This window comes from Maribacter spongiicola, from assembly GCF_052119685.1.
GTDB lineage: Bacteria > Bacteroidota > Bacteroidia > Flavobacteriales > Flavobacteriaceae > Maribacter > Maribacter spongiicola_A.
The window spans coordinates 57,672-493,562 of record NZ_JBGQOO010000002.1 but is presented as its reverse complement, the minus strand read 5'-3'; the positions used below and the strand labels follow the sequence as shown (position 1 = coordinate 493,562).

The following is a 435,891-nucleotide window of genomic DNA, read 5'->3' as shown; positions in this document are numbered from 1 at the left end:
CGCCCTTATATGGCTGTTCCCTTTTTTACTGATCCTGGTCTTTCCCTTGAAGTTTCCCGATTCCCTCAATACCACATCATAACCGGCGTAGCTCGCAAATTGCTTGGCATTGAATACATTGACTATAGATTCGAAGCCCAACGTTTCTCCGATCACCGAAGCCGCCGATATAAACGATATACCAGGTATACTTATTAAATAATCCAGCTTTCTTTTCAATACTTTATTTTTAGAGATCACAAGTCGCATATCTTCTTCGACCGCCGCTATCTGCGTGTTTAGAAGCTTTAATCTAATCTTGTGCCTTTTCAATGTCTTTGCATTGCTATGAACGCTCGATGCGATAGCTCCTTGTCGATTGGTCTCCATCGTTCTATCGTTCAACAATGAACTACGTTCCCTGCTCAGTCCTTTTAGCTCCTGCAGCTCCTCACTTGGCGGATGCCAAAGACTAAACCTAAGCGACGATATCTCTACTTAGTATCTAGCCCAACCACGAAATCACCCTTCCTTTAAACTAATTTATCATTCAAAATATAGTATCTTCAAACTAAGAACCGAACATACGAGCGTTGTAAAACATTTAAAATCATAACATGAAAAACATAATTTTACTAGTTTTCTTAGTACTTATATTGGGATGCAATTCTAAAAAGAAGAAAGAAGAAACTATTTCAACTTCTCAAGAAAAAATTGATCTTAGTGATTCACCACTATTTAATACAGAAATTGTCGAACCTACAAAATTGTTTGATAATATTTACTTTGTTGGTTATGAAGGTGTGGGAGCATTTATTGTAAATACTACACAAGGAATAATATTAATAGACGCTATGTGGACTAATGATGATGCAAAGAATGTTATTATTCCTGGTATAGAAAAACTTGGATTAAACCCTAAAGATATTAAGTATCTATTGATTACTCACGAGCATGCCGATCATTATGGTGGCGCTAATTTTATTGAGAATACCTATAAATCCAAAATTCTAATGAGCGAAGTTGCTTGGAATGGTATTCACGATCCCAATGCCCTCGTTTTAGTAGATCCTTTTGGAAATAAATCAAGTGATTTACCACTACCTCAATCCTATCAAAAAGTAGATGACAAAGAAATTATATCTCTTGGGGAAACTAACATAAAAGTATTGTTAACACCAGGCCACACTAAAGGTGCTATTTCACTAGTAATCAATACAACTGATAATAATAGTGATCACGCTGTTTCAATTTGGGGAGGAACAGGATTGCCCAATACTTTAGAAGAAAATAAACAATATTTGAAATCGCTTAATTATTTTGAATCATTTGCGATTAAGAATGGTGTCGATGCTCAAATTTCAAACCATCCGTTTGTAAATAATTTATTAGATGATATGAAATTACTTAGATTAAGAAAATCAACAGAAAAAAATCCACTAATTTTAACAACAGAAGAGTTCAAAAGAAATATCGATACAGCTTTAAGAAAAAGTGTAATTGAGAAAATAAACAGTTATCAATAACCAAATAACTGAAGTAATTATTGAAAAAACGTTTTACCACAATGTCTACAAATAATTACTTGTTCTCGCCTACTTTTGGAATTATTGTGGAATTTCCAACTTGGTGCGTACTTGCAAAGTTAAGTGGTAACCAACGCAACTACTCATAGTCTAAACCGTTGTAAAACAGTTGAAAAACATGAATAAAATTTACAAAATAGTGTTTATTGGAATTCTTCTAATTGGATGTAAGGAAATTACAAAAGAACAAGAAACAGATAAAAGCAAGGTTGAATTTAATCAAGTGCTCGCTGATGAACTCCTAAGAATGGCTGTAGTAGACCAAATTGCAGCTGGTGTTCCTTCTGGAAAATACAGAGAGTTACCGCTAGAGGAATGGAAAAAATTTAAGGATAGTGTTTTCAGGACTCGTGAAAAACGTCTGCAAAAAGTCTTTAAGAATAACGGATTTCTTGGTTACGATTTAGTTGGTAAAGATGGTTCTAGAAATTTCTTTTTAATGGTTCAACATTCAGACCACAAACCTGAATTTCAAAGCAGAGTTTTGGAAAAAATGAAAATAGAAGTAGATAAAAGTAATGCTAACTCAGGTAGTTATGGACTTCTAGTTGACCGAGTAAATTTAAATACGGGAAAGGCCCAAATTTATGGCACTCAAGTGACATATAACATGAATACTGGACAAGCATATCCTAAAAAATTGAAGGACAGCATAAATGTCAATAAAAGAAGAAAATCAATAGGCTTAGAGCCGATTGAAGTGTATCTAAATGATATGTCGGAGAAACATTTTGAAATGCAAAAAGAGAATTGTTTAAACAAAGGAATTACAAAACCATTCTCATATAAAACTGAATAAAAGACAGTTACCAATTATACCTATAAGTAATGCGGAGTTTGGTATTTACCCCAAAGTAAGTGTATATTTTATGTGTCCGCAAAATCTTTAAGATTTTGCTCTGATGAAAACAATTTAAGCATAAAAGAACAAGCAACAAGATTAGAAATTAATTTAGTGTAAACCCTAATCTTTAACTTTTGTAAACTATGTGCCTTAACGAACATTAAAAAACCGTTCATCCATAATAAACTACATTTCAGATTTAAAAAATATTTGATTCTCAAATAAAATTAGACTTTTGAATATCAAATAGTTAAAGTAATCAATAGATGGGAAATTTAGTTGGCGATACTACAGGATTAATTCATTTAATTTCATCTTGCAGTGCTCTTTTATTCGGAACTTTTGTTTTAATACTAAAAAAGGGAACAAAATTACACGTGAAAATGGGGTACCTTTATTTAATTAGTATGGGGGTTCTGATTTTAACCGCTCTCATGATTTATAGATTATTCAATGCATGGGGGATTTTTCATTATGCAACTCTTTTTAGTTTATGGACAATACTACTTGGTATGATTCCAATTTGGACCAAAAAGCCAACAAATACATGGAAATTTCGGCATTTTTCATTTATGTATTGGTCTGTAATTGGGCTTTATTCAGCATTTGGGGCTGAAATTTTAACAAGAATTCCTAAAGCGCCTTTTTTTGGAATGGTCGGTCTAGCTACTGTAATAATTTTACTTATTGGGGGAATACTTTTCAGAAAAAATAAAACGAAATGGATAAAAGTATTTGGTCCCTAAAAAATAGCGAAATTCCAACACCTTGCTTGTATAATTAATTGCTTTGGCAGGTGCTTATCTGAAAAATTTTTTCGGATTTTCTGTAGCAGGCATTTGTTTAATAAATTAGTTGCTGAACCACGCAACTAACCATACAACAAACGTTGTACGCAAACATGAAAATAGGTGAAAGCAAAAAATATTTAAACATTAAGAAAATGAAAAAATCAATTTTATCCTATTAATTTTAACCTCTGTATCTGTATTTTCCCAAAACTCAGATTACAAGGTATCCTCATATCTAACAGATGGAACAAAAGCGCCAAATACTCATTATATCGGAGAAGCTTGGTTGACTGCCATTATTCAAGATGATGAGGAATTGGGTTATAATATTACAAAAGCAACTTTTAAAGCTAAGTCAACCTTGGACTGGCATAAACATGGTACGGCCAAGTCTTAATAATTGTAGATGGAGAAGCTTATTATCAGGAGAGAGGAAATGAGCCTGTAATTTTGAGAGAAGGAGATGTAATTAAGTGTGAGAAAGATATCGAACATTGGCATTCCTGAGAGAGAATTTTCAAAGAACCAATTCAATGAAAGTTTAGACGAGTTATCCGATCAACAACTTTTTGAAATAAGAAAAATGTATTCTTAAAATTTAATGGAAAAATAAATATATTACTTAATAACATCAATTGACAAACAACTCATAAAGTACTAAATTTAAAGGCTAGGTCATGTTTACACAGTCCGCCAAATCTTTTGAATTTTGCAATTAAATAAAAAAAAATGGAAAAGAAAAATACATTAGAAATCATCGGTTTCACGCTTATAATAATTGGAGGGTTATTTTTCATTTCAAAGAAATATTTTGTTATTGAAGCACTAAGTTCCGTTTACGAATCCATCGATATCATATTACCTTTGGGTCTATTTATTTGGGCTATTGGTTACATGAAAAAAGAAAAGGAAAATAAAGTTGAATAGTAGTTATATAAGGGCGATGAACTTACCTACACATTTTTTGTTATAACCTAACGTCTTATAAAAAATGTAAATTATAAAGATTTAATTTCTAAAAGTAAATTTCTTAACTTTAGTTAGCTGTCATTAAGCTTATTACAGATCAAAGGAAAGACGTTTCACCTATTGTTTTTAAAATAAATTAAACATTGTTGCCTTATGAAAGATTTGAAATACCTAGCTGCATTTTCTTTGCCCTTAGTTGCTTTTATAGGTTTATACTTCAAAGGTATTTTCACCTTTCTAACGCCTTTTTATGCATTTGTAATTATTCCCATTTTAGAACTTTTGCTACCCGTTGAAACTTCCAATTTAGATGAAACCGAGGTAGAAGATAAACTAAAACGAAAAGTTTTTGATTGGCTTCTCTATCTCAATTTACCGGTTATTATTGGGTTGTTATTATGGGGTTTTTACACTGTGAATACGCAAAACTTGGCTACGTATGAGTTTTTAGGTCTAATTTTCTCGGTAGGTATTGTTTTAGGTACTAACGGAATAAACGTTGCCCACGAACTTGGTCATCGACAGAGTACCAACGAGCGTTATATAGGCAAGGCTTTGTTACTACCAAGTTTTTACATGCATTTTTATATTGAACATAATTTTGGGCATCATTTGCATGCTGCAACACCAGAAGATCCGGCTACTGCCAAGTACAATCAAAGTGTGTATTCTTTCTGGTTTACTTCAAGTATTCGGCAATACTTTAATGCATGGAAAATTCAGAAAAGACTGTTGAAGAGTAATAACCAAGGTTTTTTGTCCGTTAATAATGACATGCTTTGGTATACTTTTTTCCAGATAATGTACTTGGGTGCTATTTTATTTTTCTTCAGTTCTAAAGTGCTATTGTTTGGACTTTTAGCGGGTATCGTTGGTTTCATTATGCTTGAAACTGTAAACTATATTGAACATTATGGTTTATTACGACATAAAACCAAATCTGGTAGATATGAACGTGTTCGCGAAATGCACTCATGGAACTCTAACCACGTAGTTGGGCGAATTGTTTTGTATGAGTTAACCAGACACAGCGATCACCATTATAAATCTTCAAAAAAATATCAAATATTAGATTGTCACGATGAGAGTCCGCAAATGGCTTATGGGTATCCCACATCTATGGTACTCTCTTTATGTCCGCCATTATGGTTTGCCATAATGAATAAGAGAATACCAAGAGATATGATAGTCTGATAATATTGGTTTGCCGAACTTCTGAAATATGGGATAATTATTTTCGATAATAATACGAACAACTAATCTTATGGAGGTTAGTTCTAAAAAAGATAAAAAATGAACATCAAACACATTTCTTTAACGGTATGTCTTCTTGGGCTTTTAATACTAATAGTAGCAGTAATTATAGAGCTGACCAATGCTAGTTTGAACAATGGTTCTTTATCACCGTTAGGTATGGGATTATGCTCTGTTGGTCTCATTTTATATGCAGTCTACGAAATGAAAAATAACGGTAAGATTAAGTCTTAAAAAGCAATTCGTTATTTCTAGTCTAGCGATAATCAAGCTATATTTATGGTATGAATAAAACCTTGGTTCAACTTAGAAAAGAACTACACAAAAACCCTGAGCTTTCAGGTAAAGAGCATAACACAGCAAAACGTATTGTTGAATTTGTAAAGCAATATAACCCTACGGAAATTATTAGTGGTATTGGTGGGGCAGGGGTAGCGATAGTTTATGAATTTGATAAAAATGGACCAACCATTGCTATTCGTTGTGAGTTGGATGCCTTGCCAATAATTGAAGAGAATACATTTGCGCATACATCTGATAATTACGGAGTATCGCATAAATGTGGTCATGATGGTCACATGACAATTGTTGCTGGTTTAGCTGAGTGGTTATCAGTGGCTAAGTTCAATAAAGGCAAAGTAGTATTACTTTTTCAACCAGCCGAAGAAACAGGAAAAGGGGCAGCAATGGTTTTAGAAGATGAGCAATTTCTAAATCTCAATCCAGATTATGTCTTTGCACTTCATAACCTTCCAGGTGAGAAGATGCATTCTATCATTGTAAAATCAGGTTTCTTTACGGCTACAGTCCAAAGCTTTAAAATTCAATTAAAAGGAAAGAAATCGCATGCTTCTGAGCCAGAAAACGGAGTGAATCCTGCAATGGCAGTGGCAGAATTAATTCAAATAATTGCTACGTTTGAAAAACCTAATGCTCATAGTACTGATTTTGCTATTTTGACCCCAATTTGTATTGATTTAGGGGAGAAGAATTACGGTATTTCTCCCGAAAATGCAGAATTACATTATACTATACGAACTTGGAGCGGTGAAGTAATGAATGTTATAGAAGGTAAAATAAAACAAGCAGTAAGTGAAGTTTCAAGCACTCATAAATTAAAAGCAGAAATAGATTGGTTCGAGTTTTTTCCGGCTTCCGATAATAATTCCGAGTGTGTTGCTTTGATTGAAAAAGTAGCGAATCTAAATCAGGTTGAGTTAGTTAAGCATCCGAAGTCATTAAAATTCGGAGAAGATTTTGGGTGGTTTTCATCAAAATATAAAAGTGCCATTTTCGGACTAGGGGCAGGGCATAATCAGCCAGCCTTACATCATTCTGATTACGACTTTCCCGATGAGCTCATAGATACAGGGCTTTTGATGTTTAAAGGTTTGGTTACCGAGATTTTAGGAAAATAGGTATCTTTAAGACAACCAACCTATCTGACCAAAATGAAAAATATCTTTCTTTTACTTTTTGTAGCTATTCAGTTTTTTTCTTGTCAAGATGAAAAGAAAATTGAGGAGCCAAAACCACAAAAACCAAATATCATTTACATTCTGGCCGATGATTTAGGCTATGCTGAAATAGGCGCTTTTGGTCAAGAGAAAATAGAAACTCCCAATATCGACGCCTTATCAAAACAAGGCATGATTTTTACACAACATTACTCTAGTGCTCCCGTTTGCGCACCTGCCAGATATATGTTTTTGACCGGTAAGCACGCAGGCAATTCTTTTATACGGGGTAATGATGAGTGGAATGACCGAGGCGATGTTTGGGATTATAAAGCCATGGCAAAAGATTCCACCTTAGAGGGGCAAAGACCAGTTCCGAAAGGGACCAAGACCATTGCTAATTACTTAAAAGAGGAAGGTTACAAAACAGGTTTGGTTGGTAAATGGGGATTAGGCGCACCACATACACACTCCATACCAAATGAAATGGGATTCGATTTTTTCTATGGATTCAATTGCCAGCGACAGGCACATACCTATTATCCGTTGCATTTGTATAAGAACAGAAATCGCGTTCATTTGGCGAATGATACGGTTGCCCCAAGTTCACCCTTCCCCAAAGGTTTAGATCCAAAGAATCCTGATAGCTATAAAGACTATACGTTAACAGATTATGCGCCTGATTTAATGTTCAAAGAGCTTACGGGTTTTGTGGCTGAAAATAAAGACGACCCGTTTTTCTTGTATTGGGCAACTCCCATTCCGCATGTGGCATTACAAGCACCGAAGCGTTGGGTAGATTATTATATAGAAAAGTTTGGGGCAGAAAAACCGTATTTGTCCGGTGAGGGTAACGGTTATTTTTCGCATCAGACTCCCCATGCAGCTTATGCGGCCATGGTTTCTTATTTTGATGAGAATGTAGGTAAGTTGGTGATGCAGTTAAAGGACGAAGGAATTTATGAGAACACACTGATTGTATTTACCTCAGATAACGGACCAAGTTATGCAGGCGGAGCGGATCCTACATTTTTTGAAAGCGCAAAACCTTTTGATGGTGTATATGGCAAGGGAAAAGGATTTGTGTATGAAGGCGGAATTAGAGTGCCTACATTTTTTACCTGGCCAGGCAAAATAAAGCCGGATACTAAAAGCGACCATGCCTCTGCACATTATGATATGCTGGCAACTGTTGCTGATATCCTTGAAATAGAAAAACCAGTAGACACTGACGGAATTAGCTTTTTGCCCACATTATTAGCGGAAGACAAGCAAATACAACATGAGTTTATGTATTGGGAATTCCCCGAATATGGCGGACAAATAGCTATTAGAATGGGCGATTGGAAAGTAGTTCGTCAGCATTTAAAAGATGACGAGCAGCCAACATTAGAGCTTTATAATTTAAAGAACGACCCAACAGAAAAGAATAATATAGCTTTAGATCATCCTGAGATTTTAGAAAAGGCGGCAGAAATATTCAAAAAAGAACACACCAAACCAGAAACAGAACGTTTTCAAATTCCACTGCTAGAAAACGGATTATTAAGCCATTAAGATTATGGCATGCGCTACCTCATTGTTTTATAATGTCTACAACATAGTATCCTTTTCAAATTCGCAAGTTTAGTTGTATTTTGCAAGGATGGAATATTTGATAGTATCTGAAATATTCGGGTAGCAAAATGTGAATTTCCATAAATTAAAATATCTAGAATGCGAAATCATTTTATTAATAGTGAATTCGTATAGATTGTAATTAACACACTTGAACAACTAGAACATGAAAAACTGTATTAAAATTTGCGTACTCGGCATATTTTTATTCACCGCATTTGCATCTGCACAAGCACCAAAATGGAAAAATCCGGAGTGGGAGAATCCTGAAATTTTTCAAATAAATCGTGAATATCCTACGGCATCTTTATATCGTTATGAAAATGCAACGTCGGCTTTAGCGAATGAAAGTTGGGAGAATTCATCATTCTATCAGTCTTTAAATGGGGAGTGGGGTTTTAATTATGCCGCAAGCGTACCAGAACGCCCAACTACTTTTTTTAATGCAGGTTTCGATACCTCAGGTTGGGATAAAATTACGGTACCATCTAACTGGGAACTAAAAGGTCATGGCACACCAATTTATACAAACGTGGTGTATCCTTTCCCTAAGAATCCACCATTTATTCCCCACGATATCAACTCCGTAGGTAGCTATAAGCGCAGTTTTGAAACTCCTGAAAGCTGGAATGGGAAAGAAGTGTATTTGCATTTTGGCGGTGTAAGCGGTGCTATGTATGTGTATATGAACGGACAAATGGTTGGCTATAGCGAAGGCAGTAAAACACCTGCAGAATTCAATATTTCTAAATATCTAAAAGCAGGCAAAAATGATTTGTCGGTACAGGTATTACGTTGGTCAGATGCCAGCTATTTAGAAGATCAAGATTTTTGGCGTTTAAGCGGTATAGACAGAGATGTGTATTTGTATGCGACGAATAAAGCGACTATAAAAGATTACACTGTGGTGGCAGATTTAGATGACACCTATACTAACGGTAAATTCAGTTTAAATTTAAAACTGGCGAATACGGGCAAGAAACAAAAAGATGCTCAAGTAGAAGTTACTTTATTAGATGGTGCTAAGGAAATATTTAAAGTAGACCAAAAATTAGATGTAGTTGAAGGCACAACTACGGTAAAATTTGCTCAGGAGATTCCTAATGTAAAGACATGGAATGCTGAAAAGCCGAATTTATATACGCTACTTTTTACGCTCAAGGATAAAAAGGGAAATACTAACGAAGCGATCAGTTCTAAAATAGGATTCAGAAAAATCGAAATTAAGAACAATCAGTTTTTGGTAAACGGTATGTCCGTTTTAATAAAAGGCGTAAACCTGCATGATCATGACGAAGTAACCGGTCACGTTATTAGCGAAGAAATTACCTTAAAAGATATGGAGGTAATGAAGCAGAATAATATCAATTCCATTCGTTGTAGTCACTACCCTAAAAATGAGTTTTTCTATAGAATGGCAGATAAGTATGGGTTTTATGTAGTTGATGAAGCCAACATTGAAATTCATGGTATGGGAGCCACTAACCAAGGTTTAGATGGCGATGAAGAAGCAATTGCAATTCACCCAGCATATCGCCCAGAGTGGAGAGAAATGCATTTAGACAGAACGATTCGTATGTTTGAGCGCGATAAAAATTACACCTCTATTGTTACCTGGTCATTAGGAAATGAAGCCGGTAATGGTCAAAACCTATTTGATACCTATGACTGGTTGAAAGCTCATGATACTACTAGACCAGTGCAGTATGAAGGTGCAACTAACTTCTCGAATACAGATATTCAGGCGCCTATGTATGCAAGGGTTGACCAAACTATTGCCTATGCAGAGAATAATCCGAAGAGACCTTTGATTCAGTGCGAATATGCACATGCGATGGGGAATAGTGTAGGTAATTTACAAGAGTATTGGGATGCCATTGAAAAGTATGATGTATTACAAGGTGGTTTTATTTGGGATTGGGTAGATCAAGGTTTAAAAGCCACCAATGAAGAAGGTGTTGAGTTTTATGCTTTTGGTGGTGATTTAGGCGGAGCAGAATTACAGAATGATAATAACTTCTGCTTGAACGGATTAGTAGATCCCGATCGTTCTGCGCATCCGGCTTTATATGAAGTAAAGAAGGTGTATCAATATGTGAAGTTTAGGGCTGAGAATCCGAAATCTGGAAAAATCAGTTTAAAAAATATGTATGATTTCACCAACTTATCTAAATATGCTTTTTCCTGGAGATTGTTAGAAAATGGAGTAGAAGTAGGGAAAGGTAATTTGGCAGATGTCGATATTGCTCCCTATGAAACTAAAGAAGTTCAAATAGACTTGCCAGCACTGGCAAATGCAGCTTCTGAATATCATTTGAATGTATATATGACTACAAAAAATGAAAGTGCCTTAATACCAGCAAATTATTTATTGGCTTATGAGCAGTTTCAGTTAACAGAATTTAATCCATCTGTTTTTGATGAAAATATAGAAGGTTTGAAGGTGACTAAAATTGATGAAACCATTATTGTAAAAGGTAACGGATTTGAGATTGGGTTCAACAGTAAAGACGGTACCTTATCATCTATAGATTACGGACAAGGGAATCTGTTACAAAAAGGACCCAAGGTAAATTTCTGGAGAGCACCAAATGATAATGATTATGGCTACAACATGCCTAAACTTTTAAAGAAATGGAAAGAAGCTACCGACACCCAAAATATCATGAGTTTAGAAGTGAACTCAAATGAAGGGAAGAAAATTATAGATGCAGTAAAGCTAACCGCTAATCCGTTTAAAATTAGAAAAGATTTAAAGCTGAGTGCAGATTACGAATTACCTTCTGTAAATGGTCAAGTAAATGTAACCTATACTATAAATACTAAGGGCGAAATATTAGTAAGCACCGAGTTAAAAGGAATTAGCAGCGATTTGCCGATTATGCCAAGATTCGGTAATAATCTAATCATTGATAACAGCTACGATCAAGTAGAATGGTACGGTAGAGGAGAACACGAAAATTATTTAGATCGTAATACGTCTGCTTTGGTTGGTGTGTATGATGCTAATGTTTCCGATTTGTATTTCAAATATATTCGTCCGCAAGAGAATGGAAACAGAACAGATATCAGAACCTTGTCATTTGAAAATAAGGAAGGAAAAGGAATAAAAATTACAGCTCCAGAATTATTCTCTTTCAGTGCGCATCATCAGTTGAATTCAGATTTTGATGAAGGCATGCAGAAAAGACAGCAGCACACTTACGATATACCTACAAGAGATTTAATAAATATCAATATAGACCATAGTCAAATGGGTGTTGGTGGAGATAATAGCTGGGGGTTACTACCGATGGAGAAATATCAGATACAACCAAGCAATCTTTCATTTCAGTATGTAATTAGTCCTATTCGTTAAAATCGAATTATTTAGAGACGAATTAAAACGTAGAAAGTATATTTAAGCCATGAATAAAAGTGTACACGTTTTAGGGTTAGGTTTATTGTTGTTAGGAATGGTAAATTGTAAGTCAGAACCCAAAGAAAACAAAGCCCAAGAAAAAGTTGCAGCGAAGGTTGAAGAAACCGCACAGGTAGTCGAAAATACTTTACTAAGCGAAAAACCTAAAGGAGTAGCTGTGCCCGATGGTATGGTTTGGGTTTCTGGTGCAAATTTTAAACAAGGAGCCGTAAATTCTGATAAAATGGCAATGAAACATGAAAAACCAGCAATCGATGTTACTGTCGATGGTTTTTTTATGGATGCTACAGAAGTAACCAATGCCCAATTTGCAGCATTTGTAAAAGCTACAGGCTATGTAACGGTTGCCGAAAAGGGAATAGATTGGGAAGAACTGAAAAAGCAAGTGCCACCAGGTACCGAAAAACCACACGATTCTATATTACAACCAGGATCGTTGACGTTTAAAAAAGCAAAATCAACAGTCCCTAATCTATATGACTTTTCCCAGTGGTGGAACTGGACGATAGGTGCGGATTGGAAACACCCAAACGGACCAAAAAGTAATATTAGAGGCAAAGACAATTACCCGGTAGTGCAAGTATCATATGAAGATGCGTTGGCATATTGCGACTGGGCAAATAGACGTTTGCCAACAGAGGCAGAGTGGGAGCTGGCATCAAGAGCAGGTTCTTACGGTACTATTTATAATTGGGGAGATGACAAATCTATTTTAAAGGAAAAAGCAAATACCTGGGAAGGTGAATTTCCGGTAGAGAATACAATAGCTGACGGGTTCGAGTTACGTGCTCCTGTAAAATCATACCCTCCAAATGCATATGGGCTATACGATATGGCGGGCAATGTTTGGGAATGGACAAGCGATTGGTATAACACCAATTACTATAAAGAGATAAAGGATAGAAATACGGCTTTAATAAATCCTACGGGAGCAGAAGCTCCGTTTACATCAAATAATCCACTAGCAAAAGAACGTGTAATTAAAGGCGGTTCTTTTTTATGTAGTGCATCGTATTGTGCTAGTTACCGTGTGTCTGCAAGAATGGGCTCTAGTATGGATTCTTCTTTGGAACATACTGGGTTTAGAACGGTAGCAACTGTAGATATGTTAACTAAGGAATAAAGAATATCTACTATTCGATACAATTTAGAAGTCGATCCAATTCAACTATTTTAGCTCGGCTGATAGGAATTTTCTTGTTCTTTATTTCAATGAATTCATGATTGTAGCGTTCCACCATTTTTAAATTAATGATGTACGATTTATGAATTCGAATAAAATTCTCTGATCCAAGTCTTTTATTAAAAGCATTCATGGTAGAGAGAATTATATAGTTACGTTCTTCGGTCACCACTTTTACATAATCGCCCAAAGCTTCGACAAATAAAATTCCATGCACATTAAGCTCCACCTGTTTTAGGTTGTGTTTTACCACTAATTTGCTCTCCGGTTGCTTAATTTTTACAGATTTTATCTTGTCAATAGCCTTACTAATGGCAGAATCGAAACGAGCAGTGCTAAAGGGTTTTAATAGAAAATCGGTGACATTGAATTCAAAAGCCTCAAGGGCATATTTCTGCTCTTTACTAGTGATAATAACTTGCGGATGAATTGTCAGTCCGGCTAAAAATTCGAATCCGTTCATGACGGGCATTTCAATATCAAGAAATAAAAAATCTAATTTCAAAGCATTGACCTCTGACAAGCTTTCGGTACTTGCGCTTGAAGAATGCAATAGTGTTAAGTTTTTATTTTTGTCAATTATTTGCTCAAGAAGTTTTCTTTGAGTGTTAGAATCTTCTATTATAGCACATTTAAAGGTTTTCATTCAATAATGATATAAGTTCTAATATACATACGTAAAGAATGGGGGAAAGTTCATTTTTCTTCATTTAATTACAAACTAATAGTTAGAAAAACTGACGAAAATTACTAAATAGTTATCTTCATTGCTAATTATCGTATAAAAACTTTTGATAACTATATTGTAAGTTTTTAGCTCAAAAACCTACTTTTGTTGTAGAGAATTTAATAGAACCACTTGATATGTCTGATAAAATAGAACGTGTAAAAACATTGATTATAGGATCTGGTCCTGCAGGGTATACAGCGGCAATTTATGCTGCCCGTGCTGATTTAAAACCTGTGATGTATACAGGTATGGAGCCAGGGGGTCAATTGACCACCACGACTGAAGTAGATAACTTTCCAGGATACCCAGAAGGTATCGATGGCCCTACGATGATGGTACAATTACAACAACAAGCTGAACGTTTTGGTACCGAAGTTAGAATTGGTATGATTACATCGGTTGAGTTTTCAAAAGAAAAAGGAGGTATTCATAAAGTAGTTGCCGATGGTGAAAAGCAAATAGAAGCCGAAACTATTATTATTTCTACAGGTGCTACCGCTAAATATTTGAATATACCTAGTGAGCAACGTTTACGTGGCGGCGGAGTATCTGCTTGTGCGGTTTGTGATGGTTTTTTCTATAAAGGACAAGATGTAGCAATCGTTGGTGCAGGTGATACGGCAGCAGAAGAAGCATCGTATTTGGCTAATATTTGTAATAAAGTGACCATGTTGGTTCGTAAAGACGAAATGAGAGCGTCGAAAGCAATGCAACATAGAGTTCACAGCCTTAAAAATATTGAAGTACGTTACAATACCGAAGTAGATGAAGTTTTGGGTGACCAAGTTGTAGAAGGTTTACGTATGGTAAATAACCAAACAGGTGAGAAGGAAGAAATTGCTATCACCGGTATATTTATTGCGATTGGTCACAAACCAAATACCGATATATTCAAGGGTCAATTAGATATGGACAAAACGGGTTACCTAATTACAAAAGGAAAATCTACCAAAACTAATTTACCAGGTGTCTTCGCTAGTGGAGATGCTCAAGATAAAGAGTACAGACAGGCAGTTACCGCGGCGGGATCAGGTTGTATGGCTGCATTGGACGCTGAACGTTACCTGGCATCAATTGGTTCTGTTGAAGAAGCAATTGCAGATAAGTACTAATACTATAGTATAAAATACAAAAGAGCCCATTCATTAGAATGGGCTCTTTTTTTGTTGAATATGTTGGGTTAATCTATTCTAATGTAGTTTTCAGAGAAGGTTCTATTACCTTCTTCGTCTAAGCTTATCTGACTGAATTTGTCATCGCCAAGTTGCAGTTCAAAAGTAAAAATACGCATGGTATCCATAGCTTGGATCATTTCATTATCACCATATTCTAACGTTTCCATTAGCCTGTCGTCGGTAATAGAATAAGTGCCGTAACCGAATCTACCAATTTTGTCAACCGGTACATATCTGCTCCACATAATTTTACCATTGTAGTACATTTTAACCTGTCGATATCCATCGGCAGTTGGTATGGTATCAATGACTTCCTGACCGTCATAATTATAAAAGCTTTCGAGTTCCCAAGTACCTTGAATGGTATGCATGTAATTTTCGTTGATGGAATTTGTTGAGGCAGCTGATACTAATATGAGCATCAACAATACCAATCCTATAAATTTTTTCATAGTGGTAAGATGTTAGTTAATAAAAGAGTTGAATTTGTAGTAAAAAGATACGAATTAAATATTAGAATTTAACAAAAAATAAACTCTATAATTGCGAATAACATAATGAAAATTAGATATTTACAATGTGACTATGATTTTCTTGAGAAGGAGTTAAGAATATTGCAAAGCTTTAAAATGTCTTCATTAGTGTGAGAAGAGCTTAAAACTATACGACTCATAAGGGAATCATTTTCTGTAGGATATCTGAAATTGGTAACTATAATACCATTTTCTTCCAGATAAGTGGCAAGAATTTCATTTTTAAAATTAAAGGTCGGATGCCCTTCAGCAAAGACAAAAAGAGACCTATTTGATATGTTTCTCAAGAACAGATCTATATTTACTGCCAATTGCATTCTTTTATTTGCTATAAGCGAACTAGACTTTTTTAAGGTTGCTAAAGCAGCAGGTGTAGCAGGACTAGCACCGCCAAAAAACTGCGTATTTTTTAGCGTATTAATCATATTATTACTGCTGAAAATTGCTCCAGCTTGAATGCCAAACCCTTTTCCTAAAGAGCAAGAAACCAAAAGTTCTTTCGGTGATAATGATTTTAGAAATCTATAGCTGCCACCACCATTTTCTCCAGTAATTCCTATTCCGTGTGAATCATCTACAACTAGAATTATATCTTTCAATGGTAGATTTTTAAGAAAGTTATAATCAGGAAAATTTTCGCCGTGAAAATCGATACTATCTAAAAAGAGTACAGGTGTTTTGTTAGAATTCTGGCTGATAGCATTTTCAAGCTCCTTCCAGCTTAGAAATATTTCTTGTTGATCTCTAAATAAGGCAGAATGCGTATGTGGTGCATAATACAATTGATAATCGGGTCGGCTAAAATAGTTGCACACCAACTGACCAGCGAGATAACCAGAAGACATGGTCACACAAGCTTTACTACCAATCATTTCAGCTAGATGGGCGTCTACTTCATCAAAAATTGATATTCTAATATTTGATTTTCGAGAAGCGCTATACCCGGTACCGTACTTTTTAATGTTATTGATGAACAGCGACTGAAACTCGGCATCAGTTTGTAACCCTAAATATGAGGTGCCACCAAAATATAGGTATTCCTTACCGTTAATTGCAATAGTTCTATCGGGAAATTCATCAATACTAAACATCAATCTAATAGTTGAACACCGCTACCGGCTAGTTTAGGGAAGATAACCTTCCCGTCAGGTTCAATATGAACTCCCGTTGCAATATCACTTTTTAATAGCAAAGCGCCATCCATATCCACATAATCTAATTGCGGAATTAATTGCGCAATAGCAGAAATACCTACTGTAGATTCTGTCATACAACCAACCATTACACTAATACCTAATTCTTTAGCCTTTTTTATCATTCGTAGTGCAGGGGTGAGTCCGCCGCACTTGGTCAACTTGATATTTATGCCACTAAAATGAAGTGCACATTTTTCAACATCACTTTCAACAATACAACTTTCATCGGCAATTACGGGTAGCACGCTATGGTGCATGACTTCTTCCATACCAGACCAATCATCAGCTTTCAATGGTTGTTCTAAAAATTCAACTCCCAATTCTTTTAAAAGCGGTGCATTATGTATCGTTTCTGTTGCAGTCCAAGCACAATTCGCATCAATTCTAAAAATGGCATCTGTATGTTTTCTTAATTCACGAACAATAGCAACATCATCGCTAGTGCCTAATTTAATTTTATAGATAGGCCACGGCATTTCTTGCATTTTGGCTAACATAACATCTACAGATGCAATACCTATTGTATAATTGGTTGTTGGGTAATTTTCGATGCTTGTACCCCAAATTTCGTATAAAGGTTTGCCTAATAATTTTCCGTAAAGATCATGCGCAGCCAAATCTAAAGCACAAATAGCAAAATTAGATAAGCCTTTACCTACTAAAAAAGCATGGAAAATTTCAGGCGTTGTGAATTCAAAAGGTTCAATTTCAGAGGTTATGGCGTTGATTTCATCCATCATGCTCTGTGTAGTTATTTTATAATACGGATTAGAGGTAGCCTCGCCATAACCCGTTTTACCATTTAAAGTCAAAGAAGCAATCATAGTATCTTGAAAATCATGAGATTCTCTTGAGATGCTAAAGGTGTGCTTTAATGGTAATGTATATTTTTTTAAGTGTACTTGCATACCACTAATATACAGATTAGGTATAGACTAAAAAATGAAAACCCACTGATATTTCAGTGGGTTTTAAAGTTGAATTGATTGATGTGATTTTTAATATTTGTGCACGCTACCAGAAACCGATTTGTTCTTCTGTACCGATGGATCACCTTTGTAAGATATATTACCACCACTAGAAGCCTCTGCGGTTAAATCATTGGTAACATCGATACTTATATTTGCACCACTACTGGCATCTGCAGTAGCTACTAAAGTAGTTAAGTCATTCGCTTTAATATTTGCACCGCTACTGGCATCAACATAAACTTCTTTGGCAACGCCTTCTAAAGTAATGTTTGCACCGCTACTTGCATCGATATCTATATTGGTAGCGTGAACGTTAGCATTGATAATTGCACCGCTACTTGCATCTACCTCTAATTTATCTGACTGAATTTTATTTTCAGTAGTTAGATGAGAACCGCTAGAAGCATATATACCGGTAACTGTAGGCATTGTTACATATATCTTTTTAGTAGAGCGACCAATGTTTTCTATGCAGTGAATTTTTAATTTCCCGTTTTTAATATCTGTTCCAATTAGGTCAATGATATTTTCATCTGCTTCAACGGCAATATCAAAGTCTGAACCTTGTGTAACAAAAACTTCTAAACCTTCAGAAGCTGATACTTCTGTAAATTCACCGGTAATCTCTCTAGTTTCTTCAACGACTACGCCGTTACCTTTTTCGCCAGATCCAAAATCTCCGAAGTTGATATCAAAGCCACAAGATGAAAGTATTAGGGCTAAAACAAGTGCTACTGTTATTCTTACTAATGTTGTCATGATTGTTCGTTTTTTGATTGATTATTGTTTTATGATGATGTAAAAATGATTGTTTTTTAACTCCTTTTCTATTTATAAATACTGAACTGTTGTTTAAGATGTCTGAACTGTAATTAGTTGATACTATCGTTGGTATTGACTTTTACACCATTCTCATCTAACTTCATTTTAAACGATTCTCCGTTATCATTAACATCAATGTCAATTCCGTTTTCGTTGATAATGATTTTTCCTTTATCGCCATTATCATTGATATTGATATCGATGCCATTTTCGTTGATATTGATGCGATTAGAACCCGTATCATCTTCATCTTCCATTTCAATAAATTCAGGACAGTCTTGACATTCCAGCTCACCGCTTTCGGTCATCTTCCAAATGTATCCTTCTAAACCTTCAACATCTCTATCGGTATTAACAGTCGTAATCCAATCTCTAGAATTAGTCTGGTCATAAGTTAAAATGGTACCTACTGGCAAGAATATATTAACACGTACCTCTTGATCTTTAAACTTAGGTCCCTGTGTGGTCAAAAAGTCATCAAAAGAGATAGTAGTCCCATTTACCTCATATTCATAGATAATTTGGCTAGCAATATCTTTTGCCTCTTTATTCGATGGTCCGTCAGCCTCTTTTCTGATTTGAACACGAACTATAGTGTCTTGCGACTTACGAATACGGAATCTAACATCATCAGAAACTAAAACCTTATTACCGGCTTCATCATAAGAAATAAAGGTATCGCCCATGTGCATATCCTTTTCATAATCGTACTCATCTGTAGATACTAACCTAATATTTAAAGTGTCTGAAGGCATAATAGAAGTTATTTCATTTTCTACAGAAGTACTACCTGTGTATGCATGTGCTGCAGCTTCTCTAATACCAAAAACCACCAAACATATAATGGAGATCAGCCATAAACCTAATAAAGAGAATTTAGCAATGCTACCAATAGACTTCAGGTTGTTTACCAATATTTTTAATCCTAAGTACATTAAGAAGAAAAACGGAATACCGATGGCTAAAAATCCAAGTAACGATATTACCCATATTGGCAAATCTGTGGAATTTACTACACTGTAAAAATCAAACCCTGGAATCTTAATAAAGTCTAATATACCTACGGTTATCATACCTATAAAGAGACCTATCAATGTAGCGGCACCAATAATAACTAAAAGAATACCAATGAATTTACCAAAGATTTTAAAAAGGAACATTACAATATCACCAAAGGTGTCAAAAATTGTTTTGCCTCCTTTTTTGACGGTATTGCCTACTTTTTCATAGTCAACACTTTTTACACGATCCGCTACGTCATCAAAACCCTCTTTAACTTTACGCTCAATATTGCTGATGTTTACTGTCTCGCCGCTCATATCTAGTTTTTGAGCAGTAGTTTTCGCTTCAGGAATAAGGATCCAAAGTAAACCGTAGATAAAGATGAATCCGCCCCAAGTGAAAATGGTCAAGAAAATCCAGAGTAAGCGAATCCACAGCGGATCAATACCGAAGTAATGCGCTAAACCAGAAGAAACACCGGCAACATATTTCTTCTCGGTATCTCTATATAATTTTTTTACTCTTTCTTTAGTCGAAGAAGAAGTTTTGGCTCTAGGCTCATCTTCAAAGATGTCTTCATCGACCATATAATCTTCGGGTTGCCCCATAATGGCAATAACTTGATCGACCTCTTTTTGCGTAATTACCTGTCTATCATTCTCTAATTTATCATGAAAAAGTTCGGCTATACGAGCTTCTATATCGGCAATAATCTCATCGCTGCCAGGTGTATTGGCAAAAGAACGTTTTACAGATTCTAAATACCTGCGCATTATGTTGTATGCCTCTTCGTCTATATGGAAAAGCATGTTTGCTAAATTTATATTTACTGTTTTGTTCATGATTAGCTGTTTTTAGAGTTGGTTACCAGGTTGGTGGCTTTTCTTAATTCGTCCCAAGTGGTATCTAATTCTTTAAGAAAAAGTTTACCGGTCTCGGTTAGGGTATAGTATTTACGTGGCGGTCCAGAAGTAGATTCTTCCCAACGGTAGTTTAGAAGTCCTGCATTCTTTAATCTGGTCAGTAGCGGATATATAGTACCTTCCACTACAAGCATTTTAGCATCTTTAAGCGTTTCTAGGATTTCAGAAGCATATTTATCATGCCCATTTAAAATGGATAGGATGCAATACTCCAAAACCCCTTTACGCATTTGCGCTTTTGTATTTTCTACATTCATAATCTCTTTTTGCTTTTTATGCAGTCCCGCTTTCGGAGGGGATTGCTCCTTTGTTTCTGTTGTCTGCATAGATTAACTGTTCGTTTTTTGTTCGATGAATAAACATCCTGATTGATTTTTGATTGATAAATAAACTCCTACGGGTGTGATGAATACCCTGATTTAAAGTAAACTGATGATTCTATTTTATAAATTTTATAGTGAAAGGATATTCAAAAACTTCACCTTCATTTGTTTTTATGGTAGCTAAAATGGTATACACGATATTGATAATAAATAAGGCTGATTGTGCTAGACCAAGTAATGCAACGGGAATCATCCACGGACCAAAAAAGTCGTCAGAATCAAAATTAAAATTGATGTTATTGAAACTGTGAATATTTGAAAAGCTAAAATGGTCAAAGTCAAAAATATTAGGAAGAAACCCGCCTAAGAAAAAAGGAATACTAACCATACCTACAAGAATAGAGTAGAGGAGTATACTAATTTGAAAATTCAGTGCTTGTTTACCATTATGATCCACAAATTCATATTCCTTTTTATTGGCAGTCCATAATACTAGAGGAATGATGAAGTTCCCGAACGGAAAAAAGAATTTAGAGAACGTACTTGCATGTATTAATGCAGAGAGGTTTCTTTCGTGTTTTGTTACTGATTCTGTCATGATTGATTCGTTGGTGATGATGATTGAATTTAATACTATGCAAAAGCCAATTACTTTGATTACCTATTAACTTTCTATGCAAATATATGGCTAAAAAAAGGTACTATGTAACGCATAGTACTAATATTTAACAATATATTAACATTTGAGTATGCTGTTTATAATGGCTATTTTTATAAAAATTATAAGGTAATATGGCGGTAACAGCTAGTAAAATCAACATGTTCTCATTTTTCAAACTACCGTCGGCATGGTGGTGCGGGGTACGTTTAAGAGAGTTAGATAAAAACCGTTCAATAGTAACGGTAAAGCATAGATGGTTCAATCAGAATCCGTTTAATTCTATGTTTTGGGCAGTACAAGGTATGGCAGCAGAATTGACGACAGGGGCTTTAATGATAGATCAAATCGAAGCATCAGGTAAGAAAATTTCGATGTTGGTAGCGAATAACACCGCTAATTTTTCAAAGAAAGCCACAGGTAGAATTACATTTACATGTGAAGATGGACACTTAATAAAAGAAGCTTTGGATAAAACTATTGCCACTGGAGAAGGACAAACCGTTTGGATGAAATCTGTCGGAGTAAATACTGATGGAGTAGTGGTAAGTACCTTTAAGTTTGAGTGGACGTTGAGGTTGAAGAGGTAAGTTCTAAATAGTATGAAAGAAAAAATACGGTTTAAGGAAACTCAGAAATTTACCCAATGGTGGTTGTGGTTGATTATACTTGCGCCAGTAATTATAGCAGCTTTTAATATTGTAGGTAGTATTCTATATGTATTTGGCGGTTATACTCCCGATGATTCAGGTAATGCAAGCATATCATGGATATCGGGTAGAATTTCTATGGTTCAATTTATATTCGTAGTAATTTACATACTTACCATTTTATTTTTGGCATTCTCTAAACTTAAGATTGTCATATCAAACAATGAATTAAGAATTAATCATCTGTTATTTTTTAAAAAAGTGATTCGTTTGAGTGATGTTGTGGACTATCGAATTACAGATTATGATTTTGTAGGCTATGGAATCAGAAAAACTAAAAAGTATGGTACTGTTTATAATGTAAAAGGAAAAGATGGACTTGCAATTACACTCAATAATGGCAATAAATACCTTATTGGTTCACAAAAGGCCACACAGTTTTTGAAATCTCTTTCAAAATAATTAGACTTTGTTGTAACAAAAGTACTTCAGGTACCAACTAATAAGCATCAATCAAAAACAAAATACAAATGAACGCACACGAAATAGACTACGAGATTTTTGGAGAAGAAATGCAATATGTTGAAATTGAGCTAGACCCCCAAGAAGCAGTGGTAGCAGAAGCAGGTAGCTTTATGATGATGGAAACGGATATTAAAATGAACACCATTTTTGGCGATGGTAGTAATCAAGATAATAGTGTTTTAGGTAAAATTTTCTCTGCGGGGAAAAGAATGTTGACAGGCGAAAGCTTATTCATGACTGCTTTTTTAAATATTGGTCAGGGTAAAAAGAAAGTGAGTTTTGCTTCTCCATATCCTGGTAAAATTCTACCAATTGACCTTTCTGAAATGGGTGGTCGTTTTATCTGCCAGAAAGATGCCTTTTTATGTGCAGCTCAAGGGGTTTCAGTAGGTATTGAGTTTTCAAAGAAATTAGGTCGCGGACTCTTTGGTGGTGAAGGATTTATCATGCAAAAATTAGAAGGTGATGGTATGACTTTTATTCATGCCGGCGGAACGTTGGCTAAAAAAACATTAGGTCCAGGTGAAGTGCTAAAAGTAGATACTGGTTGTATCGTTGGTTTTACTAAAGATGTAGATTACGATATTGAATTCGTTGGCGGAATTAGAAATACTGTTTTCGGCGGAGAAGGATTATTTTTCGCAACCCTTCGCGGACCAGGTACTGTATACATTCAGTCTTTACCATTTAGCAGATTAGCAGGTAGAGTTCTAGCATCGATACCAAGAGGAGGAAAAGATAAAGGAGAAGGTAGTATTCTAGGTACACTTGGTGATATTGTTGGAGGAGATAATCGATTTTAAAAATAAAATATAACTCAAGTTCAAGGGGCAAGTTCAAATTCAAAAAAGCATAAAACATTTTGTATTTGAACTTGAAACTTGAGTTTGAACTTGAAAAAAATGAGTTTCAAAAACCAAATAGAATTCCTTAAAGAATTACAGAAAAACAATTCTAAAGAATGGATGGATGCCAATCGTAAATGGTACAAACAAGTACGCGACGAATATATAGATTGGTTAAATAGTATGAATAGTAGATTATCTGCTATTGATAATGAATACTATGATACTCCCGGTAAAAAGGGAATTAATCGTATTAATAATAACCTAATGTTTCACCCGAATAAACCGGTGTACAAAGACCATTTCGGAGCGGGATTTGACAAGAAGCCAAAGACTGCAGATTTCTATTTTGAGTTGGGAATTGAACGTTGCATTTTTGCTGGCGGATTATGGCGACCAGAACCAAAAGTATTACGAAGCGTTCGTGATGCTATTGATTACGACGGTGAGGACTTGGTCAAAATATTGAACAAAAAATCTTTCAAAACTCGTTTCGGTAATCTATACGAAGATGCCAAATTAACCAACGCACCTAAAGGTTTTGATAAAGATCATAAACATATAGAATTACTCAAAAATAAGACTTTTGCCGTATTCCAAGAGTTTTCCACAAAGGAAACCAACAAGGCTTCTTTTGATGATGAGTTAATTAACGCCTATAAAGAAATGCTACCCTTTAGGCGTTATTTAAATAAAGCGATTACAGTTTAATTATTCAGCGTCCGCTGCAGGAATCCACCTTGGTGTTAAATCTGGCTGTGTCATTAAACTATCCAAAGGAAACATTGGTCTTTTAATTCTTTCATACCCCAAACGATTAAGGTCTTGATCCACTCCGCCGGGAGTAAGCGCCATGGTCCAATCGCCACGCATTTCGTACAATTCGGGTACTAAGTAGCCTATTTTTACGACAACAATATCAGCGTTTTTAGGGTCTAATCCTAAGTTGGTAAAATCACTTAAATGATGGTATGGCTTCCGTTTTTTGGTGACTATAACATCAATATTTCCAACCTTAACGACTACTTCAACTTCCGCATTGGTATCACCTTTTTTTATGGAAGAAATAGTTCTGTTTAAAAATAGTGGTTCATATTAGCAAGGGAAGCTTCGAAAGTGCTATTTTCAATAGCGTTTTTGATAAAAGCCATTCGTAGTAATTTATAATTTTCTTCAGTAGTATTATAGTCTTATAGGGGTGTATAATATATTAAAAACATACTGATATTAATGTTTGCTTTCAAAAGAAAGTGGCTAATCATTTTAATTGGAAATACTTTTTTTGAATATCTATTTTGAAGCTATCAATGATTATGGAATGTGATTTACTAATTTTTAACGAAAAGGCTTTCGGCATTAAAAAAATTTGAGAGATTTTAAAAATCTACTGGCTAAAGGGCTACCATTCCAACAAAAAACAAGAGTGAATTATTTTTAGTTATTATCAAATAGATTGCTAATATCTCAATATTCATATAGTTTTATTGAATTGTTAATGTCTTTTCATACTTTAGAGTACAAACTAACGTAATATTTTTAATGGCAAATTTTAATATAGATGCTAAGAAAGAGGTCACTTACGATGCCATAGTAATTGGCTCTGGAATTAGTGGTGGATGGGCAGCAAAAGAACTTTGTGAAAAAGGCTTAAAGACTTTGGTATTGGAGCGCGGTCCAATTGTAGAACATGTAGTCGATTATCCAACCATGAATTTAGACCCTTGGGATATGGAGCTTAGGGGCGGACTCACACCTGAAGAAAAAGAGAAACATTACAAGAACATTCGCTCAGGTTGGGTTGGTAAAGATACCGAACACTTTTGGGCAGATGATAAAGCAAACCCGTATACAGAAAAGAAACCTTTCTTATGGTTACGAGGTCACCAAATGGGAGGTAAGTCCCTTTTGTGGGGAAAGCAAACCTACAGATGGAGCGATTTAGATTTTGAAGCAAATGCCAAAGATGGTTTTGGAGTAGATTGGCCCATTCGATACAAAGACATAGAGCCTTGGTATACCTATGTTGAAAAATTTGCAGGAATTAGTGGAGAAGCACTGGGTCTACCTCAATTACCAGACAGCCATTTTCTTCCTCCTATGGAATTGAATTGTGTAGAGAAACACGTTAAGAGCAGAATTGAAGAACAGTTTAAAGGCAGAAATATGACCATTGGTAGGGTCGCACATCTTACCCAACCTCATAATGGTAGGGGACAATGCCAAAATAGAAATAGATGTAGTAGAGGCTGCCCTTATGGGGCATATTTTAGTAGTAACGCTGTTACTTTACCACCAGCAAATGCAACTGGTAATTTAACAATTAGACCCTATTCTATTGTACAGTCATTAATTTATGATGATACCAAAGGAAAGGCAACCGGAGTGCGCATTATAGATGCAGAAACCAATGAGGCTATTGACTATTCAGCTAAAATTATATTTGTCAATGCATCGACATTAAGTACCACTCAAATTCTTATGAACTCTAAATCTAACCGTTTTGAAAATGGATTAGGGAATGATAGTGGTGAGTTGGGTCACAATCTTATGGACCATACCTACAGAGTAGGTGCCATAGGCAAAGTAGAAGGTTTTGATGATAAGTACTATAAAGGAAGGAGACCAAACGGAATTTACATTCCTAGATATGTGAATATAGACGAACAAAGTAAATCAGATAAATTTGTTCGCGGTTTCGGTTATCAAGGTGGCGCATATAGAGGAGGAAATGCAGCTAATATAGAAGCCTTTGGTGCAGATTATAAAGATAGTATTCTTAAACCGGGCGGTTGGGAAATGTTCATTACTGGCTTTGCAGAATGTTTGCCGTATCATGATAATCAGATTACTTTAAATACAGAGGTTTTAGATAAATGGGGGCAACCAACATTAACCATCGATGCCGAATTTAAAGAGAATGAAAAAGCTTTAAACAAACAAATTCAAGAAGATGCAATAGAAATGCTTACAAAAGCAGGCGTAAAAGATGTTTTGGGGTTTGATAATGAGCATCCACCTGGCTATGGCGTTCATGAAATGGGTACGGCCAGAATGGGACGTAATCCAAAAACATCGGTATTAAATGAATTCAATCAGGTACATGCAGCTAAAAATGTTTTTGTTACCGATGGGGCTTGTATGACGTCGTCATCTTGTGTAAACCCGTCTTTAACTTATATGGCAATTACGGCAAGAGCAGCAGATTTTGCAGTTTCTGAACTTAAAAAATTAAATATCTAAGCTATGGATAGAAGAAAAGCATTAAAGAAAACTGGGCTATTTGCCAGCGCAACCATATTGATGCCTACGATGTTATCATTGTTTGAATCATGTAAATCTGAACCTAGACTAACCTGGAAACCAAAATTTTTTTCCGAAGATGAAGCTAAAACAATATCAAGCTTGGTAGATATAATCCTGCCTAGAACTGATACCCCTGGTGCATTAGATGTCAAAGCAGATATTTTTATAGACAAGGTTATTGCCGAAGGCTATGATAAAGAAGGACAAGAATATATGAGGGCTGAAATTGTTTCATTCAATGAAAAATGTGTCACTAAATTCGGAAATGCATTCTATGGTTTAAGTGAATCAGATAAAACCGAAATCTTAAAAGAAGAAGAAAAAACCTCAGGAAAGTTCGCTTTGGGAATTTGGGGTACCGCAGTAGGACCTCAAGAAGAGATAGGTTTTTATAGATCCATGAAATCGACAGCTATTTGGGCGTATTTCACCTCTCAAGAAATGGGAGAAAATATATTGAGCTACGACCCAATACCTGGTGTATATGAACCTTGTAAGCCTTTGTCTGAGGTAGGTTATCGCTGGAGTTTATAGCTTTACTTAGTATTATATAAACGATTAATTTGTTATAAAGGAATATTCTTTACTACCGAATTTGTTTTTGTATACAATTCACTAAACTATTTATATAAGCTTATATTAAAAACAGGGCATTGAAAAACGGAAGCATAAAAGACGTAGAAAAGAAACTATTATCAGATAATTGGTATACACTCAATAAATACACCTATAAGTATCAAAAACCTGATGGCACATGGGAAACTCAAAATCGTGAAGCTTACAATAGAGGTAATGGTGGAGCTATTTTATTGTATAACTCTAAAAAGAAGACTGTAGTGCTTACCAGACAATTTCGTATGCCTACATATGTAAATGGTAATGAAGACGGAATGATGATTGAAGTTTGTGCGGGACTTTTAGATGGTGATAACCCAGCAGATTGTGTTCGTAAAGAAACCGAAGAAGAAACAGGTTATAAGATTACAAATGTACAAAAGGTATTTCAGACCTATATGTCGCCGGGTTCGGTAACCGAGATATTATATCTTTTTGTGGGCGAGTATGATGAAAGTATGAAAGTCAGTGATGGCGGTGGTGCAGATGATGAAACCGAAAATATTGAGGTTTTGGAGTTAGATTTTAATGACGCCATGAAGATGGTAACTAGCGGCGAAATCAAAGATGCCAAAACCATTATATTACTGCAACATGCAAAGTTGAATTCGTTAGTTTAAAGTTTGATAACCGACTCTTCTAATATGGATAATATTTTTAAAGTCGGATTCGGAGGTGGTTGTCATTGGTGTACAGAAGCTGTGTTTATGGCACTTAATGGTATTGAAAAGGTAGAGCAAGGCTTTATTGCCCCAAAAGAAAATAAGTCAAATTTTTCTGAGGCTGTAATTGTGCACTATAATGCTGCAGTTATAGAGTTGAGAGATTTGGTAGCTATTCATTTAGACACACATAGAAGTACCGTGAATCATTCTATGCGAAATAAGTACCGTTCAGGAATTTATTTCTTTAAACAGGATGAATTACTTGTGTTAAAAGGAATTTTGAATGATTTACAGCAAGATTTTGAGACGCCGCTAATAACAGCTATTATTCGATTTGGGGCGTTTAAATCCTCCGAAGAACGTTTTCATAATTACTATTTTAACGATACCGAGAAGCCTTTTTGTAGAACACATATTTCCCCTAAAATTAAAATGTTGAAAGAGAAATATGCTACACATGTGTCAACGAAAGTTCAATAGTTAATACGTATCTCTAACTGTTTGAAGCATTTGTTCAAGTCTATTTCGTTCTTCTGATGTAGATTGTTTAAAGTGATTATTCATGAAACTGAAAATCAATACTTTACCTGATTTTGCTACCAAATATCCGCTAAGGCAGTAGTTATTACTCAAGCTACCAGATTTTGCATAGATATAAGGATTCTCATCTCCTGCAAACCTATTTTTTAAAGTACCCGATAAACCCCCGGCAGGGAAAATAGAAAATAAACGTTCTTTAGGTACCAACGTATATAGTCGGTCTAAAACCGAGACCATGTTCTGCGGAGTAAACAAATTGTATCGCGAGAGTCCTGATCCATCGACCCATCGAGGTTCTTGTTTTAAATCTTTCAATTCGTTTTCTAAAATAAAATCTCTCGATAATTTCCCGTTCAAAGTGTCTGTTAGAACTCCCGATGCTACCAGTAAAAGCTGTTCAGCAATGAAATTATCGCTTTCGTGCATCATACGCACATAAAGCGAATCGGAAATACTACCGTATATTGTTCGTTTTTCACTCGGCGGCATAGATTTAACAGCCCCAATTTTTTTGGAAAGTAAATTTTCTAAAATAGACCTTGTAGTCTGGTCACTTGTGATAAACGGAGTTTCTAACGTATCCTTTTTTGTTGGCGGATAATAAAACCTATTCGAACTTTCATTTCTATTATTCGTATTGCTCAATTCTAAAACGCTGTCCTTGAAATAAATAGGAGATACGATTAGCTCCGGATTCTTATAAGACATTACCACATTACCATTTATGGGTAGCGCACTTTTCTCGGCAGAATAATACCATTGGTAATCGTCCCAAGCCCAACCTGGTCCGTACTTTTCATCTTGAAAGTTGTTCGATACAAAAACTAGGTTACTATGATCTTTAAGAAAAATTAAAGCCGTCGAGTCTTTTATATAAGGATGCAAAAGCGATGGGTCTGCAGTACCTTCAAAGTATAGAGTATCATTTGCTTCTACATATTTTAAGGCGGGTATCTGATCAGGCAAGATTTTAAGCGCTGCGAAAAGTGTGAAAATTTTTGTGTTACTAGCAGGTATGAAATACTTATGGCTGTTATTGGAATATACGGTGTCTTTCGTTTCGACATCGATAACCAAAACACCCGTAAACTGATTCTGATAAAACGCAGCTGACAACTGTTTGTCAAAGGTTTTTGAAATCAAAGACTTCTTTGAACTACAGGCAGATAGTAGCAAAAAGGTAACTGCTAAAAAAAGAAAATTCTTCATGAATTCGAAATTACAAAATTGCATACTTATCAATGCGATAAAAATTTAACATGTAACTAATTACTTTAACTTTTTGTATACAATATTAGACCCGCATTTCTGTTTACCTTTATACAACAACAAACCTATTAATCTAACACTAAATGTCTAAGTCAATGCTAGAGTATAGTAAAACAGTACTTAAGAAGGTTAGTTTTGATACCTTGCTATTCTGCAAAGAATTAAAGAAAGCCTTAATGACGTTACTGCCTGAAGAGGTAGAAGAATTAAAAATCTGGATAGAAAGTTTTATAACAGATAAGCCAGAATTACAACAAAGTTTAATTTATTTGAAAGCATAATAGAGAGCCACGTAAAGTGGCTCTTTTTTTTTGAAGCAACCAAAAGTTGATTTCATCATCTTTAGTAAAAAGATTATGGCTATTAGATTTTCTATTTCAATTTTGTTCATACTATTAATGCAATGTCAAAACGACGATATGCCATTTGACGACACACCTGTTGACGATACTAGCCTGGTAGGTGAGTGGTTGTTAGTAGAATCATATATTAGTCCGGGTGGTGCCACAGAGTGGAAAGACGTTGAAGAAGGCTATCGCTATTTATTCGATGAATTCGGTAGTTATGAAAGAACCAATTTCAATAGAAGTCTACTCGATACAGGATCTTATGAAATTAAAGAAAAGGAGCTATATCTATATTTTACTACCGAGGGAGAAAAAGATACTTTAGGGTATTGGGCAGATTTCAATGAAAGTAAATCAAGATTAACCTTATCACCATCGTACCCTTTTATATGTATAGAAGGGTGTTCGTACCGATTTGATAAAGAATAGCGATTATTTATTCAGCGGACTTATAATTTTTACATCTTGAAAAGTGATTGCTCCTCGAACAATACCTGTAATGACATCTCTTAAAGCCTCTGTAATCTGTACTTTTAATTCTTTTTTGTGGTAAATAAGACTTACTTCGCGTGCAGGCGAAGGTTCTTTAAAGTACTTCAAGTTTTTCTTCTTTACATCGTCAAGTTCAAGCGTATTTAAATAGGGTAGAAGCGTCATACCTAAGCCTTCGTTAGAAAGATTGATGAGTGTTTCAAAACTTCCACTTTGTAAGCTAAAATGTTCACCTCCGATTTTCGGTGTTTTACAAAGATTTAGAACACCTTCTCTAAAACAGTGTCCGTCTTGTAACAGTAAAATATCTTCAATATCTAAATCTTCGGGCGTAATCTGGGTACTATTTCCTAAACGGTGCTCTTTAGGTATGTAACCAACAAACGGTTCGTAATACAAAGGTCTTTCCGTTATAAATTCTACATCTAATGGTGTTGCGGCAATAGCGGCATCGATGTGACCATCTTCAATATTCTTGATTAAACTCTCTGTATTCTGTTCTTTAATAATCAGATTTACTTTCGGATATTTCTGAATAAAATTTTTCAAAAACATCGGTAATAAAGTGGGCATAATGGTAGGGATGATACCCAAAACATAATCCCCACCTATATATCCTTTTTCTTGCTCTACGATATCTTTAATACGTGCCGCCTCGTTTACAATATTCTTTGCTTGCGCTACAATTTTTTTACCGACTTCGGTAATGGTAATTGGTTTTTTGCTTCGATCAAAAAGAAGTATATCTAATTCATCTTCAAGCTTTTGAACTTGCATGCTCAATGTTGGTTGCGTTACAAAACTCTTCTCGGCAGCGAGTGTAAAATTTTTGTATTCAGCAACGGCAAGCACGTATTGTAATTGGGTAATGGTCATGTATATAGTATAAGGCTATAAAATTACTAAAAACCATTATTATAACCTATTGACAATGCTTGTTCAGAAGTTAATTAACCATTAAAATCTAAGGGTCAATTGCATATCTTCATTTTGGACTGTGAACTTTGCATCGCTAAATGTTGGTGGACCCATCGGTAAATAATTTCCGCTCATGGCATAATCTTCTTTTGGCATACCGTTAGGTTCAAAATCCATCGAATAATTATCATTCGCATCATGTAGAACTGAAAATGCATATTCCCCAGGTTGTACGTTTTCAAAGCTCAATATTAATTCGCCTGTCTGAGCTTTATCATGACTAGTTTCTAGTCCTTCAGCTTTCATAAATGTATCTTCATTGTGTAATGCACTTAATACGTGCCCTTCATCATTCAGTACATTTTCAATAACAACAGTCAATGTAATGCCTTCTTTCTCTTGAGCATTCATAGTAATGGTCATTGCGAATACGGTAATAGTAAATAGTAACTTTTTCATGTTATAAGGTTTTAAAGATTAATTGATACTTCAAAGATGCCTTATGAATACGCTTCTTGAAAAAGGAACTAACTCAATTGTAGAAATGCGCTACTGAATTGTATAGGTAGAATGATAACAAATGAAAGCATACTTTTTAATAGGGATAATGATACTTCCTTCTTTTGGTAATAAAATAATCTAAACCAAACTTACCTGAACCAAATCCCATAAAAAATAACCCTAGACAGAATAATGTAAATGTGGGCATAATACTCCAAGAATTATCCCAGGGTCTAAATACTATGGTAGTAAACATAGTTATGGTAACAAAGAATGCTGTTATTCTCGTATTTAATCCTAAAAGCAGTAAAATTCCGCCTAGAGCTTCTGTAAACCCTGCAGACCATGCAAAGAATTCGGGCATATACGTAAATGGTATACCAAATTGTTTGACCAATTCAACAAACCAATCAGCTACTTCTAAAAATCCTAGTCCTGAGGATGTTGGAGTCCAGGGAGTTCCGAATTTATTGATGGCAAAAACAAAAGCAAGTAAGTATCCTGTAATTACTCTAGGTATAAGAATTAAAATATTCGGCATCAAAGCATCTATCCTAAAAGGGATAATCAACTTTTTAAAATGGAGTAGTTGTTGGTCCATAATAGTGGAGGTTTATTCTTTAAACTTAAAAAAAGTAAATGAATTCGGATATGACAATTATCAGTTTTCTATCTCAAGAATATCAAAAATATCATCAATTAGGTAGTGCTTTTATATTTAATTTTGACGTATCAAACTTAACTTTTAGATGTTTTATTAAGATGGATTAATGCTCTTTTGAGTTAATAATTTAGGTAGCTTAAGTGTACCTTTGATTTCGAAAAAGATATAATTATGACTAAGATAAAAGCATACGCGGCAGATAATAAAGATGCAAATTTGAAGCCGTTTGAAATAGAGAGAAGAGAAACATTAAATGATGATGTCAAAATTGATATTATGTATTGCGGAGTGTGTCATAGCGATTTACACCAAGTACATAATGATTGGAAAAATTCGGTGTACCCAGTAGTTCCAGGTCATGAAATTATCGGTAAGGTTTTAGAGGTCGGTGCTGGTGTAACTAAGTATAAGATAGGTGATTTAGTTGGTGTTGGTTGCTTGGTAGACTCATGTAAATCATGTAGCGCATGCGAAGATAACTTAGAGCAATTTTGTGAAAACGGAGCTACGTGGACTTATAATGGTAAAGACAAACATTTAGGTGGTCATACTTTCGGTGGATATTCTGAAAGTGTTACGGTGAATGAAGAGTTTGTACTGAAGGTACCAGAAAATTTAGATCCTAAAGCGGCAGCACCACTACTTTGTGCGGGTATAACTACCTATTCGCCATTAGCACATTGGGGTGTTAAAAAAGGTGATAAAGTGGGGGTAATCGGTTTAGGTGGTCTAGGTCATATGGGTATTAAATTTGCACATGCCATGGGCGCACATACCGTAATGATTACTACCTCTCCATCTAAAAGTGAAGATGCTAAAAAGCTTGGGGCAGATGCTGTTTTAATCTCTAAAGATGATGCACAGATGAAAGAGCACGCAAATTCTTTCGATTTTTTATTGAATACCATTCCTGTTGGACATGATATGAATCCGTATGCGGCATTATTAAAAAGAGATGCAACTATGGTAATTGTAGGGGCGGTAGAGCCTTTAGACCCATTACATGGTGGTAGTTTAATTATGGGGAGAAAAAGTATTGCAGGTTCTCTTATTGGCGGATTAAAAGAGACACAAGAAATGTTAGATTTCTGTGGTGAGCACAATGTGGTTTCTGATATCGAAATGATCGATATTCAGAATATCAACGAAGCTTATGATAGATTGCAAAAATCTGATGTAAAATATAGATTTGTAATTGACATGAAGTCCTTGAAAAATAGCTAAGATGTAAACATCATTAACAAAAGAGCCATATTCGTATGGCTCTTTTTCATTTTATATGAATGCTCTCAATTTCAAGTGTAAAGTCTTCTTCAATACCGTTTTTAATGATAATGGCAATTTGTGCCAGGTAATCGCCATGATAGTTCGGTAGTTTTAATTCCTCACCTCTAAATACAGGTTCCATTTCACTGAACGGAATTTCAATATTTTGCCATTCTTTACCTGCCTTAAATTCATAGCTATAGGTATGACGTTGATGCTCGCCAGATTTACAGCGGAAAGCATATTTTTTTCCATCTCCTTTAATTCGTAATACAAAAGACGAATACTTATCTACGGGTATGCGTTCTACATCATGTCTAACAAGGCAAAATCCACCATTATTAGCTAAAGAAACATGGCCGCTGAAAACACCGTTACCTTGCATATTTATTTGCATAAGCCCCATCGACAGACCGCCCATAACATCATCGTTGATAATATGCCATTGTTTAATATTGGACTTTTTATTGAATTCAAAAATGGATTTTAATTCGCTCATAATATCAAGTGTTTATTTGGTATGCTAATTCGATTAAAATTAGGGGTAAAGAAGGTAATGCAACCACTCTAACCAAATTTATTTTAACTGATATGAGAAACAATTAAGTCATCCGTTTTTTCATCTCATCTGCAACCGCTTTTTCAGGAGCGCCTTGTTTTTCAAGTTCAGAAATTATTTTAGGGTGGTCATGACTTCTGCCTTGCGAAAGTTTGTTTACGGCTTGTATATCGTCAACTAAAATTTCAAACCCTATAATACCATTAACTTGACTCATGGTTTTTTTAGACATATTATCTAATGAGATAGGCTGTTCAGATTTTTGCTCGTATTTATTTACAAGTGCATGTAAAGAGGTAAGCAACTCTTCTGAAGTTTGAATTTTTACAGTACCATATACATGAACAGCAATGTAGTTCCACGTAGGCACCTCTTCTTGCTGATACCATGATGATGAAATATAGCTATGCGGACCGTTAAAAATACAGAGTACTTCATCACCATCAACCAGATTTTTACTTTGCAAGTTCGCTTTGGCAATATGACCGACCAAGATATCTTTATCGTCTGAATTTTTTGATAGTTCTAAAGGAATGTGGGTACCCCAAGGTTTCCCTTCAATAGTATTGATCAGTATACCGAAACTATTGTTCTTCAAAAAGTCGTGAATCTCTTCAATGTCATTATTTTTATAGTGCTCAGGAATAAACATGTAGATAGATTTTAATTGTAAATATACTGGTTTTGCGTAATTGCTTTTAGAAACAATTATTTAATGTTTCGTGTTACATAATTATTGAGATACTGATTAACTTGTGTAGGAATTTAAAAATGAGAATATGCCTTTTATAACAAATACAAAAGCAAAAGAACAAGTAGATATTTTTTACGAAGATTACGGAAGCGGACAACCGGTGATTTTAATTCATGGATGGCCATTAAGCCGTAAATCTTGGGAACAACAAGTTTGGAAAATTGTCGAAGAAGGCTATCGCTGTATATCTTACGACCGTAGAGGTTTTGGAACATCATCTGCACCTTGGGGAGAATATGATTATTCTGCTCTAGCAAGTGATTTAAATGCGATCATAGAAGAGTTGGATTTGAAGGACGCAGTTATTGTTGGTTTTTCAATGGGAGGAGGAGAAGTAGTTCGTTATTTAACGGATTATGGTTCTAGTAGAATAGCAAAAGCAGCGTTAATAAGCTCTATTGTTCCATTGGTAAAACATAAATCTGATAATCCAGTTGGAGTGCCAGAAGAAGCTTTAGACGGTATTATAGATGCCTTACAGAAAGATAGAGTTGGGTTCTTAAAAGAGTTCAGCAAAGGGTTCTATAATTATGAGGATAATAAGGGAAAAAGAATTAGTCAGGCGCAATTGGATTACGATTTTACTATTGCTTCATTTGCTTCGCCTAGAGCAACAATACAAGCGGCTCTTGCATGGATGAATACCGATTTTAGACCAGAGCTAAAAAACGTAACAGTGCCAACATTGATAGTTCATGGAGATGCAGATGCCACTGTACCTTTTGAAACATCTGCAAAACAAGCTGCAGAAGGAATTAAATATAGTACGTTAGAGGTTATCAAAGGAGCTCCGCACGGACTTAATGTAACCCACCCAGAAGAATTGAATGAGATATTGATTTCATTTTTAAAGAAATAAAAATATTCTCTTTCAAATAAAAAATCCCGATTGTTTCGACAATCGGGATTTTTTATGCTGTCTAATAAAATCTTAGTTCTTCATTTCTAAGTTTGCGAATACGGGCAAATGATCGGAAATATGCTTGTTGTTTTCCATTCTGTCATCAATATGAATATACTCTAGAACTTTAAAATTCTCAACAAATACATAGTCAATACGGTTATTTAAAACTCTATTGTGGTCAAAACCGCTAAAGGAACCAGTAGGACCATAGAACGGTTTTTTGGTGATCGATTGGCCATCTATCAAAGCGCCTTGCAAGTATTTAATAGGAGTTTCATTAGGGCTCAAATTCAAATCACCCATAAGAACTACCGGAAGCTTATTTGAATTTATTTCTTTGATTTTAGTAACTATAAGTTCAGCAGATTTTTCACGGGCAACAGTGCCTATATGATCAAAATGGGTGTTAAATACCATAAACTGCTTACCGCTTTCTATATCTACAAATACCCCATACGTACAAATACGTTCCATAGAAGCATCCCAACCTACTGAAATTTCATGTGGAGTTTCAGAAAGCCAAAACGTTTCACTTTTTAAAAGCGTATACTTTTTGGTATTGTAAAGAATAGGGGAGTATTCCCCTTTTTTCTTTCCATCATCTCTACCAACGCCAATATAGGTGTAGTCTGATAAGTTTTCATCCAAATAGGTCAACTGATGATCAAGTACCTCTTGCATACCAATAATGCCTGGCTCATAATAGTTTAAAAGTTCAACCATGGCTTCTTTTCGGTCGTTCCAATTGTTTACCGTATCGTTTACATTATCATACTTGATATTGTATGATAACACCTTGACTTCTTGTCCGTATGTAGTTAAAAACGAGATGAATAATCCTAGTATAAAAATATTTTTTTGAATTTTCATACGACTATTCTGCTTCTTTGTATTTCTCGAACCAAGCTAAAACACTGGCAATTTTTGCAATTAAATTACTTGGTCTGTTGGCAATACCGTGGCCTGCACCAGGTATACGTACCATAGCAGTTTCTACACCCTCTAATTTTAGTGCGGTATAGAATTGTTCAGATTCTGCAATAGGTGTTCTATAATCCTCCTCACCAGTAAGTAGCATTGTTGGGGTAGTTACATTGGCTACATACATTAAAGGAGAACGTCTAAAATAATTTTCTGGATCTTCCCATGGTTTTTTGCCGAACCAGTATTTAGAGAAAAAAGCAGCACCATCGGCATACAATACAAAGCTTGTCCAGTTAATTACTGGCTTGGCAACTACAGCAGCTTTAAAGCGGTCTGTTTTTCCTACTATCCAAGCAGTAAGCACACCGCCGCCACTTCCACCGGTAACAAAAAGATTGTCGGTATCAACATATCCTTTTTTAATAACGGCATCTACACCACTCATTAAATCTTCATAATCATGATTAGGGTAGTCGTGGTGTATTAAATTTCCAAATTCCGCTCCGTAACTTGTACTACCTCTAGGGTTACTATATAATACCACATAACCTGCGGCGGCATAAGCTTGTATTTCGGCACTATAAACAGAACCGTAGCTAGTAAACGGTCCGCCATGAATTTCAAGAATAAAAGGATATTTTTTATTTGGATCAAAATTTGGCGGAGTAACCACCCAACCTTGAATCTTTTGTTGGTCATAAGAAGACTCCCACCAAATTTCTTCAGTTTTACCTAAGTCCCTGAACGAGAAAAGATCATCGTTTACAAAAGTTACTCGTTTAGAACCTTTTTTGTCGGCAACACCTAAATCAGAAGGATGTTCCGTATTACCCAGAGTATATGCAAATCGTGAGTTTTTAGAAACTGTAAAATCACCTGCATTATAAGGTCTTCCTAATGACAAACCACCAAGACCTTCAACTAAAGTTGTAATTTTTCCATCAAGTGTAATGTGTCCAATTTTGGTAGCACCTTCCGTATCATATTGAAAATAAAGACCTTTACCATCGTTAGCCCATTGCGCATTAGCTATATCTCTATCGAAATCTCCAGATAGCAATTTTGAGTTTGTACCATCGGTATTCATCACATATAAATTCGTGATTTGGTACCCCATTAATTTATCATCGTTACCTGTGTACGCAATCATCTTGCCATCAGGAGAAACTGTTGGAGAGCTGTCAGGACCATATCTTGTAGTCAACGGAGAAACTTCGCCGTTTGAAATGTTCAGGGCATATACCTCACTATTGGCAGGTTCAAAGGCCTCATCAGGATTAAAATTCGCTGAGAAGTAAAGTGTTTTGTCATTTTTGGACCATACAGGTGCACCGTGATCAAAAGTTGTTGCCGTCAATTGTTTAGGTGTACCACCATCAATAGAAAGGGTGAAAATTTGGTCGTGCCCACCTTTAATATAACCTTGTCCGTCACCTCTGTAATTTAATTTGTCAATGTAAGTTGGAGGTGTGTTCCATTTTGCACCTTCCGGCTTTGCAGGTAATTTTACTATAGATTCTTCAGCTTCTGGTACAAACATGGTAAATGCCAAATAACGGTCATCGTTAGACCAACTAACTGCTCCTGGTGCTTTAGGCGTATTAGTTAATGGTGCAATTTCTTTGGTATCCATCCACATGATATACAATTTCATCTTATCATCGGATTTGTTCGATTTAAAGATGATTTTTTTACCATCATGAGACCAACGTGGGTAGTAATCATTTTGGTTACCAGTTGTAATTGGTCTGTTTTGCGAACCATCATAATTTACCATCCATAAGTTAGATAAGTTCTTATCTGTCATGATGTCCTTAAAATTTCGGACATAGATAATTTTGGTTCCATCAGGTGATATCCGAGGGTCAGATACATACTCCATGTTAAAAATATCGGTAAGCTCAAGATTTGAAGAAACTTGGGCGGTTACAGATACTGTAAACAGCAAGAGAAATAGTGATTTGATAATAATTTTCATAGTGTTGAATTTGGTTTGAAATGATAGTATGAAGATAATGATAAAGCTTAAAAAGAGATGCCTCATGCTATAGTAAACTTCTTAAAATATAGATGTTCTTAACATTCTCTTTTTGTATTTTCACATTAAAGAAGATAAAGGTTATTGACAACAAATTCATCTGGTATATACAGCATGCTATAAAGTTGAGGTATTTGCATTTTATTCTTTCTTTAAGGCAGGTGAATATTTAATACGGATGTATAAAGTGATAAGTTGTAATTATTTGATTATTAGTATTTTAAAATATAAAAATGAAAGTATTATTTATAGGAGGAACAGGAAATATTAGCACACCAAGTAGTAGATTGGCTGTTGCTAAGGGAATGGATTTATATGTATTAAATAGGGGGAAAGCCAAAGTTGAGATTGAAGGTGCGCATTCAATTATCGGAGACATCAATAAACCCGAAGAACTTACAGAGCTTAAAAAACATGACTGGGATGTTGTCGTAAACTGGATCGCTTTTACACCAGAAGACATTGAGCGTGATATTGAATTGTTTAGAGGGAAAACCAAACAATATATTTTTATTAGTTCGGCATCTTGTTATCAGACACCTTTGAGCTATCCTGTAATTACGGAATCTACACCGTTATGTAATAACCTGTGGGACTATTCTCAAGGTAAAATACAGTGCGAAGATCGATTGCAAAAAGCATATAGAGAAGAAGGATTTCCTATCACTATTGTTCGTCCGTCACTAACATATGATACCGTAATACCAATTGCCATTGGCGGATTCAACAAATACAATACTGCACAACGAATTTTAGATGAGAAAGAAATCATCGTTCATGGAGATGGTACATCACTTTGGACGGTAACCCACTCCGACGATTTTGCAAAAGGCTTTGTTGGGTTATTAGGAAATACACCCGCTATTGGTCATGCATTCCATATCACATCAGATGAGGTTTTGAGCTGGAATATGATTTACAAGATTTTAGCAGATGCCTTAGGAAAAGAAGCGAAGGTAGTACATATTGCTTCTGACTTTATCTGTAAAGTAGAACCTTCTTTTACAGGAACTTTATTGGCAGATAAGGCAGAAAGTGTATTGTTTGATAATACCAAGATTAAAACCTTTGTACCCGGATTTAAAGCAACCATTCCTTTTTCTGAAGGGATAAAAAGGACCATTAAGTGGTTACAAGAAGATCCAGAGCGCCAGAATATAGATCAAGAGACTGAAGCTAAAATCGAGAATGTGTTGAAGGTTTATAAAGGGTTGTAGATTTAGAAATTTAATTTAAGAGTAATTCATCATTCTTATTACCCACCGCTTTATCCCCTCCAAGGAGGGGAGGATTACATTTTTGATTTTGAACTAGAAGTGCCTTTAAATCTAGGGTTACTATGTCAATTCTGTAAATATTTTAAAATGTCAGCAGGAGCTATTCCCCTCTCGGGAGAGCTAAGGGGTGGGTTTTTGTTTGTAGACTATATGCTAGTTTTTGATAGGTGACGCTTCAGGAACTATTTCATATAGAACATTTGCCGCAGCTTCATACTTATCACCTTTAACCCAAAAAGGTGTTTCAGGATTGTTGGCTATTAACCTACCTGAGAGCACGTATCCACGATAAAATTTTAGTAGGTAATCAAAATCTAAGCTATCTGCCTCATCACCAGCTTGATGGTAATATTTATTGATTTCATCATCAAAGGCATCAAAACCTGTGGAATAGGTAGGAGCAGGAACACCTTTGCTAGCGAAACTTACATTATCACTACGATCAAAAAGACCTTGTTCGGGTGCAGGGTCGTCTATGGCTTCTAGTCCAAATGTAGCAGCTCCAGCTACAATATGTTTTTGTGCTGTTGTTCTATTTAATCCAATTACGGTTGCCAATTTTGTATTATTATACCCGCCACCATCAGTGTTGAAACCATATACAATTTGCTTGAGTGGAAATATAGGATTCTCAACATAATATTGACTACCTAATAAACCTTTTTCCTCGCCCGTAAAAAAAATGAATATAGCTGACCGTTTTGTAGGAAACTTTCCAATATTCTCTGCCATATTTAAAACTGCGGTGGTACCTATAGCGTTATCTCTGGCTCCATTATAAATACTATCTCCTGTGGCATCCGGCTTGCCAATACCCACATGGTCATAGTGCGCAGAATACATAATATACTCGTCCTTTAGTTTCGAATCAGTGCCTTCCAAGACTCCAATCACATTTTGAGTAATTAGAGTTTTCTCTTTCTTTCCATCAGTTTCAATTGAATACGATAATTTTGAATTAGTTAATACATCTAGTTTTTCTGGAGTCGTGTTTACCCAAAGATGAATAAAATCAGTTTTTGGATTTTGGTCATCCATAGCATCAGGAATCTTAACATTTTCTCCCATAAAGTGCGATATTCTCGACCACCATTCTTCATCTAGCAAGGTCATTTCAATTAAACCAATAGCCCCATTTTTAAGGGCTAACTGTTGCTTTTCTTTATGTGAGCCATAAATAGCTCTAGCATCAGAGGCTTCTGAAGTGCCGCCTTTAACTATGATTAGTTTTCCTCTTACATCTATTCCTCTGTAATCTTCTTCACTTCCAAAACCAAGATATACAGCTTTTCCAGAAGGCGATGCTGCTTTTGCTTTAACGGCAATGGTATGTGGATAGTTCTCGCCATCTATAGAGACTTTTAGCAGACTTGGTTGGGCTGTTTGTGAAAGTTTAAATGACTGATAGTATGAATTAGTGGCAGGGTTCGGTTGTATTCCATACCCTCGCAAGGTATTTGCAAGATAAGATGCCGCAATCTTTAATTCTGGCGATCCTGTGGCACGACCATTCAAAGCATCATCTGCCAAAAAATAAATATGACCTTCAATTTTCCTTTTGTCTACCGTTTTTGTTGCTTTTTCTGTGTCGGTTTGCGCAGATACTATTGTGTTTAAAGTTAAAGCTGATAGTAGTAAAAAAAGTTTCGCTGTTTTCATAATCTCATTTTTAATAGGTTTATTCAGGTAATATTTATATCAATTTTACAATTGCTAAGCAATTCTAAGCACCCCGTAATAAATAGCGGTTATTAGTAACAGAATTAGACTAATGGCTAAAAAACGAATGGAACGTTGTACGTTTCTAAATTTCCAAGCGGCAATTTTTGAGTTGATATAGATTTGTTCTCCTAATTGCTCAAAAACCTCTTCTTCGTTCATACTTACCTTATAGAATTTTTTTGAGAATTCTTTGATGCTCCCAAATTTGGTTATGACATCTCCAAAATAAAATACATTGTCACTATAGTTTCCTTCTAATTTTGGAATAAAGCAGCGTACGCTATAAAAAACGGAAACAGTAGTGGCAACAAACCAAAGTCCGATAAAGACATAAAATAAAATAGCATTAGAAACCGAGTGCATTACAGGAGGTGCACTTTGATAAATGAAATTCAATATAATACCGTAAAAGGATAGAATTAGACCTGCTTTTAATTCAGAAGCCTTTATTAAGCTTGATACGTAATTGATGGTACCCCAATAGTGATCCACCAATTCTTCTGCATGCCCCTTAGATTTAAGTTCATCTAAGAGTCCTTTTTCAAAAGCAGATAACGGATTTTCCTTTGCCTTAATTTTAGTAGTTTTTTTATTTTCAGGTGGTAATGGTTTGGTCATAATTAGAAATTTAAATACTGCAAATAATTATTCAAGTACATTATAGACAGTAAGTGGTTGTGCTTTATACTTCATGTTAATACTACCTAGGTTCTCACATTTAAAAGCCTCTTTAACCTCTAATATCATAATATTAAATTTTCATTTTATAATTTTGTTGTTTGCTTTGTAATCCAATTATTCACATTGGCTTCCAAAACATCTAAGGGAATGGTCCCACTTCCTAATACTACGTCATGAAATGCCCTGATATCAAATCGATCATTAAGAGCAGTCTCAGCTTTTTTTCTTAGTTCTTTTATTTTTAATTCTCCGATTTTGTAAGCTAATGCCTGCCCAGGCATAGCAATATATCTATCTATTTCAACGGTAATATCATTTAAGCTTTTACCCGAATTCATTTTAAAATAATCTATGGCTTTTTGTCTAGACCAACCGTAAGCGTGGATGCCCGTATCTACTACTAAGCGTATGGCACGCCACATCTCATACGTTAGTTGCCCGTATTTGGAATAAGGATCTTTATAGAACCCTAATTCTGGACCTAAGCTTTCCGAATAAAGCCCCCAACCTTCAATAAATGCGGTGAAATTCAACATAGATTTAAATTCAGGAACACCTTCAAGCTCTGACGCTAACGCTATTTGTAGGTGATGACCGGGAACGGCTTCATGAATACTCAAGGCTTCCATTTCCCATTTGGGTCTAGTTTTTAAGTTATAGGTGTTGGCATAAAAATAACCAGGTATCCCAGATTGTAAAGAACCTGGGTAATAATAAGCAGTTGTAGAAGCCTTTTCTGAGTAGGCCGGTACTTGCTTTACACCATAAGGTAATCTAGGTAGCTTGCCAAAGAGTTTAGGTAAAACAGGATCTATGCGCTTACAAATGTCTCGGTATGCTGTAAGCAGCTCTTCTGGAGTTTCAAAGAAAAATTGAGGGTCTTCTCTTAAGAAATCATTAAAAGCGGTAAGGTCTCCTTCGAAGCCAATATCTGACTTCAAATTTTCCATTTCCTTTTTAATTCTTGCTACCTCAGATAGTCCCAATGTGTGCACTTCTTTGGCAGTCATATTGGTAGAGGTGTGGTATGTAATAAGTTCATTGTACCAAGCTTCGCCATTTGGTAACTGGTTAAGACCATAACTTTCACGGGCTTTGGGTAGATATACTTTCTCCATAAAATCGGTAAACTTTATTAGCGCAGGATTTATTTTAGTAGCAATAATCTTCTGCGCATCATCTGTTATGGATGCTCTTCCTTCTATAATTATTCCTTCTTTAAGATTGGCGAAGGGGGTATAAAAAACGCTTTCTTCGGGAGTATTCGAAATAATTTGTTTTAATTGTTCGGGTACTTGAATGACCGTATTTCGAGGCATCACAATACCTTTTTCAATTCCCTCGGTCAAGGTACTTTGAGCTTGTTGCAATAATTTAGGTAGTCCTTCTAATCTGGACAAAATATTTTTGACTCCAGTTGAAGAATTGGTGGGCATCATTTGTATAATTGCAGGGAGGTATATGTGAAACCCATCTATTTGATCAATGATTAAATACTTTTCAGGAAACTGACTTTCAAGAGTATACTGAGTACTTACAGCTGCGTTGAAAATATCTAAATTCACGACCTCTTCTTCTGTCAATTCTTTGACATCAAACCACTTCTGAGCTTCATTAAATAATTTTAAGTTGGCTAATTTCTTATCTGCACCTTCAAGAGAAAAGTCATCCCATACATCATCATATCCAGGTTTACCAAAAAAAGTAGCCAGTGCTGGCGATTCCGCTATTTGGTTTTGCGCATAGGCTTCAAAAAAAGCTTTTAAACGTTCACTTTCATCTTCAAAATTAGACTTGTTTTTAATAAAGCTCAGTTGCTCTTCAATTGATTGCTTTGTCCTTTGCTTGACATTCTCTTGCTGATACCCGAAAAAAGGAATCAATAAGGCAATCATAAGTACTATGTTAAAAAATTTGAATTTGTTTATTTGATTGTTTTTTTGATCATGACTATTAATTTATTTTGACTAGCTATTCTATCACATTGTACACGGTAAGCGGTTGCGATTTATTTTTCATATTGATACTGCCTAAGTTTTCACATTTAAAGGCTTCTTTTACTTGCTCATAACAACTTTCACAGATAATAATTTGATTTTCTTTAGCAGCATCTTGCAACCTGGCGGCTGTATTTACGGTATCACCAATAACGGTGTAATCGAGACGCTTAAGAGTAGCGGAACCAATATTTCCCGAAATCATTTCCCCGCTTTTAATACCAATAGATACTTTTGGCTGGTATGTTTCTTTGCCTTCCTCTTTAGGTAAGCTGTTTACTTGATTTCTAATGGCCAATGCGGCATCAATGGCACGGTCTAAATGATATTCTCCTCTAAAAACGGCCATTACGGCATCACCTATAAATTTATCTATGATACCATCTTGCTCCATTATTTCTTTTACCATGGTATCGAAATAGGTATTTAGCATTGAAACGACGATATCTGGACTAGTGGTTTCACTAATTTTTGTGAATCCGCATACGTCAACAAACATAATGGTACCTTCAATATTCTCGTTTGCCATTATTTTAGACTCATACTCTTGACCACCCATAAAATTGAGTACGTTTTCATCAACATACATTTTTAAAATGTTATTTTCTTTAATGGCCTGTAGTGTTTTTCTAATTTCCATGGCATGCTTTAAAGTCTTTTCCATGGTAATGGTCAAGTCTTCAAAATTTATGGGTTTGGTGATAAAATCAAAAGCACCACGGTTCATTGCCACACGAATATTTTCCATATCCCCATAGGCAGAAACAATGACCGATTTTATAAGCGGACTAGATTCATGTAACTCAGAGAGTAGTGTAAGACCGTCCATCTCTGGCATATTAATATCGCTCAAAACAATATCTATACCGGGATTTTTATCCAGCTTTTCTAGTGCGTCCCTACCATTTATGGCAAATACAAACTCGTATTCGTTTTGCCGTATTTGCTTTCTAAATTTCTGTTTGATGAGTATCTCTAAGTCCGTCTCATCATCTACTACCATTATCTTTGCCATAGTCTTAGGTTAAGGTTATCAGCTTATCTTTTAATAATGAAAAATCTAAAGGCTTAGTCAGAAAATCATCGGCACCTAGAGTTTTAGCCATTGTTCTATTCTCGTCATCGCCATAGGCGGTAATCATCATGACCATTGGTGGTGGTTTCACATAATTTTTTTTAATGTTATCCAATAACTCTAAGCCGCTCATGCCGGGCATATTTATATCAGATAATATCAACACCGCTTCATGTTCCATTGCTTTCATTAGTATTAAAGCTTCTTCGCCTGAGAATGCAAAAACAAATTCGAACTCCTCTTTTTTTATTTCTTTTCTAAAACGCTGTTGAAAAAGCATTTTTACATCTTGTTCATCATCTACAACTAATATCTTCATAAGTTGGTCTTTTTGTAATTTTCAAATAATTTCAATGGGGAACATTAAATCATTTATTTCATTGGTAATGTGATAGTGAAGGTGGTACCTTCTCCTTGTTTAGTATCAACAGTTAATTCACCGCCGTGAGCTTTTACAATATCATAGCTTAATGATAGGCCTAGTCCAGTACCTTCGCCAGAAGGTTTGGTGGTGAAGAAAGGTTGAAAAATTTTGTCCAATACCTCTTTAGGTACTCCGTTACCATTGTCAGATACCTTAATGAGTACCATATTATCCTGTTTTTCTGTACTTACAGAAACGGTAGGGTTGTAGCCTTTTGGGTTTTCTTCTTTTTTCTTTTTGACAACATAAAAAGCATTGGTAATTAGATTTAAAATTACCCTACCCATATCTTGGGACACGATATTTAATTTACCGATGGAGTCATCAAAGTCGGTATTCAACGTAGCATTAAAAGTTTTATCTTTTGCTCGCAAACCATGGTAGGCTAGGCGAAGGTATTCGTCTGATAAGATATTGATATTGGTCATTTCTTTTTGACCAGTACTGCTTCGGCTATGCTGTAGCATTCCTTTTACGATACCATCGGCACGTTTGCCATGAAAGATAATTTTATCTTCGTTAGCAGATACATCTTTAGCCAAAGCCTTTACTTCATCATAATTACCATTATCAATTTCTTCTTCCAGTTCTTCCAGAAGTTCTTTATTTACTTCAGAGAAATTGTTGACGAAATTTAATGGATTTTGAATTTCATGGGCAATACCAGCAGTTAACTCTCCAAGTGAAGCCATTTTCTCGGATTGGATGAGTTGGGATTGGGTGGCTTTTAATTCTTCTAAAGATTGATTTAATTCTGATGTTCTTTCTTTTACTTTTAATTCTAACTTTTCATTTTGTGAAGTAATAAGCGCACTCTTTTCAGCTTCTACCTTTACAAGTTCCATTGCATTTTGCCGCATATCCTCATTTTTCTCTCTCATACGATAAGCAACAAATGCCAACATGCCTAAAAAGAGAATAGCTTTACCGATCGTATCACTATAAACCATTATTAACCTTAGACTAAAATCATCTGTTAAAGAGGATTGTCTTACCAAAAATCCAACAAGAGTAAAGACATAAGATAATGTTAAACAATAAAGAAGTATTCTAGCAGATAAAACTTTATTCTTAGACTTTATGGATAGGTAGATTAAGAAAATGCCAATACTGATTTGAAATATAAAATATAGGAAACCCCCTATATTGTTAGTTAAAAAGAAGAAAAATAATGGTACAATTAAACTTGCCAAAATAAGCCATTTAGGTACTTTTCCAAAATATATTTTATAGGCGAACAAAACGCAGAATAAGTAAAAACATAATTCTAAATAAAATCTGCAATAGGCAAGTATTATCATGTAATGAGAATGTATAGTAAAGTACAAACTATCACCACCATAGAAAGCTGTGCTAATATTCGCTAATAACATTATAGTAGAAAAAAGAGCGATAAAGAGTAGTTCACTTTCCTCTTTAATAAGGAAATAAAGAAGCCAGAAAAGAATGAAGAAAATCAAAGAACTCAATAAGTCAAATAAATGTCTGTAACCTATAAAACTCATGTAGTCAAAATAGTCATTGGTAACAAATCTGGTAGAGCCCAAAGGAAGCCATTTAGCAATGCCCCAATAGGTACTATAGTCAACATAATGTATGGCTAATGTATATGTAGTGTCAGGCTCTAAAAAAATAGGAGATCGTATGTCGAAATCTTGAATATGCTCTTTAAACGAGGCTCTGTCATTCCCTTTTTCTCCAAATTGACGGAACAACTTTCCATTTATATAAATATCCTCTGCTGCATGGTCTTCTTTGTCCAAGTAGAGTGGAAGCTTTGCAAAAGCACTATCAATGGTAAATTGCAATCTGAACCATCCTTCAAATTTTCCAGAACTATCTGCCATATCATTAGTTATCTCAGAAGGATTTAATCGTTCCCAACCCCCTAAATCAATGTCTATAGATGATGCATCTTGCTTATTTCCTGATTTAAATATCCAACCTGCTTTATTTGTCAACCTTAAACCAAAAATTGAATCTAAATCTGCTTTCGTAAAATGCACGATTGTATCTAGTGCCAATCCATTTTTATCTACAGGGTTTTCTTGCCCACTTGCCGTAAATAGCATACAGAAAAATAGCGTGATGAATAATAGGGATTGTCTAATCATTGATTTTTAAGTTAATGGTTGAACCTGGTCCAAAAAAGTTTGTAAAGAAATTGGAGGTAGAAGAACAAATTAAAAACGCCTCATTCACGGAAGTACCGTTAAAACAAGAGTCATGATTAAAAAAAAAGAGTATTGGTTATTACGTAGACATTTAAATAACCATGTGACCAATTGGTATAAATTTCAACGATTTTTTTGTCCCTTTTTACAGCTAGTTTCATGTACTAATTGGTGGTTAGTTTGAAAAAAAATGTTCTGATTACAATTTCATATTTGTATTTAATTTTTGAATTAAACACAAAACAAATAAGGCTGCAAATCGTGGGGAGATCAGCAACAGATGGTGAATCAGAAAAATAAAGGGGAATTTTACACCCTTAAAGTACATAAATAACTTATACTTTTAAAGTGTTTTACTTATAATTTGGATAAGGATGATGAACTAGATTTCTCAATTAAGAAACTAGTATATAAAAATTAAAATAGGAATATTTTAGATAGAACCTAAGAAATAATAGTACTCGGTATCAATTCTTCAACAATTTCACCATCTTTTAAATACACGTAATAAGAGTGGTTTTCTTCATTCAAAGAAACAGAAGTATGTACCTCACCATCAATAAAATGAATAGCAGAACGGTCATCACAAGCGTAACCATTAGAAAGTTTACCTGTTTTAATATTTTCAAAATAAAGAGGTCTACGTGAAGTTTCAGAATTGTAATGTGGACAGTGGCTTTTGTCTATAAACGCCATCCCCCCAACAATGCTTAATTCTTTAGGTCTAGAATCTGTAGTTCCGCCATTAAACCAACATAAAGAACCTGCACTACCACCGCCCATGACCACTCCGTTATCATAAGCGTTTTTAAGAGCAATATCAATACCCTGTGCTTTCCAAATGGCAAGCATATTTAAGGTGTTCCCGCCGCCAACTATAATCGCATCCATACGAGAGATAATTTCCTCGAAGGATTCTTTTTGGTCGTATGAATTGATCCAGACAGATAATATATGCGGAGTAACATCTATTTGAGAACACACATCATAGAAAGAAGCAATATATTGTTCATCTTCACCGCTAGCGGTTGGTATAAAACACATATTCGGTTTTTCTTTACCTGTAGCTTTTGCGATATAATTTAAGAATGGTACGGTATGGCGACCGCTGCCATAAATAACCATTTGCTTTTTCATAAGGTGATATGTTGGTATAAATGAAATTCTAACAGAAGCTATTCGCTTCTGCTAGAGTCATTTCTTTTTTTAGGTTTGCTTGTATTTCTATTGTTCTTTCCTCGAAAGTTGTTACCACCAGGTCTATTTTTATTTCCTGATTTTCCAGGACCTCTAGGAGTTCTTGGAGGTCTGTCATCTTTTTCTTCTTCACCATCCTCATCGGTAAACTGATGCTCTGGCATACGTGGTACAGATTGGTTAATTAGCTTTTCTATATCACGTAAGTAAGGTCTTTCTTCTTTATCACAGAATGATATTGCGGTACCACTAGCATTTGCACGACCAGTTCTACCAATTCGGTGAACGTAAGTTTCAGATACATTGGGTAGGTCATAATTTACCACTAATGATAAATCGTCAACATCAATACCTCTTGCAGCAATATCAGTTGCAACTAGAACTTTTAGTTTACCATCTTTAAAATCACCTAAAGCCTTTTGCCTTGCAGTTTGCGATTTATTACCATGTATTGCAGCAGATCTTATACCTGCCTGGTCTAATTTCTTTACAATCTTATTAGCGCCATGCTTAGTTCTAGAAAAAACAAGAACAGATTCTTTTGGCTGTTGCTCCAGTAAATGAATAAGTAATTTTGGTTTATTCGCTTTACTCACAAAATAAACACCTTGTTCTACTTTCTCTGCAGTAGCTTGTTCAGGTTTAATGGTAACACGCTCAAAATCACCTAGCATTTTTCGAGATAACACAACAATATCTTTTGGCATAGTTGCCGAAAAGAATAACGATTGTCTTTTAGGAGGTAATTTTGAAATGATTTTTTTAATGTCGTGTATGAAACCCATATCTAACATTTGGTCGGCTTCATCTAAAACCACATGCTCTAAATCTCTAAAAGAAATAAAACCTTGATTCATTAAATCTAATAAACGACCGGGAGTAGCAATTAAAATATCAACTCCGCCTCTAAGCGCACTTACTTGTTTCCCTTGTTTTACACCGCCAAAAATAACAGTATTACGTAGGCCCGTATATTTACCGTAGGCCGTAAAACTTTCGCCAATTTGAATGGCCAGCTCACGTGTAGGTGTAACTACTAAAGCTTTAACCTTACGTTTTGTTTGACTTAAGCTAATACCCTCATACAGTTGATGTAAAATAGGAATACCGAAAGCAGCAGTTTTACCAGTACCAGTTTGTGCAACACCTAACAGGTCTTTGCCTTTAAGTAGTATAGGAATTGATTGTTCTTGAATTGGAGTAGGGTGAGTATATCCTTCGGCTTCTAAGGCTTTTAGGATTGGTTCGGCTAGGCCGAGTTCTTTAAATGTCATAAAAATTTTAATAAGTTGCAAAGGTACGCTTTAATGTGGAAGAAATAATATAGTGGTTGGTAGTTGGTATTTAGTTATAAGTACAAAGTATAAGGCAGGAAGTTAGAATAGATATATTTGGGTTAATGCTAGTTGAGAGGTTGTGGTTAGTAGTATTAAGGATCAAGTACAAAGTATTAAGTAGGAATAGAGAAAATAGAGAATAGACTTATTTTGATTAATGCCTCATGTAGAAGATTTAGTAAAGCTATATTTTATAGTTTCTAACAACTAACAACTAACAACTAACAACTTACAATCATCAATCATCAATCATCAATCATCAATCCAAAACCAACAACCAATAACTCATCTTGAACTTAAACTTGATTTTTGAGTTTGAACTTGTATTTAATTCTTGTATTTAAAACTTGGTTTGTCGGTTAACGGCACCAATTATCGGTAAGGTGATTTTAGGGTATGTGTCGTTTATCGATACGATTTTACACTTTACCCGAACTTGTGTCAAGTAACGAGTATTAAGGGTTTTTCAGCGATTCACCACCTAGTAAAAGAAGGTCTGCGGCGTTCTATTATTGTAACAAACGCAAGTCATGAAAACAATAATCGCAACAATCTTCATCATCTTTTTAAGCTTCACTGCTCAAGCACAAAACACTACTGAAGAAGTAAAGGTTGAAACAGTTGAAATGACCATCGTTACCGAAACCACTTACGAAATCAACTTAGAAGCGAAAACAGAGGTAGCGAGATTATACAAATTCAAAAATTCTAGAATTAAAAGAGATTTGAATTTTGTAACTAAAGCGAACAAGGCTAAGATGGCTTAAGTTTTAGTGTTCAGTTTTCAGTAGCTAGTTTACAGTATTAAGTATAAAGTACAAAGTGAAAAAAATAGAGTAGAGAGGAAAGACTACTGGCAATAACAATTTTGCTTTGCAAAATTTTATTTTCTATCAACCATCAACCATCAACCATCAACCAATTTAAACTTTAAAGTCCTACCATAGCAGCTTCGGCACAACGTTCTCCGTCCATTGCGGCAGAAACGATACCACCAGCATAACCGCCACCTTCACCGCAAGGAAAAAGACCTTTAATAACGGGGTGTTCTAATTTTTCATTTCTTGGGATACTTACAGGCGATGAAGTTCTAGATTCTACACCTACAATATTTGCCTCGGCAGTATAGTAACCGTGCATTTTATCACCGAAGGCTTTAAAACCTTGCCGCAGTCTACCACCAATAAGTTTTGGTAATAGGGAGTGTAGGGGAGCGGAGTTCAATCCCGGTTGATATGAAGTCGGATTTAAGTCTACAGAAAGGTTCCCATCTACGAAATCAGTTAATCGTTGTGCGGGAGCGGTTTGTGAGCGTCCACCAGATGTAAAAGCTAATCGTTCTAAATCTTTCTGATATTCTAATCCTTTTAATGCTCCGAATTTCTCGTATTTGGCAATGTCTTTATCCACATTTATTTCCACTACGATTCCGGAATTTGCATATAGGTTATTTCGTTTAGACGGAGACATTCCGTTCACAACAACCTCACCAGGTGAAGTTGCGGCAGGTACAATGAATCCACCGGGACACATACAAAAAGAATATACGCCACGGTCTTTCACTTGTTCTACTAAACTATAGGAAGCAGCGGGTAACAATTCGCTACGATCACCAGAGCAATGATATTGAATACTATCTATAATATGTTGCGGATGCTCTACACGTACACCCATTGCAAATGACTTTGCTTCAAGTGCAATGTCTTTTTTGTGAAGTAAATCGAAAATATCGCGAGCTGAATGTCCCGTTGCCAGTATCACACGTTCAACAGCCATTTCATCTTTCTCATTTAAAACAATTGCTTTTAGCGTGTTATCTTTAATAACGAAATCTGTCACTTTGGTATTGAAATGAATTTCACCACCATGCTGCTGAATTACTTCACGAATATTCTGAACAATTTTCGGAAGTTTATTTGTCCCAATATGCGGATGTGCATCTACCAAAATTTGTTCTGTAGCACCATGAAAAACCAAGCTTTCAAATATGCGACGCACATCGCCACGTTTAAGACTTCGTGTATATAGTTTTCCGTCAGAATATGTGCCGGCACCACCTTCCCCAAAGCAATAATTACTTTCAGGGTTTACTTGATGGTCTTGATTAATGGCTTTTAAATCTCGTCTACGATCCTTTACATTATTACCACGTTCAAGAACAATAGGTTTGTAACCCATTTCTAAACAACGTAATGCAGCCCACATACCGGCAGGACCGAAACCTATAATATGTATTGCTTTTGCGTTAGAGACATCTTTGTATTTAAAGTTAAGGGCATCGCTAGGGGCAGGTTCATTAATATAAATTGCCAGTTTGTAATTAAAGAAAATTTTAGGCTTACGAGCATCTATAGACTTTCGAAGCACCTTGATTTTAAAGGTACCATCTTCGAGTCCCAGATACTTTGCCGTACGAATTTCTAATCCGTTAGGGGTGCCTTCTTCCTTTAATGTTAACCGCAACTGTACATTTCTGACCATGCTGCAAAATTAAAGTAAAAATTATGATGAGCCCGCTAGCCAATCAAAAATGCTAAGGAGAATTATAATGCTATTTTTCAATAATAGTTCTAAAAGTCAAATTAACCCTTGGATTCTTGCTTTTAGTTGTTGGTGGAAGACGATGTAGCCAATTCGTTTGGGTTTCATCTTTCATAATCAATAAGCTACCATGTTCTAATACCAGTTCAACTTTTTCTTTAGATTCTTTATGTTTAAAAGCGAATTTGCGTTCATCGCCAAAACTAAGAGAGGCAATAGCTCCATTCTTTTTAAGGTCCTTTTCTCCGTCACTATGCCAAGCCATACCCTCACTACCATTATGATATAAGTTTAACAGGCACGAATTAAAGGTTTCTCCCGTTTCTTGTTCTATTTTATTCTTTAAGTCTAATAATTCCGTTGTCCACGGTAACGCCTGTTTTGTAGTGTTAGAGTAGGTGTATTCAAATGGTTTTTCGCCATACCAAGCCACTTTACGTTTGGTAATTATCTTTTTGCCAAAGATGATGGCTTCATCATTCTTCCAAACAATGTTATTGAGTAGTTTCTCTAGGTAATACACAGATTCCTGCTGGGTAAGTATTTTTCCGTAGTAATTAACTGTTCCACCCTGCGGAAGCAAATTTTTACTTTGGTCAACTTTTATATCAAATAATTTCATTTTCTAATTCATAATGAAGTGCTTTTACAAGCTAATAAAATTTTCACGTTTTAAAAAACAAAAGCGAACAGCAAATCTTCTCTTATTAGATCAGATTAACTATTCGCTTGGTTATTGGATTAAATTTTTGTAAAAAGCTTACTATGAATTTTTAAGCAAATTCTTAATCACCTTGTTCCATTTTTCTATTGACTGAAATTCACCACTTAATTGGTAGTTAACATCGACATTATAGAATTCAAAAACGGTGTCCGGTTCATTTCCATGTTTCGAAAAAAGAGTCAAAATTAAGCGATCGGTTATTTTCTCTTTTCTAGCATACGATTTGTCGATATTACCAATTTCAGCGGTCTTAATTTTTGATAAATCGGCGTATTGCTGATTTAAAACCTCTCCATTTTTAGAGATAAAGAAAATAAATTTCTTTTGGGCATCGATACCAATCGCGTAGTGTCCAAAAAATTCAAATTCAGAGATCGTACAATTATGTTTGCTGGCAACATCTCTTAACGATGTCATCATTTGTTTTTCTTTCGTTTTTCTATTTCTGTTGGTAATAACAAAAGGCATTGCACAAATTACAACAGATGCTAAACCAATAGCGGCTATTCCTAATTCCATTTTGTAATTTTTTAAATATGATATATTGATTTCTGTATGATGTTTTAAGTTGCATCATATCAAATAGTTATATATGATCGTCAAAACGACAACCTTTAAAAAAATGGATTACCAGAAACTATGAAAAGGGAAGATGAGGTCAGACTTTCTATGTCTGATCAATAAAGTATTAGCATACAGTTGGTACTGTCTAAATCTTGCTACGAAGCCTAACTCACTACTAATTATTTGAGAATTAAAACTTGTAAACGGTAGCTTATTATTAGGTGCTGATATTTCTGCAGCATCAGAAATAGAAATTTCAGATTGCTGTGCATGCGGAGATAAAACCTTAGTAGATTCAGAAAAATACGTTTTCTGATTTCCGTTTTCGCTTATTTCAATCTCGCTAGAAAAGGGTAACGTATTAGCAGAACTATATATACCGAAACAATAAATTGTTACCAGTAACAGAACTCTGAATATGTTATTCGTACTTTTCATATTATGCGATAACCGCTTGGTCGAGAATTACATTAACTTCTTTCAAACTTTCTTCATTATCTAGTAGTAAAACTAGAACATCATCAGCTTCAATAATTGTAGATCCTCCCGGACGTACAAATTTATTATTTCTCTTTATCATTACAATAAAAGCAGACCTCGGAATATGTAAATCTATAATTCGTTTACCTACAGCAAAACTATCAAGAGGTATAGATACTTCTTCCATTTCTGATTTTGGTAAATTCAGAATATACCTGTCATTCTCAGCAATAGGCTTTACCTCTTCTGGTAATGCTACATTTAACCATTTTGCAAAAATGGACAATGTGGTGCCTTGAATTAATACAGAAGATACAGAGATAAAAAATACGATACTAAAAATGATATTAGCCTTGTCAATACCTGCCAATAAGGGGTAGGTGGCAAAAACAATAGGCACTGCACCACGTAAACCCACCCATGAAATATAAAACCGACGTCCCATTTTCATTTTAAAAAACATAAGACTTAATAATACACTAACGGGTCTTGCTATTAGAATGAGGAATACCGAAATCAGTAATCCGATGCCTAAATAAGGAATAATTTGTGACGGAAATACTAATAGTCCTAAGGTAAGGAACAGTACAATTTGCATTAACCACGCCATACCATCGAACATCTTTAAAATAGTCGATTTATGAATTAGATCTTGATTGCCTAAATACACGGCACAAATGTAAATTGCTAAGAATCCGTTACCACCAACGACATCGGTCGCAGAGAATGTAATGAACATAAGGGCAATAACCAATACCGGATACAGTCCTTCAAAACCAAGTTTGATTTTGTTGATGATGATTTCGCTTAATTTACCGAAAGCGAATCCGCCGATACCACCTAAAATCATTTGTTTTAAAAACAGCGGGATAATAGATAATACACTTAAATTTTGATTAATAACCAGGGTTAAAAAAGCCAGTGTTAGCACATACGCCATCGGGTCATTACTACCACTTTCTAGCTCTAAAGTTGGTCTAAGATTACTCTTAAGTGCCAAATTTTTAGATCGTAATATAGAGAATACCGCTGCTGCATCTGTAGATGAAACTATAGAGCCTAACAGCATACTTTCATATATCGTGAAATCGGTAATATAATATACAAAAGCGCCTAGAGTAAGCGCCGTAAGCAATACGCCTAGGGTAGAAAGCATAATACCTTCTTTCAAAATCGGTTTTACTGATTTCCAGTTGGTATCCAGTCCACCAGAAAAGAGTATAAAGTTTAGGGAAACAATACCGATAAATTGAGCAAGCTTAGGATCATCAAATTTGATGCCTCCAATACCATCAGAGCCAGCCAGCATGCCTATTGCTAAAAAGAGTATTAAAGTTGGTACGCCAAATTTATACGATGTTTTACCCACTATAATACTGATAAACAGCAAAATAGAACCTACAAGAAGTATGTTCTCAATGGTAAGATTCATAGGTGGTTATTAACTTAAATTTTGTGGCTGTAAAGTTAATTTTTTTATCAAAAATTCAATGTAAATGTTAAGGTTTGGCACAATGTTAACATGTTGCATTAATACCCATGATTTATTGAAAATTTAATTTTTTATTCTAACTAGGGCAGTTATAATATTTATAGGGTATAATAACTGTATACAAACTGCCACAAGTGCGGATAATGTAATCGTTACTTGCTCATCAAAATATAAAGGGGAAATATCCTGACTGGCGGTCGGTAAGAAATACGGAATTAAGATAATCAAGCAGAAACCGATGACCGTTATGATTAAATGAATCACGGTCAGCCAATTTACCAACCTTCTATTTAACCTAATTACTACCCAGTAACCGAAACCTAGAATTCCAAAAATAATTGAAATTAAAACAGCTAAATGCATTATTGCAATAAGAAAATAGGAGTCATGAATATTGATGTCTAGTGTTTTATCAGGTTTTAGAAATCCGATTAGTAGTATAACAGGAATCAGAGTCCAGAAAATAATATGTGGTGCTTGAGTAATTTTCTTCATCTATAGATTGTAGTATTATTCTTAAGGTCAAGTTAATCATTATTAAGGTCTTCCCAATTTGTAATTTAAATCAATATTTATAAATACATTTGCATGTATCAATATATTAAAACATCATGGAGCTAAAACAAGTTGAGAAAATATCTAAAGCATTAAGTGATGTAAATCGTTTAAAATTGTTGCAGTACATGCAAAAGAATCAAGGAAAGGTAGAATGTACACGAGCCTGCGATTTGCTAGATTTAGCACAACCATCTATTAGTCATCATATTAAGAAATTAGTAGAAGCCGGATTGATAAATCAACATAAAATTGGTCGTAATTATAACTATTCACTGAATCATGAAGTGTGGGATAATTATATGATGCGTTTGCAAAATTTGTAATTTTTTAAATTAATATATAGATACTTTTAAATATATAAATGAATTTAATAGTATGAAAAAAATAAAATATTCCATATTAGATTTAGCCATAGTATCGCAAGGGACTACATTGAAAGATACTTTTGATCATTCGGTAGCTCTAGCACAAGCTGCGGAAGAAGCTGGCTATACTCGTTTTTGGCTGGCAGAGCATCATAATTCAGTAGCGATAGGCAGTAGTGCAACATCTATTTTAATAGGTAAAATTGCAGAGGAGACAAAAACAATACGAGTTGGATCTGGCGGAATTATGTTGCCTAACCATTCCCCGTTAATTATAGCGGAGCAGTTTGGTACATTAGGCATATTATATCCTAATCGAATAGACTTAGGTTTGGGGCGTGCACCGGGTACAGATCAGTTGACGGCACAAGCAATTCGTTCAGATTTTTACCAAGCAGCTCAGTCATTTCCTTTAGAGGTAGAAAAAATACAGCGTTATTTTTCTCCTGAAAATGCTAATGCAAAAGTACGTGCTACTTTAGCAGAGGGTGTAGATGTACCTTTATATATCTTAGGTTCAAGTACAGATAGTGCACATTTGGCGGCTAAAAAAGGATTACCTTATGCATTTGCCAGTCACTTCGCAACAACACATTTAATGAATGCGTTGAAGATTTATTATAATGAATTTCAGCCATCCAAAGAGTTGGAAAAACCTTATACGGCTGCCGGGGTAAACATCATTATTGCAGATACGGACGAAGAAGCAGAACGCATTTCTACATCGTTATATAAAATGATTATTGCGCTGTTGACGGGTAATAGAACCTTTATGCAACCACCGGTTGACATGACAGATGATTTGCATGAGTTAAGTCAGAACTCTGCGGTGCAGCAAATGTTGAAATACTCATTTATTGGAAGTAAAGAAACCGTTAAAAAACAAGTACAGCAGTTTATAGCAGATACTCAAGTAGATGAACTGATCGCTGTTACCAATATTTATGACGGACAAGACCGTATAAAATCTTATCAACTGTTTGCTGAGATTATGAAAGAATTGAATGGAGAGAACAGTTAAGTTCTTTCCATTTTAATCATTTATGTCAACAATTGATTGCCGTTCTCTATTAACGGTTAATTTCGTTACGTCTGGTCTAGAATAGTGCCCTACAGAATCAAAGTTTTGTCGTTCTTCAAGCACCCTGTTAAAATCAATAGTAGCAGTAATTAATCCTTCTTTATCAACAACAGGGGGCAAAATCCATTCTCCATCCGGGCCGGCAATACAAGAGCCTCCATTTGCTAACTTATCTGGGCAGTTTTCAAGAATAGTATCTAAGTGTGGTGTGTCTTTAGGGAAGTCGACTTTGCTCATTAAACTAGAAACCGAAACTACAAACGATCTAGATTCCCTCGCAATAAACCTTGTTATATCAGCTGTGTTGTAATCGGAACCAGGCCAAACGGCTATGTGCAAATCTTCTCCTAAACCATATAAAGCTGTACGTGGAAGAGGCATCCAGTTTTCCCAACAATTGAGTCCGCCAACAGTAAAGTTTTTCAATTCGTGAACCCTTAACCCATTACCATCACCAGGTGCCCAGGTTAACCGTTCTTCATAAGTAGGCTGCAATTTTCTATGAACAGATTTAATTTCGCCTTCACTATTTATGTAAATGAGCGAACAGTAAATACTGTGTCCGCCTCTATTTTTTGCACGTTCCATTAAGCCCAAGTAGATAGCAATTTTATGTTGCTTTGCAAGAGCACAAATGTCATCTAATTCTCCCGCTTCTATTTGAATGGAGTTTTTAATGTAATGTGCATGAATTTCTTTTTGCACTTTAGAATCAAATTTTGCACCATCGGTCATAGAAACCCAAAAAGGATAGCCAGGTAATAGAGCTTCACCAAAAACAACAAGCTCGCAATCATCTTCACCAGCTTTAATGATATAATCCTTGATCTTATCAATAGTCTTCTCTTTATTTAGCCAAATTGGTGAGATTTGAGCCATACCTATTTTAAGGTTATTTTGTTCTGGGGTATCTATTATTTTAGCCATTGCTGAATACTATTTTTATATTATAATTTAGAGGTTATTTTTTGTCAAGAGAATGCTGTTTATTAAAAATATGATAAAGATCAACTTTAATATGAAATATATAAATATCTGTTTTATAGTCTATTGTGGCTAATAATTTATTCTTTTAAAATTCCATTTTGGCTAACAGTATAAAAAGAAGTTCCGTCAAAACGGAACAGACCCATGTATCCACCTAGCCATATTCTCCCTTTATTATCTTCAAATATACATTGTATGGCACCACTTTTAAGTCCGTTGCTTTCACTGAAATTTGTGGCTGTTGTACCATTGTATCGGTAGACGCCAAAACTTTCGATTGGAAACCAAATTTGACCAGCTGTATCTTCAAATAAGCTCCATACTTCGGTACTATTTTCTCTTTCTTTTGTAGCAACTTTAGTGAAAGATTTTCCGTTCCAAATACAGACTCCTTCATAGTGAGTGGCAAACCAAATATTGCCATTTTTATCTTCTAAAATATCATTGATGGCGTTATTGCATAATCCGTCTTCTTCTGAAAGGTTGGATAGTGATTTTCCATCATAAAAATAAGCACCTGCATTAGTACCAAACCACATAGTACCTTTGCTGTCTTCCATTATACTGTGCACAATTTTAGCACTAGTAACACCTCTGTTATAATCTGGTGTTCCGTCTGGTAGTGAAAACAAAGAAAAGCTTTGACCATCAAATAAATTGATTCCTTCTAAAGTACCTATCCAAATAATGCCTTTTCTATCCATAAAAAGACTCCAAATATTATCATTATTCAGTCCGTCTTTTTCTGTGAAATTCACAAAAGAATTTCCATCGTATTTCGTTAATCCGCGTTCGGTACCGAACCAAATATTACCGTCATTATCTTCTATAATACCCCTAACGGCGACGCCACCAAAACCTTCATCGATAGAAAAATAGTCAAGGGATTTTCCATTATACCTTGCTACACCATCTCCGTTGGTGCCAAACCATAGATTGCCACTTTTATCTTGAAATATTCTACGAACAAATTCACTTATAGGGATATCAATTTTGGGTTGTAAAAAAGGACTTTTATGTTCATTTTTAAGCGGTTGTGTTTTTTGTAGCGGAATGTCTTTTAATGAAGTTGGTTGTTTATTTTCATCGGCATGTGGTATATATTCCTTTTTTTGTCCGTTACAAGAAATTATAAAGACTGAAAACAGGAGTAGGAGTAAAGACGATAAACAAGTAATGCCCTTATTGATATTTGTCGTCTTTTTCATTTATACTGTTTTTAAAATGTTTACCTGTTGGTATAATTGATTTTAGTCGTTGCCGTCAATGACCTTTAGTTTAGTATTTATTTGATTTTTAAAACGTTGAGCAAAAATATAATTAGGGTCTAATTGCAAGGCATTGTCAATATGAGATGTTGCTAACGACAAACTATCCATTTTTAAATAAATACTGCCGTACAGTACGTAGGGCTGTGGAATATTAGGATCATTAATTTGAGTGTTAAAATCATCTGCAATTGAAAGTGCTTTTTCAAAATTGCCTACATCTGATTCTAACGTAGCCGAATAACTAATAAAAAATGGAATTTTCTTCTGTTTAGTAGTCGTTAGATTATGTAGTGAATCTAATGCTATCTTTGGGCCATATATAGCATTTAAAACCTCTATATATTCTGCTTTTATATATGATTCATTAGGGTGCTTATGAATAAATGTTCGGTAGTTTTTTTCTGCTGTTGATAAGAAATTTGATAAAAAATCCTCATTTAATTTTATGTTTTGTCCGCGAGCATTAAATAGTTCTAGCGTAATCATGGTAACTTCTAAAATTAGTTGGTCGTCTTCACGAACCTTAATTTGAGAGTTATTTAAGTCGTTTAAAATTTCAATTCTTTCATTGAGATCTGTGGTATTTTTACCAACCAACGCCTTACCGACTATAAAAGTAGAATCGAAGGATACTGCATTTCTAAAAGCCTTATCAGATAATGTCCATTGACCATAGTCTAAAATCAATTCCCAACCTTTATTAAAATAGAAAATGGCAGAATCGTTTTTAGCGCCGTAAGTGTAAAAGGCTGGTTCTGCAGATGATTTATTTTGTTTTTGCTGACATGAAGTAAATAGTATAAAGACTATTAAATAAATTGGATACTTCATTGACATGGAAAATATGTTTATTCGAAAATATTGTTTTTAATTTCATTCGAGCCATTTCAAAACCTAAAATAAATTATAGAATCTGTTCGTGCTACAATATTAGAGAAAGTGTTAGGTCAACAAAAATTAAAATGGCGTATGCAAAAATGATTGTTGAAGAATTTGATATATAATCTGTTAATTATAAGCCTAATATCCATTAATGTTTCTTAATCAAATCTTCAAAACCCTCAATCAAATCGATTAACTTTTGCTTTTCCTCAAAACCAGGAGATTTTATATAGATATGCATTTTCGTTGCAAAACTGTTATAAATTGTATAATTTTTATTTTGAAATAAGTTAAAATGATACGCTCTCGCTCCGGAAATTGCTTGCTGCAAACCTTGATCTTCAAAAATTAGTTGCGCTTCATCGATTTTAAATTTTTCTTCGTTAATACACCTATTTAAAAATTCCCAATACTGTTGATACTTTTTTTTTAATTCTTACTCTTTTAATTTTAGGTTTTAATTCAGATTCATAAAGTTCAAAGATTTTATATAACTTAATTTGTCCGTTATTTAGATAAAGGATAAGGTTTGAATCTAGACCTTTTAACAGATTAGTAGAATAACCAAATTGAACGATTAAGGCATTTTCATCTTGTAACTTAAGCAATTCATTATATATGTGTTGTTCAGTGGATATATCTTCAAATTCAATATCCTTTATATGAGAGTTTTGAGAACAGATAATTATGGGGATTAATATAAAGAGGTATGTTAAGTTTTTTTTCAAGTTGTTTGCTAAAAATATCAAGGTAAGTTTATATTTATTTTAGCGGTAATTGAATGAATTCAGAAAAAGCATCTGAATTTTTTCCTAGAAGCGAAGATTGATTGAATATTTATTAATACACCTCATACTCCTTCTTATAACCTAAAGGCGTACGTTTTGTAATAAATTTAAACTGTTTGTTGAAGTTCGATAATGTTTGAAATCCACTTTCGTAACAAGCTTGCGATACATTCATTTTTTGTTCAATAAGCAGTTTACACGCATGACCTATACGTATTTCACTAACAAAATCTGAAAATGATTTATTCGCATGTTGCTTAAAATATCTGCTAAAAGAAGTGGGTGTCATGTTAGTCAAATTTGCCAAATCTGTTAGCGCCATCTTTCGTTTAAAATTTTTCATTACGTAAGCGTACACTTTAAACATACGTTCGGTATCGGCTTCTCTTAGTGTGTTCGTGTAACCAGGGCTTGCTAAAATTTGGTATTCTTTAGTGTTACTTATAAAATTTAGAATATTTAATAGGTGCAGTATGCCATCGAATCCGTCCATCGGTAGTAGTTCTAGCATTAATTTTTTTAAGGTTGTGGCAGACTGTTCAGTAAATTCCATACCTCTTAAACTTTTATGGAATACCTGTCGTAGACGAATGGCCTCATCGCTTTGTAAGAGGTTTTCTCCTAAAAAGTCTTCATGAAAATAAATAACAACTCCTTCAGACCAAGCAATATTCTTTTCTTGTTCTAGTTCATTTTCACTACGCCACATGTGAGGTAGATTTGGACCTGTAAATGTGATATCTCCTGTTTTATAAGGTTTTACACTATCACCTATAAAACGAGTGCCACTTCCTCTTAAAACCAAGAACAACTGATATTCAGAGTGAAAATGCCAATGTGGATCAAAAACAGGTTCACTCAACATTCGTGCTAAATAGGCACGTGTTTCAGGTATTGGTGATTTTTGAAGTGCAGATTTCATACGTTTTACAAGTCTTAATTATATTAGAAAAAGTATAGATTAGCTACTAATGTATCAAAAATTAGGACTAATAAATTTTTTAATGATAAAATACAGTCAGTATGTGATATGTAAGAGTATTTTCTAAGTTGCTATTATAAGTAATATTGAGAATATAAAACTTCGTGTACTATGAAAATCAATTTCGCAATACTCAAAATCATCTTATTATTACTTTTTATTGCAGCCTGTACTCCAACAAAAAAGGAACGATTAGATAATGAACCTCGCAGAATAGAATTATTGTTTCTTGGGCACGAACTTGAACATCATAATTCAAGGGCATATTTTCCTATTTTGGCATCTGCCTTAACAAAAGACGGTATCAATATTACCTATACAGAAAAACCATCTGATTTAAATGAGCAGAATCTAGAGTTGTATGACGGACTTATTATTTACGCAAATCACGAAGAAATAAACAAAAATGAAGAAAGGGCACTTTTAAATTTTGTAAAAGAGGGTAAAGCTTTTATTCCAATACACTCAGCAAGCTTCTGTTTCAAAAATTCACCAGAATATATCAATTTGGTAGGTGCACAATTTATGAGTCATGAAACAGGAACCTTCACTGCCGACATTGTAGATAAAGACCATGCTATTACTAAAAGTTTATCGCCATTCGAAGTATGGGATGAAACTTATGTACATGATAAAATTGCTGAAGATATACATGTTTTAATGGAACGTGTAGACGGTGAAAAAAGAGAACCTTGGACTTGGACAAAAGAACTAGGTGAAGGTAAAGTTTTCTATACTGCTTATGGTCATGATGAGCGTACGTGGGAAAATAAGGGCTTTCAAGAGTTAGTAAAATCAGGTATACTTTGGGCAGTAGATAATAAGGTAAAGAAAAACTGGGAAGCATTTATGAAAGATATGCCAGCCCTTAAATATGAGGAAAGAGCGAACATACCTAATTATGAAAAACGAGATCCCGCACCAAAATATCAATTACCGTTATCTCCAGAAGAATCAAAAAAATTAATACAAGTTCCCGCTGGTTTCGATGTGCAATTGTTTGCTTCTGAGCCAGATATCATTAACCCTATTGCCATGAACTGGGATGAAAAAGGTAGGCTTTGGGTTATAGAAACAGTTGACTACCCGAATACGGTACGTAATGATAATAGTATTGGCGATGATAAAGTAAAAATATTGGAGGATACAGATGGTGATGGAAAGGCAGATAAGGTAACCGTTTTTGCCGAAGAATTAAATATACCTACAAGTTTTGTTTTTTACGATGGTGGTATTGTGGTTTCACAAGCACCGCATTTTATATTTTTAAAAGACACCGATGGTGATGATAAGGCAGATGTAAAAGAAATATTAATTGATGGTTGGGGTACTTTTGATACACACGCTGGTCCTTCAAATTTGCAATATGGTATTGATAATAATTTATACGGTGTTGTTGGTTATTCGGGATTTGAGGGAAATGCATTTGGATATGATTTAAAATTCAATCAGAATGTATACCGTTTTAATCCGAAGAAAAAAACCTTTGAAGTATTGACCAATACAAGTAATAATACTTGGGGATTAGGTATTACAGAAGATAACTCCATATTCGCATCTACTGCAAACAATACACACAGTGTGTTTGTAGGCATACCGAATAAAAATCTTGAAGATGTAAAGGGAATAGGGGCAGATGGTAGTGCAAAAATAGATGGTCACTATTATATGCAACCAATAACCCCAAATGTAAGACAGGTAGATGTTTTCGGAGGATTCACAGCCGCTGCGGGTCATCATTTCTATACAGCTAGGGCTTTTCCAAGTACATACTGGAATAAAATTGCCTTTGTGTGTGAGCCTACTGGTGGTTTGGTACATCAAGCGAGAATAGTAAAAGAAGGGTCTGGATTTGCCGAGGAAGATGCAGGAAACTTATTTGCTTCGGCAGATGAATGGAGCTCTCCGGTAGAAGCAAAAACAGGTCCTGATGGTGCAGTTTGGGTAGCAGATTGGTACAATTTTATTATACAGCACAATCCTACACCTAATATTGACAGAGGCGGTTATGATGCTGAAAATGGAGAAGGCAATGCTTATGTGAATCCGCTTAGAGATAAAAGTCGCGGTAGAATTTGGCGAGTGGTTCCGAAGTATGATTATGAATATTCGCTCTTACAATTACCCAAAGAAGATCCTGTTGCATTAGTAGAAGCTTTAAGCAGTGATAATCAATTCTGGAGATTAACAGCACAACGCCTTTTAGTAGAAAGAGGAAATGTCGATGTTTTAGATGATCTGTACAAGTTGGTAAACTCAAAACAGGTCGATGAGAGCGGTTTGAACAATGCTGCTTTGCATGCCATTTGGACAATTTATGGTTTACATGCATTAGATTTTGATAGTAATACTCATAATTTAATTAAAGGAGCGCTATATCATAAAGCAGCAGGGGTTCGTAAGGCAGCCGTACAAATGTTACCAAGAAACGATGATACAGATGCAGCTTTGTTTAAGGCGAATATGATTAATGATAGGGATCCGGGTGTTCAGTTAGAAGCTTTATTATATTTCACAGAAAGACCATCATCTAAAAAAATTGGCGCTTTGTTATTTGAGTTAACAAGCAATGATAAAATCATGAACGATCCATGGTTGTATAAAGCTTTATACGCTAATTCAACCATACATATGAGTGGATTCTTAGAGGCATTCCATAAAGCGAATCCTGATTATGTAATACCATCCGAGGAAACTATGGACATGAGTACCAGTAATTATGATGATAGTAGTTGGGAAACTATGGAAATTCCGCAATATATTGAAGATGCTGGTTTAGATATGGACGGTATTATTTGGTTTAGGCGAGAAGTTACCATACCTGCAAATATGGTTAAGGGAACTACTTTGTCATTAGGTCCAATTGATGATTCTGATATAACGTATGTAAACGGAATAGAGGTGGGTAGTATGGCATCAAGCTTTAGCTCAAACAGAAATTATGAAATTCCGGATGGAGTATTGAAACCAGGAAAGAACACGATAGCGGTTAGGGTAGAGGATAATGGTAATGAAGGCGGTATATACGGTAATTTTTGGCAATTGTATTTACAATCTGGAGAATCAATGGTCAGAATTCATGGAACGTGGAAATATAAGGTAGAAAAAAGCTTTACAAATCAAGCAGAAAAATCTGCGACTATTTTTGATATGGTCAGGCTGTTAAACAAGTATTATGGAGGACAAGCTGATACTGGTAATGAGAATAATGTTGAGGAGATAAGCAATGCAAAAGTAGTCACTATTAAAACGATTACGAATGAAATGAAGTTCAATGTAACGCAATTTCAGGTAAAAGCAGGGGAGCAAGTAGAGCTTGTATTAGAGAATCCAGATTTTATGCAACACAATTTGGTAATCACTAAACCAGGTAAAAAAGAAGTTGTAGGTAAAGCAGCCGATAAAATGGCGGCGGATCCTAATGCAGCAACCCTTAATTACATACCACAAACGAGCGATGTGCTTTTTGCGACGCCAATATTAAATCCTGATCAAACATACTCCTTAAAATTTAAGGCACCTTCAACGCCAGGTGAATATCCCTTTATATGCACCTTTCCAGGGCATTGGAGAGTTATGCAAGGAGTAATGATAGTTAAATAATTAAGAGCACTTACATGAAAAATATAATTGATTTTGGAGTGAGTACTTGGTTATGGCAATCACCGTTTACCACAAAAAGTATAGATCTATTCCCAAAAATAAAAGCATTGGGTTATGACTTAGTTGAAATTCCTGTTGAAGATCCAATGTTGATTAATGCTAAAGAGGTTAAAAAAGCACTTAATGACAACGGATTAAAAGTATCGGTTTGTGGAGCTTTTGGTCCCACAAAAGATCTTACCCATGAAAATAAAGATATGCATAGACAGTGTTTTGAGTATTTAGCCCTTTGTTTTGATTTATGTAATGAGTTAGAAGTAAAATTTCTTGCAGGTCCAATGTATTCGGCAGTTGGTAAAGCCCGAATGGTATCATCAGAACAGCGAAAGATCGAGTGGAATTTAGCGGTATCTAATTTACAGAAAGTGTGTAATATGGCAAACGAACATCATCTGTCAATAGCACTAGAACCTTTAAATAGGTTTGAATCTGATATGGTCAATACCGCAGAAGATGTAATGCGTTTGGTAACAGATATCAATAATGAAGCAGCCAAAGTTTTATTAGATGGATTTCATATGACGATAGAAGAACAAAGCATTCGCAAAGCCATAAATACAGTAGGTGATAAATTAATACATGTTCAAGTGTCTGAAAACCATAGAGGTGTGCCCGGTACGGGACTCACCCCATGGAACGATTTTAAACTTGGCCTAGATGACATTAATTATCATGGTGGTTTGGTCATAGAAAGTTTTACACCAGAAATAAAAGAGTTGGCTGCTGCTGTGTGTATTTGGAAAACTATGGCGAAAAGCCAAGATGAATTTGCACAACAAGGATTACAATTTTTAAAACAAACATTTAACGGTTAAAAGCACTATAATGAGCGAAAAGAAAATTAAAATAGCCATTGTTGGCCTTGGCTTTGGAGCAGAATTTATACCTATTTACAAGAAGCATCCTAACGCTGAATTGGTTGCAGTATGTCAACGAAACGAGTCTAAATTAAATGAAATTGCCAATGCTTTTAATATACCTAAGAGATTTACTTCGTATGAAGAATTATTAAAGGATAATGATATAGATGCTGTACATATAAATACGCCAATACCAAATCACGGAGCGCAATCTATCATGGCATTAAAAGCAGGTAAACATGTAGCGTGTACCGTACCTATGGCGACTACGGTAGAAGAATGCAGACAAATTGTTGAACTTACTCAAAATACAGGTCTTACCTATATGATGATGGAAACCGTTGTGTATGCCAGAGAGTTTCTATACATGAAAGAGCTTTATGAAAAAGGCGAATTAGGAAAAGTACAGTTTTTAAAAGCAAGTCATCAACAAGATATGGATGGCTGGCCTAATTATTGGCCAGGACTGCCACCAATGCACTACGCTACCCACTGTGTTGCACCGGTTTTAGGACTGACCCGAAATGAGGCAGAATATGTTTCATGTTTTGGTTCAGGTACTATTCGAGAAGAACTGATTAAAGAATATAACTCCCCCTATGCAGTAGAGACTACACATATAAAATTTAGAAACTCAGACTTAAGCGCACAAGTGTATCGTTCGCTGTTTGATGTGGCACGGCAATACCGGGAAAGCTTTGAAGTATATGGTTCCAAAAAATCTATAGAATGGCCGCTAATCGAGGGGAAACCTTTGGTTGTACATACAGCTAAGAAACCAGAACCAGAAATTCCTGAAGAAGTTGTATGTCCCGATTTTGCCAAGTTACTGCCTAAAGAAATTCAGTCATTTACCACGCAGGGAGTTTATGACGAAGGTGATAATCAACATTTATCATTTACCCAAGGTGCAGGGCATGGCGGGTCGCACCCACATTTGGTGCATGCATTTATCGAAGGATTAATAAAAGGCATATCGCCATACCCTAATGCAAAACAATCGGCAAATATTACTTGTGTAGGTATTTTGTCTCATGAATCAGCAGAAAAGGGAGGAGAGATTATAAAACTGCCTGAGTTTACATTTGCAAATTAGAACTAAATCAACCTTTATATACCCACTTACAGTTCGGAAGTCTTAATCGACAATTCGGACTGTAATTTTTTTTGTTCATTAGAAAAGACGTCATGTTTGCTGTTAAATAGGGTAACTATAGAAAGAATTATAGTTCTAAAAGGAAATCCCTAATTTTAAAGAATTGAAAGCAGAACAGTAAAGCTTAAGGCGCATGGGTAGTTTTTTAAAGGTTTTAAGAGCAAGTATCATCATAACATTAGTTATGGTGATTCTTAATATACTGTTTTCTGATTTCGAGACTATAACCCTCTATAGAGTCTTAGAATTTGCGGGGATAAGCTTTATATATTCTTTCGTGCTTACATGTGTAAATGCCTACTACAACGACTTTATATCAAATATCTATAGCTGGGAAAAGCAGACGCAAAAACGGTTATGGTATGGGGCTATTGGCTCTGTTGTGTTAACTGTTATGGCTTTTGGTGTAGTAAGGTGGTTTATCGAGGTTGTAATGTTCGGCAATAGTTTTGAGCATTTTATAGCAAACGAAAAATTAGAATATTACATATCTGCTTTAGCCATTACGCTGGTGGTTTCGCTATTTTTACATGCATTTTACTTCTACAAAGCATTACAAGACACCAAGGTAAAAGAACAGAAAATTATAGCAGGTTCGGCATCTGCAAAGTTCGATGCTTTAAAAAACCAGTTAGATCCTCACTTTTTATTTAATAGTTTAAATGTACTGACCAGCCTTATTGAAGAAGACCCCATGCTGGCACAAAAGTTTACGACTTCGCTATCAAAAGTATATAGATATGTGTTAGAGCAGAAGAGCAAAAATCTTATTTCGGTAGATGAAGAACTAAAGTTTGCTAGAACTTATGTTCGGCTTTTAAAAATGCGTTTTGAAGATAGCATTGTATTTGAAATTCCGGATGCGGCTACCAATCCAGAAGCTAAAATAGTACCCTTATCGCTTCAATTATTATTAGAGAATGCGGTGAAGCATAATGTGGTAACGTCCTCAAAACCATTACATATAAGAATTTATGAAGAAGATGACTATTTATATGTCGTTAATAATCTTCAAGAAAAACAGGTGGTTAAAAAGAGTAGTGGAGTTGGTCTGCAGAATATACGTCAGCGTTATGCCATTCTCACGAAAAAGGAAATGCAAATCTTTAAAACAAATAAGGAATTTAAAGTGCGCCTACCAATGTTAATGAACGAAATTTCGTTTAGAGAAACACAAGATTCTCACATAAGTGCCAAGCGCTACGAGAAGGCTAGAGAGCGTGTAGAGCAAATTAAAGGCTTTTATGGCAACCTAACCTCATATTGTATTGTAATACCCGTACTTGCGTTTATAAATTATAGAACCACCAGTTTTGTTTGGGTCATTTTCCCTGCCATTGGCTGGGGTATTGGTTTACTTGGTCATGGTTTAAAGGCATATGGATTAAACCCTTTATTCGGTAAGGGATGGGAAGAGAAAAAGATTAAAGAATTTATGGAGCGAGATAATTTCTAGAAGTATTTTAAATATATGATGCAGCTAAAGGAAGAAATAAAAGTAGCAATAGGCGATTGTGTTTTATGTTGGTTTGCAACATCATCTGCAGATAACATACCCAATGTATCACCAAAAGAGATATTTTGTTTTTTTGAAGGTTATATAATTATCGCCAATATAGCATCTCCACAAACGGTTAAAAATATACGGGCTAATAAAAACGTCTGTTTAAGTTTTATAGATATTCTAAAACAAAAGGGTTTCCAGTTAAAAGGTATTGCCGAGATTATTGAGAAACCATCTAAAGATTTCTCAAGAATGGAAAAAGTACTTCTACACCTTACTGAAGGCAATTTTCCGTTTACTACCATTACAAAGATTACGATTACTAGTTCAAAACCTATTATAGCGCCTAAATACCTGCTGTATCCTCATACGACAGAGCAAGAACAAATTGATAGTGCTAAGAAGTCATATGGTTTTTAAAGAGATTTTACACCTATACATATCACATTCTACAATTCAGTCATTAAAAATTACAACTGGGTATTTCATTTTTTTTAAACCTGGGTTATCTGCCGAAATTTGAAGTATAGTAATCAAATAGCAATAACCTAAAACATAAAATTATGGAAACTGATTTCACAAACGACACTAATTATAAGTATCAAAAGGCAAAGGACAAAGTAGAAGCTATAAAGGGTTTTTATGGCAATTTATTGGCATACTGTATCGTAATTCCGATTTTGGCATATATCAATTATTCAACGACTAGTTTTCCTTGGGCCATATTTCCGGCATTGGGTTGGGGATTCGGATTGGTAATGAACGGACTTTATGCCTACGGATACAATCCTTTATTCGGTAAAAATTGGGAAGAGAGAAAGATAAAAGAATTCATGCAAGAATCATAACCTAATAAATTGAAGATCATGGAAAACACAAAATATCAAAAAGCAAAGTTAAGAGTAGAAGAAATCAAAACATTTTATGGCAAAGTAGCCTCGGCTGTCGTGACCATAATACTCGTAGCCGCTTTAAATTATTATTTAAACGAATGGAGATATGCCTGGTTTCTTTGGGTAATATTCGGATTAAGCATTAGCCTGTTTTTTAAAGCAAATAAAATCTTTAACTTGAATCCGTTTATGAATCGCGATTGGGAAGAAAGAAAGTTACAAGAGTTTTTACAACAAGAAGAAAATAAGCAAAGATGGAACTAAACGAATTTGAACAAACAGATAAATTAGCGAGAGCCCAAAAGAAGGTGAAAGAATTGAAAGGCTTTTATATCCACTTACTTGTATATGTACTTGTAAATCTATTTCTTATGACCGTTACAATAATGGGTATAATGTCTAGCGGAGCTTCATTTTCAGAGGCACTATTTAACTTCGGCACATTGTCTACCCCGTTTTTCTGGGGAATTGGTTTGGCATTTCATGCAGCTAAAGTATTTGGGTATAGTCCTTTTTTTAGTAAAGATTGGGAACAGCGCCAGATCAGTAAGTATGTAGAGCAAGATAAAAAGGATGCCGAAAAATTTAGATAATATGAATACTGAACGCACAAACGATAATTTCGACAATGAAGAATACAATAGGTTGTCTAAATATGAGAGAGCAAAAACAAAAGTGGCCAGTATAAAGCGTTTTTATAATCACGTACTAGTCTTTCTACTGATAAATATCATCTTGTACTTCTTAAGACATAAGTTCGTTTTCATTTTGGTAAATAAAGACGCATTCGGTAATCCTGATTTTTTAGATTGGATAAATTGGAATATTTACGGTACCACAATTGTTTGGGGATTCATTCTTGCGATTCATGCACTTATTGTTTTTGGAAATATTTCATGGTACATGAAGAGATGGGAAGAGCGTCAAATTCAGAAACACATAAACTCATATAACGACTAAAGTATACAATTCTATTAAACCATAAAACCAGACCATGAAGACCATTATAATCGAAGATGAAAAACCGGCAGCACGAAGGCTGGGTAGAATGTTAGAAAGTTTAGATTTAACCGTTACGACAATGCTACATTCGGTAGAAGAGGCAATCAATTGGTTTCAAAAAAATGAGCATCCCGATTTAATATTCTTGGATATTCAATTATCTGACGGACTCTCATTCGAGATTTTTGATGTAATCGAAGTACACAGTGCCATTATATTCACAACTGCTTTTGATGAGTACGCGCTTAAAGCTTTTAAACTGAACAGTATCGATTATATTCTAAAACCGATAGACGATGAAGATTTGGAGCAAGCCGTTACTAAATATAGAAAGCTATTTAAATCTGCGAGCGAGCCAAGTAAGATTGCTTTAGATTTTGACGATATTAAAAAGCTATTGGTGAATCCGCTTGAGCGAGAATATAAAAAACGTTTTACAGCAAAGGTCGGTCAGCATTTAAAAATTATCAACGCAGAAGATGTAGAATGCTTTTATAGCGAAAACAAAGGTACCTATGCAGCTACTAAAGACGGTCGTAATTATTTACTCGATACAACACTAGAGCAGCTAGAAGAGGAATTAAAACCACAGGTGTTTTTTAGGGTCAGCAGAAAGTTCTTTGTGAATATTGATCACATAAAAGATATTATTTCGTACACGAATTCGAGATTACAGATCAAGCTCAAGAACAATGCGGATAACGAAATAATTGTAAGTCGAGAAAAGGTAAAAGACTTTAAGCTTTGGTTAGAGTAGTAAAATTAATGTATTGAAAATAAGTTATTTACGATATAAATCTTCTTCCTCGTCAATTCTATTTTCATCAAATGCCGATGGCAATAACTTCGGGATCAACTTAATAAATATAGGAAGCAAAATTGCACCACCTGGCAGAATAAATATTGCTAAAGAAGGGATGCTTTTAAAAATATCTAAAAGTTGATTTTGAACCTTCTTCTTTTCTTCATTATTTAAATCTCTCATAGTAGATTTAGATAATAATGCAACCAATTCGGCACTTTGAGAGAGCTCTTTATGTAATCTTTTACTATTACGTAGAATCAGTTTCTTAACAATCTTACCCATACTATCGTAAAACTGTTTTGCCAAATTCTTTTCCTTCAAATAAGGTATAACATCCATATTCAATTTAAAAAACTGCGTAACATCTGTTATAGATGTTGATATGATGGTTTTTTCAAAACCTAGATCTTTACCTATTCCGAATATGAAATCAGACTCGGTATAATCTAAAGAATGGTCTTCCCATACTGTAAGGCATGCCATATCTAGTAAATATCGGTTCTCCCAGTTTTCTTTGTTGTTCAATAGTCTCTCGCGATAAGAACCATCAAAACTGTTTTCAGCACAACTAATATAGGTTAACGAAGATGCTAGCAATTGAGAAAGTTTGTTGTCTTTTCTATCTATCTCTTTTGAGCTTAGCGCATGGTAGGCAATGTTAATAGCTAAATATTCAATTTCCTCAGCCTTTTCTTTTAAAGCGGTATGGTTATTTAAAAAGTGCTTAAAAAGCAATACGTCTATAAATAGTAGCGAATTGGTAATAAGGCTATTAAAAGTCTTACTTATAATATTGTCTTCGATATAAATTCTCGAAGTCATTAATTTTTCAAGCTTCGCAGATGTTTTGTTTCCGGTAAACCATTTATCAAAAAAGCCAGATCGGCTTATATTCAATATTCCGTAGAACTCAAAAACCCGTTCTATAAAGGTGTTATAATCATTACCACCTTTTATACGGTAGGTGAAGTACAGTGCGTGTAGTAAATTAATTTTTGCTTTCTCGTCTTCAGATAGGCTATGCTCTAATTCAATAAATTCTGGAATACTAGAATTTAACCCATATACGAATCCGCTTATTTTAAGCGTACCATATAAAGCTTCAAAATTGGGGAAAGCATCTTGGTGTTTTTGAACAACCGAACCATATTTCTCGATCCAACCAGAGGAAGACGGGTTCATATCTTAATTATTTAAAGGTGCGAAGTTAGCTAATTATTAGTTTACACATATTTATAAATAGTTACTTCTACACTATATAAAGGTTTTTTTAGTAGTTCTGATTTTGGGTTTCAAATTTATTTTTAATTTTTTTTAAGAAAAAAATGAACCTTTCATTTTTAGTCTCGTAAGTAGTGGTGATTCTAATCTAAAAAAAAAGATAATGAAAAAATCAAAATTGTTTATGGGACTTGGGGCACTAGCCTTAGTAGGAGTTCTTTTAGTAGCGGCAGATCATATCGATGCGCCTGACACGATGGGAACCACGGCAGATATTGCCGATTTTTATGCATTTGAACCAACATTGGGTTCAGACAACACCGTTTTTGCGGTAGACCTCCAATCTAATGTATTGCCAGATTTGGCTTATGGTACATTTGATGAAAATGTATTACTAGAAATTAATATCGATACCGATAATGATTTGGTAGAAGATTTAGTAATACAAGCAATACCAAGAGATGGTAAAATGTATTTCTTTGGTCCGGTTGTACCAAGCGAAACAGGTTTGAATGGTTCAATAATGGTTGATGCACCACTAGGTTCGGTAACTATTTCTGATGCCACTGCAATTGTAGAGACTACGGCTAACGGAGTTTCTTTATTCGCAGGTCCGAGACAAGATGCTTTCTTCTTTGACTTTTTTCAATTCAACGCGGTCATCGGTGGTGAAGCTCCTTTAGGTTTTAAACCAGCAGGTGATCCAAATACGACAGACGATGATGACACTACTGCGGTAGATACTTTTGATGGTGCTAATACCATGTCTATTGTTATTGAACTTCCAAACAGTCTTTTGGGTACTACAACAGGTCAAAATGCACTTGGTTTAGAAGTGTACAAAACATGGGTAACTACAAACGCAAAACAATAATAACCTCTTAAAAATATAATGATGAAATATAAAAATATAAAATATACGTTTTTGTCTCTTTTGGCAGTAGCAGCATTAGCTTCTTGTAGCGATGATGATGACAATACACCAGTAGTAATAACCCCAACATGTGATGATGGTGTTATGAACGGCGATGAAACAGGAGTTGATTGTGGCGGTACTTGTACACCATGTGAAGAGGCAATGGCGCCAGATTTTACAGGAACGTACGCACAAGTTGATTTTATGGGAAGACCAGGTATAAATACCGTATTAAGTGCAGATGGTCCTATCAAAAATGCTCATAACACGTCCATACCTTCAGAAATGGCAGCAACTTTTCAAGCTGGTTTTGAAGCAAGATTAGAAGCATATCATGATGTGTATGCAAATATTTTAGGTGCTGACCCAGCTGCGGTAAACTATGAAAACAATATTCTTGGTTTAGATGCACCTACCTTAACAGGTTATTTAGCTGCCGATGTTTTAGAGGTTGCACCGAACTTGCCAACAACATATTTTAACCCAGGCACAGATTTCGATAACGATGGTAGAATTTTGGTTCCAGATGGTGATGAAGTTGCTTTGACAGGCAGAACTCCACAAGATGATGTTATTGATGTTTCATTGATATTATTGTTCGGTGGTATGGAAGGTGATCGTTTTAGCGGTCAAGATACTGATGGCGATGGTATGGCAGATTTACCAAGATTAACTTCAGATGGCGTTGGGCAAACCGCTACTGTTGGTACTACGTTCCCATACTTGGGAGCACCTGAATAAAAAGTTGCCTTCACCTTATCTATTTATAGTGGTAGATAAGACTGGCACAACCCTAAATTGTTTATGAAAGAGAAGGGAAAGGGGAGTTGAAAAACTCCCCTTATTTTAAACGATCCACAAAAAAAACAACCTTATGAAACTAATACAGCTTTTAATAGTAATGATACTGGTATCATCATGTGGTACCAAAAATCAGGACGCAATTGCACATAAAAAAGATTACGACAAATTTTTAGTTTCCAACGAGATTAAAACCACATCAAAGTATTTTGACCTTTGGAATTCTAAAATCAGACCAGATAGCATGCAACTTACCAGTTTTGGTGTTGTAGGCGGTGAGTACAATAGGTACTTTCAGCAAACCGGCGATATTGAATTTTTAAAGAAAGCAGAAAAGAGTTTAAAAAAGGCAGTTGATATTGCAAATATCGGGAAGCCTGGTTTTTATAGATCTCTAGCTAGAAATTATATTTCTCAACATCGCTTTAAAGAAGCATTGCAATTAGCAGATTCAGCAGCGACTATTGGCGGAGATAAAAATGAAATACATAGCTTGTATTTCGATTTGCATATGGAGCTAGGTAATTACACTTTAGCAGAGCAGTATTTAGATAGCTTAAAAAATATGTCTGATTTCGGCTATATGATTCGCATTGCAAAATGGAACGATTATAAAGGAGATTTAGATACGACCATAAATTTTATGGAAAAGGCAAGAACAAAAGCCGAATTATCTAAAAACAAAGATTTAATGCTGTGGAGTTATACCAATTTAGGAGATTATTATGGTCATGCCGGTAGAATTCAAGATTCTTACAGCCACTATATAAAGGCATTAGAAATCGATCCTAATAATGCATATGCTAAAAAAGGAATCGCATGGATTGTTTTTTCTAACGATAAGAACGGGGTCGAAGCAATTCGAATTTTAGACTCGGTGACCAAAACCTACAACGCTCCAGATTATTTCTTGTTAAAGGCTGAAATTGCTGACTACATGGGCGATGACATGGTAAGAACTAAAAATTTAGACGAGTATTTTACCCGTGTAAAGAATGGAGCTTATGGTGATATGTACAATGCATATAATCTTGGGTTGTATATAGGGGAGACCAAACAATATGATAGTGCTTTATTATTGGCACAGCGCGAAGTAGCTAATAGACCAACGCCAGAATCGTACAGCTGGTTAGGGTATAGTCTACTAAAAAATGGAGATAAAGAAAAAGCAATGAATATTATGGACACCTATGTGTATGGTAAAACTTTCGAGCCTGCTTTACTTTTTCAAGCTGCAGAGGTATATAAGGCAAATGGTAAAAATGACAGAGTTAAAGAATTAAAAGAAGAATTAATAGGGGCTATTTATGAATTAGGCCCTAGTATGGAAAAGCAAGTCCATGATCTGTAATTGATTGCCCAATTATTTTCATTTCTGGTTTGTTTTAGGTTGGATTGTTTTTTTCAACGCCCGATGTAAAGTCGTGGCGTTGTTTTTATTACGCATTTCATCGAAAATTTAGTTTTTTTTAACAGGCGGATAGATGAAATGTATATATTTATCGACCAAATACATTTAAAATGCCCCAGCATCTTAAATAATGAACTAAAAGTAACCACGTAAACCAAACAGTATTATGGAATATCTACTCTTTACATTATGGATAAGTTTAATGATTTTAATGGTTGGCAAAATGATATTTGCTTATAAGTCTTTACAGAAAACATTAGACCGTACCAAAAGCTCTATCTAAATCAGTTTTCTAAGTAACACAGGCAGTAATAACAAGTCTAATATTAAGGCTGTTACCAATGTTACACTTATAATCAATCCTATAGTCACGCTAGGTTGATGAATAGAAAATAACATCACCATAAATCCGAAGAAAAGAATAATGGTCGTAATGACCAATGCTCTACCTGTTTGCGCAAAAGTCTTTTCGAGAGCAGCCTCTTTATCCAATCCTTGGCTAATCCCTAATTTATATTTCCCCAAAAAGTGAATGGTGTCATCAACGGCAATACCGAACACGATGGCAAAAACTACAGAGAGTGAAGCTTCAAGTGGTATCCCTAAAAAGCCTAACATGCCACCGGCAAATAATATAGGTAATACATTCGGTACCAACGAAATCAGAAATATTTTAATATCCCGAAACACAAAAGCCATAATAACTCCGATCAGAAGTAATCCGTAAAGCAATCCCTCTAATAAACTGCTTCTAATATATTCAGAGTTTTTATCGAGCAAAATGCTCTTGCCCGTCACTTTAATAGAAACAAGAGAAGTGTCTAATTGCGTTTTTGCAAACTTATCTATATCGCTATAAACCACTTTAAGCTTATCGGTACCAATATCTTGCAGTCTGCCATTAATACGGGCAATACTTTCATCTGCATTTATAAACTTAGACAGTTGTTTACGACCTAGTTTTCGGGCATCTTTTTGATACTTTAAAAACGTTTCTTCATCGCCAGGTAAGGTGAAATATGCGGCGCTATTCAAATTGTTCGCTTTATTGAAAATCTTATAGGGCAGGTTGGCAGATTGTACATTGCCAATACTTTTAAAGGTTTTTAGATAGGTAAGTAATTTTTCAATTTCTTGGGCAACTTTAAAATCGGTCACCTTATTACCCTCAGTACTCATCACGGCAATTTCTAAAGGCCTAAATCCCGAAAAATTACCCTGAAAATAATCGAAATCTTGTGCTATTTTACTTTCAGCAGGTAGCGTATTCTTTAATTCTTGATTGGTCTGTACCATGTAGATACCCAAAACACAAAGTGCTGTAAAAATAACTGTTCCCATGATTATGGACTTAGGATAGTTTTTAGTGAACGTGTTTATTTTTAAGAGGTATTTTACCCAATTCTCAGAAATACTTCTGCGACCGATCAATGATTTTTCTGGCAGACTTATCAATAGAGAACCTGTCAAGAAAATAACCGTTATGTAAGCAACAAGCACGCCTATAGCAGCATTTATACCGAATTCTTGAATACTAACCAACCGAGACGAAAGTAAGGTAACAAAACCAACAGCTGTGGTAATCGAGGTAAGTAGAGTCGTCATACCAACTTCTCTAAGCGATGAATTAATCGCTTTATACCTTGGTATACCTGTTTGCAGTTTTCTTATATAACTATCGGTTAGGTGTATAACATCAGAAGTACCGACTATGAGCATAAGCACGGGGTAAAAAGCCGCCATGGCGTTGAGTTCTTTGCCTAACCAACCCAATAGCCCCATAAATAGTAAAAGTGACATGGCTATAGAGAAAACCGATATGAAAACAACCGGCAAACTTCGGTAAACCAATAACAGAATTATAAACACAAGAATAGAAGCTGCAATAGTGGTTTTAAGTACTTCGCTCCTTTGCATTTCAACAATCGCTTCGTAGAAAAAAGCCCTGCCTAAAATATGAAAATCGGGTAAATTATGTTCTTTTAAAGAAGCTCTAATACTATTCAAAAGAATCTTAGACTGCTTGTAATCTAAATTGTCTTCGGTCTGTAAAGCCAACACCAAAGAGTTTCTCTCTACATCAATTAGTACATTGGTAAAAAGGGAGTCTTCTTGAATTTTCACCCAATCTTTTTGGTACTGCGAAGGGTCATCAATATGAATAATAGGTAAAGTGGTATAACCAAAAGTGGTTTTAAGCGGGTATGATAAAGAGGTTAGCGAACTACTTTCTAATACATATTCGAAAGCTTTACTCTCTTCTGAAAAAGCTGAAAATCTTTTTAAAAAATCTTGTTGAAAAACATTTGGGTCATTCTTTACGGCAATCAGTAAAAAATTATCGTCGGTCCCAAACTCTTCAACATATTTGTCATAAAAGGCTAGATCAGGATCTTCTTCAGGGAAAAACTGACTGAAATCGAAAGAAAACCGTAGCTCATCCAACTTAGAAGCAGCTAATACGCCTAAAAGGACAAACAGAACAATGAAAAGCTTTTTAAGAAAGCCAAAGTTAACCTTCATAGAATATATAAAATCTATTTCGGTTACAAATTTACCACTCTACATTGTAATCGTGGTAAAAAGAAACAATTAAGAGCGAAGTAAATTTCATTAAAAAATAGCTTTCGCTCTTAAATGTACTATTCGAACTATAGTTCTATAAAATTATCAAGATAAAGTGTCCAGTCATAATTGGTGTATTCAATATCTACGCCTTTTGTAGCAGGTATAATTTCGTTTTCTTTTAGAATCTTTTTGATTCCGCCTTTTCCGCCAAAATCGCCTCTAAACCAACTGAAAAGCGAAGTAACTTTAACCACATTTGTTTCGCTATTGTATTCACTGGTATTCTCTAATAGTCTCTTGGTACCTTTTTGCAATTGCTCTTGTAATCGTTCCCATTCGTAAATAGCCACTGGCGGACAGTCTTTAGCGCCACAATTAAGGGCAAAATGTACATTAAAAACAGGCTTGTTTACTCTCAATTTACGTTCAATTTTACCGGGAAACCACTTGCGTATATAGCCTAAGCCATATTCCCATTGCGATTTTCTAATAATACCATGTTCTATTTTAGCAAATGAGACCATTTCACCAGCAATTTTTATCTGCTCTAACTTGAAAAAACTACCACGGTCATCATATAGTTCGGGGTTCTTTTCAAGAATTTCCTGAATATAGGCATTGTAAATATTTAGCCAAAAAGCCAATCGTTTATCATTGGTGTCCAATGCATTATCTAGTTCAGAAATCGTAGTATTCGCTAAAATATCTTGTAGATCTTGAGTGTCTTTCTTATCCATCAGGCGTTTTAAGAAAGTTTCAGATAATTCATTGAAATCTGTGTCTGACTTGGTTTCGACTTGTGCTTGCACGTCAGTTTTTGTCATAAATAGTATGGCAACAATGGTTATAAGAAAAGAGATTTTTAATTTCATAATACTGGTTTAGATTACCCTATTTACGTAAGTATAGTCAAAAGGTTCTTGAAAACTTTGTCGAAAGTTTCTTTAATTGATTACGTTAAATTTTTCTTTAATTTTATGAGAGTTATAAAACTATTTAATACAATTTGCGTAAGTAATGCGTAAACCTTAATTTTTAGGGTGCGATTTTACTTTTATGAACCTGCGCCCCGGCTATTTCTATGATCAGTATTATAATACCAGCACATAACGAATTTAATAATTTACAACGGCTATTTAAGATTGCTTGTTTTTTAGAGCATGAAGAACTTACCGAAATAATTGTAGCCGTTTCTCCGAGTAATACAGATACTATTGACAAGTTAGAATGTAGTAGTAAAGTAAAAATTGTGCGCTGTAATAATAAGGGTAGGGCGGCCCAAATGAACGAAGCTTCAGTTATTTCTCAGGGTACTGTTGTAGTATTTTTACATGCGGATGTGGTACCGCCAAAGGGATTCATAGATGATATTTTAAGCAGTTTAGCGAATGGGTATGATGCCGGATTCTTTTCATACAAATTTGATAAAGATGTCTGGTATTTACGTGTAAATGCTTCGTTTACTGCTAAAGACGGGTTGTTTACCGGTGGCGGTGATCAATGCCTATTTATTAAAAAAGATGCTTTTAATCATCTCGGAAGATTTAATGAGAAGCAAGTATTGATGGAAGATTTTGAGTTTTTCCGTCGGATGAAAAAAGAAAATGTACCCTATACCATCGTTAAAAATGATTTGGTAGTATCTGCACGTAAGTATGAATCAAATTCTTATCTACGCGTAAACCTTTCGAATTTTCTTTTAGTAGTACTTTTTAAATTCGGATACCCAGGTAACAAACTAAAATCACTTCATAATAAGCTGATACGCACTCCATATAATGGTTGAAACAATAAACGGAATTCAGCAAATCGGCATAGGCGTTCTCGATGTTAAAAAAGTATTTAATTGGTATAGAATACATTTAGGCTTCGATATACTGTTATTCGAAGATGAGGCGGTAGCAGCCTTAATGACCAGATATACCAATGGCAAAGCAGAAAGAAGAGAAGCCTACTTATCATTAAATATGACAGGTGGCGGCGGATTGGAAATTTGGCAGTTCAAAGACCGAAGGCCCATTGCAGCTGTAAATAAAATTCAATTCGGAGATTTAGGTATTTATGCCATGAAGATTAGATGTAAAAATCTGATCGAAATGCATTCGTATTTGAAAGATTTAAATGTGTCTCATCTTTCAGGAATCAATCATTCTTATAGCTCTAATTTTTACTTTACTGATCCTTTTGGTAACAGGGTGCAAATGGTTGCAGATCATTATGTTTTTTGTAAACAAACTACTAAAAATGGCGGAGTTTTAGGTGCTGTAATTGGCGTAAGTGATATGGAGACCTCAATGCAATTTTATAGTACCATGTTAGGGTATTCTGTAGTAGAATATGATACCCTTGAAACTTTACAAGAAAACTCAAAAGGTACATTTCGTAGGGTAGTAATTTCGCAAGAACGAAAGTCTGTTGGCGGCTTCGGAGATCTTCTCGGTGCTACACATCTAGAGCTCATTCAGGTTTTAGATAGAACACCCGTTAAAATATTTGAAAATCGATTGTGGGGCGACTTGGGTTATATACACCTGTGTTTTGATGTTTCGGGAATGAGCTCTATTAGAGAAAAAGCAAAACTAAATGGTCATGCTTTTACCGTAGATAGCGGCAATAGTTTTGATATGGGCGATGCCGCGGGTCATTTTAGTTATATAGAAGATCCCGATGGTACATTGATTGAATTGGTAGAAACACATAAAGTTCCCATTCTTAAATCATTAGGATTGTTCCTAAATCTTAAAAAGAGGAATCCGCATAAAACCTTACCAAAATGGTTGGTAAAAAGTCTAAGCTTTCAACGCGTAAAAAAAGACAGGTAAATTAAACCAGTTGTAGTTTTTAGCTTTTACTGGTATTTCTAATCAACCCAATTCCTGAGAAGAAAAATATAGCACCTAATACACCGAATACAATAAGTTGTTTGGTAGTTCCTGTACTATTTCCAAATAAAATTGCAGTGTAAACAAGTCCGCCAATACCCAACAAGGTTAAAACGGTTCCGAAAATTTTCTTTAAATCCATAGTGGCAAAATAATAAAAAAAATGGGCAGTTAACAAAAACTGCCCATGATACTTTAAATTTTAATTTGTTATGAAGTCGCTACTACACCAAGCGTGTATAATTGCTCTAGGTTTGGTGATTCACTACCACCTGCAGGTTCTAATGTAATACCAAAGGCTTCAGATTCGTTAGGGTTGTTCAGCGCGAATACTTTATTCTCATCTGAAGCGAAATCTTCAAGCAAACCCATACTGGTAGGGGTAAGCGGCGAAAGTTTTAAAGACCATACTTGGTACACAAAACCATCTGGTGGTTCAGGTAATCCTTTAGCATCTATAAAAACTTTCTGATTTTCTTTATTCCAATACGCTTTAGCATAAGATGTAGGCGATACTGTTTGCCCACCTAAAGAAGTTACACTAATATTCTTATCACGTAATGTATTCAATAAATCTTGTGTCTGTTCTAAAGAAGAGTCGGTATCAGCAATTTGCTGCTCCAAATCAACATTTTGTTTTTCAACGACCTGAATATTAGATTTTAAATCTTCATTCTGTTGATACATCCAAAATAGACCAACAGCCAATAAAAGTGATGCGGCCCATCCAACGTAAGATAATAGTGGCGTGCTACGTTTTTCGTTAATTGATACCACTTTAACCTCACCGTTTATTTTATCCATTAATGATTTAAATGAATAGTTGTAACCTGGTGATGCTTTTTTAGATAACGCTAATATTGAAGCCTCAATGGCTACTATTTCTTTCTGTATTTCTGGGTACTCTTTAGCATAGTTGGCAATTTCCAGATTTTCTTTATCTGAAAGTATACCAGCTATATAAAGCTCCAAAATGCCTGATGCTATGTACTTTTCTACATCCATACTACTTACCCTCCATATTCTCCCTTAATTGGGAAATGCAACTTCTATTTCTTGTCTTTACAGTACCTATCGGAATATCCAATTCTTCGGCAGCGTCTTTTTGAGTATACCCTCTAAAGTATAACAGTTCAATGATCTGAACACATTTTTCCTTTAAATTATCGACAAGTTTTCTCAAACCCTGCGTATCAACTGTAGAACCTTGTTCATCTTCCTTGTTCTGCAAAATACCTACGAAGTAATCTGCCGAAAGGTTCTTTTTATCATTTTTATACGACCTACTGCGTATTTCGTCGATAGCCGCATTTCTGGCAATATTCAATATCCAAGTAAAAAATCTTCCTTTTGAAGAATTATAACTCTCGCAGTTGTTCCATATTTTAATGAAAACATCTTGACAGATTTCTTGCGATAGTGCGTCGTTTTTAACGATAGTGTTTATAACACCACAAATGTTTTCGCTATACATGCCATATAGCTTCTCGAAAGCAGAAGGGTCTTTCTTTCTAAATTGATCAACCAACAGGTCTAATTGCATATGAAATTTTTTAAATCGGATAAAAATAAAAAAAGCTGTTCCAAGAACAGCTTTTATCCAAATTATAATTAACTCTATTCAATAATACCAGCACAACTTACACGTGCACCAGCAGCACCACTTGGTTGAGAAGTATAGTCGTCAACACCTTGGTGTACGATAACCCCTTTACCTAAAATGTTTTTGTTTTCATCATCACATCCAATACACCACTCTTCTGTAGAGAATTCAACCTTTGCATTACCATCGGCATCTGCGGTAAAGTTTCCAATATCTCCTTTATGATACCCCTCAGATGCACCCCATTTACCATGTGGCTCGTTTGTCGGGTTCCAGTGACCTCCTGCAGAAGAACCATCAGCTGCAGTACAATCTGCAGTTTGGTGAATGTGAATCGCATGCTCACCTTCTGTAAGTCCAGATAATACCGCTATCATACTAACTTCACCGTCATCTTCAGTAAAGGTTACTTCACCTTTAACATTGCTGTCGCTTTTGGGCTCTAACATAAATTTCACGACAGTTTCCTCTTCGTTCATTTCAGTTTTAGCCTCATCCATAAGTTCTTCAACTTCTTCCTTTGCGTCAGAAGCTTCTTTTTTTACTTCTTTGCAACTAAAAGCAACAAGTAGTGCTAATAGTGCTAATTCCATTTTAAATATTTTCATTTTGATCTTTTTAGGTTATGAGTGTTAAGTTAGAATTAAAATTACTCACTTTCAAATATTGACTTGAAATGAGCAATATTTATAATGTTTAGGGATAAAAAAATGAGGAACTTAAGAGTTCCTCATTTAAAATTACAATGAATTTTTTTTATTTTTTAGCCAATAGCACTTCTGCCTTAACGGCTACTTCGCTCCAAGTTTTGCTAACACCATCTTTACCGGTATGTAAAACCTCACAAGCTTTGTTTATAGAAGCAACGGCATCCATAGCATTCCAGTTTTCTAAATCCATTACACCATTGAAAGTAATTTTGTTGTTACCATTCATTTCATATGATAGTGGAATATTCTGTGTCTCTCCATTTAAAGTGATATCAATTGAACTTTTTTCATTTTCAACCTTAAAAACACCAGAGATTAATTCTGTATCCTTCAAAACCCCAAAGAAAAATTCTAAAAGTTTTGGATCTCTAGTTCCAGTAGGGTCATTAGTAAATAAGCTACTTACAGGAATACTAAACTGAGTATCGTTCAAAGCTTCCATTGAAGTTGTGCCACTATTAGTTTTGGTAAAGTTTATTTTCTGGAATTTTCCACCAACAGGAACTTTGTCTGTTGTCTTGTAGGCAGTAAAACTCACTTTCGTTGAATCTTGAACTAAGCTGAACATTTCAGTTATTTCACTTGTAGTGTCAACGTTTTTAGATTCCTCACCTTTTTTGGCGTCTTTACAACTTGCAAAAACGATGAACAGTGAACTGACGAATGTAATTGCTAATTTTTTCATGATAATGAAATTTATTTATATAATAAATTTACTCCTTCTTTTTAAAAAGGCCTCTTAAATCGGTGTTATAAAATACCCCAACTTGAAAGCGATCATAATTAGTCTCGCTAAAATGATTTTTTAGATACCCAACTTGCATGCTCAAACTTTCGGTGACATTAACGCCAAGTGCTGCATACGCTCGGTTTTGACCAAAGGCATTATTCTGTAAGTTGATAAAAATTTCATCATAGAAATTCAAGAAAAAGATATCGGTTAGGGGCAGGGTCATTTGAATTCTATATCTCGCTCTATGTAATGTATTACTGATACCGGTAGCATTATTCTGAACAAAGCGTTGCTCTAAACGATAACGATGCTCAAAATTAAACTCCCACACTTTATTTTTAAGAATAAATTGCTCAAATATGCGATGTTCAGAAATGGAGTTATTGTCAAAAAGAACATCGCCGCCAAGAATATCAAATTCTCTAAAAGTAGGATCTGTATCTATAAAGCCGTAGCCTAACGTTGCAATCGCATCAGGGTTTATGTGATAGTTGACACCTGTACGCAGCAACAACTGGTTAAAGTTAGAAGCCATTTCATAATATCTAAATTGTGCTTCGGTATGTATACTCCATTTGTCGGAAATTTTATTGGTACCAAAATACATGAACCAACTACCAAAGTCGTCTTCGCCTGTTATTTCAGTTTGGGCATTGGTATGTGTAATAGTTGCTATAAAAACTAGTAACGTAATAACTTTCTTCATTCTTTATTTTAATGTGAAACTAAAATTTATAATCGCGGTTTTATTTGTGACCATCTTCAATTGGGGTTCCTGTATCCTTCTTTAAGTACAAATCCAAAAAATCTAAAACCCTACTATAGGCTTCGATCTGATTTTCCTTTTTAACAAATCCGTGACCTTCATCTTCAAAGAGTACATATTCTACTGGTACTCCGTTCTTTTTTACACCCGCTACAATCTCATCAGACTCGACTTGAAGTACACGTGGATCTTGAGAACCCTGTAAAACAATTAAAGGCTTGGTCACCTTATCGGTATGAAATAATGGGGAAATCTCTTTTAGACGTACCGAATCTGCACTATAGGGATCACCTAACTCTAAGTAAAGAGCATCTTTAAAAGACTCCCACCATGGCGGTATACTTTTTAGAGTTCGCAACCAATTGGTAACACCAAATAGATTCACCCCAACGGCAAACTCTTCGGGGGTGTAGGTCAATGCCGCCATGGTCATATAACCACCATAAGAGCCTCCCATAATTCCGATTTTATCGGGATCGATTTCCGGTTGAGCCGCAAGCCAGTTTTTACCTTCTACACAATCTTTCAAATCTTTATCGCCATGGTTTAAGTCATCCATTTGATAAAACGTTTTTCCGTAACCACTACTACCACGGTTATTTACCGCTAATACCGCATACCCGTGATTTGTAAGGTATTGCGTAAGCGAGCTAAAATTTTGACGACTTTGCCCACCTGGTCCGCCATGAACCAATACCAAAGCAGGTACTTTTGCATCGGCACTTGCTTGATGGGGCTTGTAATAAATAGCAGGAATTTCTACTCCGTCAAAAGATTTGTAACGAACTACTTCAGCAGCAACAAGATCTTCTGCTTTAATTTCAGGATTCAAAACATCTGTTAATTGCAGCTGTTCTTTTGTTTCTAAGTTATAGACATATAAATTACTCGGAGTATGTGAACCACCTGCGTAAAAACGCATCCATTTTTCATCTTTTGAGAAGTCTACATTAGTGATTTCCATAGCATCGAATGCCGGTAAATCAATATTTGTCATAGTAGCGACATTCATCACTTCAATCGTGTTTTTTGCATCTTCATTGATATAGGTAACTAAATAAGTGCCTTTATCTGTAAAGTAGCTGCCCAAAATATCCCAATCGCGTGAAATCACTTTTTCGCTGTTTCCCGTAGCGATGTTATATTTCATGAGGTATGAAAACTCGTTGCCTTCATCGGTAGTATAATAGAGTTCATCACCTGTAGGAGAAAAATCTTGACTGCTATTCGCACTTTGCGTTTTATTAATCTTGATTTTCTTCTTTGTGGATATGTCATAAAGGTATAAGTCTGAATCGTTGGTATTTAAAGATTTGCCCAACGTCAAATATTTTTGATCTTTGCTAAGGTTTCCGATATCGTACCCTTCCTCATTCTTATAAACTAGTTTTGGCGAATAATTCAGGAAATCCATTTGATAAAGATCCATGTATTTTGCATCTCGCTTGTTCGATGTAAAAAAGAAACTTTGGTCATCTTCTGCCCAACTGTGAAAACTAGCCCTAGCACCTTTGGCAGGCGTAAGGTCTGTATGACTGCCATTTAAATTACGAATGTAGATATGGTAGATTTCATCCCCATTACCATCCATACTAAAAAGCATTCGCTCATCTCTCGGAAAATAAGAAATTGCAAAAATAGAAGCGCTATCAGATTCTGTTATTGGGGTCAAATCACCGCCCTTGGCAGGCACCGTATACATATTGTATATACCGGATCTATTGCTTGAAACCAATAATTTAGAATTATCACGATAAAAACTACCTCCAGAAATGGCTTCATTATCCATCATTTGTTTAATGGTATATTGATCAGGTATTTTGGTAATTTCTACTTCCTTTGGATCCTCTTTAGGGTCTTCTTTTTTTTCAGTACAACTCCAAATAAGAGCTATGGCAAAACAAGCGAATAGTTTTTTCATAATTAGTGTTTTAAGTGAGTAAGCCTAATATCATGAGAATTATTTCAAACTAAAGGTGTCTACTTCTTTAAAAGGAGAAAGTGTTAAACTTTCCATAGTCGCTTTATATGATTTCCAATCGGTAGAAAAGAACGTATTGGTTTTCTCTAAAGCAGCTTCTAAATCCTCTTTAGCAAATTGCATCAATTGAGTTTCTGTAACGGTCATGCCGGCTTTACGTGATCCCACATAGCCACGCGCAAGTTGTAAACGTTGCATTACCGTCATCTCTTTGCTACGGGTAATACCTTGACGTTTGTCGACCTTACCTAAATATATAGCAGTTACAGAATCTATTTGTTTAATGATATCTTTCGAAGCATCAATTTGCTCTTTGTACTTTTTATCATCTTCCTTTTTTAAATCTTTTTGAAACTGTTCGGCAGTCGCTTTACTTTGCGCCAATTGCTGAACGGCATCTGCAGCTTTTTGCATGTACGATTCTAAAACTTTTCCGTTTGTATATGCCTCATTTATACCTGCTGTAGAAACCTCTAAACGAGGATCAGATTTTACGGTAATTTTAGTTTCTTCCTCTAAATCACCAAACAACATTTTAATAGTATAGGTGCCAGGTTTTACATCTAATCCGCCAGATTCTTTCTTTTTGGTAACTACTTTTCTAGAGGGTCTATCAGCACCTTTTTCATCCATTCCCCAGTAAATTCTATGGAATCCTGGTTTTTCTGGAGTCTTATATTTTAAGGTACGAATTAAACGGTCTCCATCATAAAAATCGAACTGAACAGAATCTTTCTTTTGCACGCCCGTAAGCTCAACTACGTCTGTTTTTTCTTCAGATGTCTCTTCGGATTTCTCATCAGTATCATCCTCTTTACTATCGGCTGAAGTTTCTGGTTTTTTAGCATTTTTCTTACCCTCTTTTAAATAATAGGTAATCATAGCGCCAGACTTTTTATTCTCACCTTGGTAAAGTCCGTCACCACCAAATCTGCTACCTGTAGGTTGTTGATAAGCAGCTTGATATGCCGTTGGAGGCGTAAATAATTCGATGTCTTTATTTAGGATGGATGCATCTGCTGCCAATGCACGTAGCGGACGAATATCATCTAATACCCATGCAGCTCTACCAAATGTACCGATTACCAAATCGTGCTCTCTTGGGTGAATCGCTAAATCTTTCGTAGAAACAGTCGGGAAACCTTCTGTCCATTTTTGCCATTTGTCACCGGCATTGAAAGAAACATATAATCCGTCATCGGTACCTAAAAATACCAGATTAGGGTTCTCAGGATCTTCGATAATCGATAGTGCATAACTTTCTACATCAGTGGCATCAACAATTCTCGTCCATGTTTTACCATAATCTTTTGTGCGATATGCATAGGGAGTATAATTGAATCTTCTATAATCATTCGCAATTAACAAAGCTTCTCCTTTATTTCGGGTAGAAGCCTTTATTTGCGGAATCCAGCTTCCTTTGGGTAAACCTTTAATATTGGCTGTTACTTCCGTCCACGTACCACCGCCATTTTGGGTGTAATGCACGCGCCCATCATCAGAACCTGACCAAAGCATATCTTTCTCTACTGTAGAAGGTTCTATTACCAATATGGTAGTATGATTTTCAGCACCTGTAGCATCCATAGACAATCCGCCACTTTCGCTTTGCTTTTGTTTTTCAGGATCATTAGTGGTTAAATCCGGAGAAATAATTTTCCAAGTCAATCCCTTATCGGTGCTTTTATGTACAAACTGACTACCGAAATAAATAGTACTGTTATCAAAAGGATCTTGGCTAATTGCCGAGTTCCAGTTAAAACGTAATTCTGTAGTTGCATCTGGCGGAGTAGGGCGAACGATATAGTTATCGCCAGTCTCATGGTCAAAACGTTGCACGTAACCTTGCTGACTCATAGTATACCCATAACGAGAATCTACAGGATCAGGTACCACATCGAAGCCATCACCAAAACTAATCTCTTGCCAGTAGCTATTACGAATTCCCTGAGCTTTCCAAACATACGCGGGACCTCTCCAGCTACCATTATCTTGCATACCTCCGTATACATTATAAGGATAGTCGTTATCCGTTGCAATGTGATAAAATTGTGCAACAGGCAGATTACCTACAAAACGCCAAGTTTTACCGCCATCTTTGGAAATATTTAATCCACCATCATTACCGTCCATCATAAACTGTCCGTTATCTGGGTGAATCCAAAATGCATGGTGATCAGGGTGTACGCCGTTATCTACACCATAAGCAGGCATAAGCTCAACGAAATTCTTACCGCCATCTTGCGAAACATTTACATAGGTAAATACAGAGAATACTCTATTTTCATTTTGTGGGTCTACGTAGATTTCAGAATAGTAAAAAGGTCTATTACCGATATCGCCCTTATCATTAATTTTTTTCCATTTGAATCCGCCATCCTCAGATTTGTACAGCGCGTTCTTTTTTGCTTCTACCAAGGCATAAATAACGTCAGGTTTGCCAGGAGCAATGGCAACACCAATTCTACCTAAATCGCCAGCAGGCAAACCATCTTCTTCACTAAGTTTTTTCCAATTCTTACCACCATCGTGGGTAATGTATAAACCACTACCAGAACCGCCAGAGTTAAAGAACCAAGGATCACGCTTGTGTTCCCACATGGCAGCAATTAATTTATTAGGGTTTGTAGGATCCATAATCAAATCAGCAACCCCTGTTTTATTATTTACAAAAAGAACTTTCTCCCAAGTTTCGCCACCATCGGTAGTTTTAAAGACTCCTCGTTCAGGGTGCTCGCCCCAAGGAGAACCGATTGCACCGACATAAACGGTATTGGGGTTCATTGGGTCAATTTTAATTCTATGAATATGTCTCGTTTTTTCAAGACCCATAGATTTCCACGTCTTACCGCCGTCCAGAGATTTGTATACTCCGTAGCCACCATTTAAACTATTTCTTGGATTACCTTCACCTGTACCTGCCCAAATAACAGACGGATTACTTTGTTGAATAGCTACGGCACCAATAGAAGCAGTAACTTCTTTATCGAAAATAGGATCCCATTTTATGCCTCCAGAAGTAGATTTCCATAATCCGCCAGAAGCGGTACCGACATACATAATATCAGGATTTTCTGTAACCACGTCAATCGCAGTTACACGCCCGCTCATACCACCAGGACCGATGTTACGGGGTTTCATGTCCTGTACGAGGTCCATTTTAAATACTTGAGCTGTAGCGAAAAAAGATGCAAAAAGCACCAACAAAGAGAGTAATCTTCTAGTCATTTGAGTGGTTTGTTAGTTATGAGCTTAAAAATAGCGGAAAAGAAAGGGAAGTATTCTTAAAAGGATGTTAACAGTTTTTTTATTTGGTTGATGGCTATTCGTTGTTGGTTGCTCGTTGTCCGTTGTCCGTTGTTCGTTGTCCGTTGTTGGATTTTATTCAGGTCACTGAGCGTAGCCGAAGTGATAATGTGGATTGTTGCGAGTGTTCAGTTTACATTAGGCAATAGCAGTTTTCAGTTGGCATTATCCGTCTTTGCGAGGAGCTTTTCACGACAAGCAATCTGTTGAACTGGAACAGCAATAGTTCTCGACTGCGCTAGAACTGACAATTAATTCTAGGTCACTGAGCGGAGCCGAAGTGATAATGTGGATTGTTGTGAGTTTTCAGTTTACAGCAGGCAATAGCAGTTTTCAGTTTTTTTATATGTCATTGCGAGGAGCTTTTCACGACGTGGCAATCTGTAGAATTAAAGTAACGAAGTTTGTTCGTTGTACCTATGTCAGTCTGAGCGCAGTAGAAGACCCGTACAAATTAACTAACCTTTTTGTACAAGTAAGGGTTCTCGATACAAATTTTTCGTTCCTCGAAATTCACTCGAACTGACAACACGTAATTAGGTCACTGAGCGAAGCCGAAGTGAACGTGTTCCAAACAAACAGATAGCCGCGCTTTGCTCGCTATGACGTCAGTAACGTCTTTGCGAGGAGCTTTTCACGACGTGGCAATCTGTTGAATTAAAGTAACGAAGTTTGTTCTTAGTACCTATGTCAGTCTGAGCGCAGTCGAAGACCCATGTGAGTTAATTAAGCTTTCCGTTTTCCAGTCCCTTCGACTGCGCTCAGGATGACAACACGTAATTAGGTCACTGAGCGAAGCCGAAGTGACCGGACAACCAACAACGGACAACCAACAACGGACAACCAACAACGGACAACCAACAACGGACAACCAACAACCAAAAACCATCAACGAACCTCAAAAATCCCAAACAATTCATTGCCTTTTCGTGGAGCAATTGAGTTGTAGCATTGATCGAAAGTGATCGTTTTAAAATAGGGTGATAAATATTTGGTATATAGTTCTTTATTGCCTCCAAAAGGACGTTTTATCATATCTCCGGTTAATGGAATATCAAACCAAAGACCTACTAATTTTCCATTTGGTTGTAATAGGCTTGCCATATGCTTGCCATATTGGTTTCTATTGGTATCTGTAGGTACAAAAGAGCAGAAAAAAGTTTGTTCTAATATGAGGTCGTACTGCCCCGTGAACTCAAAAAAATCTGCTAGATGCATATTCTCATCTGGGAAATCGGGATTTCTTTTTTTGAATGCCTTCAATGGAACTTCAGAAATATCTAAAACATGTACATTTTTAAATCCCGCTTTCCAAAGATATTCCGCTTCATAGGCATTTCCGGCTCCCGGTATTAGAATTTGAATGTTCTTGTCGGTCAATTGATCAACATACTCTTTAATGGGCGTAGAGGGGTAGCCGATATCCCAACCTGTCTGTTGTTCTTGGTAGCGCTGGGTCCAGTAATCTTGTTCTTCTTTCAATATAATTGTGTGTTGTATGCTTTATTAAATAACCTCGGGGCAGACTCGTTAGGCATTGAATTGAACATATAATTTCTGTTTCGACGCTTGCATGCCTGACCGGCAGGCAGGCTTCATTACATTTAAATCTCGATTATCGAGTAAAATTAATCAGATTTGGTGAGTATTTGCAATGTATATAGAATTCAATACCATTGATCCTAGATTGATTGTGGTAAACAAATCAAATCCCTATCTTTCTAAACGACTAATTACCAACTAAAAAAACGTATGAAATACTCATTTTTGATTGCAATAGCGGTATGCTTAACTTGTGTCTGCACGGCACAAACTAATCCGCAATGGGCTCGTTACCCTTCTATTTCTCCAGATGGTACAACAATAGCATTTACCTACAAAGGCAACCTATTTTCGGTACCTGCAGATGGTGGTGTGGCAAAACAGTTAACCTATCATTCTGCACATGATTATGCACCAATTTGGAGCAAAAACGGAAAAAAGATAGCTTTTGCATCGAACAGATTTGGCAATTTTGATGTCTATGTGATGGATGCCCAAGGTGGTGAGGCAAAGCGATTAACCTATCATAGTAATGACGAAAAACCATTTAGTTTTTCTGCCGATGATTCAGATTTACTATTTGGTGCAGATCGGTTAGATATTGCCCAGCATCGCCAATATCCAACAGATGACCAACCAGAACTATATAGTGTACCTGTAATTGGTGGGCGTGTAGGTCAAGTGCTGACAGTGCCTGCAGAAGACGTACAAGTAAATACAGACGGTACAAAAATGGTGTATCATGATAAAAAGGGATACGAAGATGAGTTTAGAAAGCATCACACATCTTCCGTAACAAGAGATATTTGGTCGTATGAGCCATCCACAGGTAAGCATACAAAATTAACTAGTTTTAAGGGAGAAGATCGCAATCCGGTAATTTCAAAAGATGGTACTGTTATTTATTATTTAAGTGAGCAAGAGGGTACTTTTAATGTCTTTTCAATGGCTGAAAAAAGTGGGGCTCAACCTAAGAAATTGACCGATTTTAAAACGCATCCGGTACGTTCATTAAGTATAGGTAATAACAAATTGGCATTTGGTTACGATGGTGAAATTTATACCCTATCAGAAGGGGAAACAGCGAAAAAAGTTGATATTATCGTTAGAACACAAGAAGATAGTAACCCTATAGAATATGTGTCCGTTAACGGTGGCGTTCAAGAAATGGATGTTGCGCCCAACGGTAAAGAAATCGCTTTCATAAGTAGGGGCGAAGTCTTTGTAACATCGGTAGATGGTTCGTTGACAAAACGTATTACCAATACTCCAGAACAAGAACGCTTTGTAAAGTTTATGCCCGATGGTAAATCGGTCGCATACTCAAGTGAACGCGATGGTAAATGGAGCATTTTTAAATCGTCTAAGGTGCGTAAAGAAGAACCTTATTTCTTTGCGGCAACAGTATTCAAAGAAGATACTTTAGTGACCTCGAAAGAAGATATTTATCTACCAGAATTCTCGCCAGATAGTACGTATGTCGCCTATGTAGAAGGTAGAAGAACTTTAAAGGTGAAGAACTTAAAAACGAAAGAGATTAACACTTTAATGACGCCCGATAACGTTATTCACATGCGAGACGGTGATCAATATTATCAGTGGAGTCCCGATAGTAAGTGGTTATTGGTAGACTGGAGTGTTTCGTTGAATAATACCGAGTTGCTTTTGGTTTCTAAAGACGGTAAGCAGCGTAAAAACTTGACCCAAAGCGGTTATTATGATTTTTCACCGAAATGGGTGAATGATGGTAGCCAGATCATCTATTTCTCGAATCGCGACGGACTAAAAAGTTACGCGACCAGTGGTTCTTTTGAAACAGATGTGTATACTATGTTTTTGAACCAAGAGTCGTGGGATAAATTCAATAATACAAAAGAGGAATACGATTTGTTGAAAATGATCGAAGAGGCAGCCAAAGAAAAAAAGGACGAAGCTAAATCTGAAGATAAAAAGAAGAAAGACGATAAAAAGGAAGAGGAAAAAGTTAAGGACTTGAAATTCGATTTAGAAGATGTAGAACGAAGAAAAGCGCGTTTAACCATACACTCTTCTAAACTGTCGGATGCCGTACTATCTAAAGACGGAGAAAAACTATATTACCTAACCAGATTTGAAAAAGGATTGAACCTTTGGGAAACCGAAATACGTACCAAGAGTACCAAAATGCTAATAGCCTTAGATGCGAAATCGGGAAGTTTACAATGGGATGCCAAGAAAGAGCATCTGTTCTTATTATCAGATGGTAGCATATCTAAAGTTGATGTAGCGACTAGTAAGACAGAGCCAGTAAAATTAAAGGCAGAAATGGTTTTAGATGCCGATGCAGAGCGCAAGTATATGTTCGACCATATTTGGTTGCGTACCAACGGTATTTTCTATACCTCTAATTTTCATGGTATCGATTGGAAAGCTATGCGTACCGAATACGAGAAGTATTTACCGCACATCGGTAATGGTTTTGAATTTTCTGAAATGGTTTCAGAAATGTTAGGAGAATTGAATGTGAGTCACGCTGGTGGGCGCTATTCAGATAATATCGAAAATGGTGACCAAACAGCTTCTCTAGGTATTTTTATAGACTACAGCCATAATGGTGACGGATTAAAAATTACGGAAGTCATTAAAGGCGGACCGTTAGACAAAGCAGGATTCGATATTCAACCAGGTACAATAATCGAGAAAATTAACGGAGAAACTATAGCCGAATCTGCCGATGCCGCTTTCTACTTAAACCGTATTGCGGGCAATTTTACTTTGCTAGATATTATCGATGAAAAAGGCAAGAGAAAACAGCTAACCGTTAAACCTATTTCTTTACGTGTAGAAGACGGATTACTATATGACCGTTGGGTAAAAAATAATGAAAAAGAAGTATTGGCAAAGAGTAACGGTACCTTGGGTTATGTGCACATACCAGGCATGAGCGACGGCCCATACCGAACCATTTACGAAGAAATGTTAGGTAAATTCAATGATAAAAAAGGAGTTATTGTAGATACCCGTTTTAATGGTGGTGGAGACCTGGTAGCCGATTTGGCAATGTTCTTTACCGGTATACCATTTTTATCGTATGAAACAGAAGCTAGGGTAGTAGGTGGCGAACCAACCTCTCGATGGACGAAGCCAACCTTGGCAATGTTCAACGAATCTATGTACAGCGATGGTTCTTGTTTTGCAAGCGGCTATGTAGATCTAAAGATTGGAAAAACCGTAGGTATGCCTGTACCAGGTACTTGTAGTTGGGCAGGTTGGGAGCGTTTGCCAAATGGTGGTGTTTGGGGTGTTGTACCTGTAAGTGCTAAAAACAAAGCAGGCGAGTGGATGGAAAACAATGAGACCAACCCAGAAATTATCATTAAAAATCAGCCGGAAGTAATTGCAAAAGGCATAGATGAGCAATTGGAGAAATCTATTGAGGTGTTGATGAAAGAGGTGGAGTAGTTCTTGAACTACTTCATTATTTTAAAGTATTTATAAAATGGAAATAAACGTACTGTGGTACGTTTATTTAATTGTTAGCAAATATTAATGACCAACGAAGAATTAGACAAAATCATTAAAAAAATAGAGCAGGAATACTCTGAATCCGATGCCTATTTTGACTCTGAATTTAATGAAGATTTTGGATTTGCTAAAGGGAATAAATCTGGTTTGTTGCTTTACGCTAATGAATTTCTAAAAGCGGTTAAGGAAATTGATAAGAGAACATTTGACGAAGGAGAAATGGAAGTGTATAATCCTAATTTTGATTGGATAGTTGGAATTGATAGCAATCCCTTTCAATATATAAAAATTACAAAAAAACTTAGTGGAGAAATTAAACCTGAAAAGCAAACGGAAAAGGAAAGCTGGAAAAGTAAACTGTTTGGAATCGGATGTGTAGTTTCTCTAATTTTTGTCGTGATTTTTAGTGTAATTGGAATGACAACCTTTTTTAAATGGATATCTTAAAATAACATTTGCTAACACGACCTATAAACAATACGGGCTTCGGGCTTAATCGAAAGGTTTGTGTATTTTTATGAAGTCCGCAAAATCTTTGAAATTTTGCTTTAAACAAGGAAAAGAAAAAACAAAACTAAATGATTTTGCTATGTGCTTGGCGGAAAGCAAACGCTAGTTTGCCCCCGTACTGTATATAGCTCAGTCGTTGGCAATAATTAACCAGAATGAGAATAACAAATCAGCAAAAGAAAGAACTTTCAAGTATATTTAATGAAAATGAACTTAATTTACTTGATTTTGAGGTTTCAGGTAGCTATCAGGAGTTTAAGATTAAATTTAAGTTTGATTACTTTTCTTTTAATATTATAAAAAAGGATAAAGACGAATATCAAATCACAACACAATCGATTGATAATACAAATGCTGGAACATCCGTTACGAAATGGGACAGAGTAATATATCGTTTTAAGTTATGGTCAAAACAAATAAGTTCTGAATTAAACACACCAAATGGTTGGGAAACATTCGAGAACGAGAATTATTTAAATGCAGATTATGATGATTTAAATAAGTCCTTTTCAAAGAATGAAAAAGAATCAATAAGGCAAAGTCTTAAGTATATTAAGAAAAAGGTTAAAACCTTAGATATTTCTGCCGACACACTAAAAATTATTGAGCATAAACTGGATGAGTTGGACACCAAAGTCGATGATTTGAAAAAGTTCGATTGGAAATCTTTGTTCATTGGAACTATAGCAAGTTTAATTATGACATTAGGCATTCCACCCGAATCAGCTGGAATGTTATGGGAAATGATTAAAAGTTCGTTTAATGGACTAAAACTTAAAGGTTGAATATAAAATAACTATTACCAACACCGTTTAAAAACAATTTCGGTTTAATGCTTAATCAACAGTAGTTGCGTGTTTGTTACCTCTGAAAAACCTTCAGAAATTCCTCCTATACAAACTTGCAACTATTCTTACACAAGTCCGTTGGCAGTACTATTTAAATCAGGGTAACTAATTGAAAACTTATGAAATTATTAAAAAAAATAGGAAAATGGGTTCTCATCTTTTTGGGAGCAATTATTGGGATTCTTTTAATACTACTTTTAATAATTAGAATCAATAGTTCTGGGAAAGAAGAGCCTTTTGTAGACGAAAATGGAAATGTGCTTACCAATAGTATTGCAATGCACAAGAATATGATGATTAATGGTGTACCGCAAAGAATTACCATTAGAGGAAAAGACAAGAATAATCCTGTACTTTTAATTGTACACGGCGGACCAGGGGCGCCAATTTTACCAGTAATTTATAAGCTGACAGGAGTTGATTTAGAAGATTTATTTACGGTATGTTATTGGGACCAAAGAGGGGCTGGATTAGCTTATAATGACAGTATACCTAATTCATCAATTACCTTAAGCAATATTATAGATGATGGCTTACAACTATCAAAGTATTTAAAAGAGACTTTCAATAAAGATAAAATTTATATTGAAGGTTTATCATGGGGCACAGCTGTAGCTGCTTATATGGTTCAAAAAAAACCTGAGTTATATCATGCCTATATAGGTAGTGGTCTTATGGCAAATCAATCGCTTTCTGAAGAACTATCTTATGATTTCGCAATGTCAGAAGCCGAGAAATATAATGATACTCTTTCTATTACTCAATTAAAACAAATAGGTAGACCACCTTATTCAAATAATGTAAACAATACCGCAACGGAAGCTTTTGAAATAGAACGAAGTATCGTTATGAAATATGCACCTTTACAATTAGATACCAATTATTCATTTCTTAAAGATATGTTCATGGATAATGGCTTGACGTTTAAAGAAAAATTTACCGATATGCTGAATAGTCCCGAATCTTATTATCCAGCCTCCAAAATTCTAGAATCAACGGCAATTGATATGAATTTAATGAGGGATATTCCGGAATTTAAAGTGCCAGTTTATATATTTCAAGGCGATAATGACCATTTTACCGAAACATCTGTGGCAAAGGCTTATTTTGATTCCATTGTTGCACCATCTAAAAAGTGGTTTTTATTTGAAAATGGTACACACGGAGTACAACTAGAATACCCAGAAAAATATCGTTCACTATATATTAATGAAATATTGAAAAAGTAAATGTTTTATTATCTCTATAATCTTTTTGGTATTGGATTAATTGATAAATCGTTTAGATTAAATAGTAATTCATAAGTTCATGTGCATACTATTGAAGACGGAGTTAACTATTTAGTTTTAGTAAGTTTTAAGTAGTAAATAAGGCTTTATGAATTGATAACATTCTAATACTAACCAAACTTATAAAATGAATAAAAATATCATGGAATTTTTCAAAGAGATACTCACAATTATAGTTGGTATTTTAATAGCACTGTACATCAACAATTGGAATGAGGATCGAAAAGATGCAAAATACATTAATAAAATATTTGTATCAATGGATAAGGAATTGAAAGAAAGCAATGACGATATCAAGAAAAAAATGCCACAACAGCAAACACTTATCGACACTTTAGGTTTTTACAAAAAGAATGATTCAATTTCTATTTTCGATGTAATGATTAAAGTCAATGGAGTTCAAATACCTCAAATTAGAATTAGTTCTTGGAAAGCTATTTCTAGTTCAAAAATCGAATTATTGGAATACGATAGGGTTTCCGCTTTGGCAAATATTGAAGAGCAAAAAGAGTTATTGTTATCAAAAACTCAATATTTAATGAATTTCCTTTATCCAAATATAAAAGACACCAGTTTTGACAAAAAAGAACTTATAATGTTTATGATGAAGGATATTATGGTTACGGAAAGAGATTTACAAAAGGAAATTGAGGGGGTTATTCAAGATTAATTGACTACTTTTTTAAAAAATTTATCATTGAATTTTAAAAATCAGGTAGAAGCAGAACGGAAAAGCCAGTTGCTTAAAATTATCATTGAACAAAAAGATATTCAAAAAATAATTAGGGAGTAAGTCTTATGATTTAAGCGTTTATTCTAATTTTTAGTAAAATAATAAAAAATGAAAATTACTCAAGACTGGAAAAAGATAAGAACCCATTTCAATAAGAGTTTTAGTTCTAATTTTCATATTTCAATAGCATCTGTAGATGCGGAGAACAACCCGACTGTCACGCCAATTGGTTCGTTGTTTTTGAATGATAATCAATCCGGATTTTATTTCGAAAAATTCCCAAAGAAATTACCATTACACGCAAAAACGAATAAAAATGTATGTCTTCTTGGGGTGAATAGTAGTCGGTTATTTTGGCTTGGAGCATTGTTCAAAGAAAAGTTTTCAGACTATCCCGCCATAAAATTATATGGTGAGCTTGGCGAAAGAAGATTAGCGACCGAACAAGAAACAAAACGATTGAACCGTAGAATGAGAATGACTAAAGGTCTAAAAGGAAATACGTATTTATGGGGTAAAATGGAATATGTACGTGATATAAAATTTACTAAAGCCGAGAAGATTAATTTAGGAAAAATGACAGCCAGTTTATGATAACCTTTTTAAGGGTAGTAAATTAGGTCGATCATCAATTAAACAAGAAACCATGGGAAAGAAATTAGATGCTATCACTCCCGCATTACAAGAATTCATAGAAAACCAGAAGATATTTTTTGTGGGCACAGCAGCCGCTGAAGGCAATGTAAATGTCTCGCCCAAAGGCACAGATTCTTTTAGGGTGATCAATCAGAGCAAAATTGTTTGGTTAAACCTTACGGGTAGTGGTAATGAAACTGCAGCTCATTTGTTGAAGAATAATAGAATGACCATCATGTTCTGTGCTTTTGAAGGTAAGCCCATGATTTTAAGATTATATGGCGAAGCCAAAATATATCATAAACGTGACAGTGTTTTTAATCACTTTTCTCAACTGTTTCCTGAAAATATAGGGGCAAGGCAAATAATTGAAATGACTGTAGATTTAGTGCAGACTTCTTGCGGTTTTGCGGTTCCGTTTATGGATTTTAAAGAAGAGCGAACAACCTTAAATGATTGGTCTGAAAAACAAGGAGAGGATAAAATTGAAGCGTATTGGAGTAAAAAAAACACCAAAAGTATTGATGGATTTGAAACCAATATTCTTGAAAATTAATGATTCTATTCGTAATCAAACTATAGTCATATAATCCCTAGTTTATAGAACTCTTCTAATTGAGAATTACAGCTAAAATTAACCTCTAAATCTTTTACGATTCCTGTACCTACACCATATACCCAGCCATGTAAATAAAGGTCTTGACCTCTTTCCCAAGCGTTTTGTACAATCGAAGTTTTAGCTAGGTTATACACCTGCTCCATAGCATTAAATTCGACAAAACGGTCAAAGACTTTCTCTTCATCGGTTATGTCTCCCAGCTCTTTTTGATGTTGTCTATATACATCTCTAATGTGGCGGATCCAGTTATCTGCCAAGCCGTAAGACTTGCTTCCCATAGCAGCTTTTACGCCACCACAACCATAATGACCACACACGATAATATGTTTAATTTTCAGCACATTTACCGCGTAGTCTAATACACTCAACATGTTCATGTCTGAGTGCACTACCATATTTGCAATGTTTCTATGTACAAAAACCTCACCTGGTATTGCTCCGATTATTTCGTTGGCAGGTACGCGACTATCAGAACAACCGATCCATAATAATGGCGGTGACTGACCTTTTTCCAATTTCTTGAAATAATCGGCATCGCTATCTAATTTAGCAGCTACCCATTTTTTATTATTATCGATCAAGTTTTTATAAAAATCTGATGTCATATTCTTTTCTTTAAACTATGCCGGCGCTCTTAATAAACTATTCTGTATTTAATATCCACAAACTTTTCTATTCAGAAATGGAATTCAAAATTAGCATTCCATATTTATGTGACGATATCCTTCTCATAGTAAGTAATTATTAAAGGTAAGCTCTTCCATAGAATTATTATGAAAAATAAACACTGAGTAAAATATTCTTGTATCAATAATTCACGAGATGGTTAATAAGAGGTCTAAATAGCAGATTTTATTCCCGCCACAATCCATTAAAACCATATTTCAGCGATAACTAATTTATAAGCGGTATTTTTAATATCCATAAAAGTAGAATACTTTGAAACAGACCATAGCACGTGTAGCATTAGTAGTCGGTGATTACGATAAAGCCATTGCATTTTACACCAAGAAATTAGATTTTAATCTGATCGAAGATACCGACTTGGGCGATGGTAAGCGTTGGGTAATTGTAGCTCCGCCAGGGTCTAAAGAATGTTCGTTAGTATTGGCAGAAGCAGATGACGAAAAACAATTGGCAAGTGTAGGCAACCAGACTGGTGGTCGTGTTTTTCTATTTTTATACACGGATGATTTTTGGAGGGATTATTACAAAATGATGGAATGTAAAATCAAATTTATTCGGTCTCCAGAAAAAATGCCTTATGGTATGGTTGCTGTTTTTGAGGATTTATACGGTAATAAGTGGGATTTATTAGAACCTGTTCTACAAGAATAGAGGTTTTAATGTGATAGGAATTGAAATGATAAAATATCTTAAAAGTATATTCAATTTTAAGGGGCAAATGCCTTTAACAGGCTTTAGTACTTCTAAGAATATTTTTAGATCTAAAAACCTTTTATGCGGTATCGGTAAATCTGAAATAGGAGAAAAGGAGATAGAAATAAGCGAGTATCCTTTTGAGCCATCGATTGCATACCCAACAGCGGTTATTTCTGCAATGGATATTGAATGCATGTCGGTTGATTTTACAGTGTGCAAAATTCATGTCAAAGATGATATCATTTTTGTATCGGCAGAGTATAAAGAAAAACTGAAGCAGTTTGCCGAAAGTAACAATATTAGACTTATGCCTCAAAGTTGGAATTGGGATTGGATTCTAGAGCATTATCTAGATACCGAATTTACCAAAGAAAACGAAGAACGTTGTCTCGCGAGACTCATAGAAAACGGATTCACATCTCTAGAAGTAGATACGATTAGGGCAGAAGTAAAAGACCAGATGTACGCCTATAATTTTGATACCATGTTGTGGGATTGGTGTAGCTTAGGTTTGTCTGATGTTCTTTCTGCTATGCGCGCTAAATATTCAAAAGAAGAGTTTAGAAAGTTTTATAAGAGAGCACTTGAGATTGAAAAACGAAAAAATATGTAAGTCAACCTTTTGTAATTAATCTTTATCTTTAAAGAGACTAATTACAAGCCATGCAAATTCCTGAAATCCCCAATTTAATACACTACGCCATTCCGTTTTTTACGGTAACTGTAATTCTAGAAGTTATTCTATCAGTAAAGTTGAAACTCCATGACTACGAGTTTAAAGACGCCGGTACTTCTATTATTATGGGTTTGGGCAATGTGGCAATTGGTTTGGTAACCAAGGGCATTGCATTGGGCTTCTTTTACCTGTTGTATAATTTTTATCATCTGTTTGAAATTCCCTTTGCATGGTGGTCTTGGATCATTTTACTTTTCGCAGAAGATTTATGCTATTACTGGTTTCATAGAACTAGTCATGTTAGTCGTTTTTTTTGGGCGAGTCATGTAGTGCATCATTCCTCAAAAAATTACAATTTAAGCACCGCATTACGACAGTCGTGGTCTGGCGGATTTTACACCTTCATTTTTTGGACTCCGTTAGTTCTTATTGGTTTTCACCCGGTAATGATATTGGTACAGATGTCGGTAAGTCTTATCTATCAATATTGGATCCATACCGAAATGATCAAGAAAATGCCCAGCTGGTTTGAAGCCGTTTTTAATACGCCGAGTCACCATAGGGTTCACCATGCAACCAATCCGCAGTACTTAGACAGAAATCATGCCGGAGTATTTATTATTTGGGATAGGATATTTGGAACCTTCGAGCCAGAAGATGAAAAGCCTGTTTATGGTTTGGTAGCGAACATTGATACATATAACCCTATTAAAATTGCCTTTGCAGAATGGTACCAGATGCTAGGCGATTTCTTCACATCAAAAACCTCATTGGTAAATAAGTTTAAATACCTAACTAAACCACCTGGGTGGAAACATGACGGTACCAGTATTCTTTCTACAGATTTAAGAAGAGAGTGGGAAGAGAATAACAAATCTGATGCTTTGTAAATAACTGATTTAATGAAGGTTGTATTTTTTAGAGATTCAATGAATATAATGTTATTGCCTAAGTCAAAAATGCTGGTGTGTAGCATTAAGTACCTTTCTTAAACGAAATATAAAATCTTTTAAAAATCAATTATGATACATGAAAAACAAACCATTGCAATTTGTGGAGCTGGTATCGCAGGGGTAGCAACAGCATACTATATTTTAAAAGAAAGAAAAGATTGTAAGGTAATATTGATTGATAAAAATCAACCACTATCATTTACCACAAGTAAGTCTGGCGAAAACTTTAGGGACTATTGGCCAGAGAAGAATATGCGTCAGTTTGTTAGTGATAGCATTGAGTTAATGAAAGAACTCAAAACTGAATATGGAGACGACTCTTTTGAAATGAAAAATTCGGGCTATAACTTTATTAGTCACGATATTGATAATCCTATTTTTGGTTCTGGCGACAAAGAAAGTTCTACTAACTATTTAGAAGAGTATACAAACACGACTGAAATTCAAAAAGACTTTCCTTATCTCGATAAAAAAATAGAAAAGATAATTCGTATAAAGAACGCGGGTAAAATTGATGTGTATGATTTGGGTACCTTATTGCTAAAAGAAGCAAAGAATATGGGGCTTAAATTGGTAGAAGGTAATATTGTAAGTATCGAAAAAAGCGCAGCTAAATTTAAGGTTGTACTAGACTCAAACCAATCGATCGATGCTGATAAAGTAGTCATTGCTACAGGTCCTTTCTTAAATACCATTGCGAATATGTTCGGATTTCAGTTTCCTATTTCGAACACCTTGCAACGAAAATTTATCATACCAGACCCCAATAAAATTATACCTAAAAACATGCCTTTTACTATTTATGCCGATAAGCAATATTTAGATTGGTCTGAAGATGAATTGGAGTTTTTTAAATCGGATGAGAAATACAAATGGTTGTTGAACGAATTCCCGGGCGGTCTCCATATTAAACCAGAAACAGAGGGTATTAAATTGGGTTGGGCATTTCAAACAGAAAAAAGTGAACCTTCATTTGATATACCGGGTTTCGAATTTTTTCCGCAAGTTGTATTGAAAGGTGCCAGTCGTTTTATACCTGAATTATCAGCTTACGAAAATGATATTCCAACACCATTAATCGAATATGCAGGGTATTATACAAGAACCAAAGAGAACTGGCCGCTTATTGGGCAAACTGAAGTAGACAACGTTTATGTAGTGGGTGCACTTGCCGGGTATGGTACAATGAGCGCCTGTGCAGCAGGTAAGTTATGTGCTAGTTATATTTTTGATAAGCAAGATTTACCAGAATATGCCGCAAATTTTAACCCTTTACGATATGAAAACGATGAAATTGTTAAAGTAATGAATGCGTTAGATAGCGACGGTCAGCTCTAGAATATTTTTAAATAATGTAACATTCTATACACGCTGTCGTCGAACAAGCAACCAATCAAAGACAGAATGAATAATAAACTAGTAGCGTATATAGGTATTTTAGGAGTTAGCTTGTTTGCAATTGCCGCTATTGTAGGTCCGTTATTAATTGATGATTACAGTGTAGTAAGTCAATATATTAGTGAATCTTTTGCGTCTGATACTGCATATGGTTGGTATTTACAGTACTTTGGATATGTACCTAGCGGAATTCTTATAACCATTTTTTGTTTCAGAGCTCCAAACTATTTTCCAAGTTCCAAATTAATAGTATCCGGATTTTTCGGATTGGCATTATTCTATGGATTAGGTTCTGTACTGGTCGGATTTTTTCCGTGTGATGCAGGTTGCCCAACAGACGTTATAGACTCTAGCCTATCGCAATTAATACATAATGCCATGGGGTCGCTAACTTATATTTTTCTACCGATATGTATTTTCGGCGTCGGAGTGGGATTAAAGAAAATGGAAGGCTATTATAGATTATCTCAAATAGCAATGGCTACGGCTATAATCAGCGGAATTTTTATATTCATCTTATTCTCCAATCCAGAATCAGATTACCGCGGAGTTTTACAACGAGTTATTGAAACTTCATTTATAATATGGATTATTTCTAGTGCATTGACCATTAAAAACTATGTTTCAGTTACGTCTAAATAGTTTGCAAAAAATTGATGGTTTTATTCTACATTTATCTACTTTAAAAAATCTAAAAGTTCCTTTCTTACAGCTTACTTTTAAAACTATTGTTTAAAACATTTATCATTGAGTATGAAAAATTTTGTGTTTTATTTCTGTGTTATTTCTAGTTTTTATGTAACCGCACAACACGGAAATTTAGACGGAATGTGTTTTAAGTTAGTGAAAGATCAAAAGGAACTAAATCATTGTCTGCAAAATAATTCTGCGACAGTAGAACAATTATTTGATGCACTCCCAAAAATTCCATTTTATAAATATGGGTTCTCTGCTGAAACTAATTATGAAGAAAGAGTAAAAGATAAATCATTAACAGTTTTTTATCCCTCCCATATCAATAGCGGTGAAAAGTATGAATTGAAGATGAACATACCAACTTATAAAAATAGAGTTGAAATGGTGGTTACCTTTACTGATTTAGATGTAATGGATGTTTTAGGTTATGAAGAATCGCTTAAAGTAAAAGAAGAAACTAAAAAGATGTTTGAAAGAATTGGGCAGCCTATTCCAGCAGATATGGACAATATAAAATATGAATCGCAAAGAGTTAGAATGATTAATTTTCATAAAGTTATGTATGAAAATGCTAAAAAGACAAACATTGATTATTTACCTAGTGAAGGAGCAGGATATATAGTACCCGATTTAAAATTGGCGCATGTTGAATACCCTTTTATTAGTTATAATGATGTAGATAAACAGGTTTCTTTTGCTTCTACCTATGCTGATAGATACAGTTTTACAATTACAATGAAATACGTTGAAGAGATACACTCTTGCAGTTCAGCAGCAAGTTATTTAATTGATTATTTGTCTCAGATAGATTTTGCCAGTTTAGATAGAAATATTTATTTCAATAAATAAATTCGATTAAGAACATTATTTGCTACAACTAGAGCATTGAGCAAAATCGAAGTGCAAGCATTGCATCTTAAATTAGAAATGAATGAGTTTTAAAATTTTAATTTTTCCTAACTCCTAACTCCTAACTCCTATTTTTTATAAACCACCCCATCTTTCATTACAAAAGACACATTTTTAACAACTGAGATATCTTGAATAGGATTTCCTTTTACGGCAATAATATCAGCTAGAAATCCTTTTTTTAAGCTTCCTAATTGATTTAAGTGAAACATACTGGCATTACCAGATGTTGCAGATTTTAAGACGGCTAATGGCTTCATGCCGTAATCGACCATTAATTCCATTTCACGATAATTTTCTCCGTGGGTAAAAACACCCACATCACCACCAAAAACAATTTGTACACCAGAATCAAGAGCCATTTTAAACGACTTACGTTTTTGCTGTATACGATCAGGTTCAGGGTCGGTCGCCTTGTTCCAACCTTTGTATTGTGTGATTGCATCACCAGCGGCAAGGGTAGGGCATAGACCGATTCCTTTATCTTTCATCATCTTAAAAATTTCAGGTGTACCACCATCACCATGCTCAATAGTTTCAACGCCACCGAGAATTGCTCTTTTCATTCCTTCGGGAGTACCGGCATGGGCAACAACGTATTTTCCTGCTGTAGTAGCGGTCGCAACCATAGCATTAATTTCTTCTTGTAAAAATGTCGCTTTAGAATCGGCTCCGGGTGTCCAACGATAATCAGCATATATTTTTATTAAATCGGCACCGTTACCCATTTGTCTACGAACCGTTTCAATGCATTGATCAACTCCGCTTGCTGCTTCAGCACCTAATGGTACAGTTACACCGTCATGAAATCCTTTTGGGCCGTATGCTCCTGTAGCAACAATGGCAGGACCGGCAACCAATAATCTTGGACCGACTATGATTCCGTCATCAATAGTTTTCTTCAAATATACATCAGTATAACCGGCACCTTCAGCACCCAAATCTCGCATGGTGGTTACGCCAGCCATTAAAGAATTCTTTACATGAACAGTACCTCTAACGGCTCGTTCAACAGGCGATTCTTTTAGCACCTGATCATTCCAGTCCGTTTCGTTGTACGGGTGTAATAAAACATGCGAGTGACCTTCGATAATGCCGGGCATTAAAGTGCTGCCAGCTAAATCTATTTCTGTGGTGTTTCTCGGTAGTGTTATTCCGTTGGCATTTCCTGCGTAAGTAATTTGATTTCCTTCCACTAAAACCACCCAATTGGTATGTAATTCGGCGCCGTCAAAGACTTGGTCTGGTTTTAAGAGTGTTTGAGCAGAACATAGGCTTACGGTGAGTAAAAAGAAAGATAATAATGCTTTCATAAAAGTAGTTTGTTTAGTTGGCAATGGCAGAATTTAATAAGTTGTCTAAATCAGCTTTGGTATGTTGATTTCCATTTGAAAGCACCATAAAGATGTCTTGGGTGCTTTTAATATCTCCTAACGGATTGCTATTGAGTAAAACAATATCAGCAATTTTACCTTCAGTAATTGTTCCGTAATCAGCATCTTGTTTTAAAAATTTAGCACCGTTATAAGCGGAAGATTTAAGAGCATCTAACGGAGAAATTCCAATGGCGACCATAGCTTCCATTTCTTTATGTAATGAAATACCAGGATACGTATAACTGTTATATGCTCCGCTATCTGATCCTGCCAAAAGCGAGACTCCGTTTTCATTCAATTTAAGTGCAAGTCCGCCGAAAAAATTATCAAGTGCTTTACGGTCTGTCACCTGTTTTTCGGTCGAATTTTTTACACGGTCAATTCGACCTTTATACGTTTGTTGAATTCCGACACTCATGTATTTTAAGTAGTCATCTTTAGTATGGTCAACTTCATCTAAATAGCTGAGCACCTTACCAATATGCAGGGTAGGTACTACAAATACATTTTTCGATTTTAAATGCTCGAATGTTTTTAAAGCGGTCGAGTCAGAAAATGAAGATTGGAGTAGGGGCATGGCATCCCAAAATCCGATCTCATTATTAATAAATTGTTGTGTGATTTCTTTCTCTTGAGAAGAAGAGCCTTTCATAATATAATACAAATGTTCTACTGCATCAATGCCAGCATCAATAGTAGCTTCAAGTTCCACGGTAAAAGGCATATGACCAGATGTTATTAAATTTCGTTTCTCGGCTTCCTGTATCACCTTTAAGTAATTCTCACCCGAAATACGGCTATCATAAATTTTCACAAAGTCTGACGGTATAGCTTGTAAAGAATCTAAAGCTTTAGAAATATCTTCATCATTATCCACTTCTAAAGAACCGGCCCAGGTACCATTAGGTCCGTCAATCTTAGGTCCCGATGTAAAAATGGTAGGTCCTACGAGTTCATTGTTTGCTATAGCTTTTCGCCATTCTAGAACAGACGAGGTAAGATCGCCACCAGCATCGCGTACTGTTGTAATTCCGTTAGCCATAAAGAGATTCAAAAAGTTCTTGTTTGCGTTGATTAAAGAATCTCCACCTCTAAAATGTGTGTGGTTATCCCAAAAGCCGGGTACTATAAATTTCCCTTTTGCATCAATAACGGTCTTAGCTTCTATGTTAGTTAAATCAGCATCAGAAGTTATTTTAACAATTCTATTATCGGTAATTAAAATGTTGGAAATAGAAACAGAACCATCTTCGAAATTAATAAGATGACCATTTTTTATAATGACATCATAGGTGATTTTTGGTTCAAATTTACATGATAAAAGAAATGTTAAGCAACATAAGGTAAGGCACGTCTGTTTTAATTTAATTGAAATATTCATGTTGTTTTTGGTTGATTCAGAAAGGTAAAAATAATTACTTGTTTAATAATTGTCTGGTCAAGATAAAAACAAAAATTAGTAGACTATAACCTATAAAAAAGGGGATGATATAGGCTTTTAAACCCAATACTAAAAACAGCCCAATGAGTAATAATTGAAAACCAAGCCCAAATGTAGAGACTGCTGTCATTAACCAATTAGGTTGATACTTCCCTTTTATGGCATTCTTATCAAGACCATAAATTATACGATCATAAGGACCATAACAAAATGAGTAAATGCGATATAGTAAGTCTACCGTTTGTTGATTTTCACCGCGAAGGGCAGTAGGTGTTTTATTTTCAAATACCCTACTTGTGGTATCGCCATCATGCTTATTTCTTAAAATAACATAATAGTAATTGTAGAGTGTACCTTGTAATTCGAGTCCCACAAATGCTAAAAGTACCAAATAAATACTAACATTGGTAACATACCAAATAGAAAGCATGAAAAGCAGATTTAATATAAAATCTGAAATTGAATCAAAGTACCGGCCAATATGTGACGGGGTATTCTTTAATCGTGCTAGTTCACCATCTGCGGCATCAAGAATAGATTTTAGAACAAGAAAAAGTAATGCTGACCAATAAAATCCGTTCAAAATAGAAACTATAGCCAAAAGTCCGCAGAACGTAAAGGCCATGGTAACGTGTATTGGTGTAAATATGGTTGTTTTTAAACGGTTAGCAATTAAAAAAGCAAGAGGTCTACCGTAATCAGATAGATCTAAGAACTGATGTTCTTTAGGTAATTTAGACATGAAATACATCTTCGGGAAAACCAATAACGGAAACACGTTGGCTTGGTACACCACAAAAGGATTGCAAAAATAAGGTTTAATTAACAATTAGAAAAGTATGACTGTATAGGGAAATACAATGCTTTTAACTATTTCTTAGTTTGCCAACCACCACCATTTCTATATTTTATATTTTCAGCGCAATGGTCTATAATCTCATTGATTCTTTTAGTTTTAGTTTCTTGGCGCTTCGCTTGGTTTAAAAAGTACAAGTAGCTTTTACGTTGGCTTTGGGTAAAGTTTTTAAAGTTGCTAAATGCATCGGGGTTTTTGTCAAATGCAATTTGTAATTCTTCAGGTATTACTCCATTTTCTACATCGTCTAAAGAAGTCCAAGAGCCATTTTCCTTTGCAATTTTAATTGAAGCCAATCCTACAGCATGCATTCTTCCATTAGCTGTAAGCTTTTTTATGTGGTTTTTGTTGACTTTACTCCAAACACTTTTTGGTTTCCGTGGGCAAAAGTACTGTCTCCGTTTACCCTCGCCTAAGCTTTTTACCGTGCTATCAATCCATCCATAACAAAGTGCAACTTGTACAGCTTCTTCCCAACGCATACTTTTGTTTTCATGAGCTACAGCATAGAAAATGAGATGAACTCCCGAGTATTCAGAATGGTTATTGTGTAACCAATCTTTAAATTCAATGTCATTTTTAAAATAAAACTCGGGTATATTTAGCATAATAGTACTAAATGGTTAATTATCTATCATAAATGTACAATGATTAATATAAAGTATTGGTAAATAAAGTAACTCGCCCTATTTTTATAAATTATAAAATCAACTAAACAACAACAACAACAACAAATTACGTATGAAAAAAATCTTCATTGCGCTGCTTTTGGGCTTTGCGCTTAGTATTGTCTCCTGTGGTGGCAATAAACGAGAAGGAGAACCTAAGGTTTTGGTATTCTCAAAAACCATGGGTTTTAAACATGCATCGATTCCTGCCGGAATTGCTGCTATTCAAAAGTTAGGTACAGAAAACGGATTCGCGGTCGATACGACCAAGAATGCCGAACTATTTACAGATGAAAATCTAAAACAGTATTCTGCGATTATTTTTATGAGTACTACTGGTAATGTACTTGATCAATTTCAAGAAGCTGCTTTTGAACGTTACATTCAAGCAGGCGGAGGTTACGTAGGTGTTCATGCTGCGGCAGATACCGAATATGACTGGGGTTGGTACAATGACTTGGCAGGAGCTCAATTTTTGAGTCACCCAAGGGGAATGCCAACGGCAGATTTTATTGTAAAGGACAAGAATTTTGTTGCTACACAGTTTTTTACCGATACGGTGTGGAATAGAACTGATGAATTGTATAATTACAAAAACATCAATCCCGACATAAACGTTCTTATGACTTTAGATGAGTCAACATATGAAGGCGGTGCAAACGGAGATTTTCATCCTATAGCTTGGTATCATGATTTTGATGGTGGGCGTGCTTTTTATACAGGTGGCGGTCATGCAGATGCCAGTTTTACCGAAGATTTATTTTTAAAGCATTTGTTAGGCGGAATTCAATATGCCATCGGTGAAAACTTAAATTTAGATTATTCTAAAGTAACCTCACAAATTCCACCAGAAGCTGATCGCTTTGCTAAAGTTACATTGAGCGAAGGTCAGTTTTTTGAGCCTACAGAAATGGCTGTTCTACCTAACGGAGACGTTTTGGTAGCGCAACGTAGGGGAGAAGTAATGTTATACAATGATGAGACAAAAGCACTTAGCGAAGTGCTTAAACTTGATGTTTATAGCAAAACATTGAACACACCCGGTGTAAATGCGGAAGAAGGATTAATGGGTTTACAAAAAGATCCAGATTACGCCAATAACCATTGGATATACCTGTACTATTCACCCACGGGCGACAAGTCTGTAAATCGTTTGGCTAGAATGAAATTCATTGATGGTAAATTCGATGTAGCGTCAGTACAAGTAATTATAGATGTAGACAGCCAAAGAGAGATTTGCTGTCATACCGGTGGTTCCATAGCTTTTGGTCCAGATAACTTACTATATCTTTCAACAGGTGATAACTCAACTCCTTTTAATGAAAAAGACGAGAAGTATGTAAATAATGGGTTTGCACCTTTAAACGACACACCTGGTCATGAGCAGTACGATGCGCGTCGTTCTTCTGGTAATACTAACGATTTACGTGGTAAAATACTTAGGATTAAAGTAAAAGAAGATGGTACGTATGACATTCCCGAAGGAAACTTATTTCCGGTTGGTACAGAGAAAACGAGACCAGAGATTTATACTATGGGCCATAGAAATCCGTATAGAATATCTATAGATATGAAAAGGGGATATGTGTATTGGGGCGATGTTGGGCCAGATGCAAGTGCCGATAGTTTAGGTACGAGAGGACCAAGAGGTTATGATGAAATGAACCAAGCTAAAAAAGCTGGTAATTTCGGTTGGCCGCTATTTATTGGAGACAATTACGCCTATAACGAGTATAATTATGAAACAGGTGAAAGCGGACCGGAATATGATCCTGCAAAGCCTATTAATACTTCTCGTAACAATACAGGGTTAACAGAATTGCCACCTGCAATGCCTGCTTATGTGTACTATCCATATGCAAATACACAAGATTTTCCGCAAACGGGAACAGGAGGTAGAAATGCTATGGCAGGACCTACATACTATTCAGATATGTTTCAAGGTGATGAGAAACTGCCGAGCTACTATGACGGTAAAGTGATTATTTATGATTGGATGCGTGGTTGGATGTTCGCGGTACATTTAGATAAAAATGGAAATTTCAGTAAAATGGAACCATTTGCTCCTGAGGTTAAGGTAAATAGCCTAATTGATATGGAGGTTGGACCTAATGGTAAAATCTACCTGTTAGAATACGGTAGCGGTTGGTTCTCACAAAATGCGAATTCATCTTTAGGATATATCGAATTCAATGGCGGAAATAGACCACCATTAATCAATGAGGTCACCGTTAGCGAAACAGCAGGTAAAACTCCGTTGACCGTAAACGCTACAGTAGAAGCTAGTGATCGTGAAAATGATGCCATAAAGTATCTATGGGATTTTGGAAACGGTGACACCAAAGAAACTAATGATGGAAATGTAAGTTATACCTATGCAGATGCCGGTGTTTATAAGTTGAAAGTAACCGTTGCAGATGATAAAGGAGAAGAGGCAATCAGCGAAAGTACAAGTATTGTTGCTGGTAACTCTAGACCAGAAGTTGCCATATCATTAGGTGACAGTGCACCAGCTTTTTACTTGCCAGGCCAGAAAATTGCCTATAATGTTTCGGTAACAGATGCTGATGGCACTGAAATCGACCCAAGCAATATTTTTGTAAGTGTTGATTATTTAGAAGGGATGGATAAGGTCGCCATGAATATGGGTCACCAACAAGTTTCTGCAGCAGTAACAGGGAAAGCGTTAACGCAGGCAATGGATTGTAAAACATGTCATAAAGAAGCAGAAGCTTCTATAGGTCCGAATTACAAAGATGTTGCAGCGAAGTACAAAGAACGTCGTGATGCATTGGCATACATACAAGGTAAAATTGTTACCGGTGGTACAGGAGTTTGGGGCGAGGTAACTATGCCAGCACATCCAAATGTTACATCAGATGAATCTAGACAGATTGCATTGTATATTCTTTCGTTAAACGGAGATGATAAAAAAGTAAAATCATTACCGGCTAAGGGAACAATTACAGCAGAGTCTTCTGCACCGGGTAATATGTTGGTATTGACTGCCAGTTATACAGATGCTGGTGCCGAAGGTACTATACCGTTAACAGGTTCTAAATCTGTCGTAATACCAAGTAGTACCGTAAAGTTCAATGACAAAATGAAATTGGACGGAATGCAAGCAATGCAGTTTGGGGGAATGGATCTTTTACTTATCGGTAAGTCTACAGGATGGTTTATGTTAGAAAACATGTCTTTAAAAGGAGTGAAATCTGTTTCGTTAACCGCAGGGTGGCAAGCACCACCTAACATGTACTTTGATTTCGAAATACATGAAAACACGGTAGACGGACCAGTAATTGGCACAGGTAAATTACCAGCTCAACCAGAAGGTTCTCAGGGCACTATGATAGCTATTCCGATTACAGGAACAGTTTCAGGTGACGGACCGTATTATATAACTTTTATAGGAGAAGAGGGTAAAGAACTTTCTCAAGTAGCATTAACAGGTGCTATTTTTAAATAGAACTCCGATACATTGAATTGAAAAGCCCGCTATATAGCGGGCTTTTTTTATTTTTAAAGGTGGATTACTTAGCTCAATTTTTTGCTTATCAATTCACCAATTTCCATAAGTAAATTTATCTCAGCTTTCGTAAAATCGTATGGTACAGGTTTAGCGATACCAATAGTTCCAAAAAGCTTTTCGTTGTGCATCAATGGTGCAGCTAATGAACCTTCTACTTTAGTATCTTTTGCCGATGGTATAGCTACTCCCGAATCATCAGTCTGTAGATTACACATTTCAACAGGTTTTTTACGCTCTGCAGCAATACCGGCCATACCTTTCCCAATAGGAATAGTGGACAACTTCGGAATCAAAAACTCAGGAATACCTACTTGCGATTGAAGCTGTAATAAAAAGTCTTTATCTAAAAAATGTAAAGTACCTGTAGAACATTCAAAATGTTCTAAAATTATTTTCAATAGAGTATCCCAGTTTGGTGTGTCCTTTGACAATTCAGTATGTATGGCTGCTATAATTTTTTTAGAGTTGGTCATTTTATTTTTTCTTAAGATTTTTCAATTCAAAATTAATGATTTCGCTGATTTCATCTGCTCTATCTACAATCATAAAGTGTTCTCCGCCTTCAATAAGCTTCATGGCAGTAGTACCTCGGGGCGGAATTAATTTATCATTTGTGCCGTTTATCTTAACTACGTTTACAGATTCTTTTAGATTCTGCCATGTAGTAAATTCTTGTAACGCCCATTTCACAAAGTTTAAATCGGTATCATCTAATATCTCATAAAACAGTTTAGCGTTTTTAGCTCCGATGATATACCTCGCAAGAAACCTGGGCGGATTGAATAGAGAAGCAGGTATAAGCTTCAAAATCCTAGATTTACCAATCCATTTATAGATGGGTCTTAATTCTCGTTTTGTTTGTGCGGAAGAAATAAGAATTACTTTATTCGGATGAAGTCTTTGATTGATTTCAGTGGCTATTAACCCACCAAAGCTTACACCAATCAGGGCAAATTCCTTCGAGGTGTCTATAACTGAGCTAAGCCTTTCAGAATAACTTTTAATAGATTCATTTCTATTAGGTATTATCCAAACAATGGGTATTATCTCAACATCTAAGGTTAAATGCTCAAAGACCCTTTTATCAGCGCCTAAACCACTTACTCCGTATACTTTCAAAATAGGTTATTTATAATGATACATTGCCACGATTCAAAGCAATAAAATAGTCGTTATTAATGTATGTATAAAAGTACGTTTTTATCTTTTTTTGAAGATAGATGTATTAAGCGACTTTAGTATATTTTGGTGGTTTACGGTATGCGTAATACCCTAATACGGCAAGAATAGCTTTCTCAATAGCAATTCTTATAGGGAACAATTCTATCCCTAAAGAGTCATCTATAGAGCGTAACTGAGTATAATAGTTACTAATTAAAGGATAGTTACTTTTTGAAACAATATGTGCATTAGCTTTAGCAACGGCCTCTGGTTTTTGTTCCTTTATAGGCTTACAAGTAACCAATGTAGGTATGTTATTTTTGTGCAACATGGCTGAAAATCCAAACAGTCTACAAATGAGTCCGCGGTGTGCATAATCAGAGCAAAAGCCTTTCGAACCCGGAGCAATAATTCTATTCAAAATAGGGCAAAGTTTATTGTCGCTATCATTTCGCAATTGTTCTAACCATTCTTCGGCTTCGCCATTTTTTAAAAGGTGGTAGGCTAGTGGTAAAAACTCTAACGCAGTAGCGTTAATGTCCGGTTTTAGACAACATAGTCCGCAATTAGCTACACATGCAAGTCCTGTAGATTGTTGAAAGGAGCCTAACTCCTTATCTAATTGGTAGAAAAGACGGTCTACCGCTTTGACTTTTAGGTATATTGACACATATTTATTTAAAGTTGCGCGAAGGTAATCTATGTTTTAATACGGTAAACAATTCATGAAAATTAAATAATTACAGGCATTTCATAAAAGATAAGTATGCTTTAATTTGCTGAATTTTAAACTGTTATAGGTAGATAATGATATTAAATTAGAATTTAGATGTTTTTAGTTTAAGGGCTTCGCCGTCTTGTCTAAGATTAATATGAAACCCGATAACCCCAAGAACCTGCTCTTCTTCTGTAAGAACCTGTACTTCCCATTCACCTGGCGTAACGTTGGCCTTATAGGTGTAACCTCTAAAGCCGCCATCTCTACCACCTGTAATATCATAACCAATATCTTCTATGGTTACCCATTCTTTGGTGTCATCATTGTATCTTCTCCATCGATGAAAAATTGATTTCTTTAAATCTGTAGGTGCGAATATTGAAGAAAATATATAGACCCGTTGATCTGGAATGTAGCTATAGTCTAATTTGTGCTTACGCCAAAATATATGCGATTCTTCAGATTCATAGGTTACCTCATATTTGCCATTTTTTAAAACGATATCATGAGCTACAATACCTTTGTCTAAAGCCAGGGGTACAGGTGGTATTAATCTTAAGAAGTAGAATAAATTAATAATACCGTAGATAGCCAATATAATGGCAATCATTTTGCCTAGCTTAATTTCTTTGCGAGTACTCGGACTTTTGCTATAGATAAATGTAAGAAGCACTAGGGTACTAACTAAACTAGCTGCGCCAGAGATTAAGAATATGGTGGTATTTAATTCCTTCAAGAAAACAGGAATCATAAAAGTGAAAAATGTGAAACTAATAAAGTAATAAACACCAAACTGCAGATATTTATTAGAGATTCGTTTTTTAAGAAATTCGTTGGCAATCAACAGTAAGACAAGAATTATAAAGAAGGATGCTGTTTTCGATAAGGAAACACTTCTAGAGAAGTAAATTACATATGCACTAGATAATCCTCCAAAAAAGAACTGAATTGCGAGTGGTAAGTACTCTTCATAGCGTTCTAAAAAGGTATTTTTCCATTTACCGTCGTCAACTAAATTATATAGATATAATGTAACAGATAACGAGGTCATATGCAGACATAAAACCGTTAGATCATACGTACGGTCAATACGACCTAATGTTAAGGTGTCAAAAATGAAACCACCAATAAAGAAAAGTATCGGTGCATATTTAGAATGCCTTTGAATAAAACCTCTAAAGGCACTATTTCTATATATAGCAAGCGTTTTTTTCATGGGTACCTAACAAATAGCTACGGCAAAAATACCCTTCTTAAAAAAGGAAATTGACCTGATATAATTTATGATGAACGCTAAAAATGAAATTATTAAGAAATGCTGTTTTAAGAATTGGTTTCTATATAGAAATTCGGATCTACACGTAAGGTTTTTAAATTCCCTTTTACTTTTTTCGACTGCCATTCTGTATTTGGCTCTAACCAAACGGGGGCGTCATCGATATATACTTTTATCGGAAGGCTAAAGTTACCTACAGTGTTCGTAAAACGATAAGATACTTTTTTACCTTTCACTTTATACTCGAAAACCGGAATCTTGGTCGTCCGTAAATATTGGTCGAAAAAAGGTTTTAAATCTCGCTTCATTTCTACCCCAATAAATTTTTCAATTTCATCTGTAGTTACTGTTTTGTGATAGAATTCTGAATTAAGTCCGCGTAAAATAGTTCTCCATTTTCTATCTTCATTTACCACTTGCCGCAGTGTGTGAAGTATATTAGAACCTTTATAATACATATCGCCGCTACCTTCATGATTTACATTGTAGATACCGATAATGGGTTTGTCATTTCTAATATTGTTTCGAATGCCTTGTACATAAGCATTTGCAGCCTCTGTACCATAGTGATAGTCTAAGAATAGACTTTCTGAATAGCAGGTAAAACCTTCGTGTACCCACATATCTGCCGCATCTTTATAGGTAATGTTATTTGCAAACCATTCGTGCCCCGCTTCATGAATAATGATAAAATCGAATTTTAATCCCCAACCGGTACTCGATAAATCTCTTCCTAAATACCCTTTTTGATATTGATTGCCATAGGTAACAGAACTTTGGTGTTCCATACCTAAATAGGGGACTTCTACCAATTTAAATGAGTCCTCATAAAAAGGGTAGGGTCCGAACCAATGCTCAAAAGCTTGCATCATTTTAGGGGCATCTTTAAAATGATCTTTTGCTTTCTCTAGATTATCTTTTAAAACATAATAATCCATATCAAGTCCACCTTTTTCTCCTTGATAAATTTCATCGAAATGTACGTAATCACCGATATTGACATTGACACCATAATTATTGATGGGGTTAGAAACAAACCAATTGTAGGTGTTTGTTTCTTTGTCAACACTTCTAAGACGCCCATTAGAAACGTTCATTAATCCCTTTGGTACTTTTACGCTAATGAGCATACTATCAACCTCGTCGTACATGTGGTCTTTATTAGGCCACCATACACTAGCACCTAAACCTTGGCAAGAAGTAGCGACGAAATCGTTGCCATTAGCATCTTTTTTCCAAGAGAATCCGCCATCCCATGGGGCATTAACTGCTTCTTTTGGGAGACCTGAATAGGTAACAACGACCTCATTAAACTCGCCTACTTTCTGAGGTTTGGTCAATTGTATAAAATGAGCATTTATATTATTCGTCACTTCAAGTTCGACACCATCTTGCGTCACTTTCTCAATGCGCAATGGTGGTTGTAGATCCACTTGTAGTACCTGATGAGGCTTTAAAACCTTATAGCGAATGGTATTACAGCCAGAAATAAATTTATCATCGGCATTTACATCAATATCTAGGTGATAATAATTTAAATCCCACCATTCACGTTCAGGGGTAATGCTACCTCTAAGCGTATCTTGTTCAGTAAAGGTTTGGGCTTGTGAAAAAGTGAATATCCCCAGAGTAAAAGCAACAAGTAGTTTGTTCATGTCTAATATGTATAAAGTCTATCTGAAAATTCCATTAGGAAAAACCACCGGACTCTCAAATCCGTTTTCGCCAACAGCAGAAACTCCGAAGAAAAAATTATCGATAACAATTCCCTCTAATAAGAATTCAGAAACATCACCAACATATCTACTATGATCCCAGGTAGGGGATGTGGTGTCCCTCCAATATATCTTATATCCTTTTGCGCCATCAACCTTACTCCATTGAAATTTAGCCGCTGGCTCAACAATACCACCTATTTTAACTGTTTTAGGTGCAGGAGGAGCCCAAGCAATAGATGCTAGGTTTATAGCGTTTACAGCCGTTAATTTAGCCGCGTACTTAAAGTTTACATGTTCTAGAACATCGCCATAAGCAATGCCATCTTCAACACGAATATCTTGATGTTGTTGTGTGTAGTTCTCATGAGCTTCCATAATACGAATACCAGGGAAACCCGCGTCGTTAAATGGTCTATGGTGCCCACCACGACCAAAACGATCTAAACGATAAATCATCATTGGGTTCATTTCTGGCATGTACTGTTTCACGTTTTTATGAACGTAACGCGCCAGTTGTCTAGAAATTCCATCAACTTCACCACCGTAAAAACGTCTTGCCTTACGCTGTTCTTCAGTTTCGGTCGGTGGTACAGGTTCAGAGAAAATTCTAAAATCTACATTACTAACCGTTCCATCGACACCGGTAATATTACCGATCATATCATTATTGAAAATACCGATCACTTCCCAGTCCTTATCTTTTGCGTATTGCGCAATACCGCCACCGCCGAAAAGACCTTGTTCTTCACCTGAAAGTCCCATATAGATAATGCTATTCTCGAATTTATATTTAGATAATACACGGGCAGCTTCAATAGTTCCAGCCATACCGCTGGCGTTATCATTTGCTCCAGGGGAGTCATCGGTGAAATTGGTAGGGTCGCTAACACGAGAATCGATATCGCCACTCATAATTATATAGCGATTAGGGTATTTTGTCCCTTTTTGAATAGCAAGTACGTTAACTACTTCTACATCTTTTATAATACGGTCGTTAGTACCTTTTTTAATTAAGTCTTTTTGAAAGAAAACTTTTAAACACCCATTACATTCGGCAGCTGTTTTTTCGAATTCGCTTTTGATCCAACGTCTTGCTGCACCAATGCCTCTTGTCGTTGAAACGGTATCGCTTAAGGTATGCCTAGTACCAAAATTGACAAGTTTAGTAACATCGTTTTCTATTCGTTCAGCAGAAACCGCATTGATAATGTCGTAAATACGTTGGTCGGTTTGCGCCGTTAATGTAATAGCTGAGGTTAGTAAGGTGAACAGTAATAATTTTTTCATTTGAATTTTTTTTATGAGTAAAGCTAGTATGGGCAATAGGTTTCTAAAATTAAGTAAAATATAGGGTTGAGCATAATTTCATGTATAAAAGTATAGGGGCATGTGGTATTATTTAAATTGGATTAAAATAGGTATTGAAATTAATAGGATGTGGTGAATAAGGATCTCAACTTTGAGTATTTCTGCTGTTTTTCTTTTTAGATAATAAAGAGGATACACCCAACAACGGACCGATGGCTAAAGGAATAAATAAAAGATGAATAGGGATGATCGATTGAAGTGATCCTAGAAGTTGAATACTAATAATAGTAATGGCAAAACCAATACAATTTATGAGTGTAAGTGCAGTGCCTTTTAATTCGGGTGCCACGGCTGATGCCACCAAATTTGAGAATTGAGGCGAATCTGCTGTTACAGCAATGCCCCATAAACACCAACCTGCCAAGAATACATATATTGGAAGTGAAAATAGAAGCGGAGAAATTAAACATAAAAATCCTGATGCTATTAAAGCTATTAATGCTACTTTCTTACTGCCTATACGTTGCGAAAGTATGCCGCCATAGGCGCAAGATAATCCGCCGAGGGCAATTACGATTCCTGACCAAAGTGATACAGAAATAGCACTACTTGATTGAATGGCAAAATATTGAATAGCAATAGGTGTAAAAGCCCAAAATGCATAGAGTTCCCACATGTGACCGAAATAGCCAAATGCAGCTTTTTTGAATTCGAAATTTTTAAAAAGCTTCGGTCCTGCATCAAATTTTAACGTGGCACTTGCCACTCGATACGGACCGTTGGGTACGAGTAAGAAGAGTAAGAGTCCGCCTAACGCGGTAATACCAGAGGTCAACATTATAACCGTATCAGGATGATTAGCTATGGGACTCCCTTTAATTAAAAAAGGAAAAGCCGTACCTAAAACTAATGCTCCAACTAAGAATCCCAATGCTTTACCGAGTCCTTTTTCATAATAATCTGCAGCTATTTTCATTCCTACGGGATAAATACCTGCTAAAAAGAAACCCGTACTAAATCTAGCGAAAAGTAACTCGCCCACATTTAAATCAGGATAGATCAATGTCAGATTAGAAACGGATGCAAGAAAGGCACAAATCATAAATACTCTAGAAGGAGAATACCGATCGGCAATCATTAAAACTCCAAATATTAGGGTACCGATGATGAATCCGAATTGTACCGAAGAAATGACATGGCTAACAATGTCCGGACCAAAATCTAACTTTTTTGTCAATGATTCTAATATCGCGTTCCCTGCAAACCAAGTTGAGGTACAGGCAAACTGCGATAGAATAATCATGGGAAGAATATGAGGTTTAGATTTCAATAGACTATCTGATAATTGTGGCTTTAATTATCTTATCATTTTCAACTTCATAGACTAACACGGCAGAGATAATTTTACCATTTGCAGTTATTGACTCTTCATCGATTACGGTATTGCCAATAACAATTCTATTGAGAATTTCGCAATGTAAATCAGGGGTAGAATTGAATAAATCAGCATAGCCAGATCGCATTGCATCTGTACCTTCTGATCTTAATTCTCCCGAGTAACTATATATTTTAGCTGTTTTGGAGTAGGTATTTAAAAAACCGTCAAGATCTCTTTTGTTGTAAGCGTCAAGTTGTTTTTGAACAATTACTTCGGGGTCGATTGTTGTTTTTTTATCCCTAATAAAAGTCATGCTTTTAATCAGTCCGTCAGTCTCATAAATCGCAACTTGTTGTTTTTGTTTGTCGCCAATAGTGACAAATTCTTGGTCAATAACAGTAGAGCCAATTATTATTCTCGAAGATACTTTAACTTCTATGGAAGGTGTTGTACTGTAAAAAGTTTTATAGTTATCTTTTAATTGTTGTCTTCCTATATATAGCGTATCTGAAGGAAAATTTTTCACCACAACATCTTCTGAATAACAATTGGCGAATGATTCTAAATCTCGCGCATTAAAAGCTTCTACTTGTTTTTGAACAATTTTATCTGGAGCATCTTTAGATACAAAAGAAATATTCTTTCCATTAGGGCTTACGGCTAGTCTAGAAATACCATGAATATCAGTTTGTTGAAATTCAAACATTGTTTTCCACTCAGTATCGATTGATGGCTTAAAGGAGAACAGATATTTGTTATCCGCAGTAATTAAGCTTCCATCTGTAGTCCAAGTGAAATCTTCAGAATCTCCTAAAAGGGTAATGATATCCTTTTTTTCTTTAGAATAAGGATATAGTGATGTAATAGTTGCATTCTCGCCATCTTTTGCTATAAAACTTATTAGCTCTGTATTGGGAATTTTATGCAACGATCGACCCACATTCTTCTGTGCAGTATAATGGGTGTTCTCTTTTAAGTTATACACCACCAAATCCATACGATTTTCAATCAAAACCGTGCAAACAATAATATCACTAGAAAACCAAACATGGTAACCCACTTTTAAATCTGGTAATAAAATTTTAGAGTCACCTGTATTAAAATCATACTCCTATAAACGTTGTAACCCATCTTTATCTAAACGAACAGCAGAAACGGCATCTCTACCCGGAATTTTTAATGGAGAATATTCACTGCCATTTGGTGTGTTAGAGAGCCAAGTAGTTGTTTTATCCTTTACATCATAAAGAGCGATATCAGTTTGATTATTTCTAGTCGACGCGAACAGAATTTTCTCATAAGAAAAAAATGAAGGCTGATTATCATAACCTTCATTATTAGAAATGTTGATAACCTCATTAATCTTCAAACTATCAGTACTCAAATCTAAATTTGCTACATAAACTTCGGTGCCTTGTTGGGCAAAAGTAGTAAGGCAGCAAAAAATACCTACAAACACGAGGTTGTAAATTTGTTTCATAGTAATAAGGTTAGTTGGTAAGCATGTTTATTCTTTGTCGGCAAATCTCTTCAAAATTGTACGCACATTTTTAGTGTTGTCAACAAAGTATCTTGCCTGTGTTTTTTGACGACCTACTTTTACAGTAATAGAATCTTCAGGTAGTTCTTGAAACATGAATTCATCGGTCCAGTCATCACCAATAGCAAACACAAAATCGTACTCATGTTCTGTATACACACGCATAGAAGCTCGACCTTTATTTACATTACTACTTTTAATTTCCATCACCTTGTTGCCATTTAATACACTTAGGTCGTCATTGGCAATAAGACTTGTCAATACCGTATTTAATTCAACAGAACGCTTTTGACCAAAATCTGGATCTGTTTTTCTGTAATGCCATGCTAAAGAGTAATTTTTCTCTTCAATAAAACTACCAGGTGTACGGTCAACAAAAGATTCTAACACCGGTAAAATTTTCTCCATCCAGTCTTTTTTCACCGTTTCTAGCATCCTGAATTCTTCACCACCTTGAGAAATCCATACGCCGTGTTCAACAATCATATTGTATTTTTTAGGCAAAAACCACTTGGTAAATGTTTCTTTATCTCGTCCGCTAATTAAATACATATCTGTATTTGGTTGAGAAGAAATGGCATCTAAAAGTTTGTATAATTCTTCGTCTGGCGATGCTTTTTGTGGATCAGCATGAAAACCTGCTAATGTACCGTCATAGTCTAAAAATACTAATCTTCTTTTGGCTTTGTTATAATCATCCATCACCGTATCCATAATATCTACAGACAGTTTTCGAGACTTTGAAGTTTGGTCTTTTTCTTTTTGACCAACTAATGAATTCATGAAGTCGTTCGCCCATTTCTCAACATTGTAGCGTTCCAATCTTTTTTGCAACAACGTATTTCTAGCTATTTGTTCTTCTTTGGGCATATTAATAGCCTCGTTCAAAGCATCTGCAATTTGTTCAAAATTGTTTGGGTTGATCAATAGCGATTCATTCATTTCATTGGCAGAACCTGCCATTTCGCTCAATATTAAAACTCCCGTTTTATTGGTTCTGGTAGCAATGTATTCTTTGGCGACCAAATTCATACCATCTCTGATAGGCGTTAACCAAGCAATATCAGAAGACGTATATAAATCAATTAAGTTTTCAAAAGGCATCGATCTATAGAAATACCAAATAGGTGTCCAGCTTACTGTTGAAAGCTCTCCGTTTATTCTACCGACCAATTCATCTATTTCACGTTTTAATAATTGATACTGCGGTACGTTTGACCTAGAAGGTACAGCAAGAATAATTAGACGGACTTTCTCTTTATACTGCGGATATTTATTTAAGAAATACTCAAACGCCTTTAATCGTTTCGCAATACCTTTTGTATAATCTAAGCGGTCGATAGATAAAAAGAATTTAGCATCAGGTGCCGATTTTTTATGGGTATCTAATCGTTTTTGTAGTTCAGATTTTTCGTCTTCGCTACGTTGCGAATGTTCTTTGGCAGCATCGCTGAATTTCTTATAGTCGATTCCCATAGGGAAGGAATCTACTTTAATTACCCTATCATCTAAGTAGATATCATTGAAGCTCACCTCTAAACCTAATAACCTGCGTACAGAGCTCAAAAAGTGACGTTCGTAGTCATACGTATGAAATCCGATTAAATCTGAACCTAGTAAACCTTGTAATACTTCTTTACGCCAAGGTAGCGTTCTAAATATCTCGTAAGAAGGAAAAGGTATGTGTAAAAAGAACCCTATTGAAATATCTGGTCTTTGGGCACGAACCATTTGTGGTACCAACATCAGTTGATAGTCATGAATCCAGATCGTATCATCATTATCGGCTTTTTCAAGAATAGCATCGGCGAATTTTTGGTTAACTGCTTTATAAACTTCCCAACTTTCTAGCTCGAATTCAGAATACTCTAAGAAGTAATGGAATAGAGGCCATATGGTTCTATTGCTGAATCCGTAGTAAAAACCATCTACTTCTTTTTCTGTAAGGTTAACTTTAGAAGAGCCATGTTTCGCTAATGCGCTATCGATTTCAGGAATTAATTCTTCGGGTATTTCTTCATCTGTGAGTCCGCTCCAACCGATCCAAAGGCTATCTCCGCCCGAGTGTACAGATTTCATTCCGGTAGCCAAACCGCCAACACTTGGCACTGCAGTAATGCCTCCATTGCTAATTTGCAATTGTACAGGTAGTCTATTTGAGATAATGATAGTTTTAGCCATAAAAGAGATTTTTTTGCTACGTCTTGATAATTATTTCTCTAAATTTCGGGAAAAAGGAGGGCAATACCAATTGAAACCTCATATGAATCAACATTTTTATTGAATGGATAATTTAGACTACGGAATAATAGGAAATTGCAGAAGTGCAGCATTAATTTCAAAGACAGGAGGTATCGACTGGTGTTGTTTGCCAGAATTCGATAGTCCGTCAGTTTTCGCTAAACTATTGGACGAAGAAATTGGCGGTAGTTTTGAAATAAATGTAGCTGACAGTTACACAATCACCCAAAAATATCAACAGTATACGAATATATTAATCACTTCTTTTAAATCTGGTAATGACCATTTTGAGATACATGATTTTATGCCAAGGTACCGTAAAGAGGGGAATGCATATCATTCTCCGCCAGAGTTGGTACGCTATTTTAAATATATTTCAGGAAAACCAAGTTTTTCGGTACTCTATGATCCAAAGCTGGAGTATGCGATGGGCACGACAGAAACTTTTATTAAGAAAGATTTCATTGCCAGTCTTACACATGATGTTAAATTTGATACCGTATTCTTATATACCTCACTTGATAAGGAATCTGTTGTAAATAGTGTAGAGGTAGTACTTACCCAAGATGAGTTTATGTTAATGGGTTACAACGAAAAGTTGTTATTACCTACTACAGAAAGAGTTTATTTAGAATTACAGAACACAAAGGTGTATTGGTTGAATTGGTCAAATTTGACACCTACCTATAAGAAATTCAACGAAGAAATTTCTAGAAGTGCACTGACATTGAAGCTATTAAGTTATGATAAAACAGGTGCAGTTTTAGCCGCAGCGACCACATCATTACCAGAGACAATAGGCGAGGTACGTAATTGGGATTACCGTTTTTGTTGGATCCGTGATGCGTCAATGGTGATTAAAGTGGTATCTGAATTGGGACATAAAAATGTTGCAAGGCGCTATTTACAGTTCATTATAGATTTGATACCAGATAAGGCAGAGAAGCTTCAGATCATGTATGGTATCAACAAAGAGAAAAAACTGACCGAAGAAACGCTCGAACATTTATCTGGTTATAAGGGGTCTAAACCGGTACGTATCGGCAATGCGGCATATCACCAAAAGCAGAACGATATTTATGGTATTCTGATGGATGTGATATACGAGCAAATGGTAAAATTCAGTGTCGACATCGATAATGGTGAAGATTTATGGGCGATTACTAAAGGAATCGTTTGGATAGTGAGTAACAATTGGAAGGATGCCGATAAAGGTATTTGGGAGTTCAGAACAGAAGATAGACATTTTACATTCTCAAAAGTATTATGCTGGACAGCCTTAGATCGTGCTATAAAAGTGGCGGAAATGCTTGGTAAAAAGCATAAGATTGACAAGTGGGAGCCTATTAGAGAAGAAATCTGGAAAGATATATATGATAATGCTTGGAATGATGAAGTTGGTGCATACACACAGTCTTACGGATCTAAAGAATTAGATGCATCAGTTTTGTTAATGGAATCTTACGGATGTGTGAACGCAAAAGACGAACGATATATAAGTACCGTAAATGCCATAGGGAGGGAATTGAACAATGACGGATTATTGTATCGTTATAAAAACGAAGATGACTTTGGTTTGCCTTCATCATCATTTACCGTATGTACATTTTGGTACATAAATAGCTTGTTTAAAATAGGGGAACGAGAGAAGGCGTTAGAGTATTTTGAGCGATTATTGAGTTATAGTAATCATTTAGGTCTCTTTAGTGAAGATATTGATTTTAAGACGAAAAGATTATTAGGAAACTTCCCGCAAGCCTATTCGCATTTAGCGTTAATTGAATGTGCTATTAACTTCTCTAAAAAAGAAAGTGAAGATCAAATGCTCGAGTCTTTAAGGGAATAATTAACGAATAGCAAAGGAATTAATCTTTTTGATTAAGGCTTTAAAATGAAGTTCTGTGGTAAACGGATTCATAACCGTAATACGCATGTATTGTGAGCCTTTCAACTTCGTTTGTACAATATAAAATTCGCCATCTTCTAAAAGAGATTGGCGAATTTTTACATTAAGAGCATTTATATGCTCTTCATCCATACCAGAAGGATAATACCTAAAACAAACAATATTGGACATTGGTTGTAGCGCTAATTCGAAATTTGGCTCTTTTTCAATAAGGTGAGCAAAGAGAGCGCCTAAATCGTAAAGGTGGGTAACATTGGCGTCAAAAACTTCTTCTCCGTATAATTTTAGCAGGGTAAACCAGTGAATGCTCATCATGTTTTTGGTGCATTCAAACGTTCGTTTACCAGAGTTGTACCAATCTTCATGCTCAGAATCTGTAAGTAAATAATCTGCTTTTTGGCTAAAAGTCGCGTTAGCATTTAAAGCATTTTTATAGAGTAGGGCAGTTGTTAGCGCTGGCATCATCATCATTTTATGACCATCAATTACCACCGAATCCGCCAATTCAATACCTTTAAGAGTGTGTTTGTATTTTTCTGAAAATATACCCGCTCCGCCATGTGCGCCATCAACATGAAACCAAATTTTTTGTTTTATAGCAAATTCTCCAATCACTTCTAAGTCATCAAAAATACCGGTTGCAGTAGAAGGTGCACTACCAATAATAGCGAATATTTCAATTCCTATTTCTTGTGCTTCTTTGAATTTAGATTCCAGTAAATCGGTATCCATTCTAAAATCTTTGGTTACAGGAACTTTAATAATTCCCTGTTCACCTAAACCCATAATTCTTGCGGCGCGATCAACACAATAATGTGCTTCTTCGCTTACCATAATACCTAATTGATTTTGGTTACCCTCATTCCAAATATCTCTTTTAGTTATAGCCTTTCTCGCACTTAATAAAGCAGTAAGATTTGCTAGAGTTCCGCCAGAGGTTAAGAATCCCCCAGAAGTGTTATCGAAACCAATTTTCTTGCAAAGCAATTCTATAATAATACGCTCAATAGCATTCGAAGACATACCCATCTCGTATACCGCAGTGCCATTATTTAATAAGGAACTAATTAGACCAGTGAGTGCAGTAACGGGAGCTGGCGGACTCACTTGGTGTCCCATATAATGCGGGTGGTGTACGTAGGTGGTACGTTTTGTTATTTCTGAAAAAAGGTCTTTTTTATCCCCGTCAGTTAAAAAATTCTTCCAGAATTCTAGTTCTTTTTCAGGTTCGTTCCAGTTGATTGCATTACGAGAAGAGGCATTCGTTTTATCCTCTAAGTGAGAAGTCAACTGTTCGATTAGAATATGACCATTTAAATTAAAATCGGAAGCTTTATAAACCTGTTCTAGTAATTTTTTATGCATGGTTTAAATGTAATCTCTTTAAAAACAATATCAAATACTGGAATCATTACGAGAATAATAATGTTTATTTTTCAGAAAATATAAAAAATGCTAGCCAATACTATTTGGCTAGCATTTTTTCAATAAAATAGTATGCTTTTTACTCCGTAACTGCTCTATAGGCATTTACTCTTCCGTAACCATGGTAGACACTCTTACCATTGGTGTCAATTTTATCGGAAGTATTGATCAATTGTTTGGTAACTTCATGAGGGTCCATTTGTCCGCCATTTTTACCGATGATCAAAGCAACTACTCCTGTTACGTGCGGTGCAGCCATACTTGTACCGGCACTCCAGCTCCATCCCCCAGAGATTGTACTTAAAACCATATCGTAGTACCAAAAATCAGAAAGGCTATCAAAATCACCTCCAGGAGCCGAAACGGTAACATGGCTCTTTCCATAATCCGTATAACTAGCAGGTAGATCTAAATCTGTGGTAGGGTTTTCAAACCAGCTCTCCGGTGCCGTTGCCGATACTGAAATTACATTGTTTAGACTAGCAGGTAATTTAATAGTGGACCCTGCACCATCTAGATTAGTACCACCATTTCCAGCAGAAGTTACGATAGTAACCCCTTTTCTATAGGCATAATCTATAGCACGTTGCTGAGCAACTCTAATTTCACTTATAAATTTACCAGGAACTTTAACTACAGATCCATCAGCTAAAGTAATGAATCCATTTTTATTAAACGTTGCTCCTAAACTCATATTGATGACATCAGCTTCTATGTCTGCAGCGTATACGATTCCCGCATTAATAGCACTAAAAGGACCAGAGCCAGTAAACTCGGAAAGTACCTTAACGGCTACAAGTTCTACATTTGGAGCTACTCCAATTACACCTAATTCATTATCTGCTGCAGCAATTGTTCCTGCAACATGGGTGCCATGGTTGAAATAAAATCCAGGTTGTACATTCCAGTCTTCACCAGCAACGAATGAGGCACTAAGTTCAGTATTTAAATTAGGAGCAAGATCAGGGTGTTCGGCATCAATTCCTGAATCAAGAACAGCAACACGCACATTTGATCCGGTATTATTCGTATTCCATGCTGCAGGAGCGCCAATGGCATCCATACCCCATAAAAAATCAAAAAATGGTTCGTCACTACCTATACTTAAAGCTTCAGCTTGAGGATTAAGTTCCGGATCGATCATTTGTACATTATAATCTGGTACAATAGACTGCACAATAGATGATTTTGAAAGAGTAGAATTTAGGTCTTCTGTTGAGGAAATCGTTACAATACCAATTTCAGGAATTGAAGATTTTACGGTGACTCCTAAAGCTTCAATTTCGGCAAGAAATGAATCGGTAACACTTTCATCGCGTAAGATGACCATATAATCTTCGCTAGAATTATCAGTTTTTTTAATACTACTTTTTGCGGTAACCGCATTTAAATCACTGGTTTCTATGATTTCGTTTTCAGAAGTACAGGAATGAAGCACAGAGACTCCAAGAGCAATTGAAAATAAAAATTTAATCGTAGTTAATTTTTGTTTTTTCATGTATTCATATATTAAATGTTCAAGGTTAAGGTATAAAAAAAACTAGCAATTTCGTAAAAAAATGTTAAAAAAAAACCGCCCCAATTGGGACGGTTTAACATTCAAGTTACCAAACAACAAAAGTAATCTGAATTAGTCAAACGTATAACCGTTATCTGCAGAAACTTTATCAGCAATTTGTGTGCGTAAAGCCACTACATTAGGGTAATTTGTATATTTAGTGAAACGTTTAAGTCCCATTAACATCATTCTTTGTTCATCACCTTCAGCAAAAGAAACGATAGCTTCTTTACCTTTATTGATGATGGTTTCAGTAGCACTGAACAAGTATAATCTAGACATGGCTATTTGAGTAGCTTGTGCTTCTTCACCAAATCGTTTTGCATTTTTCTCGGTACGTAATAAAGCAGATTCTGCCATATATACTTCAATAAGAATATCAGAAGCAGCCAACATTAATTGTTGGTGATTTTCTAATTCTGCACCGTATTTCTGTACTGCAGATCCAGCAACCATTAAGAAAACCTTTTTAAGTCTCTTCAAGATATCTTTTTCTTCAGCGAATAGTTCAGAAAAATCTGGAGTATCGAAAGAAGGAATTCCCATTAGCTCTTCACCAACAGCAGTCGCAGGACCTAAAAGATCAACATGACCTTTCATTGCTTTTTTCACAAGCATGCCTACAGCCAACATTCTGTTGATTTCGTTAGTACCTTCGTAGATACGAGCAATTCTCGAATCTCTCCAAGCAGATTCCATCGGAGTATCAGCACTAAAGCCCATACCACCAAAAATCTGAATACCTTCATCTGTAGTATTTTGACAATCTTCAGAAACAGCTACTTTAAGTATAGAACATTCGATAGCATATTCTTCAACACCTTTAAGTTCAGCCTCTTGGTGTGTATTCCCTTCAGCTTCACGCATAGCAATACGATCTTCTATATTTTTAGCAGCACGGTAACTAGCAGACTCATCAACATATACACTAGTTGCCATTTCGGCAATTTTAGATTTAATCGCTCCGAAGTTTATGATCGGAGTTTTGAACTGAATACGCTCATTGGCATATTTAGTAGCCTCACCGATAACTCTTCTCTGTGCATCTAAACAAGCAGCCGCTAATTTAATACGACCTACGTTCAATGCATTCATTGCAATTTTGAATCCGTTACCTCTGGTAGATAACATATTCTCAGCCGAAACTTTAGTTTCGTTAAAGAACACCTGACGAGTAGAAGAGGAGTGAATACCTAATTTCTTTTCTTCATCACCTAAAGTAATACCGTTACTTGGGTCATTTTCTACAATGAAACCAGTAATATTCTTATCATCTTCAATACGAGCAAATACGATAAACATATTACAGAAACCTGCGTTAGAAATCCACATTTTCTGACCTGTAATATTGTATGATTTACCATCTGCAGAAAGAACAGCTTTAGTTTTTCCTGAGTTAGCATCAGAACCAGCACCTGGCTCAGTAAGGCAATAAGCGCCGAACCATTCTCCAGAAGCTAATCTTGGTACATATTTTTGTTTTTGCTCCTCAGAACCATAAAGAGTAATTGGCATAGTACCAATACCAGTATGTGCTCCAAAAGCAGTACTGAAAGAACCAGTTGCACCTGAAATGTAATCACAAACTAACATGGTAGAAACGAACCCCATACCCATACCACCGTATGATTCTGGTACAGCTACACTTAATAGTCCTAATTCACCAGCTTTACGCATGGTTTCTTCAGTAAAAGCGTAGTCTTTATTCTCAAAACGCTCCCAATGTGCCCAAAGTTCTCTGTCTACGAATTCTCTGGTACTCTCACGCATCATGCGTTGCTCTTCATTCAAATCTTCTAATGTGAAAACATCTTCACAATTGGTTTCTTTAACAAGGAACTGTCCTCCTCTAAGAATGTCTTTTTTTACTGTATCTGTACTCATGTTGTTAATAGTATTTAGTATAAAGTAATTAGTATCAAGTAAACACTGTAATATTAATTAGTGAAAGTTGTTAATTTAAAAATTCAAATATTCCGGCAGCTCCTTGACCTGTACCTACGCACATGGTTACCATACCGTATTTACCTTGCATATTTCTTTTACGCATTTCATCAAACAATTGTACTGATAATTTTGCTCCTGTACATCCTAGTGGGTGACCAAGTGCAATTGCACCACCATTTACGTTTACGATGTCTTGATTGATATTCAATTCGCGCATTACTGCCAAAGATTGTGAAGCGAAAGCTTCATTCAATTCTATTAAACCAATATCATTTAGTTTTAAATCTGCTTGTTTTAATGCCTTTGGAATAGCAGCAATAGGACCAATACCCATTATTCTAGGTGGTACACCAGCAGCGGCATAATTTACCAATCGTGCAATAGGTTCAAGATTTAATTCTTTTACCATCTCTTCACTCATTATTAAAACGAAGGCAGCACCATCACTCATTTGCGATGAGTTACCAGCAGTTACACTTCCGCCAGCAGCAAATACTGGGCGAAGTTTATTTAATACTTCTACAGAAGTACCTTTTCTAGGTCCTTCATCTTTAGTGACTGTATACTTACGGTGTGCTTTTTTTCCGTTAGCATCCAAATATGTTTCTTCCACTTCAATAGGTGCTATCTGACTTTGAAAACGGTCTTCTGCCTGTGCTTTTAAAGCTTTCATATGAGAATTATAAGCAAACATATCTTGATCTTCACGAGATACTTTGTATTCATTTGCTACAGCTTCAGCAGTATTACCCATTCCCCAGTAATAATCTTCATGACCAGAATTTGCTAAATCATAGTTTAGTTCTGGTTTATTACCTGTCATTGGAACAGAGCTCATACTTTCGGCACCACCAGCAATAATACAATCTGCCATACCAGCTTGAATTTTAGCTGCGGCAATACCAATGGTCTCCAATCCTGATGCGCAGAATCGATTTACGGTTACGCCTGGTACATCAACAATATCCAATCCCATTAATGAGATTAATCTCGCCATGTTCAAACCTTGAGAACCCTCAGGCATCGCATTACCTACGATGACATCATCAATACGTTTTTTGTCGAATTGTGGCAATTCCTTCATCATATACTCGATGGTTTCGGCAGCCAATTCATCTGTTCGCTTGAAACGGAAAACTCCCTTCGGAGCTTTTCCAACAGCAGTTCTATATCCTTTTACTATATATGCAGTTTTCATTTTTTATGCTTTTGGCTATTAGCTTTTAGCTATTAGCATTTAATTGTTGTTTTATAATAGACCGATAGCTAATAGCTACAGGATGACAGCTACGCAATTTTAGTTACGTAATGGCTTACCCGTTTTCAACATATGCTGAATACGTTCTAGAGTTTTTCTTTCAGTACATAATGATAAGAAAGCTTCACGCTCTATATCTAATAGATATTGCTCAGATACTAATGTAGGTTCTGATAAATCACCACCCGCCATTACATAAGCAAGCTTATTTGCAATTTTCTTATCATGTTCGCTAATATAGTGGCTAGCTTCCATAGCATCGGTACCTACCACAAACATACCTAATGCTTGTTTACCTAATACCTTAATATCATTTCGAGCTGCTGGTTGTGTATATCCAGATTCTGCCATTAAAATAGCATGCGCTTTTGCAGTTGCTATTTGACGGTCTTTATTAACGACTACAACATCTTTTCCTTTTTGAAGCAATCCTAAATCAAAAGCTTCGTAGGCTGAAGTAGAAACTTTTGCCATACCAATAGTTAAGAAGTATTCTTGCAAAACGTTTAATTCAACATCACCTTTCTTAAAAGTATCTTGTGCACGTAATGCCATTTCTTTAGAGCCACCTCCACCAGGAAGAACACCAACTCCAAATTCTACAAGTCCCATATAGGTTTCAGCTGCAGCAACAACTTTATCTGCGTGTAATGAAATTTCACAACCACCACCTAATGCCATACCATGTGGTGCAGAAATTGTCGGTATAGAAGAATAACGCATACGCATCATCGTATCTTGGAACATTTTAATAGCCATGTTCAGCTCGTCATATTCTTGCTCGACCGCCATCATGAAAATCATGCCAATATTAGCACCAACCGAGAAATTCGGAGCTTGGTTACCAACGACCAAACCTTGAAAATCTTTTTCGGCCATGTCTATTGCTTTATTCAAGCCAGCTAAAACATCACCACCAATGGTATTCATTTTCGATTGGAATTCTACATTCAAAATTCCGTCACCTAAATCTTCTACAACAACACCGGCATTTTTAAATACTTCTTTCGATTTTCTAATATTATCTAATATGATAAATGAATCTTGTCCAGGGATTTTTTCTAAAGATTTTTTCGGAATATCATAAAAATAGGTACTGCCTTCTTTAATAGCGTAAAAAGAATTTTTACCGGCAGATTTCATTTCTTGAACCCAAGCAGCAGCTTCTAAGCCTTCAGCTTTAATAAATTCTAGACCTTTATCTAAACCAACGGCATCCCAAATTTGGAATGGACCATGTTCCCAGCCAAAACCAGCTTTCATGGCATCATCTATCTTATAAAGTTCATCGGTAATTTCAGGTATTCTATGAGAAACGTAAGCGAACAACTGTCCGAAACTCTTACGGTAGAACTCACCAGCTTTATCTTTTCCGCCACAAAGAACAGCAAAGCGATCTACAACTTTATCAACCGTTTTCGTTAATTCTAATGTTGCAAATTTTGCACTTTTTTTAGAACGATATTCCATCGAATCTAAATCAAGCGTTAATATTTCAGTATTACCTTTAGCGTCACTATTTTTTTTGTAAAATCCTTGACCTGTTTTACTTCCCAGCCATTTGTTCTCCATCATGGTATTGATGAAACCAGGTAGTTTAAACAAATCGTGACGTTCATCATCTTTACAGTTATCATAGATACCATTAGCAACATGTACCAAAGTATCTAAACCAACAACGTCAACAGTTCTAAATGTAGCAGATTTTGGTCTACCGATTACAGGACCGGTAAGCTTATCAACCTCTTCAACAGTCATATCCATTTCCTTAACCATATGGAAAAGGCTTTGAATACTAAAAATTCCAATTCTATTACCTATAAAAGCAGGAGTGTCTTTGGCAACTACAGAAGTCTTACCTAAGAATTTTTCTCCGTATCCATTTAAAAAGCTCAATACATCAGCATCTGTTTTTGGACCAGGGATGATTTCAAAAAGTTTTAAATATCGTGCAGGGTTAAAAAAGTGGGTACCACAAAAATGCTTTTGAAAGTCATCACTTCTACCTTCGGACATAAATTTGATAGGAATACCAGAAGTGTTAGAGGTAATTAAAGTACCCGGAGTACGGTACTTTTCAATATTTTCAAAAACTTGTTTTTTAATATCTAATCGTTCAACTACAACTTCAATAATCCAATCAACTTTAGATATTTTTGAAATATCATCTTCCATATTACCCGTAGTAATACGGTTTGCGAAATTTTGATGATAGATAGGTGATGGCTTAGATTTCAACGCTGCCGTTAAAGAATCATTTACCATTCTATTGCGAACAACCTTGTCTTGCAAGGTTAAACCTTTCGCTTTCTCTTTGTCATTCAGTTCTCTAGGAACAATATCTAACAATAAAACCTCTACGCCAATATTTGCAAAATGACAGGCTATACCGCTACCCATTATTCCTGAGCCAATTACCGCTATTTTTTTAATGTGCTTGTTCATGTAATTTATGCTGTATTAATTTGATAAGTTGTATTAAAATAATTTTTTGTCTGCAATCAGTTTATTGATGGCATCTGTAACTTCAAAAAAACTTTCTAATTTTTCATCGGTAACTTCATTTTTTACTGCCTCGTTAAATCTAAGAACAGTGTTTTTAGAATCGTTCCTTTTTTCTAGTCCGAAGTCTGTTAAATAAATAAGAACACCCCTACCATCGTTCGGGTTAGGTTTTCTTAAAATAAGACCTTTTTGTTCCATACTTTTTAAGATCCTAGAAAGACTAGTAGCTTCCATTCCCATCTTTGGACCTAATGAAGTTGAAGGTGTGCCTGTTTTAGGATCGATACTTAATAATGTAAAACCAACAGCCATAGTAGAATCAAAATTCTTTGCTTCTTCATTATACATTCTAGCTACTGCTTGCCATGTAGCTCTCAACGCATAATCTATCGTTGCTTCTTTCATACTCTGTTAGTTGGTTCCCAAATATAAGAAAATTTATTATGCATGCATAATAAATTGGTAAAATAATAATGTTCAAATCTTACAGTAATAGTATGTTATGTGGTAAGTCGTTTACTAATACGATTTGATTCACTAAGCCATGGATAAACTAAAAATAGCTACAAGTATAGTATTTGATCCTATTGTAGTAACAATATAGTTGAATGATATGGCAACTAATAATGAGATTTTAGAAAACTGTACTTAATGGTAAACACCTAATAGCTAAAACAACAAAACCACATTTCAACTTGCAAAACCTAAAAATGGTTTGTTGAAATGTGGTATATATTATGAATTTCAATTTGAAAAATTGAAATTTTAGAAACTTAAAAGCATTACTTAATGCTCATAAATATCATTGTATAGGTCAATGTATTTTTCTTTAATTATTTTTCGTTTCATTTTCATGGTAGGGGTAAGGTGTCCGGCTTCCATACTCCAAACTTCAGGTGTCAATCTAAATTGTTTAATTTTCTCCCATTTGGCAAAACTTTCATTGGCTAGAGCAACTTCTTCATCAATTCTAGCAATAACTTTTTCGTTTGTTGCGATATCGATATTATCACCTACAGTAATATTCTTTCTTTTAGCCCATTCTTTAATATGTTCAAAATTTGGCTGTATTAATGCGGCCGGCATTTTTTCACTTTCACCGATTACCATAATTTGTTCAATGAATGGCGATTGTTTAAAACGATTTTCTAAAAGTTGAGGAGCAACATATTTACCACCAGAAGTTTTAAACATTTCTTTTTTACGATCTGTGATTTTTAAGAATCCGTCGCTATCCAATTCCCCAATATCTCCGGTTAAGAAATATCCGTCAACAATTACCTCTTTTGTTTTCTCTTCATCCTTATAATAACCCAACATAACTTGTGGGCCCTTAATGCATATTTCACCATCTGCGGCAATTTTAACTTCAGTACGGTCAATAGGTTTACCAACGCTTCCAATTCTGAATCCGCCTTCGCGCATATCATTAACCGAAATTACAGGTGAAGTTTCAGATAGTCCGTACCCTTCCATCAGTCCGAATTCCGCAGCATTAAAAATTCTAGATAATCGTGGTTGTAAAGCAGCGCTACCAGAGGCAATTAAACCTAGGTTTCCGCCTAAACCTTCTTTCCACTTACTGAAAATTAATTTTCTGGCTATAGAAAGTTGCGTTTCGTACCACCATCCGTTTTGACCGTATGGTTCGTATCTAAGACCCAAGTCTACGGCCCAAAAGAAAAGTTTCTTTTTAATACCGGTAAGCTCGGTACCTTTTGCATATATTTTGTCATATACCTTTTCTAAAAGTCTAGGTACGGCTGTCATTACATGCGGACTAGTTTCTTTTAAGTTATCGCTTATTTTATCTAATGATTCAGCGTAGTAAATAGAAACACCTCTATATTGATATAAGTAAATTAACATTCGCTCATAAACGTGGCATAGCGGTAAGAAGCTTAACGCCTTTGTATTTCCGTCTTCAATAGGAAATCGCTTGGAACTTTCAATGGCATTCGATACAAGATTATTATGAGAAAGCATTACACCTTTAGGTCTTCCTGTTGTACCTGATGTATAAATTAAGGTAGCCAAATCATTTGGTGTTACGGCATTCATTAATTTTTGAACTTCGTCTTGATTTGAAGTATCTGCACCTAATTCTAATACTTTGCTCCAATTATCGCAATTAGAAAGCTGTTCAAAAGAATAAACATTTTCTAGACTTTTGACCTGATCTTTAATTGAAAGTACTTTTTCATATACTTCATCGCAAGAAACAAAACAGAATTTTGCTTCAGAATGATTAAGTACATAAGCATAATCTTCTTCAGATATAGTTGGGTAAATGGGTACATTCTGTGCGCCCAATTGAAGAATACCGATGTCCATAATATTCCACTCAGTTCTATTGGTAAGTGATATTACGGCAATCTTATCATTAGGTTTAACCCCTAGGCGTAAAAGCCCACGGCTAATGGTATTTGCGTTGTCTATATATTCTTGTGTCGAGGTTTTAATCCACTCTCCATTTGTTTTTGACACCAACGCTTCTTTTAAAGCATGCTTTTCAAGTTGGTAATAAGGGAAGTCAAAAAGACGGGTAACTTTCTGCATATGTAATTTCTAATAAGAATTGCAAAATAGTGAAAGAACTCGATATTTTAAAATTGTATTGTTAAATAAACTAGCATCTCGTTACAATATTCTTAATTCTAGACTATTACAATGTAATGTATCGAATTTAGCCATTCAACTACAATAAATTGTATTTGAGCGTGTTATGTATACATCTCGAATTTTTGTAAGAAAATTCTTTAATTAATTCTATTAGATTTGAGCAGTGAGATAAATCCCAAATCGTTGAAGGCATGAAAAAAAAATACCTTAAAAACATATTATTGAACTCAATTGCTGTAATTGTGATAGCTCTTTTTGGCTGGAATATGAACGCACAGGCAGAACCTTTCAACTGTGATTTTAACGCCTACTTATTTCAGTACAACGATATATACAAATTGGATCTGGCATCAGGTAGTTCTTATTTAGTAGCCGAAGATATTACTCCAGGTAATGTGAACGGTGTAGGTTATAACCCCACAGATGGTTATTTATGGGGATATTTATCGACCCCCTCGAGTACCATTGTAAGAATTGGAAAAAACTATACTGTAAATCAATACACAATACCAGAATTACCATCGGGAAATAAATATGTGGGAGATATTTCACCAGATGGTGTTTATTATTTTAAGGCAGGTGGTTCTTCTTATTTTAAGGTTGATATTAATCCCGATTCACCAACCTATCTTGAATATTTAGGTGCTTTTGAATTAAGTCAAAGTTTAGGTATAGCTGATTGGGCTTTCAATGCTGCAGATGGTATGTTGTATACAGTAGAAGGCGGTACTCGAAAACTATATAAAATTGATCCCGAAACAGGTAAAGTTTACAACTTAGGTGAAGTACCTATTATAGAAGGGTTAAGCTATACATTTGGCGCAGTCTATTTTGATGTTGATGGTAACTTCTATATTTCTGCCAACCAAACCGGTTCGGTTTATAAAATTGAGCAAGTCCAAAATATTACGGACGGAAATATGAATTCAAATATTTTTGCTTTTGGTCCTGCAGCCTCAAGTAATGATGGTGCCCGTTGCCCCACAGCACCTGTACCACAAGAAGATTGTTTGAATGGTGTAGATGATGATGGTGACGGATTAGTAGATTGCGATGACCCTTCATGTTCTGGTGTTGCTGCTTGCCCAGTAATAGTTACTACTTCTAGTGCTAATAAAGGCGGATTAGAAAGTAATGATAGGCTAGCGAATTTAATTAGTAAGAGAAATTTCAATAGAGCGAAGACAAATTATGTATTTGATAAACTGAGTGCCAAGAAACTAGTTAAAAATGCGTTTTATGGACTTACTTCTAAAACAGCAATCGATGAGATACCTTTAAATAGCCTAGTGCCGTTAGGTGTGATAGGCGAGACAAGTACAATTGAGTCATCACCTAGCGATTTATTAGATTTAACGAATGCATCAGATATCTATTCGGTAGATTATTTAAACGGTTCTGAAAACTTAGGATCATTGATGGTCATTAAAACGGATAATAAGGTATACGAGCATAGTAAGTTTATCTGCGACCGTTTTCTAGGAGCACAATTATTATCGGTTTCAAATATTCAGTTACGAGAAAAAGATTTTATCAAGTCCATTATTAAGCAACCGGACGGTAGTCTTGAATTTGCTCTTACTTTCTCAGCTAGGGTAAATGCAGATGAAAATTTCACCATAGAATCGCATTGGAATATTGATGCCTATGCAGGCAATACAGCTTATTATAATTTTCAGATATGGTCTAATTCAGTAGATGACTTATTATTGCTAGCCGATGAAATTTTAAATCTTTTAGAGGTTAATGCAGCTATCACCCAGTATAATGGGTCAACGCCTCCACCAGTATTCGTAAAGTCTGCTAGCTATAAAAATGGTGAAGTTTTATTGAACTTAGTGAACAATAATAATTCTCAAAGTATTAATCTAGAAGGCGGGTTAAAATTGACCGAAACTAGTGAAACTGAAGTATTAGGAGTAACTGCAGATATTGATGGGTATTTAGATTCCGTAGCCCTAAAAACAGGAACCTTGTTCGATTTAGGATTTAGAATAAGTGCTGGTTTAGGTATGACACCAGATGATCTTTTTGTTGCCGACGCGCCATGGGGCTTAGATGATTCTGCCGAAGAAACAACTGTAGCTACCTATGAAGTGTTACCTGCTGATGGTCCATATATTGGTGAGGGATATCCTATTGAAAGAAATATAAAATTAGAAGGTAGCACTAGTAACTATTTAGGAGTGTACCGTGCTTTGAGTCCGAGGTTTGCAGCTGTCGATTTAAGTGAATATAGCAAAGTAAGTTTTGAGGCTAAGGGAACCGGTAATTTAGATGTACAATTGATAAAAGGTGATGGTTCAATTTATAAAACTACTATCAGTTTAGAAAGTGAAATGGATGAATACACATTATCTGCAACCGATTTTAAAAATGACTCAGATGCAGGTACCGAGTTTTCTGATATAAAAGTGCTTTCTTTTAATCTAGTTGCTGAAAATAGGTATGCGGAAGAAAAGTCTATGGAGTTACAAAATATAGATTTTCATAATCGTGAACTGGGTCAAGAGTTTGTAGATTCAGATTTGAATAAGTCGATTGTATATCCGAACCCAATGATAGAAAGTTCTGGCTTATACTTTTATGAAGAAAAGGCAGATACCTATCAATTAGATATTTATTCTTTGAGTGGTAAATTACTTATTAACCACCATATGGAAGGTGAAAGTGTAGCAGGGCAAAATGAAATAACGATAAAAAGAAAAGACCTATCCCCAGGGTTATACCTATACAAACTACAAAACTCTAGTGAGAAAACATGGAGCGGTAGATTGTTGGTTAGATAATACGTTTTGGTTGTAAAAAAAGCTGTGTACCCCAGACATGGGAGTGCACAGCTTTTGCTTTTTTATGAATATGCAATGTCTATTTCTGATTATCAACCCACGTTTTAGCATTTTTAAACGCTTCTAACCATGGTGAAACTTCATCAGTTCTATCCGTTGGATAATGTGCCCAGTTCCATGGAAAAATAGAACGTTCAATATGTGGCATAGTTACTAAGTGACGACCCGTTTTATCGCAAAGCATTGCGGTGTTGAAATCACTGCCATTCGGATTTGCAGGATAGCCTTCGTAACCATACTTGGCAACGATATCATAATTCTCTTCAGATAGTGGTAAAGCAAATTTACCCTCACCATGAGAAATCCACACGCCAAGTTTACTTCCCTCTAAAGAAGAAAGCATTACAGAGTTATTTTTCTGAATTTCTACAGATGTAAAATTACTCTCATGTTTATGAGAATCGTTGTAGGTCATTTTGCCATGAGATTCATGTTCAGGATTTATTAAATCCAACTCCATAAACAACTGACAACCATTACAAATACCTACAGATAATGTATCTGGTCTTGCAAAGAAGTTTTTAATAACTGTATTTGCCTTTTCATTGTATTTAATGGCACCTGCCCAACCTTTTGCACTACCTAACACATCTGAATTAGAAAAGCCGCCTACGGCACCTAGAAATTGAATGTCTTCTAAATTTTCACGACCAGAGATTAAATCGGTCATGTGAACATCTTTTACATCAAATCCTGCTAAATACATAGCATTTGCCATTTCACGTTCAGAGTTACTTCCTTTCTCTCTAAGAATCGCGGCTTTTGGTCTCGTTCCGTTTGTTGTTTCAGAACGATTAGGTAAAATAATAGCTGCAGAATTCAAGAAATTGTACTGTAAAGGTTGAACCTTATAATTTTCAAATCTATCCTTCGCTAAACCTTTTGAGGTCTGTTGATTATCTAGTAAATATGATGTTTTAAACCAAGTATCTCGTAAAGTTTCTATGTTAAGTCCCATTTCCATACCATTATTTCTAACAGTAAGTGTAGCTTCATCTGTAACATTACCTATTTTCTTAGCTTCAATATTTTTAGATGCAAAAATTGACTCAATGCTATCATCTTTCGCTTGCAATACAATACCTGCATTTTCAGAGAACAAAACTTTAATTGTATCAGCTTCACCTAAACTTGTTAGGTCAAGGTTTGCGCCTAAATTAGTGTCAGCAAAACAAAGTTCTAACAAAGTAGTAATCAATCCACCAGAAGCAACATCGTGTCCAGCGACAATTTTATCTTCTTTTATTAAAGATTGAATCGTATTAAAAACAGTTTTAAAATAAGCAGAATCAGTAATTGTAGGGGTTTCGTTACCAATACTATTTCTAGTCTGTGCAAACGACGAGCCACCTAATTTATAATTGTCTTTAGATAAGTTGATGTAATAAATAGAACCGGCACCTTTCTGTAAAACCGGTTCAACAACCTTTGTAATATCGCTACAGTTACCAGCAGCAGAAATGACTACGGTACCAGGAGAAATTACATCACCATCTTTATATTTTTGTTTCATGGAAAGAGAATCCTTTCCTGTAGGTACGTTAATGCCTAAATCGATAGCAAAATCAGAAACTGCCTGTACAGCTTTGTAAAGACGAGCATCTTCACCTTCGTTTTTACAAGGCCACATCCAGTTAGCGGAAAGAGAAACAGAAGCCAATCCATCTTTTAACGGCGCCCAAACTAAATTGGTCAATGATTCTGCTATACTATTTTTACTACCTGCTGCAGGATCGATCAAAGCAGAAATAGGGGAGTGCCCAATACTAGTAGCAATTCCTTCTTTTCCTTTAAAATCTAATGCCATTACTCCGCAATTATTCAAAGGCAATTGTAACGGACCAACACATTGTTGTTTTGCCACACGACCACCAACACAACGGTCTACTTTATTCGTAAGCCAGTCTTTACTAGCAACAGCTTCAAGTTGAAGAACCGCATCTAGGTAATCATGAAAGAATTCTAAAGAATATTCTGCATTCTTATAATCACGAATAACCGTTTTATCTGTCATTACCGTTTTAGGAGAACTACCGAACATATCAGACAAAGCTAAATCCATTGGCTTAGCACCGTTGGTTTTAGATTCAAAAGTAAAACGGTCGTCACCAGTAACATCACCAACCTCGTACATTGGCGAACGCTCACGGTCAGCAATTCGCTTCAATAAACCGATATCTTCTTTGCCGATTACAAGACCCATACGTTCTTGAGATTCGTTACCAATAATTTCTTTAGCAGATAGGGTAGGGTCACCAACAGGTAATTTGTCTAAATCTATTTTACCACCAGTTTCCTCTACTAATTCTGATAAACAGTTAAGGTGTCCGCCAGCTCCATGATCATGAATAGATACGATAGTATTTACATCGCTTTCTACCATACCACGAATAGCATTAGCGGCTCTTTTTTGCATTTCAGGATTAGAACGTTGTACGGCGTTTAGTTCGATAGCCGAGCTAAATTCGCCAGTATCTGCACTAGAAACTGCTGCGCCACCCATACCAATTCGGTAATTGTCACCACCTAATATTACTATTTTATTACCTGTTTCAGGTTTGTCTTTTATAGCTTGCTCAATTTTTCCGTACCCAATACCACCAGCTTGCATGATCACTTTGTCATAACCCAGCCTACGATGACTGGACTCAGCTGAAGTTTTATTTTCTTCGGAAGATTCAAACGGAGTAGAAGCTTCATCATATTCAAACGTAAGAACAGAACCTGTAATTAATGGCTGTCCGAATTTGTTTCCAAAATCAGAAGCACCATTAGAAGCTTTAATAAGAATATCCATAGGAGTTTGGTATAACCAATCTCTCTCTTGCATTCCCTTTTCCCAAGACCTCTCTTTTTCTAGACGAGAGTAGGCGGTCATGTAAACTGCAGTACCGGCAAGAGGTAAAGAACCTTTGCCACCAGCTAAACGATCTCTTATTTCTCCGCCAGCACCAGTTGCAGCACCATTAAAAGGCTCTACAGTTGTAGGGAAGTTATGTGTTTCTGCTTTTATTGAAATTACGGAGTCAAATTCTTTCTCTTGATAAAAGTCTGGCTTGTCTGCTGTTTTCGGGGCAAATTGCATTACTCTAGGTCCTTTTACAAAGGCAACATTGTCTTTATAAGCAGATACTATTTCATTAGGAAACTCTTGAGAAGTTTTCTTTATCAACTTAAATAACGAAGAAGGCATTTCTTCACCGTCAATGACAAAAGTGCCATTGAATATTTTGTGTCTACAATGCTCAGAGTTTACTTGACTAAAACCGAATACTTCAGAATCGGTTAGTTTTCGACCAAGTTTTTTGCTGAGGTTATCAAGATATCCAACTTCTTCATCATTAAGAGCTAAACCTTCTTGTTTGTTGAAAGCAGCAATATCTTCAATATTCAAAATAGGTTTTGGTTCTGTGTGAACATCAAAAACCTGTTGGTTTAGAGTGCTGTATTTCTGAGAAATCATTGGGTCGAACCCTATAAATTTTTCTTCAATAGCATTGAATTCCTCGATCCGAATAATTCCAGAAACACCCATATTCTGAGTAATTTCTGTAGCATTCGTACTCCACGGAGTAATCATAGCGGCTCTTGGGCCAACAAAAAAGGCGTCAAGAGACGCCGCATTTATTTTAGGTTGGTTGCCGAACAACCATATAAGTTTACTTGTATCTTCAGATGAAAGTTCCTTAGCGGTCTGTACCGCAAAAACCTTTTTGCTAGGTTCCCCAAAAAAGTGAATCATTATAGTGTGTCTGGTATTGATTTTTAAAGTACAAAATTAAGGTTTTACTAGATAAGATTTACGGGAAATTGAAACACTTTTAAACAGTAATTGTTAATGAAATTAGTGTGAATTTGTTTTACCTTTATCATCTAAGATAATTGGGCTAGGTAAAGTGTTGCTTTATAGTCTTAAAATTAGATTTTTATAATAAATATTATTATAGTATGTTTATTGGACTGAATTAGATTCAGTTTTTAATCAGGAGAATTGTTGATATTAGAAAAGTAAAAAGGAATGGCGAAGCAAAATAATGATACACAGGCACTTGAATATTGTATGGATATGATAGGCGGTAAATGGAAACCTGTTATTATGTATCATATTAGTAAAGGCACCAATCGATTTAATAAACTTTTTGTAGAAATAGAAGGCATAAATCGCCAAATGTTAAGTAAGCAATTAAAGTCTCTAGAACGGTCAGGTATTCTTGATCGTACGTTATTTGGTGAAATTCCGCCACGAGTAGAATATACGTTGACGCCGTTAGGTAAATCATTGCTTCCGGTTGTGAAGGCCATGACCACTTGGGGTCAAAAACAAATGGAAGAAAAAGTGGTAGTGCCAGTTATACCAGAAGCTCCAAAAAATCAACAATTACCATTATTTTAAAATTCCTTTACATAAATTTAATTAGTTTATAAATATGGATTTTAATGCCCATTAAATTCCTATTTACTTTAAAATAGATTGCTCTGGTTTTGAATTAGATAAAAATTGGTTGTTTTCGCGATCGTAACAATCAATTTATGTAACTTCTAGCTGCTAATTCAAATAACCGCCATGAAACAAAAAACTACATTATGTGCATTCGCATGCTGCATTTTCGCCTTTAGTGGCGTGTACGCACAAAAGAAAAGATCAAACAAACAAATTGAAAAATTAAAAACCGAGGTTGCCGCTATTGTTGAGGAGAATAAAAAACAATCTCAGGTAATGGTCGATAAAATTTTTAGTTTTTCAGAATTGGGTTTTCAAGAAGTAGAATCTTCAAAATATCTGACAGGAATTTTGGCTGAAAACGGATTCGAGATTGAAAACTCCATCTCAGGAATTCCCACTGCTTGGTTTGCAACTTGGAGCAATGGTGAAGGACCTACAATTGCTTTGGGTAGTGATGTAGATTGCATTCCAAAAGCATCCCAATATCCGGGTGTGGCATATCATAAACCAATAGTTGAGGGAGCTCCTGGACATGGCGAAGGACATAATTCTGGTATTCCAATGAATATTTCCTCCGCCTTAGCGGTTAAAAAAATTATGGAACGTGAGAATATTGGGGGTACACTTCTAGTTTGGCCAGGTATTGCCGAAGAATTGGTTGCTGCTAAAGCATGGTACGTTCGAGATGGTCGTTTTGATGATATTGATATGTGTATTTTCACCCATGTGGGTAATAATCTTGGAGTCTCGTACGGACCAACAAGAGGTACGGGGTTAATATCAGTAGAATATGCCTTTGATGGCGAAGCGGCACATTCCGCTGGTTCACCATGGAGAGGTAAAAGTGCTTTAGATGCTGCAGAGTTGATGAATATTGCTTGGAATTATAAGAGGGAGCATTTACATCCACTAAAACGTTCACATTCCATATTTACTGATGCTGGTGATCAACCCAATGTAGTGCCTTCTAAAGCAGCTATCTGGTTCTATTTTAGAGATATAAAGTATGAGGGAATCATGGAGATGTACGCCATGGCAAACGATATGGCTAAAGGTGCAGCATTAATGACAGGTACAACCATGACCTCTAAAGTTTTAGGTACTGCCTGGCCAAGACATTATAATAAGGTGATAGCTGAAACTATGTATTCTAACATTAAGCAAGTTGGATTACCAGAATGGTCAGAGGCTGATCAAAAATTAGCTAAAGCCGTGCAAACAGAAGTAAATTCAGAAAAAATAGAAGGTTTGCCTTTAGAATTGGATGAATTAGGACTCCCAGTTCTTGAGCCAATTAGTGGTGGCTCAGATGATATTGGTGATGTATCTTGGAAGGTGCCAACAGTTACGTTAAGGTACCCAAGTAACATACCTGGTCTACAAGGTCATCATTGGAGTAATGCAATAGCTATGGCTACACCAATAGCGCATAAAGGCGTGGTTGCAGGGGCAAAGGTAGAAGCGATGACGATTATAGACTTTTTATTAAAGCCAGAATTAATGAAAGGCGCGTGGGACTATTTTAATAATGAGCAGCAAAAAGACACCAAATATCAACCAATGATTACCGAAAGTGATATGCCGCCAATTTATTTAAATAAAGACAAGCAAGATCAGTTTAGACCAGAATTAGAAAAGTTCTATTACGATGAAACCAAATACGATACATATTTAGAGCAATTGGGTATCGAATACCCCACATTGAAAGATTAGGCTGTTGAATACTATTCATTAAAAAAGCCTTTCGGTTCAATTGAACTGAAAGGCTTTTTAATATGTAATAACTTAGTAATTAGATTTTCTTCTCTAGCAAAGCCATATAGAATCCGTCATAACCACTTTTAGAAGCGTATATTTTTTTGTCTTTCACCAAGCTAAAATCTTTACCTTCTTCAGACTTCAAGAAAGACTGAACCTGATGACTGTTTTCTTGAGGAAGAATAGAACACGTAGCATATACCATCTTACCGCCAGGTTTAACAATTTTGCTATAATTTCTAATAATTTCGTGCTGTGTTTTTACAATTTTATCCAGAAACTCCGGTTGCATTTTCCATTTAGAATCTGGGTTTCTTCTCAAAACTCCCAATCCTGTACACGGTGCATCGATAAGTACTCTATCTGCGCTGCCGTAAAGTTTTTTGTAAACTTTAGAAGAATCAATTTCACGAACTTCAATATTATGCGCTCCATTGCGTCTGGCACGTCTTTTAAGTTCTTTCAATTTACTTCCGTAAATATCCATAGAGATCAATTGACCTTTATTTTCCATTAAAGCGGCTAAGTGCAAAGATTTACCACCGGCACCGGCACATGTATCAACCACACGTTGCCCTGGTTCAATATCTAAAAACTCTGCAACTAATTGAGACGAGGCATCTTGAACTTCGAACATTCCGTTTTTAAAAGCTTGAGTAACAAAAACATTTGCTCTCTCAACCAATTTCAATGCAGAAGCATATCCTTTTATAGGCTCTGCAACGATATTTTCATCTAAAAGTGCTTTACGTAATTTTTCTTTTGTAGTTCGTAACGTATTTGTACGTAAAATAACTTCAGCAGGCTCGTTAAGTTTTGCAAGCTCTTCGGTCCATAATTTTTCACCTAAGGCTTTTTCACATAACTCATCGATCCAATCTGGCACCGCTTCTCTATATTTTCTAATTTGAGAAAGCTCATCGAATTTACCTTTAATTCTTCTCTCTGGTGTTGGTTCGATTTGTTTCCAATCCGGTAATTTAATTCCTTTCAAAACAGCCCAAACTGCCCACATACGAAATAAATCTGGTCTACTATATGGTGCTTTTATTTCGGCAATTTCAGTATATAAACGTTTGTAACGTACCATTTCATAAGTGGTCTCTGCGATAAAGCCACGGTCACGCGCTCCCCAACGTTTGTCATACTTAAGTACTTTTTGAACCACCTTATCGGCATATTCATTTTCGTTAAATACAAGGTTTAAGGCGTCTATTACGGCAAACACCAAATTTCTGTGTAATTTCATTAGAATAGATATTATTACTTTGTCAGAAGATTTGAAGCCGTCATTGTAGCGATTACAGTTTAGATTGGCTAATGTCCTCTAAAAAATTATGGCTGCAAAGGTATTGTTTTAGAAGCGATTCCATTTATTTTTGATGAACTTTATACCATATTCCTATGCGTTACACTTTTCTTTTGATTGTTTTAATGGTTTCATGTTCAGAAAGTGTGCAGCCAACTGCATTTAATTCGGTAATTATCGAAACAGTATATTCAGATTCTGTTAGCATTCGAGCTATTGAGCTTATGGGTAATAGTTTAGCCTTCGCTGCTAATAAAGGCACTTTTGGTACTGTAGATTTAGCTACCGGCAAAGTTCGTGCAAATATTGAAAAATACCATACAAGTGTACCAGCGTTTAGAGCGGTGGCACATACATCTTCCGATTTCTTTATGCTCTCGATAGAATCGCCTGCACTGTTATATAAAACAGGGGATAACGGTCGAATGGAATTGGTGTATAAAGAGGAGGGAGAAGGCGTATTTTATGATGCCATGACTTTTTTGAATGATAAGGATGGAATTGCAATAGGAGATTCTGTCGAAGGATGTTTAAGTGTTATTATAACTTCGGATGGTGGAAACACGTGGTCTAAGCTACCATGTTCACAATTACCAGCCGGTATAGAAGGTGAAGGGGCATTTGCTGCAAGTAATACAAATATCAAGACAATAGGTGATAACATTTGGATGGCGACCACATCCGGAAGAATTCTGTTTTCTTCGGACAAAGGGAAGTCATGGGAAATTTATCAGACTCCCATCAAAAATGCTGAGCCAACAGAAGGTATTTATTCCATTGATTTCTATGATGAAAATTTAGGTTTTGCCATTGGCGGAGACTACACCAATCCGGATACTTCGTTAGCTAACAAAGCAATTACAAAAGATGGCGGAAAAACTTGGAGCTTAGTAGCTGACGGAAATGCTCCAGGTTATAAAAGTTGTGTGCAATTCGTTCCTGGCTCAAACGGAACTGGGCTTGTAGCTATTGGTTTTACAGGAATATCGTATTCATCAGATATGGGTAAAAATTGGAAAGAACTATCAAAAGAGCCTTTCTTTACCATACGCTTTCAGAACGATTCTATTGCATATGCAGCTGGTACAAATCGTATATCAAAACTAATTTTCAAGTAATTATCTACCACCCTTATTCTGGCGATACTGCTTCATTAATTGACGTTTGAATTCTTCTTCTGACCTTAAAAGTAAAAGTGTTTTTTTGGCAGAAATAACTTTAGATACATTCTTAAGAAAATTAGTATCCAACACTTCTTCCTCTTCCTCAATTTGTATGTGTAATGCTAATAATTTTTCAGCCTCTTTTTCGGTCAGCGCATTGGCATCTTTCATTTTACCTCGAATCTGGTCATGATTTTTTTTGCGTAAAACATTTCTTTTTTCTTGATACTCATTGTATACAGGCCAAAACTCTTGGGCTTCTTTAGTGCTTAAAGAAAGTTTCTCGGTAAAGAAAGCTACTTTTAGCGTGTTTATCTTTTCCCAATCTTGGTTTCGTTGTCCGAAAGAAAGGGTAGTTACAAATAGAAATATGGCTATAATAAGTTTATTCATTGTTGTCGATATTTAATTCATCAATATCACTTACATTTTCATTTAAGTAATCTAGTAGGTCTTCGCTCTCAATAGGTGAGCTTAAAAAATCTGAATATTCTGTATTTGTTACTGGTAGTACCTCTGCAATTTCATACGGTGAAAGTTCAAAATCATTATTTTCAAAATAGGCTTCAATATCAGCATTCGCTAAATCACTGAAACTTAATTCACTTGATGGGCTCCAATTGTAATTTAAAGCGATAAGTACAATAGCGGCAATTGACGCAGCTACGGCTATTACTTTCTTAATTGGAAAAAGCGGAATTACCTTTGGTTCATTATCAAGCTTTCCTTTAAGAGATTCATTGAACGATTCAAAATAATTATCGGGTACCTTAAATGCGCTATCCTTTGGGATAGTGCTTTCGGTTTTAGATAATTTATCCATTAGTTTACCCTCAAAGCTATCGAAATAGCCTTCTGGAGTTTTAAACGGATTTTTTTTGTTTTTGTTCATGATACTATTTTGACAATCAATTGTATAAAAGGTTTAATCTTCTTTTAAATACTGTTCTATTTTTTTTACTGCGAGATGGTACGAAGCTTTTAATCCGCCTACAGAAGTACTCAAAATTTCTGAAATCTCTTCGTATTTCAACTCTTGAAAATATTTCATGTTGAATACCAATTTTTGCTTTTCAGGAAGTGTTGCAATAGCTTTTTGAAGTTGAAGTTGAATTTCATCTCCCTCAAAATATACATCTGCTTCTAAATTTGAAACTAATTTATCTTGATAGTCAGTATCTGAAACACCTTGCAGTTTTGCTCTTTGTTTTATGAAATTCAAAGCCTCATTAGTTGCAATTCGGTACATCCAAGAAAAGAGTTTGCTGTCTCCTTTAAATCCGTCTATATTTTTATAAACTTTTATAAACGTGTTCTGTAAAACATCATCAGCATCGTCATGACTTAATACAATACTACGTATATGCCAATACAAACGCTCTTTGTAAGTATTTACCAATACCTCAAAAGCATGTGCTTGCGTGCTTTTAGTTTTTAAATCTAATACTAATGTTTCCTCTTCAATCACTTAGAAATGAGGTTTGTTTATTCTTAGACTATGAAATTAGGGAAAGGTTTAATCATTCCGAATGATATTTAATGCTTTTTAATAGGTATCCTAATAATTATAGAATCTATACGTTGTAAAATAAACCAAAACTTATTTTTATGATTTTAAAGAAGAATTTTTTATTGATTTGCCTTTTTATAACTGCATTTTCTATAATCTCTTGTAGTGACGATAATGAAGGTGTTATTATCGAAGACTTAACTGAACAAACTGATGAAGAAGAGGTTGTAGTAGACGAAGAGGAGGCTGAGAGCGAAGAAGAGGCTGAAGAAGAGGCTGAAGAAGAAACCGAAGAGGAAGTAGTTGAGGAAGAGGTAGTTGAGGAAGAAACTGAAGAGGAAGCTGAAGAATTGTCAAGTTATGTTTTATATGAAAATGTGGAGTTCACAGTTGATACTGATGGGTTGGATACTAAGCGTTTCTTTTCTACAAGCACTGGAAATTTATATACTTACAACGAGATTGATGCGGAAATTGCACCGACTATTGATTTAGCTTGGTATGATATGAGTCCATCAAATTCTGGATTTCTATTTTGGATGAGTCCTGATGATTTATTCATAGATGAGCAAATAGAAGGAGGTACTACGACAAAAATGGAAAATACTGCAGACCAAATGACTGTTGCAGAATTTGATGCGATAACCGACGAAAGTTCACTTGTTGACTTAGTTATTGAGAATGAAGATGAGGCAATGGGACCGCAAGATTATCCGGTTGTAGTTTTATTTGAGAATGCAGCGGGACATAAAGGAGCTATTAAAATGAAGAGTAACGACGGTCAAATTATGATTGTAGATATTAAAGTGGCTCGATAGTTTAAGCCTTTTTCGCAAAATAAATGAAAGCCATCTGAAAAGATGGCTTTTTTAATTTAAAAACTTTAAGAATAACCTGGTATAAAAATTTATGCCAACGATTGCATCTGTACTAGTTTCTTGTATGTACCATTAAGCTCTAAAAGTTCAGCATGAGTACCTTGTTCAACAATCTCTCCTTTTAAAAGCACTACAATGGTATCTGCATTTTGAATGGTAGAAAGTCTGTGAGCAATGACAATAGATGTCCTGTTCTTCATCATTTTTTCAAGTGCATCTTGAACCAGACGTTCGCTTTCAGTGTCTAAAGCAGATGTAGCTTCGTCTAATATCATAATCGGCGGATTCTTTAAAACCGCTCTAGATATAGATAATCGTTGCTTTTGTCCACCACTTAATTTATTACCGCTATCACCAATGTTGGTATCGTAGCCTTTAGGTAGATCCATTATAAAATCATGTGCATTTGCAATTTTAGCGGCTGTAATAATTTCTTCGTCGGTAGCATTCTCTTTTCCTAATCCGATATTGTTTTTAACAGTATCATTAAATAAAATAGAATCTTGAGTAACCAAGCCTAATAAACCACGAAGCGATTTTTTAGTGAGGTTTTTAATGTTATTTCCGTCAATACTGATGTCACCTTCATTAACGTCGTAAAAACGAGTAACAAGATTGGCAATAGTACTTTTTCCACTACCAGATTGCCCGACTAGAGCAACTGTTTTACCTTTTTCAACCGTTAGGTTAAAGTTTTTTAAGACGTACTCATCTTCATACTTGAAAGAGATGTTATTGATGTTAACAGCTGTACTAAAAGTTTCTTGATGAATAGGATTTTCAATTTCAGAAATCGGATTTTCTGTCTCTAATATCTCTAAAACACGTTCTGCTGCTGCATTTCCTTTTTTAACACCGTATGAAGCTTTGCTAATTGATTTGGCAGGTGTAAGAATATTATATGCTAATCCCATATATGCTATAAAAGATGAAGGATCTAATGTTTTGTCTACCAAAACCATTTTGCCACCAAACCATAACAATACTCCAATAACTACAATACCTAAAAATTCACCGGTGGGTGAAGCTAGATTTTGTCTATTTAATAGAATATTACTAAAATGAAAAAATCTTTTTGTCGAACTACTAAAAGTCTTATAAAAACGTGATTCTGAATTAAAGGCTTTAATAACTTTAAGTCCTCCTAGAGTTTCCTCTACGATAGACAGGAATTCTCCTTGTTCGCGTTGGACATCATCAGATTTCTTTTTCAATGACTTTCCTATTCGACTAATAATCATGCCTGCAAGAGGAATAAAGATAAATACGAAAAGGGTCAATTTACCACTAATACCAAACATTATAAGTATAGTGAATAGAATGGTAAGAGGTTCTCTTACAATCAGTTCTAGAACGGAAAGAAATGAATGTTGAATTTCTAATACATCGGATGTAATTCTGGCAATTACATCGCCCTTTCTTTTTTCCGAATAGAAGGAAATGGGTAGCTGAACAATTTTTTCATAAAGTTTATTTCGAATGTCTTTCAATACGCCATTTCGTAAAAATGTTATGAAATACATGGCCAAATAATTAAAAAGATTCTTTAAAAGAAATAAAACTAGTATTAGTCCAATAACTAATACTAGTCCCTTCATTTCATCATCTCCGGAATAAGCTGTGACCCTAAAATTTATATATTCCTGTAAATAGTCTTTAAGGTGTCCAATACCGGTGTATTCAGGTTCTACAAAAACCTTTTTGTTTTGGTTGAATAAAACATCAAGCATCGGTATCAATGCGGCGAATGACAAAGCACTGAATAAGGCGTAAAGAATATTAAAAAAAATATTTAAATAACCGTATGTACGATAAGGCTTCGCAAAGCGAAGAATCTTTTTGAAATAGTTCATTAAGCTAAATTAAGCTCAGCAAGAATGCTCTTAACTTTGTTGTCAAGTTCTGCTGCCACTTTTTTATAATCTTCAGTTTTTTCTAGTTTCGCGTTTGTACTGATGTAGAATTTCACTTTAGGTTCTGTTCCACTAGGTCTAGCTGCTATTCTAGTTCCATCTTCAGTTTCGTAAATTAAAACATTAGATTTTGGAATATTAATAGTTTTCTCTTCGCCAGTCAATACATTTTTAGCAATTGAAGTATTGTAGTCTTCAATCCATTTTACTTTGGAGCCAGCAACAGATTCCACTGGATTTTCTTTAAAGTCCTTCAGCATCTGCTTAATTTCTTCTGCACCACTAATACCTTTTTTGGTAATAGAAACCAAATGCTCTTTGTAGAAGCCATAATCAACATAACATTGTATTAAGTCTTTGTAAAAAGAACTACCATTAGCTTTGGCCTGACTGGCAATTTCACAAGCCAATAGGGTAGAGGTAACCGCATCTTTATCACGAACAAAATCGCCTACCATGTAACCAAAGCTTTCTTCGCCACCACCAATAAAATCTGACTGTGGGAAATCTTTGATCATTTTACCAATCCATTTAAAGCCTGTAAGTGCAGTTTTGAATTCAACGCCATATGCTTTTGCCATAGCTTCCATCATAGGGGTAGAAACAATTGTGGTAGCAATAAACTCATTTCCTTTAAAACCTTTTTCTTTTCTCTTTTCAAGAAGAAACTTAGTCATCAAAACCATAGCTTGATTTCCGTTGACAATTTCCATTTCTCCATCAAGATTGCGAACGGCGATACCTAAACGGTCACTATCTGGATCTGTACCTACAACCATATCAGCACCAATTTCTTCAGCTTTTTTAACTGCCATGGAAAGCGCCTCAGGTTCCTCTGGATTCGGAGACTTTACTGTAGGGAAGTTTCCGTCAGGTTTAGCTTGTTCTTCAATAATAGTTACATTTTCATACCCTCCACGTTTCAATACTTCTGGTATAGCCGTAATTGAAGTTCCGTGTAGTGATGTGAAAACGATTTTAAAATCATCTTTACCGGCAGCATTGAAGTTTCCTGCAGCTACTGACTGTGAAATAAAAGCTTCATCGACTTCCTTATCGATTACTTGAATTAGGCTATCATTTGCTTCAAATTTTATGTCTTCAAAAGCTAGAGAATTAATTTCAGAAACTATAGCTCCGTCTTGTGGTGGTACAATTTGTCCGCCATCTGTCCAATATACTTTATACCCATTATATTCAGGTGGGTTATGAGATGCTGTTAGAACAATACCTGCATGGCAGTTTAAATGTCTAACTGCAAAGGAAAGTTCTGGAGTAGTACGCAAATCTGAGAAAAGGTATACTTTAATATTGTTTGCAGAAAATACTTCAGCTACAATTCTAGCTAGTGTATCACTATTATGACGGCAATCAAAAGCAATAACTACTTTAATTTCTTCGCCTTTGTAAACTTTGTTTAGGTAATTGCTAAGTCCCTGTGTGCTTTTACCCAATGTATATTTGTTGATACGATTAGTGCCCACGCCCATAACGCCTCTCATACCACCAGTACCGAATTCCATATTTTTATAAAAACGGTCGTTCAGTTCTTCTTTATCGTTGGCGATAAGGTGTTCAATTTCTTTTTTTACAGCTGGGTCGAAAAAATCGGTAAGCCAGCTTTTTGCTGTATCAAGGATGTTATCCATTTTAGTTTATAGTTTTAGGTGCAATTAAGTTAGTAAGAATTTTACTATTCTAAAAGTGCTGTGTTTATTTCTTCAGAGACAATATATCTTTTTTCTTCTTTCTTTGAACGGATTAATATTTCGCCAAGAAAGCCTGCTAAAAACAACTGCGTTCCTATCACCATGGCTATCAGTGAAATATAAAATTGAGGTCGGTCTGTAATTAATCTTCCAAACTTGTTTAAGAATAATTTATCTATACCTAAATAGATAGCAAATCCGAATCCGATCAAAAACATTAAAACGCCCAATGCGCCGAATAAGTGCATAGGTCGCTTACCGAATCTAGATACGAACCAAATGGTCAATAGATCTAGAAAACCATTTATAAAACGTTCCATTCCGAATTTTGTTTTACCGTATTTACGAGCTTGATGCTGAACCACTTTTTCTCCAATTTTAGAAAAACCAGCATTTTTCGCAAGTACAGGAATATATCTATGCATTTCGCCAGATACCTCAATGTTTTTTACAACATCATTCGCGTACGCTTTTAGTCCGCAGTTGAAATCATGCAATCGAACGCCAGATGTTCTTCTAGCTGCCCAATTAAATAATTTTGAAGGTGTGTTTTTAAAGATGATAGAATCGTAGCGTTTCTTTTTCCAGCCAGATACCAATTCGTAGCCTTCATTGGTAATCATATTATATAACCCCGGGATTTCTTCAGGGTTATCTTGCAAATCGGCATCCATAGTAATGATAACATCGCCACTTACGGCTTTAAATCCGGCATGTAGTGCTTGCGATTTACCGAAGTTGCGTAAAAAATGAATTCCCTTAACAGCAGGGTTTTGGTTTGATAACGCTGTAATTATTTTCCATGAGGTATCAGTGCTGCCATCATCAACAAATAGTATTTCATAAGAAAAATGATTGGCTTGCATCACAGATACAATCCAATCATGAAGTTCTTTAAGTGACTCTTCTTCGTTAAGTAAAGGAATTACTATTGATAATTGCATGCGTTATATAGGTATTCCTGTCAAAAGTACGAATTAGTTAAGATTTTCTTGTTTTTTAATAATTAATGCAGGTATTATAGACCCAATGAAACCAAGAATAATTGAAAAAATAAGACCCATTCCAAGCTGTTTAATAGGATTTTGATTTTTTTGATCTTCCATTGCTTTATCAACATCATTTTTGGACATCCCTGCATCTAGCATCATTTCAGAGGCATAATTAATTGCTTTTTCAGTTGTTTCAGGGTCAATAATTTCAGTAAGTATAAAATTAAAAAGAATACCAATAATTCCAGAAACAAGAGCTACCCCAACACCAATTTTTAAACCTTGCCGAAATGAGATAAAGTCGTTATTAACTTTTCTAAATTCTATCATGGCTAAACTTCCTCCAACAACGATAAAGGTTAAGGAAAGTAAAAGATTAATAAATAATCTTTTGAGGTCAATTTGATAATGCAAATCTTGAGAAAAGAGCATCAAGCTAAGAACAATACCGATAACCCCTAGTATTATACCGTATTTTAATGCGTATTTTCCGGTTTTTGGTTCATTTTCTTCCATAATATATTTGTTTTAGGGTGGGTTTATTTAATTAGTATGATGGATATCTCTTTTGTTACAAAAGTGCTAAAAATTAATTTTAATATTTTTTTTGATTTCTAATTGTGCATTTATATAATTTCACTATTTTTGCAGCCTTAAAATGAGTGCCCGTCGGAATGGGTGCGTTAAAGTTTTTAAAATGAAAAAAGATATACACCCAGAAAATTATAGGATAGTGGCCTTTAAGGACATGTCTAATGAAGAAGTATTTTTGACAAAATCAACAGCTGATACTAAAGAGACTTTAGATGTTGATGGTGTTGAGTATCCATTGGTAAAATTGGAAATTTCAAGAACTTCTCACCCGTTTTACACTGGTAAAGCTAAATTCTTGGATACAGCAGGTCGTATAGACAAGTTCAAGAACAAGTACAAGAAATTTGTTAAAGAAGAGACAAAAGAAGAAGAGGAAGAATAGTATTATTATTTCTTTATTAAATATAACGCCTTCGAAATTTTCGAAGGCGTTTCTTTTTCATTTAACTTTTAAATAATAGAAGTTATCTATTAAATATAGTTGCTCTAGAGATATTTGTTAATTTTGAAAAAAATCATCTCGTATGAATGTTATTCTTTTTGATGGTCCACGTAGGAATCATCTTTTACCCTTCACTTTTACTCGTCCCGTTTCAGAAATTCGAGTAGGTATTATGACCTTGAAAGAGCGTTGGGAAGCATTTTTAAAAGTTTCGGTTACATCTTTGACCGAAGAGTATTTAAGTGTAAAATACCCTGTTAATTTAGAAGATGCTAATGTGTTTATAGATGCATCGGTATTACCTTCGAACGAGTTGTTAAAAGCGGTTAAGGCTTTGCAATCTGGTGAAGTGTTGATGTCGGGCGAATTGATTATCGCATATGTAGCTGCTGTTTCTAAAACTATCGATGAATTAAGTGCATTCGATACCATTACATTTAAGGGTGATATCGTGCAAATCAATAATACCTGGGATATTTTCGATAAAAACGCTGCTATTTTGCAGTTTGATTTTGACTTTATTACCAAAGGACGTAAAAGTCAACCCATATCAAAAACGAATCAATTAATTCACCCAGAGCGTATATTTCTTGAAGAAGGAGCAAAGGTTGAATTCAGTATACTTAACGCTACAGACGGACCTATTTACCTAGGTAAGAACTCTGAAATATGGGAAGGAAGTCTAATACGTGGTGGTTTGGCACTTTGTAATAATGCCATTGTAAAAATGGGAGGTAAGCTCTATGGGGCGACTACCATTGGTCCGTACAGCAAGGTGTGCGGCGAAATAAGTAATTCTGTGATATTTGGCTATTCAAGTAAAGGTCATGAAGGGTATTTGGGCAATGCCGTATTAGGAGAATGGTGTAATATAGGTGCAGATTCTAATAACTCGAACCTAAAAAATAATTATGCGAAAGTCCGTCTTTGGAATTATGCCACAGAGAGTTTCGAGCAAACTGGGTTACAGTTTTGTGGCTTAATGATGGGGGATCATAGTAAGACCGCTATAAATACCATGTTTAATACAGGTACTGTAATTGGGGTAAATTCGAATATCTATGTTCCTGGGTTTCCTAGAAATTTTGTTCCAAGTTTTAGTTGGGGTGGTGCATCTGGGTTTACCGCATATCAACCTGCAAAAGCATTTGATGCAGCAAGGGTAATGATGGCAAGAAGAGGGGTAGAGTTTGATGAAGTTGAAGCCAATATTCTTAACCATGTATTTGAAATTACTAAAAAATGGAGAAAGTATTAAGTATTTAGAATTGAAATTCAATTACTTAGCTTGCTACAGCCAATTGAAGTTTAAGTATTTTTACATGCTCAAAGAGATTATTAGATGAAGAAAAAAGTGGCTTTTTACACTTTAGGATGTAAGTTGAATTTTTCAGAAACATCTACCATAGCCCGTAGTTTTGCTGACGAGGGATTTGACAGGGTAGATTTTTCAGAAAAAGCAGATATGTATGTGATAAATACATGTTCTGTAACCGATAATGCCGATAAAAAATTTAAGACCATAGTTAAAAAGGCACAGAAGATAAATCCCGATGCTTTTGTTGCGGCAGTTGGTTGCTACGCACAGTTAAAACCAGAAGAACTTGCTGATGTAGATGGGGTGGATTTGGTTTTAGGAGCTACGGAAAAATTCAAGATTACCGATTATATAAACGATTTAACCAAAAATGATCATGGTAAGGTTCATTCTTGTGAAATTGCGGATGCCGATTTTTATGTGGGTAGCTATGCCATTGGAGATAGAACAAGAGCTTTCTTGAAAGTTCAAGATGGTTGTGATTATAAATGTACCTACTGTACAATACCTTTAGCGCGTGGTATTTCTAGAAGCGATACTTTAGAAAATGTTTTGAAAAATGCGGCTGATATATCTGAGCAAGGTATTAAGGAGATTGTTCTAACTGGGGTAAATATTGGAGATTACGGTAAAGGTGAGTTCGGTAATAAAAAGCATGAGCATACTTTTTTAGATCTTGTTACCGCTTTAGATGATGTAGATGGTATTCATCGTTTACGAATTTCATCAATTGAGCCCAATCTCTTAAAGAACGAAACAATTGAGTTTGTTTCTCAAAGTAAAACTTTTGTACCTCATTTTCATATTCCCTTACAGAGTGGTAGTGACGATCTTCTTAAGTTGATGAAGCGTCGTTATATGACAAATCTTTATAAAGAACGGGTAGCGAAGATTAGAGAGGTGATGCCGAACTGCTGTGTTGGAGTTGATGTAATCGTTGGTTTTCCCGGTGAGACCGAAGAGCATTTTTTAGAGACGTATCACTTTTTGAATGACTTAGATATTTCTTATCTACACGTTTTCACCTATTCAGAAAGAGATAATACACCTGCTGCTACAATGGATGGTGTAGTGCCTAATAAAGTTAGAAATAAAAGGAGTAAAATGTTACGCGGGTTATCGGTTAAGAAGAGACGGGCATTTTATGAGAGTCAGTTAGGTAATGATTTAACAGTATTGTTCGAGGGAGAGAATAAAGAAGGGTATATACATGGTTTCACCGAGAATTATGTAAAAGTAAAATCACCTTGGAATCCCGAATTGGTAAATACTTTGCATAAAGTGCAGTTGACCGAAATTGAAAAGGATGGTCTTGTCCGGTTTAATTTTGTAAACGAAAAAGTAGAAGCATAAAAAAAGCCTTTCATTTGAAAGGCTTTAAATTTTTTAGATACGAATACCGATTGGTAACATTTCTTTATACTGTCTTCTGTTTTTTCGCAGAAATCCAGCGATATGCGGACTTGTTGGAACAACTCTAAGGTTTCTTTCTTGAATAATACTAAGAACGGCTTTTATAAAGTTTTCTCTAAAATCTTCATCTGTAATTTCTTCAGGAACCACTAACTTGGTAAGGAAAACTTTTCGTTCTTGAGATGAGTATTCTATTCTGGCAAGATGACCATCTACAGTAGTTTCAAATTGGCGCAGAAAAGAATTGTCATTAATGATAACATCGTTCATATAGATAATTTTAGTGTTGCTATTAGACAAAAAAATTACGATGTTCTCATATCGTAATTTGTCGTTAATGAAATGCTGTACAGATTATATGACATGTTAAAACATGTGTTTTTCGCATTCTCTTACAAAACTAGTTAAAAAATACTTAATTTCCTAGTTTTTACTACGTTTCGTGACTATGATAGATAATATAATTCATGTGTATTGTATGCCAGGTATGGCTGCAAGTCCTACAATTTTCGAGTATATAAAATTACCTAAAGAGAGATTTGAACTGCATTTATTAGAATGGAGTATTCCTACAAAAGGGATTTCATTTAGTGAGTACGCTAAAAATATGTGTAAACTCATAAAACATAAGAATGCTGTGTTGATAGGGGTTTCGTTGGGCGGACTTCTAGTTCAAGAAATGACTAAATATATTGAGGTAATAAAAGTGATAATTATATCGAGTGTTAAAACCCGTCACGAATTGCCAAAACGTATGCTATTTGCAAGGTACACCAGTGTACATAAATTGCTTCCTACGGGGTTGGTGAACAATGTTGAGTTATTGGCAAAATATGCCTTCGGTGAAAGTGTAACAAAACGGTTATCACTGTATGAAAAATATTTATCCGTTAGAGATAAAGGCTATTTAGATTGGTGTATTAACGAATTGGTAAATTGGAAGCAAGAGGTGCCTTGCGAAAAATTAGTTCATATACAAGGTGAAAAAGACACAGTTTTTCCTATCGCAAATATTAGTAATTGTATACATGTGGTCAATGGTACACATACTATGATTATACATAGGGCAAAGTGGTTTAACGAGAACTTGCCAACAATTATTTTGGAATTAGATAGTTCTATATATACCTTTGGTTAACTACAGATTGGGTAGAAATAATTTTAAATATAAAATTCATGAAAACTATTAAGAATATATTGATGTTGTTAGGTGTTGTATTTGTTGCTGGCACCTTGATATTTGCGGTACAAAGTACTGATGCGATTGCGGTAAACGATAAGATTGTGGCGAATGATAGTGTTCAGAAAAACGTAGCTAAATCGTATAAAATTTCTTCAATAGATATTCCTCAAGACTTAAATTTTGCAGGAGAAGTGGTTCCGCAAGAAGATCCAGAAATTATGGAACGAGTAGACCGTGAGTTTTTGGTAAATACGTATTGGCAGTCTAACGCTTTGTTATTAATGAAAAGAGCGAATAAGTATTTTCCGATAATAGAGCCAATTTTGGCTAAAAATGGTATTCCAGATGATTTTAAATACTTAGCGGTTGCAGAAAGTGGTTTAACAAATGTAGTTTCCCCGGCAGGTGCTACCGGTTTTTGGCAAATTATGAGAGAAACCGGTAAAGAGTACGGTTTAGAAGTAAATTCGAATGTTGATGAACGTTACCACTTAGAAAAGTCTACAGAGGTTGCTTGTAAGTATTTAAATAGATGGAAAGATAAATATGGTAGTTGGGCATTGACTGCAGCTGCATATAATGCTGGTCCGGGTGCTATCAACAAATACATGGGTATTCAGCAAGTAGATAATTATTGGGATTTGCTATTGGGTGATGAAACGGGTAGGTATGTTTTTAGAATTATGGCGATAAAAGAAATTCTTGCCAATCCAGAAAAGTATGGTTTTCATATCGATCAAGAAGATATGTATAAAGCTATACCTACTTTTAATGTTGAGATTAATAAGCCAGTTAGTGATTTTGCAGATTTCGCACAAGAGTACGAAATCAACTATAAAATTCTAAAAAGACATAATCCTTGGTTAAGAGAGCCACATTTAAATAATGGCTCTGGTAAAAAATACACTTTAGAAATCCCTAATAAAGGATACTACAGAGAAACAAAATAAGACTTAGATTTTCTTCAGTTGTTGTTGCATCATTTTAATTTGATCTGTCAACATATTGTTTTTATCTAATTTCTTTGCTTCGTTAAGCAGCATGGTCGCTTCTCTTTTACGACGCTTTTGCATTGAAATACCAGCTAAGCTTAACTTTGCCATGGCTACATCATAATCCATTGTAAGACCAAGCTTAAGTGCTTTTTTAAAGTATTTCTCAGCTTGGGTTAAATTTGTTTGAGAGAAGATAATGCCATGTAGGTAATTATAATAGCCTTGTTGTTTAACAGTTAGTGCACCTTCAGGGTTCTTTATTTTATCTAACCAGGTTTTTGTACCGGCTAAATCTTGTTTACGCATTTTTAAAAATGCTAACAATATAATCTCGTTTCTAAAATAAAGAAAGATAAAAATTAAGGATAGTAAGATTAAAAATATGCCATTTCCGATATTACCTTCGATCATTTGGTAAACAGAAAAGGCAATTATAAGTCCTGCAATAATTAATTTTAAATTTTTATTGAACATATTTTTAATTTTAATTTCTAGTTAGTTAGCTAAGTATGTTATTCAAATTAATCGTAACCCTATAAAAATAAAGCGATTTCGGCGCTAAATTTCAATTCTGGCAAAATTAATCAAAAGCTTCGTTTAGTCACGTACGGATTAATAAAAATATTTTTTTTCATATCACTTGTTAAAGAAAAAACTCTTTGTATATTTGCGCCCAGTTTCACAGAGAATTCTGAATAATTTCATATTAAATAGAAAAGGTTTAAGAGATGCCCGGACAAAAAAGAACATATCAGCCGTCAAAAAGAAAGAGAAAGAACAAACATGGTTTTCGTGAGCGTATGGCTTCCGTGAACGGTAGAAAGGTTCTTGCAAGAAGAAGAGCAAAAGGAAGAAAGAAATTGACCGTTTCCTCTGAAACAAGACATAAGAAATAATGATTGCATAGTTTATAAAATATATAGGTGTTACTTTTTTAAAAGTAACACCTTTTTTTTGTCCAATTCCCAAAATAAACAGTTTTAAGATGCCAAAAAGAAAAGATTTAAACTCAATTTTATTAATAGGATCAGGTCCTATTGTTATCGGTCAAGCATGTGAATTCGATTATGCAGGTAGCCAGTCTTTACGTTCGTTACGTGAAGATGGTATTGAAACTATTTTGATAAATAGTAACCCGGCAACCATTATGACAGATCCAACAATGGCGGATCATGTTTACTTAAAACCGTTAACAACAAAATCCATAATTGAGATTTTAAAAGCGCATCCACAAATAGATGCGGTATTGCCGACCATGGGAGGTCAAACAGCACTGAATCTGTGTATAGAGGCAGATAAAAAAGGAATTTGGAAAGATTTCGGAGTAGAGTTAATAGGTGTAGACATTGATGCTATAAATATTACTGAAGATAGAGAGCAATTTAGAGAGCTAATGTTGAAGATAGGTGTAGGCATGGCACCACAAGCTACAGCGACCTCCTTCTTAAAAGGTAAAGAGATAGCTCAAGAATTCGGTTTTCCTTTAGTAATACGAGCTTCTTATACACTTGGTGGGGCAGGAGCATCCATAGTATATAAACCAGAAGATTTTGATGAATTATTAAGTTACGGATTAGAGATTTCTCCTATTCATGAAGTAATGATCGATAAAGCCTTAATGGGTTGGAAAGAATATGAATTAGAGCTATTAAGAGATAAAAATGACAACGTAGTAATCATATGTGCTATTGAGAATATGGATCCCATGGGTATACATACCGGTGATTCAATTACGGTAGCGCCTGCAATGACATTATCTGACAGAACGTATCAGAAAATGCGTGATATGGCAATACATATGATGCGTAGTATAGGAGATTTTGAAGGTGGTTGTAACGTTCAATTTGCAGTTAGTCCTGATGAGAAAGAAGATATTATAGCGATTGAAATAAATCCGAGAGTTTCAAGATCATCAGCTTTAGCTTCAAAAGCAACTGGTTATCCTATTGCAAAAGTGGCTACAAAGTTGGCAATAGGTTACACGCTTGACGAATTAGATAATCAGATTACAAAATCAACATCGGCATTATTCGAACCAACGTTAGATTATGTTATCGTAAAAATACCAAGATGGAATTTTGATAAATTTGAAGGATCTGACCGTACTTTAGGTTTGCAGATGAAATCTGTAGGAGAAGTTATGGGTATTGGTCGCTCGTTTCAAGAAGCATTACATAAAGCAACCCAATCTTTAGAAATAAAGCGAAATGGGTTAGGTGCCGATGGTAAGGGTTATAAAGATTATGATCAAATAATTAGCAAATTAACCATTCCTAGTTGGGATCGAGTTTTTGTTATTTATGACGCAATACAAATAGGCATTCCTTTAAGTAGAATACATGAAATCACAAAAATAGATATGTGGTTCCTTAAGCAGTATGAAGAGCTTTATTTTTTAGAAAAGGAAATATCTAAATATACTATTGCAACAATTTCAAAAGAATTATTATTAGAAGCTAAACAAAAAGGATTTGCCGATAGACAAATAGCCCATATGGTTGATTCTTATGAAAGCGAGGTTTATAATAAGAGAACTGAGCTTAACATAAACAGGGTGTATAAGCTTGTAGATACTTGCGCAGCTGAGTTTAAGGCAATGACTCCATATTACTATTCAACATTTGAGGCTGAAATAGAAAAGCCAGATGGTACACGATATGTTCAAAATGATAGTATAGTTTCTGATAAAAAGAAGATTGTAGTTCTAGGATCTGGACCCAACCGAATCGGTCAAGGTATAGAATTTGACTACTGTTGTGTTCACGGAGTTTTAGCAGCTGCGGAATGCGGTTATGAAACTATTATGATTAATTGTAACCCAGAAACGGTTTCAACTGATTTTGATACGGCAGACAAGCTTTATTTTGAGCCTGTATTTTGGGAGCATATATATGACATAATTCGTCATGAAAAACCTGAAGGGGTAATTGTTCAATTAGGCGGACAAACAGCGCTTAAACTAGCAGAAAAGCTATCTAAATATGGGATAAAAATTATCGGAACAAGTTTTGAATCTTTAGATTTAGCCGAGGATAGAGGAAGCTTTTCTGAATTATTAAAAAAGAATGATATTCCATTCCCTCAATTTGGAGTAGCAGAGACGGCTGAAGAAGCAATAGCACTTTCAGATGAATTAGATTTTCCTTTACTGGTGAGGCCATCTTATGTTTTAGGAGGTCAGGGAATGAAGATTGTAATAAACAAAAAAGAGCTTGAAGAGCATGTAGTTGGTTTGCTTCGTAAAATACCAAATAACAAGTTATTATTGGATCACTACTTAGATGGTGCAATTGAGGCAGAAGCAGATGCTATTTGCGATGGCGAAGATGTATATATCATCGGTATTATGGAGCATATTGAACCGTGTGGAATTCACTCAGGAGATTCAAATGCAACATTGCCACCATTTAATCTTGGCGAATTGGTAATGCAGCAAATTAAAGATCATACCAAAAAAATTGCTCTCGCATTAAATACGGTTGGTCTAATTAACATTCAGTTTGCTATAAAAGATGAAGTTGTATATATTATCGAAGCAAATCCTAGAGCGTCTCGTACTGTACCTTTCATAGCAAAGGCTTACAAAGAACCATATGTCAATTATGCAACGAAAGTAATGTTAGGGGAGAAGAAGGTAAAAGATTTTAACTTCAACCCTCAATTAGAAGGATTTGCTATTAAACAACCAGTATTCTCTTTTAATAAATTTCCGAATGTGAATAAGAATTTAGGTCCTGAAATGAAAAGTACAGGTGAAAGCATTCTGTTCATTGATAGTCTTAAGGACGATGAATTTTACAACCTATACGCAAGGCGTAAAATGTATTTAAGTAAATAGTCTTTTTTTTAAGACTTATATTATAGTAGAAGGGGAACTTTAGTGTTGTTAAAGTTTCCCTTCTGCATATAATCTTCTAATTTCTTTCTTATCAAACTTACCAACACTAGTTTTTGGTACTTCATTAATAGTCACATAATTATCAGGTATTTGGTAACTAGCAAAATCTTTAGATAAATATTCTTTTAACTCTTCGGTCGATACAGGGGTATTTTCATCAGTTAATACTAAAGTAGCCAAAGGTCTTTCAGACCATTTTTTATCAGGAATGGCAATTACGGCAGCTTCCTTAATCTTCGGATGAGACATTAACGCAAGCTCTAAAGCTACGCTAGAAATCCATTCGCCACCACTTTTTATTAAATCTTTGGTACGATCAGTTATTTCCATGTAGCCATTTTCATCAATGGTACTTACATCGCCTGTTCTAAACCAACCATCTTTGGTAAAGTTTTCTCGGCTATTAGTCTTAAAATAAGACTTAATGACCCAGGCTCCCTTCACCTGTAACTCGCCCATTGTTTTTCCATCACGTGGAGCTACTTTTCCATCATCACCAATTATTCGCATTTCAATCCCTGGAAATTCAATTCCTTGTTTCGCGCGGACCTTAATTTGTTCTTTTTCACTAAGCTCTTCATGTTTTCTCTGAAGTCTGCTCGCTGTCCCAAGAGGTGAAGTTTCGGTCATACCCCATGCTTGAACTCCTTTGATTCCGAAGTCTTTTTCGAAATTTTCTATCAGGCTAGCAGATAACGCAGAACCACCAACTAAATATTCTTCTAAAGCTAATTTTGTTTTTGGCGGATTCTTTTTCATTTCATCATAGACTCCTCGCCAAATAGATGGCACTCCGTTAGCTTTATTGATATTTTCACTTTCTAATATTCTAATAATTGCATCTGGGCGCAAGTGAAGTGAAGGCATTACCATGTCTGAACCAGTTAATAGGCACATATACGGAAACCCCCAAGCCATTACGTGAAATTGAGGTACAATGAGTAGTACTATGTCATTATTACTGTAGTTGCCAGCATTTGGTGAAAGAATGGTCATGGCATGCAGGTAAGTAGATCGATGCGAATAAAGAACACCTTTTGGCATTCCTGTTGTCCCGCTCGTGTAACACATTCCGCTAGCATCGTTCTCATTAATTAGTGGCCAATCGATGGTTTCTAATTGCTCGCCAATCAGGTCTTCATAATGTACTATATTTTGTAAACTAGTTGTAAAACCTTTAGGGGCATTGATGATAATATATTTTTCTACAGTTTCTAATTTCGGAGCTATTTTTTCTAAAAGAGGCACAAGGGTTGCATCTACAAAAATAACCTTGTCTTCAGAATGGTTGATTATAAATTCTGTTTGCTGAGATGATAATCTAATATTTATCGTGTGGCAAACCGCGCCAATTCCCGGAATTCCGTAATAAAGCTCTACATGTTGGTAATGATTCCATGCAAAGGTGCCTACCATATCACCTTTAGAGATACCTAATTTATTTCGTAAGGCATTGGCAAGTTGACAACAACGTTTGTATAGCTGACCATAGGTATATTCATGCCTACTACCATCTGGCAGGTAAGAGATTAATTTTTTATCAGGAAATGTACTATTTGCATATTTTAAAATGGTATTAGTGGTAAGTGGGTAATCCATTATTAATCCGTTCATAAAAAACTTTTAGTTTACGTAATTGCTTGTCTTATAAATTTAATCATTCTAAGATAAGATATCATCATAATTTCAACAATGTATTGAGAAAATGATAACCAGCAGGTTTATCTTTTCCATATCTCTTTTCAGGTCAAAAATTTATTTTATTAGATAATTCCTTGATGTGTTTTATAATTAATCTTGTGTGGTATAATATTTAAACCGTTAAATTGAAAAAGATTCTTTTAGGTCTAGTTGTTTTGGTAGTTGTATTTGGGGTATTGACGTATTGGTCATTATCAAGTACAAGCAAAACTTTTGATACATGCGAGATTTTAGAATTTTCTAACGTCGATGAAATAGACTTTAAAAAATATGATTCTGTTTTAGTTGCCGCGAGTACGTTGTATAAAGCAAACGCAATTAAAAGTGTAATGCAAGGGGAACAGTATAGAAAAGCATGGGCTACACCAGTTAAAGTTCCGATTTTGTATTTGGATAATTTAGAAGGAAATGTAAAAATTCTTGAAGAGGGTGGCGGTCAACAGACACATTCACTTAAATTGAAAAGAGAAGATGGTACCCTAATGACATTAAGAAGTGTCTCTAAAGACCCATCGCCATTAGTGCCAAAAGTTGCTGAGACCATGGGCATAGAAAATATTATAGTTGATGGTATATCTGCGCAACATCCATATGCGGCAATAGTGGTTGCCAAACTTTCTGAACAGGCCAGAATATTAAATACTAAGCCTAAGTTGGTTTTTGTGCCTAAGCAAGAACGACTCTCTGATTATAATGAAAAATTCGGTAATCGCTTATTTCTTTTAGAATATGAGACTGAAGGTAATGCCAGTTGGTTGGGACAGAAAAAAATTGATTCTCTCATAGATACCGAAGATTTGCAAGAGTTAAAGATGAAGAGTCCTAAGAAAGTCAGTATCGATAATAATGCTTTAGTAAGTGCGCGTTTATTCGATTTGTTAATTGGTGATTGGGACCGTCATTCAAAACAGTGGGGTTGGGCTATTGAAAATTTAGGAGATTCGATTAATGCCATTCCTTTACCGTGCGATAGGGATAATGCTTTTTTTAATCTAGAAGGGGTTTTACCAACTCTAATTTCGAACCAGGCATTTCTGCCAGAGGTGCAGTCTTTTGAAAAAGAAATTGATTTTTTACCAGGATTAATATCTCCATTCGATGTTTATTTTATGCGAGACATTCCGCAATCTGTATTTGAAAAAGAAGCGAAAGAATTACAGCGCTTACTTACAGATGAAGCTATTGAATCATCTTTTGCCGTCTGGCCAATTGAGATTTATGAATTGGACGGTAAAGAGCTTATTGCAAAAATGAAAAATAGGCGAAATAAATTGGTAGATTATGCGCTACTATTTCAGCAAGAATTGGGTGAGAGCGAAGAACTGACAGAGGTGCTGAAAGGATCAGAAGATTTACATATGTCCAAGGCACAAATGGCATGTTTTAATTGCAACGACCAATAACCTTTAAACAAATTTAAAGGATATCAATTTAGGTTACTGAATACAAAGAACCATCAAATAAACTATTATGAATCAAACTACGGTAAATGCAGTAGAAAAGTATGTCAAGAATCTTTTGGCAGATCAAATGAATAAGAACTTTCTTTTTCATAGTCAGGGGTATACGAACAAGACTATTAGTAAAACACAAAAAATTCTTGAACAAAATACAAATGCTCAAATTAATTCATATCAAGTATTAATAGCTGCTTGGTTTTTGCACGCAGGTTATGCGGTAGATTACGATAACCATGTTGACCAAAGTGCATTATTGGCTTCGCAATTTTTAACCGAGCAAAAAGTAGCTCAACAAGATATTGATGCTATCGTCAATTTATTGAAAAGTGCTTGGCAAAATGATGCGCCAAAAAACGATGAAGAGGCGATTATAAAAGATAGTAGCACTTGGTTTTTTGCATCAAGTAGTTTTGAAGAAATGTTACAGTTATTGCGATTAGAATTAGAAAATTTTAATAGCGATGTTCCTGATTTAGATCATTGGCGATTAAACTATGTAGAAAAACTTCGTGTACAGCATAGGTATTATACAGACTATGCAAAAGAGAATTGGCAAGAGCAAAAAGAAGAAAATATTCTTGACTTGATTTCTAAATTGCAGAAGTCTGAAAAAACAGAAAAGAAAGAGGTTTTAAAAGCAAAGTTAAAAGATGAAAGTCCGCAACGGGCAATTCAATCGCTATATCGCATAGAGCTTAGAAACCATATAAAATTGAGTGATATTGCAGATACTAAAGCTAATATTTTACTTTCAGTAAATGCAATAATTATTTCGTTGCTTATGGCTAATTTGATTCCGAAATTAGATTCTCCAACGAATTCTTACCTTATTTATCCGACGGTCATATTTGTTCTTTTTAGTATAGCTTCTATGATAATGTCTGTTCTGGCTACACGCCCAAAAGTTACCAATAAAAATGTCGTAGATGATGAAATAAAAGCGAAGGATACAAATTTCTTGTTCTTCGGAAATTTTCACTCGATGGAGTTAAGCGACTTTAAATCTAAATTAAGAGCTATCATAAAGAACAAAGAATCTATATATGATTCACTGAGTATGGACTTGTATTACTTGGGTAAGGTATTGCAAGAAAAGTATAGACTGTTAAGGTGGACATATACCATATTTCTGATTGGCATAATTTTATCTGTCGTAGCATTCGGGTTTGCACTTAAATATTACGGAATGGAAGATGAACTTTTAGATGCAGTTACTCCGTTACCTAAATAAATGAAATTAATTAAACCACACCGCATATTTTTTACGTCTAAGTTCAAGAGCCAATTGCTCTTCCATTTTTAAAGCTTCGGCTTTGGTTTTAATGGGGTCGATATGATTAAATAGGCTACCACGTAAATACAAGCCATATTTCTGAACGATTTTAGATGATAGATTATGTCCTTTTTTGCTCAGAGACCCATTTTTATGTTGGTCAAATCGTTCTTTAGGGGTTTTACTTGTCATGCCAACATAAAGACATTCTAGTACACCGTTGAATTGCGGATTTGCTTCTCTAAACTTTCTATTTTCGGTGAATACTTTTTTAGATAATTCAATAACGTAAATAGAATACATAAGTGCAGTATGAATTTTAGACTATAAATTACTGGTAGTAACTCAAGTAATCTTTCAGGTTACTCAATTATCTCAAGACCTTCTGTAGTAAAAGAAAAAGCTTGTGCCCCTAGACCACCGACCATAACTGCTTGAAACAACGGATTCAGTTGTTTTTTCGAATACCAGTCAATCAAAAAATTAGCTCCGCTACCGCCAGAAGTATCTTGTTGTTCAATAACGTAATCAATAGATTCCATCGGTGTTAGATAAATAGGGGAATCGATATAGCTTCGTACCAAATCACCTTCGGTATTATAGTAATCGATTTTGCTAACGAACAAGCTGTCTTTTAAACTCGTATTTCTGATGCTTAAAGTTGCGGTAAGCAAAGTTCTTGTATCTCTCGTCTGATTGTAAATGTCAGAATATATAGGTACATAAACTTGCCTAACAAGAGAATCTATTAAAACCGCATTTGCCTTTCTATCTAGTGCATGGTTATCAAGAACTTCAACCGGAATTTCTTCTTTTGAAACTTCTTTACAAGAAACAACTGTAGCTACAATAACTAATGAAAGGCAAATACGACTTAAAACAGTTTTTATTTTTTTCAAATGTTGATTTTTAATCTTCCCACTCTGTATGAAAAATACCTTCACGATCGAGACGTTCATAAGTATGAGAGCCAAAATAATCGCGTTGCGCTTGAATTAAGTTCAAAGGTAGTTTACTTGACGTGTATGCATCAAAATAAGTTAGTGAATTTGATAAGCCAGGTAACGGAATTCCGTTTTGAGCACCAAAAGCAACCAATTCTCTAGCAGCACCAACGGTGTCTTTAACTTTACTTACAAAATTCGGAGAAAGTAATAAGTTCGGTAATGTCGGTTCGGCTTTAAAAGCTTCGGTAATATCAGCCAATAACCCTGCGCGAATGATACAACCGGCTCTCCATATTTTTGCGATGACCGATATATCTAAATCGTAACCATATACTTTCGATGCATCTGCCAATTGGTGTAACCCTTGAGAGTATGTAATAATGAATGAAAAGTATAAAGCTTTTTCAGTAAGTGCTTCCAACTTCTCTTTATTCATATGGACAACCTTTGGTCTATCATATAGGGCATCAGCTTTAACTCTTTCTTCCTTTAAAGCAGATAGTTCTCGCATGCTAACGGCTACATCGATCGATGGTACAGGTATACCAAGATCCATCGCGTTTTGGCTTGTCCATTTACCAGTACCTTTTTGTTTTGCTTTATCCAATATTTGATCTACCAAGCGACCTTTTACCAAGTCATCTTCTTGCTCGAATATTTCAGAAGTAATTTCTACTAAAAACGATTGTAATCTACCTTTGTTCCATTTTGCAAAAGTGCTATGTAGCTCATCATTGTTATAATCGCCACCTTTTTTAAGAACATCGTATATTTCAGAAGTCAACTGCATCAATCCGTACTCAATACCATTGTGTACCATTTTTACATAGTTCCCGGCAGATTTAGGACCTAAATAAGCCACACAAGGTTCACCATTGTATTTCGCAGAAACAGCTTCGAAAATCGGTTTAATATGTTGATAGGCAGATTTTGAGCCACCGGGCATAATACTTGGTCCTTTTCGAGCACCTTTTGCACCGCCAGAAACTCCTGCCCCAAAAAAGTTTATTGCTCTAGTTTGTAATTGAGCTTCTCTTCTGTCGGTATCGGTAAAAAAAGAATTTCCACCGTCAATAATAATATCACCTTTGTCAATATGCGGTAATAATGATTCTATAACAGCATCTACAATTTTACCAGCGGGTACCAGTAACATTATCTTACGCGGCTGTTTTAAATTTTTTACGAATGTTTTTATATTGCTGGAAGCACTTACTTTTTCCAAATCTCCGCCTAAAGTCTTTAACGCCTCTACCTTTTCTTCATCTAAATCATACCCGTAAGCAGAAAATCCGTTGTCTGCTACATTGAGTATAAAATTCTGTCCCATTACTCCAAGACCTACTAAACCAAAATCATACATAAATAGAATGTTTTATAATTACACCTCATTAATATGTAACCATACTTAATATATGGGCGTAACATATTGTCTATCAAAAATAATTTAAAATAATGACTTTAATTCCAAATTCCCTCTTAAAGAAGACTGTTAATGGCTTACTTTTTAAGATATTTGAATAATAAAGAATATCAACCGATAATGAAGAAGACAGAAAATCAAATGCTCGTAATTTTTGGGGCATCTGGAGATTTAACAGCAAGAAAATTGATACCAGCAATATTCAATTTATACAAGGGAAACGACCTTCCTGATAATTTTGTGGTTCTTGGTGTTAGTAGAAGTGATTTGGGCGATTTAAAATTTAGAAATAAGGTAGTATTAGAAAGTACTTATTTAGAAAAAGAACGAAAAGAATTTGATGCAGATTATATTCAAAAATTTGCTGACAAACTTTTTTACGAAGATTTAGGTTCTGATTACGACACTTCTTATGAACGTTTAGAAAAGCGTATATCAGATTTAGATCAAAAATATGGTACTGCTGGTAACCATATGTTCTACTTATCTACGCCACCAAGTTTGTATGAGCCAATTGCAAAGAATTTGTCTGATCAAGGCTTAAATGAAGAGACCACCGGTTGGAGAAGAATTATAGTTGAAAAACCATTTGGTTACAGTCTAGAATCTGCCAAAGAATTAAATGAAGGCTTACATACCTATTTTAAAGAAGGTCAAATATTTAGAATTGATCATTATTTAGGAAAGGAAACTGTACAGAACTTATTGGTAACCCGTTTTGCGAATAGTATATTCGAGCCATTATGGAATAGAAATTACATTCACCATATAGAAATTACCAATGCCGAAAGCGTAGGTGTTGAAAAAAGAGGTGGGTACTACGATAAATCTGGTGCATTGAGAGATATGTTTCAAAGTCACTTATTACAGATTGTTGCTTTAATTGTTATGGAGCCGCCGTTGAGCGCCGATGCCGAAGAAATTCGTAATGAGAAATTGAAGGCATTGAAGTCACTTAAAATAATGAATGATGAAAAGACGCTTTATGATAATACGATCAGAGCGCAATATGTTTCTTCAAAAATTGACGGACAAGAAGTAAAAGGCTACCGCGAAGAGGAAGGGGTTGATAAAAACTCAACTACAGAAACCTTTGCTGCCATTAAATTCTTTGTAGACAACTGGCGTTGGGCAGATGTGCCTTTTTATGTTAGAACGGCAAAACGTATGCCTACAAAAGTTACCGAGGTAGTTATACATTTTAAAACTCCGCATCATCAAATTTTTAAAGAGTCTGGTATAAATAATAAGGATAACAAATTAATTATTCGTATTCAGCCAGATGAAGGTATATTGTTGAAATTCGGAGTAAAAGTACCCGGGCAAGGTTTTGAGGTTGAGCGTGCAAATATGGATTTCTACTATTCTAGTTTAACCGAAACACATGTTATGGAAGCTTACGAGCGTCTTTTATTAGATGCAATGCAAGGTGATGCCACTTTATATGCAAGAGCAGATGAAGTTGAAGCTGCTTGGGCATTTGTAGATCCTATTTTAGATTATTGGAAAAATGGCAAGGATGTAAAGATGTACGGTTATGCAGCCGGAGATTGGGGTCCTGAAAATTCCAACGATCTTATTGAAGGAGTTGGAGAATGGCGTAACCCAAGTGAGAATTTAGCAGATGAATCTGGTTACTGTGTTATTTGTTAAAAAGGAAGATATTTAAAGTTTGTACTAAAGATGGAAGTAAAAGTTTATCAAAATAAAACAAAGGTAGCAGAGGAGTTTTCTAAGTATCTGATTGAAAAATCAGCTGATCAAGAATCTTTTCATATTGCGCTATCAGGTGGTAGTACCCCTAAAATTGTATTTGATGTATTGGCGGATGAATTTGCCAATGATGTAGAATGGAGTAAAATTCATTTGTATTGGGGCGATGAAAGATGCGTATCGCCAGACGATGCCGAAAGTAATTACAAAATGACAGTGGAGCACCTTATTTCTAAGGTAGATATACCTGAAGGAAATATTCATAGAATAAAAGGGGAAGATGACCCGAAGGCGGAAGCTAAACGTTATGGCGATTTGTTAGATAAAGAATTACCGAAAGAATTAGGATTGCCTCAATTCGATTTAGTGATTCTTGGTATGGGCGATGACGGACATACGGCTTCTATTTTCCCTCATGAAATTAACTTATGGGTATCTCCAGATAATTGTGAAGTGGCAATTCACCCAGAATCTGGTCAAAGAAGAGTTTCATTGACAGGTAGAATAATTAATATCGCTAAAACTGTTGCTTTTTTGGTAACAGGCGAAAGTAAAGCAGAGAAGGTTAAGATAATTATTGATAGAGAAGAAGGGTATTTAGAATACCCTGCAAGTCACGTTTCACCCAAAACGAAAGATTTAGTTTGGTTTTTAGATGCAGCTGCGGCAAAACTTCTTACTTCATTTCAATCTTAATATTTTCAGATTTTAACTCATTTATATAGTCTTCAGAATTAAAGGTTTTAGATTCGAATTTAGTGTCTCTTTCTTGAGCCTCTAATTTACGGTATTTGCTACGTGCAAATCGTCTAACGCCTTGATCATCAGATATTATTAAACCTGGTACGGGAACATTTTTACCATCTGTTCCCTTTGCTACCATAGTAAAGTATGATGAGTTGCAGTGCTTTCTAGTACCCAATCTAATATTTTCAGACTCCACACGAACCCCTACGACCATAGAGGTTCGACCGGTATAATTTATACTTGCTTTTAAGGTAACCAATTCACCCACTTCAATCGGGTTCAAGAAATTTACCCTATTGACCGAAGCGGTAACACAATACTGTTGCGAATGTTTAGAAGCACAAGCAAAGGCAATTTGATCCATAAGGTTCAAAATATATCCGCCATGAACCTTGCCTCCAAAATTAGAATGCGAAGGAAGCATTAGCTCTGTTATAGAAACTTTAGATTCTCTTGCGGTTTTAAACTTTTCCATAAGGTCTTTATTTTTTAACGTAAATGTCTATTTTCTAAAATGAGGTGATTGTTCTGGTTGTACTTTGGTAACGAAATACTTAGAATCACCTAACCAAAAAAATGTGGCATAACGTTCTACATAACTAACTTTTACGTATTGTCCTTGGTATTCCTGCAGTTTTTCTATAACCTCTTTATCCTTGTCTAATACAGAAAATGAGAATATTTGAGCACCAGAGATACCTTGGCTAATTTCACCTTCCCACGTTTTGGCTATAACACCTTTGTGGCTAATTTTTATAAGTTCTCCTGAGCGAACGCCCTCGCTAAAGGTTACGAAGTAGATAAAGGCGTAATAGAGCGCACAAATGACTACAGCGCTTACTAAAAGTAATGATACTATTTTTTTCATGTGTAATTTAAATATTGCATTAATGATTAGTTATTATAGTTCTAGTTTAGGTTCCTCTTCAAAATCATCATCTTCAATCGCTCTATTTAAAAGCGATTCGGGAATTGTTTTTTTTGCCTTGGCCCCCATCTTTTTAAGCTTCTCAATACTGGTGATAATATTACCACGACCATCAACTAATTTGCTCATTGCACCTCGGTATTCCACTTTTGCCTCGTCCATCTTTTTGCCAACCTTCGTTAGGTCGTTAACAAAACCTTCAAATTTATCATAAAGTGCACCAGCTTGTCGTGCAATCTCAATAGCATTTCGTTGCTGTTTCTCATTATTCCACATACTATCAATAGTGCGCAAGGTAGCAAGAAGAGTAGAAGGGGTAACAATTATTATGTTTTGTTCAAAAGCTTTGTTGTATAATGAATTGTCTTGATTGATAGCTATCGCAAATGCGGGTTCTATAGGTACAAACATAAGCACAAAATCGGGACTCTCCATTTCATACAAATCTTCATATTTCTTGGAAGACAGTTGGTCTACATGCCTTCTTAGAGAATTGATGTGGTCTTTTAAGTATTTATCTCTGAATTCATCTTCAGCATTTACATAACGCTCATAATCGGTTAAAGAAACCTTAGAGTCTACTATCATTTTCTTACCATCGGGCAAATTGATAATAACATCGGGTAATACACGGCTACCATCGGCACGGGTAAAGCTTTGTTGAACAGTATATTCTCGATCTTTCTCTAGTCCAGATTTTTCTAATACGCGTTCCAACACCAATTCTCCCCAATTACCTTGCATTTTACTATCGCCCTTTAAGGCTTTGGTCAAATTCTCCGCTTCTTGGGTAATTTTGATATTCTGGGTCTGTAGATTTAGTAATTGCTCTCTTAAGGCAGAATGTATGCTGATGTTTTCTTTCTGACTTTCTTCGACCTTCTTTTCAAAAAGTAAGATTTTCTCATTTAGCGGAGTTAGAATGTTTTTGATATTCTTCTCGTTTCGCTCAGTAAATTTTAAACTCTTTTCTTCAAGAATTTTATTAGCAAGATTTTCAAATTCTTTAGTAAATTTTTCTTGAAGCTTTTCAACCTCTTGTTTCTGTTCGATATTCTTTTCTTGTAAGTTTTCTAAATCTGCTTGATATCGAACGATTTGGTTGCCAAGTTGCTCTTTCTCTGATTGCAGGAGCGTATTATGTTTCTCAGTTTCTTTTAATCGATCTTGAAAAACAGAAAGGTTATTCAGCATTTGCTGCTCTCGCTCTTCTAAGGTACTTTGACGCGATTTTGTTTTTAGAAGCTGAATATAGTTGCCAAGAAAATATCCTATGGTAAGACATAGAATTCCGATTGCAAGGTATATGTATATTTCGTTCATCAGTTAACTAGAGTAATCTGGTAAAGGTAATTGATTGAATAGAAAATTTTAAGAGGAGCAGCTTGTTTTTAATTATGATATTCCATCAAATTTCAAATAATCTAGGCCAGCTTATTGTTTTATCTTAAAAGTGCCGGTATTCGCATCAAAAGATATAGTATCAGTAGGGAAAAGGCTATCGAAGCTATTGTTCTCAATAAGTTTACAGGGTTCGTTAAAAGCATTATGAATTCCGTCTAAAATCAGCATTTTATCGCATAATTGAATAGCGAGTTCAATTTCATGACTAGTAAATAAAATAGTCTTTTTGGTTTCATGTGCAATAGATTTCAGGAGCTTTAAAATCTGCACTTTATGATATAGGTCTAAATGTGTTGTTGGTTCATCAAGTAGAATGATGTCAGTATCTTGAATTAAAGCTCTGGCGATAAGTGCCCGCTGTAATTGTCCGTCACTTAATTGAAAGCATTTTTTATCTAAGAAAGGTTCTAGTTCTAATAAGGCAATACTGTTATTAATTACCGAAATATCATTTTCGGCCAATTTGCCTAACCAATTGGTATAGGGTTGTCTGCCTAATGCTAAAAGCTCGTAAACCGATAAGTTTTTAGAAGCAATAGATTCGGTAAGTACGACACTTACTTTTGAAGCCATCTCCAGATTGTCATAAGTAGATAGCTCTTTTCCTTCAATTATTATTGATCCAGAAATTTCAGGTTGAAATCTGCCTAATGTTCTTAGTAGCGTTGATTTTCCAATTCCATTAATACCAACAATAGCTGCAAGTTCTCCTTTTTGTAGGTGAAATGAAATTGCAGAAGCAATGACCATTTTATCATAGCCAATGCTAAGATTTTCAATTTGTAATACGCTATTTATAATATTGGGCTCGATGTCTTTTATTTTACGATTAAAATATCATTTTTCTTTTACGTACCAATAGCCATATTACTACTGGTGCGCCTAATATACTAGTAATGGCGTTAATGGGTAGAACACTTACAGAACCTGGTAGTTGTGCAATGGTATCGCATATCAACATCAAAATTGATCCACAGCAAAGCACAGCGGGTATTTGAATTTTATGCTCGGTGGTATGGAATATTTGTCTTGTTATATGAGGTACGGCCAAACCTACGAATGCAATAAGACCGGCAAAGGCTGTAATGCAACCTGCCAATAATCCTGTGGCGATTATAATGGTATATCTAGATTTTTTAAGCTGAATACCTAAGCTTTTTGCGTAATTCTCGCCCAGTAAAAAAGCGTTTAATGGTTTAATGGAAATGATACTCAGTAAAATTCCTACAATGGTACAAATAGCAATAATGAGAATTTGCGACCACGATAAATTACCTAAACTACCAAATGACCAAAATATATACTGTTGTAGTTTCTCGGCTTTAGTAAAATATGAAAGAACACTTACCACAGCAGCTGTAATACTACCGAACATGAGACCTATGATCAATAGCGCCATCGTATCCTTTATTTTAGCGGCAACGATTAAAACGAGGGATAAAACTAAAAAGCTACCTATGCTAGAAGCAACTGCTAGGGTAATATCGTTAAAAGTTGAGATGGCGAAAAAGCCAGAAAATATGGAAGATCCCATAATTATTATTGCAGCGCCTAAACTTGCCCCTGAGCTTATGCCTAAAACATAAGGTCCTGCTAACGGGTTTCTAAATAGGGTCTGCATCAACAAACCGCTAAGTGAGAGTCCGCCACCCACTAAAATAGCCGTTATAGCTTTTGGCAAGCGATATTGCCAAATAATATAGGAACTAGAAGAATCTTCGGCGGCACTGCCGAATAAGACTTTTAGGGTGTCAAAAAATGAAATACTTACCGAACCTAAACAGATATTAATAATAAAACATGCCAGCAATAATGCCAACAAAATAATAAAATGAAAAAAGTAAGTGGGCTGTTTAGACAATTAAAGTAATGGTTTAAAAAAGTAAGGTTCGTAATTGGGTAGTAACCCTGGGTGCAAAATATGAATTAAATCTTTTAGAACAAGGTCTGGTCTTTGCGGGCCCAGTTCATAATATAAAGTTCCACCAGTTTCACCTAAAGTATTTGCTGTACTGAAAATTTTACCTTTTTGAAAGGCATCAAATTGTGCGTAGTGAGGACTTGATGATTTTAATTCTTGATAAGATGCGAATTGCGCGGGACCAATCCAATATTCGGCATGTTGCCCCACATCGAGAACGCTCTCCCAACTTAAAGAAAGACTTCCGTTTTCATCCGTAGTACTCCAAAGGTAATCAGCATTGGCATCTTCGAGAAAATTAGCCGCCCAACTTTTTCCGCCGGGTAAATACCAAACATCTTTAAACATAGCTCCACTTAGTACGGTAGGTTTATTTTTAGCTGTAGCAGCTAGAATTTTGGCATCTAAGTAAGCTTTTTCGATGTCATTAAAAATAGCGTCTGCTTCTTTAGTTTTATTAAAAAAAGGAGCAAAAAATTTAATCCATTCTGCTTTTCCTAAAGGAGTTTCTTCAACCCAATCGCCGTTATAAACAACAGGAATGTTAGCACGTTGAATAGTTTCGTAAGTACTATTGCCGTTATTAATGGCAAAGCCGAAAATTAGGTCAGGTCGTAAGGCTAAAATTGCTTCTGTATTCAGACTTTCATTTACACCTAATTCTTTTATATCTCCCGATTCAATTCGCTTTCTGGCCGCTTTAGATGAAATGTATTTTGTATCGGGGAAACCAACAAGGTGATTCAATACTTCTAATTCTTCTAAAGCAGGTATATGCGTTGTTGAGGTTACCACAATATGTTCAACCGGAGTCGAAATTATGGCATCGTATTCATCTTTGTTTAAGGTTATGGTACCTTGAATTTCTTTCGGGATCAAAGCATAGGTAAATGTAGTTTCGGCATTTGCCCATGGTGTCATCAGCGTAATTATTGTAATGCCCGAAGCCTGTTTTTCTATAGTAAAACCCTTTGCATATGCTATTTCGGTAGTAATTACAGGTGTTTTTAAGGGTAAAGAGTCTTTTGAAGATTCTTTACAAGAACTTATAAAAAAAAGAAAGCAAATAAAAAGTAGGCGTTTGAACATGGTTGAATTTCATCTATTTTTCAAAAGTAGTATTATAAAAGTTTAGCGAGAAAGATTAAACTAAATGTTTACTTTCGCCGTGAATTTTGGTTTTCATTGCTTTTGGTGATGAGATTAAAAGGGAATCTAGTGAAAATCTAGAGCTGTTCCCGCAACTGTAAGTTTATTTTGAACATATCTATTGGCAAATAGATTTTGTTTGACACTTCTTTTAAGAAGGTACTATTTTCTTCAATGCCACTTTGAAATCTGAACCGGTTCAGAAAACATGGGAAGGCGAAATGGTATTAAACAAGTCAGGAGACCTGCCTTATTCAAACAAACAAAGTTAAACTTTCGGGATAAAGGTTTGCGTATGGGTACAGACATACTACGCTCCCGTTTATGAATTTAAACGAATGAAAAATTATTTATTGTGGCCTGCGGTCACTGTATTATTATGTGCTAAAGTAGGCGCTCAGCAAGAGCAAGATTCTACCAAAACATTACAATTAGACGAGGTTGTCGTCAGTGATTCGCGTTTTGAACTAAAGCGTGAAAATTCGGGTAAGACCGTAATTACGATTTCTCAAAAAGAATTAGAACAAAATCAGGGACGTTCGGTCGCTGAAATTATCAACACGAAAAGCGGAATTGAAATTAACGGTACCAGAAGTTATGCTGGTCAAAACTTGTCTACCTATGTAAGAGGGGGCAATAATCGCCAAGTATTGGTAATTATAGATGGTATTCAAGTATCAGATCCATCAGGTACAAGCGCCGAGTACGATTTAAGATTGTTGAATGCGGTACAAATTGAAAGTATCGAAATTTTAAAAGGCGCAGCGAGTACACTTTATGGAAATTCAGCAGCAACCGCAGTAATTAATATTACAACGAAAAAAGCGAAAAAAGAGGGACTTGCATTAGATGTCATTTCAAGTTTTGGGACCAACCAAACAAAAGATGATCAGAATTATAATATTTCTGATATTTCGAATACAGTGAATTTGACAGCTAAACACGGAAAATTATCTGTGTTAGCATCTGGAGGACATCAATTTACAGATGGATTATCGGCTGCAATAGGTACAGAATCAGACTTAGTTTCTAGAATAGACGGTAATCTTAAATTGGGATATCAATTTTCTGATCGCTTTAATGTAAATGCATCGGCATTCTATAACAAACTGAATAGCGATTTCGATAACGGATTCCCTATTGAAGATGCGGATTTCTATTTTACAAGTGAACAATCTCGATTTGGGGTAAGTTCTAAATACGGGTATGAAAACGGAAGTATTAATGTGAATACAGCATTTAATCAGATTACAAGATCGTTTAAATCTAGTTTTCCAGCGACTTACGATTCACAATCTTATGTATTAGATGTTTTTAATAAGTATACGTTTTCAGAAAATATTTACACGATAGTTGGGGTAAACTATATAGACAACAAAACCTTATTCTCTGAAGAATACAATTCAAATACAGTTGATCCTTATTTAAATGCCGTGTATGTTGGTGAGCAGGGAATTAATGTAAATGCAGGTATACGATTAAACAATCACAGCGAATACGGTTCTAACTTCATTTATAACATTAATCCGTCATACAGAATTAGTATCAATGAAGGATATTTAAAGTTTATGGGTAGTTATGCCACGTCATACATTGCACCCAACTTATCGCAATTATATGGTCCGTTTGGGGCAAATCCTGATTTAGACCCAGAAGAGGATACCACTTTAGAAGGAGGTTTAGAATTTAAAATTTCTGATGCTCTTACAATTAACGCCGTTTATTTTAATAGAACTGAAGATGACCGAATAGTTTATGAGACCATTGATCCAGTTACTTTTGAGAGTCAGTATAGAAATGCAACTGAAACTGCACATTTTGATGGGGTAGAAGTAGGCTTGAACTCAGAACTGGCAAAAGGTCTTTCGTTTGATGCTAACTACACGTATACTAATTCTAAAGAAGGTTTGGCATTGAGAGTACCTAAGAGTAAAATTAATGCAACTGTAGGTTATGCTATAAAAGAGAAAACTTTTGTTGGGTTATCTTACCAGTATGTATCCAATAGAACCGATACCGATTTTGCTACATTTTCTAATGTAATTTTAGATAGTTTTAGTTTAGCTAACTTTCAAATTAGACATCAGTTTTGTAGTAACCTAGCTGCATTCATTGCAGTCGATAATATTTTAAACGAAGAGTATACAGAGTTGGTTTCGTATACCACAAAAGGTAGAAACGTACGCTTAGGTTTCAAATTAAGTTTATAATCAAAAAAAAAGGACAGCCAATCGGCTGTCCTTTTCACTATACTTTTTAATTACGTTATTAGAACTCTAAATCGTAAACAGTGTCATCTACCATTTTATCGCTCATTAAGCTATTCTCTTTAGAGCTACTGATGATATTGATAGGGTACTTTACCGTAAAATCACGTTTACCGGTAGCAGCAGTAATCAATTCAATTGCCTTAGCTAGTAAAGGCTCGTTTTGCTCGCCTAAAATACCCAAGTTGCTATAATCTTCTTGTAAAGGATGATCAGGCACTAAACCGCTTGTAAAATCAAAGAAGCCATCAACATTTTCGTTTCTGCCAATTAGGGGTTGTATTGCCCATTGGTTATCCGGATTTATCTTATTAACTCTTGAAGGAGTATATAAGTATGAATTATCACGATCATCTACCAATGTAGTTGAGAACTCGTTTTTTCCTCTAGTTACTCCTCCAATTTGAATAACATCCATATAAGGTTCTAAACTGTTGATCAACAATTCGCTTGCCGAAGCAGAACTAGTAGAAGTAAGAACGTACAGCTTTTTTAACCCCAGTGAATTAATAGTCTGACCATTTACCTTATCGGCAAAATATACCTCTAATTGGCTATCATTAAATTGCTCTTGTAGTTTTTCATTATACCTTTTTCTTAGAAATATATCTTCGGTATTAGTACCATAGATCATACTTGCCAATAGGCGAGTTGTATTCACAGAACCACCAGGGTTGTAACGAAGATCAATTACCAAATTTGTAATTCCTGCAGATTTTAAATCTTCAACAGCTGCGTATAGGTCATCATCATATTCGTTGGTAAATTGATTGTACATGATGTATCCAATATTTTCACCGCCAATAGTGAATGACTTTGATAAAAACACAGGGTTTTCAGCCAAGCCCTCTTCTTTTGTTAATGATATTTCAATTTCATTTGGCGATATATTACCGTTATTGAAATTGGCCATATTCAAAACATAGGTATCATTAGCGCCAAAAAGTAATTCGCGGTAATTAGATAAGGTTAAAGTTTGACCATCAACACCTGTAAATAAGTCGCCTCGTTGAATTTCAACAGTAGCGGCATTCGAGTTTGGTACGATATAACGCACAAAGCCAAAAAGATCTTCGCTATCTTGAAATTGCACCAGTCCGAATTCTAGACCATTGCTTTTAGATATGCCTGCGAGAGAATTGGTAAGATCACGATAATCGTCATTGTAAAAGCTAAAACGGTCATCTATATACTGCAATTTACTCTCAAAGAAATCGCCTGGATCATCACCAGAATCTAAAAAGGCAGTGTAATCGGCTCGACCTGCTTCTGTATTTTCAAAACGGTTATCTGATAAATCGTCAACATTTGCCTGCCAGAAATACCAAAAGTTCATGGCTTTCCACATAAAATCTTGTACTTCAACATCAGCAGAACCATCTGGGTTTACTGAGTTTGGCAAGTTTAAATCATCGTCTTTTGAACACGAGAAAGAAACAAGCGCAACTAATAGTATTAATATCTTCTTCATATTTAGGGAAACTGAAATGTTTTAAATTTATTTCTTTTCAGTCACAGGAATTTTAGTGATAGGAATACTATTATTCAATAGTAGTACAGTATTTCTAGGATTATAGAGCTTAGAACTAGAAACCACATTAGCAGGTAATAATACTTCAAAATTACTTTTACCACTAACCCCTGTGATTTCTTGAATAGCTCTAGCTAACAAGGGTTCGTTTTCATTACCGAGAACACCTAAGTTGGTAATATCTTCAGGAAGTTCAATATCAGGCACTAAACCATCTACATAATCAGTAAACCCAGCACTATTTTCAACTTGACTTATAATAGGCTGTAATCCCCATTGTACATTAGGGTTTATATTTTCAACTCTCTCAGCGTCATAAACATTACCTCCTTCTGGGTCATCAACAAATAAAACCGATCCTTGATTTTTACCAACCGTAGTACCACCGATATGAACAACATTAATATAAGGTGCTAAACCAACCATTACTAACTCGCTTGCAGAAGCAGAACCTTCTGCTGCAATGATATAAACTCTATTTAAATTTAATGTATTTAAAGGAGCATTAGCATTACCATCAAAAGTACCTGTTGTACTTACAAAATAATTCTCTGTAGAGCTGCCGAACTCTGCTTGTAATTTTGCGTTATACACAGTTTTGTAAAGTAAGTCTGAAGTATTTGTGCCTTTAATTAAACTCGAAAGTACAGCAGCCGTAGAACCTCTACCGCCTGGGTTGTATCTTAAATCTAAGACCAGATCATTTACACCCTGCGCAATAAAATCGGAAAATACGGCATTTAACGCATTTTCAGAACCAGAAACAAATTGGTTGTACATTAAATATCCAATTTTTTTATCACCAGAGGTAATTACTTTACTTACGTGAATAGGGTCTTCAACCAAACCTTCAGATTTTGTCAATGTTACTTTTCTGTCACTTGGGGTTATACCACCATCTACAATTTCTGCCATATTTAAAGAATAGGTATCATTGTCACCAAAAAGTAAATCAAGGTTATTATCAGCCGGGTTTTCTCTGTTAGAAAATAAAGTCTGACCATCAACGCCAATAAATAAATCTCCTCTTTTAATATCTTGTCCTGATGCATTAGAATTTTTAACGATGTATTCAACAAAACCAAACACCTCGTCAGTACCAGAAATACGACCTAGACCAAATTGGAGTCCGTTACTTTTAGATACACCTGCAGAACTATTTACTAATTCAGTATAATCGTCACTATAAAAAGTAAATCTATCTTCAGAGAATAATAATTTATTTTCTAATAAATCTACGGGATCATCATTTTCATTTAAGTATTCATCATATGCAATTTGCGTGTCGAAACGGTCATCAGCCAAGTCTGGCACATCACCTTGCCAAAAATAGTAGAGGTTTAAAGTCTGCCAGAAAAAATTCTGTACTTCAATATCAACAATTACTTCTTCTTCTTCGGGAGTTTCAATTACTTCTTCTTCAATAACAGTATCATCATCATTATTACAAGAGGTAATAACAAATCCAAGACAAAGGAGGGACAAGAAAATTTTTTTCATAGCTTATTTTTAATTTTAAATAATTTTCAAGATAATACATGGAACATACGACTAAATAAGTACGTATATAATTAGTATAAGGATGTTAAAGTTACTTACAAGTATTTTAATTAAAAATTTATTGTAACAAAAATCGTTGTACTTCGTCTTCTTTTTGTAGACCGATATGAAAGTTTACAAACAGCCAAACCAAAATGAAACAAACGGAGTTTTTAAATATTGTGTTGCCTTTTAAGGATAAGCTGTTCCGTCTGGCCAAAAGATTATTGGTGTCAACAGAAGAGGCTGAAGATGCCACGCAAGAGATTCTTATTAAATTATGGTCCAAGAAAAATAAAATGGAATCGTATAATAATGTAGAAGCGTTTGCGATGACAATGACAAAGAACTTTTGTTTAGATAGATTAAAATCTAAACAAGCGGGTAATTTAAAATTGGTACACAGTAATTATACAGACTCAAGTACATCGTTGCAAGGTGAATTAGAGGCAAAGGATAGCATAAATTGGGTAGAACGCATAATGGCAGAATTGCCCGAGCAACAAAAAATGGTATTACAATTGCGTGATGTAGAACAATATGAATATGAAGAAATAGAAAAATTATTAGATATGAAACCTACAGCCATACGGGTAGCCTTATCTAGAGCTAGAAAAACCGTACGGGAAAAATTAATGGAAAAGCATAATTATGGAATTGCATAACATAGAAAAATTAATAGAAAAGTATTTTGAAGCGACCACTACGGTTGCTGAAGAAGAAACACTTAGGACCTACTTCGCCAATGAAGATGTTGCACCTCATTTAGAACAGCATGCGCCTTTGTTCAATTACTTTTCAAAAGCAAAAGAAGAACGCTTTACAAAGCCAGTGCCATTAAAACCTAGAAGAAATTATTTGAAATGGGTATCTGTTGCGGCAATAGCAGTCTTTATGGTCGGGCTTTATTTTTATCAGCCTACACCACCTCCTGTTACTTTAGCAGATGAGTATACACCAGAGGAAATAGAATCTGCAAAAGAGGCTTTGGCCTTATTAGCAATGAATTTTAATAAAGGTACAGAGCAACTGTATCATTTAGAAGAATTTGAAAAAACAACGAATAAATTTTTAACGAAAAATAATTAAGATGAAAAAGATACTAGTATTAACACTTATGGTTTTAGCCCCTGTAATTATCAATGCTCAAGATATATTTGAAAAGTATGAAGATAATGATAAGGTAACCTTTGTGGCTATGCAGCCAAAAATGTTTCAGATGTTGGGTAAAATGAGCGTAAGTTCAGATGACCCAGAAGCTAAAGAATTTTTTGAATTGGTGAACTCCATTACCAGTTTTAAGGTTATTACCACCGAAGATGCAGCTATTTCTAAAGATGTAGACAAGTGGGTTACCAATCGTTTAAGTAGCTCTTCTTTTGAAGAACTTATGAGAGTGCGTGATGGTAGCTCTAACGTGAAGTTTTACGTAAAGGAAGGTAAAGATAGCGACCATGTAAAAGAACTTTTAATGTTCGTAACCGGTTTAAAGGATAAAGACATAGATATTGATGGTAGAAAACTTGAAACCGTTTTATTGTCATTAACAGGAGATATTAATCTACGTTCCGTATCAAAATTGACCGAAAAAATGGATCTGCCAGGTGGCGATCAATTGGGTAAAGCATCTAAAAAAGGAAATTAATCAAAATAGCTTGCATTGAACTTAATAGGTTCAATGCAAGTTGAGTATTCATCAATTCATCAATCGCCTTTCCTAATTAAAGGCAAGGCACTAAAAACAACAATCATGAGAAAAGTAGCAGTAGTAATTTTAATGGCAATTTTACCCTTATTTGGTTTTTCACAATCTGTATTTGACAAATATGAGAATATGGATAATGTAGGATCGGTAATAGTTAACAAAGGTATGATCGACCTGGTTTCTAAATTAGGTAGCATGAGCGACGATGCCGAGGCGAAAGAATTTATGGAAGTAGCCAGCGGACTCAAAAATGTAAAGGTGTTCATGACCGAAGATGCTTCGGTTTCTGCAGATATGACGTCAACGGTAAAGAAATACCTTAAATCTTCTAAGTTAGAAGAATTGATGCGTGTAAAAGATAAAGATGTAAACGTAAAATTTTACGTTAGAGATGGCTCAAAGAAAGACCATGTGTCAGAGTTATTAATGTTTGTTAGTGGTTTAGGCGATATCGAAGTAGGTCATAGCGGACGAAAGCTTGAAACGGTTCTAGTCAGCCTTACCGGTGATATTGACTTGAATAAAATAGGTACTTTGACCAATAAAATGGATTTGCCTAAGGAACTAAATAAGGCATCAGGTAAATAATACAGTATACAAAAAGACCTTTTGAGAAAACGGAAGGTCTTTTTTAAATAAAACAACATATTATGAAAAAAGCATATTGGTTAATGATGTTGGTAATAGGTTTTACCATATCATCATGCTCTTCAGAGCAGAGTTTGCAAGAGTATTATATCGCAAGCGCACAAAATCCTAATTTTATGTCCTTCGATTTACCTTCTAGTCTTTTGAATTTAGAAAAGGCAAATTTGACCCAAACAGAAATAGAGGCAGCCTCTTCACTTAAAAAGTTGAATATACTGGCATTTCAAAAGAAATCTGAAAACGAAGCAGATTATCAGATTCAAAAAGCTGCTATTAAATCGATTCTGAAAGATGATGACTATAGTGAACTTATGAAAATAAACACTTCTTTGGGTAAGGCAACTTTGCAGTTAAAGGGTGATGATGATACCATAGATGAGTTAATAATTTATGGCGATAATGATGAAAAAGGACTTATCCTTGTTCGAGTATTAGGTGATGATATGAACCCAGCTAGTTTTGTTCAATTAATTCAAGCCATGGAAAAATCCGATTTTGAAGGTAAAGGATTAGAAAAACTTGGAGATTTGCTGAAAGGATAAATTTTTATTATAACTATTTTATATACAGCCCACTACCTAATTGTAGTGGGTTTTTTATTAGGTTGAAATTTGATTGTGTGAATTATTAATGTGACCATTCGAGAAAAAGGGTGTCATAAGAAGTGAGTACATTATATAAACAACCTAAAAAACATTTTAAAATGGAGAGCGCACAAGTTTGGATTGACAAAGGAATTGAATTTGCTATGGAATTTGGTCCAAAAATTATTGGAGCAATACTAATATACATTATTGGTTCTTGGGTAATAAAAAAACTGATTGGTGTAGCAAACAAAGGCATGACCAAACAAGAGTATGATGAATCGCTGAAGAAGTTTCTGCTGAATTTAGCAAAATGGGCACTTACAATATTTCTGATTATCACGGTTATTTCAACTTTAGGGGTTGAGACAACAAGTTTTGCAGCGGTAATTGCAGCAGCTGGTTTAGCCATCGGTTTAGCATTACAAGGTTCTCTTTCTAATTTCGCCGGTGGTGTGCTACTTATTATATTCAAGCCTTATAAAATTGGCGATTTGATAGAAGCTCAAGGGGTATTGGGTAATGTAAAAGAGATTGAGATTTTTACAACTAAATTGATAACACCAGAAAATAAATTGGCGATTGTGCCTAATGGTGCTATGGCAAACGGTAACATAGTAAATTATACTGCAGAAGGTAAAATAAGAGTTGATACTACAGTTGGTGTAGCTTATGATTCTGACTTGCAAAAAACGAAAGATGTGTTGTTGGCAATGTTAAAATCAAACCCTTTAGTGTTACAAGATCCAGCACCTTCAGTAAATGTATCTGAATTGGCAGATAGCTCTGTAAACCTTGCAGTGCGTCCTTTCTGTAAGCCAGAAGATTTTTGGGATGTTTACTTCGCAACAATTGAAGGAACTAAGAAAGCGTTGGATGGTGCAGGTATTGAAATTCCTTACCCACACGAAGTTCAAATCAATAAATAATATTAAGTCTGGTATGTTAGTAAAAAGCCCGTTGAACTTGTTCAGCGGGCTTTTTTAGTTTGTACTAAGACTGCTTGGCAATCTGCAAATTATTTTTTCCGAAATCTAATGTTCTGATTGGGAATGGAATATTGATATCACGTTCATCAAAATGTTTCTTGATAATTTTAATTGCTTTGTGTCTTGCGGTATGCTCTTGTTTTACATTAACACAATCTGCCCAGAAGCGAACCATAAAATTAATAGAACTATCGCCATATTCGGTAAAAAAGAATTCTACCGATTCATCATCATTCTGCTTAAAATTATCGGCAATAATTTTTATGGTTAAATCTTCGACCATTTGCAGGTCACTTTCATAACCAACACCACAATTCACAAAAATTCTGTTTCTATTATTTAAAGAGTAATTGGTGAATGAACCATCAATGAATTTAGAGTTTGGTATAACTACCACGTTATTATCAGGTTTTTTAAGGATGATGTTTCGTAAACTAATTTCAGTAACAAAACCCGAAACCCCATCAGCAGAAATAAAATCATTGATTTTAAGCTGGGGCATAAACGAAAGAATTAGTCCGCCAAAGGTATTACTTAGAGTTCCCTGTAAAGCTAAACCAACTGCTAAACCAACAACACCCGCACCAGCTAATATACTTGTCAAAACCTTATCTAGATCTAAAACACCTAGGGCAATAAAAAATCCGATTAAGATAACCGCCACAAAAATGACTTTAGCAATGATCTCTTGAATAGATACTTGAGATATTTTTCTAAGAATGGTTCGTTTAAGTATTTTACGTATTCCTCGAGCCAGAAGGTAAAATAAGAACATTACCAAAACTGCCATGGCTAAATTGGGTAATTTTAAGATGATAGCTTCTAACCAACCATCAAGTTTATCCCATATATTACTTACCGATTCTTCAACTGAGAAGTTTGTTTGCATATGTTTTTAGATTTGTATTTAAGCTGAATATATATGATATAAGCCGTAATCTAAAATGCATATCGCTCGAAACGGGCGATATAATGTATATGAACAAAAGAAAAGTTTTAATGCATTAAAACTGCCCTAAATACCAGTATAATTACTAGGTGATATTTGTTTCAATTCTTTTTTAATATCATCAGATACTTCTAAAGTATCGATAAAATTGGAAATAGAATCTTTATTGATTTTCTCGTTAGTACGAGTAAGTCCTTTTAGAGCTTCGTAAGGGTTTGGGTAACTTTCGCGTCTTAATATAGTCTGAATAGCTTCCGCAACAACAGCCCAGTTATTTTCCAAATCTTGCTCAAACTTCACTTTGTTTAAAAGCAGTTTGTTTAGTCCTTTCAAAGTAGATTGAATTGCGATAATAGTATGTGCAAATGGTACACCTACGTTTCTAAGAACCGTACTATCAGTTAAATCTCTCTGTAATCTAGAAACAGGTAGCTTCGCGGATAAATGTTCAAAAATTGCATTAGCAAGACCAAGGTTTCCTTCAGAATTTTCAAAATCTATAGGGTTAACTTTATGTGGCATCGCTGATGAACCAATCTCACCTGCTTTAATTTTTTGTTTGAAATAGTCCATTGATACGTATGTCCAAAAATCGCGATCAAGGTCTAATATAATAGTATTGATGCGTTTAAGACCATCGAACAAAGCTGCTAAGTGATCATAATGCTCAATCTGCGTTGTTGGAAATGAATGTTGAAGACCTAATTTCTCTTGAACGAACTGTTTACCAAAAGCTCGCCAATCTATCGAAGGGTAAGCTACTACATGTGCGTTAAAGTTACCTGTAGCGCCACCAAATTTTGCTGCACTTGGTATATCGTTCAATAAATTGAACTGTTCTTTTAAACGAACAACGAAAACTAAAATTTCTTTTCCTAAGCGGGTAGGGGAAGCGGGCTGACCATGGGTTCTTGCCAACATTGGTATGTCTGCCCATTCTAAGGTCAATACATCTAATTTTTCAAGTAGTTCAAAATATTGAGGAACATAAACATCGTTCATTGCTTCTTTAATAGAAAGCGGAATCGCAGTATTGTTAATGTCTTGTGATGTTAATCCGAAATGGATAAACTCTTTGTATTGCGATAAATTTAAAGCATCGAAAGCTTTTTTTATAAAGTATTCAACCGCCTTAACATCATGATTGGTAGTTCTCTCAATCTCTTTTATTTCTTCGGCATCTTCAGTAGAAAAATCAAGATAAATTTTTCTAAGGGTATCAAACTTTGATGTATCGAAAGAAGAAAGTTGCTTCAAAGGAATTTCACAAAGTGCAATAAAGTACTCTATTTCTACTCTAACCCTATATTTTATTAGTGCTTCTTCAGAAAAGTACGCAGATAAAGATTTGGTTTTAGAGCTATAACGACCGTCAATAGGTGAAATGGCATTTAGTGCATTAAGAGACATAATGATTGGTTAAATTAATAAGGGGCAAATATACCTAATCGTATCAAAGTTTAAAACCATAAGTGCTTTAAGTTATGTTCAAATACATTGATTTAATGAACAATTATCGAAGGTTCTTAAATGCGTTACTTTTTTTCAAGAACTTTTAAAGTCATTCTGGCTCTTGCTTTGTATGCAGCACTGCCGCTTTGGTAGTTTTGCTTTAGTATTTGCTGTAATTCTGGATGGATCCAACTTATTGTTCTACCAATTAAAAGAAGGGTAGTCATTGAATATGCTTTCGGGGCAACTTTATAATTACCGATAAGCCAATCAAAAGCAACTTCGGTAATACCATTTAAGTGATATTTGGTTAATTTTTGGATTGATTTAACTGACTTTTTTGAAAATTGGTTGAGTACCAATAATTGACAAATTTTTGAAGCCGGGCGTACAGACGATTCTAGTGAAATATATTTTAGTGAATCAATGAATACATCAATATGTATTAAAATATAATGCAAATTTATTTTGGCAACACTTTCTAAAACCCAACCAGCCTTACATGATATGGGGACTTTATCTTCTTTAATTATCTCAATAAGAATAGGAACTAAATACGGATTGTCTTCAATTTTTGAAGCCATTTTATTGCGGTTATCTCTTGAGGCACTTACATATTTCAATGCCTCATAAAGTTCTTCCTTAGTCATAAAATTGTATCTTTATTCTTCATTTCCCCCAAATATGAAATTACTAAAAAAAATTAGCCTAGCAGTTGTAGTTGTGCTTGTTGGTATGCAATTTTTCAGCCCTACAAAAAACATATCACCAGGTAGTCATACAGAAGTATTTATAAAAGAAACAAATCCTTCAACAGAGCTAAAAACCATTTTCGAAAATTCTTGTTATGATTGCCATAGCAATAACACCGAATACCCGTGGTATAATAATATTGCGCCCATTTCTTACCTTCTGGCTGACCATGTAAAGGAGGGTAAAAAACATTTAAATTTTTCTGAATGGCAGGGGTATTCTTTACGTAAGAAAGATCGGTTGTTAGAAGAAATTGAAGAAATAGTAATTGATGGTAATATGCCTTTAAACCAATATACATTTTTTCATAACGACACTGAGCTTACCCCAAACGAAGTGAACAAGCTGGTAGAGTGGGTTAGACAGACTAGAATTATTTATCAATTAGGGAAGCAACCAAAGTAGGCAAACCGTCAACCGCATTTTGCGTGATTATCGTTAAATTGCTTTTGTAAGATTCATTAATAAATGGTTTAGGATCAATAAAATATATGGGTGTACCGCTATGTACAAAATTTATTAAACCTGCTGCAGGATATACCTGCATCGATGTACCGACAATAATTAAATAATCTGCTTTTTCTGTTATAGCTATTGCATCTTCTAGATGAGGAACTGCCTCGCCGAACCAAACGATATGTGGTCTAAGTTGAAATCCGTTTTTACAGGTGTCACCAAGTAAAATATCTTGCGTGCACGCAAAAATATCTTCTGCTGAAGAAATGCTTCTAGCTTTCAATAATTCGCCATGTAGGTGAAGAATATTCGAGCTACCGGCACGTTCATGAAGGTCATCAACGTTTTGGGTGATGATATGAACATTGTAGTGCGCTTCTAAATCAACCAGCGCTTTATGTGCCGCATTAGGTTTAACCGTTAAAAGTTGTCTTCTTCTTTGGTTATAAAACTCTAAGACCAATGCCGGGTTGTTGTCAAAACCTTCTGGTGTGGCAACTTCCATGACGTCATGCCCTTCCCATAATCCATTAGCATCTCTAAAAGTTTTTAATCCGCTTTCGGCAGAAATTCCGGCACCAGTTAATACGACTATATTTTTCATGAGGTCTTAATAATAGGCATAAAAATATACTTTTCTTATCTTGTGCGCATGATTGATTTGAAGCTTTTAGCGTATTTAGAAGAATTTATTTCAGAAAATAGAAAACAGCGATTTAATGAAATATTGGCTCAGCGAACTAACTATTTAACGGTCGCCGTTGAAGATGTCTTTCAAATGCATAATACAAGTGCAGTGGTAAGGAGTTGTGAATCTTTCGGTGTACAGACTGCGCATTTGATAGAGGATAGAAACGGACAACATTTAGATGAGGAAATTGCCATGGGCGCGCAGAAATGGGTAGATATAAAACGGTATCAAAATTCAAAACAAGTAATTGATTCGTTACGAGAAAAAGGATATAAAATTGTAGCTACCAGTCCGCATGCAGATAGTTCGCTTTTACAAGATTTTAATCTAGATGGTAAAACAGCTTTGTTTTTTGGTACGGAGAAAAATGGATTAAGCGATTATGTTCTAGAAAACTCAGATGCCTATTTGAAAATACCCATGGTAGGTTTTACGGAAAGTCTTAATATTTCTGTTTCAGCAGCAATTATACTTCAGCATTTGACAACAAAATTAAAAGCTTCAGAAATAGTATGGAAATTAACCGATGAAGAAATATTTGAAAGACGATTAGATTGGACAAAAAAGTCAATAAAGAGTATCGATGAAATTTTAGAAAGATATAAGTCTGATAATTAAATTTTGCTTAACTTGTTATTTAACAGCTAATTGACCAGCCCATGTACATTGTTTTTATAATTATTGCAGTAGTAATTGTTTTGATAACTATTCTAGCTCTAATTGCACCAAAAACCTATGAGGTTTCGAGGAGTATCGAATTAGAGCATGCACCAGAAAAAGTTTGGGAGCATTTAAAGTTTTTAAAAAAGCAACAAGAATGGTCTCCTTGGGCTAAAAAAGACCCCAATATGAAACTTACTTTTACGGGTGTCGATGGTGAAGTAGGTGCTACAAGCCATTGGAACGGAAATAAAGATGTGGGTGCGGGAGAACAAGAAATTACTAGAATAAATGAAGGTAAGCGCATAGAACAAGATTTACGGTTCTTAAAACCTTACAAGTCGCAATCTGATTGTTATATGACTCTTGAAAAGTTAGAAGGAAATAAAAGCAAAGTGACATGGGGTTTCGCTGGAAAGAACAAATTTCCTATGAGTATTATGATGCTTTTTATGTCAATGGATAAAATGGTTGGTAAAGACTTTGAACAAGGATTACAGAATCTTAAACATAATTTAAATAGTTAGTTATGATAGCATGGTATGAAATACCCGTTGCAAATATGGAGCGAGCACAGAAGTTCTATGAATCTATTTTAGATGTAACCATTACAGTGAACAATTTCGGAGAATTTGTAATGGGTCTATTCCCAGACAAACAGACTTTGGGTCAGGCTAATGGTGCTTTGGTACAGCATGACCAATATGTTCCTAGTTTAACAACTGGAGTATTGGTTTATTTAGCATGTGACGATGCAGCTATAGTTTTGGGTAAAGTTCATGCCGCAGGCGGACAAGTATTACAGCCAAAAACCGAAATAGGTGACGGACACGGATTTATGGGACTTTTAAAAGATACCGAAGGCAATAGAATTGCGGTACATTCAAATGCCTGATTGTCTATTAGCTTTTACTGAGTCAGTTCAAGTAATACAACATCATAATCGTTATCTAAAAACACCATATTTTTGTTGACTGTTACTTCAGTTTCAGAAAAGTGATCGTATAATTTTGTGCCATCGCCAAAAATACCCTTTACAGAAATAGATTTTTTCCCTTTAGGGGCGTCTAAAGCGATAACTACTTTATCTACAAAATCATCTTTACTAAAGTATCTGCTAAATACATATGGTGCTTTTGAAATCCTCTTATGAATACCAGCACCTATAGATGGGTGGTCATTTCTAAAAGTTCCTAATTTCTGCCAATAGGCTAAGGTTTCTTTTGTTTTTGGTAGGCTGTCTAGCTCTTTCCAATTCATGAACGATCTTAATGTAGCGTCACCTTGCGTACCTTCAATAACTAGACTACGCGCTGTTTCGTCACCATAATAAATTTGTGATGCACCAGGGGTCAATAGCAATACATTTGCTGCCCTTTTAGGGTTTGTTCTTTCTTGGTCGAAAGGTTGACCATCATCATGAGATGTAAGATAGTTTAAAACGCTTTTATCATTGAAAGTGGTATGCAGTAGTTTGCTATATTTGGTAAAAACAGTATCGTAGTCACTATTGGCATCAGTCTTTAATTCGAAATTGATAAGACTTTTAAATCCGTTATCGAAATAGTTTATTTTTTTATCTCCTAGATCAAATTCTTGTCCGCCAGAAATTCCGTAGTTATATACTTCCCCGACCATGTAAAAAGGGTTTTCATCTAATATTTTTGTCGCATTTTTCTTTTTCCAAAGTTCGAAAGCAGCAGAAGCCTCTTTGTACAGTTCTGCCCACGAGTTTTCATTGGCATGTTTAACAGTATCGACTCTAAAACCATCAACGCCATATTTATGAACGTAATCGGTTAGCCATTTAATGATGTAAAATCTCGGAGCTCTTGGGTAACCGGTACGGTCAAAAAACAGTTCAAGCTCATCTAATTCTTCGCTAAGTCTACCTTCAGTTTTCCATTTTGCCAAAAGCGTGTCAGGCAAATTAACTGCGGCATCAGATTCGGTTAATATATCTGGAAGATTCGCAACTAATGTGCACGCTGTAGTATTCTCGTAGGTAGTAAATTCGCAAGTAGGGGAGGTACGTACCCATTCTGCCGGCCATACAGGATCTTTTTCAGTGATAGGGCCTGTGTGGTTAAGAACAACATCGAGTACAATTCGAATACCGTTCTTGTGAGCAGTTTCAATTAAAGTTTCTAAGTCTTCATCGGTACCAAAGTTAGGGTCAAGGGCTGTCCAGTCTTTTGCCCAATACCCATGATAGCCATATGTATTGCCAGTACCCTCATCTGTGGCACCATGTATCTGTTCAATAACCGGAGTGAACCAAATGGCATTTACACCAAGGTCTGTAAAATAGCCATCTTTGATTTTATCTGTAATACCTTGAATATCTCCACCTAAAAAACCTCTGAGTTCACCTGTTTCCTCATCACGCTCAAAATTTAGATCGTTGTCGGTATTTCCATTATTAAAACGGTCGGTAAGTAGAAAATAAACGGTAGCAGCTTCCCATTGAAAATTAGGGTTCTTTTTAGTTATTTCAACAGAATCTTCAACTACTGCAATAGATTCGGAATTTTCTTTTGCCTTTGGTTGACATGAGATTAAAGCTATCGAGAATAGACCTAATAAAAATACGTTTTTCATTTCCCTGTTATTTGCAATAAAACTATAACAAGGATTCCGTTTTAAAAAATATTATTTCTTTCTATTCAAAACTTTGTACTCTTCATAACAGCTGCTAATAGCGTCAAGTATCTGAAGGTCATTGGCTGTGGTGATAAAAGATTTAGAATAATTGCAGTTATTTAAAATGTCTTGAATATCGACTTTTTCTAATTGCAAGAACTCTGTTAAAGTTTCTCTGTCAAACTTAGAGGCAAGAAGATTACGAATATCTTCATCTTCTCTCATTTGTCTGAGCTTACGCATTTGTGCAGGTTTCTTACCAAAAAGGTTTCGTAGTAAATCTGCCGGGTTTAGAATAGCCCCTAAAACTTTAGTTACCGCACTTGGGTTTTTGTTACCGCCTTCATAGCTCACGCCTAAGCCCGATATACTATATTGATAAGCATTGTTTATAGGAAGGTTTTTTACGTCGATTTCTAAGTAGCCAGTAAGCTGATATGGTCTAACAATAACTTCTTCTAGGGCATATGCAAGTTCAGTTAATGCAATTTCGGTATCCTTAAATTTGAACATATCGTTAGTTACCCTAATTTTCTGAGATTTAAAACCTAGAAATGAGAAGTAAAGAGTGTCGTTTACCGCTGCGGTAATTGAAAATTCACCTTTTTCATTGGTAATTGTTCCAAAAACTTGGTTTAGGTTAACAACGTGTACGCTCTCAAGAGGTTCGTCAGATTGAGCATTGACTACAACAGCACTTAGGCGTTGACCTTCTTCTGTTTCTTGAGAGAAACCCATTAATGAAAATAAAATAAGTGTAAGCGATAGTAAATATTTCATTGTAATGACAGCGTAATTAAGTTGCAAACAAAACAAAAAAAATACGCCGAAGCGTATTTTTAATATACAATTAACTAAAAGAAATCTCCCTTTCTTTTGGTTGTACGTCTTTTTCCTGAGTTGGGTGAGCTTGATTCGCTACGGTCGCGTCTTCGTCCTTTAGACTCAGAGCTACCTTCTTTTCTTCCTCTTCCGCCGCGGTCATCATCTCTTCTTCCGCCACCGCTACTTCTTTTTCCTTTAAAGCCTCCGCCGCCAAAGCCGCTTCCGCCGCTTCTGCGATTTCCGCCACCGCCACCACCGGGGTTTTTAGAAACTTCTACATTAACAAATCTACCGTCAACTTTAAATTCAGTAAATTTTTCTAGAATCTGTTGTGTAACTTCCGCTTCGGTATTAAAGAAAGAAAAACTTTCTTTAACATCAACCTTAAATACATCTTCTTGTCCTAAACCTACAGTATCTCTAATGAAATCTTTCAAGGTCATCCAATCATAACCGTCTCTTTCACCAACATTTACAAAGTAACGAACTGCACCACTTGTTGGTATTTCGCCACCTCTTCTGTTGTCACTTCCGTCATCACTTCTTTCTCTATTTCTGCCACTGTCAGAAGAATTTAAATCTTTTGACTTGTTATAGTAATTAGAGAACCTTGTAAATTCAACAGAAACTATTTTCTTGATCAATTCTTCGCGGTCTATTCCTTCAAGAACATCATTAATAGCAGGTAAATATCCATCTACATCCTCATTAATTTTTGTATCCTTTATTTTATTTGCTAAGTGGTATAATTGAATCTCGCAAATTTCGATTCCTGACGGAATTTGTTTTGCAATAAACTTCTGGTTGATCTTATTCTCAATAGCTTTAATCTTACGTTGTTCGCTACGTGTAATAATAACCATAGAAATACCAGATTTACCAGCTCTACCAGTTCTACCGCTACGGTGTGTGTATGTTTCAATTTCGTCAGGTAATTGGTAATTGATAACATGTGTAATATCATCAACATCAATACCACGTGCAGCAACATCAGTAGCCACAAGCATTTGAATTTGTCTTTTTCTAAAAGAGTTCATTACCAAATCTCGTTGGTTTTGACTCAAATCTCCATGTAACGCTCCTGCATTATAACCATCTTCGATTAAACTTTCGGCAACCTTTTGTGTATCGCGTTTTGTTCTACAAAAAATAACTGAAAATATATCAGGGTTAGTATCTGCCAATCTCTTTAAGGCAGGGTAACGGTCTCTACCGCCAACAACATAATATTCATGTTGTACAGTTGATGCTCCAGAGTTTTTAGCTCCCACAGTTATTTCTTGTGGAGAATGCATGAATTTTTTTGCAATAACAGCCACTTCTTTTGGCATAGTTGCAGAGAACAACCATGTAGATTTTTCATTTGGCGTACCAGAAAGAATATCTTTAATATCTTCCATAAAGCCCATGTTCAGCATTTCATCTGCCTCATCTAGAATACAATAGTCTATATTCGAAATATCGACAAGACGTCTACTTATCATATCTTTCATACGACCAGGTGTAGCCACAATAATTTGTGCACCTTTTTTAATCTGTCTTGCTTGGTCTGTAATACTTGCACCACCATAAATGGCAACAACATTAATATTACGTTCGTATTTTGAATACGCTTGCATTTCTTTCGTAATCTGTAAGCACAGTTCACGAGTAGGCGATAAGATCAAACCCTGTGTGGTTCTACTATCGCTATCAATTTTTTGAATTAATGGGAATCCGAATGCGGCAGTTTTACCAGTACCTGTTTGCGCTAGCGCAACTAAGTCGGTTTCACTTTCCAATAAAATAGGGATTGCTTTTTCTTGTACTTCTGAAGGGGTTTCAAAACCCAAATCAGTAATAGCATCTAATAAGGACTTTTGCAGTCCTAGAGCTTCAAACTTTGTCATAAAATGTTATACTAAATCGCAAATATGAATGTTGCATAGAGCGATTATCGTATATAACCTATTTAGACTCAGCGCAACACATGCTATACTAGCGGCGTTAATTAAGCGGCAAAGGTACTGCTAATAATTGAATCAGTATAATTTATTATTAAGTTATACTACGGAGCCAGTGTATACCCATATATAGATAGGAAAGTAGCGATAATACCAAAGATAATCATGAGCACAATTAGGCCTTTTTGAAGGGTCGGACTATCATATATAATGATACAAACGGCGCCAAGTACAATACAGATTTGATAAAATAGTAGCGCATAGTCAAATTTCTTGGTGGCATAATCATAGGTTTTGGTTAATTGTTCCCATTCCTTCACTCCGGTAATAATACCCATTTTGCCTTCGATATCTTGCACCCAGTTTTCTTTACCTACTTTTTCAGATCCTAATAGAATTTCTGTTTTTTCAGATTCGTATTTTACTATTTTTTCTCTAACATCAGTCATCTTTTGTTCTATGACCGGTCTATTTTCTTCTGTGACCATGCCACTTTCAATTAAAGCACCTAAATAGTCAAGTTCACTTTCTTTTAAACTTTCTTTAATACTTTTCGATTGATACCAATTTGAATAGCTAACAACATTATTGTGTGCAATCATCATCTCTTCCTCTAATTCGCCATTGACCATTTGCGATATGGCCATTAAAGCTGCGAATAGGGCAATTAGAACACCGCCAATAGCTTCTGCTCTTTCTGATGCAACTGATACGACTACTGTTTCGCCGTTGTCTTTTTTATTTAACATGGATACTATTTAAATAGGTAATCAATTTTTTAAATGCTAGCGCTCTGTGGCTTATTTCGTTCTTTATCGATAAAGGTAGTTGCGCAAATGTTTCGTTATAACCATTAGGTTTAAAGATTGGGTCATACCCAAAACCATGCGCTCCTTTTTTTGCTTCTGTAATCTCACCATGAATTTTACCATCAAATATATGGGTTTTACCATTTAAGTTTAAGGCGATTACGGTATTGAAGTAAGCATTTCTATCTTGTTGGTCGTTTAAATTAGCCAAGAGTTTATCCATGTTGGCGTTAGCGTCATTTTCAGGTCCTGCATATCTTGCAGAGTATACGCCTGGATCACCGTTTAGAGAATCAACAATTAAGCCTGTGTCATCTGCAAAGCAAGGTAGTTGATAGGTATCGGTTATAAAATCGGCTTTTATTTTCGCGTTACCTTCTAGGGTGTTTGCCGTTTCGGGTATATCGGTAGTGCAACCGATCATATCTAAACTAACAAGTTCGATATATGATGGTACCAATTGCTGAATCTCTTTTAATTTATTGGGGTTATGGGTAGCGAATACAAGCTTCATTAAAATAATTTGAAATCTAGTTTGTCAATTTACATCATCAAATGTAGTAATTTTATAAAATGGAGTTAAAAGTACCACCGGCTTTAGTGTTTTTATGTTTCGGAATGATAATGTACCTGTTGGCAGAATTTTTGCCGATTGGTTATTTTGATTTTTATGGAAGAATGTTGCTCGCTAAAATTTTAGTAGGTCTTGGAATTTTAATAGCACTTTGGGCACTTTTTCAATTTAATAGTGCAAAAACTACCATAGACCCTACAAAACCAGATAAAGCTTCTAATTTAGTGGTTGGCGGAATATTTAAATTTTCTCGAAATCCCATGTATTTTGCACTGCTTCTTATATTGTTGGCTTTAGGTGTTTTTTTAGGAAATGCTTTCAACACGCTGATTGCTGCAGGGTTTGTTGGGTATATGAATCGGTTTCAAATTATACCCGAAGAACGAATTCTGTTAGAGAAATTCGGGCGTTCCTTTAAAGATTATTGTATCTTAACAAGGCGTTGGTTTTAAGTATGCTTCTTATAATATTGATAAATAGACTTATAAATACAAATATTAATTAATTAGCTTATAAATACGTATATTAGCGTTTTAACTAATAATTATGATAGCTATAATAACAGGTGACATTATTAATTCTGAAAATCATCCTAGCTCGCAATGGATTGATTTATTGAAGAATTACTTTAATCAGTTTGGGGCATCACCAATGAATTGGGAGATTTATCGTGGAGATGAATTTCAATTAAAGGTTACCGAGAAAAATGCTTTGTTTACTGCTATCCGAATAAAAGCAATGCTTAAAACCATAAAAGGTTTAGACGTAAGAATGGGTATTGGCATTGGTTTAGAAACATATGTTGGTACAGGAGTAACAGAATCTAATGGTCCCGCATATCAACGATCGGGCCGCAATTTTGAAACTCTTAAAGAAAGCAAAGTCAACCTTAGTATAGCTACGGGAAACACTGATCATGATCGTACCTTAAATTTAATGCTGCGTTTAGCTTTAGATTTTATGGATGATTGGAGTGTTGTTTCAGCAGAAATAGTAACATTGTCGCTAGATTACCCGCATTATTCACAAAAAGAAATTGCACAACAATTAGGTATAAAACAGTCTGCCGTTAGTCAACGTTTAAAAAGAGCTCGATTAGATTTGGTTTTAGATGTATTATCATATTATAAAGAATTAATTACCAGTAAATAAATATGTTGATTTTTATAAAACTAGTATTGGCTCATTTAATCGGAGACTTCGTTTTACAGCCAACAAGGTGGGTTCTTCACAAACAATCGAATAAGATAACGTCTAAATTTTTATACGTACATGTACTATTGCATTTTTCTTTGTACATGCTGTTTTTATGGGATCTAAGCTTATGGAAAATTGCTTTGGTAGTTACTGTAGCGCATTTTGGTATAGATGTGCTAAAACTATACATGAATACATTATTTAAGAATAAAAGCATTCCGTTTTTTATAGATCAGCTATTGCATATATTGGTTATTTACAGTTGTGCTTTTTACACAGATTTATACGAACATACCTTATTGTTATTTGAAAATTTAGATTGGTATTTGGTAACGGCAATTGTTTTTGTTACCTATCCGGCGGCAATTATAATGGGAATGATTTTAGAAGGCATGTCCACTCAAATCGAAACAGATCATAAATCGCTCCCAAATGCAGGTAAGTACATAGGTATTATTGAACGCCTTTTTGTTTTGATTTTTATAGTAATCGGTAGGTGGGAAGTTATTGGTCTTTTAATAGCCGCAAAATCTGTTTTTAGGTTCAATGATCTTAAAGAGCGTAATAATAGAAAACTAACAGAGTATATATTAATTGGTACTCTGGTGAGTTTTGGGCTGGCAATACTAGCGGGTCTTCTATACATATCTTAAATAAAAGCATGATGTCATCAAAGTATATTTTATTCTGTTTATTGATGATAGCCTTTTCTAAAACAGCTAGTTCTCAATCAAGTAAATTCGAATCTTTTGATGGTGTGCAAATTGCTTATACCGATGAGGGTAGTGGAGATGTGGTATTATTGTTACACGGATTTATAAATTCTAGAAAATCTTGGGATAAAACGGCTTTAAAAAAAGACTTAATCGCTGCCGGATATCGAGTAATTATTCCCGATTTACGTGGTAATGGAGATTCGGATAAACCTCAAAATGAAAAAGCGTATCAAGACAATTCCGAAGTAAAAGATGTGCTTTTTTTAATAAATCATCTAAATATTGAGAAGTATAAAGCCGTTGGTTATTCAAGAGGTAGTATTGTTTTGGCAAAATTACTTACTGAAGACAATCGTATAGATAAAGCGGTATTAGGTGGTATGGGCATTGATTTTACCAATGCCGATTGGGATCGGAGAATTATGTTTGCAAAAGCCTTTAATGGCGATATAAACGAGGAAACCAAAGGTGCGGTAGACTATGCTAAATCAATAAATGCAGATTTACGATCATTACATTTACAGCAAAAATATCAACCAGTAAGTTCTATAAGTGATTTAAATAAAATAGCCATTAATGTAATGGTAATTTGTGGAGATCAAGATACGGACAACGGTAATTCGCAAGAATTAAGCGATGCTTTTAAAAATGGGATATTAAAAATAGTACCTGGGGATCATAACGGTACATATAAGACGCTAGATTTCTCATTAGCCGCTCTTCAATTTTTAGATTAAGAGCTAGTTAATTTGTCAATTTACATCATAACGTAAGCTTTTTGTTTTATTTCCAAGATATCATATATCAGGATAAATTAAATTTTTACTTTTGCTACTTATTTTAACGACAAAAATTCCTATCCAAACCAAAAAAATAATGGTAGAAGTAAGTAGAAAATACGTTTTTGATTTTGATAGTACGTTAACCAGGGTAGAGGCATTAGATGTTCTTGCAGAAATGACTTTAGAAGGAAGATCAAATAAAGATGAAGTAATTAAAGAAATACAGAAAATCACCAATTTAGGTATAGACGGTGATATTTCGTTTACAGAATCTTTAGAGCGTAGAATTAAACTATTAAATGCAAAGAAAGAGGATTTAGATGGATTGGTTGAAAATCTGAGAAATAAGATATCAAAATCTATAGCTGCCAACAAAGAATTTTTTGAGAAGTATGCAGATGATATTTATGTAATATCCTGCGGATTTAAAGAGTTTATTGATCCTATTGTAAAAGAATACAATATACCATCTGATCGAGTGTATGCAAATACGTTTAAATTCGACGAAGAAGGAAATATCATCGGTTTCGATGAAAAAAATGTGTTATCTCAGCATAACGGCAAAATTGATTGCCTAAAGCAAATGAATTTGGACGGCGAAGTTCAGGTGATTGGAGATGGTTACAGTGATTATGTCATGCGCGAAGCAGGTATCGCACATAAGTTTTTTGCATATACCGAAAACGTGCATAGAGAAAAGGCCGCAAGTAATGCGGATTATGTTACACCAAGTTTAGATGAATTTTTATTTGTGAACAAGTTGCCAAGAAATATCTCGTACCCAAAGAATAGAATTAAGGTTCTATTATTAGAAAATGTGCACACTGCTGCATTTGATAATCTATCAGAAGATGGTTTTTCTGTAGAATTAATAAAAAATAGCTTATCTGAAGAAGAGCTGATCGAAAAAATTAAGGGCGTTCACGTTCTTGGTATTCGTTCTAAAACCCAGGTAACAGAAACTGTTTTAGCAGCAGCCGATAAATTATTGGTTGTTGGTGCTTTTTGCATAGGTACCACTCAAATCGATTTAGAGTCTGCTAAAAAGAAAGGTGTTGTAGTCTTTAATGCTCCTTATAGCAATACAAGGTCAGTGGTAGAATTGGCTATCGGTGAAATAATAATGCTAATGAGAAGTGTATTTGATCGTAGTAGAGAAATACATAGTGGTCAATGGCAAAAAACAGCTGCAGGATCGAGAGAAGTCCGCGGTAAAAATTTAGGTATCGTTGGTTATGGTAATATTGGTAAGCAATTATCGGTATTGGCAGAAGCAATGGGTATGCGTGTTTATTACTATGACGTAGATGATAAATTAGCTTTAGGTAATGCTGTAAAATGTAGTACGCTAGAAGATTTATTGAATGTGTCTGATGTGGTTACTTTACATATTGATGATAATAAAGCAAACAAAAACTTCATTGGTGAACGCGAAATAAAGCAAATGAAGAAAGGCGCTATGTTAATTAACCTTTCAAGAGGCTTTGTAGTTGATATCGACGCACTAGCAGAAGGTTTAAAAGATGGTCATATTGGTGGTGCTGCAGTAGATGTTTATCCAGATGAGCCAGCTAGTAATGGTGATTTTCAAACAAAATTACAAGGTTTTGCCAATGTAATACTTACTCCGCATGTTGGTGGTAGTACAGAAGAGGCACAGCGCGATATTGCAGATTTTGTTCCTAATAAAATTATGGATTATATCAATTCAGGAAATACGGTCGATGCAGTAAACTTCCCGAATATTCGTTTGCCAAAACAGAATAAATCGCATAGATTTTTACACATACATAAGAACGTACCAGGTATTATGGCTAAAATCAATAAGGTGTTAGCAGAGTACGAGCTGAATATCAACAGCCAATATTTGTCTACAGATAACGAAGTTGGTTATGTAATTACAGATTTGGATAAAGAGTATAATAAAGAAGTATTAAAGGCGCTAAAAAAAGTAGAAAATACAATTAAATTTAGAGTGCTTTATTAAATGATAATTAAGCGATTACACTTATAAAAATATAGAATCGTTTTAGTACAAAAATGCAAGTTGAAAAACTTGCATTTTTTTTGTTCATTTTTTTGACATTCGTGACAACATTTTTAGTTCTACAATGTTATAGTTAAAGTGCATTTTAAATTTGTAGGAAATATCTTTAATTATGTTTAAAAAGATTTTATCTAAATTAAAATCTGGTAAAAGTTTCAACAACTATTATCTGTTGGTTTTTACGGTAATTGTATTGACCATTGTAATACAATCAATAATACAGTATTCATTAGCTAGACAGCGACAAGATGCGTTGAGAATTAATGTAGCTGGTCGGCAGAGAATGTTGTCGCAATCGATCGTAAAAAATGTTTACGAGTGTAAATATGGTACATGCGATTATGGACAATTGCGTTTGGCGATGACCAAATTTACAAATGCAAATATAGCTTTACAAGAAGGAAACGATGCAACTGGAATTCCGATATTAGATAATGAAGAAATTCAAAAAAACTTTAATAAAATACAACCTCATATTAATTTCATTTTAGAATCTATTGATGATTTTAATCAACTAGGTTCGGTAGATTTGAAAAAATTATCAGCAGAGGCAGATTTGTTTTTAGTGACTATGGATACTATAGTAGGTCAATTTCAAAAAGCATCAGAAGAAGATATTAAAACACTTATGATAATTGAGTTAGAGCTTGCGGTTTTTTCATTGTTAATTTTAATTTTCGAGATTTTCTTTTTCATAAATCCATCCATAAAAAAGATGGCAATTCAAAATCAGAAATTAAAAGAAATTGCTTGGCATCAAACATATGCTTTCAATTCTCACATGAAGAATATCAAGAATTACAATCACGTACTTAAGATTGAAAAAAATGTGGAGCATAAAGAAGAGCTCATCTCCTTTCTTATGAAAGAACTTACCGATTTAGAAGGTGTATCTGATAATATGGTAAAATCTCTCGAGAAGCAAGCGTAGAATGCTTAAAACCCCCGATTGTATTATTTTACTGATGGTGGTAGGGTTCGTTTTTTAAAATGGTATACCCTCTATAAATTTGCTCGGTTATAAAAAGGCGTACCATTTGGTGAGAAAAGGTCATTTTAGAGAGGCTTATTTTTCCAGAAGCCTTAGCATAAATTTCATTACTAAATCCGTAAGGTCCTCCAATTAAAAAAACTAATTGCTTAATACCAGAGTTCATCTTCTTTTGTAAAAAGCTAGAGAATTCAATCGAGGTATACTGTTTTCCTTTTTCATCGAAAAGAATTAAAACATCTGTAGGTGCTAGTCTCTTAAGAATAAGTTCGCCTTCTTTATCTTTTTGCTGATCTTCAGATAAATTTTTAGTTTTCTTTAAATCGGGTATCAATTCAATTTCAAAATTGACATAATGCTGTAATCTTTTTTGATAAACTTCGATGAGTTCTTTTAGTTGAGAGCTATCAGTTTTGCCAATTGCTAAAAGTTTTATAGTCATATGCCAAAAGTAAATCAAATTCGCAAATGGATTTGTAAATTAGCAACACAATTGATATTACATATATGATTTCAGAAGAACAGTTTAAAGAAGAGATAACATTAATCATCGCAAATGCTATACGTGAAGATGTTGGTGATGGCGACCATAGTTCATTGGCTTGTATACCAGATTCGGCAACGGGCAAGGCAAAATTGTTGGTAAAAGATGAGGGTATTATCGCTGGTGTAGATTTTGCTGAGCTTGTATTTTATTTTGTAGACCCTAGTTTAAAAATAGAAGTATTAATAAAGGATGGTACGCCAGTAAATCACGGCGATATCGTGTTTTATGTAGAAGGTAGTTCTCAAAGCATATTAAAAGCTGAGCGTTTGGTATTGAATGCAATGCAAAGAATGAGCGCTATAGCAACTAAAACCCATATGTTCGTTAATCTATTGAAAGGTACTGGCACAAAAATTCTAGATACAAGAAAAACTACACCGGGTATTCGTGCGTTAGAGAAGTGGGCGGTAAAAATTGGTGGTGGAGAAAATCACAGATTCGCATTATACGATATGATTATGTTAAAGGATAACCATATTGATTTTGCTGGTGGCATTACCAAGGCAATAAATAAAACCAAGAACTATCTTGAAGAAACGGGTCGCGATTTAAAGATCATTGTTGAAGCAAGAAACTTAGAGGAAATCAAAGAAATTTTAGAGACAGAAGGGGTGTACCGAATATTGATCGATAATTTCAATTATGAAGATACCCGTACGGCAGTCAAATTAATCGGCAACAAATGTTTAACTGAATCTTCTGGTGGTATTAATGAAAATACGATTAGGGATTATGCAGAATGCGGGGTTGATTATATTTCATCGGGAGCATTGACACATTCGGTGTATAACTTAGATTTGAGTTTAAAAGCGGTGTAGATGTCTTTAGAGGTCGAAGAAAAACTAGAAAAAATACCTATTGTAAATTGGTTGGTCAGATTGTTAAAACAAATCAGACTGCCCGGTTTTGAAGGACTTTCTATTTACGATCTTTTAGAAATGTACGTACTTGGTATTTTAAAAGGTACGTTGTCTACAAGAGCCAGTGCTATTGCCTTTAGCTTATTTATGGCGTTGTTTCCTTTGATTATATTTATGGTCACTTTAGTACCTTTTTTGGTGTCTTACATTAGTATTGAACATGGCGATTTTGATGTACAGTTTCAGCTGTTTTTAGAGTCTTTTCTACCTAGTGCCACCGGCGATTATTTCGGAGAGGTATTTCAGCAGATTAAAGATCAAAAGCGAGGCGGCTTATTATCATCGGCATTTTTATTATCTATATTCTTAATGGCTAACGGTGTAAATTCGATTTTTGGAGGCTTTGAAACATCATACCATATCGATTTAACACGACATTTCTTTAGGCAGTATTTATATGCGTTGATGGTTGGTTTAATACTGGCAATTTTAATTATAGTAGGGTTTGTGGTATTTATCTATTTTGAATTTTATGTGCTAGGATATTTATCTGAGTTTGCAGCAAAACAAGGCGGGTATATTTTGGGTGAAGATGAAGTGGTAGGTGTACAAATTGCAAAAGTGCTTTTCTTTATAATTCTATCTTATTTTACTACAGCCATTCTATATTATTTTGGAACACGAGAAGGTAAGCAAGCGAAGTTCTTTTCTTTTGGTGCTCTAATGACAACTACCTTGTTTTTATTAACATCATATCTTTTCGGAATCTATGTTGAAAAGTTCGCTAGGTACAATGAATTATATGGGGCTTTAGGAGGATTATTAATTTTAATGGTCTACATATGGTTAAATTCTAATATATTGCTACTTGGGTTCGAACTGAACGCATCGCTGAATACATTACGTAAAATCACAAAAAAGAATGATAAATAAGAGCATACAATTAACTATTCTATTCACAGTATTTATTTCAATGAGCATTTCTGCTCAGTCCGTTTTTGGAAAGTGGAAAACAATTGATGACCGCACAGGTTTGCCAAAAGGTGTAATTGAAATCTATAAGAAAGAAGGAAGAATGTATGGCAAAGTTGTTAAGATTTTAGAAGAAGGACAAGAAGGAAGGATTTGTGATAAATGCGATGGAGCATTAAAAGATAAGCCCGTAACCGGTATGGAAATCATTACAAACGGAGAGTTACATGATGATGGAGAATGGAAGGGTAAACGATTATTTGATCCAGAACAGGCGATGACTTTTCGTTTTAAGATATGGTTGAATCCAGAAAATGAAGATGAGTTAAAAGTGCGAGGGTATTTGGCATTTATTTACAGAACCCAAACATGGATACGTGTGGAGGGATAACTATGGCAAACTTTATTAATGTAATATTACCCATTCCGCTAGAGAAAAGCTTTACGTACAGTATAACCGAAGAAGAGGCAAAAGTACTTCAGCCTGGTATGCGTGTTGCGGTACCCTTCGGAAAATCAAAAATATATACAGGCGTTGTTCAAAGCATTCACAGTAATCCGCCAGAAGTTTATGAAGCAAAGGAGATTCATGAGTTGTTAGATGAATACCCAATTGTAAATGAGACCCAGCTTAAACATTGGGAGTGGATAGCTTCTTATTACATGTGTACTTTGGGTGAAGTGGTACGCAGTGCATTACCAAGTGCTTTCTTGTTAGAAAGTGAAACATTGATACTTAGAAATACAGAATACGAAATTGATGAAAATGAACTTTTAGATGATGAATTTTTAGTGTTTGAGGCACTTCAACATCAATCTATATTAAAAGTTCAAGAAGTTTCAGCGATTATAGAACGTAAAAATGTACTGCCAATTCTTCAACGATTATTAGAGAAAAAAGTAATTGTTTTAAAAGAAGAAGTGTATGATCAATACAAGCCAAAGTTGGTGCGGTATGTTAAGTTGGGTGCAGAGTTTGCATCCGATGAAAAACTAGAAGAATTATTAAATTCACTTACGAGAGCTCCAAAGCAAAGTCAAGTCGTACTTTCATTATTTCAGTTACGAGGAAAAAGTCAAAAACCTATTAAGGTTTCTGAACTTGAAAAATCTAGCGGTACTTCTAAAGCAGTAATAAAGTCACTGGTCGATAAGGGAATTTTAGAGGAGTATTTTATTAAGACCGATAGAGTTAGTTATGATGGTGATACAGATAATTCAGATACAAAAGACTTAAATGAATATCAAGAAGCAGCCTTATTAGATATAAAATCTGCTTTCGAAGCCGATAAAGTTACCTTATTAAAAGGTGTAACATCTTCGGGTAAAACAGAGGTCTACGTAAAGCTTATTGAAGAATGTCTAGAAAAAGGGTTGCAGGCGTTGTACTTATTGCCAGAAATAGCCTTGACCACACAACTTATTAGTAGGCTTCAAGAATATTTCGGAGAAAGAATAGCCATTTACCATTCTAAATATAATGTTCAAGAACGCGTAGAGGTTTGGCAAAACGTTTTACAAGCGAAACCTAAGGCGCAATTGGTTATAGGTGCTCGATCGGCAATGTATTTGCCTTTTAGTAAGTTGGGGTTGATAATTGTAGATGAGGAACATGAGAGTTCTTTTAAACAATTTGATCCGGCACCAAGATATCATGCTAGAGATGCTGCCATAGTGCTAGGTCATTTACACAAGGCGAATATTCTATTAGGATCGGCAACACCAAGTGTAGAAAGTTATTACAATGTGCAAACGGGCAAATATGGTTATGCAGAAATAACGAGGCGTTATGGTAATGTGCTAATGCCAGAAATGGAGTTGGTCGATATTAAAGAAGCTTCTAGAAAAAGAAAAATGAAAGGTCATTTTTCTGAGCGTCTTTTTATGGAAATGGAAGAAACGCTTAAAGATGGTGCGCAAATTATACTTTTTCAGAATAGACGCGGTTTTGCGCCATTAATGGAGTGTTTAACATGTGGTCATACGCCGCAATGCCCAAATTGCGATGTTAGTTTAACATATCATCAATATAGAAATCAATTACGTTGCCACTACTGTGGTCACCATACGGCATTACCGGAAATTTGTTTTGCATGCGGTAGTCCAGATTTAGATACGAAAGGCTTTGGTACCGAGCAAATAGAGAAAGAGGTTTCAGAATTATTTCCAGAAGCTAAGGTTGGTCGAATGGATTTAGATACTACCCGGGGCAAACACGGTTATGAAAAGATAATTACGGCTTTTGAACAACACGAGTTAGATATTCTGGTAGGTACCCAAATGATCACTAAAGGTCTCGATTTTAGAAATGTGAATTTAGTCGGAGTTATGAATGCAGATTCGTTATTGAACTTTCCTGATTATCGCGCTCATGAAAGAACCTATCAATTATTAACGCAAGTATCGGGTAGGGCAGGGCGAACTAAAAAAAGAGGTCGTGTTATTATACAGACTTATAATCCGTATCACCAAATATTAAAGCAAGTAACTACAAGTGATTATGAAGGTCTGTTTACCGAGCAGTTGTACGAAAGAGAGCAATTTAAATATCCACCGGTAAATAGAATTATTAAAGTAACATTTAAGCATAAAAACTACAATGTGCTGAACGAAGCTGCAGATTGGTTTGCAGGGGCGTTACGCACGAATTTTGGTGGTACTGTTTTAGGACCTGAATATCCGCCAGTGGCAAGAATTAGAAATCAGTATTTGAAACATATCGTAATTAAAGTTCAAAAAGTGCAATCATTGGCACAGACAAAGTCAAATATCAGGCGAATAGAAAAATCGTTTAAAGCTGTGGCAATGTATAGAAGTGTTCGGGTTATCTATAATGTCGACCATATATAATTAAAAAAGACCGCTATTAGCGGTCTTTTTTATAAGTAAATTTATACCATATATTATACGTTACTAAGCGCTTCGGCTAGTTCTGTTTTTTTATTTCTACTTAGAGGTATTGATCTACCGCTAACTTCAACATTTTTACTATTGAATTTCTCAACCTTTTCAAGGTTAATGATATATGATTTGTGAATTCTTAAAAACTTATCTTCTGGCAATTGCTTTTCAAAAGACTTCATTGTTGATAAGATTACGATATTAGCTTCATCAGTTACTAGTTTTATGTAGTCACCAAGTGCTTCTATCCACTTAATATCATTTAAAATAACCTTTCTTTTCTTTAGGTTACTCTTTACGAAAATGTGCTCTTCGTCTTCATTGACTCTGTGCAATTGTTCGTAGTTCGCAACAGCTCTTTTAACAGATGCATCAAAACGTGCCATGGTAATCGGTTTATGTAAATAATCCGTTACGTCATAGTCAAATGCTTTAAGTGCATAATCTGGTTTACCGGTAATCAAAATTACCTGAGGACTGTTTTCTAATGACTCGAGTAGGTCGAATCCTGTAATAATTGGCATCTCAACATCAAGAAATATAAGATCGATCTCATGGTTCTTGATTCCGTTTTTAGCCTCGATAGCATTACTGTACTCAGCTACCATAGTCAAATTCGGATGATTGTTTACCAACTTGGCAACGGCCATCCTTTGCATAGATGAGTCGTCAACGATGATACTTCTTAACTTCATAAGGGTTGATTTGTGGGGTTAAATCATCGACAAAGAACCGAAAAAACATGCTGAACTGCAACAAAAGATGTGAACAATGCACTGTTGATCGTGTAATTGGTAATGATGATATGTTTAAGATTTGGTTTAATTTTTAATGTTGTTACCATTCAATAACGAAGAATATTCGTATTTCTTATAATTATTTTAAAAAAATATCTATTTTTGCACTCTTTAAAAACAAATATAATATGAACCATTACGAAACTGTTTTCATTTTGAATCCCGTTCTATCTGATGTTCAGATAGAGGAAACAGTTAAGAAATTCGAAGATTTCTTAATTAACAATGGCGCCAAAATGGTAGCTAAAGAGAATTGGGGGCTAAAGAAATTAGCTTATCCAATCCAAAACAAAAAGAGTGGCTTTTACCACTTGTTTGAATTTACTAACACTGGTGAGGTAGTTACACCTTACGAACAGGAGTTTAGAAGAGATGAACGTGTTATGCGTTTCTTGACCGTTAAGTTGGACAAGCACGCTGTTGCATGGGCAGAAAAAAGAAGAACAAGAAACAAAACCGCTAAAGCTTAAGTATTATGGCAACATTACAACAACAGGCAAAAGGAAAGAAAGATGGAGAGATCAGGTATCTTACTCCATTAAACATTGAAACCAACACTAAGAAGAAGTATTGTCGTTTTAAAAAATCTGGTATTAAGTACGTAGATTATAAGGATGCTGATTTTTTATTGAAGTTGGTAAACGAGCAAGGTAAATTGTTACCTAGAAGACTTACTGGAACTTCATTGAAGTATCAAAGAAAAGTGGCACAAGCCGTAAAAAGAGCTCGTCATTTGGCGTTAATGCCATATGTTGCTGATTTATTAAAATAAAAGAAAAGAATCATGGAGCTTATATTAAAAGAAGACGTACAAAATTTAGGTTTTAAAGACGACGTAGTAAATGTTAAGAACGGTTACGGAAGAAATTTCCTTATACCTCAAGGCTTAGCTGCTATGGCTACTGTTTCTGCTAAAAAAGTTTTAGCTGAAAACTTAAAGCAAAGAGCACATAAAGAGAAAAAAGTTGTTGATGCTGCTAAGAAAATCGAAGAGGCATTAAAAGCTTTAGAGTTGAAAATTACTGCTAAAACAGGTGCTGCCGATAAATTGTTCGGTTCTGTTACTAATGGTGATTTGGCTGATGCAATTGCAAAAGAAGGTCATTCAATCGACAAGAAATTCATTAGTATTTTAGGTGGTGCAGTTAAAAGAACTGGACCTTACAACGCACAAATTAGATTACACCGTGAGGTGATTGTTGATTTTGGTTTCGAAGTAGTTGCGGAACAAAAATAATTAACTATCTAAGTTGATAAATTTAAAAGAGCTATGCGTGCATAGCTCTTTTTTTATTGGTATTTTTGTTAAAGAACTCATAAATAACTCAAAACCAATAAAAATGAAAAACAGCTTGTTATTGCAAATATTGTTGCTACTTTTCGCAGGTGCAACTTATGGTCAGGTTACTACCTCTAATATTAGAGGTTTAGTAATGGATGATCAAAATCAACCACTTTTTGGCGCAAACATTGTCGCCGTCCACACCCCAACAGGTACAAAGTACGGGTCAATTACCAATGAAGATGGTAGATTCAATCTTTTGAATCTTCGTGTTGGCGGTCCTTACAAAGTAGAAATTTCTTATGTAGGTTTTAAACCTTACGAACTTACCGATGTAGATTTGTCATTAGGGCAAACTTTCAATGTTGATATTAAATTGACAAGTGAAAGTCAGGCATTAGATGAAGTTACTGTAGTATCTGATCGGTCAGGTACTTTTAGTAGTGATCGTACCGGTGCAGAAACAAGTGTAGGTAGAAGAGAATTAACGCGTTTACCGACAATTTCTCGTTCAGCTTCAGATTTTACGCGTTTAGAGCCAACAGCAAGTGGAAATTCATTTGGAGGAAGAAATGATCAGTTCAATAATTTCTCTTTAGATGGTGCTATTTTTAATAATCCTTTCGGATTAGATGCTGCTACACCAGGTGGTCAAACAGATTCACAACCAATATCATTAGATGCAATTGAGCAAATTCAAGTATCTACAGCGCCATATGATGTTACTCAATCAGGATTTACAGGAGCTTCTGTAAATGCCGTTACTAAAAGTGGTTCTAACGAATTTCACGGTACTGTTTATGGTTTCTTTAGAAATGAAGATATGACCGGTGGTAAAATTAAAGGCGATGAAATAGTAAAGCCTAAATTAGATCAAAGTCAATATGGTGTTAGTATTGGTGGTCCAATAGTAAAGAATAAATTATTTTTCTTCGCCAACTTCGAAAAAGATCAGCGTACAGATTTAGGTACAAACGGTTGGGTGCCAAATACAGGTTCAGGAGCAATTAATGAATCAAGAGTATTAGAGAGTGATTTAATAGCTGTACAAAATCAATTGTTGGCGGTAGGTTATGATCCAGGTGCTTATCAAGGTTTTACGCATGATGCAGAATCTACAAAAGGTCTATTTAAGTTAGATTGGAATATTAATGATAATAATCGTTTAGCAGTTATTTATAACTTTTTAAATGCATCTAAACAAAAGCCCGCTCACCCATCAGCTATACAGTTTAGAGGTCCGAACGCAAACACATTGCAGTTTCAGAATTCAGGATATGAAATAAACAATGAGCTAAAATCTATTCAGGTAGAGTTAAACTCAACTTTGTCTGCAACGGCATCAAATAAATTACAAGTAGGTTATACTCATTTTAACGATTTTAGAAATCCGTTTTCTACTCCGGCTCCTTCTATTAACATTACAAAAGATGGTTCTAACTATATAATTGCTGGTCACGAGCCATTTTCAGCAAATAATAGATTGGATCAAAAGGTAATTCAAATTACTAACAACCTTAATTTTTATAAAGGTGATCATACGTACACAGTAGGTTTTTCATTAGAAAAATTCATGTTCGATAACTCTTTTAACCTAACCGCTTATGGTTTTGATTTATTCGGAGGAGTTGACATAGCAGATTTCGATGCATCGACTTATAATTTTGCTGGACCTCAAGCTACCTTTAACGCTAACAATGCTGTGCCAGATGGCGAAGGCTGGGCGTTGGCAGAAACTAATGTAGGTCAGTTGGCATTTTATGTGCAAGATGAATGGAATGTAAATGAGAAATTTAAATTAACATATGGTGTTCGTTTCGATAAGCCATTATTCTTTGACTCAGCAACAAAAGCACAAGATGTAATCGACAGAGGATTTGTAATCGCAGATCAACCTTACCAAAACCCTAATACGGGCGAAACTGTATTTATCGACAATACCCAAATGCCTTCTAATGATTGGTTAATTTCACCAAGAGTTGGTTTTAACTATGATGTGAATGGTGATAGATCATTACAATTACGTGGTGGATCTGGTTTGTTTACAGGTCGTTTCCCATTCGTATGGCTAGGAAACCAAATTTCATCACCAGATGTATTTTTCTTGCAAGCAGTTGATCCAGATTACAAGTTTCCGCAAGTTTGGAGAACGAATTTAGGTGCAGATAAGCGTTTAGATAATGGTATGGTGCTTACTGCAGATTTATCGTATACTAAAGATATTAATGGACCACATGTTCAAAACTGGGCATTGACATCTCCTTCAGGCAATTTATCTGGTGTTGATACAAGAGCGACATATACATCGGGCGATTTATTAAATAGCTTTGGTTTAGGAGCAGGACCTTATGTATTTACAAATTCAAATAAAGGTAGAATTTGGAACGCTTCTTTTAAAGCACAAAAGACGTTTGATAAAGGTTTATATACCATGTTGGCATATAGCTATTTAGATGCTAAAGATGTAAATTCTATTGAGGCAGAAATTACATCAGATGCTTTCGTAGGTAATCCAGTTGTAAACGATGCAAATGCAGATGTTTTAGCACCCTCTAAATATGGAGATAAACACAGATTCATTGGTGTAGCTAGTAAAAATTGGGTATACGGTAATGGTAAATGGGGTAGTACACTTTCTACATTCTTTGAGTATGCTCAAGGTGGTAGATTCAACTATACCTATGGTGGTGATATTAATGGAGATGGATCAGGGCTTAATGACCTTATTTATGTACCAACATCTGCTGAAATTGGTCAAATGCAATTTGCAGGAGCCGGTCAAGGTGCTGCTTTTGATGCTTATATTGCTCAAGATGATTACTTAAGTGGTCAAAGAGGGCAGTATGCAGAGCGTTACGGAGCTTTAGCGCCATGGAGGGGTCGTTGGGATGTAAAGTTCTTACAAGATTATAAAATCACCGTTTCAGAAGGAAAAACAAATACTATTCAATTCAGTGTTGATGTATTGAATATTGGTAACATGATCAGTTCTGATTGGGGCTTGGTTCAACAACCGAACAACATTCAGCCTGTAGGTGTAACTGTTGATCCAGCTACAAGTGTGCCAACATACACGTTTAATCCAGAGTTGACACAAACCTTTGGTTACGATGCTAGTTTGTTATCTAGATGGCAAGCACAAGTAGGATTGAGATATATCTTCTAAGTTTTTAAAATTAAGTTGTAAAAGCCCTAGCAAATATGTTAGGGCTTTTTATTTTTGCAAAATGAAATACACGAGGCTAACAAAAGAGCAATTGGAAGAATTGCATCCAGAATTCATTAATTTTCTGGCAACACAATCTATAACGGGAGATGAGTGGGATTCCATAAAAAAAGATAAACCAAAGGTAGCGGAAGAAGAATTAGACGTTTTTAGCGATTTGGTGTGGGAAGGAGTGTTGAGTAAGGTTTCTTATTTAGAGAATATTTCAGATAAGCAAATGCACCTATTTCATTTAACTGAAAAAGAGATGAAATTGATTTCGGTAAAAGTGATGAATCCAGCAATAGATTTAACAACTGCAGTTGGTTTTGATTGGTTTAAAAGAAACTGGCAATCAGACTTTGTTGAATATTTAACCGCTGCAAAAGCGTATACCGATGACAAAAATGTAGATAAGTTTTTGTTATTAAAACAAGGTGCGGTAATTACAAAGGGCGATTTGTACCAGTGGTTCGAAAATGTAATAGGCACCTCTTAGAAAAGTAAAAAATCTAATATTCATACTATTGCAATATCACCTTATTTATTTGAAGGTTATATTTGTAATACAATAAAAAATTAATGGCACAGAAACCATCTATACCAAAAGGAACTCGCGATTTAAATCCATCAGAAATTGCAAAGCGTAATTACATTTTTGATATTATAAAAAAGAACTTTCAAACGTATGGCTTTCAACCCATTGAAACTCCTTCTTTTGAGAATTCAGATACGTTGTTGGGTAAATATGGAGAAGAAGGTGATCGCCTGATTTTTAAGATATTAAATTCTGGAGATTTTATAAGTAAGGTAGATGATGACACTTATGCAGATAAAAATTCGAACAGTATTGCTCCGAAGATTACAGAAAAGGCATTGCGATATGATTTAACAGTACCGTTTGCGCGCTATGTAGTAATGCATCAAAATGAGTTGGATTTCCCTTTTAAGCGCTATCAAATTCAACCGGTGTGGAGAGCAGATAGACCGCAAAAAGGAAGATTTAGAGAGTTTTTTCAATGTGATGCCGATGTTGTTGGCTCAGATTCGTTGTTGCAAGAAGTAGAATTGATTCAATTATATGATGCCGTATTTTCTGAATTAAAATTGGAAGGGGCAACTATAAAAATGAACAATAGAAAAATCTTAGCTGGTATAGCTGAAGTTATCGGTGCTAAAGACCTATTGATAGATTTTACTGTTGCCTTAGATAAGTTGGATAAAATAGGCGAGGACGGCGTGAAAAAAGAAATGCTTGCTAAGGGAATTTCTGAGGAAGCAATAAAAAAAGCTTCACCGTTGTTTATGCCTCAAGGTACGAATGAAGAGCAATTAACACGTTTGGATGAACTTTTAAAAGATTCTGAAGAAGGTAAAAAAGGATTGGAAGAACTTCGTTTTATCTTAGAAACAATAGCTGTTTTAGGCTTACAATCTGCTATTTTAACGATTGATGTAACTCTTGCACGTGGACTAAATTATTACACAGGAGCTATTTTTGAAGTTGCTGCACCAGAAGGTGTGCAAATGGGATCTATAGGTGGCGGTGGTCGCTATGATGATCTTACAGGTATTTTCGGACTAAAGAATGTAAGTGGAGTTGGTATTTCATTTGGTCTAGATCGCATTTATTTGGTGTTAGAAGATTTAAATCTTTTTCCTGAAGCTATTGATCAATCACTGCAAGTATTTTGTGTAAATTTTGGAGATAAAGAAGCTATGGCGGCTTTGAAGCTGGTAAGTCAATTGCGTAAAGAAGGTGTTACAGCTGATATTTATCCGTCGAGTGCCAAGATGCAAAAGCAGATGAAATACGCCAATAATCGTAATGTGCCTTATGTCATTTTAATAGGGGAACAAGAGTTAGATAATAATTCTTTCATCGTTAAAAACATGAAAGAAGGCTCACAAAAAGAGTATAGTTTAGACAATGTTTCTCAATTCGTTGCTTTTTTAAGTTAAGTACTGTAAAATCAGATAGTATTTTACTGAGTCATTTTTGATTATATTTGGTTAACCAATCTGGTTGTGCAGTTTTTTATTTTACAATTGGGTTAGATTTAAACCACAATAAAATCAAGATTTATAATTGAAAATTATGACGAATAGTAATAAATTATCTGGAAAAAATATACTCATTACTGCTGGTGCTCAGGGTATTGGAGAAGCAATAACGAAGCATTTTATTGATTGTGGTGCCCATGTTGCTATTCATTATTTTTCAAGTGCAGATACTGCAAACGAATTGGTAAAATATGCAACTGACAAGGGTTTAAAAGCAATTGCAATTAGCGGAAATTTAACAAAAGAAGAAGACGCCAATGCATTGGTAGAGAAAACAGTTGAAGCTTTCGGAGGTCTCAACGTCTTAATTAATAATGCAGGTTCATTAGTTGCGCGTAAAATGCTTAGCGAAATGGAAACTGAGTTTTGGCACAAGGTTATGGATATCAATCTTACATCAATGATGTTCGTTACCAGAGCTGCAGCACCTTATTTAGCAAAAAATGAAAATAGTAGTATTGTCAATTTGGCTTCATTGGCTGGGCGTAAAGGTGGTCACCCCGGATCTTTAGTTTATTCTACCAGTAAAGGAGCTATTTTAACCTACACAAGGGCACTTGCTTCAGAATTAGGTCCGCAAGGAACAAGAGTAAACGCTGTTGCACCAGGACTTATCTTAGGTACTTCATTTCACAACACGCATACAACTAAAGAATCTGTTGCAGAAACTACAAAAGGTATTCCTATTCAAAGAGCGGGTAATGCAGATGACGTTGCAAGAGCTGTTTTGTACCTAGCATCTGAATACGATGGCTTTATTACTGGTGCAACGCTTGATATTAATGGCGGTGTCTACAATATGTAGTTTTTCAAAAAACTATAGAGAACACTTGTTAATTATTACGAACTAGCGTTTCATTTTCATTTTCTTAAAATATATACATGCTAAAGACTCCTATCATACATCCAACAATCATGGAAGCGCTTGGGCGTTCAGGTCATTTTGCGCAAGTGGTCATTGCATATGGTAATTTACCAGTAGGTGCTATGACCGGTTCTAATTCGACTACCGTACATTTAAATTTTCGCCCAGGATTGTTAGATGCATTAACTGTTTTGGAAGGAATTTTAGAAGTTTGCCCTGTACAAGGGGCTATTGTAATGGAGAAACCTGCAGAAGCAAACGCTGAAATTCACGATGCCTATAAAAAATTACTTGGCGATGTAACTTGGGATGAAATGGAACGTTGGGCTTTCTACGATAAAATTAGAGACCAAAATACGACCTTAATAATACAGAAAGGAGAACAGCGTCGTTTTGCCAATTTGATTTTAACCGTTGGCGTTGTAAAAATGGCTGAAGAATCCGGATTTTAATTAATTCCATTTTTTTTCGGAAGTAATTCCCTTTAAAGCCTGTTTAATCTATCAGATATTTCTTTAAGTATAGTTTCATAATAAGATATGTTATGAGGCACATAGTTATATGTTGAAACGTCTTTTAGCTCAATGCCGAACTGGTTTTTGGAAACGAGCTTCAAGGCTTCAACTTCGCTATCCTGCTTTTGAAGTGTATTAAATGGCGATTTTATCTCAGCTATAAATGTATGATGAAACTCATAGTCTTTCAGCACTTCGGAGTGATTTTTTACAGATTTAAAAATTCCTATTTTTTCTAAATCAGAAGAAGCGATGTTCAGTCCTATTTCTTCTTGTACTTCTCGTAAAGCAGAAGTTACGATGTCTTCACCGGCGCCAATATGTCCTGCAACCGAAACATCCCACAATAGTGGATAAATATCCTTTTTTCTTCCGCGTTGTTGAATAAGAATTTCTCCATCCGAAGTATAGAACCATATATGAACGGTTTGATGAAACCATCCGTTTTTATGCGCTTCAGACTTCATGGCGGTTGTATTCGTCATGTTGCCATCAGCATCTAAAATATCTATTAATTCATCCATAGAACAAAAAAAATCCCTCCGATAAAAGAGGGATTATATAAATTTATTCGAAGTAGCTAAAAGTTTCTCCGTCTTTAATTGTTAGAAGTGTTTCATAAATTAAACGAATTACATTTTCTACGTCATCTTTATGTACCATCTCAACCGTAGTGTGCATGTAACGTAAAGGCAAAGATATCAATGCTGAAGCAACTCCGCCATTGCTATAAGCAAAAGCATCTGTATCGGTACCAGTTGCTCTAGAAGCAGCCATACGTTGAAAAGGAATTTTTTTCTTCTCAGCTGTATCTAGTATACGCTCACGTAATTTATTTTGAACAGCAGGAGCATATGAGATAACTGGTCCGGCTCCAATTTCGGTATGTCCTTGTATCTTTTTATCGATCATTGGTGTTGTAGTATCATGACAAACATCTGTAATGATTGCAACATTGGGTTTAATGGTCTGCGTAATCATTTCAGCACCACGTAGACCTATTTCTTCTTGAACTGAATTAGTTATATATAGACCGAAAGGTAGTTTCACTTTATTCTCGTGAAGTAAACGCGCTACTTCTGCAATCATAAATCCACCAGCACGGTTATCTATTGCTCTACAAACAAATTTATCATCGTTAAGTACTTGAAAAGTATCAGGATATGTAATAACACAACCAACGTGAACTCCCATTTTTTCTACTTCAGCTTTGTCTTTAGCACCTATATCTATGCTGATATTATCCAATTTAGGGGCTAATTCTTCCTTTTCACCTTTACGGGTATGAATAGCCGGCCAGCCAAAAACACCTTTAATAATTCCTTTTTTAGTATGGATGTTTACCCATTTAGAAGGAGCAATTTGGTGATCACTACCGCCGTTACGAATAACATAGATTAAACCGTTATCTGTAATATAATTAACATACCAAGAGATTTCATCTGAATGCCCTTCAATAACAACCTTATATTTAGCGTCAGGATTAATAACTCCAACTGCGGTACCGTAAGTATCTGTAATAAAAGTGTCTACATATGGTTTTAAGTAATCCATCCATATTTTTTGTCCTTCCCATTCATAACCAGTAGGAGCAGCATTATTCAAGTATTTTTCAAAAAAGTCTAGTGACTTTTTAGTAATTATTTTTTTATCAGCCATCAATGTACGTTTAAGATACAAACTTAAGAATATTAGCGTTGTATTAATAATAACCTTCTTTAATAATCGTTAATTTTGGCAGGACTTTTGTTTAGCTCATGGTAATGAAACATAACTTTTTAGCCTTTTTTACAATCTTAACCGGTATTCTTTTAGGTAATGCCCAAGTTGAGGAACAGGAATTGGATTCAGTTGCTGAAAAAATGATAATTATAGCTGGTGATTCACTGGCGCAAAATTCTATTGCTTTAGAGGAAGCATATGTTTTTGGTAAGCTCAAATTCTCATCATATGATGACAAGTTACGGTATTACATTTTACGCAGAAAAACGCAAAAAGTATATCCGTACGCTAAAATGGCGGCAGAACGTTTGGTAGAGTTGAACGATAGTTTAGCTGCTATGAAAAACGTAAGAAAACGTAAAAAATATACCAAAAAAGTTCAGAAATTTATTGAAGAAGAGTTTTCTGAAGAATTAAAGAAGCTAACCCGTACAGAAGGTCAAATATTAGTAAAGTTAATTTATCGGCAAACAGGTACTACAGCTTTCGATTTGGTCAAAGACTTACGCAATGGTTGGCGTGCCTTTTGGTACAATACCACAGCTAAACTTTTTAGTATTAGTATTAAAGAAGAATTTCATCCAGATCTAATAGAGGAAGATTATTTAATTGAAGATATTTTACAACGTGCCTTTTCTCAAGGCAAGCTTGAACGGCAAGAAACCGTTCTCGATTATGATTATGATAAGTTGTATAATAAATGGAAGAGAACCGCAAAAGTACCTAAAGATTAACGCGATTTAATTTTCTTACCGAACATGGAATCCATAATAGTCATAATGCCCTTAAAGCCCATAAAAACTGCAACGGTGGCTAGAATCAATCCAAGAATGAAAACTGGCCAGAACAAAAAATGTTCTTGATTTTTAAATGCTTGCCAAAGTACTAGTGGTGCTGTAAACATGAGCACTACGGTTATGGCTAGGCGTTTTAGACCAGTTACCAGTAAATCTTTATCAGTTCGTCTCATTGTTGGTAATTACTATACTGTCTTTATATTCTTCTACGATAGCGAAATAACCCAGAGCGTAATTATTTGAACGTTCTACATTATCAAAAACTTCATTATTATCAACACCGGTAATGTTTATTATATTACCTCTAACCGTGGCTGCAGGCGTCTGAAACGGACCTTGGTCACCACCAGACTGAACGATGATTTGGTTCATGTAATTATAAAAAGATTCATCTACACCCATAAGACTAATATTTACTACTGAGCTCGTATTTAGTTCGAGTTCATTATCATAAAAGTATGAGAATATAAACGTTTGTCCTTGATAAAACTCATCTTCGGTAACTAGAAATTCACCGAAATCTAAATCTAATAAATAAAAATCATTACTGTCGGCAGGGTCGGTAAATGCTACGATTATTTCGGTTTCATCTCCTGAAAATAAAGTTTCGTCACCTTGCTCTAATGAGTCTATTGGTACAGATTTTACATAAGTTGTAGTTGCGAAATAGCGTTCTTCATCTGTTTCAAGAATCAGCTGAAAAACATCACCTTCATTAATGCTACTTACTCTAATTCGTTGGTCACTATCAAACGAAGGGTCTGGCGCCCATTTACCACTACCTGCTTCAACTTCCGCTAAGTTTGATATACCGCCACCTTCTAAAATCTCTGGGGCATCTTCTCTTGGGGTTCCGTAATAAATAATGGCACTTTTAATAGTCGCGACAGTGTTCTCTTCGAAGAACGAACTACTTTGTGAAACTTTTATCTCTATGGGTAAATATTCTTGAGTTACGTCAACTCTAATAACACCTTCAACGATAAGTCTAGTTTCATTTTCTGGCAAATCAACATCAATAATGTCTTCACAAGAAATGCAAAACGCAATGGCAAATAATATCAACAAATAACGTCTCATGGCTTATAATTTAAAATTATAGGTAACAGCAGGTACGATTCCGAAAATTGAGGTACGTACAGCTTCATTGGCTCCGGTATCATCATTTTGTCTAAAACTAATAGACGCCGCATTTCTTCTGTTGTAAACATTATAAAGGCTAAATACCCATTCGCCCTGTATTTTTCTATTCTTATTTTTTCTAGGTGTCAACGTAGCAGAGAGATCTAGTCGATTGTAAGCCGGTAATCTTTGGGTATTACGAAGTCCGTAATAGGGTACCGTTAAATCTTGAAATTGAAATTGACCTATTGGGTAATTTGTAGGTTGACCTGTTTGGTAAGTGAAATTGCTACTGAAACTCCATTTATCGTTAACATCGTAATTTAAAAATAAAGATACATCATGGGTTTTGTCGTAAGGTGTGTTGTACCAATTACCAAAATTAATACCTGATTCTAAATTACTTCTACCGTTATCTGCTATAGATGCTCTACCGGGTGTGCGCTGCTCAGATTTTGATAAGGTATATGCTAACCAGCCTTGAAGTTTACCTTCATTTTTTCGTAACAAAAACTCCAGACCGTAAGCACGGGCTTCTCCGTTTAAAATTACTTGTTCGATAGCATTGTTTGCGATTAAATTGGCACCGTCAATGTAATCAATTCTATTTTGCACCTCTTTAAAGAAAACTTCAGTTTCAACAGAGTAATCGGCATCTTCAATATTCTTGAAATATCCGAAAGCATATTGATCTAATAGCTGTGGTTTGGTAAACGGTCCGCTAGGTGTCCAAACATCTAGCGGAGTAGGGGAGCTCGTGTTCGAAAGTAGGTGTAAGTATTGAGCTAATCTTGTATAGCTAGCTTTTATAGAGCTAGTCTCGTTCAAGGTGTAAGATAAAGATGCTCTCGGCTCAAAATTACTGAAGTTAGATATTGTGGTACCTCTATCAGGGTTAATGACATCAATAGGATCTGCTTCTTTATAAATCAGCAAAAAAGGATCAAACTCAACAGGATTGTTATTGGCATAAACATTTAGTTCATCTTGACCTAGCCTCATAAAGTGGCTAAAACGTAACCCATAGCCAAGGCTTAAATTATCGGTTACTCGATGTTCAAAATCTACATAGGCAGCAAATTCATTGGCGTATTTTTGAATCAATTGTTCTTCAACAATTCCTGATTCGGAATTACTTGGTTCAATTTTACCGGGATTAAATTGATAGTACACATTATTGACTCCGTAGTTTACCTGTAACTTATCTGTAGCGTAGTGTTTTAGGTCGTATTTGATGTTGAAATTACGAATACCTGAATTCCAGTTGAATCCAACAAAATCTAATTTCAATCCGTAATAGTAATCCGAATAAATCAGCGAAAGGTTTGAGAAAAGCTTGTCGGAAAACAAATGGTTCCATCTAAAATTAGCAACAGAATTACCGTAGGTATTTACAAAGCTATCGTTTATGCCAAAAACATCTCTTCCAAAATAACCGGATAGAAAAATATTATTTTTATCGTTTATCCTGTAGTTTAATTTAGTGTTAAGGTCATAGAAATAAGCCGTATTATCTACATCGAACAGCGGTAGAAAAAGATGGGCATACGAAGCTCGACCGCCAATTAGAAAAGCCGCTTTGTCTTTCTTTATAGGGCCTTCGACCAGAAGTCTACTCGCTACGGCTCCTATACCGCCATTCATTTTAAACTCTTTGCTGTTACCTTCTTTTTGGAAAATATCTAGAACCGAAGAAACTCTACCACCATAACGCGCGGGAATTCCGCCTTTATAAAGTTTTACATCTTTTATAGCATCAGGATTAAAAACCGAAAAGAATCCGAATAAGTGAGATGAGTTAAAGATGATAGCCTCATCTAATAAAATAAGATTTTGATCAGCCGAGCCGCCACGAACATTAAAGCCCGAAGCACCTTCACCAGCATTTGTAACCCCAGGAAGCAATAGAATAGATTTAATGACATCAGCTTCACCCAGAATTACCGGTATTTTTTTGATGGTACCAACTGATAACGTATTAACGCTCATTTGTGGTTTTCTGATATCCATCTTTTCCACATTTTCGGTAACCACTACTTCTTCTAATTCTTCTGCCTCTTCGTCAAGTAAATAATCTAAACGTCTATTTTCTGTAAGGGTTATTTCTTGTAGAACATCTTTAAAACCTAAGGAGCTAATTAAAACTTTATATGTGCCTTCTGGTAATGTAATGGAATAGAAGCCATATTCATTTGTAGTTGCTCCTGTACTCAATTCAGGTATAGCAATGGTAACACCAATGAGTGTTTCGTTACTTCTAGATTCTGATATAGTGCCGCTTAGGGTAAATTTTTGTTGTCCCCATGATGAAAATGAGAGGCATAGCAGCGTTGTAAGAATAATTGGTAAATATCCTTTCATCAATTTTTTTGTAAAAATACTTAGAAATTACTGACTCTCCTAAAACAAATTAGACTCGATCAAGAAGATTGATCGAAATGATTTTTTTTAGTATTTTACGTATGTATACTTGTGAAAATTTCGCTTCATAAAATTGTTACAAAAAAAACACCCTCAAAATGTATTGAGGGTGTTTTGTAACGAAGTTTACTAGGTTAAATGGAATCTAAAATTCTATTTAAAGTTGTACTTGGTCTCATTGCTTTTTCTACTAGAATAGGATCTGGTTTGTAGTAACCACCGATTTCTTGTTTAGAACCCTGAGCATCTATTAATTCAGTAAGAATCTGAGATTCATTATTGTTAATTTCTGTGCTTACTTTTGAAAATATGGATTTCAATTCAGCATTGTCATCTTGCAATGCTAATGCCTCTGCCCAATATTTAGCTAAAAAGAAGTGACTACCTCTGGTATCTATTTCTTTAACCTTTCTAGAAGGAGATTTATCGTTTAATAAAAATTTCTCGGTAGCACTATCTAAAGTATCACCAAGAATTTTAGCAGCTGCGTTTGCATTTTTCTCACCGTAGAATTCTAACGAAACTCCTAAAGCTAAAAACTCACCTAAAGAATCCCATCTAAGGTGACCTTCTTCTAAAAATTGCTCTACGTGTTTTGGAGCAGAGCCACCAGCACCCGTTTCAAAAAGTCCGCCACCATTCATTAAAGGAACAATAGAAAGCATTTTCGCGCTAGTACCTACTTCTAAAATAGGAAATAAGTCAGTAAGGTAATCACGTAATACGTTACCAGATACAGAAATAGTATCCTTACCAGCTTTCATTCTTTTTAAAGTAAATTCTGTAGCCTTTATTGGGGACATGATTTGAATGTCTAAACCTTTAGTGTCTTCTTGAGCTAAATAAGTATTTACTTTTTTAATCAGCTCGGCATCATGTGCTCTATTTTTATCTAACCAAAATATAGTAGGATCATTAGTAGCCTTAGCTCTTGATACTGCTAATTTTACCCAGTCTTGAATAGGTGCGTCTTTTACTTGGCACATACGCCAAATATCACCCTCGCTTACTGAGTGCTCAATTATAACCTTACCACTTTCTAAATCAACAACTTGAACTTTTCCGTTTTGTTTGATTTCAAAAGTCTTGTCATGAGAACCGTATTCTTCCGCTTTTTGAGCCATTAGCCCAACATTTGGTACGGTACCCATCGTTGTAGGGTCAAATGCACCATGCTCTTTGCAGAAATCTATAGTTGCTGAGTAAATACCGGCATAGCTACTGTCGGGTATAACAGCTTTTGTGTCTTGAGCTTTACCTTCTTTATTCCACATTTGACCAGAATTTCTGATCATTGCCGGCATAGATGCATCAATGATAATATCGCTTGGTACGTGAAGATTGGTAATACCTTTATCAGAATTTACCATTGCTAATTCAGGACCGTTCGCTAATGCTGCATCTAAATCTTTAGTAATAGCCTCTTTTTCGCTTGCAGGAAGCTCTTCAATTTTCTGATATAAACTAGCTAAACCGTCATTAGGGCTAATACCTAATTTATCGAAAGTGCCAGCATACTTTTCAAAAACAGATTTTAAGAAAGTTTCTACAACATGCCCAAATATTATTGGATCAGAAACTTTCATCATTGTAGCTTTTAAATGCACAGAAAAAAGAACACCTTTATCTTTAGCATCTTTTATTTCTTTCTTCAAGAAATCAAGTAAAGCTGTTTTGCTCATTACCGTAGCATCGATAATTTCGCCTTTAAGCAAAGCCAAGTTGTCTTTTAAGATGCTTTCAGAACCTTCTGAGACTAATTTAATTTGTACAGATGTAGCATTGTTCAAAGTCAATGATTTTTCATTGGCCTGAAAATCACCGTCGCCCATTGTGGCTACATGCGTTTTAGAGCTAGAGCTCCAAGCACCCATACTGTGCGGATTTTGCTTTGCGTAATTTTTTACAGCTCTAGGTGCTCTACGGTCAGAGTTTCCTTCACGTAGTACTGGGTTTACTGCACTACCTTTTATTTTATCATATTTCGCCTTAATCTCTTTTTCCTCATCGTTCTTAGGCTCATCTGGGTAGCTAGGTAATTTATAACCTTTAGACTGTAATTCTTTTATAGCTTCGTTCAATTGAGGAACCGAAGCACTTATGTTAGGTAATTTGATAATATTCGCTTCTGGCTGTTTTGCCATATTGCCCAGTTCTTCCAAATCATTGGACACCTGTTGCTCTTTCGTTAAAAACTCGGGAAAAGTAGCAGCTATTCTACCAGCTAAAGAAATGTCTTTAGTTTCAATTTCGATTCCTGATGATTTAGTGAACGCTTTTACAATAGGTAAAAAAGACTCCGTTGCCAATGCAGGCGCCTCGTCTGTTTTGGTATAAAAAATTTTGGACATTTGCGGTTTGTTTTAATTTAAGCGGAACAAATATACGATTTTCTAAAAGTTTGAAAGCGGGGAGAGGTCTTAATATTTTAGGTCAGGAAGATAGATTTGTTAAATAATAAAAGCCATATCAATGTACGCATACAATGATATGGCTTTTTAGAAATAGTTTACGGACAGTTTGTTCTAATTTTTCATTAAAACGGCAACCCTTGATTGCATCCGTTTCACTAATTCAACGTTTAAAATGCTTTTCGATTCTCAGATACGTAACCTAACATCTACACATCATTTCTTTTTTATTGTCTTCATGGAAGATTAAAAACCTAATATATAGTTTTTTTAAAATTCAATTAATTTTAAGTTTTAAAAGCGACAGCCAATAAGCTTAAAATTTACCTCCATTTAATAATAATTAAATCTATGGTCAAACAATAATACGATAGAACGTAAACTTCGTAGCGGCGATAAAATGAATATTTTCTCATTTTCATTTCTTAACCACACTCTAATTTACAAAAAAAAGTAATTCAAACCTTATTTTTGTAAACTTTTATTAATCAACACATTATGAACAAGGGTTATTCACTTTTGTTCATAAAAAAAGCACCGTATCAAAATAATACGGTGCTTTATATAATTTAGAAAGAGAAATTTATCCTCTAATCTCTTTAATTCTAGCTTTCTTACCAGTTAATTCACGGAAGTAGTAAATTCTAGATCTACGTACTTTGCCACGCTTGTTAACTTCAATTTTTTGAAGTGCAGGTAAGTTAATTGGGAAGATACGCTCAACACCAACAGTACCTGACATTTTACGAATAGTAAAAGTTTCAGTTGAACCAGAACCTCTACGTTGTATTACAACACCTTTAAAGAACTGAGTTCTTGTTTTTTCACCTTCCTTAATTTCATAGTAAACAGTAATTGTGTCACCAGAAGAAAATTTTGGAAAATCTTTTTTAGTTACGAACTCGTCTTGTACAAATTTTATTAATGATTCCATTGTATAGTTAATAGGAATTAAATTAAAGCAACATTCACGATTATCGTCAGAGGTTGTTCTAACAGGGTGCAAAAATAATATTTAAATTAAAACACACAAGCATTTATATGGTTTTTCTTTAATAATCAAAATTAAGCTACTCAAGTAAGTCCGGGCGGAGCTTTACTGTACGCTCGTACGCCTTATCTTCTCGCCATTCTTCAATCTTGCCAAAGTTTCCGCTTAATAGAATATCGGGCACATGCATTCCTTTATATTCAGCTGGTCTCGTATAGATTGGTGGAGCTAAAAGTCCGTCTTGAAAAGTATCAGTTAGGGCAGATGTTTCATCGTTTAATACCCCTGGTAATAATCTAATTATAGCGTCACATAATACCGCGGCACCCAATTCTCCTCCAGAAAGTACATAATCTCCAATGGATATTTCTTTAGTGATAAATGCATCTCTTACTCGCTGATCAACACCTTTATAATGACCACATAGAATTATTATATTCTCGACCATCGATAGGGTGTTTGCCATTTTTTGATTTAAGGTAGTGCCATCTGGCGTCATATATATAACCTCGTCGTAATCGCGCTGCGATTTTAAATCGGTTATACATTTGTCTATAGGCTCTATCATAAGCACCATTCCGGCTCCGCCACCGAATTGATAATCATCGACATTACGGTACTTCGTGTCGGTATAATCTCTAAGATTGTGAAAGTGGACTTCTACCAATCCTTTTTCAATAGCTCTTTTTAAAATAGAGGCTTCAAAGGGGCTGGTAAGTAACTCGGGCAATACGGTAATAATATCTATTCGCATCTTTTAATTTGCATCATCATTTAGCCTGCCAAAAGTAATGAAAAGCGTGGTAATCTTTTACCCATCCTAATTTCTCATATAATTTTTGAGCCGGATTGTCAATGGCGGTTTCTAATGCGAGTCCTTTGTAATTATTCATTTTACAAAATTCTTGTGCTTTTAACAATAACTGTTCACCAATAGATTCCCCTCTATACTTTACATCTACGAATAAATCATTTAGAATTAATGATTTCTCTAAACTCACCGATGAGAACGTGTAATATAGCTGAACGAAGCCAACAGCTTTGTTGTCTTCGTAAGCTGCGAAAATAATAGACTCTTCTTTTGTAATTCTATCATTTAGAAATTTGGCTGCAGCATCGGTATCTGATTTCATTTTGTAGAATACTCTGTACCCATCGAAAAGAGAAATAATATCGATAATATCTGCTGCTATAATTCTTCGTATATTTTTCATATCAAAAAAAAAGCTCCGTTAAGGAGCTTTTAGTTATTTAGTTTTCTTCTGTTTATTTATCTCATCTTGTAGTTGCCTACTGATTTTTTGCTCGCGCTCTAGGGATCTTCTTCTATGGTCTTCATATTCAACCTCTAGTTCAGAAAGATTTTGTTTTGCTTCTTGAGTCAAAATATTACTATTTCTAAATTTATAGATGAAGAAGCCAAGTGTTAGAAACAATGCCCCAATAATCGTCCATAGAACAAAATTATATGATCCTTTAGAAACAGGTAGTCCTAAAAATGACATACTATCTTTTTCTTCGGTAACAGCGCCTAAATTAGTTGTAGTTTCCTCTAACTTATTATTTAAAGACGTAATTGTTGTCTCATGTTCTGCAATCGTCGCCTTAAGCTCGCCAGTTTTTTTATTCATGGCCGCTATAGAATCCAAAACATTCTCGCGAATTTTAAAAAGATTGGTTTCTTTTACTACTTCATATCTAATACCATCAGCTCTATAATTACCTGATCGCTTAGCAATAAAATCGAATTGGTTACTAATAGGACCTTCGTCTAAAGACAGTTTATCGTCCTCTTCTTCAGTGTCTTGTGCAAATTGTAGGTTACTAGCCAGTAGTAATGCCAGTAGCAATAGTATTCTATAGAATTTCATTTAATAGATTCTTAGGTTAATTTGAATAATTTAGAGTTGACTAAAGTACTTTATAATTATCATACTATAAAAAAAAGTCAATGCTAAAAAACGTTTATTTAACTACGTAGCATATCAACAAATAGATGTTATATTTTAAAAAAATTAGTAATATGTAAAACGACGAACTTTGGCAATATACTTCGCTAAACGAATAACCTGGTGCGAATAGCCATATTCATTGTCATACCAGATGTACAGAATAATATTTTTGCCACTTTCAGATACAATTGTCGCCATACTATCATAAATAGACGGTGCAGAAGTACCAATAATGTCAGAGGATACCAATTCTTTATCTAACGAGTATTTAATTTGCTCTACTAAATCACCTTCAAGAGCATATTTTTTTATCATGGTGTTTACACCTTCAAGAGAAGTCTTTTGTTTAACATCAAGATTTAAAATAGCTAATGATCCGTTTGGTACAGGTACACGAATGGCATTAGATGTCAATTTACCTTTTAATGACGGTAATGCCTTTGTAACGGCTTGGCCAGCTCCTGTTTCTGTTATGACCATATTAAGTGCGGCAGCACGACCTCTTCTGTATTTGCCATGCATATTATCGACCAAATTTTGATCGTTCGTGTATGCGTGAATAGTTTCTAAATGTCCTTTATCTATTCCTAATGTTTCTTCGATAGCCTTTAAAATAGGGGTTATGGCATTCGTCGTGCATGAAGCGGCTGAAAATATTTCGGTTTCATCTGGGTCATATTCTAAATGATTTACACCGTGTACAATATTTGCAACTTCTTTGCCGGGTGCTGTCAATAGCACTTTTATCGCTCCTTTTGACTGTAGGTGTCTTTCTAGCTGTTCTTTAGTTCTAAATGCGCCGGTGTTATCGATAACCAAAGCATCATTTATACCATATTCAGTATAGTCAATTTCTTCTGGCATGTTCGCATAAATGACATGCACCGTTGTGCCATTAATAATTAATTTAAGATTAGTATAATCAACCTTAACCGTACCATTAAAAATACCGTGAACTGAATCTGTTTTAAGTAAGCTGGCTCTTTTTTCAAGATTTTCAATACTAGGCTTACCTCTTACCACGATAGCTCTTAATCGAAGTTGATTTCCTTTACCAGTTTTAGACATTAATTCTCTGGCAACTAATCTGCCTATACGTCCAAAGCCGTATAGAACAACATCTTTGGGTTCAATGCTTTTAAAATCTTGCGCAGCGTGTAATTTATCAATTACAAAAGATTTTACATTATTTAAGATATTGGAATCAGAATGGTATTCGTATGTTAATTTACCGATATCTAATTTAGAAGGTGGTAAAAGCATATCTGAGATGGACCGTAAAATTTCAACCGAATCAAAAATTGATATTGGTTTTTGTACGAATTCACCAGCATACTCGTGTAAATGAATGATGTCACTTACATTTTTGTCAATAACCTGATTTTTAAAAAGGACAATTTCAATGGATTTATCATACCATAAATCGCTAACGATTTTAATAAATTCAGTTGTAGCTTTTCTACGGTCTGCTTGAAATGCCAGCTCTTTTTCAAAAGTGGTTTGTGGAGCCATAATTAGTTGATTATTTTTATAATTCGCACAAAACTAGAAAAATTAACCACTTAAAATAAATATTTTTCAAAAAAAAGCCTTCGTTTTTACGAAGGCTGTATTTTTTGGTTATTTTTTTATTGGAAGATTAGTCGATCTCGTTCGCCATTGGATCCAACCATAACAATTACCGTTTTTCCGTATTTAGAAATAGCACCGAAGGCGGTATATGCGTCGTCAATATTTCCAATCTCATAATCGTCAACCTTAACGATAACCTTTTCAGATAAACCATAGCCTCTGTATCTTTCAGGTACGCCGGTGATTTTTACTCCCGATGTTGTTTTGTAAACTTTTTTATCGTGCTCGGTAAGGTTCTTAACCTCTAAGCCCATTTCAGGCACAACCAATTTTTGTCTTTCTTTCAAAACTAATGGTAAGGTTATAAGTTCTTTGTCTCTATCAATAACGAAGGCTAAAGTGTCTCCTGGTCTTTTTGTAGAAAGGTATCCGGATAAATCTGGATATTTATGCACATCAATTTCATCGACTTTTTTTATGATATCGCCGACAACAATTCCTGCTTCTTGCGCTGCAGATTCTTCTTCGACCAATTCAATAAATACGCCGTCGATATTATTGATGCCTTTTTCAATAGCATCTCTGGTATTTATTGGAGCAGGACTTATTCCCATAAATCCTTTCTGAACATTACCGTATTCCAAAATATCTTGAACTACTTTTTTGGCAATATTACTAGGAACGGCAAAAGAATAGCCAACATAAGATCCCGTCTGTGAAGTAATAGCAGTATTAATACCTACTAAATCTCCATTAGTATTCACTAATGCACCGCCAGAATTACCTGGATTTACAGCCGCATCGGTTTGAATGAATGACTGATTTTTTCCGAGATTACGAGCTTTTGCACTTACAATACCAGCGGTTACTGTAGAAGTAAGATTAAAAGGGTTGCCTACTGCCAATACCCATTCGCCTATTTTTGTGTGATCAGAATCACCAAAAGCTAAATAAGGTAACTTTTCATCTGTATCAATTTTTATAAGAGCAATGTCAGAATTTGGGTCAGTACCAATAAGCTCTGCTTTATAGGTTCTATTATTATTAAGGGTAACTTGTAATTGTGTAGCTTTATTGATGACATGGTTATTGGTAACAATATATCCATCAGAAGAAATAATTACTCCCGATCCAGTACCAACTTGTGGTACGGCATTACCGCCAGTACCATAAAAGATATCGAATATAGTTGTTGGTCCTTTGCTAAGTGTAATGTTTTTAACGTGCACCACTGCATTTACAGTATTCTCAGCGGCACTGGTAAAATCAACTTCGTTAATTCCGGCACCTCTTGCAGATGTCGGGGTATAACTAGCATTTACAACACCACTATTGTTCTCTTGGCTAATAATTATAAAATTTTCCTTCTCGAAAAATAGTTTGTAAGCGCCCAATGTAATTGCACCTGCAAAAACAGATACAAATAATAGACTTGCTATTCTTTTCATATTCATTAAAGTTTTAACATATTCTACACAAAATTACTCGTTTTTGCGGTATTTGATAAGCGTTTAACTACTTTTTAACTACCAAAAAAAACCTATTTATATGCTATCTTTGAGGCTTTAGTTAAGCATGAAAAATATATTTTATAAATATCAAGGTACGGGTAATGATTTTGTGATGGTCGATAATCGCAATGGGCAATTTCCAAAACATGATAATGCGTTAATCGCTAAAATCTGCCATAGAAGATTCGGAGTAGGTTCTGACGGACTCATTTTATTAGAAAATGACGAGAATACCGATTTTCGAATGGTCTATTTTAATGCAGATGGAAAAGAAGGAAGTATGTGTGGTAATGGCGGAAGATGCATTGTTGCCTTCGCTCATTTTCTTGATATTATAAAAAAGGATACCACATTTATTGCTGTAGATGGTTTGCACGAAGCAACTATTATAGGTGATGTCGTAAGTCTTAAAATGACAGATGTGAGTCAGGTAAAAGAGAAACCAAATGCGCTGTTTATGAATACAGGTTCGCCCCATCATGTTCAAATAGTAAAAAATTTAAAGTCTTTTGATGTTGTAAAAGAAGGTGCGCGTATGCGTTATGGTATTTATGGAGAAAAAGGGAGTAATATTAATTTTGTAGAAGCCAATGCTGAAGGCGGATTTGATATTAGAACTTATGAACGCGGAGTTGAAGATGAAACCTTATCATGTGGAACAGGTGTAACGGCAGTTGCCTTAGGCATGTATCATCTAGGAAAAACATCGAAAAAGACTATTGCTGTAAACGCGCTTGGTGGTAATCTTGAGGTTACTTTTCAAGAAAATAAAGGCTCGTATAGCGATATCTATTTAAAAGGAGAAGCAAGACAAGTATTTAAAGGAGAGATGTTGTGGTAACATTAAAAGGAGAACAGATTTATCTAAGGGCTTTAGAACAAAAAGACCTCGATTTTCTATATGAACTAGAGAACAATACCGAAGTCTGGGAGGTAAGCGGTACCGTAACTCCATATTCAAAAGATGTATTACAACTCTATCTTGATAATGCCCATCGAGATATTTATGATGTTAAGCAATTGCGTTTAGTGATATGTTCGCAAGAGCATCAAGCAATTGGTTTAATTGATGTTTTTGATTTTGAACCAAACCATAAGAGAGCTGGTATCGGCATTATTATTCTCAATGAAAATCAAAGAAATAAAGGAGCAGGGGCAGAAGCAGTAACGTTGCTGTGCAATTACTTGTTTGAAGTTTTAGGCTTAAGGCAAGTTTATGCCAATATTTTAGAAGAAAATGCGCCAAGCTTACATTTGTTTAAAAAGTTGGGTTTTCAAGAAGTTGGAATGAAGAAAGATTGGGTAAGATTTAAGGGTATGTTTAAGAATGAAGTTTTATTACAAAAAATAAATAATTAATGAGCATCAAGCGTATATTATTAGGTGTAGTAGTTGTGGGATTAATAGGTGGCGGAATTTTTGGGTATTTAGCATATCGTACCTTTTTCACTCCCAATACTAGTTTTGACAATGATGAAGCTATAGTTTTTATACCTACCGATGCTACAATTAGTGATTTAGAAGAACAACTTACGCCACTTGTAAAAGATTTTAGTTCATTTGAATCTGCAGCAGATAGAAAAGGATATTTAAATAAAATCAAAGCAGGTAAGTATAAGTTAGGTAAGGGTATGAATAACAATGAGATAGTAAACTCATTGCGTAGCGGAAATATACCGGTAAAAGTATCTTTTAACAATCAAGAAAATATATATGATCTGGCGGGTAGAATTGCAAGTCAAATTGAGGCGGATAGTACATCGTTAGTTGCAGCATTCGACAATAAAGATTTTATGAAAGCAAATGGTTTTGATGACGCTAATAAAATATCACTTTATATACCGAACAGTTATGAGTTCTTTTGGAACACTTCGGCAGAATCTTTTAGAGCAAGAATGTTAAAGGAATATAATCGTTTCTGGACTGATACACGTAAAGAGAAAGCTAGTGCACTTGGCTTAAAACCTAATGAAGTAATTGCCTTGGCATCGATTGTGCATAAAGAAACGGCAAAAGTAGACGAAAGACCAACAGTTGCTGGGGTGTATTTAAATAGGCTACGAAAAGGAATGTTGTTACAGGCTGATCCAACGGTAATATATGCTATCAAAAAAGAAACCGGAAATTTCGATACTATAATTAAAAGAGTCCTGTATAGGGATCTGGAAATGGATTCGCCATATAACACATATAAGTATGCAGGTTTGCCACCAGGCCCTATTGCAATGCCCGATATTACGGCAATAGATGCTGTTTTGAACCCTAAAAAACATAATTACTACTATTTTGTGGCTAATGTAGAAAAGTTCGGTTATCACATGTTTGCAGAGAATTTAGCGCAGCACAACCGAAATAAAGAGCAGTACATCCGATGGATCAATGCTCAAAAAATCAATAGATAAACTTTCAACCGAATTTTAGAACTTCTTAACTAAATATGTATTCTTTTAACAGAACCTTCTTAAACTCTTAAAATTTCGGGTTTACCTTTGCCTCAGAAATTTAAGCAAGCAATAATAGTCGCTGTAGGTCTTAAGAAATATATGGTATGAGAAGATGGATATTAGCAAGTTGTCCTCTTATTGTGATGTTTATTTTATCTGGTTATGGCTTTAAACCTTTTACGGTTAAAGTGCCAGAGCAGCTAAAAGTTAAAAACCCTATTATGGTTTCGTTTCCTCAAGACGAAGCTCTTTTATCAAATTATCAAATCGCTCCCCCTTTTCTTGGCAGTCAATTTATAGGCTTTAAAGAAGCATTAGCTTTTAAAGAGTCTCAGGGTAACTATTTTGTTACCAATACTTTTGGGTATTTGGGGAAATATCAATTTGGGTTGAGCACCTTAGAACTAGTTGGTGTATATGATGGAAATCAGTTTTTAAGCAATCCTGTATTGCAAGAGAAAGTTTTTCATATAAATACATCTCGTAACAAGTGGATTCTTAGAAAGGATATTAAGCGTTACGTAGGTGTACGAATGAATGGTGTAGAAGTTACGGAGTCTGGTATTCTGGCAGCCGCCCATTTAGCAGGTGCAGGTAATGTGAAATTATATCTAAGATCACATGGTAGAATGGAAATTACCGATGGTTATGGTACCAGTATTTCCAACTATATGAAAAAGTTTTCTGGCTACGATGTTTCTATGATAGAAGCAAAACGTAATCCAAGAATTTAAAAGTTTAAGTAGATATGAAAATGTGAAACCTTGGCAATTCGTTGTCAAGGTTTTTTTATGCTTGAATAATAAAAATTGCAGGTCTTTTGTGTAGGTCTACATTCTCTGTTTTCCAGTTTATGGCAGTTTTTGTTTTAATATATTCCGTTGGTAAGGTAATATCGGCGGCTACACAAATTCTAGTACTAGGTGCTAAGGTTTTAATCAACTCTTCTAGCATTTTATTATTTCTATAAGGCGTTTCGATAAACACCTGCGATTGGTCTTCTTCTTTTGACCTACGCTCTAAATTTTTAATATGTTTTTTACGATCGGCGCCATCAATAGGTAAATAACCATTAAATGCAAAGTTTTGACCGTTCATACCACTTGCCATTAATGCCAAGAGAATAGAAGATGGCCCAACTAAGGGAATAACCTGTATATTCTTATCGTGTGCAATTTTGACTACTGCTGCACCTGGGTCTGCAATACCGGGGCAACCAGCTTCAGAAAGTATGCCTACGTCATAACCTTCTAAACAAGGATTTAGAAAACTAGGAATTTCTTCTGCCAGTGTAAACTTATTTAAAGCAAATAGTTTTAGGCTGGGTTGCGATTTTCTGGGGCTGATTTTTTTTATGAAATGTCGAGCGGTTTTTTCGTTTTCAACGATATAGTGGTCCAATTTCTCAATAGTTTGCTTTATTGAAATGGGTAAAACTTCTAATGGGGGCATATCGCCCAATGTTGTTGGTATTAAATATACCTTCCCTATTTTTCCGTTTTGTGTGCTCATTACTATTTACTTGATAATCGAGATTTAAATGATTCAGGGCTTACATCGAAATATTATAGTTGTTCTACTAGGAATGTCTCGTGGGCTTGCTTTAAGGTTATTTACTTTCTAGTCTTGCGGCTATACTATCGCAAGCTTGATTAATCATTTGAAAAACATGTTCAAATCCGTCTTCGGCATCATAATATGGATCTGGAACTTCTTTGTCTGAAGAACTTATTTCGTTTAAAATAAGCTTCACTTTTTGGGCATCTGCTTTATTTCTTGCTAAATCAATTATATTACCATAGTTACTTTTATCCATGGCATATATGATATCAAAAGAATCAAAATCTGAAACAGTAAATTTTCGGCAAACTTGTAAACTAATATCTATGCCATGTTCTTTGGCTACTTTAATAGATCTTGGGTCTGGTGCTTTGCCAATATGATAACCAGCTGTACCGGCAGATTCAACAAATATTTTGGTAGTATCGACCTTACTTTTTAATATACCTTCAGCCAATGGTGACCTACATATATTACCTAGGCAAACCATCAACACCTTCATGTAACGTAAGTTTTAAGAAAATTTCTTAGTTAGGTCGTCTATATATTTACGAAACTGCTTATCGGTTTCTGCAAGGTTGTCGACAGTTTTACAAGCATGTAAAACAGTAGCGTGATCTCTTTTGCCAATTTGCGAACCTATACTTGCTAATGAAGCTTTAGTAAATTTTTTGGCAAAGAACATTGCTAATTGTCTTGCTTGTACAATATGTCTTTTTCTTGTTTTAGACTGTAAAGTTGCTACATCCATTTCAAAGTAATCTGAGACTACTTTTTGTATGTAGTCGATTGAAACTTCTCGTTTGGTATTTTTTACGAATTTCTCAACAACTTGTTGGGCAAGTTCGATAGTAACTTCTCTTTTGTTTAAGGTAGACTGTGCGATCAAAGAAATAATAGCACCTTCTAATTCTCTAATATTTGTTTTAATATGTTTAGCAACATATTCTATAATGTCATCAGGTATTTCAACACCATCTCTATATAACTTGTTCTTTAAGATGGAAATTCTTGTTTCGTAATCAGGACTCTGCAGTTCTGCAGATAATCCCCATTTAAAACGAGAAAGTAAGCGTTGTTCGATATCCTGCATATCTACAGGAGCTTTATCAGAAGTAAGTATTACTTGCTTACCGTTTTGATGCAAGTGGTTGAAAATATGGAAGAATACATCTTGCGTACCAGATTTACCTGATAAGAATTGTACATCGTCAATAATCAACACATCTATTAATTGGTAGAAATGAATAAAATCATTTCGAGTATTCTTTTTAACTGACTCGATATATTGTTGCGTGAATTTCTCAGCAGAAATATAAAGTACGGTACGTTCTGGATATTTATCTTTTATTTCAACACCAATAGCATGCGCTAAGTGTGTTTTTCCAAGTCCAACACCACCAAAAACTAATAACGGATTAAAAGATGTGCCACCTGGTTTGTTAGCAACCGCCATACCGGCTGATCTTGCCAAACGGTTAGAATCACCTTCTAAAAAGTTATCAAAATTGTAATTAGGGTTTAACTGAGATTCTATTTTAATATTTCTAATACCTGGAATTACAAACGGATTACGTAATTCAGGATTTTTAGATTTAATTGGAACATCCATTTCTTGAGCAGCCATGGCACCTCTGTTAGAACTTGGTATCTTTTCGGTAAAAGGTTCTTTATTACCGTAAGTGTTTTCCATTCTAATTATGTACACCAACTTTGCCGTTTCTCCCAATTCTTTAGTCAGGGCAACTTTCAAAAGTTTAACGTAATGTTCTTCTAGCCACTCGTAAAAAAATTTACTAGGCACTTGAATACTTAATGCGTTCTCAGATAGCTTAACAGGTTTGATAGGTTCAAACCAAGTTTTGAATGCCTGCGGTTGGATATTATCCTTTATAAACACCAAACAGTTTTTCCAGACGGAATTTGCAGTAACACTCATAATAAAATTTTCACTTTTAATGGTTAGTGTTGAACTATAGGTGATTATAAAAAATCAATATAGGTTCTCTTTCAACTTGGGCAAATATGTGAACAATTTATTGAAAAAAAAAATCGATAGTCATTGAATTTGACCTTTTTTTTTCGCATGTTCGCTCACTCAATAGGGGAGCTTTTAAATATATACTTTTTACTTCATATAAATGCGTACAAACGAAATTTCTTTTCGAATTAGATATAGTGAAACCGACCAGATGGGCGTTGTCTATCATGGCAATTATGCTCAATATTTAGAGTTGGCAAGAGTTGAATGGTTAAGGTCGTTAGGTATTTCTTACAAAAGCATGGAGGAAGGTGGAATTATGCTTCCAGTAATAAGTTTGTCAATAAAATATTTAAAGCCAGCTCTGTATGATGATTTAATTACAGTGAAGGTTATTTTGACTAAAAAGCCGGCTGTTCGAATTGAATTTGACTATGAAATTTTAAATGAAGCAGGAGATTTGTTAGCGACCGCGAATACAGTTTTGGTGTTTATGGATATGAAGCGCAATAGACCTACTAAATGTCCGCAAATACTTTTAGATAAATTGGAGTATTAGAAATTAGTCAATTTCTTTAATTTCTAATTTGTGATGCGCCTTTAAAAGTTTCGTTGTCTTTTTGAAATCACTTTTATTAACCGATAGCACCATTTTACATTTTAAATGTAAATCTTGCGATACAATATTGAGTTGGTGTTTTTTTACCAATCGCATTACAATATCCATTTCTGAATACTCAAATGTCACCGATAATTGTTGTTGCAAAACTCTAGTAACTATTTTGGAATTTTCTAAAGCTAACTTTGCAGCTTCTTTGTAAGCACTAATTAATCCGCCGACACCTAATTTAGTTCCGCCGAAAATACGAACAACGGCAACCAATGTATTCGTTACATCAAAAGACTGCAATTGCCCATAAATGGGCATACCGGCAGAGTTGTTTGGTTCCCCATCATCATTAGCACGATACGATTTGGTTTCAATACCCATTTGCCAGGCATAGCATACATGGTTTGCAGTGGGGTATTCTTTTTTAAGTGCCTCTATATGTTCTTTAACGACATCTTCATCGGTAACCGGAAAGCAATAGCCATAAAACTTGCTCTTCCGTTCTTTGAACAAAATAGGTTCAGATGGTTTAGAGATTGTTTTATAGGCGTCCATATATGTAAAAGTAATTTTTAAATAAAAGTCATTAGTTGCTGACCAAAAGCAACTAGAATTATACTAAAGATAGCCAATCCTATACCGAACCAGTTTTTAGCCGTTAGGCGCTCTCTAAACAGTATTATGCCCAATAAAGTAGAGAACATTACAATTGCCACATTATTAATTGTGAAAACAGAAGCGCTGTTCCATGTTGGGTGTTGTAATGCTTTAAGTAAAAAATAAATGGAGAAGTAATTAGGTACACCCAAACAAATACCACCAATAATATTTTTAAAATTTACTTTTAGACGCTGTTGGGTAGATTTAAATGCGATGAAAAGTAATCCGAAAATACCTGCAGATAAAAAGACTGTTGCCGAGAATAAGGCATATTCCTCTTCGGGCATATGAGCATCTTGAAAGTATTTTATGCTGGTGTCTATAGTTCCCGAACCAAGAAAAACTAAAACAGGTAATGCGAAAGCCCATTTTTCAGCTTTTACTTTTTGCTCTTTTAATGAGGTGAAATAAACGGCTAGTAAGGCTAGAACGATCCCTATAATTTCTAATACTCCTAGTTTCTCCTTATAGAAGAAAACTCCGAATAAAACAGGTATGGTAAGTGACATCTTAGTGGCAACCGATGCAACAGAGACTCCTAGTTTCTGAGAGGTTGCTGCCATCAAGTTAAATATTAGTATGAAAAGAAGACCTAAGGCGACACTTCCCCAAAACCAACTTTTCTGTGGTATTTCAGCAAGGTGTATTGGCTCATTATAATAAATGACACCTACGGTGCAAGCAACAAAGTAATTGGTAATTATAGCATATATCGTTTGAACCTGATATTTGGCATACAATTTAAAAATGACGAAAATTAGACTTGAAAATAGAATGCTAAACGCTAAATAAATCATTTAGAGGTGGCTTAAAGTTTCAAGAACATCTTCTTTACCTATTTGAAGATTCCAGCAATGTATACCTAGTTTAGACGCGGCATCCGTATTTTCTTTAGTATCATCTAAAAAGAAGGTTTCATTTGCATTTAATTTATTTTCATTTAAGACAAACTCATATATGTCTACATTAGGTTTGCGCATTTTCATTTCTTGTGATAGATAGAAAACCTCAAAACAATTTTTGAACCTATTGAACCTTTCCAATCCCATCGATTCTTTCACTTTGTCTATATGCAGGTCGTTTGTATTACTCAATAAGAATAATCGATACTGATTATCGCTTTTTAGTTTTTCAATGAATTTAAGTCTGTCTTCAGGGAAGTCTAAGATAATAGAATTCCATGCGTCTTTAATTTGATTTTTAGTAGTATTGGGGAAAATTGACCGAAGTCTATTTACAAATTCATCAGACTCCATCAAACCCATTTCATATTCTTTGAAAATAGTATCTAATTCAGGAGTCAATTCGGTGAATCCGAATTTTGCCATTTCTAATAAAGGGGCTTGCTTATCAAGATTAATGAAGATATCTCCAAAATCAAATATGATGTTTTTAATCATTTCGTACTATGGTTAGTTGGTCGGTTAAAATTTGAACTTGTTGTTGTGTACGCCCTACAACTTTTGGCGCAGCAATACCTTCTGTGAAATTATTCGCTACTTTAAAAATTCGAGCTTCATCCCATAGGTTAGCGTCAATATAACTTTGTAGTGTTTGTGAGCCACCTTCGATTATGACACTTTGTATCTGCTCTTCAAACATTAAAGTGCATAATTGTTGTGGTAAGTCAACTTTAAAATCTAAGACTTTATAGATTATACCGGCTACATCATTTTTGCAATCAGTTATTTCGGTGCAGACGATGGTCCTTTGTTTTCCGTCGAGAACGTGATAATCTGAAGTAATCTTTAAGCTTCTATCTAAAACAATGCGTGCAGGTGCTTTACCAGCCCAATCTCTTAGGTTTAATTGCGGATTGTCAGCCAAGACTGTATTTGTACCTACTAAAATACCAGCCTCTTCACTGCGCCATTTATGTACTAATTGTCGCGATTTGGTGTTGGTAATCCAATAGGGCTTCTTTTCTTCACCGCGTTTTACAGATTTAGGAGCGATAAATCCGTCAGCTGTTTCTGCCCATTTTAAAATAATATATGGTCGTTTTTTAGTGAAAAAGGTGAGAAAGCGTTTATGATGTTCTTCGCATTCTTTTTGTAGAACACCTACTTTAACTACGCATCCTGCAGCTTCTAATTTTTTGATTCCGTTACCTGCAACTTTTTCATGTGGGTCTTTCAATCCGATAACAACCTTAGGTATTCCCATTTTAACAATCAAATCTGCACAAGGCGGAGTTTTACCGTAATGCGAACAAGGTTCAAGGGTTACATAAATGGTAGATGATTTTAAAAGGGAAACATCAGAAACAGAGTTAATAGCATTTACCTCAGCATGAGAGCCACCGTACGCACTAGTAAATCCCTCGCCAATAATTTTACCGTTATGCACAATTACGGCACCAACCATAGGGTTGGGCGCAGTAGTACCTAATCCGTTCTTTGCAATTTGTATACAACGAAGCATATAGGTATCATCGACAGAAAGCGCATCACTTTGTAAAGGCATCGAATTATTGTAATCTAGATTATTATTGGACATCAAACTTTAACATTATACGCATATCACGTATCTTCACACCTCAAAAATAGTACTTTAAAACCTATTGTCTTGTTCCCATGGAAAATGTCATAATTCGAGAAATTAGAAAAGAAGATAACCCGCAAGTAGCCAAAGTTATACGACAAGTATTGGCAGACATGGGTGTGCCAAAAGTAGGCACAGCTTATGAGGATCCTTCATTAGATAGCATGTTTGAGCATTATGAGAAACCTAAGGCGACTTATTTTGTAGCAGAAATTAATGGTTCTATTTTAGGTTGTGCCGGTGTTGCGCAGTTAGACAATTATGACGGTAATGTATGTGAGCTACAGAAAATGTACTTTTTAAAAGAGGCGAGAGGTAAGGGTGTAGGTCATAAAATGATTACCGTTTGTTTAGAACGTGCCAAAGAATACGGTTTTGATGCCTGCTATCTAGAGACCATGCCAAATATGGAGGCTGCTCAAAAATTATACAAGAAAATGGGCTTTGAATATATAGATGCCAGAATGGGCGATACAGGTCATTACTCGTGCCCCGTATTCATGCTAAAAACATTTTAAAGGTGCTGCTTAAAGAAATTAAAAACATTTTTCATTTAGAATTAGATGCTATTTATGGTAAGGAGGAAGTAGATAGCTTTTTCTATTTACTTATTGAGCATTATTTTGATTTAGAACGCTTTGTATTAGCGATTCAGCCAGAGCTGGTTATTGACAAAGAGCAAGAGACTGTTATATTTCAAGCCTTATCTGAATTAAAACTAGAGAAACCTATTCAACATATTATCGGTACAGCATATTTTATGGACCTAGATATTAAGGTCAATGAACATGTATTAATACCCAGACCAGAAACCGAAGAGTTGGTTCGTTGGATTTTAGATGATTTAAAAACTGCAGCAAAAGCGCTGGCCATTTTAGATATGGGTACCGGTAGCGGTTGTATTCCAATTTCTTTGGATAAAAACCTTACGGATGCAAAAGTATTCGGATTAGATATTTCTACGGATGCTTTAAAAGTAGCTGTGGAAAATAACGAATTGCTTAGTGCTGGCGTAAAGTTTTTTAAAGCAGATATGCTGTCTTTGAATACGGAAACCTCAGCAATAGAATTACATCAAAAATTTGATATCATTATTTCTAATCCGCCATATGTGCGAGAATTAGAAAAAGCAGAAATGCATAATAATGTCATAGACCATGAACCTAGTTTAGCCCTTTTTGTACCAGACGAAGACCCATTAAAGTTTTATAGCGCAGTAGTTAATTTTGCAGCTGAGCATTTAAACGAAAATGGTTGTTTGTATTTAGAAATCAATCAGTATTTGGGCGAAGAAACTAAGCAGTTATTAGAAGAATCTAATTTTAAGACTATTGAGTTGCGAAAAGATATGTTTGATAATGACCGCATGATAAAAGGAATAAGAAAATGAAAAGTATTGTAGTGTTTTGCGGTAGTAGTGAAGGTGTCGATGCTGTATTTGGGTCAAAGGCATATGAATTGGGCGAGACTTTCGCAAAGAAAGCTATTCAGTTGGTGTATGGTGGAGCTAAAATAGGCATCATGGGTAAAGTAGCTGAAGGAGTTCTTAACAATGGCGGAAAAGTAGTAGGTGTCATTCCTGTATTCTTGAAAAAGAAAGAAGTTTTTCATGAGGGGTTGACAGAATTAATCGTTACCAAAAATATGCACGAACGTAAATTGAAGATGCATGACCTATCTGACGGCATACTAATGCTACCTGGCGGATTTGGAACTCTAGAAGAATTTTTTGAAATGTTGACCTGGTCGCAATTGGGGCTGCATCAATACCCAATAGGTATATTAAATACAAACGGCTTTTATGATTCTCTTTTAAAGATGATGCACGACATGGTCAACGAAGGGTTTGTAAAACAAGAACATATAAATACTATTTTGGTAGACGATGATATAGGTACATTGCTAAAGAAAATGGAAAATTACATTCCGTTACCAACACCAAAATGGATTAATAAAGAGCAGCTTTAAGGTATATGAAAGCAAAAATAGAAGCACTAAGAAAGGAGTTACGAGAGCATAATCATAATTACTATGTGTTGGATAATCCGACCATTTCTGATTATGAGTTCGATATGAAATTGAAAGAATTGCAAGAGCTGGAGGCAAAGCATCCAGAATTCTATGATGCAAGTTCCCCTTCACTTCGTGTTGGTGGTATGATCACCAAGAATTTTGCAACCGTAGTACATGAACATAGAATGTATTCTTTGGATAATTCGTACTCCAAAGAGGATTTAGAAGATTGGGAGAAACGTATACAGCGTAACCTAGGTGATGTGCCCGTTGCATTTACGTGCGAGTTAAAGTATGATGGTGCATCTATCAGTATAACCTATGAAAAAGGGAAGCTGGTAAAAGCAGTTACCCGTGGCGACGGAATCCAAGGAGATGATGTTACTAATAATATCAAAACCATTAAATCGGTTCCATTACAATTAAAGGGAGATTACCCAGAGAAGTTTGATATACGAGGAGAGATTGTATTACCGTTCGAGGGATTCATGAAAATGAATGAAGAACGAGTGGCAAATGGTGAAGATCCTTACATGAACCCTAGAAATACAGCGTCGGGTAGTTTAAAGCTTCAAGATAGTAGTGCCGTTGCACAAAGACCGTTAGAGTGTTTGTTATATAGCATAGTAGGTAGAAATTTGAATATAGACTCTCAGTTTCATATGTTAGAGAAAGCCCGTGAATGGGGTTTTAAAGTACCTACAGTAGCAAAGCTTTGCCAAACTACAGATGAAGTTATGGCATTTGTTGAGGAGTGGGATGTAAAACGACATGAGTTGCCTTATGAAACAGATGGAGTGGTGATAAAAGTAAATAGTCTTCAAAATCAAGAAGAACTAGGGTTTACGTCAAAATCGCCGCGTTGGGCAATGGCGTATAAGTTTAAGGCAGAGCAAGTCTTTACAACCTTAAATGAAATTACCTATCAAGTTGGGCGCACAGGGGCAATTACTCCTGTAGCTAACTTGGAACCTGTTTTACTTGCAGGGACAACAGTAAAAAGAGCGTCATTGCACAATGCTGATCAAATTGCAAAATTAGATGTACGTGTTGGTGACACGGTATTTGTAGAAAAGGGAGGGGAGATAATTCCAAAGATTATAGCAGTGGATCTATCAAAAAGACCTGCTGATTCTATGCCTACGGAGTATATTCATGAATGTCCCGAATGCGGAACCGAGCTTACACGTACCGAAGGTGATGCCAAACATTATTGTCCGAACGAATATGGCTGTCCGCCACAGATAACTGGACGTATTCAACATTTCATTTCTAGAAAGGCAATGGATATTGAAGGCTTAGGTGGTGAAACAGTAGAATTGCTATTTAAACAAGGTCTCATTAAAGATTATGCCGATCTATATAAACTCACCAAAGAAGACGTCTTGCCTTTGGAGCGAATGGCTGAGAAGTCCGCAGAAAATTTAGTCAAAGGAGTATCAGAATCGGTACAGGTGCCTTTTGAGCGTGTGTTGTTTGCCTTGGGTATTCGCTTTGTGGGAGAAACGGTAGCTAAGAAATTGGCAAAGGCATATAAGAATATAGATGCTTTAAAAGAAGCTACGTTAGAGCACTTAACATCAGTAGATGAAATAGGGGAGCGAATCGCGCAAAGTGTAATTGACTTTTTTGCGAACGAGAAGAATATCGATGCTATAGAAAGATTGCGTAGTTACGGAGTACAATTAGCCATATCTGCAGAGAAGTTAGAAAACCAGACCGATATGTTAGCTGGTAAAACCTTTGTAGTATCAGGTGTGTTTGAGATTTTGAGTAGAGATGAGCTTAAAAAGAAAATCGAAGATAATGGCGGCAAGGTTGGTTCTTCGATATCATCAAAGACCAGTTTTTTGGTTGCAGGTGATAAAATGGGACCAAGTAAGCGTACCAAGGCAGAAAGCTTGGAAATTCCTATAATCAGCGAGCAAGATTTTATAAATATGATAGCATAAACAACTATGGACGTTTTTACAATAATTTCAGTATTAGTATTTCTATCGGCAATCTTTGGCTATATAAATGCCCGTTTTCTAAAACTACCTAATAGTATTGGCTTAATGCTGATTACAATTCTATTTACCTTGGCAGTTTTTTTAATTGGTTATATAGATGATACCTTAATAAATGCAGAACGATACATCATTACCCAGATAGATTTTAAATCTGTTCTGCTAGATATTATGTTGAGTTTTCTGCTGTTCGCAGGCGCATTGCATACCAATTTTGAACAATTAAAAGTACAGCGTTGGCCTATATTGGTATTCTCTACTTTGGGTGTTTTGGTGTCGACCTTTTTAGTGGGTACAAGTATGTATTATTTACTGCAGTTATTAGGCATGAATATCTCGTTTATTTATTGTCTACTTTTTGGTTCGTTAATCTCACCAACAGATCCAATTGCAGTATTGGGTATATTGAAAAAGGTAGGAGCACCAAAGCCATTAGAAACAAAAATCGTAGGCGAATCATTATTTAATGACGGAGTAGGGGTAGTTGTTTTTTTAACGATTTTTCAATTGGCTTCGGCAACAGAGGTGGCAGTTAGTCCGTTAGACATTCTAGAACTTTTCGGGGTTGAAGTAATTGGCGGTTTGGCGTTAGGTCTTGCTTTAGGTTGGGGAACTTGGAAACTTATGAAATCTATAGATGATTATGATATAGAAGTTATTATAACCTTGGCAACTGTAATGGTAGGTACACTTATAGCACAGAAATTTCATCTGTCAGCTCCACTAGCGATGGTTGCTGCAGGTTTGGTAGTTGGAAATGACACAGTACGTAATTCAGCCATGTCAGAAACTACAGAAACCTATGTAGATAAATTTTGGGAGCTGTTAGATATTCTATTGAACACTTTACTATTTGTTTTAATAGGGATGGAAATGCTAGTATTATCTTTTAAAACAGAATACGTAATCGCTGGATTATTGGCAATTCCGTTAGTGTTGATTTGTCGTTACTTATCGCTTTTGATACCGATAAAGTTCTTTGAGAAGAGGTTGGACTTTGTGCCGAGAACCAATTTGGTAATGACCTGGGGCGGATTGCGTGGTGGTATATCCATAGCATTGGCATTAGGCTTATCTGATGATATGCATAGAGATGCGTTTCTAGTAATCACATACATAGTAGTGGTATTCTCAATTATCGGACAAGGCTTAACGGTTGAGAAGCTTATAAAAAAAGTTGTGAAATGATGCCGAAGACCTATCTTGAATTTGAAAAAAGTTTAGAACTTTCCACTGTTCCAAAAGAGTGGTCAGACGGACTAAAATCGATATGGTACGATGCCAAAGGAGATTGGGAGGCTTCACACAATATTGCCCAAGACATGCATAATACTTTAGGCAGTTGGTTGCATGCGTATTTACATCGTAAAGAAGGTGATCGTTTTAATGCAGGTTATTGGTATCGTTTGGCTAAAAAAGAATATCCCACAATTACCTTAGATGAAGAACTAAAGGTAATTGTGGAATCTATAATTATAAATTAAGTTGAGTTCTAATTCGTTTCTTCTAATGCTATTACGTGAGTAACCTCTCCGCTTCCTCTAGAGTCTTTAGCTTTTACTTTAAAAACAGCATCTCCATTAAAATCTGAATTAAATTTAATAGTAGCAATAGATTTTAAAGTAGAAGCAGTTGCAATTTCTTCAATATTAATAATCTCCATACTTCCAGATTCAATAGTCCATGTAAAAGTTGCTACACGAGCATTATATTCCGCAGCGAATGTAATTGTTTCATTAGGCAATGCAAAGTCTGCACCATTTAAACAAACTTTAACGCCAGTAGGAGAAAAATCTCCTAAATCACAAGAGGTAACACTTTTTGGGTTTAAGCTTGCCTCGTTATCATCATCATCATTAGAACATGAAAATTGAAAAGTAGCAATAACAATTAAAAGTACTAGGTTAATTGATTTTTTCAATGGTTGAGTTTAAATAGGTTGGTAAAACGAAATAACAACACTAAAATAGTAAAAATAGTACATAATATTTTCTGTTTAATGTTAAATTTTCTGAGTAATTAACGTTGATTAATAAGTTTAAGTTTTACAAATGTTAAGGAGCAGTAGTAATATATTCAACAAAGCTTAAGTTAGATAATCTTTCAAAAGTCTCTTCGAAATCACTCTTACTGCTAAAACCGCAGGCAGAAATTAGGGTATTAAGGTCATTTGATTCTAAGAAACCAGAATCAATAAGCTGTTTTGCTTTTTTTACTCTAATCTTGTTTCGGTAGGTTGTAAAGCTAATGCCTTTTGTCTGATAGAAGAAATAAGCGGCATGATAAGGCGGCACATGTAAAAGTTCTGCACATGCCTTTAAATCAAAATCTTGTCGCAGAAAAGCTTCCTGTTGTTCAATTACGATTAGTGAGTTATTCAGTTCTTGGTTATTTAATCCGTACATCTGTTCTGTAGATGTGGTATTATTTAAAATCGGTGATGATACCAATAACTGATTTTTTGGAAATCCGTAGAGTATAGAAGGAAAATATAAGGGAGCAATGCTAATCACTAATAAAATCACTAATAATATTAGGTTTAGGCTTTGCAAACTAAGGTTGTTTATATTTAAAGTGTTCAATCCTAATAACCGTTCTACTCCCAAAAATAAGGTGATAAATGCCATTATGCTTAGTGCTGAATAAAACAAAAGCAGCCATCTATTAAGAACGACCTTTAGTTTGTCGTTCGGGTTTATGGCTAAAAATCGCTTTAACAATGATAATAGAGAAAACAGATATACCAATTGCCATAAATGCCTTAAACTGTAATGCTCATTTAAATTAAGCATGCCGTATTGAGCATTGAACCGCTCTTTGGGAAATGCAATAGCATTATCTACAATCTGATTATAATAGGTTGCTGGTTTAGAAAAAACTAAGGCAACATCTATAACGCTCATAATAAATGGAACTAAAAGTAAAAGGTATTGCCATTTCCATGTAAACTTATCGTCCATAACCGTCTTAAAATAAAAGTATACAGGTACGGTTATGATGCTGTAGAGAAGCAGCGGCCAAAAATAGAACCATTTAAACTGCGTTAATAAACCTTCTGTAATAATATATGTTTGTAGGGAATAAAGTGAATAAATAAAATAAAAGAAAGCAAGAAAATACTGAGGTAGTTTATTTACATTTTTCTTTAGAAGTAGTAAGGCAGTTAAGAAAAATCCGAAGATTGCAACTAACAGGAAAACAAAGTTCATTCAATTATTTTGGAAAATATATAATAATTCGTACGAAATTACAATATAAAAAGTACGAAAATAGAAATACTAGATGAATTTATAAAAGCTGGTAATCAATAGGGGGTAGGTGTTTCAAGAGGAATAGGTAAGAAGTTAGAACGAAATTCAGCTATATTTTTAGCAAAAAAAACCGGACACCTTATGGGCGTCCGGTTTAGTATAAAATTTATTAAAAGGGTTATATCATTTTAAAATCTAACAATAATTCTCCTTCAATAGAAGCTTGTAAGTGGTCATCCTTAAATGTTTGGCCTGCACCAACTGCTGGTGTACCGGTAAAAATCATGTCCCCAGGATTCAAGGTCATAAATGTAGATACAAAGCTGATTATTTCTGCAAAGTTATAAATGATATAACTAGTATTACCAACCTGTTTTTTTTCTCCGTTGATTACTAAATCAAAATTAATATTATCTAATTCAGGAAAGTCCGATACTGGTTTAAAACCTGCAATAGGTGAAGCACCATCGAAACCTTTCGCTAAAGCCCACGGACCTTTCTTCTCTCTACTTGCCGTAAGTATATCTTTTGCAGTATAGTCAATACCTATACCTATTTCGGAGATATAAGAATTTGCATCTGCAATACTAACATCTTTAGCTTTTTTACCAATTTTAACAACTAACTCAACTTCATATATTAACTCATTGGTGATGGCTGGAAACGCTACATCTTTGCTATCTGTGACAAGAGTGGAATCTGGCTTTGTAAAAATGAGCTGTACGTCATTTTTTAATCCGTCAATTTCAGATTTATCTACTACGTAATTCTTGCCTATGCCTATTATTTTCATGATTATAGTGTTAGTGTATTATACATACCGTAAAATTAAACATTATACCAAGTATAGAATTGTGCTTTGCTAGAAATCACATTAATGCTACGTTTTGTTTGAAGAGTTGACGCGTTGGCTTATTTACTTCAATTCTTCAATCGGAGTATTCGCTTTTGAATTGGAAATTAAAATGGCATAGTCGATAAATTCTGTGGTAGATTTTCCTTTTACAGCTTCGCTATTATAATCTTCATCTGTCATTACCACCTCAATTAAATCAGGCATTCCATCACTGTAAGGTGTATTACTAGCATTTAAGCGGAATAAGGTCATATCAGATAATTTAGTTTTTTTTAGGTGCTCAATACCTAAGAAATACTCTTTCTCGTAATCCCCGATTCCGAATCCGCCCTCGGTGGTAAAAGATTGATATTTTCCGTTGTCATCATACACATGGTCCCAGAGTACGCGGCTTTCGGTCAAATAACCCATAACCGAAATAACTTTCTCTCTTGGGTAAATATTATTTTCTATCAACCTGGTAAAAAATGACGGATTATTACTTTCTCTCTGCTTCTCTAAATGGAAAAAACCGAACCTTAGAAATTGGGACTTTTCTTTGAAATTATAAATAGAGTCGAGGTGCACATAATTATTGAATATAACTTCTTCACGATTTACATCGGGATTAAACGAATATTTTAAGTCTTGGATAATATGATTAACGGCAAATTCATCATTAACAGACTTTGAGAACAAGGCGGTATTCGCCTCATAAGATGCTACAAATGCCTTCATAATACTTTTAGAATAACTATCGTAATATGGCGAATAATCAGTAGTATCCAAAGCAACCATCTGTTCGAGTTCTTGCACTGCATCATTCTGAATTTTATCAGAGTTTAAAAGTTCTAAAAGGTGTTTAGCCGTGTATTTATATGTCACAATCTGATCAATACCCACGACGGAGAATCTATTTTTTCTAGGTAATTTATCGTTAAGGTTTTTAATGCCTTTCCATTTCTTGTAAGTTTCAATACTTCGCTCTTGTGGCACTCTGGCACCATAGTTAAAAACTAAATCTTTAAGTAACAGGGTATCGCCCATTTGTAGGTATTTATTAAAAAAATACCCAAGGCTAAAATCTGTTTCAGGTAAGTAATATTCAATTATCCCATTTTTGGTTAATGAGTTTAGCAACGTGAGTTCTACAGCTTCAGTTTTTGCACTACCATGGTAAGCGCCAAAACCAATGATACTGAAATCTTTTTGTGGAAAGTCAAAATTTGACTCCGTCAAATCAAATCGATTTTGCTCTAAGTAATCAACTTTTGATTGGGAGTAGGAGTGTAATGAGATAATTGTTACTAGAGCTACTAAAATGCTTTTCATTGTTAGGTTTTCATAAGAGATAAACTATAAATGGATTTGTTACAGGAACTAACTAAAAAAACTAAGAGCGATACATAAAAAAGATAAATTAATCTACTTGACAAAAGATAGTTTCAAGATTATTTTAGCAACTGTTTTGGGCGAGTATCTTTACAACACCTTCCTAAAACAAACACTATTGGCCATATGCTCATAAGGCGGATAATTATCAATCACTGTATAATTGTTCTTTTTGTAGAGTGCAATGGCTTCCGGTTGTCGTAATCCGGTTTCTAAGACGGAGAAGCTGTAATTCAATTCTTTTGCCCATTTTTCTAAAACTACTAGTACCTTTGAAGCAATTCCTTTTCCTCGGTAATCTGGTTGTACGTACATTCGTTTTATCTCCACCGAGTCTTTGTTGAACTCTTTAAAAGCACCACAGGCAACAGGGGTTTCGTCAGCATAAAAGACAACACAATTTTTTAAGGCCACAATACAATTAAATTGTGCGTAAAAAGCATTCTCATCACCATCGCGCAATGCTAAATCTGCATCAAGAAGTGCTACTAATTTCTTAAAATTTGGGTTATCGCTAGAACAACGTTTGTAGTAAAGCATATTAAGATCTAATTTTTAGACTTTAATGGTGTATCCGTCGGCTGTAGTGTTTTTGCTATCAAAATAGAAATCGATACGACCTAGGTTCACTCCAAAACAACCGACTTGATTCACCAATACATCACGCGCTGCAGCATTGGTAACTACAGTTGGTTTATCTAAAAAAGTATGGGTATGGCCACCAATAATTAAATCGGTGTATTTCGTTCTTTTGGCAAGTTTTAAATCATCGGGTTTTTTAGTGCCATATTCATATCCTAAGTGAGAAAGGCAAATGACTAAATCACATTTTTCTTCTTCCTTAAGTTTGGTTTCCATATCGGTTGCCAATTCATAGGGGTCAAGAAATGCGGTTTCTTTATAAAGTTGTTTTGTAACTAATCCGTCTAATTTAATCCCTAATCCGTAGACTCCCACTTTAATTCCGTCTTTCTCATAAATTTTATACGGCTGTGTAAGTCCGTCTAAAACCGTATTTGAAAAGTCGTAATTGGCACTAATAAAATTAAATTTAGCGTAAGGCATTTGCGCTAAGAGTCCGTCTATACCATTATCAAAATCATGATTACCAATAGTGGTCGCATCATAATTAAGCATGCTCATTAGTTTAAATTCTAATTCACCACCATAAAAATTGAAGTAGGGGGTGCCTTGAAAAATATCGCCGGCATCAAAAAGAAATGTATTCGGATTCTCTTTTCTAATACTATCTACCAAACCTGCTCTTCGCGCCAAACCGCCAAGCCCAGGGAAATCTGCATGGTCGTTAGGGAATGCATCGACATGACTGTGAACATCATTAGTATGTAAAATAGTAATATGCTTTTTTGTAGATACGTTGCAAGAGTTTAGACTTAAGCCACCAAGAGTCAATAGACTAGTTGATGCGGCAGTATTTAGTATAAATTTTCTTCTTTCCATTTTACTGTAATTGATAGTATCTTAAATCTACTTTTGGGGCAAGGGTATCCACTTTAGAAAAGAAATCGATCATGGCATTTCGTATTTTATAATCGGTTTCTGTTTTAGAAAGTGCTTCTTTAAAAAAGTTCATATTATCGCCACCAGTAACTAGGTAGTCAGAGGTTGCAATATAATAAGACTTGTTATTGTCTACAGGTTTTCCGTTAATTGTGAAAGTATTGACTGTGTTATCTTTATTTATAATAAGCTGTATACCGGCAACAGGGTGCGCTCTTTTCGATTGTATGAGGTAGTCGACCATTTTTAATAGCACATCGCCTTTAAGTTCTACGACAACCACGGAATTTTCAAAAGGCATTACTTCATATGCAGTTCTAGAAGTAACATTACCCTTATATATAATAGATCGAATACCGCCATGGTTCAATAATACCAAATCAATAGTTTGCCCTGTGCGTTTATTGAATATTGGGCTGGTTTCACTCAATACAATATCGGCCATTAAATTACCTGCTGTAGTATTGAATTTGCCATCGGTTTTAGTAATTACAAAAGGTGCATATGCTAAAGTACTGTCTAAAATACTTTCAACACGATCATGGTAAGGCTGAATAAATTTCTGAATGCTGTCGACAGAAGTATAACTGGTGTCAATAGGTATCTGCCTGCCAGTCAGTTCTTTTAGTTGCTCAGGGCTGGTTTTGCATGATGCTAAATTCAACAATGTTATAAATATAACAAAATGTTTTATTTTTAAAATACCAAAGTGTTTTAACTTCGCCATAGAGTTGCAGGGATATTATTTACATTTGTGTAAATGTAAAAATACATGTTTTTAAAAGGAATTAAGGACAAGTTTAAACGGAAATCTGGCCGTAAGATATTAAAACAGTTGGTGGCGACACCAGCTGTTGTAACGCGTGAGAGTAAAGGAATACGTTCTGTAGGTTGTATTGTGGATTTAGATAAGTTTGAGAAATCTGAAGTGTTTTTTCAGTTTCAAGACGAGTTATCATTGCACCCCAATGCGGTTAAAATTATTGGATATAAGCGTTTTTATGATAAAAACTCTCCGTATGCTACTCCAGTTTTTTCAGATAAGGATTTAGGATGGAACGGTGAAATTGAAAACAGTTATGCCCTTGAGTTTTTAGGACGAGAATATGACCTTTTAGTGAATTATTATAATGAAGATAGCCTGTTATTGAATTTAATGTCAATGAAGGCTAAAGCTCGGTTACGGGTCGGGTTTAAAGAAGTTGGTCCGACTTACAATGATTTAATGTTAGATACGCCGTTAAAGGACTTTCAAATATTTAAAAAAGAATTGAAAAAGTACTTGGGCATTTTTAAGGAGATTTAATTATGAGAGATTTAAGGGGAGCAGGTGTAGCTTTAATAACACCTTTTAGAGAAGATGGTTCGGTAGATGTTGAAGCTCTAAGAAGAGTAGTTGCCTATAGTATTGAGGGTAATATAGACTACTTGGTAGTTTTAGGTACTACAGCCGAGTCGGTGACCCTGTCAAAGGCAGAAAAGCAACTTGTAATGCGAACTGTTGAAGATGCAAACCGAGGTGCTTTACCATTAGTAATCGGTATTGGCGGTAACAATACTATGGCGTTGGTAGAAGAACTACAAACGGCAGACTTATCTTCATATGATGCCATTTTATCTGTTTCTCCATATTACAACAGACCTACACAAGAAGGTATTTATCAGCATTTCGCAGCGCTTTCTCAAGCCTCGCCTTTACCGATAATCTTATATAATGTGCCTGGTCGCACCGGTAGTAATATGTTGCCAGAAACTGTAGTTCGCCTAGCAAAGAAATTTGATAATATAGTAGCCGTAAAAGAAGCTTGTGGCGATATGACACAGGTTCAAGAATTAATATCGAAAAGACCAGCCGGCTTTCTGGTGCTTTCTGGGGATGATATTACCGCATTACCAACCATAGTTGCTGGTGGTGACGGAGTAATTTCAGTAATCGGACAAGGTTTGCCAGAAGAATTTTCTAAAATGGTACATGAAGGATTAGCCGGAAATACCGAAGTAGCCTATAGCTATCACTATAGAATGCAAGATGGTATGAAGTTAATTTTTGAGGAAGGAAACCCGGCTGGCATTAAAGTTATTTTCGAATATTTAGGTCTTGCCAAGCCCTTTGTGCGATTACCATTGGTTGCCGCAAGCGATGCCTTAAAGCATAGAATTGTTTCTTTCATGGAATCGATGATACGTGTACCTGCATAAATATTCGTTAAATCTTCTCTAGGTAGGACATTCTTATGGTATAAAGCCTGTATTTTTATTGGTTTAAAATGTTTTTTAAATCCATTGATAATCACTAATTTTGCAAAATGTTTTTTAAAATGAGGAGATTTTTACCATTACTATTGATTGCCATAGCTTTACAATCCTGTAGCGAGTACCAAAAAGTACTGAAGCACGATGATGTAAAAGCTAAATACGATTTGGCAGAAACTTACTACGAAGCGGGCGATTTTAAAAGAGCGAACAGATTGCTTGAACAAATTGCACCAAAGTATGTAGGTAAACCTCAAGGCGAACGTGTTATGTATTTTTTGTCTAACAGTTATTTTCAGAGAGAAGATTACAATATGGCCGGATACCAATTCGAGCGTTTTGTAAAATCGTATCCTAAAAGTGATAAGGCTGTTGAGGCAAATTTTTTAGGAGCTAAGAGTTATTACAAATTGTCTCCAGAATATTCTTTGGATCAAACTGATACAGATAAAGCATTGTTGAAATTGCAGAATTTCATTAACACCAATCCTGATTCAGAATACTTTGCAGAAGCTAATGCAATGGCTCAAGAGTTAACTACCAAAAAGGAAGAAAAAGCTTTCGAAATTGTAAAGCAGTATAATAAACTTGGCCGTTTCAATTATGATATGCTAAAATCGGCAGTAGCGGCAAGTGATAATTTTGTTTCCGATAATCCTGGTTCTCCATTTAGAGAAGAAGCTATGTATATTAAGGTTGATGCCTTAACACATATGGCGGTAAATAGTTTTGAACAAGTAAAAGAAGAGCGTTTAAAAAATGCTAAAACTGCTCATGTTGCTTTGAAAAAGCAATTTCCAGATTCTAAGTTCGACAAGCAGGCGACAGATTTAATCGAAAAAATTGATAAAGAATTACAACGTATGCAAGCGCAAAACGTTGAATCAAAATAAATAATGTAATTATGAATATGAACGATTTAAAAAACTCTAAAGCAGCTGTATCAACGGTAACTATTGACCGTAATGAGTTCGATGCGCCTACTGAAAATATCTACGAGGCAATTTCAATCGCTTCAAAACGTGCTATTCAGATCAATTCTGAAATTAAGAAAGAACTTTTAGAGAAATTAGAAGAGTTTGCTACTTATAGCGATAGTTTAGAAGAAGTTTTTGAAAACAAAGAGCAGATAGAAGTTTCTAAGTTTTATGAAAAATTACCTAAGCCACACGCAATGGCAGTAGAAGAGTGGTTGACAGATAAGATCTACCATAGAAATACAGAAAAAGACGCTTAAGAATTATGTTGAACGGCAAAAATATTCTTTTAGGAATTACCGGAGGAATTGCCGCTTACAAAACAACATTCTTAGTTCGTTTATTTATTAAAGCTGGCGCTAACGTTAAGGTCATACTTACCGATAGTGCCAGCTCTTTCGTTTCCCCACTTACCTTGGCCACTTTGGCTAAAAACCCCGTAGTACTTGATTTTGTTAAGACAGAAGACAATACCGTCGATTGGAACAATCATGTAGAAATGGGACTATGGGCAGACTTCATGGTTATAGCACCAGCAACAGCGAATACCATGTCTAAAATGGCAACCGGTAATTGCGACAATATTTTAATGGCTACCTATTTGTCTGCTAAATGTCCTGTTTTTATCGCTCCAGCAATGGATCTTGATATGTATAAACATCCAAGTACCAAAAGTTCTTTAGATGCTCTTACATCTTTTGGTAATATGATTATACCTGCAACCAGTGGCGAGCTTGCCAGTGGTTTGCATGGAGAGGGTAGAATGGCAGAACCGGAAGATATTGTAAGCTTTATTAAAAAGCACTTATCTAAAGGATTGCCATTATCAGGAAAGAAAGTATTGATTACCGCAGGACCGACTTACGAGGCAATTGACCCCGTACGTTTTATTGGTAATCACTCCTCCGGATTAATGGGTTTTGAACTTGCTAAAACAGCGGCTAGTCTTGGGGCAGAAGTCTATTTGGTTACCGGACCAACACATTTGTCTGTCATTCATGATAATATACATGTGGTCAACGTAGTTTCTGCAGACGATATGTATCATAGCGCCCAAATGTATTTTGATACTTCAGATATTGTCATTTGTGCAGCAGCAGTAGCAGATTATCGACCTAAAACTGTAGCAGAACAAAAGATTAAAAAATCCGAAGAAAACTTTACTATTGAATTGGTAAAGAATAAGGATATTTTGAAGACTTTCGGAGATCATAAAAAAAATCAATTTCTGGTAGGTTTTGCTTTAGAGACCGAAAATGAAGTTGAAAACGCAAAAGGTAAACTAAAACGTAAAAACTTAGATGCCATCGTATTAAATTCGATGCGAGATAAAGGTGCTGGCTTTGGCGGTGCTACCAATAAAATTTCATTTATAGATACCAATTCTAACATTACTACGTTTGAACTAAAGACCAAGGCAGAAGTTGCCGTGGATATCTTCAATGAAATTATTAAAAGACGGTATGCGTAAGGCTATATTTCTATTACTTTTCACCTTTTTTAGCTTAGTATCAAATGCGCAAGAATTAACCTGTGCGATAACGGTGAATTCCGATCAATTATCACAAGGCGAGCAGCAGGTATTTAAAACCTTAGAGCGTTCATTAAATGATTTTATTAATAAGACAAAGTGGACAAACCGCGTATATAAAGAGAATGAACGGGTAAATGCCCAAATGTTTATCACTATTACCTCTTTCGAATCAAATAATTTTAGTGGTAATATTCAAATACAATCTTCTAGACCTGTTTATAATACCTCTTATTCATCTCCGGTCTTTAATTATAAAGACAATGCGTTTAACTTTCGATATATTGAATTTCAGCCTTTGATTTTTAATGAGAACCAGTTCGAATCTAACTTGGTAAGCGTTATGGCTTACTATGTATATATTATGTTGGGTTTAGATGCCGATACTTTTTCTTTAGAAGGTGGAACAGATTTTTACAGAAAAGCACAAAATATAGTAACCCAAGCTCAAGGAAGTAATTCTGCAGGATGGAGCCAGTCTTCCGACTCTAACAGAAGTAGATTTGAACTGGTAGATAATCTTTTATCGAATACCTATAGAGAGTATCGAATAGCAATGTATAACTATCATCGAAAAGGTCTCGATATTTTGCCAGATAATAATAGTACGGGCAAGCAAGTTATTGCCGGGACCATGAATCTGTTTCAAACGATGATCAATAGAAGACCAAATGCTTTTTTGATTTCTACATTCTTTGATGCAAAATCTGAAGAAATAAAGAATATTTTTTCTGACGGACCAAAAATAGATATTATAAAGCTGAAAGAAACATTGAATAAAATTGCTCCATTATACGCATCTACTTGGAACGATATTAAATATTGAACCATTTTACAAAACGGAATTATAGATTACCTTTGTGAATCTAAAATTCTAACGCGTGCTTTCAACCCTTTCCATTTCCAATTACGCATTAATTGATCGTCTAGAGGTAGACTTCGATAAAGGTTTCACGGTTATTACCGGTGAAACAGGTGCTGGTAAATCTATTTTACTTGGTGGTTTATCACTAGTGCTTGGCAAACGGGCAGACTTAACCTCTTTACGTGTTAAGGATGAAAAATGTATTATAGAAGGTACATTTAAAATAGACACCTACGGACTCCAAAAATTCTTTGAAGAAAATGATTTGGACTATGAAGATAGTACGGTTATTAGACGCGAGATTTTGCCAAGTGGTAAATCAAGAGCATTTGTAAACGACACTCCCGTAACTTTAGGGGTATTATCTATTTTAGGAGAAAATCTTATAGATATTCATTCTCAGCATCAGACCATGCAACTTACCGAAAATGACTTTCAGTTGAAATTGGTCGATGCTTTGGCAAATAACCAAAAACGTTTAACCGAGTTCAGAAAAGGTTTAAAGACGTATCGTAAAGCAGAGAAAGAACTTCAGACCTTAATCGATATACAAAGTACAGCAAATAAAGAGCAAGATTATAATACCTTCTTGTTAGAAGAATTAGAGAAAGCCCCCTTAAAAGTGGGTGTTATAGAAGAACTAGAAGAAGAGTATGAGCAGCTGAACAATGTAGAGTTAATTATGGAGCAATTATCTAAAGGCGATCAATTGTTCAATGATGAGCAAATTGGTGTTTTACCTTTGGTGACAGAAATCCGTCAGTCACTTTCTAAATTGGTCGATTTTGGATCGAATTATAAAGATTTGTTCGAGCGTGTAAAATCTGTACTTATAGAATTAGATGATGTTAGTTCAGAATTGCAACGCTTACAAGAAGGTGTAGAAGCGAACCCTGATCAGCTTGAGCAAGTAAACAACAAATTACAGTTACTGTATAATTTATTAAAAAAGCATAATGTTGGCGATATAGCTGAACTAATTATCATAAAGAACGACCTCGCCGATAAGGTTTTTGAAACTGCCAACCTAGATAATAAAATTGCGACAAAAACTAAAGAGATTCAGGAGTTAGAAGCTATTTTAGAAGCTCAAGCGGTAGTTTTGAGCGAAAAACGAAATTCCGTAATTCCTCAACTAAAGAAAAAATTAGAAGCAGATTTAGGGCTTTTGGGTATGCCTAGCGCATCGTTTGAGATTAAACTAAGTACAGCAGAAGCATTTATAGCAACAGGTAAAGATGAACTTTCATTCCTGTTCACGGCCAATAGAGGTGGTAGCTATGGCGAATTAAAGAAGGTGGCATCTGGCGGAGAATTGTCAAGAATAATGTTGGTGATCAAATCGATATTGGCTAAGTACGAAAAGCTGCCGACTATTATGTTCGATGAAATTGACACAGGGGTATCAGGCGAAATATCTAACAGAATGGCAGATATTATGAAAGATATGAGTGCCGATCTTCAGGTGTTTTCTATTACACACTTGCCACAAGTAGCATCAAAAGGAAATCATCATTTTAAAGTTTTTAAAACCGAAGGTAAAGAGCGTACTATGACGAACTTAAAGCAACTGACCAATGATGACAGAGTGGTAGAGTTGGCTCATATGCTAAGCGGTAAAGATGTATCCGATTCTGCTTTGGCACATGCAAAAGAGCTTTTGAATGCTGCTTTATAATCATAAATATAAATACTTCTAAATAGTGTCTTTTTGCATTTTGATGTTCGAACACTTTAATCAAGACGATTGTTTTAGGGTTTTTAACGTGTTACATCAATTCTCTTTTAACATATTTTAGATATCTTTGAATATTAAATCTAACTATAGAAGCAACCATCATGGGATATAACTTATTAAAAGGAAAAAGGGGAATTATTTTTGGAGCATTAGACGCAAATTCTATTGCATGGAAAACGGCACAGACGGTTCACGCAGAAGGTGGTACTTTTGTATTGACAAATGCCCCGATTGCCATGAGAATGGGACAGATTGATGAACTGGCTAAAGAAACAGGTTCACAAATTATACCAGCAGATGCAACAAGTGTTGAAGACTTGGATAATTTAGTAGCAAAGGCAGTTGAAATTTTAGGAGGAAAAATTGATTTCGTATTGCATTCGATCGGTATGTCGGTTAACGTTCGTAAAGGTCGTGCTTACACCGATGAGAAATATGATTTCACAGCAAAAGGATGGGATGTTTCAGCTCTTTCTTTTCATAAAGTATTACAATCACTTTACAAGGCAGATGCTATGAATGAGTGGGGTAGTGTGGTGGCGTTGACCTATATGGCGGCACAAAGAACATTCCCAGATTATAATGACATGGCTGATAACAAAGCATATTTAGAATCTATTGCCCGTAGCTTTGGGTATTTCTTTGGTAAAGAGAAAAAAGTACGTGTAAATACGATTTCTCAATCACCAACTGCAACTACGGCAGGACAAGGAGTTAAAGGATTTGATGGCTTTATCAGCTATGCAGAAAAAATGTCTCCGTTGGGTAATGCAACAGCTCAAGACTGTGCAGATTATACCATAACATTATTCTCTGACCTTACAAGAAAAGTGACCATGCAGAACTTGTTTCACGATGGTGGTTTCTCTAACACAGGGGTTAGCCAAGAAGTTATAGAGAAGTTTTAATTTAGATTTTAGTTTTCCAATTTCGTTGGAGCCTATTCAAAGGAGAGTAATAATGAACTTATCGTTTTCTTTTATCATTCCTGTATACAATAGACCCATCGAAATTAAAGAACTGTTGGATAGTCTACTTTTACAAACCTATGACAAAACTTTTGAGGTAGTAATCGTCGAAGACGGCTCTACTATTTCATCTGAAGAAGTCATAGGTGAGTATGTAGATTCTTTGGCAATATCATACTATAAGAAACCCAATTCTGGTCCCGGTGATTCTCGTAATTACGGTATGAGCAGGGCAAAAGGCAATTACTTTATCGTATTAGATTCTGATTGTATACTGCCACCTCAATATCTTGTGGAAGCAGAAAAGAGTTTGCAAGAAGATTTTGTGCATTGCTATGGTGGTCCAGATGCTGCACACGAATCTTTTTCTACCGTTCAAAAAGCGATCAATTATGCCATGACCTCTTTTTTGACCACTGGCGGAATTCGTGGTGGTAAAAAGACAGTAGATAAATTTCAGCCCAGAAGTTTTAATATGGGTATTTCTAAAGAAGCATTTGAAAACGTAGGTGGATACGGAAATATTCACCCTGGTGAGGATCCAGATTTAACCATTCGCATTTGGAACAAGGGCTATAGAACAAAACTAATTTCTGAAGCTTTTGTGTATCATAAAAGACGGATAGACTGGAATAAGTTTTATATTCAAGTGAACAAATTTGGTATGGTACGCCCAATTTTAAATAAGTGGCATCCTGATACAAAGAAAATCACCTATTGGTTTCCTACAATATTCTGTTTGGGATTATTGTTTTCAGTTGTATTAGGATTAGCAGGTTACATGTTTCCGATATATGTTTACATCATATATTTTTTGCTGTTGTTTGTAGATGCCCTTCGAAAAACCGGTAATTTAAAAGTGTCATTACTATCTTTAATGGCAACTGCGATACAATTTTTCGGATATGGGTACGGATTTCTAAAATCAACCTTGTATATTAATTCTTCAAGTAAAAAACCAGAGGAAATTTTTCCGAAATTATTTTTTAGAGTGAATTGATGAAACGGCTAATAGAATGGATACAGACAGGATTGAAGAAAAGAAAGGTAAAAGTCTTTCTTATGTTCTTGTTATGTGCATCGTTTGCTTGGCTAATAAATAAACTATCTCTGACCTATACCAATAACACGACCTTTAAGGTGGAGTACATAAATATTCCGAAAGAGTTTTTATTGGCGAATACTCCTAAAGATGAAATTCAAGTTCGTTTGCAGGCGGCAGGATTCCAGTTTTTAGGATATGAATTCAAACCCAAGCATATTCAATTAGATGTAAGTAAGGTAATGCATAAAGATGACAGCTATTATCTAACAGCTGATCAAATAAGAATTCAACTAGAAGCTCAGTTGAATAATTATACCACTTTGACCGACTTTGAAAGCGACGCCATATATTTTGACTTTACATCTTTAGAAACAAAGAAAGTACCGGTAAAAGCAGTGTTAGATCTTACTTTTGCTACAAATCATATTCTTGAAGGAGATATAAAAATTAGTCCAGATTCTATTCAAATTTCAGGACCCAAAAGTCAGATTGACAGTATAAATGTGGTTAAAACTACAGTTATTAATAAGAGTGAAATAAATAATTCTTTTACAGATGAAGTCGTACTTCAATTACCCAAACATTTAAATGGCACTACCTTTTCGACTGAAACGGTTACGATTTCGGCCAATGTGGTAAAGTTTTCAGAAAAAGTAATAGAAGTACCTATAACCGTAATTAATTTACCGGCAAATGTAAAAGTGCGTACGTTTCCAGAAATCGTCGAAGTACGTTGTCAAGGTACATTAGAGCATTTAAAAGAACTTGAGATTGCAGATTTCTCTGTTGAGGCAGATTATGAAAAGGTAACGAAGGAAACTGATAATAGGCTTTCGATACAATTGGTTAGCTTCCCAAGTACGTTGAATAATGCAATCATCAATACGAATGAAGTAGAATTTATATTGCGAAGAGAATGATGATAGTTGGTTTAACTGGTGGAATCGGAAGTGGTAAATCTACTGTAGCAGCGATGTTTAAAGAACTAGATGTGCCCGTTTATAACTCAGACGACAGAGCAAAATATTTGATGAATACATCTATTGATATTAAAGAAAAGCTAATTGCATTATTAGGGGATGAAGCTTATGAAAATGGTCAATTAAATAGACCGTATATTGCTAAAGAAGTTTTCAATGATTCCGAATTATTAACAAATCTTAATGGTATTGTGCATCCTGTGGTTAGACAAGATTTTCTTGCCTGGACGAAAGAACAAGATGCTTGCTATGTAATTCAGGAAACTGCGTTGTTGTTCGAGAATAATTCTCAAGACCTTTATGATCGAATTATTGTAGTAACTGCTCCTGTAGAATTACGTATATCTCGCGTTTTAGACCGCGATAATTCAACTAGAGAACAGGTAATGTCAAGAATCAATAACCAACTTGATGATGAAATAAAAATAAAATCAAGCAATTTCGTAATCGAAAATATTGATTTAGAAAGAACTAGCTCAACTGTTCTTCAAGTACATGCTTCTATCTTAGCTGATTGCTAGTTATTTAGCAATTTTAACATTTTTGTTAAGGTTAGGTTAAACGTACTATCCTCTAACTGTTAAATCTTTAATTTTAACACCCAATGAACAAAAAGTTATTTGTGCTCTTAATAGTTTTAATGAGCCTTTCTCTTATTGGTCTGATTTTCGTTCAAAGTTTCTGGATTAGTAAATCTATAGATAGTGGAGAAGAGCAATTTTCTAGCAGTGTATCTGAAGCCTTGAACAGCGTCACCAATAAGATTACAGAAAGAGAATCTAAAAATTATTTCGACAGGTATTTACATGCGAAGGATAGTGCTGGTGGAGAACTAAAGGGTACTCAGCTTACAAATTTTTTCTTTATTGATAAGGATGTCAATTCCAATGAAATTTTACTGTACGAACACGGTATTTTAGAAGAGGATTATGGTATTTCTTCTACGTTCTTTGATAGTAGTGATGGTGCAGATACTACCATCATTAAAAGTTATACCAGTAAAAGAACGACATCTATTTTTAGAGAAGATTTCGATTTAGAAGGCAATACCCCAAGATTGAACCCTATACAACGATTTGAAAAAATTGGTGGGATTACTAAAATGGAAAAAGCCGCCATGGAAGATGTGTTTATGGTTTACGCAAAGCGTGTACCAATTCACAAACGTGTTTCTAAACAAGAAATCGAGTTGTTATTGCAGCGTGAGTTAGAAAATAGAGGTGTTGATATTGCTTTTGAATACGGTGTTTATAGTAATGGTCTACCGACCAAAGTGAAATCGCCAAAATTTAAATATGCAGAGGCGAATATCTATAAATCTCCTATGTTCGTTGATTATGAAGGAGTTTCAAGTTTCGATTTGTTAATTTCCTTTCCTAAGAAAAAACGATTTTTGGTAGAGTCTATTTTAGGTCTGGCCCTACTTTCATTATTGTTTACAATTATTATTGTAGTAGCCTATGCAGGGGCAATTTATCAGTTAATTCGTCAAAAGCAAATTTCTGAAATAAAGACAGATTTCATTAATAACATGACGCATGAGTTTAAAACACCCATTGCAACAATAAATTTAGCTGTTGAAGCAATTCGGAATCCGAAGATAATCAATGACCATGAAAAGGTATTGAGGTATTTACAGATGATTCGAGATGAGAATAAAAGAATGCATGCTCAGGTAGAAAATGTATTACGAATATCGAAACTCGAAAAAAATCAGCTTGATATAAGTAAGGATAGGGTCAATGTTCACGACATTATAGAAGATGCAATTACACATGTTCAATTGATCGTTGATGATAGGGGCGGTTATATTCATACACATTTAGACGCAGAACGATATGAAGTTTTGGCTAATGAGATGCATTTTACCAATGTCATTGTAAATATGTTGGATAATGCTATTAAATACTCAGAAGAAGCACCAAAAATAGATGTGTTTACCGAAAGAGCTAAAAATTACATTATTATAAAAATACAAGATCAAGGTTCTGGTATGAGTAAGGCTGTTCTTAAGAAAGTATTTGAAAAATTCTATCGAGAACACACAGGAGATATACACAACGTTAAAGGGCATGGATTAGGATTGTCATACGTTAAAAAAATAGTTGAAGACCACCAAGGCGAAGTTTATGCCGAAAGTGAAAAAGGAAAAGGAAGTACATTTTACATCAAACTGCCGTTAATATAAAAAAATATGGAAACAATAAACAAGAAGATACTTTTAGTTGAGGACGATCCGAATTTCGGAATTGTATTGAAAGATTATTTGTCAATGAATGACTTTGATGTCACTTTGGCGAAGAATGGAATGGAAGGTTTTGAGAAGTTCAAAAAGGATAATTATGATATCTGTATTTTAGATGTTATGATGCCTTATAAAGACGGTTTTACGTTAGCGAAAGAAATTCGTGAGAAGAACGAGAACGTGCCAATCGTTTTTTTAACGGCAAAAACGATGAAGGAAGATGTTCTTAAAGGATATAAAGCTGGTGCAGATGATTATTTGAACAAGCCTTTTGATTCTGAGGTTCTATTAATGAAATTAAAAGCTATTCTACAGAGAAAAGCATCTAATGGATTGGCAGATAGCAAGAAATTTGAATTTACAATTGGTGGTTTCCACTTAAATTCTAAATTAAGATTCTTGAAATATAAAGATACCGAGTCCATTAAACTTTCTCCTAAAGAGAATGAGTTGTTACGTTTACTGGCTTTGCATGAAAATGATTTAATGCCAAGAGAGTTAGCATTGACTAAAATTTGGAGAGATGATAATTACTTTACTTCACGTAGTATGGATGTTTATATTGCAAAGTTACGTAAGTATTTAAAGGTTGATGATACAGTAGAGATATTGAATATTCATGGTGAAGGTTTCCGTTTGGTAGTAAAGACCGAAGGAGAATAATTTCAACAAGAGTTACCATAAAAAAAGCATCCTTTCCGGATGCTTTTTGTTTTTATAATTTTTTAATAATCTCGTTTACAATTTCAATTGGAGCTTGGTCAATTGAAACAGTAAGTGCATCTAATGGGGTTTCAAGGTCATCGAATTGAGATTGTAATAATCCCGCAGGCATATAATGATTTTCTCGTTTATTGAGTCGTGCCTCTATGAGCTCAAAACTACCTTCTAAATAAATAAATTGATGTTTATTGTCTAAGTTTTTTCCTAATGTGGCTCTGTACTTTTGTTTAAGAGACGAGCACACTATTACTGCACCGGTTTCTAAATTAGCTATACCAACTTCATTAAGTTTTTCTAACCACCCTTGACGATCCTCGTCATTTAACGGGTGACCTTCTTTCATTTTCTTTACGTTCGCCTCTGGGTGAAAACTATCTCCGTCAAAAAAAGGAATTTGCAATTTATCGGCTAAGAGCTTACCTATGGTAGATTTTCCACTACCTGATACGCCCATTACAAATAAAATCTGTTTGTCAACCATTTTTTAAATTTACCAATTTATTGCCAATTTCTGGCAATAGTGTTTCCGCATCATAATCGTAATCGACCCATTTAGTTTCTTCATTTCTTAAAAACCAGGTTAACTGTCTTTTTGCGAATCTTCTAGTATTCTTTTTAATTTCTGAGATTGCAAAATCTAACGTCCATTCGCCATCCAAATATTTAAATAGCTCTTTGTAACCAACAGTCTGTAATGCATTGTATTCTTTAAAAGGTAACACGCTTTTTGCTTCATCTAGCAAACCTGCTTCTACCATAAGATCTACCCTCGTATTAATGCGATCATAAATTAATGGTCGGTCAGCCTTTAATCCGACAGATAAAACTTTAAATTCTCTTTCCGCCTTAGGCTTGTTTATAAAAGAAGAGTAAGGTTGTCCGCTACCGATGGCAACCTCAAGAGCTCTAATTACTCGTTGCGGATTATGGATATCTACTTTTTCGTAATACAAAGGGTCTAGGTGTCTTAGTTTCGACTGTAAAACCCTAATACCTTTCTTAGAGAGTTCTGTATTCAGCTCTTCTCTAATCTTTGGGTCTATTGTGGGGAAAGTATTTAGGCCGTCAGTAATCGCGTTCACATAAAGTCCACTACCGCCAACCATAATGACCACATCATGTATTTTAAATAGATCAGCTATTTTTTCAATGGCTTCTCGCTCATAATCACCAACAGTATATTGTTCGGTAATGCTTTTGTGCTGTATAAAATGGTGTTTAGCTTGGCTTAGTTCTTCAATACTAGGTACAGCAGTACCAATATTCATTTCTTTAAAAAACTGCCTTGAATCGGCCGAAATGATTTCTGTATTGTAATGTTGGGCTAAAAGTATAGCTAATTTGGTTTTACCGATGGCAGTAGGACCAACAACGGAGATAAGAGTTTTATTCATTTAGTATAGATCCACAGTTATAACAATGTTTGGCGTCATCTCTATGACCTTCTTTGCTACAGGTAGGGCAAGATTGAGTGTTGACATGAACATAGCTACCTGAATTTTTTAAGTTAGAGGTGTCTTTTCCTTGTTTTGCAAATTCGGCAGTAACCATACCCGTCGGTACTGCGATAATACCATAACCTAATAACATAATTATAGTAGCAATTGCCTGACCTTGCGGAGTGATAGGAGCAATATCACCATAGCCTACGGTAGTTAAAGTTACTATCGTCCAATAAATACTTGTAGGTATGCTAGTAAAACCAGCTTCATCACCTTCAATTAAATACATAAGGGTGCCCATCATTACCGATGCAATAAGTACGGCGAAAAGAAATACGGTAATTTTTGCTCTACTAGCTTTTAAAGCTCTTTTTAATTGTGAGGCTTCACCAAGAAAACGGGCAAGTTTTAGAATTCTAAAAACCCTAAGCAATCTAAAAGCACGTACTGCCAATAGCACTTGAGAGCCTGCAAAAATATAAGATATGTATAACGGTATAGTAGAAAGAAAATCTATAATACCGTAAAAACTAAAAATATAATGACTTGGTTTTTTAATTGAAATAATACGTGCGATGTATTCAATGGTGAAGAAAATAGTAACTACCCATTCTAACACAAAAAGGATTTCATGATACTCTGCATCAATAGCCTTTACACTTTCGAGCATGATTAGAATTACGCTGAAAATGATAATAACGAAGAGAATAATATCGAACAATTTACCCATAGGGGTATCTGCTTCATAAATTATTTCATGAATCTTATTCCTCCAGGGTGACAGTTTCTCGTTCTCGTTCAAACTAATCGTTTATTTCCATTATTTTAAGTACTCGTTTCTTTCTTAAATAAGATTCAATAAGATAATTAGCATCTCGAGTACCGTTCATAGGGGTGATAATACTTTCTAAGATATGAATATTATTTATTTGATAGTTAAGATCATAGAATCCGAAGCCAACTAATGAGCCATTTTTTATTAAAATAGCACTCTGTTCTCCAATTTCTCTTCCTTTATCTATTATTAAAACCTTGTTACCGCTGATACTGTTTTTAGTAGTAGTAGCAATTACACGTGCATTATATTCATCAACATTTTCTTTATGAATACAAGCGCCCTTACATGTGCCATCGTCATAACCAGAACAATTTTTACGAGCTTCACTAATGCCATTCAATTTTTCACATAATTCGAAATCCTTCGTAATTTTATACAAGTAATTTTTTGCACTAAATACTCCGTTAAAAAGAGCTAGTGGTTGTTTGCATTCTCGATATGGTTTTATTTCTAAAGCGTAATATCCGTTTTCGTTTGTGGTCATGCAGATTGCATGACTGTACATTCTTTTTTTAGGTATTATGCTGTACTTAGGTCTAATTTTTAATAGCTCTTCATGTTCTTTTAAAATCGCAATAAGTTCATTTCCTGTAAGTTCAAAAGTTACTTTTTTAGTGTCTTTTGCAATTTTACGAGATTTATCACTTGTTTTGGTAAAGAGCTGATTGACCCTCTTTTTTATATCGCTTGTTTTGCTAAGGTGAATAATATTTCCATCCTTATCATGCATGTAGAATACACCAATTTTATTAGGTAAATCTCTAACAATATCTAGTTGTTTTTCAGAGAGTTCGCCTTGGGTCTCTTTACGTATAGTTTCTTTAATAATTACTTTCTCCGAATCTTTAGCCAGTAAAAGTTTAAACAGTTTTATAGTAGCTAGAGCATCACCGTTTGCCCTATGTCTATCGCTCACCGGTATGCCTAAAGACCTTACCAATTTACCTAGGCTATATGATTCTGCGTCTGGTAGTAAAAGTTTCGACAAGTCTACTGTACATAAAGTTTTGCGTTCAAAATTATAGCCTAAACGTCTAAATTCAGTTCTTAAAATTCTATAGTCGAATTGTGCATTATGAGCAACAATAATAGTGTCTTCTGTAATTTCAATAATTCTTTTGGCTACCTCGTAGAATTTTGGCGCCGTTCTGAGCATTTTACTATTAATTCCCGTCAGCTTAACCACAAAAGGTTGTATTTCTTTTTCAGGATTTACTAGGCTAATAAATTTATCGACTACTTTTTGACCATCAAACTTGTGAATAGCAATTTCAGTGATTCCCTCCTCATTAAATTTCCCTCCTGTAGTTTCAATATCTAAAATTGCGTACATGTAATATAATCTGATTTATGGGGTAGTGGTGTTTTGAGGTATTAATTTCTGGATCCAAAGATACTACTTCCTATACGTACCATGGTACTACCTTCTTCAATTGCAATTTGATAATCACCACTCATACCCATTGATAGTGTCGCAAAATCAGTATAATTATTTTTGAGTTTGTTAAAGAGTAATTTTAGGCTAGCAAATTCTCTACGAACTTGATCCATGTTATCGGTAAAAGTGGCCATACCCATTAGCCCCACAATTTTTACATTTTTAAAAGCTTTAAATTCTTCGTTAGCTACTAAATCAAGTAGCTCTTCTTCGTTAAACCCAAATTTCGTATCCTCTTCTGCAATATGAACCTGTAATAAACATGAAATAACTCTGTTGTGTTTTTCTGCTTGCTTGTTTATTTCTGACAATAATCTAGGGCTGTCAACACCATGAACCAAAGAAACATATTCAGCCATGTACTTAACTTTGTTTCTCTGTAAGTGACCTATCATATGCCATTCTATATCTTTTGGCATATTCTCCCATTTTTCAGTCATTTCTTGAACCCTATTTTCGCCGAAAATGCGCTGACCTGCATCATATGCTTCTTGAATATATGAATTAGGCTTGGTTTTGGAAACTGCCACTAAGGTTACCGAATCGGGTATGGTATTTTTAACGGCTAATAAACTATCTTTTATAGACATATAACTATGAATTCTTAATTGCTACTATTTAGAAAATTGACTTGATATGTTTTCAGCTTTTTTACTCGCGGAATAATCATAAAAGCCCTCTCCAGATTTTACTCCTTTTTTACCCGCCATAACCATATTGATTAATAATGGCGAAGGTGCATATTTCGGGTTTTTGAATCCGTCATGCATTACATTAAGGATAGAAAGACAGACATCTAAACCAATAAAATCTGCCAACTGTAATGGTCCCATTGGGTGAGCCATGCCTAATTTCATAACCGTATCTATTTCTTCAACACCAGCAACGCCATGATGTAAGGTTTCAATTGCCTCGTTAATCATTGGCATTAAAATTCTATTAGCCACAAAACCAGGGTAGTCATTAACTTCGGTTGGGGTCTTGCCCAATTTTTCAGAAAGATCCATGATGACATCGGTCGTTTCATTAGAGGTGCTATATCCTCTAATAATCTCAACCAACGACATAATCGGAACAGGATTCATAAAATGCATTCCAATAACTTTTTCAGGTCTACTGGTAGATGCGGCAATTTGAGTAATCGATATTGAAGAAGTGTTTGAGGCTAAAATGGTATTTGCATCACAAACGTCATCTAGCTCTTTAAAAATTTTAAGCTTGATAGTTACATTTTCTGTAGCAGCTTCGATAACAAGATCTGCATTGGCAACCCCTACTTTCAATTCTGTAAAAGATTTAATATTTGCTAAAGTATTTTCTTTGTCAGCTGTAGTTATTTTTTCTTTGGCTACCATTCTATCCAAATTCTTGGCGACGGTAGAGAGCCCTTTGTCTAAGGCATCTTGAGAAACATCAATAAGGTGTACCTGATATGCGTTTTGAGCAAATACGTGGGCTATTCCGTTACCCATGGTACCTGCGCCTATAACTGCTATTGTATTCATATGTTCTTTGAATTAAATGCTGCAATTATTTGTAAAGCAACTTTTAGAGCTTGTGTTCCTTGTTTTAAACTAACAACAGGTGTCGTATTATTTGCAATAGCATCAGCAAAAGATTCAAGTTCGTCTAATATGGCATTATTAGCCTCAACAGTTGGGTTCTCGAAATAAATCTGTTTTTTAACACCTTCTGCATTCTGTAAAATCATATCAAAATCTCCTGGTACATTAGGGGCATCTTTCATTTTTACAACTTCAACCTTCTTCTCTAAAAAATCTACAGAGATATAGGCATCCTTTTGAAAAAAGCGAGATTTTCTCATATTCTTCAAAGAAATTCTACTGGCTGTTAAATTGGCTACACATCCATTTGCAAACTCTAGCCGAGCATTTGCAATATCAGGCGATTGACTAATTACTGAAACTCCGCTTGCGTTAACCTGTATAACTTCAGAGTTTACCACACTTAAAATAGCATCGATATCATGAATCATTAAATCTAAAACAACAGGTACATCAGTGCCTCTGGGGTTAAATTCAGCCAATCTATGTGCTTCAATGAACATAGGATCTTTAATAGCGTGTTTTACAGAAGTAAATGCTGGGTTAAAACGCTCAACATGACCTACCTGACCTTTAACGCTGTATTCTTGTTCTAATGCAAGTAAAGAATTAGCCTCTTCAAGAGTATGGGTTATAGGTTTTTCAATAAAAATATGCTTCCCTTTTTCTATGGATTTCTTTGCACATTCGTAGTGCGAAAGAGTAGGGGTTACGATATCTACAACATCTACGGCATCGATTAAATCTTCGAGGTTTTTGAAATAGGTATATCCGAACTCTGAACTTACTTTTTCTCCATTAGAACTATCTGCATCATTAAAACCAACAAGTTCATATTTTTTAGATTCATTTAGAAGTCTAAGGTGAATTTTGCCTAGATGCCCAGCTCCTAAAACGCCAACTTTTAACATTTGCTTTGTTTTCATCAAAAATACACATAGTTAGGTACTTTTATCCTATTGCATAATTTCAATTTAATAAAAAAATGAGATTAGTTTTCATAGGTACTTCATCGTTTAAAGAACTTTGTTAACTTTGATGGTCAAACCGACTACCATTGAGAGATACCTTAAAACACAGGGGCATGCGCAACCATCTAGCGCAAATATTGATTGACAAGGGAATAGCAGATAAAAAAGTGCTAGATGCCGTTAAGGAAATACCTAGGCATTTGTTTATGGACAGTAGTTTTGAAGGGCATGCCTATCAAAACAAAGCATTTCCTATTGCCGCAAACCAGACTATTTCGCACCCGTACACCGTTGCTTTTCAAACGGAACTATTACAGATTGAAGAAGGTCAAAAGGTATTAGAAATCGGTACAGGTAGTGGCTACCAGACCGCAGTTCTATTAAAACTTAAAGTAAAGGTGTATACCATTGAAAGGCAGTTAGAGCTTTTCAAGAAAACCAGTTTATTTTTCAAGAAAATGGGTTATAGGCCAAAACAAGTGATTTTTGGCGATGGTTATAAAGGCTTGCCTAAAGAAGCACCTTTCGACCGTATAATTGTAACTGCTGGGGCGCCTTCAGTACCAAAAGCACTTTTATCTCAATTAAAAGTTGGGGGTAGGTTAGTTATACCCATCGGATTTGAAGAACAAATAATGACCCTATTTATTAGAACCACCGAAAAAGAATTTTCAAAGACAGAATATGGTTCTTTTAGGTTTGTACCGTTATTAGAGAATAAAAACTAGTTGTTGAAATTCTTCTTTACACGATCTAGATCTCGCTTATTATCACGGTCTTTCATAGTCTCTCTTTTATCGTAAAGTTTTTTACCCTTAGCTAAAGCAACTTGCATTTTTGCAAATCCTTTTTCATTAACAAAAACGCGAAGTGGTACAATCGTTAGACCAGAAGTGTTTACCTCTTTACTGAGCTTTTTAAGTTCTCTTTTCTGCAATAATAATTTACGCTCTGCTTTTGGTTTGTGATTGAAATGAGAAGCATGAGAATATTCATCTATCTGCATATTAATTACAAATAGTTCATTTCTGTCATTAAACTCACAGAAGCTTTCTGAAATAGAAGCACGACCTTCTCGTATAGCTTTTATTTCTGTACCAGCTAAAACGATACCTGCCGTGTATTTATCTAATAGCTCGTATTCAAAACGGGCTCTTTTGTTCTTTATGTTGACTGTATTCTGCATCGGGGGCAAAAGTAAGAACATTTCAATGAATGTCTTAGCCTTTTAATACTTATTGCTAATGATATAAATGTGAGAAATTATTAACTAGGACAGTTGCAATTGAAAATAAGTTTTTCAACTGAAGGTATTCCGTTAATTATTTTAACGATAAACAAAGTTCCGTTTTCACTATCGTCGATAGCAAAATATTTTTCTTCATTTATTAATTTGTTCACGAATTCTGGTGTAGTATTGCTATGGCCAACGACTAATACACTTTTGTCTAAATTTTCAGCTTTAAATTGGGTAATGTCTATAGTACTCGGGTCATAATATTGAACATCGATATTTTGCTTGACAGAAGTAGGCGCGGCAGTCATAGAGGTCCTATTATAATCGGTGGAATAAATTGCGTCTAACTCGGTATCTGCTAGAATTTCTGCCCAATGCATTGCTCTACCTAAGCCTTTTTGGTTAAGTTCTGGATCTGCATCATCAGGATTAATACGTTCTTTTTCTGCATGTCTAATAAGATAGAATGTAGAAATTGCAGTTTGATCTTGTGTTGTGTCAAGAACTGGTTCATCTTTGCAAGAAAGACTGATTGATAGCAAAATAAAAAGAACAATTTTGAATGCTTTCATGTAATTATGTTTGGTGTATAAAATTAATAACTAAAATTACTTTAAAATAGTACTATAAATAGTCTATTTTTTGTTTTTTTGCATATGAAAAAATTTTGTGGGGCACTTCTTATCGGATTTGTAGTTTTAGGTCTTAAGGCACAAGAAGTCGTTCTGCCTACTGATTTTAGGCAGCAAAACCTTACTGAATATAACGGGAGTTTAGTAAACCCCGCATATAGTTTAAATCGTAATAACCCATCTTCAGTAGCTTTGTGGGCTAGATGGCAATGGCAATCTTATGACGGCGACCCAACTTCACTATTTTTAAATTATACAACAAGAATTAATGATGTTTCTGCTGCCGGTGTTGGTTTCTTTCAACACAATACAGGAGTTTTCTTGAATACCGGAGCTGCTCTTAACTATGCTCATACCATAGAATTGAGTGAAGGTGTTATTTTAGGTGTTGGTTTAAATGTATTTGCTTTTCAACAGAAGTTAGCAGATGATCGCTTTTTTATACCTAACCCATTACAGACTACTGCAGAGAATGATTTTATTCTGCAAATGGCACCAGGAGTTAATTTAAGTATTGATAGATTTAATATTGGTCTAGTATCAGAAAACTTATTCGATTATAACTTCACCTCTAATGAGCGTAACTCTAGTCCTGATGATAGAATGTTTCAGGCTTTGGTAAGTTATGATATTCCTGTTAGCGTCTTAAGTGCAGATGATAGTTCGGTTTTAAGACCTATGTTGTATTACAAGACAATACCAGGCTTGGATAATCAAGTAGGATTAACAACCTTGCTATCGACAAATAAGTATTGGGCACAGGCAGGTTATAATAGTTTTTACGGATTTTCAGGAGGAGTTGGTGGTCGTTTCTTTAAACGATTCTCTTTTGGTGCACTGGTTGAAATAGGTACCAGTTCAGATTTAAAAGGACAAGACCCTTCGTTTGAATTAGTTACTTCTTATAAATTAGGAACGTTACAAACACCTGGGGAAAAACTTGAAGAGCAACTGTTAGCTGAAGAACAGAAGAATAAAGAGAAGCTTCTTGAAAAACAGGAAGAAAAGGAGGTGGTGTCAACAGAATTAACAGCGGCAGAAAAACTTGCTCTTAAAAATGAGACGAAAAAGCAAAAACGCTTGGCTTTAGTTGAAACTAAACGGGTTAAAGATTCCATATCAAATGCATCTCGACAATCAGGTGTAGCGGTAAAGGAGTCTAAAAGAGATATCAAAAGAAGACGAGATTCAATTGAGACGGCTAGAGCTGAACAGGCATTAGCGACTGCCAAAGCTTTAAAACAGCAAAAGCAACAAGACTCCATTGCCACTGTTATGCGAAAAGAAGCAGAAGATGTTGCTTTAGCTCAACAAAAACGACAAGATTCTATAGCACAGAGCGAAGCTTTGGCAATGAAAAATGAAGTTGTAAGTGTTAAAGTTGGCGAAAAGTATGAAGAAGTGGCAAAAGAAGGTTCTCTAGAGCCGGGTTACTATTTAATTGCCAACGTTTTTGGCACTAAGAAATACCTTGACGCTTTCTTGGCCGATATGAAGAAAAGGGGAATTGATGCAAAATCATTCTTTAGAGAAAAGAATAAATATAATTATGTATACCTAGCGAAATACAACTTTATAAAAGATGCAAGACAAGCTAGAGACTCCAAACTTGGAGGAAAATACAATGATAAAATCTGGATATTTAGGGTAACGGGAGAGTAATAAAAAAACCCGTTATCTTTCAATAATCTAGTATTTTAATTTATAAGAAGTAGTATTTTATTTAAGTTCTCTTTTGATTAGAACATCTAGGTAAGTAACCGTGTTTAAAAGGTATTTACGATCTTTTGTAATGGTTGCCATTGCAATAGACCCTTGAATAATCGTGAACAATTGTTTTGAAAATTGAAGAGGAGATACCGGTAATTTAAATTCGGCATTATTAATTCCATTTTCAAAAACCAAAGCAATTTTACCTTCTATTTCTTTAATAGTTTCTTTGGCTGCTGCAGCAAGTAATTTATTATTATGTTGTGCATCTATACCAACATTCAATATTGGGCAACCACCCATATTCATGGTAAAAACATCGTATTTCTTATAAAATTCAATAAGATTTTCGATTTTTGCCATTGTTTTACCTTCAATAGATAAGTGTTCATCAATAGCGGTGAGCAATACTGATCTGTTAAATTCGAATGCAGCAAGGGCTAAGGCTTCTTTATTTTCAAAATTACCATAAAGCGCACCTTTCGTCAAATTGGTGGCATCGGTTAGGTCGCTCATACTAGTACCTACGTAACCGTGTTTATTAAAAACGGGAGCGACAGTCTCAATAATATAAGCGGTAGTTCTTTCGGCTTTGGTAGACATATAAGACTGTTTTATGCGAATATAAAAAATCTATACTGTATGGTATATATTGTTGATAAAAAAAAGCGTTCATATTGTACATATGAACGCTTTTATCTCAATTTTTTAAATATTAGACGGTAATATCTTCTTGATTTCTAAAAACCAAACTATTGTCAAAGGCATCAAGCAAGACGACACTATCAGATTTAATTTCACCACTGAGTAGTGCTTTAGACATGTTGTTGAGAACTTCTTTTTGAATGGTTCTTTTTACAGGTCTTGCACCGAATTGAGGATCATAACCTTTTTCAGCTAAATAATCGATAGCCTCTTCGGTGGCATCTAAAGTAATTTGTTGCTTGTCAAGCATTTTCTTCAAACTTTCTAATTGTAATCTTACAATTTCTTTGATGTTATCTTTTGTTAAAGGAGTAAACATTACAATGTCATCAATTCTATTGATAAACTCAGGTCGAACCATTTTCTTTAAAAGTCCAAGAACTTCAACTCTGGCGGTCTCTGCTGCACTAACAATATCTACTGCATTTTCAAAGGTGTCCTGAATGATATCGCTACCCATGTTACTGGTCATAATAATAATGGTGTTTTTAAAATCTGCTACACGACCTTTATTATCCGTAAGCCTACCTTCATCTAACACTTGTAATAAAATGTTGAACGTATCTGGGTGAGCTTTTTCGATTTCATCTAACAGCACAACAGAATAAGGTCTTCTACGAACCGCTTCGGTTAATTGTCCGCCTTCATCGTAACCAACATACCCTGGAGGTGCACCTACAAGTCTACTGACCGAATGTCTTTCTTGATATTCGCTCATGTCTATTCTTGTCATTGCATTCTCATCGTCGAATAAGTACGATGCCAAGGTTTTAGCAAGTTCTGTTTTACCAACACCGGTAGTTCCTAAGAAAAGAAACGAACCAATAGGCTTTTTAGAATCTTGAAGTCCGGCTCTGCTTCTCCGTATAGCGTCTGAAACCGCTTCAATAGCTTCTTCTTGACCCACTACACGTTTGTGTAATACTTGCTCAAGTTTTAGCAATTTCTCGCGTTCGCTTTGTAGCATCTTGGTAACGGGAATTCCGGTCCATTTTGCAACAACCTCTGCTATATCATCACTAGTTACTTCTTCTTTAATTAAAGTCCCAGAATGTTGTTGTTCTGCTAAATCATCTTGTAATTTAGTCAGGTTCTCTTGTGCCTCTTTAATTTTGCCGTATCTAATTTCGGCTACTTTACCATAATCACCATTACGTTCTGCACGTTCGGCCTCAGCTTTAAAGTTTTCTATATCAAGTTTAGTCTGTTGAATATTATCAACGACTGATTTTTCACTTTCCCATTGCGCAAAAATTTCGTTTCGCTCTTCTTTTATGTTTGCTAAATCTAGATTTAATACCTGAAGCTTTTGCTTGTCATCTTCACGTTTGATAGCTTCGATTTCAATTTCAATCTGCATAATTTTACGGTCGAGCACATCAAGCTCCTCAGGTTTAGAATTAATCTCCATTCTAAGTTTAGCAGCAGCTTCATCCATAAGGTCAATAGCCTTATCTGGTAAAAACCTGTTGGTTATATATCGTTGCGATAATTCAACAGCCGATATAACCGCCTCATCTTTAATACGAACCTTGTGGTGTGCCTCATATTTTTCTTTAATACCTCTTAGAATTGAAATAGCACTTTCTGTATCTGGCTGGTCTACAACCACTTTTTGAAATCTTCTTTCAAGAGCTTTGTCTTTTTCAAAATACTTTTGATATTCATCTAAAGTAGTTGCTCCAATAGATCTTAACTCACCTCTTGCAAGGGCAGGTTTAAGAATATTAGCAGCATCCATAGCACCTTGTCCGCCACCAGCACCAATAAGCGTGTGTATTTCATCAATAAACAAGATAATATTGCCATCTGCGCTAACCACTTCTTTAATTACGGCTTTCAAGCGCTCTTCAAATTCACCCTTATATTTTGCGCCGGCAATTAAGGCACCCATATCTAAAGAATAAATAACTTTATCTTTTAAGTTTTCAGGTATATCGCCCTGAATAATTCTATGTGCCAAACCTTCTACAATGGCAGTTTTACCTACACCTGGCTCACCTACTAGAATAGGGTTATTCTTGGTACGTCGAGATAAAATTTGAAGAATTCTACGAATTTCTTCATCGCGACCAATTACCGGGTCCAGTTTACCACTATCTGCTAATTCATTAAGGTTCTTAGCATATTTCTTTAGAGAATTATAGTTGTCTTCAGCGCTTTGCGAGGTAACTTTATCGCCATTTCGAAGTTCATTGATAGCAGCCATTAAATGCTTCTCAGTAGCCCCTTGGTCTTTTAAAATCTGTGCAATTTTACTTTTAGATTTTAATATGGCTAAAAATAAATGTTCGATAGAAACATATTCATCTTCCATCTTTTTAGCGATAATGCTGGCTTCGTTTAATGTTTTGCTGGCTTCTCTAGAAAATTGGATATCGCCACCTTCAACTTTTGGAAAACTTAAGAGTTCTTTTTCTAGAATTTGTTGAACAAGTGAAAAATTGATACCTAGCTTTTTAAGTAAAAAAGGCATGACATTCTCTTCGACTTCGGTAAGTGCTTTAAATAGGTGTTCATTTTCAATTTGCTGATGTCCATTATTTTGGGCAATCAGCTGTGCCTGTTGAATGGCCTCTTGCGATTTTATAGTGAAATTATTTATATTCATTTTCTGTAGTTTTAGTTATTTGTAATACTTTTGAAAGATAATATTCAACAATCTTACCAATTAACTATACAAGACAAAATGTCTGTAAATCAGTAAATTTAAATGACATTTAGTCAGTTTAGGAATGTTGAAATGACAATATTAAATTAAGAATTTTATGGGATTATTTGGTGGTTTATTTGGAGGTTCTAAGGGTGATGGGGAAAATTCTTCATCGGGCATTCCTTGGATACCTCTAAACTCAGTAGCTCAATTAAAAGAAATTAAAGAGGCGTCGAGCGGTCGACCTCAGGTAATATTTAAACATTCTACATCTTGCGGAATAAGTAGAATGGTGCTAAATATGTTTAAAAGCAGCTATGGTCTAGAAAATGGACAAATGGATTTGTATTTTTTAGATTTGCTTGCAAATAGAGATGTGTCTAATGCAGTGGCTTCTGAATTTGGAGTGATGCACCAATCTCCTCAACTTTTAATAATAAAGAATGGGGTAGTGGTAATACACGATTCGCACAGTGCAATTTCTGATATCAAATTAGAACAATACGTATAAAAAAAAAGCCCCGTTTTACGGGGCTTTTTTATTAATTAAATTTTTGATTGTTCAGAATACTTTTGAGATTATTTTTTAAATCTTCACCTGCATCATAAACCATTTGTTCGTTGGTCGGGAAAGGTACTCTTGCCAATTGTAATAGAGAGACTAAATCATTATCTAGCGCTCTTTGGTCACCATCGTAATTTGCATAAATATGTTCGAATACGAATTGACTAGTTAATGGGTATTGATTAATTTTTTGTTGTTTTTTTAAGTCAATAAAACTAACTACCCCTGTTACTTTGGCACTTTTAAACTGTGTAAATTGATAGAAATTACATTTTACAGTTTTAAATTTATCAACCTTAACACTATTTCCAAGGCTGTCTGTAACTACATTGCCATTTCTGTCTTCAACAAAGGTGTAGCCATCTTTAATTTGTCTTTCTTTACTTATTTGTTTCTCTCTAATTTGTTCAGGAGAAACATTGATGTCTTGAAAAGAAACTTCCATTTGATAATCATACAATTGATTTTGTATTCTATTTGTGTGGTATTCTGTCCAGTTAGAATTTAAACCGTATGTATTTAAATTTAAAAGTTCTTCCTCTAATCTTTTTGGTATGATCTGATCAGTATTGTTGGTCATGTCAACAATTACATAATCTAAACCTTTTAAATATGCTTCATCGATTTTAGTAACAACGTCTTTGTAGTTCGGATTTACTTCATCTAAATATTTAAGGTCATTATAGGCATTTCTATAATCAACTTTGTAGTTAGCGGTATTTAATAGCGTAGTAGCTTTGGAATACAAATATTCAGATAAATTAGATTTAGCTGCAATGATATCATCATCGTAATTCTTAAAATTGAAGTGTGCCCTTCTATTCTCATCTTGAATATGTAAAGGAAGTAAAGGGCGAATACGTTCTTGAATAGATTTTAAACGACCATAGGCATTAAAAATCTCTTCGTAGTTTGCTGCATTACCATCTTTTTTAAGAAATTTAACGTGTTGCAATTCCCTTTCGGTATTTTTTTTAAATCCTTCTTCGAGAAGAACAATATAAGTCTGATTACTTTTTTTGGTCTTATTTTCTGCAATATTCATAACTGCCTTATTTATAGCAGTTTCGTAATTGCCAGAGTTCAGAGCCTCCTGCGCTTTTTTTACACCACTACAAGATAGTAGTAGACCTAAAAAACTAAATAGTAGTAATTTTTTCATGTCTATTATTTTTATGATTTATAATAGCTATTCAACAGCCGTGCCATAAAAGGGTTATTAATTAACGAAATAGGACAAGGAATAGTATATTATCGGTGAGATGCATGAATACTTTTTTTATTCAATAAGATATAACAGTATAGTTATTAACTAATTTTAATAAATAAGTTATGTGTTTGTGTTCTTTTTTATATTTCAATAGGTACGCTATTTGTATTTTTGCAACTTATTTAAAATATATATCGACATGCAACGCGACACCACAATTTTTAATCTAATTGAAGAAGAGAGACAACGTCAAATTAATGGCATTGAATTAATTGCCTCTGAAAATTTTACTAGTCCGCAAGTGATGGAAGCTCAAGGATCAGTACTTACCAATAAGTACGCTGAAGGCTACCCTGGTAAAAGATATTACGGCGGTTGCGAAGTAGTTGATAAAGTTGAGCAATTGGCTATTGATAGAGCAAAAGAGCTTTTTGGTGCGGCGTATGCCAATGTGCAACCTCACTCTGGTTCTCAAGCAAATGCAGCTGTGTATCATGCTTGTTTACAACCAGGTGATAAGATTTTAGGATTCGATTTGTCTCATGGGGGTCACTTAACACATGGTTCGCCTGTAAACTTTTCTGGTAGATTATATAACCCTGTATTCTACGGTGTTGATAAGGAAACCGGTAGATTAGATTACGATAAAATTCAAGAAATAGCTTCAAAAGAGCAACCTAAATTGATAATTGCTGGCGCATCTGCATATTCTAGAGATATGGATTTTGAGCGTTTTCGTAAGATTGCAGATAGTGTAAATGCTATATTATTGGCTGATATTTCTCACCCTGCAGGATTGATTGCGAAAGGACTTTTGAATAATCCGATTCCTCATTGTCATATTGTAACGACAACAACACATAAAACATTAAGAGGTCCAAGAGGCGGATTAATATTGATGGGCGAAGATTTTGAAAACCCATTTGGTATAAAGTTAAAAAATGGTAACCTAAGAAAAATGTCGGCTTTATTAGATCTAGCAGTTTTTCCAGGAAATCAAGGCGGTCCGTTAGAGCATGTAATTGCAGGTAAGGCAATTGCCTTTGGTGAAGCTTTGACAGAATCATATGCTACATACATATCTCAAGTAAAGAAAAACGCTGATGCCATGGCTAAGTCTTTCGTAAAACGCGGATACAATATCATATCTGATGGTACCGATAACCATATGATGCTTATAGATCTTAGAAATAAAGATATTTCAGGTAAAGATGCCGAAAAAGCTTTGGTTTTAGCAGATATAACTGCGAATAAAAATATGGTGCCTTTTGATGATAAATCACCATTTGTAACTTCAGGTATTCGTTTTGGTACTGCAGCTATTACTACTAGAGGTTTGGTAGAAAGTGATATGGAAATAGTTGTTGATTTTATTGATCAGGTTATAATGAATCCTGAAAACGAAACCATCATTAATGAGGTTAAAGGTAAAGTCAATGCAATGATGAATACAAGACCAATTTTTAAAGCATAATTTAAATAGTAAATTGATTTAGAGTTTTTATTCTGATAAAAACTCTAAATCACCATTTACATAAGTATTTTTATTTACATCATAAATAGAAGCCTCATCGTCTTTATCTAAATAGATACCCCAAAATTCAGAATAAGATTTTGGTGTCATATCCGATTGCTCTTCATTGGTATCTATATTCTCAAATACATCTTCAAATATAGGTACGAAAATCTCATATGGTTTTTGAGAAAGACCTCTTGTTAAAAAAACATAGTTGAAGGCAATTTGCTTTAAAATGTCATTTAATTGGGTAGATATACTTTGGTCGTATATTCGTTTTATAACAATACTTGTGTCATTTAAAAACAATGTAAGTTCCTCAATATCAATAGTATGTTGATTTTTTAAATCAAGAATTTCTAGCTCGTTATGTAAAGGAGAATCTTCTTTACCGTTGTTGCCCCATCTACCGGTATTAAAATGTGCAAGTAGTTCTAGAAGGTCTAAATTGCAAGATACTTCTAATACTAAGCTTATAGAATTAAACGTAATATGCTTGTTATTAAGCTTAACATTAGAGAAATAATGAAAGCCGATAGCGCTTAGAAATTCATCTAAACCAGCAATCTCTTTGGTATATTCTAACTTTGAATTATTGATAAAGTTTTCGTAGTTAAATGGCATATAGTTCGAAATTTATAGCATTCTTTCTTATAAAGATACCTTTCTCACTTTGCAATTTCACTTAGGAAATCCTTAGAATTTCGGAGGATATTATTATAAAATCACTTTTAAATTTTTAAACCATTGATATTCAGGATTATAAAATTTAGGTGTTTAAAGAAATCCTCGTGTTTTAGCCTCATTGATTAAGGCAAGATCGTTACCGTTTTTGACATCAAATAGGGCCTTAAGCTGCCTTTTTCTAGCTTCTACCGTAGTATTTGCAGAACCAATTAATGGCGCAATGTCTCTTGTATGTATACCTTGAGAAAGGTGGTATAGAATTTTTTGATCTTGTTCATCGATCACGATATCAGTAGACATTCTGCGACGTATAGCAGATAGTGCACTAGCGGTATAGTAAGGTGAATTTTTTACGATGGTTTCTACCATTGTTTTAAGTGACAATTCATCAATTTCAGATTTAACCATATACCCATCTGGGTTCACAGTCTTAAAAATATTATTGATTCTATAATTGTCGCTATAAGAAGACATGAACACAACTTTTGAATTAGGTACCTCAGCTCGCGCAACAATGCCTAAATCAATTCCTGTCCTTGGGTCTTTCGATTCTGGAGAGAATAATTGAATATCCAATAAAATGACATCATAAGGTATTGCTCGTTTCGAGTTTTCAATTTTGGATTTACCTTTTTCGAAACTGGTAGCAATTTCTACTTTTACATTGAAATCTGTAAAATCAGCATCCTCAAGAATATATTTATATCCTAATGCGGTCATTTCGTGATCATCTACCGCTAAAATTCGTACAGTGTTCATAAATTACGATTCTAATGTAATTTACTAAACGTTTTTATATGTGGTATTATTATCACACTATTTTTTAGATTCAATTTTAACAGGAATATTTAAAGATATGGTAGTTCCTTGTCCTTCAGAGGAATCTATATGAAAGGTTCCTTTTAATTTATCTATTCTAGAGGTTATATTTCTTATTCCTATTCCTTTTTTGCCTTTGTTGACATTATAGCCAATACCATTATCGCTCATAATTACATTAAAGGTAGCATCGTTTCTATAAAATGTTACTTCAAAATAGGTGCAATTAGCATGCTTGATCGCATTTTGGAAAGTTTCTTGAATTATTCGGTACACGTTAATTTTAATATCGCCCGCTAAACTATCCCAATTTTCGTCTTCGTTAAAATGAAATATAGTTTTGATATTGACATTTTTGTTATTGGCAAGTAGCGTTTCAACAGAGTCGGTAAAATTGTTTATTTTCTGATATGCACTATGGCTTAATTCATGAGAAATAGAACGAATTTCATTTTCAATTTCTTGTAATGAGCCAATAGCTTTTGATTTTTCTTGAATAGCTTCGTCGGTAGAGCGTTTATTCAATCCGGTTAATATCATACGGGCGCCTAGCATTTTACCGAGTACACCGTCATGCAGTTCTTCAGATATTCGTTTTTGCTCTAAACGCTTCACCTCATCGACTTTTTGTTTTTGGGTCAACATGAGGTTGAAAATCTCTTGGTTGTTCGCCTGTTGTTGCTGATCAAACCGAAGTTTTTGATTTTTTGCGCGTTGGTTGATTATGATGTAGATTGAAAGTCCAAGTAAGAAGAAACCTGTGGCAATACCGATCCACATTTGCTTTTGCTTCGAAAGCACTTCCTTTTCATTTTCAAGCTCTATGTTTTCTGCGATGAATTCATCGGTTTCGAAACGTATTCTAGCAAATTTATTCTGCTGTTGACGTTCTTCACGTTGAAGACTATCATTAAGTTTCGTATATTTTTGGAAATAGTCAGTAGCATTCTCTTTGTCTAGTTTGGCCAAAAAAGGCCAAGTTTCTAACAATCGTTCATTGTTGTTGCTTTCAATTGATAATTCTAAAGCTTTTATGGCATTGTTGAAGGCAGATATGCTATCGTTTTTGTAGAGGTTATATTCTGCTAAACTATAGTAGCTTGATGCCAAACTAGCGATATCATTTTCTCTTTGTTTAATTTCAATAGCTTTTGTCAATAAGCTATGTACGCCAATAGTATCATTATTATATAATTCACTTGTGGCAAGATTACTTAGAGCCTTTGCATATAGCCTTGGGTGCTTTACGAATAGGTTTTTGGTCTGTAAAACTATTTCAAAGTTCTCAATGGCCTTCTGGTATTGCTTAGCGTTTCGATAGATTATACCAATGTTATTGGTTATAGTTGCTTCACCTAATTCGCTATTTTCTTCTTTTCTTAAATAATATAGGGCTTCATTATAATAAGATAAAGATTTTTCATATTCGCCTATATCTCCTAAAAGAATTCCAAGAAGGTTATAGCAACTATATAAGCGCCCAGCATTATTTGTTATCTTGAAATTTTCGATGGCTCTTATAGTATTTGCTTCACTAGCGACATAATCTTTTATTTCCATTTGTATGCTAGCCATTTGCAAGTACATTTCTGCGGAGTTTATATTATCTCCGATGGCATCAAAAATTTCTTTTGCTTCTGAGAAATAATAGAAGGCGCTATCCTTAACACTTTTTCTATTCAAAAAATAACCCAAATCCCAATAGGCAATACCTACGGCTGATGAATTATTGATTTTTTTATTCGTTATAATGACCTTGTTATTGATTTTTCGAAATAGAGAACTGTCAGATACAAATCCTTGATTAAAAGAAAGTTTAGAAAAATTAGAGGCTTTTAAAGTGTCATTATTTAAGTTTTCAGCAAAATCATATGCTTTTAATTGCAACTCTAACCTTTCTTCCTTTGAAGTTGTAAGTTTTTGACTTTCTTTCATCCAGATAGAAATACTATCATTTTCTAATGAAGCTGTTGTTGTTTCTGACGAAGATTTTATTTTTGTACAACTGGTACAAAATATAACTAATACTATTATTGAAATATAATATTTACTCAAAAAAAGATTATTTGAAAATAGAAAACCAAGGTATAAAAAAAAAGCCTTTAACATGAACGTTAAAGGCTTTTTGTAATTCGAATGTTATTTATGCAATCCCTTTAGGTGGTGTTCTTGGTGGAAGTTCCCAATAGCAATCATCACAGGCAAGAGCTTTAGAAATATCGTTCATGAAGTCAAATTCACTAGCTGTGTTCTGAATTATTGATGTTGCCATACCTATAGTCATTATCGCAACTGCTAAAATACTTGTAACTTTTTTCATATTGTCTCTGTTTATTAGGGGTTTTTGGTTTATGATATAGCTAAAGTACTAGTGTTCGTTGGGTAATGAGTGCCGTATTTAAGGTCTTAAGTATATGATGGAGTTCTGCTAGTATATGAACCAGTTGTGAGAGAATTCTTTAATTTAAAGAAGAAAAGGTGCTTTTTGAAAGAATATTCTTAAGGTTATTCATATTCTCCCTATATGTTTTTGAAAAAGGGAGTTGTTCGTTCACCTGCTTTAAAGCACAAACAGATTTTCCAAAATTAATACGAGAAACATAGCTGGTATTAACGATATAACTTTGATGAATACGCATAAAGTTTTCTGGTAGCGTGTTTTCAAAAGTCTTTAACGTTTTAAAGGCATTTATAATTGTACCATCTTTCATGAAAAATTCGGTGGTATTATTATCAGCTTTTAAGTAAAGAATGTCATTTGTATTCAGATATTGAAAATCATTGTAAGACTTTAAACATAAAGTAGCAGGAACCTTTTCTTTCGGCATTCGCTTTTGAAGTTTTAATAGCGATTTTCGAATATCAAATTCGTTAAAGGGTTGTAGCCAATAATCAAAAAAGCCATTTTTGATTGCATCGTAAGCGTAATTTTTGGTTGATGCTATGCCTATTAATATCGGCAATTGATTCATATATTGATGAATCTCGGTAACCATCATAAAAACAGATGAATAGTCTTTATTAAGATTGATAAAAACAATATCTGGCGAAAATTTTAGAATATCATTTAGACCGTCTGAAGGGTTGCTAGTGGTATTTATACATTCAAAATCACCATACTCATCTAAAAATGCATGCAATTGCAAATTAGATACAGCATCAGAATCTATTATGGTGTATGTATAACTCAAAAGAAATAGTGTATTCTACGAAATTAAACATAGGTAAGAAAAAGAAGACCTAGAATATCCTTATAAAAACCGAGGACATATTAATAAAATCAATATTGACGGGGCTTGTGAGAGAAAAATCTGTCAACAAATTTGCTAATACAATTACATTTCTTTCTCTTTTGCTTGAAAAGACCCTAAGTCCGGCTTAGGTAATCGTGGTTCGCCTATAATATCAAAAGGCACTGAATTTGCTGTATTGACATCACCTTTATTGATGACTTCGGATTCTAGCCCAATTCTAAAATCATTTTCGAATGGTAGATAATAATCAATATTACCATCAAGAATAATAGTAGAGTAAAACATTTCATCATCAAAGTTGTAAAGCAAATCGTCGTCGATAGTGGATTCGTTGAATTTGATAAAAGAATTTTGAAAACTAAAATTAAATGAATTCTGATTATTCGATTGCAGTAAAATCTCAGTTGAGCTATTGCCATCAATAATACAATTTTTAAACTCGGCTTTGGTTAAATCGAATCCGTCTGCGCTAGCATTTTTTCTGGAATTGTAAATTTCTAGTGCAGCATTAAATCTAAATCCTTTATTCCAATAATTGGCTATTGTTGCATGTGTAAATGAATAGCTGCCTCCATTTTCAATAAGTAGAGATGAATTGCCAGATGCACCTAAAATTAAGTTGGAAGCCTCTATACTAGCGTTACGCGCCCAAAGATTATATCTAGAGCTATTAAAAACGCGACTGTTAGAAATAGTAAGTGATTTCTCGGTGGTGTTTGGTTTACCTTCAACGAAAATACCAAGCTCGGCATTTTTTAAAGTTAAATGATTGATGGTGTTATTTTTGCTACCGGCACTGATCCAAAGGGCACCCCATTGGCCAGGTATCTCAGCAAACTCAGGTTCAAGTCTATCTCCTTCAAAAATTACCTCACCTTCCAAAAGATCCCCATTTTCGCTAAGTTGTCCGTTAATAGAAATTTGAGCTCCGTCTTGTACTAAAATTCCAGAGTTTTGATGAAAGTGAATCCTTGAACCTGCATCTATAACAAGTTCTTTTTCTTGGGGAACAATGGCATAACCGTAAATAACATAAGATTTTGCATTTGTAAAATTTAATTGCTCATCTTTTAATTCAAACCCCTTTACTTCGATAGGGGTCCCAGATTCATCATTATAGAGTGCAACAGTTTGGTTGCTATTTTCTGAAGCCTCATCAGGAAAAAGGAAAATAGCATCTTTCGCAAGGGTAACAAGTTCTACCGATTGTTGGTAGGGTTTACTATCAAACTGAATAGCATCGGTATATACTAGCTCGTTCAAAGTGTTGTCGCTGATATTTATTGTGGTTTCAATAAGAATAAAAAGACTGTCTTCGGCATAAAGGGGAATATTTTCAAAATTTTTGCCGGCAACTCCGTCCACATTTAATCTGTAAAAACTCTCATTACCATTTTTAAGAACGATTTTTGGAATTATAATATCATCTTTAGTGTCATTGTATACTTTTAAGAAATAGGTGCTACTACCGATATTCGAGAAAACAGTATCGAGATAAACAGTGTCTTTAGAGAAAGACAAAAGACCATAGCTAGGTGCATATTCAAAATCTTTTCTACACGATGTACTCCATAGAATAAGAAATAAAATAGAGATAGATATTAGTATACTAATCCGCACGTTATAAAGGGTTTTACTCGATAATCGAGATTTAAATACTCCGAGGCTTGCCTCGAAATTTAAAGTTTGTTTTCTTACGAATGCCTCGTGGGCTTGCCCCGAGGTTATTTACTAAGTTAAAGGAATATTTTTTTAATCTGTTCAGGAATTCGTGTAGGTCTGTAAGATGTACTATCTAGAAGACACCATTCTGTACTTGATTTAACCAATAATTTTTTGGTTGTGCCGTGTTTCATCTCTACAATTCTAACACATTTAGCACCAGAACTAGATTCTATGTGTGTTGATATAACAATTGGGTCATCTAATACTGCTGCCCGCTTATATTCTATATGATGTGTTAGTACGACCCAAATGACATCTTGCTGCATTTTCGCAGTTGCTACTGTTTGCCAGTGTTCTTTAGAAATATCTTGTATCCATTGTACATAACGTACATTGTTAACATGGTTTAAATCGTCTAAATCGTCATGCGAAACAACAATCTCTTTTTGAAATGCCATATTTCTATTTTTTCTCTATTTGCACTTCAAACATTTTGTCCCAGAACTTACCGGTAACAAAAAATGTCTTTCGTTCAGGGTGATACGCAATACCGTTAAGCACGTAATTTGTTTTATCCCAATTTTCAGTTTTAGTAATGATATCACTCAATCCGCTAAAATTTATAACACCTTCTATAGCGCCTGTTTTGCTGTCAATAATCATGACACTAGGTTTTTGATAAACGTTGGCATAAATTTTACCATTAACATATTCTAATTCGTTAGCAGAATTAAATATAGAAGAATTGGTTACCGTTTCTATATAGCCATCTTCGGTCATTGTATCCGGATTCAAAAACCATATTTTTTCTGTTCCATCACTTTTGAAAATCTTAGTACCGTCGTTCGTTAAACCCCAACCTTCACGACTTTTACCGTACTGAAAGTTATCTAGTTTTTTAAATGTTTTCAAGTCATAAATAAAACCTATTCCACTTTGCCAAGTAAGGTGATAGATTTTGTTATTAAGTATAGTAATACCTTCGCCAAAATAAGTTTCATCTAAATCTATTTGCTCGAATACTTTGCCGGTTTTGAAATCTAATTTTCGTAAAAAAGATTGCCCTTTTTTTCCTGTAGACTCATATAAGGTATCATTATGAAATTCTAAACCCTGTGTATATGCCTTAGTATCGTGTGGGTATTCGTTAATAATTGTATAAGTATAAATTTCTGGAGCTTTTTCAGAAAGGACTTTTAAGTTTTTATTAATATCGACGGTTTCACCATCAAAAGTGATTTTGGCGGTCAAAATCTTGTTACCAAGAGTGGGGACATTAATTATAATTTTATCGTTGTTAATCGGAATTGTGGTGCCATCAATGCTATATTGAATGCTTTCTATTTGTTTTTCCTTCTTATTTTTAATGGTAACACCAATTTCTTGGTTTTGATTCACTTGATTTACATTTTTTTCTAAACTAATTTCAAATAAGGCAGACGGTTTTTGATTGCCACTACCACAAGATGTGAATAAGCTGGTAATAAGAACGATACAGAAAAAATTTATAATTTTCATTAAGAAATCGGGTATTTGATTTTACGTAGTAAGTGTTTGAAAGAAGGGTTTCTTGTTATTAATAGGCAATTTAATTCATAAAAATTAGAAACTAAAGGATTGTCAAAGTTTTAAAAGATTGTATATTTGCACCTGGCAAGTCCTACACGACCAGCTCCTGTAGAATCCCCCAGGGTGGGAACACAGCAAGGGTATATGGTCGTAGCGGTGCGATGTAGGTAGCTTGCCTTTTTTTGTGCCTTAAAGTGAAATTTTAAATTTTAAGGTAACATATTCAAAACCAATTCTATATAACGTTTAGCATCGCTTATTTTCTATAAAATGAAAACAAAAGTAGTACTAATTACAGGTGGATCTTCAGGTATTGGCAAAGCAATAGGTGTACATTTAAAGGAGAAAGGATATAAAGTTTACGGTACAACACGTAGTAAAAGTAAATATCCGTCATTTTCTGATTTTCCACTTTTAGAAATGGATGTAAGAAAAGAAGAGACCATTAAAAGTTGTATAGCCTCATTACTTCAACAAGAATCACGAATAGATGTATTGGTAAATAATGCAGGTGTGGGCATAACCGGCCCTATGGAAGAAACCCCTCATGAAGAAGTTTTAAAAGCATTTGCAACTAATTTCAACGGACCTTTAAATGTTATGAACCAGGTATTACCTGTAATGCGTAATCAAAAAGAAGGACTTATTATAAATATTACTTCTATAGCAGGTTATATGGGTTTACCCTATAGAGGTATTTATTCTGCGTCAAAGGGTGCATTAGAGATTGTTACCGAAAGTTATAGAATGGAAACCAAAGCCTTCGGTATCAAGCTAACTACATTGGCACCAGGAGATTTTGCTACCAATATTGCTTCTGGTAGATATCATACCCCTGTTCATGACGATTCGCCTTATAAACAAGCTTATAAGAGCACATTAGAATCTATAGATGCAGATGTTGATAGCGGCGGTAATCCGGCAGAAGTAGGTGAAAAAATTGCTAAAATTATTGAAACCAAAAATCCTAAGCCACATTATAAGGTAGGTTCTTTTATTCAAAAATTCTCATTAACGCTTAAAGGTATTCTACCAAGCAGATGGTTCGAGAAACTATTAGAAGGTCATAGCTCTCATTAAGAAATATACAGTAAAGCGTATGCTTTAATTCTTGTAGATGTTTGAAAAACCATCTACAATTACCGTATTGTCTGTAAGAATAGCCTTGTTCATAGGGTATAGAACCAATTTCTCTGTTAACTCTTTAAAATCGGTACTATGGTATTGTAGAGTAGAATCTACGCCAAGTGTTGCAATGATAGATTTCCACTGATCAAAGTCCGTTTTAATGTTAATGCCAATTAATTCGTATTCAGGTTTTTTCTCTTTAAGTACCGCGATTCTATTAAAAATATCTAGATATTGTTTTTTATTGGTGCCAGACCAGAAGTAAAATAAGACTTTTCTATTAGCTGAAATTTCAGTTAAAGTTTTGCTTTGATTTTCAAAATTTAAAACTTCTAAATTCGGAATTATCTTAGACGGTTGAAGATTTGTAATACCTTGATATAGGTTTTCAATTTCTTCAATATGCATGTTGTTCTTAGATACATTCTTAAATTCATTCAAAAATATTTCAGTGTTTTCAGGAGCATCTTTCTTCTTGAGCAAATAATCTAATGCAACATTTCTGAACAGATTATCTCTTAACTCTTTTTCGACAACAAGACTATCGATCAAATGTAGTTTGTGCTTTTTGTAATGTAACTGCTTACTATAATCATTAGCAGAGTCTTTACAATTTTTCACACAGCTCATATACGCTAAATTTCCGAAATGTGCTTTCATGAAATCATAATAAGGTCTTAGATAAGTAAGTGTATTGTCGCCGTAGTTGATTTGAGTTCGATAACTAAAATAATCTTGGGGCAAATCGTGAAAATTTTGTTCGGCTGTTTTACGCTTATGCTGAAAGGGGTAAATCTCTTTATACCTGTTGTAAGTATAATCGATACTGCCTGTCAATAATTTTACAGCCTCTTCAGAAAGAAGATTTTCTGAATTTATTTCATTAAGATTAGAAACTTTTTCTTTTTTTAATGATTCTATTTTTTCTAAAAAATCTGCTGGTTCTAATTCGTAATAGTCAGTATACATGGCAGAATCTTCGTCTTCAGCGGTAAGGAAAAGATTTAATAGAAAATTATTTGTTTCTTCATTACTTCCAGAAAAAACTAGCGATTCATCAAAGTAAATAGTGTTTAGCCTCACCATTAAACTATCGCCTTTTTCTAGGTAGACATATTGAAATTCAGGGGCTAGATTAAAATGATATAGTCCGTTTTCAAGGGATGGAAGTTTAAATTTAAACCGATTTTTATCATCAAGCTTAGCAGAATCAATTTTGAGTCCGCCTTTCATTAAAATAACTTGATTACTTGTCGGATTCACTATTTCACCAGCGAATAGTACCGTTTCTGAATCTTTATTGGTGGAGGAACATCCCATTAATAAAGCTACGCATGTAGAGAGTAAAATTCTTATCATATAGTATATGAGTCTGGTATTAGCCAAAAATAACAAACCTAATTACCAGTTGCTGTTAATAGCTAGTTAAATGTTGTCAGCCGCTAACTTAAGAATCTTTTGTCGAATTTGATGATAAACTAGGTAGTGTAAGGCTAGAAATTCAGTATTTTTGCACGGATTTTTAAAATTTTGTTTCTATGTTATCTGTTTCTAATTTATCTGTTCAATTTGGCAAACGAATTTTGTTTGATGAAGTAAACGTTGCTTTTACCCAAGGTAATTGTTATGGCATAATTGGCGCCAACGGTGCCGGTAAGTCTACTTTTTTGAAAATATTAGCGGGGCAAATGGATCCAACTTCTGGTCATGTTCATTTAGAGCCAGGTAAAAGAATGTCAATATTAGAGCAAAACCACAACTCTGCTGATGATTTTACAGTGTTAGAAGCAGTGGTTATGGGAAACAAGCCGCTTTACGAAATCAAAAAAGAAATCGACGCACTGTATGCTGACTACGATGATAAAAATGCAGATAGAATAGGGGAGTTGCAGGTTAAATTCGAAGAAATGAATGGGTGGAACGCTGATAGTAATGCAGCAGCACTATTATCAAATCTTGGAATTAATGCAGATATGCATTATACCTTAATGTCAGAACTAGATTCTAAGTTAAAAGTTCGTGTGTTATTGGCACAGGCTTTGTTCGGTAATCCTGATGTGTTGATTATGGATGAGCCTACCAACGACTTGGATTATGAAACAATTAGTTGGTTAGAGAATTTCTTGGCAGATTATGAAAATACGGTAATAGTAGTAAGTCATGACCGTCACTTCTTAGATACCGTTTGTACAGACATAGGTGATATAGATTTCGGAAAACTAAATTTATATTCTGGTAACTATACGTTTTGGTACGAGAGTAGCCAATTAGCTGCGCGACAACGTGCACAACAAAATAAGAAGGCAGAAGAGAAAGCTAAAGAATTGCAAGAATTTATAGCTCGATTCAGTGCAAACGTTGCTAAAAGTAAACAAGCAACATCTCGTAAAAAAATGCTTTCAAAACTAAAGATTGATGATATTAAGCCATCTAGTCGTAGGTATCCTGCAATTATTTTTGACAGGGAACGCGAAGCTGGTGATCAAATACTACAAGTAGAAGGACTTTCTGCATCTACTGATGAAGGAGAACTGTTATTCCATAATGTAAACATCAACCTGGCTAAAGGTGATAAAATTGCTGTTATTTCAAGAGATTCAAGAGCTACATCAGCTTTTTACGAGATTATAAACGGAAATAAAAAAGCAGATAAAGGTACTTTTCAATGGGGAGTAACAACTAACCAATCCTATTTGCCGGCAGATAATTCAGGCTTCTTTACCGATAATATTAATTTAGTAGACTGGCTGCGTCAATATGCAAAAACAGAAGAAGAGCGCGAAGAAGTATATATACGCGGTTTCTTAGGTAAAATGTTATTTAGTGGCGAAGAAGCACTGAAAAAATGTACAGTACTTTCAGGAGGAGAAAAAGTACGTTGTATGTTAAGTAGAATGATGTTAATGCGTGCTAATGTGTTAATGTTAGACGAACCAACAAATCACTTAGATCTAGAAAGTATTACAGCTTTTAATAATTCTCTTAAGAATTTTAAAGGTACCGTAATGTTGACCACACATGATCATGAATTTGCTCAGACAGTTGCAAATAGAATTATAGAATTGACGCCTAAAGGCAACATTGACAGGTATTCAACGTTTGATGAATATATGTCTGACAAGGCATTGAAAGATCAGCGTAACAAAATGTACTCAGAATAAGCATAGAATAGATTAACCCAAATCGATGTTTTATGAAAACCTACAAATATGTGGCTTGCTTTGTGCTAGCCTTTAGTTTCTTCGCATGCGAAAAATCTTCTGAACAAATTGAAGAAGAAATTCCTATAACTATAGATGCAGATTATACTGTTTTTTTACAGCGAAATAATCAGTTAAGTGGTGTAGTTATTGGATCTGCAAATAATGAGTTAGTTGTTAAAAACACATTGAATTCGTTTAATGCGATACCGGCAAATGCCTTAAAATATCGCACTTCTACAAATATTAGTTATTATTCAAGCAGTAATTGTGAAGCTTCATTGCAATGGTATACTGCTGAAAATTCTATATCTAAATCGATTTCTCTTTTTACCGATATTGATCCTTGTTCAATAGAAATTCTTGCAATGGCACATACTAATGAAATTGTGGCTGTCGCTTATGAGAGAGAGTTGTTAGGAAAAGATAAAGATTTTATAGTTCGAATTAATTCATTGGATGCTGAAGTAGAAAGTCAAACTGAAATTTCTTTAGATAAAAAACCTATTGCAATAGTATCATCTTCAAATAGATTGTTTGTCTTGACCTTGAATGAATTCGTTACTGATGAATTTCATTTATCAGTTATTGATTTAGCTGAAGAAGCTGTTATAATGGAGTTAGATTTAGGATACAATGCTTTTAGATTGTTTACGAATAATACCGGTAAAGTAATTGTTAGTTATCCAGAACTGCATACAACTATAGATCCTATTACCTTAGAAAAGTCGTATACAACATATGGTGAAAACACCGAGCCAGGTTTTATAACTACGACTGATTTTTTTGTAGATAGTTTAGGTAAATTTTATTTTCAAAAGAGTGTGCCAACCGCAGAAGTAGTGGAGGTGCCAGCAATTTATGATTTTGATAAAAATAGTACGGTAGTTTATTTATTTGAGAATTTTTTGACTGAAACCGAATTGCAAATTAAGTACAATATTGCAGCAGCAACTTCAATTGCCTACGATGAAGAAAACAATTATGTTTTAATAGGGTATCAGAAAAAAGGGCAAGTAGACAAAGGTGGTATTCTAAGAATTACCCCAGCTCCAGATTTTAAATTAATTGATAATATCGATTTAGAAGGCATTCCTAAAACCATATTTGCAAAGTAAAATTCGACTAGCTGTTGAAATATTTACTATTCCAAATAGCAGGATTAAAATTTTTACCCAGGGCGAATCCGTAGAAAATAACCACAGAGGCGATACATTTAAACATAAAGAAAAACAATATCCAAAATTGCGCGTTTGAATTTGATTTAGAGAAAAGTCCCTCAGGTATCATTAATGTCACAGCGAAACTTATAGCAAGAACAAGAATAGAGAGATTGACAATGCTTTTAAAGGGCCACATTAATAACTTGCGTAAAGGATGAAGGTCATTTCCCCATTGATGAATTAAATAATGATATCCATTACCAATTGGTGCAAATAACAAAGGATCATCTTTATCTTCCAATTTAAAAAGTTTAGAAGGCGCTATTATTTTGAATCCTTTAATCTCAAGATTGTGTACTTTTTCAATCGCCTTAATTTTTGATAAGGCTTCAGATGGTATCGGTCCTTTAAAAAATTTTGTATCTAAAAAACGTAAACGGTAATCAATACAGATTTGCTTAATTTCTTCAATGTGATAAATATTTGAGCTGTCAAGCTTATCAATATTAAAGTGGTTATTTATTTCACCCTTACTGGTTGTAACATTTTGTTCGATTCTATCTAACTCATCATCAACCTGTGAAAAGATTTCATAAACCTCTTTCATCCTCATTTCTTCAGAAAAAATATGATTTTTTCTAATCTTAGAAAGCTTCTCTTCTATATTCGTTTTAGATAGTAACATGTTCTTTTTTTTTAGCAATACACTCAAAGTTAATCAATTAGTAAATTGACTAAAATCTTGTTTAACTTAATTAAAAGTTAATAAAATGTTAAAATATTTTATTTTGATAATTTAACTAGGTGTAAATGACTTCTAATTGTATCTTGACGACTAAATCGAACCGTTTATCGATTACTAGAACATTTGCCCCTTAAGAACCACCTATTATGAAAAAATGGACATCCCTCATGTCCCTGTGTGCCCTGTTTATAGGGCTTGAGACCTATGCACAGGACAATGTGATTGAATTACAATTCGAACGTTTAATCTCTAATATTCAATCAGAAAAGTCCATTATTGAAAGCACGGCTACAAATGAAAATCATTCAACACTATTAAATGCCTTAAGAGCAACAAATCTTGATAAGGTGCTAAATTATAGCGGAGAATTTACCGTTTTTGCACCATCTAATTTGGCTTTTGAAAAATTATCAAAAGCGACTATTGACAAATTATATAATCCAGAAAATAAGAAGTTATTAAAGGCTATGCTTTCTTATCATATCATTGCTGATAAACTTTCTGCTTCAACAATTTTAAAGGCGATGTGCCGAGGTAATGGTATTGCTAAATTTACGACCATTCAAGGGGAAAAAATTACGGCGACAATGAGAGGTATTGATATAGTTTTAACTGATAAATCTGGTAATAGTGCGATTATTGTTACCGCAGATTCTAATCAAAGTAACGGCATCATTCATGAGATTGACACCGTTTTTATTCCTGAAAAAATGCTTTAATTATCGAAGCGATGCACCTAATTTCTGCTCATAGGTATTTTGTAATTTCGACATAATTTTCTCTATCTGTTTCTCTGTCAAGGTACTTTTATCATCTTGAAGCGTAAAGCTTACTGCGTAAGATTTTTTGCCTTCAGGTAGATTTTTACCCTCATAGACATCAAAAAGAGTCATGTCTTTAAGGTACTTTCGCTCAGTGCCAAATGCGAGCTCGTAAAGTTCTCGATAGGTTGCCTTGTTGTCTAATAATAAAGCAAAATCTCTTTTAACTTCAGGGTGCTTTGGTATTTCTTTAAAAATAACAGGGGTTGTTTCAATTTGGTTTAGAACTGCTCCCCAGTCGAAATCTGCATATAGTACATCTTGTTTTATATCAAAATGTTTAAGAAGCGACTTCTTTATCAATCCGAAAGAAACCAATTCTTTTTTATTATAGGTAAAAGTTAGTCCCTCAGAGAAAATTGAAGAAGTAGTTGGTTCACTCTTTAAATTATGTATACCAAGTCTTACTAATACAGCCCTAACAATAGATTTTAGTTCAAAAAAGGTAGTTGCAGAAGCTTTATTCGTCCAACTATCTTGAATTGAATTTCCAGATAGTAGTATGCTTAGATACTTTGGTTCAATTCTCTTGTCGACTTTTGCATAATATGTTTTTCCAAATTCGAACAATTTAAGATTGGCTCTTCTTCGGTTAATATTATAACTAGCGGCTTCTAGAGCAGAAAATATTGATGCTCTTCGTAATACCGATAAATCGCCACTTAAAGGATTTATAATTTCAACAGACTTAAATTCATCATGTTCTGCACCCAATAGTGCTGTATAATCAGGATTTGTTAAGCTATTGGTCAAAATTTCAAAATATCCTTTTGCAGCTAGAGAGTTACCAATTATTGATTGTATAGTGTGGTCTGCAGTTGATTCTGTAGTAGCAACTGAGGCATTTAATTTTTGACCAAATGCTATATTGTTATACCCGTAGACTCTCAAAATTTCTTCAATTACATCTACTTGTCTTTGCACATCTACGCGATATGATGGTACTTCAAGCCCCATGCCTGTTTCGGTAACATTTTTAACTTTTATATCAAGTGATGCCAAAATAGATTTAATAGTGTCTTGCGGTATTTCTTGACCTATTAATTTGTTAATTTTCTCGAAAGCAAGAAAAACCTCAAAGTTAGGCTGCTTTTTAGAGTACAGGTCATAAACATCAGAAGTTATTTCACCACCTGCAATCTCTTTAATTAATAATGCGGCACGTTTTAAACTATACTCAACATTTTCAATATCAATACCACGTTCAAATCTAAAAGAAGCATCTGTATTCAAAGCATGTCTTTTTGCCGATTTACGTATAGAAACCGGATTAAAATAAGCACTTTCTAAAAATATTGAAGTAGTTTCTTCGTTAACCCCAGATCCTAAACCGCCAAAAACACCCGCAATACATAAAGGTTTTTCTGCATCACAGATCATTAAATCGTCTTCATGTAAAGTTCTTTCTACACCATCTAGTGTTATAAATTTGGTTCCTTTTGCTAAGGTTTTAACCAGAATCTTATGTCCTTTTATTTTAGAGGCATCAAATGCATGTAAAGGCTGCCCAAGTTCGTGTAGTACATAATTGGTAGCATCTACGACATTATTTTTAGGAGTAAGACCGATAGCTTTAAGTCTGTTTTGAAGCCAAGTTGGAGATGGCTGCACAATAAGATTACTCAACGTAACCCCACAATATCGAGGAGCTAATTCGGGTTGTAAAACATCAACATCAATTTTTAAAGATCGATCATTAATGTTAAAATGACTTGTTGACGGTGTAATCAACTCCTTACTAATTTCCCTTTGTTTTAATCCCGCTTTTAAATCTCTAGCAACGCCAAAATGACTCATGGCATCTGCACGGTTAGGAGTTAAACCTATTTCAAAAACTTCATCTTCTTCAATATTAAAAATTTCGGCACATGGTGTTCCTGGTTTTAAATTTTTATCTAAAACCATAATACCATCATGACTATCACCAAGTCCAAGTTCATCTTCGGCGCAGATCATTCCGTAGCTTTCTTCGCCTCTGATTTTACCTTTTTTAATAGTCCAGGCTTCTCCTTCTGCAGTATAAAGTATAGTGCCAATAGTGGCAACAGGTACTTTTTGACCAGCAGCAACATTTTTTGCGCCACATACAATTTGTACCGGTGCATCTAAGCCGATATCTACCATGGTGACATTTAGCTTATCGGCATTACTATGTTTTTCACAACTTAAAACGTGTCCAACAACGATACCTTTTAATCCGCCTTTAACAGATTCAAATTTTTCAACTCCTTCTACCTCTAAACCTAAATCGGTTAAAAGTTCGCTGGTTTTCTGTGATTCCCAATCTATTTGTATGAACTGTTTAAGCCAGTTATATGATATTTTCATTCAAAACTTTTATAGGGAGCAAAGATAAAACAATGCCCGTATACATTCAATAAGCTATGAAGTGTTTATTTTAATTTTTAATTCTGCTATTTTAATTGTTTATTACAGATTAAAATAGATATAAACATGAAATTAGGTATTGCAGTACTTTCAATTTTACTAGTATTAGTTGGGTGTAAGGAGGAGAAACCAGAAGTGAATTTATCTGAAGGAATTTGGCTAGTTGAGCTTGATGTAATGGATGGGCAAGCCTTACCTTTCAATCTAAAGGTCGCTAAGAAAATAGACGGTAGCTACGCCATGCAAATATTTAATGCGGAAGAAGTTATCGATGTCGATGAAATAGAAATTAAAGGAGATTCAATTCGTTTACAAACACCTGTTTTTGAAGGATATTTGACCGGAACTTTTACCGAGAATAAAATGGAGGGTCTTTTTATAAAAGAAAGCTTAAATAGAATAGTGCCATTTACTGCTGTATATGGTACAGAGGATAGATTTAAGATTAATAATAAAAGCGTAGATAATAATGTTTCTGGAATCTGGGAGACTTATTTTAGTCCTGATTTAGCTGAAGAGTACGTAGGTAAGGGTATTTTTTTACAGGAAGATAATAAGGTTACCGGAACGTTTAGAACTACCACTGGAGATTATAGATTTCTTGAAGGTGTATTAGATGGCGATTCGCTTAGATTATCTGCTTTTGATGGTGCCCATGCATTTTTATTTAATGCAAAAGTTACCGATTCGAGTATGAACGGTATTTTCTATTCGGGCAATCATTTTAAAGAGCCTTTTATAGCTACTAGAAATGACACATTTGAATTACCGGATCCAGACTCGCTTACATTTATGAATGCTGGGTATGATAAGCTAGCTTTCACTTTCCCTGACGGAGATGGGAATATGATATCGTTGGCAGACGAGACTTATCAAAATAAAGTGATTATAGTTCAGTTAATGGGGACCTGGTGCCCAAATTGCTTAGATGAAACTATATTTTTAGTAGATTATTTAAAAAATAAAGATAACGTAGAAGTCATTGGTCTTGCTTTTGAATCGGCAAAAACTGAAGCTAAAGCCTTTGAAGGTATTAGAAGATTAAAAGATAGAATAGGAGTAGAGTATCCTATTCTATTGGCTCAGTATGGTACATATGATAAACAAAAAGCGCAAGAAAAATTACCAATGCTAAACCATGTACTATCGTACCCCACTACCATAATTATTGATAAAAAAGGGAATGTACGAAAAATTCATACGGGATTTAATGGTCCTGCAACAGGTGATAAATTCGTAGAATTCAAAAATAATTTTAACGAATTAATTTCTGAGTTGGTTAGTGAGTAATTTATATAATGGTCGATTTTCCTAAACCGATGTTTTCGTCGTTTATACTAAAGTTACCATCTAGTTCCATAATATTATCGGCAATAAAATCACCAACATAATTAGTTCCGTATTTTGAGCTTCCTAAGATATCTGGAGTTACTATTTTCTTAGAAAATGATTTTAAAACTGCGGCCACGACAGCATCAGATTCTTCATTCATTTTAAAATGCTGTAATAACATAGCCATGCTCAGAATTGAAGCGACTGGGTTTGCAATATTTTTACCGGCAGCATCTGGGTACGAACCATGTATTGGTTCGAACATGGCATGTTCAAGTCCGACAGAGGCAGATGGTAAAAGTCCTATCGAGCCGGCAATAACGCTACCCTGATCAGAAAGAATATCGCCAAACATATTATCGGTCAAAATAACATCGAACTGAGAAGGGTTTAAAATCATCTGTACCGCCGCATTATCTATAAATAGACAATTTAACTCTACATCTGGGTAGCTCTCGGCTATAGAACGAACTACGCGTCTCCATAAACGAGAAGTCTCTAAAACATTTGCTTTATCTACTAAGGTTATTTTCTTTTTTCTAGAACGTGCAGATTTAAAGGCCAAGTGAGTTATTCGGCTAATTTCAGACTCGGTATAGGTACATGTATCTGTAGCAGAGTTCTTGTCTTCATCATTCGTTTTCTGACCGTAATAAATACCGCCGGCCAATTCTCTAAAAATAACTAAGTCAGTGTTTTGAACATGAACTTTGTTTAATGGAGATTGTTTAACTAAAGAAGGAAATACTTTTACCGGCCTAATATTTGCAAATAGTCCTAATTCTTTCCGTAATTTCAATAGACCTTGTTCTGGCCAAATTTTAGCTTTAGGGTTGTCATCATACTCAGGTAAACCTAATGCACCAAATAATGTGGCATCGGTATTTTTACATAGTTTTAATGTTTCATCTGGTAGCGGACTTCCCGTTTTCTTAATTGCAGAAGCACCAATAAGTCCCTTTTTAAACGTAAAACTATGACCGAAAGTTTCTTCAACAGAACGTAGGCACTTTATTGATTGTGCAATGACCTCAGGTCCAATTCCGTCTCCTTCTAAAACAGCAATTTCTAAATGCATAGTTAGCTAATACTTTGTAGGTCTATATGTGAAGTTTCGATGATTTGATGAATATCATCATCTTTTACTTCTTTTCTAGTGTCGGCATACTTTAAAAACTCTTCGTAAACCTCGTCTAATTGTACTTTGGTTAATTCGTATCCAACAATTTTAGCTCTGTACGCCAGGGCGGCTCTACCACTTCTAGCGGTTAGAATTATTGAAGATTCGGTAACACCAACATCTGCTGGGTCTATAATTTCGTATGTTTCTCTATTTTTAATAACACCATCTTGGTGTATACCAGAACTATGGGCAAATGCGTTAGCACCTACAATAGCTTTGTTAGGCTGCACCATCATACCCATTTTACTGGATACCATTAAACTGGTATCATACAATAATTTGCTGTTTATAGTCGTGTCTAAATTTAAATTTGGGTGCTGGCGCAAAATCATTACTACTTCCTCTAAAGAAGTATTACCTGCACGTTCACCAATGCCGTTAATAGTACATTCAATTTGCCTAGCTCCGTTTACAACGCCTGCAATAGAATTAGCAGTAGCTAATCCTAAATCATTGTGGCAGTGACATGAAAGAATGGCTTTTTCGATACCTTTTACATTTTCTCGTAAATACTTTATTTTGGCGCCGTATTCATCAGGTAAGCAATACCCGGTAGTATCTGGTATATTCAAAACTGTGGCACCGGCTTTAATTACGGCTTCACAAACACGAGCTAAGAACTCATTATCTGTACGACCCGCATCTTCGGCATAAAATTCAATATCTTCTACAAAAGTCTTTGCGTATTTAACCGCATCAACTGCACGTTCTATAATAGCATCTCTATTAGAGTTGAATTTAAATTTAATATGTGAGTCAGATGTACCGATACCTGTATGAATTCTAGGCATTTTGGCATGTTTAAGAGCTTCAGCTGCAACTTCGATATCCTTTTTAACCGCACGAGTTAAACCACAAACAGTAGCATTTTTAACGAGCTTGGCAATGGCTTCAACAGATTGAAAATCTCCCGGACTTGAAACAGGAAAACCAGCTTCAATTACGTTAACACCCATGGTATCTAGGCGTTCGGCGATAACTAGTTTTTGTTCACGGTCTAATTTACAGCCAGGAACTTGCTCTCCATCTCTTAAAGTAGTGTCAAATATTTGTACTATATCTTTACTCATTATATTTACGTAGTTTTACTCGTCAAACGAATATATAACCTAAAACACAAAATACTCAAATTTTGTTAACATGTTTACAACGTTAAGTCCGTTTTTTAGGCATATAAAACATTGAATTACAATACTTTAAACTCTTATTTTTACGATGACAAATGCGCATAAAGATGCTTTATTCGTTTTGGTTAAATCACTTTCTAAATCTGAGAAGCGCCAATTTAAGCTTTATGTTGGCAGATTAGGAGTGAATACCGATGCCAAGTTTTTGGCACTGTTCAACTTATTGGATAAAATTAAGAATTATGATGAGAAAATCATTCTAGAAAGTGGCATTGTTAAAAAAGCACAACTTTCAAACCTTAAAGCGCACTTATACAAGCAGATTTTAGTCAGTTTAAGATTGAACCCGGTCAATCAAAATATTAGGGTTCAAATTAGAGAGCAATTAGACTTTGCCACTATATTATATCAAAAAGGACTCTACAAGCAAAGTCTAAAGATTCTTGATAAGGTAAAAAGTGTTGCTATTGAAAACGAAGAAAAGAATATTGCTTACGAAATTGTTGAGCTAGAGAAAATTATTGAAACCCAATACATTACCAGAAGTATACCAGATAGGGCAGATGAACTTGCCATACAGGCAAAAGAATTATCTGGGCATAATGTAATGACCAGTAAACTCTCAAATCTTTCTTTACAGCTTTACGGAATGATGTTGAAGGTTGGTTATGTACGTAGTGATGAAGATTATCAAAAAGTAAAAACTTATTTTAACGATCACTTACCTTTATATAATATTGAAGATTTAGGCTTTCGAGAAAAATTATGGTTGTATAAAGCCTATTTGTGGTATAGTTTTCTTACTCAAGATTTTTTATCGTGTTATAAATATTCGAGTAAATGGGTAGATTTATTTTATGATCATAAAGACATGATTTATTTGAACCCTGTTTTCTTTTTAAAGGGCAATCATTACCTATTAGAATCTCTGTTTTATGTGCAATATAGCTCTCAGTTTAAAGAAGTTTTAGAACGTTTAGAGAATACCATTAAGGAAAAGGATTTTCCTGATAACGATAATATCACTTCACTGGTTTTTATGTACTTAAATGCCAATAAGCTGAACCTACATTTTCTAGAAGGTACCTTCGAAAAGGGACTGTACTTAGTGAAAATTATAGAATACGGTATTAACAAGCATAGAGATAGAATAGATGTTCACCATGTAATGGTACTGTATTATAAAATTGCATGTTTGTATTTCGGTATTGGGGACAATAAGACCTGCATTCAATATCTGAAAAAAATTATAGATAATAAGAATTTGAAAATGCGTGAAGATTTAATGTGCTTCGCTCGTGTTTTAAGCTTAGTTGCTCATTATGAGGCTGGTATGGATTATCATTTAGAAATTCAATTAAAAAGCACCTATAAGTTTCTCTTAAAAATGAACGACATGCACGCTGTGCAAAAAGAGATGATCAAGTTCTTGAGAAGTCTTGGGGGTATTTATCCTAGTCAGTTAAAAGCGGAATTTCAGAAATTATATACCGAGTTAAAAAAATATGAAGACCATCCGTATGAAAAAAGGGCATTTTTATATTTAGATATATTATCATGGTTAGAGAGTCATTTGCAGAATAAACCAGTTTCTCAGATTATGAGAGAAAAGGCTTTAGCAAAATCGCGCTAAATATTCTGCTTAAATGAGAAATAATCACATACAACATTTATTAGAAATTAATTTGGCTATGCTCTTCATAGCTACTTCGGGTGCTCTTGGTCGCTACGTACAATTACCTGTACCCGTAACAATTGGTTCAAGAGCATTACTGGCATTTATTGCCTTACTTATTTATTGTAAGTGGAAGGGCTTAAGCTTAAAAATAGATAAGAAAGATGCTCCAATAATATTTTTAAGCGGCATTTTAATGGGTTTACATTGGGTCGCTTATTTTTATGCGCTAAAACTATCTAACGTGGCCATTGGTATGCTTTCGATATTTACTTACCCCGTAATAACGGCATTTTTAGAACCACTACTTTTAAAAACGAAGTTTGAATTAATACATTTATTACTCGCTTTTTTGGTACTTACAGGTATGTTTTTTCTGAGTCCGTCTTTAGATTTTGAAAACGAATATACGATAGCCATTGGCTTTGGAGTGTTCTCGGCACTTGCATATGCTTTAAGAAATATTTTATTAAAAAAGAAGGTCAATAAGTATAATGGTTCTATGTTAATGACCTACCAAACAGGTATAGTTGGCGTTTTGTTATTCCCGTTTTTATTTACGATTTCTTTTGAAATTATATTAAGTCAGTGGGAAGCTTTGGTTGCTTTGGCAGTTTTAACAACGGCAATAGGTCATACTATGTTTTTAATGACTTTTAAACATTTCAATATTACAACAGTAAGTATATTAAGTAGTGTACAACCAGTTTATGGCATTATTATAGGAGCTATATTCTTGTCGGAAATACCTAAAGGCACCACAATCTTAGGCGGAATACTTATTTTAAGTTCCGTAGTAATAGAAAGTATTCGCTCAAAAAAGCCGACCTGATGTTAGTTTTTAGTTTTGAGAATTTATACCAGGAGTACTCGCGCCAAACTGACTGATAATATTTTCTCCGAATTTGGTGAATTGCTCATTTTTTGCCATTTCACGAACCTTTACAGGGTCAAAATTCCCATTAAAATATAAAAACGACCCCGTTTGGCTATTGTTATTGTAAATAAGAATTTCTTTGACCAAATTCTTTTTCTCACGAACCGAAACAACATTTCGCTTTAATTCATCATTTTTTCTAAAAACTTCAATAAATGAATTACCGGTTATACCATTCATTTGTTGATTTAAGAATTGAGTTCTACTAGCTGTTTCGCTAGGAAATTGCATATATCTTAGATCTTTGGCATTACCCACCATAGCTTTCATTTCAGGTGAAATTTCACTGATCATTGACAGCATAAATTGTGGCACGCGAACCGCAGTAACTTGGTTGTCATTTTTATGTGCATTGTAAAAGGTATCAATAGAATTGTAGCTACCGCACGAAGTAACAATTAGGAATACGATTAGTGCGTAAATTTTCTTTAACATGGTTATAGTGTTTCTCTAAAAGTAGTAAAATTAAAGACACGCATTCCAAATGGGGTCATTTGGTGGTGAAGCAATAATTTCTATAGGTTCTTTTTTTACCGGATGCATTAAACGTAATTTTCTAGCATGTAAGTGAATACTACCATCAGCATTGCTTCTGTCGAATCCGTATTTTAAATCTCCTTTAATTGGGCAACCAATAGCTGTTAACTGAGATCGTATTTGATGGTGTCGACCCGTTTCAAGGTCTACTTCTAAAAGATAATAGCGGTCTAGTTTCTTTATTGTTCTATAAGATAAAATAGCTTTTTTACTTTCAGAAACTACATTACTATGAGCGTACGATTTATTTTGTTTGGTATTGCGCTTCATATAATGTACTAATCTTTTTTCTGGCTCTTCAGGACTGTTTTTTACTATTGCCCAATAGGTTTTTTTAGCATCCTTTTCAGCAAATATTTTATTTAATCTAGGTAGCGCTTTAGACGTTTTAGCAAAAACTACGATACCAGATGTAGGTCTATCCAATCGATGTACAACCCCTAAATAGACATTGCCGGGCTTATCGTACTTCTTCTTTAAATAGCCTTTTACAGTCTCGCTTAAAGGTAAATCGCCGGTTTTATCTCCTTGAACAATATCGCCAGGGCGTTTATTAATTATAATTAAGTGGTTGTCTTCAAATAAAACTTGAAGATTATCTATAGTAGAATGTTCTTTTTTTGACAAAATTTAATTGGATTATTTGAATTTAAAATCACCTAAATAGCCAGTTTCTTTCCTCTGAATATCAAAAATAATAGTAGTAAAACTCCCGTAGTTACAGCAACATCGGCAATATTAAAAATTCCTGTTCTTAGAAACCCTAAACGTAATTGAAAAAAATCGGTAACCGAGCCATGGGCAATTCGGTCAATCAAATTACCTAATCCACCACCGATTACAAATGCAAATGCAACCAGTAAAAGTGTGTCTAAATTTTGTTTAGTCATTATTCTAAAAAGCATAATAATCAATACAAGCAATGGTAAGCCTTGAAAAATTATTTTTTTGACAATAGGATGGAAGTCTTGTCCAAACCCGAGCATTGCACCAGTATTCTCTACATTGGTTAGGATTAAATGATTTTCTATTACGGGTATAAAAGATTGTGGTGCTACTTTTTGTCGAGTTAATTCTTTAGATGCTTGATCACAACCAACAGTCATTAAAACAATGATAATAATCCAAATTTTAGAAAAGTATCTAGAAGGTTTCGACATGTATGAATTATTTAATATTGCTCGTCATCATTTGGGAAATCTTGACTTTTTACATCACTAACATAGTTAGAAATTGCATTACCCATTTCTTCATATAAATTCATGTATCTACGTAAAAAACGAGGATTAAATTCATGCGTCATCCCTAATAAATCATGAACGACTAAAACTTGACCATCAGCATATTTTCCACCACCAATACCAATGGTTGGTATGGTAAGACTTTCTGAAACTTTTTTAGTAAGTTCAGCAGGTATTTTCTCTAAAACTACGCCGAAGCACCCTAATTTTTCTAATAATTTGGCATCTTCCATTAATTGTTCGGCCTCTTCATCTTCTTTGGCACGAACGGTATATGTTCCAAATTTATATATTGACTGTGGTGTAAGACCTAAATGCCCCATTACAGGAATACCGGCAGCAAGAATTCTTTTGACCGATTCTTTAATTTCAGCACCACCCTCCAGTTTTACAGCATGTGCGCCACTTTCTTTCATGATTCTAATAGCAGAACGCAAAGCTTCTTTAGGGTCACTTTGGTAGCTTCCGAAAGGTAAGTCAACAACAACTAATGCTCTGTCTATAGCTCTAATTACAGAAGATGCATGGTAAATCATTTGATCTAAAGTAATGGGTAACGTGGTTTCATGACCCGCCATTACATTACTTGCAGAATCACCAACTAAAATTACATCAACTTTTGCGGCATCAACAATTTTAGCCATTGAATAGTCGTATGCGGTAAGCATGGAAATTTTTTCTCCATTCTTTTTCATATCAACTAAAGATTTTACCGTGACTCTCTTATATTCTTTTTTAGCTACTGACATTGTCTATTTTTGATTTATTGCCATAAAAGTAAGGAGTTTTAATGAGATTATAGGGCAGACTATGCAACCAATACAGTAGTAATAAACTTTAATATGAGTAATTTAGAAAAGACATTATAAAATACTCATGAAAAATAAACTTTTATTGATTTTCGTATTTCTTTCTTTTGGCATCTATGCGCAAACATCAGATGAAACTTTGGTCAAAGAAACAATTGATGATTTTTTCAAAGCATTTCATGCAAAAGACTCTTTGGCAATGCAAAAAGTAGTTAGTTCAACTATTTACTTACAGACTGTGGGTAAAGATAAAGCTGGTGAATTTTTATTGCGTACAGAAAATTATACAGATTTAGTACGCTCTATTACGAGTATACCAGATTCCGTTAATTTTCAAGAACGATTAACCGATTACACTATAAAGATTGATGCACATATGGCCAATGCTTGGGTACCTTATGAATTTTGGCTTAATGGGGCATTTCATCACTGTGGGGTAAATTCTTTTCAACTTTATAAAGAAAATGATGCTTGGCAAATAATTTACCTAATAGATACTAGAAGAACTGAAGGTTGTACTCCATCTTCAAAATAAATTTTTTCAGTTTATTTCCATGATTTAGCAGTGCTGGTATCTGCCGTTGGAAAATCTTCTGGAATACTTTGGGTAACCTTTCCTGTAGCAACCCATTCGGCACCTCGTTGTAGTGTAGTTATAAATCCTACACATTCCATCGAGTAATCAAAATGACCAAGTGTTGAATGAAATACACGACCTTTTCCATAATTTATAACCATTAGTTGCGGTACATTTTGACCTAGACCAGTAATAGTAGGGTCCCATGGTGGAGCGTTTTTTTCTACATCGGCAAATGCCGTTGCCAAGATTGTAGCATTTTCAAACGGACCTCTCATGCGCTCGTATAATTCGTCAGGGGTGTGTAACCATTTTTCGGGAATACCTTTCATGATGGGGTGTTCAGGTGCTCTTGTAGTTAATTGAAATTCATATTCTGGTCCGTGAGAACCACATACTCCTACTGAAGTATCTTCAATTAATTCGCCAGTTTCATTATAATATACATAAGGCCCAGATTTCTCATCACGACCTCCCCAAGCACCTAATCCGATCATTTTATTAAATTCTTCCCATTCTCCCCAAGCATTATTAGCCGCATGTATTACAACTAATCCTCCTCCATTTTTCATATAGGTTTCAAAATCATTTCTAGTTTTCTCTGGCCATAAAGGTGATTCAGCACCAAGATTAGAGATAATTACATCATAGTCATTAAAGTCAAAAGAAAAGTCAGAAGTTTTTATTGGGCTATCTGATATATAGTATGTCTTATCTGTTAATGGATAGGTTTCTATAAATGAATTATAGGCTTCAGGCCTTGTCTGGTTATATTTTATACCTAACCAAACAGAATCCATTCTAAAGATATCAACAGTAAAAAGCTCTGTTTGTTCAAGATAATCTTTCATCATCATCGTGGTTTTAGGCCAAACGTAATGGTTGTTTTGTCCGTCGATAATCAAGGCTTTTATTTTTACCGGTGCTTGGTCTTTAACTGTCATTTCTTTCTTTTTTTCACCACAAGCGGTAAGTACAATGCTCAATAAAACAACTATAACTATATTTTTCATGTTGATATTTTATGATTCTTTAAAACTGATGACTTTAAAAGTACACGAAGTAGATAAGATGGCAATAACGAAATTGCAATTAGTTACGAACGAAATTTCAATATCTAGTTGCGGATGAAAAAATGTGCTATTAAATTAGCATCAAACAAAAGTTGAATACAATGAAATTATTAGGAATAGGCTCGAGAATAGCACATGCTGACTTCGGTAAAGGTGTAATAACAAATGTATCAAGTACCATGTACTGGGTTACATTTATGGATATTGGACTTGAAACGATTGATATGGATTCTAAATACGAAGTAATAGAAGCCATTGAAAATGAAGTAGATACAGTTAGTTTTTTTGATGTTGAAAGCTCATTAGTAGCTATTCTTCAAAAATGGAGCGATGCCACTCAACGCGTTGCTATTGCAGATAAATGGAAAGGTGGTAACCTAATTTTAGAACCAGGTGAAGCGGGCATGAGTACTAAAGAAATTCCAATAAATACATTTTTCCATAAAATTGTTATGGTCCGTGATCGTATTCGGGTAATGGAACAAAAGATAAATTCTAGCAAGAATTTAGATGATCAAGAGAAAGTTGACTTACAACAATATATTACACGTATTTATGGCAGTCTTACCTCATTTAACGTACTTTTTAAAGCAAAAAGTGATTATTTTATTGGTGAAAAAGGAGCGAAGTAATTCTTGATTCAACATCAATTTTGAACTCTAAGATTTTTTACAATATCATATTGTTTGGCGACAATAGCTTCATTAAATCCATGGGCTGCTTTTGAAACGATGAAATATTCTTTTCTAGGAGCCCTAACTTTTTCAAAATATGGATTGCTCAAATCTTTAGAACACAATATATCATGTTCACCTTGTATTATATAAACAGGTAGGCGAAAGTTAAGTCCGTGTTTTTCAAAATTTATATTACTTACCATAGATTTTATCCCCATATTATCATCACCGACCAGGTTTAAAAACGAGTAGTCATCGCCATTGTACCTATCTCTGCTATCTGCATTATTTTCATAACTACCAGCTATTTTAGACCATTCTAATGGTGCTGGGGTAGCATTAATTTTTTCATATTTTTTTACGATCCGTAATAGTTGTCCATAGTTTTTAGCTTGTTTATAGGGTGGGGCACCTAAGGTTTCTAATTTTTCAATAGCTATTTGGTCGTCATTAGATTCAGCTAATTTAAATACCTCTGAGTATGCATTAGAGATATTACTAGAAAAATTTACAAATTGAGCATGACCGATATAGGCATGGTATAGATCAGGGTTTTGTTGCGCCATTTGTGTAGCTAATATTGAGCCCCAAGAAGTACCTATAAGTATGACTTTTCTTTTGTTTAAATGCTGCAAAAGGTAATCAGTAACCAAAATACCATCATTTGTCATTTCGGCAAGGGTTAAGGGGTTGTTTACGTAGAATTCTTCATTGATTTCAACGGGACTATTTTTACCAAATGTTTTGCCAGCACCGCGCTGATCCCAATGCACAATTGTAAATTCTTTTTTCCAATTAGTATACATGTGATCTTCAAATTGACTCATTGTGCTACCAGGTCCGCCATGAATTATAAGTACTACAGGGTTATTTTTATCATCACCTTTTATGGTAATCCATTGATCTATACTACCAATACTAACAAATTTCTCTTCAGCAATTTTATTTTGGCTAAAAGATATGAACGTATTATATGATATTAATAGAACAAGAATTGAGGTAGTTTTCATATTTAAAAATCTGATGATGCTTAATTAATATACGAAGATATTTATGTTAATGGATTATAATTCATTGCAATAGTATGTTAACACATATTTGACACTTTAGCTCAATCATTCAATTTTTAATCCTTCTAGGCTTGCTAGGCCTTACTGCTCGCATAAATTTTGAAATTTTAAGTTGATTCTCTTATATAATTCGTGGGTTTGCCCTGAGGTGGTTTATAGCTTTTAAACTATACTTGCTCTGACAAGTAGTAAAAGTTAGATAGTTATATTTATGCCTTTGTTGGCGTTTTTTTTAAAATGAAAGCTCGTCTATCAAGAAGGTTATACTTAAAGTAAATTATAACAATAGCTATTGTGTAGGTTTATTTCGAGCTTAAAAAAAATCAAATATTCATTGTTTTGATATAATTTAAAGAACAAAAGGTTTTTTATTTTTCATTAGTTATTTTAGGATAAAAATTTCAACATGGGTCAGATTATAACATTTGGGGAAGTGCTAATGCGTATTTCGCCAAGAGGTCATAAAAAGTTTGTGCAGTCTAATATTGTCGAATTTTATTTTGGGGGTACAGAATTAAATGTGGGAATCTCAATTTCAAATTTTGGTGGTAACGTGAAGCATATTAGTGCCGTATCAGATGATTTTATTGGTGATACGGCAATGACATATATTCGAAAATTTGGAGTTGATACATCATCCGTTATTAAATCGAAAAGACCTTTAGGAGTTTATTTTCTTGAAGTAGGCGCAGTTATTAGACCAAGCATGATTTCGTATAATCGATCACACTCCGCATTCTCAGAAATTGAACCTTCTAAAGTTAATTGGGAAAATGCCCTGACAGATGGCGAGTGGATGCACTGGACAGGTATTACGCCTGCATTATCTCAAGGAGCTTTCGACGTACTTAAAAACGGATTGAAGCTTGCAAGAGAAAAGGGTATGGCTGTTTCTGCGGACCCAACGTACCGTAGCGGACTTTGGCAGTATGGTCAAGACCCAAAAGCGGCATTAACTGAACTGTTGCATTATTCTACGATTTTTATCGGCGGAGTTAATGAAATTAACGAAGTTCTAGGTACAGATTATGGGTATGGTAATGATGATTTTATTGAAGCTAGCAAGCAATTGATGGAAAAATTTCCTACGATAGAAAAGGTATTCGATAAAATTAGAACATCATTGAATAGCTCTTGGCACAAAATTAGGGCTAGAATGTGGAATGGTATTGAATTTAGAGAAACTGTAGATATAGATATTACCCATGTTGTTGACCGTATTGGTACTGGCGACGCTTTCGCGGCTGGTTTAATTTACGGACTGCAACAATATGATGATTTTAAGGCCATGGATTTTGCAAGTGCAGCTTGTGCCTTAAAACATACTTATGACGGCGATGTAAACTTCGCAACTGTTAATGAGGTCAATAATATTATTGCAGGAAATATTACCGGTAGGTTGGTGAGATAAAATTTTTCTACTGCTACTTAAGCTTAATTGAGGAATATATTTATAGGTCATTTAAAAAGTGTCGAGACTTAATTAAACAATAGCATTGGTTTTAATTGAACCAGATATTGAACATGATAGTTTAACGGTATTGTAAATAGTGCCATATTTTTCAATATTCTTTTTCAAGAGCGATGTGTTTAATTTATCATCATCGCTAAAAATGGTTAAGCTGTAAATAATGTTGTCCATTCTAGGAGGATTATCAAGTCGTTCTGCCTTAACTTCTAAAGTTGTTCGGTTATAAGTAAACTTCATCATCTCAGAAAATCGCTCCACATTTTTAAGCATGCAAGCGGCAAATGAACCTAAGAACAATTCTGCAGGATTAGGTAGCACCTCTGATGTTTTAGCTGTAGTTCCAAAATCAATATCAGATTGCTTAATATGAATTTCAGCATCATTATTGTACGTCGAAGAAGCCTTTATTTGATAATTCATCATTATAATATTTTTCAATTTAAAAACATCTTATTATGGTATTGAAATTTAAAACCAATAACCCAGTCAATTTTTATTTAAAAATCCATCACCGTAATATAGTATGAGGTCTGAGTTTCATACACTTATTTCTAAGGTAAAAGTAAGGTGAGTGAGTTTTATGAAATATGACCAAGGTCATACTCCAGTAGTTATGGCGAGCTAAATTTATTAAGTAGATGATTCTAGAACAAGTAACGACCCTGATATAAAATTATCATTTATACCAATAGATAATAAAAATATAAGTTTAAGGCAACGGTGATTTAAGTTTTATTCACTTCATTTTTAAATTGAGATAAGCATAACATGAGAATAAAGTTTCAGCTTAGAATTTGCTGTTATCAATTCAAAGAGGCTGTTAAGCTTCATTGAAAATGATATATAAGACAAAGTTCAAAGTATTAAACGGCTTTTTTTTCTGACAGATATTTCCAATAACGCTTTGGTACATGTTGAACATGTAACTTGTTATTAATACGAGATTTTATGGTGGTGCTTTTAAAATAATTATTCCAAAGGTCTTGATATTCAAATTCAACATCTGTAAAAGCAGCACTTTTCTGTATACTATTGGTATGAATATCAGATAAGTCTAATGAAATGATTTCAACAGTATTTAAATCATAGTATAGTCCGTATTTACGTTTTACATCATAAATGATCCATTGTTGGTCAGCGTATCTATTTCTAAAATGTTTAGAGATTAAAGGTAGTACATCAAAATCTGGTTCTATATTGGCAAAATACACATCATCTTTAGTAAGCTGAAATCGGACAAAAGCCTCCATTCTGTGTTTTTCTCTTCCTACTTTATGCGCTAGCTGATTAATTTTTAAAATACCGGCATCGCTAAAATCTGTAGCACCTAAATATGTGCCTCCCATTAATTTTTGAATATAATAATAGAGTAGTGCTTCAATATTATTCTGTTCGCTTAAAAAAGCAAAGTAGATATTCTTTATTGCTGAATTACTTTTTTTTCGCACTCCATTCCAAACGCGTTGTGCTTTTTCAACATTGGTAAAAATCGTTTCGGTCTCTGCAAACAGTCCACTTTGAAATTGACTATTTTTTTGAATATCGGCGTGAGTTAATTTTTGTTCAAAGCCAATAAAAACAGCAGTTAAAAAACCATTAAAACTACCATCGTAAACTAAAGTTTTTGAAGCATTCATATAACTAGTTTTAGAAGTTGAAGAAAAATATTCGTGATACAATTTTTGCTCTTTTTTTAATCTTTATTTTTAATAATACCATTTGGTATCCTATTGCTAGTATTTGACTCTGACTACGGTCAATAACAGTATTTGAAATTGATATATTTGTCGAGTTCAAGGTGTTATTAATATTTTCCATAGTCTACTAAGTTTATTAAATTATAAGTTTAGTTAAATAGAGATAATTGATTGTTATAACGAGCTTTGAATTTGCTATTTTGAGTTTGTAAAATCATACTTTTTATGGTAGGCGCATCTAGGTCTCGTCGTTCCCAATCAGAGGAGTTACAGACAATAAAATACTTTGCACGATTAAGGGCAATCCCCATTTTTTTTAAATGCTCCCAGTTAAGATTCCGATATTTTCTACCGCTAATTATCTTGTGTACAGACCCCATACCGATGCCCGGAATTCTCGCTAACATTCGTGGTTCTGCTTTATTAATATCTACAGGAAAATGATTTAGATTTCGAAGTGCCCACATTAATTTGGGATCTATATCCATATCTAAATTCGGATTATTGGTATCTAAAATTTCATTCACACTAAATCCATAAAACCGAAGTAACCAATCTGTTTGGTATAATCTATTTTCACGTAGCATGGGTACCTGACTACCCAATGCCGGTAAACGACTATCGGTTGAAATAGGTACGTACCCCGAATAATAAACCCGCTTCATATTGTAATTCTTATAGAAGTGGGTGGCTGAGTACATAATATCTTTATCGCTTTCGCCGGTAGCACCAACTATCATTTGCGTACTTTGACCTGCCGGAGCATATTTTGCGGTGCTTTTAATAATTTTACGCTCTTCGGTGTATCGTATAATTTCATTTTTCACCTTCAGCATAGGTTTAATAAAGTCTTCATGCTTTTTGTCTGGCGCTAAAAGTTTAAGGCCGGATATAGTGGGGATTTCAATATTGACCGATAAACGGTCAGCATATAATCCGGCCTCATACATTAATTCATCACTAGCACCAGGTATTGATTTAAGGTGAATGTACCCGTTAAAGTTTTCTTCTTCCCGAAGTTTTTTGGCAACGGCTATCAACCGTTCCATAGTGTGATCGGCACTTTTAAAAATACCAGAACTTAAGAATAGTCCTTCTATATAATTTCTTCTATAAAAATTGATGGTTAAATCAACTACCTCTTGTATTTTAAAAGCAGCTCTTTGAATATCATTGCTTTTACGGGTAACACAATAGGCACAATCAAAAATACAATGGTTGGTCAGCAAAATTTTCAACAATGAAACACAACGACCATCTTCGGTGTAAGTATGGCAAATACCATTACCGGTATCACCAAGACCATTGTCCTTATTTTTGCGATTGCTACCGCTACTAGAACAAGACACGTCGTATTTTGCAGCATCTGCCAATATGTTTAATTTTTCTTTAATGCGATTAATATCCATAGCAATTAGTAATTATTCCAAAATTATGGATTAATTCCTAATTATGGAAATATTCCAAATATTATTTTGGATATAGTCCATAATCACTATATTTGGAGTATAAAGAAGTATTAAAATCTTTATTAAGCTGAAAAGATTATGGAAAACGAACTGACATTAAAGCGATTTACCGACTTAAGAAGGGAGCTAGGCTTTACACAAGCAGATTTTGCCGCGCTCATTGGTGTATCTAATACAACAGCCGATATAGAGCGTGGTAGAACCAAATTATCTGGTAAAGTAGTGTCAGAATTATTAAAACAGTTTAAAATAAATCCGCTTTGGTTGTTTGGCGAAAGTGAAGAGCAATATTTAGAGACTTCAAAGACTAGTGTAATACCTAAAGTGGTAACTGTCGATTCTGCCAATCGCGACAACATGGTTTTGGTAAATGCAAAAGCTGCTGCTGGGTATCCTCAGAATATTGCAGATACTAGTTGGTATCAACAATTACCTGCATTCGATTTACCTATTCCAGAATTTAGAAATGCAACCTATCGAGGGTTTCAAGTAGAAGGTGATAGTATGTTACCAAATTTACATCCTGGCGAATGGGTTTTGGCAAAAGCAATAGAGCATATAGATTATGTTAACGCCAATAAAATGTATGTAGTTGTATTACAAGATTCGATTATGGTAAAGAAAATTGAAAAGCGACCGAATTCAAATAATATTACTTTAATATCTTTAAATGAAACCTATCCGCCTTATGATATAAAACCATTTCAGATTCAAGAAATTTGGGAAGTAAGTAGTAAAATTACTTTTAATGTTGATGCTACAACTGATAATGGTCTTTTACGTCAATTACAAGAGTCGATGAATGAGTTAAAAGATCAATTACAACATGTTAAGAAGGTTAATTAAACAATAGCTTTAATTTTTTTTAATATACAATCCGCTTTCTTTTAATTTAAATCCTAAGCTTTTATAAAGGGAAATTGCTGCAGTCCTGTGTTGACCACTGAATAGCAGTACATCGTCAAGTTTTGATTTTTCCGCCTGTTCTAGCAGTTTTTCCATTAGCTTTCTGCCAATACCTTGACCTCTATATTTAGAAGAAACTACTACATCTTCAATCATTCCCTTGTGTCCAGATACTACTTTATATTTAGCCATCATAGCAATGCCAACCAAAATATCATCATCCATACATATGGCAACAACAGTTGTGTTATAATCAGATAATGCAGAAGCTAAGTCTAGTTGAGTTAGCTCTGCATTCAATTGTTTATAAAGTTCAGTCAGCTGAGATTGTAAGTCTGCCGTAACTTCGTTTAAGGTAATTAGTTTAATATCCATATACTTAGTTTCTTTAAAAATTTAAAATTACTTCAATTTCTTCGATTAGGGTAATCTGGAGATACCCTATAAAATGATTATATTAAGAGAATAGAAATCTTATTATAATTATGAGGACACTACTATTGATTACTCTATTTCTAAATTCTTTCTCATTAAGTGGTCAAACAGAGACTGAAAAATTACGCGTTGGTTACACTGCTGCGGCACCATTTATATTTCAAAGTGGAGAAAATTTAGAAGGCTTAAACGTTTGGTTATGGAAAAGGGTGGCTAGTGATTTGAATATTGAATACGAGTTGATACCTATGGAATTTTCACCAATGTTAGATTCACTTCGTTCTGGCGGAATTGATTTAAGTATTAATCCGTTAACCATTACCAGTCAACGTAGTAAAGAAATGGAGTTCACACATTCTTTTTACGCCTCTAATGCGACAATAGCTATTGCCGAAGTATCTTCTTTTGATAAGTTTAAGCAGTTCGTAGGCGGATTTTTCAATGCCGGGTTCTTAAGTGGTTTGTTGATTTTACTAATTATTATTTTTCTGTTTGGGGTTTTAGGTTGGTTGTTCGAACGAAAAATGAATCCGGATGCATTTAGATCTGGAAGCAGAGGGTTGTGGGACGGTATGTGGTGGTCTGCGGTAACCTTAACTACTGTTGGTTATGGTGATAAAGCACCGGTAACTAAGCTAGGAAAACTTACTGCTTTACTATTAATGTTTGGCGGACTCTTATTTATTTCAGGATTAACAGCGAGCATAGCATCAAGTTTAACCGTGAATCTACTTACTAATAACCCCGATGGTTTCAATGAATTTAAAGATAGGGCAGTGGGTACTATTGCCAATTCTGGCACTGAAAATTTCTTATCAGAACATTTTTTTAGAGATATACGTAAGTACACTAATGTGCCGACGGGTTTAAAAGATTTAGATAAAGGTATATTAAAGGCTTTCATGTATGATGAGCCTATATTAAAATATGCCATTCAGCGAGATTCTGCATTACATAAATTAGAGTTGCTGCCCGTAAAATTTGATATTCAATTTTATGCCTTCGGACTCCCAAAAACGCATATAGAATTAGAGCAGCGCATTTCGCAGCGAATCTTAGAAATAGTAGAAACTGAAGAATGGGATATGGTTTTAAATGAATATAGTTTGGCAGAATTTTAGCCTTTACGACGTTCTAGTAAAACCATCATCATTAAACTTAATATGATAATATCGTCATCATTTCCATTCAGTTTTTTTACTTCACTAACTTTAAATCGACGACCTACTAAAGATTTTTCTTTAGATAAGCGCACAACGGTTTCATTGTTGCCGTTTATAACCAAATACGCAGGGTTCAAAAATAAACCTGTAAAAAGATTAATTACGGGTATTTGCCCTACTAAGCCATCCAAAACTTTTACCCAAGCATTCTCTTCTCTAATAGTGTATTTGAGTTGTTTATTTTGGTCAAATATTTCATAATGCGCTTTCCAAATCGATGCCCAGCCTTTGCGACCTATTTTACCAAATTCTTTACCAGATGGGTCCGAAAAAGAATAACATGCCGAGAAGTCAATCCATCTATCTGCCTTTATATTGTAAAGTAAATTCGTTTTACTATCATTTTGATAAACGCCAACAGCCTCTTTAAATTTAAAAAGTTTCTGTTTTACAAAGGCAACCATATTGCCATTGGCATCAACTGCAGAAAAATCGTTCGATAGTGTGCCAATATGGAATTTGAAATCTAAAGGAAATATATAGTCTTGCATATAATGATTTGCTTAAGTGAAATAGATAAACTGCTATTGAGTATTTAAATTTTAGTGAGTGCCTTTGACATCGCCCATTGATATAGAAAACGGACCAAGTTTATGTTGGGTAGGTAAGAATACACCACTCTCCGTTTCTATCCAATCTTCCCAAGAAGCTACAACGCCACCAATTGGGATTATTTTTGTCCAAAGTTTAAAGCTTTTTGGTCTTCCGCTAGGTTCTATAATCCACAAATATGAATCACCAGGTGTATCGCCGCCTTGAGTATAAGTTACAAGCAGTGCCTCAGAGCCATCCTCTAAATTAACCAAGTAACGTTCGGTACCGCGATCAAAAGTTTTAAACGGCGCAACTAACCAAAAAGAATCATTATTAAAATAGCTTTGAGCTTTTTCAATTAATTCTTGAGTTTTCTCATAAGACGCAGGTTCGTTGTTGATCGTAGCAGTACTTGAATGCGGGGTGATCAAATCTAAGTTGACAACAACATCATCATAACCAACTACAACTATTTGTTTTTCCCTATCCCATTTGTACGTATGATTACCGCGAAAAGACCATTCTAAAATTTTGGTATTATTGAAATTTTTGTAATTGAGTGCGTCGAACATTCTGTACGCCAAAGCGTCAGCTTCAGGTCCGGATTCACCAGTAGGTACAGGTTCATTATAGAGATAATATAAAACACCGTAGGCAATTGCGGCAAGTAATATGAAAATACCAATTAACTTAAATAATTTCTTTAGCATAATATGTTCAAATAATTCATTTGTAAGTCATTGTAACTGAAGCATAATCTATTAAATTTCAAATTTAGTTTTACCTAAAACCCTACAGCAGCATCATCTCCGCGTTTATCGGCACCACCTTCAAGTTTGCCATTTGATAAAACACGTATTGCATCTACTTTGCCTATAATAGGGGTTCTTTCTTCATTGATGATATACCCTTTAGATTTTAGCTCATCGGTTAAGGTCGATGAAAAGCCCTCTGGTTCAAAGATGACCATGTCAGGTAGCCATTGATGGTGAAAACGCGGAGCGTTAACAGCATCTTGCATACTCATTTTAAACTCATATCCATTTAGAATTGTTTGAGCTACTGCAGTAATAATTGTAGATCCACCCGGTGTGCCGACAACCATCCATAACTTCCCATCGCGTTCAACGATAGTTGGGGTCATGCTACTTAACATTCGTTTTTCGGCTGCTATACTATTTGCTTCGGCACCAACAAGACCGAACATATTCGGTATACCGGCTTTAGCACTGAAATCATCCATTTCATTATTTAGGAAGAAGCCTAACTCATCTGAATACAACTTTGAGCCATATGCGCCGTTTAGTGTAGTTGTTACCGATACAGCATTGCCTTCTTGATCAACAATAGAGTAGTGGGTAGTTTCCATACTTTCAAGAATCTCAATATTGCCATGTTCTACTTCAGAAGATTTTGTTGCTTTGTCAAAAGAGAAGTTTGCCATTCTTTCGGCAAGATATTCATCACTTAGTAATTTGTCATAAGGTATTTCAACAAAGTCAGGGTCACCTAAAAAGTAGTTTCTATCTGCATAGGCTCTTCTAGATGCTTCGTTAAACAATTGAACCATTTTTGGAGAATTGTGTCCTAGTTTTGCAACATCATATTTTTCCATCATTTTGAAAATTTGATTAATGGTAATACCACCACTGCTAGGCGGACTCATAGAAATAATATGCAGGTCTTTATAATTAAAACTTATAGGATCTCTCCATACCGCTTGGTATTTTTCTAAATCTTCTTCAGTAACAAAGCCACCTTTCTCTTGAATGAATGCGGCAAGCTTTTTTGCAACTTCCCCTTTATAGAATCCGTCTCTACCATTTTTTGCGATACTTCTAAAGGTATTTGCTAAAGCAGGATACTTGATCGTATCGTTCATTTTATAAACAGTAGCGAATTTGGTACTATCGCCATTAACCTCTATAAATTTATCGCGTTGACTAGCTAATCTTTTTTCTTGATTTGCGGTTACCACAACGCCACGCTCTGCTAAGGCAATAACAGGTGCCATAATTTCTTCAAGGGGCAGAGAACCGAATTTTTTGTGCACCTCAATAATACCGGCGACGGTGCCAGGTACTCCAACGGCTGTAGCACCTAGTGTGCTCATGCCCGGTATAACGTTACCTAAAGAATCTAGGTACATATCTTTATGCGCAGACAATGGAGCTTTTTCACGATAATCTAGCGAGCCTACTTCACCATTAGCTTTTCTATACACCATAAAGCCGCCACCGCCAATATTACCGGCAAATGGGTAGGCAACAACTAAAGCAAGTTCTGTAGCGACCATTGCATCAAAAGCATTGCCGCCTTTTTGCATGATATCGCTACCAATTTTTGAAGCTTCTTCACGTGCCGATACTACCATCGCTTTATCTGTAACCGTACCTGTTGGTACCGCAGGATTCTCTTTACAACTGCCTAAAGTTATGAAGGCGACGAACAAAAGTGTTATTTTAATTTGGTTCATAAGTGATTAAATTAAAGGTTTAGGTTGGTTATATTAATATATTGATATTAATATATTTAATTTAAATTTTTTTTAATAAATGTAAAAAATGAAATATACAATTGGCCTATAATTACGTGTAATTTAATTTATTTTATTCGTATTATGACTTACCTCATAGGGTGTCACCAACCTCAAACACTTTTTTTTCATCTTAAATAAAGATTGCATCAGATGTTGTTATGTCATATTCTTCGTAATTAAGTTCGTCATCATCTGGGCAGCACATATTTGCGCAAAGAATATATAGCGTACAAAAAACATGTATTAAAAATGACCTTAGCATTGCATGTCTATTTAGTGAGTGAATCAAATTTTTGTTTAGAGAACGAAATTAGTTCTTCGAAGAACTCGGTAAACTCTGCTTCAAAAGCATCATAATGTTCTTCAAGGTCAATAATGGCAAAATTCATTTTAGATTTATTATTCGTTCTACGGTTCATACCGTTAAGCACGCGAGCAATGCCATCCATTTTCGAATAATTATATATCCAATTATCGGAAATCATATAAGGCATCATTTTTTTGACTCCGATAGGCAATATCTCGTAATTGTCTTCTAAAAGGTCATAGAAGTCATCCACAAAAACATCCAAAGGAATCTCAGAATATGTAGACCAGTTTTTGGCTAAGAAATGATCATAATAGATGTCAACGATAACTCGGCTGTAATGACTATAATTTTCATGAAGTCGTTTACTGCTAATTTTTGGTATTACGTGGGTATCGGTATACGTGTCTATCTGACGATGCAGTTTAATCCCTTTTTGAACTTTTATGGGTAAATGTTGAAATTTATTGGCGCGTATACTGTCAGCAATAAAGTTGCCAATGGTAATTTCTTTGTCATTAAAAGAGAGGTAGATATGCGCTAAAAAATTCATTCGACTATTTATTGCTTGGTAAGTCGAATTTACAAAGAAGGGCAATAGTGATAAGTATGATACGTTTATATTTGCAAAAAAACTTATTAAGATTATATGACACTAATAAAATCTATTTCAGGAATACGAGGAACAATTGGAGGTAAACCAGGAGACAATCTTACGCCTATTGATGCGGTAAAGTTTGCGGCTTCTTACGGGGTTTGGTTGAAAGACTATTCTAAAAAAGATAAATTGAAAGTTGTTATTGGTCGCGATGCCCGTTTGTCTGGTGAGATGATTCAGAATCTTGTGGTTTCTACTTTAGTAGGTTTAGGTATCGATGTGGTAGATTTAGATCTGTCTACTACACCAACCGTTGAAATTGCTGTACCAATGGAAAATGCCGATGGTGGTATAATCTTAACAGCAAGTCATAACCCAAAACAATGGAATGCTTTAAAGTTGTTGAATGAAAAAGGAGAATTCTTAGATGCTGCCCAGGGAGCTAAAATTCTTGAAATAGCAGAAAAGGAAGATTTCGATTTTTCTGATGTTGATGATTTAGGAGTGATAAATAGGAATGATAGTTATATAGATATACATATCGATGAAGTTTTAAACCTTTCTTTGGTTGATGCCGAAGTAGTTAAAAAAGCAAAATTCAAAGTAGTAGTAGATGGAGTGAATTCTACAGGTGGAATTGCTATACCAAAACTTTTAAAGGAATTCGGGGTAGAAGTGGTAGAGCTGTATTGCAAGCCAACAGGTCATTTTCCGCACAATCCAGAGCCATTAAAAGAGCATTTAAAAGATATCTGTGATTTAGTGGTTAAAGAAAAAGCCGATTTTGGTATCGTAGTAGATCCAGATGTTGACCGTTTGGCATTCATTAGTAACGATGGTGAAATGTTTGGGGAAGAGTATACGTTAGTTGCTTGTGCCGATTATGTATTAGGTAAAACAAAAGGTAATACGGTTTCTAACCTATCATCTTCTCGTGCTTTACGCGATATTACCCAAAAGCATGGTGGTACTTATGAAGCTGCTGCAGTAGGTGAAGTAAACGTGGTTACTAAAATGAAGGCTAATAATGCTATTATTGGTGGTGAAGGTAATGGCGGAATCATATATCCAGAAAGTCACTATGGTCGAGATTCATTAGTAGGTACAGCGTTATTTTTAATGTTGATGGCAGAAAAAGGTGGTACTGTGGCTGAATTAAGAGCTAGCTACCCAAGTTATTTTATGAGTAAAAAGAAAATTGAGTTGACACCTGGTTTAGATGTTGATGGAATTTTAAAATCTATGGCTGAAAAGTATGCAAACGAAGAGTTGTCTACTATTGATGGTGTAAAGATTGATTTTGCAGAAAACTGGGTTCATTTAAGAAAATCGAATACAGAGCCAATTATAAGAATTTATACAGAAGCTAAAAGTCAGGATGAAGCTGATGGATTAGCAGATAGAATTATTGGTGAGATAAAATCTATAGCAGGTTTATAAGAATCATATTTGCCGATAAAAAAAACCGGAAGCAGTTTAACTGCTTCCGGTTTTTTATTTTCTATAATTTTAACTTACATCAGCAAAAGCTGCAGGTTTTTTACCTCTATGTTTCCAACGTTTGTGGGTCCATAAATAATATTCAGGTTTTTCTCGAATTTGTTCTTCGGTCAGTCTTAAGAATTTGTCCGTGATTTCATGTTCTTCGGTCTCTTTGCTATTTATGGCAATAGGGATGAATTCCGCATTATAATGTCCTCGTTTTACTTTGCTTACTTTTAAGAATACTGTTGCTAGCCCTGTCTTTCGAGCTAAAGCTTCGCCTCCATTGAATATAGGAACAGTTATTCCCATGAAATCTGTCCAATAATGCGCTCTATGCGCTTGTGGTGATTGATCACTTACCATACCGTAAGTGGCACGAACATTATTTCTGTAATTCTGAATGACCGTTTTGGCCGTTTGTGCTTGGGTTATTAAAGTAGTATTCCATCTAGCTCTAGTTTTTCTGATGAAATTATCAAAATAAGAGTTGTTTATTTTTTGATAAACTGCATATCCTTTAGAGTTTACATAGTTATTGATGCTTACGTTCCATTCCCAATTGGCATAATGTGCACATAAAATAATAATACTTCGTTCTTTTTCGATTTCCAGTAAAACTTCAGGATTTACTAGGTGGTATTTTTTAGCAACAGTCTCTTTACTAAGGTTCATAGTTTTGACCATTTCTAAAAACATATCACAAAGGTGTTTGTAGAATTCCTTTTCAATACGATGAATTTCATCCGTAGACTTATCTGGAAAGACCAAATTCAAGTTTTCTTGTACCACTTTTCTTCTATATCCGAATACACGATATATAAAGAAACAGGCAATATCAGATAAACCATAAAATAGGTGATGTGGCAAAATGGAAACAATCCATAAAAATGGATAGATCAAAACAAAGGCCAATAGTTGCATTCTCAAAAAATTATGGGCAAATATAGTTATATTTGACGCCAAATAAAGGGCAGATAATGTACAACATTGATATAGCGACCATAGCAATTATTGCTGCAAATGTATTAGTATCACTGAAGGGGTTCAATGATACTACTTTCTTCGAACGATATAAATTTAGTATTGGGGCTATTAAGGCAGGTCAAAAAGAGCGCATGGCAACATCGGGATTTCTGCATGTAGATATTTCACATTTATTGTTTAATATGCTTACCCTTTATTTCTTTGCAGGTGTAGTTATTAATTGGTTTGGCACCACTCAATTCTTAATCATTTATGCTGTAAGTCTTATTGGCGGTAGCTTGTTGGCTTTAAGTTTTCATAAAGACGAACCCTATTATTCTGCGGTTGGTGCAAGTGGTGCTGTAACAGGTATATTATATGCTGCAATTCTTTTACAGCCAAATATGCAGTTAGGTATTATGTTTATTCCAATTCCGGTTCCTGCATATGTTGTTGGTATCGGTTATTTATTATATTCTATTTATGGAATGAAAAAGCGCCTAGGTAATATTGGGCATACTGCTCATTTTGGGGGTGCTATTGGGGGGTATGCTTGTACCTTATTGTTCATGCCCAGTCTTTTGCAGACAGAAACACTTATGGTCGGTTTATTAGCATTGCCAATTGTACTGTTATTGGTGCTTGAGAAAATGGGTAAGATTTAGATCGATTTCCTTTTTTTTGGAATAAAGTGTTTAATTCACCCTAATTAAGTGCATTTCATCGTTTTTACCTATATATAGACAACATTCGCAGAGCTCGGGTCGTTATTGCAAAAACCCCGATTAAAATGAAATCAACCCTATCTACCAGAAAAGTATGGCTAATGGTTATTGCTGCTTCATTTTTTGTTGCCAGTTGTAGTGATGAAACTACGATTTTTGAAAACCCTGAAGATAATTTGGTTAGTGAAACTGACCAATCTAAGCTTGACAATAGTGTAAGTTTTGAACGCACAGGAGTATTGGATATTTACGAAGATCCTATTGCTAGTGCTAAGCGCTATAATGCAACCGGTAAAGCAGAACAGGCAGGTGACTATCCGCTTACTTTAGTTGCGCAAATTGCGCCACCGACCTTTGCAAACGGTGAAAATCTAGCGGCTACCCATGTTGTACTAGATGGTGATTATGGCTATGTATCATATAATACAGTAGGTCAAGACTATGTAGGTGCTATCGACGTAATCGATATTAGTGACCCGAACAACCCTAGGGTAACATCAAGGGTATATTACACCAATGCCGATTTAAATTCAATCGCTTACGATAACGGCTATATTTATGTTGCCGGTGGTGTTGATTCAGAACAATCGGTTACTGCTACGGCAAACTCATTAGTTGCTAAAATCGCAGTTAGTGGTGGTAGAATGAATACTTCTAACATTACCTACGGCTTTCAAGAAGGGTTTAATGCTACAGATGTTCGTATTATTAACAACAATGTGGTAGTAACAAGTGGTCAAGATGGCTTCGTAGTAGTATATGATAAAAACGATTTAAGTGCTTTGAACGAGACTGCGTTTGCAGATTTACGTTCAGTAGCTTATAATGGTAGTGAAATTGCCGTTTTAGATGCTGCACAAGGTGTAAGCTTTTTAGATCAAAACTTGAATGTCTTAAGATCTATTGATATTGAGTCTGATTTTGGTGTTGACGCCAAACGTACTTTAGACTTTCTAAATGAAACTATTGTAGTTTCTGAGGGTACTAAGGGGGCCGGTGTTTATAATGCTGCTACTGGTAGCTTTATGGAGTATTTATCAATATTGACAAATCCTGAAAATGCCGAGCCAGGTGAAATTGTAACGAATGGTGTTGCAGTGAATGAAGATGTATTATTAATGGCTAACGGCGCAGGAGGGTTAAGTCTTTCTGAGAATAAAGATGACAGTACAAATGGTGTTGGGGTAATTGAACTAACAGGGTCAATTAACTATGTAGCTTCAAAAGGAGATTATATTTTTGCAGCATCAGGTAAATCTGGTTTTCAGATTATAAAATTAAATAGACCAACAGAAAGTTTGGTAAGTAGTTGCGAGAATCTTGCCTCATTCAGCGGAAGTTCAACCTATACCGTAGAACAAGGTAATGAGCAAGCCTTTTCAGGTTCTAAACGATTTAATTCTTTAACTATAAACGGGTCATTGTTGTTATGCGGTTCTTGGACGGTAAAGGATGATTTAACGATAAACGAAAATGGAGTTTTTGAAATGAACGGCACCATAGTTATTGGCAGGGTAAACCGTCAAAGAGATATTGTGGTCAAAGCAGGGGCTACACTTCGTATTGAAGGTAATATGTCTATTTATGGAGATTTGATATTAGAGGAAGGTGCAACCTTAGAGTTCTTAGGTGAGAGCACTGTAGCAGCTGTTTGGGGGACTGTAAGCAAGGCAAATGGAGCGTCGATTATCGGTACATTCAATGATTATTATAATAAATTTTAATTTTATAAAAAGTAACTAAAAAAAAGCCCCAAGGTATATTCAACCTTGGGGCTTTTCTATTTTAAAAAGAAATCTTTAGTTTAAAAGTTCGGCAACTTTAGCTTCCAGTTCTGGTCCTCTTAAATTTTTTGCAACGATAATTCCGTTTTCATCCAATAAGAATGCTGCAGGTATTGCATCAACATTATAAAGCTTAGCAATTTGATCATCAAAGTAAGCAATGTTAGAAATATGATTCCATACTAATCCATCTTCCGCGATAGCTTTTTTCCAAGCTTCTTCTGTTCTATCCAACGAAACACCTAAAACGTTTAGACCTTTATCATGATATTTGTTGTATACAGCAACGATATTAGGGTTCTCAGCTCTACATGGTCTGCACCATCCTGCCCAAAAATCTATTAAAGTAACTTTTCCCATTACATCTTTCAAGGCAAGTTCAGTTCCATCAACACTAGGTCCAGAGAAGTCAGGAGCCTTAGCGCCAATACTTGAATTTTTACCAGCAGCTTCTGAAACTTTTAATTTCTCGATACTTTCTATAATTTGTTTACCCGGTTTAGAATTTTTTATTTCTTCAGATAGAGTTTTGTAAATTGCTTCGGCTTCTTCAAGGTCAACCGCTTTAGTAGCAAGGGCTCTGTCTAGTACCAATGCAGAAATTAATGCCTTCGGGTGATTTTTCACATAATCCAGCTCAAAGTTTTTATACTCCTCCTGCAATTCTTTCATTTCGTCTTGTAAAGCCAATGCAGCCTCGCCAGTAGCGTTTTGCTTATCTTTTTGAATAGATTGTGCTTGCATTGAAATCTCTCTAGACTGCTCCATGTAGTCAGCGAAAGTGTCATTTTGAAAAGTTCCACTAATATCGGCAAAGCCCATACTATCTCTTTGAGCGCTAAATTGAATTTCTCCGTTTTCTAAAATTACGGCAGTATAGCCAGGTAATTGTTCAACGAAAATATAATGAAGTTCAGGTATATCAGATTTTCCGGTAAATGTAAACTCACCATTTGTTGTGGTAGCAGTATCTACTTCCATTGGTTGATTGTTTTCTCCGATTTTTTTCAAGAAAACACGAGTGCCATCGGTCATTTCTCCTCTTAACTTACCATTCAGGGTAAAGCTTTCTGGCTTTGAGTTACAGCTAAATAACAATATACCTGTAAGCAGTATTACAATACTATTTTTCATAAATTTCACTTAGGTTAAGTTGCAAATGTACTTATATATAGGATATAAAAAAAGACCTCTAACGCAATGGTTAAAGGTCTTTGAAATTATGTTTTATTTAGGCTTAAAACTGATATCTAATGCCTAAACCTATATCAAAATCGAAATTATCAGAGAATCCGTCATAACCTACAACTCCTAATTCTGGTCTAAAATCTAAAGATAGTATTAGTGGAATGTCAAAATTGTACTCTATACCTATATCACCAGCGGCAAAAACAAAGAGTCCGCCGTCATCACCAGGAAAATCAACATTTCCTAATCCACCACCAACACCATAGTACCATTGAAAGTTCCCTTCAATTGTTCGCACCCATTGGTACAATCCGGCTATTTTAAATGCATTAAAATTTCTACTGTCTCTCCATCCTAAGTCAAATTCAACCCTTGTGTCGCGTGTAAGAGATTTTTGATAGCTGATTTCGGCACCGAAGCCGTCGCTATCTCCTAATCGTAATCCTAATGCATGATTCGATATTTCTTGTGCAGAAAGCGAGCAGGTTGCCATAAATAATAATACGCTAATACCTTTTAAAATCTTCATATAGTTCTTGTTTTTTGTGATTAAAAATGATCTAATTTGTAATGTAGCTCACACAATAAAACTTAATTTAGCAATCAAAATTGTGTTAAGTTGGATAATAATTTGCTGTTAAAGTTACGACAAGATATAGAGGGAGATGTACGATTCGATAATCTTACCAAGACTATTTATGCTACAGATGCATCAGTATATAGAAAAATACCTTTAGGAGCTGCTTTTCCGAAGTCAGTAGACGATATCAAAAAGATTATAAAGTTTGCAAACGATCAAAGCATCGGACTAATACCGAGAACTGCCGGTACATCTTTGGCAGGGCAATGTGTAGGCGATGGTTTGGTAGTTGATGTATCTAAGCATTTTACAGAAATCATAAGCCTAGATCAAGAAAAAAAGCAAGTAACTGTACAGCCAGGTGTTATTAGAGATGAGCTAAATCAATATTTAAAACCTTTTGGATTGTTCTTTGGTCCTAATACATCAACTTCAAATAGATGTATGATCGGTGGTATGGTGGGTAACAATTCATCGGGTACCACATCGATTCAATACGGGGTAACGCGAGATAAGGTTATTTCGATGAAAACTATTTTATCAGACGGTAACGAAGTTGAATTTGGAAGAATAACAGCGGATGATTTCAAACAAAAACAGCAAGAAAATACACTTGAAGCATCACTTTATAATAGTATATTCAAAGAACTAGATAATAAAACGATAGCTTCTGAAATATTAGAGCATTTTCCGAAACCAGAAATACATAGAAGAAATACAGGTTATGCTGTAGATGAGTTATTGAAGTCAGACGTATTCGGGGGTAATTTGCCTTATTTTAATATGGCAGAATTACTATGTGGGAGTGAAGGAACATTGGCTTTTACTACGGAAATTACAGTTCAGTTAGATGATTTGCCACCAGCCTTATCGGCAATGGTGGTCACCCATTATACATCTTTAGAAGATTGTTTAATGGATGTGGTGCCAGTGATGGAGCACCCATTGCAATTGTGCGAAATGATGGATAAAGTCATCTTAGATTGCACCAAGAACAACCGTGCGCAATTGGCGAATCGGTTTTTTGTAGAGGGTGATCCGGCAGCATTGTTGATGCTACAAGTGTCGGCACATACAGAAACTGAATTGAAAGAGGCTGTTGAATCGTTGCAAAAGACAATAGCGCAATCGGGACTTAGTTATGCTAATCCTGTATTATTTGGAGATCAAATACCTAAAGCAATCGAGCTACGTAAAGCAGGTTTAGGTCTGTTAGGGAATATAGTGGGTGATATGAAGGCGGTAGCCTGTATAGAAGATACTGCAGTGGCTTTACCTGATTTAAAAGATTTTATTGCTGAGTTTTCTGAAATCATGAAGGGGTATGGGCAAAGTGCTGTGTACTATGCACATGCAGGTGCTGGAGAATTACATTTACGACCTATTCTAAACCTTAAAAAATCTACAGATGTTGGGTTATTTAGAGATATAACCACCGATGTAGCCAAATTGACCAAAAAATATAAAGGTTCATTTAGTGGAGAACATGGCGATGGTATTGTTCGTGCAGAGTTTATACCATTAATGATCGGAGATAAGAATTATGAACTTCTAAGAAGAATTAAATCTTATTTTGACCCGAAAGGTATATTCAATCCGGGTAAAATTGTGGATGCTTACCCTATGGATAAGTCTTTTAGATACGAAGTAGACCGTAAAGAGCCCGAGATTAAGACCTTGATGGATTTTTCTGATAGTGAGGGGATACTTAAGGCAGCTGAAAAATGTAATGGTAGTGGTGATTGTAGAAAAACGCATCATATGAGCGGTGGTATGTGCCCTAGTTATCATGCAACCAAGAATGAAAAGGATACCACTAGAGGTAGAGCGAACACCTTAAGAGAGTTTTTGACGAACCCAAATAGCACAGCAAAGAATAGTTTTGATAGTCCTGAAATTAAAGAAGCATTCGACCTCTGCTTAAGTTGCAAGGCTTGTGCAAGTGAGTGCCCTAGTAACGTAGATGTAGCCACTTTAAAAGCAGAGTTTTTATATCAATATCAAGAAGCAAACGGCTATTCTTTACGAGGAAAATTGTTTGCTTACAATACCAAGTTGAACGGATTAGGAAGTAAGGTTTCGGGCTTAACAAACGCGATTTATGATTCCAAATTTCTAGGCGGATTGTTGAAAAAAACAAGCGGAGTAGCTAAAGAACGGAGTTTACCTAAAGTTTATAGCTTTAATTTCGATAAATACCTTCAAGAATATGGTAGTCAAAATATTAAGTCAAAGAGAAAAGTAGTAATATTTATTGATGAATTTACCAAATACCTTGATATTGAAGTAGGGAAAGATGCTATAGAATTATTGACAAAACTTGGCTACGATGTTCAATTGTACTATGCTGAAAGTGGGAGAACATTTTTTTCAAAAGGCTTTTTAAAGCAGGCTCAAAAGCTAGCGATTAAGAATACACAAGAATTAAAGAAATTCGCAGATGCAAGTTTGCCTGTGCTGGGTTTAGAGCCTTCAGCAATTTTATCTTTTAGAGATGAATACAAACGTATGACATCAGATAAAGAGACCGCTCAAAAAATAGCCGATAACTCATTTTTAATTGAAGAGTTTCTAGCAAAGGAAATTGCAGATGGGAATTTGAGTTCTTCAGATTTTACAGATGACGCTAGAGATATTAAAATTCATAATCACTGTCATCAAAAAGCATTGAGTAACCAGAAAGTTACTTTTGATGTATTGAATCTACCTACAAATTACAAGGTCACCATTATAGCATCAGGTTGTTGTGGTATGGCTGGTTCTTTTGGTTATGAAGAAGAGCATTATGAGACAAGCATGAAAATCGGAGCTCTAAAATTATTCCCTGCAGTGAACAAATCTAGTCTAGAAACCATCATCGCCGCTAATGGAACAAGTTGTAGACATCAAATTTTTGACGGTACTAAAAGAATAGCGAAACATCCAGTAAGTATCTTAAAAGAGGCTTTGGTAAACTAGTCTGTTAGATCGTTAATCTCTTTTTGGTTCTTTAGTTCCCTTTCCTTCCGTTGCGTTATAGTATCCATAAGCTCGTTCATGTCCATTGATTTAAGATCTTCATCCATATAAAACGATGCGAGCTTATCATTCTCGTAGCGGTAAAGTTTCCAACGTTTAAAAGAGTATTCAAGAGCTGTCATATGCTTTACCCAATCACCGGAGTTTAGGTAAAGACATTCTCCTTTTTTAGTTTCAAAGACTTGTTTGTTCGGAGCGTGACTATGACCGCAAATGACATGGTCAAAGTGCTGTTTAATGGCCATTTTAGCTACATTTTTTTCAAAAAGTGCTATTTGCCGTGAATCACGCTCTCCATATTCCAATTCCGGATTAGTGAATGGTTTATTCTTTTTTCCGAATAAATGAAGGGTTTTTGTCTTCAGTTTGGCAAGTTTTAAAAGCATATCAAAACCGGTTCCACCAAAATTCAAAAGCCAATGCGAGTGTCTAAATGAAAAATCGAAAATGTCTCCGTGAAAAAAAAGGGTATTTTTTCCGTTCAATTTTAAAGAAAGTCGATTAGAAACTTGTATGGCACCCATATAAATTTCATCAATTTTACGAAAAGGTTCGTCGCGGTTACCGGTTATATAATGCACATCGGTACCTTTTGACGCCAACGAAAATATCTTCTTAACTACTTTTAAATGAGAAGGGGGAAAGTAATTGTTACGCATTTTCTTTGCGTCAAGTATATCACCATTTAGAATTAATATTTTAGGATCTATACTAGATAGGTATGTTAGTAATTCTTCTGCATGGCAAGCATAAGAACCTAAGTGAATATCAGAAAGCACAACTATTTCAAGACGTCGTTTTTTCAAGGGGATAATTTTTATGGCAAAATTAAACCTATTAGTATATGCACTTACTATATACTTGGTCAACAATTTTTAATCATAAGGTTAAATAATCTTTATCACAAATAAGTAATGTTAAGCTAATATTATGCGCTTTTTAAATTTTTCATTCCAGCGATTAACATTTACCTTTGAAGCCAGTTGATTTGTAAGGTTTGCAATCAGTATTATATCATTAAGAACATACGTATTATGGCCGGAAATACCTTTGGAAACATATTTAGGGTAAGCACTTTTGGAGAATCTCACGGAAAAGCAATTGGAGGAGTTATAGATGGTTGTCCCTCAGAAATAGAATTAGATCTCGAAGCCATTCAACATGATCTTAATCGTCGTAAACCAGGTCAATCTGCCATTGTTACTCAACGAAAAGAGCCAGATGAAGTAGAGTTCTATTCGGGAATTTTTGAAGGAAAAACTACGGGAACGCCAATAGGTTTTGCTATTCATAATACCAATCAAAAATCTCAAGATTACGGACATATAAAAGATTCATATAGACCATCGCATGCAGATTATGTGTATGATAAAAAATACGGATTTAGAGATTATCGTGGTGGTGGTAGAAGTTCTGCACGAGAAACGGCAAGTAGAGTAGTGGCAGGTGCTATTGCAAAGCAGTTTTTGAAAGGAGTAGAAATTCAAGCTTTTGTATCTCAAGTAGGTAATATGAGTTTGAACAAACATTATACAGAATTAGATTTATCTTTAACAGAAACAAATGATGTTCGTTGTCCTGACCCAGAAATGGCAGCAAAAATGGAGGAATATATCAAATCCATTAAAAAAGACGGAGATACCATTGGCGGTATAATTACTTGTGTAGCTAAAAATGTACCGATTGGTTTAGGAGAGCCGGTTTTCGATAAGCTCCATGCCGAATTAGGGAAGGCGATGTTATCTATAAATGCAGTAAAAGGCTTTGAATATGGTAGCGGTTTTGAAGGGGTTAAGATGAAAGGTAGCGAACACAACGATCAATTTAATAATGACGGTTCTACAAAAAGTAATTATAGTGGTGGTATTCAAGGTGGAATAAGTAACGGAATGGATATCTATTTCAATGTTGCTTTTAAGCCGGTAGCAACGGTAATTCAAGGCTACGAAACTATTGACAAAGAGGGTAATACCATTAAAACACAGGGCAAAGGTAGACACGATCCTTGTGTGGTGCCAAGAGCTGTGCCTATAGTAGAAGCAATGACCGCATTGGTTTTGGCAGATTATGCCCTTTTAAACCGAACCATTAAATTATAGGTTGGGTTTTTAGCACTTTTCCTTGCAAAATACTATCTTACTTCCCTAAACTACTTTATATATGAGGAAGCTTGAGTTGCATTGGCAAATTCTAATAGGAATGTTAGCGGGAGTTTTATTTGCTTTAGCCATGGTTCAGCTAGATTGGGGACCAAAATTTATTTCAGATTGGATCAAGCCATTCGGTAATATTTTCATCAACTCGTTAAAGCTTATTGCAGTACCTCTTATTTTAGGTTCTTTAATCAAAGGCGTTTCTGATTTAAAGGATATTTCTAAACTTTCTCAAATGGGCGGTCGTACCATTGGTATTTATATAGCGACCACCGTTGTAGCGGTTACCATCGGTTTAGGTGTTGTAAACGTTGTAAAACCTGGTGCTTCGATAACAGAGGCAACTAGAACAGAACTTGTTGAGAATTATAAAGGTGATGCTGATGCCATTAAAGATAAGGCAGATAAGCAGCAAGAAGCCGGACCGTTACAAGCTTTGGAAGATTTGGTGCCGAGTAATATTTTTGCTGCAGCTTCGGATAACGGAAACATGTTACAAGTTATCTTTTTTGCTATATTTTTTGGAATCGGATTGCTACTTATTCCCGAAGAACAAGCAAGTCCCGTTAAAAAGTTCTTTGACGGCTTCAATGAAGTTATTTTAAAGTTAATCGACTTAATAATGCTAGCTGCACCTTATGGCGTTTTTGCCTTGTTAGCGGCGTTAATTGTAGAATCTCCAAGTCTGGATTTATTTAAAGCACTAGCATGGTATGCCTTCTGCGTTGTTTTAGGCCTATCATTAATGTTATGCGTGTACTTACTAATGGTATGGGTTTTTACAAAAACATCTCCAAGTGCATTTATGAAAGGTATGTCGCCAGCTCAACTACTAGCATTTTCAACGAGTTCAAGCGCAGCAACCTTACCTGTAACCATGGAAAGGGTAGAAGAGCATTTAGGTGTCGATGAAGAAGTAACAAGTTTTGTATTGCCTATCGGTGCAACCATAAATATGGATGGTACCAGTTTATATCAAGCGATTGCGGCTGTTTTTATAGCCCAGGCATTTGGTATGGATTTGAGCTTATCAGCACAATTAGGAATTATTGTTACCGCGACGTTGGCTTCAATAGGTAGTGCGGCAGTTCCGGGAGCTGGAATGGTTATGTTAGTCATTGTTCTAGCCCAAGCTGGAATTCCTGAGGCGGGGTTAGCATTAATTTTTGCTGTTGATAGACCGTTAGATATGTGTAGAACAGTAATCAACGTGTCAGGCGATGCAACTGTGTCTATGGTTGTTGCAAAATCTCTAGGAAAATTACATGATCCAAAAGTTAAGAATTGGGATGATAATTATAAACAAAAGGAAAATTAGGACTTAACCAAGTCCTAATTTTTTTTAGATTTTTTATCTTTCAACTTATCGGCTGCATCTGTAGCATCTTTAAAATTAAGATCATCATCTACAACATCTTTATAAGCTTGAATCCATGCATTTCTAAATATTCTGGTAACTGTCGGCCACATTTTTGTTTTGACATTGTTTAGGTCGCCTTCTACCGGAATTTTTGTTGCTAGAGTATCTTTCTTATGGTTTTTTAGAACAAATTTAAAGAAGCCCACGAATCCTTCCCATAGCGTTTGTAGAAATCCATCGTCTTTGCCGATTAATTTGGCATTTTTAAGTATGGGTTTAAATGAACCTTTCATATAACCATCGGCAATAGCCAGTTCCCCAAATAAATCGAAAGAACCTTCGTCAAAATCGATTCCAGCATAATAGTTGGTAAAATCATTAAGCGCAATAGCGTTGGCATTTTCTAGGCTAAAAGAAACATCCATGTCAGGAATTTCCTTTACCAAATTCATGTCACCATTTAAAATTACATTTCCATTGCCTATAGATGTTGCTGTGGCGTGTATATTTGAAGGTAATGTTCTCGATTTTTCCACTACATTTCGAAGATTAGAAGCTGATAATTGAACGTTGGCCAAGTGTAAATCAATATTTGGGTCAGCTTGTAATTGTAAAAAAGCAAATTTTCCATTATTGATTGTTAGTTGGTTAATATCAATGGGTACTAAATCGGTTAATGCCTTCGACCAGTCATCTGTATTTGCTTGACCGGTTGTATCTTGTTGGTCTTCAAAAACATAAATAATGGTAGGTTCCGACATTTCAATCTCGCTAACTATTTTACCATGAAAAAGCGCATTCCATTCTACAGAAATATCAGTTTTTTTAAAATCGAGAAATGGAATTTCAGAATTTGCCTTCACCGTGTTCAAGTACATACCATGTATCGTGTAGGCCCCTCGAATAATAGATAAGTCAATGTCTTTTACCTGACCATAGTAGCCGGGTATATCTGCAAGAACATTATTTACATAATTCTTTATAAAATAGGGTAGAGAAAGTCTAATAATAACCAATAGTGTTATTAGGATTATAGGTAATGCATACCTTTTCTTTTTATATCTTTTACGCTTAACCTCGCTCATGGTTTACTTTGAAATTATCAAACAGGTAAAAGGTAAATGTTAAAAATCTAACGAACACTACAAGAAATCGTTAGAGGTAAAAGAAATCTTCTTTGAATTAAAATTTGGTGGAAAGGAAGAGCAATAGTAATTATTAAATGAATTTGCTCTTTAATTCTGCTGTAGGTATCATGCAAGCTTCTTTTTTGCCATACCACTTATATCTATTTGCTGCAACAAAATCGTATACGATATTTCTAAAAGACTCTGGCAACCATACTAAAATAGTAGATACGGTGTTAAGTCCTTTCAAATCCTTACCAATTTCAAGGGCTGCAGTAGATTTGGTATAGTACGCAATATTCGGTTCTATAAGAATAATAGAATCAACCTCATTAGTGTCGATATTACGTTCATTCAATAATTTTTTCCCCGTTTCACTTTGAATGGCAGCGTATCTAAAAATATCATTTTTATCTCGCTTTATGGCAAATTGAACACTGTTGTTGCATAAGTTGCAAACACCATCAAAAAGAATGATTTTTTTATTTGAATTCACATTGCAAAAATAAAACAATATTTAATCAACATCTCACAACATTTTTATAATATCCTATCAGTGTATAATTGATAAAAAGCATAAGTTAAAATCTATAACAATACTTTTAGTTGTAATTATATCGTATACGATTTTGTGTAACTAACTTAATATCAGTATTATTTTTTTCTTTCAACCAATTCTAACTGATCTACACTTACGTTGGTGGTAAAAATGCCATAGTTAACTATAGCCTTACCTTTTTCTAGTGAATCTATGCTGCCTACGGCTTTACCATCAAGCATTCGAACACGATCTCCGATTTTGAAAACAGGTTTAGGTTTATTTTTTTCTTTGAAAATTGCTTTCTTCTTTTCAATTTTCTTTTTCTCACGAATAACCTTAACCTCTTGTTGAACTTCTTGCGCAACGGCTACTTTTTTAGCCCTTTCAGCTTTTGCTTGGTTAGCAGTTTTCTTCGTTCGTTTACTATTCTCGGTTTCAACGATTCTTAATAGTTCTGAAACCAATGGGCGTTTCTTATTATCTTGAAAATACTTGTCTGCCGCGACATTTACCTTATTCCCTAACTGTATCATGCGCTGATCATGGTCGTAGAGTTCTTGATAGTTCTCTAATTTAGATTTGACCTTTGCATTTAACTTTTCTAAGCGTTGACCTTCTTCTCGAGCTCTAATTTCCTCTTCTTTTAGTCGAGAACCTGTTTCAGCCATTTTACTACGCTCTTTCTGTAGTTTGGCTATTGTTGCATCGAAACGAACCTTTCCACGTTCAATTTTTTTCTTTGCTTTATTAATAAGAGAGTAGGGTATACCGTTCTTTTGCGCAACTTCAAAAGTGAAAGAACTACCAGCTTGCCCTAAAATCAATTGAAAAGTAGGCTCTAATGTTTTTCCGTCGAATAGCATATTTGCATTCGTAACATGTGGTAATTCGTTGGCAAGTGCTTTTAAATTGGCATAGTGTGTCGTAATTACGCCATAAGAACCACGCTCATAAAAGACTTCTAAAAATGCCTCTGCCAAAGCACCACCTAATTCCGGATCACTGCCGGTACCGAATTCATCAATTAAGAATAAAGTTTCGCCATCGCAACGCTTTAGAAATTGGTTCATGTTTTTTAAGCGGTAACTATACGTACTTAAATGATTTTCAATGCTTTGGTTGTCTCCGATGTCCGTCAAAATCTTCTTAAAGAAACAAACCTCACTTCTTTCGTGAACGGGTATCAACATGCCACTTTGAAGCATTACTTGAAGTAACCCAATCGTTTTAAGCGTAATACTTTTACCACCTGCATTGGGTCCGGATATCACAATAATCCTATTCTCCGAGTGTAGTTCAATGGTTTGTGGATACGTTTTTTCGCCCTTTCGCTTATTATTTAAAAATAATAGCGGGTGGTAGGCATCTCGTAGATATAATCTGTTGTTTAAATTTATATTCGGTAACAGAGCATTGATATCTTCCGCGTGCTTTGCTTTGGCTGCAATAACATCTACTTGCGTCAAATAAACTTGATAGTCGCTTAAAAGAGCTCTAAATGGTCTTATTTGGCTCGTTAATTGCTTAAGAATGCGCTGAACTTCTTCCTTCTCTTCAAATTCCAAATTATTAAGCTCACGACTATATTTTAATGCAGCTTCGGGTTCGATATAAACTATGCTTCCGGTCTTTGAGGTTCCCATTACGGCACCTTTTACTTTTTTGCGATACATTGCCTTAACTGCTAATACACGTCTATTTTCTACAACAGATTCTCTAATTTCATCTAGGTAATCAGAAGAATTATAGGTGTTTAGGGCAGTTCCAAAACTTTGGCTGATCTTTCCACGTACCAGATTAATTTGTCTTCTTATTGAAAATAATTGATCAGATGCATTGTCTTTCACTTCACCGAAACGATCAATAACATCATTGATTAAAATCGGAATTTGATTGTTTGGTTCAAGTTTTAAGGCAAATTCAAAAAATAAAGGATAATATTCCTTGAATTTTTTAAAGAATTTCTGATGTTGCTCAACAGTAATGCAAATACCGGCAATTCTTTTAAATCCTTGTAGTTCTAAAGTCGTGTTCTCAATTTTGAGCAGCTTTAAATCATTATTTATGCTGTCGAAACCGTGATTGGGAATCCGGTTTTCACTAATTAACGACGAAAGATACTCCGCCGTTTTTCCCAATTCGATTTTTATAACTTCTTCGGTTATAAAAGGGGCAATTTCCAAGGCTGCCTCCTTGCCTAATTCGGTATTACAACGAGCAGATACTTGCTTTAATACAGATGGAAATTCTAAGTCTTGTAATGTTTTGGAATGTATGTTAGCCACGTTATGCTTTAATAAGCTACAAAGGTACGCATTGACAATGAATTGTAATAGGGGCAGATTGGCTTAGATAATTATTCCTTACTAGTTAAAAGGAGTACAACTATAGAAAAAATTATGTTTAGATAACTGAACTAACCATTGCTTAAAGCTGATGAAATCTTAACTTTGAGAAGGTCAAATATTTAAGGGAGAATAATGAATATCAGTTTGAATACAGGTTGGGAAAAACAATTAAAAGGCGAACTTTTTAAACCCTATTTTAAGAATTTAATGTCGTTTGTGACGCAGGAATATGAACAGCATACCTGTTATCCGAATACTACGGATATTTTTTCTGCATTCGATAAATGTAGTTTTGAAAATGTAAAAGTCGTGATTATAGGTCAAGACCCCTATCATGGTCCTGATCAAGCAAATGGTTTATGTTTTTCGGTAAAAGACGGTATTAAGCATCCACCTTCATTAATTAATATTTTTAAAGAAATAGAGACAGATTTAAGTATCAGTTATCCAGAGAGTGGTAATCTCGAGCGATGGGCAGCACAAGGCGTATTGCTACTAAACGCTACACTTACTGTTAGGGCTCATGAACCTGGTAGTCACCAAAAACAAGGTTGGGAGGTATTTACCGATACGGTGATCTCAAAACTATCTAAAAATAGAGAACAAATAATTTTTATGCTTTGGGGCGGTTATGCCAAGAAAAAAGCAAAACTTATTGATGCGAATAAGCATTATTTATTGACCTCTGGACATCCTTCTCCGTTAAGTGCCAATCGAGGATATTGGTTCGGAAACAAACATTTTTCATCTTGTAATAAAATTTTAGAAGATTTAGGCAATAAAATTATAGTATGGTAAGTTAGATACTTATTAAAGCTATAAATTTAAATAGTGCTTTGGTGCACAGTAGTAGGTAATAATTTAAATAACAACTCAAATGAATAACTTAGAAAGGTTAAATACTATTTTATTGGTAGACGATGATGATGCGAGCAACTTCTTACATTCCATCTTTATCAATAAATTAGACATGGATGTGAATATTAATTCTGCCCTTAACGGTCAAGAAGCTATTGACTTTATTCTAGGCAAAGGTCAAGAGAATTTAGAATTACCATGTATGGTCATGTTAGACTTAAGAATGCCAGTTATGGACGGGTGGCAGTTTATGAATGCTTATGAAGAATTGGTTCCTAAAAAACTAAAGGAACAGATTACGATTGTTCTTGTTACGATTAGTGATAACAAAGAGGATAAAGAACGTGCTATCGCCAATGAATATATTGCCGATTTTGCCCAAAAACCTCTATCTGATGAAACGTTTAAAGCGTTAATTCAAAAGCATTACAGTTTAGCTACTATTTAAATCATCTAAGAATATCGGATATCGGAATTGATTTTTCTATTAAAGTCAATTCCTTCAGGGTATGTTGAACTTTAATCAACATATGTTCTGGTAGTTGTTTCTGGCTCCATTCTGTCAGTTGTAGCCATTCTTGAATATCTTCTAATTTTTGATTATACCTATTTGCTAAAGTAGAATCAATACGTGGAATTTGTTTAAATTCAGCCGTATACATATTTATGACTTCAAGTATATGGTTCAAAACTCCCTCGTTTTCCTTTAAAAAATCTTTTGTTCCTACCAATACAAAACACGGCCATGGCGTAGGGCAGTTACCTAAATGCCTAAATACACCACTATCTACAAGAGGCTTTGTAGTAAAACGCTCCCACATAAAATAGTCGGCACTACCGGAAGACAACCCTTCAACGGCTCCGTCTAAATTATTTACTAAATCGAATTTTAAATTTTCAGTGTCCCAGCCCATTTCTGTTGCTTGAACATAAGACATGAGGTGGCTACCGCTACCAAATCTGCTTATTGCCGCAGTAGTGCCCTTTAAATCGCTCAAAGAGGTATATGAACTATTCGCGTCAACATGAATTCCCCATAAAAGCGGAGAAGCAATGTATTCTTGAATAATTTTAACCTGATTACCTTCGGTAATACTTTTTACGATTCCTTCAGTTAAGATTATAGCAAGGTCGGTTTCTTTGTTTTTAAGCATTTCGCTCATTCTACCTGTACCTTCAGGAACTTCTGTCCATTCTAAGTTGATACCTCTTTCTTCAAAAGCACCTTCCTCAATAGCTAAGTGCCAAGGAAGATTAAAATGTTCTGGTACACCAATAATCTTAACAGTTTTCATCTAATTTATTTTTAAGGTAATCGTAAATGGCATATTGAGAGCGTATTTTTTCTTGATTAGCAGTTTGCTCTACCCTTTTATTGGAGTTTTCCACATCTAAAACACGGGCCTTTTGGTTATCATTAAGCTGTAAAGTCAAAATATGTTTTAGCTCATCAAAAATATCAGGGTCTAAAATAGGCGTCAATACTTCAATTCGCCTATCTAAGTTACGCGTCATCCAATCAGCAGAACCGATGTACATTAATTCATTTCCTCCATTTTCGAAAAGGTATATTCTACCATGTTCCAAATAGCGATCCACAATACTGGTAATGTAAATATTATCTTTCATGCCATCAGTAGGGTGTTCATTAGCAGTTAAATAGCAACAAAAGCCTCTAACTATAAGGCGAACATTTACACCTGCATTAACAGCTCTGTATAAAGCTCTAATCATATCAGAGTCTTCAAGACTGTTCATTTTTGCTGTAATGGCAGCTTTTTTACCTTCACGAGCAGCATTGATTTCGTTTTGAATGAGGTTTAAGAATGTAATTCTGGTGGTAAAAGGAGAAACCATTAATCGTTTTAGTTTCGGTACGATTATTTTTCGCTCCAAAACTTGAAATACTTGACCTAAATCTTTAGTTATTTTTTTATCAGCAGTAAAGAGTCCGTGATCGCAATATATTTTTGATGTTTTGGCATTAAAATTACCCGTACCTATATAAGCATATCGTTTTACTTTATCATCTTCATTGCGATAAACCATGGCAATTTTAGAATGCACCTTAACTTGCGGAATACTAAAAATTACTTTTGCACCTTTATCTTCAAAAATGCGCCCCCATTTAATATTGTTGGCTTCATCGAAACGGGCTTGGGCTTCAACAAATAGGGTAACTTGTATATTATTATCTAAGGCTGTTAGAATGGCATCTGCCAGTGAAGAAGATTTTGCAATACGGTAAATCGTCATTTTAATGGCGTTTACTTGAAAATCTGTAGCCGCTGCGGTAAGAAAATCTTCAACCACTTTAAAATCTTGATATGGAAAATGTACCAATTGGTCTTTTTTAGCGATACTGTCAAATATATTCTCGCTACTTGATAATTCTTTATGTAATAGTGCCGGTTTAGCTTGGTATTGCAAATGTTCAGTACCTTCAGGAAGCGGAAAAGAAAAGAAATCAGATAAATTGTGATAGGTACCACCAGGTGATAAATCGACACTACCCAGTTTAAAGTCATTTTTAAGGGCATCGATGAGCCAATTTGGCATCGATTCGTCGTAAAGTAATCTCGTCGCTTGGCCTGATAATCGTTTGTCTAAAGAATTATATATTTTCTCTACCAATTCAATATTAGAATAGTCGTCTTCTAAATATAGCTCGGCATCTCTAGATAATTTAATTGAATAACAATCAATAACTTCTCTGTTGGGCAGTAGTTTTTGAATATTGAGCTTAATAACATCATCTATAAATGTAAACTGATGTCCGTCGCCAGGTAAACGTATAAACCGCTCTTGATCAGTAGGTATTTTAACAATATTGTAAGAATGATTAGGATGTGTAACCGCTAAATATAGGGCGCCGTCTCTTAATTCATCTTCTATTTGGTGTATGGCGCAAGATGCTTCTATCGTTTCATCGAATGCCGTTGCTAAAAATTGTTTTTGTTCTTGTGTAAAATTTGACGTATTCCGAAAAAAGATACTGTGGTCTTCAAGTTCAGCTAAAGTGCTTGCAATTACTTTTCCGAATTGAATTTGGTGTTCATTGATTGTTTTTAGAATATGCTGTAACGTGCTATTCGCTTTAAACATTAGTTTTTTGCGAAATTTCTTATCTAACTGTTTAATTTGACGCAATTGCGATACGCGTACCTTGAAGAATTCATCTAGGTTTGAGGAGAAAATCGCCAGGAATTTTAATCTTTCTAATAAAGGGGTATCCTTATTTTCAGCTTCAAGTAAAACACGTTCATTAAAGTAGAGCCAATTAATATCTCTATGCTTTAAGTTTTCTTTTTTCATGCTAAAATTTCAGTAAAAATAAGAAGTACCAGGGTAAGAAAGTGATAAATGTTTGTTAAGCCAATTTTTTCAAGCATAATTCAATAAGCCTATCGACAGATTCGGTAGGTGTAGCAGAAAATTCGCCAGTAGATCTATTTGCTACAATACAATTTAACGATACTGCTTCATGACCTAATAGCTGTGCAAGTGCATAAATACCCGAAGTTTCCATCTCAAGATTGGTCAATTTTAAGTCCTTGTAACTGAATGTAGATAATTTCTCCATCAATTCCATTTGGCTAGGCTTTATTCTCAATTGACGCTGCTGTGGACCGTAAAAGCCGGTATTTGTTGCTGTAAAGCCTAATCGTATACGATTATCAAAAAACGATTCACCTAGTTTTTCAGAGTACGAGAGCACATATGGTCTTGCTTTGAAAGCATCCCAAGAAGTATGTGCTATAAATTCATCTTCTATTTCAGGAAAGTTGATTTTATCATGCTCGTAGAAATGTAAAAGTCCGTCAAAACCAATAGAATATTTACTGATCAAAAACGTGTCAACAGGAATATCAGGTTGAATGGCACCGGTTGTACCTATTCTTATAATATTTAAAGAAGTATGATTCGCCTTAAGTGTTCTAGTCTTTAAATCAATATTTACCAGTGCATCTAATTCGTTTAAGACAATATCGATATTATCTGTGCCAATACCTGTAGAAATTACAGAGATACGCTTACCGTTCAAATGACCGGTATGGGTATGAAATTCACGTTTACCTTTTTTTACCTCAATAGTATCGAAATGACGAGACACTTGACTTACCCTATCTGGATCGCCAACGGTAATTATGGTAGTTGCAATATCTTCTGGTAATAAATTAAGATGGTAGATACTACCATCTTCGTTGATGATAAGCTCAGCAGGCTTTAGTTGCATGCTATAATTTTAAAATTCTGTTAGTAGAGGTATTATATAGGAAATTGTATTTCAATGCGCCTCCTAAATACACATCGTTGTCTTGAATACAAGAGTAATAACTCGTTTTACCTTCTAGAATTTCCTTGCCTTTTTTAGATATTCGAACAGGGTTTAAGCTAGTAATTAATGGCTTTAACCTTGTTAACGCCCGGTCGTACTGTGTATTTGAAAAACCAAGGTTGCCTTGGTTTTTTAGTAAAACATCCATGTATTCTGTTTTCGATTTCGGTTTTTTGTCGACCGCTAATTTTAAAATGGTATTCTCCATTTCATTTAAACCGTTGTTTATACTCGGAAAACGTTTTAAATGAGATTTAACGGCATCACCAAGATAATCGAACTGATAATCTTTGAAATCCGTTAAATTCTCTAATCGAATTGGGTTATTGCTACAATATAGCTGCCAAACATAATCGGCATACTCGGTATCATCTTGTGTTAATATCTTTTTATTCTTGTAAAGATCTAATAGCTGCTCATTAGTAAGCTCGTTAAGACTATACATTTTGTCTGTTTCATCTTCATTACCACTACAGACCAAAGATATTTGAGCGTATTTTCTATGGGTAAGCAGCCAACTGATAACAGCTAGCATATTCACTTGACAAAAAAGATCATACTCGAACCAAAGTACAATATGATCTTGCTGTTTATGGCTACATAATGACCTATATTCTTTCAGGGTTTTCTCAATAAACCATGATTTTGAAACTTTATAGTTTTTATGAAGAAACTCGAAACGAGCTTTCCAGAAGGTTTCTGTACCTACGGTTGGTAATGTTTGACCTTCACAAAGCATTTCGCGCCAAGTAATGACATCACCACCTAAATTTAATTTTTGAAGACGTTCGGTGAAAACATCCCCATTGGTAATGTGCAAGAGAGAACTCATACCAGGTTTGATTTAGTTTAATTAGAATAAAAATAATACTAATAACAACGTTAAAAAATTATTTAACAGAAAACAAATGGAACTTTAAAAGTAAGTTATTTTACTAAACTATCCACCTACACGCTTGACTGCGAAACCTTTATCTTTAAGTAGAGCCATAATTTTATCGCGATAATCGCCTTGAATAATAATTTTATTATCCTTAAAACTACCGCCAACACTCAATTTTGTCTTTAATTCTTTAGCCAGCTTTTTAAAATCTTCATCGGCGCCGGTATACCCTTCTAAGATGGTAATAGGTTTGCCCTTTCGCTTTTCGTACTTGCAAATGATCGGGTCATCTTGAAGCCAAATGTCTTTTTTTGCTTCATTTTCAACCGGAACATCTTGTTGTTCGTGATCAGGAAATAAATTTTTTAACTGGTCTTTAAGGTCCATTGTGGTTATTTTTTAATTAACCCTAGTTCGATTAAGCGCTCATGAAGAAATTCACCTGCAGTAATATCAGTATAAAGTTTAGGGTGCTCTTCATCAATACAGTTCTCTAAACAATTTAAAGGCATTTCGCTAACTGGGTGCATAAAAAAGGGCACCGAATATCTTGATGTTCCCCATAATTCTTTTGGAGGATTCACCACTTGATGAATAGTCGATAAAAGTTTGTTGTTTGTTAGTCTAGATAACATATCGCCAACATTGATCATTAATTGATCGGGTCTTGCGATAGCATCTACCCATTCACCTTCGTGGTTTTGAACTTGTAATCCTTTACCATGTGCTCCCATTAAAAGCGTTATTAGATTAATATCACCATGAGCTGCAGCTCTAACTGCGTTTTTAGGCTCGGAGGTAATTGGTGGGTAATGTATTGGGCGCAATATTGAATTTCCGTTTTTGATAAATTCATCAAAGTAGAATTCATCAAGATTTAAATGAAGGGCTAAGGCACGTAAAACATATTTAGCTGTTTTTTCTAACATCTTATAGGTTTCTTCTCCAACTTTATTAAACTGTGGTAATTCTTTTACCATCACATTAGCTGGGTATTCCTTTTCTAATTCATCATTATCCTCCACATACTGTCCGAAATGCCAAAATTCTTTTAAATCGCCTTCTTTTCTACCTTTTGCATGTTCCTTACCGAAAGAAGTATAACCACGTTGACCGCCTATTCCTTCAATTTGGTAACCATCTTTTACTTCGCCGGGCAAATCAAAGAAATCTTTAATTTCAGCATATAAAGAATCTACTAACTTGTCTGAAAGAAAGTGACCACCTAAGGCAACAAAGCCAATTTCTTCAAAGGCTTTTCCAATTTCATCAATAAACTTTTGTTTTCTTTTTGGGTCGTCAGAAAGAAAATCGGATAAATCTACACTAGGTACTAAGCTCATATTGTAAAGAATTTGTGTAAAATTAATAATTATTGTGGATTTACAAGCCTTGTTATAATCTATACTTTTTATTTGCTTTTTTGTTACATTTATATTTTAATAGTCAAAATTGACCAAATCAATGAATTACACCGATTTTAAAGTAGCTGACAATATAAAATTAAAGCTATATAAATCAATGCTTAAACCTCGAATGATTGAGGAAAAGATGTTGATTCTTCTAAGACAGGGTAAAATATCTAAATGGTTTAGCGGCATAGGTCAAGAGGCAATTTCTGTAGGTGTTACTACTGCATTGAGTAGTGATGAGTACATTTTACCTATGCATAGAAATTTAGGTGTATTTACTGCAAGAGAGATTCCTTTATTTAGACTTTTCGCACAATGGCAAGGTAAGGCAAGCGGATTCACCCAAGGAAGAGACCGTAGCTTTCATTTTGGCACACAAGATTATAAGATCGTTGGTATGATATCGCACTTAGGACCGCAATTAGGTGTGGCAGATGGTATAGCCCTAGCTCATAAATTAAAATATGAAAAGAACGTAACTGCTGTATTTACTGGAGAAGGCGCCACAAGTGAGGGTGATTTTCATGAAGCATTAAATGTCGCTTCTGTCTGGAATTTACCAGTTCTTTTCTGTGTAGAGAATAATGGTTACGGGCTGTCAACGCCAACCAATGAGCAATTTAAGTGTGAACATATTGCAGATAAGGGGGTAGGATACGGAATGGAGTCTCATATAATAGATGGTAATAACATATTAGAGGTCTATTACAAGGTTTCGGAATTGGTTCGGGATATGAGAATAAATCCAAGACCTATTTTGTTAGAATTTAAAACATTTCGCATGCGCGGACATGAAGAGGCAAGTGGAACAAAATATGTACCCCAAGAGCTTTTAGATGTTTGGGCAGAGAAAGATCCATTAGAAAATTTTACGCAGTATTTGATAAGTGAAAGACTCTTGACAGAAAATAGTATAGCTACTTATAAAGAGGAAATACAAGTTGAAATCGACGAAAATTTAAAATTAGCCAATGAAGAAGAGGCAATTATACCAGATCAAAGTAAAGAATTAAGTGAGGTATATCAAAATTTTGATTTAGTAGAGATTGAGCCTAGTAATTTTGTAAATAATATTCGTTTGGTAGATGCTATTTCTGAAGGATTAAGGCAGTCGATGCAAAAATTTGATAACCTAGTTATCATGGGGCAAGATGTTGCAGAATATGGTGGTGTGTTCAAAATAACGGAAGGCTTCGTAAACGAATTTGGTAAAGAGCGCGTTCGCAATACACCTATATGTGAATCGGCAATTGTATCTGCGGCAATGGGCTTATCTATCAATGGTATGAAGGCGGTTATGGAAATGCAATTTGCCGATTTCGCCAGTAGCGGCTTTAACCCAATTGTCAACTATTTAGCTAAAAGTTACTATAGATGGGGAGCGAAAGCAGATGTTGTAATTCGTATGCCTTGTGGAGGCGGAGTATCTGCCGGACCGTTTCATTCACAAACAAATGAAGCTTGGTTTACCAAAACTCCCGGATTAAAAGTGGTATATCCCGCATTCCCATATGATGCGAAAGGGTTGTTGACAACAGCTATAGAAGATCCAAATCCTGTTTTGTTTTTTGAACATAAGGGGTTGTATAGAAGTTTATATCAAGATGTGCCAGCTTATTATTACACGTTACCTTTAGGTAAAGCAAGTTTGTTAAAACAAGGTGATCAAATTACGATTGTCACTTACGGTGCAGGAGTACATTGGGCTTTAGAAACTTTAGAAAAGAACACTGATATTCGTGCTGATTTGTTGGATCTAAGAAGTTTACAACCTTTAGATACGATAGCGATTTATGAATCTGTACAGCGTACTGGAAAATTAATTATTTTACAGGAAGACAGCCTTTTTGGGGGAATAGCAAGTGATATATCGGCGATGGTAATGGAGAATTGTTTTCAATACCTAGATGGTCCTATAAAAAGGGTGGGTAGTTTAGAAACGCCGATACCTTTTAATACCAAGCTTGAAGAGCAATATTTATCCAAGTCTAGGTTCGAATCTGAATTAAAAGAACTAATAGCATATTAGTAAACTAACTTATAAAATGTCTATCCGGCATTATTAAATGAGCAATTATTAGAATTCGGGGTATATATCTAAACATTATAATCTCGATTATTGAGTAAACCCGTCAACAAATTTGTTAAAAGAGGTAATAGGTACAATTATTTAGCAGCATCTTTGGGTGGTAATTGGTCGAATATTTAAAATGTATCCATCCAAAAAATACCATTAAACGTATATAGATTAAACCTAAATAAATTTACTTATGAAAAAAATGATTTGGCTTTTTAGTATCGTACTTGTAATATCTTCATGTTCAGTGTCAAAAGATGCGAGAGGAAAGAGAAATTTGCTAAGTGGCACATGGACATTAAATGATGTTTCCTTTGAGGGTAATACAGGCAATGTAAAGGCGGTATTATTTAATGACGTAGAAGATATTTGTCTAGAAGGTAGCGAATGGTTCTTTAGAGATAACAATAGTACCGGTAGATACACTATTAATCAATCTACATTTTGTACCGGTGGAGACCGTTATATTAGATGGTCTGTTGTAGAACGTGAAGAGAATTACACTAGCCAGTTACAATTTAAATTCATTAATGAAAAAAATCAAGATATTTCTGGTGGTGCAGGTTATCGTTTAAATATCGAGAACTTGACCGAATCGGCAATGACATTAAAATCTAATGTCATGGTCGAAGGTGCCCCTATAAATGTGGTGTATCAATTCAGTAAAAAATAAAAACCTACTTAAATTTAAAATAAGCATATGAAAACAATGATAATTCGAAGAACTAGTTATGTAATCGCTCTTGCCATGGTAATGAGCTGCAGTACGGTTAAAAATGCAAATAAAACTCAAAAAGGTGCTGTTATAGGCGCTACGGGTGGTGCCGTAATCGGTGGTGTTTTAGGTAACAACGTTGGTAGTGGTAATAATACTGCTCTTGGTGCAATTTTAGGTGCAGCCATAGGTGGTGCAGCCGGTGGTTATATCGGTAATAGAATGGACCGTCAAGCAGAACGTATCGAAGAAGAAATACCTGGTGCAGAAGTAAAGCGTGTAGGTGAAGGTATCAATGTTACATTTAATGAAGATGCGGGTGTTTATTTCGATACCAATAAATCTAATGTTCAAGGTACATCTGCAACAACATTAAATAAACTAGTTGGTATTTTTAAAGAGTACCCACAATCTAATATTTTAGTAGAAGGGCATACTGATAGTGCTGGTGCCGATGAATATAACCTTACCCTTTCAAAACAAAGAGCAGAATCTGTTACTAATTATTTAATTAGTCAGGGTATCGATGCAAGCCGATTTGATACCAAGTGGTATGGCGAAACGCAACCTGTTGGAGATAATACGACTACTGCAGGTAAAGCTAAGAACAGACGTGTAGAATTAGCTATTGTTGCTAGTGAGTCTTTAAAACAGGAAGCACAGACAAAGACAAACTAAGAACTATATATTATGGTTTAGCGTTAAAATAAAAGCCCTGCATATGCAGGGCTTTTTTGTTTTTGGTGTAACTTTCATGCAGTGAAAGAACACGGCATACTTATTATAGGAGGCGGATTAGCGGGTTTGACTGCTGCTATTCATTTGGCCTCGGAAGGATTGGATGTTGCCGTGATTGAAATGCAGCCATATCCCCATCATAAGGTGTGTGGAGAATATGTCTCAAAAGAAGTCGATCCTTATCTAAAACGGGTAGGGGTAGATTTAAAAGTTTTTGGAGCTGTAGATATTTCGAAATTTCAGATAAGTACATTAGACGGTTTCATTATTGAGACCGATTTGCCATTAGGCGGATTCGGAATAAGCAGGTTTGCTTTTGATCAGCTTTTATGTACAAGGGCAATCGAGCTAGGGGTTACTTTTTATTTTGAGAAAGTAATTAATACAGCCTACGACAATAATCGGTTTACAATCAGTACAAAATCTAATACCTACACCTCAAAAATAGCCATCGGCGCTTATGGTAAGCGCTCTGTTCTAGATAAGAAAATGGAGCGGGCATTTAGTGATAAAAAACAATCTTGGTTGGCTGTGAAGTCCCATTACAAAATGGCTGATTTTCCTGATGCGCTGGTAGGTTTACATAATTTCGAAGGTGGTTATGGCGGATTGTCAAAGACGGAAACAGGAGATGTCAATTTCTGTTATTTGGTTAATTATAATAGTTTCAAAAAATTTAAGGATATCAGTAGTTTTAACTCCAACGTTATAGCAGTAAATCCATTTCTGAATAAGTTTTTAGAAAATGCCGAACCTATTTTCGAGCAACCTATGACAATTGCCCAAATTGCATTTGATAGAAAAGAAAGTGTCGTTGGTCATATGCTAATGTGTGGTGATACTGCAGGGCTCATTCATCCGCTTTGCGGTAATGGTATGGCGATGGCTATTCATAGTGCTAAGATTGCTTCAGAATTGACATTGCGCTTTTTTAATGACCCAAAATATACGCGTGAGCTTTTGGAACGAGATTATAAAAAATCATGGTCAAAGGAATTTAGTAATCGATTATGGTTCGGGAGAAGATTACAGGGTGTATTAATGAATAAAACATTAGTTTCAATGGGAATTAAATCCGTCGGAAAATCAAAATCAATAGTAAAGTTTATCATTTCAAAAACCCATGGACAACTGATTTCATAATGGTAGATTTTAAGCAAAGAAGTTCAGAAATTGAGATTATGGATACCTTTTCGGGTACTACAACTGAACTAGAAGCTATACTTCAAGATATTAATAAGGTAAATAAATTATTAGGGGGTTATAGTATTACTTTAAGTGCTGTTTTTGAGCTGATTGGTTCAGGAATTAAAAAATCGTATACGATTTTAGATATGGGTTGTGCCGAAGGAACCATGCTAAGAAAGCTTGCAGATGAAGCCAGAAAAAAGAATATTACTTTACAATTGATAGGTGTTGACTTTAATGAACAAAGTTTACAGTTAGCACAGCAATATTCAACCGATTATCCTGAGATAAGTTACTTGAATACCGATATTTTAAAAACTGATTTTTCTGAGTGGAATGTTGATGTGGTCATGACGACATTAACCTTGCATCATTTTACAGATGAAGGAGTAGTTGAGTTTGTAAATCGTTTTGTAGAAATAGCAAAGTTAGGTGTCGTCATAAATGATTTGGAACGGAGTCCCGTTGCGTATTATTTATTCAAGGCATTCAGTTTCTTCTTTATAAAAACTGAGATTGCCAAGAAAGACGGACTCTTATCTATACGAAGGGCGTTTAAAAAGGAAGAATTAGAGCATTTTGCCAATAAGGTTACAACCGCATCACACCATATTCAATGGAAATGGGCTTTTAGATATATATGGGTTTTAAAAAAGAAGTAGTAGATTGAAGATTAATAATAATTATGAATCACACAAAAATTGTTAGCGTTACTAAAGAATTACCCGCGTTTTATAGAGATACAAAAGATATCATTCCACTAGTAGAGTTTTGGCTAAGCGGGCAAGAAGAACGCTTTTCACGAAAAGTGGTAAAGATTTTTGAAGGTGCCGCAGTAGATAGGCGGTATTCCATTATGCCACCCGAAGAAGTGTTCGTAACCACCTCTTTTGAAGATAAAAATAAAATATATAGTAGGGAGGCTAAACGTATGGGTTCGAATGTGCTCAGAAATGCCTTGCAGAAAAGTAATTGGGACGCTTCATCTATCGATTATATTATTACCGTTAGTTGTACCGGTATTATGATTCCGTCTTTAGATGCCTATTTAATTAATGAATTGGGGTTGCGACAAGATGTGGTAAGATTGCCAGTTACAGAAATGGGTTGCGCTGCGGGAGTTTCGGGACTCATCTATGCACACAACTTTTTAAAGTCAAATCCTGGTAAGCGTATTGCTTTGGTTGCTGTAGAGAGTCCAACTGCCACATTTCAGCTAGAAGATTATTCCATGGCAAATATGGTAAGTGCAGCAATTTTTGGAGATGGTGCGGCATGTGTGTTGCTATCGTCAGAAGTAGATGCTGTCGGTCCAAAGATTATAGGTGAAGAAATGTATCACTTTAAAGATGCTACACAGATGATGGGATTTGATTTGACCAATCACGGATTAAAAATGATTCTTGATCCTGCTGTACCCGAAACAATTTCGAATCATTTTTCTGATATTGTACATCCATTTTTAGAAAAATACGGCAGTGATATTCAGAACGTAGACCATTTAATTTTTCATCCCGGAGGAAAGAAAATAGTGCAAACCGTAGAATCACTTTTTGGTGCCTTAGGCAAGAATATTGATGATACAAGAGAAGTTTTAAGACTTTATGGAAATATGAGTAGTGCCACTGTTTTATACGTGTTAGAACGTTTTTTAGAAAAAGATATATCAGAAGGCGAACAGGGTTTGATATTAAGTTTTGGTCCCGGTTTCTCGGCTCAACGTGTATTGATAGAATGGTAGTATAATCAAATAACAACTATGAAAAATACCTATTGGGCTTTGATTTTAGGAGGAAGTAGCGGACTCGGATTAGCTACGGCGAAGAAATTGGCTAAACACGGTTATCATATACTAATTCTTCACCGAGATAGACGTGCCGATATGGAAGTTATAGAAATGGCGTTTAATGAAATTCGTTCTTATGGTAATGCAGTTATTGGCATGAATGTAGATGCTTTGAATGCAGCAAAGCGACCAGAAATTGTAGCCCAAATTCAGCAAAATTTACCTGAGGGAAACCAGTTAAAAGTATTGGTACACAGTGTGGCTAAAGGAACCCTAAAGCCCATGTATTCAGAAAACGGACCTACATTAACCGATACTGATTATAGAATTACTTTTGATGCGATGGCTCTGAGTCTATATGAATGGACAAAAGCTTTGGTAGAAGCCAAGCTTTTTGCAGAAGATACGCGGGTTATATCGTTTACAAGTGAAGGGAACACCAAAGCATTACCAAATTATAGTGCTGTTTCGGTAGCTAAAGTAGCTTTAGAAGCATTGACTAGAAGTATGGCATTAGAATTTGCACCGATCGGTATAAAAGCAAATTGCATACAAGCTGGTATTACTATGACTAAATCGTTATCTATGATTCCGGGTTATGAGCAGATCAAAGAAAATGCGTTAAAGAGGAATCCGAATAATCGATTGACAACTCCCGAAGACGTCGCAAATGCAGTGTATTTGCTTACAACCGATGAAGCAAAATGGATTACGGGTACGGTTATTAAAGTTGATGGTGGTGAAAGTTTAATATAAGATGTTAAGGCTATGAAAGAATCTTTCGAATGGATATTGGATGAATTACCATACACGCCACCGTTTCTTTTTGTGGACGAAATTCAGCATATTGATGAAAAAGGAGTTGAGGGCAACTACCGATTTTCACCAGAAGCAGATTTTTTTAAAGGGCATTTCAAAGACAATCCCGTTACACCAGGCGTATTATTAACGGAGTGCTGTGCACAAATAGGTTTGGTCTGCTTAGGAATTTATCTATTAGGACAAGAAACCAAACTTTCAAACCTAAAAATAGGAATGAGTAGTTCTGAAATGGAGTTTCTGCTGCCTGTTTTTCCGGGAGAACGCGTTAAGGTAATTTCAGAACTGGTTTATTTTAGGTTTCAGAAACTAAAATGTACTGTGAAAATGTATGACGAAGATGATAAATTAGTCTGTAAGGGTGCAGTTGCGGGCATGATAGGTACAAGTAATGAATAGAAGAGTTGTCATAACAGGTTTGGGAGTATGTGCGCCTAATGGCGTGGGACTTACCGATTTTACGAATGCTTTGTTAGAAGGTAAAAGCGGACTCCGACATCAGCCAAATCTAGAGAAGCTAGGTTTTGGTTGTCAAGTTGCTGGTGAGCCTTTGGTAAAAGATAAGCTCATAGATAACTATTTTACTCCGCTAGAGCGCAGAGGATTAAATGCAACGGGAATCGTTTACGGAGTCATTGCTGGTGTTGATGCTTGGAAAGATGCCGGGTTAGAAAAAAATACAACTGATGAGCCAAGCTGGGATCGCGGAATCATTTTTGGTACCGGCATTTTAGGCGTCGATAAATTTAGGGAAGCCATTCATTTAATCGATGAAGGAAATGTTCGTAGGCTCGGCAGTACTTCCGTTATACAGACGATGGCAAGCGGTATAAGTGCCTATTTAGGCGGATTGTTAGGTTGCGGAAATCAAGTCACCACAAATTCTGCAGCATGTACAACGGGTACCGAGGGTGTTTTGATGGCATATGACCGCATTAGCCAGGGCAAAGCTGAAATAATGTTGACCGGTAGTTGTAGTGATAGTGGTCCGTATGTATGGGGAGGCTTTGATGCTATGCGTATTTTACCAAGAGCGTATAATGACAACCCTACCAAGGCAAGCAGACCAATGAGTGCCTCTGCAGCCGGGTTCATTCCTGGTAGTGGGGCAGGAGCATTGGTGTTGGAGTCTTTGGAAAGTGCTCAAAAACGAGGAGCGTATATATATGCAGAAGTACTAGGAGGTGAAGTTAATAGTGGAGGACAATTAGGGGAAGGTTCAATGACCGCACCAAATAGTATGGCTGTTCAGCGTTGCATACGAAATGCAGTAGGCACTGCGGGTGTTGATGCTGCTGATATTGATGTTATAAACGGACATTTAACGGCAACAACCAAAGATGGGTTGGAAATTGAAAACTGGAGTGCGGCTTTAGGTAGAAAAAATACTGATTTTCCTTATATAAATTCGTTTAAAGGTGCTGTTGGTCATTGTTTGGCAGCAGCAGGTAGTATTGAATGTGTTGCATCCGTTTTGCAGTTTAAAGAACATGTAGTGTTTAAAAATGTGAACTGTGACGATATACATCCAGAGATTTCTAGAGTGATTTCTGATTCTTGCATCCCAAGGGAAACTATGAATTATTCACCTAAATATATAGCCAAAGCAAGCTTCGGATTCGGAGATGTAAATGCTTGTGTTATATTTAAAGCATTCTCGAAAAACAAATAGAAATTAAAAGAATACCGTAAGGTATGTTACAAGAAAATAAATATGCATAACGAAGAAAAATATCAGAAATTAAAAGAAATTATAAAAATCTATCTTCCCGAAGACGTAGCAGTTACTGATATTCAGCAAGACAGCCACTTCATGAACGACCTCAATATCAATTCTGCAAATCTTGTTGATATTGTATTAGATGTTGAAGATGCGTTCGACATTCGTTTAGAAAATGATGATATGGATCAAATGCAAACGGTCAATGATGCCATGGCAATTATCGATGCCAAGCTAGCTGAAAAGTGAAGTTCTAAGAAGCTATCTTAAGAGTTATTCTTTATTCTTAATAAAGGTAGAGGCTAATATGCCCGATACTAATGCTACGGATATCACAGTTAAGGATACCCATTCAGGTAAATGTATGTAATGAGAGAATAGCATTTTTAAACCTACAAAGGCAAGAATAACCACAAGACTATAATTGATATATCTGAACTTCTCAAGCATTCTTGAAATCAAGAAATACATTGAACGCAATCCTAAAATAGCTAAGATATTCGATGTGAAGACGATAAAAGGATCAGCCGTAATTGCTAAAATTGCAGGTATACTATCTAAAGCAAAAAGAATATCGGTAAGTTCAATAACAATAAGGGCAACAAATAGGGGAGTAGCAGCATTAATACCCATTCGTTTTACGAAAAAATCATGACCGTGCATTGTCGATGTAACTGGGTATATTTTTTTGATCTGTTTAAAAACAAAAGAATTCTGAGGGTCAAAATCATCGTCTTCACCTTTAAGCATATTAAATGCAGTATATAAAAGGAATACACCAAAGACATAAATGATCCATTCAAACTTGGTAATTAGCGCAACTCCGAAAAAGATCATTAATGCTCTAAATACAATCGCACCCAAAATACCCCAAAACAAAACACGGTGTTGGTACAATGCCGGTATTTTAAAAGAAGAGAAGATAACCGCGATAACGAATACGTTATCAACACTTAGAGATAATTCGATAAGATACCCGGTAATATATTTTAGAACTGCATCATTTGGCGTTAGTCCTGTGGGGTTGTCAATTAATTCGGCACTAAACAACCAATAGATAACACCACTAAAGGCAAAAGCAACCGTTACAAAAATAGCAGTCCAAATTCCCGCTTCTTTAGATTTTATTACATGTTCATTCTTATGAAAGACACCTAAATCTAACGCAAGAAAAACAAGTACTACGGCAACAAAAATAATCCAGACTATCATATTAAATTTTTGAAGATGCAAATGTATTAAAAATTGACTTCAACTATTTCAATTCTTTTAAATGTTGATGAATTGAAAATCAATTTACTACCAATTTAATCTTTTGGCAAATTTGCGTCATTCTCTGCTAATAGATGGATGTTTTAACTCAGTTTATTAATCTTAAAAAGGCAGAACAGGGTAATTAGACACATTTCTATTATAAAACAGGGGTTGGCAACTTTATTTTTAATTTAAAATTAATGAGAAGTAGTGCTCTATTCTTATAAAATGCCCTAAAGCCAAATGATTTATTTGAGTTATTAGCACATATTATAATTAAGCGATAAACCAGCAACTTTACTCGATTAACTGCTAGTTTATTTAATAATTAAGAGAAAATCAATTTTTAAGTATTAATTTTAAGGTAGAACAAGCTATTAAAATGAAAAAACTAACCATTTTTGGGGGTGTTTTGTTATATATGATATTATGTATGAACACTGCCTTTGCTCAAGATTCTTTGCAGTTTGATGCTCGAGTAAAACAACGGATGCTTTTAAATCAGTTTGAATCTGATTATGTACTTACGGCATCTGAACGTGTGGCATTAAAACAGAGCCGTTTAGCGTATCAATATCGTATGAAAGAGATTTTAGATTCTATGGATATTTCTGATGGAAGAAGAAAGAGATTGATTCAAGAGCTAAAGCGGAATCCTTTTTCTGAAAAAGTACAGGCTGTGATTGCGAATCGCACGAAGTCTGATGAAGTTGTCGAACAATAAAAAAAATGCAGTCTAATGAGACTGCATTTTTGCTTTTCTTTTTTCTAATTGTCTTTGCAAATCTTCTATTGATGAAGCGATCGCAGCTTCAAAGCTACCACAAGATGACTGCGCGAACAAGCGTGGACCCGGTGCACTTAAGCGTATATTACATACCATACCTGAATCGGGTGAAGAGGTATTTTCTTTTTTGAAAAAAACATCAGACCTTACTATAAAATCGAATTTGTCCAATAATTTTTCAAGTTTTTGCGCTGCCATGATCTCTAATCGATTGCTGGCTTTTACATCGTCGTATTCAAAATTGATATTCATAGGTTAAAAGTTTAGTTTAAGGTACTCATTATAGTAGAGCATACCAATTAAATAATTCTTAAAGATTGCCAAGTCGAATGTTAAGGTTTTCTAATCCTTTTGTTTCTAAAAAGTTAGCAATTACGATGCTATTTTAAAGTTTAGTTAAACTTACAAAATCATAGTTGAAAATAACACTTTCTTCATTTACTTTGAGGTAAATTTCCCACAAATTCATTTTTTTAATAAGACAGCTATGGAGAATGGACAGGATGTATCGATGTGTTTAGGCAAATTAGAACGGTGTTACAACACTATTCAGCTTTTTAAAATTAGGGTAGATTCTTATTTATATGAGCCTACCACTATGGCATTATTCGAAACCAAGGTGTATCTAATGAATAAAATTGCGCATCTTTCAGATGCCAACAAGAAGCTGTTAGAATTTATGAAATCTTCAAAAGATTTATTGCCTGAACAATATAAAATGGTCAACTATCATATTCGCGAAACTTTCGAACTTGAATTTGATTTTATGGAGTATGCATTAAAATTTAGACAACCCGTTTAACGACCTATTTCTTAGCCAATTGGTAAAAAATCCATTATTTATCATTATGTTATCCTATTAATTCAATTTTATAATAAATGTTCTTAATTTAGACCTAGAACACTTACTATATTAATATGAAAACTTTAATGCGGCTAACTATTTGCTGCTCTTTATTTTTTACAGGTTTGTCGTATTCACAAACGAACGATTCTAAAAAAACCAACTCGAACGAAGAAGATGAAGGTCCTGTAATGTTTCAGTTTGAGCCTAATTATGAAACTGCAACTATGTTACAACGAGAAGCATTGAAGCAGAAAATAAGAGGACTTGACACCTTGGATATTTCCGATAGAAAACGTCAACGATTAATTAAAGGATTTTATAAAGAATCCAGAGCTATAAATTTCAAAAAAACGGTATTGGTTAATACTGAATTTGAAGAAGAAGAGTTTGAAGATTAAATTTCTTCTTTGGCATAGAATTGGTAGCTTAATGGGTGATTAATTATAGCTTCTATGAGAACTTCACTTATTTTACTATTTGTATTTACCGCATTACTTGGTTGTAAATCGACAAAAATGGCGATTGATGATTCACATCCTATTCATGCACTAGTTAGTTCCAAGAATTTTGCCTTTACGGCTAAATCTGCCAATCCTATGGTAACTCAAAGTTTAAATGCAGTCGCCAATAGCGGACTCATTGCTCCTGGCAGTACTATTTCACGCATAGACTTATCAGGAAATAATAGTTATTTAAAAGTTTTTGGAGATAATGTTTCTGCCAATTTACCTTACTACGGCGAACGACAATTTGGAGGTGGTTATGGTTCTGCTACTGGTGTTGAATTTAAAGGCGAGCCCGATAATTACTTGCAAGTGTTTGATACCGATAAGCAAAAATATACCATTAGTTTTCAAATCACGGACAAGTCCGATCGCTACACTATTCTAATGGATGTCTACCCGAGCCAATCAAGCACAGTTTATGTTACCATGGCAAATAGAAACGCTATTCAATACGATGGTAGTATTAAGGTCAATAAAGATGAAGACTAACTAGTTAGGTATTTTTATCAATAGTAATACTTTAATAGCTATCTGTATTGGTTATAAAGGCTATTTTTTTGCTATCTGGTGACCAACTTGGGACATTAATTGTACCTTGACCACCATATATGTGAGCAATAACTTTAGGTTTCCCTCCTTTTATTGGCATAATACGTAGCATACAATGCTTATAAAAAGGATGGTCATTAGATTTGATTTCTTTAGGAAAAGATATAAAAGCTATCCATTTTTGATCCGGACTTACATGTGGAAACCAGTCGTTATAATCATCAAAAGTCAGTTGTGTTTGTTTCTTGCCATTTGCTTTCATACTATATAATTGCATGGTACCTGTGCGGTTAGAATTAAAGAAAATGGTCTTCCCATTTTTTGTGTATTCTGGACCATCATCCAAAGTAAGGAAATCTGTTAGTTGCTCTTCTTTTCCAGATTTTACATTGACAGTGAAGATATTATATGAACCGTTTCTATCTCCAGTGAAAATCATCTCTTTATTATTGGGCGACCAACCATGCAAGTAAGATGCACCCACGCCTGGTTTTGTAACCACTTTTGGATTAGAGTCTCCATTGGTTGGTAAATAGTATAAAGCAGAATCTCCATTGTCATCTTGATTATGGTGACTAATGCCTAACAATTTTCCATCAAAAGTTAAAACATGGTCATTGTTGTTTTTTATGGCAAATCCGGTATTTAAAGGGGTGATAGAATTGGTTTCTAGCTCATAATTATACAAACGACCTTTAGAATTATAGATCAATTTTTTACCATCAACGGTCCAATTTGGGGCTTGTATAGAATGTGCAGAATGGTAAATAATTTCTCTCTGTCCGGTTTCTACATCCATCAACTCTAGATTACTACCAATATACTCGTGGTATGCTTGGTAGTCATCTCTAACTGGTTTTACCATCCTTACATTACTAAAAGTGGCACGCTCTAAAACTTTGGGGTTGTGAGAACAAACATATAAGCCCACATAGACTTCGTTATCCAAATCCATATCGGTTAGTTCAATACTAGTGAATTCTTCACCAAACTTAGCGGTAGACATTATATAGGTAGTACCACGTCGTTCTAATTGAATAATGGTTGGGTATTCGTGAGAAGATTTTACTTCTTCCGTTAGTCCACCAACGGTTTTACGGTATTGTAGAGATGTTAGTCCGTCACCATGTGTGCTAGCGTTTACATGTGCGGAATTATCGTCCAGGTTATTTTTTATGATCCATCCTGCTTTACGGTGTGGGTCTTTGCCTTTTCCTTCAAAATTTACAGTAGTCCTCAGAATAAAATCGCCCTGTATAGTAGTCCATAGATATTGAAATTCATCTTTCTCAAACCACATATTGGTGCCTGCACCATCAACAGTATAGGTTTGGTTATCCGAATTAAATGTTGCGGAACCCTTTACTTTAGGATTACCAATGCTAATTTGACCATCAAAAATCCCGATTTTATGCTGTGCTTGAAATGTTGTGGAACTAAGAACTAAGAGAATTGTAAATAATACTGAAAATGGTTTCATGATATGTTGTTTTGAGCTCGATAAGTTGACATTTAAATATACCCAATAAAATCATTTAATCATCCTTAACAACCAAAGTGTTATTAATAATTAAGACATTTTGGGGAAGTCAATCTGTTAGCAATGTGTAGTTTGACAGCGATTTTTAGTATTTAATGTTAAGAAGAGGCTAAAAAGGGAAGGTTTTGTCATAATCTTCGTTATTCCCTATTGAGAACAATACCTTTGCAGCTCAAATAAGTGAAATAGTAGAAATTTATAGTATGAGTAAAGTAAAAGCAGATAGTCAAGTAAAAGTACATTACACAGGTAAATTAAGTAATGGTCAAATATTTGATAGTTCGGTAGATAGAGAACCTTTAGAGGTAAAATTGGGACAAGGTAGTTTAATACCTGGTTTTGAAAAGGGATTGTTGGATATGCAAGCAAATGATAAAAAAACAATCGTAATTGCTAAAGAAGATGCATACGGTGAAAAGCAAAAAGAGCTTTTTCAAACTGTTCCAAAATCAGATTTGCCACAAGATATGGAGCCAAAAGTAGATATGGCACTTATGGCAACTAATGCAGATGGTAGTGAAAGACAATTACGTGTTGCAGAAGTAAACGAAAATGATATCGTTGTAGATGCAAACCACCCTTTGGCTGGTCAAGATTTAACTTTCGAATTAGAATTGGTTGAAGTTAAATAAGAAGTAGAAATTAGTATATAAAAAACCGCCCAATAGGCGGTTTTTTTTGGTTTAAAGGGTACGATATTCATCCATCGAAATGGTATCTTTGAATATGATTTTAAGAATATTATTTTTCTTCGTTTTAAGTATTTCTTTTACAAGTTGTAAAGAGGTAAAAACAGAGGTGAATACAGAAGTTATACCCGAGGTTATTGTAGAACAGGTTTCCATTTCGACTTATGAAGATTTAGAGGGTAACCCTATTGAATTAAGTGATTACAAAGGTAAACGTGTGTTGGTGAACTATTGGGCAACATGGTGCAAACCTTGCATCGAAGAAATGCCAGATATGGAGAAAGCACAGACCATTCTAGAACAAGACAACTACGTATTTCTATTTGCATCTGATCAGTCTGTAGATAAAATTAATATGTTTAAAGAAGCACGCAAATTTCAGTTAGATTTTATAAAATTCAACGGGGTATATGCCGAAGAGAATGTGAGTGCATTACCCGCAACATTTGTTTATAATGAAGTAGGGGAGCAGGTATTGCGTTTTGATGGCGGATTGAAGTGGGATAGTCCCGAAATGATCGAAAAACTTAGAGCGGTAAAGTAATGCACATACTAACAAAGACTTTTTTTCTTTTCTCGATTACCAGTTTGATTCTAGGTTGCAAAGAAGAACCTAAGAAAATACTGCCGGTGGCACCGGTAAGCATGATAGAAGACATGATTTCACCGGCAGGGGATTCTAGTGCTTTGCCACACTTAATGTCCAATAAAGATGTTGCCATGCTTTCATGGGTAGAAACTTCTTACGATACAATGACGACTTTACGATATTCTCAATTGATCGATGGTAAGTGGCAAGAAGCGCAAAATATATTGGGTGGTACAGATTGGTTCGTAAACTGGGCAGATTATCCTATGATTACCGAGAACAATGGTAATTTATGGTCTCACGTTTTAAAGAAATCCACAAAAGGTACGTATTCTTACGATGTTAAAATGAACGTGAAACCAAAGGGAGCAACCGATTGGATAACCGGTTTAGAACTGCATACCGATGGTACGCCGACCGAACATGGTTTTGTAAGCATAGTCCCGTACAATAACAACTTCTTCGTCAATTGGCTCGATGGTAGAAATACCGAAGAAAATAAGGCTGGGGAGCGGGGAGCAATGACTTTACGTGGCGGAGTGGTATCTGCTGCAGGAAAATTATTAGAAGAATATGAATTGGATACTAGCACATGCGACTGCTGCCAGACGACTTCAGCGATAACAGATAATGGTCCGGTAGTGATATATCGTGATCGATCAGACGATGAAATTCGTGACATCAGTATTGTTCGTCAGGTGAAAGGGGAGTGGACGGCACCTAAAGTAATACATGAAGATGATTGGCAGATAAAAGGGTGTCCCGTAAACGGACCAAAAGTAGATACCTTGGGTAATAATTTGGTCGTCGCTTGGTTTACAGGTGCATCAAATAAGCAAAAGGTACAAATCACTTTTTCTTCCGATGGAGGAGCTGAATTTTCTGAGCCAGTATTAGTTGCCGAAGGTACTATAATGGGTCGTGTTGATGTTGTTTGGATGGATGAAGATAACGCTATAGTAAGCTGGATGGAAGCCAATGATAAAACGGCATTGTTTAAGGCAATGGCTGTGAATAAAGACGGTACAATTTCTAAAAAGAAAGTGATTACCGAAATGGTAGATTCTCGAAAATCCGGATTTCCTCAAATGGAAATTGTTGAAGAAACCCTATATTTTGCATGGACCGAGCAAGCTGGTACAGTCACTCAAGTACGTACTGCTAAAATGCCGGTAGAAGGGTTTTCGTTTAATTAACCGAAATCAATTCAATATCAAATACCAATACAGAACCACCAGGTATACCATTATAATCAAAACTACCGTAGGCTAAGTGAGATGGCACTAACAATACGCCGTTTCCACCTTCGTTAAATAAGGGAATACCTTCTGTCCACCCTGCAATTACTTGATTAAGACCTATAGATAATCCTTCTGCGCTTTGATCAAAAACTTCACCATCAAGAAAATAACCTCTATAAGCTACAGTTACGTTAGAAGAAGCAGATGGTTTTGATCCATCACCTTGGTTTTTAATAATATAGTGTAAGCCAGACGCAGTAGTTTGTGACTCCAGCTCATTAGCAGTTAAATATGCATTTATCTCTTCTTCATTGATTGTGGTAAAATCGATAGCCTCAAGAGGTGTTTGCTTGTCATCGTTAGATCCACAAGAAATCATAGTAGTTACAAGTAGAAGTATAGCAATGTATTTCATTATATTTTTTTTTGGAAAGATAGTTTTTGCTCAATAAACAAACACCAATTTAAGATGCATTTAACCATTATAAAAAGAATAGTAGGGTATTCTAATTATGCAATAAAGGTATTCACCGAAAAGCGGACGCTACAATTTTTGTAAAGGTATTTTTGAAATTTTATGGCGTGTGATTGCGATTCAAAAACAACGGCTTCTGTAATGCTATTCGCTAAAACAAGATGCCCAATAAGGTATTCTACGTAGTAGGTGTTGTTTTCAGAAAGAAGAACAAAATTAGGTTTTGTAGTCACACTAGTTATTTTAACGATACTAAAATAAAGCATTTATTTATGTGATCCTAATTTTTTTGGTTTTGGTTATTAAATAGTGGTTAAGGCGGGTATTATTATTGCTACTGATAATAAACAATAGTTAGTAATTGGTAGAAGAAATAATTTTCATTCGTATAAAAGGTGGTAGTTGTGATGAATAGATGAAATAGTAAAATTATGCCAGTTTTAATTTTTGGCATTATAGTTGTAATTCAGCTAGTAATTATTAATATCAAATTATATTACATTTATGAGTACAGGAACAGTAAAATTCTTCAACGATGCTAAAGGCTTCGGATTTATTACAGAAGAAGGTTCAAACAAAGAACATTTCGTTCACATTTCAGGATTAGTTGATGAGATTCGCGAAGGCGATGAAGTCGAATTCGAACTAACCCAAGGAAAAAAAGGATTAAACGCAGTTAACGTTAGAGTTATAGAATAACCTTTGAAAGTCCGTCAGCAATGACGGACTTTTTTATTAAACTTAAAGATTTATAACCGCTCTGAATGAGCGGTTATTTTGTTTTCAGCATCTTGTGATAAATTTGGCAATTATGAACACAATCAATTTAATTATGCTCCGTTCTAATAAAAATTAAATTGGTTTATGAAAATTTCAATGAGTTCTCAAAAAGTAGCTGTATTGACCGAATTAGAACGAAAACGTAAATCGGTCGAGCAATTATTATTGAAGTTGGAATCTTATTTATATGAACCTCAGACGCAAAGTGGCTTCGAGAAAAAAGAAAGCTTGAAATCAACTATTAATCGTACGGCAAGTAGTACCAATTCTTTAATGTCTATTTTAAAAATGAATGACATTTCTATCATGGATAGTATGAACGATGTAGATCGCCAAATGGAAGAGTGCTACGAATTAGAACTAGAAGTAGCATCGTATCTGTTAAACAGATAAATATAATTTTATATAAAAATTCAAACCGCTCAGTAATGAGCGGTTTTTTTGTGTCTATGAGTTAAGTATTAGACATCTAAATATACATAGGGTAGTGGTTTAGCATTTGAAATAGGGGAGCTGGTACACTAAAACGCAAATACCATTGTTGTATATATAACCGCAAACTTTAAATAAACCACTGATGAATACATTGTTGCCAATATTAAAAACTTCAGATTACCGTAAAGACGAAAAATTACAGTTTAAAGAGTTCTTATTCAATGACGCAATAGCACCTGTTGTTGTTTATGGTAAAGATAGCGGCAAGGCTATGGTTTATGAAGGTGCAGCCAATGAATCAGATTTGTACGATAGGTTTCCAGCTATTAAAAAAGAAGCCCTTGCAAATCTTAAGGCAATCGATGTTCCATATCAAATTACAGAGGCAGAAGGTACAAACGTGTTGTTTGCCGAAGGTCATGAATATGCCAGTGAAAAGATTTTAGATAAAGCGTATATGATTAAAATTGCAGCTGATTTAAAGTGCGATACGCTAATGGTGGGTATTCCTTTTAAAGGTGTGCTGATGGCGATTGATTCTAATTCAGAGATGCGTTTAAAGCTACCGGTTATTGTAAAGCAGTATTTTGATAATCCGCAGCAAGATCCTATTTCAGATAAGGTATTTCTGGTTCAAAATGGGGAAGTGGTCGCCATGGGAGGCGAGAAATTACCAGAAAATGAATCAGAGGATAATTTTGTGATATCTGAGAATAAGGCGCAAAACTATGGTATTGAACTAAAAAGTAAGAATATAGAAGAACTGGTTACTGATATAAATACATCATTTCAGCAGGTTATGCTTATGATTTTGCAACGCAAATCTTTTGGTGGTGAAATCACTTTTAAATTGAGTAGTGCTATTCCTTTAAATGATACGCTGACAGATAAATGTAATTCTATTATTGAGCAGATTGAGAAGAATGAAATGCTACAAACCATTTCACAGGCATTGGCATCTAGTAAAGTACAATTTAAGTTTCTGCATGATGACAATCTAATAGCGCCTACAGCGAAATCTAAGACAGAGCAATCTGAAACAGCACAGCAATCAACACCTGCAAAATCTAATATAGAACACAAACCTAAAATAACTAGTGTAGATACGAGTGATAAAATAAAACCAGTTGTATCAAAGCAACAGAAACCGGCAACTACCAAGAAATCTAAACCATGGTGGAAGTTTTGGGCAAGCGAAGAACAAGACACTCCAGAAATGATTAAAGCTGCAGAAGACAAAGCAAAACTAGAGGAGCTTAAAGCCGGGACTCAAAAAGAGTTTGATAAATCGGATCATAATAAGTTTATGCCGAAATAACCTAAATTTTTGAATGTTGACAATTGTGATGAAATATGTAGGTAATAGTGGGGTCTTAAAAAGTCTATTTTACATAATATAAATTATAGAACATTTATAACGAATAAGTGAATAGCGCATTTAAGCGCTATTTTACATAGTTAAGTTATAAATCCCGCAAGAGAATAATAACATAGAAATTATGTTAAGACGAAATTAAGCTAAGTCCAAATATATTCTAATTAAGAATAGCGATAAGTTATTTAGAGAATAGAATTATTAAAAGTAAAAACAGGTTTTAAATTTTTAAATACAATTTACTATCGCCAAACATGGATTGGATATCCATTATTCTGATTAGGAGTTACGTCCATTTTCCAAAATGAATCTAAATTATTGAGTCCATTCAGAAAATCAATACTTTTCATGTACTCAGAAGTTTTTTGTTTGGTACCATTAGCATTCCCAAGATAATAGGTATTATTTTCATCTAGTTCATCACTTATGAAGCTATAAGTTGCAATTTGGTCAACCTTAGAACTATCTTGAATATCTGGTAATTCACCAAGATTAAAGCAATATGAAACCCTACCGCGATCAACCAAACCTGCTATACCTGCAACTCTGACACCACCTGAAAGTTTTCCAGAGTTATAACAATGTTTAACATGTGATTGATCAGTTGAAGTTGCAACAAATGCAGCAATACCACCTACTATTGAGCTACCTATAATATCACCAGAATTAAAAGACTTTTGTATAAAGGTATCGTTCATAGATCCAACTAGACCACCTATGTATTCAGTACCCTCAATTGTGCCAACATTGTAACTATTTACAATAGAAGATGAACTGGATGTTTTACCAGAAATTCCTCCAGACATTTTTGTTCCTTCAACTGAACCTTCAAAAAAACTATCTTTTATAGTACCCGTTATAATTTCACCAACTAAGCCGCCCGTAACAAGATTACCTTGCACAACGGCTACGGAACTTGAATTATTCATTTCAAAATGAAACGCATCACCGCTAAGCCCTCCAATTCTATAATCTCCGGCTATACTTCCTTTAGAAGTACAATAATTCATAAAACCTGCTCTTGTATATCCTGCTATTCCACCCACATTTTCAGTACCCACAATATTTCCTTCAAAAATACAATTAGTAATAATACGAGTTTCACCTGTATTTGCATAGCCAATGATACCACCAACATAACGACCACCAGTTATACTGCCTTCAACTTTACAATTATCAATTAGCGGACTATGTGAATTCCCCACAATGCCGCCAGTATCCTTATCTCCACCTATTATATTAACGTTGACAGTATAATATTTTTGAATGTTGTGTTTGCATTTGTTTTTCCAAAAAGACCGGTATATCGAGCGTTAGGTGTATTGATGTATAAGTTTGAAATAATTTTATTATTACCATCTAAGTGACCTTTAAACTCGTAGTTATTTTTTAACCCACCAATGGACTGAAATGGTTTCGATGCAAGATTAATATCATTGACGACCCTAAAATATTTATAATAGTAATCATTGGGTATTTCTTTCAAAGTATCATTAACTTGTAGTGAAAGATAAAATAGGTGACCTGCAGTTTCTATTTGAAAAGGATTCTGCAAACTTCCATCTCCATTTTGCCAAATAATAGGGATTATTTCTATTTCTTCCTCTTCAAAAATCTCTTCTTCATCTATTTCTTCTTCCAAATCAATTTCTAAAATTTCTTCTTCAAGTAAGGGTTGTTCAGTTTCAGTACATGAAAATAACAATACAGAAAGAAGTAAAATTATAGGTAGTATTTTCATAATAGAAGTTTAGGAATTTCAAGGTTGGATTTAAATACTTTTCAATAACGATGTTTGATTTTAGTTATTGTTTTAAATCGTCCGTTAAACCCCAGTTAGAAGCGAATTCAATTGATTTTCTTAAATAAGAATTCGAGATGTTTTAAACTCCAAACATTTTTCATGCTATACACATTACCACTTCGCTCCTATCGTTGCTTAAGGCAAAGAGTATTCCATTACATTTTTGAGAAGAAAGTTTTTAGAAAGAAAAAAATTAAAGAAGATTGTAACAACTTTGCCCGCGCAACATCTCGCTCAAAAAATAAAGATTCTCATCTTTATTTTTATGCCGTAACCAAAGCTCAAGTTACATTACGCGGAACATTATGATACAGATTGATATATAAGTATTTTGGATTTCCGACCAACGCGGTAAAATTACATAGGACTGTGATAATGCGTATAACAATTAACCGGGTTGCTAACAACGCATTAGTTGTTATTAAAAGTCCAGCTGTAATCCGCTACTAGTTCATTGAGCTTTACTATCGTTGTAGGGTCAATTTCTGCGAACCCAGGAGTATTTTGATAATCAATATATCCGTTCATGGTCGAATTTAAAATCGCATGGTCATAGATTTGTGAAAGTATGATATCCAGCTCTGCAGCACTAATTTGATTCGCCCCTATATGAGCAACAAAAACTTTGGAATTAGATACCAAATTCAGCTCGCTTAGCAAATTATTTTCGACCGTCAAGTATTCAAGTTCTGTATTGCTAGACAGGTTTAGCGTACTTAGTTGGTTGTCATCAATATATAAACCATTCAAATTCAAATTAGTTGATAAATCGATACTTGTGATTTGGTTTTGAAACAAATCGATACGTCTTAATTCTGGGTTATTGGAAACATCCACACTAGTAATTTGATTACCCCCAGCAATAATCTCAAGGAGATTCGGGTTGTGGGAAATATTAATCGCTGTAAGGGCATTATAATTTAAATTAACAAGGTGTAGGTCTATGTTATTGGAGAGGTCTATCGAATTCAATTGATTTTCCCACGCATTCAATACGTGCAGCTTGCTATTATTGGATACATCGAGGTTTGATAATTGATTCGCTGTGACATTTAGGTTTTCCAAATTCAAATTTGATGATACATCAATGCTAGTTAAGGCATTATCATCCACAAAAACTTCTTTCAAATTCGGGTTGTTAGTAAGATCAATACTCGACAATGCATTTCTGCTTAAAGACAAGTTTTCTAAAACCGTATTCTTTGAGATATTGATATTGGTCAATTTACCTGTATAAATGCCCAAGTCCTTCAACAAGATTAATTTGCTCACATCAATACCTAATACATTGGTTTGATATTGATAGGTTTCGTTTGGGATTTCCCCAATAAAACTTAAGGTTTCAATAGCAGCAACAGGTCCACTTACGTTTATTGTAAATTCACCGTTTTGAGCATACGTATGCGATATCTCGTTTTCGATTCCAGACCCGTTAATAGTGGATACGTATTCTTCTATAGCACCATCCCCCCAATCTACTAAATAGATGGACCCAGTGATTGATTCTAATTTTAATGTCTTTGTTGTAAGCAACTCAGATTCATCGACAACCACGCTAAAGAAATCAGTATTTTTAGGGAATGTTAAACTTAATCCTGTATACCCAAAATCAACCGACGTATAACCCGCCGTATTGATGTTTTCAGTAACGGTTTCCTTCGTTTCATCGGATGTTACTACAAAATCAAAGGGTAATGGTTTAGTCGTGAATTGGGCTAAGACGGAACCTTCTTTCGGGGCAATTAAAATTACAACATTATTTGCATCAGTAACAATGAATTCTGTTACTGCATAAGTGCCAGCCTCTAAAGTAATTTCATTAGTTACAAAACTGTCACCATCTTTTTCCAATACAACTTTTTCTCTTGTAAGAATAGAATTTCCATTAGCATCATTTATACTCAAAAGAACAAATGTGGGGTCTAGTTTTTTTTGGTTTCCAACGGATTGGTTTTTTGCAGTTAAATCCTTATCCTCGATTCGAAATATTTGTTTGCCTTCTAATGCTATATTTGGTTCGTCTACTAACGTTGGTCTATCATCGTCTGAAGAACAAGAAATTATAATAATGGACAACAAAAGAACATATAGTATTTTTTTCATAATGTACGAGACTGAGAATTGTTGATTACTAATCTCTAACGTAAAACTAATAAGCAAAGTATTGGGCTTATATATAATCTGAGATTCCCATCCCACACACATTACCACTTCACTCCTATTGTCGCCCCGGACAAAGAGTATTTCATTACATTTTCAGGAAGTTTCTAGAAAGAAAAATTTAAAGGAAGTGTTGTCCCAAATAAGCCAGCTCGCCAACCTGCTCAAAAAAGAGAAGGTCTCCAAGACCTTCTCTTTTTATGCCATACCCAAGCAAAGTGTCATAAGGCAATACATTATTGAACAAAAACTAATTATTGCTTTTTTATGAGAGAAGCCTATTAAAAAGCAATAATTAATATGTTTTAACTCTTTTTCATTGGAGGTAAATCGAAAGCTGTTGCTTCGTGCTCAAAATGATTTCTATGTGAACCATCGCAAAAAGGTTTGTTATTTGAAAGTCCGCAACGACATATACCTAACACTGTTCTACCTTGTAAGTTATATGAATTACCTTGACTATCTACAATTTCAAAATCTCCTTCTACTTTGACAGACCCGTTACTATTTATGGTTAGTTTTGTTTTGCTCATAATCTTAAATTCTTTAATTTGATTTTGGTAAAAATAGGAATATAGATTTAATTTTTATCGTGAATAATTAAGAGTTATGAATTTTAAAACAACATGTAATAGCTTCTTATATTCATACTTTTTAAACTACGAAAATTTCACTTTAATTGTTTACAAGCAGTTATCGAGAGATGATTATTAAATTGAAGAGTAAGTGATTTGTTTTAGGTAGTAACTTAATAATACAATCTAAAATCTAGAGGTTCGTAGACATTGTAATTACTATTTGCTTCGCCGCTCATCATCAATTTGATAATATCGCCTATAAAATTATGATCAGCTGAGTAGTTGGACTTGGTCAAAACTCGTGAACCATTCGGGTATAAAAAAAGCGGGATGAATATCCCGCTTTGTATAAAAATATAGATTTTATTAATCTTCTAATGCAAGTTCAAAATCAAGTACTGTCTTATTAGCCGCATCTATTTGTACGTTATCTGCAGTTTGCATAATATAACCTTCTTTTTCTACTTCAACGGTGTAAGAACCCGCATCTAATCCTATAAGCATATAACTGCCATCAACATCAGAAAATGTTGTTGTATTCAGTGTATCTGCAACGAAAACAGCTATTTGAGCACCTTCAACACCTAAAAGTGTTTCTTCTTGTAATTCCGTCACAATTCCTGTAAGTGTGCCTGCGGTAGACATGTTACTCGCTTTAATAACTGGTTTAAAGTTAAAGCCAGTAATATTTTGTGTTCCACCTTTTGCCACAAACGATCTACTAACGTCAAAGTCCAATAACAAATCAGACGTTAATCCGCCACTTACGTTCAAACCAGGTTTGATAAAAATTTTGATTCCTGATTGTGATCCGCTTGGAACTTTAAGGTCATAGGTAGTACCATCTTTAAGAACTACGTTTATTCCTTCTACATAAACACGTATTAGGTCATAGGTGCCAACAGGTACATCAATATCTGCCAAATTTTTGGTAACCCCGTTGGTAAGCTCTAAAAGATTTACCTGTACCTCGTCTTCCATTAGAACAATAAACGGGTTATCTCCATCTGTTTCTACGGTTGTGCTGGTACTATCCATCATTTCGTCCTCTAGATTTATATCACCTTTATATCTAGCATCGACTTTGAAAATAGTTACATTGGCTTCTGCCACCAAATCATGGGGAAAGGGAGCGTCGGTCAACTTAACCGATAGTTTGCCATAATCACTTGTAACCTCATTGTCATCTGAGCAACTCATCACTAGCGTGCTTAGGGTAATAATTGCAATAGCGAGAATATTAGATTTCATAAATTTCATTTTTATCAATTTGTAGGTTTTACTTAAAAAATTAATATATACGCTAGGTAAACAACTAAGAACGAAAGTACCCTACTTGTAAAATCAACTATTGGATGAACTACTTGTTATTAATTACTAAAGTGCATTTATAAATAAGGTATTAGAAATGAAAAAGCTGGGCTTTTTGATTTGTAATAAACTGACTTTCTAAAAACTCTAAGATTTACATCTAAAATGACTCGAAGTTTTTTTTGTAGAGTTACTATACTATTATTTGAGTTTAATAATACAATCTAAAATCAAGCAATTTACAGACATTGTAATGTCTTTGGTGCAGCTCTTCTACAACTTCAAACATATCATCATCTTCTTTAAATAAGTTGAAGAATGCCTTGTCAAGGTTGGCGCTACTTACTCCGCTAAATACATTGCCATAACCAGACACAGCTTTTGCATTGGTAATGTCCAAAAAATATTGCGCTTCCTCTTCGTCTAAGTCTAGAATTTTTGCATTGGAGAAATGTAAAATCTTTCCTTTTAATCGTCCTTCAAATAGCTCTGCAATTTCCTGTAAGGTATAGTAGTAATCATTTAAGCAAATACTGTTGGCTTCACCATGCATCACCAAATAGATGATTTCATAGTCCTTAAAATTATGATCATCTAAAACCAGGGCATTTAAGCTATCTTCAAGACCTTCAATAGTGTCGCATGTTTTGTAGATACTTGCAATACCATATTTCATGGCCAGTTGCTCCAAGCTTTCTTGTGCTTCGGTAACATTGTCCGTTTCTATGTCTTGAACGCCTTCTAAACAATAAATGAAGTTTTCTTCATCTATAAATTGCTCTTGGGGTAATTGATTTCTTTTCTCTAGCAATATGCTGTAATTATATGAACCGCAAAATTACTGTAACTCATTTATACTTTTTATCGTTTTTGTATAAAATTCTATTCCAAACACCTCGCCCTCCCCCTTATTTTTAGTTTTTAAATTATAATACACCAATTAAACATGTTCAACAAAAAACGTCTCCGCAAATCAATTAGCTATTAAATAATTAAGGTATACAAAGACTTTCTGTAAGAAGTAAACTTATTTTTCCAATTTCAACTTTATATCAGAAATATGCATTTATACATCCGTAACTTTGCCAACTCAAATACCACAACATTTACGTCAAAAAATATGGACATGATAATCCCTAAGCTACATTACATACCAAAAGGAAACTCACCAAAAGAGATTTTGGAAAATATACAAAAGGCGTGTACTTCTGGTATAGAATTGGTACAGTTAGGTTTAGTAGATGTATCAGAAAAGAAATTTTTAAAAATAGCCGAAGAAGCTAGGGAAATCACTTCTCATTTTCAGACGCGGTTGATCATTGAGAATCAGTTTAAGATTGCACATACCATTAAAGCAGATGGTGTTGTATTAGATAAAACAGCGACCTCCCCTACCGAGGTACGAAAACTGCTATACACTTGGCAAATGATTGGTGGTACGGCAAACACCTTGCAAGACGCAGAAACACTGTTGGCCAAAGAAATTGATTATATCAATTTAGGTCCGTTTAAAGAGAGTATTAATGAAAAAGATTCGAGTCCGGTTTTAGGTTTAAATGGGTATACGTTACTAGTAGAAGCTTTAAAAACTCAAACCCCAATTATTGCTTTTGGTGGTATTACCACGGCAGATGTGAAAGGGTTATTAGAAGCAGGTGTATCTGGCATAGCGGTATCGGAAGAAATTACGAGCAATTTTGATAGTATAAAAACATTTCACCAATTACTACAAGCATCTTCAACTGCAGAACAACGACATACTTTTGAATAAAAAATAGCGCTAAAAAGCGCTATGGTATATGTTTATGATATAAGTAAGTTATCCGAAATTACATAACCGTACCATTGTCTAACCAGCGTTGTAACAAGGCATCATTATGAGAAATGGCTACGAGATGGAATTTGGTAAAACGATTAAAAACGCGTGATTCTTTAAGAGTTTCCATACAAACCGATACTGGATTGAGATAGTTGGAGTGTATTAAGAAAAGTTCGCCCTCCCGTTTTAAAAGATAGCCCACATGTCCCTCATCAAAACCTATAAAATAAAGTCCCTCTTGGGTTAATGTATCTATCTCTTCAAATGCTTTTTCATGGGTTTCTTGTTCCACTTGGGTAATTTCCGAACCACAACTGATCATTTTAGCCTCGTCTATGGGCGATTTTTGAGCCAATTTATAGCGGTTGATATTAATTCCCATATCTCGCAGCGTAGTTGAAATAAAATAACCACATGCAATTTTACCTTCATTAGGCGTAGCAGTATGTCCGCCAAAACTCCACGGAGTACCATACCAGTGGGGAATAATTTTATCTACCAGTTGATCGGCAAAAGCTGTTTTAATATGATCAATAGAAATAGTACCTGCCCGTAAATCTTCTTTTAAACGCAACCGCAGTTGATGGGAATCTTCTTTAGTACTGGCATAAGAATCAGCGATAGAATCTGATGCTATGTTAAGCACTATTGTTTTTTCTTTCTTAAAATTAGTTGATTTCGATACAGATGAAGTTCTTACAGCAGCAGTGCTATGATGCATCACCCTATTTGTTTTAGGTGATATATCATTAAAAAAGCCAAAAGAAAGTAGTATCGAAAAAAGAAACATAGGTTACAATAGATTTAGGGATAAGATACTATTATTAGAACGTATTAGTACTGAGTAAATTACATATAAAAAGTTAAAGTTTTATGATGCTTTTAGGTGTAGCTATACGCTTAGGTTCACTGCCCACCAGACATCATAATCTCTAGGCACTAGTGGTCTGTAACTCTGAAAACCTTGATCCGCAATCCGGAGTCCGGTAATTACACCCTTGTCATCACGTACATAGCTTATGAAAATAAACGAATGTCCGTATGGATCTAGTTTTGCAACATCGGCACCCTGTACCACCTCTATATAATCTTCTTTATACCGCCAGACTTGCATAAGGGCACCCGGTTTTAATTTTCCGCCCCAAATACCGGTAGAATCAACTAAAGTTCCCATACCGGCGTAGGTAATAGCACCCGCATTACCTTTGCCCCTATATTTTTCGGGAAGGCTTTGCCAGCTTTTATCTGGTTTAGAAGCAGTCACATAAAGCAAGTTAAATACCTGTTTAGAAGTATTTGTAGCCGTAGCCATGCTATCGGGAAAATCTTGATAAGGCAAATGACCGTGCACTTCTTTGTATGCCTTCTCAAACCGAGTTTTACTTACGGTAAGGCAATGTCCGCCAGGCTCTTTAATTTCGCTATTCAGATAGTTTTGAACAATTCTATCAGCTACGGGACTATCGCTATTAAAGTTGACCTCTTCTGAACTACTACTTAGTTGAGCATTACTATGGTCTTGTAGAAGTGAATCTTTAGGATGAATCGTTGATTCTGTTTGCGTTGGTGTTAGACTAATGTATGAATGATCATCTAAACCAAAGATTTGAATTACAGGCTTTGCTTTACCTGTACCGTTTTGTGTTTGTATGATAGTAGGTTCGGCATTAGAACTGTTTGTGTGCTGATTGTTTGTTTTGGTAGACGCACAACCCAAAAAGATAAAAACGATATAGAGATATGATTTCTTTAGCAACATTTTAAATGGGATGTGCTTCATATGAAAAGCTTGTATGCACGTTTTATTGATTTAACCAGCTAAATTTCCTAGCTGTTTATTGGTGTGCTTTTATAAACTAGCACCAGTATAAAGGTAACATAATTAGGCCCTTATATCAAGTGAAACGGTTTCAATGCTGGATGAGGCAATAGTAATTTGACGCTGTTATTTTAGTCCTAATATTCGCTTAAAAGTACGTATCTCACAGGTATAAAATTTTATAAGGATTTTCTGAAGGTTGAATTTTTTAGCTACTGTTTTCATGATGTCGTATATGTTTGTTCATGCTATTAGTATGGCAATACTTCATTTTATCACACAAAACCATAAAAATATTTTAGTTGTGCTTTGTTTTTTAAAGCTATCTAAAAATTTATTAGGCGCAATTATACTCCGGTCTGTTATGTATTTTTAAAAAGTGGTATCTATAAATTCTATGCTGTACACTTAATTTCAAAACAGAATTTTTAAATAGCGTATACCTTATAAGCAGAATCATCCGTTTAGTTGGTTTATATAATTAACTAATTATTAATATCTTATATAAAAATAGAGAATTGTAAATTACAGCTGCCAATTATAAAACGTACCACCAAATTATGGAAACCGAAAAAGAAGAACAACAAGACCATCAAAAAGAACTGGAGAAAAAATCTGAAGAAATAAAGGGTGGCAATGAGTACAGTGTTATTCTCAGTAGGGTTATTCATGAAGGAGAAGAAATTTTCAAGGTAAAAAATAAAGCCATGTTTTTAAGTGCGCTAATTGCCGGACTAGAAATTGGGTTTAGTTATTTTATGATCTGTGCGCTTTATTATCTATTAAACGGTACTATTGAAACGACGTTCATTTTTAAACTTTTTGCACTTGTATACCCTGTCGGATTTATATTGGTTATTCTCGGAAAATCTGCCCTTTTTACCGAACAAACATCGGTATTAGCTTTGCCTATGTTAAATGGTCAGCGCAGCATTTGGGAGTTATTACGTGTATGGGGATTAGTTATTCTAGGTAATGTTATTGGTGGAATTATTTTTGCTGTCTTTATCGGATTTCTTGCGCCTCATCTTCATTTGTTTACAGCGGAAACCATGGTAGAAATTGGTGCCCATGTCGCAAAAGAAGACTCTTGGGTACTATTAACAAGTGCCGTAGTTGCCGGATGGCTAATGGGGCTTTTGACCTGGTTGTTGAACAGTACCATGAATTCGTTGACTCGTTTGGTGCTTATAATAATGATTACCGGTGTTATAGGTTTTGGCGGATTTCACCATAGTATTGTAGGTAATATAGAAGTGTTTGGTGCCTTTCTACATTCCGCTGATATTAGCTTTCTAGATTACCTTTGGTTTTTATTTTTAGCATTGTTGGGTAATAGTATTGGTGGCGCAGTAGTTGTTGGATTATTTAAATACCGAATTTTTGAATCGAACTATGAAGAGAAGGTCTGATACTATTTGATTAAGTGATACTTAGAGCTTTATTTTTCTTTGTATTAGTTGTAGCCAAAGACAAGACGAGTTCTTCACATTTTCTTTTGGCAAAAGCTACGTAATCCGCATTATCATATCAGTTTTAAGTTGAAATTCAGCACAAAAAAATAGCGCAGTAACGCGCTATTTTTCATTTAACAATTAGGTAGAAATTTACAATCCTTCTAACATGAATTGCGTTACAAAATCATCATCAATATCCTTATAACTATTGGTACAGTAAATATGGTCAATGGATTCTTTAAGCTCATCGAAACCATAATTAAACTGTCCGTGGGTAACATATAAAAATACTTTGGTTGCGCCTTGTTTTTTTAAAGCTTCCGCCAAAAATTTAAACGTTCTGCCACCATCTGCCAAATCATCTACAATTAAGCATTCTTTGCCTTTTACATCACCTTGAATACTAATTTCAGGCGCTCCGTCTACACGGACTTTGTTAGAAGGCACTAAATCTGCATTTAGCTTTTCTGCAATTTCATGGGTAGTTTTATACGCACCAGCATCTGGACTCACCAATACTGGGTTACCGATTTGATTATAAGCCTTTTCAACATAGTCTACATGCGATATTTTTTCTGAATTCTCAATTAACGCCAATGAAATAGGACTGTGCGGATGTAAAATGGAAACCACATCAAATTTCATGTCATTTATAAATTTGCAAATTACTTTTAGATCGAAAGATTCTCCCTTATTAAATCGTCTATCTGATCGTTGCCCAATTAAGCAAAATATGGTGAGTTTAGCTACCGCTGTTTTATAGGTTGCATTAGTGGCGTCCCAAGCCTCTTTTATGGAAGCAGCTCTAAATAAATCTTCATAACTGTTTCCTCTAATTTTTATATGAATATCTCCGGCTTCAGCGATTTTAGCAGTAACCTGTCCGTCATGGAACTTTTTTATTTCGTATTTCATATAATTATTCTTTTAAAGAGTCTCTAACTTCCATTAAGGCATATCCTAATAAATTTTGGCCTTTCCACATATCCGGATTTTGTATATGTTCATCATTTGCCGTCATCCCGATTCCCCAAATATTATCATGAGGGCTAGCCTCTACTAAAATTCTATTGTTTGTACTAAGCAAAAAGGTAAGCAAATCTTCATTTTGTTTAAACTTTAAATAATTTCCCTTTTTAACTATATCATATTTATGTCTATCCCAAATATCTACATCAAAGTTGATAATTTGTCTTCCAAACTTTTTAACCTCCCCAGCTGAGCCACTTTTTAAAATTTTAGATAATATGTCTTCATTAACAAAGAGTCTTGCTTTTTCAGCCATCATCCAGTGTTCAGCCGTTAAATAAGTAATTCCTTCGTGCTCGAATCCTTTTTCAAACCATTGACTAAAGCAGGATTTACCTATTTGACCATTCCTGAGTGGTTGATGCCCCCAGAAAAATAGGTATTTAACCTCCATTTCTTCAATCTGATTCTTTAACCATTTATTACTATATTTCATAAGCTATAAATTAAAGATTCTTGTTAATACGGTCTCTAATCTCTTGAATGTTCGTTTGATTTACAAATTTTCCATCCTCATAGATTACTTGCAACTCACCTGTGTTTTCTTGTTCTGGTGTAACTTGATCCACCAATACGTATTCATTGTCGTGTAATTCAACTTTAACCAATCCCTTGGCAGATTTTTTAATTCCGTCGTCAGTAATAGGATCTTTGAAAATTTCTCTTCGTACACCATTTACCACTACAGAAGTATCTTTCATTGCAAAACCAAAGGTATCTCTAGTATTAAATTGGTAGGTAAAAGAACCAATACCAAGAACTACATTGGTGGTTGCGAAGCCTTTATCGCTTAAACGTTGGCAGATAGCTTCCGCTCTTTCCGTGGTAATGCTATCGCCATAAATAGCACCAATATGGCTATCTAAAACTTTAAAACCTTGTTCGTTAACGGTACCGCCAAAAATATCCCAAAGTAACTCCACTACCCCTTTATCTTTAGGAGTGTTGCTGCCTAGCGAACCAGATTCTCCACAAATGATATCAACAGGGTCTCCGCTATCTGGTCTTATGACAAGTTTACCATCTCTAGAAAGTACCTCTTCTTTTAATTGCGGAAGATACTCGGTAAGCACTTTCCATAAATCCCATGTATCACTAACTACAGATAGAATTCCCGTTGGGTAGGTGTTCATTAAAGCTCTAAAAGTACCTATTTCATCATCTTTAGTACCGGCACACATTACGGAGTGTTCAGTAGCATTTACAGAACCTACCACAAAACCCTCAGCATTATAATACTTACGTAGGCTACTTATAACCGGTAGCGTATCTGATCCAAGAAATACAGAAGCATGTCCCATACCAGATGATATTGCACTTTGCAAGCCGCCCATACCTCTCATGGAAAAATCGTGCCCTTGAAAATCAATAAAAGCTAGATTATCCTTATCGGTTAAAAGTGTCCATTTTTTGAAAATTCGCTTGTACAATAAAGCAATAGATGCCGATGTCATTGGTTGCCATAGCATAGTAGACAAAATGGTTTCTAAGAAATTGGTGATCCAATAGAACTTTTTATCGGTATTCACTACAGTAACCATAGGTACTCTAATGTCTACCTCTACCCCTTCTTGTAAGGACTTTACTTTAATTGGTAAATGTTGTAAATCGTGTAATTCCTCATAATGGGTAACATCATAATCCGTACCTAAATACAGTGATAATTCTTCTTTTAGCTCATTACACACTTCTGCTTTTGGCTTAGAAAAGAAGTTGTCCTGAAAATAATCATGTAACCATTGAAATACATACTGTTGCCCAAATGATAGCACTTTATCACAACCTTTAGGAGCATATTTGTTGCTTCTAGGTGTCCAGTTAGAATATACCTCTTCTGTTCCTTTAGGGTATTGTTGGTGGTGTCCTGTTTTATATCCGTCTGTTAGTAGTAATCCGTTCATAATGTTGGTTTTATTTTATAGTATTTAAAGCCTCTTCTGTACTAAGAACTATAGGCGTATTGTATTTTTTACACAAAGTAGTAACGTAGGTATTCTTATAAAATTCTTTAGGACAAATAACAATTAATTTATCGCTTGCCACGTATAGCCCCAACTCTACCAAAGATATTGGAGATAAGGCATTTGGAAGAAAATTTAGAAGGATGATATCTGCACTGTTTAAAGCATCTAGTTCCCAATTAATATGATTCTCCATCTCGCACTTGTTTAAAGAATCGTGGTCTTTATGTGTTGGGTCAAAAATGTGATGGCTATTTTCTAATGCAGCTATGCATTGTGTTCTCCAATTTGATGTAGTATTAGCATCCATACTACCCGCTACGAAAACATACTTCTCTCCTATTGCTTTATGGGGTATTGAAGTAGTTGAATTGTAAATCATAATTTGCGTTATTATGACGCAAATGTAAAACACATTAGGATACGAACCTAGAATATTATGCGTTATTTTTACGCAAACTAATTATATACCTAAAAAACAGTGTGTTATATTTCGAATATGATACCTTCTTTTTTAAGATGGAAGTATCTTTTTTGATTAAATTGGAATAAATTGGCGGGCCTACCAGAACCTTTAGAGACCTTTTCATCAAGTTCATCAAGTACATTTAAACCCATAATCTTCTTTCTGAAGTTGCGCCTATCTACCTCTCTGCCTAGTAACGTACTATATAATTTCTCTAAATCTGAAAACGGAAATTTTGTATCAAGCAATTCAAAACCTATAGGTTCGTAGGTAATTTTACTTTTAAGTCTTTTAATAGCGGCCTCTAAAATCTCCTTATGATCAAAAGACAATTCTGGCAGTTCATTTATATTGAACCACTGTACTTGTGCTGCATCTGTAGAAGCATATATTTTAAATGCATTAGGGCGAATTAATCCGAAATAAGCTATAGATACTACCCTACCCCTTGGGTCTCTATTCGGTTTCCCGAAAGTATACAGCTGTTCTAAGTAATTGATCTTTATACCAGTTTCCTCTTTAAGCTCTCGTTCAACAGCTTCTTCTAATGACTCATCATCCAATACAAATCCGCCAGGGATTGCCCATTTATCCTTAAAAGGTTCATACTTTCTTTTAATAAGTAATATGGAAATGTTACCAGCTTCATAACCAAAGACTACAGCATCTACGGAGAGTTGAATAGATTGTTGCATACTATGCGTATATTTTACGCTAATATAAGGAATAATAATTATTCCAATTACATACATATTATCAAAACCTTCTAGCCTATCACGTTTTAAAAGTGTCTATTATTTAAACAAGCCCTGCAAATTTTCTAGAACACCCAGCGCAGCTTTTTCACCGGCAATCATAGCTGCATTTAAAGAGCCGTTTAACTGAATATCGCCAGCTAGATAAATAGTCTCCGTTAAGCGTGTTTCAGAAGGCGATATTTCATAGTGTAGTTCGTTCAACTTTGGTAGCGACTTTGGTATGCGGTAGTGTTTTATAAATGTAGTAGCAGTAATACCACAAAGTTCTTTTAACTCCTTTTGAACTTGACTTATAAGCTTTATACCAGTTAATCCCTGGTTATCAACAACAGTAACAGAAAGTAATTCTTTACCAGCATTTAATGCGGTTTTAAGACTTGTATGGTAGAAAATATTATTGATTAGGGAGTTTTGATCAGGAACTAATCCGATAAGGGGTTTTTTAATCGTTCTGTTTTCCGTCTCAAAATACAGGGTGTCACAGCTTTGCCATTCAATAGCTTGATTCTTTAAATTTTGAATTAAGTTGCTCGCTTCCGTTGCTATAATTATATAATCGCTCTCTAATTCTTGTCCGTCAGCAAGTACAATATTGTTTTCGCTAATAGAAGATACAGGAGTTTTGTATTTTATAGTAGTTCTTTTTAGCTGTTTTAATAGTTGCTTCGGAATTTCTTCAATTCCGCCTTTAGGTAATGCAGCATTGCCTTCACCGAACATTTTATAGACAAATTCGAACATTCTGCTAGAAGTATCTAATTTGTTCTCAAGAAAAATTCCGCTGAAAAAAGGTTTGAAGAAATCATTTATTATTTCAGAAGAGAAACCTAAATCACTCAAATACGAAAATGCAGTTTGAGCTTTATCTGAAAATATATCGGCGATTGATTTTTTCTTCAGTTTCGTATTGAGTTTTAGAATTTTCAATTTATCTGTAATAGTACCAACATTGGCAAACAGCGTAGAAAGTAATAAAGATGCATTTCTTAGCGGATCACCAATTATTTCTTGTTTTCCATTTTTAAAAATGGAAGCACCAGGCAAGAAATTTTGTAGTTCTAAAGCGTTGTAATCAAGATATTTTTGAGCTGCAGGATAAGCGGTTAATAATACTTGAAATCCGTGGTCCAACTGATACCCATTTACAATATCTGTTTTCACCCTACCGCCTACCCTATCTGTAGCTTCGATTAATACAGGAGAAAATCCGTTTTGTTCAAGTACAATTGCTGCGACTAAGCCACTAATTCCCGCACCTATAATATGAATCTTAGAATCTTGATTACTCATTTTAAATTTTTGTTTAACAAATTTAGTATCTATATGAACAAAATTAGTATTTTTGATATAGACTAATATATGTAATTGGTCTATAAAACTATCTTAATCATGAATTATTTAATCATCATCTTCCAAATTATAGTCGCCTTAAGTATATTAAATGTATGGCTAATACAGAATAAAAAACCAACAAGATGGCGTGGTGGAAATGCGACAACTATTATAGAAGAATTTGAGGTCTATGGCCTATCAAAGCAAATGTGCTATATAATTGGCTTTTTAAAGGTGACTTTGGCTCTTTTACTACTTGTTGCAATATGGTTTCCTGTAGTAAAGCAACCTGCAGCTTTAGGTTTGGCAGCCTTACTATTAGGTTCAATAGCGATGCATATTAAAATAAAAGACCCAATACTAAAATCTTTTCCTGCAGCTTTATTTCTAGTGCTTTGTTTGATTATAGCTTTTGCATAAAATTTACGATGCAGTAAGTTGTTGAAAATAGCTTACTGCTATAAATAAATTTATAAGAGCCAATACCAATGAAGGTAATGATTCTGCCACGCTGTCCTTAATTTTTATTCTAACGGCGAAACCTAAAAACATAAGAAGTGTTAGACCTGCTGAAGCCATTAATACAAGAATAGGTGAAAAGAAGTAACCAATAATTAATCCCAAACCACCTGCTAGTTGCAAGATTGCAGTAAGAACTCTCTGATTCTTTAGACCAAATCTTACAAACTCATCTTTCATTTTCTGAGAGAAAAGACATTCTACACCGTAGTATAAAAAGGCACTACTTGATAAAAGTATGGCAATGTTTAAAATCTTCATTTTGTTTTTTTATACTCGTAGGTAGTTGTACGGGTCGAGAGAATTAAGATAACTGTTCTATTTTCTTCATTATCTCATCGGCTTCAAAAGTCTTTTGATCACTCAATTTTCTATTTGTTGTAGATAAGGTATAGGATTCTTTTAAAAGCTTCTCGTACTCACTTTGTAATATTTCTTTTTCTGATTTTTTTTTAAATAATCCGAACATAATTTTTATAGATTTTTGATGTATGTATCTAGTAAATTACTAGGTTATAAAGATACGTAATGTTTAATTATTTTTAGATATAATTAAACAAAAGTAGTTAAGATATATATAATCTCGCAAGGATGTATCCAATGTTGGTAATTATGATGGGGCGCGAATTTCTAGGATGATGAATACATTAGTAGTGCAATTCGTAATAACTTTTCACATCGTTAAGTTTAGGTCATAAAAAAAGCTCTTATCATTTTAATAAGAGCTTTTAAGATATTTTAAAAAAATTTATCTATTCAACAGGTTTATTACCAATTTCTTCAATTTCTTTGCGTTGTTTTTTTATTCTTTCTTTTCCTTTTTTGATAACATCTTCCAGCTCATTCAATTTCTCTTCAGCTTTAGATATTTTTTCTTCTTTCTGTTTTATGACCTCTTCATCTACGTCTTTTTCTTCACGTTGTTTTTCAACCTTTTCCTTAGCTTCTTTTACTTTTTTACGACCTTCATTTAAAGTAATCTCATTTTCGGCAATGGTGACTTCAGATTCACTTATTTTTTCACTAGCTATTGTAGCTCTATATTTGCCAAATTCTTGACCACTCATTTCACCTTTGTCACGACCGTAGGCTTTTCCATTATTTGAGTTTTCTTTTTTTGCTTTCTTTTCAGATTTCTTTACTGAATCATCGTGCATTTCATCATCATCGTCATCATGTTTTTCATCACCATCATTATTATCATCGCCTTTTATCTTTTTCTTCTCTTCTTTAGCTTTGTCTTTAATCTTGTCTTTACCTTTCTGTTTCATTTCATCGGCTTTTCCTTTTTGTTTCTCAACAGCCTCATCAATATCCTCATCGACAGTATCTTTAATTTTATTGACTTTTTCCCTTTTTCCTTTTTCTTGAGATTTACCTTGGGCATACCCCGTTGTTGTGCTTAAAACACATGTTAGAAGTATTAAACCTATTAGTCTTTTTATATCTTTCATTATTAAGTTTCTTTATTTAAATACTGTCCAATTCGCTAAGAGCCGCCTTTGCGTCTTCTGATTTTTGATTTATTTCTTCGGTTGTTTCATCCATTTCTTGCTCTACCGCTTCAATTTTATCGAGGGTGTTATCTAATTGTTTTTGTTTATTATCTCGACAAGATATAAATCCAATGCAAAAAATGGAAAACACAAGCATACTTAATTTCTTCATGATTTTAATTATAATGATTAGTAAAAGTAAAACGTAAAATAGAAGCTTAAATTGTTTGTATTCAAGGTTTTGTATAATTTGCAAACCTCTTTCGCTGATATGTTTTACAATTGATTCTAAATTTTATGAATCATTATCTTCAAATTTACCTGAAGCCTATTTTTTCCTAATAATGAAGTACTCTATTCTTCTCGCAATCTAGAAATCACCCTACCCACATTTTTTTCTTCGAACTTGCCTAAAAATTGAAGAGCATACATCACAATTTTTGATTTAGGCGCTTTTATAAATTCTCCAAGACTTAAAACAGTTGTGTCCATTTGCTGTATGGCGGTATCTTGGTGAAGAGTACCTAAACCCCAAAGTAAATTTGCATTATACCATGAGAGTTCTCTTGCTTTTTTTAAACTGAAGTTGATAATTTCTTCATCGGTATTTTTTCCGGCGAGATCTAATAAAAATAATAATGGAGAAACACGACTTAGTCGGTCTTGCATTTCATTAACGATATTACCAAGTATGGTATTTACGGTGTTGAAGTCCTTTTTGATAGCCGATATTTCTAGCCCATTCATGGTGGTACTCGCTGCTAAACCCAAATCTAGATTAATATGGGTATTGATACCCAACATAATATGCTGAAGAATGGTTAAGGTTTCATTTTTAGTATCAAAGGCAAATTGCCACGATTTACTAATAGGTTGTTGGTTGCTATAACCATTATAAGCATCTAAGTAGTAATTGGCAAAAGTAACATCGAAGGTTTCCATTCGGGCATTATCTTCAAAATTCCCTAATTGTACTTCTTTTAATATTTCAGCAGTAACCCGTCTATATAAAAATGCAAAATACCCGATACGGTTATTGTTTTCGATAGCATCTAGTATAATGTTATCAAGTTGCTGAATAACTTCTGATATGGTGGTTGGTCTGCTGATTTGATTTTTGTTTTAAAGAGTAAGATTTTTAATACATTCTAAATGTAGTAATACTAGCGTCAATGAAAAACTAATTTAATATGTAAAGGAGTAAAGATTTAAATAAACTTCTAAGAATAAGTTGACAATATAATATCCTCACAAAAAGCCAATATGTTCTCGAGAGAATATTTCAAAGTTTATGCTATAAACTCGTTTTAAAATTCACAATCCATACTGCCTTTTAAAGTGTAATATTAACATATAAAGATACTTTTATGCCGTTCATCTGAATTAATTTTTCATACTGAGGTAATAGGGTACTTTTCGGCACTCAAACCCCGAAATCAGATTAATGAAACTCGAATTAATAATAGTAGATGACTCCCCTTTATGGTTGTCATTAGCCGAAAAGCTTGCAAAAACTCATCCTTTAGTACGTAGTGTACTTACGTTTGAAGATTCTTATGATGCTTGGGTACATATACAGATTGCAAAACCACAGGTGGTCATGTCAGATATTGAAATGCCAGGAATGAACGGACTCTCTTTTCTAGAAATGTTTGCAGACCGTTTACCATTTATATCAAGTTCTACCAAGCAAGAATTTGAAGAAGTTGCCAGAGAACTTGGGTGTGTTGATTTTGTTAGCAAACCATTCACCAAAAGTGAACTTCATAATGCTATAGATTTAGTTTACGCCAAAATTTATGGAAAAAAAGCAAGTGCATAACTCCGCATTTCAACTTCCTTATAATTTATAAGAAATTTCATCGACAATCTCTTTAGCTATAGCTGCCCAAATAGCAACCATAGCTACTGCAAATTGTTATTTAAATTGTGCTTTATTGGTTGCCCCTTTTGTGTACTCTTCTTGTAAAATTACAATTAGTAAAGGTTAACACTTTGTTGTTCAGGTCTATAGAATAAAAATGTACAAATAGTTTAAACTAATGTATATATTACTTTTGTGTAGTAATAATGTCAAAAAGAAAGTAACCAATAGTCGAATTAAACGAAACACTCGGTGCTGATTCTTTTGGTCAACAAACGTTAGGGTTATCTTAAATTCATAAGGGTAAATTATCATCTAAATTCTAAAAATACGTAACGCTCTATTACAATATCATTTAGTACCATATTTACGCCTTAGATACATATGTTATTGTAACGTTTTCGTAGCGTAAACAAGTAATTGTTAATTTATAACCTTCGAAATTACCATCATTTTCAATTTCCTTTTTACGTTCATTTTTTCTTATTGAACAAGTAATATATTAACTTTTTTTAAGATTTATCTGAAAGAATTATAGACTACTTTTGCCGCCTTAAAATTATTATCAAGAATCTCAAAATAGGAGATAGCAACCTGCAATAACAAGCAAGGTGCTAAATAGATAAGCCAATTAGTTGGAACAAATGTTAACTCATGATTCTTCTAATTTTTAGCTATTTCCTTTTTTGAATATGAAGAAAGAGAAATGGTAAGTACTAAAAAAATCATCCCAAAATTTTCAGCTTTAATACCTTTATTCGTATTTGTATTTACGTTTTTAGGCGTAGGTATATATCAAAATGATTTCTATGCACTGCCCGCTCCTATTGCAGTGATTGTAGGTATAATTGTAGCATTTTTACTGTTTAGACAAACAATTACATCCAAAATTAACACCTTATTAAAAGGTTGTGGCGATGCTAAAATATTGACCATGTGCCTTATTTATTTGTTAGCAGGTGCATTTGCTGCTATTACAAACGAAACGGGAAGTGTAGATGCTATTGTAGACCTTGGTTTAGATGTCATAGCAATTCAATATATATATGTTGGCATATTTATTATCGCAGGATTTTTATCGGTTTCTACAGGAACATCGGTTGGTGCAATTGTAGCATTGGCACCAATTGTAGTTGGTTTTGCAGATGAAAGCAGTGCAGATTTGGCAATATTATGTGGCGCCCTATTAGGCGGTAGTATGTTTGGCGATAATTTATCTGTCATTTCAGATACCACAATTGCCGCGACTCAGTCTTTGGGATGTAAAATGAGCGATAAATTTAAACAGAATATCAAAATAGCGGTGCCCGCAGCTTTATTCACCATTGCAATTTTAGTATTTCAGGGATTGGGGTTGGAGTCCGTCGTAGATGAAACCACGGTTTATAATTATTCCATCATTAAAATAATGCCATATGTATTGGTGATTATTCTTTCCGTTGTGGGAGTCAATGTCTTTGTTACCTTGTTGTTAGGTACAATTGCGGCAGGTGCATTAGGAATCGCTTACGGAGATTTCACATTAATAGAATGCACTAAAATCGCATATACCGGATTTACGAATATGACCGAAATATTTCTTTTGTCATTATTGACAGGTGGTTTAGCTGCTTTGGTAGAGAGAAATGGAGGTATCGAATTTATATTGGTCAATATTAAAAAACTCATTAAAAATAAGAAGTCTGCCCAGTTTGGTATTGCCACCTTGGTAAGTACTGTTAATATGGCGATTGCAAATAATACGGTATCTATTATTATTTCCGGACCCATTGCAAAAACGATAAATGACGAGTACCATTTAGATAATAAAAAGACAGCTTCCATTTTAGACATATTTGCCTGTATTATTCAGGGACTATTACCTTACGGTGCTCAGGTTTTAATGATTTTAAGCTTCTCAAAAGGGAAAATTGATTATTTAGATTTGGTAGCTAATACTTGGTATCTACTGCTTTTGTTTATTTATACGTTACTGTTTATTGGATTAAGGCCTTTGAGGTTTAAATAAGAATACCTGATGCGTAGTTTTTATATGGTTTAAATTTTATTATTGAAAATTCAACTAAGCAAGCCTTTCAAAATGATTTAGCATAGGTCATTTTAGCGAATAATTTTTCTGTTAAATACACGTTCTAACAACCTATAAATTTAAACCATTAATTGATGAATTTCAAGATGTTATCGTTTGCCGTGTTCTTTATTTTTATTTCAAATGTTTTCGCACAAAACAAAGGTGTAGTAACTTTTAAAAATGGAGATATCAAAGAAGGACTTATTGAGAATAAGGGAAGTAAAATTCTCTTTACTGAAATTGAAGCCTCGGAACCTAAGAAAATTGACCATGAAGATATAGAACATATAAAAACAGGTGATATTGAATATTTTAGAAGCTCACCAAATTCCAAGAAATTAGAAGAGTTTCAGGTGATAATATCAGGAGAAACAATGTTAGTGGCACGTAACATTCAAACGAACTACGGTAGTATGAAGGTTGAAAACGAGACTTCATATTCTCACAATGGTAAACTAACAGCAAGTCAAAGCACGCAAGTTTCAAGAAGGGTTGTTCGAGGACCTAGTAGTAGAGGTACGATTATTAAGTATTTCATTAAAAAGCCAGGCGCTAACAATATTGAACAAGTATACCGCCTAATTGTTGGTGATGTAGATTGGATAGGATACAAGAAAAAAGTAAAAAAGCAATTAGGAGATTGTAAATCACTTATTCAAAAAATGAATGATGGTGACTTCAAAGATGATGAATATGGTAAAGGTGCAGAATTAGCTGCTATTGTGCTGTATTACAATGAAAATTGTAGTGAATAAATTAGCATATCAGCCACTATTAAATATAAAAAAACCTATAGGAAACTATAGGTTTTTTTATTGTCCGTTATCTTGAATATAACGGCGCCAATAAATAGGACAAGTATTAATAGCCGTTGAATAAAGGTTGTAAGAAGCTAATATTTAACTATAGGTAAAGAAACATCTGTTTGCTAAATGAGCGTTTGCAAATCTATTTCTAGAACCCATACTGACAGAATGCGCAATCACCCTTATTATAAGTTTGGTGGTATGGAGCGTTCAGAAGATATCGTTCATAATTCTTCCTTGAAATGGTGTTTTAAATGCGGTGCGTCAGTGGTTGTAAGTCCCATAAAAATGATTGATCTTAAACAAAAAGTAGAATTTGTAATTCCCAATAAATTATAATAAAGTGTGCTATAGAGGTCTTGTATTGCTTAATTAGTAATTCATATCAGAAAATCAAGTATAAATTTTAAATAGAGTGTTAAACACTACCCTTAGATATAAGAACTTTCGTTTATAAATTAATTTTGATGTAGTAATTTAAATATGCGATTTAAATCTTAGAGATACTTTAAGGATTATTGTTCAAAACGCTGTTAATCAATATTTAACGTAAATTAATTTTTTGCTTTAAAAAAGTAATTAAACTCAATTTTCAATTTATAAATCATTTATTATGAAACACTTAGTAGCTGTTTGTGCAGCTGTTTTAATTAGTTCGGTATCTTATGGGCAATGGCAAGTGTCTGCTAGTTCTGGTTACGCAATTGGTAGTGCAACCATGAAATTAGGAGAACGCGTTAATACCTCTGAAACTGAAAATTCTTATGGTAGCTATGGAGAAGGCACCAATGTTCAATTAAGAGGAACATATTTCTTTGATGACTCTTTTGGGGTCGATTTAAGTGTAGGTTATTTACAAGGAACAGATCAAGATGTATCTATTGTTGACTTACCAAGTACAGAGGTAAATGCGGTTGCAAGAGCACGTGCTTTTGGAGCTTCTGCTTCTGTTGTATATAAGTTTACCAATAATATATATGGCCGTTTCGGAGCCTTACTAAAATTAGGCGGAAAAACTGAGGGAGTTATCTATCAGAAATCTGTTTTCTCTGAAGCTGAGGCAGAAGCCTTCGGTGTACCGGTAGGATCATATTCTGAAACAAATTATACAGAGGATTTTCACGGACATTTTCCTTTAGGTTTTGTAGGTGCTCTTGGTTACAAGTATGACCTAGATTCTAATTTTAGTCTTTTTGCAGAAGTAGAGTATTACGGAATCAGTTTAAAACGTAAAGATTCTGAAATTGCCGAGTTTAACACCGATGTTAAACTACCTGATGGTACAGTTGCGGTTAACGGATTGTATACTATTGACAATTTGCCTGCAGGAGTAGATAAAGAAACAACATACGTTGATAATTTGTCTAACACCAATACAGATACTTCTAAAGAATTATCTCAAAAAGTTCCGTATTCTTCATTCGGACTCAATATTGGTATTACCTACAAATTTTCTAAATCTATAAAGGAGTAATTACCTAACAGGTTTTTCCCTTTTGATTTATAAGAATCCCTATAGAACTTATAGTTTTATAGGGATTTTTTAATGCCGGTTGCTGAGGTTTTATACTATTAGCTAAGGTATTGCGGTTATTTAAAACTAATTGTTAACACTGAAAATGACCAATCTACACTCAGAGAAATGTTTGGTTAGGTTTCAAATATTAAAAACGTATCTTGTTAATTATTATGCATGCATAATAAAAAGTAACTAAAAAGTAACCGATGATGACTAAGTACAAGCATATTTTTGAGCCTTTAGATTTAGGATTTACCACCCTAAAGAATCGAATTTTAATGGGTTCGATGCATACCGGATTAGAAGAAGAAAAAAATGGCTTAGAGAAAATAGCCGCTTATTATGCCGAACGCGCAAAAGGTGGAGTCGGATTAATAGTAACTGGTGGAATAGCGCCCAACGTACAAGGTTGGACAGGTCCTTTTTCTGCACGAATGAGCACTAAAAAGCATGCAGAACATCATAAGGTCATTACTGATGCCGTTCATAAAGAAGGTGGTAAAATTTGTATGCAAATATTACATGCTGGCAGGTATGGATATCATCCTTTTGCTGTGGCACCATCGGCTATAAAGTCGCCCATCTCCCCTTTTAAACCATTTAAGCTCAATCAATCTGGTATTAATCGCACCATACGTGATTTTGTAAATTCTGCCAAACTTTCAAAACTAGCGGGTTATGATGGCGTAGAAATTATGGGTTCTGAAGGTTATTTAATTAATCAATTCATTGCAGAAAGAACAAATAAACGTACCGATACCTATGGTGGCAGCTATGAAAATCGAATGCGTCTACCCATAGAATTAGTAAAGCAAACACGCGAAGCCGTTGGTGAGGAGTTTATTATTATTTATCGCTTATCAATGTTAGATTTGGTAGAAAAAGGAAGCTCTTGGCAAGAAGTGGTTGCCTTAGGTAAAGAAATAGAAAAAGCTGGTGCTACCATTATAAATACAGGAATTGGCTGGCATGAAGCACGTATACCAACAATTGCAACATCGGTACCTAGAGCGGCATTTACTTGGGTGACCAAAAAGATGAAAGAAGAATTAAAGATTCCGTTAGTTACCTCTAACAGAATAAATATGCCCGAAACTGCAGAGCAAGTTTTAGCAGAAGGTCATGCAGATATGGTTTCTATGGCACGACCATTTTTAGCAGATCCAGAGTGGGTAAATAAGGCTAAGGCAAATAAGGCAGATGAGATAAATACCTGTATTGGTTGCAATCAAGCATGTTTAGACCATGTTTTTGAACGTAAAGTTGCTAGTTGCTTGGTGAATCCGAGGGCATGTCATGAAACGGAACTAAATTATAACCCAGCAAAGACTAAGAAAAGAATAGCCGTTGTGGGTGCTGGTCCGGCAGGTATGGCAGCATCAACAATAGCAGCACAGCGTGGGCACGATGTTACGCTTTTTGATAGTGAAAAAGAAACAGGAGGACAATTTAACCTAGCAAAGCAAATACCTGGTAAAGAAGAATTCTACGAAACCATTCGTTATTTTAATAAGCAATTAGAATTGCATAATGTAACGGTTAAATTGAATACTAGGGTAACGGCAAAAGACTTGCAAAATGGCAATTTTGATGAAGTTATTGTAGCAACCGGAATAAAACCAAGAACTCCGAAAATTGAGGGTGTTGATCATCCAAAAGTTTTAAATTATATAGATGTCTTAAAATTGAAAAAACCTGTGGGTAAACGTGTTGCGGTTATCGGCGCTGGCGGAATCGGTTTTGATGTCTCAGAATATTTAGCCCATGAAGGGGAAAGTACTGCTTTAAATATAGATGCATGGCTTAAGGAATGGGGAATTGATAAGACCTTAGAGGCGCGTAGTGGTATTGAGAATATACAATCAAAAATTCACCCGTCGCCAAGAGAAATTTTTATGTTCAAACGCAGCAAAGGTAAGTTTGGTGCAAATCTTGGTAAAACCACTGGTTGGATTCATCGTTCTACGTTGAAAAAGAAAAATGTACAATTTATTAATGAAGTGCAGTATACTAAGATAGATGATGAAGGTTTGCATTATACCCAAAATGACGAGCAAAAAATACTAGAAGTAGATAATATTATCATTTGTGCAGGACAATTACCATTTAAAGAACTTTTAGAACCATTACAAGCAAAAGGCATAAAAGTACATGTAATTGGTGGTGCAGATGTTGCCGCTGAATTAGATGCTAAACGTGCCATAAATCAAGCTTGTAGATTAGCCGCTGAAATATAACTTATAACCTTTATGAGATATTATACTTGTTTCTGATTTTAAGAAATTGTATATGATGAACTTATAAATTTTAAGTTATTAATGTAATTTTTCTTAAATACATTGATATAACAATTACGGTTTATAATTACTAAGTTATTTTAAAAAGAGTTTGCCTTAATTTGTAAATTAAATTATTAAACGAAGTCAATTTTAAATTTCTGAACTTATTGAAACTTTAAAAAAGCAATATCTTTGAGAGATTACCAATTTATCCAAAATTAAAATATGACGCCTGAATCTCATATATCTGTTAGCGGACATAAACATGTACTTTACAAGGAAAATGCTTTATCTCAAGAAGAACTCATAAAACAGAGCGAGGCATTTTATAAACATTTGGATGAAAGAAGGTCAGTAAGAGAATATGCAAGTACCGCTGTGCCCAAAGAAGTGATTGAAACGTTGATTAAAACGGCTTCTACAGCACCATCAGGTGCACATAAACAACCATGGACATTCTGTGCAGTATCTAACCCGATATTGAAAACAAAGATTAGAGAAGCCGCCGAAGCAGAAGAGAAAGAAAGCTATGAAAGTAGAATGAGTGATCGTTGGTTAAAAGATTTGGAACCAATGGGTACGAATATGTACAAGCCCTTTTTAGAAGATGCCCCTTGGCTTATTATCATTTTTAAAAAAGTTCATGATATAGATAGCAATGGAGAAAAAGTAAATAATTACTACGTAAACGAATCTGTAGGTATTGCTGCCGGTATGTTGATTACGTCGATACACAATGCCGGGTTAGTTACGCTAACACACACTCCGAGTCCGATGAACTTTCTAGCAAAACTATTAGATAGACCGAGTAATGAACGCGCATTTTTACTGTTACCAGTTGGTTACCCAAAGACACCAACGTATGTGCCAGATCTAGAAAGAAAACCATTAGATGAGGTTTCTAAGTTCTACGAGTAATACTTTAAGTAAAGTCATTTTAAATTCTAACTAATAATAATTTAGTTAGGATATTTTTTGTGTTAACCTATAGAATTTATATCTGGGTCTTTAAATGTTTTGTAATAAAAAAATTAATTAGGCTGTCACCAATATCTTAAATAGTTTAAACAACAAATCCCCATTAAATTAATGAGGATTTGTGTTGCTGTAAAAGTATAACTATCGCCTTCTACTACTTAAGCCATTGCCAATGCTTGTAATTCTTTGGCAGCTTTAGCAGGATCTTCTGCACCATAGATAGCTGCACCAGCTACTGCAACCGTTACTCCAGAGTTTTTAACCGCGGTAATACTGCTTAAATTAACACCACCGGCAATTGAAACTGCCACTCCTGCTCTATTTGCTTCATCAATTAATACTTGAATAGAGTATCCGTCTTCAGCTTGCTCATCTAGACCAGCATGCAATTCTACGAACTCAGCACCTAAAGCAATAGCTTCTTTAGCACGTTTTACTCTATCTTTTACGCCAATAGTATCAACAACCACACCTTTACCGTGTGCTTTTGCTGCCTTGACTGCACCTGCAATTGTAGAATCGCCCGTTGCACCTAATACTGTAATATAATCTGCACCAGCACCGAAAGCCATGTTAGCTTCTAGCTCACCAGCATCTGCAGTTTTAAAATCAGCCAGTACTAATTTATCAGGAAAAGCATCTTTCATCTTTCTAATACCTGCTAAACCTTCACTTTTAATAAGCGGTGTACCTAGCTCAATTATATCTATATACGGAGCAACTTTGGTTGCTAATGCAATAGCGTCATCAATATTCAATAAATCTATTGCTACTTGTAATTTTGCCATAATATGTTATTTAAAATGTTCTTAATTTATATCTGTATTTCTATTTGTAATTATTCCATATTCGCGTGACGCTCCCATAATTCAGAAGCAGAACTACCGTCAAGATTCCAAAGCGTTTGTATTAAAGCATCTAAAACCAAAAGCAACGATTGTTCAAAAAGGCTACCTGCATATTGTTGAGAAACATTTTCGTCACGTTCTTGCTTTTGTGCAGCTGGTATTAATACTGTTTGTATTGATAACTCAGCCAATGGAGAACTACTATTGGTTGTAATACAAACTACATCTGCACCAGCTTTTTTGGCGGTTTTTGCAGCATTCACAATTCCGCCAGTTGTACCAGATCCAGAACCTGCAATTAATAAGTCTCCTTCTGCTATTGCTGGTGAAGTGGTTTCTCCTACTACATGCACCGTATAACCTAAATGCATTAAACGCATCGCAGCAGCTTTCATCATCAACCCTGTTCTACCGGCACCCATTATAAAAATATGCTTGGCATTGTTAATAATAGAAATCAGTGCAGCTACTTCATCATAATTTATGGTGTGTACTAGTTTTATGTGCTCATTTATAATGATATTCATTGCACTTTCAACCAATTGGGTATCCTTATTTTTTAGTAAATTTTCCATAATTACTTTGTGATTTTTTTACTGCAGTGCTAATTCAGGTACAAAGTTATGATGGTACTTAGCCTAATACTTATACAATTTGACAGATGTGTGGTACAATCTGCCCATAGCGTAAAAATCATTGGTGTTATTTCCTATTTTTGTGGTACATTTTGGAAATGATGAAGTTTTAGCTTGTATTTATGCTTTCTAAAATTGACCATAAAAGTGTTGAAAAAATAGAATTATGCTGAGTGATAAGGTTTTATACATTAAAGATTTAGGTAACTGTCCTCCATCCTATTTAAATGACCCTGCGAGAAGAGATTTCTATGAAATTGTTTGGTTGGTTAATGAGGATGCACTTCATGATCCACAGCATGATTTTCAAACCTTAAAAGGAGATTGGATCTATCTGATTCCGCCGCACAGAGTTCATCAATTGAATAAGGCAGGCAAAAACGGAGTGCTTATTTCTTTCAAACAAGAATTGTTAGAAGGCGATTTAAAAGAGTTTTTGCTAGATGTTTTTAGAATGTTTAATATTCAAGGTGAGTTTTCTTGTTTGCAGGTTAATGAAGAAACCAGTAAAGGATTGGCAACCGTTTTACAACTATTGAAAGATGATTACAATAAAGAGACTGTAAGCTTAATTATGGTCAAAGCACTTTTAAAAGTCTTTCTATTAAAGTTGATTCATTTAAAAGAACAACATTTTACCCTTCAAGACATTAATGAAAAGCGCGTTTATGAGTTCATGCTTTTGCTTGAAAACAATTATAAGAAAGAACGTAATGCCAAGTTCTATGCAGAGCAATTGAGTATTAGCGCAAAACGATTGAATCAGATTTTAAAAGAAAAGCTAGATAAAACCGGAGTACAATTAATTCATGACCGATTAATTTTAGAGGCCAAAAGACAGATTATTCATAGTGAGAGCACGATAAAGGAAATTGCATATAATCTCGATTTTAAAGACCACTCCTACTTCAGTCGTTTCTTCAAACAGCATGCAGAACAAACTCCGCAAGAGTTTCAGAGCAAGGCGAAAGAGCATGTTATATCGCATGATAATACCTTGTATAGCTAACGTATTTCTGAATTATTTGTATACAAGGTTATATCTTTTCAATCGATAACCTTGTTTTTGATTCAACTCTTAATAGCTGATTAATAAGACTCAATTATTACTCGTTTTTAATCATTAGGATTTAATCGCCTTTATGCCAAAAATAAATGTCACTTATTTCTATAAAGTAATGAGGACAAGTATATAATTAAAACTTTATCAATATCTCTAAATCTTAAGGGTTTATAAGTAAAGTAATATATACTCTGCCTATCAATTAAAGATTTAATAAAATCACATCCATTTCTAAAGAATAATTATATTTAATGAAGTGATTTTAAAAATTCATTAAAATAATTACAGCAAATACTTGGTTTTATTAGGATTTCATCAAAAAATAACTTACATTATAACAACGATAAAAACAAAGACAATATATGAGGCAACTGAAGATCACTAAGCAAATTACAAACAGAGACACTAAATCATTAGAAAAGTATTTTCAAGAAATATCAAAAATCGATTTGATTACCGCAGATGAAGAAGTGGAACTAACTAGAAGAATACGCGAAGGAGATCAAAATGCTTTAAATACCTTAGTAAACGCAAACCTACGTTTTGTAGTTTCTACGGCAAAACAATATCAAGGTAGCGGATTACGACTTTCAGATTTAATTAACGAAGGAAATATTGGTTTGGTAAAAGCGGCAAAACGTTTTGATGAAACAAGGGGTTTTAAATTTATTTCTTATGCCGTTTGGTGGATAAGACAATCTATATTATCATCAATCTCTGAGCAATCACGTATGGTACGTATTCCTCTGAATAAAATTAGTGAAATCAGTAAAATAAAAAAGGTATACTCCACTCTAGAACAATCTTTGCAAAGACCACCAAGTACTACTGAAATAGCTAGAGAATTGGATATGAGTAGTACGCAGGTAAAGCTTGCATTAAAAAACTCGGGCAAACATTTATCAATGGATGCACCTTTTCAAGAAGGAGAATCATCGAATTTATATGATGTAGTAAGCTCTAAAGATACCAACAGGCCAGATGCAGGTATGACGATGGATTCACTTAAAACAGATCTTAACCAAGCACTAAGTACATTGCCGAGTAGAGAAAGCGAAATAATTAAGCTTTACTATGGTATTGGTGAAAGTCACCCTAAAAGTTTAAGTGAAATTGGAGAACTTTTTGATTTAACCAGAGAGCGTGTTAGACAGCTAAGAGAAAAGGCTGTACGCAAATTACGCAACAAGTCTCAAAACGAAATGTTGAAAGCATATTTGTAAATCTCTTACCTTTTATATTATAAAAAAAAGCCGACATAAAAAGTCGGCTTTTTGCTTGTTATCTTACTGAGTATGTTATTAAATATCCCCTTTACTTGTTCTTTTCTTTTTTGAAATTATATAATTAAATGTACTTTAAATCCAAGAAACAGTATCCGCTGTATACATGGTTATTCAAATCTAAAATAGTAATATTTTTCTGACAATACTATTTAGGCGTCATTTAGCGTTAGAGTAAGACAATTTAACTGTTATATTAACTAAATAAATAATTTTTAGTAGGTGAAATATTTCTTAAATTGATGTTAAAAGATGGTTTATGTATGTTTTTCTCTCTACTCTAATACTACTTATAATAGTTTCTACGTGTATCCTTCTTTTATTCAATTTAAGAAATAGATTAGGTTTAGCTCCATTATATATATTACTTGGTGGCATTCAGTATTTTCAAATTAACCTTGAATATATAGAACCATATAAAATTTTGGGAAAATTTCCAGTATTTCCTCAATCTATTGTATTGTTTAGTGCTATGTTATTTGCCGTTTTATTACTTTATATAAAAGAGGGTGTCGTAAGTGCTAGAACACTCATTATTGCAATTCTTATTTCAAGTTTATTTATTATAGGCTTGTTTGAAATCTCAGCTCTTCAAGATTATTTTATAAGAAATGCCAATAGAACTGAGGATATTAATTTCACTTTATTCCCCAATTTAAATTTTAAAATATTTTTCATTGGAACATTTCTTTTATTTTTTGATTTTATCTTACTCACTAGTATTTATCAATTTTTGATTTCTAAGTTTCATAAAGAACATTACTTTTTAATTCTTTTTTTATCACTTTGGTTAGTTCTCATTTTTGATGCGTTTACATTCTATACAGTTCTTTTTGTTGGTACTTCGAAATACACAGCTTCTTTAATAGGTAATTTTATTGCAAAAACATTATCTGCAATAATCTTTTCATTAATACTGTATATTTATTTAAAGTACGTAGATAAAGTATTCGAAACTGCTTCATTTATAGCCAATCAAAACCGCGAAGTTCTTTCAATTTTAAATTACAAAAAAAAATATCTTGACCTTAAGGTTGAAAAGAAAATTAGTGAAAAAAAGATTAGTGCTCAGTATGAGAAAACCTTAACCAGTATTTCTGATGGTATCACTACTTTAGATTCAAATTGGTGTTATACCTATGTTAATCAGCAAGCAGGTAAATTTGTAGGTAGAACCCCTGAAAGTTTGATGGGTAAACATATATGGACCGAATTTCCTGATGTAGTCAGCCTTCCATTTTATAATGCTTGCTTAAACGCCTTTAAATCTCAAAAAGCGCATATTTCAGTAGAATACTTTTCTTCATATGGTAAATGGTTTGAGAATAGAATATATCCTACCTCTGATGGGTTAACCATTTATTTTACAGATATTACAGAGAAAAAAGAAATAGAAAAAGCCTTGGTTGAAAGTGAAGCCTTTAACAAAGGTATTCTATCATCGTTAACGGCTCATATTGCTGTAATTGATAAAACTGGCGAGGTTTTGGCCGTGAATAAAGCTTGGAATGATTATTCTGTAAACAATGGAGGCTACAATTTTGAAAATACCTCTGTGGGTAGCAATTATATAGAAGTATGTAAACATGCGATATCTGAAGGAGACGTTTTATCACAAAATATATTGGATGGACTAAAGTCTGTTCTTAACCAAGAGACACGCCATTTTGAAATAGAATACCCTTGTCATTACAAAGATGAAAAACGTTGGTTTACAATGCATGTAGAACCCTTTGGTACTGAATCGGATAAACTGGTTATATCACATAACAGCATAACGCAACTTAAAATTGCTGAAGAGAAGTTAGAACGTACAAATTTAAAATTAAAAGAAGCCCAAAGAATGGCTAAACTTGGGAATTGGGAATATAACCCCGTTACCAAGGAAATCTTTATCTCAGATGAAATTTATCAAATTTTTGAATTGGACAAAAATTCATCTCAAGATTTATATGAAAGTTATAAATCAAAATGTATTCTTGAAGATGAAGATGCTATTAATGAATTGGTATCAAATGCAATTAAAAATGAAACCGGATACACTATCGGGTACTATATTAAATCAAGTGAGGTTAGCCAAAAATATATTCAGGAGGTTGGTGAAGTAGTAAAAGATGAAAACAGTAATGTGATATTAAAAGGCACTATACAAGATATTACCAAAGATAAATTCATAAGTGACGAATTAACTCAAAGCAACGAAGAGTTACTTAAAATCAATACTGAACTAGATCGTTTTGTGTATAGCGCATCTCACGATTTAAGATCTCCATTAACTTCATTACAAGGTTTAATTCAAGTTCTTGAAATGCAAATAGATACTTCTGGTAAAGTGGATAAAGAACCTATTAAGTTAATGACTCAAACCATAGATAAAATGGATAAGTTCATAGCTGATATTTTAGATTATTCATTAAATACAAGAACAGAGTTAACATATGAAAAAATTAATTTTGAAGCGCTCATAAAATCTAGTTGGGAAGACTTAAAGTACATGGACCTCAATTACAAGCCAAAACTTTCGTTGGTAATAAAGCAAAATGTAGATTTCCTTTCTGACCCAAAACGTATATCAATAATATTGAACAATTTAATATCGAATGCCTTTAAATATCATGACAAGAACAAAACAAATCATTTTATTAATATCTTAATTGATGTAGATGATAAAAAAGTTATAATCGATATTGAAGATAACGGTATAGGAATCGAACAAGAGTATATTGATAAAATATTTGATATGTTTCATAGAGCTACTACGTTATCTACAGGCTCTGGAATGGGACTATATATCGTAAAAGAAACAATAGAGAAACTAAAAGGCTCTATACATGTAACATCTGAATTGGAAAAAGGAACTAAATTCAGTATCAAATTACCCAATTCCTTATTATAAAAAATTTGCTATGAAGTTAAAGGAGATAATGCTAGTCGATGATAATTCTATAGATAATTACGTTTCAAAAATTGTAACAGAAAAAGAAAATATTGCAGAGACCATCACTGTAAAATCTTCAGCAATAGAGGCTTTAGATTATTTGAAAGCTAAAGCCGGTAATTTCCCTGAACTTATATTTTTAGACATTAAAATGCCCATTATGGATGGGTTTGAATTTTTAATTGAATTTTCAAAATTTACAGTCGACAAAAAAGCAAATTGTGCTATTGTAATGCTAAGCAGCTCCATAAGTAATGCAGATATGGAAGCAGCTAGTAATGACCAACATGTAATAGATTATTTGTCAAAACCTCTCAGTAAAGAGAAATTAACTAAGGTGTTGGATATATTATTTCAAAAAAAATAATAGGTATTTCTCGATTAACGAGAAGCTATTTACACTATAAGTTTTACAGACTTCTTGTGAGTAATTTAGATGAGACCTCTATAAAAAAGTAACTATAAACTCATATTTACGGTAGTATAGCCATTATATAAGCTTTTAAAAAAACTACATTGACCTTCAAAACTATCTAATTATGAATTCAACCAAGCAGCCAAAAGTTGGTCACTACAAATAAAAGATTAGATTAGAAGAATTACAGCACTATCGGCTGCTTCAAAACTTAGATATCAATATCATTTAGAATCCCCAGATTTTGAATTTGTGGTTGCAGTTTTAGAAATATAATTCGCCAATATTTTCTCTACCAATTCTTCTTTAGTCAAATGATGAAAAATGGTTTTTACTTTAGATTTGAATTCCTCAGATACTTCGCGATTAGGCTTGGTCTTAAAGATTTTTTTAGCCCAAAGTAGCGTATTATTTTCTTCAATACTCCGTGCATCTGCTTTTTGGTATTTTGAAAAAGAAATACCTAATTCTTTTTCAAAATCAAATACTTCGGCAGCTTCCTCTTTTTGTAAAATGGTTAATGAAAGTCCCTTCGCCCCTGCTCTTGCTGTTCTTCCACTTCTGTGAACATAGGCATCAAAAGTATCAGGTAAATGATAATTAACTACGTAACCAAGTTCTTTTACATCGATACCACGTGCAGCTAAATCGGTTGCCACCAATATATCGATATGCCCCTCTCTAAACTGACCCATTATACGATCACGTATACCTTGAGACAGACTACCATGCAATGCACCCGAAGAAAACTTGTTAATAGCTAAGTTTTTTGCCAACTTATTAACTGCCGCTTTCGTTTTACAGAAAATGATGCCACGCTGACCATCTTTTGTATTTAAGAAATGCATGAGTACGTCTAGTTTTTCAATAGGCTCTACAACGACATATTTATGATCAATACCTTGGTGACCAAGTGTAGACATATCTGCCTCAACATGAACAACATGTTTGGACATATAATTTTGAACTAGCTGTTTAATGGCTCCGGACATTGTGGCCGTAAACAAAAAAGTACGTCTAGATTTTGGTATGCCTTCAATTATAGTATCCAAATCCTCTTTTAAGGCAGTTACCATTTCATCGGCTTCATCTAAAACCAAGTACTTTAAATTCTTAATATCTATAGCCTCGCGTTTTACCAAATCAACCAATCTACCTGGTGTAGCAATAACAATGTGGGTAGTTGATTTTAAGTGTTCTATTTGAGGTTTAATGGGAATACCACCAAATAAACCTGCAATAGCTATTGCGGGGCTATTGATGGCAAACGTCTCTAAATTTGCAAATATCTGTTGTGCTAACTCCCTAGTAGGTGCCAAAATCACAGCTTGTACCGCTGTACTTTTAGTATTGATCAGTTGCAGTAACGGCAAGCCAAAAGCTGCTGTTTTACCGGTTCCTGTTTTTGCCAAAGCAACAAGGTCATCTTTCTGATTTAGAATAACAGGAATGCATTTTTGCTGAATATCTGTTGGAACAGTAATTTTTAAACTGGCAAGACTCTGCTGTAAGTGTTCATTAATTCCTAAATCTGAAAACTGCTTTGACATGAAATATTTTTGTGCAAAGATAATGACACTTTTATCGGTAATGCTATCTATTGCTATTATAAGCGGTATTTAAAATTTACGGTTCCAATTATTATCAACAATAACTTAAGTTCCTGAATAATTCTATGTAGGTAAGGTTTTAAGAAGGGTCTACTTTTCGCCTAAAATGCGTAGCATTTTAGTATGGTCCCAAATGGCATGTCCAATAGATTTTTTGACATTATAAGGCATACCGAATTCAAGTGCGGTTTCCGATACAATTTTAGCGAGATCTTTATAGTGTACATGGCAAACATCTGGTAATACATGGTGCTCTACCTGATAATTGAGTCCGCTAATCATCCAAAATAAGATATTACTGTTAGGAGAAAAATTACTTGTTGTTGCAAATTGATGCCCATACCAATCATCTTTCATCATTCCTTTTTCATCTGGCAAAGGAAAATCGTTTACTGGCATAATATGTGCAATCTGAAAAACAATACTTACCAGCATACCTGTAACAAAATGCATAGATAGAAATGCTAATAAAATTACCCACCATGCAAATGGCAGCATGATCATAGGAAGAATAAGGGCGTACGAGTAGTATAAAAGCTTCCAAGCAGCCATACTTACCAATGTTTTTTCATATTCAAGTTTCTTATCAAAAAAGCCCATGTCGCGAAAGCGTTTTAGACGCACAAAATCTTTTGTCGTAATCCATGAAAGTGTTGAAATACCGTAAAAAAACCAGATATAGATATGTTGGTACTGGTGTACCCAATAATGTTTTGCATTGGGTGAGAACCTTAAAAAAAATGGAGCATTTAGATCATCATCTGCATGATCTATATTGGTAAAAGTATGGTGCAGCACATTGTGCTGTATTTTCCATATAGTTGCATTAGCTCCTATTAGATTAAATGAATATCCTAAAAGTGTATTTATTTTTTTGTTTTTGGAATATGATCCATGAATAGCATCATGCATAACACCCATACCAATACCTGCCATTCCTAAACCACTTAAAATGTATAGTAAAAAAAGAACGGGTACATGGGTAATTATACCCGATGAAAGAAGTATTAACGGCACAAAAAATAAAGCCAACATAATTATGGTTTTAATAACCATGGTTGCATTGGCATTTCTACTTTTTTTAGTTGTTTTAAAATAGGCGTTTACCCTTTTTCTTAGTGTCTTTGAAAAGTCTGGGTTTTTGTCTCTTGAAAATTTTGGATTTGCGATGCTATTTTTTTTAGGGGGATGTAAAACTTCAAAACAGCATATTTTTTAAACTAAAGAAACAACGGTTCACTTTAACTATTTGAATATCTGTAATATACAATTGGTTGTAAGGTAAGCTAAATAAAAATAGGGTTGAATATAAATTTGAAGATAAAACGTTTTACTATTTTATAAATGCTGTTTCTATAGAATAAAAAAAGCTTGTATTAGAATAACTTTCTAATACAAGCTTTAAAGGTAATTCAGTTTAAATCAATTATTTTTTAACGTTTACAAAACCTCTTAAAGGAACTAATTCTTCCATTTTAGCAATATTTAATCCAGGATTTTCAGCAGTACCTTCATCGCCTAAATCGCTAAGGTCAACACCTTTTGTACCACGTGGTAAATCATAAGATTCTCCAACAGAAGCAGAACCGTAACCAAGGTCTCTCATAGATCCAGCAGTTATTCTACTTAAAGGATTTTCTCCTAGATTTAAGAACCCAGTCATTAATTCATTATTTAAAGTTGCTTCTCTCCAATGACCTAAAGCGGTACCTGGACCACCAAAGTTTTCTACAGGTAATTCATTAGTTCCGCCTTCTGCATTCCAAAATACATTGGCTTTTTTACCTGTAAAGTATGGGTTGCTATCAGGACCTGCTCTTAGGGTTCTATCAAATCCGAAAGGAGCTGTATTCCAAAGAGTACCAACGCATAAAACTTGGCCCATTTCGTGAACTGGCGTTGGTGGCAATAAATATTTTAATGTAATGTTATACCGACCTTTCTCGGTATTGCTAGATTTTTCAGTTTGCAACGTGGTAACGCCAAGGTCATTTATATAATTGATGTACTGGTCGGTACTTTTAATGCCATTTCTAAGGTCTTTACCTCTTATATCTCTACTACATCATATTCTAATTTATCATCTGTACATGATGTAAAAAGTAGTGCACCAAATGTGTAACCTAACCCTAAAAATTTGCTTGTTTTTTTAATAGTGTTCTTTATAAAATTAAAGGTGATTAGTTTTAAATAATTTAGTTATTCATGTTATGGTTTAAAAATAATATGCAACTTTTATTAAATTCAACACTAAAAAATTATAATCACAATTGGTAGAATAAAAATAAATTGATTTTATATTTTTTACCAGCTCCTCCACCTGTTCATACCATCTTGGTACCACCTATCCCCTTTAATTAGCGATAAATCATTATTACGCTCCACTTTAAACTCTATAGGCTGATTGTACAACTTCCCGCTTTTCCAGGCATCAAAACATTTAATCAATGTATCAATTTCTTCATCTTTAGTGAGGTCCATATCTAACTTGTACAACTCTTGAACTAGTGATATTATTGATTCATCAGTTAGTTCGTCATAATGAATTAATGGCGATAAGCGTATTATTTGCTCATTAAGTAATTTGCCGGTAGCCGCCTGTAAAAACATCATGGCAATATAGTTGGCAGTATCTGGCGGTTGGTATAAAATAGTTTTAGCTTGGTGTAAAACCGTTTCTTTAAAGAAATTGAATTGTGGTTTCCATTTAGAGAAAGCAAATTTCTTTCTTCTAAAGATTAGTGCGACCTGTTTCCAATCCCAAAAGTTTTGTTTTGCATCTGACGACATTAATGAATTACTTGTGCCAAGAGATATAATTTGAATGGTTTTTAAATCTACACCGAGCTTATAAGCTTCAATGATTCCGGCTAAAATGGGATTATTGAATCCGCCCGAGGCGCCATCCCATAACTCATAATATATTTCACTTTTTTTCGCTTTAAACCGTGCTGGAAAATCGAAATATTGAACAGGCGCGTTAGATGATCCGTTGATAGCTTGTGTTAATCTAACAGAATCATACGATTCAGGATTTGTTGAGAAAGACTTAAAGAATTTAGCTCGGTTATTTAAGGCATCATACGTAGCAACCACTATTTTTAGTGATTCTTTGCCAATAAGAGTTGGAAGCTCATCCATCTGAATTTTATCAATTTCAGGAAATAGGTTTTCAAAAGCTTCCTTTTTTTTGGTGGTGCTATATTTTGGTTCAAATCCGGCATTGAAAAGTCCCAAATAATCCACAGGAAAATAACGATCTTTAAAGGAGTTTTTATGAAAAATTTGCTCTCTATTTTGCTTTTCTTTAAAAAGAGAGATTGCCATATCTATAGTATAGTTTTCTGCAAGAGCCGCTAAAACAATACTTCCGCCAGAATTGGCAATAACAAGGTCAAATTTTTTTAATATCTCGTGACCATCTATATTACCATATCTATCTTTTAGGGTAAGTAGTTGAATAATAGCCCAGCTTCCGCCGCCATCTAATGATAGAATTTTATACATTAAGTACTAGTTATTTGTGAAAACAAGTTAAGCGATTCAATATATAATTGAAAAGGACGTGGGAACTACCTATATACTATGCTTTAAAGTTATAGAAATAAGAAATGCGATGTTTGTAGAATGTTCTTAGATTATATAAGGATATTATGTTTTTTTAACTGGCATATCTACCTTACAGATTAAAGTTCTGTTAATAAAAAAGAATGAATGTTCATTTTCTATATCTTTGTGCTCTGATATAATAAAAATGGCAGCACTTCAAAAAAGTATAGACAAACGAAACGCATTGATAAATGCCACCATAGAGTTGGTAAACAATGACGGTTTTCATGCCACACCTATGAGCAAGATTGCAAAAATGGCGTGTGTTTCTCCCGCGACTATATATCTCTATTTTGAGAATAAGCAAGATTTAGTGAACAAGACCTATATTGAGATTAAGACTAGCTACACGGCTTATGCATTTGCTACTTATAAGGAGACTATGTCTGTTGAAGAAGGTTTTGAAGTGATTTGGAAACGTATTGCGGAGTTTAAACTTAAAGAAAGCGCTAATGCCATGTTTCTTGCGCAATGCGATAATACCCCGATGATAGATGAAGAGAGCAGACAAGAGGGCATTAAGCATCTACAGCCCCTACTCAATTTGTGGGCGCGTGGTAAAAAAGAAGGCATTATAAAGCCTTTATCAGATTATATGCTGTATGCATATGCAATTAACCCGCTTTCTTTTCTAATGATTACGCAAATTCGTGGTTCCGTAAAAATGGATAAAGATGAATTAGAACAAGCATATCAAGCAGCTTGGAGCAGTATTAAGGTATGCGAATAAGATGAAAAAGACGGCAATTATATTAGGGGCATCGGGTTTAACAGGTGGGTTTTTATTAGAAAAACTACTAGTTGATGACAGGTACGAAACGATTAAATTATTCTCTAGATCGAGAATAGAAGGGCTACCAAGAAAAGTGCAACAGTACATTGGTAATCTCTTGGAGTTAGAACAATTCAAAGATGAATTTACGGCAGACGAAGTGTATTGTTGCATAGGCACCACAGCCAAAAAAACTCCAGATAAGGCAATGTATAAGAAGATTGATTATGGTATACCTGTAGCAGCAGCAAAATTAGCTAAGGAAAATGGTATCGCAACTTATTTAGTAGTATCTGCAATGGGCGCAAATAAAAATAGTAGTGTATTTTATAATAAAACTAAAGGAGAAATGGAGCAGGCAGTTGTCGACCAAGCCATACCGAATACTTCAATTTTAAGACCTTCTTTAATTGGTGGTGAAAGAGAAGAACAAAGGGCGTTAGAAAAAATAGGCTTGTCAGTTTTTAAAGCCATACAGCCGCTATTCATTGGTCCGCTGAAAAAGTATAAAATTATTAATGCAGAAAGCATTGCCCAGGCAATGTTAAATTTAGCAAATACAACTAGTAATACCGACGTCATTATAATGTCTAACGATATAGAACAATTAGCAAAACGTAACTAAACATAGAAAGATTAAAATGGAATTATTAGATAGATTAAATTGGAGATATGCCGCTAAGGCGATGAATGGTAAAAAAGTAGCAGAAGACAAAGTAGAACGTATTTTAGAGGCAGCCCGCCTGGCACCTACTTCTAGTGGTTTACAGCCTTTTGAAGTTATTGTGGTCAAGAATCAAGATATTAAAGAACAGATTAGACCAATAGCTTGGAACCAGTCTATGATTACAGATTGTTCTCATTTATTAGTTTTCGCTGCTTGGGATAATTACACCGAAGATAGAATCAATTACATGTTCGATTTAACCAATGAGATACGTAGTTTTAAAAACGAAGGATGGGAGAATTACCGAAAAATGTTGTTAGATTCCTACCCGAAGAAAGATGCTGAAGAAAACTTCAATCATGCTACAAAGCAAGCTTATATCGCATTTTCTCAATCCATTGCTGCTGCGGCGTTTGAAGAAGTAGATGCTACACCTATAGAAGGTTTTGATCCGGCTGCTGTAGACAAAATTTTAGGTTTACGTGAAAAAGGATTACGTAGTGCGGTTCTTTTACCATTAGGGTATAGAAATGAAAGTGAAGACTGGTTGGTAAACTTGGTAAAGGTTAGAAAACCAATGAAAGATATGGTGACTGTAATTGAGTAAGTACTCAGTCAAAAAATTGCAATAAGAAATAAAAAAGAAGAAAGAGAATGAACAATTTTGAATTTAAGAATCCGACTAAAATTATTTTTGGAAAAGATACTATAGCGAAATTAGAAAGTGAAATACCGGCAGACGCTAAAGTATTACTGTTATACGGTGGCGGTAGCATTAAAAAGAACGGTATTTATGAGCAGGTAACAAAGGCCTTGGCAAATGTTGATGTTATTGAGTTCGGTGGTATACCGGCGAACCCTGAATATGCTGTTTTAATGGATGCATTGCAGATTATTAAAGATGAGAATATTACATATTTACTAGCTGTTGGTGGTGGATCTGTAATAGACGGAACAAAATTCTTGTCAGCCGCAGCGGTTTATGAGGGAGATACCCCTTGGGATATTTTAACCAAAACCATAAGAACACAAAAAGGGATGCCTTTTGGTACCGTTTTAACTTTACCGGCAACAGGTTCAGAAATGAATTCAGGTGCGGTTATTACAAGAGCGGAAACCAGAGAGAAACTAGCCATGGGCGGACCAGGATTGTTCCCTGAGTTTTCAATTCTAGACCCACAAGTGATTTCATCTATACCAGAGCGTCAATTGGCGAACGGAATTACAGATGCTTTTACGCATGTGCTTGAACAATACATGACATACCCGATAGGCGCATCATTACAAGATAGATTTGCAGAAAGTATCTTACAGACTTTAGTTGAAGTAGCACCAAAAGTTTTGAAAGATCCGACCGACTATACACCCGCAGCAGATTTTATGTGGAGCTGTACAATGGCCTTGAACGGATTAATTCAAAAGGGAGTTCCTGGTGATTGGGCCGTACATATGATGGGTCATGAGTTAACTGCATTATTCGGTATTGATCACGCACGTACGTTAGCAGTAATCGCACCAAGTCACTATAAGTATAATTTCGAAGCTAAGAAAGAAAAATTAGCGCAATACGGTGAACGTGTTTGGAATATTACCGAAGGTAGCATCGACGATAAGGCTTACGCTGCAATAGAAAAAACTGAAGCATTCTTTCACGAATTAGGTATTGACACTAAGTTGTCTGATTATACCAAAGATTATGAAGGTACGGCCGAAGAAATCGCTAAACGTTTTACAGAACGCGGATGGAAATTAGGTGAACGTCAAGCTTTAATGCCAGAAGACGCGCAGAAGATTGTGAAAATGGCTTATTAAGCTAAATAGATTATTTTTTAAAAGGGCTGTCTTATTTTAGACAGCCCTTTTTTCATTTCAGGATTTGTCAATTACAAATAGCATATGAATTTCTATTGTGGAAGGCAGAATAACCAAAAACCAATATCTTCGCGCGCATTATGTGGATGTACCTCGGACTTTTAGCGGCGCTTTTTTTAGGATTACACAACTTATGTAAGAAACATGCGGTACAAGGCAATGATGCTTTTTCTGTACTACTGGGTACCTTAATAACAGGTTTCTTATTATTCTTACCATTGTTTTTGGGTTCAAAATATTATCCTGAAGAATTAGAAGCAATAGGATTATTAGTGACAGATATTTCATTGAAGACACACGGCTTCATTATCATCAAATCTATGATTATGGCGTCATCCTGGGTATTGGCATATCAAGCGTTGAAGCATTTACCCATTACTATTGTTACACCAATACGTTCAGCTGGTCCGTTTTTCACTTTTATTGGTGCTATTTTAATTTATCAAGAACGACCTAATTTCTTGCAGTGGATTGGCTTTTTCTTAATTATATTTTCAGTTTTTCTATATTCTAAAATCGGAAAAAAAGAAGGTATAAACTTTAAAAACAATAAATGGATATATGCCACTATAGGTGCCACTTTTCTAGGTGCATCAAGTGGCTTGTACGATAAGTTCTTGATTCAAAGTTTAGCGTTGAATCCTCCTACCCTACAGTTTTGGTTCTGTACCTATACCATGTTAATTATCGCTATAGTCGTTTTAATAACTCGAGCTACTAACCCCAATTTAAAAGGCACTTTCAAATGGCGTTGGACGATACCAATGGTGGGTTTATTATTACAAACGGCAGACTATTTCTACTTTAAAGCGCTGCAAGACCCAGATGCATTGATTATGCTACTATCGGCAATAAAACGAAGCCAAATATTGATAGCTGTGGTCGTTGGTGGTTTTATCTTTAAAGAACAGAACAAGCGTAAAAAGCTTGTACCGCTAGCAGGTATTATGCTTGGTGTCTTTCTTATACTCTATTCATGAGACATCATGTTGCTTTCTTGTTATAAGAAATTCGAGTACGATAATAGGGTCAGCCCGTTAGTAGGCTGTATCTTTGCAGAATTATATATTCTTAAAAAATGTAGAATTTTATAAACCATCATATGTCATTTAAAAAACTGAACCCTTACATACTTGAAACTTTAGAAGAATTTTCTATTGAAGAGCCAACAGCATTTCAGAAGAAAAGTATTCCAATTATTAAAAGTGGTGCAAACGTATATTGTACGGCACCAATAGGCAGTGGTAAATCAACGACTTTGATTTTGACAACTTTACAAAAATTAAAATGTAAGGCAGAGGGCAATGCTCCTAGAGCGGTCGTTGTGGTTGAGAACAAAGAAAAAGTACTTGAGCTCTATGATGAATTTTTAAGGTATACCAAATACTGTTCATTGAGAGTTTATGCAAGTTATAAAGAGTTGCATATAGACATTCAAAAATCAGAAATATTTGAAGGCATAGATATATTGATTACAACACCTACTACTCTACACAAATTGTTTTTATTAAATGGTGTAAGTACTTCACAATTAAAGATTTGCAGTATTGACGATGGTGATTTCTTGATTCAGAAATCTGACTATACGGCGATGATTACTGTTGCCCAGAGTATTATGAAATGTCAGTACGTGATATATTCAGAAAAAATGCATCCTAAATTAGAACGATTTGAAGATTATTTTATGGAACGTGCTAGTCATGTGAAGTTATAAAATAAGCTTTCTCATTGCATTGAATACCCCTGTTTTTGTAAAGCATCAATAGTGCTATTATAGCCAATATCAAAAATAGCATCAATAGATCGCATGTCGAATGTTGCATATTCGCTAAGCTCTTCAGGTGAAATTACGAATTCACAATCTGAAAATTTTGCAATAGATTCAGAAGCAGATTTTATTTTGTAGGCTCTGTCCAATACATTATACGAATGCTTTAAGTCATTTATTTTAATAGCCTTTAGTGCGTTTACGTAACTGCCGATAATTTTGTCGCATGAAGGTTTTAAGGGCTCGATAGGAAAATTGTTTAATACACCACCATCCACATAAAAAGATCCATTAATATCAACAGGTGAAAAAACACCAGGAAAAGTTGCCGATGCAAGTATCGGTTTAATTAATTCTCCTTTATCAAAAATCTTTAATTCTCCTTTAATGATATCGGTAGCAGTAATAAAAAGCGCTTTCGGCAGTGATTCGAATGTGTCATCTGGAAAGAACTTTTTAAATTCATCAAAATATTTCTCAGTATCTAAAAAACCAGGTTTATTAAAGGCATATTTATTGGCATGAAAAATCGGAATTATTTTAAAAAACTCTAAAATTTCTTTCCATTTAACACCGCCTGCATATAACGCTCCAACAATTGCACCAGCGCTTGTACCAGATATATGGGTAGGGTAAATACCATACTCTTCCAAAGCTTTAATAACCCCGATATGAGCTATTCCCCTAATTCCTCCGCCTGATAGTACTAGTCCGGTATGTATCATTATCAATGTTCTTATTGCACTTTAAAATAATCATTTTTGGGCAACAATGTCGAATTTTACTAATCCGCCATCTATTTCAGCTTTCTTTAAAAAGCCGTTTTTATAGTGGTATATGTTCTCATGATTTTTGGCATTTATTTTTTTGTAGGTGTGATTTCCTAAAGGAATAATAGAATTGAAACTTCCATCTTGTTCAGAATAGCATCTTTCAATATGTATAGGCTCATCAAAATAAAGTAATATAGTGGCGTAGTTAATATCCTCTTCTACCACCAATTCGTTTATATTATTCTTAGATATTTGGTAATAATATATTTCCCAATTCGTAAGAATGTCTACATAGGGTTTATCATTAACATTAATACGTACGTTCGCCCTTTTTAACTTATTATTTTCATAGGTGACATTGTACAAATAATTTATATCTATTTCTTTGATAACCCTTGTGTTTATAGTAGTTATGCTTTGATAATGAACTTTAGAATCGCTAATCGTTTTTGTTGCTTTTAAACTGCCAATCACTTTATCATTATTTAAAACATCAAATAAAAGGGTGTTTTTTACATGGTTTATTCCTTCGGAATTAGATCCAGCGGGACCTAGAGAAAAAAGTATAATTATTATAATGAATTGATTTATTGATGACATCCTTAAATGTATAAAACGTTTGAGATTCGTATTCTCGTTATGGAGTTAAAAGTAGGTCATTCCATTTTTTCGGAACCTAACCAATATCATGTTTTATAAATTACAAAAAACAATGGCTTACGAATTTCTTCGGAAGCCATTTCATTATAAAAATTAGATTATACGTTATTCCATATCAATGATACCTACAACTTCATAAGCTCTAGAACCATCTACTTGAATTTTCTCGTAAAGTATGTTAGCATACTCATAGTATGTTAAACCATCAATGGTCACTTTCTCATACCCATCTGGTAATTCATATACCAAAGTTCCAATTTCTGGCTCAACAACCTCATATTTAGAATTAGTTTGTTGATAAAATGTTCCTGCTACATTAAAATACACGTGATTATTATAATTAATTCTAACCGAATTAGATGGTAAGGTTCTTATTCTAAATCCAACTTTTGGAGCTATAGCTATATACCTACCTCTAGAAGCAGTATAATATCTATTGTTAGAATAATAGTAAACTTGACCATTATGCCTAACCACCGTTCTATTTGGTACTGTTCTTACCGATACTACTTTTTTGGTAGGTGTTCGGTAAACTACTTTTTTACTTGAAACTCTACCCGGTTTTTTTGTTACCGTTCTCGAAACTGTAGTTTTTGTAGTTGTTCTTTTACGTGTTTGTGCTGTACTTGGCAATGTAAATGCCACTAAAAATAAACCTAGTACTACGTATGTTTTAGTATTTGTTTTCATCGTTTTAAATTTAAAAGGTCAAACTTTTATTTTACGTTCAATACTAAGACATATAATTAAAGTGGTGGTTGAATTTGAAACCTCGAAAATGCAGAAGAAATAGACCAGTAGATGCATTCTATCTACGAATCTTTCAATTTTATAGAAGTATAAAATCCAGTTTTTTAAGCGAATGATGAATTGAGAGTTGTATTTATGACGGATTGTCTTTTTGTTGGTCTTCTAGTACTTTTCGTATAGACTCGCTATCCCAGTGGTTATCATATTCTACAATACCTCTTTTAAAATCTTCATTAAGCAATCTTTCTTGCTCTTCTAATTCCTTTCTGGCTTTAAAAATATAATTATCATCTTGCTTAGGTTCTGCAGCCAATCTTCTTAAACTACTCTCATCATATTTAATGAAATTTTGGACCTGTTGATTTAAGGTGTATTTTCTAAAACCTAACTTACTAAGTACATCTTTAGCTAAAGATAGCGATGTGTCTAGAGATTCTCGATAAATATTCTCCATACCCATATTCAATAATTCGTAGGCATCATATCTATTTTGTGCCCGTATCATAAGTTCTACATGAGGATATTTTTCTTTGACCATTTTGGTAATTTCTTTGGTAACATTAGGGTTGTCAATGGCACAGATTAATATTTTAGCTTGAGCAATACCAGCAGATTCTAACAGATCAATACGTGTGGCATCGCCATAATACACCTCAAATCCCATTTTACGAAGAAAGTCGACTCGGTTAGAATCTTGGTCCAAAACTGTTGGCTCAATACCATGCGACCTTAAAAAACGACCAACGGTACTACCAAAGTGCCCAAAGCCAACAAGAATAACATTTTGCGATTTTGCAATGTGGTCCATAGGTCTTTTTATAGATTCTTTTGTGCCAATTTTTGGGAGGATCAAACGTTCGTTAATAATACTAATAATCGGGGTTATGGACATTGTTAATGCAGTAATTACCAATAGAATATCCATTTGCTCTTGTTCTAGAATGTTCAATTGAAATGCAAACGAAAGTAGTACAAAGGCAAATTCACCAATTTGCGCCAAACCGAAGGTCAGTAACAATTTCTGATCAAGTTTCATTTTAAACACAGTACCAATAACAAATAACACCAATGCTTTAATTAAAATGACAGCAATTAATATTCCGCCAATGGTCAAAGGCATTTTTGCGATTACAACGAAATTTATGGAAGCGCCTACGGCAATAAAAAACAAACCCAGTAATAGGTTTTTAAAAGGTTCTAAGGTACTTTCAAGTTCATGTTTATATTCGCTGTTAGATAGCACAACCCCACCTAAGAACGCTCCTAATGCAGGCGAAAGCCCTACATATTCCATTAAAAAGGAAATGCTAAAAACAATTAACAAGGCCGATGCTATTAAAAGTTCACGAACACCTGTTTGCGCAACCTTACGAAGCATTGGAACAATTAAATATTGCCCGGCACCAATAATCAATGCCACCGATAATATAATGGCGAGTGTTTGGTAGCCCATTGGTAAACCATCTAAAAGATTGCTACTGGCTTCATGGGAATCGGTAGTAGTATCTACATTAGTATTTGATAGTAATGGTATGGCTCCCAACATAAATATAACTATGATATCTTGAAATAGTAAAATTGAAAAAGCTGAATTGCCAAACGTGGTTTCCATTAATCCTTTTTCTTTTATAGTCTGCATGGCAATCGCCGTTGAAGATAATGCTACCGCCATAGAAGTAACCAACGCCACTTTCCATTCAAAATCTAAAAGGGAGAAAAAAATAAAAGAAAAAAGCATGGTACCGGCAACTTGCAAGCCACCCATACCGGCAATGGTTTTACGCATGTTCCAAAAATTCTTTGGTTCAATTTCTAGTCCGATTAAAAACAGCATAACGACAACCCCAAATTCAGCAAAATGGAGAATGTCTTCACCTTCTTCGCCAATAAAACCTAGTACATAAGGACCAATAAGAACACCTGCCATTAAATAGCCTATAACAGAGCTTAGTCCAAATCGTTTTGCTATAGAAACGCATATTATTGCTCCCAGTAAGAAAACAATAGCGTCGAAAAGTATACTGCCGGTCATAAGGGTTGGTTTAAATTTGAAGCCATATTCATGGACACCTCATATTAAATTGAATGTAACTAATTACAGCTGAAGTTCATCGATAAGGTCACTGTACTGCGCACCATAAACCTCAAGTTCATCATCTGTTAATCTATAAGTTCCCATTACGGTAAAAGGTTTATGATAGTTCATTAAACACAAATTAGCAGTTTGTTCAAAAGGTCTTAAAAATTCTGTTATCGTATAACTATTTGTTCCTTGGGTGCAGTATAGTTCTTTACTACCACCAGTGGTAATAGCGTTTAAACAGATTTTAGAAGATAAAGCTGTGCCATTCGGTCCGTAAGCCCAATTAAATTCAAGCACCATATCTATCCATTGTTTTAAAAGCGGAGGACAACTATACCAATACATGGGGTGATGCCAAATGATAACATCATGCTGTTCTAATAATTTCTTTTCAAAAGGAACATCGATAAGAAAATCTGGATATTCCTCGTACAAATCACGAAAAGTTACACCTTCTTTATTTTTAATATGATTTACTAAAACCATATTTGCCCTTGACTTTTCGAACTTTGGATGAGCAAATAATATTAAAACCTTTTTCATATTCAGCCAAATTAAGAAAAACAAGTACTGTTAGGGTATGGTACCTATTTTGTAATAAGATTAAAAGATATTTTAATACCTTCTATAATCATACCTGTACCGATAATGGCGATAATCAAACCCATAATTTTACCAATTACAGAAATCACATTGTAGCCTACTAATTTTACGATCAAATTACTCAATCTAAAAGTAAAATAAGTTAGTAAACTCATAAAAGCAAAAATTGCAATTACTATAGTAATATGAATAGGTTGTGCATTTGAAACAAAGTTCATTGCGGTAACAATCGTACCTGGACCGGCTAAAATCGGTATTGCCAATGGGGAAACGGCAATATTCTCATCAATATTTACGTGTTTAATATTCTTAACATTAGACTGTTTTGATTGTAGCATGTCAAAACCGATATAGAATATTAAAATACCACCCGTAATTTTAAATGCAGGAATACTAATATTGAAAAGCTCGAATATATATTTTCCTAAAAGGACAAATACCAGAACGATTATAAAGGCAATAATATTTGCTCTTTTATTGATATCAGCCTTGGTTTTTTCATCTGCCCCTTGAGTCAAAGACAGAAAAACGGTCATGTTAGATATTGGGTTTGTAATGGCAAAGAAGCCCGTAAAAACAGCAATAGAAAAGGTAGTTAAATCATCCATTATTTTAAGCAAAATTTAATCGCGCAAGAACCTGATTTCTAACTGAAATTCCAAGAATATTTTGAATCTTTTGGGAAATATTAGAAATTAAGAAAAGCTAAGAAAACTTTATATTAATCTCAGCTTTTTAATGAAATTTATAGCATATTATAGTCTAATTACTATCTGAAGCTTTTAATGATTTTTTAAAAATGTTTTGCAATTTTATTTCTCTACTTCAAACAAGATAAATTGATTCAGCTGAGGACCATAATTGCTAAAATTATTATCGGAAACAACTAGTAAAGAACGATTACCATTTTTAAAATTAGGACCAAAAGTTAACCCTTCAATGTTATCGACGATACCGTTGGTAAGTTCTTTTCTAATATCCTCAAAATTGAACAAAAGTTTCTTTGTTACTTTGGTATAGCTAGAACCTTTTAAACTATTGATACTGCTTACATTGGTAGCTTTGCTAGCATCTACATCGTAAATTTTAACGGTATTACCTCCGTCAGCGTAACCCATAGAATACGAACGTTCTAAAACAATAAATTTATTTGTATCATATTCTAGAATCTCTACAATACCATTTAATTCAAAAGTGGCTCCGTTAGTTGCAGGACGAGTAACTTTGTCCAATTCATACACAATTTCCTTTTCGAAATTCCCTGTTTTTTTATTAATGAAAGCTATTCTTACGGGGGAATGTGTTTCTTCTAAAGTTGGTTCTACTCCATCTTCTTTCAATGGTAATTCCATCGCAACCCAATAACCTTTTTGGTGATGACTTAAGGTAATACTTTCAAAAACGCCATTATGACGAGGACCAAAATTTGAGTCAGCGTGAATTAAAAAGCGGTCTCTGATATCAATTTCTTTAACGAATATTCCGTTTGAATCTGAAATACGTATAAATGGGTTTACCCCATTATTGATATTACCTTCACTTGTCCAAATGAACGCACCGTTATCATATCTTAATGATTCTGGATCAATACTTCCTTCAGAAAAATCTAGACCATTTTTATCTTTAAGGAGTGTGACCGATTTCATGAAGATGGAATCAAAGCCATTTAAGTCAAAAGATATCTCAGCTTTATAAAACCTTGGAGATTCAGTATCATCACTGAGTAAATAATAACTGTCATTTGTATAATCAATACTCGATAAACCACCAACTTTAGTGTTGTTAAGAGTTGATTCTGCCGGCAGAACGTACTCATCTAAAAAACGTAAGTTTAAAGTAGTTTCGGCTTCTTTGCTATCTTTTTTACTACCGCAAAATGTTATTATTAAAGCTGTGCATGCAAATAGCAATTTTACTACAATCCTCATTTTATCGGTTTTAATAGTGAAATTTTATTCTTGCAAAATTATTCATAATAAAAAGGTTGTATCAAATTAAAAGAACAAAAAATACCTAAACCAATGTGGCAGTTATGGAAAGTAAATTTTCGATTTTCTTAGTGTTGTAAGCATCTGCGTGTTCTGTGGCATATGAACCTTTATCATTATCAAAATATTGACCTGTTTTTGCTAAATCTGTCATGCTTAAATTGTACAAAATATCAACTCCTTACTCTTCAGGAGACCAATGTTTCCCGTAGATTCTTTAGGCATTTTAGTATTTAGCAATGAACCCGGATTTACCGCCACTCCCCTTCTCGAAATATAAGATTTCAATAAAAAAGAATATTGGTATACTCACAAAACGAAAAGAAAGTTTGTTCTTGTACTGTTGTATAACAATAATCTGTAAAATAGTTCTTGCTATTCCTTAAAAATTAAAACAAAGAAGGGAAATACCTACTTGTCTTCCTCTTCTTTCCGTTTCATAACAATTTCTTTGATTTATTTAACCTTAAAATTCCCATTAGTACGGATGTAAATAACCGTTTCTGTATCTGTACTCAACAAAGGCTCTGCATCTTCCTCGGCACCGAAATAAGAACCCAGTTCTAAGACATTTTCAGCATCTTTTTTAGAAAATTGCTGTGTTACCTTGCCGGATATAACCACTGCCCTAAAATTCGGACTTAAATTTTTAATGCTTCCCTTAAAACCTGCAGGCAACTTTAAAAATGTGGCACGTAGCTGATTTTTTTCGTGAATTCCCCATAAAAAGGCAGTTTCTACATTTTTTTCTGAAACCCATTGTATATCATTAGCGTTTAGCCAAACTAAGTTTGTTTTATGAACATTAACTGGTCTTTCGCCAATATCAAAAGCTTCAGATGTTGGTTTCACCAAATACGGACCTTCTTGAATGTCTAAAAACGCCATATTATCTTCACCATCAGCAGCAGTGATATGCGCTTCTCCTGCTGGCTGTTGCCAATATGATCCTGGCGGAAGCAATTGTTTCTTTGCATTTTCATCATCATTATGCAATAAACCCTTAATTACTATACCTCTATACGTAATGTTGTGAATGTGTGGAGGTGATGAAAATCCCTTTTTAAATTTCACCAAAAATCCCGCTGGTTCGTTTTTGGTACGATCTTCCCAAAGTTTACCTGCAGCCGGACTCTTATTGCCTCGTAAAGGATTTAACCAACCCCATTCTACATTATCTGCGGTTACAACTTCGTTTACAGATTTAATATCATCTGTTGTTGGTGTCTGCGCGACTGAGATTACGCTAACTATAAGTATAAATAGTATTAAAAATTATGTTTTCATTGTGTTTTATTTATAAGTTACAATATCATCAAAATCTCTTCTAGATTTAGGAAACTCTGGGTCCGCTTTTCTGTACCCAAAGGCAGCCATAAAAGCCAATCCGTATTTATCGGTATCAATTCCAAATTTCTCCTGTAATAAAGCCTCTGCTTTTTCTTGGTGAAAACCTTCAATTGGGCAAGAATCTATGCCTGTTAATGCAGCAGCTGTCATCATATTACCCAATGCAATGTAAGTTTGCTTAGAAGACCAATCGAATAACTTTTTATCGGTATCAAGGTTAAAATCACGCTCCTGAAATTCTCTGTAAAATTTAGAGTACATTTCTATAACTTCGGCAGGCATTTGTTTTACCTCTTTCATCATATGCCCTATATAAGGCGCATCGTGCTTTACCATAGGCGCTTTCATAGCTAAACCTAAAACAAAGTGGCTGGCAGTATCTAATTTTAAAGGCGCGCCCCAAGCAACAGGTTTTAAAAGCTCTCTTAACTCTTTGTCCTGTACCACCACAAAATGCCAGGGCTCAAAACCAAATGAACTAGGCGATAAATGTGCCGTTTCTAAGATAAATTTCATATCGGCATCAGAAATGGTTTTTGTAGCATCAAATTCCTTGGTAGCGTGTCTGTAATTAAAAGCGTTTAGTATGTCTACTTTGGCAATGTTAGGTGTGCTCATTTTATATATTTTATGTCTGTTGTTTAATTTTGAGACAAAGATATATAGGTAATGAGCCTATGTTGTAGTATAAAAAAAAGGTGATGTATGTACAAAAACAGGTTTTTGAGCAATCAAATATTAAAACATGGCCAAAACAAGCTGTAAGCCAATATAAATACTGGTTTGTACTATATTTTTTAGATATAAAACCTTTATTATTAATAGTCTAGTTGGTAAGCTCCGTCATTTTGTAAGCAGTAACGTTCTCTAATTTATCTTTAGAAACAATTCTATATGCGGCAATGTGGTCACTTTGAGAATGTTTGGTTAAATATTCTTGATTTACCCATTTTTCATGAAATAAGAATAGGTTTGGGTTGTCATTATCTTGGTGTAAATCATAAGCAATACAACCTTCTTCGCCTCTAGTAGGACTAATGAGCTTAAGCAATGCAGCTTTTATTTCTTCTCTATATGCTTCTTTTACTAAAATATGTACTACTAAGGTTAAATATGATTTTTTCATAAGATGTTTTAAATGAGTGATAAAATTAATTACTCAAAGGTAAAGATTGATGAACAAAAAATTAACTAACCCACCTAAAAGTGAGATTAATCCTAGTCAGAATTTTCGTTGTAGTTTTCGCAATTTTATACATTCAGTTTTCTTGTGTTGCTCCTTGCATAATCAGTAAGCTGCCGTGTGCCAAAGGGATATCTACTCGTTTTAAATCTTTTCTAGTTGCATGTTTGAGTTGAAATGATCTAGTCGCGCCAAAAGTGACCGAACCAATGACCGTATTTTTCCATTTTTCTCCAGTGTAGTCACGATGCCAATTAACGCTGTCTTCCCCATCTCTATAATAGTTGAGCAAACACAGTATAAATTTGACATCTACCTTTTGCTCTATACGTTTTTTTATAAAAAGTAAACCTTCGGTCCAAGGGAGTACTTTACTTTTGGTATGTGCATAAGACTCATCTGCATCGGTATCTCCGTGCCAAGCCGTTAATCTAGATAAGTCTATTTCTTTATCGTAAATAAGAAGTTGATCTTGCTCCCGATTGGTGTTATTTAAAAGACTGGTGTATAGTCTATCGCTTTCTTCATTTGAACAGAAATTTTCAAATAAAAAAATATCAGCACCAGGAAAATCAAATTCGGTTTTTCGGACTTCATCGGTAGAAAACAAATCTCTTTGATTGAATACATCCATTGTAACTTTCCTTTCAATTATTGTCTTTTGGTCGGGTTTTTCTAAGATCTTTTACAAAAAAGCCAAACATAATAATGATAAAAAATGAGAACGGTAGCGAGGTGATAATAAGCAAGCGTTGTACAGCTTCTAAAACATTGACATTTGCCTTAATATTACCTAAAAGTATTAAAGCAATGGTTGCCAATAAGATGAAAATAGACCATATAACACGATGGGTTTTATTCGGATTTTTAGAACCCTTATCGGTAAACATGCTTAATACGAATACTGCAGAATCGACTGATGTAATCAAAAAACTAATTAATAAAAATATCGATGTTATATTTAATACTGTAGCGAACGGATAATGTTCAAAAAACACAAATATAGACGAGAATACATTACCGAATTGATTATCGTAAGTACCCCAAGTTTCGATTAAATTAAAAGCTGAAGATCCAAAGACAGAAAACCAGAAGAAGGTTCCTAAACTAGGAATAATTAACACACCCAAAAGTAGTTGCCTAATGGTACGACCTTTAGAAATACGAGCAATAAAAATACCTGTAAAAGGCGCCCAAGCCAACCAAAATGCCCAATAATAAAAAGTCCAATCTGTTAAGAATTCCAACCCAGGATTGTAATTGCCAATAGCCAAACTCATCGGTATAAAGTCTATGATATACCGATACAACGCAGTAAAAAACGAAATTATAATGCCTCGTACATCGCTTGTAAAAAATACGAATAAAAGAATGACCAGCGTAACAATAATATTTAATTTGGAGAAAATTTTGATTCCTTTATTAACACCTTGCCAAGCAGAATAACACGCTATTGTTGATATACAAATACACAGAATAATCGTTGTCGTTATTCCGAAATCTGCATTAAAAACATGATTAAGTCCGCCATTAATTTGTGTGGTACCCAAGCCAATTGCAGCAATTAATCCGAAAATAGTTGTGATAATGGTGATAATATCTACGCTGCCTCTAATAGGTTTACTTTTAATACGGTCTTCAATTGTAGCGCTAATTCTGACTTTCTTTTTTTTAACGTGCAGGGCATAGCCAACGATAACAGCAAATAGTCCGTAAAATGCCCAAGCAGTAATTCCCCATTGGTAAAACGTGAATTCCAAAGCAACGGTTTCATTTGAAAAGCCAGATGCAAATGGCGGATTTTGCTGCATATAAACTGGTTCTTGTACCGCCCGTAATAAAATGCCAGAACCCATACCGGCACTGTATAACATGGCTATCCACGACCAAAGGGTGTATTTTGGTTTAGAAGATGACTTGCCTAATTTTATGTTTCCATAGGTAGAAAAAGCAATCAGCAATAATGCTACGACACAACCAAAACCTAAATATAAATAGAAGTACCCAAAATAGTTACGAACCCATAACGAGGCACTTTCAATAGCGGTATAACTTGCTTCTGTTGCAAAAAATACAATTAAAGTGCATATAAAAATGATGCCTACAGAAATAGATAATATGGAGTGCTTTTGAATGTATTTTAAAATCAAAATTATTGGTTTTTTGTAAAAATAGAGATTAGAATATAAATCTTATTTCTGGCGAGTGTTTATCGTTGGAGTATAATATTTAAGAATTAGGAATTAAAAGCCATACCGGTAAATTAAAAGGATTAAATAGTATATATAGAGGTTTGTACACCTATTTCAGTTCTGTTTCAAACCAAATTGAGCTATATTCGCACGATTAATACAAGATTATGCAAATTATAGATGCAATTAAACCTTTTGAAATACAAGAAGTAGAATTGTCTTCTTGGAAAGTAAGACCAGTTAAGAATAACTTTTTCGAATTGGTTTTAATAAAATCAGGAGAAGGAACGCAATGTATAAACTATAATAATTTTGATTACCAAGAGGGCAGTATGTTTTTGTTGCCACCCTTAAAGTGCCATTCATTTACAATTGAAAAGCCTACGAAATTCGTTTTCTTAAAATTTACGGACTCCTTTTTTAGAACTCCAAACCATAGACAGGTTGGTAAAAACGAGTGGTTTAAAGAGGCATCATATATTCTTTCTAATTACAATCAATTACCGGGCGATATCATTAAGTCAGAAACAGATAAGCTTCATATTAATAATCTATTTGGTATGATTCTCTTAGAAACCAGAAATTATGGTACTGATTCGGTAAACCTTATCACTAGTTTAATGACCAGTATTTTAGAGATATTAATTAGGAATATTAAGAAGAGTAATTATTTCGATACAGATGCGAAAGTTTCAGAAGAGAGAATCACTAAAATGCTCACCTATATCAATGAAAATATAGATAGAACCGAATTGCTAAAGGTCGAAAATCTAGCTGAAGTTTTTATGATGTCGCCAACCTATGTAAGTGAATATTTTAAAAAGCAGGTACATATCTCTTTACGTGAATACATCATTAAAGCTAGGTTAAAACTAGTTGAAATTCGTTTATTAAATTCCGATTATACCCTTACACAAATAGCCGACGATTTAGGCTTTACAGATGTTAGTCATTTGTCAAAAACCTTTAAACGCTATGTAGGTACTTCTATAAAAGAATTTAAAAATAATGGCAATTATATGATTCTTGCACGAGGCGCTTGTGCTAGTTAGGCAGTCATTTCCATCTTTTTAGATTCCCTGATCAATGCTCTTGCTAAGACCGTAGTCGCATCGAATATCGAACTATCTTCTATTTTTTCATATTGAATCGCTAACGGAATTTCTGTACAACCTATAATAACGGCTTGTGCATCTTTTACAGATAAACAGGTCGCTGCCATATCAGAATTTGTCATCATTCAATAATTCTAAATAGTCATTAAAAAAGAAGGGTCAAATTAGTGGCATTTAATTAAGTAACCGTCTTTATAATTTCCAATTCAAACTTCATTTAGCAGCAAATAGAGTCGTTTTTTAGCTCACATCGGTAAAGCCTTAGCTCAATACCTTATCGGTCAATACTTGAATTCATATGATTAAAAGTTATTAGATACTACCGATATCTTGTGGTCTAATCAAAATAAGATACAATGAATTTAGAAGATAAAGTAATTATAATAACTGGTGCATCTAGTGGTATAGGTAGAGCAACAGCAATCAAATTAGCAGATAACGGAGCCAAAGTGGTCTTAATGGCAAGAAGTGAAGATGAGCTGAATGACTTAAAATCTGAGATTACCAAAAAAGGCGGAGAAGCTTTAGTTGTTACAGGCGATGTAACCAAAAAAAGTGATTTCGAGAAAGTGGTATCTAAAACAAAACGAGAATTTGGCAAAATTTCCGGTTTGGTAAATAATGCCGGATTAATGCCTTTGTCATTTGTAGAAAAGCTAAAAACCGATGAGTGGGATAAAATGGTAGATGTAAATATAAAAGGAGTTTTAAATGGTGTGGCTGCAGTATTACCAGAGTTGATAGAAAATAAAGGCGGTAATATCATCAACATTTCTTCAATGGCTGCGAATAGGTATTTTCCTGGTGGTGCGGTGTATTGCGCGACAAAATCTGCAGTAAAAATGTTTTCAGAAGGTCTTCGTCAAGAATTGGCACCTAAATACGGTATTAATATTACTTCAATAGAACCTGGTGCAGTTGCTACAAATCTAACTAGCACCATTAGCGATGAGGATATCAAAGAGAAAATAAAGGAAATGCAAAAAATGGACACCTTAGAGGCTGAAGATATTGCAAATTCTATCTACTACGTATTAACACAACCAAAACGTGTAAATATCAATGATGTCTATTTGGTGCCAAGTGACCAACAATAATATAATTAATTTAAAAAAAAGCTATGTCTACGACAACAAAACAAGATACATTCAAAACAATAAATCCTACTACTGGTAAAGAAATTACATCGCATACTTATATGACAGATGACCAAGTAGAAGAAAGCATACAACAATCTCATAAGGCGTTTATGAAATGGAAAATGAAATCTATTGAAGAACGCGGCGAGATTATAAAATCTATCGGTAAAGAACTTCAAAATTATAAGAAAGAGCTGGCGGAATTAATGACCGATGAAATGGGTAAGCTACTTTCTCAAAGCGAGCATGAAGTTGACCTTTGTACATCAATTTGTGATTATTCAGCCGAGAATGCGCCAGGATTTTTAAAGAACGAAAAACGAGAGTTATCTAATGGAGGAAAAGGTATTATTACCTATTCCCCAATGGGAATTATTTACGGAATTCAACCTTGGAACTATCCAAGCTATCAAGTATTACGATATACTATCGTAAATCTTATGGCAGGTAATAGTATTCTTTTAAAACATGCTTCGAACGTAACAGGAACAGCGAAATTATTAAAAACCATTTTTGATACTGCTGGTTTGCCTGCCGGACTTTTTAATGTTATGATAATCGAACATGATCAGTCTAATGCCATTATAGAACACAAATTAATAAGAGGGGTAACTTTAACCGGTAGCCCAGTGGCAGGTGAGAAAATTGGAGAAAAAGCAGGTGCGCAATTAAAGAAAACGGTGCTAGAATTAGGCAGTAATGATGCCTATTTAGTTTTAGAAGATGCAGATATTGATTTAGCGGTAGAAAAAAGTGTAATGGGCCGTATTTATAATAATGGAGAAACCTGTATCGCTGCCAAACGATTTATTGCAACTGAGAAAGTTTATGATGAATTCAAAGAAAAATTCGTTAAAGCTATGGATGCCTTAAAAGTTGGCGATCCTAAGAAAAAGGAAACGGAATTAGGACCAATGGCTCGTGAAGATTTAAGAAAAGAAATTCACGAACAAGTTCTCGAAAGCGTCGAAAAAGGTGCTGAAATATTATGTGGCGGAAAAATTCCAGATGGTGAAGGCTACTTCTACCCTGCCACGGTATTAGGCAATGTAATGCCAGGTCAGCCAGCGTATGATGATGAGTTATTCGGACCGGTTGCATCATTGATTAAAGCTAAAGATGATGAAGACGCTATGCGAATAGCGAATGACAGTAGATTTGGTCTCGGTGGAGGAAT

420 protein-coding genes, 1 other RNA gene, 1 pseudogene and 2 riboswitches (1 of these 424 cut by a window edge) are annotated in these 435,891 nt (G+C 34.8%); of the genes and pseudogenes, 196 read left to right on the top strand and 226 right to left on the bottom strand.

Annotation, left to right across the window (positions count from 1 at the left end):
• Positions 1 to 369, bottom strand: a 369-nt coding sequence (locus tag ACEN2N_RS06430; RefSeq protein WP_441823547.1) for a transposase, incomplete at its 3' end; no start/stop codon positions are given.
• Positions 370 to 596: 227 nt separating this feature from the next.
• Between ACEN2N_RS06430 and ACEN2N_RS06425 the strand changes: the two genes are divergently transcribed.
• From ACEN2N_RS06425 to ACEN2N_RS06380, 10 genes are all read left to right on the top strand, one after another.
• Positions 597 to 1,505, top strand: a complete 909-nt coding sequence (locus ACEN2N_RS06425; RefSeq protein ID WP_441823546.1) for an MBL fold metallo-hydrolase — start codon at positions 597 to 599, stop codon at positions 1,503 to 1,505.
• Positions 1,506 to 1,683: 178 nt separating this feature from the next.
• The gene (locus ACEN2N_RS06420) at positions 1,684 to 2,364 is read left to right on the top strand and encodes a DUF6624 domain-containing protein (protein WP_441823545.1); all 681 of its coding nucleotides are present in this window, start codon (positions 1,684 to 1,686) and stop codon (positions 2,362 to 2,364) included.
• A 311-nt stretch (positions 2,365 to 2,675) separates the two neighbouring features.
• The gene (locus ACEN2N_RS06415; protein WP_441823544.1) at positions 2,676 to 3,155 is read left to right on the top strand and encodes a DUF2306 domain-containing protein; all 480 of its coding nucleotides are present in this window, start codon (positions 2,676 to 2,678) and stop codon (positions 3,153 to 3,155) included.
• A 774-nt stretch (positions 3,156 to 3,929) separates the two neighbouring features.
• Positions 3,930 to 4,127, top strand: coding sequence for a hypothetical protein (locus ACEN2N_RS06410; protein WP_441823543.1), 198 nt, complete (start codon positions 3,930 to 3,932; stop codon positions 4,125 to 4,127).
• 195 nt (positions 4,128 to 4,322) lie between these two features.
• Positions 4,323 to 5,363: an alkane 1-monooxygenase gene (locus ACEN2N_RS06405; protein WP_441823542.1), complete on the top strand. Its 1,041-nt coding sequence runs from the start codon at positions 4,323 to 4,325 to the stop codon at positions 5,361 to 5,363.
• A gap of 99 nt (positions 5,364 to 5,462) precedes the next feature.
• Complete coding sequence (locus tag ACEN2N_RS06400; RefSeq protein ID WP_441823541.1) at positions 5,463 to 5,657, top strand: hypothetical protein; 195 nt, start codon at positions 5,463 to 5,465, stop codon at positions 5,655 to 5,657.
• Positions 5,658 to 5,707: 50 nt separating this feature from the next.
• Positions 5,708 to 6,841 carry an amidohydrolase gene (locus tag ACEN2N_RS06395; protein ID WP_441823540.1) on the top strand — a complete coding sequence of 378 codons (1,134 nt, stop codon included), beginning with the start codon at positions 5,708 to 5,710 and terminating at the stop codon, positions 6,839 to 6,841.
• A gap of 33 nt (positions 6,842 to 6,874) precedes the next feature.
• Entirely contained in the window at positions 6,875 to 8,437 is a 1,563-nt protein-coding gene (locus ACEN2N_RS06390; protein ID WP_441823539.1) for an arylsulfatase, read from the top strand.
• A 226-nt stretch (positions 8,438 to 8,663) separates the two neighbouring features.
• Positions 8,664 to 11,855, top strand: a complete 3,192-nt coding sequence (locus ACEN2N_RS06385) for a glycoside hydrolase family 2 TIM barrel-domain containing protein (protein WP_441823538.1) — start codon at positions 8,664 to 8,666, stop codon at positions 11,853 to 11,855.
• Between the two features lie 49 nt (positions 11,856 to 11,904).
• Positions 11,905 to 13,041 (top strand): formylglycine-generating enzyme family protein, encoded by a 1,137-nt coding sequence (locus ACEN2N_RS06380; protein WP_441823537.1) that lies wholly within the window; start codon positions 11,905 to 11,907, stop codon positions 13,039 to 13,041.
• 10 nt (positions 13,042 to 13,051) lie between these two features.
• On the opposite strand, the gene ACEN2N_RS06375 is transcribed toward ACEN2N_RS06380, so the two are convergent.
• Entirely contained in the window at positions 13,052 to 13,747 is a 696-nt protein-coding gene (locus ACEN2N_RS06375) for a LytR/AlgR family response regulator transcription factor (RefSeq protein ID WP_441823536.1), read from the bottom strand.
• Between the two features lie 218 nt (positions 13,748 to 13,965).
• On the opposite strand from ACEN2N_RS06375, the gene trxB reads away from it, so the two are divergent.
• Entirely contained in the window at positions 13,966 to 14,943 is a 978-nt protein-coding gene (trxB, locus tag ACEN2N_RS06370) for a thioredoxin-disulfide reductase (RefSeq protein WP_441823535.1), read from the top strand.
• A gap of 68 nt (positions 14,944 to 15,011) precedes the next feature.
• On the opposite strand, the gene ACEN2N_RS06365 is transcribed toward trxB, so the two are convergent.
• From ACEN2N_RS06365 to ACEN2N_RS06335, 7 genes are all read right to left on the bottom strand, one after another.
• Complete coding sequence (locus tag ACEN2N_RS06365) at positions 15,012 to 15,458, bottom strand: hypothetical protein (RefSeq protein WP_441823534.1); 447 nt, start codon at positions 15,456 to 15,458, stop codon at positions 15,012 to 15,014.
• A 131-nt stretch (positions 15,459 to 15,589) separates the two neighbouring features.
• A complete protein-coding gene (locus ACEN2N_RS06360; protein WP_441823533.1) occupies positions 15,590 to 16,630 on the bottom strand; it encodes an aminotransferase class I/II-fold pyridoxal phosphate-dependent enzyme in 1,041 nt (346 codons plus the stop codon).
• A complete protein-coding gene (locus ACEN2N_RS06355; protein ID WP_441823532.1) occupies positions 16,630 to 17,643 on the bottom strand; it encodes a dipeptide epimerase in 1,014 nt (337 codons plus the stop codon). Before ACEN2N_RS06355 ends, ACEN2N_RS06360 begins: the two co-directional genes overlap by 1 nt.
• A 90-nt stretch (positions 17,644 to 17,733) precedes the next feature.
• Positions 17,734 to 18,465 (bottom strand): head GIN domain-containing protein, encoded by a 732-nt coding sequence (locus ACEN2N_RS06350; RefSeq protein WP_441823531.1) that lies wholly within the window; start codon positions 18,463 to 18,465, stop codon positions 17,734 to 17,736.
• A 113-nt stretch (positions 18,466 to 18,578) separates the two neighbouring features.
• Positions 18,579 to 20,372 carry a PspC domain-containing protein gene (locus tag ACEN2N_RS06345; RefSeq protein WP_441823530.1) on the bottom strand — a complete coding sequence of 598 codons (1,794 nt, stop codon included), beginning with the start codon at positions 20,370 to 20,372 and terminating at the stop codon, positions 18,579 to 18,581.
• 2 nt (positions 20,373 to 20,374) lie between these two features.
• Positions 20,375 to 20,710, bottom strand: a complete 336-nt coding sequence (locus ACEN2N_RS06340; protein ID WP_424004393.1) for a PadR family transcriptional regulator — start codon at positions 20,708 to 20,710, stop codon at positions 20,375 to 20,377.
• A gap of 181 nt (positions 20,711 to 20,891) precedes the next feature.
• Complete coding sequence (locus tag ACEN2N_RS06335) at positions 20,892 to 21,374, bottom strand: DUF4870 domain-containing protein (protein WP_441823529.1); 483 nt, start codon at positions 21,372 to 21,374, stop codon at positions 20,892 to 20,894.
• A 194-nt stretch (positions 21,375 to 21,568) separates the two neighbouring features.
• On the opposite strand from ACEN2N_RS06335, the gene ACEN2N_RS06330 reads away from it, so the two are divergent.
• The 4 genes from ACEN2N_RS06330 (at position 21,569) to ACEN2N_RS06315 (ending at position 24,165) form a co-directional block, all read left to right on the top strand.
• Positions 21,569 to 22,024 (top strand): DUF4442 domain-containing protein, encoded by a 456-nt coding sequence (locus tag ACEN2N_RS06330; protein WP_441823528.1) that lies wholly within the window; start codon positions 21,569 to 21,571, stop codon positions 22,022 to 22,024.
• Between the two features lie 12 nt (positions 22,025 to 22,036).
• A complete protein-coding gene (locus ACEN2N_RS06325; RefSeq protein WP_441823527.1) occupies positions 22,037 to 22,546 on the top strand; it encodes a hypothetical protein in 510 nt (169 codons plus the stop codon).
• Positions 22,547 to 22,614: 68 nt separating this feature from the next.
• Positions 22,615 to 23,412, top strand: coding sequence for a TIGR00266 family protein (locus ACEN2N_RS06320; protein WP_441823526.1), 798 nt, complete (start codon positions 22,615 to 22,617; stop codon positions 23,410 to 23,412).
• A 99-nt stretch (positions 23,413 to 23,511) separates the two neighbouring features.
• Complete coding sequence (locus ACEN2N_RS06315; protein WP_441823525.1) at positions 23,512 to 24,165, top strand: DUF2461 domain-containing protein; 654 nt, start codon at positions 23,512 to 23,514, stop codon at positions 24,163 to 24,165.
• Here ACEN2N_RS06315 and ACEN2N_RS06310 read toward each other — a convergent pair.
• Positions 24,166 to 24,531, bottom strand: a pseudogene (locus ACEN2N_RS06310) (MlrC C-terminal domain-containing protein); the annotation flags it as partial.
• 462 nt (positions 24,532 to 24,993) lie between these two features.
• On the opposite strand from ACEN2N_RS06310, the gene ACEN2N_RS06305 reads away from it, so the two are divergent.
• The 4 genes from ACEN2N_RS06305 (at position 24,994) to ACEN2N_RS06290 (ending at position 28,517) form a co-directional block, all read left to right on the top strand.
• Positions 24,994 to 26,694 (top strand): GMC oxidoreductase, encoded by a 1,701-nt coding sequence (locus ACEN2N_RS06305; protein ID WP_441823524.1) that lies wholly within the window; start codon positions 24,994 to 24,996, stop codon positions 26,692 to 26,694.
• 3 nt (positions 26,695 to 26,697) lie between these two features.
• Positions 26,698 to 27,291: a gluconate 2-dehydrogenase subunit 3 family protein gene (locus ACEN2N_RS06300; RefSeq protein ID WP_441823523.1), complete on the top strand. Its 594-nt coding sequence runs from the start codon at positions 26,698 to 26,700 to the stop codon at positions 27,289 to 27,291.
• Positions 27,292 to 27,410: 119 nt separating this feature from the next.
• Positions 27,411 to 27,992, top strand: a complete 582-nt coding sequence (gene nudK, locus ACEN2N_RS06295) for a GDP-mannose pyrophosphatase NudK (protein WP_441823522.1) — start codon at positions 27,411 to 27,413, stop codon at positions 27,990 to 27,992.
• A gap of 24 nt (positions 27,993 to 28,016) precedes the next feature.
• The gene (locus ACEN2N_RS06290) at positions 28,017 to 28,517 is read left to right on the top strand and encodes a peptide-methionine (S)-S-oxide reductase (protein ID WP_441823521.1); all 501 of its coding nucleotides are present in this window, start codon (positions 28,017 to 28,019) and stop codon (positions 28,515 to 28,517) included.
• Here the strand turns inward: ACEN2N_RS06290 and ACEN2N_RS06285 are convergent, their stop codons facing one another.
• A complete protein-coding gene (locus tag ACEN2N_RS06285; protein WP_441823520.1) occupies positions 28,518 to 29,786 on the bottom strand; it encodes a D-alanyl-D-alanine carboxypeptidase/D-alanyl-D-alanine-endopeptidase in 1,269 nt (422 codons plus the stop codon). It abuts the gene before it with no gap.
• 143 nt (positions 29,787 to 29,929) lie between these two features.
• Between ACEN2N_RS06285 and ACEN2N_RS06280 the strand changes: the two genes are divergently transcribed.
• Both ACEN2N_RS06280 and ACEN2N_RS06275 read left to right on the top strand, forming a co-directional pair.
• Complete coding sequence (locus tag ACEN2N_RS06280) at positions 29,930 to 30,127, top strand: hypothetical protein (protein ID WP_441823519.1); 198 nt, start codon at positions 29,930 to 29,932, stop codon at positions 30,125 to 30,127.
• A gap of 75 nt (positions 30,128 to 30,202) precedes the next feature.
• Positions 30,203 to 30,622 (top strand): lipocalin family protein, encoded by a 420-nt coding sequence (locus ACEN2N_RS06275; protein WP_441823518.1) that lies wholly within the window; start codon positions 30,203 to 30,205, stop codon positions 30,620 to 30,622.
• Between the two features lie 3 nt (positions 30,623 to 30,625).
• Here ACEN2N_RS06275 and ACEN2N_RS06270 read toward each other — a convergent pair whose 3' ends face one another.
• The 3 genes from ACEN2N_RS06270 to ACEN2N_RS06260 all read right to left on the bottom strand — a co-directional run bounded on the left by ACEN2N_RS06270 (position 30,626) and on the right by ACEN2N_RS06260 (position 32,705).
• A complete protein-coding gene (locus ACEN2N_RS06270) occupies positions 30,626 to 31,561 on the bottom strand; it encodes a LysR substrate-binding domain-containing protein (protein ID WP_441823517.1) in 936 nt (311 codons plus the stop codon).
• An 81-nt stretch (positions 31,562 to 31,642) separates the two neighbouring features.
• A complete protein-coding gene (locus ACEN2N_RS06265; protein WP_441823516.1) occupies positions 31,643 to 32,062 on the bottom strand; it encodes a DUF2141 domain-containing protein in 420 nt (139 codons plus the stop codon).
• A gap of 136 nt (positions 32,063 to 32,198) precedes the next feature.
• Positions 32,199 to 32,705: a DoxX family protein gene (locus tag ACEN2N_RS06260; RefSeq protein ID WP_441823515.1), complete on the bottom strand. Its 507-nt coding sequence runs from the start codon at positions 32,703 to 32,705 to the stop codon at positions 32,199 to 32,201.
• Positions 32,706 to 32,939: 234 nt separating this feature from the next.
• Here ACEN2N_RS06260 and ACEN2N_RS06255 point away from each other — a divergent pair, with 234 nt between their 5' ends.
• A complete protein-coding gene (locus ACEN2N_RS06255) occupies positions 32,940 to 33,992 on the top strand; it encodes an NAD(P)-dependent alcohol dehydrogenase (RefSeq protein ID WP_441823514.1) in 1,053 nt (350 codons plus the stop codon).
• A gap of 46 nt (positions 33,993 to 34,038) precedes the next feature.
• Here ACEN2N_RS06255 and ACEN2N_RS06250 read toward each other — a convergent pair whose 3' ends face one another.
• On the bottom strand, positions 34,039 to 34,533 hold the full coding sequence (locus ACEN2N_RS06250) for a CIA30 family protein (protein ID WP_441823513.1): 495 nt from the start codon (positions 34,531 to 34,533) through the stop codon (positions 34,039 to 34,041).
• A gap of 103 nt (positions 34,534 to 34,636) precedes the next feature.
• On the bottom strand, positions 34,637 to 35,245 hold the full coding sequence (locus tag ACEN2N_RS06245; RefSeq protein WP_441823512.1) for an FMN-binding negative transcriptional regulator: 609 nt from the start codon (positions 35,243 to 35,245) through the stop codon (positions 34,637 to 34,639).
• 127 nt (positions 35,246 to 35,372) lie between these two features.
• On the opposite strand from ACEN2N_RS06245, the gene ACEN2N_RS06240 reads away from it, so the two are divergent.
• Positions 35,373 to 36,206: an alpha/beta fold hydrolase gene (locus ACEN2N_RS06240; protein ID WP_441823511.1), complete on the top strand. Its 834-nt coding sequence runs from the start codon at positions 35,373 to 35,375 to the stop codon at positions 36,204 to 36,206.
• Between the two features lie 72 nt (positions 36,207 to 36,278).
• Here the strand turns inward: ACEN2N_RS06240 and ACEN2N_RS06235 are convergent, their stop codons facing one another.
• Both ACEN2N_RS06235 and ACEN2N_RS06230 read right to left on the bottom strand, forming a co-directional pair.
• Positions 36,279 to 37,121 (bottom strand): endonuclease/exonuclease/phosphatase family protein, encoded by an 843-nt coding sequence (locus ACEN2N_RS06235; protein WP_441823510.1) that lies wholly within the window; start codon positions 37,119 to 37,121, stop codon positions 36,279 to 36,281.
• A gap of 4 nt (positions 37,122 to 37,125) precedes the next feature.
• Entirely contained in the window at positions 37,126 to 39,153 is a 2,028-nt protein-coding gene (locus ACEN2N_RS06230; protein ID WP_441823509.1) for a S9 family peptidase, read from the bottom strand.
• Between the two features lie 293 nt (positions 39,154 to 39,446).
• On the opposite strand from ACEN2N_RS06230, the gene ACEN2N_RS06225 reads away from it, so the two are divergent.
• Positions 39,447 to 40,430 (top strand): SDR family oxidoreductase, encoded by a 984-nt coding sequence (locus tag ACEN2N_RS06225; protein ID WP_441823508.1) that lies wholly within the window; start codon positions 39,447 to 39,449, stop codon positions 40,428 to 40,430.
• A gap of 213 nt (positions 40,431 to 40,643) precedes the next feature.
• Here the strand turns inward: ACEN2N_RS06225 and ACEN2N_RS06220 are convergent, their stop codons facing one another.
• The 8 genes from ACEN2N_RS06220 to ACEN2N_RS06185 form a co-directional block, all read right to left on the bottom strand.
• Complete coding sequence (locus tag ACEN2N_RS06220) at positions 40,644 to 42,149, bottom strand: M28 family peptidase (RefSeq protein ID WP_441823507.1); 1,506 nt, start codon at positions 42,147 to 42,149, stop codon at positions 40,644 to 40,646.
• A 54-nt stretch (positions 42,150 to 42,203) separates the two neighbouring features.
• On the bottom strand, positions 42,204 to 42,830 hold the full coding sequence (locus ACEN2N_RS06215; RefSeq protein WP_441823506.1) for a Pycsar system effector family protein: 627 nt from the start codon (positions 42,828 to 42,830) through the stop codon (positions 42,204 to 42,206).
• 146 nt (positions 42,831 to 42,976) lie between these two features.
• Positions 42,977 to 44,788, bottom strand: a complete 1,812-nt coding sequence (locus ACEN2N_RS06210) for a DUF885 domain-containing protein (protein ID WP_441823505.1) — start codon at positions 44,786 to 44,788, stop codon at positions 42,977 to 42,979.
• A gap of 76 nt (positions 44,789 to 44,864) precedes the next feature.
• Positions 44,865 to 45,905 (bottom strand): adenylate/guanylate cyclase domain-containing protein, encoded by a 1,041-nt coding sequence (locus ACEN2N_RS06205; protein ID WP_441823504.1) that lies wholly within the window; start codon positions 45,903 to 45,905, stop codon positions 44,865 to 44,867.
• Between the two features lie 4 nt (positions 45,906 to 45,909).
• Positions 45,910 to 46,284 (bottom strand): response regulator, encoded by a 375-nt coding sequence (locus ACEN2N_RS06200; RefSeq protein ID WP_441823503.1) that lies wholly within the window; start codon positions 46,282 to 46,284, stop codon positions 45,910 to 45,912.
• A gap of 53 nt (positions 46,285 to 46,337) precedes the next feature.
• Entirely contained in the window at positions 46,338 to 48,503 is a 2,166-nt protein-coding gene (locus ACEN2N_RS06195; RefSeq protein WP_441823502.1) for an ATP-binding protein, read from the bottom strand.
• Positions 48,504 to 49,007: 504 nt separating this feature from the next.
• The gene (locus ACEN2N_RS06190; protein WP_441823501.1) at positions 49,008 to 49,700 is read right to left on the bottom strand and encodes a Type 1 glutamine amidotransferase-like domain-containing protein; all 693 of its coding nucleotides are present in this window, start codon (positions 49,698 to 49,700) and stop codon (positions 49,008 to 49,010) included.
• Positions 49,701 to 49,738: 38 nt separating this feature from the next.
• Positions 49,739 to 51,034: a DEAD/DEAH box helicase gene (locus ACEN2N_RS06185; RefSeq protein ID WP_441823500.1), complete on the bottom strand. Its 1,296-nt coding sequence runs from the start codon at positions 51,032 to 51,034 to the stop codon at positions 49,739 to 49,741.
• Between the two features lie 593 nt (positions 51,035 to 51,627).
• On the opposite strand from ACEN2N_RS06185, the gene ACEN2N_RS06180 reads away from it, so the two are divergent.
• Positions 51,628 to 51,864 (top strand): hypothetical protein, encoded by a 237-nt coding sequence (locus ACEN2N_RS06180; protein WP_441823499.1) that lies wholly within the window; start codon positions 51,628 to 51,630, stop codon positions 51,862 to 51,864.
• A 163-nt stretch (positions 51,865 to 52,027) separates the two neighbouring features.
• Here the strand turns inward: ACEN2N_RS06180 and ACEN2N_RS06175 are convergent, their stop codons facing one another.
• From ACEN2N_RS06175 to ACEN2N_RS06150, 6 genes are all read right to left on the bottom strand, one after another.
• Complete coding sequence (locus tag ACEN2N_RS06175; protein ID WP_441823498.1) at positions 52,028 to 53,578, bottom strand: NAD(P)/FAD-dependent oxidoreductase; 1,551 nt, start codon at positions 53,576 to 53,578, stop codon at positions 52,028 to 52,030.
• 70 nt (positions 53,579 to 53,648) lie between these two features.
• Positions 53,649 to 54,260, bottom strand: a complete 612-nt coding sequence (locus ACEN2N_RS06170; RefSeq protein WP_441823497.1) for an alpha-ketoglutarate-dependent dioxygenase AlkB family protein — start codon at positions 54,258 to 54,260, stop codon at positions 53,649 to 53,651.
• Between the two features lie 141 nt (positions 54,261 to 54,401).
• Complete coding sequence (locus ACEN2N_RS06165; RefSeq protein WP_441823496.1) at positions 54,402 to 54,881, bottom strand: hypothetical protein; 480 nt, start codon at positions 54,879 to 54,881, stop codon at positions 54,402 to 54,404.
• A 108-nt stretch (positions 54,882 to 54,989) separates the two neighbouring features.
• Positions 54,990 to 55,364 carry a hypothetical protein gene (locus ACEN2N_RS06160; protein WP_441823495.1) on the bottom strand — a complete coding sequence of 125 codons (375 nt, stop codon included), beginning with the start codon at positions 55,362 to 55,364 and terminating at the stop codon, positions 54,990 to 54,992.
• Between the two features lies 1 nt (position 55,365).
• A complete protein-coding gene (locus ACEN2N_RS06155) occupies positions 55,366 to 56,838 on the bottom strand; it encodes a potassium/proton antiporter (RefSeq protein WP_441823494.1) in 1,473 nt (490 codons plus the stop codon).
• Between the two features lie 123 nt (positions 56,839 to 56,961).
• Complete coding sequence (locus ACEN2N_RS06150) at positions 56,962 to 57,393, bottom strand: hypothetical protein (RefSeq protein WP_441823493.1); 432 nt, start codon at positions 57,391 to 57,393, stop codon at positions 56,962 to 56,964.
• 116 nt (positions 57,394 to 57,509) lie between these two features.
• On the opposite strand from ACEN2N_RS06150, the gene ACEN2N_RS06145 reads away from it, so the two are divergent.
• Both ACEN2N_RS06145 and ACEN2N_RS06140 read left to right on the top strand, forming a co-directional pair.
• Complete coding sequence (locus tag ACEN2N_RS06145) at positions 57,510 to 57,779, top strand: ArsR/SmtB family transcription factor (RefSeq protein ID WP_324026438.1); 270 nt, start codon at positions 57,510 to 57,512, stop codon at positions 57,777 to 57,779.
• Between the two features lie 52 nt (positions 57,780 to 57,831).
• The gene (locus ACEN2N_RS06140; RefSeq protein ID WP_441823492.1) at positions 57,832 to 58,842 is read left to right on the top strand and encodes an LLM class flavin-dependent oxidoreductase; all 1,011 of its coding nucleotides are present in this window, start codon (positions 57,832 to 57,834) and stop codon (positions 58,840 to 58,842) included.
• 12 nt (positions 58,843 to 58,854) lie between these two features.
• On the opposite strand, the gene ACEN2N_RS06135 is transcribed toward ACEN2N_RS06140, so the two are convergent.
• The 4 genes from ACEN2N_RS06135 to ACEN2N_RS06120 all read right to left on the bottom strand — a co-directional run bounded on the left by ACEN2N_RS06135 (position 58,855) and on the right by ACEN2N_RS06120 (position 63,752).
• Positions 58,855 to 59,829: a carbon-nitrogen hydrolase family protein gene (locus tag ACEN2N_RS06135; protein WP_441823491.1), complete on the bottom strand. Its 975-nt coding sequence runs from the start codon at positions 59,827 to 59,829 to the stop codon at positions 58,855 to 58,857.
• A 137-nt stretch (positions 59,830 to 59,966) separates the two neighbouring features.
• Positions 59,967 to 61,097: a ligand-binding sensor domain-containing protein gene (locus ACEN2N_RS06130; RefSeq protein WP_441823490.1), complete on the bottom strand. Its 1,131-nt coding sequence runs from the start codon at positions 61,095 to 61,097 to the stop codon at positions 59,967 to 59,969.
• A 42-nt stretch (positions 61,098 to 61,139) separates the two neighbouring features.
• Positions 61,140 to 61,991 (bottom strand): hypothetical protein, encoded by an 852-nt coding sequence (locus tag ACEN2N_RS06125; RefSeq protein ID WP_441823489.1) that lies wholly within the window; start codon positions 61,989 to 61,991, stop codon positions 61,140 to 61,142.
• A gap of 891 nt (positions 61,992 to 62,882) precedes the next feature.
• Positions 62,883 to 63,752, bottom strand: a complete 870-nt coding sequence (locus ACEN2N_RS06120) for an AraC family transcriptional regulator (RefSeq protein WP_441823488.1) — start codon at positions 63,750 to 63,752, stop codon at positions 62,883 to 62,885.
• A 171-nt stretch (positions 63,753 to 63,923) separates the two neighbouring features.
• Between ACEN2N_RS06120 and ACEN2N_RS06115 the strand changes: the two genes are divergently transcribed.
• The 10 genes from ACEN2N_RS06115 to ACEN2N_RS06070 all read left to right on the top strand — a co-directional run bounded on the left by ACEN2N_RS06115 (position 63,924) and on the right by ACEN2N_RS06070 (position 73,647).
• Positions 63,924 to 67,415, top strand: a complete 3,492-nt coding sequence (locus ACEN2N_RS06115) for a PVC-type heme-binding CxxCH protein (RefSeq protein WP_441823487.1) — start codon at positions 63,924 to 63,926, stop codon at positions 67,413 to 67,415.
• A gap of 14 nt (positions 67,416 to 67,429) precedes the next feature.
• On the top strand, positions 67,430 to 68,290 hold the full coding sequence (locus tag ACEN2N_RS06110; RefSeq protein WP_441823486.1) for a sugar phosphate isomerase/epimerase family protein: 861 nt from the start codon (positions 67,430 to 67,432) through the stop codon (positions 68,288 to 68,290).
• 10 nt (positions 68,291 to 68,300) lie between these two features.
• Positions 68,301 to 69,431: a Gfo/Idh/MocA family oxidoreductase gene (locus ACEN2N_RS06105; protein ID WP_441823485.1), complete on the top strand. Its 1,131-nt coding sequence runs from the start codon at positions 68,301 to 68,303 to the stop codon at positions 69,429 to 69,431.
• A gap of 193 nt (positions 69,432 to 69,624) precedes the next feature.
• Entirely contained in the window at positions 69,625 to 70,947 is a 1,323-nt protein-coding gene (locus tag ACEN2N_RS06100; RefSeq protein WP_441823484.1) for a 2TM domain-containing protein, read from the top strand.
• A gap of 15 nt (positions 70,948 to 70,962) precedes the next feature.
• Complete coding sequence (locus ACEN2N_RS06095) at positions 70,963 to 71,415, top strand: pyridoxamine 5'-phosphate oxidase family protein (protein ID WP_441823483.1); 453 nt, start codon at positions 70,963 to 70,965, stop codon at positions 71,413 to 71,415.
• Positions 71,416 to 71,558: 143 nt separating this feature from the next.
• Positions 71,559 to 71,843, top strand: coding sequence for a 2TM domain-containing protein (locus tag ACEN2N_RS06090; RefSeq protein ID WP_424000751.1), 285 nt, complete (start codon positions 71,559 to 71,561; stop codon positions 71,841 to 71,843).
• Between the two features lie 18 nt (positions 71,844 to 71,861).
• Positions 71,862 to 72,152: a 2TM domain-containing protein gene (locus tag ACEN2N_RS06085; protein WP_441823482.1), complete on the top strand. Its 291-nt coding sequence runs from the start codon at positions 71,862 to 71,864 to the stop codon at positions 72,150 to 72,152.
• Positions 72,143 to 72,481: a 2TM domain-containing protein gene (locus ACEN2N_RS06080; protein ID WP_441823481.1), complete on the top strand. Its 339-nt coding sequence runs from the start codon at positions 72,143 to 72,145 to the stop codon at positions 72,479 to 72,481. Before ACEN2N_RS06085 ends, ACEN2N_RS06080 begins: the two co-directional genes overlap by 10 nt.
• A 1-nt stretch (position 72,482) precedes the next feature.
• The gene (locus ACEN2N_RS06075; protein WP_441823480.1) at positions 72,483 to 72,848 is read left to right on the top strand and encodes a 2TM domain-containing protein; all 366 of its coding nucleotides are present in this window, start codon (positions 72,483 to 72,485) and stop codon (positions 72,846 to 72,848) included.
• Between the two features lie 34 nt (positions 72,849 to 72,882).
• The gene (locus ACEN2N_RS06070) at positions 72,883 to 73,647 is read left to right on the top strand and encodes a LytR/AlgR family response regulator transcription factor (protein WP_441823479.1); all 765 of its coding nucleotides are present in this window, start codon (positions 72,883 to 72,885) and stop codon (positions 73,645 to 73,647) included.
• Between the two features lie 24 nt (positions 73,648 to 73,671).
• On the opposite strand, the gene ACEN2N_RS06065 is transcribed toward ACEN2N_RS06070, so the two are convergent.
• Positions 73,672 to 74,877, bottom strand: coding sequence for an LETM1-related biofilm-associated protein (locus tag ACEN2N_RS06065; protein WP_441823478.1), 1,206 nt, complete (start codon positions 74,875 to 74,877; stop codon positions 73,672 to 73,674).
• 202 nt (positions 74,878 to 75,079) lie between these two features.
• Here ACEN2N_RS06065 and ACEN2N_RS06060 point away from each other — a divergent pair, with 202 nt between their 5' ends.
• The 3 genes from ACEN2N_RS06060 (at position 75,080) to ACEN2N_RS06050 (ending at position 77,984) form a co-directional block, all read left to right on the top strand.
• On the top strand, positions 75,080 to 75,790 hold the full coding sequence (locus tag ACEN2N_RS06060; protein WP_441823477.1) for a DUF4331 family protein: 711 nt from the start codon (positions 75,080 to 75,082) through the stop codon (positions 75,788 to 75,790).
• 21 nt (positions 75,791 to 75,811) lie between these two features.
• Positions 75,812 to 76,573 (top strand): DUF4331 family protein, encoded by a 762-nt coding sequence (locus ACEN2N_RS06055; RefSeq protein ID WP_441823555.1) that lies wholly within the window; start codon positions 75,812 to 75,814, stop codon positions 76,571 to 76,573.
• Between the two features lie 133 nt (positions 76,574 to 76,706).
• A complete protein-coding gene (locus tag ACEN2N_RS06050) occupies positions 76,707 to 77,984 on the top strand; it encodes a tetratricopeptide repeat protein (protein WP_441823476.1) in 1,278 nt (425 codons plus the stop codon).
• Between the two features lie 339 nt (positions 77,985 to 78,323).
• On the opposite strand, the gene ACEN2N_RS06045 is transcribed toward ACEN2N_RS06050, so the two are convergent.
• Positions 78,324 to 80,567 (bottom strand): efflux RND transporter permease subunit, encoded by a 2,244-nt coding sequence (locus tag ACEN2N_RS06045; RefSeq protein WP_441823475.1) that lies wholly within the window; start codon positions 80,565 to 80,567, stop codon positions 78,324 to 78,326.
• A 128-nt stretch (positions 80,568 to 80,695) separates the two neighbouring features.
• Positions 80,696 to 81,484 (bottom strand): DUF547 domain-containing protein, encoded by a 789-nt coding sequence (locus ACEN2N_RS06040; protein WP_441823474.1) that lies wholly within the window; start codon positions 81,482 to 81,484, stop codon positions 80,696 to 80,698.
• A gap of 209 nt (positions 81,485 to 81,693) precedes the next feature.
• On the opposite strand from ACEN2N_RS06040, the gene ACEN2N_RS06035 reads away from it, so the two are divergent.
• Both ACEN2N_RS06035 and ACEN2N_RS06030 read left to right on the top strand, forming a co-directional pair.
• On the top strand, positions 81,694 to 82,398 hold the full coding sequence (locus tag ACEN2N_RS06035; protein WP_441823473.1) for a glycosyltransferase: 705 nt from the start codon (positions 81,694 to 81,696) through the stop codon (positions 82,396 to 82,398).
• A complete protein-coding gene (locus ACEN2N_RS06030; protein ID WP_441823472.1) occupies positions 82,391 to 83,434 on the top strand; it encodes a VOC family protein in 1,044 nt (347 codons plus the stop codon). Before ACEN2N_RS06035 ends, ACEN2N_RS06030 begins: the two co-directional genes overlap by 8 nt.
• A 19-nt stretch (positions 83,435 to 83,453) precedes the next feature.
• On the opposite strand, the gene ACEN2N_RS06025 is transcribed toward ACEN2N_RS06030, so the two are convergent.
• The 9 genes from ACEN2N_RS06025 to ACEN2N_RS05985 form a co-directional block, all read right to left on the bottom strand.
• Entirely contained in the window at positions 83,454 to 83,636 is a 183-nt protein-coding gene (locus tag ACEN2N_RS06025) for a hypothetical protein (RefSeq protein ID WP_133685511.1), read from the bottom strand.
• 68 nt (positions 83,637 to 83,704) lie between these two features.
• Entirely contained in the window at positions 83,705 to 84,499 is a 795-nt protein-coding gene (locus ACEN2N_RS06020; RefSeq protein ID WP_441823471.1) for an anti-sigma factor, read from the bottom strand.
• Position 84,500: 1 nt separating this feature from the next.
• A complete protein-coding gene (locus ACEN2N_RS06015; protein ID WP_441823470.1) occupies positions 84,501 to 85,037 on the bottom strand; it encodes an RNA polymerase sigma factor in 537 nt (178 codons plus the stop codon).
• 74 nt (positions 85,038 to 85,111) lie between these two features.
• The gene (locus tag ACEN2N_RS06010) at positions 85,112 to 85,705 is read right to left on the bottom strand and encodes a superoxide dismutase family protein (RefSeq protein WP_441823469.1); all 594 of its coding nucleotides are present in this window, start codon (positions 85,703 to 85,705) and stop codon (positions 85,112 to 85,114) included.
• Positions 85,706 to 85,853: 148 nt separating this feature from the next.
• Positions 85,854 to 86,492 carry a YceI family protein gene (locus tag ACEN2N_RS06005; RefSeq protein WP_441823468.1) on the bottom strand — a complete coding sequence of 213 codons (639 nt, stop codon included), beginning with the start codon at positions 86,490 to 86,492 and terminating at the stop codon, positions 85,854 to 85,856.
• 28 nt (positions 86,493 to 86,520) lie between these two features.
• On the bottom strand, positions 86,521 to 87,246 hold the full coding sequence (locus tag ACEN2N_RS06000) for a DUF2490 domain-containing protein (RefSeq protein WP_441823467.1): 726 nt from the start codon (positions 87,244 to 87,246) through the stop codon (positions 86,521 to 86,523).
• Positions 87,247 to 87,286: 40 nt separating this feature from the next.
• Positions 87,287 to 89,227 (bottom strand): S9 family peptidase, encoded by a 1,941-nt coding sequence (locus ACEN2N_RS05995; protein WP_441823466.1) that lies wholly within the window; start codon positions 89,225 to 89,227, stop codon positions 87,287 to 87,289.
• A gap of 39 nt (positions 89,228 to 89,266) precedes the next feature.
• Positions 89,267 to 92,515: a WD40/YVTN/BNR-like repeat-containing protein gene (locus ACEN2N_RS05990; RefSeq protein WP_441823465.1), complete on the bottom strand. Its 3,249-nt coding sequence runs from the start codon at positions 92,513 to 92,515 to the stop codon at positions 89,267 to 89,269.
• Between the two features lie 966 nt (positions 92,516 to 93,481).
• Positions 93,482 to 94,075 carry a methyltransferase domain-containing protein gene (locus ACEN2N_RS05985; protein ID WP_441823464.1) on the bottom strand — a complete coding sequence of 198 codons (594 nt, stop codon included), beginning with the start codon at positions 94,073 to 94,075 and terminating at the stop codon, positions 93,482 to 93,484.
• Between the two features lie 270 nt (positions 94,076 to 94,345).
• Here ACEN2N_RS05985 and ACEN2N_RS05980 point away from each other — a divergent pair, with 270 nt between their 5' ends.
• The 7 genes from ACEN2N_RS05980 to ACEN2N_RS05950 all read left to right on the top strand — a co-directional run bounded on the left by ACEN2N_RS05980 (position 94,346) and on the right by ACEN2N_RS05950 (position 102,211).
• Positions 94,346 to 97,576 (top strand): S41 family peptidase, encoded by a 3,231-nt coding sequence (locus ACEN2N_RS05980; RefSeq protein ID WP_441823463.1) that lies wholly within the window; start codon positions 94,346 to 94,348, stop codon positions 97,574 to 97,576.
• 87 nt (positions 97,577 to 97,663) lie between these two features.
• On the top strand, positions 97,664 to 98,086 hold the full coding sequence (locus tag ACEN2N_RS05975) for a hypothetical protein (protein WP_441823462.1): 423 nt from the start codon (positions 97,664 to 97,666) through the stop codon (positions 98,084 to 98,086).
• Between the two features lie 218 nt (positions 98,087 to 98,304).
• Positions 98,305 to 98,934 carry a hypothetical protein gene (locus ACEN2N_RS05970; RefSeq protein WP_441823461.1) on the top strand — a complete coding sequence of 210 codons (630 nt, stop codon included), beginning with the start codon at positions 98,305 to 98,307 and terminating at the stop codon, positions 98,932 to 98,934.
• Between the two features lie 182 nt (positions 98,935 to 99,116).
• Complete coding sequence (locus ACEN2N_RS05965) at positions 99,117 to 100,226, top strand: alpha/beta fold hydrolase (protein ID WP_441823460.1); 1,110 nt, start codon at positions 99,117 to 99,119, stop codon at positions 100,224 to 100,226.
• 187 nt (positions 100,227 to 100,413) lie between these two features.
• Positions 100,414 to 100,956, top strand: a complete 543-nt coding sequence (locus ACEN2N_RS05960; RefSeq protein ID WP_441823459.1) for a hypothetical protein — start codon at positions 100,414 to 100,416, stop codon at positions 100,954 to 100,956.
• A 171-nt stretch (positions 100,957 to 101,127) separates the two neighbouring features.
• On the top strand, positions 101,128 to 101,613 hold the full coding sequence (locus tag ACEN2N_RS05955) for a hypothetical protein (protein WP_441823458.1): 486 nt from the start codon (positions 101,128 to 101,130) through the stop codon (positions 101,611 to 101,613).
• A 52-nt stretch (positions 101,614 to 101,665) separates the two neighbouring features.
• Positions 101,666 to 102,211 (top strand): pyridoxamine 5'-phosphate oxidase family protein, encoded by a 546-nt coding sequence (locus ACEN2N_RS05950; protein ID WP_441823457.1) that lies wholly within the window; start codon positions 101,666 to 101,668, stop codon positions 102,209 to 102,211.
• A gap of 26 nt (positions 102,212 to 102,237) precedes the next feature.
• Here the strand turns inward: ACEN2N_RS05950 and can are convergent, their stop codons facing one another.
• Positions 102,238 to 102,879 carry a carbonate dehydratase gene (gene can, locus ACEN2N_RS05945; RefSeq protein ID WP_424000687.1) on the bottom strand — a complete coding sequence of 214 codons (642 nt, stop codon included), beginning with the start codon at positions 102,877 to 102,879 and terminating at the stop codon, positions 102,238 to 102,240.
• Between the two features lie 334 nt (positions 102,880 to 103,213).
• On the opposite strand from can, the gene ACEN2N_RS05940 reads away from it, so the two are divergent.
• The 6 genes from ACEN2N_RS05940 to ACEN2N_RS05915 all read left to right on the top strand — a co-directional run bounded on the left by ACEN2N_RS05940 (position 103,214) and on the right by ACEN2N_RS05915 (position 108,229).
• On the top strand, positions 103,214 to 103,612 hold the full coding sequence (locus tag ACEN2N_RS05940) for a VOC family protein (RefSeq protein ID WP_441823456.1): 399 nt from the start codon (positions 103,214 to 103,216) through the stop codon (positions 103,610 to 103,612).
• Positions 103,613 to 103,637: 25 nt separating this feature from the next.
• On the top strand, positions 103,638 to 104,270 hold the full coding sequence (locus tag ACEN2N_RS05935) for a DUF7079 family protein (RefSeq protein ID WP_441823455.1): 633 nt from the start codon (positions 103,638 to 103,640) through the stop codon (positions 104,268 to 104,270).
• A gap of 50 nt (positions 104,271 to 104,320) precedes the next feature.
• A complete protein-coding gene (locus ACEN2N_RS05930) occupies positions 104,321 to 105,223 on the top strand; it encodes a sterol desaturase family protein (RefSeq protein WP_441823454.1) in 903 nt (300 codons plus the stop codon).
• A gap of 132 nt (positions 105,224 to 105,355) precedes the next feature.
• On the top strand, positions 105,356 to 106,624 hold the full coding sequence (locus tag ACEN2N_RS05925) for an NAD(P)/FAD-dependent oxidoreductase (protein ID WP_441823453.1): 1,269 nt from the start codon (positions 105,356 to 105,358) through the stop codon (positions 106,622 to 106,624).
• A gap of 66 nt (positions 106,625 to 106,690) precedes the next feature.
• A complete protein-coding gene (locus ACEN2N_RS05920) occupies positions 106,691 to 107,326 on the top strand; it encodes a DUF998 domain-containing protein (RefSeq protein ID WP_441823452.1) in 636 nt (211 codons plus the stop codon).
• Positions 107,327 to 107,437: 111 nt separating this feature from the next.
• Entirely contained in the window at positions 107,438 to 108,229 is a 792-nt protein-coding gene (locus tag ACEN2N_RS05915; protein ID WP_441823451.1) for a hypothetical protein, read from the top strand.
• 128 nt (positions 108,230 to 108,357) lie between these two features.
• Here the strand turns inward: ACEN2N_RS05915 and ACEN2N_RS05910 are convergent, their stop codons facing one another.
• The 4 genes from ACEN2N_RS05910 to ACEN2N_RS05895 form a co-directional block, all read right to left on the bottom strand.
• A complete protein-coding gene (locus tag ACEN2N_RS05910; protein WP_441823450.1) occupies positions 108,358 to 109,602 on the bottom strand; it encodes an amidohydrolase family protein in 1,245 nt (414 codons plus the stop codon).
• Positions 109,603 to 109,615: 13 nt separating this feature from the next.
• Positions 109,616 to 111,046 (bottom strand): amidohydrolase family protein, encoded by a 1,431-nt coding sequence (locus ACEN2N_RS05905; protein WP_441823449.1) that lies wholly within the window; start codon positions 111,044 to 111,046, stop codon positions 109,616 to 109,618.
• A gap of 34 nt (positions 111,047 to 111,080) precedes the next feature.
• On the bottom strand, positions 111,081 to 111,848 hold the full coding sequence (locus tag ACEN2N_RS05900; protein ID WP_441823448.1) for a CDP-alcohol phosphatidyltransferase family protein: 768 nt from the start codon (positions 111,846 to 111,848) through the stop codon (positions 111,081 to 111,083).
• A 128-nt stretch (positions 111,849 to 111,976) separates the two neighbouring features.
• A complete protein-coding gene (locus ACEN2N_RS05895) occupies positions 111,977 to 112,570 on the bottom strand; it encodes a YdeI/OmpD-associated family protein (protein ID WP_441823447.1) in 594 nt (197 codons plus the stop codon).
• Between the two features lie 133 nt (positions 112,571 to 112,703).
• Between ACEN2N_RS05895 and ACEN2N_RS05890 the strand changes: the two genes are divergently transcribed.
• Positions 112,704 to 116,099 carry a ThuA domain-containing protein gene (locus tag ACEN2N_RS05890; RefSeq protein ID WP_441823446.1) on the top strand — a complete coding sequence of 1,132 codons (3,396 nt, stop codon included), beginning with the start codon at positions 112,704 to 112,706 and terminating at the stop codon, positions 116,097 to 116,099.
• Positions 116,100 to 116,167: 68 nt separating this feature from the next.
• Here ACEN2N_RS05890 and ACEN2N_RS05885 read toward each other — a convergent pair whose 3' ends face one another.
• The 10 genes from ACEN2N_RS05885 to ACEN2N_RS05840 all read right to left on the bottom strand — a co-directional run bounded on the left by ACEN2N_RS05885 (position 116,168) and on the right by ACEN2N_RS05840 (position 127,442).
• Complete coding sequence (locus ACEN2N_RS05885; RefSeq protein ID WP_441823445.1) at positions 116,168 to 116,635, bottom strand: GAF domain-containing protein; 468 nt, start codon at positions 116,633 to 116,635, stop codon at positions 116,168 to 116,170.
• A 1-nt stretch (position 116,636) separates the two neighbouring features.
• Entirely contained in the window at positions 116,637 to 117,281 is a 645-nt protein-coding gene (locus ACEN2N_RS05880; RefSeq protein ID WP_441823444.1) for an alpha/beta hydrolase, read from the bottom strand.
• Positions 117,282 to 117,387: 106 nt separating this feature from the next.
• Complete coding sequence (locus tag ACEN2N_RS05875) at positions 117,388 to 117,993, bottom strand: YkgJ family cysteine cluster protein (RefSeq protein WP_441823443.1); 606 nt, start codon at positions 117,991 to 117,993, stop codon at positions 117,388 to 117,390.
• A 148-nt stretch (positions 117,994 to 118,141) separates the two neighbouring features.
• Positions 118,142 to 119,257 carry a DUF2914 domain-containing protein gene (locus ACEN2N_RS05870; protein WP_441823442.1) on the bottom strand — a complete coding sequence of 372 codons (1,116 nt, stop codon included), beginning with the start codon at positions 119,255 to 119,257 and terminating at the stop codon, positions 118,142 to 118,144.
• A gap of 107 nt (positions 119,258 to 119,364) precedes the next feature.
• A complete protein-coding gene (locus tag ACEN2N_RS05865; RefSeq protein WP_441823441.1) occupies positions 119,365 to 120,972 on the bottom strand; it encodes a M1 family metallopeptidase in 1,608 nt (535 codons plus the stop codon).
• Positions 120,973 to 120,990: 18 nt separating this feature from the next.
• Positions 120,991 to 122,322, bottom strand: coding sequence for a M28 family peptidase (locus ACEN2N_RS05860; RefSeq protein WP_441823440.1), 1,332 nt, complete (start codon positions 122,320 to 122,322; stop codon positions 120,991 to 120,993).
• A 166-nt stretch (positions 122,323 to 122,488) separates the two neighbouring features.
• Complete coding sequence (locus tag ACEN2N_RS05855) at positions 122,489 to 123,646, bottom strand: MFS transporter (RefSeq protein WP_441823439.1); 1,158 nt, start codon at positions 123,644 to 123,646, stop codon at positions 122,489 to 122,491.
• 31 nt (positions 123,647 to 123,677) lie between these two features.
• Entirely contained in the window at positions 123,678 to 124,781 is a 1,104-nt protein-coding gene (locus ACEN2N_RS05850; RefSeq protein ID WP_441823438.1) for a nuclear transport factor 2 family protein, read from the bottom strand.
• 51 nt (positions 124,782 to 124,832) lie between these two features.
• Entirely contained in the window at positions 124,833 to 125,201 is a 369-nt protein-coding gene (locus ACEN2N_RS05845; RefSeq protein ID WP_441823437.1) for a hypothetical protein, read from the bottom strand.
• Positions 125,202 to 125,228: 27 nt separating this feature from the next.
• On the bottom strand, positions 125,229 to 127,442 hold the full coding sequence (locus ACEN2N_RS05840) for a bifunctional alpha,alpha-trehalose-phosphate synthase (UDP-forming)/trehalose-phosphatase (protein WP_441823436.1): 2,214 nt from the start codon (positions 127,440 to 127,442) through the stop codon (positions 125,229 to 125,231).
• A 103-nt stretch (positions 127,443 to 127,545) separates the two neighbouring features.
• Here ACEN2N_RS05840 and ACEN2N_RS05835 point away from each other — a divergent pair, with 103 nt between their 5' ends.
• The gene (locus ACEN2N_RS05835; protein ID WP_441823435.1) at positions 127,546 to 129,348 is read left to right on the top strand and encodes a glycoside hydrolase family 15 protein; all 1,803 of its coding nucleotides are present in this window, start codon (positions 127,546 to 127,548) and stop codon (positions 129,346 to 129,348) included.
• Here the strand turns inward: ACEN2N_RS05835 and ACEN2N_RS05830 are convergent, their stop codons facing one another.
• The 7 genes from ACEN2N_RS05830 to ACEN2N_RS05800 form a co-directional block, all read right to left on the bottom strand.
• On the bottom strand, positions 129,349 to 130,773 hold the full coding sequence (locus ACEN2N_RS05830; protein ID WP_441823434.1) for a pyridoxal phosphate-dependent decarboxylase family protein: 1,425 nt from the start codon (positions 130,771 to 130,773) through the stop codon (positions 129,349 to 129,351). It lies immediately after the preceding gene.
• 139 nt (positions 130,774 to 130,912) lie between these two features.
• Positions 130,913 to 132,331, bottom strand: a complete 1,419-nt coding sequence (locus ACEN2N_RS05825) for a S8 family peptidase (RefSeq protein ID WP_441823433.1) — start codon at positions 132,329 to 132,331, stop codon at positions 130,913 to 130,915.
• Positions 132,332 to 132,463: 132 nt separating this feature from the next.
• Positions 132,464 to 134,275: an acyl-CoA dehydrogenase family protein gene (locus tag ACEN2N_RS05820; protein ID WP_441823432.1), complete on the bottom strand. Its 1,812-nt coding sequence runs from the start codon at positions 134,273 to 134,275 to the stop codon at positions 132,464 to 132,466.
• A gap of 70 nt (positions 134,276 to 134,345) precedes the next feature.
• Complete coding sequence (locus tag ACEN2N_RS05815) at positions 134,346 to 135,536, bottom strand: acetyl-CoA C-acyltransferase (protein ID WP_424000641.1); 1,191 nt, start codon at positions 135,534 to 135,536, stop codon at positions 134,346 to 134,348.
• Positions 135,537 to 135,635: 99 nt separating this feature from the next.
• Positions 135,636 to 138,041, bottom strand: coding sequence for a 3-hydroxyacyl-CoA dehydrogenase NAD-binding domain-containing protein (locus tag ACEN2N_RS05810; RefSeq protein ID WP_441823431.1), 2,406 nt, complete (start codon positions 138,039 to 138,041; stop codon positions 135,636 to 135,638).
• Positions 138,042 to 138,074: 33 nt separating this feature from the next.
• The gene (locus tag ACEN2N_RS05805; RefSeq protein WP_441823430.1) at positions 138,075 to 138,506 is read right to left on the bottom strand and encodes a MarR family winged helix-turn-helix transcriptional regulator; all 432 of its coding nucleotides are present in this window, start codon (positions 138,504 to 138,506) and stop codon (positions 138,075 to 138,077) included.
• A 381-nt stretch (positions 138,507 to 138,887) separates the two neighbouring features.
• Positions 138,888 to 140,660, bottom strand: coding sequence for an AMP-dependent synthetase/ligase (locus ACEN2N_RS05800; protein WP_441823429.1), 1,773 nt, complete (start codon positions 140,658 to 140,660; stop codon positions 138,888 to 138,890).
• A 254-nt stretch (positions 140,661 to 140,914) separates the two neighbouring features.
• On the opposite strand from ACEN2N_RS05800, the gene ACEN2N_RS05795 reads away from it, so the two are divergent.
• Positions 140,915 to 143,512, top strand: a complete 2,598-nt coding sequence (locus tag ACEN2N_RS05795) for a DUF6923 family protein (RefSeq protein ID WP_441823428.1) — start codon at positions 140,915 to 140,917, stop codon at positions 143,510 to 143,512.
• A gap of 79 nt (positions 143,513 to 143,591) precedes the next feature.
• Here the strand turns inward: ACEN2N_RS05795 and purL are convergent, their stop codons facing one another.
• The gene (gene purL / locus ACEN2N_RS05790; protein WP_441823427.1) at positions 143,592 to 147,314 is read right to left on the bottom strand and encodes a phosphoribosylformylglycinamidine synthase; all 3,723 of its coding nucleotides are present in this window, start codon (positions 147,312 to 147,314) and stop codon (positions 143,592 to 143,594) included.
• 276 nt (positions 147,315 to 147,590) lie between these two features.
• On the opposite strand from purL, the gene ACEN2N_RS05785 reads away from it, so the two are divergent.
• The gene (locus tag ACEN2N_RS05785; RefSeq protein ID WP_441823426.1) at positions 147,591 to 147,965 is read left to right on the top strand and encodes a winged helix-turn-helix transcriptional regulator; all 375 of its coding nucleotides are present in this window, start codon (positions 147,591 to 147,593) and stop codon (positions 147,963 to 147,965) included.
• Positions 147,966 to 148,136: 171 nt separating this feature from the next.
• Positions 148,137 to 149,729, top strand: coding sequence for an amidohydrolase (locus ACEN2N_RS05780; RefSeq protein WP_441823425.1), 1,593 nt, complete (start codon positions 148,137 to 148,139; stop codon positions 149,727 to 149,729).
• A gap of 79 nt (positions 149,730 to 149,808) precedes the next feature.
• Here ACEN2N_RS05780 and ACEN2N_RS05775 read toward each other — a convergent pair whose 3' ends face one another.
• Positions 149,809 to 151,023: an RsmB/NOP family class I SAM-dependent RNA methyltransferase gene (locus ACEN2N_RS05775; RefSeq protein ID WP_441823424.1), complete on the bottom strand. Its 1,215-nt coding sequence runs from the start codon at positions 151,021 to 151,023 to the stop codon at positions 149,809 to 149,811.
• 155 nt (positions 151,024 to 151,178) lie between these two features.
• Here ACEN2N_RS05775 and ACEN2N_RS05770 point away from each other — a divergent pair, with 155 nt between their 5' ends.
• Positions 151,179 to 152,201: an oxidoreductase gene (locus ACEN2N_RS05770; protein ID WP_441823423.1), complete on the top strand. Its 1,023-nt coding sequence runs from the start codon at positions 151,179 to 151,181 to the stop codon at positions 152,199 to 152,201.
• Here the strand turns inward: ACEN2N_RS05770 and ACEN2N_RS05765 are convergent, their stop codons facing one another.
• The 3 genes from ACEN2N_RS05765 to ACEN2N_RS05755 are packed head-to-tail and all read right to left on the bottom strand — an operon-like array spanning position 152,202 to position 153,714.
• Positions 152,202 to 152,639 carry a hypothetical protein gene (locus tag ACEN2N_RS05765; protein ID WP_441823422.1) on the bottom strand — a complete coding sequence of 146 codons (438 nt, stop codon included), beginning with the start codon at positions 152,637 to 152,639 and terminating at the stop codon, positions 152,202 to 152,204.
• Positions 152,632 to 153,138: a hypothetical protein gene (locus ACEN2N_RS05760; RefSeq protein ID WP_441823421.1), complete on the bottom strand. Its 507-nt coding sequence runs from the start codon at positions 153,136 to 153,138 to the stop codon at positions 152,632 to 152,634. The genes ACEN2N_RS05765 and ACEN2N_RS05760 overlap by 8 nt, the downstream gene beginning before the upstream one ends.
• 33 nt (positions 153,139 to 153,171) lie before the next feature.
• Positions 153,172 to 153,714, bottom strand: a complete 543-nt coding sequence (locus ACEN2N_RS05755) for an RNA polymerase sigma factor (RefSeq protein ID WP_441823420.1) — start codon at positions 153,712 to 153,714, stop codon at positions 153,172 to 153,174.
• Positions 153,715 to 153,854: 140 nt separating this feature from the next.
• On the opposite strand from ACEN2N_RS05755, the gene ACEN2N_RS05750 reads away from it, so the two are divergent.
• Positions 153,855 to 154,574 (top strand): hypothetical protein, encoded by a 720-nt coding sequence (locus ACEN2N_RS05750; RefSeq protein ID WP_441823419.1) that lies wholly within the window; start codon positions 153,855 to 153,857, stop codon positions 154,572 to 154,574.
• Between the two features lie 89 nt (positions 154,575 to 154,663).
• Here the strand turns inward: ACEN2N_RS05750 and ACEN2N_RS05745 are convergent, their stop codons facing one another.
• From ACEN2N_RS05745 to ACEN2N_RS05730, 4 genes are read right to left on the bottom strand one after another with little or no spacing between them, the layout of a single operon-like run.
• Positions 154,664 to 156,487 carry an ABC transporter ATP-binding protein gene (locus tag ACEN2N_RS05745; RefSeq protein ID WP_441823418.1) on the bottom strand — a complete coding sequence of 608 codons (1,824 nt, stop codon included), beginning with the start codon at positions 156,485 to 156,487 and terminating at the stop codon, positions 154,664 to 154,666.
• The gene (locus ACEN2N_RS05740) at positions 156,487 to 158,196 is read right to left on the bottom strand and encodes a phospho-sugar mutase (protein ID WP_441823417.1); all 1,710 of its coding nucleotides are present in this window, start codon (positions 158,194 to 158,196) and stop codon (positions 156,487 to 156,489) included. Before ACEN2N_RS05740 ends, ACEN2N_RS05745 begins: the two co-directional genes overlap by 1 nt.
• A 44-nt stretch (positions 158,197 to 158,240) precedes the next feature.
• Positions 158,241 to 159,200 carry a glycosyltransferase family 2 protein gene (locus ACEN2N_RS05735; protein ID WP_441823416.1) on the bottom strand — a complete coding sequence of 320 codons (960 nt, stop codon included), beginning with the start codon at positions 159,198 to 159,200 and terminating at the stop codon, positions 158,241 to 158,243.
• 33 nt (positions 159,201 to 159,233) lie between these two features.
• Positions 159,234 to 159,764 carry a DUF4199 domain-containing protein gene (locus tag ACEN2N_RS05730; protein ID WP_441823415.1) on the bottom strand — a complete coding sequence of 177 codons (531 nt, stop codon included), beginning with the start codon at positions 159,762 to 159,764 and terminating at the stop codon, positions 159,234 to 159,236.
• 181 nt (positions 159,765 to 159,945) lie between these two features.
• On the opposite strand from ACEN2N_RS05730, the gene ACEN2N_RS05725 reads away from it, so the two are divergent.
• The 3 genes from ACEN2N_RS05725 (at position 159,946) to mtaB (ending at position 162,955) form a co-directional block, all read left to right on the top strand.
• Complete coding sequence (locus tag ACEN2N_RS05725; RefSeq protein WP_441823414.1) at positions 159,946 to 160,224, top strand: type B 50S ribosomal protein L31; 279 nt, start codon at positions 159,946 to 159,948, stop codon at positions 160,222 to 160,224.
• A 142-nt stretch (positions 160,225 to 160,366) separates the two neighbouring features.
• Positions 160,367 to 161,542: a GlmU family protein gene (locus tag ACEN2N_RS05720; RefSeq protein WP_441823413.1), complete on the top strand. Its 1,176-nt coding sequence runs from the start codon at positions 160,367 to 160,369 to the stop codon at positions 161,540 to 161,542.
• Positions 161,543 to 161,626: 84 nt separating this feature from the next.
• Entirely contained in the window at positions 161,627 to 162,955 is a 1,329-nt protein-coding gene (gene mtaB / locus ACEN2N_RS05715) for a tRNA (N(6)-L-threonylcarbamoyladenosine(37)-C(2))-methylthiotransferase MtaB (RefSeq protein WP_441823412.1), read from the top strand.
• A gap of 33 nt (positions 162,956 to 162,988) precedes the next feature.
• On the opposite strand, the gene ACEN2N_RS05710 is transcribed toward mtaB, so the two are convergent.
• The gene (locus ACEN2N_RS05710) at positions 162,989 to 163,285 is read right to left on the bottom strand and encodes a GNAT family N-acetyltransferase (RefSeq protein ID WP_133687887.1); all 297 of its coding nucleotides are present in this window, start codon (positions 163,283 to 163,285) and stop codon (positions 162,989 to 162,991) included.
• 178 nt (positions 163,286 to 163,463) lie between these two features.
• Here ACEN2N_RS05710 and ACEN2N_RS05705 point away from each other — a divergent pair, with 178 nt between their 5' ends.
• Positions 163,464 to 164,153: an alpha/beta hydrolase gene (locus ACEN2N_RS05705; RefSeq protein ID WP_441823411.1), complete on the top strand. Its 690-nt coding sequence runs from the start codon at positions 163,464 to 163,466 to the stop codon at positions 164,151 to 164,153.
• A 38-nt stretch (positions 164,154 to 164,191) separates the two neighbouring features.
• The gene (locus ACEN2N_RS05700; RefSeq protein WP_424000599.1) at positions 164,192 to 165,148 is read left to right on the top strand and encodes a lytic transglycosylase domain-containing protein; all 957 of its coding nucleotides are present in this window, start codon (positions 164,192 to 164,194) and stop codon (positions 165,146 to 165,148) included.
• A 3-nt stretch (positions 165,149 to 165,151) separates the two neighbouring features.
• Here ACEN2N_RS05700 and ACEN2N_RS05695 read toward each other — a convergent pair whose 3' ends face one another.
• Complete coding sequence (locus tag ACEN2N_RS05695) at positions 165,152 to 165,667, bottom strand: DUF2892 domain-containing protein (protein WP_441823410.1); 516 nt, start codon at positions 165,665 to 165,667, stop codon at positions 165,152 to 165,154.
• A gap of 254 nt (positions 165,668 to 165,921) precedes the next feature.
• Here ACEN2N_RS05695 and rpmH point away from each other — a divergent pair, with 254 nt between their 5' ends.
• On the top strand, positions 165,922 to 166,089 hold the full coding sequence (gene rpmH, locus ACEN2N_RS05690) for a 50S ribosomal protein L34 (protein WP_027067351.1): 168 nt from the start codon (positions 165,922 to 165,924) through the stop codon (positions 166,087 to 166,089).
• 89 nt (positions 166,090 to 166,178) lie between these two features.
• Positions 166,179 to 169,031, top strand: a complete 2,853-nt coding sequence (gene carB / locus ACEN2N_RS05685) for a carbamoyl-phosphate synthase large subunit (protein WP_441823409.1) — start codon at positions 166,179 to 166,181, stop codon at positions 169,029 to 169,031.
• 48 nt (positions 169,032 to 169,079) lie between these two features.
• On the opposite strand, the gene ACEN2N_RS05680 is transcribed toward carB, so the two are convergent.
• Positions 169,080 to 170,705, bottom strand: a complete 1,626-nt coding sequence (locus ACEN2N_RS05680) for a long-chain fatty acid--CoA ligase (protein WP_441823408.1) — start codon at positions 170,703 to 170,705, stop codon at positions 169,080 to 169,082.
• Between the two features lie 212 nt (positions 170,706 to 170,917).
• On the opposite strand from ACEN2N_RS05680, the gene ACEN2N_RS05675 reads away from it, so the two are divergent.
• The gene (locus ACEN2N_RS05675) at positions 170,918 to 172,195 is read left to right on the top strand and encodes a hypothetical protein (RefSeq protein WP_441823407.1); all 1,278 of its coding nucleotides are present in this window, start codon (positions 170,918 to 170,920) and stop codon (positions 172,193 to 172,195) included.
• 67 nt (positions 172,196 to 172,262) lie between these two features.
• Positions 172,263 to 173,483, top strand: a complete 1,221-nt coding sequence (locus tag ACEN2N_RS05670; RefSeq protein WP_441823406.1) for a Pycsar system effector family protein — start codon at positions 172,263 to 172,265, stop codon at positions 173,481 to 173,483.
• A 6-nt stretch (positions 173,484 to 173,489) separates the two neighbouring features.
• Here the strand turns inward: ACEN2N_RS05670 and ACEN2N_RS05665 are convergent, their stop codons facing one another.
• From ACEN2N_RS05665 to gndA, 3 genes are read right to left on the bottom strand one after another with little or no spacing between them, the layout of a single operon-like run.
• Positions 173,490 to 173,828 carry a GIY-YIG nuclease family protein gene (locus ACEN2N_RS05665; RefSeq protein WP_441823405.1) on the bottom strand — a complete coding sequence of 113 codons (339 nt, stop codon included), beginning with the start codon at positions 173,826 to 173,828 and terminating at the stop codon, positions 173,490 to 173,492.
• Positions 173,829 to 173,887: 59 nt separating this feature from the next.
• A complete protein-coding gene (locus ACEN2N_RS05660) occupies positions 173,888 to 174,424 on the bottom strand; it encodes a DUF3124 domain-containing protein (RefSeq protein WP_441823404.1) in 537 nt (178 codons plus the stop codon).
• Positions 174,425 to 174,434: 10 nt separating this feature from the next.
• Complete coding sequence (gndA, locus tag ACEN2N_RS05655; protein ID WP_441823403.1) at positions 174,435 to 175,835, bottom strand: NADP-dependent phosphogluconate dehydrogenase; 1,401 nt, start codon at positions 175,833 to 175,835, stop codon at positions 174,435 to 174,437.
• 180 nt (positions 175,836 to 176,015) lie between these two features.
• Between gndA and zwf the strand changes: the two genes are divergently transcribed.
• Both zwf and pgl read left to right on the top strand, forming a co-directional pair.
• Positions 176,016 to 177,548, top strand: coding sequence for a glucose-6-phosphate dehydrogenase (zwf, locus tag ACEN2N_RS05650; protein ID WP_441823402.1), 1,533 nt, complete (start codon positions 176,016 to 176,018; stop codon positions 177,546 to 177,548).
• 30 nt (positions 177,549 to 177,578) lie between these two features.
• A complete protein-coding gene (gene pgl / locus ACEN2N_RS05645) occupies positions 177,579 to 178,304 on the top strand; it encodes a 6-phosphogluconolactonase (protein ID WP_441823401.1) in 726 nt (241 codons plus the stop codon).
• On the opposite strand, the gene ACEN2N_RS05640 is transcribed toward pgl, so the two are convergent.
• From ACEN2N_RS05640 to ACEN2N_RS05615, 6 genes are all read right to left on the bottom strand, one after another.
• Positions 178,285 to 178,830, bottom strand: coding sequence for an acyl-CoA thioesterase (locus ACEN2N_RS05640; protein ID WP_441823400.1), 546 nt, complete (start codon positions 178,828 to 178,830; stop codon positions 178,285 to 178,287). The genes pgl and ACEN2N_RS05640 overlap by 20 nt on opposite strands.
• Positions 178,831 to 178,857: 27 nt before the next feature.
• The gene (locus ACEN2N_RS05635; protein WP_424000576.1) at positions 178,858 to 179,223 is read right to left on the bottom strand and encodes a 6-phosphogluconate dehydrogenase; all 366 of its coding nucleotides are present in this window, start codon (positions 179,221 to 179,223) and stop codon (positions 178,858 to 178,860) included.
• Positions 179,224 to 179,256: 33 nt separating this feature from the next.
• Complete coding sequence (rmuC, locus tag ACEN2N_RS05630) at positions 179,257 to 180,606, bottom strand: DNA recombination protein RmuC (protein ID WP_441823399.1); 1,350 nt, start codon at positions 180,604 to 180,606, stop codon at positions 179,257 to 179,259.
• Positions 180,607 to 180,717: 111 nt separating this feature from the next.
• Entirely contained in the window at positions 180,718 to 181,437 is a 720-nt protein-coding gene (locus tag ACEN2N_RS05625) for an ABC transporter ATP-binding protein (protein WP_441823398.1), read from the bottom strand.
• 79 nt (positions 181,438 to 181,516) lie between these two features.
• A complete protein-coding gene (locus tag ACEN2N_RS05620; RefSeq protein WP_441823397.1) occupies positions 181,517 to 182,548 on the bottom strand; it encodes a FecCD family ABC transporter permease in 1,032 nt (343 codons plus the stop codon).
• Positions 182,549 to 183,697, bottom strand: coding sequence for an ABC transporter substrate-binding protein (locus ACEN2N_RS05615; protein WP_441823396.1), 1,149 nt, complete (start codon positions 183,695 to 183,697; stop codon positions 182,549 to 182,551). It lies immediately after the preceding gene.
• A gap of 70 nt (positions 183,698 to 183,767) precedes the next feature.
• Positions 183,768 to 184,024, top strand: a riboswitch (cobalamin riboswitch).
• Between the two features lie 71 nt (positions 184,025 to 184,095).
• On the opposite strand from ACEN2N_RS05615, the gene ACEN2N_RS05610 reads away from it, so the two are divergent.
• On the top strand, positions 184,096 to 185,967 hold the full coding sequence (locus ACEN2N_RS05610) for a TonB-dependent receptor plug domain-containing protein (protein ID WP_441823395.1): 1,872 nt from the start codon (positions 184,096 to 184,098) through the stop codon (positions 185,965 to 185,967).
• Positions 185,968 to 186,025: 58 nt separating this feature from the next.
• Here the strand turns inward: ACEN2N_RS05610 and ACEN2N_RS05605 are convergent, their stop codons facing one another.
• Entirely contained in the window at positions 186,026 to 187,495 is a 1,470-nt protein-coding gene (locus ACEN2N_RS05605) for a S41 family peptidase (protein ID WP_441823394.1), read from the bottom strand.
• Between the two features lie 27 nt (positions 187,496 to 187,522).
• Positions 187,523 to 189,055 (bottom strand): S41 family peptidase, encoded by a 1,533-nt coding sequence (locus ACEN2N_RS05600; protein ID WP_441823393.1) that lies wholly within the window; start codon positions 189,053 to 189,055, stop codon positions 187,523 to 187,525.
• 194 nt (positions 189,056 to 189,249) lie between these two features.
• Between ACEN2N_RS05600 and ACEN2N_RS05595 the strand changes: the two genes are divergently transcribed.
• The 6 genes from ACEN2N_RS05595 to ACEN2N_RS05570 all read left to right on the top strand — a co-directional run bounded on the left by ACEN2N_RS05595 (position 189,250) and on the right by ACEN2N_RS05570 (position 192,960).
• Positions 189,250 to 189,759 (top strand): RNA polymerase sigma factor, encoded by a 510-nt coding sequence (locus ACEN2N_RS05595; protein ID WP_441823392.1) that lies wholly within the window; start codon positions 189,250 to 189,252, stop codon positions 189,757 to 189,759.
• Positions 189,746 to 190,183 (top strand): hypothetical protein, encoded by a 438-nt coding sequence (locus ACEN2N_RS05590; RefSeq protein ID WP_441823391.1) that lies wholly within the window; start codon positions 189,746 to 189,748, stop codon positions 190,181 to 190,183. The genes ACEN2N_RS05595 and ACEN2N_RS05590 overlap by 14 nt, the downstream gene beginning before the upstream one ends.
• Position 190,184: 1 nt before the next feature.
• On the top strand, positions 190,185 to 190,739 hold the full coding sequence (locus tag ACEN2N_RS05585) for a DUF4252 domain-containing protein (protein ID WP_424000556.1): 555 nt from the start codon (positions 190,185 to 190,187) through the stop codon (positions 190,737 to 190,739).
• A gap of 105 nt (positions 190,740 to 190,844) precedes the next feature.
• Positions 190,845 to 191,387: a DUF4252 domain-containing protein gene (locus ACEN2N_RS05580; RefSeq protein ID WP_441823390.1), complete on the top strand. Its 543-nt coding sequence runs from the start codon at positions 190,845 to 190,847 to the stop codon at positions 191,385 to 191,387.
• A 62-nt stretch (positions 191,388 to 191,449) separates the two neighbouring features.
• Positions 191,450 to 191,989 carry a DUF4252 domain-containing protein gene (locus ACEN2N_RS05575; protein ID WP_441823389.1) on the top strand — a complete coding sequence of 180 codons (540 nt, stop codon included), beginning with the start codon at positions 191,450 to 191,452 and terminating at the stop codon, positions 191,987 to 191,989.
• A gap of 161 nt (positions 191,990 to 192,150) precedes the next feature.
• On the top strand, positions 192,151 to 192,960 hold the full coding sequence (locus ACEN2N_RS05570) for a mechanosensitive ion channel family protein (protein ID WP_441823388.1): 810 nt from the start codon (positions 192,151 to 192,153) through the stop codon (positions 192,958 to 192,960).
• Positions 192,961 to 193,024: 64 nt separating this feature from the next.
• Here ACEN2N_RS05570 and ACEN2N_RS05565 read toward each other — a convergent pair whose 3' ends face one another.
• The 3 genes from ACEN2N_RS05565 to ACEN2N_RS05555 form a co-directional block, all read right to left on the bottom strand.
• On the bottom strand, positions 193,025 to 193,909 hold the full coding sequence (locus ACEN2N_RS05565) for a mechanosensitive ion channel family protein (RefSeq protein WP_441823387.1): 885 nt from the start codon (positions 193,907 to 193,909) through the stop codon (positions 193,025 to 193,027).
• 126 nt (positions 193,910 to 194,035) lie between these two features.
• Positions 194,036 to 195,379: an adenylosuccinate lyase gene (gene purB, locus ACEN2N_RS05560; RefSeq protein ID WP_441823386.1), complete on the bottom strand. Its 1,344-nt coding sequence runs from the start codon at positions 195,377 to 195,379 to the stop codon at positions 194,036 to 194,038.
• Between the two features lie 125 nt (positions 195,380 to 195,504).
• Positions 195,505 to 196,071 (bottom strand): adenylosuccinate lyase, encoded by a 567-nt coding sequence (locus ACEN2N_RS05555; RefSeq protein ID WP_441823385.1) that lies wholly within the window; start codon positions 196,069 to 196,071, stop codon positions 195,505 to 195,507.
• 34 nt (positions 196,072 to 196,105) lie between these two features.
• On the opposite strand from ACEN2N_RS05555, the gene ACEN2N_RS05550 reads away from it, so the two are divergent.
• On the top strand, positions 196,106 to 196,579 hold the full coding sequence (locus ACEN2N_RS05550; RefSeq protein WP_441823384.1) for a heme-binding domain-containing protein: 474 nt from the start codon (positions 196,106 to 196,108) through the stop codon (positions 196,577 to 196,579).
• Here the strand turns inward: ACEN2N_RS05550 and ACEN2N_RS05545 are convergent.
• On the bottom strand, positions 196,548 to 197,234 hold the full coding sequence (locus ACEN2N_RS05545; protein WP_441823383.1) for an SIR2 family NAD-dependent protein deacylase: 687 nt from the start codon (positions 197,232 to 197,234) through the stop codon (positions 196,548 to 196,550). The genes ACEN2N_RS05550 and ACEN2N_RS05545 overlap by 32 nt on opposite strands.
• A gap of 48 nt (positions 197,235 to 197,282) precedes the next feature.
• Here ACEN2N_RS05545 and ACEN2N_RS05540 point away from each other — a divergent pair, with 48 nt between their 5' ends.
• Genes ACEN2N_RS05540 through ACEN2N_RS05530 form a run of 3 tightly spaced genes read left to right on the top strand, consistent with a single transcriptional unit; the run spans position 197,283 to position 198,876 of the window.
• Entirely contained in the window at positions 197,283 to 197,939 is a 657-nt protein-coding gene (locus tag ACEN2N_RS05540) for a TrmH family RNA methyltransferase (protein WP_441823382.1), read from the top strand.
• Between the two features lie 41 nt (positions 197,940 to 197,980).
• Positions 197,981 to 198,508: an SRPBCC family protein gene (locus ACEN2N_RS05535; RefSeq protein ID WP_441823381.1), complete on the top strand. Its 528-nt coding sequence runs from the start codon at positions 197,981 to 197,983 to the stop codon at positions 198,506 to 198,508.
• Between the two features lie 2 nt (positions 198,509 to 198,510).
• The gene (locus ACEN2N_RS05530; RefSeq protein WP_441823380.1) at positions 198,511 to 198,876 is read left to right on the top strand and encodes a VOC family protein; all 366 of its coding nucleotides are present in this window, start codon (positions 198,511 to 198,513) and stop codon (positions 198,874 to 198,876) included.
• Positions 198,877 to 198,890: 14 nt separating this feature from the next.
• Here the strand turns inward: ACEN2N_RS05530 and ACEN2N_RS05525 are convergent, their stop codons facing one another.
• The 5 genes from ACEN2N_RS05525 to ACEN2N_RS05505 all read right to left on the bottom strand — a co-directional run bounded on the left by ACEN2N_RS05525 (position 198,891) and on the right by ACEN2N_RS05505 (position 204,715).
• Positions 198,891 to 200,582: an alpha-amylase family glycosyl hydrolase gene (locus ACEN2N_RS05525; protein WP_441823379.1), complete on the bottom strand. Its 1,692-nt coding sequence runs from the start codon at positions 200,580 to 200,582 to the stop codon at positions 198,891 to 198,893.
• 51 nt (positions 200,583 to 200,633) lie between these two features.
• Positions 200,634 to 201,404, bottom strand: a complete 771-nt coding sequence (locus tag ACEN2N_RS05520) for a carboxypeptidase-like regulatory domain-containing protein (RefSeq protein WP_441823378.1) — start codon at positions 201,402 to 201,404, stop codon at positions 200,634 to 200,636.
• Positions 201,405 to 201,478: 74 nt separating this feature from the next.
• On the bottom strand, positions 201,479 to 203,338 hold the full coding sequence (locus tag ACEN2N_RS05515) for a DEAD/DEAH box helicase (protein WP_441823377.1): 1,860 nt from the start codon (positions 203,336 to 203,338) through the stop codon (positions 201,479 to 201,481).
• 158 nt (positions 203,339 to 203,496) lie between these two features.
• Positions 203,497 to 204,141 carry a DUF4337 domain-containing protein gene (locus ACEN2N_RS05510; RefSeq protein ID WP_441823376.1) on the bottom strand — a complete coding sequence of 215 codons (645 nt, stop codon included), beginning with the start codon at positions 204,139 to 204,141 and terminating at the stop codon, positions 203,497 to 203,499.
• Positions 204,131 to 204,715, bottom strand: coding sequence for a non-canonical purine NTP diphosphatase (locus ACEN2N_RS05505; protein WP_441823375.1), 585 nt, complete (start codon positions 204,713 to 204,715; stop codon positions 204,131 to 204,133). The genes ACEN2N_RS05510 and ACEN2N_RS05505 overlap by 11 nt, the downstream gene beginning before the upstream one ends.
• A 59-nt stretch (positions 204,716 to 204,774) precedes the next feature.
• On the opposite strand from ACEN2N_RS05505, the gene ACEN2N_RS05500 reads away from it, so the two are divergent.
• From ACEN2N_RS05500 to ACEN2N_RS05475, 6 genes are all read left to right on the top strand, one after another.
• The gene (locus ACEN2N_RS05500) at positions 204,775 to 205,227 is read left to right on the top strand and encodes a methyltransferase family protein (RefSeq protein WP_441823374.1); all 453 of its coding nucleotides are present in this window, start codon (positions 204,775 to 204,777) and stop codon (positions 205,225 to 205,227) included.
• 94 nt (positions 205,228 to 205,321) lie between these two features.
• A complete protein-coding gene (locus ACEN2N_RS05495; protein WP_441823373.1) occupies positions 205,322 to 205,927 on the top strand; it encodes a SatD family protein in 606 nt (201 codons plus the stop codon).
• A gap of 2 nt (positions 205,928 to 205,929) precedes the next feature.
• A complete protein-coding gene (locus ACEN2N_RS05490) occupies positions 205,930 to 206,625 on the top strand; it encodes a DUF3307 domain-containing protein (protein ID WP_441823372.1) in 696 nt (231 codons plus the stop codon).
• Positions 206,626 to 206,633: 8 nt separating this feature from the next.
• Positions 206,634 to 207,425: an alpha/beta fold hydrolase gene (locus ACEN2N_RS05485; protein ID WP_441823371.1), complete on the top strand. Its 792-nt coding sequence runs from the start codon at positions 206,634 to 206,636 to the stop codon at positions 207,423 to 207,425.
• 139 nt (positions 207,426 to 207,564) lie between these two features.
• Positions 207,565 to 209,457 carry a phosphoglycerate dehydrogenase gene (gene serA / locus ACEN2N_RS05480; protein WP_441823370.1) on the top strand — a complete coding sequence of 631 codons (1,893 nt, stop codon included), beginning with the start codon at positions 207,565 to 207,567 and terminating at the stop codon, positions 209,455 to 209,457.
• A gap of 172 nt (positions 209,458 to 209,629) precedes the next feature.
• Positions 209,630 to 210,448, top strand: a complete 819-nt coding sequence (locus ACEN2N_RS05475; RefSeq protein ID WP_441823369.1) for a type IV pili methyl-accepting chemotaxis transducer N-terminal domain-containing protein — start codon at positions 209,630 to 209,632, stop codon at positions 210,446 to 210,448.
• Positions 210,449 to 210,476: 28 nt separating this feature from the next.
• On the opposite strand, the gene rlmH is transcribed toward ACEN2N_RS05475, so the two are convergent.
• Entirely contained in the window at positions 210,477 to 210,950 is a 474-nt protein-coding gene (rlmH, locus tag ACEN2N_RS05470) for a 23S rRNA (pseudouridine(1915)-N(3))-methyltransferase RlmH (RefSeq protein WP_441823368.1), read from the bottom strand.
• Between the two features lie 65 nt (positions 210,951 to 211,015).
• Between rlmH and nadC the strand changes: the two genes are divergently transcribed.
• From nadC to priA, 4 genes are read left to right on the top strand one after another with little or no spacing between them, the layout of a single operon-like run.
• Positions 211,016 to 211,873: a carboxylating nicotinate-nucleotide diphosphorylase gene (gene nadC, locus ACEN2N_RS05465; RefSeq protein ID WP_441823367.1), complete on the top strand. Its 858-nt coding sequence runs from the start codon at positions 211,016 to 211,018 to the stop codon at positions 211,871 to 211,873.
• Complete coding sequence (locus ACEN2N_RS05460; RefSeq protein ID WP_424000508.1) at positions 211,874 to 212,848, top strand: YihY/virulence factor BrkB family protein; 975 nt, start codon at positions 211,874 to 211,876, stop codon at positions 212,846 to 212,848. It begins immediately after the preceding gene.
• The gene (locus ACEN2N_RS05455) at positions 212,838 to 213,278 is read left to right on the top strand and encodes a DUF2147 domain-containing protein (protein WP_441823366.1); all 441 of its coding nucleotides are present in this window, start codon (positions 212,838 to 212,840) and stop codon (positions 213,276 to 213,278) included. The genes ACEN2N_RS05460 and ACEN2N_RS05455 overlap by 11 nt, the downstream gene beginning before the upstream one ends.
• A 2-nt stretch (positions 213,279 to 213,280) precedes the next feature.
• On the top strand, positions 213,281 to 215,737 hold the full coding sequence (gene priA, locus ACEN2N_RS05450) for a replication restart helicase PriA (RefSeq protein ID WP_441823365.1): 2,457 nt from the start codon (positions 213,281 to 213,283) through the stop codon (positions 215,735 to 215,737).
• 53 nt (positions 215,738 to 215,790) lie between these two features.
• Here the strand turns inward: priA and ACEN2N_RS05445 are convergent, their stop codons facing one another.
• A complete protein-coding gene (locus ACEN2N_RS05445; protein WP_027067302.1) occupies positions 215,791 to 216,483 on the bottom strand; it encodes a LytR/AlgR family response regulator transcription factor in 693 nt (230 codons plus the stop codon).
• A gap of 230 nt (positions 216,484 to 216,713) precedes the next feature.
• Here ACEN2N_RS05445 and rpsF point away from each other — a divergent pair, with 230 nt between their 5' ends.
• The 8 genes from rpsF (at position 216,714) to ACEN2N_RS05405 (ending at position 224,453) form a co-directional block, all read left to right on the top strand.
• On the top strand, positions 216,714 to 217,055 hold the full coding sequence (gene rpsF, locus ACEN2N_RS05440) for a 30S ribosomal protein S6 (RefSeq protein WP_027067301.1): 342 nt from the start codon (positions 216,714 to 216,716) through the stop codon (positions 217,053 to 217,055).
• A 5-nt stretch (positions 217,056 to 217,060) separates the two neighbouring features.
• Positions 217,061 to 217,357, top strand: coding sequence for a 30S ribosomal protein S18 (gene rpsR, locus ACEN2N_RS05435; RefSeq protein WP_027067300.1), 297 nt, complete (start codon positions 217,061 to 217,063; stop codon positions 217,355 to 217,357).
• 12 nt (positions 217,358 to 217,369) lie between these two features.
• Positions 217,370 to 217,822: a 50S ribosomal protein L9 gene (gene rplI / locus ACEN2N_RS05430; protein ID WP_424000501.1), complete on the top strand. Its 453-nt coding sequence runs from the start codon at positions 217,370 to 217,372 to the stop codon at positions 217,820 to 217,822.
• Between the two features lie 103 nt (positions 217,823 to 217,925).
• Positions 217,926 to 221,033, top strand: a complete 3,108-nt coding sequence (locus ACEN2N_RS05425) for a TonB-dependent receptor (protein WP_441823364.1) — start codon at positions 217,926 to 217,928, stop codon at positions 221,031 to 221,033.
• 61 nt (positions 221,034 to 221,094) lie between these two features.
• On the top strand, positions 221,095 to 221,571 hold the full coding sequence (locus tag ACEN2N_RS05420; protein ID WP_424000497.1) for a DUF6495 family protein: 477 nt from the start codon (positions 221,095 to 221,097) through the stop codon (positions 221,569 to 221,571).
• Between the two features lie 83 nt (positions 221,572 to 221,654).
• Positions 221,655 to 223,034: a histidine--tRNA ligase gene (gene hisS / locus ACEN2N_RS05415; RefSeq protein WP_441823363.1), complete on the top strand. Its 1,380-nt coding sequence runs from the start codon at positions 221,655 to 221,657 to the stop codon at positions 223,032 to 223,034.
• Positions 223,035 to 223,170: 136 nt separating this feature from the next.
• Positions 223,171 to 223,941 (top strand): SDR family NAD(P)-dependent oxidoreductase, encoded by a 771-nt coding sequence (locus tag ACEN2N_RS05410; RefSeq protein WP_441823362.1) that lies wholly within the window; start codon positions 223,171 to 223,173, stop codon positions 223,939 to 223,941.
• A gap of 77 nt (positions 223,942 to 224,018) precedes the next feature.
• Positions 224,019 to 224,453: an RbsD/FucU domain-containing protein gene (locus ACEN2N_RS05405; RefSeq protein WP_441823361.1), complete on the top strand. Its 435-nt coding sequence runs from the start codon at positions 224,019 to 224,021 to the stop codon at positions 224,451 to 224,453.
• A gap of 32 nt (positions 224,454 to 224,485) precedes the next feature.
• On the opposite strand, the gene ACEN2N_RS05400 is transcribed toward ACEN2N_RS05405, so the two are convergent.
• Together ACEN2N_RS05400 and ACEN2N_RS05395 are read right to left on the bottom strand one after the other, a co-directional pair.
• The gene (locus tag ACEN2N_RS05400; protein ID WP_441823360.1) at positions 224,486 to 225,040 is read right to left on the bottom strand and encodes an NUDIX hydrolase; all 555 of its coding nucleotides are present in this window, start codon (positions 225,038 to 225,040) and stop codon (positions 224,486 to 224,488) included.
• A gap of 43 nt (positions 225,041 to 225,083) precedes the next feature.
• On the bottom strand, positions 225,084 to 226,175 hold the full coding sequence (locus ACEN2N_RS05395) for a M42 family metallopeptidase (RefSeq protein ID WP_441823359.1): 1,092 nt from the start codon (positions 226,173 to 226,175) through the stop codon (positions 225,084 to 225,086).
• Positions 226,176 to 226,279: 104 nt separating this feature from the next.
• Between ACEN2N_RS05395 and ACEN2N_RS05390 the strand changes: the two genes are divergently transcribed.
• The gene (locus tag ACEN2N_RS05390) at positions 226,280 to 226,972 is read left to right on the top strand and encodes a DUF4294 domain-containing protein (protein WP_441823358.1); all 693 of its coding nucleotides are present in this window, start codon (positions 226,280 to 226,282) and stop codon (positions 226,970 to 226,972) included.
• Here ACEN2N_RS05390 and ACEN2N_RS05385 read toward each other — a convergent pair.
• From ACEN2N_RS05385 to ACEN2N_RS05340, 10 genes are all read right to left on the bottom strand, one after another.
• On the bottom strand, positions 226,969 to 227,208 hold the full coding sequence (locus ACEN2N_RS05385) for a DUF6095 family protein (protein ID WP_441823357.1): 240 nt from the start codon (positions 227,206 to 227,208) through the stop codon (positions 226,969 to 226,971). The two genes, ACEN2N_RS05390 and ACEN2N_RS05385, sit on opposite strands and share 4 nt — an antisense overlap.
• Positions 227,195 to 228,115 (bottom strand): DUF4249 family protein, encoded by a 921-nt coding sequence (locus tag ACEN2N_RS05380; protein ID WP_441823356.1) that lies wholly within the window; start codon positions 228,113 to 228,115, stop codon positions 227,195 to 227,197. Before ACEN2N_RS05380 ends, ACEN2N_RS05385 begins: the two co-directional genes overlap by 14 nt.
• 3 nt (positions 228,116 to 228,118) lie before the next feature.
• Complete coding sequence (locus ACEN2N_RS05375) at positions 228,119 to 230,518, bottom strand: TonB-dependent receptor (protein WP_441823355.1); 2,400 nt, start codon at positions 230,516 to 230,518, stop codon at positions 228,119 to 228,121.
• A 194-nt stretch (positions 230,519 to 230,712) separates the two neighbouring features.
• A complete protein-coding gene (locus ACEN2N_RS05370) occupies positions 230,713 to 232,929 on the bottom strand; it encodes an NADP-dependent isocitrate dehydrogenase (RefSeq protein ID WP_441823354.1) in 2,217 nt (738 codons plus the stop codon).
• Positions 232,930 to 233,572: 643 nt separating this feature from the next.
• On the bottom strand, positions 233,573 to 233,923 hold the full coding sequence (gene rplS, locus ACEN2N_RS05365) for a 50S ribosomal protein L19 (protein ID WP_133687826.1): 351 nt from the start codon (positions 233,921 to 233,923) through the stop codon (positions 233,573 to 233,575).
• Between the two features lie 136 nt (positions 233,924 to 234,059).
• A complete protein-coding gene (gene trmD / locus ACEN2N_RS05360; RefSeq protein ID WP_441823353.1) occupies positions 234,060 to 234,734 on the bottom strand; it encodes a tRNA (guanosine(37)-N1)-methyltransferase TrmD in 675 nt (224 codons plus the stop codon).
• 16 nt (positions 234,735 to 234,750) lie between these two features.
• Positions 234,751 to 235,194, bottom strand: a complete 444-nt coding sequence (locus tag ACEN2N_RS05355) for a GNAT family N-acetyltransferase (protein ID WP_441823352.1) — start codon at positions 235,192 to 235,194, stop codon at positions 234,751 to 234,753.
• A 33-nt stretch (positions 235,195 to 235,227) separates the two neighbouring features.
• The gene (locus tag ACEN2N_RS05350; protein WP_441823351.1) at positions 235,228 to 235,851 is read right to left on the bottom strand and encodes a tRNA (guanine-N1)-methyltransferase; all 624 of its coding nucleotides are present in this window, start codon (positions 235,849 to 235,851) and stop codon (positions 235,228 to 235,230) included.
• Positions 235,852 to 235,995: 144 nt separating this feature from the next.
• Positions 235,996 to 237,444: a glyceraldehyde-3-phosphate dehydrogenase gene (locus ACEN2N_RS05345; RefSeq protein WP_441823350.1), complete on the bottom strand. Its 1,449-nt coding sequence runs from the start codon at positions 237,442 to 237,444 to the stop codon at positions 235,996 to 235,998.
• Between the two features lie 116 nt (positions 237,445 to 237,560).
• Positions 237,561 to 238,952, bottom strand: a complete 1,392-nt coding sequence (locus ACEN2N_RS05340) for a S1C family serine protease (RefSeq protein ID WP_441823349.1) — start codon at positions 238,950 to 238,952, stop codon at positions 237,561 to 237,563.
• A gap of 127 nt (positions 238,953 to 239,079) precedes the next feature.
• Here ACEN2N_RS05340 and dapF point away from each other — a divergent pair, with 127 nt between their 5' ends.
• From dapF to ACEN2N_RS05320, 4 genes are all read left to right on the top strand, one after another.
• Complete coding sequence (gene dapF, locus ACEN2N_RS05335) at positions 239,080 to 239,856, top strand: diaminopimelate epimerase (RefSeq protein WP_441823348.1); 777 nt, start codon at positions 239,080 to 239,082, stop codon at positions 239,854 to 239,856.
• A complete protein-coding gene (locus tag ACEN2N_RS05330; RefSeq protein ID WP_441823347.1) occupies positions 239,850 to 240,374 on the top strand; it encodes a GNAT family N-acetyltransferase in 525 nt (174 codons plus the stop codon). The genes dapF and ACEN2N_RS05330 overlap by 7 nt, the downstream gene beginning before the upstream one ends.
• On the top strand, positions 240,374 to 241,417 hold the full coding sequence (gene mltG / locus ACEN2N_RS05325; protein WP_441823346.1) for an endolytic transglycosylase MltG: 1,044 nt from the start codon (positions 240,374 to 240,376) through the stop codon (positions 241,415 to 241,417). Before ACEN2N_RS05330 ends, mltG begins: the two co-directional genes overlap by 1 nt.
• A 146-nt stretch (positions 241,418 to 241,563) precedes the next feature.
• Positions 241,564 to 242,193 carry a hypothetical protein gene (locus ACEN2N_RS05320; RefSeq protein ID WP_441823345.1) on the top strand — a complete coding sequence of 210 codons (630 nt, stop codon included), beginning with the start codon at positions 241,564 to 241,566 and terminating at the stop codon, positions 242,191 to 242,193.
• A 55-nt stretch (positions 242,194 to 242,248) separates the two neighbouring features.
• Here ACEN2N_RS05320 and ACEN2N_RS05315 read toward each other — a convergent pair whose 3' ends face one another.
• The 3 genes from ACEN2N_RS05315 to dnaA form a co-directional block, all read right to left on the bottom strand.
• Positions 242,249 to 242,971, bottom strand: coding sequence for an SAM-dependent methyltransferase (locus ACEN2N_RS05315; protein WP_441823344.1), 723 nt, complete (start codon positions 242,969 to 242,971; stop codon positions 242,249 to 242,251).
• A gap of 97 nt (positions 242,972 to 243,068) precedes the next feature.
• Complete coding sequence (locus ACEN2N_RS05310; protein ID WP_441823343.1) at positions 243,069 to 243,521, bottom strand: low molecular weight protein-tyrosine-phosphatase; 453 nt, start codon at positions 243,519 to 243,521, stop codon at positions 243,069 to 243,071.
• Positions 243,522 to 243,533: 12 nt separating this feature from the next.
• Positions 243,534 to 244,958: a chromosomal replication initiator protein DnaA gene (gene dnaA, locus ACEN2N_RS05305; protein ID WP_424000451.1), complete on the bottom strand. Its 1,425-nt coding sequence runs from the start codon at positions 244,956 to 244,958 to the stop codon at positions 243,534 to 243,536.
• A 202-nt stretch (positions 244,959 to 245,160) separates the two neighbouring features.
• Here dnaA and ACEN2N_RS05300 point away from each other — a divergent pair, with 202 nt between their 5' ends.
• The gene (locus ACEN2N_RS05300; protein ID WP_441823342.1) at positions 245,161 to 245,559 is read left to right on the top strand and encodes an acyl-CoA thioesterase; all 399 of its coding nucleotides are present in this window, start codon (positions 245,161 to 245,163) and stop codon (positions 245,557 to 245,559) included.
• A gap of 3 nt (positions 245,560 to 245,562) precedes the next feature.
• On the opposite strand, the gene ACEN2N_RS05295 is transcribed toward ACEN2N_RS05300, so the two are convergent.
• Genes ACEN2N_RS05295 through ribD form a run of 4 tightly spaced genes read right to left on the bottom strand, consistent with a single transcriptional unit; the run spans position 245,563 to position 248,769 of the window.
• Complete coding sequence (locus ACEN2N_RS05295) at positions 245,563 to 246,165, bottom strand: IMPACT family protein (RefSeq protein ID WP_441823341.1); 603 nt, start codon at positions 246,163 to 246,165, stop codon at positions 245,563 to 245,565.
• A gap of 17 nt (positions 246,166 to 246,182) precedes the next feature.
• Positions 246,183 to 247,067 (bottom strand): EamA family transporter, encoded by an 885-nt coding sequence (locus ACEN2N_RS05290; protein ID WP_441823340.1) that lies wholly within the window; start codon positions 247,065 to 247,067, stop codon positions 246,183 to 246,185.
• Positions 247,068 to 247,670 carry an HAD family hydrolase gene (locus ACEN2N_RS05285; RefSeq protein WP_441823339.1) on the bottom strand — a complete coding sequence of 201 codons (603 nt, stop codon included), beginning with the start codon at positions 247,668 to 247,670 and terminating at the stop codon, positions 247,068 to 247,070.
• A complete protein-coding gene (gene ribD, locus ACEN2N_RS05280) occupies positions 247,663 to 248,769 on the bottom strand; it encodes a bifunctional diaminohydroxyphosphoribosylaminopyrimidine deaminase/5-amino-6-(5-phosphoribosylamino)uracil reductase RibD (protein ID WP_441823338.1) in 1,107 nt (368 codons plus the stop codon). Before ribD ends, ACEN2N_RS05285 begins: the two co-directional genes overlap by 8 nt.
• 77 nt (positions 248,770 to 248,846) lie before the next feature.
• Here ribD and ACEN2N_RS05275 point away from each other — a divergent pair, with 77 nt between their 5' ends.
• The 6 genes from ACEN2N_RS05275 to ACEN2N_RS05250 are packed head-to-tail and all read left to right on the top strand — an operon-like array spanning position 248,847 to position 254,320.
• Entirely contained in the window at positions 248,847 to 249,332 is a 486-nt protein-coding gene (locus tag ACEN2N_RS05275; RefSeq protein WP_441823337.1) for a GNAT family N-acetyltransferase, read from the top strand.
• A 2-nt stretch (positions 249,333 to 249,334) separates the two neighbouring features.
• The gene (prmC, locus tag ACEN2N_RS05270; protein ID WP_441823336.1) at positions 249,335 to 250,204 is read left to right on the top strand and encodes a peptide chain release factor N(5)-glutamine methyltransferase; all 870 of its coding nucleotides are present in this window, start codon (positions 249,335 to 249,337) and stop codon (positions 250,202 to 250,204) included.
• A complete protein-coding gene (locus tag ACEN2N_RS05265; protein ID WP_441823335.1) occupies positions 250,201 to 250,782 on the top strand; it encodes a TIGR00730 family Rossman fold protein in 582 nt (193 codons plus the stop codon). The genes prmC and ACEN2N_RS05265 overlap by 4 nt, the downstream gene beginning before the upstream one ends.
• Before the next feature lie 5 nt (positions 250,783 to 250,787).
• Positions 250,788 to 252,779, top strand: a complete 1,992-nt coding sequence (ligA, locus tag ACEN2N_RS05260) for an NAD-dependent DNA ligase LigA (RefSeq protein ID WP_441823334.1) — start codon at positions 250,788 to 250,790, stop codon at positions 252,777 to 252,779.
• Positions 252,780 to 252,785: 6 nt separating this feature from the next.
• Entirely contained in the window at positions 252,786 to 254,024 is a 1,239-nt protein-coding gene (locus ACEN2N_RS05255) for a cation:proton antiporter (protein ID WP_441823333.1), read from the top strand.
• The gene (locus ACEN2N_RS05250; RefSeq protein ID WP_441823332.1) at positions 254,021 to 254,320 is read left to right on the top strand and encodes a hypothetical protein; all 300 of its coding nucleotides are present in this window, start codon (positions 254,021 to 254,023) and stop codon (positions 254,318 to 254,320) included. Before ACEN2N_RS05255 ends, ACEN2N_RS05250 begins: the two co-directional genes overlap by 4 nt.
• Positions 254,321 to 254,328: 8 nt before the next feature.
• Here ACEN2N_RS05250 and ACEN2N_RS05245 read toward each other — a convergent pair whose 3' ends face one another.
• The 7 genes from ACEN2N_RS05245 to ACEN2N_RS05215 all read right to left on the bottom strand — a co-directional run bounded on the left by ACEN2N_RS05245 (position 254,329) and on the right by ACEN2N_RS05215 (position 260,562).
• Complete coding sequence (locus ACEN2N_RS05245; RefSeq protein WP_441823331.1) at positions 254,329 to 254,757, bottom strand: hypothetical protein; 429 nt, start codon at positions 254,755 to 254,757, stop codon at positions 254,329 to 254,331.
• 133 nt (positions 254,758 to 254,890) lie between these two features.
• Entirely contained in the window at positions 254,891 to 256,045 is a 1,155-nt protein-coding gene (locus ACEN2N_RS05240; protein WP_441823330.1) for a helix-turn-helix domain-containing protein, read from the bottom strand.
• 220 nt (positions 256,046 to 256,265) lie between these two features.
• Positions 256,266 to 256,880: a fumarylacetoacetate hydrolase family protein gene (locus ACEN2N_RS05235; RefSeq protein ID WP_441823329.1), complete on the bottom strand. Its 615-nt coding sequence runs from the start codon at positions 256,878 to 256,880 to the stop codon at positions 256,266 to 256,268.
• Between the two features lie 123 nt (positions 256,881 to 257,003).
• Positions 257,004 to 258,254, bottom strand: a complete 1,251-nt coding sequence (locus ACEN2N_RS05230) for a hypothetical protein (protein ID WP_441823328.1) — start codon at positions 258,252 to 258,254, stop codon at positions 257,004 to 257,006.
• 150 nt (positions 258,255 to 258,404) lie between these two features.
• Positions 258,405 to 258,854, bottom strand: a complete 450-nt coding sequence (locus tag ACEN2N_RS05225; RefSeq protein ID WP_441823327.1) for a GNAT family N-acetyltransferase — start codon at positions 258,852 to 258,854, stop codon at positions 258,405 to 258,407.
• Positions 258,855 to 258,869: 15 nt separating this feature from the next.
• Positions 258,870 to 259,775: a bifunctional metallophosphatase/5'-nucleotidase gene (locus tag ACEN2N_RS05220; RefSeq protein WP_441823326.1), complete on the bottom strand. Its 906-nt coding sequence runs from the start codon at positions 259,773 to 259,775 to the stop codon at positions 258,870 to 258,872.
• 1 nt (position 259,776) lies between these two features.
• On the bottom strand, positions 259,777 to 260,562 hold the full coding sequence (locus ACEN2N_RS05215; protein WP_441823325.1) for a 5'-nucleotidase C-terminal domain-containing protein: 786 nt from the start codon (positions 260,560 to 260,562) through the stop codon (positions 259,777 to 259,779).
• Between the two features lie 45 nt (positions 260,563 to 260,607).
• Here ACEN2N_RS05215 and ACEN2N_RS05210 point away from each other — a divergent pair, with 45 nt between their 5' ends.
• The 13 genes from ACEN2N_RS05210 (at position 260,608) to ACEN2N_RS05150 (ending at position 273,100) form a co-directional block, all read left to right on the top strand.
• A complete protein-coding gene (locus tag ACEN2N_RS05210; protein WP_441823324.1) occupies positions 260,608 to 261,141 on the top strand; it encodes a DUF6913 domain-containing protein in 534 nt (177 codons plus the stop codon).
• 2 nt (positions 261,142 to 261,143) lie between these two features.
• Positions 261,144 to 262,034, top strand: a complete 891-nt coding sequence (gene dapA / locus ACEN2N_RS05205) for a 4-hydroxy-tetrahydrodipicolinate synthase (protein WP_441823323.1) — start codon at positions 261,144 to 261,146, stop codon at positions 262,032 to 262,034.
• A 119-nt stretch (positions 262,035 to 262,153) separates the two neighbouring features.
• On the top strand, positions 262,154 to 262,981 hold the full coding sequence (locus ACEN2N_RS05200) for an outer membrane protein assembly factor BamD (RefSeq protein WP_441823322.1): 828 nt from the start codon (positions 262,154 to 262,156) through the stop codon (positions 262,979 to 262,981).
• Between the two features lie 17 nt (positions 262,982 to 262,998).
• Positions 262,999 to 263,325, top strand: a complete 327-nt coding sequence (locus ACEN2N_RS05195; RefSeq protein WP_424000399.1) for a DNA-directed RNA polymerase subunit omega — start codon at positions 262,999 to 263,001, stop codon at positions 263,323 to 263,325.
• Between the two features lie 5 nt (positions 263,326 to 263,330).
• The gene (coaBC, locus tag ACEN2N_RS05190; RefSeq protein ID WP_441823321.1) at positions 263,331 to 264,536 is read left to right on the top strand and encodes a bifunctional phosphopantothenoylcysteine decarboxylase/phosphopantothenate--cysteine ligase CoaBC; all 1,206 of its coding nucleotides are present in this window, start codon (positions 263,331 to 263,333) and stop codon (positions 264,534 to 264,536) included.
• The gene (locus ACEN2N_RS05185; RefSeq protein WP_441823554.1) at positions 264,529 to 265,422 is read left to right on the top strand and encodes a DUF4835 family protein; all 894 of its coding nucleotides are present in this window, start codon (positions 264,529 to 264,531) and stop codon (positions 265,420 to 265,422) included. Before coaBC ends, ACEN2N_RS05185 begins: the two co-directional genes overlap by 8 nt.
• Positions 265,423 to 265,477: 55 nt before the next feature.
• The gene (gene recN, locus ACEN2N_RS05180; protein ID WP_441823320.1) at positions 265,478 to 267,139 is read left to right on the top strand and encodes a DNA repair protein RecN; all 1,662 of its coding nucleotides are present in this window, start codon (positions 265,478 to 265,480) and stop codon (positions 267,137 to 267,139) included.
• A gap of 161 nt (positions 267,140 to 267,300) precedes the next feature.
• Positions 267,301 to 268,107 (top strand): enoyl-ACP reductase FabI, encoded by an 807-nt coding sequence (locus ACEN2N_RS05175; protein ID WP_424000393.1) that lies wholly within the window; start codon positions 267,301 to 267,303, stop codon positions 268,105 to 268,107.
• A gap of 52 nt (positions 268,108 to 268,159) precedes the next feature.
• Entirely contained in the window at positions 268,160 to 269,167 is a 1,008-nt protein-coding gene (locus ACEN2N_RS05170) for a glycosyltransferase (protein WP_441823319.1), read from the top strand.
• Entirely contained in the window at positions 269,167 to 270,132 is a 966-nt protein-coding gene (locus ACEN2N_RS05165) for a CdaR family protein (protein ID WP_441823318.1), read from the top strand. The genes ACEN2N_RS05170 and ACEN2N_RS05165 overlap by 1 nt, the downstream gene beginning before the upstream one ends.
• A complete protein-coding gene (coaE, locus tag ACEN2N_RS05160; protein WP_441823317.1) occupies positions 270,129 to 270,713 on the top strand; it encodes a dephospho-CoA kinase in 585 nt (194 codons plus the stop codon). Before ACEN2N_RS05165 ends, coaE begins: the two co-directional genes overlap by 4 nt.
• Before the next feature lie 83 nt (positions 270,714 to 270,796).
• Positions 270,797 to 272,380, top strand: coding sequence for a sensor histidine kinase (locus ACEN2N_RS05155; protein ID WP_441823316.1), 1,584 nt, complete (start codon positions 270,797 to 270,799; stop codon positions 272,378 to 272,380).
• Between the two features lie 6 nt (positions 272,381 to 272,386).
• Positions 272,387 to 273,100 carry a response regulator transcription factor gene (locus tag ACEN2N_RS05150; RefSeq protein ID WP_424000383.1) on the top strand — a complete coding sequence of 238 codons (714 nt, stop codon included), beginning with the start codon at positions 272,387 to 272,389 and terminating at the stop codon, positions 273,098 to 273,100.
• Positions 273,101 to 273,152: 52 nt separating this feature from the next.
• Here ACEN2N_RS05150 and ACEN2N_RS05145 read toward each other — a convergent pair whose 3' ends face one another.
• From ACEN2N_RS05145 to ACEN2N_RS05115, 7 genes are read right to left on the bottom strand one after another with little or no spacing between them, the layout of a single operon-like run.
• Positions 273,153 to 273,641 carry a gluconokinase gene (locus ACEN2N_RS05145; RefSeq protein WP_441823315.1) on the bottom strand — a complete coding sequence of 163 codons (489 nt, stop codon included), beginning with the start codon at positions 273,639 to 273,641 and terminating at the stop codon, positions 273,153 to 273,155.
• Complete coding sequence (miaA, locus tag ACEN2N_RS05140) at positions 273,634 to 274,554, bottom strand: tRNA (adenosine(37)-N6)-dimethylallyltransferase MiaA (protein ID WP_441823314.1); 921 nt, start codon at positions 274,552 to 274,554, stop codon at positions 273,634 to 273,636. The genes ACEN2N_RS05145 and miaA overlap by 8 nt, the downstream gene beginning before the upstream one ends.
• Positions 274,547 to 275,404: an ion transporter gene (locus ACEN2N_RS05135; RefSeq protein WP_424000377.1), complete on the bottom strand. Its 858-nt coding sequence runs from the start codon at positions 275,402 to 275,404 to the stop codon at positions 274,547 to 274,549. Before ACEN2N_RS05135 ends, miaA begins: the two co-directional genes overlap by 8 nt.
• Position 275,405: 1 nt before the next feature.
• Complete coding sequence (locus ACEN2N_RS05130; RefSeq protein WP_441823313.1) at positions 275,406 to 276,773, bottom strand: exonuclease domain-containing protein; 1,368 nt, start codon at positions 276,771 to 276,773, stop codon at positions 275,406 to 275,408.
• A gap of 41 nt (positions 276,774 to 276,814) precedes the next feature.
• Positions 276,815 to 277,468: a YggS family pyridoxal phosphate-dependent enzyme gene (locus ACEN2N_RS05125; protein WP_441823312.1), complete on the bottom strand. Its 654-nt coding sequence runs from the start codon at positions 277,466 to 277,468 to the stop codon at positions 276,815 to 276,817.
• 24 nt (positions 277,469 to 277,492) lie between these two features.
• Positions 277,493 to 278,383: a 3-hydroxyacyl-CoA dehydrogenase family protein gene (locus ACEN2N_RS05120; RefSeq protein ID WP_441823311.1), complete on the bottom strand. Its 891-nt coding sequence runs from the start codon at positions 278,381 to 278,383 to the stop codon at positions 277,493 to 277,495.
• Positions 278,380 to 279,354: a Gfo/Idh/MocA family protein gene (locus tag ACEN2N_RS05115; RefSeq protein ID WP_441823553.1), complete on the bottom strand. Its 975-nt coding sequence runs from the start codon at positions 279,352 to 279,354 to the stop codon at positions 278,380 to 278,382. Before ACEN2N_RS05115 ends, ACEN2N_RS05120 begins: the two co-directional genes overlap by 4 nt.
• Positions 279,355 to 279,500: 146 nt before the next feature.
• Between ACEN2N_RS05115 and ACEN2N_RS05110 the strand changes: the two genes are divergently transcribed.
• Positions 279,501 to 280,142, top strand: coding sequence for a protein-L-isoaspartate(D-aspartate) O-methyltransferase (locus ACEN2N_RS05110; protein WP_424000367.1), 642 nt, complete (start codon positions 279,501 to 279,503; stop codon positions 280,140 to 280,142).
• Here the strand turns inward: ACEN2N_RS05110 and smpB are convergent.
• Together smpB and ACEN2N_RS05100 are read right to left on the bottom strand one after the other, a co-directional pair.
• Positions 280,139 to 280,600: an SsrA-binding protein SmpB gene (gene smpB, locus ACEN2N_RS05105; protein ID WP_424000365.1), complete on the bottom strand. Its 462-nt coding sequence runs from the start codon at positions 280,598 to 280,600 to the stop codon at positions 280,139 to 280,141. The genes ACEN2N_RS05110 and smpB overlap by 4 nt on opposite strands.
• A gap of 80 nt (positions 280,601 to 280,680) precedes the next feature.
• Complete coding sequence (locus tag ACEN2N_RS05100; RefSeq protein ID WP_441823310.1) at positions 280,681 to 281,223, bottom strand: SixA phosphatase family protein; 543 nt, start codon at positions 281,221 to 281,223, stop codon at positions 280,681 to 280,683.
• Positions 281,224 to 281,307: 84 nt separating this feature from the next.
• Between ACEN2N_RS05100 and ACEN2N_RS05095 the strand changes: the two genes are divergently transcribed.
• Positions 281,308 to 282,945 carry a PorP/SprF family type IX secretion system membrane protein gene (locus tag ACEN2N_RS05095; protein ID WP_441823309.1) on the top strand — a complete coding sequence of 546 codons (1,638 nt, stop codon included), beginning with the start codon at positions 281,308 to 281,310 and terminating at the stop codon, positions 282,943 to 282,945.
• 57 nt (positions 282,946 to 283,002) lie between these two features.
• Here the strand turns inward: ACEN2N_RS05095 and ACEN2N_RS05090 are convergent, their stop codons facing one another.
• Together ACEN2N_RS05090 and clpB are read right to left on the bottom strand one after the other, a co-directional pair.
• The gene (locus ACEN2N_RS05090) at positions 283,003 to 283,596 is read right to left on the bottom strand and encodes a TetR family transcriptional regulator (protein ID WP_441823308.1); all 594 of its coding nucleotides are present in this window, start codon (positions 283,594 to 283,596) and stop codon (positions 283,003 to 283,005) included.
• A gap of 112 nt (positions 283,597 to 283,708) precedes the next feature.
• Entirely contained in the window at positions 283,709 to 286,309 is a 2,601-nt protein-coding gene (gene clpB / locus ACEN2N_RS05085; RefSeq protein ID WP_441823307.1) for an ATP-dependent chaperone ClpB, read from the bottom strand.
• 157 nt (positions 286,310 to 286,466) lie between these two features.
• Here clpB and ytxJ point away from each other — a divergent pair, with 157 nt between their 5' ends.
• Entirely contained in the window at positions 286,467 to 286,862 is a 396-nt protein-coding gene (gene ytxJ, locus ACEN2N_RS05080) for a bacillithiol system redox-active protein YtxJ (RefSeq protein WP_424000355.1), read from the top strand.
• A 31-nt stretch (positions 286,863 to 286,893) separates the two neighbouring features.
• On the opposite strand, the gene ACEN2N_RS05075 is transcribed toward ytxJ, so the two are convergent.
• Positions 286,894 to 288,078, bottom strand: a complete 1,185-nt coding sequence (locus ACEN2N_RS05075) for a hypothetical protein (RefSeq protein WP_441823306.1) — start codon at positions 288,076 to 288,078, stop codon at positions 286,894 to 286,896.
• Positions 288,079 to 288,325: 247 nt separating this feature from the next.
• Between ACEN2N_RS05075 and glyA the strand changes: the two genes are divergently transcribed.
• A complete protein-coding gene (gene glyA, locus ACEN2N_RS05070; protein WP_441823305.1) occupies positions 288,326 to 289,600 on the top strand; it encodes a serine hydroxymethyltransferase in 1,275 nt (424 codons plus the stop codon).
• 27 nt (positions 289,601 to 289,627) lie between these two features.
• On the opposite strand, the gene ACEN2N_RS05065 is transcribed toward glyA, so the two are convergent.
• The 8 genes from ACEN2N_RS05065 to ACEN2N_RS05030 form a co-directional block, all read right to left on the bottom strand.
• Positions 289,628 to 290,266, bottom strand: coding sequence for a hypothetical protein (locus ACEN2N_RS05065; protein ID WP_441823304.1), 639 nt, complete (start codon positions 290,264 to 290,266; stop codon positions 289,628 to 289,630).
• A gap of 153 nt (positions 290,267 to 290,419) precedes the next feature.
• Positions 290,420 to 291,088, bottom strand: a complete 669-nt coding sequence (locus ACEN2N_RS05060; protein ID WP_424000347.1) for a histidine kinase — start codon at positions 291,086 to 291,088, stop codon at positions 290,420 to 290,422.
• Positions 291,089 to 291,145: 57 nt separating this feature from the next.
• Entirely contained in the window at positions 291,146 to 293,203 is a 2,058-nt protein-coding gene (locus ACEN2N_RS05055; protein ID WP_441823303.1) for a tetratricopeptide repeat-containing sensor histidine kinase, read from the bottom strand.
• An 88-nt stretch (positions 293,204 to 293,291) separates the two neighbouring features.
• Entirely contained in the window at positions 293,292 to 293,468 is a 177-nt protein-coding gene (locus ACEN2N_RS05050; protein ID WP_441823302.1) for a hypothetical protein, read from the bottom strand.
• Between the two features lie 139 nt (positions 293,469 to 293,607).
• Entirely contained in the window at positions 293,608 to 294,339 is a 732-nt protein-coding gene (locus ACEN2N_RS05045; RefSeq protein WP_441823301.1) for a LytR/AlgR family response regulator transcription factor, read from the bottom strand.
• A gap of 144 nt (positions 294,340 to 294,483) precedes the next feature.
• Positions 294,484 to 296,022 (bottom strand): hypothetical protein, encoded by a 1,539-nt coding sequence (locus tag ACEN2N_RS05040; RefSeq protein ID WP_441823300.1) that lies wholly within the window; start codon positions 296,020 to 296,022, stop codon positions 294,484 to 294,486.
• Between the two features lie 116 nt (positions 296,023 to 296,138).
• Entirely contained in the window at positions 296,139 to 296,525 is a 387-nt protein-coding gene (locus ACEN2N_RS05035; protein WP_441823299.1) for an acyl-CoA thioesterase, read from the bottom strand.
• Between the two features lie 4 nt (positions 296,526 to 296,529).
• The gene (locus ACEN2N_RS05030; RefSeq protein ID WP_441823298.1) at positions 296,530 to 297,585 is read right to left on the bottom strand and encodes a glutaminyl-peptide cyclotransferase; all 1,056 of its coding nucleotides are present in this window, start codon (positions 297,583 to 297,585) and stop codon (positions 296,530 to 296,532) included.
• A 133-nt stretch (positions 297,586 to 297,718) separates the two neighbouring features.
• Between ACEN2N_RS05030 and ffs the strand changes: the two genes are divergently transcribed.
• Both ffs and ACEN2N_RS05020 read left to right on the top strand, forming a co-directional pair.
• Positions 297,719 to 297,817: signal recognition particle sRNA small type (gene ffs, locus ACEN2N_RS05025), an RNA gene on the top strand.
• An 89-nt stretch (positions 297,818 to 297,906) separates the two neighbouring features.
• On the top strand, positions 297,907 to 298,716 hold the full coding sequence (locus ACEN2N_RS05020) for an SDR family oxidoreductase (RefSeq protein WP_441823297.1): 810 nt from the start codon (positions 297,907 to 297,909) through the stop codon (positions 298,714 to 298,716).
• A 24-nt stretch (positions 298,717 to 298,740) separates the two neighbouring features.
• Here ACEN2N_RS05020 and ACEN2N_RS05015 read toward each other — a convergent pair whose 3' ends face one another.
• Positions 298,741 to 300,123 (bottom strand): transaldolase, encoded by a 1,383-nt coding sequence (locus tag ACEN2N_RS05015; protein WP_441823296.1) that lies wholly within the window; start codon positions 300,121 to 300,123, stop codon positions 298,741 to 298,743.
• Between the two features lie 179 nt (positions 300,124 to 300,302).
• Between ACEN2N_RS05015 and ACEN2N_RS05010 the strand changes: the two genes are divergently transcribed.
• Both ACEN2N_RS05010 and ACEN2N_RS05005 read left to right on the top strand, forming a co-directional pair.
• Positions 300,303 to 301,925 (top strand): ABC-F family ATP-binding cassette domain-containing protein, encoded by a 1,623-nt coding sequence (locus tag ACEN2N_RS05010; RefSeq protein ID WP_441823295.1) that lies wholly within the window; start codon positions 300,303 to 300,305, stop codon positions 301,923 to 301,925.
• Positions 301,926 to 301,957: 32 nt separating this feature from the next.
• Positions 301,958 to 303,082: a hypothetical protein gene (locus ACEN2N_RS05005; protein ID WP_441823294.1), complete on the top strand. Its 1,125-nt coding sequence runs from the start codon at positions 301,958 to 301,960 to the stop codon at positions 303,080 to 303,082.
• A gap of 7 nt (positions 303,083 to 303,089) precedes the next feature.
• Here the strand turns inward: ACEN2N_RS05005 and ACEN2N_RS05000 are convergent, their stop codons facing one another.
• Entirely contained in the window at positions 303,090 to 303,812 is a 723-nt protein-coding gene (locus ACEN2N_RS05000) for a hypothetical protein (RefSeq protein WP_441823293.1), read from the bottom strand.
• Positions 303,813 to 304,018: 206 nt separating this feature from the next.
• Between ACEN2N_RS05000 and ACEN2N_RS04995 the strand changes: the two genes are divergently transcribed.
• Positions 304,019 to 304,591 (top strand): fasciclin domain-containing protein, encoded by a 573-nt coding sequence (locus ACEN2N_RS04995; RefSeq protein ID WP_441823292.1) that lies wholly within the window; start codon positions 304,019 to 304,021, stop codon positions 304,589 to 304,591.
• On the opposite strand, the gene pheT is transcribed toward ACEN2N_RS04995, so the two are convergent.
• The gene (gene pheT / locus ACEN2N_RS04990; RefSeq protein WP_441823291.1) at positions 304,592 to 307,021 is read right to left on the bottom strand and encodes a phenylalanine--tRNA ligase subunit beta; all 2,430 of its coding nucleotides are present in this window, start codon (positions 307,019 to 307,021) and stop codon (positions 304,592 to 304,594) included.
• A 126-nt stretch (positions 307,022 to 307,147) separates the two neighbouring features.
• Between pheT and ACEN2N_RS04985 the strand changes: the two genes are divergently transcribed.
• On the top strand, positions 307,148 to 308,371 hold the full coding sequence (locus tag ACEN2N_RS04985) for a peroxiredoxin family protein (protein ID WP_441823290.1): 1,224 nt from the start codon (positions 307,148 to 307,150) through the stop codon (positions 308,369 to 308,371).
• A 1-nt stretch (position 308,372) separates the two neighbouring features.
• Here the strand turns inward: ACEN2N_RS04985 and leuB are convergent, their stop codons facing one another.
• Entirely contained in the window at positions 308,373 to 309,491 is a 1,119-nt protein-coding gene (gene leuB / locus ACEN2N_RS04980) for a 3-isopropylmalate dehydrogenase (protein ID WP_441823289.1), read from the bottom strand.
• Positions 309,492 to 309,493: 2 nt separating this feature from the next.
• Positions 309,494 to 310,666: a 2-isopropylmalate synthase gene (locus ACEN2N_RS04975; protein WP_424000315.1), complete on the bottom strand. Its 1,173-nt coding sequence runs from the start codon at positions 310,664 to 310,666 to the stop codon at positions 309,494 to 309,496.
• Positions 310,667 to 310,811: 145 nt separating this feature from the next.
• Between ACEN2N_RS04975 and ACEN2N_RS04970 the strand changes: the two genes are divergently transcribed.
• A complete protein-coding gene (locus ACEN2N_RS04970; RefSeq protein WP_424000313.1) occupies positions 310,812 to 312,356 on the top strand; it encodes a hypothetical protein in 1,545 nt (514 codons plus the stop codon).
• Between the two features lie 13 nt (positions 312,357 to 312,369).
• The gene (locus ACEN2N_RS04965) at positions 312,370 to 313,230 is read left to right on the top strand and encodes a DMT family transporter (protein ID WP_441823288.1); all 861 of its coding nucleotides are present in this window, start codon (positions 312,370 to 312,372) and stop codon (positions 313,228 to 313,230) included.
• 9 nt (positions 313,231 to 313,239) lie between these two features.
• Here ACEN2N_RS04965 and ACEN2N_RS04960 read toward each other — a convergent pair whose 3' ends face one another.
• The 4 genes from ACEN2N_RS04960 to panB are packed head-to-tail and all read right to left on the bottom strand — an operon-like array spanning position 313,240 to position 315,862.
• Positions 313,240 to 313,770: a DUF4252 domain-containing protein gene (locus ACEN2N_RS04960; RefSeq protein WP_441823287.1), complete on the bottom strand. Its 531-nt coding sequence runs from the start codon at positions 313,768 to 313,770 to the stop codon at positions 313,240 to 313,242.
• A gap of 30 nt (positions 313,771 to 313,800) precedes the next feature.
• On the bottom strand, positions 313,801 to 314,499 hold the full coding sequence (locus tag ACEN2N_RS04955; RefSeq protein WP_441823286.1) for an RluA family pseudouridine synthase: 699 nt from the start codon (positions 314,497 to 314,499) through the stop codon (positions 313,801 to 313,803).
• Positions 314,500 to 314,531: 32 nt separating this feature from the next.
• On the bottom strand, positions 314,532 to 315,032 hold the full coding sequence (lspA, locus tag ACEN2N_RS04950; RefSeq protein WP_441823285.1) for a signal peptidase II: 501 nt from the start codon (positions 315,030 to 315,032) through the stop codon (positions 314,532 to 314,534).
• Between the two features lie 11 nt (positions 315,033 to 315,043).
• The gene (gene panB, locus ACEN2N_RS04945; RefSeq protein WP_441823284.1) at positions 315,044 to 315,862 is read right to left on the bottom strand and encodes a 3-methyl-2-oxobutanoate hydroxymethyltransferase; all 819 of its coding nucleotides are present in this window, start codon (positions 315,860 to 315,862) and stop codon (positions 315,044 to 315,046) included.
• A gap of 127 nt (positions 315,863 to 315,989) precedes the next feature.
• Between panB and ACEN2N_RS04940 the strand changes: the two genes are divergently transcribed.
• Positions 315,990 to 316,457 (top strand): nuclear transport factor 2 family protein, encoded by a 468-nt coding sequence (locus tag ACEN2N_RS04940; protein WP_441823283.1) that lies wholly within the window; start codon positions 315,990 to 315,992, stop codon positions 316,455 to 316,457.
• A gap of 11 nt (positions 316,458 to 316,468) precedes the next feature.
• Here the strand turns inward: ACEN2N_RS04940 and ACEN2N_RS04935 are convergent, their stop codons facing one another.
• Positions 316,469 to 317,512 (bottom strand): ThuA domain-containing protein, encoded by a 1,044-nt coding sequence (locus tag ACEN2N_RS04935; RefSeq protein WP_441823282.1) that lies wholly within the window; start codon positions 317,510 to 317,512, stop codon positions 316,469 to 316,471.
• 161 nt (positions 317,513 to 317,673) lie between these two features.
• Here ACEN2N_RS04935 and ACEN2N_RS04930 point away from each other — a divergent pair, with 161 nt between their 5' ends.
• Positions 317,674 to 318,204: a hypothetical protein gene (locus ACEN2N_RS04930; RefSeq protein ID WP_441823281.1), complete on the top strand. Its 531-nt coding sequence runs from the start codon at positions 317,674 to 317,676 to the stop codon at positions 318,202 to 318,204.
• Between the two features lie 14 nt (positions 318,205 to 318,218).
• Here the strand turns inward: ACEN2N_RS04930 and ACEN2N_RS04925 are convergent, their stop codons facing one another.
• The gene (locus tag ACEN2N_RS04925) at positions 318,219 to 319,259 is read right to left on the bottom strand and encodes an alpha/beta fold hydrolase (RefSeq protein ID WP_441823280.1); all 1,041 of its coding nucleotides are present in this window, start codon (positions 319,257 to 319,259) and stop codon (positions 318,219 to 318,221) included.
• 466 nt (positions 319,260 to 319,725) lie between these two features.
• Between ACEN2N_RS04925 and ACEN2N_RS04920 the strand changes: the two genes are divergently transcribed.
• Positions 319,726 to 320,730, top strand: a complete 1,005-nt coding sequence (locus ACEN2N_RS04920; protein ID WP_441823279.1) for a sugar kinase — start codon at positions 319,726 to 319,728, stop codon at positions 320,728 to 320,730.
• A 72-nt stretch (positions 320,731 to 320,802) separates the two neighbouring features.
• Here the strand turns inward: ACEN2N_RS04920 and ACEN2N_RS04915 are convergent, their stop codons facing one another.
• From ACEN2N_RS04915 to ACEN2N_RS04905, 3 genes are all read right to left on the bottom strand, one after another.
• Positions 320,803 to 321,213: an OsmC family protein gene (locus ACEN2N_RS04915; RefSeq protein WP_441823278.1), complete on the bottom strand. Its 411-nt coding sequence runs from the start codon at positions 321,211 to 321,213 to the stop codon at positions 320,803 to 320,805.
• Between the two features lie 440 nt (positions 321,214 to 321,653).
• The gene (locus ACEN2N_RS04910) at positions 321,654 to 322,427 is read right to left on the bottom strand and encodes a TIGR03915 family putative DNA repair protein (protein WP_441823277.1); all 774 of its coding nucleotides are present in this window, start codon (positions 322,425 to 322,427) and stop codon (positions 321,654 to 321,656) included.
• Between the two features lie 209 nt (positions 322,428 to 322,636).
• Complete coding sequence (locus ACEN2N_RS04905) at positions 322,637 to 323,896, bottom strand: putative DNA modification/repair radical SAM protein (RefSeq protein ID WP_441823276.1); 1,260 nt, start codon at positions 323,894 to 323,896, stop codon at positions 322,637 to 322,639.
• A 138-nt stretch (positions 323,897 to 324,034) separates the two neighbouring features.
• Here ACEN2N_RS04905 and ACEN2N_RS04900 point away from each other — a divergent pair, with 138 nt between their 5' ends.
• Positions 324,035 to 324,802: an XRE family transcriptional regulator gene (locus ACEN2N_RS04900; protein ID WP_424000287.1), complete on the top strand. Its 768-nt coding sequence runs from the start codon at positions 324,035 to 324,037 to the stop codon at positions 324,800 to 324,802.
• Positions 324,803 to 324,811: 9 nt separating this feature from the next.
• Here the strand turns inward: ACEN2N_RS04900 and ACEN2N_RS04895 are convergent, their stop codons facing one another.
• Positions 324,812 to 325,237, bottom strand: coding sequence for a GNAT family N-acetyltransferase (locus ACEN2N_RS04895; protein ID WP_441823275.1), 426 nt, complete (start codon positions 325,235 to 325,237; stop codon positions 324,812 to 324,814).
• A gap of 110 nt (positions 325,238 to 325,347) precedes the next feature.
• On the opposite strand from ACEN2N_RS04895, the gene ACEN2N_RS04890 reads away from it, so the two are divergent.
• Complete coding sequence (locus tag ACEN2N_RS04890) at positions 325,348 to 326,418, top strand: substrate-binding periplasmic protein (protein ID WP_441823274.1); 1,071 nt, start codon at positions 325,348 to 325,350, stop codon at positions 326,416 to 326,418.
• On the opposite strand, the gene ACEN2N_RS04885 is transcribed toward ACEN2N_RS04890, so the two are convergent.
• The 4 genes from ACEN2N_RS04885 to ACEN2N_RS04870 form a co-directional block, all read right to left on the bottom strand.
• A complete protein-coding gene (locus tag ACEN2N_RS04885) occupies positions 326,415 to 327,011 on the bottom strand; it encodes a hypothetical protein (RefSeq protein WP_441823273.1) in 597 nt (198 codons plus the stop codon). The two genes, ACEN2N_RS04890 and ACEN2N_RS04885, sit on opposite strands and share 4 nt — an antisense overlap.
• Before the next feature lie 51 nt (positions 327,012 to 327,062).
• Positions 327,063 to 327,764 carry a hypothetical protein gene (locus ACEN2N_RS04880; RefSeq protein WP_441823272.1) on the bottom strand — a complete coding sequence of 234 codons (702 nt, stop codon included), beginning with the start codon at positions 327,762 to 327,764 and terminating at the stop codon, positions 327,063 to 327,065.
• A 74-nt stretch (positions 327,765 to 327,838) separates the two neighbouring features.
• Positions 327,839 to 329,530, bottom strand: a complete 1,692-nt coding sequence (gene ggt / locus ACEN2N_RS04875) for a gamma-glutamyltransferase (RefSeq protein ID WP_441823271.1) — start codon at positions 329,528 to 329,530, stop codon at positions 327,839 to 327,841.
• 332 nt (positions 329,531 to 329,862) lie between these two features.
• Positions 329,863 to 330,453 (bottom strand): ACP phosphodiesterase, encoded by a 591-nt coding sequence (locus ACEN2N_RS04870; RefSeq protein WP_441823270.1) that lies wholly within the window; start codon positions 330,451 to 330,453, stop codon positions 329,863 to 329,865.
• A 96-nt stretch (positions 330,454 to 330,549) separates the two neighbouring features.
• Here ACEN2N_RS04870 and glmM point away from each other — a divergent pair, with 96 nt between their 5' ends.
• Positions 330,550 to 331,938: a phosphoglucosamine mutase gene (gene glmM, locus ACEN2N_RS04865; RefSeq protein ID WP_441823269.1), complete on the top strand. Its 1,389-nt coding sequence runs from the start codon at positions 330,550 to 330,552 to the stop codon at positions 331,936 to 331,938.
• Positions 331,939 to 332,007: 69 nt separating this feature from the next.
• On the opposite strand, the gene ACEN2N_RS04860 is transcribed toward glmM, so the two are convergent.
• Entirely contained in the window at positions 332,008 to 332,946 is a 939-nt protein-coding gene (locus ACEN2N_RS04860) for a lysophospholipid acyltransferase family protein (RefSeq protein WP_441823268.1), read from the bottom strand.
• 14 nt (positions 332,947 to 332,960) lie between these two features.
• On the opposite strand from ACEN2N_RS04860, the gene ACEN2N_RS04855 reads away from it, so the two are divergent.
• A complete protein-coding gene (locus ACEN2N_RS04855; protein ID WP_441823267.1) occupies positions 332,961 to 333,611 on the top strand; it encodes a rhomboid family intramembrane serine protease in 651 nt (216 codons plus the stop codon).
• A gap of 125 nt (positions 333,612 to 333,736) precedes the next feature.
• Positions 333,737 to 335,395 (top strand): hypothetical protein, encoded by a 1,659-nt coding sequence (locus ACEN2N_RS04850; protein WP_441823266.1) that lies wholly within the window; start codon positions 333,737 to 333,739, stop codon positions 335,393 to 335,395.
• A 75-nt stretch (positions 335,396 to 335,470) separates the two neighbouring features.
• On the opposite strand, the gene ACEN2N_RS04845 is transcribed toward ACEN2N_RS04850, so the two are convergent.
• Positions 335,471 to 336,589: a redoxin domain-containing protein gene (locus ACEN2N_RS04845; protein WP_424000265.1), complete on the bottom strand. Its 1,119-nt coding sequence runs from the start codon at positions 336,587 to 336,589 to the stop codon at positions 335,471 to 335,473.
• 103 nt (positions 336,590 to 336,692) lie between these two features.
• Positions 336,693 to 337,172: a hypothetical protein gene (locus tag ACEN2N_RS04840; RefSeq protein ID WP_424000263.1), complete on the bottom strand. Its 480-nt coding sequence runs from the start codon at positions 337,170 to 337,172 to the stop codon at positions 336,693 to 336,695.
• 90 nt (positions 337,173 to 337,262) lie between these two features.
• Here ACEN2N_RS04840 and ACEN2N_RS04835 point away from each other — a divergent pair, with 90 nt between their 5' ends.
• Entirely contained in the window at positions 337,263 to 340,181 is a 2,919-nt protein-coding gene (locus tag ACEN2N_RS04835) for an FAD-binding and (Fe-S)-binding domain-containing protein (RefSeq protein WP_441823265.1), read from the top strand.
• On the opposite strand, the gene ACEN2N_RS04830 is transcribed toward ACEN2N_RS04835, so the two are convergent.
• The gene (locus ACEN2N_RS04830; RefSeq protein WP_441823264.1) at positions 340,178 to 341,047 is read right to left on the bottom strand and encodes a UDP-2,3-diacylglucosamine diphosphatase; all 870 of its coding nucleotides are present in this window, start codon (positions 341,045 to 341,047) and stop codon (positions 340,178 to 340,180) included. The genes ACEN2N_RS04835 and ACEN2N_RS04830 overlap by 4 nt on opposite strands.
• Before the next feature lie 228 nt (positions 341,048 to 341,275).
• On the opposite strand from ACEN2N_RS04830, the gene aroC reads away from it, so the two are divergent.
• Together aroC and ACEN2N_RS04820 are read left to right on the top strand one after the other, a co-directional pair.
• Entirely contained in the window at positions 341,276 to 342,340 is a 1,065-nt protein-coding gene (gene aroC, locus ACEN2N_RS04825) for a chorismate synthase (RefSeq protein ID WP_441823263.1), read from the top strand.
• Positions 342,341 to 342,401: 61 nt separating this feature from the next.
• Positions 342,402 to 343,712: a dicarboxylate/amino acid:cation symporter gene (locus ACEN2N_RS04820; RefSeq protein WP_441823262.1), complete on the top strand. Its 1,311-nt coding sequence runs from the start codon at positions 342,402 to 342,404 to the stop codon at positions 343,710 to 343,712.
• A gap of 14 nt (positions 343,713 to 343,726) precedes the next feature.
• On the opposite strand, the gene ACEN2N_RS04815 is transcribed toward ACEN2N_RS04820, so the two are convergent.
• From ACEN2N_RS04815 to ACEN2N_RS04805, 3 genes are all read right to left on the bottom strand, one after another.
• On the bottom strand, positions 343,727 to 344,839 hold the full coding sequence (locus tag ACEN2N_RS04815) for a DUF748 domain-containing protein (RefSeq protein ID WP_441823261.1): 1,113 nt from the start codon (positions 344,837 to 344,839) through the stop codon (positions 343,727 to 343,729).
• A 133-nt stretch (positions 344,840 to 344,972) separates the two neighbouring features.
• A complete protein-coding gene (locus ACEN2N_RS04810) occupies positions 344,973 to 345,377 on the bottom strand; it encodes a thiol-disulfide oxidoreductase DCC family protein (RefSeq protein ID WP_441823260.1) in 405 nt (134 codons plus the stop codon).
• 158 nt (positions 345,378 to 345,535) lie between these two features.
• The gene (locus ACEN2N_RS04805; protein ID WP_441823259.1) at positions 345,536 to 347,707 is read right to left on the bottom strand and encodes an endonuclease MutS2; all 2,172 of its coding nucleotides are present in this window, start codon (positions 347,705 to 347,707) and stop codon (positions 345,536 to 345,538) included.
• A 195-nt stretch (positions 347,708 to 347,902) separates the two neighbouring features.
• On the opposite strand from ACEN2N_RS04805, the gene ung reads away from it, so the two are divergent.
• Positions 347,903 to 348,568, top strand: a complete 666-nt coding sequence (ung, locus tag ACEN2N_RS04800) for a uracil-DNA glycosylase (RefSeq protein ID WP_441823258.1) — start codon at positions 347,903 to 347,905, stop codon at positions 348,566 to 348,568.
• 79 nt (positions 348,569 to 348,647) lie between these two features.
• Positions 348,648 to 349,076 (top strand): response regulator, encoded by a 429-nt coding sequence (locus ACEN2N_RS04795; protein ID WP_441823257.1) that lies wholly within the window; start codon positions 348,648 to 348,650, stop codon positions 349,074 to 349,076.
• A 1-nt stretch (position 349,077) separates the two neighbouring features.
• On the opposite strand, the gene ACEN2N_RS04790 is transcribed toward ACEN2N_RS04795, so the two are convergent.
• The 6 genes from ACEN2N_RS04790 to ACEN2N_RS04765 form a co-directional block, all read right to left on the bottom strand.
• Positions 349,078 to 349,923: a substrate-binding domain-containing protein gene (locus ACEN2N_RS04790; RefSeq protein ID WP_441823256.1), complete on the bottom strand. Its 846-nt coding sequence runs from the start codon at positions 349,921 to 349,923 to the stop codon at positions 349,078 to 349,080.
• The gene (gene ppk1 / locus ACEN2N_RS04785; RefSeq protein ID WP_441823255.1) at positions 349,910 to 351,943 is read right to left on the bottom strand and encodes a polyphosphate kinase 1; all 2,034 of its coding nucleotides are present in this window, start codon (positions 351,941 to 351,943) and stop codon (positions 349,910 to 349,912) included. Before ppk1 ends, ACEN2N_RS04790 begins: the two co-directional genes overlap by 14 nt.
• 55 nt (positions 351,944 to 351,998) lie before the next feature.
• Positions 351,999 to 352,865 carry a nucleoside phosphorylase gene (locus ACEN2N_RS04780; protein ID WP_441823254.1) on the bottom strand — a complete coding sequence of 289 codons (867 nt, stop codon included), beginning with the start codon at positions 352,863 to 352,865 and terminating at the stop codon, positions 351,999 to 352,001.
• Between the two features lies 1 nt (position 352,866).
• Complete coding sequence (locus ACEN2N_RS04775) at positions 352,867 to 353,799, bottom strand: DUF1835 domain-containing protein (RefSeq protein WP_441823253.1); 933 nt, start codon at positions 353,797 to 353,799, stop codon at positions 352,867 to 352,869.
• 108 nt (positions 353,800 to 353,907) lie between these two features.
• Entirely contained in the window at positions 353,908 to 354,237 is a 330-nt protein-coding gene (locus ACEN2N_RS04770; RefSeq protein ID WP_441823252.1) for a translation initiation factor, read from the bottom strand.
• Positions 354,238 to 354,242: 5 nt separating this feature from the next.
• Positions 354,243 to 355,193 (bottom strand): isopenicillin N synthase family dioxygenase, encoded by a 951-nt coding sequence (locus tag ACEN2N_RS04765; protein ID WP_424000233.1) that lies wholly within the window; start codon positions 355,191 to 355,193, stop codon positions 354,243 to 354,245.
• Between the two features lie 121 nt (positions 355,194 to 355,314).
• On the opposite strand from ACEN2N_RS04765, the gene ACEN2N_RS04760 reads away from it, so the two are divergent.
• The 10 genes from ACEN2N_RS04760 (at position 355,315) to ACEN2N_RS04715 (ending at position 364,554) form a co-directional block, all read left to right on the top strand.
• Entirely contained in the window at positions 355,315 to 357,291 is a 1,977-nt protein-coding gene (locus ACEN2N_RS04760) for an alpha-ketoacid dehydrogenase subunit alpha/beta (protein ID WP_441823251.1), read from the top strand.
• A gap of 241 nt (positions 357,292 to 357,532) precedes the next feature.
• Entirely contained in the window at positions 357,533 to 358,012 is a 480-nt protein-coding gene (locus ACEN2N_RS04755) for a lipocalin family protein (RefSeq protein ID WP_424000229.1), read from the top strand.
• A gap of 27 nt (positions 358,013 to 358,039) precedes the next feature.
• The gene (locus ACEN2N_RS04750) at positions 358,040 to 358,732 is read left to right on the top strand and encodes an OmpA family protein (protein ID WP_424000227.1); all 693 of its coding nucleotides are present in this window, start codon (positions 358,040 to 358,042) and stop codon (positions 358,730 to 358,732) included.
• An 81-nt stretch (positions 358,733 to 358,813) separates the two neighbouring features.
• Positions 358,814 to 359,935, top strand: a complete 1,122-nt coding sequence (locus tag ACEN2N_RS04745; protein ID WP_441823250.1) for an NAD(P)/FAD-dependent oxidoreductase — start codon at positions 358,814 to 358,816, stop codon at positions 359,933 to 359,935.
• Positions 359,935 to 360,642, top strand: coding sequence for a methyltransferase domain-containing protein (locus ACEN2N_RS04740; RefSeq protein ID WP_441823249.1), 708 nt, complete (start codon positions 359,935 to 359,937; stop codon positions 360,640 to 360,642). The genes ACEN2N_RS04745 and ACEN2N_RS04740 overlap by 1 nt, the downstream gene beginning before the upstream one ends.
• Before the next feature lie 23 nt (positions 360,643 to 360,665).
• A complete protein-coding gene (locus ACEN2N_RS04735) occupies positions 360,666 to 361,721 on the top strand; it encodes a type III polyketide synthase (protein WP_441823248.1) in 1,056 nt (351 codons plus the stop codon).
• 18 nt (positions 361,722 to 361,739) lie between these two features.
• Entirely contained in the window at positions 361,740 to 362,522 is a 783-nt protein-coding gene (locus ACEN2N_RS04730; protein WP_441823247.1) for an SDR family oxidoreductase, read from the top strand.
• 12 nt (positions 362,523 to 362,534) lie between these two features.
• Complete coding sequence (locus ACEN2N_RS04725) at positions 362,535 to 362,984, top strand: 3-hydroxyacyl-ACP dehydratase FabZ family protein (RefSeq protein ID WP_441823246.1); 450 nt, start codon at positions 362,535 to 362,537, stop codon at positions 362,982 to 362,984.
• Positions 362,977 to 364,257, top strand: coding sequence for a beta-ketoacyl-[acyl-carrier-protein] synthase family protein (locus tag ACEN2N_RS04720; protein ID WP_441823245.1), 1,281 nt, complete (start codon positions 362,977 to 362,979; stop codon positions 364,255 to 364,257). Before ACEN2N_RS04725 ends, ACEN2N_RS04720 begins: the two co-directional genes overlap by 8 nt.
• 42 nt (positions 364,258 to 364,299) lie before the next feature.
• Complete coding sequence (locus ACEN2N_RS04715) at positions 364,300 to 364,554, top strand: acyl carrier protein (protein ID WP_441823244.1); 255 nt, start codon at positions 364,300 to 364,302, stop codon at positions 364,552 to 364,554.
• A 24-nt stretch (positions 364,555 to 364,578) separates the two neighbouring features.
• On the opposite strand, the gene ACEN2N_RS04710 is transcribed toward ACEN2N_RS04715, so the two are convergent.
• Positions 364,579 to 365,517: a TerC family protein gene (locus ACEN2N_RS04710; RefSeq protein ID WP_424000211.1), complete on the bottom strand. Its 939-nt coding sequence runs from the start codon at positions 365,515 to 365,517 to the stop codon at positions 364,579 to 364,581.
• A 424-nt stretch (positions 365,518 to 365,941) separates the two neighbouring features.
• On the opposite strand from ACEN2N_RS04710, the gene ACEN2N_RS04705 reads away from it, so the two are divergent.
• Positions 365,942 to 366,283, top strand: a complete 342-nt coding sequence (locus tag ACEN2N_RS04705) for a hypothetical protein (RefSeq protein ID WP_441823243.1) — start codon at positions 365,942 to 365,944, stop codon at positions 366,281 to 366,283.
• Positions 366,284 to 366,295: 12 nt separating this feature from the next.
• Here the strand turns inward: ACEN2N_RS04705 and hpf are convergent, their stop codons facing one another.
• Positions 366,296 to 366,598 (bottom strand): ribosome hibernation-promoting factor, HPF/YfiA family, encoded by a 303-nt coding sequence (gene hpf, locus ACEN2N_RS04700; RefSeq protein WP_133687702.1) that lies wholly within the window; start codon positions 366,596 to 366,598, stop codon positions 366,296 to 366,298.
• Positions 366,599 to 366,833: 235 nt separating this feature from the next.
• On the opposite strand from hpf, the gene ACEN2N_RS04695 reads away from it, so the two are divergent.
• The 3 genes from ACEN2N_RS04695 to ACEN2N_RS04685 all read left to right on the top strand — a co-directional run bounded on the left by ACEN2N_RS04695 (position 366,834) and on the right by ACEN2N_RS04685 (position 368,188).
• On the top strand, positions 366,834 to 367,148 hold the full coding sequence (locus ACEN2N_RS04695) for a hypothetical protein (protein WP_441823242.1): 315 nt from the start codon (positions 366,834 to 366,836) through the stop codon (positions 367,146 to 367,148).
• Positions 367,149 to 367,264: 116 nt separating this feature from the next.
• On the top strand, positions 367,265 to 367,591 hold the full coding sequence (locus tag ACEN2N_RS04690) for a hypothetical protein (protein WP_441823241.1): 327 nt from the start codon (positions 367,265 to 367,267) through the stop codon (positions 367,589 to 367,591).
• Positions 367,592 to 367,645: 54 nt separating this feature from the next.
• Positions 367,646 to 368,188, top strand: a complete 543-nt coding sequence (locus tag ACEN2N_RS04685; protein ID WP_441823240.1) for a DUF4251 domain-containing protein — start codon at positions 367,646 to 367,648, stop codon at positions 368,186 to 368,188.
• Positions 368,189 to 368,219: 31 nt separating this feature from the next.
• On the opposite strand, the gene ACEN2N_RS04680 is transcribed toward ACEN2N_RS04685, so the two are convergent.
• On the bottom strand, positions 368,220 to 369,728 hold the full coding sequence (locus ACEN2N_RS04680) for a TolB family protein (RefSeq protein ID WP_441823239.1): 1,509 nt from the start codon (positions 369,726 to 369,728) through the stop codon (positions 368,220 to 368,222).
• Between the two features lie 263 nt (positions 369,729 to 369,991).
• Here ACEN2N_RS04680 and ACEN2N_RS04675 point away from each other — a divergent pair, with 263 nt between their 5' ends.
• The 3 genes from ACEN2N_RS04675 to ACEN2N_RS04665 all read left to right on the top strand — a co-directional run bounded on the left by ACEN2N_RS04675 (position 369,992) and on the right by ACEN2N_RS04665 (position 372,262).
• On the top strand, positions 369,992 to 370,420 hold the full coding sequence (locus ACEN2N_RS04675) for an FKBP-type peptidyl-prolyl cis-trans isomerase (RefSeq protein ID WP_133687698.1): 429 nt from the start codon (positions 369,992 to 369,994) through the stop codon (positions 370,418 to 370,420).
• Between the two features lie 94 nt (positions 370,421 to 370,514).
• Positions 370,515 to 371,021, top strand: a complete 507-nt coding sequence (locus ACEN2N_RS04670; protein WP_441823238.1) for a TlpA family protein disulfide reductase — start codon at positions 370,515 to 370,517, stop codon at positions 371,019 to 371,021.
• The gene (locus ACEN2N_RS04665) at positions 371,021 to 372,262 is read left to right on the top strand and encodes a hypothetical protein (protein WP_441823237.1); all 1,242 of its coding nucleotides are present in this window, start codon (positions 371,021 to 371,023) and stop codon (positions 372,260 to 372,262) included. The genes ACEN2N_RS04670 and ACEN2N_RS04665 overlap by 1 nt, the downstream gene beginning before the upstream one ends.
• On the opposite strand, the gene ACEN2N_RS04660 is transcribed toward ACEN2N_RS04665, so the two are convergent.
• Positions 372,255 to 372,722, bottom strand: a complete 468-nt coding sequence (locus ACEN2N_RS04660; protein ID WP_441823236.1) for an FKBP-type peptidyl-prolyl cis-trans isomerase — start codon at positions 372,720 to 372,722, stop codon at positions 372,255 to 372,257. The genes ACEN2N_RS04665 and ACEN2N_RS04660 overlap by 8 nt on opposite strands.
• 95 nt (positions 372,723 to 372,817) lie before the next feature.
• Positions 372,818 to 373,015, bottom strand: a complete 198-nt coding sequence (locus ACEN2N_RS04655; RefSeq protein ID WP_243835404.1) for a hypothetical protein — start codon at positions 373,013 to 373,015, stop codon at positions 372,818 to 372,820.
• A 271-nt stretch (positions 373,016 to 373,286) separates the two neighbouring features.
• Between ACEN2N_RS04655 and ACEN2N_RS04650 the strand changes: the two genes are divergently transcribed.
• From ACEN2N_RS04650 to ACEN2N_RS04640, 3 genes are all read left to right on the top strand, one after another.
• Complete coding sequence (locus tag ACEN2N_RS04650) at positions 373,287 to 373,481, top strand: cold-shock protein (RefSeq protein WP_424000195.1); 195 nt, start codon at positions 373,287 to 373,289, stop codon at positions 373,479 to 373,481.
• 165 nt (positions 373,482 to 373,646) lie between these two features.
• Complete coding sequence (locus ACEN2N_RS04645) at positions 373,647 to 373,955, top strand: hypothetical protein (RefSeq protein ID WP_441823235.1); 309 nt, start codon at positions 373,647 to 373,649, stop codon at positions 373,953 to 373,955.
• 184 nt (positions 373,956 to 374,139) lie between these two features.
• Positions 374,140 to 375,315, top strand: a complete 1,176-nt coding sequence (locus tag ACEN2N_RS04640; protein ID WP_441823234.1) for a hypothetical protein — start codon at positions 374,140 to 374,142, stop codon at positions 375,313 to 375,315.
• 299 nt (positions 375,316 to 375,614) lie between these two features.
• Here the strand turns inward: ACEN2N_RS04640 and ACEN2N_RS04635 are convergent, their stop codons facing one another.
• The 6 genes from ACEN2N_RS04635 to ACEN2N_RS04610 form a co-directional block, all read right to left on the bottom strand.
• A complete protein-coding gene (locus ACEN2N_RS04635) occupies positions 375,615 to 376,577 on the bottom strand; it encodes a hypothetical protein (RefSeq protein ID WP_441823233.1) in 963 nt (320 codons plus the stop codon).
• A gap of 29 nt (positions 376,578 to 376,606) precedes the next feature.
• Positions 376,607 to 377,113 (bottom strand): hypothetical protein, encoded by a 507-nt coding sequence (locus ACEN2N_RS04630; RefSeq protein WP_441823232.1) that lies wholly within the window; start codon positions 377,111 to 377,113, stop codon positions 376,607 to 376,609.
• A gap of 474 nt (positions 377,114 to 377,587) precedes the next feature.
• Complete coding sequence (locus tag ACEN2N_RS04625) at positions 377,588 to 379,279, bottom strand: leucine-rich repeat domain-containing protein (RefSeq protein WP_441823231.1); 1,692 nt, start codon at positions 379,277 to 379,279, stop codon at positions 377,588 to 377,590.
• A gap of 362 nt (positions 379,280 to 379,641) precedes the next feature.
• A complete protein-coding gene (locus ACEN2N_RS04620; RefSeq protein WP_441823230.1) occupies positions 379,642 to 379,869 on the bottom strand; it encodes a CDGSH iron-sulfur domain-containing protein in 228 nt (75 codons plus the stop codon).
• A gap of 411 nt (positions 379,870 to 380,280) precedes the next feature.
• The gene (locus ACEN2N_RS04615) at positions 380,281 to 381,165 is read right to left on the bottom strand and encodes a DUF4382 domain-containing protein (RefSeq protein ID WP_441823229.1); all 885 of its coding nucleotides are present in this window, start codon (positions 381,163 to 381,165) and stop codon (positions 380,281 to 380,283) included.
• A gap of 271 nt (positions 381,166 to 381,436) precedes the next feature.
• Positions 381,437 to 382,036 (bottom strand): DUF6642 family protein, encoded by a 600-nt coding sequence (locus tag ACEN2N_RS04610; protein ID WP_441823228.1) that lies wholly within the window; start codon positions 382,034 to 382,036, stop codon positions 381,437 to 381,439.
• Between the two features lie 315 nt (positions 382,037 to 382,351).
• Between ACEN2N_RS04610 and ACEN2N_RS04605 the strand changes: the two genes are divergently transcribed.
• On the top strand, positions 382,352 to 382,996 hold the full coding sequence (locus ACEN2N_RS04605; RefSeq protein WP_441823227.1) for a thiamine phosphate synthase: 645 nt from the start codon (positions 382,352 to 382,354) through the stop codon (positions 382,994 to 382,996).
• Between the two features lie 58 nt (positions 382,997 to 383,054).
• On the opposite strand, the gene ACEN2N_RS04600 is transcribed toward ACEN2N_RS04605, so the two are convergent.
• Positions 383,055 to 383,768, bottom strand: coding sequence for a hypothetical protein (locus tag ACEN2N_RS04600; RefSeq protein ID WP_441823226.1), 714 nt, complete (start codon positions 383,766 to 383,768; stop codon positions 383,055 to 383,057).
• 168 nt (positions 383,769 to 383,936) lie between these two features.
• Positions 383,937 to 384,824 carry a hypothetical protein gene (locus ACEN2N_RS04595; protein WP_441823225.1) on the bottom strand — a complete coding sequence of 296 codons (888 nt, stop codon included), beginning with the start codon at positions 384,822 to 384,824 and terminating at the stop codon, positions 383,937 to 383,939.
• Between the two features lie 599 nt (positions 384,825 to 385,423).
• On the opposite strand from ACEN2N_RS04595, the gene ACEN2N_RS04590 reads away from it, so the two are divergent.
• Positions 385,424 to 386,275: a formate/nitrite transporter family protein gene (locus tag ACEN2N_RS04590; RefSeq protein WP_441823224.1), complete on the top strand. Its 852-nt coding sequence runs from the start codon at positions 385,424 to 385,426 to the stop codon at positions 386,273 to 386,275.
• Positions 386,276 to 386,470: 195 nt separating this feature from the next.
• Here ACEN2N_RS04590 and ACEN2N_RS04585 read toward each other — a convergent pair whose 3' ends face one another.
• The 6 genes from ACEN2N_RS04585 to ACEN2N_RS04560 all read right to left on the bottom strand — a co-directional run bounded on the left by ACEN2N_RS04585 (position 386,471) and on the right by ACEN2N_RS04560 (position 391,824).
• Positions 386,471 to 387,235: a phosphoribosyltransferase family protein gene (locus tag ACEN2N_RS04585; protein WP_441823223.1), complete on the bottom strand. Its 765-nt coding sequence runs from the start codon at positions 387,233 to 387,235 to the stop codon at positions 386,471 to 386,473.
• Positions 387,236 to 387,239: 4 nt separating this feature from the next.
• Positions 387,240 to 387,785: an NADAR family protein gene (locus tag ACEN2N_RS04580; protein ID WP_441823222.1), complete on the bottom strand. Its 546-nt coding sequence runs from the start codon at positions 387,783 to 387,785 to the stop codon at positions 387,240 to 387,242.
• Between the two features lie 10 nt (positions 387,786 to 387,795).
• Positions 387,796 to 389,250, bottom strand: coding sequence for a nicotinate phosphoribosyltransferase (locus tag ACEN2N_RS04575; protein ID WP_441823221.1), 1,455 nt, complete (start codon positions 389,248 to 389,250; stop codon positions 387,796 to 387,798).
• A gap of 10 nt (positions 389,251 to 389,260) precedes the next feature.
• Positions 389,261 to 389,692, bottom strand: coding sequence for a nucleoside 2-deoxyribosyltransferase domain-containing protein (locus ACEN2N_RS04570; RefSeq protein ID WP_441823220.1), 432 nt, complete (start codon positions 389,690 to 389,692; stop codon positions 389,261 to 389,263).
• Positions 389,693 to 389,796: 104 nt separating this feature from the next.
• The gene (locus ACEN2N_RS04565) at positions 389,797 to 390,471 is read right to left on the bottom strand and encodes an NUDIX hydrolase (RefSeq protein WP_441823219.1); all 675 of its coding nucleotides are present in this window, start codon (positions 390,469 to 390,471) and stop codon (positions 389,797 to 389,799) included.
• Between the two features lie 99 nt (positions 390,472 to 390,570).
• Complete coding sequence (locus ACEN2N_RS04560; RefSeq protein ID WP_441823218.1) at positions 390,571 to 391,824, bottom strand: NAD(P)/FAD-dependent oxidoreductase; 1,254 nt, start codon at positions 391,822 to 391,824, stop codon at positions 390,571 to 390,573.
• Positions 391,825 to 391,923: 99 nt separating this feature from the next.
• Between ACEN2N_RS04560 and ACEN2N_RS04555 the strand changes: the two genes are divergently transcribed.
• Positions 391,924 to 392,286 carry a DoxX family protein gene (locus ACEN2N_RS04555; protein WP_441823217.1) on the top strand — a complete coding sequence of 121 codons (363 nt, stop codon included), beginning with the start codon at positions 391,924 to 391,926 and terminating at the stop codon, positions 392,284 to 392,286.
• 3 nt (positions 392,287 to 392,289) lie between these two features.
• On the opposite strand, the gene ACEN2N_RS04550 is transcribed toward ACEN2N_RS04555, so the two are convergent.
• The 5 genes from ACEN2N_RS04550 to ACEN2N_RS04530 all read right to left on the bottom strand — a co-directional run bounded on the left by ACEN2N_RS04550 (position 392,290) and on the right by ACEN2N_RS04530 (position 394,961).
• Positions 392,290 to 392,646 carry a DoxX family protein gene (locus ACEN2N_RS04550; protein ID WP_441823216.1) on the bottom strand — a complete coding sequence of 119 codons (357 nt, stop codon included), beginning with the start codon at positions 392,644 to 392,646 and terminating at the stop codon, positions 392,290 to 392,292.
• Between the two features lie 43 nt (positions 392,647 to 392,689).
• Positions 392,690 to 392,854, bottom strand: coding sequence for a Lacal_2735 family protein (locus tag ACEN2N_RS04545; protein ID WP_441823215.1), 165 nt, complete (start codon positions 392,852 to 392,854; stop codon positions 392,690 to 392,692).
• 283 nt (positions 392,855 to 393,137) lie between these two features.
• On the bottom strand, positions 393,138 to 393,839 hold the full coding sequence (locus tag ACEN2N_RS04540) for a hypothetical protein (RefSeq protein ID WP_441823214.1): 702 nt from the start codon (positions 393,837 to 393,839) through the stop codon (positions 393,138 to 393,140).
• Positions 393,840 to 393,855: 16 nt separating this feature from the next.
• Positions 393,856 to 394,053, bottom strand: coding sequence for a hypothetical protein (locus ACEN2N_RS04535; protein WP_441823213.1), 198 nt, complete (start codon positions 394,051 to 394,053; stop codon positions 393,856 to 393,858).
• A gap of 182 nt (positions 394,054 to 394,235) precedes the next feature.
• Positions 394,236 to 394,961: a DUF5995 family protein gene (locus tag ACEN2N_RS04530; RefSeq protein WP_441823552.1), complete on the bottom strand. Its 726-nt coding sequence runs from the start codon at positions 394,959 to 394,961 to the stop codon at positions 394,236 to 394,238.
• Between the two features lie 364 nt (positions 394,962 to 395,325).
• Here ACEN2N_RS04530 and ACEN2N_RS04525 point away from each other — a divergent pair, with 364 nt between their 5' ends.
• The 7 genes from ACEN2N_RS04525 to ACEN2N_RS04495 all read left to right on the top strand — a co-directional run bounded on the left by ACEN2N_RS04525 (position 395,326) and on the right by ACEN2N_RS04495 (position 403,338).
• Positions 395,326 to 395,703, top strand: a complete 378-nt coding sequence (locus ACEN2N_RS04525) for a response regulator (protein WP_441823212.1) — start codon at positions 395,326 to 395,328, stop codon at positions 395,701 to 395,703.
• Positions 395,704 to 396,302: 599 nt separating this feature from the next.
• Positions 396,303 to 396,400, top strand: a riboswitch (SAM-I-IV-variant riboswitch).
• 51 nt (positions 396,401 to 396,451) lie between these two features.
• Entirely contained in the window at positions 396,452 to 397,753 is a 1,302-nt protein-coding gene (locus tag ACEN2N_RS04520) for a Na+/H+ antiporter NhaC family protein (protein ID WP_441823211.1), read from the top strand.
• Between the two features lie 155 nt (positions 397,754 to 397,908).
• A complete protein-coding gene (locus ACEN2N_RS04515) occupies positions 397,909 to 398,571 on the top strand; it encodes a hypothetical protein (protein WP_441823210.1) in 663 nt (220 codons plus the stop codon).
• A 177-nt stretch (positions 398,572 to 398,748) separates the two neighbouring features.
• The gene (locus ACEN2N_RS04510; protein WP_441823209.1) at positions 398,749 to 398,961 is read left to right on the top strand and encodes a hypothetical protein; all 213 of its coding nucleotides are present in this window, start codon (positions 398,749 to 398,751) and stop codon (positions 398,959 to 398,961) included.
• A 274-nt stretch (positions 398,962 to 399,235) separates the two neighbouring features.
• Positions 399,236 to 400,096 carry an outer membrane beta-barrel protein gene (locus ACEN2N_RS04505; protein WP_441823208.1) on the top strand — a complete coding sequence of 287 codons (861 nt, stop codon included), beginning with the start codon at positions 399,236 to 399,238 and terminating at the stop codon, positions 400,094 to 400,096.
• Between the two features lie 254 nt (positions 400,097 to 400,350).
• Positions 400,351 to 402,378, top strand: coding sequence for an oxidoreductase (locus ACEN2N_RS04500; protein ID WP_441823551.1), 2,028 nt, complete (start codon positions 400,351 to 400,353; stop codon positions 402,376 to 402,378).
• 267 nt (positions 402,379 to 402,645) lie between these two features.
• Positions 402,646 to 403,338 (top strand): nitroreductase family protein, encoded by a 693-nt coding sequence (locus ACEN2N_RS04495; protein ID WP_441823207.1) that lies wholly within the window; start codon positions 402,646 to 402,648, stop codon positions 403,336 to 403,338.
• Positions 403,339 to 403,556: 218 nt separating this feature from the next.
• Here the strand turns inward: ACEN2N_RS04495 and hxlA are convergent, their stop codons facing one another.
• Both hxlA and hxlB read right to left on the bottom strand, forming a co-directional pair.
• Entirely contained in the window at positions 403,557 to 404,186 is a 630-nt protein-coding gene (hxlA, locus tag ACEN2N_RS04490) for a 3-hexulose-6-phosphate synthase (RefSeq protein ID WP_441823206.1), read from the bottom strand.
• Between the two features lie 50 nt (positions 404,187 to 404,236).
• Complete coding sequence (gene hxlB, locus ACEN2N_RS04485) at positions 404,237 to 404,821, bottom strand: 6-phospho-3-hexuloisomerase (protein WP_441823205.1); 585 nt, start codon at positions 404,819 to 404,821, stop codon at positions 404,237 to 404,239.
• 226 nt (positions 404,822 to 405,047) lie between these two features.
• On the opposite strand from hxlB, the gene ACEN2N_RS04480 reads away from it, so the two are divergent.
• From ACEN2N_RS04480 to ACEN2N_RS04465, 4 genes are all read left to right on the top strand, one after another.
• Entirely contained in the window at positions 405,048 to 405,890 is an 843-nt protein-coding gene (locus tag ACEN2N_RS04480) for a helix-turn-helix domain-containing protein (protein WP_441823204.1), read from the top strand.
• A gap of 416 nt (positions 405,891 to 406,306) precedes the next feature.
• Entirely contained in the window at positions 406,307 to 407,167 is an 861-nt protein-coding gene (locus ACEN2N_RS04475) for a sigma-70 family RNA polymerase sigma factor (RefSeq protein ID WP_441823203.1), read from the top strand.
• Positions 407,168 to 407,486: 319 nt separating this feature from the next.
• The gene (locus ACEN2N_RS04470; protein ID WP_441823202.1) at positions 407,487 to 410,123 is read left to right on the top strand and encodes an ATP-binding protein; all 2,637 of its coding nucleotides are present in this window, start codon (positions 407,487 to 407,489) and stop codon (positions 410,121 to 410,123) included.
• A 10-nt stretch (positions 410,124 to 410,133) separates the two neighbouring features.
• Positions 410,134 to 410,532, top strand: a complete 399-nt coding sequence (locus ACEN2N_RS04465) for a response regulator (RefSeq protein WP_282049856.1) — start codon at positions 410,134 to 410,136, stop codon at positions 410,530 to 410,532.
• Between the two features lie 272 nt (positions 410,533 to 410,804).
• Here the strand turns inward: ACEN2N_RS04465 and ACEN2N_RS04460 are convergent, their stop codons facing one another.
• The 3 genes from ACEN2N_RS04460 to ACEN2N_RS04450 form a co-directional block, all read right to left on the bottom strand.
• Positions 410,805 to 412,130 (bottom strand): DEAD/DEAH box helicase, encoded by a 1,326-nt coding sequence (locus ACEN2N_RS04460; protein WP_441823201.1) that lies wholly within the window; start codon positions 412,128 to 412,130, stop codon positions 410,805 to 410,807.
• A gap of 150 nt (positions 412,131 to 412,280) precedes the next feature.
• Positions 412,281 to 413,225 carry a fatty acid desaturase family protein gene (locus ACEN2N_RS04455; protein ID WP_441823200.1) on the bottom strand — a complete coding sequence of 315 codons (945 nt, stop codon included), beginning with the start codon at positions 413,223 to 413,225 and terminating at the stop codon, positions 412,281 to 412,283.
• A 391-nt stretch (positions 413,226 to 413,616) separates the two neighbouring features.
• A complete protein-coding gene (locus tag ACEN2N_RS04450; protein WP_441823199.1) occupies positions 413,617 to 414,162 on the bottom strand; it encodes a hypothetical protein in 546 nt (181 codons plus the stop codon).
• Here ACEN2N_RS04450 and ACEN2N_RS04445 point away from each other — a divergent pair.
• Positions 414,157 to 414,312 (top strand): hypothetical protein, encoded by a 156-nt coding sequence (locus ACEN2N_RS04445; protein WP_441823198.1) that lies wholly within the window; start codon positions 414,157 to 414,159, stop codon positions 414,310 to 414,312. The genes ACEN2N_RS04450 and ACEN2N_RS04445 overlap by 6 nt on opposite strands.
• 182 nt (positions 414,313 to 414,494) lie before the next feature.
• On the opposite strand, the gene ACEN2N_RS04440 is transcribed toward ACEN2N_RS04445, so the two are convergent.
• A complete protein-coding gene (locus ACEN2N_RS04440; RefSeq protein ID WP_441823197.1) occupies positions 414,495 to 415,697 on the bottom strand; it encodes a patatin-like phospholipase family protein in 1,203 nt (400 codons plus the stop codon).
• A 247-nt stretch (positions 415,698 to 415,944) separates the two neighbouring features.
• Here ACEN2N_RS04440 and ACEN2N_RS04435 point away from each other — a divergent pair, with 247 nt between their 5' ends.
• The 6 genes from ACEN2N_RS04435 (at position 415,945) to ACEN2N_RS04410 (ending at position 420,824) form a co-directional block, all read left to right on the top strand.
• Positions 415,945 to 416,529, top strand: coding sequence for a TetR/AcrR family transcriptional regulator (locus tag ACEN2N_RS04435; RefSeq protein ID WP_441823196.1), 585 nt, complete (start codon positions 415,945 to 415,947; stop codon positions 416,527 to 416,529).
• A 1-nt stretch (position 416,530) separates the two neighbouring features.
• Positions 416,531 to 417,196, top strand: coding sequence for a nucleoside-diphosphate sugar epimerase (locus ACEN2N_RS04430; RefSeq protein ID WP_441823195.1), 666 nt, complete (start codon positions 416,531 to 416,533; stop codon positions 417,194 to 417,196).
• A 16-nt stretch (positions 417,197 to 417,212) separates the two neighbouring features.
• Positions 417,213 to 417,845 carry an NAD(P)H-dependent oxidoreductase gene (locus ACEN2N_RS04425; RefSeq protein ID WP_441823194.1) on the top strand — a complete coding sequence of 211 codons (633 nt, stop codon included), beginning with the start codon at positions 417,213 to 417,215 and terminating at the stop codon, positions 417,843 to 417,845.
• A gap of 47 nt (positions 417,846 to 417,892) precedes the next feature.
• Complete coding sequence (locus ACEN2N_RS04420; protein ID WP_441823193.1) at positions 417,893 to 419,050, top strand: iron-containing alcohol dehydrogenase; 1,158 nt, start codon at positions 417,893 to 417,895, stop codon at positions 419,048 to 419,050.
• A gap of 140 nt (positions 419,051 to 419,190) precedes the next feature.
• Positions 419,191 to 420,090, top strand: coding sequence for an EamA family transporter (locus tag ACEN2N_RS04415; RefSeq protein WP_441823192.1), 900 nt, complete (start codon positions 419,191 to 419,193; stop codon positions 420,088 to 420,090).
• 122 nt (positions 420,091 to 420,212) lie between these two features.
• A complete protein-coding gene (locus tag ACEN2N_RS04410) occupies positions 420,213 to 420,824 on the top strand; it encodes a DEAD/DEAH box helicase (RefSeq protein ID WP_441823191.1) in 612 nt (203 codons plus the stop codon).
• An 11-nt stretch (positions 420,825 to 420,835) separates the two neighbouring features.
• Here ACEN2N_RS04410 and ACEN2N_RS04405 read toward each other — a convergent pair whose 3' ends face one another.
• The 13 genes from ACEN2N_RS04405 to ACEN2N_RS04345 all read right to left on the bottom strand — a co-directional run bounded on the left by ACEN2N_RS04405 (position 420,836) and on the right by ACEN2N_RS04345 (position 432,418).
• Positions 420,836 to 421,603 carry a patatin-like phospholipase family protein gene (locus tag ACEN2N_RS04405; protein WP_441823190.1) on the bottom strand — a complete coding sequence of 256 codons (768 nt, stop codon included), beginning with the start codon at positions 421,601 to 421,603 and terminating at the stop codon, positions 420,836 to 420,838.
• A gap of 30 nt (positions 421,604 to 421,633) precedes the next feature.
• Positions 421,634 to 422,251: a DUF6134 family protein gene (locus ACEN2N_RS04400; RefSeq protein WP_441823189.1), complete on the bottom strand. Its 618-nt coding sequence runs from the start codon at positions 422,249 to 422,251 to the stop codon at positions 421,634 to 421,636.
• A gap of 165 nt (positions 422,252 to 422,416) precedes the next feature.
• Positions 422,417 to 423,001, bottom strand: a complete 585-nt coding sequence (locus tag ACEN2N_RS04395; RefSeq protein ID WP_441823188.1) for a DUF6515 family protein — start codon at positions 422,999 to 423,001, stop codon at positions 422,417 to 422,419.
• A gap of 193 nt (positions 423,002 to 423,194) precedes the next feature.
• Positions 423,195 to 425,093, bottom strand: coding sequence for a monovalent cation:proton antiporter-2 (CPA2) family protein (locus tag ACEN2N_RS04390; protein ID WP_441823187.1), 1,899 nt, complete (start codon positions 425,091 to 425,093; stop codon positions 423,195 to 423,197).
• Between the two features lie 63 nt (positions 425,094 to 425,156).
• Positions 425,157 to 425,687, bottom strand: coding sequence for an NAD(P)H-dependent oxidoreductase (locus ACEN2N_RS04385; protein ID WP_441823186.1), 531 nt, complete (start codon positions 425,685 to 425,687; stop codon positions 425,157 to 425,159).
• Between the two features lie 44 nt (positions 425,688 to 425,731).
• Positions 425,732 to 426,355, bottom strand: a complete 624-nt coding sequence (locus tag ACEN2N_RS04380) for a MarC family protein (RefSeq protein ID WP_441823185.1) — start codon at positions 426,353 to 426,355, stop codon at positions 425,732 to 425,734.
• Positions 426,356 to 426,559: 204 nt separating this feature from the next.
• Positions 426,560 to 427,675: an esterase-like activity of phytase family protein gene (locus tag ACEN2N_RS04375; RefSeq protein WP_441823184.1), complete on the bottom strand. Its 1,116-nt coding sequence runs from the start codon at positions 427,673 to 427,675 to the stop codon at positions 426,560 to 426,562.
• A gap of 85 nt (positions 427,676 to 427,760) precedes the next feature.
• Positions 427,761 to 427,889 (bottom strand): hypothetical protein, encoded by a 129-nt coding sequence (locus tag ACEN2N_RS04370; protein WP_441823183.1) that lies wholly within the window; start codon positions 427,887 to 427,889, stop codon positions 427,761 to 427,763.
• 302 nt (positions 427,890 to 428,191) lie between these two features.
• Positions 428,192 to 428,944: a DUF4437 domain-containing protein gene (locus ACEN2N_RS04365; RefSeq protein ID WP_441823550.1), complete on the bottom strand. Its 753-nt coding sequence runs from the start codon at positions 428,942 to 428,944 to the stop codon at positions 428,192 to 428,194.
• Between the two features lie 84 nt (positions 428,945 to 429,028).
• Positions 429,029 to 429,703 carry an NAD(P)H-dependent oxidoreductase gene (locus ACEN2N_RS04360; RefSeq protein WP_441823182.1) on the bottom strand — a complete coding sequence of 225 codons (675 nt, stop codon included), beginning with the start codon at positions 429,701 to 429,703 and terminating at the stop codon, positions 429,029 to 429,031.
• A 208-nt stretch (positions 429,704 to 429,911) separates the two neighbouring features.
• Positions 429,912 to 430,211 (bottom strand): putative quinol monooxygenase, encoded by a 300-nt coding sequence (locus tag ACEN2N_RS04355; protein ID WP_441823181.1) that lies wholly within the window; start codon positions 430,209 to 430,211, stop codon positions 429,912 to 429,914.
• Positions 430,212 to 430,344: 133 nt separating this feature from the next.
• Complete coding sequence (locus ACEN2N_RS04350; protein WP_441823180.1) at positions 430,345 to 430,902, bottom strand: alpha-ketoglutarate-dependent dioxygenase AlkB family protein; 558 nt, start codon at positions 430,900 to 430,902, stop codon at positions 430,345 to 430,347.
• A gap of 13 nt (positions 430,903 to 430,915) precedes the next feature.
• Positions 430,916 to 432,418, bottom strand: coding sequence for a BCCT family transporter (locus ACEN2N_RS04345; RefSeq protein WP_441823179.1), 1,503 nt, complete (start codon positions 432,416 to 432,418; stop codon positions 430,916 to 430,918).
• A gap of 209 nt (positions 432,419 to 432,627) precedes the next feature.
• Here ACEN2N_RS04345 and ACEN2N_RS04340 point away from each other — a divergent pair, with 209 nt between their 5' ends.
• A complete protein-coding gene (locus ACEN2N_RS04340; RefSeq protein WP_441823178.1) occupies positions 432,628 to 433,512 on the top strand; it encodes an AraC family transcriptional regulator in 885 nt (294 codons plus the stop codon).
• Here ACEN2N_RS04340 and ACEN2N_RS04335 read toward each other — a convergent pair.
• Positions 433,509 to 433,700 carry a hypothetical protein gene (locus ACEN2N_RS04335; protein ID WP_441823177.1) on the bottom strand — a complete coding sequence of 64 codons (192 nt, stop codon included), beginning with the start codon at positions 433,698 to 433,700 and terminating at the stop codon, positions 433,509 to 433,511. The genes ACEN2N_RS04340 and ACEN2N_RS04335 overlap by 4 nt on opposite strands.
• Before the next feature lie 231 nt (positions 433,701 to 433,931).
• Between ACEN2N_RS04335 and ACEN2N_RS04330 the strand changes: the two genes are divergently transcribed.
• Both ACEN2N_RS04330 and ACEN2N_RS04325 read left to right on the top strand, forming a co-directional pair.
• Positions 433,932 to 434,672, top strand: coding sequence for an SDR family oxidoreductase (locus ACEN2N_RS04330; protein WP_441823176.1), 741 nt, complete (start codon positions 433,932 to 433,934; stop codon positions 434,670 to 434,672).
• Between the two features lie 23 nt (positions 434,673 to 434,695).
• Positions 434,696 to 435,891 carry the 5' portion of an NAD-dependent succinate-semialdehyde dehydrogenase gene (locus ACEN2N_RS04325; protein WP_441823175.1) on the top strand. Its footprint extends 205 nt past the window's final position, so only the first 1,196 of its 1,401 coding nucleotides appear in the window; its start codon is at positions 434,696 to 434,698; its stop codon lies beyond the right edge, outside the window.

Excerpts from the sequence above, each read along its gene's own strand:
- ACEN2N_RS04405 (WP_441823190.1), bottom strand. The coding sequence starts at position 421,603 with ATGATACATACCGGACTAGTACTATCAGGCGGAGGAATTAGGGGAATA.
- ACEN2N_RS05120 (WP_441823311.1), bottom strand. The coding sequence starts at position 278,383 with ATGAATACAATAGCAGTTATAGGCGCAGGTACCATGGGTAACGGAATA.
- ACEN2N_RS05285 (WP_441823339.1), bottom strand. The coding sequence starts at position 247,670 with ATGATTAAAAACATCATATTTGATTTTGGAGATATCTTCATTAATCTT.
- ACEN2N_RS06070 (WP_441823479.1), top strand. The coding sequence starts at position 72,883 with ATGAAGACCATTATAATCGAAGATGAAAAACCGGCAGCACGAAGGCTG.
- ACEN2N_RS06345 (WP_441823530.1), bottom strand. The coding sequence starts at position 20,372 with ATGAACAAAACAGTAAATATAAATTTAGCAAACATGCTTTTCCATATA.
- ACEN2N_RS05145 (WP_441823315.1), bottom strand. The coding sequence starts at position 273,641 with ATGGTTGACAAACAGATTTTATTTGTAATGGGCGTATCAGGTAGTGGA.
- ACEN2N_RS06315 (WP_441823525.1), top strand. The coding sequence starts at position 23,512 with ATGAGTTTCAAAAACCAAATAGAATTCCTTAAAGAATTACAGAAAAAC.
- ACEN2N_RS04350 (WP_441823180.1), bottom strand. The coding sequence starts at position 430,902 with ATGGATGTATTCAATCAAAGAGATTTGTTTTCTACCGATGAAGTCCGA.
- ACEN2N_RS05220 (WP_441823326.1), bottom strand. The coding sequence starts at position 259,775 with ATGGAAAGAAGAAAATTTATACTAAATACTGCCGCATCAACTAGTCTA.
- ACEN2N_RS04510 (WP_441823209.1), top strand. The coding sequence starts at position 398,749 with ATGAGCGTTTGCAAATCTATTTCTAGAACCCATACTGACAGAATGCGC.
- ACEN2N_RS05500 (WP_441823374.1), top strand. The coding sequence starts at position 204,775 with ATGGAGTTAAAAGTACCACCGGCTTTAGTGTTTTTATGTTTCGGAATG.
- rpsF (WP_027067301.1), top strand. The coding sequence starts at position 216,714 with ATGAACCATTACGAAACTGTTTTCATTTTGAATCCCGTTCTATCTGAT.
- ACEN2N_RS05915 (WP_441823451.1), top strand. The coding sequence starts at position 107,438 with ATGAAAAATTTTGTGTTTTATTTCTGTGTTATTTCTAGTTTTTATGTA.
- ACEN2N_RS06210 (WP_441823505.1), bottom strand. The coding sequence starts at position 44,788 with ATGATTGCCTTATTGATTCCTTTTTTCGGGTATCAGCAAGAGAATGTC.
- mtaB (WP_441823412.1), top strand. The coding sequence starts at position 161,627 with ATGAAGAAAAAAGTGGCTTTTTACACTTTAGGATGTAAGTTGAATTTT.
- ACEN2N_RS06215 (WP_441823506.1), bottom strand. The coding sequence starts at position 42,830 with ATGACCAAACCATTACCACCTGAAAATAAAAAAACTACTAAAATTAAG.
- ACEN2N_RS06405 (WP_441823542.1), top strand. The coding sequence starts at position 4,323 with ATGAAAGATTTGAAATACCTAGCTGCATTTTCTTTGCCCTTAGTTGCT.
- ACEN2N_RS04850 (WP_441823266.1), top strand. The coding sequence starts at position 333,737 with ATGAAATCAACCCTATCTACCAGAAAAGTATGGCTAATGGTTATTGCT.
- ACEN2N_RS06220 (WP_441823507.1), bottom strand. The coding sequence starts at position 42,149 with ATGAAAACAGCGAAACTTTTTTTACTACTATCAGCTTTAACTTTAAAC.
- ACEN2N_RS05445 (WP_027067302.1), bottom strand. The coding sequence starts at position 216,483 with ATGAAGTTAAGAAGTATCATCGTTGACGACTCATCTATGCAAAGGATG.
- ACEN2N_RS05505 (WP_441823375.1), bottom strand. The coding sequence starts at position 204,715 with ATGAAGCTTGTATTCGCTACCCATAACCCCAATAAATTAAAAGAGATT.
- ACEN2N_RS04575 (WP_441823221.1), bottom strand. The coding sequence starts at position 389,250 with ATGAACGGATTACTACTAACAGACGGATATAAAACAGGACACCACCAA.
- ACEN2N_RS06100 (WP_441823484.1), top strand. The coding sequence starts at position 69,625 with ATGGGTAGTTTTTTAAAGGTTTTAAGAGCAAGTATCATCATAACATTA.
- pheT (WP_441823291.1), bottom strand. The coding sequence starts at position 307,021 with ATGAAAATATCATATAACTGGCTTAAACAGTTCATACAAATAGATTGG.
- ACEN2N_RS04545 (WP_441823215.1), bottom strand. The coding sequence starts at position 392,854 with ATGTTCGGATTATTTAAAAAAAAATCAGAAAAAGAAATATTACAAAGT.
- rpsR (WP_027067300.1), top strand. The coding sequence starts at position 217,061 with ATGGCAACATTACAACAACAGGCAAAAGGAAAGAAAGATGGAGAGATC.
- ACEN2N_RS05615 (WP_441823396.1), bottom strand. The coding sequence starts at position 183,697 with ATGTTCAAACGCCTACTTTTTATTTGCTTTCTTTTTTTTATAAGTTCT.
- ACEN2N_RS04855 (WP_441823267.1), top strand. The coding sequence starts at position 332,961 with ATGTACAACATTGATATAGCGACCATAGCAATTATTGCTGCAAATGTA.
- ACEN2N_RS04730 (WP_441823247.1), top strand. The coding sequence starts at position 361,740 with ATGAAAAATACCTATTGGGCTTTGATTTTAGGAGGAAGTAGCGGACTC.
- ACEN2N_RS06130 (WP_441823490.1), bottom strand. The coding sequence starts at position 61,097 with ATGAAAAAGACGACAAATATCAATAAGGGCATTACTTGTTTATCGTCT.
- ACEN2N_RS06065 (WP_441823478.1), bottom strand. The coding sequence starts at position 74,877 with ATGAACCCGTCTTCCTCTGGTTGGATCGAGAAATATGGTTCGGTTGTT.
- ACEN2N_RS05490 (WP_441823372.1), top strand. The coding sequence starts at position 205,930 with ATGTTGATTTTTATAAAACTAGTATTGGCTCATTTAATCGGAGACTTC.
- ACEN2N_RS05530 (WP_441823380.1), top strand. The coding sequence starts at position 198,511 with ATGATAGCATGGTATGAAATACCCGTTGCAAATATGGAGCGAGCACAG.
- ACEN2N_RS06090 (WP_424000751.1), top strand. The coding sequence starts at position 71,559 with ATGGAAACTGATTTCACAAACGACACTAATTATAAGTATCAAAAGGCA.
- ACEN2N_RS05540 (WP_441823382.1), top strand. The coding sequence starts at position 197,283 with ATGATTGATTTGAAGCTTTTAGCGTATTTAGAAGAATTTATTTCAGAA.
- ACEN2N_RS05340 (WP_441823349.1), bottom strand. The coding sequence starts at position 238,952 with ATGAAAAGAATAGCAAGTCTATTATTTGTATCTGTTTTTGCAGGTGCA.
- ACEN2N_RS04965 (WP_441823288.1), top strand. The coding sequence starts at position 312,370 with ATGAGAAATAATCACATACAACATTTATTAGAAATTAATTTGGCTATG.
- purL (WP_441823427.1), bottom strand. The coding sequence starts at position 147,314 with ATGATTCACTTTTTTGGGGAACCTAGCAAAAAGGTTTTTGCGGTACAG.
- ACEN2N_RS04760 (WP_441823251.1), top strand. The coding sequence starts at position 355,315 with ATGAATTACACCGATTTTAAAGTAGCTGACAATATAAAATTAAAGCTA.
- ACEN2N_RS05555 (WP_441823385.1), bottom strand. The coding sequence starts at position 196,071 with ATGACTAAGGAAGAACTTTATGAGGCATTGAAATATGTAAGTGCCTCA.
- ACEN2N_RS06095 (WP_441823483.1), top strand. The coding sequence starts at position 70,963 with ATGATGCAGCTAAAGGAAGAAATAAAAGTAGCAATAGGCGATTGTGTT.
- ACEN2N_RS05155 (WP_441823316.1), top strand. The coding sequence starts at position 270,797 with ATGAACAAAAAGTTATTTGTGCTCTTAATAGTTTTAATGAGCCTTTCT.
- ACEN2N_RS05695 (WP_441823410.1), bottom strand. The coding sequence starts at position 165,667 with ATGTTCAATAAAAATTTAAAATTAATTATTGCAGGACTTATAATTGCC.
- ACEN2N_RS05820 (WP_441823432.1), bottom strand. The coding sequence starts at position 134,275 with ATGAGTACAGATACAGTAAAAAAAGACATTCTTAGAGGAGGACAGTTC.
- ACEN2N_RS05865 (WP_441823441.1), bottom strand. The coding sequence starts at position 120,972 with ATGAACAAACTACTTGTTGCTTTTACTCTGGGGATATTCACTTTTTCA.
- lspA (WP_441823285.1), bottom strand. The coding sequence starts at position 315,032 with ATGTCGAAACCTTCTAGATACTTTTCTAAAATTTGGATTATTATCATT.
- ACEN2N_RS05375 (WP_441823355.1), bottom strand. The coding sequence starts at position 230,518 with ATGAAAGGATATTTACCAATTATTCTTACAACGCTGCTATGCCTCTCA.
- ACEN2N_RS06325 (WP_441823527.1), top strand. The coding sequence starts at position 22,037 with ATGAAAGAAAAAATACGGTTTAAGGAAACTCAGAAATTTACCCAATGG.
- ACEN2N_RS06225 (WP_441823508.1), top strand. The coding sequence starts at position 39,447 with ATGAAAGTATTATTTATAGGAGGAACAGGAAATATTAGCACACCAAGT.
- ACEN2N_RS05770 (WP_441823423.1), top strand. The coding sequence starts at position 151,179 with ATGCGTTACACTTTTCTTTTGATTGTTTTAATGGTTTCATGTTCAGAA.
- smpB (WP_424000365.1), bottom strand. The coding sequence starts at position 280,600 with ATGCAGAATACAGTCAACATAAAGAACAAAAGAGCCCGTTTTGAATAC.
- ACEN2N_RS04330 (WP_441823176.1), top strand. The coding sequence starts at position 433,932 with ATGAATTTAGAAGATAAAGTAATTATAATAACTGGTGCATCTAGTGGT.
- ACEN2N_RS04455 (WP_441823200.1), bottom strand. The coding sequence starts at position 413,225 with ATGTTGGCTTTATTTTTTGTGCCGTTAATACTTCTTTCATCGGGTATA.
- ACEN2N_RS06155 (WP_441823494.1), bottom strand. The coding sequence starts at position 56,838 with ATGAATCTTACCATTGAGAACATACTTCTTGTAGGTTCTATTTTGCTG.
- ACEN2N_RS04650 (WP_424000195.1), top strand. The coding sequence starts at position 373,287 with ATGAGTACAGGAACAGTAAAATTCTTCAACGATGCTAAAGGCTTCGGA.
- ACEN2N_RS05585 (WP_424000556.1), top strand. The coding sequence starts at position 190,185 with ATGAAAAAGATACTAGTATTAACACTTATGGTTTTAGCCCCTGTAATT.
- ACEN2N_RS05310 (WP_441823343.1), bottom strand. The coding sequence starts at position 243,521 with ATGAAGGTGTTGATGGTTTGCCTAGGTAATATATGTAGGTCACCATTG.
- ACEN2N_RS04670 (WP_441823238.1), top strand. The coding sequence starts at position 370,515 with ATGATTTTAAGAATATTATTTTTCTTCGTTTTAAGTATTTCTTTTACA.
- ACEN2N_RS04775 (WP_441823253.1), bottom strand. The coding sequence starts at position 353,799 with ATGAGTTCTCTCTTGCACATTACCAATGGGGATGTTTTCACCGAACGT.
- ACEN2N_RS05745 (WP_441823418.1), bottom strand. The coding sequence starts at position 156,487 with ATGAACTATTTCAAAAAGATTCTTCGCTTTGCGAAGCCTTATCGTACA.
- ACEN2N_RS05800 (WP_441823429.1), bottom strand. The coding sequence starts at position 140,660 with ATGCAGAAAGTTACCCGTCTTTTTGACTTCCCTTATTACCAACTTGAA.
- ACEN2N_RS04415 (WP_441823192.1), top strand. The coding sequence starts at position 419,191 with ATGTGGATGTACCTCGGACTTTTAGCGGCGCTTTTTTTAGGATTACAC.
- ACEN2N_RS05775 (WP_441823424.1), bottom strand. The coding sequence starts at position 151,023 with ATGAAATTACACAGAAATTTGGTGTTTGCCGTAATAGACGCCTTAAAC.
- ACEN2N_RS04410 (WP_441823191.1), top strand. The coding sequence starts at position 420,213 with ATGTCATTTAAAAAACTGAACCCTTACATACTTGAAACTTTAGAAGAA.
- ACEN2N_RS05100 (WP_441823310.1), bottom strand. The coding sequence starts at position 281,223 with ATGAAAGCATTCAAAATTGTTCTTTTTATTTTGCTATCAATCAGTCTT.
- ACEN2N_RS06305 (WP_441823524.1), top strand. The coding sequence starts at position 24,994 with ATGGCAAATTTTAATATAGATGCTAAGAAAGAGGTCACTTACGATGCC.
- ACEN2N_RS06275 (WP_441823518.1), top strand. The coding sequence starts at position 30,203 with ATGGCTATTAGATTTTCTATTTCAATTTTGTTCATACTATTAATGCAA.
- ACEN2N_RS06185 (WP_441823500.1), bottom strand. The coding sequence starts at position 51,034 with ATGACATTTAAAGAACTCGGCCTAGCCGAACCAATCCTAAAAGCCTTA.
- rpmH (WP_027067351.1), top strand. The coding sequence starts at position 165,922 with ATGCCCGGACAAAAAAGAACATATCAGCCGTCAAAAAGAAAGAGAAAG.
- ACEN2N_RS05235 (WP_441823329.1), bottom strand. The coding sequence starts at position 256,880 with ATGAAAATAATAGGCATAGGCAAGAATTACGTAGTAGATAAATCTGAA.
- ACEN2N_RS05830 (WP_441823434.1), bottom strand. The coding sequence starts at position 130,773 with ATGCATAAAAAATTACTAGAACAGGTTTATAAAGCTTCCGATTTTAAT.
- ACEN2N_RS05840 (WP_441823436.1), bottom strand. The coding sequence starts at position 127,442 with ATGGCTAAAACTATCATTATCTCAAATAGACTACCTGTACAATTGCAA.
- ACEN2N_RS05095 (WP_441823309.1), top strand. The coding sequence starts at position 281,308 with ATGAAAAAATTTTGTGGGGCACTTCTTATCGGATTTGTAGTTTTAGGT.
- ACEN2N_RS05925 (WP_441823453.1), top strand. The coding sequence starts at position 105,356 with ATGATACATGAAAAACAAACCATTGCAATTTGTGGAGCTGGTATCGCA.
- ACEN2N_RS04680 (WP_441823239.1), bottom strand. The coding sequence starts at position 369,728 with ATGAAACCATTTTCAGTATTATTTACAATTCTCTTAGTTCTTAGTTCC.
- ACEN2N_RS05000 (WP_441823293.1), bottom strand. The coding sequence starts at position 303,812 with ATGTTACTATCTAAAACGAATATAGAAGAGAAGCTTTCTAAGATTAGA.
- ACEN2N_RS05855 (WP_441823439.1), bottom strand. The coding sequence starts at position 123,646 with ATGATTATTCTATCGCAGTTTGCCTGTACCTCAACTTGGTTTGCAGGG.
- ACEN2N_RS05605 (WP_441823394.1), bottom strand. The coding sequence starts at position 187,495 with ATGAAGAAGATATTAATACTATTAGTTGCGCTTGTTTCTTTCTCGTGT.
- ligA (WP_441823334.1), top strand. The coding sequence starts at position 250,788 with ATGAAAGCAAAAATAGAAGCACTAAGAAAGGAGTTACGAGAGCATAAT.
- ACEN2N_RS04615 (WP_441823229.1), bottom strand. The coding sequence starts at position 381,165 with ATGAAATCTAATATTCTCGCTATTGCAATTATTACCCTAAGCACGCTA.
- ACEN2N_RS05785 (WP_441823426.1), top strand. The coding sequence starts at position 147,591 with ATGGCGAAGCAAAATAATGATACACAGGCACTTGAATATTGTATGGAT.
- ACEN2N_RS05625 (WP_441823398.1), bottom strand. The coding sequence starts at position 181,437 with ATGGTCATTGCTTCTGCAATTTCATTTCACCTACAAAAAGGAGAACTT.
- ACEN2N_RS06030 (WP_441823472.1), top strand. The coding sequence starts at position 82,391 with ATGGTTGAAACAATAAACGGAATTCAGCAAATCGGCATAGGCGTTCTC.
- ACEN2N_RS05735 (WP_441823416.1), bottom strand. The coding sequence starts at position 159,200 with ATGCAATTATCAATAGTAATTCCTTTACTTAACGAAGAAGAGTCACTT.
- ACEN2N_RS06160 (WP_441823495.1), bottom strand. The coding sequence starts at position 55,364 with ATGAAAAGTACGAATAACATATTCAGAGTTCTGTTACTGGTAACAATT.
- ACEN2N_RS05075 (WP_441823306.1), bottom strand. The coding sequence starts at position 288,078 with ATGAAAAAATTACTACTATTTAGTTTTTTAGGTCTACTACTATCTTGT.
- ACEN2N_RS05370 (WP_441823354.1), bottom strand. The coding sequence starts at position 232,929 with ATGTCCAAAATTTTTTATACCAAAACAGACGAGGCGCCTGCATTGGCA.
- ACEN2N_RS04595 (WP_441823225.1), bottom strand. The coding sequence starts at position 384,824 with ATGAAGCACATCCCATTTAAAATGTTGCTAAAGAAATCATATCTCTAT.
- ACEN2N_RS05065 (WP_441823304.1), bottom strand. The coding sequence starts at position 290,266 with ATGCCATTTAACTACGAAAACTTTATCAATAATTCAAAGTTAGAATAT.
- ACEN2N_RS05240 (WP_441823330.1), bottom strand. The coding sequence starts at position 256,045 with ATGAACTTTGTTTTCCTGTTAGTTGCAATCTTCGGATTTTTCTTAACT.
- ACEN2N_RS05665 (WP_441823405.1), bottom strand. The coding sequence starts at position 173,828 with ATGTATTCTATTTACGTTATTGAATTATCTAAAAAAGTATTCACCGAA.
- ACEN2N_RS05730 (WP_441823415.1), bottom strand. The coding sequence starts at position 159,764 with ATGGAAGAAAATGAACCAAAAACCGGAAAATACGCATTAAAATACGGT.
- ACEN2N_RS04355 (WP_441823181.1), bottom strand. The coding sequence starts at position 430,211 with ATGAAAAAATCATATTTAACCTTAGTAGTACATATTTTAGTAAAAGAA.
- ACEN2N_RS05680 (WP_441823408.1), bottom strand. The coding sequence starts at position 170,705 with ATGAACGGATTAATAATGGATTACCCACTTACCACTAATACCATTTTA.
- ACEN2N_RS04715 (WP_441823244.1), top strand. The coding sequence starts at position 364,300 with ATGCATAACGAAGAAAAATATCAGAAATTAAAAGAAATTATAAAAATC.
- ACEN2N_RS05670 (WP_441823406.1), top strand. The coding sequence starts at position 172,263 with ATGAATCAAACTACGGTAAATGCAGTAGAAAAGTATGTCAAGAATCTT.
- ACEN2N_RS04770 (WP_441823252.1), bottom strand. The coding sequence starts at position 354,237 with ATGGACCTTAAAGACCAGTTAAAAAATTTATTTCCTGATCACGAACAA.
- ACEN2N_RS04870 (WP_441823270.1), bottom strand. The coding sequence starts at position 330,453 with ATGAATTTTTTAGCGCATATCTACCTCTCTTTTAATGACAAAGAAATT.
- ytxJ (WP_424000355.1), top strand. The coding sequence starts at position 286,467 with ATGGGATTATTTGGTGGTTTATTTGGAGGTTCTAAGGGTGATGGGGAA.
- panB (WP_441823284.1), bottom strand. The coding sequence starts at position 315,862 with ATGTCAGTAGCTAAAAAAGAATATAAGAGAGTCACGGTAAAATCTTTA.
- ACEN2N_RS04985 (WP_441823290.1), top strand. The coding sequence starts at position 307,148 with ATGAAATTAGGTATTGCAGTACTTTCAATTTTACTAGTATTAGTTGGG.
- ACEN2N_RS06390 (WP_441823539.1), top strand. The coding sequence starts at position 6,875 with ATGAAAAATATCTTTCTTTTACTTTTTGTAGCTATTCAGTTTTTTTCT.
- ACEN2N_RS05905 (WP_441823449.1), bottom strand. The coding sequence starts at position 111,046 with ATGAATATTTCAATTAAATTAAAACAGACGTGCCTTACCTTATGTTGC.
- ACEN2N_RS05510 (WP_441823376.1), bottom strand. The coding sequence starts at position 204,141 with ATGTTAAATAAAAAAGACAACGGCGAAACAGTAGTCGTATCAGTTGCA.
- ACEN2N_RS05750 (WP_441823419.1), top strand. The coding sequence starts at position 153,855 with ATGATTTTAAAGAAGAATTTTTTATTGATTTGCCTTTTTATAACTGCA.
- ACEN2N_RS06380 (WP_441823537.1), top strand. The coding sequence starts at position 11,905 with ATGAATAAAAGTGTACACGTTTTAGGGTTAGGTTTATTGTTGTTAGGA.
- hpf (WP_133687702.1), bottom strand. The coding sequence starts at position 366,598 with ATGAATATCAATTTTGAATACGACGATGTAAAAGCCAGCAATCGATTA.
- ACEN2N_RS06255 (WP_441823514.1), top strand. The coding sequence starts at position 32,940 with ATGACTAAGATAAAAGCATACGCGGCAGATAATAAAGATGCAAATTTG.
- ACEN2N_RS05395 (WP_441823359.1), bottom strand. The coding sequence starts at position 226,175 with ATGGCTGATAAAAAAATAATTACTAAAAAGTCACTAGACTTTTTTGAA.
- ACEN2N_RS04590 (WP_441823224.1), top strand. The coding sequence starts at position 385,424 with ATGGAAACCGAAAAAGAAGAACAACAAGACCATCAAAAAGAACTGGAG.
- ACEN2N_RS06175 (WP_441823498.1), bottom strand. The coding sequence starts at position 53,578 with ATGGTCAGAAATGTACAGTTGCGGTTAACATTAAAGGAAGAAGGCACC.
- ACEN2N_RS05115 (WP_441823553.1), bottom strand. The coding sequence starts at position 279,354 with ATGTTAAAAGTTGGCGTTTTAGGAGCTGGGCATCTAGGCAAAATTCAC.
- coaE (WP_441823317.1), top strand. The coding sequence starts at position 270,129 with ATGATGATAGTTGGTTTAACTGGTGGAATCGGAAGTGGTAAATCTACT.
- ACEN2N_RS05565 (WP_441823387.1), bottom strand. The coding sequence starts at position 193,909 with ATGCAAACAAACTTCTCAGTTGAAGAATCGGTAAGTAATATATGGGAT.
- ACEN2N_RS04960 (WP_441823287.1), bottom strand. The coding sequence starts at position 313,770 with ATGTTAAAGAAAATTTACGCACTAATCGTATTCCTAATTGTTACTTCG.
- ACEN2N_RS05960 (WP_441823459.1), top strand. The coding sequence starts at position 100,414 with ATGAATAAAAATATCATGGAATTTTTCAAAGAGATACTCACAATTATA.
- ACEN2N_RS05125 (WP_441823312.1), bottom strand. The coding sequence starts at position 277,468 with ATGTCTATAAAAGATAGTTTATTAGCCGTTAAAAATACCATACCCGAT.
- ACEN2N_RS06285 (WP_441823520.1), bottom strand. The coding sequence starts at position 29,786 with ATGAAGAATTTTCTTTTTTTAGCAGTTACCTTTTTGCTACTATCTGCC.
- ACEN2N_RS04885 (WP_441823273.1), bottom strand. The coding sequence starts at position 327,011 with ATGCAAGACTATATATTTCCTTTAGATTTCAAATTCCATATTGGCACA.
- ACEN2N_RS06165 (WP_441823496.1), bottom strand. The coding sequence starts at position 54,881 with ATGGAATTAGGAATAGCCGCTATTGGTTTAGCATCTGTTGTAATTTGT.
- ACEN2N_RS04910 (WP_441823277.1), bottom strand. The coding sequence starts at position 322,427 with ATGAATGCTTCAAAAACTTTAGTTTACGATGGTAGTTTTAATGGTTTT.
- ACEN2N_RS06330 (WP_441823528.1), top strand. The coding sequence starts at position 21,569 with ATGGCGGTAACAGCTAGTAAAATCAACATGTTCTCATTTTTCAAACTA.
- ACEN2N_RS04375 (WP_441823184.1), bottom strand. The coding sequence starts at position 427,675 with ATGAGGATTGTAGTAAAATTGCTATTTGCATGCACAGCTTTAATAATA.
- ACEN2N_RS05035 (WP_441823299.1), bottom strand. The coding sequence starts at position 296,525 with ATGGCATTTCAAAAAGAGATTGTTGTTTCGCATGACGATTTAGACGAT.
- ACEN2N_RS05910 (WP_441823450.1), bottom strand. The coding sequence starts at position 109,602 with ATGAAAGCATTATTATCTTTCTTTTTACTCACCGTAAGCCTATGTTCT.
- ACEN2N_RS04940 (WP_441823283.1), top strand. The coding sequence starts at position 315,990 with ATGAAAAATAAACTTTTATTGATTTTCGTATTTCTTTCTTTTGGCATC.
- ACEN2N_RS05170 (WP_441823319.1), top strand. The coding sequence starts at position 268,160 with ATGAACTTATCGTTTTCTTTTATCATTCCTGTATACAATAGACCCATC.
- ACEN2N_RS06085 (WP_441823482.1), top strand. The coding sequence starts at position 71,862 with ATGGAAAACACAAAATATCAAAAAGCAAAGTTAAGAGTAGAAGAAATC.
- ACEN2N_RS05895 (WP_441823447.1), bottom strand. The coding sequence starts at position 112,570 with ATGCTAAATATACCCGAGTTTTATTTTAAAAATGACATTGAATTTAAA.
- ACEN2N_RS06020 (WP_441823471.1), bottom strand. The coding sequence starts at position 84,499 with ATGGATGTAGAAAAGTACATAGCATCAGGCATTTTGGAGCTTTATATA.
- ACEN2N_RS04790 (WP_441823256.1), bottom strand. The coding sequence starts at position 349,923 with ATGAAAACTGTTAAGATTATTGGTGTACCAGAACATTTTAATCTTCCT.
- ACEN2N_RS06335 (WP_441823529.1), bottom strand. The coding sequence starts at position 21,374 with ATGACAGAATCAGTAACAAAACACGAAAGAAACCTCTCTGCATTAATA.
- ACEN2N_RS04625 (WP_441823231.1), bottom strand. The coding sequence starts at position 379,279 with ATGAAAAAAATACTATATGTTCTTTTGTTGTCCATTATTATAATTTCT.
- ACEN2N_RS05885 (WP_441823445.1), bottom strand. The coding sequence starts at position 116,635 with ATGACCAACTCTAAAAAAATTATAGCAGCCATACATACTGAATTGTCA.
- ACEN2N_RS05350 (WP_441823351.1), bottom strand. The coding sequence starts at position 235,851 with ATGAAATTCTATAGAATACTATTGCTACTGGCATTACTACTGGCTAGT.
- ACEN2N_RS05495 (WP_441823373.1), top strand. The coding sequence starts at position 205,322 with ATGATAGCTATAATAACAGGTGACATTATTAATTCTGAAAATCATCCT.
- ACEN2N_RS04440 (WP_441823197.1), bottom strand. The coding sequence starts at position 415,697 with ATGTATAAAATTCTATCATTAGATGGCGGCGGAAGCTGGGCTATTATT.
- ACEN2N_RS06260 (WP_441823515.1), bottom strand. The coding sequence starts at position 32,705 with ATGGACCAACAACTACTCCATTTTAAAAAGTTGATTATCCCTTTTAGG.
- ACEN2N_RS05720 (WP_441823413.1), top strand. The coding sequence starts at position 160,367 with ATGAATGTTATTCTTTTTGATGGTCCACGTAGGAATCATCTTTTACCC.
- carB (WP_441823409.1), top strand. The coding sequence starts at position 166,179 with ATGCCAAAAAGAAAAGATTTAAACTCAATTTTATTAATAGGATCAGGT.
- ACEN2N_RS04630 (WP_441823232.1), bottom strand. The coding sequence starts at position 377,113 with ATGAAAATACTACCTATAATTTTACTTCTTTCTGTATTGTTATTTTCA.
- ACEN2N_RS06355 (WP_441823532.1), bottom strand. The coding sequence starts at position 17,643 with ATGCAAGTACACTTAAAAAAATATACATTACCATTAAAGCACACCTTT.
- ACEN2N_RS05390 (WP_441823358.1), top strand. The coding sequence starts at position 226,280 with ATGAAACATAACTTTTTAGCCTTTTTTACAATCTTAACCGGTATTCTT.
- ACEN2N_RS04695 (WP_441823242.1), top strand. The coding sequence starts at position 366,834 with ATGGAGAATGGACAGGATGTATCGATGTGTTTAGGCAAATTAGAACGG.
- ACEN2N_RS05315 (WP_441823344.1), bottom strand. The coding sequence starts at position 242,971 with ATGAGCACACAAAACGGAAAAATAGGGAAGGTATATTTAATACCAACA.
- ACEN2N_RS05410 (WP_441823362.1), top strand. The coding sequence starts at position 223,171 with ATGACGAATAGTAATAAATTATCTGGAAAAAATATACTCATTACTGCT.
- ACEN2N_RS05200 (WP_441823322.1), top strand. The coding sequence starts at position 262,154 with ATGAGGAGATTTTTACCATTACTATTGATTGCCATAGCTTTACAATCC.
- ACEN2N_RS04815 (WP_441823261.1), bottom strand. The coding sequence starts at position 344,839 with ATGAGCGAGGTTAAGCGTAAAAGATATAAAAAGAAAAGGTATGCATTA.
- ACEN2N_RS04380 (WP_441823185.1), bottom strand. The coding sequence starts at position 426,355 with ATGGATGATTTAACTACCTTTTCTATTGCTGTTTTTACGGGCTTCTTT.
- ACEN2N_RS04540 (WP_441823214.1), bottom strand. The coding sequence starts at position 393,839 with ATGAAAGATATAAAAAGACTAATAGGTTTAATACTTCTAACATGTGTT.
- ACEN2N_RS05870 (WP_441823442.1), bottom strand. The coding sequence starts at position 119,257 with ATGAAAAAAACGCTTGCTATATATAGAAATAGTGCCTTTAGAGGTTTT.
- ACEN2N_RS05015 (WP_441823296.1), bottom strand. The coding sequence starts at position 300,123 with ATGATAAGAATTTTACTCTCTACATGCGTAGCTTTATTAATGGGATGT.
- hisS (WP_441823363.1), top strand. The coding sequence starts at position 221,655 with ATGGCACAGAAACCATCTATACCAAAAGGAACTCGCGATTTAAATCCA.
- ACEN2N_RS05600 (WP_441823393.1), bottom strand. The coding sequence starts at position 189,055 with ATGAAAAAAATTTTCTTGTCCCTCCTTTGTCTTGGATTTGTTATTACC.
- ACEN2N_RS06050 (WP_441823476.1), top strand. The coding sequence starts at position 76,707 with ATGAAACTAATACAGCTTTTAATAGTAATGATACTGGTATCATCATGT.
- ACEN2N_RS04900 (WP_424000287.1), top strand. The coding sequence starts at position 324,035 with ATGGAAAACGAACTGACATTAAAGCGATTTACCGACTTAAGAAGGGAG.
- ACEN2N_RS05060 (WP_424000347.1), bottom strand. The coding sequence starts at position 291,088 with ATGAACACTGTACGAATTTTAGCGGTAGATGATCACGAAATGACCGCA.
- ACEN2N_RS04565 (WP_441823219.1), bottom strand. The coding sequence starts at position 390,471 with ATGCAACAATCTATTCAACTCTCCGTAGATGCTGTAGTCTTTGGTTAT.
- ACEN2N_RS04995 (WP_441823292.1), top strand. The coding sequence starts at position 304,019 with ATGAAAAAATGGACATCCCTCATGTCCCTGTGTGCCCTGTTTATAGGG.
- ACEN2N_RS06375 (WP_441823536.1), bottom strand. The coding sequence starts at position 13,747 with ATGAAAACCTTTAAATGTGCTATAATAGAAGATTCTAACACTCAAAGA.
- ACEN2N_RS04605 (WP_441823227.1), top strand. The coding sequence starts at position 382,352 with ATGATAATCCCTAAGCTACATTACATACCAAAAGGAAACTCACCAAAA.
- ACEN2N_RS05300 (WP_441823342.1), top strand. The coding sequence starts at position 245,161 with ATGCGTACAAACGAAATTTCTTTTCGAATTAGATATAGTGAAACCGAC.
- ACEN2N_RS05935 (WP_441823455.1), top strand. The coding sequence starts at position 103,638 with ATGATAAAATATCTTAAAAGTATATTCAATTTTAAGGGGCAAATGCCT.
- ACEN2N_RS04665 (WP_441823237.1), top strand. The coding sequence starts at position 371,021 with ATGCACATACTAACAAAGACTTTTTTTCTTTTCTCGATTACCAGTTTG.
- ACEN2N_RS05185 (WP_441823554.1), top strand. The coding sequence starts at position 264,529 with ATGCGTAAGGCTATATTTCTATTACTTTTCACCTTTTTTAGCTTAGTA.
- ACEN2N_RS04765 (WP_424000233.1), bottom strand. The coding sequence starts at position 355,193 with ATGAGCTTAGTACCTAGTGTAGATTTATCCGATTTTCTTTCTGACGAC.
- dnaA (WP_424000451.1), bottom strand. The coding sequence starts at position 244,958 with ATGAGTGTTACTGCAAATTCCGTCTGGAAAAACTGTTTGGTGTTTATA.
- glyA (WP_441823305.1), top strand. The coding sequence starts at position 288,326 with ATGCAACGCGACACCACAATTTTTAATCTAATTGAAGAAGAGAGACAA.
- ACEN2N_RS06250 (WP_441823513.1), bottom strand. The coding sequence starts at position 34,533 with ATGAGCGAATTAAAATCCATTTTTGAATTCAATAAAAAGTCCAATATT.
- ACEN2N_RS04915 (WP_441823278.1), bottom strand. The coding sequence starts at position 321,213 with ATGATGAATTATCAAATAAAGGCTTCTTCGACGTACAATAATGATGCT.
- nadC (WP_441823367.1), top strand. The coding sequence starts at position 211,016 with ATGATTTCAGAAGAACAGTTTAAAGAAGAGATAACATTAATCATCGCA.
- ACEN2N_RS06200 (WP_441823503.1), bottom strand. The coding sequence starts at position 46,284 with ATGAAGATATTAGTTGTAGATGATGAACAAGATGTAAAAATGCTTTTT.
- hxlA (WP_441823206.1), bottom strand. The coding sequence starts at position 404,186 with ATGGCAAAATTACAAGTAGCAATAGATTTATTGAATATTGATGACGCT.
- ACEN2N_RS06125 (WP_441823489.1), bottom strand. The coding sequence starts at position 61,991 with ATGAAGTATCCAATTTATTTAATAGTCTTTATACTATTTACTTCATGT.
- ACEN2N_RS04360 (WP_441823182.1), bottom strand. The coding sequence starts at position 429,703 with ATGAGCACACCTAACATTGCCAAAGTAGACATACTAAACGCTTTTAAT.
- ACEN2N_RS04340 (WP_441823178.1), top strand. The coding sequence starts at position 432,628 with ATGCAAATTATAGATGCAATTAAACCTTTTGAAATACAAGAAGTAGAA.
- ACEN2N_RS06420 (WP_441823545.1), top strand. The coding sequence starts at position 1,684 with ATGAATAAAATTTACAAAATAGTGTTTATTGGAATTCTTCTAATTGGA.
- ACEN2N_RS06190 (WP_441823501.1), bottom strand. The coding sequence starts at position 49,700 with ATGAAAAAGCAAATGGTTATTTATGGCAGCGGTCGCCATACCGTACCA.
- ACEN2N_RS05290 (WP_441823340.1), bottom strand. The coding sequence starts at position 247,067 with ATGATTTATTTAGCGTTTAGCATTCTATTTTCAAGTCTAATTTTCGTC.
- ACEN2N_RS05355 (WP_441823352.1), bottom strand. The coding sequence starts at position 235,194 with ATGAAAAATATACGAAGAATTATAGCAGCAGATATTATCGATATTATT.
- glmM (WP_441823269.1), top strand. The coding sequence starts at position 330,550 with ATGACACTAATAAAATCTATTTCAGGAATACGAGGAACAATTGGAGGT.
- ACEN2N_RS05990 (WP_441823465.1), bottom strand. The coding sequence starts at position 92,515 with ATGACTAGAAGATTACTCTCTTTGTTGGTGCTTTTTGCATCTTTTTTC.
- trxB (WP_441823535.1), top strand. The coding sequence starts at position 13,966 with ATGTCTGATAAAATAGAACGTGTAAAAACATTGATTATAGGATCTGGT.
- ACEN2N_RS06320 (WP_441823526.1), top strand. The coding sequence starts at position 22,615 with ATGAACGCACACGAAATAGACTACGAGATTTTTGGAGAAGAAATGCAA.
- ACEN2N_RS05130 (WP_441823313.1), bottom strand. The coding sequence starts at position 276,773 with ATGTACGCAATTTTAGATATTGAAACTACAGGAGGGAAATTTAATGAG.
- ACEN2N_RS05710 (WP_133687887.1), bottom strand. The coding sequence starts at position 163,285 with ATGAACGATGTTATCATTAATGACAATTCTTTTCTGCGCCAATTTGAA.
- ACEN2N_RS04370 (WP_441823183.1), bottom strand. The coding sequence starts at position 427,889 with ATGACAGATTTAGCAAAAACAGGTCAATATTTTGATAATGATAAAGGT.
- ACEN2N_RS06060 (WP_441823477.1), top strand. The coding sequence starts at position 75,080 with ATGAAAAAATCAAAATTGTTTATGGGACTTGGGGCACTAGCCTTAGTA.
- ACEN2N_RS06075 (WP_441823480.1), top strand. The coding sequence starts at position 72,483 with ATGAATACTGAACGCACAAACGATAATTTCGACAATGAAGAATACAAT.
- rplI (WP_424000501.1), top strand. The coding sequence starts at position 217,370 with ATGGAGCTTATATTAAAAGAAGACGTACAAAATTTAGGTTTTAAAGAC.
- miaA (WP_441823314.1), bottom strand. The coding sequence starts at position 274,554 with ATGAATAAAACTCTTATCTCCGTTGTTGGTCCTACTGCCATCGGTAAA.
- ACEN2N_RS04740 (WP_441823249.1), top strand. The coding sequence starts at position 359,935 with ATGGTAGATTTTAAGCAAAGAAGTTCAGAAATTGAGATTATGGATACC.
- ACEN2N_RS04420 (WP_441823193.1), top strand. The coding sequence starts at position 417,893 with ATGAACAATTTTGAATTTAAGAATCCGACTAAAATTATTTTTGGAAAA.
- ACEN2N_RS06025 (WP_133685511.1), bottom strand. The coding sequence starts at position 83,636 with ATGGATTTAAAGAAAATTTTCGGAACCGTTTTAACCTTGTTGGGTATT.
- ACEN2N_RS05485 (WP_441823371.1), top strand. The coding sequence starts at position 206,634 with ATGATGTCATCAAAGTATATTTTATTCTGTTTATTGATGATAGCCTTT.
- ACEN2N_RS05425 (WP_441823364.1), top strand. The coding sequence starts at position 217,926 with ATGAAAAACAGCTTGTTATTGCAAATATTGTTGCTACTTTTCGCAGGT.
- ACEN2N_RS05970 (WP_441823461.1), top strand. The coding sequence starts at position 98,305 with ATGAGAATAACAAATCAGCAAAAGAAAGAACTTTCAAGTATATTTAAT.
- priA (WP_441823365.1), top strand. The coding sequence starts at position 213,281 with ATGGCAAACTTTATTAATGTAATATTACCCATTCCGCTAGAGAAAAGC.
- ACEN2N_RS04710 (WP_424000211.1), bottom strand. The coding sequence starts at position 365,517 with ATGATAGTCTGGATTATTTTTGTTGCCGTAGTACTTGTTTTTCTTGCG.
- ACEN2N_RS05535 (WP_441823381.1), top strand. The coding sequence starts at position 197,981 with ATGTACATTGTTTTTATAATTATTGCAGTAGTAATTGTTTTGATAACT.
- ACEN2N_RS05520 (WP_441823378.1), bottom strand. The coding sequence starts at position 201,404 with ATGAAATATTTACTATCGCTTACACTTATTTTATTTTCATTAATGGGT.
- ACEN2N_RS06300 (WP_441823523.1), top strand. The coding sequence starts at position 26,698 with ATGGATAGAAGAAAAGCATTAAAGAAAACTGGGCTATTTGCCAGCGCA.
- ACEN2N_RS04705 (WP_441823243.1), top strand. The coding sequence starts at position 365,942 with ATGAAAAAACTAACCATTTTTGGGGGTGTTTTGTTATATATGATATTA.
- ACEN2N_RS04895 (WP_441823275.1), bottom strand. The coding sequence starts at position 325,237 with ATGGATATTAAACTAATTACCTTAAACGAAGTTACGGCAGACTTACAA.
- ACEN2N_RS06015 (WP_441823470.1), bottom strand. The coding sequence starts at position 85,037 with ATGCAATTAGACCTGTTGGTTGATCAATTTAGAAAGAAAGACCCTTCT.
- ACEN2N_RS05005 (WP_441823294.1), top strand. The coding sequence starts at position 301,958 with ATGAAAACCTACAAATATGTGGCTTGCTTTGTGCTAGCCTTTAGTTTC.
- ACEN2N_RS05345 (WP_441823350.1), bottom strand. The coding sequence starts at position 237,444 with ATGGCTCCACAAACCACTTTTGAAAAAGAGCTGGCATTTCAAGCAGAC.
- ACEN2N_RS06120 (WP_441823488.1), bottom strand. The coding sequence starts at position 63,752 with ATGAAATCTGCACTTCAAAAATCACCAATACCTGAAACACGTGCCTAT.
- ACEN2N_RS05295 (WP_441823341.1), bottom strand. The coding sequence starts at position 246,165 with ATGGACGCCTATAAAACAATCTCTAAACCATCTGAACCTATTTTGTTC.
- ACEN2N_RS05900 (WP_441823448.1), bottom strand. The coding sequence starts at position 111,848 with ATGTCTAAATTACCTAAAGAACATCAGTTCTTAGATCTATCTGATTAC.
- ACEN2N_RS05230 (WP_441823328.1), bottom strand. The coding sequence starts at position 258,254 with ATGAAAAGCATTTTAGTAGCTCTAGTAACAATTATCTCATTACACTCC.
- ACEN2N_RS05635 (WP_424000576.1), bottom strand. The coding sequence starts at position 179,223 with ATGAAAAAAATAGTATCATTACTTTTAGTAAGCGCTGTAGTCATTTGT.
- ACEN2N_RS06245 (WP_441823512.1), bottom strand. The coding sequence starts at position 35,245 with ATGTTTATTCCTGAGCACTATAAAAATAATGACATTGAAGAGATTCAC.
- ACEN2N_RS05795 (WP_441823428.1), top strand. The coding sequence starts at position 140,915 with ATGAAAAAAAAATACCTTAAAAACATATTATTGAACTCAATTGCTGTA.
- ACEN2N_RS06205 (WP_441823504.1), bottom strand. The coding sequence starts at position 45,905 with ATGGCAAAGATAATGGTAGTAGATGATGAGACGGACTTAGAGATACTC.
- ACEN2N_RS04470 (WP_441823202.1), top strand. The coding sequence starts at position 407,487 with ATGTATGTTTTTCTCTCTACTCTAATACTACTTATAATAGTTTCTACG.
- ACEN2N_RS04780 (WP_441823254.1), bottom strand. The coding sequence starts at position 352,865 with ATGCAACTAAAGCCTGCTGAGCTTATCATCAACGAAGATGGTAGTATC.
- ACEN2N_RS04395 (WP_441823188.1), bottom strand. The coding sequence starts at position 423,001 with ATGAAAACAAATACTAAAACATACGTAGTACTAGGTTTATTTTTAGTG.
- ACEN2N_RS04505 (WP_441823208.1), top strand. The coding sequence starts at position 399,236 with ATGAAACACTTAGTAGCTGTTTGTGCAGCTGTTTTAATTAGTTCGGTA.
- ACEN2N_RS06010 (WP_441823469.1), bottom strand. The coding sequence starts at position 85,705 with ATGAAAATATTTAAAATGGAATTAGCACTATTAGCACTACTTGTTGCT.
- ACEN2N_RS05805 (WP_441823430.1), bottom strand. The coding sequence starts at position 138,506 with ATGAAAGAAGCAACGATAGATTATGCGTTGAGAGCTACATGGCAAGCA.
- ACEN2N_RS05760 (WP_441823421.1), bottom strand. The coding sequence starts at position 153,138 with ATGAACAAAAACAAAAAAAATCCGTTTAAAACTCCAGAAGGCTATTTC.
- rlmH (WP_441823368.1), bottom strand. The coding sequence starts at position 210,950 with ATGACTATAAAACTTTTAGCAATTGGCAAAACTGATAGCTCTCAACTA.
- ACEN2N_RS05705 (WP_441823411.1), top strand. The coding sequence starts at position 163,464 with ATGATAGATAATATAATTCATGTGTATTGTATGCCAGGTATGGCTGCA.
- ACEN2N_RS05765 (WP_441823422.1), bottom strand. The coding sequence starts at position 152,639 with ATGAATAAACTTATTATAGCCATATTTCTATTTGTAACTACCCTTTCT.
- ppk1 (WP_441823255.1), bottom strand. The coding sequence starts at position 351,943 with ATGAAAAAAGAAAACTTAAAGCATAGAGATATTAATTGGCTCTACTTT.
- mltG (WP_441823346.1), top strand. The coding sequence starts at position 240,374 with ATGAGCATCAAGCGTATATTATTAGGTGTAGTAGTTGTGGGATTAATA.
- ACEN2N_RS05890 (WP_441823446.1), top strand. The coding sequence starts at position 112,704 with ATGAAAAAAATCTTCATTGCGCTGCTTTTGGGCTTTGCGCTTAGTATT.
- ACEN2N_RS06145 (WP_324026438.1), top strand. The coding sequence starts at position 57,510 with ATGGAGCTAAAACAAGTTGAGAAAATATCTAAAGCATTAAGTGATGTA.
- ACEN2N_RS04475 (WP_441823203.1), top strand. The coding sequence starts at position 406,307 with ATGAGGCAACTGAAGATCACTAAGCAAATTACAAACAGAGACACTAAA.
- rmuC (WP_441823399.1), bottom strand. The coding sequence starts at position 180,606 with ATGAACGAAATATACATATACCTTGCAATCGGAATTCTATGTCTTACC.
- trmD (WP_441823353.1), bottom strand. The coding sequence starts at position 234,734 with ATGCGAATAGATATTATTACCGTATTGCCCGAGTTACTTACCAGCCCC.
- ACEN2N_RS05995 (WP_441823466.1), bottom strand. The coding sequence starts at position 89,227 with ATGAAAAAACTATTCGCTTGTTTTGCCATAGCTCTTATTTGGAGTTGT.
- ACEN2N_RS06360 (WP_441823533.1), bottom strand. The coding sequence starts at position 16,630 with ATGTTTAGTATTGATGAATTTCCCGATAGAACTATTGCAATTAACGGT.
- ACEN2N_RS04920 (WP_441823279.1), top strand. The coding sequence starts at position 319,726 with ATGGGTCAGATTATAACATTTGGGGAAGTGCTAATGCGTATTTCGCCA.
- ACEN2N_RS06265 (WP_441823516.1), bottom strand. The coding sequence starts at position 32,062 with ATGAAAAAGTTACTATTTACTATTACCGTATTCGCAATGACCATTACT.
- ACEN2N_RS04735 (WP_441823248.1), top strand. The coding sequence starts at position 360,666 with ATGAATCACACAAAAATTGTTAGCGTTACTAAAGAATTACCCGCGTTT.
- ACEN2N_RS06135 (WP_441823491.1), bottom strand. The coding sequence starts at position 59,829 with ATGGCTAAAATAATAGATACCCCAGAACAAAATAACCTTAAAATAGGT.
- ACEN2N_RS05255 (WP_441823333.1), top strand. The coding sequence starts at position 252,786 with ATGGACGTTTTTACAATAATTTCAGTATTAGTATTTCTATCGGCAATC.
- ACEN2N_RS05700 (WP_424000599.1), top strand. The coding sequence starts at position 164,192 with ATGAAAACTATTAAGAATATATTGATGTTGTTAGGTGTTGTATTTGTT.
- ACEN2N_RS04515 (WP_441823210.1), top strand. The coding sequence starts at position 397,909 with ATGAATTTCAAGATGTTATCGTTTGCCGTGTTCTTTATTTTTATTTCA.
- ACEN2N_RS05595 (WP_441823392.1), top strand. The coding sequence starts at position 189,250 with ATGAAACAAACGGAGTTTTTAAATATTGTGTTGCCTTTTAAGGATAAG.
- ACEN2N_RS06425 (WP_441823546.1), top strand. The coding sequence starts at position 597 with ATGAAAAACATAATTTTACTAGTTTTCTTAGTACTTATATTGGGATGC.
- ACEN2N_RS04725 (WP_441823246.1), top strand. The coding sequence starts at position 362,535 with ATGAAAGAATCTTTCGAATGGATATTGGATGAATTACCATACACGCCA.
- ACEN2N_RS04385 (WP_441823186.1), bottom strand. The coding sequence starts at position 425,687 with ATGAAAAAGGTTTTAATATTATTTGCTCATCCAAAGTTCGAAAAGTCA.
- ACEN2N_RS04645 (WP_441823235.1), top strand. The coding sequence starts at position 373,647 with ATGAAAATTTCAATGAGTTCTCAAAAAGTAGCTGTATTGACCGAATTA.
- ACEN2N_RS05030 (WP_441823298.1), bottom strand. The coding sequence starts at position 297,585 with ATGAAAATTATAAATTTTTTCTGTATCGTTCTTATTACCAGCTTATTC.
- ACEN2N_RS04845 (WP_424000265.1), bottom strand. The coding sequence starts at position 336,589 with ATGAAAAATAGTATTGTAATACTGCTTACAGGTATATTGTTATTTAGC.
- ACEN2N_RS06270 (WP_441823517.1), bottom strand. The coding sequence starts at position 31,561 with ATGACCATTACCCAATTACAATACGTGCTTGCCGTTGCTGAATACAAA.
- ACEN2N_RS06365 (WP_441823534.1), bottom strand. The coding sequence starts at position 15,458 with ATGAAAAAATTTATAGGATTGGTATTGTTGATGCTCATATTAGTATCA.
- ACEN2N_RS04660 (WP_441823236.1), bottom strand. The coding sequence starts at position 372,722 with ATGAAATACATTGCTATACTTCTACTTGTAACTACTATGATTTCTTGT.
- ACEN2N_RS05525 (WP_441823379.1), bottom strand. The coding sequence starts at position 200,582 with ATGAAAAACGTATTTTTATTAGGTCTATTCTCGATAGCTTTAATCTCA.
- ACEN2N_RS05420 (WP_424000497.1), top strand. The coding sequence starts at position 221,095 with ATGAAATACACGAGGCTAACAAAAGAGCAATTGGAAGAATTGCATCCA.
- ACEN2N_RS06340 (WP_424004393.1), bottom strand. The coding sequence starts at position 20,710 with ATGAATGTAGAAAATACAAAAGCGCAAATGCGTAAAGGGGTTTTGGAG.
- ACEN2N_RS04495 (WP_441823207.1), top strand. The coding sequence starts at position 402,646 with ATGACGCCTGAATCTCATATATCTGTTAGCGGACATAAACATGTACTT.
- ACEN2N_RS04930 (WP_441823281.1), top strand. The coding sequence starts at position 317,674 with ATGAAATTATTAGGAATAGGCTCGAGAATAGCACATGCTGACTTCGGT.
- ACEN2N_RS06240 (WP_441823511.1), top strand. The coding sequence starts at position 35,373 with ATGCCTTTTATAACAAATACAAAAGCAAAAGAACAAGTAGATATTTTT.
- ACEN2N_RS05780 (WP_441823425.1), top strand. The coding sequence starts at position 148,137 with ATGAAACAAAAAACTACATTATGTGCATTCGCATGCTGCATTTTCGCC.
- ACEN2N_RS05640 (WP_441823400.1), bottom strand. The coding sequence starts at position 178,830 with ATGGAAAAGTTTAAAACCGCAAGAGAATCTAAAGTTTCTATAACAGAG.
- ACEN2N_RS04550 (WP_441823216.1), bottom strand. The coding sequence starts at position 392,646 with ATGAAGATTTTAAACATTGCCATACTTTTATCAAGTAGTGCCTTTTTA.
- ACEN2N_RS04465 (WP_282049856.1), top strand. The coding sequence starts at position 410,134 with ATGAAGTTAAAGGAGATAATGCTAGTCGATGATAATTCTATAGATAAT.
- ACEN2N_RS06235 (WP_441823510.1), bottom strand. The coding sequence starts at position 37,121 with ATGAAAATTCAAAAAAATATTTTTATACTAGGATTATTCATCTCGTTT.
- ACEN2N_RS05810 (WP_441823431.1), bottom strand. The coding sequence starts at position 138,041 with ATGAACAAGCACATTAAAAAAATAGCGGTAATTGGCTCAGGAATAATG.
- ACEN2N_RS06110 (WP_441823486.1), top strand. The coding sequence starts at position 67,430 with ATGAAAAATATAATTGATTTTGGAGTGAGTACTTGGTTATGGCAATCA.
- ACEN2N_RS04840 (WP_424000263.1), bottom strand. The coding sequence starts at position 337,172 with ATGAAGATTTTAAAAGGTATTAGCGTATTATTATTTATGGCAACCTGC.
- ACEN2N_RS06140 (WP_441823492.1), top strand. The coding sequence starts at position 57,832 with ATGAAAAAAATAAAATATTCCATATTAGATTTAGCCATAGTATCGCAA.
- ACEN2N_RS06280 (WP_441823519.1), top strand. The coding sequence starts at position 29,930 with ATGTCTAAGTCAATGCTAGAGTATAGTAAAACAGTACTTAAGAAGGTT.
- ACEN2N_RS05380 (WP_441823356.1), bottom strand. The coding sequence starts at position 228,115 with ATGAGACGTTATTTGTTGATATTATTTGCCATTGCGTTTTGCATTTCT.
- ACEN2N_RS06035 (WP_441823473.1), top strand. The coding sequence starts at position 81,694 with ATGATCAGTATTATAATACCAGCACATAACGAATTTAATAATTTACAA.
- can (WP_424000687.1), bottom strand. The coding sequence starts at position 102,879 with ATGACATCAGATTTTTATAAAAACTTGATCGATAATAATAAAAAATGG.
- ACEN2N_RS05930 (WP_441823454.1), top strand. The coding sequence starts at position 104,321 with ATGCAAATTCCTGAAATCCCCAATTTAATACACTACGCCATTCCGTTT.
- ACEN2N_RS04390 (WP_441823187.1), bottom strand. The coding sequence starts at position 425,093 with ATGACCGGCAGTATACTTTTCGACGCTATTGTTTTCTTACTGGGAGCA.
- ACEN2N_RS06005 (WP_441823468.1), bottom strand. The coding sequence starts at position 86,492 with ATGAAAAAATTAGCAATTACATTCGTCAGTTCACTGTTCATCGTTTTT.
- ACEN2N_RS05980 (WP_441823463.1), top strand. The coding sequence starts at position 94,346 with ATGAAATACTCATTTTTGATTGCAATAGCGGTATGCTTAACTTGTGTC.
- pgl (WP_441823401.1), top strand. The coding sequence starts at position 177,579 with ATGGAAGTAAAAGTTTATCAAAATAAAACAAAGGTAGCAGAGGAGTTT.
- ACEN2N_RS05545 (WP_441823383.1), bottom strand. The coding sequence starts at position 197,234 with ATGAAAAATATAGTCGTATTAACTGGTGCCGGAATTTCTGCCGAAAGC.
- ACEN2N_RS06395 (WP_441823540.1), top strand. The coding sequence starts at position 5,708 with ATGAATAAAACCTTGGTTCAACTTAGAAAAGAACTACACAAAAACCCT.
- ACEN2N_RS06150 (WP_441823493.1), bottom strand. The coding sequence starts at position 57,393 with ATGAAGAAAATTACTCAAGCACCACATATTATTTTCTGGACTCTGATT.
- ACEN2N_RS05210 (WP_441823324.1), top strand. The coding sequence starts at position 260,608 with ATGTTTTTAAAAGGAATTAAGGACAAGTTTAAACGGAAATCTGGCCGT.
- ACEN2N_RS04520 (WP_441823211.1), top strand. The coding sequence starts at position 396,452 with ATGGTAAGTACTAAAAAAATCATCCCAAAATTTTCAGCTTTAATACCT.
- ACEN2N_RS04570 (WP_441823220.1), bottom strand. The coding sequence starts at position 389,692 with ATGATTTACAATTCAACTACTTCAATACCCCATAAAGCAATAGGAGAG.
- ACEN2N_RS04975 (WP_424000315.1), bottom strand. The coding sequence starts at position 310,666 with ATGAGTAAAGATATAGTACAAATATTTGACACTACTTTAAGAGATGGA.
- ACEN2N_RS04795 (WP_441823257.1), top strand. The coding sequence starts at position 348,648 with ATGAATAACTTAGAAAGGTTAAATACTATTTTATTGGTAGACGATGAT.
- ACEN2N_RS04755 (WP_424000229.1), top strand. The coding sequence starts at position 357,533 with ATGAAAAAAATGATTTGGCTTTTTAGTATCGTACTTGTAATATCTTCA.
- ACEN2N_RS05225 (WP_441823327.1), bottom strand. The coding sequence starts at position 258,854 with ATGCTTTACTACAAACGTTGTTCTAGCGATAACCCAAATTTTAAGAAA.
- ACEN2N_RS05965 (WP_441823460.1), top strand. The coding sequence starts at position 99,117 with ATGAAATTATTAAAAAAAATAGGAAAATGGGTTCTCATCTTTTTGGGA.
- ACEN2N_RS06230 (WP_441823509.1), bottom strand. The coding sequence starts at position 39,153 with ATGAAAATTATTATCAAATCACTATTTCTCTTGCTGTTTACAGTATCT.
- ACEN2N_RS05955 (WP_441823458.1), top strand. The coding sequence starts at position 101,128 with ATGAAAATTACTCAAGACTGGAAAAAGATAAGAACCCATTTCAATAAG.
- ACEN2N_RS06180 (WP_441823499.1), top strand. The coding sequence starts at position 51,628 with ATGAAAACAATAATCGCAACAATCTTCATCATCTTTTTAAGCTTCACT.
- ACEN2N_RS04675 (WP_133687698.1), top strand. The coding sequence starts at position 369,992 with ATGAGTAAAGTAAAAGCAGATAGTCAAGTAAAAGTACATTACACAGGT.
- ACEN2N_RS05725 (WP_441823414.1), top strand. The coding sequence starts at position 159,946 with ATGAAAAAAGATATACACCCAGAAAATTATAGGATAGTGGCCTTTAAG.
- ACEN2N_RS06080 (WP_441823481.1), top strand. The coding sequence starts at position 72,143 with ATGGAACTAAACGAATTTGAACAAACAGATAAATTAGCGAGAGCCCAA.
- ACEN2N_RS05610 (WP_441823395.1), top strand. The coding sequence starts at position 184,096 with ATGAAAAATTATTTATTGTGGCCTGCGGTCACTGTATTATTATGTGCT.
- ACEN2N_RS06410 (WP_441823543.1), top strand. The coding sequence starts at position 3,930 with ATGGAAAAGAAAAATACATTAGAAATCATCGGTTTCACGCTTATAATA.
- leuB (WP_441823289.1), bottom strand. The coding sequence starts at position 309,491 with ATGCATTTAGAAATTGCTGTTTTAGAAGGAGACGGAATTGGACCTGAG.
- ACEN2N_RS05580 (WP_441823390.1), top strand. The coding sequence starts at position 190,845 with ATGAGAAAAGTAGCAGTAGTAATTTTAATGGCAATTTTACCCTTATTT.
- ACEN2N_RS04935 (WP_441823282.1), bottom strand. The coding sequence starts at position 317,512 with ATGAAAAATATAGTTATAGTTGTTTTATTGAGCATTGTACTTACCGCT.
- ACEN2N_RS06290 (WP_441823521.1), top strand. The coding sequence starts at position 28,017 with ATGGATAATATTTTTAAAGTCGGATTCGGAGGTGGTTGTCATTGGTGT.
- ACEN2N_RS04480 (WP_441823204.1), top strand. The coding sequence starts at position 405,048 with ATGCTGAGTGATAAGGTTTTATACATTAAAGATTTAGGTAACTGTCCT.
- ACEN2N_RS04535 (WP_441823213.1), bottom strand. The coding sequence starts at position 394,053 with ATGAAGAAATTAAGTATGCTTGTGTTTTCCATTTTTTGCATTGGATTT.
- ACEN2N_RS06055 (WP_441823555.1), top strand. The coding sequence starts at position 75,812 with ATGAAATATAAAAATATAAAATATACGTTTTTGTCTCTTTTGGCAGTA.
- ACEN2N_RS05165 (WP_441823318.1), top strand. The coding sequence starts at position 269,167 with ATGAAACGGCTAATAGAATGGATACAGACAGGATTGAAGAAAAGAAAG.
- ACEN2N_RS05265 (WP_441823335.1), top strand. The coding sequence starts at position 250,201 with ATGAAAAGTATTGTAGTGTTTTGCGGTAGTAGTGAAGGTGTCGATGCT.
- ACEN2N_RS06040 (WP_441823474.1), bottom strand. The coding sequence starts at position 81,484 with ATGAAATTAAAAATCTCTTTTCTTATAACCATTGTTGCCATACTATTT.
- ACEN2N_RS05405 (WP_441823361.1), top strand. The coding sequence starts at position 224,019 with ATGCTAAAGACTCCTATCATACATCCAACAATCATGGAAGCGCTTGGG.
- ACEN2N_RS05845 (WP_441823437.1), bottom strand. The coding sequence starts at position 125,201 with ATGAAACAAATTTACAACCTCGTGTTTGTAGGTATTTTTTGCTGCCTT.
- dapF (WP_441823348.1), top strand. The coding sequence starts at position 239,080 with ATGAAAAATATATTTTATAAATATCAAGGTACGGGTAATGATTTTGTG.
- ACEN2N_RS04620 (WP_441823230.1), bottom strand. The coding sequence starts at position 379,869 with ATGAGCAAAACAAAACTAACCATAAATAGTAACGGGTCTGTCAAAGTA.
- ACEN2N_RS06105 (WP_441823485.1), top strand. The coding sequence starts at position 68,301 with ATGAGCGAAAAGAAAATTAAAATAGCCATTGTTGGCCTTGGCTTTGGA.
- ACEN2N_RS05570 (WP_441823388.1), top strand. The coding sequence starts at position 192,151 with ATGGAGAGCGCACAAGTTTGGATTGACAAAGGAATTGAATTTGCTATG.
- ACEN2N_RS04555 (WP_441823217.1), top strand. The coding sequence starts at position 391,924 with ATGAATTATTTAATCATCATCTTCCAAATTATAGTCGCCTTAAGTATA.
- ACEN2N_RS05550 (WP_441823384.1), top strand. The coding sequence starts at position 196,106 with ATGAAATTACTAAAAAAAATTAGCCTAGCAGTTGTAGTTGTGCTTGTT.
- ACEN2N_RS04690 (WP_441823241.1), top strand. The coding sequence starts at position 367,265 with ATGAAAACTTTAATGCGGCTAACTATTTGCTGCTCTTTATTTTTTACA.
- ggt (WP_441823271.1), bottom strand. The coding sequence starts at position 329,530 with ATGAACCAAATTAAAATAACACTTTTGTTCGTCGCCTTCATAACTTTA.
- aroC (WP_441823263.1), top strand. The coding sequence starts at position 341,276 with ATGGCCGGAAATACCTTTGGAAACATATTTAGGGTAAGCACTTTTGGA.
- ACEN2N_RS05460 (WP_424000508.1), top strand. The coding sequence starts at position 211,874 with ATGTCTTTAGAGGTCGAAGAAAAACTAGAAAAAATACCTATTGTAAAT.
- ACEN2N_RS05320 (WP_441823345.1), top strand. The coding sequence starts at position 241,564 with ATGAGAAGATGGATATTAGCAAGTTGTCCTCTTATTGTGATGTTTATT.
- ACEN2N_RS04430 (WP_441823195.1), top strand. The coding sequence starts at position 416,531 with ATGAAAAAGACGGCAATTATATTAGGGGCATCGGGTTTAACAGGTGGG.
- ACEN2N_RS06115 (WP_441823487.1), top strand. The coding sequence starts at position 63,924 with ATGAAAATCAATTTCGCAATACTCAAAATCATCTTATTATTACTTTTT.
- ACEN2N_RS05050 (WP_441823302.1), bottom strand. The coding sequence starts at position 293,468 with ATGAAAAAAGTTACAAGTATTTTAGCAGTTGCGATAATGACTATAGGT.
- ACEN2N_RS04970 (WP_424000313.1), top strand. The coding sequence starts at position 310,812 with ATGACAAATGCGCATAAAGATGCTTTATTCGTTTTGGTTAAATCACTT.
- ACEN2N_RS05385 (WP_441823357.1), bottom strand. The coding sequence starts at position 227,208 with ATGAGACGAACTGATAAAGATTTACTGGTAACTGGTCTAAAACGCCTA.
- clpB (WP_441823307.1), bottom strand. The coding sequence starts at position 286,309 with ATGAATATAAATAATTTCACTATAAAATCGCAAGAGGCCATTCAACAG.
- dapA (WP_441823323.1), top strand. The coding sequence starts at position 261,144 with ATGAGAGATTTAAGGGGAGCAGGTGTAGCTTTAATAACACCTTTTAGA.
- ACEN2N_RS04880 (WP_441823272.1), bottom strand. The coding sequence starts at position 327,764 with ATGCTAAAGAAATTATTTAAGTTAATTGGTATTTTCATATTACTTGCC.
- ACEN2N_RS05275 (WP_441823337.1), top strand. The coding sequence starts at position 248,847 with ATGGAAAATGTCATAATTCGAGAAATTAGAAAAGAAGATAACCCGCAA.
- ACEN2N_RS04685 (WP_441823240.1), top strand. The coding sequence starts at position 367,646 with ATGAGAACTTCACTTATTTTACTATTTGTATTTACCGCATTACTTGGT.
- ACEN2N_RS04335 (WP_441823177.1), bottom strand. The coding sequence starts at position 433,700 with ATGATGACAAATTCTGATATGGCAGCGACCTGTTTATCTGTAAAAGAT.
- ACEN2N_RS04720 (WP_441823245.1), top strand. The coding sequence starts at position 362,977 with ATGAATAGAAGAGTTGTCATAACAGGTTTGGGAGTATGTGCGCCTAAT.
- ACEN2N_RS05590 (WP_441823391.1), top strand. The coding sequence starts at position 189,746 with ATGGAATTGCATAACATAGAAAAATTAATAGAAAAGTATTTTGAAGCG.
- hxlB (WP_441823205.1), bottom strand. The coding sequence starts at position 404,821 with ATGGAAAATTTACTAAAAAATAAGGATACCCAATTGGTTGAAAGTGCA.
- ACEN2N_RS04400 (WP_441823189.1), bottom strand. The coding sequence starts at position 422,251 with ATGTCATCAATAAATCAATTCATTATAATAATTATACTTTTTTCTCTA.
- ung (WP_441823258.1), top strand. The coding sequence starts at position 347,903 with ATGAATATCAGTTTGAATACAGGTTGGGAAAAACAATTAAAAGGCGAA.
- ACEN2N_RS05215 (WP_441823325.1), bottom strand. The coding sequence starts at position 260,562 with ATGGCGAAGTTAAAACACTTTGGTATTTTAAAAATAAAACATTTTGTT.
- ACEN2N_RS05575 (WP_441823389.1), top strand. The coding sequence starts at position 191,450 with ATGAAAAAAGCATATTGGTTAATGATGTTGGTAATAGGTTTTACCATA.
- ACEN2N_RS05175 (WP_424000393.1), top strand. The coding sequence starts at position 267,301 with ATGGGATATAACTTATTAAAAGGAAAAAGGGGAATTATTTTTGGAGCA.
- ACEN2N_RS05250 (WP_441823332.1), top strand. The coding sequence starts at position 254,021 with ATGATGCCGAAGACCTATCTTGAATTTGAAAAAAGTTTAGAACTTTCC.
- ACEN2N_RS04580 (WP_441823222.1), bottom strand. The coding sequence starts at position 387,785 with ATGAAATATAGTAATAAATGGTTAAAGAATCAGATTGAAGAAATGGAG.
- serA (WP_441823370.1), top strand. The coding sequence starts at position 207,565 with ATGGTAGAAGTAAGTAGAAAATACGTTTTTGATTTTGATAGTACGTTA.
- ACEN2N_RS05920 (WP_441823452.1), top strand. The coding sequence starts at position 106,691 with ATGAATAATAAACTAGTAGCGTATATAGGTATTTTAGGAGTTAGCTTG.
- ACEN2N_RS05195 (WP_424000399.1), top strand. The coding sequence starts at position 262,999 with ATGAACGATTTAAAAAACTCTAAAGCAGCTGTATCAACGGTAACTATT.
- ACEN2N_RS06000 (WP_441823467.1), bottom strand. The coding sequence starts at position 87,246 with ATGAAGAAAGTTATTACGTTACTAGTTTTTATAGCAACTATTACACAT.
- ACEN2N_RS04460 (WP_441823201.1), bottom strand. The coding sequence starts at position 412,130 with ATGTCAAAGCAGTTTTCAGATTTAGGAATTAATGAACACTTACAGCAG.
- ACEN2N_RS06170 (WP_441823497.1), bottom strand. The coding sequence starts at position 54,260 with ATGAAATTATTTGATATAAAAGTTGACCAAAGTAAAAATTTGCTTCCG.
- ACEN2N_RS05515 (WP_441823377.1), bottom strand. The coding sequence starts at position 203,338 with ATGACAAAGTTTGAAGCTCTAGGACTGCAAAAGTCCTTATTAGATGCT.
- ACEN2N_RS06045 (WP_441823475.1), bottom strand. The coding sequence starts at position 80,567 with ATGAAGGTTAACTTTGGCTTTCTTAAAAAGCTTTTCATTGTTCTGTTT.
- purB (WP_441823386.1), bottom strand. The coding sequence starts at position 195,379 with ATGTCTCTTAATGCACTAAATGCCATTTCACCTATTGACGGTCGTTAT.
- ACEN2N_RS05815 (WP_424000641.1), bottom strand. The coding sequence starts at position 135,536 with ATGAAAACTGCATATATAGTAAAAGGATATAGAACTGCTGTTGGAAAA.
- ACEN2N_RS05150 (WP_424000383.1), top strand. The coding sequence starts at position 272,387 with ATGGAAACAATAAACAAGAAGATACTTTTAGTTGAGGACGATCCGAAT.
- ACEN2N_RS05020 (WP_441823297.1), top strand. The coding sequence starts at position 297,907 with ATGAAAACAAAAGTAGTACTAATTACAGGTGGATCTTCAGGTATTGGC.
- ACEN2N_RS05455 (WP_441823366.1), top strand. The coding sequence starts at position 212,838 with ATGATAAATAAGAGCATACAATTAACTATTCTATTCACAGTATTTATT.
- ACEN2N_RS04525 (WP_441823212.1), top strand. The coding sequence starts at position 395,326 with ATGAAACTCGAATTAATAATAGTAGATGACTCCCCTTTATGGTTGTCA.
- ACEN2N_RS04640 (WP_441823234.1), top strand. The coding sequence starts at position 374,140 with ATGAATACATTGTTGCCAATATTAAAAACTTCAGATTACCGTAAAGAC.
- ACEN2N_RS05835 (WP_441823435.1), top strand. The coding sequence starts at position 127,546 with ATGGATAATTTAGACTACGGAATAATAGGAAATTGCAGAAGTGCAGCA.
- ACEN2N_RS05825 (WP_441823433.1), bottom strand. The coding sequence starts at position 132,331 with ATGAAAAAACAAAAATTAACTACGATTAAATTTTTATTTTCAATTGCT.
- ACEN2N_RS05400 (WP_441823360.1), bottom strand. The coding sequence starts at position 225,040 with ATGGATGAATTAATAGATATTTTAGATGCTGATGGCAACATGACGAAT.
- ACEN2N_RS05950 (WP_441823457.1), top strand. The coding sequence starts at position 101,666 with ATGGGAAAGAAATTAGATGCTATCACTCCCGCATTACAAGAATTCATA.
- ACEN2N_RS06350 (WP_441823531.1), bottom strand. The coding sequence starts at position 18,465 with ATGACAACATTAGTAAGAATAACAGTAGCACTTGTTTTAGCCCTAATA.
- ACEN2N_RS05740 (WP_441823417.1), bottom strand. The coding sequence starts at position 158,196 with ATGGATAACATCCTTGATACAGCAAAAAGCTGGCTTACCGATTTTTTC.
- ACEN2N_RS06400 (WP_441823541.1), top strand. The coding sequence starts at position 5,463 with ATGAACATCAAACACATTTCTTTAACGGTATGTCTTCTTGGGCTTTTA.
- ACEN2N_RS05010 (WP_441823295.1), top strand. The coding sequence starts at position 300,303 with ATGTTATCTGTTTCTAATTTATCTGTTCAATTTGGCAAACGAATTTTG.
- ACEN2N_RS04585 (WP_441823223.1), bottom strand. The coding sequence starts at position 387,235 with ATGAAATACGAAATAAAAAAGTTCCATGACGGACAGGTTACTGCTAAA.
- ACEN2N_RS04905 (WP_441823276.1), bottom strand. The coding sequence starts at position 323,896 with ATGGATATTAATCGCATTAAAGAAAAATTAAACATATTGGCAGATGCT.
- zwf (WP_441823402.1), top strand. The coding sequence starts at position 176,016 with ATGAAGAAGACAGAAAATCAAATGCTCGTAATTTTTGGGGCATCTGGA.
- ACEN2N_RS05090 (WP_441823308.1), bottom strand. The coding sequence starts at position 283,596 with ATGTCTACCAAAGCCGAAAGAACTACCGCTTATATTATTGAGACTGTC.
- ACEN2N_RS04500 (WP_441823551.1), top strand. The coding sequence starts at position 400,351 with ATGACTAAGTACAAGCATATTTTTGAGCCTTTAGATTTAGGATTTACC.
- ACEN2N_RS06195 (WP_441823502.1), bottom strand. The coding sequence starts at position 48,503 with ATGATTAGACAATCCCTATTATTCATCACGCTATTTTTCTGTATGCTA.
- ACEN2N_RS04560 (WP_441823218.1), bottom strand. The coding sequence starts at position 391,824 with ATGAGTAATCAAGATTCTAAGATTCATATTATAGGTGCGGGAATTAGT.
- ACEN2N_RS05975 (WP_441823462.1), top strand. The coding sequence starts at position 97,664 with ATGACCAACGAAGAATTAGACAAAATCATTAAAAAAATAGAGCAGGAA.
- ACEN2N_RS04820 (WP_441823262.1), top strand. The coding sequence starts at position 342,402 with ATGAGGAAGCTTGAGTTGCATTGGCAAATTCTAATAGGAATGTTAGCG.
- ACEN2N_RS05860 (WP_441823440.1), bottom strand. The coding sequence starts at position 122,322 with ATGAAAAAATTATTACTGTTCACCTTACTAACCTCAGCTATTACATTA.
- ACEN2N_RS06385 (WP_441823538.1), top strand. The coding sequence starts at position 8,664 with ATGAAAAACTGTATTAAAATTTGCGTACTCGGCATATTTTTATTCACC.
- coaBC (WP_441823321.1), top strand. The coding sequence starts at position 263,331 with ATGTTGAACGGCAAAAATATTCTTTTAGGAATTACCGGAGGAATTGCC.
- ACEN2N_RS06415 (WP_441823544.1), top strand. The coding sequence starts at position 2,676 with ATGGGAAATTTAGTTGGCGATACTACAGGATTAATTCATTTAATTTCA.
- ACEN2N_RS04750 (WP_424000227.1), top strand. The coding sequence starts at position 358,040 with ATGAAAACAATGATAATTCGAAGAACTAGTTATGTAATCGCTCTTGCC.
- ACEN2N_RS04425 (WP_441823194.1), top strand. The coding sequence starts at position 417,213 with ATGGAATTATTAGATAGATTAAATTGGAGATATGCCGCTAAGGCGATG.
- ACEN2N_RS04435 (WP_441823196.1), top strand. The coding sequence starts at position 415,945 with ATGGCAGCACTTCAAAAAAGTATAGACAAACGAAACGCATTGATAAAT.
- rplS (WP_133687826.1), bottom strand. The coding sequence starts at position 233,923 with ATGGAATCATTAATAAAATTTGTACAAGACGAGTTCGTAACTAAAAAA.
- gndA (WP_441823403.1), bottom strand. The coding sequence starts at position 175,835 with ATGTATGATTTTGGTTTAGTAGGTCTTGGAGTAATGGGACAGAATTTT.
- ACEN2N_RS05475 (WP_441823369.1), top strand. The coding sequence starts at position 209,630 with ATGTTTAAAAAGATTTTATCTAAATTAAAATCTGGTAAAAGTTTCAAC.
- ACEN2N_RS04925 (WP_441823280.1), bottom strand. The coding sequence starts at position 319,259 with ATGAAAACTACCTCAATTCTTGTTCTATTAATATCATATAATACGTTC.
- ACEN2N_RS04890 (WP_441823274.1), top strand. The coding sequence starts at position 325,348 with ATGAGGACACTACTATTGATTACTCTATTTCTAAATTCTTTCTCATTA.
- ribD (WP_441823338.1), bottom strand. The coding sequence starts at position 248,769 with ATGTCCAATAATAATCTAGATTACAATAATTCGATGCCTTTACAAAGT.